Raw genomic sequence first — 453,498 nt, 5'->3', positions numbered from 1 at the left:
CCGTACTGCTGGACCGGGCCGGCGCCGAGCCGCTCGAAGGCCGGGTCGGGGCGGTCGCGCTCGGACCCGGGACGCTGACCGCCGTCGCCGTCGAAGGCGGCGGGTACCTGCTCGACGGACTCGCCCCGCCCGTCCTCGGCGCCGGCGAGGCCGACCTGGTGCTGCTCGCCGCCGAGGCCGCGCACGGCACCCGCTGGTTCGCCGTGGACGCCGCCGCGCTGGACATCCGGACGCACGAGAGCGCCGACCCCACCCGCCCCACCGCCGAGGTGCGGGCGCGCGGGGTCGCCACCGCCCCCGACCGGCTGCTGGACCTGGACGCGGCCCTGGTCCGCGACCTGGCCTGCACGCTCTTCGCCGCCGACGCCTGCGGCACCGCCGCCTGGGCCCTGCACACGGCCGCCGAGTACGCGAAGGTGCGCGAGCAGTTCGGCCGGCCCATCGGGCAGTTCCAGGGCGTCAAGCACCTGTGCGCCGACATGCTCGTCCGGCTGGAACAGGCCCGGGCGCTGGCCTGGGACGCCGCACAGGCCATGGACGAGCCCGCCGACGTGCGCTCGCTGGTGGCAGCCCTCGCCGCCGGGACCGCCCTGGACGCCGCCTACACCTGCGCCAAGGACTGCATCCAGCTCCTCGGCGGGATCGGCTTCACCTGGGAGCACGACGCCCACATCTACCTGCGGCGGGCACTGGTCGCCCGCCAGCTGCTCGGACCCGGCGACGGGCATCGGGTCCGGGCCGTGCGGTGCGCGGCGGGCGGTGCGCGGCGCGAGCTGCGCCTGGAGCTCCCGGCGGAGGCCGAGACGTACCGCGCGAAGGCCCGGACCGCCATCGCGGACGCCCGCGGGCTCGACCCGGCCACCGCCCGCCGGATCCTGGCCCCCACCGGCTACGCCGCCCCCTACCTGCCGCCCCCGTACGGGCTCGGCGCGGGCCCCGTCGAACAGCTCGTCGTCCAGCAGGAGCTGGCCGCGGCCGGCGTGAAGGTCGCCGACCTCGGGATCGCCACCTGGGTGGTGCCCTCGCTGCTCGCCTACGGGACACAGGCCCAGCGGGAGAGCTACCTCCTGCCGACCCTGCGCGGCGACGTCACCTGGTGCCAGCTCTTCTCGGAGCCGGGCGCGGGCTCCGACCTTGCCTCGCTGCGGACCCGGGCGGAGCGGCGGGAAGACGGCTCCTGGCGGGTCAACGGCCAGAAGGTGTGGACGAGTTCCGCGCACAGCGCCGACTTCGGGATCCTGCTGGCCCGGACCGACCCGGCCGCACCCAAGCACAAGGGGCTCGGCTACTTCGTCGTCGACATGAAGAACACCCCCGGCATCGACATCCGACCGCTGAAGGAGATCACCGGCGAGGCCCTCTTCAACGAGGTGTACTTCGACGACGTGGACCTCCCGGCGGACGCGCTGGTCGGCGCGGCCGACGGCGGCTGGAAGGTGGCCCGCAACACCCTCGGCAACGAACGCGTCCACATGGCCGACCAGATGACCTTCGACACCGGTCTGGAGGCGCTCCTCGCGCGCGCCGCCGACCTCGACGGCACCTACCGGGCGCGGATCGGCGCCCTCGCCGCCGAGGCGCACGCGCTGGCCTGCATCGGGCTGCGCACCACGCTTCAGCAGGTGTCGGGGCTGGAGCCGGGCGCGGGTGCCTCCGTACGCAAGCTCGTCCAGACCCCGCACCAGCAGCGGACCGCCGAGCTCGCGCTCGAACTGCTGGGACCGGCGGGCGCGGTGCGGGAGGGGGTGGGGGAGCGGGCGGTGCACGGGATGCTCATGTCCCGCTGCCTGACCATCGCCGGGGGCACCACACAGGTCCAGCTCAACGTCGTCGCCGAGCGGATTCTCGGCCTCCCGAGGGACTGAAGGGACACCAGGGGCATGAAGTCGTACATCGTGGGCGTCGGCATGACGAAGTTCGAGAAGCCGGAGTCGCGGGACTGGCAGTACTGGGACATGGCGAAGGAGGCCGGGACGGCGGCGCTCGCGGACGCGGGCGTGGACTACGCACTGGTCGAGCAGGTCCCGGTGGGCTACTGCTTCCAGGCCTCCACCGCCGGCCAGCGGGCGGCGTACGAGCTGGGGCTGTCCGGGGTGCCGGTCTACAACGTCAACAACAACTGCGCGACGGGTTCGACGGCGCTGATGATGGCGCGGCAGTTCGTGCAGGGCGGGATCAGCGACTGCGTGCTGGCGCTCGGCTTCGAGAAGATGAAGCGCGGCGCGCTGGGCGGGGGAGCCGACGGAGGCGACTTCAAGACCTCACCGGTGGCCCGGCACTACGGGATCATGGCCGCCGGCCACGGCTTCGAGATGTCCCCGCCCACCGCGCAGATCTTCGGCAACGCGGCGCGGGAGCACATGGAGCGGTACGGGACCACGCCCGCGCAACTCGCGGCCGTCGGCGCGAAGAACCACCGGCACTCGGCGAACAACCCGAACGCGCAGTTCCAGGACGTGTACTCGGTCGAGGAGATCCTGGCGGCGAAGGAGATCCACGCGCCGCTGACGAAGCTCCAGTGCTCGCCGACCTCGGACGGCGCGGCCGCGGCCCTGGTGGTGTCCGAGCGGTTCGTGGTGCGGCACGGGCTGCACGACAAGGCGGTGGAGATCGTCGGCCAGGCGATGACGACGGACACCGAGGCCTCCTTCGCCTCCGGCTCCTGCATCGACGTCGTCGGCAAGCCGATGACGGCGGCCGCGGCCCGGCAGGCGTACGAGGCCTCGGGGCTCGGCATCGAGGACGTGGACGTGGTGGAGCTGCACGACTGCTTCTCGATCAACGAGCTGCTGACGTACGAGGCGCTGGGCATGTGCGAGGACGGCGCGGCCGGGAAGTTGGTGGAGTCGGGCGCCACCACCTACGGCGGGCGGTGGGTGGTGAACCCGTCCGGCGGGCTGATCTCCAAGGGCCATCCGCTGGGGGCGACCGGACTGGCGCAGGCGGCGGAGCTGGTCTGGCAGTTGCGGGGCGAGGCCGGGCCGCGCCAGGTCGCGGGGGCGCGGGTGGGACTGGCGCACAACATCGGGCTGGGCGGCGCGGCGGTGGTCACCCTCCTGCGGCGGTGAGGGGAACGCGCTGTTCGGCCACGGGGGCGGAGCGTTAGGCTCCGCTCCCGTGAGCGAGATACACGCAGCATCCTTCACCGCCACCGGCAGCGTGACCAGGGACGAGTACGACGAGGCCGCCAGGGCGGCGGGGTTGTTCCGGCGGGGCCGGGTGGTGGCCGCCCTCGGTACGGTCCTGCTCGCTTCGGCGGGCGTGACGCTGTCCTCGGACGGCCTGACCCTGGACCCCGTCCCCCTCGGGGTCGCGGTGGTGTACGGCCTCTTCGGGCTGTTCGTGCTGCCGCGGTGGGCGGTGGCCCGGGGCTTCCGCAGCGGCAGGGCCGCCGAGGAGAAGCGGGTCGTGGTGGACGGCTCGGGCATCGAGGTGTTCCGGGGCGAGGAGTCGCAGCGGATCGTGTGGGACGAGATGCGCTACTACCACGAGACGCCCCGGCTGCACGTGTTCGTGGGCCGTTCCCGCCGCCGGACGTGTCTCGTGGTGCTGCCCAAGCGGTTGTTCACCGCCCCGGGCGAGAGCGACCTCCTCGCCGCCTTCGGGCAGGAGCGGGCCGGCGACGGCTCGTAGCGCCGACGGTTCGCGGTGCCGACGGTGCGTGGCGCCGACGTGCGTGGCGCCCGGTCGGGATCAGCGGGGCGCCGCCTTCAGTTCGCAGCGGCCGTCCGTGCACTCCCGTCGCAGGCGGCCCCGGGAGAGCGTCTGGGCCAGTCCGATCGCCCAGCACATCGGGCAGCCGCGCAGCGCCAGCAGGCCGACCGGGGCGAGGGCCAGCGTGAGCGGGCCGTAGACCGGCAGGAGGGCGACGGAGCCGATCAGGGCGCCGAGCCCGATCGCGCCGCGGGCCAGGTGCCGGGGCAGGGAGGAGCTCGCGAAGTCGCGGCCGTCAGCGGTCTGCATCGTCGCCTCCAGGCGTCGGGTGAAGGGTGTGCCGAAGGGTCGCGCGGGCCCGGTGCAGCCGGGACTTCATCGCGGCGGGTGTGAGCCCGAGCGCGTCCGCGGCCATCCGGCCGCTGTAGCCCTGGATGTCCCGCATGATCAGCACCCGCCGCTGGTCGGCGGGGAGGGCGGCGATCGCCCGCGCCACCCGGGCGGCCTCCAGGCGTTCCAGTACCTCCTCCTCGGCCGAGACGACCGCCTCGTCGGTGTCCGGCAGCGGAGCGCGCTCGCGGGGCATCAGCTTGGCCCGGCGCAGGCACTCGTTGCGGACGATGCGGAACATCCACGAGGCCAGGGCGCCGGACGCGCGCAGCATGCCGATCTTCCGGTAGAGGATGATCAGCGCCTCCTGGGCCGCGTCCTCGGCGTCCTCGGGTGAGGCGCACAGCGAGAACGCGAACCTCCGCACGTTCGGGTGCGATCCGCAGACCAGCGCGGTGACCGCGTCGAGGTCCCCGCCCTGCGCGGCGACGATCAGCGGCTCGGCGGGCCAGGTCGACTCAGCCACGGGAGCGGCTCCGTCGGCGCGCCACGAGGACGGTGCACGTGCAGAGCAGGAGCAGGACGACGGCGCCCACGGCGACAAGAGTGATCACGACAACCTCCGGGTCAGGTGCCGATCCGGGCGTCGGCACATGCATAAGAGGCGTGGGCGTCGCGAAAGGATTCACCCGAAGCCGACCCGGTTCATCCCAGGGCCGGGTCCACCACCGTCTCACCCGTCGAGGCGCGCCGGACGCAGTCTGCCAGGTCCCCGATCGGGCCGTCCCGCAGCACCAGTCCCACCGCGCCGGCGGCGAGGGCGGCCTCCGCGAGGCCGGGGTGCGCCGAGCCCGTCAGGACCAGCACCCGGCACTCCGGATCGTCGGCCAGCAGGGCGGTCACGGCCGCGAGCTCCTCCACCAGGGCCACCGCGGGCCGGGCCATGGGGTCCCGGACGACCTCGATGTCCGGCTGGAGGCCGAGCTGGAGCGCCAAGGCCGGGTTCGGCGGCTCCAGCAGGACGCGCAGGGCACGGACCTCACGGTGGTCAACAGGCATTTCTTCCACGCGGGCAGGGTATTGCCCCGCCTCCCGGCGGGCGCGCAACACGCTCCGTACGCAGTAGATCTGACGTGAAGTCAAGAGTCTTCCCAAGTGTGGGGGTGTGCGTTATACATTCCCTCACCGGTCGGGCCTAGAACGCGTTCTAGAACCGGCCCCCGCATGCGACCTCGGTGCGGCCGACGGTGCGGACGGTCGCACCGAGGTCTTCCAACGGCTGTTCGGCGGCCGTTCGGCGGCTGTCCGACAGCTGCCGACAGCTCCGCACGGCTCTTCCACGGCCCCGGTTCTCCAACGACAGGGAGCAGCACCCCCATGCCGATCGATGCCGCCAAGGCCCTCGCCGCCGACCCCCGCCTGGGGGAGATCGGCTGGGACCACAAGGACATCCAGCTCTACCACCTCGGCCTCGGCGCGGGCCGGCCGGCCACCGACCCGGACGAGCTGCGCTACACCCTCGAATCCAAGCTCCACGTCCTCCCCAGCTTCGCGACCGTCGCCGGCGCCGGGATGGCCATGATGGGCGGCCTCGCCGCCCCCGGGATCGAGATCAACCTCGCCGACGTGCTGCACGGCGGCCAGTCCATCGAGCTGCACCGGCCCGTCCCCGTCAAGGGCAGCGCCACCTCCACGGCCAAGGTCGCGGCGCTCTACGACAAGGGCAAGGCCGCCGTCGTGGTCCTGCGCACCGAGGTCGCCGACGCGGACGGGCCCCTGTGGACGAGCGACGCGCAGATCTTCGTACGGGGCGAGGGCGGGTTCGGTGGCGAGCGCGGCCCCTCCGTCCGGGAGGAACTGCCCGAGCGCGCCCCGGACCGCGTCGAGGAGCGGCACATCCGCGAGGACCAGGCGCTCCTCTACCGCCTCTCCGGCGACTGGAACCCGCTGCACGCCGACCCCGAGTTCGCCAAGACCGCCGGCTTCGACCAGCCGATCCTGCACGGCCTGTGCTCGTACGGGATGACCCTCAAGGCCGTCGTGGACACGGCCCTGGGCGGGGACGTGTCCCGGGTCCGCGCCTACCGCACGCGCTTCGCCGGGATCGTCTTCCCGGGCGAGACGCTGCGCATCCGGATGTGGCAGGAGCCCGGCCGCGTCCTGGTGTCGGTGACCGCCGTCGAACGGGACGACGCGCCGGTCCTCGCCGACACCGTCGTCGAGCACGCGTAACGACGAGCACGCGTCACCACGAGCACGCGTCACCACGAGCACGCGTAACCACGAGTACGAGACCCAAGGAGCCGCACCGTGCGCGCAGCACTGCAGAGCGAGATCGGCCAGGACAAGCTCGAGGTCGTCGACGACATGGAGGCCGTGGGCCTCGGCCCGGGCAAGGTGAAGATCCGGATCAAGGCCACCGGCCTGTGCCACTCGGACCTCTCCGCCATGAGCGGCGTCCTGCCGCAGCCCGCCCCCTTCATCCCGGGCCACGAGGGCTCCGGGGTGATCTCCGACGTGGGTGACGGGGTCACCACCCTCAAGCAGGGCGACCGGGTCCTCGTCTGCTGGCTGCCGCCGTGCGGCCACTGTCCGTCCTGCAAGCGCGGCCAGGGCCACCTGTGCCTGGCGAGCCTGGTCAACGCGGGCACCCCCAACTTCCGCCGCGCGGGCGGTGACATCTTCGGCTTCGCCGCGACCGGCACCTTCGCCGAGGAACTCGTGGTCGATGCCGCGTGCGCCGTCCCGATCCCCGACGACGTGCCCTTCGACATCGCCGCGCTCATCGGCTGCGGTGTCACCACCGGCCTCGGCGCGGCCATCAACACCGCCGAGGTGGAGGCCGGATCCTCGGTCGCCGTCATCGGCTGCGGCGGCGTCGGCATCTCCGTCATCCAGGGCGCCAAGGTCCAGGGCGCGGCCCAGATCATCGCCGTCGACCCGGTGGAGTCCCGACGCGAGGCGGCCCTGCGGTTCGGGGCCACCGAGGCCGTGGGCCCGGAGGCCTTCGACGACGCCAAGAACCGGATCACCGGCGGCGAGGGCTTCGACTACGTCTTCGAGGTCGTCGGCAAGTCCGCCACCGCGCAGACCGCCTACAAGATGACCCGCCGCGGCGGCAGCGTGGTGATCGTCGGCGCCGGCGCGATGGACGACAACTACCAGATCGACATGTTCTCGCTCTTCTTCGACGAGAAGAAGATCCTGCCGTCGATGTACGGCGGCGGGGACGTGCTCCGCTCCTACGAGCGCACCATCGCCCTGTGGCGGGCCGGCCGGGTGGACCTGGCGAGCCTGATCACGCACCGGGTGCAGCTGGCCGAGATCAACGACGCGCTCGACCAGATGCGTACGGGCGTGGCCCTGCGCACCTGCATCGAACTCTGACCTGCTCGAAGACCTGCGAGAGGAACGCTACGGATGTCACTCCCACTTGAGGGGCTCTCCGCCATCGTGACGGGCGCGGGCCGCGGGCTCGGCCGGGCCGAGGCGATCGAGCTCGCCCGGCTCGGCGCGAGCGTGGTCGTCAACGACTTCGGCCGGCCGGGCCGGGACGGCTCCGGGGAGCCCTCGGCCGCCCCGGCGCAGGAGGTCGCCGCGGAGATCCGCGCCGCGGGCGGCCGGGCGGTGGCGCACCTGGGCGACGTGGCCGACTTCGAGCAGGCGCGGGAGCTGGTCGAGCTGGCGGTCTCCAGCTTCGGGAAGCTGGACGTCCTCGTCAACAACGCGGGCATCCTGCGTGACCGGATGGTCTTCTCGATGTCGGAGGAGGAGTGGGACTCGGTGATCCGGGTCCACCTCAAGGGCCACTTCAACACCACCCACTTCGCCTCCGTGCACTGGCGCGAGCGCTCGAAGGCGGCCGGCGGCCCGGTCTACGGCCGGATCGTCAACACCTCCTCCGAGGCCTTCCTCGGCGGCTCGGCCGGTCAGCCGAACTACGCGGCGGCCAAGGGCGGCATCGTGGGCCTGACCACGTCCACCGCCCTGGCGCTCGCCAAGTACGGGGTGACGGCCAACGCCATCTGTCCGCGCGCCCGTACCCGGATGACCGAGGACGTCTTCGCCGGCTTCCAGGTCCCGGAGGAGGGCAAGTTGGACGCCCTCGCCCCCGAGCACGTCGCACCGCTCGTCGGCTACCTGGCCTCGCCCGCCTCGGCCAAGGCCAACGGGCAGCTGTTCGTCGTGCACGGCGGCATCGTGGTCGTCATGGAGCGCCCGAGGGTGGCCGCCAAGTTCGACACGGCCAAGGAGTCCTTCTCCTACGAGGAGCTCGACGAGCTCCTGACCCCGCACTACGACTCCCGCCCGGCGAACGAGACCTTCGCCGCGACGGAGGTCCTGGGCCTCAAGCACGCCTGACTCCGCGGGCGCGACAGCCCCCGCCGTCCGCCCTCCGCCCTCCGCCCTCCGCCCTAGCGTCCGGCCAGCGGTGCCTGCTGGAGCGGGACCGGGCGGGGGGCGGTCGGCGTGGCCGGCTCCGGCGCCACCGGAGTCACCGGCGGGGGAGGCGAGAGGGGCAGGTTCAGGCCGACCATCCCGCAGGGCACCTCGGGGGTCGCGTACGGGAGGTGCAGGCGGCCCTGCGCGCTCCACAGGCCGCTCCCGCCGAGCCAGCCCGTGGGGGCGGTGAGCCGGAAGACGCGCCGGTCGGCGGGGCGCCACAGCCCGATGTCGCCCTCGGGCAGCCGCAGCGCCACCCCGCAGGTCTCCGGCATCAGGGACTGGCCGGGCTGGACCGCGAACGGCCGGGCGTCACCGAGCCGGGCCAGGCACTCCGGGAAGCGGACGGGCAGGGAGCTGCCGAGTACGCCCCAGCCGAGGCGGGCGGTGCCCGGGGCGTCGGAGCGGATCAGCAGCAGCCCGCTGTCCGGGTCGGCCAGCAGCAGCCGGTCGTCGCTGTCCTCGGTGATCTGCAGCAGCGGGGACACCCCGCCGCTCCCCAGGTCCACGGCGACGGCCTTGGTGATGCCCTCCAGCTCGCGGTCCAGGGCCAGCAGTCGGCCCGCCCGGTCCAGCCAGACGCCGCCCGAGCACCGTCCCGGGATCCGGGCGACGGGCCGGGGCCCCGACGGGCCCCCGGTCACCTGCCAGACCGTGGTCACGGTGTCCTCCGCGGCCAGGGCGAAGGCGCCGGCTGCGGCCGGGCACGGCGGGAGCAGGCGCACCCGTACGCCCTCCTGCGCCTCCACGCCGCCCAGCTGGAGCTCCCCGGTGCTCGGCCCGGCCTCGGCTCCCGTCGGGTAGAGCAGCGCGAAGGCGTGCCGCTCCGCCACCCGCCGGTGGATCAGCACCCGTCCGTCGGCCAGCGGCAGCACCTCGCTGTCCGCCTCCTCGGGCTGGGCGAGCGGCAGCGGTACCGCGTACGCCTCGGGCCCGGCGAGGGTCCAGCGCTCCGCGTAGAGGGCGTCGCCCTCCCCGGCCAGCCGGGCGGCGTACGACCCGTCCGCGGCGATGGTGAACGCGGTCGTGGTCGTCATTTCGATGGCACAGACAGTCATCCGTGGTCACCTCCGGGGGGGAAGCTAGTTTTCGGGCATCACGGCGAACAACACCACCAACACCGCTTCACACATACGGGTGTCCGTGCGGCGATTCGCGCGTGGCGGACGAGGCGTTTGTGCTGTTCGGCATCGGGGCGGGGGCCCGCAACCGGTCCGGGGCCGGTCCCGGGGCAGGCCCGGCACGGAGCGGACGGCGGAAATCATCCGGTATGTCCTAGCCAGCAGGTCGGGGCCCCGTCCGGCAGGGCTGTCCTGACCGGGACGGTCGCCCCGGACGGTAGCCTTGGCCCGTGCCCCGTCTCTCTGAAGTCATCGCCGCGCTGGACGCTCTCTGGCCCCCCTCGCGGGCCGAGCAGTGGGATGCCGTCGGAACCGTCTGCGGCGACCCGGACGCCGAGGTCACCCGGGTGCTGTTCGCCGTGGACCCCGTTCAGGAGATCGCCGACGAGGCGGTCAAGCTGGGTGCCGATCTGATCATCACCCACCACCCCCTCTACCTCCGGGGCACCACCACCGTCGAGGCCGGCACCTTCAAGGGCCGCGTCGTGCACACGCTGATCAAGAACGACATCGCGCTGCACGTCGCGCACACCAACGCCGACACCGCCGACCCGGGAGTCTCCGACGCCCTCGCCGGCGCCCTCGACCTGCGCATCACCGGCCCGCTGGTGCCCGATCCGACCGATCCGGAAGGCCGTCGCGGCCTCGGCCGGATCTGCGAACTGGACCACCCCGAGACCCTGCGCGAGTTCGCGGCCCGCGCCGCGGCCTGGCTGCCGCCGACCGCCCAGGGCATCCGCGTGGCCGGCGACCCGGACATGCCGGTCCGCCGCATCGCCGTCAGCGGCGGCTCCGGCGACAGCCTCTTCGAGCAGGTCCGCGCCGCCGGTGTGGACGTCTTCCTGACCGCGGACCTGCGCCACCACCCGGTGTCCGAGGCCCGTGAGACGAGCCGCCCGCTCGCCCTCGTCGACGCCGCGCACTGGGCCACCGAGTGGCCCTGGTGCGAGCAGGCCGCCGCGCAGCTCGACGCGATCTCCGAGCGCCACGGCTGGGGTCTGCGGACCCACGTCTCGCGCGCGGTCACCGACCCTTGGACGGCCCACGCGCCGTCCGTCACACCCCCTTCTATCTCTGGAGCCCCCAACTGAACGCCGAGCCCGCCGACCAGATCCGACTTCTCGACGTCCAGGCGCTGGACGTCCGGCTGTCTCAGCTCGCCCACAAGCGCAAGTCGCTGCCCGAGCACGCCGAGCTCGACTCGCTCACCAAGGACCTGGCGCAGCAGCGCGACCTGCTCGTCGCCGCCCAGACCCAGGCGAGCGACACCGCGCGCGAGCAGACCAAGGCGGAGCAGGACGTGGACCAGGTGCGCCAGCGCGCCGTCCGCGACCAGCAGCGGCTCGACTCGGGCGTGGGCATCTCGGCCCGGGACCTGGCGAACCTGCAGAGCGAGGTCGTCTCCCTCGCCAAGCGTCAGGGTGACCTGGAGGACGTGGTCCTGGAGGTCATGGAGCGTCTGGAGGGTGCGCAGGAGCGCGTCGCCGGGCTGACCGAGCGCGTCTCGGCCCTGGAGGCCAAGGCCGCGGACGCCACCGCCCGCCGTGACGCGGCGACCTCCGAGATCGACACCGAGGTCGCGAAGGTCACCAAGGACCGCGAGGTCATCGTCGCGTCCATGCCGGCCGACCTGATGGCGCTGTACGAGAAGATCCGCGTCAAGCAGGGCGGGGTCGGTGCCGCGCGCCTCTACCAGCGTCGCTGCGAGGGCTGCCGGCTGGAGCTCGACATGGCCGAGGTCAACGAGATCAAGGCCGCGGCCCGCGACCAGGTCGTCCGTCACGAGAACTGCGGCCGCATCCTGGTCCGTACGGCCGACTCGGGCATCTGATGCAGACGTCCGTCCGGTTCGTGGTGGAGGCGGACGGTGGGTCCCGGGGCAACCCGGGGCCGGCCGGCTACGGCGCGGTGGTGCTCGACCCGGCGACGGGCGAGACGCTGGCCGAGCGCGCGGAGTACATCGGTGTCGCGACGAACAACGTGGCCGAGTACAAGGGCCTGATCGCGGGGCTCGCCGCGGCCCGTGAGCTCGCCTCCGACGCCCAGGTCCTGGTTCGGATGGACTCCAAGCTGGTCGTCGAGCAGATGTCGGGCCGCTGGAAGATCAGGCACCCGGACATGAAGCCGCTCGCCGCCGAGGCCGCGCGGATCCTGCCGCGCGCGCAGGTCACGTACGAGTGGATCCCGCGCGAGCAGAACAAGCACGCGGACCGGCTCGCGAACGAGGCGATGGACGCGGGCAAGCGCGGCAAGCAGTGGGAGCCGTCGGCGTCCACGGCCGCCCTCGACCACGGCGCGGCGCGCGCCCTGGCCACCCCGCCGGCGCCGGTGGGCCCGCCGGGGGACGCGGCGAAGGGGGCCGCGGCGGTGCGAGCGGCACTGGTCACCGCCGCCGCGGGCACGGCCACGCCCACGCCCATGCCCACGTCCGCCCAGGAGCTCGCCGACGCGCTGTTCGCCGACGACGAGGCCCTGACCGAGGCCATCGAGCCCTGCCTCGACGCCGATGCCCCGGCGGTCGCCGCCGGCAGCCACGGCTGGGGCCCGGATATGGGGGCACCGGCCACCTTCGTGCTGCTGCGGCACGGGGAGACCGCCCTCACCCCGCAGAAGCGCTTCTCCGGCAGCGGCGGCAGTGACCCCGAACTCTCCCCGGCGGGCCTGCGGCAGGCCGCCGCGGTCGCCGAGGCGCTGGCCGCCCGCGGCACCGTCCAGACGGTCATCAGCTCCCCGCTGCGCCGTTGCCGGGAGACCGCGAAGGCGGTCGCGGACCGCCTCGGCCTGACCGTGACGGTCGAAGAGGGCCTGCGCGAGGTGGACTTCGGGGCGTGGGAGGGCCTGACCTTCGCCGAGGTGCAGCAGCGCTTCCCGGACGACCTGCAGGCGTGGCTGGACTCCCCGAAGGCGGCCCCGACGGGCGGCGGCGAGAGCTTCATGTCCGCCACCCGCCGGATCTCGGCGACCCGCGACCGTCTGCTGTCCGCGCACGCGGGCCGCACGGTCCTGCTGGTCACCCATGTGACCCCGGTCAAGATCCTGGTCCGCCTGGCCCTGGGCGCCCCGCCGGAGGCTCTGTTCCGCATGGAACTCTCGGCGGCGTCGCTGTCGGCGGTGGCCTACTACGCGGACGGCAACGCCTCGGTCCGCCTCCTGAACGACACCTCCCACCTGCGGTAGGGCCTGCGGGGGGCCGGGCGGGATCCAGGCCCGGCGGGGCCGTTCCCTCGGGCCGGGCGGGATCCGGTGCGGGTCGTTCCTTCGGGCGGGGCGGGAACTCGACCACGGTGCGGACCGGTCCGCGGGGCGGGGCGGGAACTCGACCACGGTGCGGGCGGGTCCGCGGGGCCGGGCAGGGGTGTCTCCTCGGCTCGCGCGACGCGGGCACGTCTCGGCTGTGGGTCGGTGGTTGCGCGCTCGTCCTGCGGGGACACCCCTGCCCGTCCCCGCTCCCCATGCGTCGGGGCGGCTTCGGGGCACTGTCGAACGCATCGCCGTGGGGCGGGGACACGGGGGAGTGTCCCCGCAGGACGAGCGCGCACCACCGGGTACAGCCGAGACATGCCGTACCGCGCGAGCCGAGGAGACACTCCGCCGGGGCACCGACCCACACCGAAGCGATCCCTGCCGGGAGCCACCGGGTACGCGCAGCCGAACCCAGCCCCGCCGGCGATTGAGGCGCGGGGCCCGGGGCCCGGGGCAGCACCCCGCCACCACCGCCCCAGCGGGAGCCCGAGGGCTGATGCCGAGAACCGCCTCCCCGAACGGGAGTGGAAGCGGCAGACGAGCCGGCCTGTACGCCGGGTTCTGTCGCCCGGTGACCTCGCGGTCGCCGGGGAGACGGCCATCCATCTAGGACCGGTGTTGCCACCGGCCTCGTGCGGTCTACCCGCGAACTCGGGCGAGCAGCCCTCGATCGTTCGCGCAGACCCGTCCGGGGACGGATCCTCTTGACCTTGCTCCGGGTGGGGTTTACCTAGCCGCCTGAGTCACCTCAGGCGCTGGTGGTCTCTTACACCACCGTTTCACCCTTACCGAGGGCCGAAGCCCCTGGCGGTCTGTTTTCTGTGGCACTGTCCCGCGGGTCACCCCGGGTGGCCGTTAGCCACCACCCTGCCCTGTGGAGCCCGGACGTTCCTCGGCGGGATCCTGAGACCCCGACGCGGCCGCCCGGCCGACTCGTCTGCCGTGGCGACCATGTTACCCGGGGCGACGGGCGAGCCCGACCTCGACGCCGACGACCCGCGCCGGCGGCCCGCGACCTCCCAGGCCGTTCCGCGACGGCCTAGGCGGGCGAGAAGAGGATCTTCGACGTGCCCGGGTCGGCCTCGGTCAGCCGGACCCGGATCCGGTCGCCCAGGGGTAGGTCGAGCGTGCTGGACCGGATGCGGCCGACCACCGCCGGGTCCTCCAGGTGGACCGTGCCCACCAGCGGCTCCCGGTCCTCGACCTCGATGACCGTGGCCTCGAAGGTCTCCCCGACGCGGTCCTTGAGCACGGCGGCCTCGACCAGGTCCACCGACTCCCGCTCGACCGTGTTCGCTCGCCGGCTGCCCTGCGCCATCTCCTCCGGGAGCGCGGGGAGGGCCGCGAGCACCCACGGCGGCGGTTCCGTCCCGGCCACCGCCGCCAGGCACAACTCCCCGGCGTAGCGGTCGACGAGCCGGCGCAGCGGCGCGGTGCAGTGCGTGTACGGGGCCGCCACCGCGGAATGGATCGCCGGGTCGGGGCTCTCGCCGCCGGTGAAGACCGTGTAGCCCGCGCCGCGCAGCAGGGCCGTGCACTCCTGGAGGAAGGCGGCGTGGGCGGGGCGGTGCGGGTCGAGGGAGCGCACGAGTTCGGCGTACGGCACATGGTGCGGCCAGTCGATCCGCAGGGCCTTCGCGGTCCGCCGGAGCCTGCCGACCGCGCCGTCGGGGGCGCTGGGCAACGTACGCAGGATGCCCGTGCCGGTGGCCAGCATCAGATCGGCCGCGGCCATGCCGGTCATCAGGGAGATCTGCGCGTTCCAGCCGTCGGCGGGCAGCGGGGCGCGGTAGGCCAGGGAGTACGTGCCGTCGCGCTCGACGACCTCCTGCTCGGGCACGTTGAGGGAGATGCCGCCGCGGGCCTGTTCCAGGGCCTCGCGGAGCTGGCCGACGTCCTTCAGGAGGGCGAGGGGTTCCTCCGCCGTACCGGTGTCGATGGCCTTCTGGACGCCGTCGTAGTCGAGCCTGGCCCGGCTGCGGATCAGCGCGCGGCGGACGTCGACGGTCTCGACGCGGCCGTCGGGGTCCAGGTCGAAGCGCCACACCAGGGCCGGGCGGATCCGGTCGGGCAGCAGGCTGGCCGCGCCCTCCGAGAGGACGGTCGGGTGCAGCGGGACCCTCCCGTCGGGGAAGTACATGGTGCTCACGCGGCGGTGGGCCTCGGCGTCGAGCGCGCCGCCGGGGGTGACGAAGGCGGCGACGTCGGCGATGGCGTAGTGGACCCGGTAACCGCCGCCGGAGCGCTTCGCCAGGTGCATGGCCTGGTCGAGGTCGACGGAGGCCGGCGGGTCGATCGTGAAGAAGGGGATGTCCGTACTGTCCAGCTCCGGGAGGCGGGGGTGCGTCGCCGCGTGCTCGGCCTCGGCGAGGGCCGCGGCCGGGAACGCCTCGGGCACCTCCAGCTTCGTCCGCAGTTCGCGCAGCGCGGCCCGCAGAGCAGCCCCGTCTGCGCCGGCCATGTGGATCTGACGGCGTGGCATGCGTCGAGCCTAGAGCGGGCGGCCTCGGACGGCGCGGCGAGCGGGGGCGGCGGACGTCTACCCTGGCTCGGGGGCCGCACCCCCTGCGACGTCGTACCGAAGGAGAACCACCGTGCTCGTGCTGCTGCCGCCGTCCGAAGGAAAGGCCGCCGGCGGCTCCGGCGCACCCCTGAGGCCGGAGGCGCTGTCCCTGCCCGGTCTCGCTCCGGCCCGTGCGGCGGTGCTGGAGGAGCTGGTCGAGCTGTGCGCGGCGGACGAGCTGAAGGCGCGCGAGGTGCTGGGCCTGAGCGAGGGCCTGCGCGGCGAGGTCGCCAAGAACGTGGAGCTGCGGACGGCGGGGGCCCGTCCGGCGGGCGAGATCTACACGGGTGTGCTCTACGACGCGCTCGGTCTGGCCGATCTGCCCGCGGCGGCGCGGGCATCGGCCGAGGACGCGCTGCTCGTCTTCTCGGGGCTGTGGGGCGCGGTGCGGATCACCGACGCGATCCCCTCGTACCGCTGCTCGATGGGCGTGAAGCTGCCCGGGCTGGGCGCGCTGGGCGCGTACTGGCGGGTGCCGATGGCGGAGGTCATGCCGGAGGCGGCCGGGGACGGGCTGGTGCTGGACCTGCGGTCGGCGGCGTACGGGGCGGCGTGGAAGCCGAAGGGCGAGGTGGCGGGGCGGACCGCGACCGTCCGGGTGCTGCACTCGCAGATCGTGGACGGGGTGGAGAAGCGGTCGGTGGTGAGCCACTTCAACAAGGCGACGAAGGGTCGGCTGGTACGGGACCTGCTGACGGCGGGGGCCGCGCCGACCTCGCCCGCCGAGCTGGTCACGGCCCTGCGGGACCTGGGGTACACGGTCGAGGCCGAGGCCCCCGCGAAGCCGGCGAAGGCCTGGTCCCTCGATGTGGTCGTGACGCAGATCCACCACTGACGCGCCGCCCCGATTTCAGCCCCGCCCGCGTTCGAGGCGCGGGCTCCGGGGCGGCCGCCCGGGGAGAGACGGGCTAGTGGCCCAGGGGCCAGGCGACCGCGGCCGGGGTCAGGTTCGCGGTACCCGCGTAAGCGGCGCAGGCGTCCGTCAGGGTTTCCAGGAGGGTGAGCGGGTCCGGGAGGGTGTGCTCCATGCCGCGGATCCAGGTCACCGCCTGGTCACCGGGCAGAGCTGCCGGCGGGACCAGGACGTAGCTGCCGCGGCAGTGCCAGCGCAGGCCCGGGTGCTCGTCCATCGTCTCGGGGTGGCAGTCCAGTTCGCACGGCCACCACTCGTCCTCGTCCTCGGGGGTGCCGCGGGTGGCGGTGAAGAAGAGCATCCGGGCCTGTTCGCCGGTGCCGCTCGATTCGGCGACGGGGCCGACCTCGATCCCGGCGTCGAGCAGTCGGGCGAGGGCTGCGGTGCCGGCCTCCAGCGGGACGTCGAGCACGTCGTGGACCATGCCGGTCGCGGTGATGAAGTTGGCCTGGGGCTGGTTGCGTACCCAGCGTTCGACCTGTGCGCGGTCGGTGGTCGACTGGGTCTGCCAGGCGAAGGAGACGGGGTGCCGTGCGGGCGTCGGACAGCCGATCCGGTCGCACGAACAGCGGTAACCGGCGGGATGGGCGGCGGGGGCGAGCGGCAGGCCCGCGGCGGCGACGGCCAGGAGGAGCGCCTCGCGCTCCGCTCCGGGATCCTCGGCGGTGGGTTTCTGCCGCCGGCGCAGCCACTGGGAAATCCTGCTCTGCTCGCCGCGTTTGACGCGGCCGGACTCAGACCCCATCTATCCCCTCACCTCACCGTATCCCCGGCGGACCGACCCATCGTCCCACCATCCTGAGCCCCGGGTGACCGCTCTTGACGACCGGGGGGTTGGAGATACGCGACCAGAAATCCCCACATAACCATAGAATCCGGCCAAATGTTCTCGGCCGATCTTCGGTTCCCTGCCCGCTATCGGGCGGTGACGTTGGCCACCCCGCCCAGCACCCGGTCCACGAGCGCGTCGGTGTAAGCGTGCGTCAGGGGCGCGGTGCGCAGCAGCCAGCGGTAGGTCAGCGGTCCCACGAGCATCTCCACCATCAGCCGCAGATCCGTGTCCGGCGCGAGGTGGCCGGCCTCGCGGGCCGCGTGCAGCCGGGCCTCGTAGAGGGCGAGCTGGGGCTCCAGCAGTTGCTCGGTGAAGCGGGCGCCGAGCTCGGGGTCGGTGGCCCCGGCCGCCGTCAGGGCGCGGGTGGGGGCGTCGTACTTCTCGTCGTTGAACTGGTCGACCGTCGCCCGCAGGACGAGTTTCAGGTCCGCCGCGAGATCCCCGGTGTCGGGGAAGCCGGTCCACTCGGCCTCCGTCTCCGCGTCCCCGGCGAGAGCGAGCGAGGCGTCGAGGAGGACGGCGGCCTTCGAGGGCCACCAGCGGTAGATGGTCTGCTTGCCGACGCCCGCGCGGGCGGCGATGGCCTCGATGGTCAGCTTGTTGTAGCCGACCTCCCCGACGAGGGCGAGCGCGGCGTCGAGGATGGCGTGCCGGGAGCGGTCGCTGCGGCGGGTGGCGTCAGGGGTCTTGGGCATGACCTGAAATTACCAAAGCGAGACGTCTCGTCTTTCCCCAGGTTTGCGTAAACCACCCGATCAGTTCACTGTGCTGTCCAGGTGAAGGAGAGACGATTCTCTCCAGCACTCGTCCCGAGTCGTGAAAGTCGTGAGGAGCCTTCTTTGCGCAGAGACGCCACACCCCGGCGCTACCTGATGTGCCCACCCGCACACTTCAAGGTCACGTACTCCATCAATCCGTGGATGGATCCCACGAAACCGGTGGACCTGCCCCTCGCACTGGCCCAGTGGGAAGACCTGAGGGATCGTTACCGCTCCCTCGGCCACATCGTCGAGACCCTCGAACCCGACCCGGCGCTGCCCGACATGGTCTTCGCGGCGAACGGGGCCCTCGTCGTGGACGGCCGGGTCCTCGGGGCCCGGTTCGCCTACCCGGAACGCACCGCCGAGGCCGCGCGGCACCTCGCATGGTTCCGTGCCGCCGGTTACCCGGAGATCCACGAGCCCTCCCACGTGAACGAGGGTGAGGGGGACTTCGCGGTCACCGAGCACTACATCCTGGCCGGTCGGGGCTTCCGCTCCAGTCCGCTCTCGCACGACGAGGCCCAGGAGTTCTTCGGCCGCCCGGTCATCGGCCTCGACCTGGTGGATCCGCGCTACTACCACCTGGACACGGCGCTCAGCGTCCTCGACGGCGACGAGATCATGTACTACCCGGAGGCCTTCTCACCCGGCAGCCAGGGAGTGCTCAGGCGGCTCTTCCCGGACGCCCTGATCGCCGACGGCCGGGACGCGGCCGCCCTCGGTCTGAACGCGGTCTCCGACGGCCTGCACGTCCTGCTCCCGCAGGCGGCGACCGGCCTGCTGGAGCCGCTGCGGGACCGGGGCTTCGAGCCGGTCCCGATGGATCTGGGCGAGCTGCTCAAGGGCGGCGGCAGCGTGAAGTGCTGCACCCAGGAGCTGCGCCCGTAGGACCGGCCACGGCTACGGTGCCGGGGGCCAGGCCTGGCCCCAGTCGGCGTCCCGGGCGGCCTTGTAGAGGTCGCCCTGACGCTTGGTCACGTTGACCCGGGTCAGGCCGTCCCCCTCGGGGCCGCACAGTTCCAGCAGGACGAGCCCCTTCCGGATCTGCGGCCTCCGCGTGATCCGGGAGGCGGCCGGCTCCGTCGGGAAGCGGGTGGCGGCGACGTAGCTGAACTTCTCGTCCTCGTAGGGCAGCGAGCCGCCCTTGACCTGGCGGTGCAGGGAGGACCGGCTCACCCGCGCCGAGAAGTGGCACCAGTCCTGGCCGACCTCGATCGGACAGGTCCCGTCGTGCGGGCACGGGGCGGCGATCCGCAGCCCGGCCTCGATCAGCTGGTCGCGGGCCTCGCGGATGCGCAGGTAGCCCTCCGGCGTGCCCGGCTCGATCAGCACCACGGCCTGGCCGGCCCGCGCCGCCTCGGCGACGACGGCCGTGCGCGCCGGTGCGGTCAGTTCACCCAGTACGTAGGAGACCGTCACCAGGTCCACCTCGGGCAGGGTCAGCCCGGAGCCGATGACCGCCCGGCGCCAGGCCGCGGCGCGGAGCACCTCCGAGGAGGACGCCGCCGCCAGTTCCCGGCCGAGGGCCAGGGCCGGCTCCGCCCAGTCCAGCACCGTGGTCTCCCGCGGGCCGTCCCAGGTGGCGTCCACCGCCCAGGTCGCGGCACCCGTGCCGCCGCCCACGTCCACGTGCGAGCCCGGCGCCCAGTCGGGCGCGGCCTCGGCCAGCCCGTCGAGGGCGCCCCGGACGGCCTCGAAGGTGGCGGGCATCCGGTACGCCGCGTACGCCGCCACGTCGGAACGGTCGCGCAGTACGGGCGCGTCGGTCGGGGTCTGCCCCCGGTAGCTGGCGATGAGCCGCTCGACGGCGGCGGTGGCCTGCTTCGGCGGGAGCCCGTCGAGCAGTCCGCCGAGCGTGCGGCGGAGGGTTTCGGCGGAGGTGGGGGCGGAGGCGTTCACCGGCGAAGTTTATGCCGCCGGGCCACGTGGCCCCGCCCCGGGACGGGAGCGGCGCCGGCGTGGGCGGACCGCGGCGCCGCGAGGTGCGCCGGGTCATCGGCTGCCCGCGATCCATCGTCGGACGGCCGCGTTGGTGGTCTCGTCGAGTGCGGCGACGGCCTCGACGGCGTGCCGGTCCGCGGTGAGCGGTGGGATGCCGGCGGTGGTCAGCGCGGCGAGCAGGTCGAGGCGCCTGCGCTGTGCCGCGCCGATCCGGCCGGCGGACCCCTGCCGCGGGTCCGGGGTCACCGCGTCGCCTTCGAAGGAAGCCTCCTCCTCGTCGGCCAGTCCCCACACCCCGGGGAAGCGGTAGGGGTCGAGCGCCTCCTGTGGTGTCAGCGCGGGTGGGGAAGCGCGCCACGGTTTCATGCGGGGACCTCCTGGAGGCTGCCTGGGGGTGGGGGCGTCGCGGGCGCGCGGTGGTGAGCGCTCATGTCCGCTGCTCGTGCAGGACGTGGGCGCCCGCCGCGATGACCTCGGCGAGCTGATGGGCGACGGAGACGCTGCATCCGCCGAGCCGGACGAACCCGCGCGAGCCCACGGGCCCGTCGTTGGTCAGGGAGGGCAGGACCAGCCCCGCGAGCGCGAGGGCTGCCTCAAGACTCGTGACGGCTTCCAGGCCCGCTTGGTAGGCGGCGTCCTGAAGTCGCTTGTAGCGCAGTCGCTCGGCGTGGGAGGGCTCGTACACCATCGTTGCTGTCCTCGCGGTCGGTCGGTCGTGGGTGTGGTGGCGTGTGGTGCTGCGGAGTCCGGGCAGCCGTCGGCTCGAGATGGCGGACCGCCCGTGACTTATCGGAATCGGTTGTCGTTCCTCAGGTGAAAACGATCACTGAGGCTCCGGGAAGGACCACGTACTCCATGCGGTCAGCGGCGCTCGCGCTTTCCTCCCCGGCGCCGTACGCACCCCCGGCCGGGGGCTGTCCGGACGGGATCGTCATGCCCCGTAGTGGAGTTCGGGGGTCGTGGAGGGCCTGGAGCTGCGGTGCCGTGGCGTGGATTGGCGGGGCGGTCGGGTGAGCGTGATCTGGCGGACGAGCTGTTGGAAGCAGGCGAGCGCGGCGATGGCGGGCAGGGTCGCGGCGGCCTGGGCGGCGATCGTCCTCGGCGCCTGCGACACGCACAGCAGCGTGGCCAAGGTGGAGAACAACAGGACGACGGACCACGAGTGGGCGGCTCGGCGCTGGTGCAGCGCCGCCCTCAGGATGGACAGGGAGGCGACCGTCCAGGGGCCGTAGATCAGCAGCGGCCACCAGCCGACCACGTCGTGGGCGGTACGGGGCATCGCGCTGTGCCGAAGGGCGTCACAGATCGCGAGGCCGCTGAGGGTACTCACGACGGCGGCGATGAGCGCGACCAACAGGGCCGTGCACAGGCTGCCCGTCCGGAGCAGGGCCACGGTCGGCGCCCTCGCCGGGACGGTCCGGCGGTGGCCCCGGGACGCCGGCGCCTGCGGCAGCCCGAAGGTGTCCGGCGGGCCGGCCACCGGAACATCGGTGCCCATCGGGCCGTTCGCCTCGTCGAAGACGGCCTTTCCGAAGGTCTCCGTCCGGCCGGCGGCCATGCTCCCCTGAAGGAGAAAGGCGAGCTCCTCCGCCGGATCCCATCCGCTGTTCGTGGCCGTCAGCAGGTCCGGATCCGGCCCGGGCCGGAACGCGTGGGCCTCCGGTGACGGGGGGAAGCCGCTCCGGTCGGGATGGTCGCGATGATCGGGATGGTCGGGACGACCGAGCGGTCCGTACGGTTCATACACGGGAGTCCTGCTTCGCCGGCTCGTCGGCGTACATCCCGGACGCGGCCACGTCGCGCGATCGCAGATCGAACTCGCGATGGATCGCGCCGATCTCCTTCAGGAAATCCTCGACGACCGAGGCCGAGTAATTCAGTTCGATTTCCCGACCTTCTTGATGCAGGGTCGCGTTCCCGCCCTGAGCGCGGTCCGGTGAAGCCGGCGTGAATGTCCACGTGCCCATGCGGGCGCCCCCGGGGGGAACGGCGAGATCTTTGTCTGTTGTATGACGATGAAAGATTGCGCCGAGGTTTGCTCTTGTCATAGTCCACCCAACGCTTCCGGCGTCGGGCAGGGTATGCGCCATGCGGGTGATGATGGCGTGGCGGGTGGGTGTCGACCCGCATCATGCAAATCGGAAAAGACTGCAATCCGGCTGCGTGCTGCACATGGTGCATTGAGAGGGCGGGGCCATAACCCTGCATATGCCGATGCGTTGTGTCGTTGTGTTGCCGAGGGTTCGACCGCGAGCCCCGCTGCATGGATCCGTCACTGGAAAGGGACCGCTGTGGCAGACGTGTTGATGAGGCTTGTGCTGATCTGTGCAGTGCTGGGTGCGTTCTGGGGCGCACTGACATCGTCCGGGGTGGGCCGAATGCGGCACAGGGACGTTCTCGAACTGAGGCGTCAGCAGCACTTCAGGTCTGTCCTGACCCGGAACGCGCAGCTCGGCCGGCTCACCCGGCAGCAAGCGCCGGCGGCTGCCGAACCGGCGCGAGAACCCGGCGGCGGTGCGGCGGCGTGTGCCGCCTGTGGAGCCCTGTCCGGTTGGGAGGGCGGCGTCACCGGCTGAGCTTCGGCGCCGCCCATCGCCTACGCGGGCCGGGTGTGGATCCGGTTGGTGTCACGGATGAACCGGCGACTCTGCTCGGGTCCGAGCGCCTGCGCCTGCAGGTGGTCGTACATGAGGTGGTAGGGCCGGCGGTCCGCGGCCTTCTCCAGGTAGAGGTCGCTGGTGAAGCGCTCCAGATACACGACTCCCGCGTCACTGTCGGGGAACGAGAGGATGGAGAACTGCCCCGAGACGCCGGGGTGGGCTCCCGCGGTGTGCGAGAGGACCTGCACGGTGATGTGCGGTTGGGCGCTGAGCCGGTCCAGATGATCGAGCTGTTCGCGCATGATGTCGGGGGTGCCGACGGCGCGGTGTAATGCCGATTCGTCCAGGACGACCCATAAGCGCAGGGAGCGGGCGGGGTGGTGGGCGCGATGCTGGCGCCGTAGCCGTACCTGGAGCAGGGTGGCGGCCTGCTCGGCCGTGATGTGCGGGTTCGTCTCGGCGATGACCGCGGCGGCGTAGGCGGGGGTCTGCAGCAGACCGGGGATCACCAGGGGCTCGTACGAGTGGATGGCGACGGCCTCCGTCTCCATCCCGACGAACACGCTGTAGGGGACGTCGCCGTACGCGACCCACCAGCCCTGCTGGCGGGACTGCTTCGCCATCCGCATCATCGAGGCGACGAGCGACTGGTCGCTGACCTCGTAGAGCTCGCACAGATCGCGCACGTCGCGGGGGTTGATGGCGCGACGCCCCGTCTCCAGCAGGCTGATCTTGGACTGGGACACCAGGAGCCGACCCGCCACCTGCTGGGACGTCATGCCCGCGGCACGGCGTAGCTGGCGAAGTTCCGCCCCCAGGCGGCGCCTTCTGACGGTGGGGCTTCCGATCGCCGCCATGGGCGGTCTACCTCCAACTACGGGGCTTCATGCAGAAGTGCGCACCCAGGGACAAGTATCGCCAAAAGCATTCTGCATACCCGAACCGACGAGGCGTGCACCCGCACGGCGAAAACCACCTGTTCGGCCCAAGGGCAACCCCCTCGACGGGCCACCCGGCGCCGGTCGGCCGCACCCCTCGCCACGACCCTGACCAGCGGGAACGGTCACGGTTTCAGACCGCTGACGTTCCCGCCGGACGGGTTGCTCCATTCGGGTGACCGAGGGCGGTCAGAGAGCGGCGGGTTCCAGCGGTTCGCGGCTGCGCCACGGGCGGCACAGACCGAAGAAGGCGCTCAGGGCGAGCAGGGCGCACACCAGCTGGACCAGGGCCATCGGGACCGCGGTGTCCTCGCCCGCGATACCCACCAGGGGGGAGGCGATCGCACCCACCAGGAACGAGGTGGTGCCGAGCAGCGCGGAGGCCGAGCCGGCCGCGTGCGGGGTCCGCATCAGGGCCTGCGCGTTGGTGTTCGGCAGGACCACGCCCATCGCCGACATCAGCACGAACAGCGCGGCGGCGATCGGGGTCAGCCCGACCTCCCCGAAGACGCCGGTCGACATCAGCAGCAGGGCCACCGCGGCGACGGTGACGATCGTGAGCCCGAAGGTCAGCGCCTTGTCCAGGCTGACCCGGCCCACCAGCAGCTTGCCGTTGATCTGGCCGACGAGGATCAGGCCGACGGAGTTGAGCCCGAAGAGCAGGGAGAAGGCCTGGGGCGAGGCCCCGTAGATCTCCTGGATGACGAACGGCGAGGCGGAGATGTAGGAGAAGAGCGCGGCGAAGGCGAAGCCGCCGGTCAGGGTGTAGCCGGCGAAGACGCGGTCGCCGAGCAGCCCGCGCATGGTCCGCAGGGCCGAGCCGACGCCGCCGGTGTGCCGTCGTTCGGGCGGCAGGGTCTCGCCGAGGGCGCGCCAGACCAGCAGGGTCAACGCCGCGCCGACGACGGTGAGGACGACGAAGACCCCGCGCCAGTCGGCGAAGCGCAGCACCTGGCCGCCGATGAGCGGGGCGATGATCGGGGCGGCCCCGGATATGAGCATCAGGGTGGAGAAGAAGCGGGCCATCTCGTCGCCGTCGTACAGGTCGCGCACGACGGCGCGTGCGATGACGATCGCGGCGGCGCCGGCGAGGCCCTGGAGCAGCCGGAAGGCGATGAGCAGTTCGGCGGTCGGGGCGAGCGCGCAGATCGCGGTGGCCAGGACGTAGACGACCATGCCGATGAGCAGGGGCCGGCGGCGGCCCCACTTGTCGCTCATCGGGCCGATGACCAGCTGGCCCATGGCCATGCCGGCGAGACAGGCGGTGAGGGTGAGCTGGATGGTCGCGGCCGGGCTGTTCAGGGCGTCGGTGACCTGCGGCAGGGCCGGCAGGTACATGTCCATGGACAGCGGGGGGAGGGCGGTGAGCCCGCCGAGGATGAAGGTGACCAGCAGGCTCGTGCGGCGGGCGGCCTTCAGGGGTGTCGAGGCGGTGGGGACAGGGGGTGACGCGGGCGACGAGTCGTGCGAGGCGGCCGTCGCGGGGCCTCTCTCCGACATGCGGAACTCCAGTCTTCTCATCTGATCTACGCACCCCTGACCGACCCATGTTCTCAGCAATCGGAACGTCCGGGGAACGGGGCGTCGTGTGACGTAGCCTGCGGCCCCATGGACGAACGTACGAAGAAGATCGCCGTGGTGACGGGCGCCGGCTCCGGGATCGGCCGCTCCGTGGCGCTGACCCTGGCCGCTGCGGGCTGGGCCGTGGCCGTGGCCGGCCGTCGCACCGAGCCGCTGGAGGAGACCGCCGCGGCCGCCGGGGAGGACGCCGACGTGCTGTGCGTACGGGCGGACGTCAGCGACCCGGACGACGTGACGGCGCTCTTCGCGTCGGTCCGGGCCCGGTACGGACGCCTCGATCTGCTCTTCAACAACGCAGGCACCTTCGGGCCGGGCGGGGTCCCGCTGGAGGACCTCACCTACGAGGCCTGGCGCTCGGTCGTCGACGTCAACCTCACCGGCGCCTTCCTGTGCGCGCAGGCCGTCTTCCGGCAGATGAAACGACAGGATCCGCAGGGCGGCCGCATCATCAACAACGGCTCCATCTCGGCGCACGTGCCGCGCCCCCACTCCATCGCCTACACGGCGACCAAGCACGCGATGACCGGCCTGACCAAGTCCCTGTCGCTGGACGGGCGGCCGTACCGGATCGCCTGCGGCCAGATCGACATCGGCAACGCGGCGACCGATATGACCGAGCGGATGCAGACCGGCATCCTCCAGGCCAACGGGCAGTTGGCCGTCGAGCCGGTGATGGACGCCGCCGACGTGGCCCGCACCGTCCTGCACATGGCGGAGCTCCCGCTGGAGGCGAACGTGCAGTTCGCGACGGTGATGGCGACCTCGATGCCGTACATCGGCCGCGGCTGAGCGGTGCCGGACGGAGGGTTGCGCAGCCCGGGACGCACGGCCGGATACGCCGTACGGATCCGCGGCGGAGGCGCGGCCGAGGCGCGGCGGATCCGCCGCGGGAATCACATTGCCAGGCCGCGGGGGCGCGGTTGATCATGGCCGGATGACCGATACCGAGGTACTGCGCTACACCGCCTTCTCCCACGACCCGGACGGTGGCAACCCGGCCGGCGTCGTGCTCGACGCCGCCGGACTGGACGAGCGCGCCATGCTGGAGATCGCGGCCGAGCTGGGCTACAGCGAGTCGGCCTTCCTGACCGCCCCGCCCGAGGGGCTCGGCGGCGCGGAGGGCCGATCCTTCACCGTGCGCTACTTCAGCCCGAAGGTGGAGGTCCCCTTCTGCGGGCACGCGACCGTGGCCACGGCCGTGGCGCTGGGGGAGCGGCTCGGGCCGGGGGAGTTCCTCCTCGCCACCCGGGCGGGGACCGTACCGGTGTCCGTCACCTCCGAGGGCGGGCGGCTGCGGGCCACGCTCACCAGCGTCGAGCCGCACACCGAGGAGATCGGCGCCGCCGACCTCGCGGAAGCACTGGCCGCCCTGGACTGGCCCGAGGCCGACCTGGACCCGGCGTTCCCGCCCGCGATCGCCTACGCCGGGGCGCGGCACCTGGTGATCGGCGCCCGCACCCGGGCCCGGCTCGCGGACCTGGCCTACGACTTCGCCCGCCTGGAGGCCCTGATGCGGCGCCTGGACCTCGTCACGGTCCAGCTGGTGCACCGGACCGGCCCGGCGGAGTTCCACGTACGCAACCCCTTCCCGGTCGGCGGCGTGGTCGAGGACCCCGCCACGGGAGCCGCCGCGGCCGCCTTCGGCGCGTACGCCCGCGAGCGCGGCCTGGTCCCGGAGGACGCCGTGCTCACCCTCCACCAGGGAACGGACATGGGCCGCCCGGGGGTCCTCACGGTGGAACTGCGCGCGGGTGACCCCCGGGTCAGGGTGGGCGGCGAGGGCGTCCGCATCCCGTGAGAGGGCATGCCCGCACTACAGCCGCCCGGCGTTCCCGGCGTGGGGGTCCGGGGGCAGCGCCCCCGGCAGCGTCGCCGCAGCCGATTCAGGAGGTCCGCTCATGAGGGTGGTCGCTTTCGCCGAGGCCGACGTGCCCGAGGCGTCGGCTCGGCAGGTCGCCGCGCTGGAGGCGATGGTGTGGCCCGGCTCCACGCCGGGCCACGACCCGGCGCTGCGGCCGCGGACCATGCTGCTCGTGGACGGCTCCGGGACGGTGGCCGCCGCGCTGTCGCTGCTCCACAAGCCGATCCCGCTCGCGGGCCGTACGTACCGGGCCGCCGGGCTGAGCTCCGTGGTCGCGCTGCCGGAGCTGCGCGGCCGCGGCCTCGGCGGCCGGCTGGTGGCGGCCGCCCGCGCCGAACTGGCGGCGGACCCGGCCGTGGACCTGGCGCTCTTCAGCTGCGACCGGCCCCTGGCGGCCTTCTACGAGGCCGCCGGCTTCGAAGTGCTGCCCGGGACCGTCCTGGTGGGCGGCACCCCCGAGGATCCCCTGGCCACCGACGAGGAGGGCTTCGACAAGGTGGTGCAGGCGGCCTTCTTCACCGACGACCCGGGCCGGGTCCGCGCCGCCTTCACGGGCGTCCGCGTCCCGCTCCACCCCGGAAACACCGACAGGCTGTGGTGACGGGCCCGAGGGCCCCTCACCACAGCCTGTCGGCGGCGGTCCGAAGGAGACGTCCGCTCAGTTGGCGGGCGTCGAGTCCGAGTCCGAGGGCCGCAGCTTCGGCGCACTGGCGGCGCGGCTCCGGTCCACGAGGAACAGGGTCAGCACCGGGACCAGGTACAGCAGCCACACGGTGAGCTGGAGGACCGTGGGGTCGGGCTGGAAGTTGAAGACGCCCTTGAGCAGGGTCCCGTACCAGCTGTCCGGCGGGATCGTCTCGCTGATGTCGAAGGCCTTGTCGCCCAGGCCGCCGAGGAAGCGGGCCTCCTGGAGGTCGTGGACCCCGTACGCCAGCACGCCCGCGGCCACGATCACCAGCATGGCGCCGGTCCACCGGAAGAACTTCGCCAGATTGATCTTCAGCGTGCCCCGGTAGAAGAGGTAGCCCAGCAGGATCGCCGTGGCGATGCCCAGCAGCACGCCGATCAGCGGCGCCGAGGAACCCTCACCGCTGGCCCGTACCGACGCCCACACGAACAGCGCCGTCTCCAGGCCTTCCCGGCCGACGGCCAGGAAGGCGGTGGCGACCAGCGCCCCCGTGCCCATGGCCAGCGCCGTGTCGAGCTTGCCGTGCAGTTCGGCCTTCAGATGCCGCGCGGTGCGCTTCATCCAGAAGACCATCCACGTCACCAGACCCACCGAGATGATCGACAGGCTGCCGCCGAGCAGCTCCTGCGCCTCGAAGGTCAGCTCCTGGGTGCCGAATTCGAGCATCGCGCCGAAGGCGAGCGACAGCCCGCAGGCGATCGCGATGCCCAGCCACACCGGACGCAGGGCGTCCTTGCGGTCGGTCTTCACCAGGTAGGCGACGAGGATGCAGACGACCAGGCTGGCCTCCAGCCCCTCGCGCAGGCCGATCAGATAGTTGCCGAACACGGCGGTTGTTCCTCTCCGGCGGGGACTACGCGAACAGCGTCCGGCCCCACCAGTCGTCCTTGTCGCGGACGCCCGGCGGGACGGCGAAGACGGCCGAACCCACGTGCTGGATGTATTCGTTGAGCGCGTCGTTCTTCGACAGGTTGCGCTGGACCGGGACGAAGCCCTTGCGTATGTCGCGCTGGTAGGCGAGGAAGAACAGACCCGCGTCCAGGCGGCCCAGGCCGTCCGTGCCGTCGGTGAAGGAGTAGCCGCGGCGCAGGATCGTCGCACCGTCGTTGGTGTCCGGGTGCGCGAGGCGCACGTGCGCCTCCGGCTTCATCGCCTTCAGGAACGGCTCGTCGCGCTCCTTGGACTTGCCGACGGGGGCACCCTCGCCCTTGTCGCGGCCGAAGATGTCCTCCTGCTCCTGCAGCGAGGTCCGGTCCCAGGTCTCGATGTGCATCCGGATCCGGCGCGCCACCAGGTACGAACCACCGGTCAGCCAGTCGCTGCCGTCGCCCGCGGCGACCCACACGTGCTTGTCCAGGGCGGCCTTGTCGGTGCCGGAGATGTTCCGGGTGCCGTCCTTGAAGCCCATCATGTTGCGCGGGGTCTGCTCGTCCGGGGTGGTCGACGAGGTCTTGCCGAAGCCGAGCTGCGACCAGCGCATGGCGGTGCGGCCGAAGCCGATGCGGGCCAGCTGGCGGATCGCGTGCACCGCGACCTGCGGGTCGTCGGCGCAGGCCTGGACGCAGAGGTCGCCGCCGGAGCGGGCCGGGTCCAGGTTGTCGCCGGGGAACAGCTCCAGGTCCACCAGCGCCTCGGGGCGCCGACCCTCCAGCCCGAACCGGTCCTTGGCGAACAGGCCCGGCCCGAAGCCGATGGTCAGGGTGAGCCGGGAGGCCTTCAGGCCCAGCGCCTCGCCGGTGTCGTCCGGCGGGGCCTCCGGGAGGCCGCCGAAGCCGCCCTCACCGACCGGCAGACCGGCCGTCATCAGGCGGGCCGCCACCGTCCACTCCTTGAGGAGCTTGATCAGTTCCGCGCGGTCCTTCGTCTTCACGTCGAAGGCCGCGAAGTGCAGGCGGTCCTGCACGGCGGTCGCGATACCGGCCTGGTGCTCGCCGTGGAACGGCACGGCCGCCCCGGCGGCCGCCGCCGACACCATGTCCGGGCCGCCGCCGAAGGCCGCCACCGCACCGCCGGCCGCGGCGGCGCCGAGCGCGAACCCGGCCCCGCCCCAGCCCAGCACCGCACGCCGCGAGGGTGCCGCGCCGGAGGTCGCCGCCGCACCGTCGTCGCCTTGCTGAGACTGCTGCGGCTGCTGAGCAGCCGAGTCCGACTCGGTCATCGTCCTCTCCCGCCTGCTTCCGTCTCCGCCGGTTACTTGGTGACCGCTGCGGCGAGCTTGGAGAGCGGCTCGGCGAGCGCGTTCACGCCGTCCGAGAGCTCCTTGCGCTCCGGCTCGCCGACCTTGTCGTACGAGGTGAACTCGTAGGTGGTCTTGTCGGCGCGGTACTTGTCCAGAAGGGTGTTCAGGGCCGCGAACTGGGTGTCGAGCTGCTTGACCAGCTCCGGGTCGTTCTTCGAGGCGATCGGCTTGAGCAGCTCGAACGCCTTCTCCGCGCCCTCGACGTTGGCCTTGAAGTCGACCAGGTCGGTGCGCGAGTAGCGCTCCTCCTCACCGGTGACCTTGCCGGTGGCGACCTCGTCCAGGAGCTCCTTGGCGCCGTTGGCCATCGAGGTCGGGGTGATCTCCGCCTGGCCGACCTTCTTCTGCCAGTCGGTGAGGTCGGTGATCAGGAGGTCGGCGAGCTCCTTCTCCCGGTCGCCGATCTTGTTGTCGGCCCACAGGGCCTTCTCCAGGCGGTGCCAGCCGGTCCAGTCCTTCTCCAGGTCCTGACCGGCCTCCAGGCCGTCCTCGCGGACGTCGACCTTGGGGTCGATGTCACCGAAGGACTCGGCGACCGGCTCGGTGCGCTCCCAGCCGATGCGCGAGCCCGCGTAGAGCTTCTTCGCGCCCTCGACGTCGCCGGCCTTGACGGCGGCAGCGAAGGCCGTCGCCTTGGGGAGGGTCTCCTCGGCCTGCTGGACCACGTACGCGCGGTAGGCGGCGACCGCGGCGTCCATCTCGGGGGAGCGCTTCTCCTCGCCGCCCTTGCCGCCGGTGGCCTTGACCTTCTGGGAGATGCCGTCGCCCTTCATACCGGGCTTGCAGACGATCTCGTAGTCGCCGGCCTTGATCTCGGCGGTGATGGAGGCCTTGGTGCCGGGGCCGATGTTCTCGCGCTCGGTCACGATGCGGGCGTCCGGGAAGAGGACGTAGACCTCGGTGACCTTGGAGCCCTTGTTCTCGACGTCGATCTGCACCTTGCCGGACGGGAACTCCGTCTTCGACACCTCGCAGGCGCTGTCGGACGCCGCCACCTTGATCGCCTTGTCGCCACCCGCGTCGCTCTTCTCGGCGCAGCCGGTGACGGCGGTCAGTGCGGCCGCCACGGAGGCCGCGGCGATGACAGTGAGGCGAGCGGGGCGCATATGGGGGCTCCTGGCGTCGGACGTGAGGGGCCGCCCCGAGGAGGGAGAGGCCGTTGAGGCGGACCTAACTTAACCGAGGCTTACCTCACCCATACCCTGTCGTACCGTGATTCAGCTCACGGCTTTCGGCCACGGACACGGCCCTGTCACGGGCCCTCCACGGCAGCCCCATGGCACGGTCAAGCGGAGGTCAAGCCCGGACGGGGACGACCAGCGGCGCCCCGGTGCGCGGGTGCGGGAGCACCTCGACCGGCTGCCGGTAGACCCGGCTCAGCAGCTCGCCCTCGAACACCTCGGACGGCGGACCGTCCGCGGCGATCCGTCCGTCGTGCAGGACGGCGGCCCGGTCCGCGTAGGCGGCGGCGAGCCCCAGGTCGTGCAGGACGACGACGACCGCGTCCCCGGCCGCGGCGCGCTCCCGGCAGATGCGCAGCACGAGCTCCTGGTGGCGCAGGTCGAGGGCGGCGGTCGGTTCGTCGAGCAGCAGCAGCGGGGCCCGCTGGGCCAGTACGCGGGCCAGCGCGACCCGGGCGCGCTCGCCGCCGGAGAGTGCGGAGAAGGGGCGCGCGGCGAAGTCCGTGACCTCGGTGGCGGCCATGGCCGAGGCCACCGCCTCCTCGTCGGCCTCGGCGAGGGGGGTGCCGGCCCAGGGCGCGCGGCCCATCCGTACGACGTCCTCCACCGGAAAGGGGAAGGACAGTGCGGCCGACTGGGGGAGTACGGAGCGGCGCAGCGCGAGATCCGGGGCGCTCCAGTCGCCCACCGGGCGGCCGTCGATCCGGATCACCCCGGAGGCGGCGGGCAGATCGGCGGCGAGCGCGCCCAGCAGCGTGGACTTGCCCGCGCCGTTGGGGCCGACCAGGGCCAGCACCTCGCCGGCCCGGGCGGTCAGGTCGATCCCGGCCAGGACCTCGCGCTGCCCGAGCCGTAGACGCAGGTCCTCGGCCTCGGCGACGGCGTCGCCGGGGGCGGGGCGGGCGGGGACGGTCCGGCGGGTGCGGGTGAGCAGGGCGGTCAGCTTGCGGGTTGTGTTGTTGGTCGTGCTGCCGGTTGTGTTGTTGGTTGTGTTGTTGGTTGTGCTGTCGGTTGTCCTGCTGGTCACGCCCAGCCTCCTTGCTTGCGGCGGGTGCGGCGCAGCAGCCAGAAGAAGAAGGGGCTGCCGAGCAGGGCGGTCAGTACACCGAGCGGCAGCTCGGCGGGCTGGGCGAGGGTCCGGGCCGCCAGGTCGCCCGCGACCAGGACGACGGCGCCGGCGAGGGCGCTGCCGGGGACCAGGAAGCGGTGGCCGGGGCCGTTGGCCATGCGCAGCAGGTGCGGGACGAGCAGGCCGATGAAGGTGATGACCCCGGCCACGGCGACGGCGGCGGCGGTGAGCAGCGCGACGACCAGGATGAGGGAGAGGCGCAGCCGTTCGACGTCGATGCCGAGGTGGCGGGCGGGGCGCTCGCCGAGGGAGAGGAGGTCGAGCCGGCGGGCGTAGAAGGGGGCGGCGAGCAGGCCGGCGACGGCGCAGGGCAGGACGGCGAGGACCTTCGGCCAGGTGGCCTGGGCGAGGGAGCCGAGCTGCCAGAAGGTGATCTGGTTGACCTGGCCGCTGTCCGCGAAGAAGACGAACAGGCCGATGAGGGCGCCGGCGAAGGCGTTGACGGCGATGCCGGTGAGGATGAGGGTGACGACCTCCGTCCGTCCGCCGTTGCGGGAGAGGAGGTAGACCGAGCTGACGGTGATCAGGCCCGCGACGAACGCGCAGACGGTGATGGTCCAGTTGCCGAAGAAGCTGAGGCCGAGGCCGATGGCGGCGACCGCGCCGACGGCGGCGCCGGCCGAGATGCCGATGACGCCGGGCTCGGCGAGGGGGTTGCCGAAGACGCCCTGCATGAGCGCGCCCGCGCAGCCGAGGCTCGCGCCGACGAGCAGGGCGAGCACGACGCGGGGGAGGCGGACGTTCCACAGCACGCTCTCGCCGACCCGGTCGAGGGGGGCGCCGCCGAGGCCGAGGTGGTGCCGGCCGGAGGCGAGGACGTCGGTGAGGGGGATGTCGTAGGCGCCGACTCCTGCGGAGAGCAGGGCGAGGAGGGCGAGGACGGCGACCAGGGCGGTGGTGAGGAGGGCGGGGCGGCGGGACCGCTTGGCCTTGCCGTTGCCGTTGCCGGTGGCCTCGTGCGGGTGCGGGTGCGGGTGCGGGTGCGGCTCGGGCTGGGGCGGGGCGGCTCGGGCGGGGTCGGGGGCGGTTCCGCCGGGGCCGGGCGCGCGCCGGGGCGTCTCCTCGGGCGCCGAACGTGACGAGGGGTCGGAACGTCGGGCGGCAGTGTGTTCGGCGCCCTGCGGGGAGCGCCCCGACACACACCCGTCCCCGGCGGAACCGCCCCCGACCTCTTCGGAGCCCGCCCCGGGTTCTTCCGAGCCGGTCCTGGGGTCCAGGTCTTCGGTCTTCGGGTCGTGCAGGGTCATGTCAGGCGCCCTTGTTGTAGAGCTGGGTGACCAGGGAGGAGAGGACCTGGTCGGTGCGGGGGCCGTAGTTGAGGAGGACGCCGTCGTCGATCGTGACCACGCGGCGGTCCATGCCGGCCGGGGTCTGGGCGACGCCCGGGATCTTGACCAGGCCGTCGATGCCGCCGACCGATTCGAGGCCCTTGGACATGACGAGGATCGCGTCGGGGGCGGCGGCCGCCAGGGCCTCGCTGGTGATCGGGGTGAAGTCCTTGCCGAGTCCGGAGTCCTTGCCGGTGTCGACCGCGCCCGCCGCCTCCAGCAGGGACGCGGCGCCGGAGTCCGAACCGCCGAGCAGGTAGACGGAGGCGGTGCCGCGCAGGTAGAGGAAGGCCACCCGGGGCTTCTTGGTGGAGGCGGCCGGGATGTCCTTGCGGACGGCGGCGATCCGGTCGGCGGTGCGCTGGTTCAGCTGCGTGCCGGCCTCCTTGACGCCGAGTGCGGCGGCCACGGCGTCGATCCGCTTCGGGACGTCGTCCAGCGCCTTGGCGGGGGCGATGACCAGGACCGGTACGCCGGCGTCGCGAATCTGCTGGATCGCTTCGCCGGGGCCGCTCGTGGTCTCCGCGATGACGAGGGTCGGGCGCAGCGACAGGACGCTCTCGGCGGAGACGTCGTGGCCACGTGTCACCACCGGCAGCTGGGCGGCCTGTTCGAAGGTGGCCGTGATGTCCCGGGCGACGACCTGCTTGCCGAGGCCCAGTGTGTGGACGATCTCGTTGAGGCTGCCGCTGAGGGGGACGACCCGGTCCGCGGACGTGATCGTGACCTGGGCGCCGTCGACCGAGGGCACGGTGACCGGCAGGGCGGGCTGTGGCGTCGGGAGCGGTTCCAGCCGGTCCGGGACCGCGGCTGCGCCGGCGGCGGATGAGCTCGGGGTGGTGGCCGTACCTCCGCAGGCCGTCAGCGCGAGTGCCAGTGCTGCTACGGCAACTGCGAGACGGGGGAAGCGGGTTGACGCGGCGGGCGTAGGCACGAAGGCACCGTCCTGATCGTCCGACTGAGGTTCTGGAGACCGGGGGGTGTTCATCCGGCCGTGGTTAGCTTAGGTTAGCCTAACCTTGCTCGCTAGACCTGAGGAGGGGGCATTCATGCCCACGAGACCCGTCCGTACGTTCGCCGTCGCCCTGTTGGCGGCCCTGCTGGGCGCACTGCTCCCGGCGACCGCCGCCCGGGCCGGCACCGTACAGGGGGGTCGTCTCGACTGGGGCATCAAATCGTCTTTCCAGAGTTATGTCACGGGTCCGGTGGCAAAAGGCGGGTTCAAGCTGAAGAGTGGCGCGGCCACCGCCGGTGGCAGCCTCTTCCGCTTCCATTCCGCGGCCGGTTCCTACGACCCCGACTCCGGCGCCTTCGAGGCCTCCTACTCGGGCGGGGTGACCTTCCAGGGTCACCAGAAGCCCGACGGGGTCTACGAGCTGGACATGACGATCAGTCGCCCGACCGTCAAGATTTCGGGTGGCAAGGGGACTCTGTACGTCGACGTGTCCAGCAAGGCCAAGGACAGCGGCGCGGTCACCGATCGGTCGCAGGTCGCCTTCGCCTCGCTCGGCGTCGGCGGCATCAACATGAAGGGCGGCAACAGCCCGCTGTCCCTCACGAACCTCCCGGCCACCCTCACCGCGGAAGGCGCCAAGGCCTTCGCCGGCTACTACGGTGCCGGCACCCAGCTCGATCCCGTCTCGCTCTCCGCCGACGTCAAGACCGCCCCGGCCGACCGGCCCACGCCGTCGGCCACGGCCGCGCAGCCGGGCGCCACCGCGGAAACCCCGCAGGCGCCCGGAGCCTTCGCCGACGCCGCCGTCGACTGGGGGGTGCGGCGTACCTTCCGCGAGTACGTCACCGGCTCGGTCGGTCAGGGCAGATGGACCCTCGCGGAGGGCGCCCAGGACGGTGGCGCACTGTTCCGCTTCCCGCAGGGCAAGGGCTCGTTCGACGGCACGAAGGGCGCTCTCGACGCGGCCTTCGCCGGTACGGTCCAGTTCACCGGCGCCCACCTGGACCTCACGCTCGGCCGGATGAGCGTGAAGGTGGAGAACGGCAAGGGCGTCCTGTCCGCGGACGTCACCACCGGCGGCGCGACGAAGAACGCCGTCCCGCTCGTGGAGTTCGACGCCAAGGGGCTGAAGACCGAGGGCAAGCTGGCCACCCTGACCGAAGCCCCGGCCACCCTCACCGAGGGCGGCTCCCAGGCCTTCAACTCCATGTACAAGGCCGGCACCGAGATGGACCCCGTCTCGCTCGCCGTCGCCCTGGACTCCACCGCCCAGCTGCCCGCCCTGCCCGACCTGGGCTCGACGGCCTCGCCCGCCCCCGCGTCCGCGTCGCCGTCCGCCGAGCCCGCCGCGCAGGCTGCGGAGTCCTCGAAGTCCTCGAACACCGGGCTCTTCGTCGCCCTTGCCGTGGCCGTCCTGGTCCTGGCCGGCGGCGGCACCTTCCTGGTGGTGCGGCGGCGTCGTACGCCGACCGACGTGCCCCAGTAGGTAACCCCCTCCGTGATTCCCCCTTCTCTGTTCCTTCAGGAGTACCCAGCCATGTCGTCCATTCGACGCCCGATCTCCCTCGCGGCCGCCGTCCTGACCGCCGCGGCGCTCGGCGCCACCGCCTTCGCCCTGCCCGCCACCGCCGCGGGCGGCCCGCCCACCGAACCGATGAAGATCACCGGCGGCACCCTCGACTGGGGTGTGCTCGCGAGCTACCGCGCCTACGTGACCGGCATGGCCAAGGGCACCATCACCGTCGCGGACGGGGCCGAGCAGAACGCGGACGGCACCCTGCGCTTCACCGGGCCGACCGGCGCGTACGAGCCGGCCAACGGGCACGTGGTGAAGGCGGCCTTCAAGGGCAGCGTCACCTTCTCCTCGCCCGCCCCGCCGACCGGCCACGGCTTCGAGGTCAAGCTCTCGGACATCCGTATCGACACCGGTACGAAGAAGCTCACCGCGGACGTCACCAAGGGCGGCGCGACCACCCAGGACGTGCCCATGGCCACCGTGGCCTTCACCGGCCAGTCGATGACCGGCCTGGCGACCACGCTCACCCAGGAGGCCGCGGACGCGCTCGGTTCGGCGAGCTACAAGGACAAGCCGGGCGACCCGCTGAACGCCAAGCTGGAGTTCGAGAAGCCGGCGCCGCCCGAGCCGACCCCGTCGAACACCACCAAGAACCCGACGCCGCCGGCCGACGACACGCAGCAGGTGCTCAGCGGCAAGCTGACGTGGGGCGTGAAGGAGTCCTTCCGTAAGTACGTGCTGAGCGCGGGCTCGATCACCCCGGCCGGTGGTGCCGCCAAGAACGGCGACACCTTCGACTTCGCCTTCGGCAAGGGCGACCTGGACGTCAAGAAGCAGAAGCTGAACGCCTCCTTCCAGGGCAACCTGCGCTTCCAGTACGCGGCCCACGGCATCGACATGACCTTCGGCAACCCCCGGGTCGAGGCCACCGGCAAGACCGGCACCCTCTACGTGGACGTCAAGAACGGCTCCGGCAGCAAGCCGGGCCTGCGCTTCGCCACGCTCGACCTGTCGAAGACCGACTACAAGACCAAGAGCGGCCTCCTGGCGCTGAACGCGGTGCCGGCGGCCTTCACCGCCGAGGGCGCGGCCGCCTTCGCCAACGACACCACGGGCTCCATGTACAAGGCGGGCGACGCGATGGACCCGCTCACCTTCGCCGTGGCGGTGGACAAGGACGTCGTCCTCCCGCCGACCACGGGCGGTACGACCGGCGGGTCGACCGGCGGTTCGACGGGCGGTTCTACGGGTGGGTCGACCGGCGGCTCCAACGGTGGCACCACCGGCGGTACGACCGGCAGCACCATCGGCGGTACGGGCGGTACGGGCGGTACGGGCGGCACCGTCGGCGGTGGCAGCTCCACGGTCGGCGGCAACCTCGCGAACACCGGCGCCGAGATCCCGGCCGGGGCTCTGCTCACCACGTCCGGCGTGGTGATCGCGGCCGGCGCGGGCGCGGTGTACCTCGCGCGCAGGCGGCGTACGTCCCAGGTCTGAGCCGTGTTTGAATTCCCGCGTGAACGATCTCGACGTGTTGAGGGTCTTCTGCGCGGGTGACGGCCGCTTCGGCAACCTGCTCGGTGTCGTACGCGACGGCCGGACCTGCCCCGACGATGCGTCGCGGCAGGCCCTGGCCGCCGAACTCGGCTACAGCGAGACGGTGTTCGTCGACGACCCCGAGCGCGGGGTCGTCGACATCCGCACCCCCGGCACGCGCATGTCCTTCGCGGGACACCCGCTGGTCGGGGTCGCGTGGTTGCTGGACATCGAGGAGCTCCAGCCGCCCGCCGGATCCGTATGGGCCCGGGACGACGGGGAGTTCACCTGGATCACGGCCCGGCCCGAGTGGGTCCAGGGCAAGCGCACCGAGCAGTACGGGTCCGTGGCCGAGGTCGAGGCGCTGCCCGCCCCGCCGCCCGGTGAGGGCTGGTTGTACGCCTGGGCCTGGGAGGACGAGGCCGCGGGCCGCGTGCGCGCCCGGGGCTTTCCGCGCCGCCCCGACGGGGTCGTCGCCGAGGACGAGGCCACCGGCTCGGCGGCGATCCTGCTGACGGCCCAGCTGAACCGCGCCCTGAACATCACCCAGGGCGCCGGCTCCCAGATCCTCACCGCCCCCGGCCCGGACGGCACCGTGGAGATCGGCGGCCGCGTCCGTTTCGCTCCGGTGGACCGGCCCTAGGTATCCCGCACGGGGGAATGAGCACACGGGCGCCGCTCCGGGGCCGGGCCGGGCCGTCGCGGCGCAAGGGCGACATGGCGAAGACTCCCGTGACCGGCCGCCCCGACCCGCCCCGACCCGCCCCGGACCGACGCGCAGCGCAGGCGGCGCCTCGCGCATTTTTTACCGACAAGGCGTCGGGAACTCATTGACTTAGGCAAGCCTAAGTAGGAGGATCGGGCGTGGCGGCATTGCCGTCATGTCTGTTTCCTCTTCCTGGAGGTCCGCCTTGGACGCCTTCTCTACGGTCATCCGCGTCGCCTCGCACGAGCAGCACACCGAGGCCGAGACGTCGACCTTCATGAGCGATCTGCTGGGTGGACGGCTCGGAGTGGACGCGTACACGCGCTACACCGAGCAGCTGTGGTTCGTGTACCGGGCCCTGGAGGACGCGGCCGAATCCCTCAAGGACGACCCGGTGGCCGGCCCGTTCATCCGGCCCGAGCTCATGCGCGTCGCCGAGATCGAGCGCGACCTCGCGCACCTGGTGGGCCCCCACTGGCAGGAGAGCGTGGCGGCGCTGCCCGCGACGCGTGCGTACGCCGACCGGGTGGCCCACTGCGCCGCCGAGTGGCCGGGCGGGTACGTCGCCCACCACTACACGCGCTACCTGGGCGACCTCTCCGGCGGCCAGATCATCCGCGACAAGGCCGAGCGCACCTGGGGCTTCGAGCGCAAGGGCGACGGCGTCCGGTTCTACGTCTTCTCCGACATCTCCAACCCGGCCGCCTTCAAGCGGACCTACCGCGAGCTGCTGGACGCCATCGCCGCGGACGACCTGGAGAAGCAGCGCATCATCGACGAGTGCAAGCGTGCCTTCGACTTCAACGGCGCAGTCTTCCGCGAGCTGGGCGAGCAGTTCCCGCTCAGCGCGTAGCCCCTCCGGGGAGGTCCGCGGATGCGATCGGAAACAGGGCCGGGCCCGGTGCACAGGTGCACCGGGCCCGGTCGCGTACCGGAGGAGGGGGGACGGGCTACGGGAGGGTCAGGATCTCCGCGCCCGAGTCCGTCACCACCAGCGTGTGCTCGAACTGCGCCGTGCGCTTGCGGTCCTTGGTGACGACCGTCCAGCCGTCCTCCCACATGTCGTACTCGTGGGTGCCCAACGTCAGCATCGGCTCGATGGTGAAGGTCATGCCGGGCTCGATGACGGTGGTGGCGTGCGGGCTGTCGTAGTGCGGGACGATCAGGCCGGAGTGGAAGGACGAGTTGATCCCGTGGCCGGTGAAGTCCCGGACCACGCCGTAGCCGAAGCGCTTCGCGTACGACTCGATGACCCGGCCGATGATGTTGATCTGGCGGCCCGGCTTGACGGCCTTGATGGCCCGGTTCAGCGCCTCCCGGGTGCGCTCCACCAGCAGCCGCGACTCCTCGTCCACCTCCCCGCACAGGTAGGTCGCGTTGTTGTCGCCGTGCACGCCGCCGATGTACGCGGTCACGTCGAGGTTCACGATGTCGCCGTCGCGCAGGACGGTGGAATCGGGGATGCCGTGGCAGATGACCTCGTTCACGGAGGAACACAGCGACTTGGGGAAGCCCCGGTATCCGAGCGTGGAGGGGTAGGCCCCGTGGTCGCACATGTACGCGTGGGCGACCCGGTCGAGCTCGTCGGTGGTCACCCCCGGCGCGATCAGCTTCGCGGCCTCTTCCATCGCCTGGGCGGCGATCCGGCCGGCGATGCGCATGGCCTCGATGGTCTCGGCCGTCTGCACCTCCGGTCCGGTGTACGGAGTGGGCGCGGGCTTGCCCACGTACTCGGGCCGGCGGATGTTTCCGGGAACGGAACGGACGGGAGAGAGCTCGCCTGGTACGAGCAGCGACTGGCCAGACATGCGAGCGAGTGTATCCAGCGAGGATGGGGCAGCATGGCGGGATAGAGCGGTACGAGAGGAGCCCGACGACGATGGCCCTGTTCAAGAAGCGTCAGGTGGGCAAACCCGGCGAGTGGTACTACTGCCTGGTCCACAAGAAGGTCGAAGAAGGCCCCGAGTGCCCGGCCAAGGACCGGTTCGGGCCGTACGCGAGCCCCGAGGAGGCGAACCACGCCATGGAGACGGCGCAGGAACGCAACCTCGAATGGCAGAACGACCCCAAGTGGAACGACAAGACCCGTGAGGACGAAGAGGGCACCGCCGGCACGGGCGGGTCGTAGGCCGTCGGTCCTACCAGCGGCTGGGCGGCGGGGCGGTCAGGTGGTCGGCCAGCCGCGCCAGCCGGTCCCTGAAGCGGCGCGGTCCGCGCTGCGCCGGAGTGCCGTTCTCCCCGGCCGCCGCGCTGACCAGGTGCTGCACGGTGTCCAGATCCATCTCGCCGTCGGGTTCCGGTACCGACAGGGCGTCGTGCGCGAGCGTGCCGAGGTCCGGGTCCCCGCCGTCCAGGGACAGTACGGTCGCCCCCGCGCGCCGCGCGTCGTGGACGCGCTCCAGCAGACCCTCGCCCGGCGCCCCGGGCGCCACCACCAGCAGCGTGTGCCCGCGCCGGGCCGCCGCCAGCCGGCCCAGCCCCACCGACAGGTGCGGCGGCTCCCCGGGCCGCACGTGGTGGCGTACGAGCGTGGGCGCCAGCTCCGGCAGACCCGACCAGGCGGACTCGTCCACCAGGTGCGCCGCCAGATGCCAGGGCTCGTAGCCCTCGGTCCCCACCAACAGCAGCCCGCCACCGGCCGGTACGACGGACCGGCGCAGCGACCCGGCGAAGCGGCGCGCGGCGCCCGGCCACTGCGTACCGGCGAGCACCTCGCGCAGCAGCGCGACCCTCACGGCGTCCATATCGGCATCCTGCACCATGCGGGGGACACGGGGAGCGGTTCCCTCCCCTTCCACACCTTCGACTGTGGGCTACCCGGCAGTACCCTCGCCCCCATGACTTCCTCAGACAACACGCAGAAGCCGCCGGTCAAGGACCCGTGGGAGCTGCCGGACGTGTCCGGCCTCGTCGTCGGCGTCCTCGGCGGCACCGGCGACCAGGGCCGGGGCCTGGCCTACCGGCTCGCCAGGGCCGGCCAGAAGGTGATCATCGGCTCCCGCGCCGCCGACCGCGCGCGGACCGCGGCCGAGGAACTGGGCCTGGGCGTGGAGGGCGCGGACAACGCCGAGTGCGCGCGCCGCAGCGACATCGTCATCATCGCGGTGCCGTGGGAGGGCCACGCCAAGACCCTCGAAGCACTGCGCGAGGACCTCGCGGGCAAGCTCGTGGTGGACTGCGTCAACCCGCTCGGCTTCGACAAGCAGGGCGCCTACGCCCTCCAGGTCGAAGAGGGCAGCGCCGCCCAGCAGGCCGCCGCCCTGCTCCCGGACTCCCGGGTCACCGCCGCCTTCCACCACCTCTCGGCCGTCCTGCTCCAGGACGAGTCGATCGACGAGATCGACACCGACGTGATGGTCCTCGGCGAGGTCCGCGCCGACACGGACATCGTCCAGGCGCTGGCCGCCCGTATCCCCGGCATGCGCGGCGTCTTCGCGGGCCGCCTGCGCAACGCCCACCAGGTCGAGTCCCTGGTGGCCAACCTGATCTCCACCAACCGCCGCTACAAGGCCCACGCGGGCCTGCGCGTCACGGACGTCTGATCCGGCCGGTCCGGTCCCGCCCCTCCCGGGCCGGGACCGGACCGCCGGGCAGGCGGAGATCAGCCCCGGCGGCCACCACGCGCCTCGACGGCGCCCAGGTGGGCCACCACACCGTGGTAGAAGCGGTCGACCGCCGCGTCGACCCCACGGATGAAGCCGGACTCCGTGTTGCCCCGGGTGCTACCCATCCCCTTGATCAGCGACAACCGGAACCCGGTCGGCGCGGCCCCGTCCTTGGGCAGCAGATCGCCGGGCTCCGGGCGCAGCCTTTCCAGGGTGCCGCGCGGCCCGTTCCCGCCCTCCAGCAGGCTCTGGACGTGCAGGTCGGCAGGGGCCTCGGCCAGTGCCCTCAGCAGGCGCTTCACCATGGCCAGCGGATACGAGCCCTCCGGGGCGGGGACGTCCACGGAGGTCCGGACCTTGCCGGTCCGCAGGTCGGCGGTGACGGCGATGACGGAACTCGTCCCGTCGATGCGCAGTTCGGCCGACAGCCGCCCGTCGGCGCGCAGCGCCGAGGCCGCCGCGACCCGGCGGGCCCGCGGATCGCTGTCGCGCCGGGTCCGCTGCACCGGCAGGGCCTTCTGCCCCAACTCGCCACCCAGGCGCAGGCAGACCTGACGGATCAGCCGCTCCCAGCTCTCGACGACGTCCACGGCGCGCCCGTCGTCGGGGCTGATGGTCTCGTCCTCGATGCCCTTGCGTACGGGCACCCAGGCGGGGCCCATGTTCTGGAATCCGTGGCAGCCCGAGTTCTCGTGCTGGAGGTATTCCAGGAGCTCCTGGAGGAGCCAGGCGTGGGCGGCGTTGCCGACCCCCTCGTGGCGGATCAGCATCTGGGCCTGGTGGGCCACCTCCGCCCACGACAGGTGCCAGAGGCTGACCTTGTGCTTGCGCCGCCCGTCGATCTTGACGTCGACCACGGGCGAGCCGTCCAGGGCCACGTCGTTGGAGAGCGTGATCACCGCCTCGTAGCCACGGCGTGCGGCGATGTCCATGTACTGCTGGACCTGTTCATCCTTGAGCGGGTTGCCGTGCGTCTTCGTCTCCACGAGGGCCGTCCACAGCTTGCCCGCGCGTTCCACCCGGATCACCCCGTCCGGCCGCCTCGGGGTGTCGCCGTGGGGAAGGGGGACCTCGGTGAAGGTCTGCATACGACCGGCGGGTGCCCCGAACCCGGCGGTGAGGCGGCGGCCCAGCTCGGGCACCTCCGCCATGACGGACAGCAGGACGGAGGTCGCCCGTACCTCGCGCTCCTTGTCGCTCTTGAGTGACGGCACGGGGAAGAGCCGCGCGGTGCGCCAGGAATCGTTCTCGGCGAGGGACTTCTTGGCCACCTTGGGTAGGGTGACCTTCTTCTTCGTCGTGCGGGGTGCGCGACCGCGGGTCTGGGCGGGAACGGTGGCGCTCGGCGTGGCCGTGACGGTAGCCGCCGTCGTGGCCTCGGGCGCGGGCGCGGAGTCGCTCGCACCGCCCTCCTCCGTCGGCGGCGCGGGGACGGCGGCGCTCGCGGCTTCCGGGGCAGCGGTCGGCTCCGTCCCGGTCGTCGGCTCGGCGTCCTCCAGCACCTCGATGCCGAAGTCCGTGGCCAGCCCGGCGAGCCCCGTCTCGTACCCCTGTCCCACGGCCCGGAACTTCCACTCCTCGCCGCGCCGGTACAGCTCACCGAAGATGAAGGCCGTCTCCACGCCCGCGTCCTCGATGGAGTACCCGACGAGCGGCTCCCCGGACCGGTCCGCGACCGTCATCCGCAGATCGTCGAGATCCCCGAAACGCGCCCCGCCGTACTGGCTGGCCGCCACCACGATCCGTGCCACGTCTTCGGGAACGGCGGTGAGATCCACGCTGATGCGGTCCTCGTCGCCGTTCGAGGTCGGCGTCTTGCCCAGGAGTTGGACGCTTCCGTCAGCGGCGGCGGGGTGGTTGTAGAAGTAGAAGTCGTTCTCGCTGCGGATCTTGCCGTTCTCGTCCAGGAGCAGGACGGAGACATCGGCATCGCCCGCTCCGGTGGCACTGGTCCAGCCCAGGCTCACGACGACGGCCCCGGCATCCTCGCTGAGGGCGGTCAGGCTGACGTTCGCGCCCTTGGAGATCTCCTGCATGCGTGCTCCCCCCACTCGCCCGGCGTCGTCCGTCGCGGTCCGAGCGGGCCGGGCTGTTCGCTCTGTGACGCGCGCCATACGACGCGTATCCGCCGAACCGTAACGGCACGGGGTACGGAAGGTCGGGTAAAGGCGAAAACGAAACCGATGCGATCGCCGGTGCCCTTACGGCAGCACTGCGGGGCATGGGGGACACTGGACGGGTTCGGCCCCGTTCAGTGTTTTCGAGGAGCTCCCCCCATGCCCCGCCTTGCCGTCTTCGCCCTTGTCGTCTGCGCCTGTGCGGTGGTCGCGGCCGTCGTCGCCTTCGTCGAGGGCAGCTTCCTCGGGATCGTCTGGGTGCTGCTGGCCGGCCTCACGTCCAACATGGCCTGGTACTACCTGCGCAAGGCGAAGGCCGAGAAGGCCGCCGCCCAGCACAACGCCGCGTAGTCCCTCTCCGCTCGGCCCCGCCGGACGGCGGGCCGGGTCGTCAGTCCTGGGGGACGGCGCAGAAGCCGTTGCTTTCCCGCCAGAAGGTGTAGAGGTCGCGGCCGCAGTACGTCTCCAGGTCCGACACGCCGAGCGCGGACATCAGGCCGTCCACCGCGCCGAAGAAGAACGCGTTGACCCCCGGGATCCACAGCAGCGCGAACACGGCCAGCAGGCCGAACGGTGCCAGCGGCTCCACCTCGCGGCGCACCCGGTACGACAGCCAGGGCTCGATCACCCCGTAGCCGTCCAGGCCCGGTACCGGCAGGGAGTTCAGGATCGCCGCCGTGACCTGCAGCATGGCGAGGAAGGCGAGCGCGTAGCGGAAGGCCAACGGCACCCCGTCGAGGGCGCCCAGCCAGAACGGGGCCGTGCACACCACGGCGAAGGCCACGTTGGTCAGCGGGCCCGCCGCCGAGATGAGGCTGTGCTTCCAGCGGCCCCGGATACTGCCCCGCTCGATGAACACCGCGCCGCCGGGCAGGCCGATGCCGCCCAGGATCACGAAGATCACCGGCAGCACGATGCTGAGCAGCGTGTGCGTGTACTTCAGCGGGTTCAGCGTCAGGTAGCCCTTCGCGCCCACCGTGAGGTCGCCGCCGTGCAGCGCGGTGCGGGCGTGCGCGTACTCGTGCAGGCACAGGGAGACGATCCACGCCGACGTCACGAAGAGGAACACGGCCAGCCCCGGGCTGGTGGCGTACCCCGTCCACACCGCCCAGCCGGTGACGGCCATGACGGCGACGATGCCGAGGAACACGGAACTGATCTGCCGCTCGCCGCGGCTGCCCTGATGACCCATGCGGGCAACCTATCCCGGGGGGCCGGCGGAAAACGGTGCGGGTCCGGAGCCGGGTGCGGGGACAATGGGCCGGTGCGTTACGCAATTCTCGGAACGGCCCAGGCCATCCACGACGACGGGACCCCCGTGGCCGTCGGCGGAGCACGCCTACGGGCGCTGCTGACCGCGCTCGCGCTGCGGCCGGGGCGGGTGGTGCCCGCCCGGCTGCTCGTCGCCGAGGTGTGGGACGGTGACCCGCCCGCCGACGCGGTGGCCGCCCTGCAGGCGCTGGTCGCCCGGCTGCGGCGGGCGCTCGGTCACGCGGCCGTGCGTTCCGCGGAGGGCGGCTACCAGCTGGCCGCCGAGCGCGAGGACATCGACCTGTACCGATTCGAGCGGCTGGCCCGGGCCGGGGACACCGCGCCGGACCCGGCCGAGGCGGCGGCCCTGTACGAGGAGGCCCTCGCCCTGTGGCGCGGTCCGGCCCTCGCCGATCTGCCGGACCCGGCCGCGGAGGCCGCGCGCTGGGAGGCGGTACGGATGGACGCGCGCCGGGGCCGGCTCGCGGCGGCCCTGGCGTTGGGCGAGGCGGAGCGTTCCCTGCCGGAGCTGACCGCGCTGTGCGCGCGGCATCCGCTGGACGAGCCGCTGCACACCCTGCGCATCCGGGCCCTGCGCGACGCCGGCCGCCCGGCGGAGGCGCTGGCCGCCTACGACGGCGTCCGCCGCGAGCTGGCCGACCGGCTGGGCGCGGACCCGGGGCCGGAGCTGCGGGCCCTGCACGCCGAACTGCTGACCTCGGACGCACCGCCGCCGGCCGTCACCGTCGACGTCCCGCCCGCCCCCGCCGTCTCGCCCGCCCCCGCCGCCCCGCCCACCCCGCCCGCCCCGCCCACCCCCGTCGCACCCACGTCCGCGGGCAATCTGCGGGCGCGCCTGACCACCTTCGTCGGCCGCGAGGACGACATCCGCGTCATCGGGGACGATCTCGCGCGGGCCCGCCTCGTCACGCTCCTCGGGCCCGGCGGCGCCGGCAAGACACGGCTGTCCCAGGAGGCCGCCGAGGCCCAGGACGAGAGCGCCTGGCCCGACGGGGTGTGGCTCGTCGAGCTCGCGCCCATCGACGGGCACGGCGACCCGGAGGACGTCGCCGAAGCCACCCTCGCCGCGCTCGGGGCCCGGGAGACCAAACTGCGCGGCGCCGCCGCCGAGGAGTTGCGGGCCCTCACCGAAGGCACCGGCGACGACCCTCTCGACCGGCTCGCCGAGCACTGCGCACGCCGGCAGCTCCTGCTGCTGCTCGACAACTGCGAGCACGTCATCGGCGCGGCCGCCGCCCTCGCCGAACGCCTCCTCACGCACTGCCCCGGTGTACGGATCCTGGCCACCAGTCGCGAACCCCTCGGCGTCCCGGGGGAGTCCCTGCGCCCGGTGGAACCGCTGCCCGACCCCATCGCGATGCGACTGCTCGGCGACCGCGGGGCCGCCGCCCGCGCCGGGTTCACCGTCGAGGAGGACCCGGCCGCGGCCGCCGAGATCTGCCGCCGGCTCGACGGCATGCCGCTCGCCATCGAGCTGGCCGCCGCCCGGCTGCGGTTGCTCACCCCGCGCCAGATCGCCGACCGCCTCGACGACCGCTTCCGGCTCCTGACCGGTGGCGCCCGGACGGTTCTGCCCCGCCAACAGACCCTGCGCGCCGTCGTCGACTGGTCCTGGGAACTCCTCGACGAGGCCGAACGCACCGTCCTGCGCCGCCTGTCCGTGTTCGCCGGCGGCTGCGACCTGACCGCCGCCGAGGCCGTCTGCGCCGACCCCGCACGCGACGGCGCGTACGACCCCGCCGACGTCCTCGGCTCCCTCGTCGACAAGTCCCTCGTCGTGGCCACCCCCGGATCCGACGGCGGTATGCGCTACCGCCTCCTGGAGACGGTCGGCGAGTACGCCGCCGAACGCCTCGCCGAGACCGCCGGCGACCGCGAGGCCACCGAGCACCGCCACCTCGTCCACTACCGCGAACTCGCCCGCACCACCGAGCCCCTGCTGCGCGGCCACGGTCAGCGGGCGGCCGCCGATCGGCTCGCCACGGAGTACGAGAACCTGCGCACCGCCCTGCGCCGGGCCATCGCCGTCCGCGACACCGACGAGGTCCTGTGCCTGATCCACTCGCTCGGCTGGTACTGGCACATGCACGACCTGCGTTCCGAGTCCCGGCACTGGGCGGAGGCCGCCGCCGCGCTGGGCCCCAACCCCTTCGAGCCGCCCTTCGTCCCCGCCGAGCCCGTCCACGAACGCCTCGTGGACACGCCGCCGCCCTACTCCGAGGAGACGCGCGCCGAGGGCCGGCGCGCCCTCCACCTGGTCCTGCTCGCCTCCCGCGACCAGACCAACGAGACCTGGAACACCCCCTCGGTCCGCGCCATGATCGACGGGGTCCTCGCCACCTATCGGCCCGGACTCCCGCAGACCTGCCGGACCCCCGCCTCCCTGTGGATCTACGCCGTCATGATCGCCGGGGACCCCGGGCTGCTCCGGACCGTCATCAACGCGACCGTGAAGACCGCCCGCGAGCTCGGCTACCGCTGGGAGCTGGCCTCCGCCCTCCAACTGCGCGCCAACATCCTCGCCAACCGGGCCGACTGGGCCGGCGACGCCTCCCGCGACGCCGACGAGAGCCTCGCGCTCTTCCGCGAGCTCGGCGACGCCTGGGGCTGCGCCGAGGCGCTGTCCGCCCGCGCCGAAGCCCGGGAGAAGCGCGGTGAATACGCGTCGGCCACCCGTGACTACCGCGAGGCGATCGCCTACGCCGAACGCCTCGGCGCCCTGGCCCCGATGACCGTGATGCGGGTGCGCATGGCGGGAAACCTGGCCGAGGCCGGTCGGAGCGAGGAGGCCGAGCGCATCCTCACCGAGATCACGGCCACGGCGCTGCGGTACGGCAACGAGGCCATGCCCGCCGCCCGGATGTTCCTCGCGGGCATCCTCGGCCGCACGGGACGGATTCCCGAGGCGCGCGGCCAGCTGCAGCTCCTGCGGGACGAGTGCGCCTTCCGCGCCTTCGCCATCTTCGACGGCTTCCTGCTCGGCACGACGGCCTGGCTGGACAATCAGGAGGGGCTGTACGAGGAGGCCCTCGACCGACTGCGCCAGGCCATGGAAACCGCCTCGGACCCGATGGCGCAGATGGTGGCCCCGCAGATGCCCGCGGTCTACCTGCTGACGGCGGCGCTGGCGTCGGTCTCGCTCGGGGGCGCGCGCCGGGAGTACGACGCGGCTCGTCTGCTGGGCGCCTACCGGGCGCTGCTGCCGCCCGCGCACTTCCCGGTGACGACGGAACGCGACGACTACGCCCGTGCGCGGGAGCTGGCCCGGGCCGTGCTGGGCGACGCCGCCTACGAGAAGGCGTACGCCGAAGGCGGCGGCCTCTCCCTGGAGGAGGCCACCGCCCTCATCTGATCCGGCCCGCGGCCGGTGTCCGTCCGGGACGCGATCCGAACGGATCGGCCCGCGGGTCAGGTCTTCTGGCGGAACTTCCGCACCGCGAGCGGCATGGTGATCGCCGTGATGGCCAGCGACCAGATCAACGTCATCCACACCGAGTCGCCGACGGGAGCGCCGTTGATCAGGGCGCGGGCGGCGTCCGCCAGGTTCGACAGCGGGTTGTAGTCCGTGAAGGACTGCAGCCAGCCCGGCATCGTGGTCGGCGGGGCGAAGATCGAGCTGCCGAACTGCAGCGGCATCAGGACCATCATCGCCATGCCCTGGACGGCCTGCGGGGTCTTCATGGTGAGACCGAGCAGGACGAAGATCCACATCAGCGAGGCGCCGAAGACGGCCGAGAGGCCGATGGCGAGGAACAGACCCACCACCGGGCCCTTGATCGACAGGCCGAGCAGGAAGCCCACCGCGAGCAGGATCGCGATGGCGGCCATCATCCGGCCGAGTTCGACGAGGATCTTGGCGATGAGCACCGAGGACCGGGCGATGGGCATCGACCGGAACCGGTCCATGACGCCCTTCTTGAAGTCGTCGTTGACCCCGGTGCCGACGCCCATGGAGATGTTCATGCCCATCATGGCCATGAGGCCCGGGACCACGTAGTTGACGTAGTCCGCCTGGTTCCCCTTGCCGGAGATCGCGCCGCCGAAGACGAACACGAACAGCAGGGTGAAGATGATCGGCATGAGCACGACGTCGAACATCGACTCGGGATCCTGCTTGATCTGCAGGGCGTTGCGGCGCACCAGGGCGCCGATGTGCCGCAGGTTGCCCCGCAGGCCGATCCGGCCCTCGCCGTGCTCGGCGGCCACCGGGGTCGGACCGGGCGCGGTGGGCGCGGGCTTCGTCGTGGTTACGGTGCTCATGCCGCGACCTCCTCGGTCGTCTCGGTGGGAACGGAGTCCTCGACGACCGCGGGCTTCTGGCCGGTGATGGCCAGGAACACCTCGTCGAGGCTGGGCAGGTAGGTGCCGAGGTCGGCGATCGCGTACCCGCGGGCGGCCAGCAGGCCGACGACGGCCGTCAGCTGCTCGTCGCTCAGGATCGGGACCAGCAGGACGCCCTCGTCCGGTACGGCCTGGCTGCCGGCCACACCGTCCAGGCCGGCCTCCGCCAGCGAGCGGGCCATGCCCGGCAAGTCCGAGGGGTCCACGGGGCGGATCTTCAGGGTGCGGCCGCCGACCCGCGCCTTCAGCTCGTCGACCTTGCCGTTGGCGATGACCTTGCCGCGGTCGATGACCGTCAGCTCACTCGCCAGCTGCTCGGCCTCCTCCATGTACTGGGTGGTGAGCAGCACGGTGGCGCCCTCGGCGACCAGGCGCTGGACCTCGTCCCACACCTCGTTGCGGGTGCGGGGGTCGAGACCCGTGGTCGGCTCGTCCAGGTAGAGCACGGCCGGGTTGCCGATCAGGGAGGCGGCGAGGTCGAGCCGGCGGCGCATACCGCCGGAGTAGTTCATGACGGCCTTCCTGGCCGCCTCGGTCAGGGAGAACCGCTCCAACATCTCGTCCGCGCGGCGGCGGGCGTCCTTGCGGGAGAGGTCGAGCAGCCGCCCGATCATGTAGAGGTTCTCCCAGCCGGAGAGCTTCTCGTCGACCGAGGCGTACTGGCCGGTGAGGCCGATGGTGCGGCGCAGCTGCCGGGGCTGGCGGACCACGTCGTAGCCCGCGACGGTCGCGGTGCCGGCGTCCGGGACGATCAGGGTGGAGAGGCAGCGGACCAGCGTCGTCTTGCCGGCGCCGTTGGGGCCGAGGACCCCGAGGACCGTGCCCTCCCGGACATCCAGGTCGACACCGTCGAGGGCCTTGGTCTCGCCGTAGTGCTTGACCAGCCCCCGTACCTCCACGGCGTTGGGCTTGTTGTCGTTTCGCGTCATGCCCCCTATGGGAGCAGGCGCCACTGACAAAGCACCGACAGCCGACCGACAAAGGTACGACAGAGGTACGACAGAGGTACGACAGCCCGCCGACACGCGGTCGGCGGGCTGTCGTAGCGGTCGCGCGCGATCAGTGGAAGGCGTGCTCCGCCTGCGGGAACGTTCCGCCGACCACGTCCTCGGCGAAGGCCCGCGCCGCGCCGGTCATGGTCTCGCGCAGCTGCGCGTACTGCTTGACGAACTTCGGCATCTTCCCGCCGGTCAGGCCCATCATGTCGGTCCACACCAGCACCTGCGCGTCGCACTCGGCGCCCGCGCCGATGCCGACCGTCGGGATGTGCAGGGACCGGGTGACCTCGGCCGCCAGCTCGGCCGGGACGAGCTCCAGCACCACCGCGAACGCGCCCGCGTCCTGCGCCGCCTTCGCGTCGCGCAGCAGCTGGTGCGCGGCCTCGTCGCCGCGGCCCTGCACCCGGTAGCCCATGGCGTTCACGGACTGCGGGGTCAGGCCCAGGTGGGACATCACGGGGATGCCGGACTGCACGATCAGCTCGGTCTGGGCCAGCGAGCGCTCGCCGCCCTCCAGCTTCACCGCGCCGACCCCGGCCTCCTTGACGAGACGGGTGGCGCTGCGCAGGGCCTGCACGGCGCCTTCCTGGTACGAGCCGAACGGCATGTCGCCGATGACCAGCGCACGGCTCGTGCCGCGTACGACGGCCGCCGAGAGCATGGTCATCTGGTCCATCGTCACCGGGACGGTGGAGTCGTAGCCGAGGTGGCAATTGCCCATGGAGTCACCGACGAGGACGACCGGGATACCGGCCTCGTCGAAGACGGACGCGGTCATCGCGTCGTAGGCGGTGAGCATGGGCCACTTCTCGCCGCGTTCCTTGGCGAGGGTCAGGTCGCGGACGGTGATCCGCCGGGTGCGCGTGCCTCCGTACAGGGTGGGTGCGTCCGACGGAGATGCTGCTGCGGGCTCGCGGGCAGGCGAAACGGCATGCGTCATTGCAACTGCTCCTTGTGTCATCTCGAGGCGCCCTTACGACGTCCCCGGACTCACCCCCCATGGTGACATCCACGCGGGCAAAGGCGGAAGTGGTCCGTGCTGCGAGCCTGACCACGCGATCCACGAGATCCAATGTGCGCGTTTCGTGACAAGCGGAACCCCCTGCGTACGGCCGTTCGTCCTTCCGGACACACGACCGTGACCGACGGTCGTGACGTACGGCACGGAAGGCTCCGGTTCATCGCCTAGGGTCAAGGGGCGGGGACGGAGCGCGAGCACGGCAGTGAGGGCAGTGGGATGGCACAGGCGTACATGACGGAGTCGGGGAACGGTGGCTCGGAGCCCGAGCCCTCCGGAACCCACCTCCGGCGCCGGCTGACCGCACTGCGCAAGGACCCGGGGATCTGGCGGCGCGGCTGGGTCCTCGCCGGGATCGCCGCGCTGCTCTCGCTCATCATGATCGTCCACGCGGACCTGCCCAACCAGGTGGGCAACCTGGGAAGCCTCACCGAGACCTTCCTGCCCTGGCTGGGCCTGGCCGTCCCGCTCCTGGTCGTCGGGGCCTTCTACCGCAGGTCCGCGACCGCGTTCCTCGCGATACTGCTGACGGCCGCCGTCTGGGCGAACCTCTTCGGCGGCCTGGTCACCGACAAGTCCGGCTCCGGCGGCAACCTGGTGGTGGCCACCCACAACGTCGACGCCGACAACCCCGACCCGCACGGCACCGCCGGGTCGGTGGCCCGCTCCGGGGCCGACGTGCTGGCCCTGACCGAGCTCAAGGGCAGCGCCGTCCCCGTCTACGAGAAGGCCCTCGCGGCCACGTACAAGTACCACTCCGTCGAGGGCACCGTCGGCCTGTGGAGCAAGTACCCGCTCACCGCGAGCGCGCCCGTCGACATCCGGATGGGCTGGACCCGAGCCATGCGCGCCACCGTCACCACCCCCCAGGGGCCGGTCGCCGCCTTCGTCGCCCACCTTCCCTCCGTCCGGGTCAAGCTGAACGCCGGCTTCACCGCCAACCAGCGCGACGACAGCGCCGACGCGCTGGGTGCCGCGCTCGCCGCCGAACCGCTGAAGCAGGTCATCCTGCTCGGCGACCTCAACGGAACCATGAACGACCGCGCCCTGTCCGAGGTCACCTCGCAGATGCGCTCGACCCAGGGCGCGGCGGGCGACGGCTTCGGTTTCAGCTGGCCGGCGCAGTTCCCGATGGCCCGGATCGACCAGATCATGGTCCGCGGGATGAAGCCGGAAGCCTCCTGGACCCTGCCCCGCACCGGCAGCGACCACCTTCCCGTCGCCGCCCGGGTGACCGTGAAGCCCTGACGGACGCGGCGGCGCGAAGGCCCCGGTCGCTCTCCTCGGAGAGCGGCCGGGGCCTTCGCCGTCCCTGCCTACGCCTGCTCGCGCCAGCCGTTCGTGATCGGCAGCCGGCGGTCCTTGCCGAAGCCCTTCGCGGAGATCTTCGTGCCCGGCGGGTACTGGCGGCGCTTGTACTCCGCCGTGTCCACCATCCGCAGGGTCCTGGCCACCAGCTCCGGGTCGAAGCCGGCCGCCACGATCTCGTCCAGGCCCTGGTCGCGGTCCACGTACATGGCCAGGACCGCGTCCAGCACCGGGTAGTCCGGCAGCGAGTCCGTGTCCACCTGGCCCGGGCGCAGCTCGGCGCTCGGCGGCTTCACGATCGAGTTCTCCGGGATCGGCGGGGTCTCGCCGCGCTCGGCGGCGGCCCGGTTGCGGTACTCCGCGAGCCGGAAGACGACCGACTTGTAGACGTCCTTGATCGGGCCGTACGCGCCCACCGAGTCGCCGTACAGGGTGGAGTAGCCGACGGCCAGCTCCGACTTGTTGCCGGGGGCCAGCACGATGTGGCCCTCCTGGTTGGACAGGGCCATCAGCATCGTGCCGCGCAGCCGGGACTGGAGGTTCTCCTCGGCCAGGCCGGTCAGGCCCAGCGAGCCCATGTAGGCGTCGAACATCGGCTCGATGGAGACGGTCCGGAAGTTCAGTCCGGTGCGCGCGGCCAGGTCGGCCGCGTCGCTCCGGGAGTGGTCCGAGGAGTACTTCGAGGGCATCGAGACGCCGTACACGTTCTGCGCGCCGATCGCGTCGCAGGCGAGGGCGGCGACGAGCGCGGAGTCGATGCCGCCGGAGAGCCCGATCAGGACGGAGCGGAACCCGTTCTTCCTGACGTAGGCGCGCAGTCCCACGACCAGCGCGTCGTAGATCTCCTCGTCGTCGTCGAGCCGGTCGGCGTACCCGCCGGTGACCACCGGCTCGTACGCCTCCACGGGCTCCTCGGAGAGGATCACGCGCTCGATGCGCAGTCCGTCGTCCACCACGCCCTCGGGCGCGTCGGCGCGGGCGGCCGGCAGGTCGAGGTCGACCAGGACACAGCCTTCGGAGAACTGCGGGGCGCGGGCGATGACCTGCCCGTCGGCGTCGACGACGATCGAGTCGCCGTCGAAGACCAGCTCGTCCTGGCCGCCGATCATCGCCAGGTAGGCGAGGGTGCAGCCGGCCTCCTGGGCCCGCTTCTGGACCAGTTCGAGGCGGGAGTCGTCCTTGTCGCGCTCGTACGGGGACGCGTTCACGGAGATCAGCAGCCCGGCCCCGGCGGAGCGGGTGGCCGGGACCCGGCCGCCCTCCTGCCACAGGTCCTCGCAGATGGCCAGCGCCACGTCGACCCCGCCCACCCGGATCACCGGCTGCGTGTCGCCCGGCACGAAGTACCGGAACTCGTCGAACACGCCGTAGTTGGGGAGGTGGTGCTTGGCGAAGCGCAGGACGACCTGCCCGCGGTGCAGCACGGCGGCCGCGTTCTCCGGGGATCCGGCCGGGCGGCCCAGGCGGGGTACGGCCCGCTCGGTGCGGTCCAGGTAGCCGACGACGACCGGCAGCTCGCCGAGGCCCTCGGCCGCCAGCCGCCGGGCGAGCTCGCGCAGCGCGGTACGGGAGGCCTCCACGAAGGAGCCGCGCAGGGCGAGGTCCTCGACGGGGTACCCGGTCAGCATCATCTCCGGGAAGGCCACCAGGTGGGCGCCCTGCTCGGCGGAGTGCCGGGTCCAGTGGACGACCGAGTCGGCGTTGGCGGCGATGTCGCCGACGTGCGAGTCGATCTGATTCAGAGCGAGTCGAAGTTGAGGCACGGATCCAGTGTAATCGTCTTTCTGACGCGATGTCCTTGGCCCGGCCTGTTTCCCGCCTGGTTTCAGTGTGGTGGCGTTGCGTCAGTCGATGGCGCCCGCGTACTTCACCTTGTCGAGCAGGATCCCGGGGGAGATCTCCGCGGTGATGTTCTCGGTGCCCTTGGGGAGCTCGAACGCGTCGACCCCGCTCGCGGTCTCACCCGGCATCAGGGCGCCCGTGATCGTCTTGGGCATGCCGAAGCCGTAGACCGGATCGGCGAGCACGCCCCGTTCGTCACGGACATCGGGGTGGACGTACCTCACCTCGAACGGGGCGGTCGAGTGGTTGGTGACGGTGACGGTGATCTGGACCGCGTTCTTGACGTTCTTGCGGTCGTACGCGTTCTTCGGCTCGTACTTCGTCGGGGCCGAGAGGCTCACCGTGACGCCGTTCGGGTAGGTGAAGCTCTCGCCGAACGGCAGCGCGCTGGTCAGGCCGGGAACCTGGGTGGGCGCCGCGGGCCTGGTCGGGGAGGGTGCGGAGGGTGCACTGCCGGGGTGGCGCTCGTTCTGCCTCAGGTCCGCCTCGACCTGCCGGTCGAGGCGACTGTCGGCCGAGTCGACGACCAGGAAGGTGAGGAAGAGGCCGCCGACCGAGGCGAACAGACCGAGCACGGAGAGAACGGTGCCGACGACGGCCACCGACTTGTTCGGGGCGCCCTTGTTGGCGCGAACGACGCCCCCGATCCCGAGGCCCAGGCCGACGGCGGCGATCAGGGTGCCGGCCCAGAAGAGGAACGGGACGACACCGAGGAGGATGCCGAAGCCGCCGGTGATGAGGGAGGCGACGGCCAGGCCGTTGCCGGTCGGGGCGACGTGCGGGTATCCGGGCCGGCCGGGGTACGGGGCTCCGGGGTGGCCGGGGGTGGGCCCGCCCCACGGGGTGCCGGGTGCGGCGGGTGCGCTGAAGCCCGCGGGCGCAGGCGCGGGCGCGGGGTCGGGGGTGGGCGCCGCGGGTGTGAGCGGGGCGAACCCCGACGGGGTCGGAGCCGGCTGCGGGGCGGCGGCCTCGGGGGCCCGGGGTGCGGCCGGGGTCTTCTCCGGCGAGAGCGGCTGCGCGGGTGCCGGTACCGAGTCCGTCTCGGGTATGTCCGGTGTCTCCGGTGTCTCCGGTATCGGGGTGCCCGCCGGTTCGGTCGGCGGACCGACGGGAGTGCTGGGCGGGTTCGGCGGGGTGCTCATACCGGCGGGGTCGTCCTCTTGTCGCGGCAGTCCTGATCTCCGCAAGAGTGCCATGCGCGTACCCCGGGCCCACCCCGAATCCCGCCCGCCCGGCCCCGGGTCAGGGCCGGGCGGGCGGGCGTGCCTTGGAGCTGCTGCCCTACAGCTGGTAGCCGAGCACCGTCATCATCCCGGACTCCGAGTGGTAGACGTTGTGACAGTGCGTCATCCACAACCCGGGGTTGTCCGCGTCGAAGTCCACCGTCAGCCTGCGCCCCGGCAGGAGGATCGCGGTGTCCTTGCGCGCCCCGCCCTCCTGATCGGCCAGTGCGAAGGTGTGCCCGTGCAGGTGGACCGGGTGCCACATGGGCGTGTTGTTGGCGAACACGAGCCGGACCCGTTCGCCCGCCTTCACCGGGTGCCGCTGGTCGGGGGTGTACGGCTTGCCGTCGAAGGCCCAGTTGTAGGCGTTCATGTTGCCGGTGAGCCGGATCTGCACCGTACGGTCCGGGTCGCGCGGGGCGAGCGCGACGGGTTCGGCGGCCTTGAGCGCGTCCGCCATCAGCGGCGGCCCGTCCAGTTCGGCCGGCCGGGTCGCGGCCGTGGGCGCCGTCCCCGACCCGGTGCGCAGCACCGCGAGCGCCGAGCCCTCCTTGCCTTCGGCCAGCGCGGTGAGGGGGAACACCCCGTCCTTGGCGGTGACCAGGACGTCGTACCGCTCGCCCATGCCCAGCAGCAGCGAGCCCGTCGTCGTCTGCTCCACCGGGTAGCCGTCGGTGTGGGTGACCGTCAGTTCGTGGTCGCCGAGGGCGATACGGAAGGCGGTGTCCCCGCCGGCGTTGATGATGCGCAGTCGGATCCGGTCGCCGGGCTTCGCGGTGAGGACCGATGGGTCGTCCGCCACCCGCCCGTTGATCAGGTAGTGCGCGTAGACCACGTCGCCCGCGTCCCCACCGAGGTAGTCGCTGTGGCCGCCCATGGCGACGTTCGAGCGCTTCTTGCCGCCGCCGGGGGAGGCGGAGGGGGAGCCGGAGCCGGAACCGGAGGCGTTCGGGCCGTGGGCCGCGTGGGCTCCGCCGTTGCCGTTCATGCCCTTGCGGAGCTCGGCGAGGACGGCGTCGGGGGTGGCGCCGTCCACCCCGTCGATCCAGTCGTCCAGGACCACCACCCACTCCTTGTCGTAGGAGAGGGGCTCCTTGGGGTCCTCGACGACGAGCGCGCCGTACAGGCCGCGGTCCTGCTGGACGCCGGTGTGCGGGTGGAACCAGTACGTGCCCGGGGTCGGGACGGCGAACCTGTAAGGGAAGGACCCGCCCGGGGCGATGTCCCGCTGGGTCAGTCCCGGGACCCCGTCCATGTCGTTGCGCAGCGCGAGGCCGTGCCAGTGCATGGAGGTGGCCTCGGGGAGGTTGTTGGCCAGGGTGAGGGCGAGCGTGCCGCCCGCGGTGGCCCGGATCTCCTGGCCCGGCAGCTTGTCCCCGTACGCCCAGGACCGGACGGTGATGCCGGCGCCCAGGTCGAGCGGGGTGGCGGTGGCGGTCACCTTGACCTCGGTGAGGGGGCCGGTGGCCTTGCGGGCGGCCTCGGCGGCCCGCACCTCGGGCCCGGCCGGGTCGACGTACCCCTCGGGCACGCCGGTGGCGGCGCCGCCGTGGTTCATCGAGCCGTGGCCGGCGGCCCCGGAGCCACCCGATCCGCCGGAGGCCCCGGAGGACCCGGCCGATCCGGAGCAGGCGGTGAGCAGCCCGGTGCCGACGACGGCCGCGGCCGCTCCGAGCACGGTGCGACGGGTGGGAAGAGGAAGGGCGCGCGGCGGAAGAGCGCGCGGCGGAAGAGCGCGCAGCGGAAGGGAGCGCATGGGAAGAGAGCGCATGGGAGCACCTCAGGGGTGTGGTGTCACGGGTACATGGGCACGGAGGGGCGCCGCCCCGGGCATGCGCGGGCATGCGGGGGCGGCGGCACCGGCCTATACCCGCAGGACCGCCAGCCTGGTGAGGAGCTCGCGGGGCGTGGGCGGGTCCGGGCCTCCGCCGGACCGGCCCGGTATGCGGGCCGCGCCCCCGAGCGGCGCGGCGCGTCGGGATCCGGTCCGGCCGGTGCCGATGAGCAGCACGACGAGCCCCGCGAGCACGGCGAGACAGACCGACGAGGGGTCCATCTCGGTCGCGGGCATCTCGTACCCCCACACGGGGACCGCGGGGGAGGGCACGCCCGTGGCCACCGCCGCGGTGTGGCGAGTGCCACCGTGCACGGCCGGAGCCGGCTGCTCCGCCGAGGCAACGGAGTGGGCCGGGGACACGTCTTGCACGGCGTGGGACTCAGTCGGATGGCCCAAGGTGTGCATGGTGACGATGCCCAGCAGCAGCGCGGCGAGCAGCAGCAACCGGGATCCCGGGGCGGCTCGCTGAGCACTGCGCGTCATGACGGGAACCCTACCGGGGGTGGGTATCCGATCGCAGGACCGACCCCCGCGTCTGCTTAGGATTAGTCACACTATGTCCACACATGGGCTTTCGCCGCGGACCGCTTGGCCGGTCGCCACCCTGATCGGTCTCGCCGCGGCGGCCTACACCGCGTGGGTGCTGGAAGTCGTCCTCTCCACGGGCCTCAACCCCATCGAGACGTACGTCAGCGAGCTCGCCGCCCAGGACCAGCCGCTCGGCGGCCTCTTCCGGGCCACCGACTTCACCGCCGGGCTGCTCGCCTTCTCCGGTGGTCTCCTGGCCCTGGTCCGGTTGCTGAAGTACGCGGAGTCCCGCCGCTCCTGGGCGGTCATCGGCTGGGCCGGGGTGACCCTCTTCGGCGCGGCCACCGCCGCCGACGCCTGGTTGCCGCTGAGCTGCACCCCCACCGTGGACCCCGAATGCGCCGCCCGGGAGACCGCCGGACTGGTCCCCGCCACCCACCAGGCCCACGCCGTCAGCAGCAGCCTCGCCATGACCGGGGCCCTCGTAGGCCTGGTGGCCCTCACGGTCGCCGCCCGCCGCTACGGCTGGTTCGCCCCGCTCGCCCGCTACGGTCCCGCCCTCGTCGCCCTCGAACTGCTCGCCACCGTCTGGACGCTGTCCGCGATAGCCCTGTTCACCGCGGGGCGCGGTACCTGGGCCCTCGGCGCCGGTCAGCGGCTCCAGGTGCTCCTCGTCGCCCTCTGGTTGGGCCTGCTCGCCTATTCCGTCCACAAGGAAGGCCGTACGTGAGTGTCACCGGTCGGTTCGTCCGCGTCGGCTCCGCCGATGGCGGTGGGGCGGACGGGGTTCCGCTGCACGTCGTCGTCGAAGGCCGCGGACCCGTCTGCGTCCTCAGCGCAGGCCTCGCCATGGCCTGGTTCGACTGGGACCCGGTCGTCGCGCCGCTCGTCGCCGCGGGCCGCACCGTCGTCCGCTTCGACCGCCCCGGACACGGTCTCAGCGGCCCGGCCACCGAGCCGCCCACCACCGCCGGGGAGGCCCACCGGATCGCCGGGCTGCTCGACGCGCTGGACCTCGGCGTCCGCGCCGCCGGCCCCGTCACCGTCGTCGGGCACTCCATCGCCGGGTTCCATGCCGAGGCCTTCGCCCGCCTGTACCCCGAGCGCACCGCCGCGCTGGTCCTGGTCGACGGCAGCGTCGAGGAGTCCCCGCGTACGGTCCTGCCCGCCGCAGTGCGTACCGCCGCCGCCCGCGCCCTCGGCCGGGCCGTGACCGCCGTCGGACTACCGGCCGCGCTGGGCCCGGCGGCCCGGCGCGCCACCGTACGGGCCTCCCGCACCGGCGGCTCCGACCCGGCCCCACGGGACCTCGTACGCCGCTGCTACCGCACCGGCCGGGTCTGCCGGGGCACCCTGCTGGAGAACTCCCGCTACCTGGACATGGCCGCCGAGCTGTCGGCCCTGCGCGGGACCCACCCGCTCACCGCCCCCACCACCGTCCTCGCCGGCCACGACGGCTCGGCCGGCCGCTCGGCCCTGCGTTGGCTGTCCCGGCAGGCGGACCTCGCCGACCTGCTCGGCGCCCGCTTCGAGGTCGCCGAACCCGCCGGACACCTGGTCATGCTGGACCGCCCGGGCCAGGTGGCGCGGACGGTCCTGGCGACGGCCGGGCAGGAGGTCGTCCGTCCCGATCAGAGCCGGGCGTAGACCTTCTCCACGAAGGTGGCCATCTGGGGGTCGGTGAGGTGCACGGCGAGGTCGGCCTCACTGATCATGCCCACCAGCCTCTTGTCACGGATCACCGGCAGCCGGCGGATCTGGTGGCTCTGCATCTCGTCCAGCACGTCACCGACGTCCGCGCTCGCGTCGATCCAGCGCGGGGTGCCCTGGGCCAGGTCACCACAGGTGACCTTGGCCGGGTCGTGGCCCTTGGCCACACAGTTCACGACGATGTCGCGGTCGGTGATGATGCCGCACAGCCGCTCCTCGGCGTCACTGATGGGCAGGGCGCCCACATTGAGCCGGGCCATCAGCTGGGCGGCCCGGTCGAGGGTCTCGGTGGCGGAAATCCACTGGGCCCCGGGGTGCATGATGTCTGCGGCGGTGGTCATCGCTGAACCTCCTGAGCACGCCGTCCGACACCGGGCGCGGTCACGTCCGGTGCGGCGTCCCCACCGGCGGAGCACACGCGCGTACGGGTGAGAGGGCGCCTCTCACCACGGTACGGGCGTGTCCCGTCACCCGCGCGGCGCGGCTCCGCGCTGCCGCAGCATGTCCTCCATCAAGGTGAGCTCCGAGCGCTGCGCGTCGACCATGCCCTGCGCCAGCGCCCGCTCGACCGGGGTCTCGCACTGCTGCGCACAGCCCTCGGCCATCGCGACGCCGCCCTTGTGGTGGTCGGTCATCAGCTGGAGGAAGAGGACCTCCGCGTCCCGGCCGGAGACGGCACCCAACCGGTCCAGTTCCTCCTTGGTGGCCATGCCGGGCATCAGCGCGCCGGACCCTGCGCCACCGGTGCTCGCGCCCGCGTCGGTGCCGTGTCCCGCGTGGCCGCCGTGGCCGCCCGAGGCCCCCATCCAGGACATCGGCGGCTCGTCGGCCACCACCTTCGGCAGCCCCCACAGGTCCAGCCAGCCGAGCAGCATGCCCCGCTGGTTGGCCTGGGTGTTGGCGATGTCGTAGGCGAGGGTGCGTACCGCCTCGTCCTGGGTGCGGTCGCGGACGATGAAGGACATCTCCACCGCCTGCTGGTGGTGCACCGCCATGTCCCGGGCGAAGCCCGCGTCCGCGGACCGGAGCCCCGGGGTGCGGGGCGCCGCCGTACCGGCCGACGGACCGGAGTCGGCGGCGCCGCCGCCGTTCGCCGCGGCCACCGTGGCGGCCGCCGCGAACAGCAGGGCCAGCAGGACGGCCGTGCCCGCGACCCAGTACGTACGGGGGACGGGGCGGTCGGCGCCGGTCGGGCGGCTCACTTGCCGGCCAGCCCGCTCGTGCAGGCCGCGCCCGGCTCCGGGGTCTGCTCGCCCTGCACGTACTTCGTGAAGAACGTCGACACCCGCGGGTCGTCCGCGCTGTCCACCGTCAGCTGCTTGCCCCACGCGCTGAGCATGATCGAGCCGGTCTGCTCCTTGATCGGGCTCATCAGCGTGTACGGGGTCTTGCCGACGGTCGCGGCGAGCTTGTCCACGTCGGCCTTGGCGGCCTTCTCGTTGTACGTCACCCAGACCGCGCCGTGCTCCAGCGAGTGCACGGCGTTCACCTCCGGCACCGGGTTCTTGTAGACGTCACCGTTGCAGTTCATCCAGCGGGGGTGGTGGTCACCGCCGACCGGCGGGTTCATCTCGTACTTCACGGGGGTCTCGACGTGATTGCGGCCGAGCTTCTTCACGTCCCAGAGCTGCTCGCCCTCGACCGGCTGCTTGCGGATCTCCTCGGCCTCCTTGCGGGTCTTCGCCGCGGCCGCCTCCTTGCGCTGCTCTGCCTGCTTCTGGTCGATCAGCACCCAGGCGCCGAAGCCGACGAGGCCGACCACGACGGCCGACGCGGCCGTGATCGCGATGGCCTTGTTGCGCCGCTCCCGGATCTGCTCGGTGCGGCGCATCTCGGCTATGCGCGCCTGGCGTGAATTCGGGTCGGTGTGCTGGTTGGTCCTGCCGGACTTGCTGGCCATGTGCCCTGGTTCCTTCTGCTGAGGGGGGTGGATGAACGCGAAACCGAAACGAACCGGACCGCTCAGGTCCGCAGCACCTGGAGGGCATACAGGTCAGGGGCGCGCGGCGGAGCCCCGTACAGCGGGATCCGCGACGCCCCGGAGACGATCGCGGCGGGCGTGGGCGCACCCATGGGGCCGGTCACGGCGGGTGGCGGCACCGGCAGCACACCCGGAGTGACGCGCCGCAGCGGCGAGCAGCCGGGCAGGTCGTACGGAGACACGCAGACGGCGTGCGCCGGCGCCCCCGCCCGTACCTCCGCGCCCGGCGACGCGACGTGCGACTCGCCCGAGCGCGCGCACAGCAGCACCGCGCCGGCCAGCACCCCGAAGACGATCAGCAGGACGTCACGCCGAAGCCCGGGACGTCCGTGACGCCCCGGCCGCGTGTGCTGCCGACCCCCCATGGGCGCAGATGGTAATGCTCATGACGGCTCCCAGGTCAGTGCGGGGGTGCCGCGACCTTTACCGGGTGCGTAATGTGGCGGAAACCACGACTGGCGATACTGGGCGCGCCCGACTGTGCCCCCACTGTCGAGGCGGTGGTGCACAGGCCGTCTGAACTGCGAGGATGAAGGCATGGACAAGCAGCAGGAATTCGTCCTCCGGACGCTTGAGGAGCGCGACATCCGCTTCGTGCGCCTGTGGTTCACCGACGTACTGGGCTTCCTCAAGTCCGTCGCGGTCGCGCCGGCGGAGCTGGAGCAGGCCTTCGACGAGGGCATCGGGTTCGACGGCTCCGCGATCGAGGGCTTCGCCCGGGTCTACGAGTCCGACATGATCGCCAAGCCGGACCCGAGCACATTCCAGATACTGCCGTGGCGCGCGGAGGCCCCCGGGACCGCCCGGATGTTCTGCGACATCCTGATGCCGGACGGCTCGCCGTCCTTCGCGGACCCGCGCTACGTCCTCAAGCGCATCCTGGCCAAGACCTCCGACCTGGGCTTCACCTTCTACACCCACCCGGAGATCGAGTTCTTCCTGCTGAAGGACAAGCCGCTGGACGGCACCCGCCCGGTCCCGGCCGACAACTCCGGCTACTTCGACCACACCCCGCAGAACGTGGGCATGGACTTCCGCCGCCAGGCGATCACCATGCTCGAATCGATGGGCATCTCGGTGGAGTTCAGCCACCACGAGGGCGCCCCGGGCCAGCAGGAGATCGACCTCCGCTACGCCGACGCGCTCTCCACCGCGGACAACGTCATGACGTTCCGTCTGGTGATGAAGCAGGTGGCGCTGGAGCAGGGCGTCCAGGCCACCTTCATGCCGAAGCCGTTCTCGGAGTACCCCGGCTCGGGCATGCACACCCACCTCTCCCTCTTCGAGGGCGACCGCAACGCCTTCTACGAGTCGGGCGCCGAGTACCAGCTCTCCAAGGTCGGCCGCTCCTTCATCGCGGGCCTGCTGCGCCACGCGGCGGAGACGGCGGCGGTCACCAACCAGTGGGTCAACTCCTACAAGCGCATCTGGGGCGGCTCCTCCCGCAGCGCGGGCGCGGGCGGCGAGGCCCCCTCGTACATCTGCTGGGGCCACAACAACCGCTCGGCCCTGATCCGCGTCCCGATGTACAAGCCGGGCAAGACGGGCTCCTCGCGCGTCGAGGTCCGCTCGATCGACTCGGGCGCCAACCCGTACCTCACGTACGCCGTCCTCCTGGCGGCCGGCCTCAAGGGCATCGAGGAGGGCTACGAACTCCCGGCGGGCGCCGACGACGACGTCTGGGCCCTCTCCGACGCCGAACGCCGCGCGATGGGCATCGAACCCCTCCCGCAGAACCTCGGCGAGGCCATCTCCCTGATGGAACGCAGCGAACTGGTCGCCGAAACCCTGGGCGAGCACGTCTTCGACTTCTTCCTGCGCAACAAGAAGCAGGAGTGGGAGGAGTACCGCTCGGAGGTAACGGCCTTCGAACTCCGCAAGAACCTCCCGGTCCTGTAAGGGCAGGTCAGAGCCCCTGCGGGCCACGCACAACACTCCGGGCCGGTGGTCGACGACCACCGGCCCGAAGCTGTCTCATTCCCCCTGGGCCGTGGAACCCGAGGCCTCGTACATCCCGTCCACGGCCTTCCGGGTTCGCCCCTCGCTGCTCGGCATCAGGTGCGTGTAGACCCGGAGCGTGAAGCCGGGGTCGCCGTGCCCCAGGTACGTGCTCAGCGCCTTCACGTTCTCGCCGGCGTCCAGCAGCACCGAGGCGTAGCTGGCGCGCACACGGGCACTGCGGGCGGGACTTCCCCAGGGGGAGTACTAGGTCAGGGAGGGCCCATTCTCGAAGAGATCGCCGTTGAGCTGCGCACTGCCCTCGCGGCCGGCCGTGACGTAGTCATGGATCACGGGTTCTGGACCGTCGACGAGCGCCAGGAGTGGCGTCGTATCGGCGAACAGCCGCCTAGGCTTCACGGCCACCCGCAACACTCGCAGATTGCTTCGTCCGTGAGATTCACGGCGTCCGGGTGCGGACGTTCTGCCTCTCGCAAGAGCTCAATTACGTCACTCGTCTGCTAGGTGGCCCCGACACCTGCCCGTCATACCGGACTTTCGGCCCCCGCTCACCGGGTGAGTGCGCGACTCGCTTCTCCACTGCCTCAGCTCCGGAACCCGACCGGTCCTGAAACACCGCTAGCTCATCGGGGTGCTGTGCTTGTAGTAGATCAACATCAACGGCGGCGCTACTAGCGTCCCCAAACCGATTGCGGACATGAAGACCTTCCCCGTCGTGTTCAAGTCTTCATAATTCGTGGATCCCTGTCGGTATATGAGCCATCCGGCAAGCACTATTAGACTGCCTAGCAGAACACAAAGGGCTCTGTCCGAGATGTCACGGTTGAATCCCGAATCAAATATCCAGACGATCCCTCCCAGTGTCAGGATCGCCGGAAGGAGCCCGAGGAGGCAGGCGCAGGTAAAAGCAGCGACCTGCATCAGGAATCCCACAACGCCCCCGGCAGAGTTTACGAACCCAGCAATCGTTCCTGCTGTAGCGATCACCCAAAGCACGTTGTCGATACCGGACTTCAGTGCGGTGAACGTGGAGTGATTCTGCCGGTCCGGTGGCTGGGCGGGAGGGCTGCTTTGATCAGCCATATGATCACCCACTCATCCCCCAACTCCTGTTGTACACCGTTGCGGACCAATCCGCATCCCGACGTTGAAGGAGGTTCCTCATGGTCGTGGCTACCTCGAACCTCTCGTCCGTGGGATACCGCCCATCCGTTCCCGCCGCCAGTGCAAGCCAGGAAAACGTCGCGCGGACAATGGATATGCATATGCCCACCTGCGGAACTGGTTACGCGGACGCGGCATCACGCACCGAATAGCCCGCAAGGCCATCGAATCCTCGCAGTGACTGGGCCGCTACCGCTGGACCATCGAACGGCCTAGCTTGCCGGCTGCCGCCGCCGCCTCCGCGCTACGAACGCAAAGCAGAACTCTTTGTAGAGGCGCCTGCCTGACGGCGCTGTTGGCGACCCGGATGGCCAGGGGAGTCTCCGTGCTGACCTGTCGAGCCACGTCAGCAGTGCGGCCATCTCACTCGTGGTCAGGACAACCCAGCCGCGCATGTCGTTGTAGTGAAGCCGGGGTCGCCGGTGCGTCGACACGCGTTGCGGACCCCGTGGGACCTGTGCGGGCCGGAGGGGGTCGGCGCCGCTTCGGGCGTCGCTCCTGCCCTCGGCCCGCTCCGCCCGCGCTGCGCCGACGCGCGCCCACGCGGTCTAGGTTCGGCCTGTGAATCACAGCCTTCCCCATGCCGGGGCGCCCCACGAGCGTGACTTGCCGCCCTACCAGGTAGTCCTGGCGGAGACCGATTGGCGTTCGCTCCAGACGGCTTTCGGGAGCGGTGAGGACCTTCCCGGGGTCCTGGCAAGGCTGTTGGAGCCCGATGCCAAGGTTCAGGTCTCCGCTTTGTCGGAGCTGGGTGAACTGGTCGGCCACCAGAACACCCTCTACGAGGCCACCGCCCCCGTCGCCATGTATGTCGCGGGCATCCTCACCCACCCGGCGGCTATGACCCTCCGGCCCTATCGCGACGTCCCCATCCGCGCGACGCTGTTGAACTGGTTGGCTTACACGGCCTACGACGCCTCCGACGAGATCGTGGGCCGCACGGAGCAGTACTTCCCTGGCTTCCTCACCCCCGGCAGCATCGTGGCGGCCTTCAGGGACCTGCGGCCGATGCTTTATCGGGCCGCCGTGCCCTTCCTCCGAGACAGCCACGAGGACGTGCGTGAAGCCGCCGTTGTCGCCGCGCTCGTCCTCGCCGAGCACCCCGTGCTCGCCGAGCACCGCGATGACCTCGCCGTGCACGCGCGCGCCCTCCTGGACGCCGGCGGCGACGACCCGAACCGGCGTGTTGCCCGGAAGGCACTCGAAGCATGGGGCCACGACGTCCCCGATTCTGAGCCTGTCCAGGAGGGGCTCTGGGACCGGGGGCCGCACAGCGACGGCCGAGGCGATCTCGAAGCCCCCTTCTGACCGATACGCACACGGCTCACCGGCGGACCACCCTCGGCCGCCCTCCCGAAAGTATTCGGTTCTCGTGCCTTCGGGGGTGGGGGAGCATGGGCCGGGTGGAGATTCTTTCGTCCGTCAGTGACTTTCGTGTCATGTTCGTCCCGCCGCATCCTGATGCCGTCATGAGCCCGTGGGGCGAGCTGCGGGTGTTGATCGACGGGCGGGACGTGCTGGCGGAGATCCATCCCGATGGGGTGTCGAGCTGTACGCGGGGAGAGTGGTTCGGGCCGGCCGAGGAGTGGCCGTTGACCGCCTCGGACGAGCCGCGCAGGGTCGAGCTGAGCAACAACGACTGCGTCACCGACTGTTGTGGGGGCATCTTCGTCACCATCCGACGCCGGGCTGATCGGGTGGAGTGGACGGGCTGGGAGAACACCGAGGACGTCCGGGTCCCCGTTCCCGGCGACTTCCACTTCGACGCCGCCCGGTACGACGCCGAGCTGGCGCGGGCCGTGGCGGACGACAGCTGGGAGGAGCCCGTGGACGGCGTCGCCCGGCTGCTGACCCTGGCGCTCGCCGAGTCCGACTGCTTCGAGCGGTGGGGGTGGCGCGTGTACCTCGTCCTGCCGCAGCGCGGGCGTCGGCCCGCACGGGTGGAGGTGCACTTCACCCCTCGGGGGGCGGCACCGGTGCCCGGGAGCGTCTATGTGCAGGACGTTCCGGTGGCGCGCTATGTGCCCGCCGCGGAACAGGTTCGGCGGATCGTGGCAGCGGTCGCGGCCGACGACCCTCAAAAGACGGCCAGGCTTCTGGGTTGAGTCTCCCGTGGGGGGAGACGGCAGGCTGGGGGTCATGGACGGCAAGGTGTTGTATTCGATCGGGGAGTTGGCCCGGCGGACCGGTCTGACCGTGAAGACCGTCCGGTTCTACTCCGACAAGGGCATCGTCCCGCCCACCGAGCGGAGCCCCGCGGGCTACCGGCTCTACGGGCCCGACGCGCTCGCCCGCCTCGACCTGGCCCGCACCCTGCGCGATCTCGGGCTCGACCTGGAGACCGTACGCAAGGTGCTGGACCGGGAGGCCTCCGTACCGGAGGTCGCGGCAGCGCACGCCGACGCCCTGGACGTCCAGATACGGACCCTCCGCCTGCGCCGGGCCGTGCTTCGCGCGGTCGCCGGACGCCGCGGCCCCACCACCATGGAAATGGACCTCATGCATCGACTCGCCACGCTCTCCCGGCACGAACAGCGCCTTCTGGTATCCGACTTCGTGGATACGGTTTTCGAAATGGGCGGAGAGAAGGTGGAGTTCGCGGATCTGCTGCGGTCCGTCGTGCCCGAGTTGCCCGACGATCCGACGCCCGAGCAGGTCGAGGCCTGGGTGGAACTCGCCGGGCTCTGCCAGGACGAGGACTTCCGCGCCGTGATCCGCCGTACCGCCGAGGTCCAGGCGGTCGAGCCCGACCAGCAGGACGTCGGCGCTCTGCAGGAGGCGCTCGACCGGGCGATGCGGGAGCGGATCGACGAGGCCGTGTCCGTCGGGCTCGTACCGGCTCCGGCCGGGGGTGCCTCGCTCGCCGGCTCGCTCGGCAGCCTCTACGCCCACGCGTTCGAGCGTGCCGACGAAGGCGGTGTGCGGCGCTGGCTCCTCGCCCGCCTGCAGGCGACCGCCGACCCGCTCGCCGAGCGGTACTGGCTGCTGCTCGCCGCCGTCAACGGGTGGCCCGCCGCGCCGGCGCTCGCCCCCGTACACCCCTGGTTCACCACCGTCCTCGCCCCGGGTGCGATGCGATGAGGACGCGCGTGTTGAGGTTCGGCCTGTACGCGGACGAGCCGGGGCTGGCCTGGGTCCGGGGGCTCGTCGCGGACGCCGTGGGCTCGCGAAGCGCCCGGATCATGGAGATGAGCGTCCTGCGGACCCTTCCCGGGAGCGGGATGCCGGCCGCCGAGATGTACGAGCACCTCGTGGATCAGTGGGACATCGAGCATCCCGGCGAGGGGAGAGGCGGGCGGGAGCCGGTCGAGCTGCGGGTCGACCTGGACTGCTCCTTGCGGACCTGGCGGGCCGTTCGTGCCGCGGTGATCGAGGGGCTTTGCCCGGAGGGGGCGGGGCGGCATGTCTGTCGCGTCCCCTGGGCCACTCGCTGACTCCGATCGGGCCCGCCGTCAGTGGACCGCCCGGTGCCAGGCGGGGCGGTTGGGGGTGATGGGGGTCGACGTCGTGTGGAGTTCGGCGTCCAGGCCCAGGACCGCCGTCGTGATGGTGCCGGACGGTTCCAGTACGGCCGACGGGGCGCCCGCGAAGAGCATGCGGGATTCCTCCCACGCCGGGGGGCCGCCGAGGCCCGTGGTGCTGACGGTGCCGCTGTCCGCGCGCCCCACCATGAGGCGGCCCGCGGCGCCGACCGCGCCGTAACCGGCCCGGCCGCCCGCCTCCGTGACGCTGGACACCTGGGGCCGGACCGAGGGGCCGGCCGTGACCAGGGCGGTGCGGACGACCCCCGAGTCGGGGCGGCGGAAGAAGAGGCGTACGCCCGCACCTTCCGGTGCCGCCGTGAGGGGGACCGTGGTGGCGGGCAGGCCCGTCGGCGCGGGGCCGAGCAAGGGGGTGTCCGGGGTGCGCTGGGTCCAGGCCAGGACGGAGGTGGTGGTGGTCGCGTACACGTGCCGCCGCCCCGCCGCGTCGAGCGCCGTCACCGGGTCGCTCTGCAGGTCCTCGCCGCCGAGCCGCTCCCACGGGGAGAATCCGCCGTCCGGCTGCTGGGTGGTCGCGCGCAGGGTGCGGCGCGAGTCGCGGAGGTAGACGGTCAGGCCGCCCCGCGCGTCCACGGCCACCGCCGGGGCGCTGATCGCCGAGGTGCCCTCGTCGTCGGTGCGTTCCGGGGTGCCGAGCGACTGCCACGGGCCGAACGGGCCGTCGGGCGCGGACTGGACGGCGTACACGACCTCGCGCCGGTACTCCGCGGGCGTGGAGCCGAGGGTGGTGCGGGTGGCGAGGACGGCGACGCGGCCGCCGGGGAGGCGGGCGGCGGTGGCGCCCGGGTCGATGCCCGTGCCCGGGAGGAACATCGGGCCCGCCCACTCGCCGCCGGCGTTGCGCGTCCAGTACGCGGTCCGACCGTCCAGCGTGGCGAAGGCCCACAGCCGGCCGGGTGTGCCCTCCGTCAGCCAGGAGGTGGTCTCGGCGCGGGTGTAGCGCAGCGACTGGGCCCAGTTGCGGCCGGTCGGATTGCCCGCGACCTTCCGGTCGCCGCAGCCCGACGGGCTGCCGCAGTAGTCCTGGCGGTCCTGCCAGGCGTAGGTCCTCAGGAAGCCGGTCTTGGTCTCGGCGGTCTGCGGGTCCAGCGCGTGCGGGAGAGTGCTGTTGTGGTAGCCGAGGTAGCTCTGGACCGTGAAGTGCGGGCGCCTGCTGACCTGGTCGGCGTAGGCGGCGGTGGCGGCCTGCACGAAGCGGGCGCCGTACATGTGGTCCTGGTGGTCGGTGAACCGGCCGGTCCCGTTCTCGCCGTAGCGGTTCGGCGTCGGGTCCTGCATACGTATCGTCGTCGGCCGGTAGCGGTCCAGGACCCCGGATATCGTCCGGACCAGCTGGTCCTTGGTGTACGTGAACGGCTGCTTGACCGGGGTGCCGGAGGTGAGCTGGGCCTCCAGAGCCGCCGTCCGGCCGTTCCACAGGCCGCGCAGGCTCTCGGGGGTGTCCTCACCGGTGGTGCGGGCCTCTCGCAGCATCAGCCACACCAGGTTGACCTGCGGCTTCGCTATGAGGACGTCGAGTTCGGCGTGCCCGCCCCCTTCGGTGGGTATGACCGTACGCTTCCAAGCGCTGGTGCGGTCCCCGGTGGCCATCTGGGCGTACGCGGAGCGGATGCCGTTCTGCCGGGCCTCCGCGTAGTGGGCGCGGTCGGCGGGCTGTTCGGGGTCGGTGGCGGCGCCGCCGTGGGCCTCGTTGCGGCCGTCGGACTCACCGGAGGTGAGGTAGGTGGTGGTGACCTGGGTGCCGGAGAGCAGTGACCGGCTGAGGTCCGGGTTCATGAAGAACAGGTCGTCGTCGGGGTGGGCGACGATCTGGAGGACCGAACCGGAGGTGACGCTCGCGGGCCGGACCGCGGCCGGGTTCTTCTCCTGGGTGGCTTCGGCCGTGGTCTGTTGGCCGGCCACGGAGAGCACACCGGTGGCGCCGGCTGTCAGCACGGTGAGCAGGGCCGCGAAGCGGCGACGGGTCACAGGCATCGGGTCACGCCTCGGGTTCGGTCTCGCTCTGACGATGGAAAGCACGCGTGAATGCGTCGAACAGTCAGAGAGAGGGGAAATCTGCGGACTTGGTTCACCGAATCCGCAGATGGCAGGGGCTATTCCGGTACGGGATACGGACGGCGCCCGTCCGCCTACCGGACCGCGGGAGCCTGAGGCGATGCGGGGGCCTGAGGCGATGCGGGGGGCGACGCGGGGTGCGCGGGGGATGCAGGGTGCGTGGGGGATGCGGGGGATGCGGGGTGCGCGGGGGATGCGGGTGACGAGGGCGGGACGGGCGGGACGGGCGACGGGAGCGACGGGGGCGCGTTGCGCGGGCCCACCGGCTGCCACGGCGCCAGGTGCGCGTTCGGCACGTCGGCCGAGGAGGTCACGTACAGCCGTGCGTCGAGCCCCACCACCGCCAGGCTGACCAGGGCCTTGCCGGTCGTCGTGGAGGACGGCGCGCCGACGAACAGCAGCGGGGAGCGTTCCCACGGCCGCCCCGACCCGGCCTCCGAGCCCAGTTGCCCGCCCGCCGTGCGGCCCGCCAGCAGGTGCCCGCTCGCCGTCACCGAGCCGAAGCCCTGGAGGCCGCCGAGGTCGGTCATCTGGCTCACCTTCAGCCCGCCCTCACCCGTGATCAGGGCGGTACGGACATTGCCCGAGCCGGGCTTGCGGAACCACAGCCGTACGCCGCCCTCGCGGCCGTCCGCGGTCAGCGGGAGCGTGGTGTCCGGCAGCCCGGTGGCCGTGACCTGCCCCAGCGGGGCACCCGGCTGCGGCTGCACCCAGCCCACCACCGACTTGGAGGTCGCGGAGAACACCATGCGCCGCCCGGCGCCGTCGGTCGCGGTGGCCGGGGAGCCGTGCAGGTCGGTGCCGCCGTACTTCTCCCACGGCCCCCAGCTGCCGTCCGCCCGCTGCACCCGGCCGCGCAGGCTGTACGCGCCGTCGCGGACGTACGCCGCCAACTGCCCGGTGCCGTCGACCGATACGGCCGGGGCGCTGATGTCGGAGGTCCAGGTCTCGTCCGCGGTCTCGGGGGTGCCGAGCGACTGCCACTCCGTGAACTCCTCGGCCCCCGGCTGCTTCTGCACGACGTAGACGACCTCGCGCTTGTAGTCGGTGGGCTTCGAACCGAAGGAGGTACGGGTACCGAAGACGGCTGTCCGGCCGTCCGCCAGGGTCACGGTGCTCACGCCCGGGTCCATGCCGGTGCCGGGGAGCAGGTTCGGGCCCTTCCAGCGGCCGGTGGGACCGGGCCGGTGCCAGACGGCCACCTGGCCGTCGAGCGTCTTGAAGGCCCACAGCCCCTGCGCGGTGTCGGAGGTCAGCCAGTCGGTGCTGGTGCCGCGGGCGTAGTTGATGGAGTCCGACCAGCGGTTGCCGCCCGGCTGGTCGGAGATCTTGAGGTCGCCGCAGCCGGCGGGGCTGTTGCAGTGGTTCTGCCGGTCGAGCCAGGCATAGGTGCCCAGGATGTCCAGCTTCTCCTTGGCCTCGTCCGGGTCCAGGGCGCTGGGGAGCGAGCCGTTGATGTAGCCGACGTAGTTCTGCACCGCGAAGTGCGGGCGGTCCGTGACGTCCTTGGCGTACGCGGCGGTGGCGAGCTGTACGAACCGGGCGCCGTAGAAGTGGTCCTGGTGATCGGTGTACCGCTTGGTGTCGGGATACCGGCCGGGGGTCGGGTCCTGGGAGCGGACGGTGGTCGGCCGGTACTGCTCCAGGATGCCGACGAGGGTCTGGACGACCTGGTCCTTGGAGTACGAGAACTTCTGCGGGACCGGGGTGCCGGACGCGAGCATGGAGTCCAGGCGGGCGACCTTGCCGTCCCACAGGCCGTGCAGGCTGTCCGGGGCGTTGTCGTAGACGGTGCCGGCCTCGCGGAGCTGCAACCAGACGAGGTTGACCTGGGGCTTGGCGACGAGGACGTCGACCTCGGCGTGGCCGCCGCCCTTGGTGGGGACGACGGTGCGGGTCCAGGGGCTGCCTCGGTCGCCGGTGGCCATCTTGGCGTAGGCGGCGCGTATGCCGTTCTGGCGGGCCTCGGCGTAGGCGGGCTTGTCGGCCTTGGTGGTGGCCGCCTTGGCGGCGCCGGCGTTGATGCCGTCGGCTTCGCCGGAGGTCAGGTAGACGGAGGTGACGGGGCTGCCGGCGGATATGGAGTACCGCAGGTCGGGGTTCATGAAGTACAGGTCGTCGTCGGGGTGCGCGACGACCTGGAGCACCCGGCCGGGGTCGGGCGGCTCGGGAGCGGGGGTGGGGGTGCCGGCCGCCTTGTCGGGGGCGGTGGAGGAGCCGAGGCGGTCGAGGAGTTCGTTGCCCCGCAGGACGAGCAGGCTGCCGACGGCGGTGACCACGCAGAAGGCGACGACCTTGACGAGGCGGGCCCGACGCCGCCGACGCCGCGGCCGAGCACCGTCCGAGGCCGCGCCCCGGGCCGCCGCCGGGGCGGTGCCCCGGGTGCCGTCCCCGGCCGTGCCCCGGGCCGTGCCCCGGGACCCTTTCTCGGCCGTGCCCCGGGAGCTGTCTCCGGCCGTGCCTCGGGTGCCGTTCCCGGCCGTGTCCCGGGAGCTGTCCCCGGCCGTGCCTCGGGATCCGTCTCCGGCCGTGTCTCGGGCAGCGCCCTCGGCCGCCTCCACGGCGGCGTCCCGGGAGCCGACCCCGGCGGTGCCTCGGGAGCTGTCTCCGGCCGCGTCCCGGGAGCTGTCGCCGGCCGTGCCTCGGGCGCCGTTCCCGGCCGTGCCCCGGGTGTCGGTCTTGCCGCGGGCTCGGCGGCGCGCCTGACGGCGGCCGCCGGACGTGCCGGCTTCGGCGGTTTCGGCTTCCGGCGCCTCGGGCGATTCGTGTGCTTCGGCATGCTCCGCCCGGGCAACGGCATCGGCCGCCGCAACGCTCTCGGCCTGCCGGCCCTCGGCCAACTCTGCCTGCGGCTCGGCCTGGTGGGCCCGCTGGGGCGGGTGTGCGTACGCCCCCTGCTGGGGCGGGGGGGCGTAGCCGTGCTGCTCCTGCGGGTAGCCCTGGTAAGGCGGTTGCGCCGGGTACGGCTGCCGGCCCTGCCCCGTCGGGTACGGCTGCTGCGGCGTCTGTTCCGTCGGGTACGGCTGCCGGTCTTGCTGCGCCGCGTACGGCTGCTGGCCCTGCTGCGCCGGATGCGGCTGCCCGCCTGGTCCCGTCGGGTACGGCTGCGGCGGTGCCTGTTCCGCCGGGTACGGCTGCCCGTCCTGCCCCGCCGGGTACGGCTGCCCGCCCTGCCCCGCCTGGTACGACTGCGGCGGCGCCTGTTCCCTCGGGTACGGCTGCTGGCCGTGCTCCGCCGGGTACGGCTGCCCGTCCTGCCGCGCCGGGTACGGCTGCCCACCCTGCCCCGTCGGGTACGGCTGCCCACCCTGCCCCGCCTGGTACGGCTGCCGGTCCTGCCCCGCCGGGTATGGCCACCCGGATCCGGTCGGCACGCCCTGTGGGCCCCAGGCCCCGGGGCCCTGCCAGGAGTCGGACACGTGGCTCCTCCCGGCAGAACGGCGGCCAGGTATACCCCCATGCCGCGCTAAGTAATCCGATGATCAGACGAATCTTGGCATCGTATGCACCTCGGGTCGAACATTTGCTCCTGACACGCCTAAATCTCCACCGCGGCCAGGGCGGCACTCCGCCGACAGGTCCCAGGGCCTAGGCTCAGGAGAGACTGGCAGGCAGTGGCAGCGACAACCGCGGGAGGCGGCGGGATGACGGTCCCGGGACGCAGGAGCAGCACCTTCATCCGGCTGCTCCGCAGCGGTTTCACCGACCCCTCCGCCGCCGCCCGGCTGCTCGACGCCGACGCGCTCGCGGCCGTACGCACCGATCCCGTGCTGCTCGACGCCCTCGGCGCGACCGCCGACCCCGACCTCGCCCTCCTCGGGCTGGTCCGGCTCGCCGAGGCCCAGCCGGACGGCGAGCTCCCCGGGCTCCTCGACACCCTCGTCAGCGCCAAGCCGCTGCGCGATCGGCTGCTCGGCGTGCTGGGCGCCTCCGAGGCCCTCGGCGACCACCTCGCCCGCCACCCCCGTGACTGGCTCGGCCTCATCACCTACGAGGCCGCCGACCTGCACCCCGGACTCCCCGAGTTCGAGCGCGGCCTCGCCGACGCGCACGACCCCGTCGGTCTGCGCGTCGCCTACCGCCGCTGCCTGATCTCCATCGCCGCCCGCGACGTCTGCGGCACCATCGACGTCGCGCAGACCGCCGCCGAGCTCGCCGACCTGGCCACCGCCACCCTGCGCGCCGCCCTGCGGATCGCCTCCGCCGCCGCTCCCGAGGACGCCGCGCTGTGCCGCCTCGCCGTCATCGCGATGGGCAAGTGCGGTGGCAACGAGCTGAACTACGTCTCCGACGTCGACGTCATCTTCGTAGGCGACGCGGCCCCCGGAGCCGACGAGGCCAAGGCCCTCCAGGCCGCCACCCGCCTCGCCTCCCACCTCATGCGGATCTGCTCGGAGACCACCGTCGAGGGCACCATCTGGCCCGTCGACGCCAACCTCCGGCCCGAGGGCCGCAACGGCCCCCTCGTCCGCACCCTCGCCTCCCACCTGGCCTACTACCAGCGGTGGGCCAAGACCTGGGAGTTCCAGGCGCTCCTCAAGGCCCGCGCCGTGGCCGGTGACGAGGCCTTGGGCGCCGAGTACATCGCCGCCATAAGCCCGCTGGTCTGGCAGGCCGCCGAACGCGAGAACTTCGTCCCCGACGTGCAGAAGATGCGCCGCCGCGTCGTCGACAACATCCCCGCCGCCCAGGTGGACCGCGAGTTGAAGCTCGGCCCCGGCGGCCTGCGCGACGTCGAGTTCGCCGTCCAGCTGCTCCAGCTCGTGCACGGCCGCAGCGACGCCACCCTGCACTCCGGCACCACCCTCGACGCCCTGCACGCCCTCGCCGCCGGCGGCTACGTCGGCCGCGCCGACGCCGCCCAACTGCACGACGCGTACCGCTTCCTGCGCGCCATGGAGCACCGCATCCAGCTCTACCGGCTGCGCCGCACGCACCTCGTCCCCGAGGACGAGAACGACCTGCGACGCCTGGGCCGCTCCATGGGCCTGCGCACCGAACCGGTCGCCGAGCTCAACAAGGCCTGGCGCCGGCACGCCTCCGTCGTCCGCCGCCTGCACGAGAAGCTCTTCTACCGGCCGCTGCTCGACGCCGTCGCCCAGCTCACCCCGGGCGAGACCCGGCTCTCCCCGCGCGCCGCCGGCCAGCGCCTCGAAGCCCTCGGCTACGCCGACCCGGCCTCGGCCCTGCGCCACCTGGAGGCCCTCGCCTCCGGCGTCACCCGCAAGGCCGCCATCCAGCGCACCCTGCTGCCGGTCATGCTCGGCTGGTTCGCCGACTCCGCCGACCCGGACGCCGGCCTGCTGAACTTCCGCAAGGTCTCCGACGCCCTCGGCAAGACCCCCTGGTACCTGCGCCTGCTGCGCGACGAGGGCGCCGCCGCCGAGAACCTCGCCCGCGTCCTGTCCGCCGGGCGCCTCGCCCCCGACCTGCTGATGCGCGCCCCCGAGGCCGTGGCCCTGCTCGGCGACCCCGAAGGCCTGCAACCCCGTAGCCACGAGGCCCTGGAGCAGGAGGTCCTGGCCGCCGTCGGCCGCGCCGAGACCCCCGAGGCCGCCGTCGCCGCCGCCCGCGGTGTGCGCCGCCGCGAGCTCTTCCGCACCACCGCGGCCGACATCATCGGCTCCTACGGTACGGAGGACAACCCGGCCGAGGAGGACCACGGAGCCCTCGTCGACCGGGTCGGCGGGGCCGTCTCCGACCTCACCGCCGCCACCGTCGCCGGGGCCCTGCGCGCCGCCGTCCACAGCCACTACGGCGACACCCTGCCCACCCGCTTCGCCGTCATCGGCGTCGGCCGCTTCGGCGGCCACGAACTCGGCTACGGCTCCGACGCCGACGTCCTGTTCGTCCACGAGCCCCGCGAGGGCGTCGACGAGCAGGAGGCCGCGAAGGCCGCCCAGACCGTCATCGCCGAGATGCGCAGGCTGCTCCAGCTGCCCACCACCGACCCGCCGCTGCTCATCGACGCCGACCTGCGCCCCGAAGGCCGCTCCGGCCCGCTGGTGCGCACGCTCGCCTCCTACGCCGCCTACTACCGGCGCTGGTCCCTGACCTGGGAGAGCCAGGCCCTGCTGCGCGCCGAACCGGTCGCGGGCGACGCCGACATCGGCGCCCGGTTCATCGAGCTGATCGATCCGCTGCGCTACCCGATGGAGGGGCTCGGCGAGGACGCCGTACGAGAGATCCGCCGGCTCAAGGCCCGTATGGAGTCGGAACGGCTGCCCCGTGGCGCCGACCCGACCCTGCACACCAAGCTCGGTCGCGGCGGCCTCAGCGACGTCGAGTGGACCGTCCAGCTGATCCAGATGCGGCACGCCTGGGCCGAACCGGGCCTGCGCACCACCCGCACCCGCGAGGCCCTGGCGGCCGCCCACGCGGCCGGGCTGATCCCGACCGAGGAGGCGCAGATCCTGGACGAGGCCTGGGTACTGGCGACCCGGGTCCGCAACGCCGTGATGCTGGTGCGCGGACGGGCCGGGGACACCTTCCCGGCCGAGGCCCGAGAACTGGGCGCGGTGGCCCGCTACCTCGGCTACGCCGAAGGCACGGCCGGCGAGATGCTGGACGACTACCGCCGCATCACCCGCCGTGCCCGGGCGGTGGTGGACGAACTGTTCTACGGGGCGTAGTCGCGGGCGGGGGCCCCGGGAGTCGCGGGCGGGCCCCGGGAGTCGCGGGCGGGGGCCCGGGAGGCACGTGTCGAGCCGAGCCGCCCAACCGCCCTGCCCTGCCTAGCAATTGCCTTCGCTATTTGCATAGGATCGGCCTCCGATCATGGGGGAGGCACGGAAATGACAGACGCGTCAGGTCCGACAGCGGATCAGCAGGTCGACATGCGCTTGAACAGCGGGCCGCCGTCGGGCCCGTACGCCCCGGGCACCACCGCACCGTCGGTGGTGCCGTACGCCCCGGGGGTCACCCCGGCGCCGGCCGGGCCGTTCGCTCGGGGCGGGGCCCCGGACTTCGCCTCGTCGCCCGCCGAGAAGAACGCGGCGGCGAGCACGATACAGACCTATCTGGAGCCCGAGACCAAGAAGCACGCCGGGGACGCGGACGAGGCCACCGAGGCCGCCCGGAAGGGCTTCGAGGGCTGGCAGACCGCCGCCGCCCTGAAGAAGGTGGCGGACACGTGGGACCAGCAGATCACGACCCTGATGGGCCGCCTCGCCGGGGAGAAGACGGCCCTGCGCCGCGCCTCGGGCGCCTTCACGAGCAACGACACCGGCCTGGGCAACCAGTTGGCGTCGCTTTCGCAACTGAACCGGATGTAAGGGGCTTCGGTGCTGACCTACTACGAAGTCCTGACCACGAACCTGGGCCTGCTCACGACGGCCGCCGCCAAGTGGGAGGCGATGGCGGGCGAGCTGCAGAAGGTGGAGACCCGCTACGGCGACACCGTCCAGAAGATCACCATGGGCGACGACTGGTCCGGTCTCAGCGTCCAGGCCGCGCGGGTGAAGTTCACGGCGACCCGCTACGAGTACTCCGCCGCGCAGAGCCAGGCCAAGGCGATCGCGAGCCTGTTACGGGGAGCCCACGAGCTGCTCACCGACCTCAGGAAGAAGCTGGAGAGCGCCCGCGACGACGCGATCGCCGCCGGTATGACCGTCTCGGAGCAGGGGCGTGTCGCCTTCGACTACTCGAAGCTGACGGCGTCCGAGCGCAGTGCCTACCACCACGACCCCGACGGCCAGGAGGCCGTCCGTACCGCGGTCGGCAAGTGGCAGAAACACATCGACGACCGGGTCAAGGCCGCCTCCGACGCCGACCAGCACGTCCACGACGCCCTCACCACGGCCGTGGTCGACAGCAACAAGGACGCCCTCGGCCAGGGCAGCGGCGCGGACGAAACCCTCACCGGGTTCAACAACTACGCGGAGGGCGACCTCAAGAAGTTCGAGAAGCCCGACGACCCCGAGGCCGCGACGAAGACCGACAGCCTCGGTGTGAGCAGCACCGGCCCCGGCCAGTACGGCAAGGAGGCCTCGGTCAAGGCGTACGCCGACCTCTTCCACGAGACCGCGAAGGGCGAGGGCCACCTGGCAGGGATGAAGCTGTCCGGGATCGCGGACATCTACGGGGGCGGCCGGGCCACCGCGAACTGGGGCATCAGCGACAAGGGCTTCGTCGCGAAGGCCGAGGGTTCGGCGGGGGTGCGGGCCCTGGCCGAGGGCCGGGCCGGGGGCGAATACCAGAGCGTCTACGGGCGGGCGGAGGGATTCGCCGGTGCCGAGGCCGGATTGAGCGCCAAGGCCACCAGGGAAGAAGTGACGGTCGGCGCGAAGGCGTTCGCCGGGGCCAAGGGCAGCCTGACCGGCGGTGTGGAGTCCGGCGGCATCGGCGTCGGCCTGACCGCCGAAGGGTGGGCCGGTCCCGGGGCCGAGGCCTGGTGGGGCTACAAGAAGGACGAGGAGACCGGGGTGTGGAAGCTCGGCGGCAAGGCGGGAGCCTCTCCCCTCCTCGGCGGCTCCATAGGCCTGGAGATCACCGTCGACCCGGACAAGGTGGCGAAGACCGCCGGCGACGTGGCCGACGCGGTCGGTGATACGGCGCACGCGGTCGGCGACGCCGCGGGCGACTTCAAGGACTGGTTGCTCGACTGATGTCCGTTTCCATGGAAGGAGGGCACCGGATGCCCACGACACTGCCGGTGCCGATCGAGTTCCGGCTGCCGCAGGGCTGGCTCCCGGCCCGCCCGGAGGAGTTCGCGCAGCCGGAGGTGGCCTTCGCCGCCGTCCATCCGCGCCCGGACGCCGGGTTCACCGCCAACATCACCATCGACGGCGGGTTCCCGAAGGACGGGGTGACCCTGGCCGAGATCGCCGACGCGTCGGTGGAGCAACTACGCGCCTTCGCCGAGTCGGTGGAGCTGGTCCACCGCCGGGAGGTCGGCTCCGAGGACGCGCCCGCCTTGACCCAGCGGCTGAGTTTCGCGGTCGTGGCGGACGGCGTCCGCCGCGAGCTCGCCCAGTCCCAGGTGTACCTGTCCCTCGTGGACACCGAGGACCCGCACAAGCGGGCGATGATCCGCCTGGCCCTGACCGCCACGGAGACCCAGCACGACGAAGTCCTCGCCGACTTCCAGGACTTCGTGCGCACGGTGCGCCCGACGGACACCGGGGCGGAGAGCTGACGGTGGGGGGTTTCTGGGACCGGCGTACGGGCACGAAGTACCCTCCGCGGCGGGGCACGCCGGGGGCCGTGGAGGAGTTGCGGGGGGCGTTGCTCGGGCTCGGGGGGCCGGGTCAGGTGTTCGTCGTGCGGGAGGGGGCGGCGGGGGAGCGGGCCGACCTGGTGGCGGAGTGCCGCGTCAGCGAGATGCGGTTGACCCTGAAGATCAGCATGCGGCTGGTCCCCGCCAAGCACGAGGTGCGGGTGCTCGAAGAGCGGTGGGAACCCTCCCTGGAGCACTCCGGCGAGCAGTACGGCCGGGGCCCGGGGAAGGCGGTCTACAAGCAGTGGGAGGTCCGGAAGGACGCTGACGGCCGCCGCCGCAAGGTGGAGACGTTCCGCTTCGAGACGGGGCTGGTGAAGAACCCCCTGCAGAACACCGTCCTGAGGGCCGGCTGGACCTGGCGCGGCGTGCTGTTCAGGCTGTGACGGCAGCGGACGCGACGAACGCGACGAACGCGACGGACCTCGGACCCCTCGGGGCCGCGGTCCGTTCGCGTCGAGGTGGCGTCGGCGTCAGCGCGCCGTGCCGAAGTCCTGCGTCCAGTAGTTGCCGGGCTGCGCCAGGCCGATACCGATCTCCTTGAAGGAGCAGTTCAGGATGTTCTCCCGGTGGCCCTGGCTGTTCATCCAGCCCTCCATGACCTTCTCGGGCGTGCTGTAGCCGTAGGCGACGTTCTCGCCGTACGTGCTCCAGGTGTACCCGACGCGGGTGATCCGCGCGCCCGGGTCCGAGCCGTCGGAGCCGGTGTGGGACATGTTGCTGTGGGAGGCCATGTCGGCGCTGTGGTCCTGCGCGGCCTTCGTGAGCTTCGCGTTCAGGGAGACGGCCGAGCACCCGGCGGCGGCGCGCTCCTGGTTGACGAGCGCGAGGACCTGCGCGACGGATCCACTGGCCGGCGGGGCGGCGGTCGTCGACGGCTGGGGTGCCTGCGGCTTCTTCGTCGCGACCGGCGGCTTCACGGGCGGCTTGGGCTGCGCGGGCGGGGTGGTCTCCACGACCGGCGGCTGCGTGGGCGCCGCGGGGCTGCTGGGGGAGGCCTCGGAGGGGCTGCTGCTCGGCGTCTCGCTCGGGAGCGGCGCGTCCACGGGTGCCAGGGTGGTCGGCGTGGCCGACGGCGTCTGCTGCCACTGCCAGGGCCGCTGCTGCTGGTGGCTCGCGGTCCGCGTCCGCCCGTTGCCGTCGTCCTGACCGTCGAAGCAGGCCATGGCGGCGGTGGGAACACCCACGATGGCGAGCGCGCCGACACCGATGACTATTTTCTTGTAGGACGTCTTCTTCCGATGCTTCTGCATGCCTGACCTCATTCAGTGATCGCGAAGCTTTCGGCGCCGGAATCGCAGGGCACCGAAGAGGCCGCCATTCTTAGAAGCGTCTGAATGGCCTGGCAAGTTTCCGCTGATCACGAGCTCGCGGCGGTCGGCACGCGGCTTGAAACAGGGCAGTGATCGTGCATCATCACGATTTGGTCACTCCCGCAACCGTCTGATGAGTGATCAGAAACGGCTGTGACCTGGCCGGTCGAGGGCGGGCCTCCCGGTGCGGCATATTCCGTTTCCGGCGGAGAGGGGAATGTCGATTCCAAAAGGGACAAATATCGAAATGTCGGCGGGTTAACGCTCCGTCAAGAAAGCCCGGCCCCGACAGGCGCACCGTGACGCATGTCACTGTTTCCCGCGCGAGTGCGCCCGTTTCCCTCGGCGCCTGCCGTGAGCAGGTACGGAGGGAAACGGGCGCTGCGATCGCGCGACGCGATCGATCTACCGTGGTTCCAGGGCCGCCGACCGGCAGGCGCCGTTCGCGGCGCCACCCGGCACCCCGGCCGCGGTCAGGCCGCTCACACAACCCTGGAGATCACCGCTCACGCCCTGCCGGCAGGACGCCGCGACGGCGTCGGTGGCCTCGACGCCCGTCTGCGCGGCCATGTTCGTGCAGGCGGGGATGTCCGCGTGCGCGGCAGGGGCGGTCAGGGCCGCGCCCGCGAGCGCGAGGAACAGGCCGGTGAGGACACCGGCGATACGGGTCGACGCGCGCGTGGGGTACATGACACACACCTGCTCTCGGAAGCGACGCGCGGGAAAGGGGGAGGGCCTGGTCAGGGGGCCTAGTTGGGGGCCACCCGGCAGGCGCTCACCGCGGTCCCGTTGGTGACACCTGAACCGGTCAGGCCGGACACGCACTGCTCGTGGTTGCCGGTCAGGCCGACGTAGCAGGCCTGGCGGACGGAGTCCGGGGCCTCGCCGCCCTGCAGTTCACGCTCGACCTGGTTGATGCAGGCCGTCACGTCCGCGTGGGCGGCGGGAGCCGCGAAGGCGGCGCCGCCGAGGGCGAGCGCCAGGCCGGTGAGGACTCCGGCGATACGGGTCGAGATGTGCATGGGGCGTACCTGCTCTCCGAATTCGTGCCGGATCGGCGGTCGGCGTGCGCCTGCCTGGGCGGCCGCCGCGAGCCTGGGCCGGGGGAGCGGCCCGCGGCACCCGACTCTCGGGGCGACCGCCCTGGGGCGGCCACGGGGTGCCGCGCGGCCTGCGGAGGGAACGTGCACTGCCCACAGGGTCAGGCTCCTGTGAGGGGCACGCGCCTGCTTCCACCGTACGACCGGCGGCACCTCCCCACGACCGGGGAGTTCAGTCCGCCTTCGCCCCGGTGCGGGCCACGCCCGCCAGGTCGAGCAGCCGGTGCATCGTCTCGGGCGACAGGGCCGGGTTCGCCGCCGCGTACCAGGCGGAGCCGGGGACGGTGAGCCTGCGTACGAGCTCCTCGGTGGGCAGCCGCGGGTCCTTCACCGCCGAGCCGCCGACGTGCGGGTCGTCGATCAGCTTCATCACGAGCTCCGGGCCCGCGTCGGGATCGGCGAGGGCCGCTCCGCGCAGCCGCTCGTTGGGGTGATCGGCGTAGCGGGCGAGACCGGGCTTCGCGAAGTTCGGGTGGTGGCGCAGGGAGCTCCACGTCAGGCCGTGCCAGTAGGCGTACATCTCCACGACGAGCTCGTGCGGGGCCTGGTCGCAGCACTGGCAGAGCGTGAGCTTGACGAAGAAGTCCTCGTCCCGGGCCAGCAGGTCCACCACATCGGCGGGGAGGTCCCGCTGCATGGCGATGCTCCGACGCAGCAGGACGTGCCCGGAGGCGGCGGCCCTGCGCGCGACGGCCGGCTCGTGGCCGCGCTCCTCGATCCAGGGGGGCAGCATGTGGTAGCCGTGCGGCACCACGTAGGCGATGGCCGCTCGCTGCTCCTCGGTGAGGTCCTCGCGCATCGACAGCGCGAGGACGACCACGTCGTCGGGGTCCTCGGCGAGCCGCAGCGCCAGCGCGGTCGGGACGTCCGGATCCAGGGCCGCGTCCCGGCGTACGAAGCGGTCGGCGCTGCCCACCCGCTCCTCGGGGGCGAGCGGCGGTTCCGGCTCGGGGAGCTTCTCCGCCCCGTCGGACAGGATCGCGGCGACTGCTTCCCGTACCCGGGGCTCGGGATCGGCGAGCAGGGACTCCCGCACGGCGGCCGAGAGGTGTGCCCAGAGTTCCGGGGTGAGCGCTCTGCCGCGCACCCCGGCGTCCTCGTCCTCGGCGAGGCGTGCGCGCACGTGCAGGGGGAGGCCCCAGAGCGTGCTCATCGCCCGCACGCGCGCCTCGCTGTCACCGGCGAGGATCTCTGGCACCCCGTCGGGCACGCGCCGACCGTACTCACCGGCCATGACGGCGTACTGGAATCTGATCCGAGGCGACGGGTCCCGGGCGAGCCCGGCGAACGCGTCCACGTCGAGCCTGCCGTGCTCGATCAACGCGAGCCGGTGCTTGATCAGGGGGGAGGCGACCACGGCGGCCGTCATCTCCCGGTCCAGCGGGCGCCAGCTGAGCCAGTAGTTGAGATCGTCCTGGTCGTCGGCGGCCAGCAGCCGCTCGAACACCGGCATCGTCAGCGCGGAGTTCCATTTCAGCCCGCCGATCCAGGCCTCGGCGATTTTGTCGGTCACTCGGTCACGCGGAATCAGGTCCCCACCCAGGTCGGTCATCCGAACATTGTCCCTCGGAGGTGTGAAGGGAAGGGCTTCAGGCCGCCGGCGCCGCTGCCGCGCAGGAGGTGCACCGCCCCGGGACGGGGGAGCGGAAGGCGCGGTCGCAGTCCTCGCACGAGCGGAGGGGATGGACCTCCCGGTCGGGCCCCACGGGGTACGCCTCCCAGGCGTCCGGGATCCGGGGCGGGAGCTGTTCCCGCAGGCGGTGGGCGAGCAGGGCCGCCGGGGAGTGGATCGTGGCCGACGGCAGCGCACGCGTCAGGGCGGCGATGACGGCGGCCTGAGGCAGACCGCGGTCCAACCAGCGGGCCGCGGCGGGCGCCAGCCGCACCGTGTCGCGCTCGGACAGCACCAACCGGGGATCGCGCAGCCGCAGCCGGGCCAGCAACTGCCGTGCCTGGAGCTCGGCTTCCGGCAGCTCTGCCTCCGGGACGTCCTCCGGGGCCTCTTCAGGTGCTGGATCGAGGGCAGGCTCGGGTGCTGGATCGGGGGCGGGCTCCGGGTCGGCGTCCAGGTCGGGCTGGGGGGTCGAGGCGGGCCCGCGCCGCTCGCGGTGCGTCTCCGTCGACCTCGCCGGCGGGTTGTTGTACGAGACCGTGCAGGTCACGACATGCCCGGACGGAAGTCGCTCCTTGAGGCGCGCCAGGTAGCCGTGCGTCTCCAGCTCGCGCAGCGCGGTGGCGATCCGGACCTCGCCTTCCGGGAAACGCTCGGCCAGGGCCTTGATGGTGACCTTGCTGCCCGTCGGGAGGGACTGGATGTGCGTGGCCAGACCGATCGCCGTCATGCTCAGCTCGCGGTGCTGGGCGAGGTGGTTGCCGATCTTGACGTAGCCGCGGCGGTGGTCGTGGTTGATGTGTCGGATGCCCGACAAGGCGCGCGAGGGCGCGCTAAACTGCTGGTCAGCCATGGGGGAAGAGTCTGCTTCCGCTGTGGTCAGGCCCTCGCCCGGGATGCCAGTCCCGTACGAGGGCCGTACGCGTTTTATGGGGTTGTCGAGCATCAGAGTGCCCGGCGAATTGTCATATGCGCCAGCTGGGTTGGGGTGATTCACCCGACCGGGTGAGAGGGGAGGGGGAGGTATGGAGAGGTTATTCCCCCCGGTTATCTGTCATTAGGCGTCGCGTGCGACCGGACATCGCCCCACCGGGTCGTGGAAACCTCGATCCGGTGAAATCGGACTCGCCAAATCCATTTCCGCCCATACGGTTTTCAGTGGCACGGGCCCGTGGTCCGTCCCCCAGCGCGTGGCGAGTGCGGACACCAGAACCAGCCCCCGCCCCGACTCCGCCCCGGGTGCCGGTACGTCGGCCGCCGCCGGCGGTCCGAACTCCCGTCGGGTGTCCGACACTTCGATACGGAGCGTAGGCCCGGGCGTGATGCGCAACGCCAGCCGGAAGTCACGCCCGCACACCTTCCCGTGCGTCACGGCATTCGCGGCGAGCTCGGCGACGACCTGCGCCGCGTCATCGAACGGAAGCTTCTGTTCCGCAAGTTGGGCCACCGTGAGCGCGCGGGCGGCGCGTGCGCCGCGCGGGGTGGAAGGGAGCGTGGCGACGAGGCAGATTTCCTGATTCACGTGACTCAGCGTGGCCATCCGTGCGTAACCTGAACAGAGTTGAGGGCGCTGTGTACGACGGCTGTCCAAAGTCGTCCCGCCGTGTCCTCCCGGTCCAGCGGAGGTGGAAGTGAGCACGGACGGCACGGACGAGTCGAGCTGGGAACTCGACCCTGAGGACGAATCCGGGGCGGTCATCGCGACGGTGGGACGCCAGCTGAAAATGTGGCGGGAGGCCGCCGGACTCGACCGGGCGAAGTTCGGTGAACGGATGGGTTACGGAGCGAACCTGATCTACAAGATCGAGCGCGGCGCCCGCATTCCGCGTCCGGAGTTCTTGGACAAGGCGGACGAGGTTCTTGGGGCGGGTGGGAAAATTGCCGTGATGAAGGCGGACATCGAAAGGGCGCGGTACCCGAAGAAGGTCCGGGATCTGGCCAAGCTGGAATCCGAGGCGGTTGAGATCGGGTCGTACGACAACGTCGTGGTGCCGGGCCTGCTGCAGACCGAGGAGTACGCTCGCGCCCTCTTCGGTCTCAGGCGCCCCGGATTCTCGGAGGACGAGATCGAGCGCTTGGCCACGGCGAGGCTGGCACGCCAGAAAATCCTCCGACAGCATCCGGCCCCGCTGTTGACCGTCGTGCAGGAGGAGGCTGTCCTCCGACGGCCCATCGGGGGCAAGATGGTGCTGCGCCGCCAACTGGAGCACCTGCTGGAGATCGGCCGGTTGCGCAATGTTGAGATCCAGGTCATGCCCATCGGGGTTGAGGAACACTCAGGTCTCGCCGCATCGTTCAAAGTCATGCGCCTCAACGACGGAACGACTGTCGGACACAACGAAGGCCAGTTGGCGCACCGCTTGATCACCGAGCCCAAAGAGGTCCAGATCTTGGACATGCGCTATGGCATGATCCGAGCGCAGGCCCTTACGCCTCGCGCATCGCTCACGTTCATCGAGAAGGTACTGGGGGAGACATGAGCATCAAGCCGTCGGCCGAGGCCCTCTCTGCACTGACGTGGGTCAAGAGCAGTTACAGCACCGCCGACGGGCCAGACTGCATCGAGGTCGCCTGGACCAAGAGCAGCTACAGCACGAACGACGGACCCGACTGCGTCGAGGTCGCCCACACCCCCGGCACCGTCCTCGTCCGGGACTCCAAGCGTCCCGACGACGCCCGGCTCGCGCTCACCCCGCGCGCCTGGACCGGATTCGTGGACTTCGCCGCCGCGTGAGACGGCTCGACGACGCCGTCCAGGCCGTGCTCCGCCACCGGTGGCCCGAGCCATGGTGCTGGGAGGTCGTCGTCAAAGCCGTCTGCGACGACATGCACTCCACCTGGGACGCCGATCACGCGGTGATACAGGCCGGTCCTGCCGTTTCCGCGTATGCCGACCCGCTCGCCGCCTCGCTCAGGAGCCGGCTCGGCCGCTTCGCCCGTGCCTCCGACCACGAGGTCGAGACGCTCGCGCTCGCCCTCGCCGGGACGGGTGACCTGCGGGCTCTGCCCGCCCTGCATCGCCTGGCGGAGCACGGCGGACTCCCGTACGACCGCGCGAAGTCCCGCATCATGGCCGCGTTGCCCTCGGCCGAGTTGGCCGAGGTCATGCTGACCAAGCTGCGGCGCGCTGCGGACGACTACCACCGCAACACCACCACCCTCGACCTCCTCGCGCTCTGCGGTGCGGCCGCCGCACCCGCCGTGGACGAGGTGGCCCGCCGCCTGGACACCCCGTACGCCTACGACGCGATGCGCGTCCTCGGCGGCATCGGGCCCGCCGCGGCCGGAACGGCCGACCGGCTGGCCGCGTTCGCGACCGGCCGCGACCCGCGCGCCGGCCGTCCGCACCCCCGCCGCGCCGCCTGGGCGCACTGGCGGGTCACCGGCGATCCGACCCTCGCGCTCGATGTGTGCGGAGCGGCCGTGCGGTCGGGGACGGCGAGCCACGGCCTGCCCTTCCTCGCCGATCTCGGCCCGGCGGCCGCCGCCCACGCGGACGCCGTGCGCGGCCTGATGGAGTCGCCCGGCGCGTGGACCCGGGTCGCCGCCGCGCACGCGTACCGGCGGATCACCGGAGACCCGGAGCCCGCCGTACCGGTCCTGCCGGCCGAGGTGGACCCGGCCTGGACGGGACATCCGGCCCTCCCGGTGCGGGAAGCCGTCCGCCGGCTCGGGGAGATCGGCGCCCCGGCCGCCACCGCCGTGCCCCTGCTGGTCGGGATCCTGGCCCAGGAGGAACGCCTGACCTACCCGTACGAGCGGGTACGGATCCTGGCGGACACGGCCTACGTCCGCACCCTCACCGAGGCCCTGGAACGGATCGCTCGGTTCAAGCGCCCGGTCTGACATTCGGAAGTACCCGGCAACGCGGCGGGGATACGGTGACGGGATGTTCACCATCCATCGCGCAGGCCCGCACGACGGGGACGCTCTCGGCGAGATCCACGCCGCGGCCTGGGAGGCCGCGTACGCCCCCTTCTTCGATCCCGAGTTCGCCGCGGACGGTGTCCGGAGCAGGCGAACGCGATGGCACGACAGGGTCGGGCAGGACGACACCCCGATCCTGCTCGCCGAACACGACGGCCGCCCGCTCGCGCTGACCGCTTTCCGGGCCTCCGCGACCCGGCCGGGGCTGGCCGAGATCCTCTCCTTCTACACCCACCCCGACGCCTGGGGCAGCGGCATCGCGGCCGCGCTCATGACCGAGACCCTGAACCACCTGCGCGACGACGGGTTCGCCCGCACCCACCTGTGGACCCTGCGCGACACCCCGCGCTCCCGCCGCTTCTACACCAAGTGCGGCTTCACCGAGAGCGGCGGCGTACGCCCCTTCGACTTCGGCGACGGGAAGCCCCTCACCCAGGTCGAATACGAGCGCGGCTGCTGACATTCCACCGGACTCCACCGGACTCCACCGGACCCCACCGGACTCCGCCGGACTGCACCGATCCGCCGGAATCCGGCAGAATCCGACTGCCGTTCGCCTGGCGTACCCGCTGCCGTCACACCGGGCTCCCTCTCCGGTAGGCCGGGCACGCTGTTCTTGGGAGCGCTCAACCACCCTCGACACAGCAGAGGTTTCTCGCCATGGCAGAACTCAACCGACGCCGCTTCCTCCAGCTCACCGGCGGCGCCGCCGCCCTGAGCCTGCTCAACGAGAGCATCGCGCGTGCCGCCGCGATTCCCGCGCAGGGGACGACCGGCACCATCGCCGATGTCGAGCACATCGTGGTGCTGATGCAGGAGAACCGTTCCTTCGACCACTACTACGGTGCGCTGCGCGGAGTCCGCGGCTTCGGCGACCCGCGCCCCGCCACCCTGCCCAGCGGCAAGTCCGTCTGGCACCAGGCCGACAACGCGGGCAAGGAGACCCTGCCGTTCCGCCCGCCGTCCGACGACCTGGGCATGGAATTCCTCCAGGGCCTCAACCACGACTGGGCCGGTGGCCAGAGCGCCTTCAACAAGGGCAAGTACGACAACTGGGTGCCCGCCAAGACGCCGGCCACCATGGCGTACCTGACGCGCGACGACATTCCGTTCCACTACGCCCTCGCCGACACGTTCACCATCTGCGATGCCTACCACTGCTCCTTCATCGGCTCGACCGACCCCAACCGCTACTACCTCTGGTCGGGCCACACCGGCAACGACGGCAAGAACGGCGGACCGGTCCTCAACAACGCCGAGGCCGGTTACGACTGGACCACCTACCCCGAGCGCCTGGAGCAGGCCGGCGTCTCCTGGAAGGTCTACCAGGACATCGGCAACGGTCTCGACGCCGCCGGATCCTGGGGCTGGATCGATGACGCCTACCGCGGCAACTACGGCGACAACTCGCTCCTCTACTTCAACAAGTACCGCAACGCCCAGCCCGGCAGCCCGCTCTTCGACAAGGCCCGCACCGGCACCGACGCCAGGTCCGGCGAGGGCTACTTCGACCGGCTGCGCGCGGACGTCGCCGCCGGCACCCTGCCCCAGGTCTCCTGGATCGCCGCCCCCGAAGCCTTCAGCGAGCACTCCAACTGGCCCTCGAACTACGGCGCGTGGTACATCGCGCAGGTGCTGGACGCGCTGACGTCCAACCCCGACGTGTGGGCCCGTACCGCCCTGTTCATCACGTACGACGAGAACGACGGCTTCTTCGACCACGTCGTCCCGCCGTACGCCCCCGCCGACGCGAACCAGGGCTTGTCGACCACGCCGACCGCCCTCGACGTCTTCCCCGGCAAGGCGGGCTACGTCGCAGGACCGTACGGGCTGGGCCCGCGCGTCCCGATGCTCGTCGTCTCGCCGTGGAGCACCGGCGGCTACTCCTGCTCCGAGACCTTCGACCACACCTCGGTGATCCGCTTCATGGAGAAGCGCTTCGGTGTGCAGGAGCCCAACATCTCGCCCTGGCGCCGTGCCGTCTGCGGTGACCTGACCTCGGCCTTCGACTTCGCCCGCCAGGACACCGCCACGGTGTCGCTGCCCGACACCGGTGCATGGCAGCCGCAGGACCGCGAGCGACACCCCGACTTCCGGGCCACCCCGCCCGCCGTGGGGAGCATGCCGCGCCAGGAGAAGGGCCTGTGCCGCACCCGTCCGCTGAAGTACGCCCCGTACGTGGACGGCGCGGCGCTCACCGGCGAGGGCAAGTTCAAGCTGACCTTCAGCGGCGGCCCGGACCTGGGCGCGCAGTTCTACATCACCGCGGGCAACCGGACCGACGCCCCTTGGACGTACACGACCGAGGCCGGCAAGTCGATCTCGGACACCTGGAACACCCGCTACTCGGCCGGCGTCACCGACCTGACCGTCCACGGCCCCAACGGCTTCCTGCGCGGCTTCCGCAACCCCGGCACCACCCCCGGCCCCGAGGTCACCGCCCGCCACAACGCCACCACGGGCAACCTGGACCTCACCTTCACCAATGCCGGGGCGTCAACGGCGACGCTCACCGTCACCAACGCCTACGGTGGCGGCCCCAAGCGCCTCACCGTCGCCAAGGGTGCCACCGTCACGTACACCGTCTCCCTGAAGAACACGAAGCGCTGGTACGACGTGACGGTCACCGCGTCCGAGTTCGCGGACTTCGGCCGGCGCTTCGCCGGCAAGGTCGAAACCGGTGCGGCCGGCTTGTCGGACCCGGCGATCCTGACCAACCAGTCCTCCTGATATCCGCCGGCACGGGACGGGCGGCGCTGGTTGGATACCGGGATGAGTGACGACCTTCCCGACGGATACGAGATCTCCACCGACGCCGCCCGACTCGACGTCGGGCTCGTCCACCGCTGGCTGTCCGAAGACGCCTACTGGGCGCTCGGGCGCAGCCGGCAGAAGCAGGAGGACGCCATCGCGGGGTCCGTGAACTTCGGCGTCTACGACCAGGCCTCCGGCGCCCAGCTCGCGTACGCCCGCGTCGTCACCGACCGGGCCACCTTCGCCTGGCTCTGCGATGTCTACGTCGATCCGGGGGCCCGCGGCAAGGGGCTCGGCGGGGCCCTCGTGGACGCGGTGTGCGCGCACCTGGAGCCGTACGGCCTGCGCCGGGTGCTGCTCGCGACCGCCGATGCGCACGGCGTCTACGCCCGATACGGCTTCGAGCCCCTGGCCACGCCGGAGAAGTGGATGGCCTTCGGGGAGCAGTAGGGCCTCAGGCGCGGGAGCGGACCCGGACCCGGTTCAGCAGTTCCGAGGCCGGGTGCGGGCCCGCGTGCTCGGGGTGGCGGGGCAGGCGGTGGGCGAAGGAGCCGTACCAGGACCGCGAGACCGTGTAGCCGAAGGCCAGGCAGATCATGCCGCCCACGGCGTCGAGCCAGAAGTGGTTGGCGGTCGCCACGATGACGACGAGCGTCGCCGTCGGGTAGAGCAGGCCCAGGATCCGGGCCCAGGGGGCCGAGGCGACCGCGAAGATCGTCAGGCCGCACCAGAGCGACCACCCTATGTGCATGGACGGCATCGCGGCGTACTGGTTCGACATCTGCTTGAGGTTGCCCGAGGCCATGGAGCCCCAGGTGTGGTGGACCAGCACGGTGTCGATGAAGTGCTGCCCGTTCATCAGCCGGGGCGGCGCGAGCGGATAGCAGTAGTAGCCGACCAGGGCGACGCCGGTGGTGGCGAAGAGGACCATGCGCGTGGCGGCGTACCGCCCCGGATGGAAACGGTAGATCCAGACCAGCACGCCGATCGTCACGACGAAGTGGAGCGTGGCGTAGTAGTAGTTCATGCCGACGATCAGCCACGTCACGGAGTTGATCGTGTGGTTGACCGACTGCTCGACGGCGATGCCGAGGGTCCGCTCGACGCTCCAGATCCAGTCGGCGTTGGCGAGGGCCGCCGTCTTCTGCTCGGGCACCGCGTTACGGATCAGCGAGTACGTCCAGTAGCTGATCGCGATGAGCAGGACCTCGAACCAGATCCGAGGCCGGCGAGGGGCCCGCAACCGGGAGAGCAGGGTGCGCTCGGACACCGGACGGGTCTCGGTCTCGACCACGGTGGGTGATGAGACGTCCGTCCGGGTTTCCAGTGTCTTCACGCTCGATTCACCCATGGGGAGAGAGTCTGCCAGATGCGTTCCCGCCTCCGATCATCCCTCGGGACGGTCTTCTGCGCCTCCGGTCCACCTTGGGTACGACACGGGACCCTCGGTCGGGGCGCCAGGGCGCCCCGGCGCGGTCACGGCTGCCCCACAAGGCGGTCATTCACCCACTTTTCCCGCGCTGATCTGCTGCCCGCGGGTGGCATCGACCACCACGGGGACGCCGTCGGGGAGCTGTCCTTCGAGGTCGTCGAGCAGGTCCTCGATCGGCGGGAGGCCGGCGGGGCTGCGTACGTGGATGTAGAAGGTCCGGGACTGGGCGTCGACGCCGGTGACCGCCGCGCCGGGAGTCTTCGAGAGCCAGCTCTCGGCCGCGGTCCAGGTCCGCGCGGTCCACGCGTTCAGCAGGACCGTGGTGACGGTGTTGGCGCCCAGCGGGAGCACGACCGCGGTGAACAGCAGCCCGAGCATGACGTAGGCCCGGCGGGGCGCCCCGGCCCGCTCGGGGTGCCCGACGGCCCGGGTGTATCCGAGTACGGCGAAGACCACCATCCCCGCGAAGACCATGGCGAGGAGGTTGGACACGAAGAGCACCAGCGCGCCCAGCGCGAGCCACCACGAGGTCTGGCCGGCGCACACGCCCGTCACCACGAGCGGCGGTACGAGGGAGATCGCGATCGCCACCCCCGGCATGACCGCGGCGACGTCCTTGCGTGACAGCGCGACGGCGCCGGCGAAGCCCGTGGCCAGGGCGGCGATCAGGTCGAGGAGGCCGGGGGACGTCCGGCCGGAGATCTGACTGTCCGACAGCAGGTCGTACGAGGGGGGCACCACCAGGGAGGCCGCCGCGCCGATCAGGAGCACCAGCAGGCCGCCGAGCGCCACGAAGGCGAGGGCCGTGGAACGGCGGCGCTGTACGGCGCCGAGGGCGATTCCCATGATCGGCGTGGAGAGCGGGGCGATGATCATCGCGCCGATGACGGTGGCGGTGGAGTCCGTCAGGATCCCGCACGCGGCGATCACCGAGGACAGCGTGAGCATGGTCCAGAAGGCCGACTGCTTCGCCCGGCTGTCCCCCGACGACAGATCGAGATCCTCCTGGAGGTCCTCCAGGGAGCGTCGCTTGTGGTCGGGCAGGATCCTGTCGCGAATGCGGCCGGGCATGGGCATCTGCCCAGTATCGGGACCGGCATCGCTCCGCCGCCGCAGGGACACGTGCCACTGCCGGGGGCCGACCACCGGTGCCGGTGCCGATACGTACCGCCCTGGGCCGGCCGCCGATGCCGGCGCAGCCGAAGCCGCCGGCAGGGTACTAGTCCCGGCGGCGCTGGCCCGGGCCCGAGGCGGTGGAGCCGCGCACCACCAGTTCGGGCAGGAAGACGAACTCGCTGTGCGGGGCCGGCGTACCGCCGATCTCCTCCAGCAGGGTGCGGACCGCGGCCTGCCCCATCGCCTGCACGGGCTGGCGGATGGTGGTGAGCGGCGGGTCGGTGAACGCTATGAGCGGGGAGTCGTCGAAGCCGACCACCGACACGTCCTGCGGCACCCGCAGCCCCTGCTGTCGGGCCGCCCGGATCGCGCCGAGCGCCATCATGTCGCTCGCGCACACCACCGCCGTGCAGCCCCGCGAGATCAGCGCGGACGCGGCGGCCTGGCCACCCTCCAGCGAGTAGAGGGAGTGCTGGATGAGCTCCTCGATCTCCGCCTCGTCGAGTCCGAGCCGCTCCTTCATCCCGAGCCGGAAGCCCTCGATCTTGCGCAGGACCGGCACGAAACGCTTCGGTCCGACCGCGAGCCCGATGCGGGTGTGGCCGAGCGCGGTGAGGTGGGTGACGGCGAGCTGCATCGCGGCCCGGTCGTCGGGGGAGACGAAGGGGGCCTGGACCTTCTCGGAGAACCCGTTGATGAGGACGTACGGGACGCCCTGCCCACGGAGTTGGTCGTAGCGGCCCATGTCGGCCGTGGTATCGGCGTGCAGGCCGGAGACGAAGATGATCCCGGAGACCCCGCGGTCGACCAACATCTCGGTCAACTCGTCCTCGGTGGACCCGCCGGGTGTCTGCGTGGCCAGCACCGGCGTGTACCCCTGCCGGGTCAGGGCCTGACCGATGACCTGGGCGAGCGCCGGGAAGATCGGGTTGTCCAGTTCAGGAGTTATCAGACCGACGAGCCCCGCACTGCGCTGGCGCAGCTTCACGGGCCGCTCGTAGCCGAGTACGTCGAGGGCGGCCAGTACGGATTCGCGGGTGCCTGCGGCCACGCCGGGCTTGCCGTTGAGCACGCGGCTGACTGTGGCTTCGCTGACCCCCGCCTGGGCTGCGATGTCGGCTAGCCGTGCGGTCACGGGATTGGACTGTACCGGTCGGACGTTCACCATGACCACCACGTGCACGAATCCGGGGGAAGCCGGACGGTTCGGCCGTCCGTCTCCACCGGGGCGCTGGAGAGTACGGGCCGACCGGGCGCGGGAAGCTCGACCGGTTCGGAGCGACTGTTGAGGGTGCAGGCGAACCCGGGTCGGGTGAAGAGGAGCACCCCCTCGGGGGCGGACTGCCAGCGCATCCCGCAGGGGTACGCCTCCTCGGAGGCGGCCTCGGCCGCAGGTCCGGGGTCCGCGCCCGCCTCCGGTGCGCCCAGGCCCGGCATCGCCCGGCGCAGTTCGAGGGCGGCGCGGTAGAGCTCCAGGGTGGAGTGCGGATCGCCGGTCTGCGCGGCGACGCTGAGGCCGCCCCAGCCGGCGGGTTGCGGGAGCCAGCTGCCGGCCGGCCCGAAGCCGTACGGGGGCTCCGTGCCGGACCAGGGCAGCGGTACCCGACACCCGTCGCGCAGCCCGTCCTGTCCGGCGGTGCGCAGGAAGGCGGGGTCCTGGCGGACCTCGTCCGGGAGGTCGACCACCTCCGGGAGGCCGAGCTCCTCGCCCTGGTAGACGTACGCCGACCCGGGCAGGGCCAGCATCAGCAGGGCGGAGGCCCGGGCCCGGGCCAGGCCGCGGGCCCCACCGCCGTAGCGCGTCACATGGCGTACGACGTCGTGGTTGGACAGCACCCAGGTGGTGGGGGCGCCGACGGCGGTGGTGGCGGCCAGGGACTCGTCGATGACGGTGCGCATCGCGGCGGGGTCCCACGGGCAGTTCAGGAACCGGAAGTTGAAGGCCTGGTGCAGCTCGTCGGGGCGCACGTACAGGGCGAGCCGCTCCGAGGTGGGCGCCCAGGCCTCGGCGACCCCGATGCGCTCGCCCGCGTAGGAGTCGAGGAGGCGGCGCCAGGAGCGGTGGATCTCGTGGACGCCGTCCTGGTCGAAGAAGGGGAGCGGCTCGGTGCCGATGAGGGTGGCCTGGGCGCCGCGGCCGATGTCCGGCAGGCCGGGGGCCTTGACCATGCCGTGGGCGACGTCGATCCGGAAGCCGTCGATGCCGAGGTCGAGCCAGAAACGCAGGACGGAGGCGAATTCGGCGGCGACCTCGGGGTGGTCCCAGTCGAGGTCCGGCTGCTCGGGGGCGAAGAGGTGCAGGTACCAGTCGCCGTCGGCGACGCGGGTCCAGGCCGGGCCGCCGAAGATCGACTCCCAGTCGTTGGGCGGCAGCTCTCCGCGCGCACCGCGCCCGGGGCGGAAGTGGTAGCGCTCGCGGGCCCCCGGCTCCCCGGCGAGGGCGGCCCGGAACCAGGGGTGCTGCTCGGAGGTGTGGTTCGGCACCACGTCCACGATGACCCGCAGCCCCAGCGCGTGCGCGGCCCGGACCAGCTCGTCGGCGTCGGAGAGGTCCCCGAAGAGGGGGTCGACGGCCCGGTAGTCGGCGACGTCGTAGCCGCCGTCCGCCTGGGGGGAGACGTAGAAGGGGGTGAGCCACACGGCGTCGACCCCGAGGCGGGCGAGGTGGGGGAGGCGGGAGCGGGCCCCGCGGAGGTCGCCGATGCCGTCGCCGTCGCCGTCGGCGAAGGAGCGCACGTAGACCTGATAGATGACGGCATCGCGCCACCAGCCACCGCTCGCGGTCGCGTTGCTGGAAGATCTTGCAAGCTGGACGGCCGTCGAGTCATGGGTCATATCGGGGTCAACGCGGGTACATGCCCCCTGGTTGCGGGCCCGGGCAGTCGAAGGTGACTCGAACTAACAGCAAGCTGCGGCAACCGTCCGGACACACGGATGTAACGATCGCCTCCGCTTGCAGAAAGTTTGCGCAAGGTCTTTCGGTCCTCTTTCAGTCTTGTTACGTTCCTGGCAACTCGGGACCGCGAGGGCGCGGCCGGGATCATCGAAGGAGTTCATATGCGGCGTGGCATAGCGGCCACCGCGCTGGTCGCGACCCTGGCGCTCGCGGCGACGGCTTGCGGTGGGGACGACAAGGACGCGGCCGACGGCACCAAGGCGGGCGGCGAGCTTTCCGGCACGGTCACGTGGTGGGACACCTCGAACGACGCCGAGAAGGCCAGCTTCCAGAAGATCGCCGAAGCGTTCACGGCGAAGCACCCCAAGGTGACCGTCAAGTACGTCAACGTCCCGTACGGCGACGCGCAGAACAAGGTCAAGAACGCCTTCAGCAGCGGCTCCGACGCGCCTGACGTCATCCGTGCCGACGTCGGCTGGGTCGCGGACTTCGCCTCCCTGGGCTACCTCGACGAGGTCCCGGCCGAGACGGCGAAGAAGGTCGACGCCGAGTTCCTCCCGCAGGCCGCGGCCAGTGGCAAGTTCGACGGCAAGACCTACGCCGTTCCGCAGGTCATCGACAGCCTCGGCCTCTTCTACAACAAGAAGATGCTCGCCGACGCCGGCGTCCAGCCCCCCAAGACGCTGGAAGAGGTGAAGACCGCCGCCGCCGCCATCAAGGCCAAGACCGGCAAGGCCGGCCTCTACCTGCGCGGCGACGACTCCTACTGGTTCCTCCCCCTCATCTACGGCGAGGGCGGCGACCTGGTCGACGCGAAGAACAAGACGGTCACCGTCGACAACGCGGCCGGCGTCAAGGCCTTCAAGACCGCCCGCGACCTGGTCACCTCGGGCGCGGCGATCACCAATGCCACCGACGGCTGGGTCAACATGCAGACCGCCTTCAAGTCGGGCGAAGCCGCGATGATGATCAACGGTCCGTGGGCCGTCGCCGACACCTACGCCGGTGACCAGTTCAAGGACAAGGCCAACCTCGGCGTCGCCGCCGTCCCGGCCGGCTCCGCCAAGGCCGGTGCCCCGCAGGGCGGCCACGACCTCGCGGTCTACGCCGGTTCCAAGAACACCGCCGCCGCGCACGCCTTCGTCGAGTACATGACCTCGCAGGAGGTCCAGGTGCAGTCGGCCAAGGACCTCAGCCTGCTGCCGACCCGGACCGCCGCCTACGAGCAGCCGGACGTCAAGGGCAACGAGATGGTCCAGTTCTTCAAGCCGGCCGTGGACACGGCCGTCGAGCGCGCCTGGATCCCGGAGAACGGCTCCCTCTTCGAGCCGCTGAAGGTCGAATACACCAAGGCGATCACCGGGGCGTCGAGCCCGGAGGACGCGGCCAAGGCGGCCGGCGTCGAGTTCCGCAAGATCCTCAAGGGCTGGAAGTAACGAAACCATGGCTGCTCACACCAGCCAGTCGGTGGCGAAGGCCGCGGGCGACGACGTCGAGAACGACGTCGCCGCCCGCGGCCGGAGCCGCAGGACTGACAGCGACAGCGGTAACCGCGGTGAGAACCGCGGTGGGAAAGGCGCGTCCGGTCTCCGGCGCGCCGTCGGCACGCATTGGTACGCCTGGGCCATGGTCGCCCCGGTGGTGCTCGTCCTCGGCGTGATCATCGGCTGGCCGCTGGTCCGGGGCGTCTACCTGTCGCTGACCGACGCCACCGAGCGCAACGTCTCGCGCACCATCGGCGCCCGGCACATCGAGGCCACGTACCAGTTCGTCGGACTCGACAACTACGTGGACGTGCTCAGCGACCCGGTGTTCCTGCAGCGGCTGGTGTGGACGGTGGTGTGGACCGTCGCCTGCGTGTCCATCACCTTCACGCTCGGTCTGATCCTGGCCAACATGCTCAACCGGGAGTTCCGGGGCCGCGCCGCCTACCGGATGGCGCTCATCCTGCCCTGGGCCGTCCCCGGCTTCGTCTCCGTCTTCGCCTGGCGGTTCCTCTTCAACCGCGACAACGGCATCCTCAACAAGATCCTCGACGGTGGCGGCATCGCCGCGATCCCGTGGCTCGACGACCCGACCTGGGCCAAGTTCTCGGTCGTCGCCGTCAACGTCTGGCTCGGCGTCCCCTTCATGATGGTCGCCCTGCTCGGCGGCCTGCAGTCGATCCCCGGCGAGCTCTACGAGGCCGCCGAGATGGACGGCGCCTCCCCCTGGCAGCGCTTCCGGCACATCACCCTGCCCGGACTGCGCGCGGTGAGCATGACGGTGATCCTGCTCTCCACCATCTGGACCTTCAACATGTTCCCGGTGATCTTCCTGCTCACCCGGGGCGGACCCGGCGACTCCACCGAGATCCTGGTGACCCAGGCCTTCCGCGAGGCGTTCGTCTCGAGCCCGCGCGACTTCGCCGGCTCGGCCACGTGGGGCGTCCTGATCCTCGCCCTGCTCATGATCTTCGCGCTGGTCTACCGGCGCTCGCTGCGCAAGCAGGGAGAGGTGTGGTGACCATGTCCACTGCGAACACCGCTCGCCCCCGGGGCAGCCGTTCCCCACTCGCCTCCGCCGGCCTGCACGGCACCCTCGTCGTCGCGTCCGTGATCGCCGTCTTCCCGGTGCTGTGGATCGTGCTGACCTCGCTCAAGCCGGCCAAGCACGCGGTCACCACCGACTTCGTCAAGGAACCGACGCTCAGCAACTACACGTACCTGCTGGAGCAGAGCCACTTCCTCAGCTGGTTCGCCAACTCCGTCCTGGTCGCCGGCGTCACCACCGTCCTCGGTGTCTTCATCGCCGCCACCACCGGATACGCGGTCAGCCGCTTCAAGTTCCCCGGCATGAAGCCGCTCATGTGGACCCTGCTCATCACGCAGATGTTCCCCATGGCGATCCTCATCGTGCCGCTCTACAACCTGATGGGCGACCTCGGCCTGCTCAACCAGCCGCTCGGTCTGATCATCACGTACCTCACCATCGCCGTGCCGTTCTGCGCCTGGATGATGAAGGGCTTCTTCGACACCATCCCGGTGGAGATCGACGAATCCGGCCGCGTCGACGGGCTCAACCCCTTCGGCACCTTCTGGCGCCTCATCCTGCCGCTCGCCAAGCCCGGCCTCGCCGTCACCGGCTTCTACGCCTTCATCACCGCCTGGGGCGAGGTCGCGTACGCCTCCGCCTTCATGGTCGGCGAGGAGAACCTCACCCTGGCCGGCGGACTGCAGACCTTCGTCACGCAGTACACCTCCAACTGGGGAGCCATGAGCGCCGCTTCGGTCCTCATCGCGATCCCCGCCGCGATCTTCTTCGTCTTCGCCCAGCGTCACCTCGTCGCCGGGATGACGGCAGGCGCAACCAAGGGCTGACCACCCGAGCCTGCCCCCTCTCACCCCCGGCCCGATCTCTTCAAGGACACCATGACCCAGCACCTCGCCGACGCGCTCCCCACCTCCACCGGCACCCAGCCCGGCTGGTGGAGAGAAGCGGTGATCTACCAGGTCTATCCGCGCAGCTTCGCCGACTCCAACGGGGACGGCATGGGGGACCTCGAAGGCATCCGCAGCCGCCTGCCCTACCTGAAGGAGCTGGGCGTCGACGCCGTCTGGCTCAGCCCCTTCTACGCCTCCCCGCAGGCCGACGCCGGCTACGACGTCGCCGACTACCGGGCCATCGACCCCATGTTCGGCACCCTGCACGACGCCGACGCAGTGATCCGCGAAGCCCACGAACTGGGCCTGCGCATCATCGTGGACCTCGTCCCGAACCACTGCTCCGACCAGCACGAATGGTTCAAGCAGGCGCTGCGCGAAGGACCCGGCACCCCGCTGCGCGAGCGCTTCCACTTCCGCCCGGGACAGGGGGAATCCGGGGAGCTGCCGCCCAACGACTGGGAGTCGATCTTCGGCGGCCCGGCCTGGACCCGCGTCGCCGACGGCGAGTGGTACCTGCACCTCTTCGCCCCCGAGCAGCCCGACTTCAACTGGGAGCACCCCGCCGTACAGGACGAGTTCCGCTCCATCCTGCGCTTCTGGCTCGACCTCGGCGCCGACGGCTTCCGCATCGACGTCGCGCACGGCCTGGTCAAGGCCCCCGGCCTGCCCGACCTCGGCCGCGACGAGCAGCTCAAGCTGCTCGGCAACCAGGTCCTGCCCTTCTTCGACCAGGACGGCGTCCACGAGATCTACCGCTCCTGGCGCCTGGTCCTCGACGAGTACGCGGGCGACCGCATCGGCGTCGCCGAGGCCTGGACCCCCAGCGCCGACCGCACCGCCATGTACCTGCGCCCCGACGAGCTGCACCAGGCCTTCAACTTCCACTACCTGAACACCGGCTGGGACGCCGAGGCCCTGCGCGCCACCATCGACGAGTCCCTCGACTCGATGCGGCCCGTCGGCGCCCCCACCACCTGGGTGCTGTCCAACCACGACGTGGTCCGCCACCGCACCCGCTTCGGCACCCTGGACAAGGCCCGCGCCGCCGCCCTGCTGATGCTGGCCCTGCCCGGGTCGGCGTACGTCTACCAGGGCGAGGAGCTCGGCCTCCCGGAGGTCGTGGACCTCCCGGACGAGGTGCGCCAGGACCCCTCCTTCTTCAAGGCGAACGGCCAGGACGGGCTCCGCGACGGCTGCCGCGTACCGATCCCGTGGAGCGGCGACCAGGCCCCGTACGGCTTCGGGACCGGCGGCAGCTGGCTCCCGCAGCCCGCCGAATGGGCCGGGCTCAGCGTGGAGGCGCAGACCGGCGACTCCCGGTCCACGCTGGAGCTGTACCGCTCCGCGCTGCGCGTGCGGCGCGCCCACCCGGCGCTGGGCGCGGGCGACGGCGTCGAGTGGCTGCCCACCCCGGCCGGCGTACTGGCCTTCCGGCGCGGAGACTTCGTCTGCACCGTGAACACCACGGACGAGCCGGTACGGCTGCCCGCGCCGGGCACGGTGCTGCTGGCGAGCGGTGACCTCGCCGATCCCGATGTCCTCCCCGCGGACACCACGGTGTGGTGGCAGGGGTGACTTCCCCGCTGAGGCTGACGGACATCGCCGCGCAGGCCGCGGTCAGCGAGGCGACCGTCAGTCGCGTGCTCAACGGAAAACCGGGCGTCGCGGCCGGCACCCGGCACAAGGTGCTGGCCGCGCTCGACCTGCTGGGCTACGAGCGGCCCGTACGGCTGAAGCGGCGCAGCAACGGGCTGGTCGGGCTGCTGATCCCGGAGCTCACCAACCCGATCTTCCCGGCGTTCGCGCAGGTCATAGAGCAGGCGCTGGCCGGGCACGGCTACACGCCGGTGCTGTGCACGCAGACCCCGGGCGGGGCCACCGAGGACGAACTGGTGGAACAGCTGGAGGAGCGCGGGGTCACCGGGATCGTCTTCCTGTCGGGCCTGCACGCCGACGCCCACGCGGACCCCGCGCGCTACCAGCGACTGGCGGCGCGCGGGGTGCCGTTCGTGCTGATCAACGGCTTCAACGAGCAGGTGAACGCCCCGTTCATCTCCCCGGACGACCGGGCGGCGGCGGACATCGCCGTACGACACCTGCAGGACCTCGGGCACCGCAGGATCGGGCTCGCGATCGGGCCGACGCGGTACGTGCCGTCGGCCCGCAAGGAGCAGGGGTTCCTCGCGGCGCTGCCGGAGGCGGAGGCGGACGGCCTGATCCAGCGCACGCTCTTCACGGTGGAGGGCGGACACGCGGCGGGTATGGCCCTGTTGGACCGCGGCTGCACGGGCATCGTGTGCGGCAGCGACCCGATGGCGCTCGGCGTCATCCGGGCGGCGCGCGAGCGGGGCCTGCGGGTGCCGCAGGACGTGTCGGTGGTCGGCTTCGACGACTCCCCGCTGATCGCGTTCACGGACCCGCCGCTGACGACGGTCCGCCAGCCGGTACGCGCGATGGCGACGGCGGCGGTGGGCGCGCTCCTGGAGGCGGTGTCGGGCACCCCGGTCCAGCGCACGGAGTACGTCTTCCAACCGGAACTGGTGGTGCGGGGCTCGACGGCGCAGGTGCCATAAGACCTCCCCCGGCGGCGCGGCGCGGCGCGGTGCGGCGCCGCCGGGGGTAGGGGTGGGGCGGGGGCTCCGGGGTGCGGGATCCACTGGACCGGCATCAGGGAGGGTATGGGGGTTTCCCGTCAGTCCCATCGTCCCTCCGTGTCGGGCCGGTCCCTCAAGGGCGCTCCTTCGTCGCGTCGCTACGCGATGTCGCTGCGCTCCACCCTTGACCGACCGTCCCGCCCCGGAGAAACGAAAGACTGCCGAGAAGCCCCCAAAAGAACGAGCCGGTCCAAGGTCTCAGGGGCGGGGCGATCACAGAAGCCCGGACCGGGTCGGGTGTGAGGGACGATCCCGAGACGGCTCCGTCCGGACCCGGCCCCAGGTCGGGGGAGCGCGTCAGATCGATACGTGTTTCTCGTCTCTCGGCGTCCGACGACCGTCCTGGGCTGGACATAAGCCGCCCACGGTCCGTAGTCGCTTCCCAGGCGAGGCGGCTGAAGGTCGCCCGGGGCCGGGCACAAGCCGCCCACGAGACCGGGACCGACTCTCGTCCTGCGCCCGACGACCGTCCGTGGCCGGGCGCAAGCCGCCCACGAGACCGGGACCGACTCTCGACCTGCGCCCCACAACCGTCCGTGGCCGGGCGCAAGCCGGCCACGACCCATGGGGGCTTCCCTGGTGGGGCGGCTGGAGGCTGTTGGTGGCGGAAGTGGGTGGAAGCGCGGCTGTTCCGTGGTGGATGCGGGTCAGCGTGTGCGGGCGGGCCCGGAAGGGCGAAACTTTGCACCTATTGCCCGGCTTTGGGGCTGGGTTGGTGGTGTCGTGTTCGTCCTGACCCGGCTCCACCACGGATTGTCCGAGCCGTCGACCGTCCGCCCCTCTCGTCAGCTCTCATCAACCCCTGACGACCGGCTGTCGCAGTCACGGAGAAGCACCTAGCGATCCGAGGCGGCCTGCGCCCGCCCCCGACGGCCGTCGGGCGCGTGACGGGGGAAGGGCAATCGGGCGGTGGGCGGCCTATGCCCAGCCCAGGACGGGCGTCGGCCGCGTGACGGGGGGAGGGCAAGCGAGCGGTGGGCGGCTTATGCCCAGCCCGGGACGGGCGTCGGCCGCGTGACGGGGAAAGGGAAGCGAGTGGTGGGCGGCTTATGTCCAGCCCGGGACGGTCGCCGGACGCCGAGAGACGGGGAGTGTGTAGCGATCGGGTGCGCCCCGACGCCCCCGGCACGCCCGTCCCATGGGCCCCGTCTCCGGATCGCCCCACCGGGACCGGGGTCGGGCATCTCCGATGTCCCCGCCCCTGAGACCTTCGACCGGCTCGTTCTTTTGGGGGCTTCTCGGCAGTCTTTCGTTTCTCCGGGGCGGGACGGTCGGTCAAGGGTGGAGCGCAGCGACATCGCGTAGCGACGCGACGAAGGAGCGCCCTTGAGGGACCGGCCCGACCCGGAGGGACGATGGGACTGACGGGAAACCCCCATACCCCTCCCTGATGCCGCCCGACAGGCTCCCGCGCCCCGGAGCCACCCCCGCGCCTCCCGACCCCGGGCGCCCGGCACCCCACCCCCGGCACCCCACACCCCACACCCCACCCCCCGCCCGGGGTCCCGGCGCGGCCGGTCGCCGCGGTTCGTGACGTGCGGGCGAGGGGCGGATTGCCCCGCCGAGGGGGTGAACTCGCCCGGCTGGGTGGGGAGTACGCGAAGCAGCTGTCCAGCAGGACACGCCTCGGAAACAATTCTGCAATCTCTTGCGCAAAGTCTTGCAGCGCTCTTACCTGGCCCCTACGGTCGCTCCAATCCCCACACCGTCCGCCAGGAGGCCCCCCGCATGCCTGCCAGAGCTGTCAGAGCTGCAACTCTTTTCGTCGCCCCCGCACTCGCCGCCGCCACCCTCACCGCCGTCGGGCCGCCGGCCGCCGCCGTGCCGCCCGGTGAGAAGGACGTCACCGCCGTCCTCTTCGAGTGGCGCTTCGACTCCGTCGCCAAGGCCTGTACCGATTCGCTCGGGCCCGCCGGGTACGGGTACGTGCAGGTGTCGCCGCCGCAGGAGCACGTGCAGGGCGGGCAGTGGTGGACCTCGTACCAGCCCGTTAGTTACAAGATCGCCGGACGGCTCGGCGACCGGACCGCCTTCAAGGCCATGATCGACACCTGTCATGCCGCCGGGGTGAAGGTCGTCGTGGACTCCGTCATCAACCACATGGCCGGTCCGGCGGACGCCGGTGCCACCTTCACCGGCACCGGGGGATCTTCGTACACGAAGTACAGCTACCCGGGGCTCTATTCGGGCGCCGACATGGACGACTGCCGGGCCTCGATCTCGAACTACCAGGACCGGGGCAACGTCCAGAACTGCGAGCTCGTGCAGCTCGCCGACCTGGACACCGGCGAGGACTACGTGCGCGGGCGCATCGCCGGGTACCTGAACGACCTGCTCTCGCTCGGCGTGGACGGCCTGCGGATCGACGCCGCCAAGCACATGCCCGCCGCCGACCTCGCCAACATCAAGTCCCGGCTCACCAAGCCCGGCGTGTACTGGAAGCAGGAGGCGATATACGGGGCCGGGGAAGCCGTCTCGCCGAGCGAATACCTGGGGAACGGGGACGTGCAGGAATTCCGGTACGCCCGGGATCTCAAGCGGATCTTCCAGAGCGAGAACCTGGCCTACCTCAAGAACTTCGGCGAAGCCTGGGGGTACATGCCCAGCGGGCAGGCCGGGGTCTTCGTCGACAACCACGACACCGAGCGCAACGGCGACACCCTCACCTACAAGGACGGATCCGCCTACACGCTGGCCAGTGTGTTCGCGCTGGCCTGGCCCTACGGGTCCCCGGACGTGCACTCCGGCTACGAGTGGAGCGACAAGGACGCCGGACCGCCCAACGGGGGCACGGTGAACGCCTGTTACTCCGACGGCTGGACGTGCCAGCACGCCTGGCGGGAGATCTCCTCCATGGTCGGCTTCCGCAACGCGGCCCGCGGCCAAGGCGTCACGAACTGGTGGGACGACGGCGGCGACCGGATCGCCTTCGGGCGCGGCACCAAGGCGTACGTGGCGATCAACCACGAGGGTTCCGCCCTGACCCGGACCTTCCAGACCTCGCTGCCGGGCGGCGACTACTGCGACGTGCAGAGCGGGCGGACCGTCACCGTCGGCTCCGGCGGGCAGTTCACCGCCACGCTCGCCGCCGGGACGGCACTGGCCCTGCACGTCGGGGCCCGTACCTGCTCCGGTACCCCGGCGGGCCCGGCGGGAGCCTCCTTCGGCGTCGAGGCGACCACCGTGCCCGGACAGAACATCTACGTCACCGGTGACCGCGGCGAGCTCGGCGGCTGGAACACCGGCGGCGCGCTGAAGCTCGACCCGGCCGCGTACCCCGTCTGGAAGCTCGACGTGACGCTCCCGGCCGGGACCGCGTTCTCGTACAAGTACCTCCGCAAGGACGCCGCCGGAAACGTCACCTGGGAGAGCGGAGCCAACCGCACCGCCACCGTCCCCGCGAGCGGCAAGGTCACCCTGACCGACACCTGGCGCAGCTGACGCCGCCACCGCCGCTCCACCGACCAGGGCCGTCCGGCACCATCCTCCCTGCCACGCCGGGCGGCCCTCATCCATGCGACCCGTACACAAGGAGACCTGCCTTGATACGCCCTGCCGCAGGAGTGCTCGCCGCCGCCCTGGCCGTGACCTTCCTGCCCGCCCTGTCCGCCGCGGCCGCACCGGCCGGGCCACCCGCCCCACCCTCGGACGCGAAACTGGCCGCCGAACCGGCCCGGCACGACCTGACCCGGGAGCAGTTCTACTTCGTGCTCCCGGACCGGTTCGCGAACGGCGACCCGCGCAACGACCGGGGCGGCCTGACCGGTTCGCGCCTGGAGACCGGCCTGGACCCCACGGACAAGGGCTTCTACCAGGGCGGTGACCTCAAGGGGCTCACCGACCGCCTCGACTACATCAAGGGGCTCGGCACCACGGCCATCTGGCTGGCGCCGATCTTCAAGAACCAGCCGGTGCAGGGCAAGGGGGCGGACGCCTCGGCCGGCTACCACGGCTACTGGATCACCGACTTCACCCAGGTCGACCCGCACTTCGGGACGAACGCCGACCTGGAGCGGCTGATCGACAAGGCGCACGGGAAGGGGATGAAGGTCTTCTTCGACGTCATCACCAACCACACCGCCGATGTCGTGGACTACCGGGAGGCGTCGTACTCGTACCTCTCGAAGGGGGCGTTCCCCTATCTCACCAAGGACGGCGTGCCGTTCGACGACGCAGACTATGCCGACGGGAAGGCGAAGTTCCCGAAGGTGGACGGGGAGTCCTTCCCGCGGACCCCCTTCGTGCCGGACGCGAAGAAGAACCTCAAGGTGCCGGCCTGGCTCAACGACCCGACGATGTACCACGACCGGGGTGACTCGACCTTCGCGGGAGAGTCCTCCGACCACGGCGACTTCGTCGGTCTCGACGACCTGTGGACCGAGCGTCCCGAGGTCGTCGACGGGATGGAGAAGATCTACGAGAAGTGGGTGCGGGACTTCCGCATCGACGGCTTCCGGATCGACACGGTCAAGCACGTCAACACCGAGTTCTGGACGCAGTGGGCGACCGCCCTCGACGCCTACGCCGCGAAGCGCGGCCGTGACGACTTCTTCATGTTCGGTGAGGTCTACTCCGCCGACACCGCCGTCACCTCCCCGTACGTGACGCGCGGGAAGCTCGACGCCACCCTCGACTTCCCGCTCCAGGACGCGATCCGCGCCTACGCCTCCCAGGGCGCGCCCGCCGGCCGGCTGGCCTCCGTCCTCGGCGACGACTACCGGTACACCTCCGGCAAGGCCAACGCCTATGAGCAGGTGACCTTTCTCGGCAACCACGACATGGGCCGCTTCGCCACCTTCCTGAAGCAGGACCGGCCGGGGGCCGGGGAGCAGGAGCTGCTGGAGCGCTACCGGCTGGCCAACGAGCTGATGTTCCTCTCCCGGGGCAACCCGGTGATCTACTCCGGTGACGAGCAGGGCTTCACCGGCGCGGGCGGCGACAAGGACGCCCGGCAGCCGCTGTTCGCCACGCAGGTCGCCGACTACCTGGACGACGACCAGCTCGGAACGGCGCGCACGCACGCGAGCGACGCCTACGATCCGGGACACCCGCTCTACCAGCAGATCAGTGCTCTCTCGAAGCTGACGAAGGCGCACCCGGCCCTGCGGGACGGCGTCCAGAGCGAACGTTTCTCCGACGGCTCCGTCTACGCCTTCGCCCGCACCGACACCAAGACCCGCACCGAGTACCTGGTCGCCGCCAACAACGCCGCCGACTCCCGCACCGTCGAGATCGACGCCCCGGCCGGCGCCCAGTACCGCACCCTGTACGGCGGCACCGCGCTGATCCGCGCCTCGGCCGCCGGCAAGCTCACCGTCCCGGTCCCGGCCCTCGGCTCCGTCGTCCTCCAGGCCGTGACCCCCGCCGCCAAGCCGGCCGTCAAGCCCACCCTGACCCTCAAGGCCCCGGCCCCCGGCGCCACCGGCACCGTCGAGCTCTCCGCCGACGTCAGCGGGGGTGGCCTGAACCGGGTCGTCTTCGCCGCCCAGACCGGCACCGCCACGTGGCAGGTCCTCGGCACCGCCGACCACGCCCCCTACAAGGTCACCCAGCACCTCGACGCCACGACCCCGGCCGGCACCGCCCTGCGCTACAAGGCCGTCGTCGTCGACTCCGCCGGCCGCACCGCGAGCGCCCTCGCCACCTCCGCCGCCGGCCAGGCCCCGCCCGCCGAGATCCCCACCGCCACCCAGCGGGACCACGCGGTCGTCCACTACACCCGCCCCGACGGCGACTACACGAACTGGCGGCTGTACGCCTGGGGCGACATCGCGGAGGGCGAGGCCACTCCCTGGCCCGCCGGCCATGACTTCACCGGCCGCGACGCCTACGGCGCCTTCGCGTACGTCAAGCTCAAGCCCGGCGCCTCCTCCGTCGGCTACCTCGTCATCGACAAGGACGGCAACAAGGACGTCGCCGCCGACCGCACCATCGACGTGACGAAGACCGGCGAGATCTGGCTGGAGCAGGGCAAGGAGCCCGCCCGCACCGACCGCCCCGCCTACCCGCCGCAGGACCAGAACAAGGCCGTCCTGCACCACCAGCGCCCCGACGGCGCCTACGACGGCTGGGGCCTGCACGTCTGGACCGGAGCCGCGAACCCCACCGACTGGTCCAAGCCGATCCTCCCCACCCGCACCGACTCCTACGGCGCGGTCTACGAGGTCCCGCTCGCGGCCGGCGCCACCAGCCTCAGCTACATCCTCCACAAGGGCGACGAGAAGGACCTCCCCACCGACCAGTCCCTGGACCTGAAGGCCACCGGCCACGAGGTGTGGATGCTGGGCGGCCAGGAGAAGTACCTCCTGCCGCAGCCCGCCGGATCCGCCGCCGCCCTGGACCTCACCAAATCCCAGGCCGTCTGGATCGACCGTGACACCCTCGCCTGGAACGCCCCCGCCACCGCCGCCTCCGTGCAGCTCCTCGCCTCCCGCGAAGGCGCCGTCAAGGCCGAGAACGGCACCCTGACCGGCCGTGCCCAGTGGCTGCGGCTGGGAGCCAGGACCGAGCTGACCGCCGCCCAGAAGCAGAAGTTCCCGCACCTCGCCTCGTACGGGGCGTACACCGTCGACCCGCGCGACCGCGACCGGGTCCGCGAGGCCCTGCGCGGCCAGCTCGTCGCGAGCGCCCGCGCGGCGAACGGCGCCGTCCTCGCCGCCACCGGCGTGCAGCTCGCCGGCGTCCTCGACGACCTGTACACGACCACCGCCGCCCTCGGCCCCGTCTTCAAGGACGGCCGCCCCACCCTCTCCGTCTGGGCCCCCACCGCCCAGCGGGTCTCCCTCGAACTGGGCGGCCGCACCGTCGCCATGCGCCGCGACGACGCCACCGGCGTCTGGTCGGTGCGCGGCGAACGCTCCTGGACCGGCAAGCCCTACCGCTTCGACGTCACCGTCTGGGCCCCCAGCACCCGCCAGGTGGTCCGCAACCTCGTCACCGACCCCTACTCCACCGCCCTCACCGCGGACTCCGTCCACAGCCTCGTCGTCGACCTGGCGGACCCGGGGCTCGCCCCGCCCGGCTGGAAGACCCTGCGCAAGCCCGCGGCCGTCCCCTTCACCTCCGCGCAGATCCAGGAGCTGCACGTCCGCGACTTCTCCGTCGCGGACCGCATTACCACCCACCCCGGCCAGTACCTGGCCTTCACCGACACCGCCTCGGCGGGCATGAAGCACCTGCGCGACCTGGCCGCCGCCGGCACCTCGTACGTCCACCTGCTGCCGGCCTTGGACATCGGCACCATCCCGGAGAAGGCCGCCGACCGCACCGAGCCCGCCTGCGACCTCACGGTGTACGCGCCGGACTCGCAGGAACAGCAGGCCTGCGTCGCCGCCGCGGCCGCGAAGGACGCGTACAACTGGGGCTACGACCCGCTGCACTACACCGTCCCCGAGGGCAGCTACGCCAGCGACCCGAACGGCACGGCCCGTACCGTCGAGTTCCGCAGGATGGTCCAGTCCCTCAACGGGTCCGGGCTGCGCACCGTGATGGACGTCGTCTACAACCACACCGTCGCCGCCGGCCAGGCCGACAAGTCGGTCCTGGACCGCATCGTCCCCGGCTACTACCAGCGCCTGCTGGCCGACGGCAGCGTCGCCACCTCCACCTGCTGCGCCAACACCGCCCCCGAGAACGCCATGATGGGGCGCCTGGTCGTCGACTCGATCGTCACCTGGGCGAAGGAGTACAAGGTCGACGGCTTCCGCTTCGACCTGATGGGCCACCACCCGAAGGCCAACATCCTGGCCGTCCGCGCGGCCCTCGACGCCCTGACCGTCGCCAAGGACGGGGTCGACGGCAAGAAGATCGTGCTCTACGGGGAGGGCTGGAACTTCGGCGAGATCGCCGACGACGCCCGCTTCGTCCAGGCCACGCAGAAGAACATGGCCGGCACCGGCATCGCCACCTTCTCCGACCGGGCCCGTGACGCCGTCCGCGGCGGCGGCCCCTTCGACGAGGACCCGCGCGTCCAGGGCTTCGCGTCCGGCCTGTTCACCGCCCCGAACGCCTCACCCGCGAACGGCACCCCCGAGGAGCAGAAGGCCCGCCTCCTGCACGCCCAGGACCTGATCAAGGTCGGGCTCTCCGGCAACCTCGCCTCGTACGCCTTCACCGACACCACCGGCCGCCGCATCAAGGGCGCCGAGCTGGACTACAACGGCGCCCCGGCCGGCTACGCGGCCGCCCCCGGCGACGCCCTCGCCTACGCCGACGCCCACGACAACGAATCCCTCGCCGACGCCCTGACCTACAAGCTGGCGCCCGGCACCGCCCCCCGCGACCAGGCCCGCATGCAGGTCCTGGCCATGGCCACGGCCACCCTCTCGCAGGGCCCGGCCCTCTCCCAGGCGGGCACCGACCTGCTGCGCTCCAAGTCCCTGGACCGCAACTCCTACGACAGCGGCGACTGGTTCAACGCCATCCACTGGGACTGCCGCGACGGCAACGGTTTCGGCCGCGGCCTGCCCCCGGCCGCCGACAACGCCTCGAAGTGGCTCTACGCGAAGCCGCTGCTCACAGGACCGGCGCCCGGCTGCACCGAGATCGACGCCACCTCGGCCGCCTACCGTGACCTGCTGAAGATCCGCACCACCGAACCGGACTTCGCCCTCACCACGACCGAGGCCGTCCAGTCCCGACTGTCCTTCCCCCTCTCGGGCAAGGACGAGACCCCCGGCGTGATCACGATGACCCTGGGCGACCTGGTGGTCGTGTTCAACGCGGCCCCCACCGCACAGGCACAGCGCGTCCCGGCCCTCGCGGGCACCGCCTACCGGCTCCACCCGGTCCAGGCCGCGGGCTCCGACGCCACCGCCAAGCAATCCACGTACGACGCGAAGACAGGAGAGTTCACCGTCCCCGCCCGCACCGTCTCGGTCTTCACACGGCGCTGAGTCGGTCCAGCCGCTTCTCCAGCAGGATCACCCCGTAGGTCCTGCCGTCCTTCCCCTCCTTGTTGGGGAGCTCCCCGACCACCCGGTAGCCCGCACCCCGGTAGTACGTGAGCAGCCGGGGGTTGGTGGAGACGCAGTCCAGCCGCGCCCGTTCCCGACCGGTCCGGGCGATCCGGCGCTCGGCATGTTCGAGCAGCCGCCGCCCGGCCCCCGCGGGGGCCACCTCGCGCGCCACCATCAGCCGGTGCACGTAGCCCGCCACGGGCGGCTGGACTCCCCAGGCCTCCTCGTCGGACCACCACAACTCGTAGGCCCCGCACACGCGCCCGTCGGCGTCGCCGGCGAGCCACACCTCGCCCTCGCGCATCTTCGACCGGAAGTGCGCGGCGTCCTTGTCGCCGGGCTTCCACTGATCGATCCCGTGCTTGCGCATCCACCGGGCAGCCTGGTCGTACAGCTGCACCAGAGTGCCGGCGTCCTTCTCCTGGGCCGGCCGGAACAGGATCTCGTCGTCAATGATCACGCGGGCATTATCGATGATCATGGGCGCCCGCCACACCCCGGATTCACCGCGGATCCGGTACCTCGGCCGGCACCAGGGCGGCGAGCCGCCCGACCAGTTCCCCGAAAGGCCCGTCGGAGGGTTCGTCGGCCAGGATCCGCATGAGGATCCCCGCCATCTCCGCGTCGTACGCGGCGCTCACGGCGGCCAGCGCGGCGAAGTCGTGCACCAGCTGCAACTCCAGCTCGCTCCGCGGGATCCGGCGCCCGTCCAGCCAGATCAGCGCGGTGGACTCGGCGAGCGACACCCAGGACCGCACCACGAGCTCCATGCGCGCCGGCGTCCGCTCCGGCCTCATGCCCAGGTGCGTGAGGATCTGCTCGTACGCCGCCTGCCGGACCTCGTCGATCATCGCGTTCGTGCGGCTGCTGCCGACGGCCGGACCGCCGCGCATCAGCGCCGAGAAGCCCGGCCCGTGGTCGTCGACGAAATCGAAGAAACGCCCCATCACCCGCAGCAGACGCCCCCCGAGCGGCCCCTCCCGGGGCTCCACGAACCGCAGCGCCAGCTCGTCCGCAGCCCGCCGCAACGCGGCCTCGTACAGGCTCAGCTTGCCCGGAAAGTAGTGGTAGACGAGCGGCCGGGATATCCCGGCGGCCGCCGCGATCTCGTCGATCGACACATCGTCGGGCGAGCGGTTGCTGAACAGCTCCAGGGCAACCCCGATCAGCTGCTGCCGCCGCTCCTCGACACCCATCCTGCGTCGCACCCCGGTTGTCATGCGGACACCCTACTGGGGAGCGTTCACAGGTCCAGGACCAGCCGGTCCCCCTTCGCGCGCGACACGCACAGCAGCATCGAATCGTCCCGCTCCTGGTCCGTGAGCAGCTCGTCGCGGTGGTCCACGCCGCCCTCCAGCACCCGGTGTTGGCAGGTCCCGCAGAACCCCTGCTCGCAGGAGTACGGGGTGTCCGGCAGCTCCCGGCGCACCGCGGCCAGCGTGCTCTCGTCCGCCGCCACCTCGACGACCCGGCCCGAGCGGCGCAGTTCGACCGTGAACGCCCGCGCCGGACCGGGCGCGGCCGACGGCGCGAAGCGCTCCAGGTGCACGGCCGCCGGGTCCTGGGCGGCCTCGATCACGGCCAGCATCAGGGGCTCCGGCCCACAGCAGTAGACCAGGGTGCCGGGCGCCGCGGCGGCGAGCGGGGACAGGTCCGGCAGGCCCACCTCGTCCTCGGGGAGGACCGTGACCCGGTCGCCGTAGGCCGCGAGGTCGTCCAGGAAGGGCATCGAGTCGAGGGAGCGGCCCCCGTAAAGGAGGGTCCAGTCGGCGCCCGTCGCCGTGGCGGCCCGCAGCATAGGGAGGATCGGCGTGATGCCGATGCCGCCCGCGACGAAGACGTACGAGGGCGCGGGGACCAGCTCGAAGCGGTTGCGCGGCGGGCGCAGCTCCAGCTCGGCGCCCTCGACCAGTTGCGCGTGCGCCTCGCGGGAGCCGCCCCGGCCGTCCTCGATCAGCCGGATCGCGATCGTGTACCGGCCGGCGTCGGCCGGGTCGCCGCACAGCGAGTACTGGCGGACCAGGCCGGAGGGCAGGGTGACGTCCACGTGCGCGCCCGGGGTCCACGCCGGGAGGTCCGGCGACTCCAGGGTCAGTCGCAGCACGCCGTGCGCGGGCTCCGTACGGGAGACGATCAGCGCACGCAGCGCCCGGCGCGGGGAGTGGCCCGAGACCGGAGCCTCCAGGGCCGGCAGCGGCCAGAGCGGGGACCTGTCGATCCGGCGCCGCAGGGCGCGCCGGGTCACCCAGGCGGCGCCCGCGACGGCGGTGACGGCGAGGGCGCGCCTCATGCCCGCACCTCGCCGTTCGCGCCGGGGGAGGCGGCGAGGTAGGCCACCGCCTGGGCCGTCGAGCCCTCCTGCGAGGGGTGGTAGGTGCGGGAGAGGTACTTCGGGATGGACTTCAGCATCGCTCCCGTCGACGGGAGCACCCCCTGCTGACCGGCCACGAAGAACTTCCCGAAGGAGGCCTTGCCGGCCACCAGGTGCGGGTCGTTCTCCATGAAGAAGCGCACCCCGCGCTGCCACAGGAACACCAGCGCCGAGAAGGCGGTCGCCCAGGTGCGGGCCCGGCGCCGGTAGTTGCCGTCGACGTGCATGAAGAGGTCGAAGGCCACCGAGCGGTGCTCGACCTCCTCCGCCCCGTGCCAGCGCAGCAGGTCCAGCATCGTGGGGTCGGCACCCCGCCGGTCCAGCGCGTCGGCGTTGAGCACCCAGTCGCCCAGGAACGCCGTGTAGTGCTCGATCGCCGCGATCATCGCGACCCGTTCCATCAGCCACCAGTGGCGGGCCCGGCCCGGCGGCAGGGTCCGGTCGCCGAGGAGCTTCTCGAACAGCCAGTCCACCTGCGCGGTGTAGGGGGTCGGATCCAACCCCAGCCGCTTCAGGTGGGGGAGCACGTCGTCGTGCGCGGTGGCGTGCATGGCCTCCTGGCCGATGAAGCCGACGACGTCCGCCCGCAGTCGCTCGTCCTCGATGTACGGGAGCACCTGCTTGTAGACGTGCACGAACCAGCGCTCTCCCGCGGGGAGCAGCAGGTGCAGCACATTGATCATGTGTCCGGCGAACGGGTCGCCGGGCAGCCAGTGGAGCGGGGTGTCCTCCCAGCCGAAGGACACGTTCCGGGGCCTCAGGTCCACGTGTTCCGACGCCACGGGGGCGGGCGCGAGCGGCGTATTAGACATGGCGTCAATGTACTGATGGGTAGGTGGCAGGAGAAGCCCCCTGCGCGGACTTCTCCGACATGCCACTGCCCGGGCGCTCACGCACCCGGGCAGTGTTCGTACCGATGTCCCGCCGACTACCGCTTGATGTGGCCGGTCGAGAGCGCCCACTCGCGGTTGAGGGTGCCCAGCGGGATCTTGCGCTCGAAGAGGGGAGTGCCGAACAGCGACAGCTGGAGCTGGAGGTTGCCGCTCAGGTCGAAGCCGCCGTACAGCGCCCAGGCGCCGTCCAGGGAGGTCTTGCCGTCGCTGGACGCGGCCGCCGTGATGTCGCCCTCACCGCGCACGTACGGGGCGAAGTCCGCGGTGACGCCGACGGCCCCGTAGAGGCCGACGGAGGCCTCGGCGCCGATCGCGCCCTTGACCTTCCCGGCGGCGGTGACGCTCGCCCGGACCGGCGTGCTCTTCACGTTGGAGGCGCTGACCGGGGTCCAGCCCTTGCCCGTGGCGTAGCTGCCGCCGACCTTGAAGTCGCCCTTGACGTCCTGCTGGACGTCGAGGGTGACGCGGCCGTCGGCCTCCACCTGGATGTAGCAGGTCAGGTCGAGGTTGACGACGACCGGCACCGGGCCGACCTGGATGACGGGCGAGCTGTGCAGCTTGGCGAACGGGATCCGCTTGGGCGTTCCGGTGCTCGCGGCGGCGCGGCCCTGGAGCTTCCACTGCGAGGACCAGTCACCGCTCATGCCGAGGAAGGCACCGCGCGGACCGGGGGCGCCGCCGGCGCTGCCGTCGTACGCGAACTCGACCTGCGGGGCGAGCTGGACGAAGCCGGACACCGAGGCGCCGGCCGACGCGGGGGCGTCCGGGGCGGTGTCGACGGAGGCGTTGACGTCGAGCCGCAGGTTGCCGAGCGGCAGCTTCGCGCCCTCGGGGCCGAAGGTCAGGCCCGGACCCTTGGCCCAGGAGAAGGTGACGCCCTTCGTCAGGGGCTCGACGGTGACCGCGGCCGGGTCCACGGGGACCTTGCCGTCGGCCTTGTCGTCGCCCAGGACGGCGGCCAGCGTGGTGGCCGCGGTCTTGACCTCGGTGCCCTTGTCGGTCTTGCCGACGACCTCGGTGACCTTGGCGAGCAGCCCCGCGGGGGCGCCGGGGGCCGGCGCGCTGGCGATGACATCGCCGACCGCGACCGGCTTGTCGGCCTCGGGGGACTTCCCCGCCTCGGGGGACTTCCCGGCCTCCGGGGACTTCCCGGTCTCGGACGGCTTGCCGGGCGCGGGCGAACGGCCGGGCGTCTGCGCGCCCTTGGCGATGACGGCCCGGCCGGTGGCCCGGTCGTAGGAGGCGACCTTCAGCGCGGACTTCTCGGTCCTGCCCTTCCCGTCGGCCCGGGCCACGGCCGCCGGCGTGGACGTCCCCTGCGGGGCCGCGGCCACGTCGAGCTGCTCCGAGGTGCCGTCGGACGAGGGGGTGACGGCGGCGGGGGCGGCCGGTTCGGCGGCGCCGGTGTGAGAGGTCGAGCCGCAGCCGGTGGCGGTCAGGGCGAGGGCGGTCAAGCCGGGTATGAGGAGGCGTCGGGCAAGCGTGCGCACGTGTGGGTGAACCTTCGCGTGGGGGAGGGGTGTTGAGGTTACCGCGTGGTAACCGGAATCAGATCATGCCATGTGTCGACTGCGACCGTCATGTCCGGATCCCGCCAACTACCCAACAGTTCCTGACTGTTGAAGCTTCACCCACCCGCAAGGGTGTCAGGGCCTACCGCAGTACGCCCGCCTTCGTTCCGTCCGTCAGCTTGCCCGACAGGTCCACCTGCGCGCCCGCCTGCGCCTTCACAGCCAAGCGGTTGCCGTTCGCCGACCCGCTCACCCCACCGCCCGACACCGACAGCGACGCGAACTGCGCGCTGCCCGCCGCCAGTACGTACCACTGGCCCGCCCGTGACTTCCACAGCACACCCGCCAGCACCCGCGGCTCGCGCGGCCCGCAGGCCGCCGACCCCTCCGACCGGGCCGCCTGCGCCGCCGTCGGGGCGCCCGGGGCCAGGAACTGCGCCTGCACCCGGTCCGCGGCCCCCTGCCAGGTCTCGGCCCGCGTACAGAGCCAGGCCGCCGTTCCGTCGCCCTCCGGCAGCGGCTGCTTCGCGTACGTCCACGCGTTGACCGTGCGCACCCCGTGCGAGCGGACCGCCGGCAGCAGGCAGGCGATCCTCGACCAGTCCCCGAGCTCGGCGGCCTCCGTCACATTGCGCTCGGCGCCCGGCGCGCCCGACGTCAGCCGGGCCGGGGTCAGTTCACCGAGGTCGGTGATCAGCCGGGTGGCGCCGTCGCCCGTCAGGGCCAGCGCGTTCCAGCTCGTGCAGTCGCCCGCCGGAGCCGGGCCCGCCACCGGCGGGGTCACCCCGTCCGGGGTCGGCTTCAGCGCCACCACCGGGGTGGTGGGCTTGAGCAGGTCCCGCAGGGCCACGCCGGTGACCCAGGGCGCGGTGAGATAGCGCACGTTGCCGTCCACCCGGCTGAGCACCAGCGCGGTGGCGGTGTCCGCCGAGGCGCCGTCGGTCCGGGCGAAGTCGAGGGCGGCGCCCGCGGTCCCGGTCCGCGGTTCGGCGTAGCGGATCACGCGCAGCCCGTCGTACATCAGCACCACGACGGCCTGGTCCACGGCACCCGCGAACAGCAGCTGCGCCGGTCCCATCGGCGGCCCGGCGGGCGTGCCCGGAGTGGCCGAGGTGACCACCGTCGGGCCGGGCCGGGCCCATACGGCCAGCGCCCGGCGCAGCAGCTCCGTGTCGCCGGCGCGGTCGCCGCGGGCGGGCCAGGTGGAGAAGCCCGTACGGGAGGACGTGCGCCACAGGGTGGGCGCCGCCCGGACCAGCTTCCCGGGATCCAGTGCCTGCTCGGCCGCGGCGTTGCGCGAGTACAGCGGGGCGGCGGCCCCGTCCGAGCCCCAGCCCCCGCCCGGCAGCGCGAGCAGCGCCCCGCACACGGCGAGGGCGGCCCCGGCGGCCAGCGCGGCCCGCCCCAGCCGGCGCCGCCGCAGCAGATCGGTGGGCCGGGCCTGGAGCACGCACGGGTCGAACTCGGGGGAGGCGAACAAGGCGTCGTTCGCCGGATCCCCGGACTCCCGGGCGGCGGCGGCCGGATCCGGAACCCCCGCCTCGTCGAGCACCCGGAGCACCTCCGGCTCGCTCAGCCGCTCCAGCGCCCGCAGCACACAGGCGGCCCGACCCGGCCCGTCGAGGGTGGCCAGCCACTGGTCGAGGGCCAGCTCCTCGGCCCCACCGGAGCGGGGGAACAGCCGCAGCCCCCACACCTGGGGGAGCAGCGGCGGGAGCTGCGCCCGCCTCGGCAGCGCCCGGAAGGTCAGCGGAATCCCCGCCTCCAGCGCGGCGCGCAGCACGCGCAGCCGGACGTACGCGTACCCGGAGTCGTCCGGCCCGCCCCGCTGCCCCGGAACCCCACCCTGCACGGCGGCCGCGGCAGCGGCCGAATCCCGCCGCCCGCGCGGCAGCGCCCGCTGGACCAGCGAGTGCGCGGTGAGCACCCGCCGGTTGCGGCCGAGGGCGGGCGGCAGCACCAGATAGGCCAGTCGCACCAGCCGGGGGTAGTGCTCGACGATGGCGGCCTCGGCCTGCTCGACGTCCGGCGGCACGGGAGACACGGGAGGCATGGGGCGGGTGGCGGTATCCGGCGCAGTCACGTTCAGCAGAACGAGCGAATCGTCGGATGGTCACCGGTTCGGGCCCCCGGCCGGGCGCCGCACCCGCACCCCGGTGCGGGGTCAGGCCACCAGGCGGGCGCGCAGCGCCTCGACCGTCTCGTCGGCGACGCCCAGCCCCTCACGCACGTACTTCTCCATCGAGCCGTACCGCGTCTCGACCTCGTCCAGCGCCGCCCGCAGGTAGGAGGGGAAGACGCCGATCAGCGCGAGCGCGATGTCCGGGTCGCCACCGGCCGCCGTGAAGCCCTCGATCAGCGGGGCGAAAGCCTGCTTGACCGCAGGATTGACGGACAGGTATTCGGCCATCAGTGTCTCGTCGTCCGCGCCCAGCAGCGCCAGGATGATCGTCGCGCCCCAGCCGGTCCGGTCCTTGCCGGCCGTGCAGTGGAACAGCAGCGGGCCCGAGTCGGCGTCGGCGGCCTCGGTGAGCAGCATCCGGTACGCGGCCTGCGCGGAGCCGGAGTTCACGAAGGACCGGTAGGTGTCGGCGAACAGGGCCTGCGCCCGGCCGCCGCCCAGGTGCTTCTCGGCGACGGCCGGGTCGGACAGCAGGTCCTTGAGCTGCGCGGCGGGCACCTTGGCGGAGTTCAGCTTGTCGGCGAGGACGTCACCGACCAGGACCCGGGCCCCGGCGGGTATCCGGTCGGGGTGGTCGGCGCGCTCGGCGTCGGTGCGGAAGTCGATGACGGTACGCAGGCCCAGCGCGGCCACCACCGGGTCGGCGTCGAGGTCGAGCCGGTCGAGCTGGCCGGAGCGCAGCACCAGGCCGGGCCGGACGGTGCGGCCGCCGGAGAGCGGGGTGCCGCCGAGGTCGCGGAGGTTGGCGACGGTGGTGGACGGGGTGGCGGTCATCGTGGCAGCTCCTGCTGGGTGCGGTTCATGTAATTTTCCGATGTTTCGCCCCGGAAAGGCAATCGAAGGCCAGTGAGACCCCGATGCCCACCCCGAGCGCGGCCAGGTGCCCGGCGTCCGTGAAGGTCCGCCCGCGCCGCACCACCGGCGCCGCCGCGAGCGCCACCAGCCCCACCCGCGCGGCGGTACGGATCGCCCCGCGCGGCAGGGCGGAGGTCAGCGCGCCGAGCACGGCGTTGAACCCGTAGCTCGTCCCCACGTCCACCGCGCGCCGGGTCTGCGGATCGGCCCTCCCGCGCAGGGCGCCGTACACCAGGAGGGTCGCGGCGGCGTGCCCGAAGAGGAACACCGCGGCCGCCCACCAGGCTCCGTACGCGTATTCGGCATAGCCGAGGACCGCGACCAACAGCAGCGCGTAGGGCAGCGGCATGGGCTCCTCGACGACGAGAGCGCTGCTCAGCAGCGTCTCCCAGCGTCCGGCGGCGAGGTTGTCGACGTTCGTCGAGCAGCCCCGGAGCAGGCGCTCCCGCTCGGCCGCCCCGGTGCGCTCCAAGGCGTAGGCCCCGAGCTGCACCCCGCCGGCGTACACCGCTCCCCACGGAATCGGATTCATCTGCTCATGATCGGATAAGCCTCTGGCGGCGACCGAGGCACCCCGTGCGAACATGTCCCGGCCATGTTCGAATCATTCGCGCCGATGCGCGCCACCCGAGCCGCGATCTTCGCGGCGATGTGTGTCGCCCTGGGCGCGACAGGCCACTCGGCCATGTCCGGAGCGGACGTCCCCCTCTTCGGCCTTCTGGGTGCTTTCGGTGTGACCTACGGGTTCGCATGGCTCGCCGCCGGGCGGCGGCGGGGCCCCGTGGGCATCACCGCCGCGGTGCTCTCGGTGCAGGGCGTGCTGCACCTGGTCTTCTCGAGGAGCGCGGCCGCCGAGCCGTTCGCCGCTCCCGCCCCGATGCACGGCCACCAGCACATGGCGGCGGCCGACGCGGGCGCGACGGCCGCCGAAACCGCGGGCATGGCAGACATCGCCGGCTTGGCCGACATGGCAGACATGGCCCACATGGCGGGCACCACGGGGATGGCGGGCGCCACCGGCACGGCCGGCATGGCCGGTCACGGCGGCGCCGCGATGATCGCCGCCCATGTGCTCGCCGCGCTGCTCTGCGCCGCCTGGCTCGCACGCGGCGAGGCCGCCGTCTTCCGGCTGGCCCGGGTCCTGGCCACCGCCGCGCTCCACGCGGCCCGGCCGCTCACCCGCGCGCTCGCCCTGGTCCGGGCGCGGGTGGCCGCCCCACCGGCCCCGCCCGTCCTCCTCGCCCCGTACGAACGGCCGCGCCGCCTGCGTGGAGCCGTACACGCCCATGCCGTGGTGCGCCGCGGGCCGCCCGGACGCGCTCCGCTCCCACGTTTCACGGCCCCCGGCCGGCCCGCCCACGCCTGACCCGGCGAAGCGGCGAGCCCTGGGGCCCGGTCCCCATGTCTTCGCCAACCCCTAGGATCGCCATGTCTCTTGACGAGGCTCAAGACGTCCGTACCCCGGACGCCGAACCGGCCGTGCCGGCCAAGAACCGCGGCAGCGGCTGGGCCGCCCTGCGCCCGCTGCTCCTGCGCATGCACTTCTACGCGGGCCTGCTCGTCGCCCCGCTGATCTTCCTCGCCGCCGCCACCGGGCTGCTCTACGCCGCCTCCTGGCAGGCCGAGAACATCATCTACTCCGACGAGCTGACCGTCGCCCGCGTCGGCGACAGCACCCTGCCGCTGAGCGCCCAGATCGACGCGGCCAAGGGCGCCGCCCCCGCGGGCGAGGTCGTGTCCGTGTGGCCCGCCCCCGACACCGAGGCCACCACCCGGGTGATCATGGAGAGCCCGGGCCTCCCCGAGGGGGAGACCCTCACCGTCTTCGTCGACCCGTACACGGCCGAGGTGCGCGGGCAGCTCGCCACCGTCGGCGACGCGCTGCCGCTGCGGGCCTGGCTCAGCGAGTTCCACTCCAGCCTCCAGCTCGGCGAGTTCGGCCGGAACTACAGCGAACTCGCCGCGAGCTGGATGTGGGTGGTCGCACTCGGCGGACTCGCCCTGTGGCTGGGCCGCCGTCGTAAGCGCAGGTCGCAGCTGGTCCTCCCGGACCGCAAGGCCACCGGCCGGCGCCGCACCCTCTCCTGGCACGGAGCCGTGGGGCTGTGGGCCGTCGCCGGACTCGTCGTCCTCTCCGCCACCGGCCTGACCTGGTCGAAGTACGCCGGCGAGAACATCGGGGAGCTCCAGGACAGCCTCGGCGGGGCCACCCCGGCCGTGTCCGCCCAGCTCGGCGCCGGTGCGGGCGCCGGCTCCGACGAGCACGCCGGGCACACCATGCCCGACGGCACGCAGATGGCCCCGCCGCCCGCACCCACCACCGATGTCGGCATCGACAAGGCCGTGGACGCGGCCCGGGCCGCCGGCGTCACCGAGGCGCTCCGCGTGACCCTGCCCGCCGAGGGCAAGGGGTACGTCATCAAGGAGCAGGACAAGCTGGTGCCGGTGCACCTGGACTCGGTCGCCGTCGATCCGGCGGACGCCCGCGTGATGGACGAACTGCGCTTCGCCGACTACCCGGTCCTCGCCCAGATGACCCGCTTCGGCATCGACCTGCACATGGGCACGACCTTCGGGCTCGTCAACCAGATCGCGCTCGCCGCGCTCGCCGTCGCCGTGATGTTCCTCGTCTTCTGGGGCTACCGCATGTGGTGGCTCCGCCGGCCGACGAAGGACCGCAAGCTGTCCGTCGGCCGTGCGCAGCCGCGCGGCGCCTGGCGCAAGCTCCCGGTGACGGTGCTGCTGCCGGTCGCCGCATGCACCGCGCTCATCGGCTGGTTCGTGCCGCTGCTCGGGATCAGCCTGGTCGTCTTCCTCGCGGTCGACGTCCTGCTGGGCTTCGTCGCGGGCCGCCGGGCCGAGGCCGCGTAGGAGCCGCGTAGCGCCCTGTCGGGCACCGGTCACGAACGAGGTGGGCCCGTACTCCCCGGGGGAGTACGGGCCCACCGTCGTCAGGCCGAAACCGGCGGCTCAGGGGGCGTACTTGTAGCCGACCCGGCGCACCGTCTGGATCGCGGCGCGGTGGGAGGCGCCCAGCTTGCGGCGCAGCCGGGCGATGTGGACGTCAACGGTCCGGCCGTCGCCGACGTGCCCGTAGCCCCAGACGGTGGTGACCAACTGGTCCCGGCTGTGCACCCGGTGCGGGTGCTGCACCAGGTGGGCCAGCAGCTCGAACTCCAGGTACGTCAGGTCGAGCACCCGACCGTCGACCTCGGCGGTGCGCTGCGCCGAGTCGATCCGGACCAGGCCGTCGGCCGGTCCGGCCGGGGCGTGGGCGGCCGGGGTCGACGGGACGGCGGCGGCCACCGCCTGGGGGGCGAAGGCGATCGGGGGCTGCTGGTCGGCCGGTACGAGCACCAGGTAACCGACCATCGGCGGCCGGCCCGGCAGCGTCGGCAGGGTGTGCTGGGGTGCGGGCAGCCAGGTGGCACCCGGCGGCAGGAAGTCCACCACTCGAGCCACTTCGTCCCGGTCCACGGAACGGAGTCGGTGGCGCGGACTGGGCGGATAGGTCAGGGGAGAGGTCGCAGCGGTGGCGTCGACGGTGGCGGCGGAGGAGAGGGAGCGGGTGTTCGCCATGAGTGGTCAGCTCTTTCACGCGGAGTGGTCGGCAGGAGACGTGCGTACGTCGTCGATGTCGATACCGCGCAGACCGAAGGCCTCGGGGGAGGTCGGACGGTGGATCCCGGAGGCTTTAGAGGGCCGGCGCGTTCTTCGCGCGGCAACACTCCCGGTCGTAGTCGTGGTCCTGACGGGAGGGCCAGAACGGCTCGAGGTCGCTGCGACCGTTCGAGGTGTGCGAGTGGCTGGCCATGGGCTCATTGAAGCAGAAGTGCCCGCCCCAGAGTAGGAAGCGTCTCACCCATTGGATCGGAATCTCATATTCCTCCATCAAGTCTTCGCACGGACATCACAAACGCGACAAAACGTCATGCGCGCAAGACGCATGACGCCCGCCGGGCCACAGGGGCTCGGCGGGCGTCGGTGACCCGTCCCGTACGAGGGATCAGGGATCAGGGAGCAGGGATCAGGCGATGCTGGACAGCCAGCGCTGCGCGGTGGTGGCGTTGCAGTCGTAGATCTGGAGCTGGTTGCCGTTGTCGATGCGCCCGCCCGGAACGTCCAGGCACCGGCCGCTGGTGGGGTTGTAGAACCCGCTGGTGGCGGTCGGCAGCCACTGCTGGTTCCACGCGCCGGGCGCGCAGGTGAACAGGATGGCCTTGGTGCCGTTGACCATGCCGCCGCCCTGGATGTCGACGCACTTACCGGCGATCCGGAGTTCGCCGGCCGCGGTCACGTCGAACTTCTGGGCCACGCCGCCGTTGGCGTCGTTGCAGTCCCAGAGGTGGATGCGGTTGCCGTCCTGGTTGCCGCCGTTGTCGTTGTCGGCGCACTTGGCGCTGTTGAGCGCGGAAACCAGCTTGGTGCCGGCCGCGGTGGGGACCTTGGAGTACGGGTAGAACGCGAGGTTGCTGACCCGGCCGTCGAAGTAGCTGTTCGGAGCACCCTGGTAGCGGTAGTTGCCCACGGTCAGTGCGCCGGTGGCGTTCCAGGCGTTGGCCTTGGCGTGGTAGCCGGTGCCTGCGAGGGTGCCGTTGACGTAGAGGCCGATGAAGCCGGTCGTGGCGTCATAGGTGGCGGTCAGCTGGGTCCAGGTGCCGAGCTGCACCTTGGCCGCTTCGTTCATGGTGTTGGTCTGGTCGTAACTCCAGTTGTCGTCGTCCTTCTGGGACATTGCGAAGCGCCAGGTGCCGCCGTCGTTCTTGTCCGGCCACAGGATGAACCCGCTCGACCGGCTGCCTGCCTGGCTGAGGGCCACTCCGCCGAGCGCGTCGGCCTTGGTCCACGTCGACACGGTGAAGCTGCGCGTGGTGTCGATGGCCGGTCCCGCTCCGAGGGCCGTGCCGGCGGTGCCGTTGAGGTCCAGAACCTTGCCGGGTGTGCCGGCGACGGTGTCGTCGGCCCAGGTGGCGCCGGTCGCGCTGAGGGTGAGCGGGCTGCCGCCGCGCACATCGGCGGCGGTGGTGCCGGTGGTCTCGTCGAGCTTCCAGTGGGCGGTGGAGATGCGGGCGTCGCCCATGACGTTGCGGGTGGTGAAGGTGGTGACCTTGCTGCCGGTGGTGACGCCGTTCCAGGTCAGCAGGCTCTGGTTGGCGGTCAGGGCCCACAGGTCCGGGACGCCGTCGCCGCTCGTGTCGCCGGAGGAGCCGACGACCGGGTAGCCGGCGGCGGTGACGCCGGTGCCGATCTGGGTGCGCTTGGTGTGGTCGCCGAGAGCGCCGGGGTTGCCGCGTTCGTTGGCGTACTGGTAGATCGCACCGGTGGTGGTGTCCCGGGCCCACAGGTCCGGCAGGCCGTCACCGGTGGCGTCGCCCGGGGCGATCAGGGTGAGGTTGTCCCACCCGGAGTTGCTCAGCACGAGGACGATCGGGTCGGCCAGCGTGCCGGTGGCCCCGGTGCCCTGGAAGAGCAGCAGGCGGCTGCCGGTGCCGTCGGTCTCGATGGTCAGCAGGTCGTTGAACGGGGTGACGCCGTCCTCGGGCCGGGCGTCGCCGACCGCCAGGATCTGCTTGACCCGGCTCCAGTTGGTGGCGTACTCGCTGCCGCAGGCCTCGCCGGTCGTCACGACGGTGCAGGTGAACAACGGCGGGCGCTTGACCGTCAGCGCCTTGGCGGCGTTGTAGTACAGGCCTCCGTTGGCCGCGAGGCCGCCCTGGGTGAGGGAGTTGCGGTACAGCTTGAGCTGCCCGTCCCGCCAGGCCCACAGGTCGTCGATGCGGATGCCGTTGCCACCGCGGTGGCTGGTCAGGGTGCCGTCGCCCCAGCCCTTGCCGCCCGGGCTGTTGGCCATGTTGGAGGCGATGACCCCGCCGGCGGTCGGGTCCACGGCGGTCGGATAGACCACCAGGTCGCCGGTGGCGGTGGGGGCGATGAAGTCGACGCGCTCGTCGCCGGTGATGTCGCCGAGCGTGGTCTTGGCGTTCGGGTTGTCCGGGACGTAGAAGGTGTACGTCTGCACCTGGGAGCGGTTGCCCGCCTTGTCGACCGCCTGCACGCGCAGGACGTTCGTGCCCCAGGTGGTCGGCGTCAGGTTGATCGAGGCGCTGCCGTCCGCGGCGGCGCTGACCGTGTTGGCACCGCCGACCGGGATGGCCGAGTTGAACGCCCACTCGTAGGAGAGCACACCGCTGTGGGCGTCGGTCGACTTCAGCGTGAAGCCGCCCTGCTGCCCGATCGACTTGGTGGAGCCGGGCAGCGTGCCCGAGGGCGGGTACTCGTTCGAGGTGACGACCGGGACGGACGGCGGCTGGGTGTCGATGCTGAACTTGCAGTCCGACGTGGCCCAGGCGGAGGACATGTCGCCGTCGCCGCCCTGGACCTTCCAGTAGTAGGTGTGGCCGTCGGAGAGGTTGCCCGGCCACGCCCACTGCCAGTGGGTGCCGTTCGCCAGGCCGATCCAGCCGCTGTCGTAGACGAGGGCGTCACCGTTGGCGTCGTGGACGTAGAAGCGCGCGTCGTTGGGCTGGTTCTCCGGGTCGCCGATCCAGGCGCCGATGCCCATGCCCGGGTAGCCGGTCGCGCCGATCCAGCCGCAGTGGCCGGGGCCGGACGGGTTCTGGGCGACCGGGGTGGTCACCAGGCCCCACGGGGTGTACGGGGCCCGGTTGTACTCGATGTAGAAGAACGGCAGCTTGCTCTTGTCGCGCGTGAAGCGCTTGAAGGAGTTGTTGCCGCTGGTCTTCGACTCGTTGGAGGCGAAGAGGGCGTAGGTGACGTTGCCGCGCCAGGCGTTGCCCGCCAGGTGGTCGCGCACGTCCCACTCACCACGGGTGGTGGAGCCGGAGCAGCCCGGGCCGCCGGCGCTGTTCATCGAGGTCGTCCGCAGGACCTCCCAGTCGCGGGGCTGGGTGCGCCAAGTGATGTTCGACAGCAGCGGCTCGGTGGAGTGCAGGTCCACGTTGTAGCTGTTGGAGCAGGTGGCGTCCGCCGCGTAGGACTGAGTGGCGTTGAAGGAGGCCTTCTTGATGCTCTTGTCACCGAGGTCGCCGGTGTCGAGCTGGACGTAGTAGCGCTCGATGCCGGTGCGGGACTGCCAGCGCTGGTAGCCGACGCCCGGGTCGTACTGGTCGCCGTAGTCGTCGTAGTTGACGGTGTCGGGGTACGCCTCCTGGACCCACGCCCAGTGCTGGGTACCGCGGCTGGTCGGCGCCCAGGCGGGGTCGATGTAGACCGGGTACGCCGTGGACGCGTCGTTCAGGAACGACGGGTCCGGGGTCAGGGTCACGGAGCCCTGGCCGAGTTCGGTCCGCAGCTCGGAGACCTTGGCGTGCGCGCCGGGACCGCCGCTGTCGGAGGCCGGCTTGGCCTTGGCGGCCGCGTCTGCCTGCTGCGGTGCGGCGGCGCGGGCCAGCCGGGAGAACTTGGGGGTGCCGGCCGCGGGCGGGGCCGGGACGGCCGCCTCGGCGCCGGAGTCCCACATGGTGGGGACCGGGGCGTGGAAGACCGTACGGCCGGAGGCGTCGGCGGCCTTGAGGTTGCCGCTGCCGTCGGCGCTGACGTTCACGCCCTCGCCCTTGAGCCCCATGGTGAGCTTCGCGAGCTTGGGGTGCCGGGCCGCCTCGGCCGACTTCACCACCAGGATCTGCGAGATGCCGCCGGATGCGTCGGCGGTGACCTTCAGGTCGGTGCCCGGAGCGACCTCCGGGTACGTGGCGCCGGCGCCGTCGAGCACCGGCTTCGGCAGCGACTCCGGCCAGGTCAGCTCGAGCTTCTTGCCGTCCTGGTCGAGCGTGGCCAGCGGCGCGTTGCCGCCGCCGGACAGCGTCAGACCGCTCGTGGTGGCCTTGGGGCGCAGCTGGCCGTCGGACGACGCGGAGAGCGTGGCGTCCAGGTCGGCCCAGGTGCCGCCCTTCCTGGTACGGACCGGGGCCACGCTGCGGGTGAGCCCGAGGGTCCCGTCCGGATTGGCGACGACGGTGTCGGTCTCGGTCGTCGCGGCCGCGACGGGCACCGGCTTGCCGGTGCGCTTGGCCTCGGCGAGCGCGGCGTCCTCGGCCTTCTCCTTCTCGGTGAGCGGCCGCTGAGGCGGCGTCGTCGGCGTCGTCGGCGTCTGCGGCGTCGACCGAGCGGTTTTCGGCGTGCCCGAAGTGCTCGGCGCCGGCTTGGCCTTGCTGTCCTGCGTGGCCTTGCTGCCCGACGCGTTCGGGCTCGGTGCGGCGTACGCGGGCAGCGCGCCGACCATGCCTACGGACAAGGCAAGGCTGACGAGACCCGCGAGCGCGGCCGGACGGCCCCTGCCCCGCGTTCTCTCTGTGCCCCCCATGTGGACCCCCAATTGGTGCTGTGGCTCGGATGACTTGTGGCGCTACACGATCGAAAGTGAGAGCGATCACTCTGCGCCACGGCGGATCATACGGTGACCTAAAGCTGACCTAAAATGCGCCCACAAAGATCGTAAAGATCTTCATGTCGACAATTCATTGGGGGGCGTGCCGTGTTGGCACCGTCTGAATTGCGCGCGTGGGGGAGACGTACCGTCCTCGCGCGCCGCACCACCGTGGGCATAGGCGTCGCGCTCGCACTGATCCTGGGCTCCGGCCCGGCTCAGGCAGCCGACTGGAAGCCCAAGGACACCCGGCGCTGGGCGCCGGAGAAGCTGAAGAAGACCGACTCGGTCACCGGAAAGAACGCCGCCAAGTCGGCTGCCGCCGCGGCCGCCTCCAAGGAGCGCGGCGACGGCGCCGGCACCTTCAAGCCCCGTGACGTGGCCTGGCCCGCCGCCGGTCAGGCCAAGGTGGACCTGAACGCGGCACCGCCCGCGCCGCCGCTGGGCGCCCGCTTCCTGGCCGGTGCCCGGTCGGCCGCTCCCGCCGCACCGGTGGCCGAGCCCAGCCGCGCCGGCTCGGCCCCCGTGTGGGTCGAGGCCGCCGACCGCGCGCGCTCCGGCAACGCAGGCCCGCGCACCGGCAAGGCCTCGGTCACCCTGGCCGACAAGAAGGCCGCCGAGAAGGCCGGAGTCCAGGGCCTGCTGCTCGCGGTCAAGTCCGCCGAGGGCACCGAGAAGGGCGCCCCGGTCAAGGTCTCGGTCGACGTCTCGCACATCGCCGGCGCCTTCGGCGGCGACTGGCTCTCCCGGGCCCGGCTCGTCGAGCTGCCCGAGTGCGCGCTCATCACGCCCGACCGCCCCGAGTGCCAGAAGCAGACCCCGGTGGCCACCGTCAAGGACGGGGACCGGCCGGGCCTGTTGAGCGCCGAGGTCTCCCTCAAGGCCGACGGCCCGGCCGCGGACGCCACCCGCCTCAACGCCGCCGCGAGCGGAGCGACCGTACTGGCCGCCTCCGCCGCCCCCGGCGGCAGCGCCGGCACCTACGGCGCCACCAGCCTCGCCCCCTCCGGTTCCTGGAGCCAGGGCGGCAGCACCGGCGGCTTCTCGTGGACGTACCCGATCGACGTCCCGGACGGCCTGGGCGGCACCAAGCCCAGCGTCAGCCTCTCGTACAGCTCGCAGTCGGTCGACGGCCGTACCGCGGCGACGAACAACCAGGCGTCGTGGATCGGCGAGGGCTGGGACTACACCCCCGGCTTCGTCGAGCGCACCTTCAAGCCCTGCTCCAAGGACGGCCAGAAGGACTCCGGCGAGCAGTGCCTGGCGGGCCACAACGCCACCATCTCGCTGGACGGCAAGTCCTCCACCCTGGTCCGCGACGACACCTCCGGCACCTGGCGGCTGGAGAACGACGACGCCTCCAAGGTCGAGAAGCTCACCGGCGCCACCAACGGCGACAACAACGGCGAGTACTGGAAGGTCACCACGGCCGACGGCACCCAGTACTACTTCGGCGTCGGCCGCAAGCCCGGCAGCTCCACCGCCCCGGCCACCAACTCGGCCTGGACCACCCCCGTGTACGGCAACAACGCCGGCGAGGAGTGCAACAAGTCGACCTTCGACGCCTCCTGGTGCATGCAGGCCTACCGCTGGAACCTCGACTTCGTCGTGGACCCGCGCGGCGGCATGATCACCCACTGGTACGACGTCGCGACCAACTACTACAAGCGCGGTGTCTCCGAGGCCACCCCCACGGGCACGCTGACCAAGTACACCCGCGGCGGCAACCTGGCCAAGACCACGTACGGTTCGAAGCTGACGGACGCGGACACGGTCAAGCCGACCGCCCAGGTCCTCTTCACCACCGCCGAGCGCTGCCTGCCCGACGCGGGCTTCGACTGCGCGCCGGCCAAGCTGACCAAGGCGAACGCCGCGAAGTGGCCGGACGTCCCGTTCGACCAGAACTGCGCCTCCACGGGCACCTGTGAGAACTACTCGGCGACGTTCTGGACCACCAAGCGCCTGACGAAGATCACCACCCAGGTGCTCAACGGCGCCGGCAGCGGCTACGACGACGTCGACTCGTACGCGTTCACCCACGAGTTCCCGAATCCGCAGGACCAGACCGCGCCCGCCCTGTGGCTGGCGTCGATCCAGCGCTCGGGCCACGACGGCGCGACGAAGCTCACCACCCCGGCGATCACCTTCACCGGCCGGCTGATGAACAACCGCGTCGACTCCAGCGGTGACAACAAGCCCGCCATGAACCGGCGCCGCATCGTCTCCGTCACCGCCGAGACCGGCCAGGTCACGGACGTCGGCTACGCCGACCCCGACTGCACCCCCGGCACGGGTCTGCCGACCTCCCAGGACGGCAACACCACCCGCTGCTACCCGGTGTACTGGAACCCGGACCCGAAGAGCCCGAACGACCCGACGCTGGACTGGTTCCACAAGTACGTGGTCAACCGGGTCACCGAGATCGACCCGTTCGGCGGCTCCCGTCCGCAGGAGACCCGCTACGAGTACGTCGGCGGCGCCGCCTGGCACCGCGACGACGAGGAGACCACCGAGGACAAGCAGCGGACCTGGAACCAGTTCCGCGGCTACGAGCAGGTCATCACCCGCGCGGGCACCGCCCCGGACGTGGTCTCGAAGTCGGCCTCCTTCTACCTGCGCGGCATGGACGGCGACACCAAGGCCGACGGCAGCAAGCGCACCGCCACCTTCACGGGCATCGCCGGCAACACCATCAAGGACAGCAACCCGCTGGCCGGCAGCGTCCGTGAGTCCCAGACCTTCGCCTCCGACGGCGGCGAACTGGTCGCGGTCTCGCAGTCCGAGCCCTGGCTCTCGCCGGTCACGGCGACCCACAGCCGCGGCACGAAGCTGCCTGCGCTGACCGCGCAGATGCTGCGCGGCGGCTCCGCCAAGGACAAGGCGCTGCGCGCCGACAAGACCTGGCAGAGCACGTCGAAGACGGCGACGTTCGACACCACGTACGGCATGCCGGTGTCGGTCCTGGACCGCGCCGACGGCCTGCCGGACGTGTGCACCACCACGTCCTACGCCCGCAACACGGGCGCCTGGATGATCGACCGCGTCTCGGAGACCGTCCAGGTCCAGGGCGACTGCGCCACGGCGGCCACGGAGTCCAACACCCTGGGCCGCAGCCGCACCCTCTACGACGCCCAGCCCCACGGCACCCTGACGGGCGCGGGCCAGGTCACGAGCACGGAGGAACTGGACCGCTTCGAGGGCGGCCAGCCGAAGTTCTCGCTGAACTCGACCGTGACGTACGACGCCTACGGCCGTGTGACGACCGCGACGGACGCGGCGGGCGCGAAGACGACGACGGAGTACACCCCGTCGACGCTGTTCGCCCCGACGAGCATCAAGGTCACCAACGCCAAGAACTGGTCGACAACGTCCACGTACCACCCGCTGCGGGAAGTCCCGGTCAAGGTGGAGGACCACAACGGCCGCACCAGCGAGCAGGCGATCGACGCCCTGGGCCGCATCACGGCGATGTGGAAGCCGGGGCGTGCGCGCAGCGACGCGGCGAACCAGGTCATCGAGTACGACCTGGCCAACACCGGCACCAGCTCGGTCACGACCAAGACGCTGCGCTCGGACGAGTCCTACGCCGCGAGCATCGAGATCCTCGATGCCTTCGGCAAGACCGTCCAGGTCCAGGGAGTCACCGCCAACGGCGGCACCGGCAGGGTCATCACCGACACGTTCTACGACAGCTTCGGCCGGCCCTCCAAGGCAAACGCGCCGTACTTCAACAACACCTCCACAGAGCCGGTCAAGACCCGCTTCGTCGCCAACGACAACACGGTCCCGAACCAGAGCACGATCCTCTATGACGGCCTCGGCAGATCCGTGGCGGAGATCTTCTCCTCGAAGGCCGTCGAGCAGTGGCGCGGCACCACCGCCTACCCGGGCGCGGACCGCACTGACTCGACGCCGCCCCAGGGCGCCATCGCCACCAGCACCCACACCGACGCGCGCGGCCGCACGGTGGAGAAGCGGCAGTACAAGGCGGGCAGCCCCACGGGTGAGTTCGACGCGACCCGCTACGCATACGACACCGAGGGCCAGCTGACCCAGGTCACCGACCCGGCCGGCAACGTCTGGAAGAACGGCTACGACCTGCACGGGCGCCAGACCCGGTCCGAAGACCCGGACAAGGGCGCGACGACCACCACCTACGACGCCGCCGACCGTCCGGTCTCCGAGACCGACGCCCGTGGCATCACCACCTTCACCAGCTACGACATCCTGGGCCGTCCGACCTCCCGCAACCTCGGAGCGGTCGACGGCACGAAGATCGCCACGTTCGAGTACGACACGGTGGTGCCCGGCCTTCCGGCCGCCTCCACCAGCTGGGTCGACGGCAAGCCGTGGCGTCAGGAGGTCACGGCCTACGACGACGACTACCGGGCCGTCGGCAGCAAGCTGACCGTTCCGGCGGGCGAGGGCGCGCTCAGTACCTCGTACACCTCGTCGGCGTACTACGACTCCATCACCGGCGAGGCGGACTTCACCGACCAGCCGGCGGCGGGCGGCCTGCCCAAGGAGAGGCTGTACGTCGGCCGCAACGTGAACGGCCTGCCAGTTTCGGTGGGTACGAACACCACCACCTACGTCAACTTCACCGACTACGACGAGCTCGGCCAGGTACAGCGGACCACGCTGGGCGCCATGCCCAAGCAGGTCGCCCTCACCCTGGTGGCCGACCCGGCCACCGGCCGCCTGCTGCAGACCAAGCTCGACAAGGAGGACGCGTCCGGGTCGGTCGACATCACCGACTACACCTACACCCCGGCCGGTGACGTCACCTCCGTCTCCAGCCAGCAGGGCGGCGTGCGCGACACGCAGTGCTTCACGTACGACCACCTGCGCCGGATGACCCGTGCGTGGACCGATACCGGGACCACCACGACCCGGCCCGGGCCGTCCGTCCCCGGCGTCGGCGGCTGCACCAGCACCGCTCCGCAGGCGGGCAAGGTCGGAGGTCCGGCACCGTACCACCAGGCGTTCACCTACGACGTCACCGGAAACCGGACCTCGGTTACCGACCACGACCCGGCCGGCGACGCCGCCAAGTCGACGACGACCACCAACACCTTCCCGGCCCCGGGCCAACCGCGCCCGCACGCCCCGACCTCGACGAAGAAGCAGACCGGCAGCGGCCCGGTCGTCACCACCAACTCCACGTACGACGAGACCGGGAACACGCTGACGCGGCCGGACCTCGCGGGCAACACCCAGACGTACACATGGACCCCGGAGGGCAACCTCGCCTCGGCGAAGACGAGCGCCGGAACCTCCACGTACATCTACGACGCAGAGGGCAACCGCCTGGCACGCAAGGACCCGGGCAAGACCACTCTGTACCTGGGTTCCACCGAGCTCACCCTCAACACCACGACCAACACGGTCACCGGTACCCGCTACTACGGCACCCCGGGCGGCGCGACCGTCGTCCGCTCTTCCAACGGAACCTTGTCCTACATCGGGGCCGACCACCACGGCACCGGCACCACGGCGATCGACGCCACGACCCTCCAGGTCCAGCGTCAGGCCACCAAACCGTTCGGTGAGGACCGCGGCACGGAGCCGACGTCGTGGCCGGGCGAGCGCGGCTTCGTCGGCGGCACCGAGGACAAGGCCACCGGCCTGACCCACCTCGGGGCACGCGAGTACGACACCCGCACAGGCACGTTCCTCTCGGTCGACCCGGTCATGGACCCGACCGATCCGCAGCAGCTCCAGGGCTACCTGTACGCCAACAACAGCCCGATGACCTTCTCGGACCCGGACGGTCTGTTCTGGGGCGCGCTCAAGAAGGCCGCCAAGAAGGTCGGCGGCGCGATCAACAAGTACGGCCACACCGCGCTCGACGTGGCCGGCATGATCCCGGTCATCGGTGAGGCCGCCGACCTGGTCAACGGCGTCTGGTACGCCGCCCAGGGCGACTGGAAGAACGCGGCGATGTCCTTCGCCTCGATGATCCCGGTCGCGGGCGCCGCCATCGCCGGTACCCGCCTGGGCGCCAAGGCCGTCAAGTACGCCACCAAGTACACGAGCAGGGTCAGCAAGGCCTCTCCCGTGCGCAAGGTGAGCGGCTGGACCTCGCGGTCCGGCCCGCGCGCGGGCGCCGGCAAGGCGGGCGGCGGCAGGGCCGGCTGGTCCTCATCCGGCAGCTCCAAGAAACTCTGGTCGGGCAAGAGCTCCGGCGGCGCCAAGGCGGTCAATTCGGGCAGCCGGCGGACGGCGGCCAAGGCGTCGTGCGACAACAGTTTCGTGCCCGGCACCGAGGTACTGCTCGCAGACGGCACCCGCAAGCCCATCGAGGAGCTGAAGGGCGGCGACAAGGTCCTGTCGGCCGATCCGTCCACCGGGCGGGTCGAGGGTAAGGAAGTCACCTCCACCATCACCGGCGAGGGCGACAAGAAGCTGGTCGAGATCACGGTCGCCATGGCGGACGGCAAGACGGAGTCTGTCACCGCAACGGACACCCACCCGTTCTGGGTGCCCGAGCGGCACGAGTGGGTCGACGCGACCGACCTCCAGCCCGGTCAGTGGCTGGAGACGTCGGCCGGCACCAAGGTCCAGATCACCGCGGTCGGCCGCCACACCCAGCAACAGCGCGTCCACAACCTCACGGTGGACGACTTCCACACGTACTACGTGCTGGCGGGTGCCACCGGTGTACTCGCGCACAACTGCCCGACCTTCAAGGGCGACTACCCGATGTCCGACAAGCTGATCAATTCCAACGTCGGGTTCAAGTACCAGATCCATGTCACCGGCACGAAGTCGGAGCAATGGTGGGAGCACAACGGTTCGCTGATCAAGGTGGACGGCGGCCCGGATGCGAACGGGTGGATCACCGAGGCGAAGTGGACCGGCCGGGAAGACATCCCGAACGGATTCGACAAGAGCCTCTACAATCCCAGCCACAAGCGCACGCGATTCAGTGAAGAAACCACCGTCGATCAGGCGCGCAGGCTCTTGGATCTGAATGCCGCATTGGGTGGCCGTGGTGTACGCTACGCCGTGTCCAACGAGTCTGGCGCCGCATTCTACCGAGCCGTTCTACGTGAATGGTTCCCGGCGGAAATGGAAAGCGGCGTGCTCCGGGTCTTCCACGTCTCGGGAATAGGGATGTAACAGTGATCGACATCGACCTGGAACCGCTGGTGGAGCTCGTGCGCCTGGCCACGCGCTTCGAACACCCGTGGAACGAGGAGCGCATTACGTCCGAACTGCTGCGTTCGGGCTGGAAGGCCGTAGGCTCGGTCTCCCTCCCTTATCCGCAGCGCCTGGGGCGGAACGGCCTGCTCCTCGGCGCCGAGTGTGACGAGGATCCGGCATACATCGGAGTCACGCTGAAGGAATGGCAGCCCGACTTCAATTCGCCCGACTATCTTCGGGCCATCAGGGAGGGCTATGAGGACGAGATCAGGGATTCGCAGGAACTGGCCGGACGGTTCTCCGCCCTGCTGGGCGAGAGTCTTTCTGTAGATCCGGAAGAGCTGATCCTCGACTCGGATGAATTCTTCTTCGTGCACACGGAATGCTGGAAGGTCGACAACGTGCACGTGGTCCTCGGACTTGAGCACTTGTCCTCGGACGACACCGCCATCACGGTCTCGCTGTACGTGATCAGCGGAACCGACGCACAGTAGAAGACCCGGCAAGCGGAGCTGCCCCCCGACGGACCGTCCGTCGGGGGGCAGCTCCGCTTCGGTGCCGTGTGACTGCATCCGGGGAAGGGGGCGACGGAGCGTGGGCGGGGTGCCGTGGCCGGTAGACGACCTCCACACGCACTTCGTGGGGCGGGCGCGATGGGCGCCGTCGGTTTTCATGGGTGGTCCGAGGACGTCGTCCCGCTGACCTTCCCGGAGGCCTGGCGGCTGCGCGCCGAGGGGGACGGCCTGGGCGGGTGACACCGGCCGGGCCTCGTCGTGCAGTCGGCCCAGCGGTCGCCGGCAGCGCGACGGCCCGCCCTCCGGGTGGGGAGGGCGGGCCGCCGCACTGTGTCGTATGACCGGGGGCCGGGTCGGTCAGACCAGACCGTCCTTCTCCAGGCCCGTGCAGCAGGTGTCCGTGATGAGGCGGGTCACGACGTACGGGTCCACGTTCGCGTTCGGGCGGCGGTCCTCGATGTAGCCCTTGCCGTCCTTCTCCACCTGCCACGGGATGCGGACCGAGGCGCCGCGGTCCGAGACGCCGTAGCTGAACTCGTTCCACGGGGCGGTCTCGTGCAGACCCGTCAGGCGCTCGTCGATGCCGGCGCCGTAGTTCTTGACGTGGTCCAGCGGCTTGCTGCCCTCGCCCAGCGCCTCGCACGCGGAGATGATCGCGCGGTAGTCCTCGCGCATCGCCTTCGTGGAGAAGTTGGTGTGCGCGCCCGCGCCGTTCCAGTCGCCCTTCACCGGCTTCGGGTTCAGCGTCGCGGAGACGTTGAAGTCCTCGGCGGTGCGGTAGAGCAGCCAGCGCGCGATCCACAGCTGGTCGGAGACCTCCAGCGGGCCCACGGGGCCGACCTGGAACTCCCACTGGCCGGGCATGACCTCGGCGTTGATGCCGGAGATGCTCAGGCCCGCCGCGAGGCAGTGGTCCAGGTGCTTCTCGACGATGTCGCGGCCGAAGATCTCGTCCGAGCCGACACCGCAGTAGTAGCCGCCCTGCGCGGCCGGGAAGCCGCCCACCGGGAAGCCGAGCGGACGGTCGCCGTCGAAGAAGGTGTACTCCTGCTCGATGCCGAAGATCGGCTCCTGGCCGGCGAACTTCTCGGCGATCGGACGCAGCAGCGCGCGGGTGTTCGACTCGTGCGGGGTCATGTCGATGTTCAGGACCTCGCACAGGACGAGGACGTTGTCGCCGCCGCGGATCGGGTCCGGGCAGGAGAACACCGGGTTGAGCACGCGGTCGGAGGCGTGGCCCTCGGCCTGGTTGGTGCTCGATCCGTCGAAGCCCCAGATCGGCAGCGCGCCGCCGTCCCCGATGATCTTCGTCTTGGAGCGAAGCTTCGCCGTCGGCTCGGTGCCGTCGATCCAGATGTACTCAGCCTTGTAGCTCACGGGCCCCATCCTCAGACTCTGCGGGTGCTGCTGGTCGCTGCTTCATCGCTGCGGTGATGACCGCAGCGTGCCCGCCCGCGATTTCTCTTCCGTTGCCCGTGTGTGAACCCCGTGTTACCGAGGTTTGCACCGCAGGTCGGGCGGGTTGTGCGGGTTGGTGACGGCGCGCCCGTCCGGGTGGGGCAGACTGACCGCGTGAGCATTTCGTCTGATTTGAACTCCACCGAAGGCCCCGTCGAGAGCGCCGCCGAACGCGTCGCCGACGGTGCCACCGACCAGGACCCGGCAGGCCGCCGCCCCCGGGTCGGACTGCTGGGCACCGGCCCTTGGGCGCACCGCACCCACGCCCCCGCCCTCGCCGCGCACGCCGGCTCCGACTTCGCCGGGGTGTGGGGCCGGCGGCCCGAAGCCGCGGCCGAGCTGGCGCACGAGTACGGCGTGAAGGTGTACGAAGACCCCGACGCGTTGTTCGCCGAGTGTGACGCCGTGGCCTTCGCCCTGCCGCCCGATGTGCAGGCCGCCATGGCCGTCCGCGCCGCCGCCGCGGGATGCCACCTGCTCCTCGACAAGCCCGTCGCCACCACCGTCGAGGACGCCCGGGCCGTCGCCGAGGCGGCCGCGCGCCACCAGGTCGCCTCCGTCGTCTTCCTCACCCTGCGCTTCGCCGAGCCCACCGCGAGCTGGGTCGACGAACAGGCCGCACGGTCCGGCTGGTTCACGGCCGCGGCCCACTGGCTCGGCGCCGTCTTCCCGCCCGACGGATCGCCCAGCGCCTACGCCGACTCGCCCTGGCGCAAGGCCAAGGGCGGCCTGTGGGACGTCGGCCCGCACGCCCTCTCCGTCCTGATCCCGGTCCTCGGCGAGGTCACCGCGATCAGCGCCACCCGAGGCCCTTCCGACGTGGTCCAACTGGCGCTGCGCCACAGCTCCGGCGCGGCCAGCACCGCCGTGCTCAGCCTGGGTGCGCCGCCCGCGGCCGCCGGGGTGGGGCTGGAGTTGCGCGGCACCGAAGGAGTGCACGAGCTGCCCGGCTGGAGCGACGTACCGGGCGCCTACGGGCGCGCCCTGGACGCGCTGCTCACCGCGGCCCGGACGGGCGTACCGGATCCGCGCGGGGCGGAGTTCGGAGCCCGGCTGACGGAGATCCTGGCCGAGGCGGAGGCGCAGCTCCCTACTTGATCACCGCGTTCGCCACGATGATGGCCAGGCCGATGGTGGCGTCCGCCATGCCGATCGCCAGCGAGGAGCCGAACCGGTGGCCCACGCGGAGCGCGACGAGCGCGCCCCAGGCGAACAGTAGGGCCGTGTTCAGCCCCAGCCCGACGGCGGTCACCGCGTAGGCGTCCCAGCCGAACAGCCCGGCGGCGACCAGCAGCAGGACGGTGGGCAGGGCGGCCACGACCAGCGGCCACTCGTTCCACAGGCCCCGACCCAGCATCCGCCACCGGTGCCCGGCGGAGTCCCGCAGGTGGGAGGCCATGTGGTGGGAGTAGCCGTGCGCGAGCCCGGCGGTCGCGGCCGTCACGAGCACCCAGCTGGCGTCGTAGTACGGGGTGAACTCCTCCCCCTTCTGGTGCAGCGCGGCCAACAGCGCACTGGCCAGAACGGTCCCGTACGCCCCACCGAACATCCAGTCGGCCCCCCGCCGCCCGACCCGGTCCGGGCCCTCGGCGGGGAGGCCGTGCGGCTGCTGCTCCTCGTTCACGTCGGGTCCTTTGATGCGATACGTCCTCTTTGGTACTCCGGTCACCCTAGGGGGTGGAAGGTGGGAGCGGGGTGAAGAGGCGTGCGGCATCGGGAGGCGGAGGCCTTCGAAGGACACCCACAAGAACGGGTGGGCACTTCTGGTGAAGATCGACATCGTGCGGTCGGAGCGTGCTCCCCGAGGATGTGGGCAGAGCCCTTCCCGAGCGAGACCCGGGCCGGCGGCCGTCGTTCACGATCCCCCACCCGAAGGACCCACGAGTGAGCCTCCGCGAGATCAAGCCCGGCAACCGCGGCTACCTGTACGTCAACAGCCACCCGGTCGGCTGCGAGGCGGTGGTCGACCACATGTGGGGCCAGGCGCCGGAGCCTGTCGGCGACCGGCCCGGTCCCGTCGCCCTCGTCATCGGTTCCAGCGCCGGCTACGGGCTGGCCGCGACGCTGGTCGGCCTGCGTGCGCACCGGATGCGCGGTCTCGGCATCGCCTTCGAAGCCGCCGAGACGGAGCGGCGTACCGCCGGCGCGGGCTGGTACCGCACCGCGCGGACCGCCGAACTCGCCGCCGAGGCCGGCGCCGACTTCACCTTCCTCAACGGCGACGCCTTCTCCGACGGCCTCAAGGACGAGGCCGTGAGCCGGCTCGCCGACCGTTTCGGCAAGGTCGACCTGCTCATCCACAGCATCGCGGCCCCGCGTCGCACGGACCCGCTGACCGGCGAGGTCCACCACTCCGTCATCAAGCCGCTCGGCACCGACCACCGCGCGAAGACCCTCGTGTTCGAGGACGGCGTCCCGCAGGTCGGCGCGTTGCACCTGCAGGCCGCGGACGAGGCCGAGCGCGAGGCCACCGTGCAGGTCATGGGCGGCGCCGACTGGCAGAGGTGGATCGACGTGCTGGACTCCAAGGGCCTGCTCGCCGAGGGGTTCCGCACCGTCGCGCTCTCCTACGTCGGCTCCGACATCACCGCCCCCATCTACCGGGCCGGCACCATCGGCGCCGCCAAGCAGCACCTCGAGGACACCGCCCGCGCCATCGACACCCGACTGGCCGGCACGGGCCACGCCCACACCGTCGTCGCGGGCGCGGCCGTCACCCAGGCCTCCACCGCGATTCCGAGCATCGCGCTCTACACCAGCATCCTCCACCGGGTCACCGGTGACGGCTGGCAGAGCACCGTCGATCAGGCGGCGGCCCTGTGGCAGCGGCTCGTCGGTGCCGCCGATCTCGGCCTCGACGACCAGGGCCGCATCCGGTTGGACGACTGGGAGATGGACCCCCGGGTCCAGGCCGCCGTCCGCGCCACGTGGGACGCGGTCGACTCCGACACGATCGCGGCCGAGGCGGACACCGGCTGGTTCCGTGACCAGGTCGGCCGGCTCTACGGCTGGGACGTCCCCGGCGTCGACTACGGGGTCGCGGCCGAGACCTCCGTCGAGTGGCCCGCCGGCCCCGCCCCCGCCCCCGTGGCCGTCGGCTGACCGAGCGGTCCTACCGGCCCACCACCCCCGCCAGGGCTTCGAGTGCCCGGGTGAAAGCCGAGTCCGGGGGCGCCGCGTAGCCGACCACCAGGCCCTCGCGGGGTGGGGTCGGGTCGGCCGGGTGCCGGTACGTCGAGAGGCCGTCCAGTGCCAGGCCCGCCGCGTGGGCCGCGGCCAGGGCGGGGGACTCCCGGCCCGGAGCCAGTGCCAGTACGGCGTGCAGCCCGGCCGAGATGCCCGTCACCCGGACCTCCGGGGCGTGTGCCGCGAGTACGGAGACCAGCTGGTCGCGGCGGTTCCGGTAGCGCAGGCGCATCCGGCGTACGTGGCGGTCGTACGCCCCGCAGTCGATGAAGTCGGCCAGGGCCAGCTGGTCCAACGTGCTCGCCCAGGACTCCCGCAGGCCCTTCGCGGCCAGCACCTGGTCGCGCAGCCGGTCCGGGAGGACCAGCCAGCCCAGCCGCAGCGCCGGGGAGAGGCTCTTGCTCAGCGAGCCCGCGTACACCACGTGTTCGGGGGCCAGTCCCTGCAACGCGCCGACCGGCTTGCGGTCGTAGCGGAACTCCCCGTCGTAGTCGTCCTCCACGATCACGGCACCGGTGCCGCGGGCCCATTCCACGGCGGCGGCCCGCCGGGCGGGCAGCAGGCGGCCGCCGGTCGGGAACTGGTGCGCCGGTGTGAGCAGCAACGTGGGCACCCGGGCGGGGAGTTCCTTCGTCCGGGCGCCGTCCTCGTCGACCGGGACGGGGTACGGGTGGACCCCGGCGGTCTCGAGGATGCCGTGGTGGAAGGGCAGCCCGTACGCCTCGACGGCCCAGTCGGGGGGTCGGACGGACGCCAGGAGCCGTAACCCGTTGGCGAAGCCGGAGCAGATCACGATGTTCTCGGGACCGCAGCGCACGCCCCGCGCCCGGGAGAGGTAGCCGGCCAGGGCCCGCCGCAGTTCGGGGCGGCCTTGCGGATCGCCCGGTCCGAAGGCCTCGGTGGGCGCCTCGGACAGGGCACGGCGGGCGCTGGCCGCCCAGGCGTCCCGGGGGAAGGAGGCGGGGTCCGGCTTGCCCTGGAGCAGGTCGTGGCGGGGTCGGTCGGGTACGGGTCCGGCCGTGGCGGAGGGCGCGTCGGTGGTGGCGACCCCCTCGGCGACGCGGGTGCCGGAACCCTGCCGGGCGGTGAACCAGCCCTCGGCGACCAGCTCGGCGTACGCGTCGGCGACGGCGTTGCGGGCCAGTCCGAGGTCGGCGGCCAGCGTCCGGTACGGCGGCAGCAGGGTCCCGCCGGCCAGGCGGCCGCTGCGTACGGCGCTCCGCAGGGCCTGGGCGAGGGCGGTTCGCCGGGCGCCCTCGGCGGGGAGTTCCAGGTGCAGGTCGGCGCCACCGGGTCCCAGGTCGGGGGTGGTCACGGGCGCGGCTCCCGGGCGAAGACGGCGTGGGTGGCCGTCAGGAAGCGGCGTACGGTGTCCCGTTCGGCGGGGTCGAAGCCGTCGAGTACCTGGAGCACGCCGTCGATCAGGGGTCCGAAGAACTCCCGGCCCAGGCGGATCGCGGCCGGCTCCACGCGCAGCAGGATCCGGCGCCGGTCGCGGTCGTCGCGGACGCGTGCCACCTGCCCCAGCCGTTCGAGGCGGTCGATCACGGCGGTGGTGCCGGCGGAGTTGAGGCCGAGGCGGGCGCCGAGCAGGCCCGCGGTGGCCGGTTCGTCCGCGCGGGCCGCGTCGAGCAGGCAGATCAGGGCCCGTACGTCGGTGGGGTGCATGGCGTTGCGGGCGGCGAACTCGGCCTGACGCAGACCGAACTCGACGGTCACCGCGCGGAGCAGGTGCACCAGCCGAAGGTTGTCGGGCTCCTCGCGCACGGGCTCCTCGCGCACGGGTTCCTCGTCCGTCGGGTCCCCGCTCGCGGGTTCCCGGTGGTCCGGGTTCCGGTTCTTGTTCACATCGCCCCCTGGCAAAATCTCTCGCTGAGCGAGATTATCGCCTGGCAAGAGATCGCAGGCGATGGTCGGAGGAGACATTGGATCAGGCATCGGAGCGGGACATGCGCCGGACGTCTTCCTTCCGCGCCGCCTACGACACGACACTCGGCCGATGGCCCGGCCCCGTCGAGCCCGTCGACCTGCCCACCCCGTACGGGGTCACCCGCGTCAACCGCTGCGGCCCGCCCGGCGCGCCGCCGCTGGTGCTGCTGCCCGGCGGCGGGGCCACCTCCACCGTGTGGGGGGCCTGCGTCGCGGCCGGGGCGGCCCGCGCCCACCAGGTGCACGCCGTGGACCTGGTGGGTGACCCCGGGCTCAGCGTGCCGGCGGCCGACCGGGCGATCCGCTCCGTCGGGGACCTGGTCGGCTGGCTCGACGCGGTCCTCGACGCGGTCCTCGACGGCCCGGGCCCGCGCGGGCCGGTGACCCTCGCCGGGCACTCGTACGGGGCCTGGATCGCCGCCCACTACGCCGCCCTGCGCCCGACCCGGCTCGACCGCCTGGCGCTGCTCGACCCGACCCAGGTCTTCGCGGGGCTGCGCCCGCGCTACGTACTGCGCGCCCTACCCATGCTGGTGCGGCCCACCCCCGAGCGGATCCGCTCCTTCCTCGCCTGGGAGACCCGCGGGGCCGCACTCGATCCGACCTGGCTGCGGCTGCAGGAGGAGAGCGCCGGGTTTCCCACGGTCCGGCCGGTCACCGGGCCGCGCCCGGACCTGGCCGGGCTCGCGCACCCCTCGGGCGCGGGCCCGCGGGTCGACGTCCTCTTCGGCCGGCTCGCCCGCTGCCACGACTCCGACCGCGCGGCCTGGGTGGCGCGCGAGGTGCTGCCGAGCGCGCGTGTCGACGTACTGCCCGGGGTGGCGCACCACGCGCTGCCGCTGACGGCGGCCGACGAGATCGTCGGCCGGCTCGCCCTCTGAGTGCGGCACCGGATCCCGCGCGGCATCGCGACGTCAGCGAGAACGAGCGGTACTTTTCCTGACATGTCCGCCGATCCAGCCGTTGCGGCCACTTCTGTCGCGACGCCGCCCGTGCCCACGCCGCACCGAGCGCACCACCCGCACCAGCCGCACCAGCCGCGTCTGCTGTACGACGCCTGTCCGCTCTGCGTCGCCCCCGAGATCTCCGTGCTGCGCAACGGCGACTGCTCAGGGCATCCGCTCTACAAGCCGGTGATCGCCCCGACCATGGTCTGGATGCGCTGCGCCGCCTGCGGACACGTCTTCACCGACGGCTGCTTCTCGGACGAGGTCTGCGCGGAGATCTTCTCCTCGACCAACCCGAACCAGCAGCCGGGCGCGGGGTTCGAGCAGAACCGCTACCTCTCGGCGCGCATCGTGGAGCGGGTCGCCCGCTACGTGGCCGACGGCTGCTGGCTCGACGTCGGCTTCGGCAACGGATCGCTGCTGTTCACCGCGGAGGAGTGGGGCTTCGAGCCCCAGGGCATCGACCTGCGGCCCTCGACAGCCGAAGGGTTGCGCCGACTCGGCATCGAGGCGCACTGCGCCGACCTCAGGCAGCTCGACGCGCCCGGCCGGTACTCCGTGATCAGCATGGCCGACGTACTGGAGCACATGCCGTACCCCGGTGAGGGCCTGGTCGCCGCCCACCGGTTGCTGCGTGAGGACGGCGTCCTCTTCGCGTCGATGCCCCACTACGACTCCGCGGTCTGGCGGCTGCTGGACGCGGGCGGCGCCAACCCCTACTGGGGGGAGCTGGAGCACTTCCACAACTTCAGCCGCCCCCGCCTCTACGCGCTGCTGGCCGAGCACGGCTTCGAACCCGTTCACTATGCGGTCAGCGAGCGCTACCGGGCGTGCATGGAAGTGATCGCGCGCCGCGTCTGACCGGGTGGGCGTGGCGAGATGCTCCTATCCCTTGCGGGACAGGGCCTCGCGGACCGCTTCCTCGGACCGGCCGACCACGGCCGTGCCGTCCTCGGCGGTGATGATCGGGCGCTGGATGAGCTTCGGGTGGGCCGCGAGGTGGGCGATCCAGAGCCCGCGTGCCGCGTCGGTCTCCTCGCGCGGCAGCTCCTTGACCCCGGTCTCCGCGGCGAGCGGATCCGAGGTGCGCGTGATGTCCCACGGCTCCAGCCCGAGACGGCCGAGCACCTCGCGGATCTCGTCCTCGGAGGGCACGTCCTCCAGGTAACGGCGCACCGTGTAGTCGGCGCCCTCGGCGTCCAGCAGGGTCAGGGCGCTGCGGCACTTGGAACAGGCGGGATTGATCCAGATCTCCATGGCGCCAACCCTACCCAGGCCCGTTCCGGCCAGGGCTTCTGTCAGTGGTCGCAGGTAAAATCGAGGGAGAACGACAGGAAGCCAACTACCGTTTGGGAGGCTGTAGATGGCCACTGCCACCACCATTCAGCACGTCAAGAAGAAGCCGCTGCCGGCGGGGCTGCCCCGCGAGTGGTACGAGAGCCACAACCGCCGGCTGAAGGCGATGCGGTTGGCGATATCCCTGCTCGACTCGGGGACGTACGACGCTCGGCGCGCCACCAACCGGAAGATCCGGACGATGGCGGTCCGGACGGGGATCCACCGGCCGTCGAATGTCACCTGCAAGATGGTGCGCGCGTTCATCATGGAGTCGTAGGCGTCAGGCGTCAGGCGTCCGACGCCAGACGTGAAGGGCCCCGACCGGCCGGGCGCCGGCCGGTCGGGGTCGGACCTCGCGCTCCCGTGGGGCGTGGGCTCCGCCCGGGCGCGGTGCACGGCCTACGTCGCCGGTTCCCGGCCGTCCAGGGAGAGCAGCAGCAGGGCCACGTCGTCGTTCGGGCCGCCGTTCGTGAAGGCCAACAGGTCCTGCCACACCGCCTCCACCAGGCCCCCCGGCTCCCGCGCCAGTACGGGCACGCGGTCGGCCAGCGGGTAGAAGTGCCCCGTCGCGTCGCGGGCCTCCGTCACGCCGTCGGTGTGCAGCAGCAGCTGGTCCCCGGGCCGCACCGCCAGCTCCGTCACCTTCGGTGGGCTCGGGCCGGCGAGCCCCAGGCCCAGGGGTGGCCCCGGATCCACGGCCACCTCCTCCACCACCGGTCCGCGGACCCGCAGGGCCGACGGATGCCCGCACGACACGATCCGGACGACGTCCAGCCCGGGCGGGAACTCCAGCAGCACGGCCGTGGCGAACAGCTCCGGATGCTCGACCGAGGCGGCCGCCGCGTCCGCCACCAACCGGCGGTCCAGCCGGGCCGCGACCGCCGCGAGCCCGACGTCGTCGATCACGGCCTCGCGGAAGGCGCCGAGCAGCGCCCCGACCGTGGCGACCGCCGCCAGCCCGTGCCCCTGTACGTCGCCGACCAGGGCGCGTACGCCGTGCGGCCCGGCCCGTACGTCGTACAGATCGCCGCCGACCAGCGTGCCGCGCTGAGCCGCCCGGTACAGGCCCGAGCAGCGCACCGGGCCCACCCGGTCCGGTACCGGCGGGAGGACCGCGAGCTGGGCGGCCTCCGCCACCGTCCGGACGCTGACCAGCTGTGCGTCCCGGCGCTGGCGGACCCAGGCGATCACCACGCTGAGCACACCGACGGCGGCCACCGTGGCCAGGTCCGTACTGCGGGCGTGGCCGACGCCGAGGGACGGCAGCCCCAGGAGCAGCAGGACGATGGCGGCGAAGGCCGCGGTCCCGGCCGCCCCGTACGCGAAGGCGGCCACCGGAGGCAGGCCCGCCAGGAAGAACCCGAGCTCGGCGCCCGGGGTCAGCGCCTGGGCGAGGACCAGCGCCACCAAGGCCGCCGCGGGTGCGATCCGGGCCCAGCGGGGCGGCGGTTCCCCGCGCAGCCCGCCCGGCTCCTCGCGTCGGCGTCTCACCCCTCCACCCTGGTACGGGGGCGGGGCCCGCGCACCCCGGACCGGTCCGCCGGGTGGCCACGCCGGCCCCGGACCGCGACAGTGGGGGGCGTGACGGCAGGCGAAGGCGCGGGCGAGCGGCCCGGCAAGGCGCACATCGAGGCGCACGGCACGGGCGACGGGTCGCAGAGCGCGGAGATCAGCACACGGCTCAACTGGCTGCGCGCGGGTGTGCTCGGCGCCAACGACGGGATCATCTCCACCGCGGGCCTGGTGGTCGGTATGGCCGGGGCCACCACCTCGCGCTCGGCGATCCTGGCGGCGGGCGTCGCCGGGCTGCTGGCGGGCTCGCTGTCGATGGCGGCGGGGGAGTACGTCTCCGTCAGCTCGCAGCGGGACTCCGAACGGGCCGCGCTCGACCTGGAGCGCTGGGAACTGGCCGAGGAGCCGGAGGCGGAGCTCGACGAACTCACCGACCTGCTCGCCGCGCGGGGGCTCAGCCGGGACGTGGCCCGGGAGGCCGCCGAGCAGCTGACGGAGCGGGACGCGTTGCGGGCCCACGCCCGGGTGGAGCTGGGGATCAATCCCGACGAGTTGGCCAACCCGTGGCACGCGGCCTTCGCCAGCCTCATCGCCTTCACGGTGGGGGCGCTGCTGCCGCTGCTGGCGATCATCCTGCCGGGGCCGTCGGCGCGGGTGCCGGTGACGGTGGTGGCGGTGCTGGCGGCGCTGACGTTGTGCGGGGTGATCAGCGCGCGGCTGGGCGGTGCGCCGGTGCCGAGGGCGGTGCTGCGCAACGTCGCCGGGGGCGCGCTGGCCATGGCCGTCACCTACGCGGTGGGCACCTGGCTGGGCACGACGACCTGAACCGGGCTCCGCCCGGCCCCGGGGCTCCGCCCCGGACCCCGCGCCTCAAACGCCGGCGGGGCTTGATTTCGGCGCCGCAGGCCTTTGGACGCGGCAGCGCGGGAAACCAGCCCCGCCGGCGTTCGAGGCGCGGGCGCGGAGCGCCGTGTGGTGACGCCCGCCAGGGCCGGGGCGGCCGGGCCCTGTCCGACCGTGGCGCGGCGCCACACCCGAATCCGCCGAGCCCGCGCAGCGACCCGGCAGGATGGGGGCATGCGCATTGCTGTCACCGGGGCGACCGGGCTCATCGGAAGTGCACTCGTGCGGTCCCTGCGGGCGGACGGGCACGAGGTGGTGCGGTTCGTGCGGCGGGAGCCCGTCGGGGCGGACGAGGCGCGGTGGGATCCGGCGCGCGGGTTCGTGGACCCCGCCGGGTTGGCCCGCTGCGGGGCCGTCGTACACCTGGCCGGGGCCGGGGTCGGGGACCACCGGTGGACGGCCGCGTACAAGAGGGAGATCCGCGACAGCCGGGTCCTCGGCACCGCCACGCTCGCGCACGCCCTCGCCGCCCTCGACGAGCCGCCCGCCGTCCTGGTCAGCGGTTCGGCCGTCGGCTACTACGGGGACACCGGCGACCGGGTCGTCGACGAGGACACCCCCGCCGGGCAGGGGTTCCTGCCCTCGGTCTGCGTGGAGTGGGAGGCCGCCGCGGCCCCCGCCCAGGAGGCCGGGATCCGGACCGCGTTCGCCCGTACCGGGCTGGTCGTCGCCCGCGAGGGCGGTGCCTGGGGGCGGATGTTCCCCCTCTTCCGCGCCGGCGTCGGCGGCCGGCTCGGCAACGGCCGCCAGTACTGGTCGTACATCTCCCTGCGCGACGAGGTCGCGGCCCTGCGGCACATCATCGACACCCCGGGCCTGTCCGGCCCGGTCAACCTGACCGCCCCGGAGCCGCTGACCAACCGCCAGGTCACCGAGGCCATGGCCCGGGTGCTGCGCCGGCCCGCGGTACTGCCCGTACCGGCCGTGGCCCTGCGCGTGGTGCTGGGGGAGTTCGCCGAGGACGTGCTCGGCAGTCAGCGGGCCCGGCCCGCGCGGCTGCTGGGGTCCGGCTTCGTCTTCCACGACCCCGGCATCGAGCAGGCGATCCGCGCCGCGCTCTGAGATCCGCGTGCGACCACCGTGCGACCGTTTGTGACCCGAATGCGACCGCTGTGCGACCGGAGTTGACCGCAATACCCCGCCGAACTCGGGTTCCCCTTTAACCGGTTGGGGGAAGGAGGATCCCCACACAGCCGCGCCGACCTCGGGGAGGGGCACGTGCTCAGCAGCGCACACCATGCCGCACACCATGCGGACGTCGTCATCGTAGGAGCCGGAGTCTCAGGACTCGCGGCAGCGCAGCACCTGATCGCAGCCGGAGTCACGGTCACCGTCCTGGAAGCCGCGGACGACCCCGGCGGGCGGATGGCCACCGAGTCCGCCGACGGGTTCCGGCTCGACCGGATCGGTCAACTGCTCAACACCGCGTACACGGAGCTCGAACGCACCCCGGGCCTGCGGGCCCTGACCCTGCGCCCCTTCACACCGGGCGTCCTCGTCCACACCGACGGGAAACAACTACGGGTCGGGGTCCTCACCCCGGCCCGGGCCCTGGCCAGCCGCTCCCTCGACCAGGCCCGGATCAGCGCCGCCCTCGGGCGGTTCGCCACCCTGCCCGAGGAGAAGCTCCTGGCCCGTCCCGAACGCACCGCGCACGCCGCCCTGCGCTCCCGCGGGCTGCCGACCCGCACCCTGAACGGGGCGCTCCGCCCCCTGCTCGCCACCCTGCTGCGCGACCCGGAGCTCACCACCTCCAGCCGGGTCGCCGACCTCGCCCTGCGCACCTTCGCCCGGGGCCGGCTCGCCGTACCCGAGGGCGGCGCGGCGGCCCTGCCCGACCTGCTCGCCGCCGCCCTGCCGCCCGGCACCGTACGCACCGGGGTCCGGGTCCGGTCGGTGGCCACCAACCTGGTCACCACCGAGGAGCACGGCGACTTCCGCTGCCGTTCCGTCCTCCTGGCCACCGGGGCCCGCGCCGCCGCCGAGCTCCTGCCCGGCCTGCGCGTGCCCGCCTTCCACGAGGTCACCGTCCTGCACCACGCCACCACCGCACCCCTGCCCCGGGACGGCACGCTGCTCCTGGACGGGGATCCCCAGTGGCCCGTCTCCCACACGGCCGTCATGAGTGCGGTCGACCCGACCCGGGCCCCGGCCGGCCGGAGCCTGGTCACCACCACCGTGCTCGGCCCGCCACCCCCCGCGCGCACGGTCGCGGCACGGCTGGCCCGGCTCTACGACACCCCCACCCGCGAGTGGGAACTGCTGGCCGTCCACCACACCCCGGAGGCGGTCCCCGCGATGCCCCCGCCGCACGACCTGCGGCGTCCCGTACGCGTACTGGCCGGGCTGTACGTGTGCGGCGACCACCGCGACACCAACACCGTCCAAGGAGCCCTGCACTCGGCCCGCCGTGCCGCCGGCGCCGTCCTGCGCGACTTCGGCATCCCGCTCCCGGTCGCCCCGGAGCCCGCACTCCCGGTGGCGGCCTGAGAACACCTGACGACGCCGGCGGGGCCCTGCTCCCGCCTCGCCGGCGTTCCGGGCGTGCGATCCGGGCCCCGGCCCCCGCGGCCGGCCCGCAGGGTCACGACAAGGCCGCCACCCGGTCCCGGTAGGTCCGCACCGCCGAGGCGTCCCGGTACGGCTCCAGCCGCCGCTCGAAGTCCCGTACGTACTCCACCGCCCGCACCGACCGCATCTCCATCGCCTGCTGCGCCGCCTCCGCGCCCAGCGCGCACGCCTGGTCCAGCTCGCCCAGCCCCAGCCGGGCCGTGGCCAGCACCACCCGGCAGAACAGCCGGGACCGGGCGTACCCCGGCGCCCTCAACTGCAGTGACCGCTCCGCGTGCTGGGCCGAGGCCCGGTACTGCTGGAGGTCCCGGTGGCAGTGCCCGAACTCGTCCGCCAGTTGCGCCTCGTCGAAGAATCGCGCCCAGGGCGGTACGTCGTCCCCCGGCCGGGCCGCACCCAGCGCGCGCTCGGCCCGCACCAGGGAGGCGGTCGAGGCCCGCACCTCGCCGAGGACCGCGTGTCCGCGCGCCTCCGCCGAGTGGAGCAGCGCCTGCACCACGGGCGGCGGGCCGGAGCCGACGCCCTGCTGGGCCACCCGGGCCAGCTGCACGGCCTCGCGGCCGTGGCCGAGGTAGACCGCCTGCCGGCTCATGGTGACCAGCACGTACGAGCCGTACGGGCGGTCCCCGGCCGCCTGCGCCAGCCGTAGCGCCTGCACGAAGTAGCGCTGGGCCAGCCCGTGCGCGGCGATGTCGTACGAGGTCCAGCCCGCGAGCCGGGTCAGATCGGCGGCGGCCGAGAACAGCCGCCGCCCGGTGGTCTCCCCGTAGGTCCCGCGGAGCATCGGCTCGGCCTCGTGCTCCAGGTAGCGCACCAGGGCCTGCCGGGCGTGCCCGCCGCCGTAGGCCTGGTCCAGGGTCCGGAACAGCTCGCTCACCGATCTCAGCGCCGCGATGTCCCCGCTCGTCACGCGCTGTCCGGGGCCGCGGTCGATCTGCCGCTGCCGGGGCACCGAGGTCCGCCCCTGCAGCGGGACCCGGGCCGTGGCGGGCTCCGCGCCCCGGCCGACCCGCTCGTCGGCCCGCCCGATCAGCCAGTCCCGGCTGGGCACGACCAGCCCGGCCGGGGTGAAGGCGATCTTCCGGAGCTCGGCGTGCGAGCCGGAGTCCTTGCGCCACAGCCCGCTCGCGATGTCCACGGCCTCCTCCGGGGTGGCCGCGAACTCCAGCCCGGCGTACACGGGCGCGCAGGCGTCCAGCCCCAGGTCCTGGGCGGAGAGGCGGCGACCGAGGCGGCGGGTGAAGACCTCGGCGATCAACGCCGGGGTGGTGCCGCGGGGCTGCTGACCGCGCAGCCACCGGGTCACGGAGGTCTTGTCGTACCGCAGATCGAGACCGTGCTCCAGGCCTAGCTGGTCGACGCGGCGGGCGAGACCGGCATTGGAGAACCCGGCTTCCGCGATCAGCGCCGCGAGCTGCCGGTTGGGGACGCGCTGGGCAGGTCGTTCCGTCATCGGCTCCACGGTTTCCTGACGTGACGGACCGGAGTCCCGGCCCTGTGAACGGCGTGAATGTAGCGGCGAACTTCGCCGATGCCGCCCTCTCTGCCCCACATTCATCCGATCGTGTGCAGAATGCGTAGGGGCCTTTACGGACCGGACCCCTCCGCCCGCGTACGCTGCGGGCCATGACCCCTCGGCCCCACAGGGCGCACCTCCCCGAGGAGCAAACCGAATCCACCGCCCCGCTGCCCCCGCCCGAACTGACCGAGGCGGAGTGCCGGCGCTGCGGCACCTACATCGCGGGGCTGGACGGCCGGTACGCGTGCGGGGTGTGCGGCTGGGTCAACGACCACTCCGAGGGCCACCGGCGGCTGCCGCGCGCGGACGAGGACCCGGACCGGCCGCCCAAGGGGCGGCGCCGGCCGAAGCAGCTCCCGGGGCCCCCGCCGGAGCCCGATCCCGAGCCCGAACCCGAGCCCGATCCCGAGGCGGTGCCGGGGTCCTGAAGGGGCTCGCGCGGGTCGCCGTACTCTTGGCCCAGTGAGGTACGTGCACACAGCAGGTTCAACGAGGAGGCGCTGCGGTGGCTGAGCTCGGTTTTGTCCATCTGGGCTTCGGACCCGAATCCGTCGAGTACACCCAGGCCTGGGAAGAACAGCGCAGGGTGCACGCGGCCCGCTTCGCGGACGAGATAGACGACACCTGCCTGTTGCTGGAGCACCTGCCGGTCTACACGGCGGGCCGGCGCACCGACCCCAGCGAGCGCCCGCTCGACGGCACCCCCGTCGTCGACGTGGACCGCGGCGGCAAGATCACCTGGCACGGCCCGGGTCAGCTGGTCGGCTACCCGATCATGAAGCTGCCCCGTCCGGTGGACGTGGTCGCCCACGTCCGCCGCCTCGAAGAGGCCCTGATCCGCACGGCCGCCGAGTTCGGCCTGGAGACCACCCGCGTCGAGGGCCGCTCCGGGGTGTGGGTCCTGGGCGATCCCGTCGAGGAGCGTCCGAAGATCGGCGGGCTGTCGCTGGAGTTCGACCCCCGGCTGCACGACGAGGAGTTCGACGCGCGGCTCAACGGCCCCGAGTACGCCCCGTCCAACGCCGGCCAGCGCCGCGAGGACCGCAAGCTCGCGGCCATCGGCATCCGGGTCGCCAAGGGCGTCACGATGCACGGCTTCGCGATCAACGTGAACCCGGACAGCACCTGGTTCGACCGGATCATCCCGTGCGGGATCCGGGACGCCGGTGTGACCTCGCTCTCGTACGAACTGGGCCGGGAGATCACCATCGCCGAGGTCCTTCCGGTGGCCGAACGCCACCTGAAGGACGTACTGGAGCATGCTGAACTCCGGCCCCGCGAGACGGAGCCGGCACTGGGCTCCTAGCCCCCGGGAATGGGACCGGCCACCCGCAGGTTGGCCGACGTAAGAGCGTATGAAATTACGGGCGTACCCTGGTGGGCGCCCGAACAATCGAAGTCACAGGGAGCCGGTCGTGTCCGCAGTCGCACCCGACGGACGCAAGATGCTGCGCCTGGAGGTCCGTAACGCCCAGACCCCCATCGAGCGCAAGCCCGAGTGGATCAAGACCCGGGCGAAGATGGGTCCCGAGTACACCAAGATGCAGGCCCTGGTGAAGGGCGAAGGACTGCACACGGTGTGCCAGGAAGCCGGTTGTCCGAACATCTACGAATGCTGGGAGGACCGCGAGGCCACCTTCCTCATCGGTGGTGACCAGTGCACCCGGCGTTGTGACTTCTGCCAGATCGACACGGGCAAGCCCGAGGCGCTGGACCGTGACGAGCCGCGGCGTGTCGGCGAGTCCGTGGTCACGATGGACCTGAACTACGCCACCATCACGGGCGTCGCGCGCGACGACCTGGCCGACGGCGGCGCCTGGCTGTACGCGGAGACCGTGCGCCAGATCCACCAGCAGACGGCGGGCCGCGAGAGCGGCCACACCAAGGTCGAGCTGCTGGCCCCCGACTTCAACGCGGTCCCGGAGCTGCTGGAGGAGGTCTTCGCCTCCCGCCCCGAGGTCTTCGCGCACAACGTCGAGACCGTGCCCCGCATCTTCAAGCGGATCCGCCCCGGCTTCCGCTACGAGCGCTCGCTCGACGTGATCCGGCAGGCCCGCGCCTACGGCCTGATCACCAAGTCGAACCTGATCCTCGGCATGGGCGAGGAGCGCGAGGAGGTCTCGCAGGCTCTGAAGGAGCTGCACGAGGCCGGCTGCGAGCTCATCACCATCACCCAGTACCTGCGGCCCTCGCCGCGGCACCACCCCGTCGAGCGCTGGGTGAAGCCGGCCGAGTTCGTCGAGCTGGCGAAGGAGGCCGAGGAGATCGGCTTCTCCGGTGTGATGTCCGGCCCGCTGGTCCGGTCCTCGTACCGCGCGGGTCGTCTCTACCAGCAGGCGATGGAGAAGCGCAGCCGAGTCTGAGTTCGGCCGAGCGTGTGAAGTCGCGCACAAAGCGTTACTAGTGGGTAACACCGCATCGACGCGGCCCCTAGGCTCTTTCCTGAGGAAGAGTCCGGTGGGCCGCGTCAGTGTTTGCAACGTGTACATCACATTTGACCGACCGGTCATGCCCTGGTAACACCAGTCAGTGACGCTTGGTCCACGCACCGCACACAACGCTCGCATCACGCCGACGCGAGCATCGTGAAAGGGATCGACACCATGCAGGCCGCGCCCGTACGCGCCATTGCCATCCCGACCTTCTCCGACGCCTTCCGGGGCATTGAGTCCCTGCTGATGAGCGGGGCCCGCCGCAACGCCTGGACGGCGGTCCTGGAGGACCGCAAGAGGGCCAAGGACCGGGTCGAAACCGAACATGTACTTGAGGCCGCGGCTACCCGAACCCCGCAGGCCACGTAAACTTCGCTGTATGGCGAGGAAGTCAAACGCAGAGACTGCTGCGAACCCCGGGCGACTGAAGCAGATCGCCCTGACGTACAAGATGACGCGCAAGGCGGACCCGAAGGTCGGTCTGATCGTCGCAGGCGTGGGCATCGTCACCTTCGGTGTCTTCCTCGCGATCGGATTCCTGGTCGGGCACGAGCTCTACCTGGGCATCCTGGGATTCCTGGTGGCGTTCCTGGCGATGGCGATCGTCTTCGGACGACGGGCCGAGCGAGCTGCCTTCGGACAGATGGAAGGCCAGCCGGGAGCGGCCGCGGCCGTGCTGGACAACGTGGGACGGGGCTGGACGACCACCCCCGCCGTCGCGATGACCCGGCAGCAGGACATCGTCCACCGTGCCGTCGGCAAGGCCGGCGTCGTGCTGATCGCCGAGGGCAACCCGAACCGCGTGAAGCCGTTGCTCGCGAACGAGAAGAAGAAGCTGGCCCGGATCATGCCGGACGTGCCGGTGCACGACTTCATCGTGGGTACGGGCGAGGGCGAGGTGCCGCTCAAGAAGGTGCGCACCACCCTGCTCAAGCTGCCGCGCGTGCTGGCCGGCCCGCAGATCACCGAGATCAACGACAAGCTTCGCGCCATGGGTGACCTCATGAGCAACATGCCGCTGCCGAAGGGCCCCATGCCGAAGGGCATGAAGATGCCGCGCGGCGGAAAGATGCGCTGACCCGGTCAGCTGATTTTCGTATACGACACAGGGGTGCCCCCCGAGCCCGAGGCCCGGGGGGCACCCCTGTGTCCGTTCGCGGAAGGCGGGTCCTAGATGCGGACCTGGACGGCGCGGGCCAGTCGGTCGTGCAGGCCACGGCCGTCGCGGTCCCAGATCAGCGCCGGGATGACCAGGGCCAGCAGCAGCGTGCGCAGGATCACCCGGACGATGCCGAGACGGCCGCCGGATTCCGAGATCACCCGGACGCCCAGGATCCGCTTGCCGGGGGTGAAGCCCACGGTGCCCACCGTCAGGATGGTGAGGGCCACGAAGAGCGCGAGGGTCCAGTTGCCCGCCGCGGCCAGGTCGCCGCCGGTGATCAGCCCGTACGCAATCACCTGGCAGCCGATCCAGTCGATCGCGACGGCGCCGAGCCGACGCCCGAAACGCGCCACCGAGCCGGGACCCTGCTGGGGCAGGCCGAGCCGCTGACCCGGATAGCCGAAGTCGACGCCCATCTCCTCGGCGGCCGCGCGGGGGCCGGAGAGCCAGGATCCGATTGCCTGTCTGTTGTCCACCCGAACACGGTACCCGTGGCGCCGCACGGCCCTCCGGCCGGACCCTGGTTAACTTGTGCGAAACAAATGGGTCATGCTTGGGAAATCCCGTCTGCTTATGGTCGGGTCAGCGTGCGGCACCGCACTGACGCACCACGAGCTATAAAGCCCGTCCCTGCCCCGGGGTCGGGAGTAGGAGGAGTTGGATGTTCAAGAACGCCGACGAAGTGAAGCAGTACATCGAGGAGAACGACGTCAAGTTCGTCGACGTCCGCTTCTGCGACCTGCCTGGTGTGATGCAGCACTTCACCATCCCGGCGCGAGCGTTCGACCCGGCGGAGGAGCTCGCCTTCGACGGATCCTCGATCCGCGGCTTCCAGGCGATCCACGAGTCCGACATGGCGCTGCGTGCCGACATCACCACCGCGCGTCTGGACCCGTTCCGCAAGGACAAGACGCTCAACATCAACTTCTTCATCCACGACCCGATCACGGGTGAGGCCTACAGTCGCGACCCGCGCAACATCGCGAAGAAGGCCGAGGCGTACCTCGCCTCCACCGGCATCGCCGACACCGCGTACTTCGGCCCCGAGGCCGAGTTCTACGTGTTCGACAGCGTGCGCTTCGCGACCTCCGCGAACGAGGGCTTCTACCACATCGACTCCGAGGCCGGCGCCTGGAACACGGGCTCCGAGGAGAACAACCGTGGTTACAAGGTCCGCTACAAGGGTGGTTACTTCCCCGTAGCCCCGGTCGACCACTTCGCGGACCTGCGCGCCGAGATCTCCCTCGAGCTGGACGCCCAGGGCCTCCAGGTCGAGCGTCAGCACCACGAGGTCGGCACCGGTGGCCAGGCCGAGATCAACTACAAGTTCAACACGCTGCTGGCCGCGGCCGACGACCTGATGCTCTTCAAGTACATCGTGAAGAACGTCGCCTGGCGCAACGGCAAGACCGCGACCTTCATGCCGAAGCCGATCTTCGGTGACAACGGCTCGGGCATGCACGTGCACCAGTCGCTGTGGGCGAACGGCGACCCGCTGTTCTACGACGAGGCCGGCTACGCGGGCCTCTCGGACACCGCCCGCTACTACATCGGCGGCATCCTCAAGCACGCCCCGTCGCTGCTGGCGTTCACCAACCCGACGGTGAACTCCTACCACCGCCTGGTGCCGGGCTTCGAGGCGCCGGTCAACATGGTGTACTCGCAGCGCAACCGCTCCGCCGCCATGCGCATCCCGATCACGGGCTCGAACCCGAAGGCCAAGCGCGTCGAGTTCCGCGCTCCGGACCCGTCGTCCAACCCGTACCTCGCCTTCGCGGCGCTGCTGCTCGCGGGCCTCGACGGTGTCAAGAACAAGATCGAGCCGATGGAGCCGATCGACAAGGACCTCTACGAGCTCTCGCCCGACGAGCACGCGAGCGTTCCGCAGGTCCCGACCAGCCTCGAGGACGTCCTCAAGGCGCTGGAGGCGGACCACGAGTACCTCCTGGCCGGCGGTGTCTTCACCCCCGACCTGATCGAGACCTGGATCGACTACAAGCGCACGCACGAGATCGCCCCGATCGCGCAGCGGCCGCACCCGCACGAGTTCGAGCTCTACTTCGACCTCTAAAATGCCTGATGGGAGGCCCCTCGCCACTCTCTTCGGAGAGCGGCGGGGGGCCTTTCCGCTTTGACAGGGCCGCATGGGCGAGTGAGGGTGGAAATGACCTAAAAGCCTGATAAGCGAGAGATGTGCGGAGGTGCATGAGAATGCGCCGTAAGATCGTTGCGGCAGCCATGGCGGGCGCCGCGGGAATCGCGATAGGTCTGCTGCCCGTCGCCAGCGCCTCGGCCTCGGTCGTCGCGGGAAATGGTGGCGGCGGCGGTAACGGCGGCTACGACTGCTGGCGGTACCCCTCGAACCGCTCCGACGCGAGGTGGAACGTCTGCTGCGACCGCGACTGGCGCAACCGTCCGAGCTGGTGCTGGGACCAGGGCGGCGTCGGCGGCTACAACGACAACTGGCGCGACAACAGCAGCTGGCGCGACAACAGCTGGCGCGACAACAGCCGGCACGACTCGAACTGGTCGAACTGGAACTGGAACGACTCCGGCCGCGGTGGCAACGGTGACTGGGGCAACCACGACGACTGGGGCAACGGTCGTGGTGGTGACGGCGGCGGCAACTGGGGCGGTGGCGGCGGTAACGGCGGCGACGGCGGCGGCAACTGGGGTGGCGGTGGCGGAGGGGGCGGCGGTGGCGGCGGTGGCGGCGGCTGGGGTGGTCGCTGAGCCCCGCGCAGAGCCCCACCCGGGCGCGTAGGGCCGAGAGCCCGACCCAGGTGAACGGATTGCGATGCCCCCGTTCCTCCCTAGCGGAGGAGCAGGGGCATCGCCCCTGTGAGGTCCCGCAGGCAGCGCACCGCGAGTTCCGCCGGGGAGCCCGGCCCCGAGACCGGCGCCTCCGTCGTCGACCACAGCTCCAGCGCGACACGGATCGCGTCCGTGGCCGCCGCCGCGAGCAGCCGTACCTCCAGCGGGTCGGCCGCCGGGCCCACCAGCCGGGAGATCACCGGTACCAGGTGCTCCTCCGAGTCCTGGTTCACGCGGTACCAGACCCCGCGCAGGGCCGGGTCGTCCGCGGCCGCGCGCAGCAGGCCGCGGGTCACCTCCAGGCCCTCCTCGACCGCCTGCTCTCCACTCAGTGATCGGGTGACCGCGCGCTCCAGCGCCTCGCCCAGCGGCGTGCCGGGGTCCTCCTCGGCGAGCAGCGCGCGCCACGCGTCACCGCCGCCCGCCAGCAGGGGGGCCACCGCCTCCTGCTTGTTGCGGAAGTAGCGGTAGAAGGTGCGCAGGGCCACCCCCGCCCGATGCGCGATGTCCTCGGCGGTGGTGCCGTCGGGGCCGTGTTCGGCGAACAGTTCGCAGGCCGCGCGGGCGATGTCGAGCTGGGTGGCGGCCTTGCGGCGCTCGGTCAGCGACTGGGCTCCGGGGCCGGCCTGGGGAGAGTACGGACGAGGGGATCTCACGGGTGAAGCGTACTCCTCGCCAACCTCGGCGATTGCATTCTTTGTCGTCATGGCAAAACGTGCCATTGCTTGGGTAGGCTCGCGCCATGAACCGTTACGAAGGACGACGCGTCCTCATCACCGGCGGTGGCTCCGGCATCGGCCAGGCCACCGTCCACCGCATCCTCGCCGAGGGCGGCCGGGTCCACACCGTGGACGTCGTCGAGGCCGGGCTGAAGGCCACTGCCGACCGGGCCGCGGCCGACGGTCACGCGGACCGGCTCACCACCGCGCTCCTCGACATATCCGACGAGAACGCCGTCAAGGAGGGCGTGGCCGCCGCGGTCGCCGCCCTCGGCGGGAGCGGCATCGACCTGCTGGTCAACGCGGCCGGCATCCTGCGCTCCGAGCACACCCACCTGACCACGCTCGACCTGTGGAACCGGGTCATCGGGGTCAACCTCACCGGCACCTTCCTGATGATCCGCGAGTCCCTCCCGGCGCTGCTCGCGGGCGAACGGCCCGCCGTCGTGAACTTCAGCTCCACCTCGGCGTCCTTCGCCCACCCCTACATGTCCGCCTACGCGGCCAGCAAGGGCGGCATCCAGTCCATGACCCACGCGCTGGCCGCCGAGTACAGCAAGCAGGGCCTGCGCTTCGTCAGCGTCGCGCCCGGCTCCATCGAGAGCGGGATGACCACCGGCACCGGCCCCGGCCTGCCCGAGGACACCGACTGGTCCCTCTTCACCAAGCTGGCCCCGGCCCTCGGCCAGGGCTTCGCCGGCCCGCAGACCGTCGCCGGGGTCGTCGCCATGCTCGGCTCCGAGGACGGTGCGTTCATCACCGGTACGGAGATCCGCATCGACGGCGGCACGCACTACTGATCAGGCGCGGAACCGGTCCCACAGCCGGGGGAAGCGCTCCGCGAGCACGGCTTCGTTCTCGAAGTCCAGCGGGGCGCCCTCCGGCTCGGCCGGCTGCAGCGGGACGCCCAGATCCGGCGCCACCGCCCCGGTCAACTGCTCGTACGCCTCGTCGGCCGCGTACCCCAGCTCCTCGCCGTCCCCGTCGATCTCCTCGTCGAAGTCGCCCAAGAGCTCGGCCAGCTGGTCGGGATCGTGCACCCCGCCCTCGAACACCTCCCGCCCCTGGCCGATCAGCCAGCAGCGGAAGTAGTCGAAGGCGTCGTCGCTCGCCCCGTCGAGCAGCACCCAGGCCGCGCCCCACAGGTCCCAGGTGTACGCCCGGTTGTACCGGGACTCGAAGTGCCGGGCGAAGTCGAGGACGGAGTCCGGGTCGAGCAGTGCGAGCCGCTCCACGAGCAGCTCGGCGTGTTCCTCGGGGTCGCCGTCGGCGGCCTCGCGGGTACGGTCGACGATCTCCCAGAACTCCGTCTCGTCCATCACCGCTCCAGCATCACGGGTCCGCCCTCCAGGCGCCACCGCGCTTACGGCGAAAGGCCGGTGTCCGACCCCCTCGGCGGGGTGGACACCGGCCTTTCGCCGTGCTGTACGCGGGCGCGACGCGGGCGTGGGACCTTACAGGCCGTAGCGCTCGCGGGCCTCCTTGACGGCGGACGCCGGTACCTCGCCGCGGCGGGCGAGCTGGGCCAGCGAGGCCACCACGATCGACTGTGCGTCGACACCGAAGTGGCGGCGGGCGCCCTCACGGGTGTCGGACAGACCGAAGCCGTCCGTGCCGAGCGAGGTGTAGTCCTGCTCCACCCACTGGCTGATCTGGTCCGGGACCTGACGCATCCAGTCGGAGACGGCGAGCACCGGGCCGGTGACACCCTCCAGCGCGCGGGTGACGAACGGGGTGCGGACCTCGCCGCGCAGCAGCGCCTCGTCGCACTCCAGCGCGTCGCGCCGCAGCTCGCCCCAGGAGGTGGCGGACCAGACGTCGGCGGCCACGTTCCAGTCGGCGGCCAGCAGCTTCTGGGCCTCCAGGATCCAGTGGATCGCCGTACCCGAGGCCATCAGCTGGATCTTCGGGGCGTCGGCGGCCGGGCCCGCCTCCGCCAGGTCCGCCGCCGTGTTGAAGCGGTACAGGCCCTTGAGGATGCCTTCCTCGACGCCCTCGGGCATCGCGGGCTGCACCTTCGGCTCGTTGTAGACCGTGAGGTAGTAGAAGACGTCCTCGGGCTGCTCGCCGTACATCCGGCGCAGACCGTCCTTGACGATCACCGCGATCTCGTACGCGAAGGCCGGGTCGTAGTTGAGCGACGCCGGGTTCGTGGACGCGATCAGGTGCGAGTGGCCGTCCGCGTGCTGCAGGCCCTCACCGGTCAGGGTCGTACGACCGGCGGTGGCGCCGACGATGAAGCCCTTGCCGAGCTGGTCGGCGAGCTGCCACATCTGGTCGGCGGTGCGCTGCCAGCCGAACATCGAGTAGAAGATGTAGAAGGGGATCATCGGCTCGCCGTGCGTCGCGTACGACGTGCAGGCGGCGATGAAGTCGGCCATGGCGCCGGCCTCGGTGATCCCCTCGTTGAGGATCTGGCCGTCCTTGGCTTCCTTGTAGTACATCAGCTGGTCGCGGTCGACCGGCTCGTACGTCTGACCCAGCGGCGAGTAGATGCCGGCCGACGGGAAGAGGGACTCCATACCGAAGGTACGGGCCTCGTCGGGGACGATCGGCACCCAGCGCTTGCCGGTCTCCTTGTCCCGCATCAGGTCCTTGACGAGCCGGACGAAGGCCATGGTGGTGGCCATCTCCTGCTTGCCGGAGCCCTTGAGCAGCGGGGCGAAGGAGCGCTCTGCCGGGGCGGGCAGGGCCACGTGCCGGACCTTGCGGGCCGGGGCGGGGCCGCCGAGCGCGGAGCGGCGCTCGTTCAGGTACTGCACCTCGGGGCTGTTCGCGCCCGGGTGACCGTACGGGACCTTGCCGTCGGCGAAGGCGCTGTCCGGGATCGGGAGGCCAAGGAGGTCACGCATGTCCTTGAACTCGTCGATCGTCAGCTTCTTCATCTGGTGGTTCGCGTTCTTCGACTCGAACCCGGCACCCAGCGTGTAGCCCTTGACGGTCTGCGCGAGGATGACCGTCGGCGCGCCCTTGTGCTCCAGGGCGGCCTTGTACGCGGCGTAGACCTTGCGGGGCTCGTGGCCGCCGCGGGAGCTGTGGAAGCACTCGGCGATCTTCGCGTCGGTGAGCAGGCCGCCGAGGGCGACGAGCTCGGCGTTGGCGCCGAAGAAGTGCTGGCGGATGTAGGCCACGTCGCGGGTCGCGTACGTCTGGAACTGCGCGTCCGGTACCTCGCGCAGGCGGCGTACGAGGGCGCCCGTGGTGTCGAGCTGGAACAGCTCGTCCCAGGCGGAGCCCCACAGCGACTTGATGACGTTCCAGCCGGCGCCGCGGAACTGGGCCTCCAGCTCCTGGACCACGCGGAAGTTGGCGCGGACCGGACCGTCGAGGCGCTGCAGGTTGCAGTTGATGACGAAGGTCAGGTTGTCGAGCTGCTCGCGGGAGGCGAGGGCCAGGGCGGCGGTCGACTCGGGCTCGTCCATCTCGCCGTCGCCCAGGAAGGCCCAGACGTGCGAGTTCGCGGTGTCCTTGATGCTGCGGTTCTGCAGGTAGCGGTTGAACCGCGCCTGGTAGATCGCGGACAGCGGGCCGAGGCCCATGGACACCGTCGGGAACTCCCACAGCCACGGCAGGCGCCGGGGGTGCGGGTAGGACGGCAGGCCGTTGCCGCCGGACTCCTGGCGGAAGTTGTCGAGCTGCTGCTCGGAGATCCGGCCGTCGAGGAAGGCGCGGGCGTAGATGCCGGGGGAGGCGTGGCCCTGGATGTAGAGCTGGTCGCCCGATCCGTCGGCCTCCTTCCCGCGGAAGAAGTGCTGGAAGCCGGTCTCGTAGAGCCACGCGGCGGAGGCGAAGGTGGCGATGTGGCCACCGACGCCGTACTTGGAGCCGCGGGTCACCATGGCGGCCGCGTTCCAGCGGTTCCATGCGGTGATCTTGGCTTCCATCTCCTCGTCACCGGGGAACTCGGGCTCCGCGGCGGTCGGGATGGTGTTGACGTAGTCCGTCTCCAGCAGCTTCGGCAGGGCGAGGCCGGCGGCCTCGGCGTGCTGGAGCGTGCGGCGGAGCAGGTATTCGGCGCGGCGCGTACCGGCGGCCTGTGCGACGGCGTCGAGGGAGGCCGCCCATTCGGCGGTCTCCTCGGTGTCGCGATCCGGGAGCTGGTCGAGCTCGCTCGGAAGCTTTCCTACGGGGTCGGACATTGCTGTGCGCCGCCTTCCGGACAAAGGAGAGGTGGTGAAAAAATCCCTGACGGGCAGGACAGGGTCGGTGGACCTGGTTGAGGTCCGCGACGACTGTAAATCGCTGATCGATGATCGATCAAATGAAAGTGACAAAGAAACGTCGATCCGGCGAAAGTCGGCACCGCGTGCCAGCGGAAAAGGCACGCGGTGCCGGTCAAACGCGGACAAACAGGCCCGCCCTCGGTCGATCAAGCGCGCGGTGCGCACCCCAGGACATGCCGCTTCACGAGCACGCCGATGTCCGGATCCTGGCTGCGGAACGCCTCGACGAGCGCCTCGTGCTCCTCGGCGTACGACTTCTGCACGGTCCCCAGCCAACGGATGGACAGCGCGGTGAAGACCTCGATGCCCAGGCTCTCCCAGGTGTGCAGCAGCACGCTGTTCCCGGCCGCCCGCACCATCTCCCGGTGGAACCCGACGGTGTGCCGCACCTGCGCGGTCCCGTCCTCGGTCCGGTCGGCCTCCCACAGCGCCGCCACGTGCGGCTCCAGCGCCGAACAGTCGCTCGCGAGCCGCGGCGCGGCCAGCTCGGCCGCGATCTGCTCCAGACCGGCCCGGACCGGGTAGATCTCCTCCAGGTCGGCCGCGGAGAGGTTCCGTACGCGCACGCCCTTGTTCGGCGCCGACTCGATCAGCCGCAGCGTCTCCAGCTCGCGCAGGGCCTCCCGTACGGGGGTCTGGCTGACCTCCAGCTCCACGGCGATCCGGCGCTCGACGATCCGCTCGCCGGGCTTCCAGCGGCCGCTGACGATCCCCTCCACGATGTGCTCGCGGATCTGCTCGCGCAGCGAGTGCACGACGGGTGGGGTGATCATCGGGGCTTCATCTCCTGTGGGGCGCGCAGGCGGGTGATGCGTAGACAATACGGCCGAGTAGCCCCCACCGGATGCGTTCCCGGTCGGGGACGCCGGGTGAGGCTGGTTACAACAGGCTCCGGACCAGGGCTCCCAGAGGCGCACGACGACGGCGCCCCCGCCCGGAGGGTGTTCCGGGCGAGGGCGCCGTGTGCGACAGCCGGGGCTGTGCGGTGAGCCTTACAGGCCGAGCTCGACCTCGAACTCGCCGGCCTCGAGGATCGCCTTGACGGCCGAGAGGTACCGGGCCGCGTCCGCGCCGTCCACCAGGCGGTGGTCGTAGGACAGGGTCAGGTACGTCATGTCGCGGATGCCGATGTTCGTGCCCTCGGCGGTCTCGATGACCACCGGGCGCTTCACCGTGGCACCGATGCCCAGGATGGCGACCTGGTTCGGCGGCACGATGACCGTGTCGAACAGCGCACCGCGCGAGCCGGTGTTGCTGATGGTGAAGGTCGCGCCCGACAGCTCGTCCGGCGTGATCTTGTTGCCGCGGACCTTGGAGGCCAGGTCGGCGGTCGCCTTGGAGATGCCCGCCAGGTTGAGGTCACCGGCACCCTTGATGACCGGGGTCATCAGGCCCTTCTCGGAGTCCACGGCGATGCCGATGTTCTCCGAGTCGAAGTAGGTGATGGTGCCCTCGTCCTCGTTGATCCGGGCGTTGACGACCGCGTGGGCCTTCAGCGCCTGGGCAGCGGCCTTGACGAAGAACGGCATCGGCGAGAGCTTGACGCCCTCACGGGCCAGGAACGCGCCCTTGGCCTTCTCGCGCAGCTTCATGATCTTGGTGATGTCCACCTCGACCACGGAGCTGAGCTGAGCCTGCGAGTGCAGGGCCTTCATCATGTTGTCGCCGATGACCTTGCGCATGCGGGTCATCTTGACCGTCTGACCGCGCAGCTCGGACACCGCGGCGGCCGGAGCCTTCGCGGCCGGAGCGGCTGCGGCCGGCGCCGGGGCGGCGGCAGCGGCCTTGGCGGCCTCGGCGGCGGCCAGGACGTCCTGCTTGCGGATACGGCCACCGACACCGGTGCCCGAGACCGTGGACAGGTTGACGCCGGACTCCGAGGCGAGCTTGCGCACCAGCGGGGTCACGTACGCGGCCTCGTCACCGGCGGACGCCGGAGCGGCCGGAGCCGGGGCGGCGGGGGCGACCGGAGCCGGAGCGGCCACCGGGGCGGCGGCCTGGACCGGAGCCGGGGCGGCGACCGGAGCGGCCGGGGCGGCCGGAGCCGGAGCGGCAGCGGGAGCCGGAGCGGCCGCGGGGGCCGGGGCGGCAGCGGGAGCCGGAGCGGCCGCGGGGGCCGGGGCGGCAGCCGGAGCCGGAGCGGCCGGAGCGGCACCGGCGGCGCCGATGACGGCCAGGACGGCGCCGACCTCGGCGGTCTCGTCCTCGTTGATCCGGATCTCCAGCAGGGTGCCGGAGACCGGCGCGGGGATCTCGGTGTCGACCTTGTCCGTGGAGACCTCGAGCAGCGGCTCGTCGGCCTCGACGGACTCGCCGACCTGCTTCAGCCAGCGGGTGACGGTGCCCTCGGTGACGGACTCGCCCAGGGCGGGGAGCACGACATCGGTGCCGGACGCAGCCGGAGCGGCGGCGGCCGGAGCGGCAGCCTCGGCGGCGGGAGCCGGGGCCGCGGGGGCCTCGGCGACCGGAGCCGGAGCGGCCGCGGGGGCCTCGGCGGCAGCGGCCGGCTCGGCGGCCGGAGCAGCGGCCTCGGCCGGAGCGCCGGAGCCGTCGTCGATGACGGCCAGCTCGGCGCCGACCTCGACGGTCTCGTCCTCGGCGACCTTGATGGAGGCCAGGATGCCCGACACAGGGGAGGGGATCTCGGTGTCGACCTTGTCGGTCGAGACCTCGAGCAGCGGCTCGTCGGCCTCGACGCGCTCGCCCTCGGCCTTCAGCCAGCGGGTGACAGTGCCCTCGGTGACGCTCTCACCGAGCGCCGGAAGGGTTACGGAAACCGACATGGTTTCAGTTGCTCCTAACGAAAGTGCGGAAGTGGTCGTCGCGCCCGTGACGAATTAGTCGTGGGAGTGAAGCGGCTTGCCGGCCAGGGCCAGGTGGGCCTCGCCCATCGCTTCGTTCTGGGTCGGGTGCGCGTGGATGAGCTGCGCGACCTCGGCCGGCAGAGCTTCCCAGTTGTAGATCAGCTGGGCCTCGCCGACCTGCTCGCCCATCCGGTCACCGACCATGTGGACGCCGACCACGGCACCATCCTTGACCTGGACGAGCTTGATCTCGCCCGCGGTCTTGAGGATCTTGCTCTTGCCGTTGCCCGCCAGGTTGTACTTCAGGGCCACGACCTTGTCCGCGCCGTAGATCTCCTTGGCCTTGGCCTCGGTGATGCCGACGGAAGCGACCTCGGGGTGGCAGTAGGTGACCCGCGGGACACCGTCGTAGTCGATCGGGACGGCCTTGAGGCCGGCCAGACGCTCCGCCACCAGGATGCCCTCGGCGAAGCCGACGTGCGCGAGCTGGAGGGTGGGGACGAGGTCACCGACGGCCGAGATGGTCGGCACGTTGGTCTGCATGTACTCGTCGACCAGGACGTAGCCGCGGTCCATCGCGACGCCCTGCTCCTCGTAGCCCAGACCCTGGGAGACGGGGCCACGGCCCACGGCGACCAGCAGCACCTCGGCCTCGAAGGACTTGCCGTCGACCAGCGTCACGCGGACGCCGTTCTCGGTGTACTCGGCCTTGTCGAAGAAGGTGCCCAGGTTGAACTTGATGCCGCGCTTGCGGAACGCGCGCTCCAGCAGCTTCGAGCTGTTCTCGTCCTCGACCGGCACGAGGTGCTTGAGGCCCTCGATGACGGTGATGTCGGAACCGAAGGACTTCCACGCCGAGGCGAACTCGACGCCGATGACGCCGCCGCCCAGGACGATCGCCGACTCGGGGACGCGGTCCAGGACCAGCGCGTGGTCCGAGGAGATGATGCGGTTGCCGTCGATGTTCAGGCCCGGCAGCGACTTCGGCACGGAGCCGGTCGCCAGCAGGATGTGGCGGCCCTGGATGCGCCGGCCGTTCACGTCGACGGAAGTCGGGGAGGAGAGGCGACCCTCTCCCTCGATGTAGGTCACCTTGCGGGAGGCGACCAGGCCCTGCAGACCCTTGTACAGGCCCGAGATGACCTCGTCCTTGTACTTGTGGACACCCGCGATGTCGATTCCCTCGAAGGAGGTCTTGACACCGAACTGGGCGGCTTCACGAGCCTGGTCCGCGATCTCGCCCGCGTGCAGCAGAGCCTTCGTGGGGATGCAGCCGTTGTGCAGGCAGGTGCCGCCGAGCTTGTTCTTCTCGATCAGGGCAACGTCCAGACCCAGCTGGGATGCGCGCAGCGCCGCGGCGTAACCGCCACTGCCACCGCCGAGGATCACTAGGTCGAAAACGGTGCTGGCGTCGTTCGCCACGTCACGTCCTCCATGCATGTGCGCCGGGCACCGGTCCTCAGTGACCGGGCGGCGGCTGGTATACGGCCGCTTGTTTCTTCGGCCCTGTGGTGGGGGCCCTGTCCTGCCGAGAACCCATCTTCGCATTTGTCGGGGGAACGCGGGACGCCGGGCCCACGATGTGATCGGGCGATCAGCCCGGACCGAGGGTTACCTGTGCGTAGGTACCTACCGAGATACCTACCGATTCCTTCAGGTTTCGTCGTGAGACGGACGCGGACGGCACGCGGAGCGCACACGGACGGACGCACCCCGGGCCCTGACCCGGCCCGGGGTGCGTCACATCACATCGAACGAGATCGTCAGCCGAGGTCGCCCGTGGCCGTGCGCTCGGCCAGCCGCACCAGGGTGCGGACGGCGGAGCCGGTGCCGCCCTTGGGGGTGTAACCGTGCGGCGCGCCCTCGTGGAAGGCCGGGCCGGCGATGTCGAGGTGGGCCCAGGTGATGCCCTCGCCGACGAACTCCTGCAGGAACAGACCGGCCACCAGGCCGCCGCCCATGCGGACACCCATGTTCGCGATGTCGGCGGTGGGGGAGTCCATGGTCTTGCGCAGCTCGGCGGGGAGCGGCATCGGCCAGGAGGACTCGCCGACCTCCTCGGCGATCTCGTGGATCGACGTACGGAAGGCGTCGTCGTTCGACATGATCCCGAAGGTGCGGTCGCCGAGGGCGAGCACCATGGCGCCGGTCAGGGTGGCGACGTCGACGATCGCGTCCGGGTTGTCCTCGGAGGCCTTGGTCAGCGCGTCACCGAGGACGAGCCGGCCCTCGGCGTCCGTGTTGAGGACCTCGACGGTCTTGCCGCTGTACATGCGCAGCACGTCACCGGGCTTGGTGGCGGAGCCGGACGGCATGTTCTCGGCGAGCGCGAGCCAGCCGGTGACGTTGACCTTCAGGCCCAGCTTCGCGGCCGCGACCACGGAGGCGAAGACGGCGGCGGCGCCGGCCATGTCGCACTTCATCGTCTCGTTGTGGCCGGCCGGCTTCAGGGAGATGCCGCCCGAGTCGTAGGTGATGCCCTTGCCGACGAAGGCCAGGGTCTTCTCCGCCTTCGGGTGCGTGTACGTGAGCTTCACCAGGCGCGGCAGGTTCTCGGAGCCCTTGCCGACGCCCATGATGCCGCCGTAGCCGCCCTTGAGGAGGGCCTTCTCGTCCAGCACCTGGACCTTGATGCCGTTCTCCTTCGCGGCCGCGGAGGCGACCGCGGCGAAGGCCTCGGGGGTCAGGTCGTTCGGCGGGGTGTTCACCAGGTCGCGGGCGACGTTGACCTCGGCCGCCACGACCGCGGCGCGCTCGATCGCGGCCTTGTGCTCCTTGTCGCGGGGCTTGGCGCCCAGCAGGGCCACCTCGGCCAGCGGGGCCTTCGGGGCCGCGCCCTTGGCCTCCTTGCGGACCTTGTTCTCGCCGCCCTGGTAGGCGGTGAACGCGTACGCGCCCAGCAGGGCGCCCTCGGCGACGGCGGTGACGGCCGAGGCGTCCTCCAGCGGGAGGGCGAACGCGGCCTTCTTGGTGCCGTGCAGCGCGCGGGCGGCGGCGCCGGCGGCGCGGCGCAGCACCTCCTCGTCGAACGACTCGTCCTTCTCGGGGACGGAGCCGAGCCCCACCGCCAGCACGACCGGGACCTTGAGGCCCGCCGGGGCCGGCAGCTTGGTGATCTCGCCTTCGGCGCCCGAGGCGCCCAGAGCGTCGAGGACGCCGGCGAGCTTACCGTCGTACGCCTTGTCCACGGCCTCGGCGCCCGCGGCGACGATCGGTCCCTTGGGGCCCTTCGCCACGCCGACCACGAGGGCGTCGGCGCGGAGCGTCGCCGCGCCGGCAGTGCTGAGAGTCAGAGCAGTCACGGTGGTGAAGTCTCGCTTCCGTTTGTGTGTGTGGGCCGAGTGGGTGGACGGCCGTCCGTAGCGATCGTATTCGGGCCCGACAGCCGCCAGAAATGAGCCTACGCGTACGCGCTCGTCCGTACGTCACTCGAAGGTTTGGCAAGTTGTTCGATCAAGAGGCCATCAGGTTCACCCATCTGTGGACTCTGCTCCAGGTTTGCCTCGTAGACCTGACGAGGTCCGAAAGACTCGGTCCACTCTCGCAAGGGGACGCGGGGTTCCTTTGCATGATTTCCACAGAGCCTCCCAGGTCCGGCTGTCCGCCGAGGGCCGAGTCGAGGGATGCCTGCGGGGGGAAAGGCCGAAAATGGTCAACAAGAATCGGATGAACAGGGTCGCCGCGATGATGGCGGCAGCAGCCCTGGTATCCGTGGCAGTACCCGCCGCGACCGCCCAGGCGGCCGCGACACCACGCATCGACCTGAAGGTGCTGGTCGTCGACGACGGCGGCAGCTCGGTCGAGGCGATCACCGCGGAACTCCGCGACACGGGGGTGCCCTACACCCGCGTCCAGCTGGGCAGCAGCGGCCGCCCGGTCATCAACGCGGGCTTCCTCAGCGACACCGTGGACGGCCGTCCGCGCGCCAAGTACCAGGGTGTCGTCCTGCCGAACGAGAACCCGTTCGGCGAGGGTTCGGCCGAGATGGCCGCCCTCACCGCCTACGAGACGACGTACGGCATCCGCCAGGTCGACGCCTACACCTGGGCCCACCCGGGCGTCGGGCTGGAATACACCGACAACGGCGGCTACAGCGGACAGCTCGACGGCACCCAGGCCGCCGTCACCACCGCCGGCAAGGCAGGCCCCTTCGCCTACCTCGGCGGCCAGGTCACCTTCGAGGACAACTCGGCCCTGGTCCCCGAGAGCTACGGCTTCATGGGCAAGCCGCGCCCCGGCTACACCAGCTACGTCGACGCGCCCGTCGGCACCGGCCGCGCCTCGCTCGTCGGCGAGTACGCGCACGACGGCCGCAGCGAACTGGTCGTCACCTTCGGCTACAACCAGTACCAGCAGCAGTTCCGACTGCTCGCCCGCGGCATCGTCGACTGGCTGACCCAGGGGGTGCACCTCGGCCAGAGCCGCAACTACTTCGCGGTCCACGTCGACGACGTCTTCGCCCCCGACGCCCGCTGGAGCAAGGACCTGAACTGCACGCCGGGCGACTACGCCTGCGCGGGCGGCGAGGGCAAGGAGAGCACCATCCGGATGAGCGCCGCCGACGCCGTGTACGCGGCGCAGTGGCAGACGTCGAAGAGCTTCAAGCTCGACATGCTCTTCAACGGCGGTGCCGGGGAGGAGTGGAAGGCCGAGAACGGCGGTGTCGACGCGCTGACCGCCCAGCTCGTCGCCGACCGCGCCAAGTACCGCTGGATGAACCACACCTACACCCACCCGTTCCTCGGCTGCGTCCAGAACACCACCGTCGCACCGTGGACCTGTACGAAGAACTCCGCCGGCGCGATCCAGTACATGAGCCGCGCCGAGATCTCCGCCCAGATCCGCGACAACAACAACTGGGCGGCCTCCAAGGGCATCACCACGGACAAGACCGAACTGGTCACCGGTGAGCACTCCGGCCTCAAGACCGCACCGCAGCAGCCCGTGGACAACCCCAACCTCGCCGGCGCCCTCGCCGACAACGGGGTCAAGTGGGCGGGCAGCGACAACTCCCGCGAACCCGCGCAGCGCGCGGTCGGCGCGGCCCTCACGGTCCCCCGGCACCCGATGAACGTGTACTACAACACGGGCACCAACTCCGAGATGGCCGACGAGTACAACTGGATCTACACCAGCCGCGCCCAGGGCGGAAGCGGCGTCTGTGAGGACAATCCGGCGACCTCCACCTGCCTGCCGGCCCCGCTGGACGTCAACACCGGCTACCTCGACACCATCGTCCCGGCCGAGGCCCGCACCGCCCTGCGCCACGTCCTGGCCAACGACCCCCGCCCGCACTACGTCCACCAGTCCAACCTCGCCGAGGACCGCACCCTCTACCCGGTGCTCAACCAGGTCCTCGACACCTACCGCGCCCTCTACGCCCCCAGCGCGCCGATCGTGAACCAGAGCATGAAGGACACCGGCGTCGAGTTCCAGCGCCGCGCCGCCTGGGACAAGGCCCTCGCGGACGGCAAGGTCACCGCCTACCGCATCGGCAAGGACGTCACCATCAAGGCGCCCTCCGGGGTCGTCGCCCCGGTGACCGCCCCCACCGGCACCAAGAAGCAGCTGCTGCTCGGCACCGCCGACTTCGGCACCGCGTACGCCGGTACCCGCTCCACCTGGACCGGTCCCGAGCTGCTCCAGAGCGCCGTCACGCTCAAGCTGCCCAGCTGACCGTCCCGCACATCACCACGCGTACCAGTACCACCTAGCGCCGGCGCTCCGCGAACCCACGGGCGCCGGCCCCTTTTCCGTCCTGGGGGGACACACCGTATGAGTCATGGGCGTCACGTCACCATGCTCACCGAAGGCACCTACCCGCACGTCCACGGGGGCGTCAGCACCTGGTGCGACCAACTCGTGCGAGGTATGCCGGAAGTCGACTTCAACGTCATAGCCCTGACCGGCTCCGGACGAGAGCCGGTCACCTGGGAACTGCCCCGCAACGTCTACCGGCACACCGCCTTCCCGCTGTGGGGGCCGCTCCCGCCCCGCAGCCGCCGGTCGGTCCTGCGCGGCAGGGCCCACCGCCGCTTCACCCAGGTCTACGAGAGCTTCCTGCTCTCCCTGCTCGACCCCGAGCCCGATCCCGCCCGGCACAGCTTCTCCGAGGCCCTGCGCGAACTGGCCGTCCTGGCCCGGGCCGGAAAGCTCGCACCGGCCCTGCGGTCCGAATCCGTCCTGCGGCTGCTGATGGCCGTATGGACCCGGCCCGGACTCGTCACCGCCGACGCAGCGCCCACCATCCACGACGCGCTCACCGCCACCGACCTGCTGGAACACGCACTGCGCCCGCTCAGTGTCCGGATCCCGCCCGACAGCGTCGCGCACGCCGTCAGCAGCGGCCTCGCCACCCTCCCGGCCCTCGCCGCCAAGTACCTCGACGGCGTCCCCTTCCTGCTCACCGAGCACGGCATCTACCTGCGCGAGCGCTACCTCGGCTACCGCAGCGCCGCCCAACGCTGGCCCGTCAAGGCCCTGATGCTCGGCTTCTACCGCGAGCTCAACACCGAGGGCTACCGGCAGGCCGACCTGATCACCCCGTGCAACCAGTACAACCGCCGCTGGGAGGAACGCGGAGGCGCCGAATCCGAGCGCATCCGCACCGTCTACAACGGCGTCGACCCGCACGCCTTCCCCGAGGCCGGACCCGAACCCGACGTGCCCACCCTCAGCTGGTGCGGCCGCATCGACCCGATCAAGGACCTCGAAACCCTCATCCGGGCCTACGCCTTCATGCGCGAGGAACTGCCCGCCCTGCGGCTGCGCCTCTTCGGCCCCGTGCCGGCCGGCTGCGAGGAGTACAAGCTCCGCCTGGAGAAGCTCGCCGCCGAACTCGGCGTGACCGACGGGATCACCTACGAGGGCCGCATCGACCAGGTGGCCACGGCCTACGCGGCCGGCAGCGTCGTCATGCTGTCCTCCATCAGCGAGGGCTTCCCCTTCAGCATCATCGAAGCCATGTCCTGCGGCCGCACCACCGTCTCCACCGACGTCGGCGGAGTCCGCGAGGCCGTCGGCGACACCGGCCTCGTCGTCCCGCCCCGCGAACCCGAGACCATGGCCCGCGCCACCCTCGCCCTGCTCCGCGACGACCGACGCCGCGCCGAGCTCGGCCGCCTGTCCCGCAAGCGGGTCGTGGAGAAGTTCACCCTCCACCAGTCCGTGGACGGCTTCCGGCACATCTACCGCGAACTCGCCGGCCAGCCCGTCCTGCCCGTCCACGCGGGCGACGAATGGACCCAGCGGCTCGCCGACCCCTGGTACCGCGAACTCGCCGCCGACGGGAGCCTTTGGTGAGCGGATCCCTCTGGCTCAAGCCGCCCGGCTCCGGTCCCGGCGCCGGCGCCGACACGCTCCCGGCCGTCCCCCGGCCGCGCCGCGGCGCCGACGTCACCGCGGCCGATGCCGCCGCCGACCCGATGGACGAACTCGCCGAACGCCTCGACGTGTTCATCGCCTCGGCCGTCCACCCCGACGAGATCGCCGCCATCCTCGAATCCGACGGCATGACGGACGAGTACATCCGGCTCACCTACGGCCGGCACGACTCCTTCGCCCTCGCCGAGGAGCTCTACGCCCGGGTGCCCCGCTCCTTCCCGGAGCCGGGCGCCGCCCCCGACCCCTGGAAGGTCTCCCTCACCGCCTGCCTGCTACGCGGGGTGATCTTCGCCCTGCCCGGCCTGGCCTACCTGCTCGGCGCACCCCTGCTCGAAGGCCCGCAGGACCGCCTCGGCCTGCCCGCCGGGACCCTGACCCTGCTCGCCGGCGCGCTCATCGGCTGGGTCTGGGACCAGACCCTGTCCCACCGGGCCTACTCCTGGCTCGGCCTCGGCGACCGGCGTGCCGCCGGGCGGACCCTGCTCGTCGGCGCCCCCGTCGGCGCCCTGCTGGGCACCGCCGCCGCACTGTCGGTGCCCGGCGGACCCCCGTTCTCCTACGCCTTCGCCGCCGGACAGGCCTTCTACGTCGGGGCCGCCACCGTCCTGCTGGTCCTCGGCCGGGAACGGGTCCTGCTCGCCGCCCTCGCCCCGATGGCCGTCGGAGCACTGCTCGCGCTCTTCGTCGACCTGCCCGTACCGGTCCGGGTGACCCTGCTCGTGACCTCCCTGCTGGCCGCCTGCACCCTGGCCCTACGGGAACTCCCGCTGGCCGACGGGCTCCGGTCCGCCGCCCGCCGGATCCGCAACCACGCGGCCCGTCGCCCCGGACAGGGCCCCGTGCGCTGGCAGATGCTGCGCGGCGCCGAGGAGGACTTCGCACCCCGCGGACCCCGGATCGGGGACTCGGTCCCCTACGGGGTCTTCGGCCTCGGCACCGGCCTGCTCGTGCTGTACGCCGCCCTCGGCGAGGTCCTCGCCGGAGGCCCCGCCGAAGCGGTCGCCGCCCCCTCGGCCGTGGCCCTCACCCTCAGCATGGGACCGGCCGAATGGCTGCTCCACCGGTTCCGCAGCGGGAGCCTCTCCGGGCTCCAGGGGGCCCGCTCGCCGCGGGCCTTCCGGCGCCGGATGCTCACCACCTTGACCCGGTGCCTCGCCGTCTACCTGACCGTCCTGCTGGCCCTGGGGCTGGCGGGCACCCTGCTCTGGCCCGACGCCCCCGTCCTCACCGGGGTCCGGATCGCGACCCTGCTGCTGCTCGGGGCCGTCATGTGGACCGGGCTGCTCCTGCAGTCCTTCGGAGCCGTCCGGCCCGCGGCCGTCGTCTGCTCCTCGGCCGCCGTCGCCCAGAGCCTGGCCCTGCTGACCGGGCTGGGCCAACCCCGAGCGGTCCAACTGGTGGTGGCCGGCGCGGCCGCCACCGTACTGGCCGGCCTGGTCTGCCTGCTCCTCGGCCGCGCGACCGCCCACCGATGACGCACCACCCGTACGAGAAGAAGGACCCCATGCTGCTGGTGCCCCTCTACGAGCATCCCGCCGACCGGCCGGAAGCCTGGGAGCGGCTGATCCGCTCCGCCGGCCGGCTGCACTCGGTGGTCCTCAACCCCGACAGCGGACCGGGCGCCGCCCGCGACGAACGCTTCGCCGCCGTCGCCGAGCGGCTGCGCGAGGTCGGCGTACCCGTCCTCGGATACGCCGACACCGACTACGGGCGGCGCCCGCACGCCCAGGTGGTGCAGGACCTGCTGCGCCACCGCGACTGGTACGCCACCGACGGGGCCTTCCTCGACCAAGCCTCCGCCGACCCGGAACTGCTCCCGCACTACGGGCGGCTCGCGGTCGCCGCCCGGGCCGCCGGCGCCCAGACCCTCGTCCTCAACCACGGGGTCCACCCGCACCCCGGCTACGCCGAACTCGCCGACCTGCTCGTCACCTTCGAGGGCCCCTGGGACGCCTACCGGGACGCGGCCGCCGTACCGCCCTGGACCGCCGACCACCCCGCCGGGCGGTTCTGCCACCTCGTGTACGGGGTCCCGCCGGGCGCACTCGCCGCCCGGCTCGCCGAGGAACTCGCCGCCGAACGCGGAGCCGGGGTGCACTGCGCCGTCCCCGGCAGTGGCGCGCACCCCTGGGGGACCCTGCCGTACGCCCTGGAGGCGGCCGGATGAGGAAGCTCGCCCTCGCGCTGGCCGTGCCCCTGCTGCTGCTCGCCGCCTGTACCAGCCCCCCGCCCGAACCGGAACGGGACGAGCTGTCGCCCGACCCGGCGCCGGGGCAGCGGTGGCAGCCGAAACCGGGGGTCGGCTGGCAGTGGCAGCTCACCGGGAAGCTCGACACCTCGGTGAAGGCGGCCGTCTACGACGTCGACGGGTTCAACACCACGAAGGAGCAGGTCGCCACCCTGAAGAAGGACGGCCGCAAGACCATCTGCTACCTCTCGACCGGCGCCTGGGAGGACTTCCGACCGGACGCCGACGCCTTCCCGAAGGCACTGCTCGGCGAGGGCAACGGCTGGGAGGGCGAGCGCTGGCTGGACATCCGGGCCCTGACGCAACTGGAACCGCTGATGGGCAAGCGGTTCGACATGTGCAAGGAGAAGGGCTTCGACGCGGTGGAGCCCGACAACATGGACGCCTACACCAACCGTTCCGGCTTCCCGCTGACCGCGGACGACCAGCTGAAGTACAACCGCCTGATCGCCCGGCTGGTGCACGACCGGGGCATGTCGGTGGGGCTGAAGAACGACCTGGACCAGATCCCGGAGCTGGTCGGGGACTTCGACTTCGCGGTGAACGAGCAGTGCGTGGAGTACGAGGAGTGCGACCGGTACGAGCCGTTCGTCGACGCGGGCAAGGCGGTCTTCCACGTGGAGTACGAGGGCCGCCTGACCCGCTGGTGCCCGGTCGCTCGCGCGGCGAAGCTGAGCTCCATGCAGAAACGGTACGACTTGGACGCGTGGCGCAAACTCTGCCCGTAGCCTCGCCGGCATGTTCCCTCAGAGCAGGGCCACTCCCCGCCTCGCCGGCATGTTCCGTCAGGCCGGGGCCACCTTCAGCCTCGCCGGCGTTTGAGGCGCGGGTCCGGGCGGAGCCCGGTGCCCGGCGGAGCCGGGTTCCCTGGGGCGCCGCCCCAGACCCCGCGCCTCAAACGCCGGCGAGGCTGAATGAGCCCGGCCGAGGCTGAAATGGTCCGGCCGGGGCCGGAAAGGGCCGCTACCCCAGGGGGAGGATGGCGTGGACGCGGTAGCCGCCGCCGAAGCGGGGGCCCGCGAAGCAGGTGCCGCCCAGGGCGCCGGTGCGCTCCCGCATGCCGAGCAGCCCGTGGCCCCCGCCCGGATCGGTCGGTTCCGGCGCCGGGTCCGCCGACTCGCCGCCGTCGTCCAGGACCGTCACCTCCACCGACGGCCCCACCCGCACCACGCTGACCTCCGCCTTCGCCCCCGGCCCCGCGTGCTTGCGTACGTTCGTCAGCGCCTCCTGGATCACCCGGTACGCCGCCAGGTCCACCGCCGCCGGCAGTGCCCCCGCCTGCGGCGTCCCGTCCAGCTGGACGATGACCTCCACCGGCAGTCCGGCGTGCCGGAAGGTGTCCACCAGCTCGTCCAGGACGCCGAGCCCCGGCGCGGGCTCCGTCGGCGCCTCCGGGTCGCCCGACTGCCGCAGCAGCCCGACCGTGGCCCGCAGTTCGTTCAGCGCCGACCGGCTGGCGTCCCGTACGTGCGCGAGCGCCTCCTTGGCCTGGTCCGGGCGCTTGTCCATGACGTGCGCGGCCACTCCCGCCTGCACGTTGACCAGGGCGATGTGATGGGCGACCACGTCGTGCAGGTCCCGGGCGATCCGCAGCCGCTCCTCGGCGACCCGCCGCCTGGCCTCCTCCTCCCGGGTCCGCTCGGCGCGCTCGGCCCGTTCCCGGATGGCGTCGACGAAGGCCCGCCGGCTGCGCACGGCGTCGCCGGCGGCCGCGGCCATCCCGGTCCAGGCGAAGATCCCGATGTTCTCCTGCGCGTACCAGGGCAGCGGCCCGGCCAGCATGGCCACGCCCGTCAGCCCGGCCATGGTGAGCAGCCCGATCCGCCAGGTCGTCGGCCGGTCGGTGCGCGAGGCCACCGTGTACAGGGCGATCACCGTGCACATCGCGACGGGCGCCCGCGGTTCCCCGGTGGTCAGCTCCAGCAGGGACAGCCCGCAGGTCACGGCGAGCACGGCCCTCGGCTGCCGGCGCCGGAACACCAGGGCGGTCGCGCCGAGCAGCATCAGCAGCAGCGAGAACGGCTCGGGGGTGCGCGTCCCGAAGGTGGGCCCATGCGGCCCGTGCGGATCGGCGAAGGAGCCGAGGACCATGGAGACGAAGGCCCCGAACGCCAGCACGGCATCGGTGGCGAGCGGATGGGCCCGCATCCACTGCCGGGTGGGGGCGAACGGCCCGAGGTCTGTCGTCACCCGGCTACGGTACGGCCTGATCCACCGGGGCCCCCTACGGCGGAGGGGGGTGCCCCAGTGAAGCGCGCGCCCGCACCGTCCCCCAGCGGGCCCGCACCACGCACACCGCCATGACGGCGGTGATGGCCGCCAGGTGCTCCTTGCCCGCAAGGTTGTCCTTGACCAGCACCTCGCCGATCATCGCCAGGATCACCAAGGCTCCGGTCAGGTACGCCCGGTAGCGCCAGCAGAGGTAGATGGCCAGCCCCACCACCGCCGCCGAGGGCCCGGTGTCGTTGACGATCCGGTCGGACACCGGCAGGCCGAGAGGATGCTCCGGCCCGAGCGCGAGCCCGATCCGGGCGTACATGGTTCCGGCGAGCGTGGCGACGTAGCCGATCAGCAGGGTGCGCCACCAGCCGATGCAGATCTCGGCGATGCCGAAGACGAGCAGGATCTGCGCGAGCGCCCCCCACACCGGCAGGTCCAGGGCGGGGACGAACAGGGACAGCGGGGTGCGCAGGAGGGCCGGCCCGAGCGGGTCGACGGCTTTGACCGATCCGAGGTTCTGGACCGGCTGGAACCCCCAGGAGGTGTTCTGGACGATCTGGAAGACCGAGGTCAGGCAGACCGCGCCGATGGTCATCGGGATGGCCCGCCACGTGTCGCGGACCAGCGCGTCCCGGACGGTCCAGAACATGGGTCCCCACTCACGGCGGGCGAACTGCCGCAGTGGGGACGTGTTCCACGCTGTCAACGGCGGGTCTCCAGGTGTCTGCGGTGCAGCCACTTCGGAAGGCCGGGGGCCTCCAGGAAGCCTTCGGCCCGGCCGGCCGCGACACCGATCCGCAGCAGGTCCGAACTCTTCTCGAAGAGCATGAACCGCGGTTCCCAGATCGGCCGGTATTTGGCGTTGGCCCGGTAGAGGGACTCGATCTGCCACCAGCGGGAGAAGAAGCTGAGCAGCGAGCGCCACATGCGCAGCACCGGACCGGCGCCGAGCCGGGAGCCGCGCTCGAAGACGGACCGGAACATCGCGAAGTTGAGGGAGACCTGGGTGACCCCGATCTCCTTGGAGCGTTCGAGGAGTTCGATGACCATGAACTCCATCAGGCCGTTCTCGGAGTTCCGGTCGCGGCGCATCAGGTCCAGCGACAGTCCCTTGGGTCCCCACGGTACGAAGGACAGCACGGCCCGCAGTTCGCCGTTGCCGTCGGTGCACTCCAGCATCACGCACTGGCCGTCCGCGGGGTCACCCAGCCGGCCCAGAGCCATGGAGAAGCCGCGCTCGGTGGCGCCGTCGCGCCAGTCGTCGGCGCGGCGCACCAGCTCGGCCATCTCGTCGGCGGGGATGTCGTCGTGGCGGCGGATGCGGACGGTGTACCCGGCCCGCTTGACGCGGTTGAAGGCCTGTCGGACGGTCCGCATGGCGCGGCCCTCCAGGGTGAACTCGGCGGTCTCGACGATCGCCTCGTCACCGAGTTCGAGGGCGTCCAGGCCGTGCCGGGCGTAGATCTGCCCGGCCTCCTCGCTCGCCCCCATCACGGCCGGTACCCAACCGTGCTCGCGGGCCTCGGCCAGCCACGGATCGATGGCGCCCGGCCAGGCCTCGGGGTCGCCGATCGGGTCGCCGGAGGCCAGCGAGACCCCGCCGACGACGCGGTAGGTGACGGCGGCCTTGCCGGTGGGGGACCAGATGACGGACTTCTCGCGGCGCAACGCGAAGTAGCCGAGGGAGTCGCGGTCGCCCTGCCGGGCCAGCAGCGCCCGCAGCCGCTCCTCGTCCTCCTCGCTGATCGGGTCGACGGCGCGGCGCGAGCGGAAGGCGGCGAACAGCACGGCGATCAGCACCAGCATCGACATGACGTTGATGACGACGTCCACCCAGCCGGGCGTGGTGATCGCCTCGGAGGCCCGCTCACCGGGCGTCAGGGTGATCAGCCGCATCACGCCGTACCACCAGCGCTCCGGGAAGGAGGCCTCGGCGCTGAGCGGGGAGGTGTTGTTGGCGCCGACGAGCAGGGCCGCGATCAGCGAGGTGAACAGCAGGCCGACGGCGGCGACCGCGCTGGCGAGCGTCGGGTTGGAACGGTCGCCCTTGGCGTAGAACTCGCGGCGGCCCAGCAGCAGGGCCCCGGTGAAGACGACGGTCACGACCAGGGAGACCCAGTTCTGGGCGTGCTCACGGATTTCCTCGTGCGTGCGGAGCGCGTTGGCGAGCAGCAGGGCCAGGAGGCCGCTGATGGCGAGGTTGAGGATCCAGGAGGCCCGCTTGCGGCGGCCGAGGGTGACGGCGAGGAGCAGGGTGGACAGCCCGGAGGCGAACCCGGCGCTGAGCATGTACGGGGTGTAGAAGTCCTCGACGCTGTGGCGTCTGAGGTCCTGTCCCAGCGAAACCCACACCGCGCTGAGGAAGTTCAAGAAGGTGACGACGCGCAGGTACCACACCGCGAACGCGGCGCCGTGCCGTGAAGGGGCGCTCCCGCGGCCGGTCTCCCGGCCGCTGCCCGTGGCCCTGCCGGCGGGGTCGCCGCCGGTCTCTTTCCTGCCGGCTGACGGACCGGTCGCCGGTGCGGCGGTGCGGTCGGTCTCTGCGCTGGTCAAACGGACCTCTCCCATAAAAAGCGATCATATGGGGCGCAGCTGTCCGTGATGGTGCGGTCGGGGGCCACGGCCTGGTCAGGACCGCGGCCCCCGGCGGCTCATTCCGTCGGCCCCTCCACCGCCCGCTCCGGGAGTTCCGCCGCGAGTGCGGCGGCCGCCTGGACGAGGGGGAGAGCCAGCAGTGCCCCGGTGCCTTCACCTACTGTGACGCCGTGGTCGAGCACGGGGTTGAGCGCCATTCGGTCAAGTGCCTTCGCCTGGCCCGGCTCGCCGCTGGCCTGTCCGGCCAGCCACCAGTCAGGAGCCCGGAACGCGGCCCGCTGGGCCACCAGCCCGCACGCGGCCGAAACGACACCGTCAAGGATGACCGGAGTACGGCGCACCGCGCACTGGAGGAGGAATCCGGTGATGGCGGCCACGTCCGCACCGCCGACCGCGGCCAGCAGCGCCACCTGGTCGCCCAGGACCGGGCGGGCCCGGCGCAGCGCGTCGCGGATCGCCGCGCACTTGCGCATCCAGGCCAGGTCGTCGATGGGCAGGCCGCCGCGGCCCGTGACCACCGAGGCGTCGGTTCCGCACAGTGCGGCGACGAGGGTCGCGGCGACCGTGGTGCCGCCCACGCTCAGGTCGCCGAGAACGACCAGGTCCGTTCCGGAGTCGGCCTCCTCGTCGGCGATCCGCATCCCGAGCCGCACCGCGGCCTCGGCCTCCTCGACCGTCAGCGCGTCCTCCACGTCGATCCGGCCGCTGCCACGCCGGACCCGGTGCCCGACCACGTCCGCGGGGAGCAGCTCCGGATCGCAGTCCAGCCCGGCGTCGACGATCCGTATGGTGGCGCCGAGTCGGCCGGCCAGGACCGCGACGGGGCTGGCGCCTTCGAGGACGGACCGCACCAGTTCGTGGCCGGAAGACGCGGGTCGGGCGGAGACGCCCGCGGTGGCGATCCCGTGGTCGGCGGCGAACAGCACCACACGCGGCCGCTCGATCGGCTTGACCGGAACTCGACCCTGCGCGGCGGCGAGCCACTCGGCGAGTTCGTCGAGCCGGCCCAGCGCGCCCGGCGGGACGGCGAGGCGCTCACGGCGTTCCTCGGCGTCACGCCGGACGCCCCCGTCGGGGCGCTCGATCAGATCGGAGAAGTCGTCGAGATTCAGCGTGCTCATCTGCCAGAGAGTACAGCCGGTGAGGCCCTCCCTCAGGCCTTGGGCGACCTGTTCCGGCCCGGTCGCGGAAGGACGGAACACCCGTCGGCGGACCGGCCGTCGGACCCGTCCTCCCACCCGCCGTCGGACCCCTCCTCGTCGCGCCGCGCCGCGCCGTCCGCGGCTATTCCTTGAGCACGGTCACCAGACCCGCGACGACGAGGAGTACGTGCTCGCACTCGCCCGCGACGGCCGCGTTCAGCCGGCCCAGCTCGTCCCGGAAGCGACGGCCCGAGGAGGTCGCCGGGACGACGCCCGAGCCGACCTCGTTGCTGACCAGCACCACCGGACGACGGGTCGCGCGCACGGCCGCCACCAACTCGGCGGTCCGCTCGGCGAGCTGCTGCCGCCCGCCCTTGGCCCACACCTCGTCGTCCCAGGCCCCGGCCCGGTCCATCGCGTCCGTCAGCCACAACGCCAGGCAGTCGATCAGCAGCGGCGGCCCGTCGGCGGCCAGCAACGGCGCCAACTCGCACGTCTCCACCGTCCGCCAGCTCGCCGGCCGGCGCTCCCGGTGCAGGCCGACCCGCTGGGACCATTCCGCGTCCCCGTCCCGGGTGCCGCCGGTGGCCACGTAGACCACCTCGGGGAAGGATTCCAGCCGCCGCTCCGCCTCCACGGACTTGCCGGAGCGGGCCCCGCCCAGCACCAGCGTCCGGCGCGGCAGGTCGGGCACCACGGCGTACTCCCCGACGATCACCGTCGTCCCGTCCGGCACCGCCCGGGCCCCGGCCGCCGCGCACCGGCGCTCCAGCTCCCGGCCCGGCGGGGTGTCGTGGTCCAGGTGGACGGCGATCACGTCCGTGCCCGGGCCGACCGCGCCGCTCGCCCGCAGTCGCGCCAGTGCCTCGGGTCGGCCCGGCACGTCCATGAGAACCATGTCGTACGGGCGCTTCCCGGCCTGGTCGGCGACCCCGGCCGGGGCCCCGCCCGGCGGCAGGTACAGCAGCCGGACGCCGTCCGGGCCGGTCACCTCGTACCCGGTGCCCGGCGCGTCCATCGGCACCGCCCGCACCCGGTGTCCGGAGATCACCGCCAGCTCCCGCCCGTCCGGCACCCGCCCGGCGGCCGGCAGCCCGGGCGGCAGCTCGACCGCGGGCCCGTCGTGCGGGTGGGTCAGCAGCACCTGCCGCACCCCGGCCAGCGAATGCCCGGCCCGGGCGCCCGCCAGTACCGCCCCGGGGGTCAGATCCAGCAACAGCGCCCCGTCGACGAGAACGGCCGTGGCGGCGCGGGAGCGCGTGCCGACGGAGACGGCGCAGGCTGCGCAGGGGCAGCCGGGTCGGGGCAGGCCCTCGGGTGTTCCGGTGCCGAGCAGAGTGAGTTCCACAGGATGATCCTCCCGCGTCGCCGAGACTGCTGCGCGCCCGGTTACTCTGCGGGCACACTCAGGTCAGGAAGCGTGCGAGCAACGGAGGCGGACATGGCGTGGACGTGGCGGTTCGAGACGGCCGACGGCACCGAGACGAGCCCGTCGGTGGTACCCGAGGAGTTCACCACGCAGGGGGACGCGGAGTCCTGGGTCGGTGAGTACTGGAAGGACCTGCTGGAAGGCGGCGTCGAGCAGGTGAAGCTGTCCGACGACGGCGGTACCGAGCTCTACACGATGAGCCTGCGGGCCGCACTGGACGCGTAGCCCTGCCGGAGGCTCGGCGGTTCCAGGGCCACCACCTGGTGCGGGGAGGGGCGGGTCGGGGGGAGAACCCCGGCCCGCCCCTTCCTCTCACATGTCCCGAAAGGGCCCGCGGCAGGGGACCCGCACAACGGGGGTCAGCCCCGCACGCCGCACAGGTGCAGCAGTGCGGCCACACCCCGGTAGGGGTCGATCCGCCCGGCGCGGTCCTCGGCGGCCAGCAGCCGCTCCAGCTCCTCGTCGGGCGGCAGGATCTCGCCCGCCTCGGTGCCGTCGGTGAAGACGCGGACCCCGTACCAGGACTGCAGCGGCGCACCGATCCCCGACAGGGTCGCGGTCAGTCCGGCCAGCCGGTCCGCGCGGACGTCCAGGCCCAGCCGGTTCGTGTAGTCGGTGGAGTCGAACGCGGCCAGCGCGCCCTTCCAGTCGCCGTCCAGGCCCGGCCGCATGGCGAGCGCGTCGCCGTTGCGCACCAGCAGGGACAGCAGTCCGCCCGGGGCCAGCATCCGGGCCAGCCCGGCGAGCATCGCGTCCGGTTCGGGCACGTACATCAGCACCCCGTGGCACAGCACCACGTCGAAGCTGCCCGGCAGGAAGTGCGCGCCGGTCTCGCGGCCGTCACCCTCCAGCAGGGTGACCCGGGCGCGGATCCCCTCGGGCTCCGCGGCCAGCGCCTCACGGGCGACGGCCAGCATGCCCGCGTCCTGCTCCAGACCCGTCACCTTGTGCCCGGCGCGGGCCAGCCGCAGTGCCTGCGTGCCCTGGCCCATGCCGACGTCGAGCACGCGCAGCCGCTGCCCGACCGGGAAACGCTGCGCGATCTGCTCGTCGACCTGCCGGCCGACGAGCTCCTGGCGGACCGCGTTACGCAGTCCGCCCAGTCCTTCCAGCCAGAGCCGGGCGCCTTCCGCGAAGCCTTCCCCCGAGGCGCCGGGCGTGGCTCGGCTCAGGGCCGTTCCCCACGCTTGACCTGGGGCTTCGGGAGGCGGAGCCGGCGCATCTGGAGGGTGCGCATGAGGCCGTAGGCGATGGCGCCGCGGCGGGGCTCGTCCGGGAAGCGCGTGGCCAGGGCCTTGCGGAGGCGGAAGACCAGACCGATCGAGTCGAGGAGGATCAGAATGATCACACCGAGCCACAGCACCAGCGCGATGCTCTGGATCGACGACTGCCGCACCATGCTCAGCACCAGGATGATCACTGCCAGGGGCAGGAACATCTCGGCCACCGAGTAGCGGGCGTCCACGTAGTCGCGGACGAACCGGCGCACGGGACCCTTGTCACGGGTGGGCAGGTAACGCTCGTCGCCGTTGGCCAGCGCCTCGCGCTGCTTGGCCATCTCGGTGCGACGGCGCTCACGGGCTCGCTTGGCATCCTCCTTGCGATTGCCGGTCGAGGCCACCACGGCCTTGCGCTGCGACTGGGCCACAGCACGCTTCGGCGTAGGGCGGCCCTTCGGGGCCTGCGGGTCACGGGGCTGCGAGAGGTCGGCGCTCACCTTGTCGGTGGCGGCGGCCTTCTCTTCCTTGGAGGAGCGGCTACCAAACACAAAACCCAAGCCTACGTGGTTGCGGGCATGGGCCCCACCCCGCTGGGGAACGATCCGGCAACGGCGGGCGTCCTTCCCCTTGCACGGTCCGTGCGGTGGGCCCGTTCTCCTGGGATCACCTACTCCTTACGCCTGACAGGGCGGGGGCGTAGTCGTCCTGGAGGAGGAGCACATCCGTACTCGAACAGTGCGGTAATGGAGACAGGGCCCGTACTGTGGGTTCTGTCGGTGACCTGGAGCACAGTCCGTCTAGAAGGGGGCGCGCGAAGCCCATGAGCGGTGTCATGAAGCGTATGGGGATGATCTTCCGCGCGAAGGCGAACAAGGCCCTTGACCGGGCCGAGGACCCGCGCGAAACCCTCGACTACTCGTACCAGAAGCAGCTGGAGCTGCTGCAGAAGGTGCGCCGCGGGGTCGCCGACGTGGCGACCTCCCGCAAGCGCCTGGAGCTGCAGCTGAACCAGCTCCAGGGACAGTCCGCCAAGCTGGAGGACCAGGGCCGCAAGGCCCTCGCCCTGGGCCGCGAGGACCTGGCCCGTGAGGCCCTGTCCCGGCGCGCCTCCCTCCAGCAGCAGGTCAGCGACCTGGAGGTGCAGCACCAGACCCTCCAGGGCGAGGAGGAGAAGCTGACGCTGGCCGCCCAGCGACTGCAGGCCAAGGTGGACGCCTTCCGGACGAAGAAGGAGACCATCAAGGCCACCTACACGGCGGCGCAGGCGCAGACCCGCATCGCGGAGTCCTTCTCCGGCATCTCCGAGGAGATGAGCGACGTCGGCCTCGCGATCCAGCGGGCCGAGGACAAGACCGCGCAGCTGCAGGCCCGTGCCGGCGCGATCGACGAGCTGCTGGCCTCCGGCGCGCTCGACGACCAGAGCGGCCTCGGCTCCAAGGACGACATCCAGGCCGAGCTCGACCGTCTCTCGGGCGGTACGGACGTGGAGCTGGAGCTCCAGCGCATGAAGGCCGAGCTGGCGGGCGGCCCGGCCGCCCAGCAGCAGGCCATCGAGGGCGGCGCCCAGGGCAACGGGCAGCAGCCGCAGACGCCGCACCGGTTCGACAAGCAGTAGGACGGGGCCCGTCATGATTGTCCGCATCATGGGGGAAGGCCAGCTGGAAGTGGCCGACATCCACTTCCCCGAGCTCAACAAGCTGGACGACGAACTGCTCGCGGAGATGGAGGGCGGTGACGAGGAGGGCTTCCGGCGGACGCTGGGCGCACTGCTCGACGCCGTACGGCGGCTCGGCACACCGCTCGCGGACGACGCGCTGGAACCGTCCGAGCTGATCCTCCCCGCGGCGGACGCCGCCTTGGACGAGGTCAGGGCGATGCTCAGCGACGACGGCCTGATCCCGGGCTGAGCCCCGGACCGGGCACACACCGACAGCACGGCGGCGGGCCCGCACCCTTCGAGGGGGCGGGCCCGCCGTCGTCGTCAGTGCCGGGGCGGTTTCTCCGGGGACACGGGGTGCTCCGGGTCCGGGGTCCCCCCGATGAAGTTCTCGAACGCGCGACGCGGCCGCGCCCAGCGCCGGTCGTGGTGGAAGGCCCGTAGCTCGGTCTTGGCCCGGGCGCGCGGCCGGTTCCCGTAGAACCGCTTCGCGTACGGGGACCCGGGCCGGGCCAGCCGGATCGCGCCGACCAGCGCCACCAAGGGGACGACCAGGCCGAAGAGCGCGGTGCGCGCCTTGCCCTTCCACAGGGCGATCAGGGCCAGGAAGAAGTTGGTGGCCCCGTTCATGACGACCAGGCCGCGGCTCTGGCGCTCCTCGCTGGACAGGTCGTTCACCCCGAAGGGCACGAAACCGCCGATGACCAGGGCCACGACGGCGGCCGTGATCACCACCAGCTCCACGCTCTTGCGGCCCTGCTCGCTCCAGTAGACGTCGTCGAGGTGCAGGATCAGCGCGAACTCGTCCAGGACCAGGCCCGCGCCCAGGCCGAAGATCACAGCCGAGGCGTAGGCGCCGAAGCCGTACCGGCCGCTGCCGACCGCGCCGAAACCGCCGATGATCACGAGGATCACGCCCGGCACCACGTGGTGGATGTGCAGACCGCCCGGCGTGACGTTCTTGAAGGGCCCCCGGCCGGCCCGGATCATCCGGGTGATCATGCGGGTGACCAGGAACGACAGTACGAAGGAGAGCAGCGCGAGCAGGAGCGGCAGCTTCCCCGGTTCGACGATGTTCCGATACCACCAGTGACCCATCCCACTGACTCCCTATTTGGCATGTAATGGGTAATTTACCGTCCGCGACGAGCGGGTACCGTTCCCGCCGATGACAGATTCGTTCGACGGCCCGCCCCAGACGCCGCCCCCGGAACGCGCCTCGTTCCCCGACGGCGTCCGTTTCGCGTTCGGCACCCTCACCGTGCTGCCCGCCCGCATCACCCGCTGGGACCGCCCCGCCGCCCGCACCGGAATGGCCTGCGCCCCGCTCGCCGGACTGGTCGTGGGCGTGCTCGCGGCCCTGCCCGGAGTGCTCCTGCTGCTGCTCGGCGGCGGCCCGCTGCTCGCGGCGACCCTCACCGTCGCCGGACCGGCCGCGCTGACCCGGGCCCTGCACCTGGACGGCCTCGCCGACACGGCCGACGGCCTCGGCAGCGCCAAACCGGCCGACGAGGCCCTGCGGATCATGAAGCAGTCCGACATCGGTCCCTTCGGCGTCGTGACCCTGGTGATCGTGCTGCTCGTGCAGGTGGCCGCGCTGTCCGAGATCTACGCCGAGAGCTGGATCCGAGGCGCCCTCGCCGCCGTGGTCGCCGCCGTGGCGGCCCGCCTCGCCATGACCCTGGCCTGCCGCGAAGGCGTACCGGCGGCACGTCCCGGGGGGCTCGGCGCCGCCGTCGCCGGGGCCGTCCCCCGGCGCACCGCCGCCCTGATCACCGCGCTCACCGTCGCCGCCGCCGCGGCCGCCGCGCTGCCCATGGGCCTGCCCGCCGCCGGCCGGAGCGCGGCCGCGGTCCTCGCCGCCCTGCTCGCCGCAGAACTGCTGCTGCGCCGCTGCGTACGCCGCTTCGACGGGGTCACCGGCGACGTCTTCGGCGCCCTGGCCGAGGTCGCGGCGACCTGCGCCCTGATCGTCCTCGCCCTCGGCTGAGCCGGCGGCCGGCCCTCCCACGTACCCTCACCCCGTGGACCACACTGCGACGGACCCGCCCTCCGCCGCGCCCGTCAGGGTGCTGCTCGCCGACGACCAGGCGCTGCTGCGCAGCGCCTTCAAGGTGCTCGTCGACTCCGAACCCGACATGGAGGTCGTCGGGGAGGCCTCCGACGGGGCCGAGGCCTTCGAACTCGCCCGCCGGACGCGCCCCGACGTCGTCCTCATGGACATCCGGATGCCCGGCACCGACGGGCTCGCCGCCACCCGCATGATCAGCGCCGACCCGGAACTCGCCGACGTGCACGTGGTGATGCTGACGACGTTCGAGGTCGACGAGTACGTGGTCTCGGCCCTGCGGGCCGGAGCCTCCGGCTTCCTCGGCAAGGGCGCCGAGCCGGACGAACTGCTCAACGCCATCCGCGTCGCCGCGGCCGGCGAGGCGCTGCTCTCCCCGGCCGCGACCAAAGGGCTCATCGCCACCTTCCTCGCCCAGGGCGGCGGCGCCGGCCCCACCACCGCCGATGCCGGGTCGCACGCGCAGCGGCTCGCCGCACTGACCGTCCGGGAGCGCGAGGTCCTCGTACACGTGGCGGCGGGGCTGTCGAACGACGGGATCGCCGAACGGCTGGAGGTCAGCCCGCTGACCGTCAAGACCCACGTGAACCGGGCGATGGCCAAGCTCGGCGCCCGCGACCGGGCCCAATTGGTGGTTATTGCGTACGAATCAGGACTGGTCCGCCCACGCGCGGAGTAGTTCGGCCGGTACGACGTACTCCAGACGCGGTATGCCGCACATAAGGACGGCACCTGCGAGCGACGAAACACGGCACCGCGGTGCGACAGGGTGGGCGTGCCCTCGCGTTCGTCACTGCAGAGAGATCTCATACCCATGTCGTGGCTGTCCCGCTTCAGCCTGGCCCAAAGGGCCTTGGTCGGCCTCGTGTCGATCGTCGCGCTCCTCTTCGGCGCCATAGCCGTCCCGCAGCTCAAGCAGCAGCTGCTGCCCTCCATCGAACTGCCGATGGTGTCCGTGCTCGCGCCGTACCAGGGCGCCTCGCCCGACGTGGTCGAGAAGCAGGTCGTCGAACCGATCGAGGCCATGCTCAAGGGTGTCGACGGCCTCACCGGCATCACCTCCACCGCGAGCGAGGGCAACGCCCTCATCATGGCCACCTTCGACTACGGCGACAGCGGCACCAAGCAGCTCGTCGCCGACGTCCAGCAGGCCGTGAACCGGGCCCGCGTCCGGCTGCCCGCCGATGTGGACCCGCAGGTCGTGGCCGGTTCCACCGATGACATCCCGACCGTCATCCTGGCCGTCACCTCCGACAAGGACCAGCAGGCGCTCGCCGACCAGCTGGAACGTTCCGTCGTCCCCGTCCTCTCGGACATCGAGGGCGTCGGCCAGGTCACCGTCGACGGCGTCCAGGACCTCCAGGTCACCGTCACCCCCGACAACGCCAAGCTCGCGGCCGCCGGCCTCGACGGCGCCAAGCTCGCCGAGGGCCTCCAGGCGGGCGGCGCGGCCGTCCCCGCCGGCTCCTTCGACGAGGCGGGCAAGAACCGCACCGTGCGCGTCGGCAACGGCTACACCTCCCTCGCCCAGCTCGAAGAGCTGCGCCTGACCCCCGGTCCGGGCAAGCCGGCCGTCCGCCTCGCCGACGTCGCCACCGTGAAGCAGGAGCCGGCCAAGGCCGTCTCCATCACCCGTACCAACGGCAAGCCCAGCCTCGCCCTCGTCCTCACCATGGACAAGGACGGCAGCGCCGTCGCCATCTCCGACGCGGTCAAGGACAAGCTGCCCGAGCTGCGCACCACGCTCGGCGCCGGCGCCGACCTCACCGTCGTCGGCGACCAGGGCCCGGCCGTCGCCAAGTCCATCTCCAGCCTCACCACCGAGGGCCTGCTCGGCCTGCTCTTCGCGGTGATCGTGATCCTGGTCTTCCTGGCCTCGCTGCGCTCGACGCTGGTCACGGCGGTCTCCATCCCGCTGTCCGTGGTCCTCGCGCTCATCGTGCTGTGGACCCAGGACCTGTCGCTCAACATGCTGACCCTGGGCGCGCTCACCATCGCCATCGGCCGCGTCGTCGACGACTCGATCGTGGTCCTGGAGAACATCAAGCGCCACCTCGGCTACGGCGAGGAGCGCGAGTCCGCGATCATCACCGCGGTCAAGGAGGTCGCCGGCGCGGTCACCTCCTCCACCCTCACCACCGTCGCCGTCTTCCTGCCGATCGGCCTCACCGGCGGCATGATCGGCGAGCTCTTCGGCTCCTTCTCGCTCACCGTCACCGCGGCCCTGCTGGCCTCGCTGCTCGTCTCGCTGACGGTCGTACCGGTGCTCTCGTACTGGTTCCTGAGCGCACCCAAGGGCGTCGAGCCCGGCAGCGCCGAGAGCGCGGCCAAGGCCCGCCGCGAGGCCGAGGAGAAGGAGGCGCGCAGCCGCCTCCAGCTCTTCTACGTCCGCGTCCTGGGCTTCGCCACCCGGCGCCGGGTCACCAGTGTGGCCATCGCGGTGGTCGTCCTGATCGGCACCTTCGGGATGACCCCGCTGCTGAAGACCAACTTCTTCGACCAGGGCGAGCAGGAAGTCCTGACGGTCAAGCAGGAGCTCGCCCCCGGCACCTCGCTGGCGGCCTCCGACGAGGCGAGCCGCAAGATCGAGCAGGTGCTGTCCTCGGTCGACGGCGTCAAGAGCTACCAGGTCACCGTCGGCTCCTCCGGCTTCCTCGCGGCCTTCGGTGGCGGTACGGGCTCCAACCAGGCCTCGTACCAGGTCAGCCTGAAGGACTCCGGCAAGGCCGACGCCGTCAAGAAGGGCATCGAGAGCAAGCTGGCCGCTCTCGACGGCATCGGCGAGACCCGCATCGTGGCGGGCGACGGCTTCGGCAGCCAGAACCTCAGCGTGGTCGTCAAGGCCGGTGACGGCAAGACCCTCGCCGAGGCGGCCGAGCAGGTCCGCGCAGAGGTCGCCAAGCTCAAGGACGTCGCCGACGTGCAGAGCGACCTGTCCCAGTCGGTGCCCCGCATCTCGGTGACCGCCACTCCCAAGGCGGCCGAGGCCGGCCTGAACCAGGCCGCGCTCGGCGCGATCGTCGCGCAGGCCGTCCGGGGCAACCCGGCGGGCAAGGCGGTACTCGACGACACCGAGCGGGACATCGTCATCAGGTCCGCGCAGCCGGCCACCACCCTGGCCGAACTGCAGGCGCTCCCGGTCGGCCCGGTCAAGCTCGGTGACATCGCCGAGGTCAAGGAGGTCCCCGGCCCGGTCGCGATGACCCGGATCGACGGCGCCCGCGCCGCCACCGTCACCGCCCGGCCGCTCGGCGACAACACCGGCGCGGTCAGCACCGAGCTGCAGACCAAGCTCAAGGCGCTGGACCTGCCCGAGGGTGCCACCGCCTCCATCGGCGGCGTCTCCGAGGACCAGGACGAGGCCTTCGGCTCGCTGGGCCTGGCCATGCTCGCGGCCATCGCGATCGTGTTCATGCTGCTCGTGGCGACGTTCCGGTCGCTGATCCAGCCGCTGATCCTGCTGGTCTCCATCCCGTTCGCGGCGACCGGCGCACTCGGCCTGCTCATCGTCACCGGCACCCCGATGGGCGTCCCGGCGATGATCGGCATGCTGATGCTCATCGGCATCGTGGTGACCAACGCGATCGTCCTGATCGACCTGGTCAACCAGTACCGCGCCCAGGGCCTGGGCGTCGTCGAAGCGGTCATCGAGGGCGGCCGGCACCGGCTGCGCCCGATCCTGATGACGGCTCTGGCGACGATCTTCGCGCTGCTCCCGATGGCGCTGGGCGTCACCGGCGAGGGCGGCTTCATCTCGCAGCCGCTCGCGGTCGTGGTGATCGGCGGCCTGGTCAGCTCGACCCTGCTGACGCTGCTGCTGGTGCCGACCCTCTACACGATGGTCGAGCTCCGCAAGGAGCGCCGCCGCGCCAAGCGGTCGGCGAAGCGCGAGGCCCGACTGTCGGCGGTCCCGGCTCCCGCCGCCGCGCAGGACGAGGTCCCGACCAAGGCCTGACACCCGTCGCACGACAGCCGAAGGGCCGCTCCTCGACACGAGGGGCGGCCCTTCGGGCGTGTGCGGCCAGGGGCGACTACGGCAGCGCCAGCATCCGCTCCAGCGCGAGCTTCGCGAAGCTCTCCGTCTCCTTGTCGACCTGGATCTGGTTGACGAGGTTGCCCTCGGCCAGCGACTCCAGGGTCCACACCAGGTGCGGGAGGTCGATCCGGTTCATCGTCGAACAGAAGCAGACCGTCTTGTCGAGGAAGACGACTTCCTTGTCCTCGGCGGCGAATCGGTTCGCCAGGCGGCGGACCAGGTTCAGCTCGGTGCCGATGGCCCACTTGGAGCCGGCCGGGGCCGCCTCCAGCGCCTTGATGATGTACTCCGTCGAGCCCACGTAGTCCGCGGCCGCCACGACCTCGTGCTTGCACTCGGGGTGGACCAGGACGTTCACGCCGGGGATCCGGGCGCGGACGTCGTTGACCGAGTCGACCGAGAACCGGCCGTGGACCGAGCAGTGCCCGCGCCACAGGATCATCTTGGCGTTGCGCAGCTGCTCGACCGTCAGGCCGCCGTTCGGCTTGTGCGGGTTGTAGAGCACGCAGTCGTCCAGGGACATGCCCATGTCGCGGACGGCGGTGTTGCGGCCCAGGTGCTGGTCCGGGAGGAAGAGGATCTTCTCGCCCTGCTCGAACGCCCACTCCAGGGCCTTCTTCGCGTTGGACGAGGTGCAGATCGTGCCGCCGTGCTTGCCGGTGAAGGCCTTGATGTCGGCGGAGGAGTTCATGTACGAGACGGGCACCGTGGCGTCGGCGATGCCGGCCTCGGTCAGCACGTCCCAGCACTCCGCGACCTGCTCGGCGGTGGCCATGTCGGCCATCGAGCAGCCGGCGGCCAGGTCCGGCAGGACCACCTTCTGGTCGTCCGAGGTCAGGATGTCCGCGGACTCGGCCATGAAGTGCACGCCGCAGAAGACGATGTACTCGGCCTCCGGCTTGGCGGCCGCGTCCTTGGCCAGCTTGAAGGAGTCGCCGGTGACGTCCGCGAACTCGATGACCTCGTCACGCTGGTAGTGGTGGCCGAGGATGAAGACCTTGTCCCCGAGCTTCTCCTTGGCCGCGCGGGCACGCTCCACGAGGTTCGGGTCGGAGGGCGAGGGCAGGTCGCCGGGGCACTCCACCCCGCGCTCGCTCTTGGGGTCGGCCTCACGGCCGAGCAGCAGCAGGGCAAGGGGCGTCGGCTGGACGTCCAAGGGCTGGGCGGTGGTCACGACACGCACCCTTTCTGTTCTGCGACAAGGATTTCTGGATCATCGCTTCGACTTCTCGTCTATTTGACGTTATCTATCATAACCGCTTCACGTCAGTTTGACGATGCCGATAGTGTCAATGTGACGCATCAGCCCACGATTTGCCGGGCCCACCCCCTCGCGCGGTGTGCGAGCATGGAATATCTGAAACAAGCGTCGGGTCCCGGAATGAATCCGCGGTCCCGCTCGTTGCCACCGACGGCAAGAGTCCGACGTTTCCTCGCCTCCGGCGGGGAGCCGCCCACTTCGGGAGTGAATGCAGATGTCCGTACAGGACGACAAGACCACTGTGAGCGACGGCATCCTCCTGTCCGACGCCGCCGCCGAGAAGGTCAGGACCCTGCTGGAGCAGGAAGGCCGCGATGACCTGGCGCTCCGCGTCGCCGTCCAGCCCGGTGGTTGCTCCGGCCTGCGCTACCAGCTCTTCTTCGACGAGCGCTCCCTCGACGGGGACGTCGTGAAGGACTTCGACGGTGTGAAGGTCGTCACGGACCGGATGAGCTCCCCGTACCTCCACGGTGCCTCGATCGACTTCGTCGACACCATCGAGAAGCAGGGCTTCACGATCGACAACCCCAACGCCACGGGCTCCTGCGCCTGCGGCGACTCGTTCAGCTAAGCCTGGACGCACGCGTGACGAGGGCCCGCCCCCGGTCGAATCCGACCGGGGGCGGGCCCTCGTGTCATACCCGGTCCCGGACGTACCCGGGACCTCCCACGGCTCCTGCGCCGCTCGCGGTCACTGCCGGGGGAGCGGCTTGCCCGTGGTCGCGTCGAGCACCTTCCGGTCACCCAGCGGCTGCTGCAGCGTCACCGCCTGGGACATCTCCTCCGCCAGCATGATGCAGGCCTGCCCCGGCTTCTTCGGCGTGTCCGTGATCTTCACCAGGACCGACTCCGCCTGCTCCCGCGCCTCCACGGCGTAGGTGCTGCACACGCTGCCCCAGAAGTTCACGGTCAGCTTCCGGTCGGCCTCCTTGTACGAGAATCCGGGCACCGTACGACCGTCCTTCGGGCCGGGAGTGCCCTCCTCGGCCGCCGCCGCGGGCTGGGCCACCGTGTGGCCCGGCGCACCGCCCTGACCCGCCACCTCGAACAGCCACGCCGGCACCAGGCCCGGCGCCCCGCTCACCGTGCCGGGAACCAGCCCGAGCACGGCACCCTTCACCGTCTCCGTCCGCGGGGGCTTCATCGGCCGCGGCTCCGGGTTGCACGGCACCGTGTCCGTACCCGCCGCCGGGACGTCCGCCGTCAGCGGGACCGCGCTCGCGCAGCCGCTCGGCTCGGGGTTGCCGCCGCCGCCCGACTTCGCGTTCAGCCGGGCCAGCGCCTCCACGGCCCCGACCACCGGCTGCTCGGCCGCCCGTACGGGGGCCTTCAGCTGCCCGTCGGCCCCCACCACCGAGCCGTCGGAGCCCACGCTGACCTTCGTGGACCAGCCCTGCGTGGGCAGCCCGCCGACCACCGGGTCGGCGGCCACCACCCGTACCGAACCCTGGTTCGTCCGGGCGTCCTGCCTGGCCCCCTCCACCCCCGCGGCGGCCAGAACGGGGGCCGCGGCGGCCTTGGCAGCCTCCTCCGACACCGGCTTGCCCGTCCCGGACCCACCGCCCGCGCTCCCGCCCCCGACGTCCCGGGGGAGGGTGGCCGGGCCGCAGGTGTCCTTGCCGCGCACACAGTCGTCCCCGGCGCCGGTACCGCTGCCGTCGCCCGGCCCCTGGAAACGGGCGAAGTTCCACGTCCCCGGCGCCGTACGGGTCACCGTGAGCCGGGGCCCGGAGCCGTCTGCGGCCTCCCCGGCCACCCAGACGTCCCCGCTCAGCCGCGGCTCGCCCGGCAGACCCAGGGCCGCCGCCAGGCGCGCCACCTCCGCCGAGGTGACCTCACCCGACAGCGCGTAGGTCGGCGCGTTCGCCGGGGCCTCCGGAAGCTTCACGTCGGCCCGGTAGACCACGCCCTCGCCGGACGGGTCGGGCTCCCCGGGCGCGATGCCCGGCCCCGAGGGATCTCCCGCGTCACGGGGCGCGGACGCCGCACTGTCGGCCTTGCGGTGGCCCGACCCACCGTCGCCGTAGGCGGTCGACGCCCAGTACGCGGTGCCGCCGCCCGCGAGCAGGACGGCGGCCGCGATCGAACCGACGGCCCAGGCGGGCCGCCGCCGTGTGCCGCGTGATGTGTCGTCGGGTTGTTCGGTGGTCACCGCATCGCTCCTTCACCGGTCCGTCGTACCTGATGCGGGTGTGACGGAGCGGGGGCGCAACCGGTTCCCTCCTACTGATCCCCGTACACGGACGTGGAGGCGATCAGCCGCGCCGAAGCCGGTGGGACGCTGATCCCGTGGATCTGCGAAGGGGCCACGCGGACCGGCCGCGGACCCGCCGGGACCGGCCAGTGCGGGGCCATCCGGGCGCAGTCACCGAGCAGACGGGCGAAACCGGGCTGCCGCGGGGCCTGCGCGCCGCGCTTGGCGGAGCCGTACTCGCCATAGCCGAAACCGTCGGTATAGGTCATGCAGGCACCGTAGGCATCCGAGCTCTGGCGAAGAAAGACCTACTACGGGGTAGTTTCCGGGGTACTGCCGGGGGCCGCTCACCGGGTAGTTTTGACTGTCCCTCGCCGTCCTCAGCAGGAGCGTCCACGCCGTGCGCATCGCAGTCACCGGCTCCATCGCCACCGACCACCTCATGACCTTCCCCGGCCGTTTCGCCGACCAGCTGGTCGCGGACCAGCTGCACACGGTCTCCCTCTCCTTCCTCGTCGACAACCTCGACGTCCGACGGGGAGGGGTCGGCCCGAACATCTGCTTCGGTATGGGGCAGCTCGGCAGCCGCCCGATCCTCGTCGGAGCCGCCGGCTCCGACTTCGACGAGTACCGCGCCTGGCTCGACCGGCACGGCGTCGACACCGAGTCCGTCCGGATCTCCGAGGTCCTGCACACCGCGCGCTTCGTGTGCACCACGGACTCCGACCACAACCAGATCGGCTCCTTCTACACAGGCGCGATGAGCGAGGCCCGGCTGATCGAGCTGAAGGCCGTCGCCGACCGGGTGGGCGGGCTCGACCTCGTCCTCATCGGCGCCGACGACCCCGAGGCGATGCTGCGCCACACGGAGGAGTGCCGCACGCGCGGGATCCCCTTCGCCGCGGACTTCTCGCAGCAGATCGCCCGCATGGACGGCGACAACATCCGCACCCTGATGGAGGGCGCGACCTTCCTCTTCTCGAACGAGTACGAGAAGGGCCTCATCGAGTCGAAGTCCGGCTGGACCGACGAGGAGATCCTGGCCAAGGTCGGCACCCGCGTGACCACGCTCGGCTCCAACGGCGTCAAGATCGAGCGCGCCGGCGAGGCCCCGATCGTGGTCGGCTGCCCGGAGGAGACCGCGAAGGTCGACCCGACGGGTGTCGGCGACGCGTTCCGCGCCGGGTTCCTGACGGGTCTGGGCTGGGGCGTCGGCATGGAGCGGGCGGCGCAGCTGGGCTGCATGCTGGCGACGCTGGTCATCGAGACCCTGGGCACCCAGGAGTACGCGCTGGCCCGTGGCCACTTCATGGAGCGCTTCACGAAGGCCTACGGCGAGGAAGCCGCGGCGGAGGTCCGCGCCCACCTCGCCTGACGGCGCCGCCCGGGCCCGGCCCCCCAGGCCGGGCCCGCCCCTCTCCAACCCTGCCGGGTCATCTCAGCCTTGCCGAGCGCTTCGCAACCCTGGCAATGCAGCCCCGGCCGGGCCCTTTCCAGCCCTGGCGGCCACTTCGAGCCTAGGCCGGGCCACTTCCAGCCTCGCCGGCGTTTGAGGCGCGGGTCCGGGCGGAGCCCGGTGCCCGGCGGAGCCGGGTTTCCTGGGGCGCCGCCCCAGACCCCGCGCCTCAAACGCCGGCGAGGCTGGATTTGCCGAGGCCGGCGTGGGCTCCGCGCCTCGCACGCCAGACCGGCCGGGCCGGGCTCGTCAGAGAGCGCGGCGGACCGTGTAGGCCGTGCCGATCTCGCGGGGGGCTTCGCCCAGGTACTCGTGGCCCCGCATCGCGCACCACGCCGGGATGTCCAGCCGGGCCACCTCGTCGTCGGAGACGACCGTGACCGTGCCGCCCACCTGGACCGTCACGACGGCCCGGGCCAGTTCGATCACCGGCTGGGGGCACCGCAGCCCGAGCGCGTCGAGCTCCAGGGAGTCCGCCACCGGCGCCACCGCCACCGCCGCCGGCTCCGACACGCCGAGCCGTTCCCGTACGTCCGCCACCGCCCGCGGCAACACCTCCAGGAACGCGTTGACCTCCTCCGCCGGGGTCCCCGGCGGCAGGGACACCCGTACGTTCCCCTCCGACAGCACGCCCATCGCCCGCAGCACGTGACTGGGGGTCAGCGTGGAGCTCGTGCAGGAGGAGCCCGAGGAGACCGAGAAGCCGGCCCGGTCCAGCTCGTGCAGCAGCGTCTCCCCGTCGACGTACAGACAGGAGAAGGTGACCAGGTGCGGCAGCCGCCGGTCCGGATCGCCCACCACCTCCACGTCCGGGACCAGCCGCACCACCCGCCGCCGGATCCGGTCCACCAGGACCCGCAGTCGGGCCGCCTCCGCGTCCGCCTCGGCCCGTACGGCCCGCAGGGACGCCGCCGCGGCCACGATCGCGGGCAGGTTGGTGAAACCGGGGGAGCGCCCCGACTCCCGCTCGTCCGCGGGGCCTTGGGGGGAGAAGCGCACGCCCTTGCGGACCGCCAGCAGGCCGACCCCGGGCGGACCGCCCCATTTGTGCGCACTCGCCGCCAGAACGGACCACGCGCCCTCCACCGGACCCCAGCCGAGCGACTGGGCCGCGTCCACCAGCAGCGGCACCCCGGCAGCCGCGCAGACCTCGGCCACCTCCGCCACCGGCTGGACCGTGCCCACCTCGTGGTTGGCCGACTGGAGGCAGGCGAGGGCGGTCTCCGGGGCGAGCGCGTCCGCGTAGCCGGCGGGTGTCACCGCGCCCCACCGGTCCACCGGGACCTCGGTCACCGTCCCGCCGCGCGCCCCGTGCACCTCGGCCGCGTGCAATACCGAACTGTGTTCGACCGCCGATACGACCAGATGACTTCCGACGCGCCTGCGCCCCGCGAGGACCCCCGCCACCCCCGTGTGAACCGCGTGCGTCCCCGAAGGAGTGAACACGAGCTCGTCGGCCCGGCATCCCGCCGCCTCCGCGGCGGCCTCCCGCGCCGCGTCCAGCAACAGCCGGGCGCGCCTGCCCTCCCGGTACAACCGGGCCGGATCGGCCCAGCCCTCGTCCAGGGAGGCCTGCAACGCCTGGCGGGCCACGGGGTGCAGGGGAGCGGCGGACGCGGTGTCGAAGTAGGGCATCCGGTCACGCTAACCCCGGGCCCGCAGCGTTCGAGGTCAGGGGGCGTCAGATGTGCTCCGGAGCCCGCCATTCAGGGCCATTCGCACCGTCCCCCGGACGGCGGATCCATCCCTTCGGGGGCAGTAGCGGCGCGTTGGGCACCCTCCCCGCGCGACCCCAAATAGCGTCCAGTAGGGTTTGGTCCGCATAAACATCCAAACCCCTGCCTGCGTCAGGGCCGGCGACCGACCCGAACACGGCCGCGGCCGGCCGCGCGGGCCGAGACTCTCGGGAAGGCGCTACGTGAGTCCCTACGGCTCCGACCGCTCGCCGCGGCGCCCGATGCGGCGGAAGCTGCTGCAGGCGCTGACTGCGGGCGTGGTCCTGGCGACCGCCACTGGTTGCTCGTATACATGGAAAGACTTCCCCCGCCTCGGAATGCCGACTCCGGTAACCGAGGAGGCGCCGCGCATCCTCTCCCTGTGGCAGGGATCCTGGGCGGCCGCGCTGGTCACGGGCATCCTCGTGTGGGGCCTGATCATCTGGAGCGTCATCTTCCACCGGCGCAGCCGGACGAAGATCGAGGTGCCCGCGCAGACCCGGTACAACATGCCCATCGAGGCGCTGTACACCGTGGTCCCGCTGATCATCGTCTCGGTGCTCTTCTACTTCACCGCTCGTGACGAGTCGAAGCTCCTGGCCCTCACCCCGAAGCCGCCGCACACGATCAACGTGATCGGCTTCCAGTGGAGCTGGGGCTTCAACTACGTCGAGAACGTCGACGGCGACGCGGCCACCCCGAAGGCGGGCGCGGTCCCCAAGGAGCTCGCCTCCATCCCGGACCGCTTCACCAAGGACTTCCCGGCGGGCGCCGAGGGCGTCTACCAGAAGGGCGTCCCGGGCGACCGGAACCCCCAGACGGGCAACCCGGGTCCGACCCTGGTCCTCCCCAAGGGTGAGAAGGTCCGTTTCATCCTGTCGTCGAACGACGTGATCCACTCCTTCTGGGTGGTCCCGTTCCTGTTCAAGCAGGACGTCATTCCGGGCCACACCAACGTCTTCGAGGTCACCCCGTCCGAATACGGCACCTTCATGGGCAAGTGCGCCGAACTCTGCGGCGTCGACCACTCCCGGATGCTCTTCAACGTCAAGGTCGTCTCCCCTGAGGACTACCGGGCGTACCTGAAGGATCTGGCGGAGAAGGGTCAGACCGGCTTCCTCCCGGCCGGTATCCAGCAGAGCGACCCGGCCCGGAATGCGGAAGTGAACAAACTGTGAGCATCCTCAACGAATCCCAGGGTGCCGCCGCCGACTCGTATGAGAACGAGCTGCCGGTACGGCGCAAGCAGCCGGGCAATGTGGTCGTGAAGTGGATGACCACGACCGACCACAAGACCATCGGCACGATGTACCTGGTCACGTCGTTCGTGTTCTTCATCATCGGCGGTCTGCTGGCGCTCTTCATGCGCGCCGAGCTGGCTCGTCCGGGCACGCAGATCATGTCGAACGAGCAGTTCAACCAGGCGTTCACCATGCATGGCACGATCATGCTGCTGATGTTCGCCACCCCGCTCTTCGCGGGCTTCGCCAACTGGATCATGCCGCTGCAGATCGGCGCGCCCGACGTGGCGTTCCCGCGGCTGAACATGTTCGCGTACTGGCTGTACCTCTTCGGCTCGACCATCGCGGTGGCCGGCTTCGTCACGCCGAGCGGCGCCGCCGACTTCGGCTGGTTCGCCTACTCCCCGCTGTCGGACGCGGTCCGCTCGCCGGGCATCGGCGCCGACATGTGGATCATGGGTCTGGCCTTCTCCGGCTTCGGCACGATCCTCGGTTCGGTCAACTTCATCACCACGATCATCTGCATGCGCGCTCCGGGCATGACGATGTTCCGCATGCCGATCTTCACCTGGAACGTGCTGCTGACCGGTGTCCTGGTCCTGCTCGCCTTCCCGGTGCTGGCCGCCGCGCTCTTCGCACTGGAGGCCGACCGTAAGTTCGGTTCGCATGTGTTCGATGCCGCGAACGGCGGCGCCTTGCTATGGCAACACCTCTTCTGGTTCTTCGGGCATCCAGAGGTGTACATCATCGCGCTGCCATTCTTCGGAATCGTCTCCGAGATCATCCCGGTCTTCAGCCGCAAGCCGATGTTCGGCTACATCGGCCTGATCGCCGCGACGATCGCGATCGCCGGCCTCTCCGTGACCGTGTGGGCCCACCACATGTACGTCACCGGCGGTGTGCTGCTGCCGTTCTTCTCCTTCATGACCTTCCTGATCGCGGTACCGACCGGTGTGAAGTTCTTCAACTGGATCGGCACCATGTGGAAGGGCTCGTTGTCCTTCGAGACCCCGATGCTCTGGACGATCGGCTTCCTGGTCACCTTCACCTTCGGTGGTCTGACCGGCGTCATCCTGGCCTCGCCCCCGATGGACTTCCACGTCTCCGACTCGTACTTCGTCGTCGCGCACTTCCACTACGTCGTCTTCGGCACCGTGGTGTTCGCGATGTTCGCCGGCTTCCACTTCTGGTGGCCGAAGTTCACGGGCAAGATGCTGGACGAGCGCCTCGGCAAGATGACGTTCTGGACGCTGTTCATCGGCTTCCACGGCACCTTCCTGGTGCAGCACTGGCTCGGTGCCGAGGGCATGCCGCGTCGTTACGCGGACTACCTCGCCGCCGACGGCTTCACCGCGCTGAACACGATCTCGACGATCAGCTCGTTCGTGCTCGGCCTGTCGATGCTGCCGTTCATGTACAACGTCTGGAAGACGGCCAAGTACGGCAAGAAGGTCGAGGTCGACGACCCGTGGGGCTACGGCCGTTCGCTCGAGTGGGCGACGTCCTGCCCGCCGCCGCGGCACAACTTCCTCACCCTGCCGCGGATCCGTTCCGAGTCGCCGGCGTTCGACCTGCACCACCCTGAGATCGCGGCCCTCGACCACCTCGAGGACCACAGCGTCGCCGCCAAGGCCGTCACCGGTGGCAAGGAGGCCGACAAGTGAAGATCCAGGGCAAGATGTTCCTCTGGCTCTCCTTCTTCATCCTGATCATGGCCGTCGTGTACGGCGTGTGGTCGAAGGAGCCCGTCGGTACCACCGCGCTCTTCCTGGCCTTCGGCCTGAGCGTCATGATCGGCTACTACCTGGCCTTCACGGCCAAGCGTGTCGACGAGATGGCCCAGGACAACCTGGAGGCCGACGTCGCCGACGAGGCGGGCGAGCTGGGGTTCTTCTCCCCGCACAGCTGGCAGCCGCTCTCGCTGGGTATCGGCGGTGCGCTCGCCTTCCTGGGCGTCGTCTTCGGCTGGTGGCTCATGTACTTCTCGGCCCCGATCATCATGATCGGCCTGTGGGGCTGGGTGTACGAGTACTACCGCGGTGAGAACCAGAACCAGTAGCAGCACCGTCGCGGCCGCGCCGTGACGCACTTGGGGCCCGGGCCCCTCCTTCGGGAGGAGCCCGGGCCCCTCGTTTGCAGTCACCCCGCGCGCCGTATTTGTCATATCTTCATAGCGTTGGATCCATGAAGCACTCACCGCGTCTTTGGACGGTACTCAGCTGCTCCCTGCTGGTCGCGTCCCTCGGGGCCGGCGCCACCGCATGCGGGTCCGGCGACAAGAACCCGCTGTCAGCCCGCCCGTTCGACGCGGGCGATCAGGTCGCCTTCAACCAGAACGCCGGCAAGCGCCCCGTGAACCCCGACCGGCCCCTGGAGATCACCGCCAAGAGCGGCGGCGGCCGGATCACCGATGTGCTGGCCGTGGACACCCACGGCCGCCGCCTGGCGGGCGAACTGAGCGCCAAGGGGGACCGCTGGCACAGCACGACCCCGATGGCCTCAGGCGTCCGCTACACGGTCACCGTGAGCACCGAGGACGAGCGGGGCGCCCCCGGGCAGCGCACGCTCACCTTCGACACCACCCCGTCCAAGGGGATCCTGAAGGTCGAATTCGGCCCGGACGAGGGCAAGTACGGCGTCGGACAGCCCATCACCGCCGAACTCAGCGAACCGGTCCAGGACAAGGCCGCCCGCGCCATCGTGGAACGGGGCCTCGTCGTCGACGCCCCGCCCGGGGTCGAGGGCGCCTGGCACTGGGTGGATGACAAGAACCTCCACTACCGGCCCAAGGACTACTGGCCCGCCCACTCCGCCGTCTCCGTACGGAGCAACCTGGAGGGCGTCAGGATCACCGACGAACTCCACGGAGCCGTCGCCAAGCCGCTGAAGCTGGAGATCGGGGACCGGGTCGAGGTCACCACCGACGCCTCCTCGCACTACCTCACGTTCAAGCGCAACGGAGAAGTGATCAACACCATTCCGGTGACCACCGGAAAGCCCGGCTTCTCCACCCGCAACGGCATCAAGGTGGTGCTGGGCAAGCAGTACTTCGTACAGATGCGCGGCGACACCGTCGGCATCGGCGGCAGCGAGTACTACAACCTGCCCGTCTACTACGCCACCCGCGTCACCTGGAGTGGTGAATACGTCCACGCCGCGCCGTGGTCCGTCGGTTCCCAGGGCTACGAGAACGTCAGCCACGGCTGCACGGGCATGAGCACCGGCAACGCCGCCTGGTTCTACGAGAACATCACCGAGGGCGACATCGTCAAGGTGATCAACAGCATCGGCGACGACATGGACGTCTTCGGCAACGGCTTCGGCGACTGGAACATGGACTGGAAGGACTGGCGCCAGGGCAGCGCCGTGCTCAAGGGCACCCAGGAAGGCCGCAGCCCGGTCGACCAGGCCCGCCTGCGCCCCACCGTCTAGGTGGTTCGCGGCCCGGTGCTCCCCCCGGACGGCGTCCGGGGGGAGGATCCCGGCCTCATTCACCCGTAAGGCCCCCTGTGGGGCGCCTGAGGCCCCGCAGGACGTGTCAGGCGTCCAAGGACAGACGGGTCCTCAGAAGGCCCGCCAGGGTGTCCGCGAACTGCACCGGATCCACCGGAAGGGTCACGGCGGCGTCCGCGCGGCTCCACGTGGCCAGCCAGGCGTCCTGCGGGCGCCCCATCAGCAGCAGCACCGGCGGACACCGGAAGATCTCGTCCTTGATCTGCCGGCACACACCCATGCCCCCGGCCGGAACCGCCTCGCCGTCCAGCACGCACACGTCGACACCACCCCGGTCCAGCTCCGTCAGGACCGCCGGCAACGTCGCACACTCCAGGAACTCCACCGGCGGCAGGTCCGCGGCGGGCCTGCGTCCTGCCGCCAACCGCACCTGCTCCCGGGTGCCCGCGTCGTCGCTGTAGACCAGAACCCGCGCAGTCGCCCGCATTTCGTTCCTCCACGTGGCCGTGAATCACGTTGATGTTGCGCGGGATGCTACTCCTCCCGGTGCGTCGTCAACATCGGTTCGAACATGTCGTGGGTGACCCCGCACAGGGCTCATCTGATGGGCCGTTCGGGCCTTGCACACGCCCCTGACACTCCGAACGGCACCCCCCGGGGTGAGGGCGGGATAAGCGACCGACATAATGTCGGTCGTGGCGACAGCAACGACAGTAGATACCGGGCACGCGCACCCGACGGTCAACCGGCCGAACCTCGTCAGCGTCGGAACCATCATCTGGTTGAGTTCCGAGCTGATGTTCTTCGCGGCCCTCTTCGCGATGTACTTCACCCTGCGATCCGTGATGGGTCCCGAGTTCTGGACGACTCAGGCCGAAGCCCTGAATCTTCCCTTCTCGGCGACGAACACGACGATCCTGGTGCTTTCCTCGCTCACCTGCCAGCTCGGCGTATTCGCCGCCGAGCGCGGTGACGTGAAGAAGCTCAGGACGTGGTTCATCATCACGTTCGTCATGGGTGCGATCTTCATTGGCGGCCAGGTGTTCGAGTACACCGAGCTGGTCAAGCATGAGGGCCTGTCCCTCTCGTCCAATCCGTACGGCTCGGTGTTCTACCTGACCACCGGCTTCCACGGGTTGCACGTGACGGGCGGTCTCATCGCCTTCCTGCTGGTCCTCGGTCGGACGTACGCGGCCAAGAGGTTCACCCACGAACAGGCCACGTCGGCCATCGTCGTGTCCTACTACTGGCACTTCGTCGACGTCGTCTGGATCGGCCTCTTCGCGACGATCTACCTGATCAAGTAGCGAACACGTCACCGGGCAAGACCCGGCACTCCATCCAGACACACCGACGCAGAAGATCCTGACACCGGGGTAATCCGTGAAAAAGCTCTCCGCACGACGACGCCATCCGCTGGCGGCGGTCGTCGTTCTACTCCTCGCGCTGGCGGCCACTGGGGGGCTGTACGCCGCCTTCGCCCCCGCGGGCAAGGCGCAGGCCGATGAAACCGCCCAGTCCCTCGCCATCGAGGAGGGCAAGAAGCTCTACGCCGTGGGTTGCGCAAGCTGCCACGGAACCGGCGGTCAGGGTTCCTCTGACGGCCCGAGCCTGGTCGGCGTCGGCTCCGCGGCCGTCGACTTCCAGGTGAGCACGGGCCGCATGCCCGCCCAGCAGCCCGGCGCCCAGGTGCCGAAGAAGCCCGTCATCTACGACCAGGCGCAGATCGACCAGCTGGCCGCGTACGTCGCGTCGCTCGGCGCCGGTCCGATCACGCCGACCGAGAAGCAGTACGACCCGGCGGGCGCCGACATCGCCAACGGTGGTGAGCTCTTCCGCAACAACTGCGCGCAGTGCCACAACTTCACCGGCGAAGGCGGCGCGCTGACGAACGGCAAGTACGCCCCCAACCTTGAGGGCGTCTCGCCGAAGCACATCTACGAGGCCATGCTGACCGGCCCGCAGAACATGCCCTCCTTCCCCGACAGCACCATGCCGGAGAAGCAGAAGAAGGACATCATCGCGTACCTCGAGAACGTCAACGGCGAGAAGTCGACCAGCCCCGGTGGCCTGAAGCTCGGCGGCCTCGGCCCCGTCTCCGAGGGTCTGTTCGGCTGGATCTTCGCCCTGGGTGCGCTGATCGCTGTCGCCGTCTGGGTCGCGGCCCACACCGCTAAGGCCAAGAAGTCATGAGTAACCAAGAGATTCCCGAAGAGAAGCACCTGCCGAGCGAGCAGGGAGACGCCCACCACGGTGGCGTCGCGGTCGCGGACGACCCGTTCGCCGACCCGGGCCTGCCGGTCCACAAGCCCCGCATCCAGGACATCGACGAGCGGGCGGCGAGGCGCTCCGAGCGCACCGTCGCGATGCTCTTCACGCTGTCGATGCTGGCGACGATCGGCTTCATCGCGTCCTACGTAATCTTCCCGGTCGACAAGATCGTCTACATCTTCCCCATCGGGAAGGTCAGCGCGCTCAACTTCTCCCTGGGTCTGACCCTGGGCGTGGCCCTCTTCTGCATCGGCGCCGGCGCGGTCCACTGGGCCCGCACCCTGATGTCCGACGTGGAGGTCGCCGCCGAGCGCCACGAGATCGCCGCTCCGCCGGAGGTCAAGGCGCAGGTCCTGAGCGACTTCGCCGACGGCGCCAACGAGTCCGGCATCGGCCGCCGGCCGCTGATCCGCAACACGCTGCTCGGCGCGATGGCCATGGTGCCGCTCGCCGGCGTCATGCTGCTGCGCGACCTGGGCCCGCTGCCCGAGGAGAAGCTGCGCAAGACCGTCTGGGCCAAGGGCAAGCTGCTCATCAACGACAACACCAACGAGCCGCTGCGTCCCGAGGACGTGCTCGTCGGGTCGCTCACCTTCGCCCGGCCGGAAGGCCTGGAGGAGGAGCAGCACGACTTCCAGGTCCAGATCGCCAAGGCCGCCCTGATGATCGTCCGTATCCAGCCGGACGACATCAAGGACAAGCAGGAACTGGAGTGGTCCCACGACGGGATCGTGGCCTACTCCAAGATCTGCACCCACGTCGGCTGCCCGATCAGCCTGTACGAGCAGCAGACGCACCACGTGCTCTGCCCGTGCCACCAGTCCACCTTCGACCTCTCCGACGGCGCCCGTGTCATCTTCGGCCCGGCCGGTCACGCGCTTCCGCAGCTGCGGATCGGCGTGAATGACGAAGGCTTCCTCGAAGCGCTCGGCGACTTCGAAGAGCCCGTCGGTCCTGCATTCTGGGAGCGCGGATGAGCACCAGCGACAACAACGAGCGCAAGGCGCCGGCCGGCGAGCGCGTAGCGGACTGGGCGGACGGCCGCCTGGGCATCTACGGCCTCGCCAAGGCCAACATGCGCAAGATCTTCCCGGACCACTGGTCCTTCATGCTCGGTGAGATCTGCCTCTACAGCTTCATCATCATCATCCTCACGGGTGTGTACCTGACGCTGTTCTTCCACCCGAGCATGAACGAGGTCGTGTACCACGGCTCGTACGTGCCCATGCAGGGCGTCATGATGTCCGAGGCCTTCGCCTCGACGCTCGACATCAGCTTCGACGTCCGCGGTGGCCTGCTGATCCGTCAGATCCACCACTGGGCAGCGCTGATCTTCGTCGCGGCCATGGTCGTGCACATGATGCGCGTGTTCTTCACCGGCGCGTTCCGCAAGCCGCGTGAGGTCAACTGGATCTTCGGCTTCCTGCTGCTGGTCCTCGGCATGTTCACCGGCTTCACCGGTTACTCGCTGCCGGACGACCTGCTCTCGGGTACCGGTGTCCGCTTCATGCAGGGCGCCATCCTGTCCGTCCCGGTCGTCGGCACGTACCTGTCGATGTTCCTGTTCGGCGGGGAGTTCCCGGGCGGCGACTTCGTCGCGCGGTTCTACTCGGTGCACATCCTGCTGCTGCCCGGCATCATGATGGGCCTGCTCGTGGCCCACCTGATCCTGGTCTTCTACCACAAGCACACCCAGTTCGCGGGTCCCGGCAAGACGAACAACAACGTCGTCGGCATGCCGCTGCTGCCGGTCTACATGGCCAAGGCCGGAGGCTTCTTCTTCCTGGTCTTCGGTGTCATCGCGGCCATCGCGGCCATCGCGACGATCAACCCGATCTGGGCGCTGGGCCCGTACCGCCCGGACCACGTGTCCACCGGTGCGCAGCCCGACTGGTACATGGGTATGCCCGAAGGCCTGATCCGAGCCATGCCCGGCTGGGAGATCAACATGTGGGGCCACACGCTCGTCCTGGGCGTGTTCATCCCGCTGCTGCTCTTCCCGCTGGTCCTCGGCGCGATCGCCGTCTGGCCGTTCATCGAGTCCTGGGTCACCGGCGACAAGCGCGAGCACCACATCCTGGACCGCCCGCGCAACGTCCCGACCCGCACGGCCTTCGGTGTCGCCTGGATCGCGGAGTACATCGTGCTCCTCATCGGCGGCGGCAACGACATGTTCGCCCAGTACTTCCACCTGTCGATCAACTCGATCACGTGGTTCGTCCGGATCGGCTTCTTCGTCGTCCCGGTGCTGGCGTTCATCGTCACCAAGCGGATCTGCCTCGGCCTGCAGCGTCGTGACCACGACAAGGTGCTGCACGGTCGCGAGACCGGCATCATCAAGCGCCTGCCGCACGGTGAGTTCGTCGAGGTCCACGAGCCGCTCCCGGCGGGCCAGCTGCACAAGCTCACCGCGCACGAGCAGTACAAGCCGATCGAGATCGGCCCGACGGTCGACGAGAACGGTGTCGAGCGCAAGGTCAAGGCCACCGAGAAGCTCCGCGCGAAGCTCAGCCAGGGCATCTACGGTGAGAACAACCAGATTCCGAAGCCCACGGTGGAGGAATACAAGGAGATCCAGTCCGGCCACGGCCACCACTGATCTCGGTATGAACGCATGAGGGATTGATTTCGGTCAGTCCTGGTGTCGCCACGGCGAGAGCCCCGTCCAGTGTCTGGACGGGGCTCTTTGCCGTAACCGGGGCTGGATAGGCTGACCCTGACCGATCAAGACGTGGCGCCAGAACATGAGGGAACATGAGGACGGCCCACCGACAGCAGGAGCGGACCATGAACGTTGCGACCCCGGCAGGCGGCGACAGCGTGGCGGCCCGTGGCTGGCCGGGCGTTCTCGACGCCCTGCTGACCGGCCAGGACCTGCGCGCGGAGGACACCGCCTGGGCCATGGACCGCATCATGCGCGGGGAGGCCACCGACGCCCAGATCGCCGGCTTCACGGTCGCGCTGCGGGCCAAGGGGGAGACGGTCGAGGAGATCAACGGGCTCGTACGGGCGATGTACGCGCACGCCAACCTCATCGAGGTGCCGGGCAGCACGGTGGACATCGTCGGCACCGGCGGCGACGGGGCCAAAACGGTGAACATCTCCACCATGTCCGCGATCGTGGTGGCCGGGACCGGCTCCAAGGTCGTCAAGCACGGAAACCGTGCCGCGTCCTCCGCGAGCGGCTCCTCGGACGTCCTGGAGAAGCTCGGCGTCAACCTCGACCTCAGCACGGCGCGCGTCGTGGAGGTCGCCGAAGAGGCCGGCATCACCTTCTGCTTCGCGGTGAAGTTCCACCCGGCCCTGCGCCACGTCGCGGCCGCCCGCAGGGAACTGGGCATCCGCACCTTCTTCAACGCGCTGGGACCGCTGACCAACCCGGCCCGGGTGCGCGCCCAGGCGACCGGCGTGGCCGACCCCCGGATGGCCCCGATCATCGCGGGCTCGCTCGCCGCACGCGGCTCCTCCGCGCTGGTCTTCCGCGGCGACGACGGCCTGGACGAACTGACCACGACGTCGACCTCGCGCGTCTGGTGGGTCCGCGACGGCGAGGTCACCGAGCAGCGCTTCGACCCCACCGACGTGGGCATCCGCCTGGTCGACGTGTCCGCGCTGGCCGGCGGGGACCCCTCGTACAACGCGGACGTGGCCCGCCGCCTGCTGGCCGGCGAGACCGGCCCGGTCCGCGACGCCGTGCTGCTGAACTCGGCGGCCGCCCTGGTGGCCCTGGACCCCGGCACGGGCAGCCTGGAGGAGCAGCTCGCCGCCGGTATGGCCCGGGCGGCGGAGTCCATCGATTCGGGCGCGGCCCGGGCGGCCCTGGAGCGCTGGGTGACCGCCAGCAACGCGTAGCGGCACGAGAACGGCGCGAAAGAGATGACCCCGGTCCGCATGGCGGACCGGGGTCTTGCGTTCGAGCGATCTTGTGGCAGGATGCTGACCAGGTCACGAGTGACAGCGTTTAGGCCCCGGCTTGCTGTCCGGCAACCCTCCTTCCGTGGCGGGGTGCCCCGGGTGATGACCAGGTCGTAGGCAGCAAGGCCTACGGCAAGCGCGGATCCCTCGACACCAGGGGTCCTGGTCTTCTCGAGGAGCTTTTTCCGTGAGCAAGCGAATGCGATAGGGCGACTCCGCCCCCACTTCACCCTCGGATCAGGGCCGCTTCCGTGCGCCCCCGCCCAGCGCGGTCCGAGGATCCTCCCGTACCCCGGACGGCCGCAGCGTCGTACCCGCGTACGGGCACACCGAAGCCATTCAGCCCTGCCTGCCGGGAGATACCGCCATGTCCGCATCCCTGAACGCCGTCGCCACCGCCACCGCCGTCGACCCCGCCTGCGCCGAGCCGCTCGCGGTCCTCGGCCGGGACGTCACCGTCCCCCTCGTCACCGGCGGCGAGGTCACCTACGCGGCCCTCGACTACGCGGCCAGCGCCCCCGCCCTGCAGCGCGTCTGGGACGACGTGGCCGCGTACGCCCCGTACTACGGCAGCGTGCATCGCGGCGCCGGGTACCTCTCGCAGCTCTCCACCGACCTCTTCGAGCAGAGCCGGGTCACCGTGGCCGAGTTCCTCGATTGCCGCCCCACCGACCAGGTCGTCTTCACCCGCTCCACGACCGATTCGCTGAACCTGCTCGCCGCCGTACTCCCCGCCGACTGCCAGGTGTTCGTCTTCGAGACCGAGCACCACGCCTCCCTGCTGCCGTGGGTCGACGCGCAGGTCACCTACCTCGACGCGCCGCGCACCCCCGGCGAAGCCGTCGCCATCCTGGAGCGCGCCCTCGCCGCCCGTGACCCCTACGGTCCCGCCCTGGTCTGCGTCACCGGCGCCTCCAACGTCACCGGCGAGCTGTGGCCCGTCAGGGAACTCGCCGCGGCCGCGCACGCCCACGGCGCGCGGATCGTCCTGGACGCCGCCCAACTGGCCCCGCACCACCCCGTCTCCGTGCAGGAACTGGACGTCGACTGGGTCGCCTTCTCCGGACACAAGCTCTACGCGCCCTTCGGCTCGGGCGTGCTCGCCGGCCGCGCGGACTGGCTGCAGGAAGCACAGCCGTACCTCGCCGGCGGCGGGGCCTCCCGCAAGGTGGCCCGGCGCGAGGACGGCGGCGTGGACGTGGAGTGGCACACCACCGCCGCCCGGCACGAGGCCGGCTCCCCGAACGTCATCGGCGTCTACTCCATCGCCTCGGCCTGCAAGGCCCTGACCGAGGCCGGCTTCGAGAACCTCGTCGCCCGCGAGCAGCAGCTCATCGCGAAGGTCCGGTCGGGCCTGGCGGAGGTCCCGGCGGTCCGGATCCTCTCCCTCTTCGGGGACGACGCCCCGCGGGTCGGCGTCATCTCCTTCGTGGTGGACGGCTGGAACAGCTCCCACTTCGCCGCCGCGCTGTCCGCCGAGTACGGGATCGGCGTGCGCGACGGCCTGTTCTGCGCCCACCCGCTGGTCCGCACCCTGCTGGGCAGCGAGCCGCAGGCCCAGGGCGAATGCGGAGCCCCCGAGGCGGCGCCGGGGGAGCGCTCGCTGAACGCGATCCGCGTGAGCTTCGGCGCGGGCACCCCCGACGAGCACGTCGACCGCTTCGTCGGAGCCGTGCGGGAACTGGTCACCTCGGGAGCCAAGTGGCAGTACCGCACGGAGGAAGGCCGCTGCGTCCCGGCGGTGTGACCTGCGGTCGGCTCGGCGGTGTGTGGTGCAGGGTGCCCCTGCTGGGCGGCCGCCTCAAGCGCCGGCGGGGCTGGTGGTGTGGGGCGGGGCCCCGCAGGAGGGTCTCCTCGGCTCGGCGGTGTCCCTGCGGGGTGCTCGGCGGTGTGCGGTACTGCTCGGGCTGTGCCCGGGCGGCCGCCTCAAACGCCGGCGGGGCTGGTGGTGTGGGCCGGGGCCCCGCAGGAGGATCTCCTCGGCTCGGCGCGTGCTGCCTCGTCACGGCAAGACGGCCACGGTCGCGCCTCGTCCTGCGGGGACCCTCCTCCGTGTCCCCGCCCCACGGCAGGGCTACGACAGCGACGGCCCGAGGGGCGGGGGGACGGGGTGGGGTGTCCCCGCAGGACGAGCGCACAACCCCGCCCCACAGCCGAGACAAACCAGTAAGGCGCGAGCCGAGGAGACACCCCACCCCGTCCCCCCGCCCCGACCCCCACTGACATACCGACCCGCCATCCCAGCCCCGCCGGCGATTGAGGCGCAGGGCCCGGCGCAGCCCGACCCGCACCGCACAGGCACCGGCCCGCCAAATCCAGCCCCGCCGGCGATCGAGGCGCGGGGGCCGGGGCAGCCCGAGCCGCACCGCACAGGCACCGGCTCGCCGGCGATCGAGGCGGAGCCGTGGGATACGGCCCGCACCGCAGGGACGCCGGGCGATATGTGACGCTTGGGCCGTGCGCATCCTCGTGGTCGAAGACGAAGAAGGCCTCGCCGAATCCCTGCGGCGCGGCCTCTCCGCCGACGGCCACCACGTCGAGGTCGCCCACGACGGCCACCGCGGCCTCGACCTCGCCCTGGCCGGCGGCCCGTACGACGTCGTCCTGCTCGACCTGATGCTCCCGGGTCCCAGCGGCCACGCGATCTGCACCCGCATGCGCGCCCACGGCGACACCACCCCGGTCCTCATGCTCACCGCCCGCGACGGCGAGCAGGACGAGGCGGAGGGTCTGGACTCCGGCGCCGACGACTACCTCACCAAGCCGTTCTCCTTCATGGTCCTGGCCGCCCGGATCCGGGCGCTGGCCCGTCGCGCCGGCACCCCCGACCGCGGCACCCTGCAGGCCGGCGACCTCGTCCTGGACCCGCAGGGCCGCCGCTGCCGTCGCGGCGACCGGGACATCGAGCTCACAGCCCGCGAACTGGGCGTGCTCGCCTGCCTGATGGAACAGCCCGGCCGGGCGGTCGCCAAGCAGGACATCCTGGACGAGGTCTGGGACACCCCCCACGGCATCGACCCGAACATCGTCGAGGTGTACGTCTCCTCGCTGCGCAAGAAGATCGACGCCCCCTTCGGCCGCCGCTCGATCCGCACCGTCCACGGCACCGGCTACCGGATGGCCCCCGACGGTGGTTAGCGGTATCCGGGCGCGCACCGCCGCGGCCGCCGCGCTGGCGATGGCCGCCGTCCTCGCCGGCGGCGGGCTGTGGCTGCACGCACTGCTGCGGGCCAACCTCCTCGACAACACCACCGGTCGCGCCGAACTCGCCGCCCGCAAGGTCGCCGCGCAGCTCGACAACCGGACTCTGCCGCCCGGCGGACGGCTGCCCGTGCCCGAGAGCGGGGTGGACCTGGTCCTCGTACAGGACGCGGCCGGACGGACGGTCGCCAGTACCGGCGACCCGAAGCTCACCCCCGACCTGGCCGGCGCCCCGCGCCCCGGCCCCGGAGCGGACTCCCGGTCGGCCGTGCTCCCGCCCGCGCGCCCCGGCGGGGAACGGCGCGCGGTGGTCGTCGTCGAGGCGCCGGGCGCGCACACCGTGTACGCGATGACCGTGCTCGGCGACGTGGACGACGCGACCGGGGCCGTGGCGATCGGACTGCTGGCGGGCGCGCCTCCCTTGATCGGCTTCGCCGCGGCCCTGGCCTGGTGGGTCACCGGCCGCGCGCTGCGTCCGGTGAGCGCGATCCGTTGCGAACTGGCCGCGGTCACCGCGAGCGAGCTGGACCGGCGGGTTCCGGACCCGGGTGGGGCGGACGAGATCGCCCGGCTGGCCCGGACCGTGAACGACACCCTCGACCGGTTGGAGCGTTCCGACGCCCGGCAGCGGCAGTTCACCGCGGATGCCTCGCACGAGTTGCGCAACCCGCTGGCCGCCGTCCGGTCCCGGTTGGAGGTGGCTCTGGCGATGGACCGCCCCGACCGGGAATCGGTCGCGGCCGCGCTGGCCGACACCGAGCGGCTGCAGGCGATCGCGGCGGACCTGCTGCTGCTGGCCCGCCTCGACGGCGGACCGGCGTCGGCTCCCCGGAGCGAGCCGGTGGACCTGGCCCTGCTGGCCGCGGAGGACGCCTCGCGCCGGGGTGGCCCGCGCATCGCGCTACGGCTGGACGCGCGGGCGCCCGTACCGGCCTCCGGGGACCCGGCGCGGCTGGAGCGGGCGTTGGCCAACCTGGTGGACAACGCCCTGCGGTACGCCCGCGCGGAGGTCGTCGTACGGGCGGCGGAACACGACGGTTGGGCGGTGCTGGAGGTCACGGACGACGGCCCGGGCATCCCGGAGGCGGACCGGGACCGGGTCTTCGAGCGGTTCGTACGGCTGGACGCGGACCGCAGCCGAGCCGGCGGCGGTACCGGGCTGGGCCTGGCCATCGCCCGGGAGATCGCGCGGGCGCACGGGGGCGACGTACACGCGCTGCCGGCGCCCGCCGGGGGCGCGCGGCTGGTGCTGCGCATCCCGTAGCGCCTGGCCGGGGCCCGGCCGGTGCGCGGGCCGTGCACTCAGGAATCCTTCAGCGCTCCTCCCCCAGCATCGACTGGCATGAGCGCGCACCGGAGGAAGCCGACGACCCGATCCCGCCGCCACCCGTCCCACCGCCGGCGACCGGGCCGCACGTTGCTGGTCACCGGCTGCGCGCTGGTGGCCCTGGCCGGGGGCGGCGGCTGGTACCTGTACCGCGACCTCGCCGCCGGCATCGGCAGCTCCAAGGCCCTCGAAGGCGCGGAGAAGTCGAAGTTCGGCGACAGCAACATCCTGCTCATGGGTCTGGACAGCCGCCGGGACCAGAACGGCGAGAAGCTGCCGGCCGAGGTCCTCGACAAGCTGCACGCCGGCAGCTCGGACATCGGCGGCTACAACGCGAACACCCTGATCCTGCTGCACGTGCCCGGGGACGGCGGCCGGGCGACGGCCTTCTCGGTGCCGCGCGACGACTTCGTCGACATACCCGGCCACGGGAAGGACAAGATCAAGAAGGCGTACGGGCTGGCGAAGGAGAAGAAGCAGGAGCAGCTCGCCGCGCGGGGGGTCGAGGACGGCCGGGAACTGGAGCAGGAGGGCCGGGAAGCGGGGCGCGCGGCGCAGATCGAGACGGTGCGGAACTTCCTGGGGGTCCCGATCGATCACTTCGCCGAGCTGAATCTGGCCGGTTTCTACCACCTGGCGGACGCGTTGGGCGGCGTACCCGTGTGCCTGAACAAGGCGGTGAAGGACACGTACTCGGGCGCCGATTTCCCGGCGGGCCCGCAGACGCTCGACGGCCGGCAGTCACTCGCCTTCGTACGGCAGCGGCACGGCCTGGACCGGGGCGACCTGGACCGGACCAAGCGGCAGCAGGCCTTTCTCGCGGGCGCGACGAAGAAGCTGAACTCGGCCGGGACCTTCACCGATCCGGCGAAGCTGATCAAGCTGATCGACGTCGCGAAACAGGACGTGGTGACGGACGAGGGATGGGATCTGACGGCGTTCGTGAAGCAGGCGAAGAACCTGTCCGGCGGAAGGGTGCGCTTCACGACCCTTCCTGTCGAGCGCTTCGGAAGGAACTATGGGGAGGACATCAACGTCGTAGATGATATGAAGATAAAGCGCCTCATTGCCGAGCAGATCGGACCCATGGCTTCCGCCGCCCCCGGCACACAGGGCGCCACATCCTCACCCGAGGCGGCACCCCCGCCGTCACCCTCGCCATCCGCCCCCCAGGACGGTGGCGGCATCCCGTGCGTGGACTGAAGCCACTGACGTCGGCGGTCGCCCGGCGGCGCACCGAGGCGCTGCTCCTGGTCTTCGTCATCGCCATCGCCGTCCTCGGCCACGCCTGTGCGGGCCTCGCCATGAACGGCGAGCTGCCACCCAAATTCATCGACTTCGCCATCAGCATGACCCTGCTGTCGCTGGTGGGGCACCTGGGCATACGCCGCTTCGCGGCCTACGCGGACCCGCTGATCTTCCCGCTCGCCATGCTGCTGACCGGCCTCGGGCTGGTGCTGCTGCACCGTCTCGACCAGAGCTACATCGAGCGCTGGAACTCGGACGCGAACGCCCCCGGCCAGCTGATGTGGACGGTGGTCGGGGTCGCCGCCTGCCTGCTGGTGCTGGCGCTGCTGCGCGACCACCGGCTGCTGCAGCGGTTCATCTACATCACCATGGCCGTCGCGTTGGTGCTGCTGATCGCTCCCGCCTTCTTCGGCGCGGACACCTACGGCGCGAAGCGCTGGATCAAACTCTTCGGCTTCTCGCTCCAGCCGGGCGAGTTCGTGAAGATCATGATCGCGATCTTCTTCGCCGGGTACCTGGTCGTCCACCGCGACTCGCTGGCCCTGACGGGCCGCAGGTTCCTGGGCATGCGGCTGCCCCCGATGCGTCAGCTCGGCCCGATCGTCACGGTGTGGATCGTCTCGATGCTGGTGCTGGTCTTCGAGCGCGACCTCGGCACCTCGCTGATCTTCTTCGGGGTGTTCGTGGTGATGCTGTACGTCGCCACCGAACGCACCAGCTGGATCGTCTGCGGCCTGCTCATGGCCTCGGTGGGCGCCTTCGTGGTCGGCTCGACGGAGCCGCACGTCAAGGCGCGCGTGGCCGCGTGGCTCAACCCGCTGTCGTACTACTGGAAGAACCGGCCGGAGGGAGTCACCTCGGACCAGTCGGCGCAGGCCCTGTTCAGCTTCGGCACGGGCGGCATCTCCGGCACGGGCCTGGGCGTGGGCCACCCCGAGCTGATCGCGTTCGCCGGGCGCAGCGACTTCATCCTGACGACGGTGGGCGAGGAGCTGGGCCTGGCCGGGGTGATGGCCGTACTGATCCTCTACGCGCTCCTCGTGCAGCGGGGGCTGCGGATGGCCCTCGCGGCCCGCGACCCGTTCGGGAAGCTGCTCGCGGTGGGCCTGGCGGCGGCGCTGGCCCTGCAGGTCTTCGTGGTGGCGGGCGGCGTCACCGGCCTCATCCCCCTGACGGGCAAGGCCTTGCCCTTCCTGGCCAAGGGCGGCTCGTCCCTCCTGGCCAACTGGATGATGATCGCGCTGCTCCTACGCATCAGCGACAGCGCGGAACGCCAACGCGAGGCGGACACCCACGGCCCGGCGGAAACGACGATCACGCCGCTGCCGACGCCGACACCGGACGGAGACAGCTCCGGCGTACGAGAGCCACTGGGGCGGTAGCCGCGGCCGCCGGCGGGCTTCCCGTCAGCCCCATCGTTCCTCCGGGGTGGGGGGACAAGAGACAGGGACGGGGCGGTCGGAGAGGGCCCGACCCGGTCGGGCAGGGGGGACGATCCCGAGACGAGACCCATCCCGACCCAGCCCCGGGTCGGGCGAGGCGCACCCCATCGCTACCCGCTCCGCACGTCCCAGCGTCCGACGCCCGTCAGAACTCTGGCGACGCGACCCCTCTCAGGCAGGCTCCACATTGGCAACCGAGGTAGCGAACTCCCGGCCGGAGGCGGCACGGATGTAGGCAAGCTCCATCCAGCGCTCCACGCCTGCGCTTGAGACGTTCTCATTGACCACGGCCATCAACTCACCCTCGACCCCCGAGGCGATGTCCCTGACACGCCGGCGCAGGAGTCGGTGCGGCAGGTACTCGTACCGATCACTCATCCGCCACCTCGCGCAAGGTGACGAGGAAGCGCTCCCACCCGACCAGCGCCCGCTCCAAGAGATCCGAACTGGGCTCACCGACGCCCGCCGCCCTGACCAACGGGGCGTCATCAGCATCGATGCCGGACACATACGGCATACCGATCACCCTCACTTGCGAGACCACCACCGAGCAGCCTCTCTAGAGATGCATTCAGTACAACCGATTCGGGCGCGACCCGCCAACAGATCTCTAGAGATGTAACCGGAAGAGGTCGTGGCCCAGGTTCGTGCGGTGGCACATCTCTGCCCCTAGGGTGTCTAGAGAGGAGAGGAAGTGAGCGGTTTACATGACCAGCCAGGGCGGCACCCGTCAGCCGAAGTACCAGCGGATCGCTGATGCGCTGAGGACGGCTATCCAAACGGGCGAATACGGCCCGGGTGATCGGCTGCCCGGTGAGAACGACCTCATGTCCACTTACGAGGTCGCCCGGATGACCGCGCGCCAAGCCCTCGGCGTTCTGCAGAACGAGGGTCTCGCAGAGGCACGGAAGGGTGCGGGTGTCTTCGTGCGGGCGTTCAAGCCCTTGCGTCGACGCGGCATCGAGCGGCTTGCGCGCGAGCAGTGGGGCGCGGGCCGGTCGATCTGGTCCGACGAGTCCGAGGAGCGGGAGCTGGTCGTCGATCAGATCGACGTGCGCGAGGAGGAGGCGGACGGCCGCGTATGCGACGCGCTCGACGTTCCCGCAGGGACTCGGGTGTGGGCACGCAGTCGCCGCTTCGTGCTGGACGGGAAACCGGTCCTGTCGGCGACGTCGTACCTGCCGTCCGACATCGTCGCGGACTCGGCCGTCACACAGGTCGACACCGGTCCCGGTGGGACGTACGCGCGGCTGGCCGAGCTGGGCTTCGCGCCCGTGCATTTCCGGGAGGAGATCCGGTCCCGGATGCCCTCGGCCGACGAGGCGGAAAGGCTCTCGCTCGCCATGGGTACGCCTGTCATCCACATCATCCGCACCGCGTTCGCCCAAGGTGGGCGGGTCGTGGAGGTCAACGAGATGACGCTGGACTCCGCCTCCTACGTGCTGGAGTACGACTTCGACGCCTAGAAGGGCGGACCGTCGCTGTAGCCGATCGGCTGCAGTGGCGGGGCCTGGGGGCGGGGTGTCCGGAGCAGGGACACCGCTTCCTCGATGCGGCCCAGTTCCACCAGGAGCGGGCCGAGGACCCCGGCGTGCTCCAGGCGGTCCGTGTCCAGGAGGGCCACGGCATCCTCCGGGCGTCCCGCCTCGGCCAAGAGGCGGGCCAGGCTTTCCGGCGCGTACGGGCCTCCGCCCTCGGGGTGGGACTCGGCGTCCGCGATCGCCTCGTCGAGCCGGCCGCAGGCGGCCATGAGCGGCGCCCGCAGCCGGTGGATCTCCCACTCCTCCCGGCCCCGCCGGGCCTTGAGCGCGTCGAGGTGGGCGAGGCCCTCCTCGGCGCGGCCCTCGGCGGCGAACAGCTCGCAGAGGGGGTCGACGATCCAGTCCTCGGCGCTGTCCAGCGCACGCATGACCTCGATGGCCTCGGCTCCCCGCCCGTGCCGGGCCAGGAGCTCCGACAGCAGGATCGACGTGTGGCAGCGGTCTTCGTCCCCGTGCATGCGGTACGCGTCGACCGCGCCCGCCACGTCGCCGCGCTCCTCCAGCACCTCCGCCAGCCGCCGGGCGGCTTCCCACGGGCTCCCGCCGGCCACGTACGCGCGCAGCTCGTCGAGCCGGTCGTGCCGGACCAGTAGGTCGGCGAGCGCGTCACGGTTGTTGACGACGACGCGGTCGTACGAGTGCAGCACCGCGATCGCCTCGTCCGTACGGCCCTGCTTCTCCCGTACGGACGCCAGCAGGTTCGCCGCGTCGAACGGTTCCGTGGACCGTGTGCCGCACTCCTGGTCCCCGCAGCGCACGCACACGTTCCCCGGGGCCAGGCGGGCCTCCAGCAGCTCCGCGACCTCGTCGCCGCGCCCCAGACCGACGCCCACGTCGACGAGCGCCTCGGCGATGAGCCAGTCGGTGACATGCGGCACGAGCAGCTCGTACGCCTCCTCGCCCCGCCCGTGGCGGGCCAGCAGAAGGGCCAGGTCCCGCTGGGCGAACCGCTCCCCGTCCCGCGCGAACGGGCGGACGAGGGCGATGGCATCCTCGCCCCGGCCCCCCGCGTCCAGCAGCCGCGCGGCCTCTTCGGCAGCCGGCCACCAGCCGGTACCGACGTACGGGTGCAGTACCTCGAGGGCCTCGTCCAAGTCGCCGCGCTCGACGAGCAGCCGCGCCCATGCGCGGGCGCAGAACCAGTCGCCGTCCTCCGCCAGGGCCAGCCCGCGCACCACGTCGATGTGCCCGAGGGCGAGGAGCCGGTCGACGAGGTCGGGTGGCACGCACTCGTCGTGCCAGGTGGTCCTGCGGTGGAGTACGGCGGCGTCCATGGCCGCACCGTAGCGGGCCCCCGTTCGCGCGACCGGACGAGGTCCCTTCCGGTGACATCCGGGCGGCGCGCGAGCCACGTGCCTGCCGGGCCGGGTAAGCCGTCCTCGCGACGACGAACCCGAGCAGCGTTGAGGAGATCGACCATGTACGCAGCAGTCCGGCGGTACGAAGGCGTGACCGACCCGGCCGAGGCCGGGCGCATCGTCGACGAGGGGTTCGTGGCGCTCATGCGCGAGGTCCCCGGATTCGTGGCGTACTACTGGGTCGACGCCGGAGGCGGGGTGATGGTGTCCACCAGCGTCTTCCGGGACCGTGCGGGCGCCGACGAGTCGATCGAGCGGGCTGCGCACTTCGTACGCGACAACCTGGCCCGGTACCTGCCCAACCCGCCGCAGGTGACAGCCGGCGAGGTCGTCGCCTCCGCCTGACCTCCCACCACGCGCCCTGAACAGGTGAGCCCAGGACGGTCGTCGGATGCTGGGACTTCCCCCGACCCCGGCCCGTGGCTGTCCTGGCCTCGTCCGGGGGATCGCCCCCACCGGGGCCGGTCCGAGACCGACGGGAAGCCCCGTACCCGTCACGTCCCTGATGCCGCTCCGGTGGATCCCGACACCCGAGCCCCGCCCTACAGGTAGTCCTCCAGGCGCCCGATGCGGTAGCCCTGTTCCTGGATGCGCTGGAGCATGCGGGTCGTCATCTGGATCTCCGTCGCGCCCTTGAGTTCGGACGGGCCGCGGAAGTGGGCCAGGATGATGTCGCCCGGCTTGAGGGTGGAGCCCGCGGCGTACTGGAAGTTGTTGATCTGCATCGAGACCCGCCACAGCACCAGGGACGAGACTCCGCACTCCGAGGCCGCCCGGAGGGTGTCGTCGTTGTAGTTGCCGAAGGGCGGGCGGAACAGCGGCGGGCGCTTGCCGAAGCGCTTCTCCAGGCGTTCCTGCTGGCCGCATATCTCCTTCTTCTGCCCCTCGAAGGAGAGGGTCCGCAGATTCGGGTGCGTCAGCGTGTGGTTGTTTATCGTGCTCGCCGAACCGTTGTCGCGGATCTTCTCGAAGTATCCGTAGTCCGCCGAGGCGATGTTGTCCGTGAGGAACATGCTGATCGGCAGCTTGAGGTCGGCCACCATCTTCAGGAACTCGGGGTCCTTCTCCGCGCCGTCGTCGAAGGTCAGGAAGACGACCTTGTCGTCGGCCGGGACGGGTATTCGGTCCACCACCGGGACCTTGCCCGGCCCGGCCTTGGGGATCTGCGGTTTCTGGGCCGGCGGGGGCGCGTACTGGAGGGGGGCCGTCAGGCCCCACTTCTTGTACGCCTCGTCCGAGGCGCCCCCCGGGGCCGGAGTCGGCGACGCCGTCGACGGCGTGGCGCCACCGGCCTCCGGTGTCGGCTGCGCCGTCTTGGCAGCCAGTCGTTCGGTGGGGTCCGCGCTGTCCCCGCACCCCGTCAGGGACAGCGCGAGCGCGCCGGCCGCCAGCGTTCCGGCTACCAACCGGCGCGCGTGCTTCACAGATAGTCCTCCAGGCGGGCCACGGCGTATCCCTTGTCCGTGACGGTCTTCATGACATGACGGATCATGTCAGGCATCGTGCCCTTCCAGTCCTCCTTGCCCCGGAAGTGCGTGAGGATGATGTCACCGGGGTGCAGATCGCGGTCCCATTCCCGGTAGTCCATCCGGTTGGTGAACGCCTCCGCGTTCCACAGCGGGACCGCCTTGATGCCGCAGGACTTCGCCGCGCGCAGCGTGTCCTGGTTGTAGTTGCCGTACGGCGGCCGGAAGAGGGTCGGCCGCTTGCCGAACTGCTTCTGGATGGTGTCCTGCTGGCCGCAGATCTCCTCGCGCTGCTGCTCGTAGGACAGACCGGGCATGTAGCGGTGGTTGAGCGTGTGGTTGTTCAGGGTGACGCCCGCGTCCTGCATCTTCTTGAAGTACGGGTAGTTGTCCCGTACGACGTAGTCGCTGAGGAAGGCCGTGTACGGGATCTTCAGCTCCTGCATCATCTTCAGGAACTCGGGGTCCTTCTCCGAGCCGTCGTCGATCGTCAGGAAGACGACCTTGTCCTCGGTCGGGACGGTGGTGAAGACGTTCGGGTACTCCTCCTGGTCCTCCACCTCGAAGCCGTCGCGCGTGTGGATCTCCGGCTTCTCCTTCGGTGCCGGCGGGGCGGCGAGCGGGGTCTTGCGCAGTCCCCACTTCTTGGCCGCGACGACGCGCGCCTGCTGGGCCGCCTTGGCCTTCTCGGCGGCGCTGAGCGCACCCGCGGCGCCCGCCTCGGCGGCCTTGGCCGCCTTCTCCTTCGCGGCCTTGTCCGGTCCGGCGTCCCCGGAGCCGCACGCCGTACCGAGGGCGGCGACGAGCAGGGCCGCCACGGCCACCCCGAACCGGCCGCGCGGACCTGCCGCGTACCGGTGACCCTGTTGCGACTTATTTCCCTTTTGTCGTACTAGCTGCATAGCAGCGCATCCTGGCACCCGACACACGGCCTCCCCGGAAGACACCGCGAACGCGGTCACACCTTCCTTCGACTGGCCCACACGAGGTCGGGCCCGGCCGGGTCCGACCCGTCGCCGACAATGGACCCGTGACCCCCGAAGACTTCGCCGCCCTCCTCACCCCCGAGGGCCGCGCCCTCCTCGACTCGCTCCGCGCGTACGACCCCTCCCAGGAGCTGGCCGTCGCCACCCGGCTGCGCCGCGAGCACCCCGCCGCGCTCGTCTCCGCCGCGCTCGGGCAGGCCCGACTGCGGCAGCGCGCGGTGGCGAAGTTCGGGGCCGAGGACGCCTTCCGGATGTACTTCACGCCCGGCGGCGGGGAGATGGCCACCCGCGCGTCCGTGGCCTCGTACCGGGCCGAGCGGCTCGCCGCCCTCGGCGTACGCAGCCTCGCGGACCTGTGCTGCGGCATCGGCGGGGACGCCCTCGCGCTGGCCCGGCTCGGCATCCGGGTGCTCGCGGTGGACCACGACCCGCTCACCGTCGCCGTCGCGCGGGCCAACGCCGAGGCGCTGGGGCTGGCGGACCTGATCGAGGTCCGGGAGGCGGATGTGACGGAGGTGGACACCGCCGGCTACGACGCGGTCTTCATCGACCCGGCGCGGCGCGGGGGGCGCGGGCGGATCTTCGACCCGGAGTCGTACTCACCGCCGCTGTCGTGGGCGGTGGAGACGGCCCGGGCGGCGAAGTACGCCGCCGTCAAGATCGCGCCCGGGATCCCGCACGAGGCCGTGCCCGCGGAGGCCGAGGCCGAGTGGATCTCCGACCAGGGGGACGTCAAGGAGGCCGTGCTCTGGTTCGGGACCGCGCCGGGGACCGTGCGCGCCACCCTGCTCCCCGGGCCGCGCGCGCTGCACACCGCCGATCCGCTGCCCGATCCGGCGGCCGGACCGGTGGGCCGCTGGCTCTACGAGCCCGACGGCGCCGTCATCCGCGCCCATCTGGTCGCCGAGGTCGCCGAGCAGCTGGACGGCCGGCTGATCGACCCGACCATCGCCTACATCACCGCCGACGAGCTGCGCGCGACGCCGTACGCGACGGCATACGAGATCACCGATGTGCTGCCCTTCGGCCTGAAGAAGCTGAAGGCGCTGCTGCGCGAGCGCGGTGTCGGGATCCTGACCGTGAAGAAGCGCGGCTCGGCGATCGAGCCCGAGGAACTGCGCAAGAAGGTCAAGCCGCAGGGCCCGAACTCCGCGACCGTCTTCCTGACCCGGGTGGCGGGGGCCCCGTCGATGCTGATCGGCGCGCCGACCGTACCGCCTGCCGTGCCGCCTGCCGTGCCGCCTGCGGCGACGCTCGACCGGTGAGGTGCGGGTCCGGCGCTACGAGCCGAACCCGCGGGCCGCGCGTCACGCGCCGGGGCAGCAGGCCGAGCGCTACGAACCCTGACCGCAGGCCGAGCGCTACGAACCCTGGCCGCGGGCCGGGCGTTGCGGGCCTCGGCCGTGGGGGCCGCGCTACGAGCCGGGGCCGCGCGCCTGGCGCTCCGCTTCGGACCCGCGACGTGCTGTGCGGGCCGGAACTGAACCCCACCGACACCGCGTAGCGGGGGTCAGCGCCCGTCGACCTCCACCGACTCGAAGCGCCAGCGGTGCACCGCTCGGGTGATCAGGTCTGCGGCGGGTTCCGGCAGCTCGGGGAGGTCGGCCGCGACGCCCTCGGCGGCCTCCCACCAGGTGATCACGAGGACCCGGTCCTGCGGGGCCCGGAACACCTCGCGGCGCACCGGCTCCCGGGCGAGGACCTGGGCACGGGCCCACTCCAACAGCTCGTTGCCCCGGCCGTCGGCGGCCCGGGCCTCCCACATCAGCGCGACGGTGCTCACGAGTACAGGTTGTCCTTGCTCAGTTCGTGCACGTGGTCGTGATCGTGACTGTGGCTGTGCCCATGCCCGTGGCCGTGGTCCTCGTGCGCGGTACCCGGCACGTGCGGGTCGGTCACCGGCAGCGAGGAGTCCGCCGACAGGTCCCAGTCCGAGGCGGGCCGGTTCCGCTTGACCATCTCCGCGCCCAGGGCCGCGACCATCGCGCCGTTGTCCGTGCACAGCTTCGGCCGCGGCACCCGCAGGATGATCCCCGCGGCGTCGCACCGCTCCTGCGCCAGCGAGCGCAGCCGGGAGTTGGCCGCCACGCCGCCGCCGATCATCAGGTGGTCGACGCCCTCGTCCTTGCACGCCCGGATCGCCTTGCGGGTCAGGACGTCCACCACGGCCTCCTGGAAGGACGCCGCCACATCGCGCACCGGAACCTCCTCGCCCGCCTTCCGCTTCGCCTCGATCCAGCGGGCGACGGCCGTCTTGAGCCCGGAGAAGGAGAAGTCGTAGGCGGCGTCGCGCGGGCCCGTCAGCCCGCGCGGGAAGTTGATCGCCTTGGGGTCGCCCTCGCGTGCGAGCCGGTCGATGACCGGGCCGCCGGGGAAGCCCAGCTGGAGCACGCGCGCGATCTTGTCGAAGGCCTCGCCCGCCGCGTCGTCGATGGTCGCGCCGAGCGGCCGTACGTCGGAGGTGATGTCCGGGGCCAGCAGCAGCGAGGAGTGCCCGCCGGAGACCAGCAGGGCCATCGTCGGCTCCGGCAGCGGCCCGTGCTCCAGCTGGTCCACGCAGATGTGCGAGGCCAGGTGGTTCACGCCGTACAGCGGCTTGCCGAGCGCGTACGCGTACGCCTTGGCCGCCGAGACGCCCACCAGCAGCGCGCCGGCGAGGCCCGGGCCGGCCGTGACCGCGATGCCGTCGAGGTCGCGGGCGCTGACGCCGGCTTCCTTCAGGGCGCGCTGGATGGTCGGGACCATCGCCTCCAGGTGGGCCCGCGAGGCCACCTCGGGCACGACGCCGCCGAAGCGGGCGTGCTCGTCGACGCTCGACGCGATCGCGTCCGCGAGCAGGGTGGTGCCGCGGACGACGCCGACGCCGGTCTCGTCGCAGGAGGTCTCGATGCCGAGGACGAGCGGTTCGTCAGCCATTGCTCTCACTGCTCTCAGTTCGTGCTTGTGCGGGGTCGGTCAGTCGCATGACGAGCGCGTCGACGTTGCCGGGCTGGTAGTAGCCGCGCCGGAAGCCGATGGGCTCGAAGCCGAAGCGCTCGTAGAGCTTCTGGGCGCGGGTGTTGTCCACCCGCACCTCCAGCAGCACCTCGGCGCACTCGAACGCGGTGGCGGCGCGCAGCAGGTCGGTCAGGAGCCGGGCGCCGAGCCCGGTCCCCCACTGGTCGCGGGCGGCCGCGATGGTCTGTACGTCGGCCAGGTCACCGGCGGCGGCCAGTCCGGCGTAGCCCACGAGCCGGCCCGCCGCGTCCTCGGCGACGATGTAGCGGCGCGTGGCCCGGGGGCCGCGGGCGTGGGCGAGCTCGGACCAGAACATCCCTGCGGACCAGGCGTCCTCGGGGAACAGCTCGTGCTCCAGTTCCAGCACGGGCCCGATGTCCCACCAGCGCATCTCGCGCAGGGTGTGGGGGGTCGCCGGGATCACTGCGGGGTGACCACCTTGTAGTTCTTCGGCACCTGGGCGTCGGGCCGGCGCAGGTAGAGCGGGGTCGGAGGCAGGCCCTCACCATTTTCGAACGCCAGGCCCGCCGCCAGTCGTTCCGCGGCCAGCGAGGCCATGGCCGCGGCCGACTGGTGCTCGGGGTGCCGGGCGTCCGTGAAGACCTCGGGGTAGAGGAGCGCGCCTTGGCCCACGGCGGGCAGGCCCGCGACCTGCTCGGCGATGTCGGCCGGGCGGTCCACGGCGGGCTCGCCGACGCGCGTGCGCGGGTCCTCGTACCGGGCCCAGTAGACCTCCTTGCGCCGCGCGTCGGTGGCGACGGTGAAGGGGCCCTCGATGCCGGCGGCCCCGGCGGCGTACGCGAGGCCGTCGAGCGTGCACAGGCCGTACACGGGCACGCCCAGCACGGCGGCGAAGGTGGAGGCGGTGACGAGGCCGACGCGCAGCCCGGTGTAGGGGCCGGGGCCGACACCGACGACGACGCCGGTGACGGCTTCGAGCGTGAGCCCGGCCTCGGCGAGGACCTTGTCCACGGAGGGCAGCAGGAGCTCCCCGTGGCGGCGGGCGTCGACCTGGTTCGACTCGGCGACGACGGACTCACCGTCGTGCAGGGCGACGGTGACGGCGGGCGTGGCGGTATCTACGGCGAGCAAGAGCACGCGAACAGCCTACGACTCCGGGGGCCGCACCCCTTGCGGCCGGTCTGGGAGCAGGGCGGCTGCTACCTTTCGACGGGGTACCTGACGTGGTATCGGTCGGCGCGGAAAGGTGGAGCAAGGTGGCACGCAGCAGCTCGGGAATCGTGGCCGGGCTCACCGCCGCGGCAGTGGCCGTCGTCGGCTTCCTCGGCTACCAGGCTTCCGCCACGGCGCCCGCGCACCCGCCGAAGGTCGCCGCGCAGGAGCCGGCCCCCGCCGCGAGCCCGGCCGCCAAGCAGGACCCGTCGAAGCCGGTGGCCGTGCCGGAGGGTTCCGGCACCGGGGTGCGCGTCGTGTACTCGGTGGGCCAGAAGCGGGTGTGGCTGGTGGGCGACCCCGCGCAGCCGACGAAGTCGTTCACGGTGATGCCGAGCACGGTGCACCCGAAGCCGGGCAGCTACGCCGTCGGTTCGCGCTCGGGTTCGGTCACCGGCTCGGACGGCGTGCCGATCGAGCACGTCGTGCGGTTCGCGAGCACGGAGGGCGTGGCGGTCGGTTTCAGCGCCCGTACGGACGGCGCGCTGCCGGAGCCCGACCCGAACAAGAAGACCGGTGGCATCCGCATGACGCGTGCCGACGGCGACGCGATGTGGGCGTTCGCGACGATCGCCTCGAAGGTCGTCGTCGTTCCCTGACGGACGGCCGGCGGATCACCGGCGGGCTGCCCGCGCATTCACCCGAACGGGTGCGGCGACAGAACGTCCGGTGCGCCCGCGGGGCACTCCCGAGCCGTCCCCGGGCCGCCCCCGCCCCACCCCCAGGAGGCCCCCACGCCCCAGGACACCCCAGGACGCCACTGGGCGGATCTCTAGGCCGCTTCGGATTCCGGAGCGGCCTCTTCGTGCGCGGTGTCGCCCATCGGGCCGCCCGGGCCCGTGGCGTACTCCCGCGCGGGTGGCGTCGAAACGGCGGTGGCGGCCACGCCGGCGGCGAGGAGCGTCCACATGGAGACGGTGGACGGGCGGGGCTCGCGATGTGCTCCTGCTGGTGCCGACATGGCTGCCTCCTGGACCCGGGACACCGTACTTAGGCATACCTAAGAAACTCTCGGTACCATGTCACCACGAGGGCAGCCGACAGCGCAATATCTTGCCGACGGGTTGTCGGTACGTTTACTCCGAGAGGGCTCCGGCCAGGGCGTCCAGTCCGGCCCCGGCGCTCCAGCGATCCCCGATCCCGCGCACCAGGACCTCCCGTACGTCGTCCAGGACCTCCTCGTGGCCGACCGCCCGCGCGATCACCACGTGCAGCCGGTCGTCGGAGAGCTCCTCCACCTTGCCGTCGCCCCACTCCACGACGACCACGGACTCGGGCAGCGAGACGTCGAGGTCCAGGTCCTCCATCTCGTCCAACCCGCCGCCCAGGCGGTACGCGTCCACGTGCACCAGCGCCGGGCCGCCGGTCAGTGACGGGTGCACCCGGGCGATCACGAAGGTCGGCGAGGTCACGGCCCCGCGCACGCCCAGGCCCTCGCCGAGGCCCCGGGTGAGCGTGGTCTTGCCCGCGCCCAGCTCGCCGGTCAGCAGGACGAGGTCGCCGGGGCGCAGCAGGGCGGCGATCCTGCGGCCCAACTCCTGCATCGCGTCCGGGGAGTCGATGGTGATCCGGGTCTCCGAGCCGGCCGCGGCCTCAGGTGCCGGCGCCTGGCTGCGCTGTGCTTCCAGCGGTACTTCTTCCATGCCCGCCAACGTTAGTCGCTGCGGGGACGGCCACCGCCCCGGTGCGTGCCAGCAGCTCGGTGAGCAGCCGCGTCACGGTCTCCGGGCGTTCCAGCATCATCAGGTGCCCGGTGGACTCCAGGACCACGAGTTCGGCGGCCGGCAGCGCCTCCTTGATGGCGACGCTGTGCGCGGCCGGGGTGATCATGTCCTTGTCCCCGGCCACGACCGTGACCGGCAGGTCCGCGAACAGCGCCAGCGCGGAGGTCTTGTCGTGGGTCTGGAAGGCCGGGTAGAACTCGGCGACCACATCGATGGGCGTGGCCTCGATCAGCCGCTCCGCGAACCGCGCGACGCCCGGGTCCACGTCCCGGGAGCCGAACGAGTACATCTTGATCATTCCGGCGAAGAGGTCCGCGGTGGCCCGCCGGCCCTTCTCCACCAGCTCCACCTGCGAGCCGAGCGCCTTGAGCACGCCCGGCAGGAGTCGGCGCACCGCCCCCATGCCGACGGCCGGAAGCCCGTACGTCACCTCGCCGAGGAGGCCGCTGGAGGTGCCGACCAGCGCGACGCCGACGACGCGGTCGCGGACGAGCTCGGGGTACTGCTCGGCGAATGCCATGATGGTCATTCCGCCCATCGAGTGACCCACCAGGATCAGCGGCCCCTCGGGGGCGGTCGCGTCGATGACGGTCTTGAGGTCCCGGCCGAGCTGGTCGATGGTCACCGGCTCGCCGTCCGCCTGCGCCAGTCCCCGGGCACTGCGGCCGTGGCTGCGCTGGTCCCAGTAGACCGCGCGGACCACGCCGCGCAGGGCGGCGCGCTGGAAGTGCCAGGAGTCCTGGCCGAGGCAGTAGCCGTGACAGAAGACGACGGTGGCCGGGGGTTCGGCCTTGCGCCGCAGCCGCCGTCGCTTGCCGTCCTCGGGGAGCTCGTCGACCTCGTAGTAGAGCTCGGTGGCGTCCTCGGCCCGGCAGATTCCCTCGGCACCGCGCAGGGACCCGTAGTCCCCGGCCGCGTCGAGTGCGAGGCGTGCCTTCATCCGCATGCCACGCCCGACGGTGATCCGTTCGACCGCCACACCGGCCGCCGCGCCCGCGGCTATCACGCCGATGGCGGCGCCGGCCCAGCCGGCCTTGCGCCAGTTCTCGCTCACGCCGCCGCCCTCACTCCGCTCAGCCGCCCAGGTACACCCGGGGCACTCGTGCACCGATACGGGTGACGATCTCATACGCGATCGTGTGCGCCGCTCGTGCCCAGTCCTCGGCGGTCGGTTCACCGCGCTCCGCGTCCCCGAAGATGACGGCCTCGTCACCGGCGCGGGCGTGGTCTTCCCCCAAGTCGACCACGAACTGGTCCATCGCGATGCGTCCGGCGACCTGGCGGACCTTGCCGCCGATGAGCACCGGGCCGAGGCCGGAGGCCTGCCGTGGGATGCCGTCGGCGTAGCCGGCCGGGACCAGCGCGAGGTTCGTCTCGGTGTCGGTGACGTAGTGGTGGCCGTAGCTCACCCCGTGCCCGGCGGGGACCGTCTTGACCAGCGCGAGGGAGGCCTTGAGGGTCATCGCGGGCCGCAGTCCCAGCTGGGCCGGGGTGCCGAGCTCGGGGGCGGGCGAGACCCCGTAGACGGCCAGCCCGCAGCGCACCAGGTCGAAGTGCGACTCGGGCAGGGTGAGGGTGGCCGGCGAGTTGGCGATGTGCCGGACCTCGGGCTCGACGCCCTCCTTCTCGGCGTAGGCGAGCATCTCGCGGAAGGCGTCCAGCTGGAGCCGGATCGAGGGGTGCCCGGGCTCGTCGGCGCAGGCGAGGTGCGACCAGAGGCCGGTGACCTGGACGGTCCCCTCGGCCTGGGCGGCGACGGCCGCCGTGACCAGCGCCTCCCAGTCGGCGGGCTGGCAGCCGTTGCGGCCGAGGCCGGTGTCGGCCTTGAGCTGGACGCGTGCGGTGCGGCCTGCCGCGCGAGCGGCCTCGCGTACCTCGTCGAGGGCCCACATGCCGCTGACGGAGACGTCGACATCGGCCTCGACGGCCTCCCGCCAGGGCCCGCCCGGGGTCCAGAGCCAGCACATCAGGCGCCCCTGGATCCCGGCGGCGCGGAGCGCGAGGGCCTCCTCGGGGGTGGCGGTACCGATCCAGGTGGCTCCGGCCTCCTGGGCGGCCTTGGCGCACTCCAAGGCCCCGTGCCCGTAGGCATTCGCCTTGACCACGGCCATCAGCTCGGCCCGGGGCGCCCGCTCGCGCAGTGCGCGCACGTTCTCCCGTACGGCGTCAAGATCGATCTCGGCGTACACGCGCGTCGCTGTCTCGTTCATCGCCCACAGTCTCTCAGAACCCCCGCCGGGCCTTGCGGGGGCTGGCCCGAGTGAACCCACCTCCCTCTGCCACGCATGGTGGAGCCCTGGCCCGTCCGGGGCTCTGCCCGGACCCGCGCCTCAAGCGCCGGCGTTCACGTCGCGGGGTTCGGGCCGAACCCCGGTCTTCGCGGCGCGGCGTCGACCGAGGCGCCGGCTGACCCCGGCACCGGCGGCGTCAGGGCCGGCGGGTGTCCTGCCAGGCCATGGGGAGGGCTTCGGCGACCTGGTGGGCCAGCAGGGGGCCGCCGACGCGGCGCGCCGCCAGGCCGTGCAGGTACGCGCCGACCGCGCCCGCGTCCGCCCCGGACAGCCCGCCCGCCAGGAGCGATCCGGTCAGCCCGGACAGCACGTCGCCGCTGCCCGCGGTGGCCAGCCACGGGGTGCCCGTGGGGTTCACCCGAACGGCGCTCTCGCCTGTGGAGGCGACCAGCGTGGTCGAGCCCTTCAACAGCACCGCCGCCCCGTACCGCTGCGCCAGCACCCGTACGGCGTCCAGCCGGCCCGCCTCGACCGAGGTCCGTTCCACTCCCAGCAGCGCCGCCGCCTCTCCCGCGTGCGGGGTCAGCAGGGTGGGGGCCGTCCGGGCCCGCAGCGCCGTCGCGTCGAGCCCGCGCAGCCCGTCCGCGTCGACCAGCACCGCCGTGTCCCCCGCCAGCAGCCGTGCGACCTCGCCGGCGCGCCCCTCGCCCAGGCCAGGGCCGACCACCCACGCCTGCACCCGGCCCGGCCCGATCAGTGTCTCGGGGTAGCGGGCGAGCACCGCGTCCTGGACGGCCGCCGGCCCCACGTACCGCACCGCGCCCGCGCCGCCGCGCAGCGCTCCCGCCACGGCGAGCACCGCCGCGCCCGGGTACTGCGCGGACCCGGCGACGATCCCGACGACACCCCGTCGGTACTTGTCGCTCGTCGCCGTCGGCTCCGGCAGCAGCGCCGCCACATCCGCGTGCTGCAGCGCCTCCACCTGAGGTGACGGCAGTTCCAGCCCGATGTCCACGAGGTGCACCGCGCCCGCCCGGGAGGCTCCGGGGTCGATCAGCAGGCCGGGCTTGTACGCCCCGAAGGTCACCGTCACCTCGGCGGTCACGGCCGGACCCGCCACCTCCCCGGTGTCCGCGTCCACCCCGCTGGGCAGGTCCACCGCGACCACCGGGACCCCGGGCGGGATCCGCTCCACCAGGGCTGCGGCCGCCGGGCGCAGCCCGCCCTTGCCGCCGATCCCGAGCAGCCCGTCCAGGACGAGGTCCGCCCGCTGCGGTACCGCCCGCCCGACCCGTCCCCCGGCGGCCCGCAGCGCGGCCCAGCCGCCCGGGTGCATCCGCTCGGGGTCCATCAGTACGGCTGTCACCCCGGCACCGCGCCGGGCCAGCCGGGCGCCCGCGTACAGCGCGTCACCGCCGTTGTCCCCGGGGCCGACGAGCAGCACGACCCGGGCCCCGTACACCCCGCCGCGGGCCCGCCGCAGCAGCTGGGCGCAGGCCGCGGCGAGACCCGCCGCGGCCCGCTGCATCAGGGCGCCCTCGGGCAGCCGGGCCATCAGCTCCCGCTCGGCGGCCCGTACGGTCTCCACGCTGTAAGCAGTTCGCACGGCCTGCGCCTACCCTTCTGCGATCACCACGGCGGAGGCGACACCGGCGTCGTGGCTGAGCGAGATGTGCCAGGACTTGACGCCCAGCGCCAGCGCCCGCGCCTCGACGGTCCCGGACACCCGCAACCGCGGCTGCCCGCTGTCCTCGACGTACACCTCGGCGTCGGTCCACAGCATGCCGCCGGGCGCGCCCAGCGCCTTGGCCAGTGCCTCCTTGGCGGCGAACCGTGCGGCGAGCGAGGCGGTCCCGCGCCGCTCGCCGCTCGGCAGCGTCAACTCGGCGTCGACGAACAGTCTCCCGGCCAGGTTCGGGGTGCGTTCCAGTGCCGCGCCGAACCGCTCGATCTCCGCTACGTCGATCCCGACGCCGATAATCACAACGACAACTCCAGCCGACTACTACTCCACGGTCACCGACTTGGCGAGGTTACGTGGCTGATCCACCTCGTTGCCGCGCGCCGTCGCCAGCTCGCACGCGAACACCTGCAGCGGGACCGTCGCCACCAGCGGCTGGAGCAGCGTCGGTGTGGCCGGGATCCGGATCAGGTGGTCGGCGTACGGGACGACCGCCTCGTCGCCCTCCTCCGCGATGACGATGGTCCGCGCCCCGCGCGCCCGGATCTCCTGGATGTTCGACACGATCTTGTCGTGGAGCACCGACCGGCCGCGAGGCGAGGGCACGACCACCACCACCGGCAGGTCCTTCTCGATCAGCGCGATCGGCCCGTGCTTGAGCTCGCCCGCCGCGAAGCCCTCGGCGTGCATGTACGCCAGCTCCTTGAGCTTGAGCGCGCCCTCCAGCGCCACCGGGTACCCGACGTGCCGTCCCAGGAACAGCACGGTGTTCTTGTCGGCGAGGGAGCGCGCGAGTTCCCGTACCGGCTCCATGGTCTCCAGGACCGTGTCCACGGCCGCGGCGATGTCCGACAGCTCACGGATGACGGCCTCGATCTCGTCGCCCCACTTCGTGCCGCGGACCTGTCCGAGGTAGAGCGCGACCAGGTAGCAGGCCACCAGCTGCGTCAGGAAGGCCTTGGTCGAGGCGACGGCCACCTCGGGGCCGGCGTGCGTGTAGAGCACGGCGTCCGACTCGCGCGGGATCGTCGACCCGTTCGTGTTGCAGATGGCCAGTACCTTGGCGCCTTGCTCGCGCGCGTGGCGCAGGGCCATCAGGGTGTCCATGGTCTCGCCGGACTGCGAGATCGCGACCACCAGCGTCCGCGGGCCCAGGATCGGGTCGCGGTAGCGGAACTCGCTGGCCAGCTCCGTCTCGCAGGGGATGCGGGTCCAGTGCTCGATGGCCAGCTTCGCGATCATGCCCGCGTGGTACGCCGTACCGCACGCCACGATCACGACCTTGTCGACCTCCCTGAGCACCGAGACGGGGATGCGCACCTCGTCGAGGGTCAGCGAGCCGCTCGCGTCGATCCGGCCCAGGAGGGTGTCGGCGACGGCCTTCGGCTGCTCGGCGATCTCCTTGAGCATGAAGTAGTCGTAGCCGCCCTTCTCGGCCGCGGAGGCGTCCCAGTCCACGTGGTACGCCCGCACGGCGGCGGGCGAACCGTCGAAGTCGGTCACCGTGACGCCCTCGCGGCGGAGCTCGACGACCTGGTCCTGCCCCAGCTCGATCGCGGACCGCGTGTGGGCGATGAAGGCGGCCACGTCCGAGGCGAGGAAGTTCTCGCCCTCGCCGACGCCGACCACCAGCGGCGAGTTCCGGCGGGCGCCGACCACCACGTCCGGCTCGTCGGCGTGCACGGCGACGAGGGTGAACGCGCCTTCCAGGCGACGGCAGACCTGCCGCATGGCTTCCGCGAGATCGCCGGTGGCCGAGAACTGCTCCGCCAGCAGGTGCGCCACGACCTCGGTGTCCGTCTCGGACTCCAGGCGGTGTCCGCGCTCGGCCAGCTCGGCCCGTAGCGCGGCGAAGTTCTCGATGATGCCGTTGTGCACGACGGCGACGCGCCCCGAGTTGTCGAGGTGCGGGTGGGCGTTGGCGTCGGTGGGCCCGCCGTGGGTCGCCCACCGGGTGTGCCCGAGCCCTGTGGATCCGGACGGCAGCGGGTGCCCGACCAGCTCCTTCTCCAGGTTGACCAGTTTCCCGGCCTTCTTCACGGCCGCCAGACCGCCGTCCGCGAGCACGGCGACCCCGGCCGAGTCGTAGCCGCGGTACTCCAGCCGCTTGAGTCCGGCGATGACCACATCGAGCGCCGACTGCGCTCCCACGTAACCCACAATTCCGCACATAGGCCGCAGCGTACGCCGTAGTTGGCCGTCTGCCCCGTAGCCGAACAAGACGAAAAACCCGCCCCGGCGCGTGCGCCGGGGCGGGTTTCGACGTGTCTTCGGGCGGTCGTCAGCCGAGCTTCTTGACCTGCGCCTCGACGACGTCCTTCGGGAGCACCGGCTTGCCGCTCATGCTCTGCACCGAGAACGTGGCGAGGGTGTTGCCCTTGCGCACCATGACGACCTGGCCGGCCATCGGGGTCTCGGCGTCGCCGAAGTCCGCCAGGAAGGAGACGGACTCGTCGCCGGCCGTGACGGCGTCACCCGGGACGACCTTGTTGACCTTGAGGGCCTCGCCGTCCTGCGTCATCGTGTACCCGCCCGCACAGGCGGTGCCCGCCTTCTTGAAGGAGGCGAAGGCCTCCTCGGCGCCCTTGGCGTCGTAGGAGGTCAGGGTCACGGAGGTGCCGCTGGCGCCGGCGAGCATCTCCAGGCCGGCCTTCAGCTTGTCCGCCTCGGAGGCGTTGGGGTCGACGGGCTTGCCGGAGGTGCCACCGACCTGGGTGCGGGCCACACCGGTGGAGGTGCCCTGGGGCTCCATCGAGGCGGCCTGGCCGAGCGGCTTGCACTCGGCCTTGTCGGTGGTGGCCGTGAGCTTCTTGAGGGCGTCCGCGGAGGGCGCCTTGACGACGCTGTCCTTGGGGGCCTCGGCCTGGGTCAGCAGGAGGGGCGCCAGCTCGGCGTCCGTCTTGCCCTTGGCCGCGGCGGCGGGCGCCGAGGAGGCCCCGGACGGCTTCGCGTCGGCCTTGGTGTCGTCCTTCTTGTCGGCGCCGCAGGCGGTGACGAGCAGGGTCAGGGACACCGCGGAGGCGGTCAGGACGGTACGGCGGACAAGAGCGTTGCGCACGAGAAAACTCCCCCATGGAGACGACTGGAACAGGGCAGCCCGAACCGCGCCCCCGACGTGGGGGCGTGGGCATGACTGCGGTGATCAACAATGTACGGGTCGATCGATCACCGTGTGGCCCGGGGCGACGTTCGTCGCCGATCGTGATCCGGCCGAGACCCCAAGAATTTCCGATCGCAACCAGGCCGCGTACAACCTCGCGCCCACCGGCCGGGCCCGCTCCGGTAGCCGTCGCTCCCGCCGGCACGTGACCGACCACACCACCCACAACCGCCCCGGAGCCCCGACAATGGCGGTGTGATCACTTCGCCGCCACGAAGCAACACGCCGGACAACGCAACGGAGCGGACCGGCCGGGACGGGCCCCCCGCACGCCCCGGACACCGCCGGGGTCACGAGGCCTCGCCCTACGTCGACCTCACCCGCGCCGAGTGGAGCGCCCTGCGGGAGCGGACCCCGCTGCCGCTGACCGCCGACGAGGTGGAGCGGCTGCGCGGGCTCGGCGACGTCATCGACCTCGACGAGGTCCGCGACGTCTACCTGCCGCTGTCCCGGCTCCTCAACCTCTACGTCGGTGCCACCAGCAACCTCCGCGGCACCCTCAACACCTTCCTCGGTGACGCGGGCAACGGGCACGGCGCCCAGCAGGGCACCCCCTTCGTCATAGGGGTCGCCGGTTCGGTCGCCGTGGGCAAGTCCACCGTGGCCCGTCTGCTGCAGGCCCTGCTGGCCCGCTGGCCCGAGCACCCGCGCGTGGAGCTCGTCACCACCGACGGCTTCCTGTACCCGATGAAGGAGCTCCAGCGGCGTGGGCTGACCTCCCGCAAGGGGTTCCCGGAGTCCTACGACCGCCGCGCGCTCACCCGTTTCGTCGCCGACATCAAGGCCGGCAAGGACGAGGTCCGGGCCCCGGTCTACTCGCACCTGATCTACGACATCGTCCCCGGCGAGGAGCTCGTCGTCCGCCGCCCGGACATCCTCATCGTCGAGGGCCTCAACGTGCTCCAGCCGGCCCTCCCGGGCACGGACGGCCGTACCCGCGTCGCCCTCGCCGACTACTTCGACTTCAGCGTGTACGTGGACGCCCGCCCCGAGGACATCGAGCGCTGGTACCTGAACCGGTTCCGGAAGCTGCGGGCGACCGCGTTCCAGAACCCCTTCTCCTACTTCCGCAAGTACACCCAGGTCTCCGAGGAGGAGGCCATGGAGTACGCGCAGACGATGTGGCGGACCATCAACCGCCCCAACCTGCTGGAGAACGTGGCGCCCACCCGCGGCCGGGCCACGCTCGTCGTCCGTAAGGGACCCGACCACAAGGTGCAGAAGCTGAGCCTCCGCAAGCTCTAGCCCGCACTCGCTAGGGTGCGGGCATGCTGCATCTGCGGATGATCACCCCGCACCACCTCACCGAGCAGGTGGTGGGGCTGATCGACCGGACGGTCGGCACCACCCATCTGGTCGTGCTGACCGGCGCCGCGCGCGACCCCGAGGGCGATGTCGTCCTGTGCGACGTCGCCCGCGAGGCGGCCGACGAACTCCTCCAGGCGATGCGCCGGCTCGGCATCGACCAGAGCGGTTCGATCGCCGTGGAGAACATCGACCTGTCGATCTCCAGACGCGCCGAGGAGGCCGAGGAGGAGGCACCGGGCGAGGCCGCCGACGCGGTGGTCTGGGAGCAGCTCGCCGAGTCGACGCACGAGGAGTCCACGCTCACCATCACCTACGCCGTCTTCATGATCGTGGCGACGATGATCGCGGCGTGCGGTGTGGTCCTGGACAACGCGATCCTGATCGTCGGCGCCATGGCGGTCGGCCCGGAGTTCGGCCCCCTCGCCGGCATCTGCACCGGCCTGGTGCAGCGCCGCCGCAGGCTGGCCGGCCGCTCGCTCCTCGCGCTGTTCGTCGGCTTCACGGCGGCGATCGTGGCGACGACGGTCTTCAGTCTGGGGATGACCGCGCTCGGCCTTTTCCACGAGGGAATGCTGGAGAACCCGAGGCCGAACACCAGCTTCATCTGGCAGCCCGACCCGTTCTCCTTCGTCGTGGCGCTGCTCGCCGGTGTCGCCGGCATGCTGTCGCTGACCTCGGCGAAGGCCGGTGCGCTGGTGGGCGTGGCGATCTCCGTCACCACCGTCCCGGCGGGCGCGAACGCCGCGGTGGCCCTCAGCTACGGCGACTTCTCACAGATGTGGGGCTCGGCGGTGCAGCTGGCGCTGAACCTGGGCGGCATCATCCTCGCCGGAACGCTCACCCTCATCTGCTGGAAACTGCTGTGGCGCACCCAGGAGAGCCGGATGATCCGGAAACCGGGTGCGCCACGCAGGCCTGGCGGCGGTGTCTAGGCGAGGTCTAGCCGAGCGCGGACTTCACGACGTCCGCGAGGCGGCCGGCGACCGAGCGGGCCTGCTCGATGTCGGCGGCCTCGACCATGACCCGTACGAGCGGCTCCGTACCGGAGGAACGCAGCAGCACCCGCCCGGTGGTGCCCAGCTCGCGCTCGGCGTCGGCGACCGCCGCCGCCAGCTCGGCGGAGGTCGTCACGCGGGACTTGTCCACGTCGGGAACGTTGATGAGCACCTGCGGAAGCCGCTGCATGACGCCCGCCAGCTCGGCGAGGGACTTGCCGGTGGCCGCGACGCGCGCCGCGAGCAGCAGGCCGGTCAGCGTGCCGTCGCCGGTCGTCGCGTGGTCGAGGATGATCACGTGCCCGGACTGCTCGCCGCCGAGCGCGTAGCCGTTCTCCTTCATCGACTCCAGCACGTAGCGGTCGCCGACCCCGGTCTGCACGACCTGGATGCCTTCGGCCTCCATGGCCAGCTTGAAGCCCAGGTTGGACATCACGGTGCCGACCACGGTGTTCTCGCGCAGCTGGCCGGCCTCGCGCATGGCGAGGGCCAGGACGGCGAGGATCTGGTCGCCGTCGATCTCCTCGCCGGAGCCGTCCACGGCCAGGCAGCGGTCGGCGTCGCCGTCGTGGGCGATGCCGAAGTCGGCGCCGTGCTCGACCACGGCGGCCTTGAGCAGGCCGAGGTGGGTGGAGCCGCAGCCGTCGTTGATGTTGAGGCCGTCGGGCTCGGCGCCGATCGTGACGATCTCCGCGCCGGCCCGGGTGAAGGCCTCGGGCGAGACGTACGCGGCCGCGCCGTGGGCCTCGTCCAGGACGACCTTCAGGCCTTCGAGGCGGTTCGGGAGGACACCGATCAGGTGGGCGACGTACCGGTCGAAGCCCTCGGTGTAGTCGGAGACGCGGCCGACGCCGGAGCCGGTGGGTCGGTCCCAGGGCGCACCGGTGCGGTGCTGCTCGTAGGTCGACTCGATGCGGTCCTCCAGCTCGTCGGCGAGCTTGTGGCCGCCGCGCGCGAAGAACTTGATGCCGTTGTCGGGCATGGCGTTGTGGCTGGCGGAGAGCATCACGCCGAGGTCGGCGCCCAGCGCACCGGTGAGATACGCCACCGCCGGGGTGGGCAGCACACCGACGCGCAGGACGTCCACGCCCGCGCTCGCGAGGCCCGCCACGACCGCGGCCTCCAGGAATTCGCCGGAGGCGCGGGGATCCCGACCGACCACGGCGGTCGCCCGGTGACCCTCGAAGGTGCCCGCCTCGGCGAGTACGTGGGCAGCCGCCACGGAGAGGCCGAGCGCGAGCTCCGCCGTCAGATCCGCGTTGGCAACGCCGCGTACACCGTCCGTCCCGAAGAGTCGTCCCACTGTTGTCCTCCCGAGTTTCCGCTTCGCGAATGACCGCTTGTGACAGATATTTGCCGCTTGTGGCGGTAAACGAACCGCCCCGACAGCACAGAGAGTGCTGCCGGGGCGGTTTCGTTGCAGAACAGCAGGCGCAGATTAACGCTTGCTGTACTGCGGAGCCTTACGGGCCTTCTTGAGACCGGCCTTCTTGCGCTCGACCGCACGGTCGTCGCGGGAGAGGAAGCCGGCCTTCTTCAGCGCCGGGCGGTTGTTGTCCACGTCCGCCTCGTTCAGCGCACGGGCCACGCCGAGGCGCAGGGCGCCGGCCTGGCCGGACACGCCGCCACCCGCGATGCGGGCGATGACGTCGTAGCGACCGTCGAGCTCGAGGAGCTTGAAGGGCTCGTTGACTTCCTGCTGGTGCACCTTGTTGGGGAAGTAGTCCTCAAGGGTGCGACCGTTGATCTTCCACTTGCCGGTGCCCGGAACGATCCGGACGCGGGCGATGGCGTTCTTGCGACGGCCCAGGCCGGCGGCCGGCTGGGGGTCGCCGAAGCGGCCGGCAAGGGACTCGGAGGTGTAGTCGCCCTCGACGACGACGTCCGACTCGGTGGTGTACTCCTCGACGTTGCCCTCGAACTCTTCGACGGGGGTCGTCTCGGCGGTGGTCTCGGCCACGATGCTCCTCAGAATTTTCTACGTCTTAGGGGGTGGCCGGAACTACTGCGCGACCTGGGTGATCTCGAACGGCACCGGCTGCTGAGCAGCGTGGGGGTGCACATCGCCCGAGTAGACCTTCAGCTTCGAAAGCATCTGACGGCCCAGGGTGTTCTTGGGGAGCATGCCCTTGATGGCCTTCTCGACGGCCTTCTCCGGGTTGTTCGCCAGGAGGTCGTCGTAGCGCACGGAGCGGAGACCGCCCGGGTAGCCGGAGTGGCGGTACGCCATCTTCTGCGACGCCTTGTTGCCGGACAGGTGAACCTTGTCGGCGTTGACGATGATGACGAAGTCGCCCATGTCCATGTGGGGGGCGTAAGTCGGCTTGTGCTTGCCGCGCAGGAGGGCTGCGGCCTGGGTCGCCAGACGGCCGAGGACAACGTCCTGGGCGTCGATGACGAGCCACTGGCGCGAGATGTCGCCGGGCTTGGGGCTGAACGTACGCACGCGTATGCCTTCGCTTCTTCGGTGGTGGTATCCCAAGGGCGCAAGCCCCAACGGGAAGGTCCTGACAGGGTCACCACGGACGATCACGACAGCCCTCATTCGCAGCGGGGACGCACCCGCGCGAACTGCTGGTCATCGGTCCGGTGGACCGGCGCAAGGCCCTTTCACGTGAGAATGAGAAAGCCAATACGCATAACAAACCAGCAGGATACCCAAGCAGACCCGTACGGGTCAAAACGCGGTCCGCGATGCCGATTCTGCTGGCGTCGCGGCGCACTCCGGTTCGGTCCTGGGTGGGGACCCCGCAGTTGTTACGGGCTCCAGAGTAACCCGCCCGGAGCGCAACGCACGACACGCCAGCACGATCGTGAGCCCGCACAGGGTGGCGCAGTCCTTGAACGCCCGCCGCTTGGCCTCCAGCTCGGACGGCCACGGAATGCCCGCCACCTGAGGCGCGAGGGCCGCCCAGAACCAGGGCGAACGCGCCGCCGAGCCCGGCCGCACCACCGAGGCCATCAGCAGCGGCAGGACCACCAGCAGGTAGTGGTCGAAGGACGGCCGCGACACCAGGAATGCGGCGAGCATCACCATGCAGGCCGTCTCCGCCAGGCGCAGCTCACCCCCGTCGGTGTCCTCGCGCCGCCACCGCGTCCAGGCCGCCCACAGCCCCGCGCAGGCCCCCGCGAAAGCCACCAGCACCGCCGCCGGCGCGGGCACGCCCAGCCGTGGCAGCACGGCGATCGGCGAGGCGTCCCATGGCAGCGCGTACGAGTCCTGCCCCTGGAACAGGAAGGGCAGGGTCTTGGTGAAGAACAGCGACGGACTCGGCATCACCAGCGCGCCCGCCAGCGAGAACCCCAGCGGCACCAGCACGGCCGCGGCCAGAGCGCGCCACCGCCGGGCGACCAGGAAGAGCAGCCCGAGGGGCACCAGCATCGGCTTGCACGCGATCGCCAGCCCCACCAGCAACCCGGCCGACCCCCACCGGCTCCGGTGGGCGAGCAGCAGCGCCACGGGCAGGGCCGCCGCCGAGATGGCGGTCCAGTTCCCGATCAGCACGAGGTTGATGTACGGCTTGTAGACGAGGGCGAACACCGCGAAACCGCCGACGGCGAAGCGCGAGCGCAGCGGCACCGCGAACATCCGCAGCGCCGCCAGCCAGCCGACGCCCAGCAGCCCCGACATCCCGAGCGGCAGCACCCACCGCAACACCTCACGCGGCAGCAGAGCTTCCGGGACCGCCATGAGCACGGCGCTGGGCAGATAGAGGAAGCGCTTGTCCTCGTACGGGGACCCGCCCGCCAGCAGCGTCTCCGCGGCCTTGACCACGAACGCGTTGTCGGAGCCCCAGTTCGCCCGCAGGCTGGTGGAGACGGCGATCCCGAGGAGCACCGCGAGGGAGACGACCTGCCAGGACCGGGCGGCCGGCTGCAGCAGCCGGTCGATCAGCCTGCTCCCGGTCCCCCCACCGCCGGTGTCCCCGGTGTCCCCGTCCCCGGCCCCCCGGTTCCTGACGCCCTGGTTCTCCCACTTCATCAGCCAGATGCTAGGCCGCAGCCCCACGACGCCTGCCCCTCACTCGACCGAGGGGGACGGTCGGTCTCCCCTAGCGCTTGCGTTCGACTCTACGTTCGTCCCAGACGGGTTCCTGAGTCTCCCGCACAACACCGTCCGAACCGAAGACCAGGTAACGGTCAAATGTGCGCGCGAACCACCGGTCGTGCGTGACGCACAGCACAGTGCCGTCGTACGCCTCCAGCCCGTCCTGCAGTGCCTCCGCCGACTCCAGGTCCAGGTTGTCCGTCGGCTCGTCCAGCAGCAGCGCCGTGGTGCCCGCCAGCTCCAGCAGCAGGATCTGGAAACGCGCCTGCTGGCCACCCGAGAGCTTCTCGAACGGCTGGTCGCCCTGGCGCTCCAGCTCGTACCGGCGCAGGGCGCCCATCGCCTGCCCGAGCGGCTTGGCCGCCTCCGTCCACAGGATGTCGACGAGGGTCCGCCCGAACAGCTCCGGGTGGGCGTGGGTCTGCGCGAAATGGCCGGGAACCACCCGCGCGCCCAGCTTCCAGGCACCCGTGTGCTTGACGTCCTCGCCCGCCATCAGGCGCAGGAAGTGCGACTTGCCCGAGCCGTTCGAGCCGAGGACCGCGACCCGCTCCCCGTAGAAGACCTCCAGCGAGAACGGCTTCATCAGGCCGGTCAGCTCCAGGTTCTCCACGGTCAGGGCGCGCACGCCCGTGCGTCCACCCTTGAGCCGCATCTTGATGTCCTGCTCCCGCGGCGGCTCCGGCGGCGGGCCGGCCTCCTCGAACTTCTGGAAGCGGGTCTGCATCGCCCGGTAGCGCGAGGCCATGTCGGGGCTGCTCGCGGCCTGGTTGCGCAGCCGCAGCACCAGCGCCCGCAGCCGGGCGTGCTCCTCGTCCCAACGCCGCTTGAGCTCCTCGAAGCGGGCGAAGCGCTCCTTACGGGCGTCGTGGTAGGTCGCGAAGCCCGCGCCGTGCACCCAGACGTCGGAGCCCGTCGGGCTCGCCTCCAGGCTGATGATCTTCTCGGCGGCCTGCGTCAGCAGCTCCCGGTCGTGGGAGACGAAGAGCACCGTCTTACGGGTGGCCTTCAGCTGCTCCTCCAGCCAGCGCTTGCCGGGGACGTCCAGATAGTTGTCCGGCTCGTCGAGCAGCAGCACCTCGTCGGGCCCGCGCAGCAGCGCCTCCAGCACGAGCCGCTTCTGCTCACCGCCCGACAGCGTGCGCACCTCGCGGAACTGCGCGCTGTCGTAGGGGATCGCCAGCGCGGCCATGGTGCAGACGTCCCACAGCGTCTCCGCCTCGTACCCCTGGACGTCCGCCCAGTCGCTCAGCGCCTGCGCGTAGGCCATCTGGGCGGCCTCGTCGTCCACCGTCAGGATCAGCTGCTCGGCGCGGTCCACGGCCTTCGCCGCCTCCCGGATGCGCGGCTGGGCCACCGAGACCAGCAGGTCCCGTACGGTCGTCTCGTCCCGCACCGAGCCCACGAACTGCGACATCACGCCGAGGCCGCCGGAGACGGTGATGCCACCACCGTGCGGCTGGAGCTCGCCGGAGATCATCTTCAGCAGGGTGGTCTTACCGGCCCCGTTCGCCCCGACGAGCGCGACGACCGACCCCTCCCCCACACGGAAGGAGACGTCAGGGAGCAGTACCCGCCCGTCGGGAAGGTAGTACTCCAGGTGGCTGGCTTCGAGATGTCCCATGCCGCGCATTGTCCCGGTCCGGCGCCGATCCGCCCAAACGGATTAGCCGGACCCCCGTGGGGACGGTCAGCAGCAGCCGGCGCCCGGCAGGGTCCGCATGTTGCGCGCCTCCTTGCTGCGGGCGGCCAGCAGCTCGTCGGCCGGGTAGCCGACCTCCTCCAGGGTCAGGCCGTGCGGCTTGACCACGTGCACCGAGGAGTCCCGTACGGCTGCCGCCAGCACCTTGCCGGGCCAGTCGGTGGGCCGGTGCCCGTCGCCGACGTGCAGCAGCGCGCCCACCAGCGAGCGGACCATGTTGTGGCAGAAGGCGTCGGCGCGGACCGTCGCGGTGACGATCCCGTCCTCGGCGCGCTCCCAGCTGAGCTGCTGGAGGGTACGGATGGTCGTGGCGCCCTCGCGCTTCTTGCAGTACGCGGCGAAGTCGTGCTCGCCGAGCAGCGGGGCGGCGGCCTCGTTCATGGCGTCCACGTCGAGCGGCCACTGGTGCCACAGCACGTGCCCGCGGCGCAGCGGGTCCACGCCGCCCTGGTGGTCGCCGACGCGGTAGGCGTAGCGGCGCCAGATGGCGGAGAACCGCGCGTTGAAGCCCTCGGGGGCCTCGGCGACCTTCCACACCCGCACGTCGTGCGGCAGCCGGCCCGCGAGGCGGCGCAGCAGCTTGTCGTGATGCTCGGCCCACACCTCCTCGGCGAGGTCGAACTGCGCGACCTGCCCGCGGGCGTGCACCCCGGCGTCCGTCCGCCCCGCGACGGTCAGCTCGACGGGCTCCTTCAGCCGCATCACGGTCTGCAGGGCCGACTCCAGCTCGCCCTGGACGGTCCGCAGCACGCGCTGCTTCGCCCAGCCGGAGAAGTCCTTGCCGTCGTAGCTCAGGTCCAGCCGCACCCGGACGTGCCCGGGCTCCACCTCGTCACTCACGTGACCGATCCTCTCAGAAGCACCCATATGCAGAACGGGCCCGCCCCGGAAGGGGGCGGGCCCGTTCAGAGCCGTTCAAGCAAGCGTGATCCCGGAGGATCAGGCCTCCTTGGTCTCCTCGGCGGGGGTCTCGACAGCCTCCGCCTCCTTGACCGCGCGCTTGGTGGCGGCCTCGGCCTCACCGGTGGCCTGCTGGGCGACCGTAAGGGCCTCGACCAGCTCGATCACGGCCATCGGGGCGTTGTCGCCACGACGGTTGCCGATCTTGGTGATGCGCGTGTAACCACCGGGGCGGTTCTCGTAGCGCGGGGCGATCTCGGTGAACAGCGTGTGCACGATGCTCTTGTCCGTGATCGTCTGCAGCACCAGGCGACGGTTGTGGATGTCGCCCTTCTTGGCCTTGGTGACCAGACGCTCGGCGTAGGGACGCAGGCGACGGGCCTTGGCCTCGGTGGTGGTGATGCGGCCGTGCTCGAAGAGCGCCTTCGCGAGGTTCGCGAGGAGGTGCTTCTCGTGCGCGGCGCTGCCGCCCAGACGGGCACCCTTTGCGGGACGCGGCATGGTGTTACTCCTTCATATCTGCACCGGCCGTGTCAGGTACCGGTGTCAGTTCCCCCGAGGCGGATGCCGCGGGAAAGTGTGCGGTTCAAGCCCGGCCGGCGACCTGGGCGAAAGCCTCGGCCGCCGGCGGCGGGATGAATCAGTACTGCTCGGTCTCGACGAAACCGGCGTCCGCGTCGTCGTCGGCGCCGAAGGCGTCGGCGGCGGCGGTCGGGTCGAATCCGGGCGGGCTGTCCTTGAGGGCCAGGCCCATGCCGGCCAGCTTCGCCTTGACCTCGTCGATCGACTTCGCACCGAAGTTGCGGATGTCGAGCAGGTCGGCCTCGGAGCGGGCGACGAGCTCACCCACGGAGTGGATGCCCTCGCGCTTGAGGCAGTTGTACGAGCGGACCGTGAGCTCGAGCTCCTCGATCGGCAGCGCCAGGTCGGCGGCCAGGGCGGCGTCCGTGGGGGACGGGCCCATGTCGATGCCCTCGGCGTCGATGTTGAGCTCGCGCGCCAGACCGAACAGCTCGACCAGGGTCTTACCGGCGGACGCCATGGCGTCACGCGGGCGCATGGCCTGCTTGGTCTCGACGTCGACGATCAGCTTGTCGAAGTCGGTGCGCTGCTCGACTCGGGTCGCCTCGACCTTGTAGGTGACCTTGAGGACCGGGCTGTAGATGGAGTCGATCGGGATGCGACCGATCTCCTGGCCCAGCTGCTTGTTCTGGACGGCGGAGACGTAGCCGCGACCGCGCTCGACGGTCAGCTCCATCTCCAGCTTGCCCTTGCCGTTGAGCGTGGCGAGGACCAGGTCCGGGTTGTGCACCTCGACACCGGCCGGGGGCGCGATGTCAGCAGCGGTGACCAGGCCGGGACCCTGCTTGCGCAGGTACATCACGACCGGCTCGTCGTGCTCCGAGGAGACGACCAGCTGCTTGATGTTGAGGATGATGTCGGTGACGTCTTCCTTGACGCCCGGCACGGTGGTGAACTCGTGCAGGACGCCGTCCACGCGGATGCTGGTGACAGCGGCACCCGGGATGGAGGACAGGAGGGTACGACGCAGGGAGTTGCCGAGGGTGTAACCGAAGCCCGGCTCCAGCGGCTCGATCACGAACCGCGAGCGGTACTCGTCGACGACCTCTTCGGTCAGCGAAGGACGCTGAGCGATAAGCATGTCTGTGTTCCTTCATTCGTGGACGCCCACTATTTGACGCCCGACGGGATGCCGTACCAGGGGTACGGCTACTGCAAGGGTACGGGCGGTACGTCCCCCGAAGGGGTCGTACCGCCCGGACACTCAAGAACGCAACTGTGCGTCCGCTGCGTCAGACGCGGCGGCGCTTCGGCGGGCGGCAGCCGTTGTGCGGGGTGGGGGTGACGTCCTGGATCGAGCCGACCTCGAGGCCGGTGGCCTGGAGGGAGCGGATCGCGGTCTCGCGGCCGGAGCCCGGACCCTTGACGAAGACGTCAACCTTGCGCATGCCGTGCTCCTGCGCGCGGCGGGCGGCCGACTCGGCAGCCATCTGCGCGGCGAAGGGGGTGGACTTGCGCGAGCCCTTGAAGCCGACGTGGCCGGCGGAGGCCCAGGAGATCACGTTGCCCGAGGGGTCCGTGATCGAGACGATGGTGTTGTTGAACGTGCTCTTGATGTGGGCGTGCCCGTGAGCGACGTTCTTCTTTTCCTTGCGGCGCACCTTCTTGGCAGCGCCCTGACGACCCTTGGGGGGCATCTAAATCTCCTACGGGAGGTGGTCGGTCCTACAGCGCAAGACCGCTGAACAGGACTACTTCTTGCCCGGCTTCTTCTTACCGGCGATCGCGCGACGCGGGCCCTTGCGGGTACGCGCGTTGGTGCTGGTGCGCTGACCGTGCACCGGGAGGCCGCGACGGTGGCGGATACCCTGGTAGCACTGGATCTCGATCTTGCGGCGGATGTCGCCCTGGATCTCGCGGCGGAGGTCACCCTCGGTACGGAGGTTGGCGTCCACGTACTCGCGGATCTTGACGAGGTCCTCTTCGGCCAGGTCACGAACGCGGGTGTTCGGGTTCACGCCGGTGGAGGCGAGGATCTCCTTGGACCGGGTGCGCCCGATACCGAAGACGTAGGTGAGTGCGATCTCCACGCGCTTTTCGCGCGGGATGTCAACACCGGAAACGCGTGCCATTCAATGGCTCCTGTGTGTTCGGGGGTCTTCAGCAGAACCGACCCCGACCGCCGACCACCCGAAAGTGGGTGATGGTACGCCCGGGTCCCCGGCCCCCGCCGGAGGTACCGCCGGCCCCGTACAGGGCTGGGCGGGTTCTGCGTATGTACGTTTTCTTACGTCGCGCGAAGAACTGCGGAAGGCAGGTCGGTCGGCGTGCGTCAGCCCTGGCGCTGCTTGTGGCGCAGGTTGTCGCAGATGACCATGACCCGACCGTGACGGCGGATCACCTTGCACTTGTCGCAGATCTTCTTGACGCTCGGCTTGACCTTCATGTTGGTGAGGTTCTCCGGGTCAGTGCCACCACCCGCACCGGGACGGATGCCCAGGCAGGAGTGAGAGCAAGATCTACTTGTATCGGTAGACGATCCGGCCACGCGTCAGGTCGTACGGAGACAGCTCCACAACGACCCGGTCATCCGGGAGGATGCGGATGTAGTGCATACGCATCTTGCCGCTGATGTGCGCGAGGACCTTGTGACCGTTCTGGAGTTCCACCTTGAACATCGCGTTCGGGAGGGACTCGATCACGGTGCCCTCGATTTCGATGGCACCTTGCTTCTTGGCCACGCTTCGCCTTTCGAATCGGCTACCTTGATCGACTCCGTGCGCCATGCAGGCATGGAAGTGCACGAGAGCCGACGAGTCAGTCTACGTCAGGGCACCCAGAAAGACGAATCCGGAAAGTTTGCCCCAGAGTCTAGATCATTAACCGAGAGGGTCCGGAGCCGTGGTGACTCCGTACTCCGCCAGCTTCGCCTTGCCGCAGTCCGGGCTGGTCAGGACGATGGGCCCGGCCTCCGTCAGCGCGATGGAGTGCTCCCAGTGCGAGGACCAGGTGCCGTCCGTCGTGATGACCGTCCAGTCGTCCGAAAGGACCTCCGTCTGGGCGGTGCCCAGGGAGACCATCGGCTCGATCGCCAGGCACAGACCCGGCACGAGCTTGATCCCCTTGCCCCGCTTGCGCGAGACGTAGTTCAGCAGGTGGGGGTCCATGTGCATCTCGGACCCGATGCCGTGGCCGCCGTAGTCCTCGATGATCCCGAACTTGCCGAGGCTGTGCTCACCGGTGGTGGGGCGGGGCTGGCGCTTGATGTACGTCTCGATCGCCTTGGAGATGTCCACGAGGCGGTTGCCGAGCTTCATGGCGGCGATGCCGGCCCACATGGACTCCTCGGTCACCCGGGACAGCTCCACGAGCTCGGGCGCGTGCCCGGTGCCGACGAAGGCGGTGTACGCCGCGTCGCCGTGCCAGCCGTCCACGATCGCGCCGGCGTCGATCGAGATGATGTCGCCGTCCTTGAGGACCGTCTTGTCGTCCGGGATGCCGTGGACGACGACCTCGTTCACCGAGGTGCAGATCGTGGCGGGGAAGCCGCCGTAGCCGAGGAAGTTCGACTTGGCACCGGCGTCGGCGATGACCTTGCGGGCCACCATGTCCAGATCCCGCGTCGTGGCGCCCGGCACGGCCGCCTCACGGGTCGCGGCGTGGATCGCCGCGACGACCAGCCCTGCCTCGCGCATCTTCGCGATCTGCTCGGGGGTCTTGATCTGGACCATGGGAAATGCCTTCCACCTTCGGATCTGCGTTGTTCAGGTCTTCTCAACAGTACGGCCGCGATGCCCTGGGGACACCGCGGCCGTACCTGCACACAAAGGGTTACTACTTCTTGAGGGCGTCCATCGCGCGCTTGGTGACGTCCGCGACCTCACCGAGGGCCGGGATGGTCACCAGCAGGCCCTGGGCCTTGTAGTAGTCGATGATCGGCTCGGTCTGCGTGTGGTAGACCTCGAGCCGGTTGCGCACCGTGGCCTCGGAGTCGTCGCCGCGCTGGTACAGCTCGCCGCCGCAGGTGTCGCAGACACCCTCGGCCTTCGGCGGGGCGTACGTCACGTGGAAGACGTGCGAGGAGTCGTTGCGGCAGATCCGTCGACCGGCGATCCGCTTGACGACCTCGTCCTCCTCGACCTCCAGGTCGAGGACGGCGTCGAGCTTCATGCCCTCGGCCTGGAGCATCACGTCGAGCGCCTCGGCCTGCGAGACGTTGCGCGGGAAGCCGTCGAGCAGGAAGCCGTTCACGGCGTCCGGCTGTTCCATACGGTCCTTGGCCATGCCGATGGTCACCTCGTCGGGCACCAGGTCGCCGGCGTCCATGTACGCCTTCGCCTGCTTGCCCAGGTCGGTGCCCTGGCTGATGTTGGCCCGGAACAGGTCGCCCGTGGAGATGTGCGGAATCGACAGGTTCTTGGCAAGGAACGCGGCCTGCGTTCCCTTGCCCGCACCGGGCGGTCCAACGAGGACGATTCGCATCAGCGGAGGAACCCTTCGTAATTACGCTGCTGGAGCTGGCTCTCGATCTGCTTCACGGTTTCCAGACCCACACCCACGATGATCAGGATGCTCGTCCCGCCGAACGGGAAGTTCTGGTTCGCTCCGAAGCCGGCCAACGCCATCGTCGGCACAAGAGCGATGAGACCCAGGTACAGCGACCCCGGCCAGGTGATCCGGTTGAGTACGTAGCTGAGGTACTCGGCGGTGGGCCGACCGGCGCGGATGCCCGGGATGAACCCACCATACTTCTTCATGTTGTCTGCAACTTCCTCGGGGTTGAACGAGATCGCCACGTAGAAGAACGCGAAGAAGACGATCAGGAGGAAGTAGGCGGCGATGTAGTACGGGTGGTCACCCTTGACGAAGTGCTTGCTGATCCACGTGGCCCACCCGGCCTTGGATTGGCTGAACTGGACGACCAGTGCCGGGATGTAGAGCAGCGACGAGGCGAAGATGACGGGGATGATGCCCGCCTGGTTCACCTTGAGCGGGATGTAGGTCGAGGTACCGCCGTAGGCACGGCGGCCGATCATGCGCTTCGCGTACTGGACCGGGATCCGGCGTTGCGCCTGCTCGACGAAGACCACCAAGCACACCATCGCGAGGCCGACCAGGATGACGACGCCGAACTCGACCCAGCCGTCCGCGATCTTGCCCTGGAGCTTGATCTGCCAGAGGGCGCCGATGAAGCCGGCGGCGATCGAGATGAACATGAGGATCGACATGCCGTTGCCGATGCCGCGGTCGGTGATGAGCTCACCGAGCCACATGACGACACAGGTGCCGGCGGTCATGGTGATCACCATGACGATGGTGGTGAAGATCGACCGGTCCGGGACGATGTCGCGGCCGACCGGGCAGCTCCCGAAGAGGGCACCGGTGCGGGCGGTGGCGACGAGGCCGGTGCCCTGCAGGATCGCAAGGGCGACCGTCAAATAGCGCGTGTACTGAGTGATCTTCGACGTGCCGGCCTGGCCCTCTTTCTTGAGGGCCTCCAGCTTCGGGATGACCACGGTCAGCAGCTGCAGAATGATGCTCGCCGTGATGTAGGGCATGATGCCGAGCGCGAAGATCGTGATCTGCAGCAGCGCACCGCCGCTGAACATGTTGACCAGGCCGAACAGCCCACTGCTGTTGCCTGCCTGCTCGACACAGATCTGAACGTTCTTGTAGCTCACGCCGGGTACCGGTACATGGGACCCGAGCCGGAACAGCACGATGATGCCGAGCGTGAAGAGCAGCTTCTTGCGCAGGTCGGGCGTCTTGAACGCCCGGGCGAACGCGGTGAGCACGGTGCCTCCTGCGACCCCCGCGCTACTGCGTCAGAGGTGACGGTCTGAGGGATCGACGAATAAGACAAAGCAAAGGTGCACGCCACCTTACCGGCGAGTGTGCCTTCCGTGGAACGACCGACCGGGGATGCCCCATATGTGAGGCATCCCCGGTCGGGTTTCGTGCTATTCAGCCACTGAAATCGTCTTAGACGAGCTCGGTGACGGTGCCGCCGGCAGCGGCAATCTTCTCCTTGGCGGAGGCGGAGACGGCGTCAACCGAAACCTGCAGCGCCACGGAGATCTCGCCCTGGCCCAGGACCTTGACGAGGCTGTTCTTGCGAACCGCGCCCTTGGCGACCAGGTCGGCCACCGTGACTTCTCCACCCTCGGGGTAGAGAGCGCCGAGCTTGTCCAGGTTGACAACCTGGAACTCGGTGCGGAACGGGTTCTTGAAGCCCTTGAGCTTCGGCAGGCGCATGTGGAGGGGCATCTGCCCACCCTCGAAGCGCTGCGGGATCTGGTAACGGGCCTTCTGGCCCTTCGTACCACGACCGGCCGTCTTACCCTTCGACGCCTCACCACGACCGACACGGGTCTTCGCGGTCTTGGCGCCGGGGGCGGGACGGAGGTTGTGGGCCTTCAGCGGGCTGTTCTCAGCCATGATTAGTCAACCTCCTCAACCGTCACGAGGTGGCGGACGGTGTGCACCATTCCGCGGAACTCGGGGCGGTCCTCCTTGACGACGACGTCGTTCAGGCGCTTGAGCCCGAGCGAACGCAGCGTGTCGCGGTGGTTCTGCTTGCTACCGATGTACGACTTCGTCTGCGTGATCTTGAGGCGAGCCATTACGCACCCGCCCCAGCACGTGCACGAAGCAGAGCCGCGGGGGCGACGTCCTCGAGGGGCAGACCACGGCGAGCCGCGATCTCCTCGGGACGCTGCAGGCCCTTGAGGGCCGCCACGGTCGCGTGCACGATGTTGATCGCGTTCGAAGAGCCGAGCGACTTCGACAGGATGTCGTGAACGCCGGCGCACTCCAGAACGGCGCGCACCGGACCACCGGCGATAACACCGGTACCCGGGGAAGCCGGCTTCAGGAGCACGACGCCCGCGGCACGCTCGCCCGTGATCGGGTGAGGGATCGTGCCCTGGATGCGCGGAACCTTGAAGAAGCTCTTCTTGGCTTCCTCGACACCCTTGGCGATGGCCGCGGGAACTTCCTTGGCCTTGCCGTAACCGACACCTACAGTGCCGTCACCGTCGCCCACCACGACCAGCGCGGTGAAGCTGAAGCGGCGACCACCCTTGACAACCTTGGCGACGCGGTTGATCGCGACAACGCGCTCAACGTAAGCGGTCTTCTCGGCGGCAGGGCCACCGTCGCGACCCTTCCGGTCCCGCCGCTCGCCGCCACCGGCACCGCTTCCGCGGCGCTGGGGTCCAGCCATTGGATTACCTCTCTCTGTTACGTCCGTGAGTCCCGGAACCGGGGCTTAGAACTTCAGCCCGGCTTCGCGGGCGGCGTCAGCCAGAGCGGCAATGCGCCCGGCGTATCGGTTGCCACCGCGGTCGAACACGACGGTCTCGACTCCCGCAGCCTTCGCACGCTCGGCGACGAGCGCGCCGACGGCCTGGGCCTGGGCGCTCTTGTCGCCTTCGCCACCGCGGATCGAGGTGTCCAGGGTCGACGCGGACGCCAGGGTGTGGCCCTGGAGGTCGTCGATGACCTGAGCAACGATGTTGCGGTTCGAACGCGTCACGACGAGGCGCGGACGCTCCGCCGTACCCGACACGTTCTTGCGAATGCGGATGTGGCGGCGGGCCTTGGCGGCGCGCTTGTACGCGTCGCCCTTGGCGATCTTCACACCGTATGCCATGGCTACTTACCAGCCTTTCCGACCTTGCGGCGGATGACTTCGCCGGCGTACTTGACACCCTTGGCCTTGTACGGGTCGGGCTTCCGCAGCTTGCGGATGTTGGCGGCGACCTCGCCGACCTTCTGCTTGTCGATGCCCTCGACCGAGAACTTGGTCGGCGACTCGACCTTGAAGGAGATGCCCTCGGGCGCCTCCACCAGGATCGGGTGGCTGTAACCCAGCTGGAACTCCAGGTTGGAGCCCTTCGCCAGGACACGGTAACCGACACCGCTGATCTCGAGAGCCTTGACGTATCCCGTGGTCACACCGGTGATCATGTTCGCCACCAGCGTGCGGGACAGGCCGTGCAGGGCCTTGTTCTGACGCTCGTCGTTCGGGCGGGTGACGTTCAGAACGCCGTCCTCACCCTTGACGATTGCGATGGGCGCCTTGACGGTGTGCGCGAGGGAACCCTTGGGGCCCTTCACGGCGACCGTCTGGCCATCGATGGTGACGTCCACACCGGCGGGAACCTGGATGGGGAGCTTGCCGATTCGCGACATTGCTTTTCCTCCGTTCCCGACTACCAGACGTAGGCGAGGACTTCCCCACCTACGCCCTTCTTGCCTGCCTGCTGACCGGTCAGTAGACCGTGGGACGTGGAGATGATCGCCACGCCCAGGCCACCGAGGACCTTCGGCAGGTTGGTGGACTTCGCGTACACGCGCAGACCGGGCTTCGAGATCCGCTTGATGCCCGCAATGGAGCGCTCGCGGTTCGGCCCGAACTTCAGCTCGAGGACGAGGTTCTTGCCGACCTCGGCGTCCTCGACCTTCCAGCCGGTGATGAAACCCTCCTGCTTGAGGATCTCTGCGATGTGCGACTTGATCTTGCTGTGCGGCATCACGACAGAGTCGTGGTACGCCGAGTTAGCGTTACGCAGACGCGTGAGCATGTCTGCGATCGGGTCAGTCATGGTCATGAAGTGGCCTTCGGCCTCTCTCGCCGGGGTTTCCTGTATGCACCATCCCTCTCCCCACTCAGTGGCGGGACGGGTGCGGTGCGGGGACCTACGGCGTAGTAAGTCGTTATGGGCGGCGGACGCCCAACCACACAAGCCTAAGGCATGCGCGGCCGGGCACCCACCGTCCAGATGCTTACCGAGAGTGCCTGGTACCGCCCAAGTCCTTGCGGACGAGGGTGATTTACCAGGAGCTCTTGGTCACGCCCGGCAGCTCGCCACGGTGAGCCATCTCACGAAGGCACACGCGGCACAGGCCGAACTTGCGGTACACGGAGTGGGGGCGACCGCAGCGCTGGCAGCGGGTGTACGCACGCACACCGAACTTGGGCTTACGGGCAGCCTTCGCGATGAGAGCCTTCTTCGCCATCTCGCTTACGCCTCCTTGAAGGGGAAGCCGAGGTGACGAAGGAGCGCGCGGCCCTCAGCGTCGTTGGTCGCCGTGGTGACCACGGTGATGTCCATACCCCGGGTACGGTCGATCTTGTCCTGGTCGATCTCGTGGAACATGACCTGCTCCGTGAGACCGAAGGTGTAGTTACCACGGCCGTCGAACTGCTTCGGCGACAGACCACGGAAGTCACGGATACGCGGCAGCGCGAGCGACAGCGTACGGTCCAGGAACTCCCACATGCGGTCACCACGGAGGGTGACGTGGCAGCCGATCGGCTGACCCTCGCGCAGCTTGAACTGCGCGATGGACTTGCGGGCCTTCGTGACGGCCGGCTTCTGACCGGTGATCGTCGTCAGGTCCTTGATGGCGCCGTCGATCAGCTTGGAGTCGCGGGCGGCGTCGCCCACACCCATGTTGACCACGATCTTCACGAGGCCGGGGATCTGCATGACGTTCTCGTAGGAGAACTCCTCACGCAGCTTGCCCGCGATGTCCTCGCGGTACTTCGTCTTGAGACGCGGAGTGGTAGCCATCAGATGTCCTCACCCGTCCGCTTGGCAACGCGGATCTTGTTGCCCTCGTCGTCGAAGCGGTAGCCGACGCGGGTGACGACCTTCTTGCCGTCCTTCTCCACAACCAGCTGAACGTTGCTGACGTGGACCGGGGCCTCGGTGATCACAATGCCACCGGCCTGGTTCTGCGCAGCCTTGGTGTGCTTCTTGACCCGGTTGACACCCTCGACGAGGACACGGTTGTCGGCGGGGAAGGCAACGATGACCTTGCCCTGCTTGCCCTTGTCCTTACCGGTGATGACCTGGACCAGGTCGCCCTTCTTGATCTTCATGCTTACAGCACCTCCGGCGCGAGCGAGATGATCTTCATGAACTTCTTCTCGCGCAGCTCACGGCCCACCGGGCCGAAGATACGGGTGCCGCGAGGGTCGCCGTCGTTCTTCAGAATGACGGCGGCGTTCTCGTCAAAGCGGATGTACGAGCCGTCCTGGCGGCGACGCTCCTTGACGGTGCGAACGATGACCGCCTTGACGACGTCACCCTTCTTCACGTTGCCACCGGGGATCGCGTCCTTGACGGTGGCGACGATGACGTCACCGATGCCCGCGTAGCGGCGACCGGAACCACCGAGAACACGGATGCAAAGGATTTCCTTGGCACCAGTGTTGTCGGCGATACGCAGTCGCGACTCCTGCTGGATCACGTGTATCTCCTGTTTGTCTGCCGGTTCCCGGCGGGGGCTTCACTCCGGAGAGCGTCGCCCCCACCGAGCCTGGCGGAACGAACCTGAGGGGCCCCTGAGCCTTTTGCCCAGGGCCTCAGATAATTACTTGGCCTTCTCGAGGATCTCGACGATGCGCCAGCGCTTGCTCGCCGACAGCGGACGCGTCTCCATGATGAGGACGCGGTCGCCGACGCCGGCAGCGTTCTGCTCGTCGTGAGCCTTGAGCTTGTTCGTACGGCGGATGACCTTGCCGTACAGGGCGTGCTTCACGCGGTCCTCGACGGCGACGACGACGGTCTTGTCCATCTTGTCGCTGACGACCAGACCCTCACGGGTCTTGCGGAAACCGCGCTCGGTCTTCTCAGTCACGTTGTTCTCGCTCATCAGGCGCTCTCCACCGTCTCGATACCGAGCTCACGCTCGTGCATCAGGGTGTAGATGCGAGCGATGTCCTTACGGACGGACTTGAGCCGGCCGTTGTTCTCCAGCTGACCCGTGGCCGCCTGGAAGCGGAGCTTGAAGAGCTCCTCCTTGGCCTCGCGCAGCTTGCCAACGAGCTCCTCGTTGCCGAGCTCACGCAGCTCGGACGCCTTGGTTCCCGTCGCCATCACGACTCACCTGCCTCGCGCCGAACAATCCGGCACTTCATCGGAAGCTTGTGAGCAGCGCGGGTGAGCGCCTCACGAGCAATCTTCTCGTTCGGGTAGGACAGCTCGAACATGACCCGACCCGGGTGCACGTTGGCGATCCACCACTCAGGAGAACCCTTACCGGAACCCATGCGGGTCTCAGCAGGCTTCTTCGTCAGCGGGCGGTCCGGGTAGATGTTGATCCAGACCTTGCCGCCACGCTTGATGTGGCGGGTCATCGCAATACGAGCCGCCTCGATCTGGCGGTTCGTCACGTAAGCCGGGGTCAGCGCCTGGATGCCGTACTCGCCGAACGTGACCTCAGTACCGCCCTTGGCCATACCGCTGCGCTTCGGGTGGTGCTGCTTGCGGTGCTTGACCCTACGAGGGATCAGCATGTCGGTCAGGCCTCCGTTCCGGTGCTCTCGGCCGGAGCGGCGGCGGGAGCGTCGGCCTTGGGGGCCTCGGCACCAGCAGCCTGCTGCGGCTTGCGGCCACCACGGCCGCCGCGCTCGCCACCACGGCCACCACGGCCGGCGGGACGGTCGCCAGCGCCCTGCGCGCCACGGGCCGGGCGGTTACCCGCACGGGCCGCAGCGTTCTCGGCGCGAACCTCGGCGATGTTCTTGACGTCGCCCTTGTAGATCCAGACCTTCACACCGATACGGCCGAAGGTGGTCTTGGCCTCGAAGAAGCCGTAGTCCACGTTCGCGCGCAGCGTGTGCAGCGGCACACGACCCTCGCGGTAGAACTCGGAGCGGGACATCTCGGCGCCGCCGAGACGACCGCCACACTGGATCTTGATGCCCTTGGCGCCGGCCTTCATCGTGCCCTGCATGCTCTTACGCATGGCGCGACGGAAGGAGACGCGGGAGGAGAGCTGCTCGGCAACGGCCTGGGCGACCAGCTGGGCATCGAGCTCGGGGTTCTTGACCTCGAGGATGTTCAGCTGGACCTGCTTGCCCGTGAGCTTCTCGAGGTCACCGCGGATGCGGTCGGCCTCGGCGCCACGGCGGCCGATGACGATGCCGGGACGTGCGGTGTGGATGTCCACACGCACGCGGTCACGGGTGCGCTCGATCTCAACCTTCGAGATGCCGGCGCGCTCCATGCCGGACGTCATCATCCTGCGGATGGCGACGTCTTCCTTGACGTAGTCCTTGTACAGCTTGTCGGCGTACCAACGCGACTTGAAGTCGGTGGTGATGCCGAGCCGGAACCCGTGCGGGTTTACCTTCTGGCCCATTACCGGGAACCTTCCTTGCTGCTGACGACCACGGTGATGTGGCTGGTCCGCTTGCGGATCCGGTAGGCACGGCCCTGGGCACGCGGACGGAACCGCTTCAGGGTCGGGCCCTCGTCCACGTACGCCTCGCTGATGACCAGCGTGGAGGCGTCCGGGTGGTTGTAGTTGTGTGCGGCGTTGGCAATGGCGCTGTCCAGCACCTTGCCAACCGGCACGCTCGCGGCCTGCGGGGCGAAACGCAGGACCGCCTGAGCCTCCGTGGCATCCATGCCACGGATAAGGTCCACCACTCGGCGGGCCTTCATGGGCGTGACGCGGATGTACCGCGCCTGGGCCCTGGCTTCCATGGTTGTCCCTTCGGTGTAAGTCATAGTCGTAACCACCCCGCCTTTAGCGGCGCTTCGACTTCCGGTCGTCCTTGACGTGGCCGCGGAAGGTGCGAGTCGGCGAGAACTCGCCGAGCTTGTGGCCGACCATCGACTCGGTGACGAACACCGGGACGTGGGTCTTGCCGTTGTGCACCGCGATGGTGTGACCCAGCATGCTGGGGATGATCATCGAGCGACGGGACCAGGTCTTGATGACGTTCTTGGTGCCGGCTTCGTTCTGGACGTCCACCTTCTTTACGAGGTGGTCGTCGACGAAGGGCCCCTTCTTGAGACTGCGCGGCATCTAAACCCGCTCCTAGCGCTTCTTGTTCGTCTTGCGGCGGCGGACGATGTACTTGCTCGAAGCCTTCTTCGGCGAGCGAGTACGACCCTCCTTCTGACCCCACGGGGAGACCGGGTGGCGACCACCACTGGTCTTGCCCTCACCACCACCGTGCGGGTGGTCAACCGGGTTCATCGCGACACCGCGGACGGACGGGCGAACGCCCTTCCAGCGCATACGGCCGGCCTTGCCCCAGTTGATGTTCGACTGCTCGGCGTTGCCGACCTCGCCGACCGTGGCGCGGCAGCGGGCGTCGACGAGACGGATCTCGCCCGACGGCATACGAAGGTGGGCCATCGTGCCCTCCTTCGCCAGCAGCTGCACGGAGGCACCGGCCGAACGCGCGAACTTGGCGCCGCCACCGGGACGGAGCTCGATCGCGTGGATCGTGGTACCGACCGGGATGTTACGGAGCGCGAGGTTGTTACCGGGCTTGATGTCGGCCGTGGGGCCGTTCTCAATCCGGTCGCCCTGCTTCAGAGCCTTCGGCGCGATGATGTAGCGCTTCTCGCCGTCCGCGTAGTGCAGGAGCGCGATGCGCGCGGTGCGGTTGGGGTCGTACTCGATGTGCGCGACCTTGGCCGGCACGCCGTCCTTGTCGTGACGACGGAAGTCGATCACGCGGTAGGCGCGCTTGTGTCCACCACCCTGGTGGCGAACGGTGATCCGACCGGTGTTGTTACGGCCGCCCTTGCTGTGCAGGGGGCGAACCAGCGACTTCTCCGGCGTGGACCGCGTGATCTCGACAAAGTCGGCGACGCTGGAGCCACGACGGCCCGGGGTCGTCGGCTTGTACTTGCGGATACCCATTTCTCAGTCCTCGTCCGATTCCGGACGACTAGACCTCCGTTAGGAGGCCTGGCCGCCGAAGATGTCGATTCGGTCGCCCTCAGCGAGGGTCACGATGGCGCGCTTGGTGTCAGCGCGCTTGCCGAAACCGGTCTTGGTGCGCTTGCGCTTACCCTGACGGTTGATCGTGTTGACCCCGGTGACCTTGACCCCGAAGACCGCTTCCACGGCCTGCTTGATCTGGGTCTTGTTGGAGCCGGGCGCGACGATGAACGTGTACTTGTTCTCGTCCAGCAGCGCGTAGCTCTTCTCCGAGACAACCGGCTTGATCAGCAGGTCGCGCGGGTCGGTGAAGGTCTTGCTGGTAACGGTCGCCTCAGACATCAGGCGTCGCTCCCTTCGGTCTCATCGGCCTTGGGGCCAGACACGAAGGACTCGAAAGCGGCCTGGGTGAAGACCACGTCGTCAGAGACGATCACGTCGTACGTGTTCAGCTGGCCCGGCTCCAGGATGTGAACCTGGGGCAGGTTGCGGGCGGACAGCCACGCGGCCTCGTCGGCGCGCTCGACGACCAGGAGCAGGTTCTTGCGCTCCGAGATCTTGCCGAACAGCGTCTTGGCGGCCTTCGTGGAGGCGGCACCCTCGACCACGCCGGTGACGACGTGGATGCGGGAGTGACGCGCACGGTCCGAGAGGGCACCGCGGAGAGCGGCGGCCTTCATCTTCTTCGGGGTCCGCTGGGAGTAGTCACGCGGCTGCGGGCCGTGGACGACGCCACCGCCGACGAACTGCGGCGCACGGGTCGAACCCTGGCGCGCACGGCCGGTGCCCTTCTGGCGGTACGGCTTGCGGCCACCACCACGGACTTCGCCGCGACGCTTGGTCTTGTGCGTGCCCTGACGGGCAGCAGCCAGCTGAGCGACAACGACCTGGTGGATCAGCGGAACGCTGGTCTTCGCGTCGAAGATCTCCGAGGGGAGCTCGACGGTACCGGCCTTGTCGCCTGCCGGCGAAAGGATGTCAATGGTGCTCATTACCTCAAGCCCCCTTGGCCGCGGTACGGACCAGGACGAGGCCGCCGTTCGGACCGGGGACCGCACCCTTGATGAGGAGCAGACCCTTCTCCGCGTCAACCGCGTGGATGGTCAGGTTCTGGGTGGTGACGCGCTCGTTACCCATACGACCGGCCATGCGCATGCCCTTGAAGACACGCCCAGGGGTGGCGCAGCCACCGATCGAACCGGGGGAGCGGTGCTTGCGCTGCACACCGTGACCGGCGCCGAGGCCCCGGAAGTTGTGCCGCTTCATGACACCGGCGAAGCCCTTGCCCTTGCTGTTGCCCGTGACGTCAACCTTGACGCCGGACTCGAACACCTCAGCAGTGATCTCCTGGCCGAGCGTGTACTCGCTGGCGTCGGAGGTGCGGAGCTCCACCAGGTGGCGGCGGGGGGTCACGTCGGCCTTGGCGAAGTGGCCCTTGAGGGGCTTGTTCACCTTGCGCGGGTCGATCTCGCCGAAGGCGATCTGGACCGACTCGTAGCCGTCGATGTCGTTCGTACGGACCTGGGTAACGACGCAGGGTCCGGCCTTGACCACGGTCACCGGGACGACACGGTTGTTCTCGTCCCAGACCTGGGTCATGCCGAGCTTCTCGCCCAGGACGCCCTTGATCTGCTTTGCCATCTTCTCGACGCCTCTCAGAGCTTGATCTCGATGTCAACGCCGGCCGGAAGGTCCAGGCGCATCAGCGAGTCAACGGTCTTGGGGGTCGGGTCGAGGATGTCGATCAGGCGCTTGTGCGTGCGCATCTCGAAGTGCTCGCGCGAGTCCTTGTACTTGTGCGGCGACTTGATGACGCAGTACACGTTCTTCTCAGTGGGCAGCGGCACCGGGCCCGCGACCGACGCACCAGTGCGCGTCACCGTCTCGACGATCTTCTTCGCCGAGGAATCGATGACCTCGTGGTCGTAGGCCTTGAGCCGGATGCGGATCTTCTGTCCCGCCATGGCTACTCCGTAGTCCTGTCTGTATGTGGAAACGCTCTGGCTCCCGGTCGGCTGCGGGACGGATCCCGCGGCCTCTCCTCCGACCCACGCGGTCGGGCGTGTCGCACTCCCTCTACAGAAAATTCCCATACGGAAATTCCCTCGTCCAAGGGGGTACGGTCCCTGTGACCGCGATTCGGGGGAGAAACACCCACCGAGTGCCTGGTGGGCACCGTGCTGACACTTCCCAGAAGATTCCCGTACGTCCGTCCCCATTGCTGCCCCGAGAGGCAGATTAAGGACGACGAGTACTGTGGGACTCGCTTCCGGTCCTCCCGGCGGGAGGCGCGCAGCATCGGCACTCAGCCGAGCAACTTGAGTAGTCTGCCATACGAGGCACGTACCTGGCCAATCGGGCCGAAGAGAATACCCCGCCACGCTGAGTGGTCAAACCGCACCACGCGCAGGCGCGGCAAGGCCTCCACCGCGAAGTGACCATGAGGTCACGGGGTCGGACCTCGGTGAGCCGCCCGTCGGGCGCCGGGGTGGCCGTACGGCGCGGAACGGCGCCGCGCAGGGTCAGCGGCATCGCGGCGGCGTTGGCTGTCGAACCGACCGCGCTCACCTCGTGGCGGACGGTCTCAGCAGATCGGCGAAGGCGGGGCGAGTGATCGCCTCGGCGAGCTGCGCCCGCCAGTCGGCCAGTGGTTCGAGCCCCGCGGCTTCCCAGTTGTCGTGAGCGAGGACGCTGAAGGCCGGGCGCACGGCGGGGCGTACGAACGCGTCGGAGCCGGTCGGCCGGATCCGCTCGGGGTCGAGCCCGCTCAGCCGGTAGGCCTCGCGCGCCAGTCCCATCCAGGTGGTTCGGCCGCTCGCGGTGCCGTGGTAGATCCCGCCCATGGCCCAGCCCTTGAGGGCGGCCCGACCGAGCTCGACCAGGTGGCGGGCGAGCGCGTAGGACCACGTGGGCTGGCCGTGCTGGTCGTCGACCACGTCGAGGGTGTCGCGCTGCGCGGCCAGCTTCAGCATGGTGGCGACGAAGTTCGGCCCGTGCTCGCCGTACAGCCAGGCGGTCCGTACGACGTAACCGTCCTGCGGCAGCAGCTCGGTGACGGCCTGCTCGCCGACCAGCTTGGAACGCCCGTAGGCGTTGACCGGGCCGGTCTCGGCGTCCTCGCGGTACGGCTCCGTGGCGTCGCCCGGGAGCACGTAGTCGGTGGAGACGTGGATCAGGCGCACGTGGGCGGCGGCACAGGCCTCGGCGAGGACGCGCACGGCGGCGCCGTTGACGGCGGTCGCGGCCTCCTCGGCGGTCTCGGCGCCGTCCACGTCCGTCCAGGCGGCGCAGTTCACGACCACGGTGACGCCCTCGACCGCGGCCCGGACGGCTGCCGGGTCGGTGATGTCGAGGTCGGCGCGGCGCAGGCCCACGGCCTCGATCCTGGCGCGCTCGAGGACGGTCAGGACGTCCTGGCCGAGCATCCCGCCGGCGCCGGTGACGAGCCACCGTCCGGCCCACGAGTCGGTGCTCACTTCTGCAGGGCCGCCTTCACCTTGAGCGGCTCCCACCAGGCGCGGTTCTCGCGGTACCAGTCGATGGTGGCCTTGATGCCGTCCTCGAAGGTGACCTGCGGGGCGTAGCCCAGTTCGGCGCCGATCTTGCTGATGTCGATGGAGTAGCGCAGGTCGTGGCCCTTGCGGTCCTCGACGTGCTCGACCATGTCCCAGCCGAGGCCCGCGGCCTCCAGCAGGACACCGGTGAGCTCCTTGTTGGTGAGCTCGGTGCCGCCGCCGATGTTGTAGACCTCGCCGGCCCGGCCCCTCCGCATGGCCAGGTCGATGCCGCGGCAGTGGTCGGAGACGTGCAGCCAGTCGCGGACGTTGCCGCCGTCGCCGTAGAGCGGGACCTTCTTGCCGTCCATCAGGTTCGAGACGAACAGCGGGATGACCTTCTCGGGGAACTGGTAGTGCCCGTAGTTGTTGGAGCAGCGGGTGACCACCACGTCCATGCCGTGGGTGCGCGCGTAGGCCAGCGCCAGCAGGTCGGACGACGCCTTCGAGGCGGAGTAAGGGGAGTTCGGCACCAGCGGCCACTCCTCCGTCCAGGAGCCCTCGGTGATCGAGCCGTAGACCTCGTCGGTGGAGATGTGGACGAAGCGGCCGACACCGTGCTTGCGGGCGGAGTCGAGCAGCACCTGGGTGCCGACCACGTTGGTCATCACGAACGGGCCCGCGCCGGCGATCGAGCGGTCCACGTGCGACTCGGCCGCGAAGTGCACGACGACGTCGTGACCGGGCATGACCTGGTCGACGGCGTCCGCGTCGCAGATGTCGCCCTTGACGAAGGTGTATCCGGGGTGGTCGGCGACCGGGGCGAGGTTGGCCTCGACGCCCGAGTACGTCAGCTTGTCGAAAACAGTGATCTGCGCCGTGGGATCTGCAGCGAGCTGCTGGCGGACTAATTCTGAACCGATGAAGCCGGCGCCGCCGGTCACAAGAATTCGCATAATACGAAGAGCCTAGCGGTCCGCGCATAGGGTTCACCTCATGCGTGGAATCCTCTTAGCCGGTGGCACCGGATCGCGACTCTGGCCGCTGACCCGGGCGGTCTCGAAGCAGCTGCTGCCCGTCTTCGACAAGCCGATGATCTATTACCCCCTCTCCACCCTGGTGATGGCGGGGATCAGTGAAATCCTGATCATCACCACCCCGGGTGACCGTGAACAGTTCGAGCGACTGCTCGGCGACGGTTCGCAGTTCGGCCTGCGGCTGGAATACGCCGTCCAGGAACGCCCGGAGGGCATCGCCCAGGCGTTCGTCCTCGGCGCCGACTTCATCGGTGACGAGTCCGTCGCCCTGATCCTCGGCGACAACATCTTCCACGGCAGTGGCCTCGGCACCCGCCTCGCCCAGCACAAGGACGCCAAGGGCGGCCGGGTGTTCGCGTACCCGGTGGCGGACCCCACCACCTACGGCGTGGTCGAGTTCGACGAGCACGGCCAGGCCATCTCCATCGAGGAGAAGCCGGAGAAGCCCAAGTCCCGCTACGCGGTGCCGGGTCTGTACTTCTACGACAACCAGGTCGTCGAGATCGCCAAGGGCCTGAAGCCCAGCGACCGCGGCGAGCTGGAGATCACCGCCGTCAACGACGCGTACCTCCAGGCCGGCGAGCTCAACGTCACCATCCTCGACCGCGGTACCGCATGGCTGGACACCGGCACCTTCGTCTCGATGGTGCAGGCCTCGGAGTTCGTCCGCGTGATCGAGGAGCGCCAGGGCTTCAAGATAGGTTGCGTCGAGGAGGCGGCCTGGCGGGCCGGCCTGATCGACTCCGCGCAGCTGCGCACGCTCGCCGAGCCGCTGGCCAAGAGCGGCTACGGCGACTACCTGCTGATGCTGCTCGCCGAGGAGGACGCCCGGTGAAGTTCCGCGAACTCTCCATGGCCGGCGCCTTCGAGGTCACCCCGCAGCTGCACGGCGACCCGCGCGGCCTGTTCACCGAGTGGTACCGCTTCGACCGGCTCGCCGAGGTCGTCGGCCACCCGCTGAACCTGGCGCAGGCCAACCTCTCGGTCTCCTCCGCGGGCGTGGTCCGCGGCATCCACTTCGCCCACGTACCGCGCGGCCAGGCCAAGTACGTGACCTGCGTGCGCGGCGCCGTGCTCGACGTCATCGTCGACCTGCGGGTCGACTCCCCCACCTTCGGTCGGTGGGAGGGTGTCCGCCTCGACGACGTGGACCGCCGCGCGGTCTACATCCCCGAGGGTCTCGGCCACGGCTTCTGCGCGCTGAGCGACGAGGCGACGCTGTCGTACCTCTGCTCGGAGACGTACAACCCGACCGGCGAACACTCGGTGCACCCGCTCGACCCCGACCTGGGCATCGAGTGGCCGGCCGACGTCCCGCTGCTGTCGGCCCGCGACGAGGCCGCGCCCTCGCTGGCCGAGGCCCTCGCGAGCGGTCTGCTGCCCGACCACGCCGCCTGCGTCGAGTTCACCGAGTCGCTGCGCGTGAACTGACCCACCCACACCGCCGTACGCGTAGGAGCGGCGCGACCGGACATGCCGAAGGGCCCCGCCCCACCGCCGAAGCGGTGGGCCGGGGCCCTTCAGTGCAACTTGGTGCCCGGCGAACGGGCTACCAGGTCAGAGCACGAAATTACTTCGTGATCTTGGTGACCTGGCCGGCGCCCACGGTACGACCACCCTCACGGATGGCGAACTTCAGGCCCTCCTCCATGGCGACCGGCTGGATCAGCGCGACCGTCATCTCGGTGTTGTCGCCCGGCATGACCATCTCCGTGCCGGCCGGCAGGGTGACGACACCCGTGACGTCCGTGGTACGGAAGTAGAACTGCGGGCGGTAGTTGTTGAAGAACGGGGTGTGACGGCCACCCTCGTCCTTCGACAGGATGTAGGCCTGGGCCTCGAACTCGGTGTGCGGGGTGACCGAACCGGGCTTGATGATGACCTGGCCGCGCTCGACGTCCTCGCGCTTGATGCCACGGAGGAGCAGACCGACGTTCTCGCCCGCCTGGCCCTCGTCGAGGAGCTTGCGGAACATCTCGATACCGGTGACCGTGGTGGTGGTCTTGGTCTCCTTGATACCGATGATGTCGACGGTCTCGTTGACCTTCAGGACACCACGCTCGATACGGCCGGTGACGACGGTACCGCGACCGGTGATCGTGAAGACGTCCTCGACGGGCATGAGGAACGGCTTCTCGGTGTCACGCGGCGGGGTCGGGATGGCCTCGTCGACGGCGGACATGAGGCCGAGGAGCTTCTCGCCCCACTCCTTGTCGCCCTCGAGCGCCTTCAGCGCGGAGACGCGGACGACCGGCAGGTCGTCGCCCGGGAACTCGTACTCGGAGAGGAGCTCACGGACCTCGAGCTCGACGAGCTCCAGGATCTCCTCGTCGTCCACCATGTCGGCCTTGTTCAGGGCGACGACGATGTAGGGGACGCCGACCTGGCGGGCCAGGAGCACGTGCTCCTTGGTCTGCGGCATCGGGCCGTCGGTGGCGGCGACCACGAGGATCGCGCCGTCCATCTGCGCGGCACCGGTGATCATGTTCTTGATGTAGTCGGCGTGACCCGGGCAGTCGACGTGGGCGTAGTGACGCGCCTCGGTCTGGTACTCGACGTGCGCGATCGAGATGGTGATACCGCGCTGGCGCTCCTCAGGAGCCTTGTCGATCTGGTCGAAGGCCGAGGCCTCGTTCAGGTCCGGGTACGCGTCGTGCAGCACCTTGGTAATGGCGGCCGTGAGGGTCGTCTTACCGTGGTCAATGTGACCGATGGTGCCGATGTTGACGTGCGGCTTAGTCCGCTCGAACTTCGCCTTCGCCACGGGGTCCTCCTGGAGAGTGGTTCTGTACGCCTTACAGATCGGCGCCAGGTGATCTTTGCTGGAAAGCCGGTCCCTCCGGGGCAACGGAAGTTACTCCTGTTGCCCCAGAGGCTCCGGTGACAAGCCTAAAGCGTGTACTCGGAAGAGTTACTCGCCCTTGGCCTTCGCGATGATCTCCTCGGCGACGTTCCGGGGAACCTCGGCGTAGGAGTCGAACTGCATCGAGTAGCTGGCGCGACCCGAGGTCTTGCTGCGGAGGTCTCCGACGTAGCCGAACATCTCCGAAAGGGGCACGAGGCCCTTCACGACGCGAGCACCGTGACGCTCCTCCATGGCCTGGATCTGGCCACGGCGGGAGTTGATGTCACCGATGACGTCACCCATGTAGTCCTCGGGCGTGGTGACCTCTACGGCCATCATCGGCTCGAGGAGCACGGGAGAAGCCTTGCGCGCGGCCTCCTTGAAGGCCTGCGAACCGGCGATCTTGAAGGCGAGCTCCGAGGAGTCGACCTCGTGGTAGCCACCGTCGAGAAGCGTGACGCGAACGCCCGTCATCTCGTAGCCGGCCAGGATGCCGAACTGCATGGCTTCCTGCGCACCGGCGTCGACCGAAGGGATGTACTCCTTCGGGACGCGTCCACCGGTGACCTTGTTCACGAACTCGTACGCCGGACCGTCGGTCTCGGTGATGGGCTCGATCGCGATCTGCACCTTGGCGAACTGACCGGTACCACCGGTCTGCTTCTTGTGCGTGTAGTCGTGACGCTCGACGGCCTTGCGGATCGTCTCGCGGTACGCGACCTGCGGCTTGCCGACGTTGGCCTCGACCTTGAACTCGCGCTTCATACGGTCGACCAGCACCTCGAGGTGCAGCTCGCCCATACCGCCGAGGATGGTCTGGCCCGTCTCCTCGTCCGAGTGAACGTGGAAGGAGGGGTCCTCCTCCGCGAGACGCTGGATGGCGACACCCAGCTTCTCCTGGTCACCCTTGGACTTGGGCTCGATGGCGACCTGGATGACCGGAGCCGGGAAGTCCATGGACTCCAGGATCACGGGTGCCTTGTCGTCACACAGCGTCTCACCGGTGGTGGTCTGCTTCAGGCCCATGACGGCGACGATGTCACCGGCGCCCACCGCGGCGATCTCTTCACGCTTGTTGGCGTGCATGCGGTAGATCTTGCCGATGCGCTCCTTCTTGCCCTTGACGGAGTTCAGCACCGCAGTGCCGGCCTCCAGGCGGCCCGAGTAAACCCGGACGAAGGTGAGCTTACCGAGGTGCGGGTCGCTCATGATCTTGAACGCGAGCGCGGCGAGGGGCTCCTCGTCGGACGGCTTGCGCTTCACGACCACCTCGGCGTCGCGGACGTCGTGGCCCTCGATGGCCTCGATGTCCAGCGGCGACGGCAGGTAGCGGACGACGGCGTCGAGCAGGGGCTGAACGCCCTTGTTCTTGAACGCCGTGCCACAGAACACCGCGGTGATCGTGGGCTCGCCCTTGCCCTTGCCGGAGTTCAGGATGATCCGACGGACGGCGGCGTGCAGCTGCTCGACGGAGGGCTCGTTGCCCTCGAGGAACAGCTCCATGATCTCGTCGTCGTTCTCGGCGACGGTCTCGACCAGCTTGCCGCGCCACTCTTCAGCAGCCTCGGTGTGCGTGGCCGGGATGTCGACGATGTCGTACATCTCGCCCTTGGTCGCCTCGGCGGACCAGACGAACGCCTTCATGGTGACCAGGTCGACAACGCCCTGGAAGTCCATCTCGGCGCCGATGGGGAGCTGCATGACGATCGGGATCGCGCCGAGGCGGTCCTTGATCATGTCGACACAGCGGTGGAACTCGGCGCCGGTGCGGTCGAGCTTGTTGACGAAGCAGATACGCGGCACGCCGTAGCGGTCCGCCTGACGCCAAACGGTCTCGGACTGCGGCTCGACGCCGGCCACACCGTCGAAGACGGTGACGGCGCCGTCGAGGACGCGGAGCGAACGCTCCACCTCGACGGTGAAGTCGACGTGGCCCGGGGTGTCGATGATGTTGATGGTGTGGTCAACGTCTTCGAGGGGCCAGTGGCAGGTCGTCGCGGCAGACGTGATGGTGATACCACGCTCCTGCTCCTGCTCCATCCAGTCCATCGTGGCGGCGCCGTCGTGGACCTCACCGATCTTGTACGACACACCGGTGTAGAACAGGATGCGCTCGGTGGTGGTCGTCTTGCCCGCGTCGATGTGGGCCATGATCCCGATGTTGCGGACCTTGGCCAGGTCAAGCGAAGTGGTAGCCATAAGGCTTCGGTCTTCTCTCGGTCTCGATGTGGGGTGGGACTACCAGCGGTAGTGCGCGAAGGCCTTGTTGGACTCGGCCATCTTGTGCGTGTCCTCGCGCTTCTTGACGGCAGCGCCAAGACCGTTGGAGGCGTCGAGCAGCTCGTTCATGAGGCGCTCGGTCATGGTCTTCTCACGACGGGCGCGGGAGTAACCCACGAGCCAGCGCAGCGCCAGGGTCGACTGGCGACCCGGCTTGACCTCGACGGGGACCTGGTAGGTCGCGCCACCGACACGGCGGGACTTGACCTCGAGGGACGGCTTGACGTTCTCCAGCGCGCGCTTCAGCGTGATGACCGGGTCGTTGCCGGTCTTCTCGCGGAGGCCTTCCATGGCGCCGTAGACGATGCGCTCGGCGGTGGAGCGCTTGCCGTCCAGGAGGATCTTGTTGATGAGCGACGTCACCAGAGGAGATGCGTAGACCGGGTCGATGATGACCGGGCGCTTCGGGGCGGGGCCCTTACGAGGCATTCTTACTTCTCCTTCTTGGCGCCGTAGCGGCTGCGGGCCTGCTTGCGGTTCTTGACAGCCTGGGTGTCAAGCGCACCGCGGATGATCTTGTAACGAACACCCGGCAGGTCCTTCACACGGCCACCACGCACGAGCACGATCGAGTGCTCCTGCAGGTTGTGTCCCTCACCCGGAATGTAAGCGGTGACCTCGATGCCAGAGGTCAGACGCACACGCGCGACCTTACGCAGCGCCGAGTTCGGCTTCTTCGGGGTGGTCGTGAACACACGCGTGCAGACGCCACGACGCTGGGGCGAAGCCTCAAGCGCGGGGGTCTTTGTCTTCTCGACCTTGTCCTGCCGGCCCTTCCGGACCAGCTGCTGGATCGTAGGCACTACTTCTCCGGTTTCTGTGTGCCGTAGTGAAACTAACCTGGAACTCCCCCGACCCACGCGGTCGGGTGTGTCGAACACTGCACGCTCTCACCGAGGTAAGGCAGGCGCAGATTGCGGTGTGGTCTTCTCGGCTCTCCGCGGGGTCTTGAGCACACGCGGGAGCCCAGGGCACACCCCAGGCACAAGGTCAGAGCGTACCTACCTCACAGAGGTAGGTCAAAACAAATGCCCAGCACGAAAACCCGCCGCGCGCAAGTGGGGAGCGGTCCGATCGGCCCCGCGCCCGCCCCCGCGCCCTAAACTGACAGCTTGACCGGGCTCCGGGCGCCGGAGTCGATCAGTAGGGAGCAGCACATTGGGGACCGTGGCACCCGAGCCGACCACAGTCGACGCTCGCCTCCCCGCTCCCCGCAGACCCGCCCCGCACAGAACGGCCATCCGCCGGATCTCCCGTTCCCGCGGCCCCCTGCTGGCCTTCCTGATCGCCTCGGGCGCCTTCTGCGTGGCCTGGGTGGCCCGCGGCACCTTCCCCTTCGGGAACACCGGCCGGGCCCTGAACGACCAGGCCAACCAGTACGTGCCCTTCCACCGGGCGCTGTGGGACCTCGTCCACGGGCAGGCGGCCGGCGACCTGCTCTTCACCTGGCGCGGCGGCTTCGGACAACAGTTCCTCGCCGACTACCACACCTACCTCGGCAACCCCTTCTCGTGGCTGGCCGTCCTGGTCCCCCGCGCCCACGTCGACCTCGCCGTCTTCGCGATCACCCCCCTCACGCTGGGCGCCGCCGCAGCCGTGATGACGGTGTACCTCGGCAAGCTGCACCCCGGCCCGTGGTGGCAGCGGGGCGTGCTCGGAGCGACGTACGGCCTGTGCGGCTGGGCGCTCAGCGACGCCTCGTACATCCCCATGTGGCTCTGGGGCCTGGTCGCGTTCCCGATGCTCGGCATCGCCGTCGAGTGGTGCCTGGAGGAGCGCCGCTGGCCGGGCGTGGCCCTGCTGGTCGCGCTCGCCTGGTTCGGCAACTTCTATACCGCGATGATGGCCACGATGGCCGCCTGCGTCCTGCTGGCCGTCCGCATGCTCACCCGTGACATGACCGGCCGGCAGCGGCTGCGCGCGCTGTGGCGGGCCGCGACTGCCACCGGCACCGGGATCCTGCTGACCCTGCCGCTGCTCCTGCCGTCGTTCCTGGCCAGCGGGGCCGCGCAGCCCACCCGGGCCGCCGCCTTCGACCCCGTACGGATCGAGCTCTTCCTCGCCGGCATGCTCCCGGCCACGCACCTGTGGGGCGGCCGCCCCCGGCTCTACGTCGCCTCGCTCGGGCTGATCCTGGCCGGCTCGTTCGTCCTGAACACCGCCGTCGCGAAGCGGACCCGGCTGGTGTGGGCGGCCGCGACCCTGCTCGTGCTCGCCTCCTTCCAGTTCCCGCCCACGCAGTTCCTGTGGCACGGGCTGGCGGTGCCGAACGGCAACCCGTACCGGGAGGCCTTCGTCTTCAGCGGGATGGTCGTGGTCGTGGCCTGGCTGGCGCTGGCCAACCGGCCGCGCCCGCTGCACCTGGCCCTGGTCGCCGCCCTCCTGGTGGCGGCCACCTACGTCCTGCGGCGCGCCGACGACTTCGGCGGCTGGACCTGGCCGGCCGTGCTCGGCGGCGGCGCGGTCTCCCTGCTGGCCCTGGTCCTGCTCCGACTCGGCGAGAAGCGCCGGTTCCTGATCCCGGTGGCCGCCGCCCTGATGATCGGCGTCGTGTTCGCCGAGTCCACGGTGGCCGCGGCGAGCGCGGACGCCCGCCGGTCCCGCGAGCGCTGGGCCAAGCCCGTCACCACGTCGAGCCGGTCGATCGGCAACCACTTCGCGGCCGTACAGGACGTGTCCGACTGGCCCGCCCACCGCACCGACTCGGGCGCCCCGCAGAGTGCCTACAACGACGCCCTGGCGCTGCGGGCGGAGGGGCCGCAGTACTACAGCAGCTACCTCCCGGAGGCCACGTACCAGGCCCTGGAGCCCTTGGGCTACGGCTTCAAGAACGACGGCCGGACCTTCTTCGGCGCCGACGACCCGGTACTCGACGCGATCTTCTCGATCGGCGCGCGGGTCCGCCCGGGGAGCGCCCCGGGCACCTGGACGGGCTCGGAGTTCCCCGCGCCCCCGCTGGTCACCGTCCGCACCGCGCCGTACACCTCCCCCAACCCGGCGGACAGCGTCTACGCCCGCCAGGAGAACGTCCTGGGCGCCACCGTCCACCAGGTCCCGCCCGTCACCCGCGGCGGCACCGCCACCGAGCGGACGTACACCGCCCGCTGCACCCCCGGCTCGCAGGCCTACTGGTACTCCCCCGCCCTCTACGGCACCGTCCGCGCCGGCGACGGCCCCCGGCGGCTCCTGGAGGACCGGATGACCGGCGTGACCGAGCTGGGCACCGTCCCCGCCTCGGGGCGGGTCGACGTCACCGTGGAGACCCGTACGAAGGACGCGGACGCGGGCGCGTACCCGCTCGGCTGCCTGGACCGCGCGGCGCTCGACGGGGCCGTCCGGCACCTCACCACCACCGGCGCCACCACGGTCCGCCCGGGCGGCCACACCATCCGCGCCACCCTGCCCACGCCCGCCGGCGGCACGGCCGTGATCGCCACGACCGCCGTCCCCGGCTGGCAGTGCTCGGCCCCCCTGAAGCCCTTCCACGGCCTGCTGGCCGTGGACCTCCCGCGCGGCACCACCTCGTTCTCCTGCACCTTCACCCCGAAGGGCCTCGCCCCGGGCCTCGCCGGCGCCGCCCTGGCCCTGATGGCCCTCGCCGCGGTCCAGGTCACCACCCTCCGCCGCCGGCGCCTGCGGCTGCACGAGGAGTAATCCCTGCGTTCCGGAGCGCCCGTAAGCCGTTGTTCAGTACATTGATCGCCTTGATCACCGGGGCGGGGGCGACGGCAGATGACCAAGGATGCGGACCTGCCGGGCGGGGGCGGGCTCGACGACCGGGTCCCGTTCCTGGCCCGGCTCGAAGACGCCGACGGCGCGGCGATACGGGCGCTCGGTCGTGAGGTGCTCTACCCACCCCGCCGCACCCTGCTCCACCAGGACGAACCAACCGCCCACGTCCTGCTCGTGCTCCAGGGCTGGACCAAGGTCACCGTGGCCCACCCCAACGGCTACCAGGCCCTGCTCGCGCTGCGCGGGCCGGGCGACATCATCGGCGAGTCCGCGGCCCTCACCTGCCACCCCCGCTCCGCGACCGTGACAGCCCTCGAAGACGTCCGCGCGGTCGTCATCGAGCAGGAGCGCTTCCGCGTCTTCCTCGGCAGCTCGCCCGAGGTCTCCCTCCAACTGCTCGCCCTCGCCTCGGACCGCATACGTGCTGCGGACCGGCGCAATCTCCAGTTCGCCTCGGTACCGGTACGCGAGCGGCTCGCGGTGCTCCTCCTGGACCTGGCACACATCCACGGCCGGCGCACGGAGGAAGGGGTGGAGGTCGCGGTCCCGCTCACCAAACAGGAGCTGGCGGGGGCCGTAAGCGCCTCCCGTGAGATGGTCCAGCGCGAGCTGAAAGCCCTACGGGACCGGGGCGTCATCAACACGGGCCGGCGCAAGGTCGTGATCGTACGTCCGGACGTACTGCGCCGCATCGCACGCAGCGGGCCTGCGACAGCCTGACGCAGGGCCCTGTTGGGTTCAGTGCACTCGGTCACACTGGGGTGCGTCATCCTGCCTCACAACATCACGGCCGGCTGCCCGACGCTGCTGGCATGACACAGCCGCAGCCCCTCTTCCGCCATCTGCTCCTGATCGACACCGAGCGGTACAGCGACCGCGACGACGTGCAACAGGCATACCTCCGCCGCATGCTCTTCGGCATCGTCGACCGGGTCCTGCTCTCGGCTGGTGCTGACCAGAGCCTGCGTCGGCGGGCCGACCGAGGCGATGCGGTCATGGAACTCATCGACCCCTCCGTCCCACCGACCGACCTGCTGCGCGCCCTGCTGCGGGATGCCCCGGCGGAACTGCGTGCCGTGAACCGGCTCGCCGCCGGTTCCGCGCAGCTCCGCCTTCGCGCAGTCCTGGCCACCGGCTACGTCCATATCGACGAGTTCGACGGCTGGGTGGGGACGGACCTGAACAACGCCTGCCGTCTCCTGGACGGCGACCCGCTGCGCGCTGCGCTGCGCGAGGCCGGTGACGACTTCGCACTGTGCGTCTCGGAGTCGGTGCACGTCGGCATCGTCGCCCACGGTCACCTCGGCATCCCGAAGGACGCGTTCTACCGGATCACCGTCCCCAGCAAGAACGGTCCACTGTCCGCCTGGCTCCACGGCCCTCTTCCGACAGCCGCAGCCGCGCCCCCGTCGCCGGAGTCCGTCCCGCCGTCGGCCCCCCGGCCTGCCACCCCTGAGCCCCCGTCCCCCGCCGGCCTCGACTTCCGGGGCACCAACAACGGTGTCGTCGCGAACCGCGTCGAGGGTGCCATCACCTTCGGCGACCGGAGCGAGCGCCCGTGAGCGCGCAGGCACCACAGAGTGCTCCGGAGGCGGAAGCCGACCCACGGGCCGCGGAGGAGAGCACTACCGAAGTCGATCAGCCCGCTCAAGAGCCTTGGGCCGCCCGCCGGGACCTGGACGCCCACGTGCCGGAATCGATGGACCTGCGCTTCCGCGGAACCAACCACGGCGTCACGGCCCAGCAGGTCATCGGCGACATCATCACGGGCGGCAAAACCGAGCACCACTACAACTTCGCCGGCTACAGCGGCTTCGGTGGCGGCCAGGTCTCCGGTGAAATCCCGGAACAAGCCCTGGAACGGCTCGCCGGCGACTTCGTAGAGGAAGGCACGCCCTTCGCCGAGCTACTGGACAGGCTGCGGGAAGAACGCGTGATCGTCCTGACGGGTGATCCCTTCACCGGTCGCCGCACGGCGGCCCTCATGCTGCTGCACCGTCTCGGTGCGACACCGGTCCGCGCCCTTGACCGTGAGGTGACCCCGGGAGAGCTGAGCCAGCGGCTGACCTCGGGTGACGGAGCCGTGGGTCATGTGCTGTGCGATCTGGACATCTCACGCGAGCAGCCGCTACGAGAGGCCCACCTGCTGGCGTTGCGCGACCGGATGCGGGAGCTGAAGGCATACCTCGTGATCACCGTGGGCCACAGCCCGTATGTCGAGGACACAGTGGAACTCGCCGCCTGGCTCCCGCCCGAACCAGCGGCGGTCCTCGCCTCCTTGCTACCCAAGAGGACGGATGAGGCAAGGGCGCGGAGACTGCTGGCCCTGCCGGCCGTCGCCGAGTTCCTCTCGCACGAACGGCAGATCCGCGAGGTCGTGCACTACGTCGCTGTCCTCGCGGAGGCCGACGAGGCACGGATCAAGCAGTACTCGCTGGTCGCTCTGGAACAACAGGTCCAGGAGTGGTTCGAGGAAGCCGAGACTCCGGTGCAGTTACGGGAGAAGGCCTTCCTGATCGCCCTGGCCGCGTTCGACAAGGGCCCGTACGCGCTGACCGCGGAGTTGAGCGATGTCCTGTACGCCGCCCTGCGCAGCACGGGGGACGAGAAGTACCAGAAACCGATACCGGTCTTCGGCACCCACATCGGCAAACGGCTGCAGAACGCACGGGCAAAGCGTTACGACGATCGAGAAATGACCGAATGGGGACCGGTCACCCAGGTCAAGGCCGCCTTCCATGACGAGCGCGTCGCCCCGGTCGTGCTGCGCGAGGTCTGGACCGGCCACCCGGCTGCCCGCCCCGCGCTGATCAAATGGCTCGATGGCCTCTCCGTGGACGGTCGCCCCTTCGTACGGACCCGGGCGGCGGCCACCGTCGCAGTCCTGGCCTACACCGACCTGCCGTCCACCATGGCGCTCATCGTCGAACGTTGGGCGGGAGCGAAGGAATCCCGGCGCCAGCTCACCGCCGTCAGCGCCCTCGCGCTGGCCCACCGGATCGGCGCCCCGAACATCCCACGGATCGTCGACACGTGGAGCACCGCCACGCAGGATCCGAAGCGTTGCTGGGTGGCAGTCCGTGCCTTGGGTCTGATCGGGCCCGAGCGCCCGACGGAGGCCCTCTCCGCCCTACTGGTCCAAGCCCGGCACCAGCACGACAAACAGCTCAAGCAGCCCCACACAGGGGTCGGCGACCGGCAGGTCGCTGCGGAACTACCCCAGTCCGTCGCTCTGCTGCTGTCCTCGGCGGCCGATCCTGCCCTGAGCGCCCTGCTGACGGCCGTCGACGGCCACCCCTCCTCGCGTGTGCTCGCCCTGGACGGGTTCCTCACCGCCTGCGAACGGCCGGATCCGGCAGCATGCCCACCGTTGCTCTGCCAGGCCGCCCACTCCCCCCTCGCCGCAGAACGGATCGCCCGGCTGCTCGGGGTCGCGCTCAACGACCGTACGGCCAACGAGCGTGCCGAGAACGTACTGCGGAGCTGGATCCGAGCCGCGGATTCCGACCCCGCAACAGAAGGGGCGCTTTCGGCCCTGCTCCCCGCAACCATCGCCGACCCCCGCGACGCGGCCCGTCTCAGCCACCTGCTCGACACCGTGCAAGGGGTGGACGGTCGGCCGCGGCCCGCGGTCGCGGAACGGATGCGTACCGCGCTCGCCCGCCCCCACGCACACGCCTGAGGAGGAACGACATGAGTAGCCCGCTGCATCGCTCCAACGACTGGGACCAAGGAGCCGACCGGCACACCCGGCTGAAGGATCCGGTCGTCACCGTGCGCCGGCTGGGCCGTCTCGGCCTGCCCGGTACCTCGCCGACCCGTATCGATCACACCCTCGTCTACACAACACGGCAAGGATCCTTCGAGGTGTTCCTACCGCCGCACCGACCCCGCCGCATCCTGCGGCGCTATACCGCGGTCTACGAGGTGGACATGGGCGTCCACGCCGTACGGACCCGGGTCCAGCTGCCCAGCATCGACGACGCCCACGAATTCGAGGTGAGTGTCGAACTCGACTGGCAGGTCACCGACCCTGCCCGCTTCGTGCGCAGTGGGCACCGCGACGTGCCACGACTCCTGCTGGGCGAGCTCGAACAGGCCGCACGACCGGTCACCCGCCGTTTCCCGATCTCCGACAGTGCGAACGCCGAAGCAGAGGTTCTGGCCGTGGTAGGTGAAGGCAAACCGCTGGGCGAGGAGGCCGGTCTGCGAACCCTGTGGACCGTCCGGCTGCGCCGTGATGAGGAGGGCATCGCCCACGCCCAGCGCCTGCGGGCCATTGAGCAGGCGAGCACCGAGGAGGTACTGACCCAGCAGGGTGGCGCCCGCGCCGACCTGGAGAAGGCCACCCGCGCCCAGGCACAACAGCGGCACCGGCTGGAGCTGCAGGGATACGAAGCCCAGCGGATCGACTTCTACCGCGAGTACCTGACACGCGGCGGAATCGACGCCTGGGCCATGCATCTGACCCAGCATCCGCAGGACTCCGTGAAGGCCATGAACAGTCTCCGCGAAGAGCAGCACGAGCGTCTGCAGGCGCAGATGGTCCTCATCAAGGAAATGCTGACCAAGGCGGGCACCGAACCCTTCGAGCTGGAAGGACCCCGGCGCCTCGCGATCGAGGCCTTCAGCGCCGTCTTCGGCCAAGGCGTGCCACTCGAACAAGGCCCCAGGAAGTCGGTGGCCAAAGACACCGAATCATCCACGGAACCCGATCCCCCGTTCCTTCTGCCGCAACCGGCGGCGGGGGAAGCCTCGGACTGGCAGCCAGTCGCTCCTCCGGACCCGCACGCCGCTCCGGAGGAGCCCCGGTGAACCCCGCGGACGCGGCAGCGGACCGGCTCCTCGCCGACCTGCGCGTCGAGGTCGCCCGAGCGGACAGCAAGGCGGCCCTGCTCGTCGGAGCCCTCGGGATGACCGTCGGTGTGATCAGTGCCCAGCTGTCCGGTCCACACCGGTCCCCCGGTTCTCTGTCGGGCGTCGGTACCGCGCTCTGGTGGGCGGGAGCGGCTGCCCTCGCGCTGGCCCTGCTGGCCCTGCTGCTCGCGGTACTGCCCCGGTCCCTGCGCTCGGACTGGCGTGCGGGCGGTCCGCTGGCCTTCTTCGGCGACATTCGTGCCGCCGACCGGCAGGGCCGACTCGTCGAAGCCCTCGCCGACACAGGTCATGACCCGGCCGGCGCGGTACGTGCCGCGCTGGCCGCGAACAGCCGGATCGCGGTCCGCAAGCACCAGTGGATCCGGGTCGGTCTGCTGGCCTACGGCTCCGGAGCACTGCTGCTGCCCGCCGCGCTGCTTCTCGGCTGACCCTCATCCTGCCCGTGGAGGACTCGCATGCCCGACACCCCCGCTCCGCCGGACGACCTCGAATACCGCACCCCCCCTGGAACCCGGGTCACGTACCGGGCTCGGCAACGACGGACCGACCACACCGTGTGGCTCGGGCTCGCCCTGCACCTGCCCGCGTTCCTGTTCAGCCTCTCGCTGGTAGTGACGGTTGCCCTGGCACTCGATGCCTGGCTGGGCGTCCCGGTCTGGGTGCCCACCACACTGTGGGCGGCCTCCGGGAGCCTCGCCTTCCACCGGCCGGCCGAAATACTGCTGGCCCGCTATGTACTGCGCCTGCACCGCCCGCTCCCCTCCGAGCTCAGCGTGCTGGCCCCCGTGTGGCGCGAGGTCACAGCCCGGGCCGGAGTGGACGGCAGCCGTTACGAGCTGTGGATCGAGGACAGCGGCGACCTGAACGCTCTCGCCGCTGCCGGACACATCGTCGCTGTGACCAGGCGGGCACTGCAGGATCTGCCCACCTCCCAGCTGGCCGCCGTACTCGCCCACGAGCTGGGACACCACACGAGCGGACACTCCTGGTCGGGGCTGCTGGGGTGGTGGTACACGGTCCCCGGGCGCCTCGTATGGCGGACGCTGGTCCGTACGAAGCCCAGGCTGATCCGTATGGCGCGCGGGACGTCGATGACCGCCTGGGCGCTGTTCGTGGTCCTCGTCGGCCATCTGACACTCATCACGGTGAAGGCGACCTACGGCCTTCCCCTTCTGCTGCTGGCCCTGCCCTATCTGACGGCGGCGGTCGGCAGGCGGGCCGAGCTGCGGGCAGACGCGCACGCGGCCCGGCTCGGCTTCGGGCAGCCGCTCTCCCTGACACTGCACGAGCTACTCGTAAAGGAGTCCGCCGCGGCCGACTCGACCCGGCGGACCGGACTCGCGGCGCGGCTGCTCTCCTGCCACCCCGACCACCGCACCCGGCTCCACCACCTTCAGCGCTACCTGTGAAGCGGCTCGGGCACGAACGCCGCAGGGCGGCCGCCCTCTCGGGTGACCGCCCTGTGGTTACTGCTCGTGTCCGACTCAGCCGTTGTACGGGCCGTAGTCGTAGTCCTCCAGCGGGACAGCCTGGCCGGAGCCGGAGCCGAAGGGCGAGTAGTCGATGTCGTCGTAACCGACGGCCGAGTACATCGCTGCCTTGGCCTCTTCGGTGGGCTCCACCCGGATGTTGCGGTAGCGGGCGAGGCCCGTACCGGCCGGGATGAGCTTACCGATGATGACGTTCTCCTTGAGGCCGATGAGGCTGTCGGACTTGGCGTTGATCGCCGCATCCGTCAGGACTCGGGTCGTCTCCTGGAAGGAGGCGGCCGACAGCCAGGATTCCGTCGCCAGCGAGGCCTTGGTGATACCCATCAGCTGCGGACGGCCGGAGGCGGGGTGACCGCCCTCGGTGACCACACGACGGTTCTCGGTCTCGAACTTCGACCGCTCGACCAGCTCGCCCGGCAGGAGCTCCGCGTCGCCGGACTCGATGATCGTCACGCGGCGCAGCATCTGCCGGATGATGATCTCGATGTGCTTGTCGTGGATCGACACGCCCTGCGAGTTGTAGACCTTCTGGACTTCGCCGACCAGGTGGACCTGGACGGCACGCTGGCCGAGGATGCGCAGCACGTCGTGCGGGTTGGTGGCACCCATGGTGAGCTTCTGGCCCACCTCGACGTGGTCGCCCTCGTGCACGATGACCTTGGCGCGCTTCGAGATCGGGAACGCCGTCTCGTCGCTGCCGTCGTCGGGCGTGATGACGATCTTCTTCGTCTTCTCGGTCTCCTCGATCCGCACGCGACCGGCGGCCTCGGAGATCGGGGCGACACCCTTCGGGGTACGGGCCTCGAAGAGCTCGACGACACGCGGCAGACCCTGCGTGATGTCGTCACCGGCCACACCACCGGTGTGGAAGGTACGCATCGTCAGCTGGGTACCGGGCTCACCGATGGACTGGGCGGCGATGATGCCGACCGCCTCACCGATGTCGACCAGCTTGCCGGTGGCGAGCGAGCGTCCGTAGCAGAAGGCACAGGTGCCGACCGCGGACTCACAGGTCAGGACCGAGCGGGTCTTGACCTCCTCGACGCCGTTGGCGACCAGGGCGTCGATGAGCACGTCACCGAGGTCGACGTTGGCCGGCGCGATGACCTTGCCGTCGATGACGACGTCCTCGGCCAGCATGCGGGCGTAGATCGAGGTCTCGACGTCGTCGGCCTTGCGCAGCACGCCGTCCTCGCCGCGAACGGCGATCTTCAGCTTCAGACCGCGCTCGGTGCCACAGTCCTCCTCGCGGATGATCACGTCCTGCGAGACGTCCACCAGACGACGGGTCAGGTAACCCGAGTCGGCGGTACGCAGGGCGGTGTCCGCCAGACCCTTACGGGCACCGTGCGTGGAGATGAAGTACTCCAGAACGGTGAGGCCCTCACGGAAGGACGCCTTGATCGGACGCGGGATGGTCTCGTTCTTCGCGTTCGACACCAGACCACGCATACCGGCGATCTGTCGCATCTGCATCATGTTTCCTCGGGCACCCGAGTCAACCATCATGAAGATGGGGTTCGTCTTGGGGAAGTTCGCGTTCATCGCCTCGGCAACCTCGTTGGTCGCCTTGGTCCAGATCGCGATGAGCTCCTGCGTGCGCTCGTCCTTGGTGATCAGACCGCGCTCGTACTGCTTCTGGACCTTCTCGTCCATCGCCTCGTAGCCCGCGACGATGGCCTTCTTGGCCTCGGGCACGACGACGTCGGAGATGGCCACGGTGACGCCCGAACGGGTCGCCCAGTGGAAGCCGGCCGCCTTCAGGTTGTCGAGCGTCGCCGCCACGATGACCTTGGGGTAGCGCTCCGCCAGGTCGTTGACGATCTCGGAGAGCTGCTTCTTGCCCACCGAGTAGTCGACGAACGGGTAGTCCTCGGGCAGCAGCTCGTTGAAGAGCGCGCGACCCAAGGTCGTCTTCAGACGGAAGCTGTCGCCCGGCTGGAACTCCTGCTCGCCCTCTTCGGCGACCGGCGCCACCCAGCCACGCGGCGGGATGGTGCCCACCGGGAAGCGGATGTCGACGGACGACTGCAGCGCGAGCTCGCCGTTGTCGAACGCCATGGTCGCCTCGGCCGTGGAGCCGAACGCGCGGCCCTCGCCCTTGGTGTCACGGAGCTCACCGTCGGTGGTCAGGAAGAACAGACCGAGGACCATGTCCTGGGTCGGCATCGTGACCGGACGGCCGTCGGCCGGCTTGAGGATGTTGTTCGAGGACAGCATCAGGATGCGGGCCTCGGCCTGCGCCTCCGCGGAGAGCGGCAGGTGCACGGCCATCTGGTCACCGTCGAAGTCCGCGTTGAACGCGGTGCAGACGAGCGGGTGGATCTGGATGGCCTTGCCTTCGACCAGCTGGGGCTCGAAGGCCTGGATGCCGAGGCGGTGCAGCGTGGGCGCACGGTTCAGCAGAACCGGGTGCTCGGCGATGACCTCTTCGAGGACGTCGTAGACGACCGTGCGGCCGCGCTCGACCATCCGCTTGGCGCTCTTGATGTTCTGCGCGTGGTTCAGGTCGACCAGGCGCTTCATCACGAACGGCTTGAAGAGCTCCAGCGCCATGGCCTTGGGCAGACCGCACTGGTGCAGCTTCAGCTGCGGACCGACGACGATCACGGAACGCGCGGAGTAGTCCACACGCTTACCGAGAAGGTTCTGACGGAATCGACCCTGCTTGCCCTTCAGCATGTCGCTGAGGGACTTCAGGGGACGGTTACCGGGACCGGTCACCGGACGACCACGACGACCGTTGTCGAAGAGGGCGTCCACGGCCTCCTGAAGCATGCGCTTCTCGTTGTTCACGATGATCTCGGGGGCACCGAGGTCGAGGAGACGCTTCAGACGGTTGTTGCGGTTGATCACGCGGCGGTACAGGTCGTTCAGGTCGGAGGTCGCGAAGCGGCCACCGTCCAGCTGCACCATCGGACGAAGGTCCGGCGGGATCACCGGCACGCAGTCCAGAACCATGCCCTTGGGCTTGTTGCTGGTCTGCAGGAACGCGGAGACGACCTTGAGGCGCTTGAGCGCACGGGTCTTCTTCTGGCCCTTGCCGGTACGGATGATCTCGCGGAGGCGCTCGGCCTCCTCCTCGAGGTCGAAGGACTCCAGGCGCTTCTGCAGCGCGGCGGCGCCCATGCAACCGTCGAAGTACGTGCCGAAGCGGTCACGCAGCTCGCGGTAGAGGAGCTCGTCGCCCTCCAGGTCCTGGACCTTGAGGTTCTTGAAGCGGGCCCACACCTCGTCGAGGCGGTCGATCTCGCGCTGGGCGCGGTCACGGAGCTGCTTCATCTCGCGCTCGGCACCTTCGCGCACCTTGCGGCGTACGTCGGCCTTCGCGCCCTCGGCCTCGAGCTCGCCCAGGTCGGTCTCGAGCTTCTTGGCACGGCCTTCGAGGTCCGCGTCACGGCGGTTCTCGATCTGCTGGCGCTCGACGGAGACGTGCGCCTCCAGCGACGGGAGGTCGCGGGTGCGACGCTCGTCGTCGACGAACGTGATCATGTACGCGGCGAAGTAGATGACCTTCTCGAGGTCCTTCGGCGCGAGGTCCAGCAGGTATCCGAGGCGCGACGGGACGCCCTTGAAGTACCAGATGTGGGTGACGGGAGCGGCAAGCTCGATGTGGCCCATCCGCTCACGGCGCACCTTGGCGCGCGTGACCTCGACGCCACAACGCTCACAGATGATGCCCTTGAAGCGGACACGCTTGTACTTACCGCAGTAGCACTCCCAGTCCCGGGTAGGACCGAAGATCTTCTCGCAGAAGAGTCCGTCCTTCTCGGGCTTGAGGGTGCGGTAGTTGATGGTCTCCGGCTTCTTGACCTCGCCGTGCGACCAGGTTCGGATGTCGTCCGCGGTGGCAAGGCCGATCCGCAGCTCGTCGAAGAAGTTGACGTCGAGCACTGTGCGTCAATCCCTCTTTCGGGGTCGAGTCTCAATCATGGTCTGAACGGTCCCGGGGATGACGGGGGGCTCTTGAGCGAGCCCCCCGTCAGGCCCGTCAGACCTCTTCGACGCTGCTCGGCTCGCGCCGGGACAGGTCGATACCGAGCTCCTCCGCCGCGCGGAAGACGTCCTCGTCGGTGTCGCGCATCTCGATGGACATGCCGTCCGAGGACAGCACCTCCACGTTGAGGCAGAGCGACTGCATTTCCTTGATGAGCACCTTGAAGGACTCGGGAATGCCCGGCTCGGGGATGTTCTCGCCCTTGACGATGGCCTCGTAGACCTTCACGCGGCCGGTGACGTCGTCGGACTTGATGGTCAGCAGCTCCTGGAGGGCGTAAGCGGCGCCATAAGCCTCGAGCGCCCACACCTCCATCTCACCGAAGCGCTGGCCACCGAACTGCGCCTTACCACCCAGCGGCTGCTGCGTGATCATCGAGTACGGACCGGTCGACCGAGCGTGGAGCTTGTCGTCGACCAGGTGGTGGAGCTTGAGGATGTACATGTACCCGATCGAGATCGGGTCCGGGAACGGCTCGCCGGAGCGGCCGTCGAACAGGCGCGCCTTACCGGACGGGAGGACCAGGCGGTCACCGTCGCGGTTCGGGATGGTGTGCTCGAAGAGGCCGGCGAGCTCATCCTCGCGGGCACCGTCGAACACGGGGGTGGCGACGTTGGTACCGGGCTCGACACGGTCGGCCCCGATGACCTTCAGACGCTCGGCCCACTCCTCGCCGAGCCCGGAGACGTCCCAGCCGCGGCTGGCGAGCCAGCCGAGGTGGATCTCCAGGACCTGTCCCGGGTTCATTCGGGACGGGACACCCAGCGGGTTCAGGATGATGTCGACCGGCGTGCCGTCCTCAAGGAAGGGCATGTCCTCGATCGGAAGGATCTTGGAGATGACACCCTTGTTGCCGTGGCGGCCGGCGAGCTTGTCACCGTCGGTGATCTTGCGCTTCTGGGCGACGTAGACGCGAACCAGCTGGTTCACGCCCGGCGGAAGCTCGTCGCCCTCCTCGCGGTCGAAGACGCGGACACCGATGACCTTGCCGATCTCACCGTGAGGGACCTTGAGCGAGGTGTCACGCACCTCGCGGGCCTTCTCACCGAAGATCGCGCGGAGCAGGCGCTCCTCCGGGGTCAGCTCGGTCTCACCCTTGGGCGTGACCTTGCCGACCAGGATGTCGCCGGCGACGACGTCCGCACCGATGCGGATGATGCCGCGCTCGTCGAGGTCGGCGAGGACCTCCTCGGAGACGTTCGGGATGTCCCGGGTGATCTCCTCGGGGCCCAGCTTCGTGTCACGGGCGTCGACCTCGTGCTCCTCGATGTGGATCGAGGAGAGGACGTCGTCCTGCACGAGGCGCTGCGACAGGATGATCGCGTCCTCGTAGTTGTGACCTTCCCAGGGCATGAACGCGACGAGCAGGTTCTTGCCGAGGGCCATTTCGCCCTCTTCGGTCGCGGGACCGTCGGCGAGGACCTGGGACTCGATGATCCGGTCACCCTCGTTGACGATGACCTTCTGGTTGACCGAGGTGCCCTGGTTCGAGCGGGAGAACTTGGCGACGCGGTACGTGGTGTACGTGCCGTCGTCGTTGGCGACGGTGATGTAGTCGGCCGAGACCTCCTGGACGACACCGTCCTTCTCCGCACGGATCGAGTCACCGGCGTCGACCGCACAGCGGTACTCCATGCCGGTGCCGACGAGCGGGGCCTCCGCCTTGATGAGCGGAACGGCCTGGCGCATCATGTTCGCGCCCATGAGGGCACGGTTGGCGTCGTCGTGCTCCAGGAAGGGGATCATCGCGGTCGCGACGGACACCATCTGGCGCGGGGAGACGTCCATGTAGTCGACGTCGTCGCCGGCGATGTAGTCGATCTCGCCGCCACGACGACGCACCAGCACGCGGTTCTCGGTGAAGCGCATGTCCTCGGACAGGCCGGCGTTGGCCTGGGCGATGACGAAGCGGTCTTCCTCGTCGGCCGTGAGGTAGTCGACCTCATCGGTGACGACACCGTCGATGACCTTGCGGTACGGGGTCTCGACGAAACCGAACGCGTTGACGCGACCGTAGGACGCGAGCGAGCCGATCAGACCGATGTTCGGGCCTTCAGGGGTCTCGATCGGGCACATGCGGCCGTAGTGCGACGGGTGAACGTCACGGACCTCGAAGCCGGCCCGCTCACGGGACAGACCGCCGGGGCCCAGCGCCGACAGGCGGCGCTTGTGGGTCAGGCCCGAGAGCGGGTTGTTCTGGTCCATGAACTGCGACAGCTGGCTGGTGCCGAAGAACTCCTTGATGGAGGCGACGACCGGCCGGATGTTGATCAGGGTCTGCGGCGTGATGGCCTCGACGTCCTGGGTCGTCATGCGCTCGCGGACGACGCGCTCCATACGAGCCAGACCCGTGCGGACCTGGTTCTGGATGAGCTCGCCGACGTTGCGCAGACGACGGTTGCCGAAGTGGTCGATGTCGTCGGTCTCGACGACGATCGAACGGCCGGACTCACCCGTGGTCTCGGTCTCGCCGGCGTGCAGCTTGACCAGGTACTTGATGGTCGCGATGACGTCGTCGGTGGTGAGCACGCCGGCGTCGAGCGGCTCGTCGGCGCCGAGCTTCTTGTTCACCTTGTAGCGGCCGACCTTGGCGAGGTCGTAGCGCTTCGGGTTGAAGTAGAGGTTCTCGAGCAGCGTCTGAGCGGCCTCACGGGTCGGCGGCTCGCCCGGACGCAGCTTGCGGTAGATGTCGAGCAGCGCGTCGTCCTGGCCCTGGGTGTGGTCCTTCTCCAGGGTGGCGCGCATGGACTCGTACTCGCCGAACTCCTCGAGGATCTGCTCGGTGGTCCAGCCGAGAGCCTTCAGGAGGACGGTGACGGACTGCTTGCGCTTACGGTCGATGCGAACGCCGACCATGTCGCGCTTGTCGATCTCCATCTCCAGCCAGGCACCCCGGGACGGGATGATCTTGGCGGAGAAGATGTCCTTGTCGGACGTCTTGTCGATGGAGGAGTCGAAGTAGACACCGGGGGAGCGGACAAGCTGCGACACGACGACACGCTCGGTGCCGTTGATGACGAAGGTGCCCTTGTTGGTCATGAGCGGGAAATCGCCCATGAAGACCGTCTGAGACTTGATCTCTCCGGTCTCGTTGTTCGTGAACTCGGCAGTGACGAACAGCGGAGCCGCGTACGTGAAGTCGCGCTCCTTGCACTCGTCGACAGAGTTCTTCGCCGGCTCGAAACGGTGGTCGCGGAAGGTCAGCGACATCGACCCGGAGAAGTCCTCGATCGGCGAGATCTCCTCGAAGATCTCTTCCAGACCGGACTTGGTGGGGACGTCCTGTCCACTCTCAAGCGCCGACTCGACGCGAGACTTCCAGGCGGCATTGCCGAGAAGCCAGTCAAAGCTCTCGGTCTGCAGCGCCAGGAGGTTCGGAACCTCGAGGGGCTCCTTGATCTTTGCAAAGGAGATGCGCAGCGGGGCGGTGCTGGCACCGTTGTTCGTATTGGTCGAGGCGTTGCGCGAGGCGGCCAAGAGGGGGTCCTTCCGAGGGCTCGGACTCACTACGCGCGTACCGGTCCCAGCAGACACAGAAGACAAGCCCCCCAAATCCAACCGAAAAGGCCAGGTCAGGGTGGATCAATCAAGTGTGCTCAAGCGTGGGCATGTCCCTGGCGACGGGCAGGGGACAGCTAACAGGCAGCGCAAAGGGTCAGTGTAGCCACTCGGCTCACTGATGTCCAGACCAGGTTTCCGGAAACCGGCAACAGGCCTTCCCCATGTCGTTCAACCAACACTGTGTCCAACGCTGCGGCGCCCGTACTCGTACACAGAGCGCGTATCAGTACTGCCCTCTTCGTAGTCGATCCATGCCTCAGATCTCGGATCGAGGTGGTCGACCTCTCGACGGGTCTGAGAATGCTGCGCCGCGTCCCGTTCGTCAAGGCCCCCTGCTCCGAGCGGATCATCTTCGGACCCTGCGTCGGAGCAACGATGATCACCCTACTCCCCAACGAGAGCAGGGCAAATCAGGCACTGCGGGTACGCCAAAGGGCGACCACCCTTACGGGTGATCGCCCTTGGTCGAGGCCCCAGAGGGGCCTCAGAGGTGTTACTTGACCTCGACCGAGGCGCCGGCGCCCTTGAGGGCCTCGGCGGCCTTCTCAGCGGCCTCCTTGGCGACCTTCTCGAGGACGGGCTTCGGCGCACCGTCGACGAGGTCCTTGGCCTCCTTCAGACCCAGGGAGGTCAGCTCGCGCACGACCTTGATGACCTGGATCTTCTTGTCACCGGCGGCGGTGAGGACGACGTCGAACTCGTCCTGCTCCTCGACGGCGTCGGCAACGGCACCCGGGCCGGCCGGACCGGCAACGGCGACGGCCGCGGCGGCGGTGACGTCGAACTTCTCCTCGAAGGCCTTCACGAACTCGGAGAGCTCGATGAGGGTCATCTCCTCGAACTGGGCGAGGAGGTCGTCCTGAGAGAGCTTCGCCATGATGGGCGATCCTTCCACTAAATCGGCAGGTGCCGGATGTATATAGAGGCGGGCGTAACGGCCCGCTACGACCCACGCACTAGGCGGCGTGGATCAGTGCGCGAGCCGAATTACTCGGCACCGCCCTGCTCGGCGAGCTTGACGCGAAGCGCTTCCGCGGTGCGGACGAACTTCGACGGCAGCGCCTGGAAGAGCGAGGCAGCCTGAGACTGCTTGCCCTTGAACGCGCCGGCCAGCTTGCTGAGCAGAACCTCGCGGGACTCGAGGTCCGCAAGCTTCTTGATCTCATCGGCGGTGAGCGCCTTACCATCAAGGACACCCGCCTTGATGATGAGGTTCGGGTTGTCCTTGGCGAAGTCACGCAGGCTCTTCGCCGACTCCACCGGGTCACCGGTGATGAAGGCGACCGCGGTCGGACCAGCGAAGTGCTCGTCCAGCGCGGTGATCCCGGCCTGGTTGGCCGCAATCTTGGTCAGCGTGTTCTTCACCACGGCGTACTGGGCGTTCTCACCAAGGGAGCGACGCAGCGTCTTGAGCTGCGCGACGGTGAGACCCCGGTACTCGGTCAGCACGGCGGCGTTCGAGCTCTGGAACGCGTCCTTGAGCTCGGCTACCGATGCAGCCTTGTTGGGCGTCGGCATGGTGCGTTCGCCTCCTTCCGGGTGATGAGGACCGCTCAGAAGGGGCTGAACAAAAAACGCCCCGGCGCAGGCGCCAGGGCGTGGCTCGACCGGAACGAATTCCGGGAACCTTCCACAGTCACCTACGCGGGTCGTCCGCATTCAACGGATCCTTCGGCCACCGAACCCTTGCGGGCACGGCAACGACCAGCGGTCTTTGGCTTCTGGGGAAGACTACGTGAAGGGATGCAGCCGAGGCAAATCGCCTCAGGAGTCGAGGTCCAGCCCGCCCAGTCCGGCGTCCCGGAGCTTCTTGTCGGCCTCCTGCAGCGTGCGGTCCGCCTCCTTCAGCTTGCGGTCGGTCTCCTTGTTCATGTCTTCGAAGGAGACGACCTGCTCGGCCGGCGGGGCCTGGACCGGGGCGGCCTTTCCGAAGTCGGAGAACTTCGCGGTGGTCCTCGTCGTGCCCCGGGCGTCCGTGCTGACGGTGTCCGCGCGTACCGGGTAGCCGTCCTTGCCGATCCACAGGTCCACCTCGAAGGTGGTGATGTGCTTCACGGCCTCGTGGAGGTACGTGCGGTTCGCCTCTTCCATGACCTTGGTGGACTCGTCCGCCTTGAGCAGGTCCGCAGCGGCGAAGCTGCCCTTGTAGTGCTCGGCGTCGATGCCGTCGGCCGTCTTCTCCGTGCCGACGTGGGTGAGCTTCTCCTGGCCCAGCAGCATCGCGAGGTACTCGGCCGGGTCGTCGTTGAGCCGGACCCCGGGCTTGCCGTCCTTGGCCAGGTCCATGCTCATCCAGGACTTGCCGCCCCGGGGCTCGGCCATGCCGGTGTAGGTCATGTCGGCGATCATGATCGAGCGGGTGTCGGGCCTCTCGCTCTTGAGGATCACGTCGTGGCTGGACGGGTACCAGCCCTTCGTCCCGGACTGCCCGATGGTCTTGCCGTCGGCCCCGACGATGGACAGCTCCGCCTTGGCGAACCCCGCGGCCACCGTCTTCAGGTAGGACGCCTTGACGGCCTCCACGGAGGAATGCGCCTTCGCCGGGGCCCCCTGGCCCCCGTCCGCCTTGGTGGTGCCCGCGTCGGCCTTGTCGCCGCCGCAGGCCGTGAGACCGCCCACGAGCAGCGCGGTGCCCGCCACCGCGACAGCGGCCCGGGTCAGGACAGTCTGGTTCATCTGGTTCTCCCCCATGAGTGGTTCTTCGTTCCGGTCGTGCGTACGGCTCTCGGCTCGCGGGGCGGTCAGGCCCCCGCGCCGAGTTCGCTCAGCCTCTTGAACATCGCGAAGAGATCGAAGGTCTCGCTCTCCGGCGGCGTCCGGACCGTGGCCGCGGTGCCGTAGTCCGCGTAGTGGGCGTCCGTCTTCAAGGTCCCCTGCGGTGTCCCGATGCCGACCGACATGCGCACCGGGTAGCCGTCCTTGTCGACCCAGACGTCCAGGTCGTAGCCCTTGATGCCGGCCTTCTTCGTGGCCTCGACCAGCCGCGCCCGCTCGGCGTCGGAGAGCGGTGCGGCGGATCTGTCCGCCGCCGACATCTCCTCCAGCGTCAGGGTGCCCTGGTAGCGCTCGGCCTCCACCCCGTCGACCTTCTCGGCTCCGAGGTGCTTCACGTTCGGCGAGCCGAGCAGCAGGGCGAGCTGCTCGGCCGGGTCCTGGTTGCGGTCCATGCCGCTCATACCGCCCATACCGCTCATACCGCTGAGCTTCTTGAGCGCCTCGGCGTCGCCGGAGGCCTGCGCCACCGCGTCGAGGTCCAGCTTCACCCAGCGCTTGCCCCCCAGGCCTGCCGTCATCGGGGAGTCCTTCGGCGCCTCCATGAACATGACGTCGTTCGACATGATCATGCGCATGGAGTCGGCGCCCGACCCCACGGGGAGCGCGCCCTTCACGGTGACGTCCATGACCTGCGGGTCCCAGCCCTGGACGCCGCTCATCTCCACGGTCCCGCCCGCGCCCGGCGAGCCGGGCATCGACATGGTCAGGCGGACCTTGGCCGACCTGGCCGCGGAGGTCTTCCTGTACGCGGCCGCGAGCGCCTCGGTGGTGGCGCCGTCCACGACGGGCCGGTCCGGCCGCGCGCTCGCCCCGCCTTCGCAGGCCGTGGCGCCGCCGGCGAGCAGTACGGCGGCCAGCGCCGCGCCGATCGTCTTCCTCCGGTACGCGGCCACGCGCTTCCCCCACCCCTTGGTCAATCGCTTGTTCGAGCCGACCCTACGTTCCCCCTCTGCCGGATCGCGCCCCGATTAAGCCCTGCTCGGGGGATGTGTGGCCCGGAACACGGAAGCGGGCCCCCCGCCACCCTGTGAAGGGGGCGAGGGGCCCGCTGGGCCACTCGGTGAGCCGTCAGGCTCAGACAGCAGCCGGGTCTTCCTCGACGAGGAGGTTCCGGGTGCGGTTCGAGTCCAGCTGGATGCCGGGGCCCATCGTGGTGCTGAGGGCGGCCTTCTTGACGTAGCGGCCCTTCGCGGCGGACGGCTTCAGACGCAGGATCTCGTCCAGGGCCGCGCCGTAGTTCTCGACCAGCTGCTCATCGGAGAAGGAGACCTTGCCGATGATGAAGTGCAGGTTCGAGTGCTTGTCGACGCGGAACTCGATCTTGCCACCCTTGATCTCGGTGACAGCCTTCGCGACGTCCATCGTGACGGTGCCGGTCTTCGGGTTCGGCATCAGGCCACGGGGACCGAGCACGCGGCCGAGGCGGCCGACCTTGCCCATGAGGTCCGGGGTGGCCACAACGGCGTCGAACTCGTTCAGGCGGTTGCCCTTGGCGATCTCGTTGATCAGCTCGTCGTCGCCGACGATGTCGGCGCCGGCGGCTTCCGCGGCCGCGGCACGGTCACCGGTCGCGAAGACCAGGACCCGGGCGGTCTTGCCGGTGCCGTGCGGGAGGTTCACGGTGCCGCGGACCATCTGGTCGGCCTTGCGCGGGTCGACACCCAGGCGGAAGGCGACCTCGACGGTGGCGTCGAACTTGGTCGTGGAGGTCTCCTTGGCGAGACGGACGGCCTCGAGCGGGGCGTAGAGCTTGTCCCGGTCGACCTTGGCGTCCGCAGCGCGGAGAGTCTTGCTGCGCTTCACTTCTGCTCCTGTATTTCGGCTTCAGGCATGGAGTCGTGGTGCGGACCAGCGCTTGGTCCTACCACTGATGGTGCTGGGGTGGCTGGATCAGCCTTCGACGGTGACGCCCATCGAACGCGCGGTGCCGGCAATGATCTTGACGGCGGCGTCGATGTCGTTGGCGTTCAGGTCGGGCATCTTCAGCTCGGCGATCTCCTTGACCTGGGCAGCCGTGAGCTTGGCGACCTTGGTCTTGTGGGGCTCGCCGGAGCCCTTCTCGATGCCCGCGTGCTTCAGGATGAGGCGCGCGGCCGGCGGAGTCTTGGTGATGAAGGTGAAGGAACGGTCGTCGTAGACCGTGATCTCCACCGGCACGACCATGCCACGCTGCGACTCGGTCGCGGCGTTGTAGGCCTTGCAGAACTCCATGATGTTGACGCCGTGCTGACCGAGCGCGGGGCCGACCGGCGGAGCCGGGTTGGCCGCACCGGCCTTGATCTGGAGCTTGATAAGCCCCGTGACCTTCTTCTTCTTGGGAGGCATTGCTCTCTCCGGGTCCTAGTGAGAGTTTTCAGCCGCCCATCCGGTCATCCGGATGGAGGCATACCGCACCACGATAACGGGTATCGGTGCGGGGCTAAAAACCGAGCAGGTCAGACCGCCCTTCACGGGGCGATCTGACCTGTCCGGAAGCTGTCGCTCAGAAGATCAGTTCTTCTGGATCTGGTCGAAGCTGAGCTCGACCGGGGTCTCGCGGCCGAAGATCTCGACGAGGCCCTTGACCTTCTTCGAGTCGGGGTTGATCTCGTTGATGGTCGCCTGCAGCGTCGCGAACGGGCCGTCGGTGACGGTGACCGAGTCGCCGACCTCGAAGTCCAGGACCTCGATGGTGCGCTTGACGGCGGGCGCGGGCAGACCGGCCTCTTCCGCGGCGGCCTTGGCGGCCTTCTCCTGCGCCTCCGGGGCGAGCATCTTGACGATCTCGTCCAGGGTCAGCGGGTACGGGTCGTACGCGTTGCCGACGAAGCCGGTGACGCCAGGTGTGTTGCGGACGACGCCCCAGGACTCGTTCGTCAGATCCATGCGGACGAGAACGTAGCCGGGCAGCTTGTTCTGCCGGACGTTCTTGCGCTCGCCGTTCTTGATCTGGACGATCTCTTCCTCGGGCACCTCGGCCTGGTAGATGAACTCCTCGACGTTCAGCGAGACGGCGCGCTGCTCCAGGTTGGCCTTCACGCGCTTCTCGTAGCCGGCGTAGGTGTGGATCACGTACCACTCGCCGGGGAGCAGACGCAGCTCCTCGCGCAGGGCCTGGATGGGGTCGACGGGCTCGGCGGGCTCGGCCGGAGCGGCCTCCTCGGCCTCTTCCTCGTCGGCCTCGACGTCGTCAGCAGCCTCTTCGACCTCGGCGTCGACCTCGGCGTCAGCCGCGTCCTCGTCCTCGTCGGACTCGACGTGCAGCGCGGCTTCCTCGGCCGCGGCACCCGCCTCGGCGTCGGCGAGCTCGGCCTCGTCGGGGTCCACAGCGTCTGCCGCCTCGACGATGTCGAGCTCGTCCTCGACGGACTCGACGGAGTCGTGGCTCGCGTTCAGGTTCGGGTCAGACACGGTGGCTGCTTCTTCCTGGATACAAAAGGTGGTGGAACATGCGAAAACGGGCGACACCATCAAGGCGCCGCCCTCCGCGGGGATCAGCCGAAGACGAACTTGATGGCTTTTTCGAACCCAAAGTCAATCACGGTCACCAGACCGATCATGATGACCACGAAGACAATCACCACGGTGGTGTACGTCGTGAGCTGGTTGCGAGTGGGCCAGACAACCTTGCGGAGTTCCGCGACGATCTGGCGGTAGAAAAGCGCGAGTCGACCCAGAGGGCCCTTCTTGCCGCGCTTGCCGCCCTTGCGGGCCTTCTTCTCGCGCGTCTCGTCCTCGGCGTCAGGCATGTCGATGGAGCCCAGGGCGTCCGTCACGTCTCTCACCTGAATCCGGGTCGTGGCCGTACCGCGCCCGGTTGCGCCGCACGGCGTTGCATCTAAGTACGTACCTGCGCACACACGTCCGAGACGGAGTGTGGAGCAGGGCCGGAGGGACTCGAACCCCCAACCGCTGGTTTTGGAGACCAGTGCTCTACCAATTGAGCTACGACCCTTTGCGTCCCCCAACCTACCGCATCCGAGCGAGTGCACGGAGTGCTCGCGCTCTGCAGCGGCTGGTGAGGTCCAACGACAGGTGAGTGTACGTGAACCGGGACGTGACGTCGAACAGCACCCGATCTGACATGCGTCGGTCCGTTGACTGAAACGGTGTGCGGCGCTTCTTTGCCGTCTGGGACGATTGCTCGCATGACCTCTGCAACGCCTTCCTCCGAGCGCCGGGTGTCCGCCCGTATCGGCGCCATTTCCGAGTCCGCCACCCTCGCCGTGGACGCCAAGGCCAAGGCCCTCAAGGCCGCCGGGCGCCCGGTGATCGGCTTCGGCGCGGGCGAGCCCGACTTCCCGACCCCGGACTACATCGTCGAGGCGGCGGTCGAGGCCTGCCGCAACCCCAAGTACCACCGCTACACGCCGGCAGGCGGTCTGCCCGAGCTCAAGGCCGCGATCGCCGCCAAGACGCTGCGCGACTCCGGCTACGAGATCGAGGCCGCGCAGGTCCTCGTGACCAACGGTGGCAAGCAGGCGATCTACGAGGCCTTCGCGGCCATCCTGGACCCGGGTGACGAGGTCATCGTCCCGGCTCCGTACTGGACCACCTACCCGGAGTCCATCCGTCTCGCCGGCGGCGTCCCGGTCGAGGTCGTCGCCGACGAGACCACCGGCTACCGCGTCTCCGTCGAGCAGCTGGAGGCCGCGCGCACCGAGCGCACCAAGGTCCTCCTGTTCGTCTCCCCCTCCAACCCGACCGGCTCGGTCTACAGCGAGGCCGACGCGAAGGCGATCGGCGAGTGGGCCGCCGAGCACGGCCTGTGGGTGCTGACGGACGAGATCTACGAGCACCTGGTCTACGGCGAGGCGAAGTTCACCTCCCTGCCGGTCCTGGTCCCGGCCCTGCGCGACAAGTGCATCATCGTCAACGGCGTCGCCAAGACGTACGCCATGACGGGCTGGCGCGTGGGCTGGGTCATCGCCCCGCAGGACGTCATCAAGGCGGCGACCAACCTGCAGTCGCACGCCACCTCGAACGTCTCCAACGTGGCCCAGGTCGCCGCGCTGGCCGCCGTCTCGGGCAACCTCGACGCGGTCGCGGAGATGCGCAAGGCCTTCGACCGCCGTCGCCAGACGATGGTGAAGATGCTCAACGAGATCGACGGCGTCTTCTGCCCGACCCCCGAGGGCGCGTTCTACGCCTACCCGTCGGTCAAGGAGCTCCTCGGCAAGGAGATCCGTGGCAAGCGCCCGCAGAGCTCCGTCGAGCTCGCCGCCCTGATCCTGGACGAGGTCGAGGTCGCGGTCGTCCCGGGCGAGGCCTTCGGCACCCCCGGCTACCTGCGCCTGTCATACGCCCTGGGCGACGAGGACCTGGTGGAGGGCGTGTCCCGCATCCAGAAGCTCTTGGCCGAGGCCAAGGCCTAGGCCTGACGCGGCCGGCGGCACGACCTGAGCGGCGTCTCCCCGTACGGGGAGACGCCGCTTTTTCCAGCCCCGCAGGCTCTCCCAGCCCCGCCGGTTCTCCCAGCCTGCCTCTCTCAGCCCCGCCGCCTCTCTCAGCCCCGCCGGCGTTTGAGGCGATCCTTCAGCCCCGCCGGCGATTGAGGCGCGGGTCCGGGCGGCGCCCGGAAGGCCCCGCGCAGCGGATCCGCCCCCGCTCACGCGTTCGCGCAAGCCCCCGATCGGTAAAACCCCCTCCCGCCGAGCGCAGCGGTACGGCAGGATCACCAGATGGAGCACGCACGCGATCTCACGCTTCTGCCCAAGGCCCACCTCCACCTGCACTTCACCGGGTCGATGCGGCCGTCGACCCTGCTGGAGCTCGCCGACAAGTACGGCGTCCGGCTCCCGGACGCCCTCACCGCCGGCGAACCCCCCAAGCTCCGCGCCACCGACGAGCGGGGCTGGTTCCGCTTCCAGCGGCTCTACGACGCCGCCCGCTCCTGCCTGCGCGAGCCCGACGACATCCGGCGGCTGGTCCGCGAGGCCGCCGAGGAGGACGTACGGGACGGCAGCGGCTGGCTGGAGATCCAGGTGGATCCCACCTCCTACGCCCCCCTGCTCGGCGGAATGATCCCGGCCGTCGAGATCATCCTGGACGCCGTGGACGCGGCCTCCCGCGAGACCGGCCTCGGCATGCGGGTCCTCATCGCCGCCAACCGCATGAAGCACCCCCTCGACGCCCGGACCCTCGCCCGCCTCGCCGTCCGTTACGCCGACCGCGGCATCGTCGGCTTCGGCCTCTCCAACGACGAGCGCCGCGGCATGGCCCGCGACTTCGACCGGGCCTTCGCGATCGCCCGCGAGGGCGGCCTCCTCGCCGCCCCGCACGGCGGCGAGCTCACCGGCCCGTCCTCCGTACGCGACTGCCTCGACGACCTGCACGCCTCCCGCATCGGCCACGGAGTGCGGGCCGCCGAGGACCCCCGGCTGCTCAAGCGGCTCGCCGACCGGCAGATCACCTGCGAGGTCTGCCCCGCCTCCAACGTCGCCCTCGGGGTCTACGAGCGGCCCGAGGACGTCCCGCTGCGCACGCTCTTCGAGGCCGGGGTGCCCATGGCGCTGGGCGCGGACGACCCGCTGCTCTTCGGGTCCCGGCTCGCGGCCCAGTACGAGATCGCCCGCCGCCACCACGCCTTCACGGACGCGGAGCTCGCCGAGCTGGCCCGTCAGTCGGTACGCGGCAGCGCGGCGCCCGACGAGGTACAGGCCAAGCTGCTGGCGGGGATCGACCACTGGCTCACCGGGTGAGCCGCAGGTCCCCCTCGTAGCAGTCGGCGCGTACCCGCCCGCCGTCCAGGAAGCCGATCTCCAGGTGGGTGCGGCCCTGCTCGGGCAGGGCGAACTCGGCGACCGAGGCGACGGTCTCGCCGACGTGTCGTAGGAAGGGGTGGTCGCCGAGGTCCTCACCGACCTCGATGCGGCCCCACTCCCCCATGTCGTACGCGGCGTGCGGGGTGGCGGACTCGACGATGAGGCACTGGTCGGATCCGGTGGTGATCCTGATGGTGTCGCCGATGCTGTCGATCAGCCAGACGTCGAGGGGCGCCTCGGAACGTTCGCCGTCACTGATGTGCCAGGACGCCACGACTCGGCTGAGCGTGCGCCCCACGAGACGGGTGGGGTCCGTACCGGCCCCGTGCAGGGGACAGAGCATGGGCGGCCGGGGCTCCTCAGATGCTGACGCCGACCGTCACCGGTTCGTTGACCAAGGTGACGCCGAAGGCCGCGTGGACGCCCGCGACGACCTCGCGGGCCAGGGTGAGGAGATCCTCGGTGGTGGCCTCGCCGCGGTTGGTGAGGGCGAGGGTGTGCTTGGTGGAGATGCGCGCCGGGCCGGTGCCGTAGCCCTTGGTGAAACCGGCCTTGTCGATCAGCCAGGCCGCGCTGGTCTTCGTACGGCCGTCGCCGGCGGGGTACGCGGGCGGGGCGGTGTCGGGGCCGAGGCGGTCCTGGGCGCGGGCGAGGAAGGCGGCGTAGGCCTCGTCGGTCAGGATCGGGTTGTGGAAGAAGGAACCGGCCGACCAGGTGTCGTGGTCGGTGGGGTCGAGGACCATGCCCTTGCCGGCGCGCAGCCGCAGCACCGTCTCGCGGGCGGTGGTGGCCGGGACCCGGTCGCCGGCCTCGACGCCGAGGGCGCGGGCGGTCTCGGGGTACTTGATCGGCGCGGACAGGCCGCCCGCGTCCTCCAGGGCGAAGCGCACGCGTAGGACGACGTAGCGGTCGGGCTGGTCCTTGAAGGTGCTGTTGCGGTACCGGAAGGCGCATTCGGCGGCGCTCAGAGTGACCGTTTCGCCGGTGGTGCGGTCGTAGGCGACGACCTCGGTGATGGTGTCGCAGACCTCCTGGCCGTACGCACCGACGTTCTGGATCGGGGTGGCGCCGGCCGAGCCGGGGATCCCGGCGAGGCACTCGATCCCGGCGAGGCCGGCATCGACGGTACGGGCGACGGCGTCGCTCCAGTTCTCGCCCGCGGCGAGCTCCAGGGTGGTGCCGTCGAGGGTGAAGCCGGTGGTCGCGATGCGCAGGGCGGTGCCGTCGAAGCCCCGGTCGCCGATGACCAGGTTGCTGCCGCCCCCGATGACCAGGAGCGGGGTGCCGCTCTCGTCCGCGGCGCGCACGGTGGCGACGACCTCGGCGTCGGTGGTCGCGGTGACCAGGCGGGCGGCGGGACCACCGAGACGGAAGGTGGTCAGCGGGGCGAGGGGGGCATCGTGGAGTTCCTGCACGTGGACAAGAGTACGGTCCGTGCCCCTCGCATCCCTGCGGGGCCACGGACCGTCCTCACTCGTCCCCCCTGCCGGGCGGGTCAGCGGCTCGTGTTCTGTTCGGCGAGGCGCCGTTCGGCTTCGGCCCAGGTGAGGGGGAGCTCGCGGGCCGGCACGGTCCAGTAGGTGAAGGCCGATTCCTTCATGTACGCGCTGGCTGCGCGGGAGCTGGTGCGGTGGGGCTCGCTGCGGGCGAAGCGGTAGAGCGCGTCCCGGTCCTCCCACGCGGAGAGGGTGAGGAAGGTCCGGCTGAAGACGCGGGCGCGCAGCGCGACGCCGTGGGCACCGGGGGCCTTGCGTATCTGGAGGATGATGCCGGGCGCCTTGAGGAAGAACCTGACGGCGCCGGTGAGCGTGGCGGTCTCGAAGCGGGAGGCCATGACGTAGACCTCGGCGTCGGGGGCGGCCTGGGTGGGCGTGGACCAGGGGATGTCGGGCACGGCGGGCACTCCTTGGCTGCGAGGCGGGGTGTACGGGGTGGTGGACGAGCTGGTGGACGGGCCGGCGTACGGACCGGTCCGTCGGCGGGTCAGCCCGCGGCCGGGACCTTCTCGGGGACCGTGACACTCCGGTCGGCGGGGGCCCGGTCGGCCTTGGCCTTACGGGGCACCAGCAGGGCCAGTCCGGCGGCGAGGGCGACCGCGCCGGCGCCGATCCACAGGGCGGGGACGGTGCCGTCGGTGAAGGCCTGCGGGGATTCGTAGCCGCCCTGGGCGGAGAAGACCGAGGCCAGGACCGCGACGCCGAGGGCTCCGCCGACCTCGCGCAGGGCGTTGTTGGTGCCGGAGGCCTTGCCCTGGTCGGCCGGGGCGACGGTGGACATCAGGACGTTGGCGGCGGGGGCGAAGTAGAGGGCCATACCGATCCCGCTGAGGATCAGCGGCGGGAGCTGGGCCGCGTAGGAGACGTCCGCGCTCAGGATCGCGGCGAACCAGCCGAGGCCGAGGGCCTGGAAGGCCAGCCCGGCGGCGACGACGGGGCGGCCGCCGATGCGGTCGGAGAGGATCCCGGCCAGCGGGGCGACGATCATCGGCATTCCGGTCCAGGGGAGCATGCGCAGGCCGGCCTCGGTGGGCGAGTAGCCGGCGACGCCCTGGAGGAACTGGCTGAGCAGGAAGATCGAGCCGAACATGCCGAGGAACATCAGCAGGCTGGCGAGGTTGATCCCGAGGAAGCCGCGGTCACGGAAGAGCCGCATGGGGAGCATGGGGTTGGCGTTGTTGAAGCCGTGGTGGATGAAGCCGCCGACGAGGGCGGCGCCGACGATCAGGCCGGTCAGGACGGTGGCGCTGGTCCAGCCCTCGGAGTTGGCGTTGACCAGGGCGTAGACGATGCCGAAGAGGCCACCGCTGATGAGCAGGGTGCCGGGGATGTCGAGGCGCGCGTCGGGGGCGGTGGACTCGGCGAGACGGAGCCGGGCGAGCGGGATCAGGGCGAGGCCTATCGGCACGTTGAGCCAGAAGATCCACTGCCAGGAGATGTGCTCGGTGAGGCTGCCGCCGATGAGGGGGCCGCTGGCGACGGCGAGGCCGGTGACGGCGCCGTAGATCCCGAGGGCCATGCCGCGGCGGGCGGCCGGCACGGCGGCGGTCAGCAGGGTGAGGGTGAGCGGCATCATGATCGCCGCGCCGACGCCCTGGACGGCGCGGGCGGCGATGAGGGCGTCGATGCCGGACGAGAGGGCGGCCGCGGCGGAGGCGCCGGTGAAGATCGCGAGGCCCACGATGAACAGCCGGCGTCGACCGAAGCGGTCCCCGAGGGCGGCACCGAACATGAGGAGGACGGCGAAGGTGAGCGTGTACGCGTTCACCGTCCATTCCAGGTCCTCCAGCTTGCCGCCGAGGTCCGCCCGGATGGCGGGAAGGGCGGTGGTGACGACCAGGTTGTCGAGCGCGGCCATGAAGCTGGCCACGCCGGTGAGTACCAGGGCCCAGACGGCGGGGCCGCGGAGCTTGGTGTCGGTGTCGGGTGTGTTCACGATTTCCCCCTGCGGCTTTTGTTAGTTATTGCTGACTAACTTCACTGATCATGCGAAACCGCGCCGGACGGCCGGCACGGAGTTCACTCACTTCTCCAGGCGACCCTTGACCCCGGCGTCGGGGTAGAAACCCTGCCAGACCCGATGTTCGGGCGGGAACCCCATGGCGGCAAGGGTGTTGATGAGCATCCCGTACGCCATGAAGGTCGTCGTCTCCCCCGCGTCCGCGCCGAGCGGCACGTGCACGGTGTCCCAGAGCTCCATCCAGCCCTTGCGGACCAGCTCGCCGAGCTCGTGATCCCCGGCCGCCTCGGCGGCGGCCACGGTGACGTACATCTGGAGCTGCATCTGGAGCTTGTCGGGATCCTCGATGATCAGCTGCGTGTACGCGTTGGCCATGGCCTGCTGCGCCTCTTCCCCGCGCAGGCCTTCGACCGCGGCGGCGAAGACCTCACGTGTGTCCCTCAGGCAACGCTCGGAGGCGGCCAGGAAGATCGCCTGCTTGTTGGGGAAGAGCCGGAAGAGGTACGGCTGCGAAACACCCACCCGCCTGGCGATCGCCTCGGTGGACGTCCCGTAGTAGCCACCCCGGGCGAACTCGTGCATCGCCGCCCGAATGACACTCTCACGCCGCTCGTCTGCGCTCATCCTGACCATAAGACAAAGTTAGTGCTCAATCACTAACTAAGTCAAGGGGGGCGCCGGGGCCGGGCCCGGGGTCGGGCCGGGGCGGGGGCCGTAGGAGCTGGACGGCGACGCCGGAACGCGCGGAGACCGCCGGGCGGGGGCTTCGGGGGGGGGGGGGGCGCGGGGCCGCGGGGCCGTGAAGCGGGGCGGTGGCTACGGGGTGCGGGATCTGCTCGGGCGGCATCAGTGATGGGTATGGGGGTTTCCCGTCAGTCTCATCGTCTCTCCGTGTCGGGCCGGTCCCTCAAGGGCGCTCCCTTCGGTCGCGTCGCTTCGCGATGTCGCTGCGCTCCACCCTTGACCGACCGTCCCGCCCCGGACATACGAAGACTGTCGGGAAGCCCCCAAAAGAACGAGCCGGGAGGACAAGAGACAGGGACGGGGTGGTCGGAGACGCCCCGTCCCTGTCGGGCGTGGGCGACGATCCCGTCTCGGGATCGTCCGGACCCGGGCCCCGGTCGGGTGAGGCGCGCCAACTCGCTATGCGCTCCGCACGTCTCGGCGTCCGACGACCGTCTGTGGCTGGACATGAGCCGCCCACGACGCCGGCGCTCCTCGCTCACGGCGTCCGACAACCGTCCATGGCCGGGCACAGGCCACCCACGACCTCGATCCGACGCTGGACACGCGCCCGACGACCGGCCGGCACCGAACACAAGCCGCCGACCACCCCGCACTTCTCCAAGACGGCGTCCGACGACCGTCTGTGGCCGGGCGCAGGCCGCCCCGGACCGTCGGATGCTCCCCATCGATGAGGCGTCCGGCCCTCGTCCGGGGCGAAAAGGCGTGGGACTGCGGCTATTTCGTGGTGGATGCGGGTCAGCCCGGGTGGGCGGTCCGGAAGGCTGGCGATTGGCCCCAATTACCCCTGTTTGGGCGCGGGTTTGTGGTGTCGTGCAGGCGCTGACCCGGTCCCACGACCGAATGGACGAGCCATCGGCCGCCCGCCCCTCTCGGCGGAACCGGCCGTCGGTCGCCGTGCGGCTGAAGCGCGTAGCGATCTGAGGCGGCTCATGGCCGGCCACGGACGACCGTCGGACGCCGCCAGGGAGAAGCGCGTGCGAGGTGGGCGGCCTATGCCCAACCACAGACAGCCGCCGGACGCCGCCAGAGAGACGTACGTACGAGGTGGGCGGCTTATGTCCAGCCACGGACGGTCGTCGGACGCTGAGACATGAGCAGCGCGCAGCGAATGGGGGCGCTTCCCCCGACCCGGCCAGCGGCTGTCATGGCCTCGTCTCGGGATCGCCCCACCGGGACCGGGCCTGGGCTTCTGTGATGTCCCCGCCCCTCAGACCTTCGACCGGCTCGTTCTTTTGGGGGCTTCCCGACAGTCTTCGTATGTCCGGGGCGGGACGGTCGGTCAAGGGTGGCCGCAGGCCATCGCGAAGCGACGCGACGACGAAGGAGGAGCGCCCTTGAGGGGCCGGCCCGACACGGAGAGACGATGAGACTGACGGGAAACCCCCATACCCATCACTGATGCCGCCCGAGCAGATCCCGCACCCCGAAGCCACCGCCCACCTTCACGGCCCCGGTCAGCCGTCCCCCGCGGCCGCCCAGCCGCCCGGGCGCCCGCCTGCCACCTGCCCGCCCAGCCGCCCCATCCCCCCCACGCAACGGGAAGGGGCGGGAGGCGCCGAACCGGGCCTCCCGCCCCTTCCCGTTGCGTGCCGTCGGCTCAGGCCAGTTCGACCACCGCGCGGGACATGCCCAGGACCTTCTGGCCCGCGCTCATGGCCGTCAGGTCGACGCGGACGCGGTTGTCGTCCAGCTTCGCGGCGACCTTCGCGGTGACCTCGATCAGCCCGCCCTGGTCGTCGTTGGGAACCACGACCGGCCTGGTGAAGCGCACGCCGTACTCGACCACCGCGCCCGGGTCGCCGACCCAGTCGGTGACCACGCGGATCGCCTCGGCCATGGTGAACATGCCGTGCGCGATCACGTCCGGCAGTCCCACCTTCTTGGCGAACTTCTCGTTCCAGTGGATCGGGTTGAAGTCGCCCGAGGCGCCCGCGTACTGGACGAGCGTGGCGCGCGTCACGGGGAAGGACGCCGCCGGCAGCTCGGTGCCGACCTCGACGTCGGCGTACTGGATCTGTGCTGCCATGTCAGGCCTCCTCGGGGGCGCGGGAGACGAGCTTCGTCCAGGCCGTCACCACGTGCTCGCCGGTCTCGTCATGGACCTCGCCGCGGATGTCGATGACGTCATTGCCCGCGAGCGACTTCACGGACTCGATGGTGGAGGTCACCGACAGGCGGTCACCGGCGCGCACCGGGCGGGTGTACGCGAACTTCTGGTCACCGTGCACGACGCGGCTGTAGTCCAGTCCCAACTGCGGGTCCTCGACGACCTGGCCGGCGGCCTTGAAGGTGATCGCGAACACAAAAGTCGGGGGCGCGATCACATCGGGGTAGCCGTACGACTTCGCGGCTTCGGGATCGCTGTAGACGGGATTGGTGTCACCCACCGCAGCCGCGAATTCGCGGATCTTCTCCCGGCCGACCTCGTACGGATCGGTGGGCGGGTAGCTCCGCCCCACGAAGGACTGGTCGAGAGCCATGACTCACTACCTCCTGTTGAAGGGACACGAATGACGCAAGAACAAAGACAGGAACGGGCACGGAAACGACATAAGGCCGCCCCCAATGAAGGGGACGACCTCATGACTGTGCCTGTTATTCGAGACTTCGCTGGGGTCAGCGGGTCTCGCGGTGCGCGGTGTGCGAGTTGCAGCGCGGGCAGTGCTTCTTCATCTCAAGACGGTCCGGGTTGTTACGCCGGTTCTTCTTGGTGATGTAGTTCCGCTCCTTGCACTCCACGCAGGCCAGCGTGATCTTCGGGCGGACGTCGGTGGCAGCCACGTGAGTGCTCCTTGACGGAAATTGGGACGGATGAACGCATACAAGAGTAGCCGACCGGGAGACCGACCCCGCAATCGGCTACTGTGTGTAGCGGCGACCGGACTTGAACCGGTGACACAGCGATTATGAGCCGCTTGCTCTACCGACTGAGCTACGCCGCTTTGATGTGATCAGCTCCCCACCCGAGGGCGGGGAACCTCTCTCACCAGAGCCCCAATGCGGAATCGAACCGCAGACCTTCTCCTTACCATGGAGACGCTCTACCGACTGAGCTATTGGGGCGAGCGATGAAGACATTACACGGTTGCCTGCCGATCGCCCAAATCCTTTGCGGGGACAGGGCTCCGAGGGGGTTCGCGACCCGCTGTCGATCAACCCATGGATCACTTCCGACCCACTTCTCGGGCAGATTGTGGTCGGGCTCACACTGCGGTCGTGACAGATCGCAGCCTCGGAGCCCGTCGGGGCGCACGTACGGGCGCTCCGGCGCGTGGCACCACACCGGTACGACTATTGCGCTCTTCCGCGAAGCGGGCTGCCCCGCGCCCTAGGCTCGGAGCACGCTGCGTGATCTTGGGCCGCGGGCCACGGCTCCAGGAACCGCCCGAGCCACCGCAGGAGCGCGATGTCCGACAGCCAGCCGCAGCAGCCGTTCCGATCGCGCCGCAGCGGAAACGGAGACGGCGACGCGGCCGCAGCCGAGGCCACCACCCTGCTGCTCACCGGGGCCCGCCTCACCGACGGCCGCACCGTCGACGTCCGCCTCGGCGGCGGCCGGATCCAGGCCGTAGGCACCACGGGCAGCCTCCCCGCCCCCGCGCTGTCCCGGGTGGACCTGACCGGCTACCTGCTGCTCCCCGCCCCCGCCGAGCCGCACGCCCACGGGGACACCGCGCTGACGGCCGATGCCGACGGGCCCGTCTCCTACACCCCGGACGAGGTCCAGCGCCGGGCCACCGAAGCCGCCCTGCTCCAGCTCGGCCACGGCGCCACCGCCGTCCGCTCCCACGTCCGCATCGGCGACGTGCACGGTCTCGGCCCCATGGAAGCCGTGCTCCAGGCCCGTCGCTCCCTGCGCGGGCTCGCCGACCTCACCGCCGTGGCCGTCCCCCGACTGTTGACCGGGGTGGCCGGCGCGGACGGGCTGGCCATGCTGCGGGACGCGGTCAAGATGGGCGCGTCCGTGATCGGCGGCTGCCCGGACCTGGACCCGGACCCGACGGGCTTCCTCGAGGCCGTCCTCGAACTCGCCGGCGAGCACGGCTGCCCCGTGGACCTGCACACGGACGGTGACGATCCGGGCCGCCTCGCCCGGCTCGCGGCGATGGCCGGCGGGCTGCGCCCGGGAGTGACCATCGGCCCCTGCGGCGGCCTGGCCCGGCTCCCGCTGGACGCGGCCGCCCGCGCCGCCGACCAACTGGCCGCGGCCGGCGTGCGGGTCACCTGCCTGCCCCAGGGCGACTGCGCGGCCCTGGAACGCCGCGGCCTGCGCACCGCGCCGGTGCGGCTGCTGCGGGCCGCCGGTGTGCGCGTAGCGGCCGGCAGCGGGGCGCTGCGCGACGCCGGGAACCCCGTCGGCCGCGGGGACCCGCTGGAGGCCGCGTATCTGCTGGCCTCCCAGGGAGGGCTCCGGGCGGGTGAGGCCTACGAGTCCGTCAGCGGCTGCGCCCGCGAGGCCATGGGCCTGCCCGAGGTCCGGGTGGAGGCCGGTTTCCCGGCGGAGCTGCTCGCCGTTCGCGGCGACCGGATCGCGGGCGTGTTGTCCCTCGCCTACAGCCGGATCGTGATCCACCGCGGGCGCGTCGTAGCCCGTACGAGTGCCGTACGGGAGTACTGCGACTCCGCCGTCGCGGTGGCCCTGGACCTGCCCCGGCAGGGCCGTACGGAGTCGGGGCCCTGAAGTTCGCCGTCCGCTCGCGGGCGTCGGCGCCCCGCTCGTCGTACGGTCGGGTCATGCGCATCGTCATCGCGGGTGGACACGGTCAGATCGCGCTGCGGCTGGAGCGCCTGCTCGCCGCGCGTGGGTACGAGGTCGCGGGCATCGTCCGCGATCCGGCGCAGGGCGACGCCCTGAGGCAGGCGGGCGCCGAGCCGGTGCTCTGCGATCTGGAATCGGCCTCGGTGGAGCATGTGGCGGGAATTCTTCAGGGTGCGGACGTGGCGGTGTTCGCGGCCGGTGCGGGCCCCGGCAGCGGGATCGGGCGGAAGGACACCGTGGACCGGGGCGCGGCGGTGCTGTTCGCCGACGCCGCCGAACGCGCCCGCGTGCGGCGTTTCCTGATGGTCTCTTCGATGGGAGCGGACGCGCATCACGGGGGCGATGAGGTCTTCGACGCGTACCTGCGGGCCAAGGGCGAGGCCGATGACCACGTACGGACCCGGCTGGGCCTGGAGTGGACGGTCCTGCGACCCGGTTCGCTGATCGACGACGCCGGGACGGGCCTGGTCCGTCTGGAGGTGCGGACGGGCCGAGGGGCCGTCCCGCGCGACGACGTGGCGGCGGTGCTGGCCGAACTGGTCGAGACCCCGGCGACGGCGGGCCTGACCCTGGAACTGGTCTCCGGTTCCACGCCGGTACAGGTGGCCGTGAAGGACGTGGCGGGCAACTGAGGCCGCGGCCCGGGCAGTCCGGCGGCCCGGTGGTTCAGAACCCGGCGCTGATCTTGTCGTCGGACCGGCCGACGGAGTCCTGCTGGTACCGGTCCTCGTACGCCTGCCGGATCCGCTCGATGCGCGTGCTGCGCTCGTCGGCCTCCTTCTCCGGGTAGAGGAGGACCACCTCGTACGAGGTCTCGCGGACGGTCTTGCCGTCCTGGCCGCGCCACTGGCCGTACCCGTCGTGGAGGGTCAGCCCCTCGGGGAAGGCGGGGGTGATCTCCAGGTCCAGGAACCGCATGAACTCGCGTTCCTCGACCGGGTCGCGGCCGTCGGCCCGCTGGGTGCCGAAGTAGAGGCGGGTCTCCTGGTAGGGCTGCCCGACGTCCGTGTGGAGAGCCGCTCCCACCAGAGCCGGAATCCCTGCGCCGAGCAGGGCCATGAGCACCCCGCCACCGACCTTCCCGCGCGTGTCAGATGTCCATTTCACCCCCGGTGAACGAACAGGAGCCGCCGACGTTGCGGCCGTGATCGGCGCGTCGGCGCACGAGGGCGGGCGGGTGCGCGCGCGAGCGGGCGACGGCGGGAAGCCCGCCCGTCCGGGTCACGGGCGGGACGGGCTTCCGGTCGGTGTGTGCTGCGCGGGTGTGGCTACCAGTAGATGACTACGTAGCCGTCTCCGCCGTCCTTGCCACGGGAGCCGGAGTTGCCGATGGCCCGGTTGGTGCCGCCGCCGCGGCCGCCGTCGCCGCCGAAGGCCGCACCCGCCGGGAGCTCGACGATGCCGTCGGCGGTGCCACCGCCGGTGCCGTCGGCGTTGCCCGGGGAGCCCTGGTGGTTGACGCCGCCCGAGGAGCAGGAGCCGCTGCCGCCCAGGCCGGGCGTGCCGGGTTCGCCGGGACCGCGGTCCGCGGCGCCGCCGCCACCGCCGCCGGTGCCGCCGGTGGCGGTGATGAGGACGGTGTTGCTCGACGCCACGGTCAGCGACGTGGTGGAGCCCGCGGTGCCGGCGGTGCCGTTGGCACCCGGTGCGCCGCCGAGGCCGTTGGCACCCCCGGTACCGACGTCCACCCCGTAGTCCGTCAGCGGGGTGACCGGGATGACGCACCAGGTGAAGCCGCCGCCACCGCCGCCACCTCCGTGGCCACCGGTGTTGTTCCGGGCGGCGGAGGCAGCGTCCGCGTCCGCGGCCGCCTCGCCTCCGTTGTTCGGGTTGTTGGGGTTGTTGGGGTTGCCACCGCCGCCACCGCCGCCGTTGTTGCGCGCGGACCCGCCGCCACCGCCGCCGCCACCGCCGGCGCCCCACGCCTGGACGAACACCGACGTGACGCCCGGCGGCGGGGTGAAGGTGTTGTCCGAGGTGAACTGCCTCAGGCCGTGGACGACCGGGGGCGTGTGCTTCTTGTCCTTGGCCTGTTCCGAGTGCCCGTGCTTCTTGCCTTCGGCGGGCTTCGCGTTGTGGTGGCCCGTCGGCTTCGGCCCGTCCGCCGATGCGGCCGGGGCCAACGCGATCAGCTGGCCGGTGAGGGCTGCCGCTGCGGCGATGGAGGCGAGCAGAACCCGGGAACGCCCCCGGGGCCGTTGAATCGTCGCCGTCTGATGGTTCAGGTTCATGGCTTCCTTACCCGCCGGCGCCACGTGCTGCCGCGGGATGCGATGGGAGGGGTGCGTGCGTCACGCGCCGCCCATCCGACCCGGGCGCGGCCTCCTCGTAGCGCCGGCAGGGCCGGGGCTGTGGCCCAGTCAGGTGAGTGGTTCATCTGCCCGGAGCAATGTCGAGTGGCCGGGAACGAAAGAACCCCCGCTCACTGTGATTCCACAGATGAACGGGGGTTCCACTCGCGTGGCGGCGCCAGGGTTCGAACCTGGGTAGGCTGAGCCGGCAGATTTACAGTCTGCTCCCTTTGGCCACTCGGGCACACCGCCAAGATTTGCTGCCATTTTTTCCGCCTCGCGGCGGCGCTCCCTGGCAACGACGTAAACGATACCCGATGACCGGGGGTGCTTCACCACCGGATTGATCAGCGCCACGGGTGGGCGCGGTGGCTAGGCTTTGCCGAGCGGTCCGGGCATGTCCGGCCGCGCCCTTCGGGGTGATCACAACCGACTTCAAGGAGCCACAGCACATGGCCGACTCCAGTTTCGACATCGTCTCGAAGGTCGAGCGGCAGGAGGTCGACAACGCCCTCAACCAGGCCGCCAAGGAGCTCTCGCAGCGCTACGACTTCAAGGGCACCGGCGCCACGATCGCCTGGTCCGGCGAGAAGATCCTGATGGAGGCGAACTCCGAGGAGCGCGTGAAGGCCGTCCTCGACGTCTTCGAGACCAAGCTGGTCAAGCGCGGGATCTCGCTGAAGGCGCTGGACGCCGGGGAGCCGCAGCTGTCCGGCAAGGAGTACAAGATCTTCGCCACGATCGAGGAGGGCATCTCCCAGGAGAACGCCAAGAAGGTCGCGAAGATCATCCGTGACGAGGGTCCCAAGGGCGTCAAGGCCCAGGTCCAGGGCGAGGAGCTGCGTGTCAGCTCCAAGAGCCGTGACGACCTCCAGGAGGTCCAGGCGCTGCTCAAGGGCAAGGACCTGGACTTCGCGATCCAGTTCGTGAACTACCGCTGATCAGGGTCTCTGACCTGCTAAAACGCTTCTAGGCGAGCTTGGCAGGGCACAACGGGGGCACATCGCCGAGGACCGCCTCGACAGCTGCCCGCGTTGTGTCCTCGTCGTCCGGCCACAGGTGCGTGTACGTGTCGAGCGTGATCGACGGCTTGGCATGGCCGAGGCGCTTCTGCACCGTCTTGACGTTCTCGCGGTGCTTGATCAGCAGCGAGGCGTAAAAGTGGCGCAGGTCGTGCATGGTCGTCCCGGCCGGCACGCGGAGCAGCTTGGGCTGCTTCCCGTCCGGGCGGCCCTTCCTCACCCATGCGGCGTGTGCTCGCTCGTGGGTTGCGGCGAGCCGCCTGTTCGCGTTGGTGATCATGCGCGCCCATATGTGCGCCCATCCGTCGCGGCGGATGGGCGCACGGTGCTCGTTAAGGAAGAGCAACCGGGCCTTTCTCGTGCGCGGCCTACGCGGGTCCGTACGGTCCTCGATCTCCGTCTCGACCGCCGGATAGCGCTCAAGGTGAGCGGCGAGCGCGTCCACGGCCGCCTTGGCGAGCGGCACCGTCCGGTAGCTCTCATGCGTCTTGGGCTCGCCGAGGTACGGCTCACCCGTCTCGGGGGTGATCGCTTGCTGTCGCACATGGACCTCGCGGCGCAGGAAGTCGACGTGCTCCAATTCCAGCCCGAACGCCTCGCCTTGGCGCAGCCCGGACGCCGCGGCGAGCAGCATGAGCGAGCGGTACCAGGACGGCGCCGCGTCTATGAGCGCGTGGACGACGTCAGCTGGCAGCGGCACGACCTCGGTCCGCCGCTTCGGGGGCAGCCGCACCCGCTCGCAGGGGTTCCTCGCGAGGATGCCGTCGGCGACCGCGGCGTGCAGGACGCTGACCAGGTAGGCATACGTCACCCGGAGCGTGGACGGGGCGAGGGCCTGCGATCGGTCCTTGAGCCACGCCTGCACCTCAGATGGGCGAATGCCGGCGACGGGCCGATCGCCGAACGTCGGATAGATGTGATTCCGCAGCGCCCGCTCGACCCGTGATGCGGTGGTGGGGCGGTGTGCTGCTGAGGTGCGCCACCGCTCGGCGACCGCCCGGAAGCTCTCCTTGCCGGCGGCGGGGTCCACGTAGAGCCCCCGAGCGAGGTCGGCCTCGACGGTGGCCGCACGGGTGTCCGCCATGCTCCGCTTGTCGAAGTTCTCCTTGCGCTGCTTCCCGCTCCCGTCACGCCAACGGACCTGCCACCGCTTGCCCTTGCCGTGCTCGCCGCTGGGGGCGAGCTTGCGGGTCTTACTGGTGTGATCTGTGCACTGCTTGTCGTCCTTGCCCGGCCGGGACTTGTGCCACCGGTCGTAGACCTCAGCCATTCGCTTCCCTTCGCTTCTGTCTCTCGTCGGGCGTAAGGGCGATTTCTGAGGAGTCGAAATTCTCCGCTTCCTCGCGCTCCGCTCGCTCCCGCTCGGCCTCGTACACCTGCACGACCGGCTCCAGCTCGGCCACGAGCGCCCGCGTGATGTGGCCACGCGCGGACTGGAGAGCCCTCTTGCCTTCCGGCAGTTCGCCCCGCTCCCGCAGTCGCGCCTCACGCTCCGCGGCGAGCCCACGCCCCCAGGTGTCACGCGCGGCGTACGCGACGTAGTGCGCAGTCGTGCCAAGCCGCTTAGCTGCCTTGGCCTCGGCCTCGTCGGGCATCTCCTGCGTGTGCTGCGCCGCAGCGTGTGCCGGCCAAGAGTTTCGGCGCCAGAGCTCAGCCGCAGCCTTCGCAACGCGGACAGCCGTCTCCGTGGGGTCCTGATCACTTGAACCCTTGAGGTACCAACCACCAGGGGCGAACAGCGCACGGTAAGGCGGGTGGTAGTCCCCGCCGAGCACCCTCCGCACCTCCCGCCCGTACACACCGAGTTCGGAAGTGAGCCAGACCGTCTCGTCCGGCAGCAACTCGTTCAGCGGGACGCTGTAGATCGCGGGGAGCATGATCAATTCGACGGCGGAGAGTGAGCGCTGCCCCTGCTCAATCTGCCCCACCGTCGGACGGTGCCACGACAGGCCGTAGTGCCGTGCGCTCTTGGCGACGTCTTCCGCAGTCCGCCCGTTCCTCTCTCGCACCTGCCGCATCCGCGCCCCAAGGGCTTGCCCGAAGGTAGGCGCCTGCTCCAGCGCCAGCGCCCACCGCTCTTCATCCGTCGGCGCATCCGCCGAGTGCACCCCTACGGGCTCTCGTTCCTTGCCATCGTTCGACTTCATGGAGCGTAACAATACCTTTCGCTGGACAGCAGCGCGAGAGGTCGCTAACTTTCGAGAGAACGAATTCCGTCCGCTCCATCTCGAAGGAGAGTGGCCCGTGTCCAAAACACACCCGACCGAGGACCGGCAGCCTGCCAGGCGCAGGCTGGCCACCGCCCGCGAGCTCGCCGACTTCTGCGGCGTGCCGCTCGCCACGGTCTACCAGTGGAGCCACCGAGGCGGCGGCCCCCGCATGATCAAGGTCGGTCGCCACCTGCGCGCCCGCTGGGAGGACGTCGAGAAGTGGCTCGACGCGCAGACCGTCGACGCTGCTTGATGCGCGCCCGGAACGCCCCCCACACGTACGAGGGCCGCCAGCGCTGGAACGCCGACGGCCCGAACGCCCTGCCCCACTTCGCCAGTGATCGCCAGCAGCACCGGGTATCTCACCACCCGGGCCGCTTGGAAGGACGTCCCGCCGTGCAGACTACGCACCCCCGCCACTCCACTGCCCCGCCGACGATGAGCTACCGCCTGCCCGTTTCGCACGGGTGGGCGGTGCTTCCTGACGCCACCAGGGAGTTGGGCGGACTGACCCCGACGCCCAACGGGTTCCGTGCGCGCCTCTTCATCGGAGGTGCGCGCGACATCGACGAGTACACCGCTCGGACGCTCGCCGCCGTACTGGCTCGCAGCGCGGGGTATCAGGTGCACGGCACCGACCCGGACGGGCTCGCTGCTGTCGTGGCCACCCTCGCCGCACTCCTGGGGCGGTGACGGTTTGACGACCCCGACCCCCGACCCGCTCCGCGTCGCCCTGTGGCTGGCCGCTCAGGGCTACGCGGTGCACCCGCTTGCCCCGGGTGCCAAGCTGCCCGTGCGCGGCTGCAACCGCTGTGCAGCCGGGACCAAGGAGCGTCCCAATCCTCACCACGTCCCGCACGATGGGCACGGCTGCGAGTGCATCGCCGCCGGCCGCCCCTGTCACGGCGTACTCGCCGCGACCACCAACGCCGAGCGCATCGCCGCATGGTGGGCCCGGATGCCGTCCGCTGGCGTCGGCGTAGCCGCGGGTCCATCCGGCCTGGTGATCCTCGATGTGGACTGCCACGGCGGACAGCCTCCCAAGGAGCAGTCCGAGCTGCTCCCGGGCGTCGACCTGCCCAAGGACGCCGCCCCCGGCAGCATCGCCGACGGCCGCGACACCCTCGCTCTACTCGTCGAGGCGCGACGTGCGACGCTGCCCGGCTGCGGTCCGCAGACACTGACCGTGCTCACCCCTTCCGGCGGACTGCACTACTGGTTCCGCGCCCCGGCCGGTACGACATGGCGCCCGCTCGCCGGCGCACTGGGCTGGCAGCTCGACGTGCGCGCCGGCGCCTCGTACGCCGTGGCCCCGGGCACGGTCACCCGCGCCGGTACGTACACCGCGCTCGGTGACTGCCGCACGGTTGCCGAGCTGCCCGTCTGGCTGGCACGCGACCTCGACCGCACCGGGCACCGCGTACGCCCCGAGCGGTTCCGTACCGTGCTGCCTTGGCGCTCCCGCCTCATGGGCAGCGGGTACGCCGCGGCTGCCGTCGAGGCCGAGCTGCGGGCTGTCGCCGAGGCGCAGCCCGGCACTCGGAACGCCACGCTCAACCGCGCCGCCTTCAACCTCGGCACCCTCTGCGCGGTAGGCCGACTCGACCGCGGGCAGCTCGTCGACGTACTGCTCGGCGCGGCCCGGCACGGTGGCCTTTCCGACCGCGAGGCCGAGGCCGCGATTCGCTCCGGCCTCACCGCAGGCGAGCGGAACCCGCGCACGCATACCGGGGCCGCCGCATGAGCCCTTCCGTCTTTGACCCGATCGCCGCCGCCCGCTCCGTCGTCCCCTTTCCTCGGGGGGAGCAGGGCGGGAAGCAGCCGCGCAGCGCGAAGCAGGAGAAGCAGCCCCCACAGGCCGAGGTACTGCGGGTCCTCGGGCAGAACCGCTTTCGGTACCTGCACCACAACGGCGCCCCGTACGCCGTCCCGTACGACGGTCCGGCCGTCGCCGTGCCGTTGCGCGCAGCAGCGCACACCGGAACTGGCAGCCTGCGGCAGCACCTCACCCGTATCTACGTCACCGAGTACGACCGCACCCCCTCGCAGACCGCACTCGCGGATGCCGTCGCCACGCTCGACGCCCTCGCCATGCGGGTGCCCGAGACCGAGCTGCACCTGCGCGTCGCTGCGGACCCCAAGGACACAGCGGTGTCCTGGCTCGACCTCGGCCGCCCCGACGGGGAGTCGGTCCGTATCGCCCCAGACGGGTGGACCTTGACGTGCCCGGACCCCGAGGCAGGTCCGGTCTGGCGCCGCACCAAACTGGTTCGGCCACTGCCCCGACCCGACCGCCCGGCCGGCGGCTGGCGCGAGGGCATCGGCGAACTTTCCACCCTGCTGCCCTTCACCCCCGAGACGCTGCCGCTCGCGATCGGCTGGCTGCTGGCCGCACTGCGCCCCGGAATGCCCCGCCCCATCGCGTACCTGACCGGCGAGCAGGGCACCGGCAAGAGCACCTCGGGCCAGATGCTCACCGGGATCATCGAGGGCGCCCGCGCGCCCCTGCGGCAGGCGCCCGAGAACCTGCGCGACCTCGGCCCGACCACCGCGGCCGGATGGGTACTCGCCCTCGACAACCTTTCGGGACTGCCCGGCTGGCTGTCCGACGCCCTGTGCCGCATCGTCACCGGCGACGCGCAGGTGACCCGCGCCCTCTACACCGACGACGACGTGAACGTGCTGACCTACCAGCGCCCCGTACTGCTGACCGGCATCGACCTCGGGGCGCTCCGCAACGACCTTGCCGAACGCATGATGCCGCTCGAACTCCAGCCGATCCGCCGAGACCAACGGCGTACGGCCGGCGCACTGTGGGCCTCGTACGAGCAGGCACACCCCCGCATCCTCGGCGCCCTGCTCGACCTCGCCGCCGAGGTATGGGCCGACCTCCCCTATGCTGCCGCCGACCTCACCGAACGGGCTCGGCTCGCCGATTTCGCCGAGCTGCTACACGCACTCGACAGGGTCACAGGCTGGCGCAGCCTCGATGCGTTCAATGGGGCGCAGGATGCCTTGAACGATGCCGTCCTCGACGGTCATCCGGTTGCCGGCGCGCTGCGCGACTGGACAGCCTCTCTTGCCTTCCCGCCCGGCGGATGGCAGGGGACCATGGGCGAGCTGCACCGGCAGCTCAGCAGCGATGGCCGAGGCTTTGCCGATGGCTGGCCGAAGACCCCTGCCGTGCTGAGCGCCCGTATCCGACAGGTAGCCCCGGCACTCCGCGCCCGCGGCATCTCCGTGGCGCGCACGTCGGGCAGCAACAAGAACGGAAAGGTCTACGCCGTCACCCGCGATCCCGTCTCATGACCCGGCCCCCGACACGCGCCCTGGAACGGCAACCGCCGCCCGGGGCGCTTCCACGTGCGGGGGACGCACGGGGGACGACGGGTACGCCTCCTCGGTCGCGCGTCGTCCCCCTCCCACCGGAGCAGGAACGGCGCCGCGGACCAATCGGGGGACGAGGGGACGATTCCAACCCCTCTCCCCTCTGTCTCACCCAGAGAAGGAAGAGGGAAGGAGAGGGGAGAGCGCGGAGATCGTCCCCTGCGTCCCCTGCGTCCCCTGCGTCCCCCTGGAATCGTGGGACCTTGTCCGCACCGCGACCGGTCGCGCCTTGTGCGCGGGCGCGCGCGAATACCGCAGGGCACTGACAACAGCCCTCGAACGTCGGCGCGCACCCGGTTCCCCCCCTCGCTCGCGCGTGCAGGGGGCGCGCTTGGTGGAAGGCTCCCGCGACCGGTCGCTGCGCCATACGCGCGCGGGAGCAGCTCAGTGAAGGTCGAGCAGCATCACGTCGTGCAGGTCTGCGCCCGCCCATGGGCGCGCGTCGCCGATCTTGCGGTATCCCCATGCTCGGTACGCGGACACGGCCGCCTTACTGTCCGGGTGGACGTTGAGTAGGACCCGCTCGGCCTCGGTGCCGTCGAGGACGGCATCGTGCAGGCGGCGGGCGATGCCCTGCCTGCGCCATGCGGCACGCACGGCGAGTTCCATCAGGCCGAACGTTCGCCGGCCGTCCTCGCGCCGCATCTCGGCGGGCACGGGCACGGTCAGTTGGTCCCACCAGCCCGTCTGCGGCCCGAGGGGGTAGCCGTACGCCATGCCGACGGCCTCCCCGTCCGAGTTACTCGCTAGGGCGCCGCGGAAGGTGGCCTTGCGGGTCTGGGACCGGAAGCGGCGGAATGCCGCTGCGACGTCGGTCTCGGTCTCGTCGTAGGGCGGCTCGGCGAACGCCTCGGCGTAGACCAGGCGGAACGCCTCCTCGGCCCTGGCTGCGGTCGGCCCGTCGAGCTGCTCGACGCTGGCCTGTGTTGGCTGACTCATCCGGCGGCCCTCTCACACGGTGTCGCGGATACGTGCCACGCTTTCGCGGGCGGTTGGGCTATCGACTACCCCGGCCGCCCGCTGGAAATCGTGCACCTTGCCCAGCAGCCGGGGCGAGGCGATGCCTCCCCAGGTATCCAGCACGCCGCCCACCTCGGCGCACGCCTCGTCGACTTCCCCCGCGGCGAGGAGTACACCGGCGAGCTTGACGCGGTACGAGGCGCTGTTCCGGGCGAGCCCACCGCCAATGCCTCGCACGGCCGCCCGGAGGAACGGCACGGCGCGCTTGGGCTGATCTGCTCGTACGTACATGTCCGCCGTGGCGTAGTCGACCTCGAACGGACCCACGAAATTTGCCCAGTTGGGCACGTCCGTGTCGGCGTCCGCGCGCCCCTGGTAACTGACGGCACGGGATAGGGCGCGGCGTGCGCCCGACAGGTCCCCCGCGTGCGTGGCGACATTGGCATCGCGGAGCGCGATCACGAGGTGCACCGTCGCACCCGCCCCTGCTTGGGTCGCGAGGCGGTAGGCGTTCTCGACGGCACTCGCAGCCTCCCAGGACCGGCCGGCCTTGACTGCGAGGAGTACAAGCGTCTCCAGCACGGAGATCTGTAGCAGCGGGTTGTCGACGAGCTGCGCCGCGGCGAGGGCTTCCATGCAGGCGGCACGTCCCTCCGCGATGCGTCCGCCGTCGTAGCCGTACCAAGCCCGGTGCCCGTGCAGCTCGGCGAGCATCGTCTGTAGCTCACGGCCCACGCCTGAGGTGTACGAGGCGCTACTCAGGGCTCGCGTGATCTCCGCCTCGATGCGCTCGGCCTGCGTGCTCGCCGGCACGCTGCCGGCGGTGTGGTCTGTCTTGTAGAGCCCGTCGAGGCGCTCTCTCAGCCGCCCGAGATCGGCCGTGCCGATACGTGGGCCCAGCGCGGCAGGCAGTAGAGCAGCGGCAGCGAGGGCGCCCGCGTCTGCGACGAACGTTCTCCTCTTCACCTCTCCAGCGTCGCTGATCGGTGCCGCAACCGTCACGCGATGACCGGGGACGTCGAACCCCATTTCGGCGAGGGGCATGCCGAACATGGCTTCAAGTACGGCTTGCTGGCCCGGGTGCGGCAGGGGCGGGCGCGTCTCGCTCTCCCACCGCCGCAGTTGGCGGACGCTCACCGCGGCGGCGACGCCGAGGCGGGCGGACTCCTGCCGGAACGCCTTGACGAACGTCTCCTGCGTGTGGCCAGCAGCGCGCCGTAACCGTGCCAGCCCGCCCGACTCCTGTTCCGTCATGCGCTTCCCCCTCGCAGCTACGGGTCGTGTACCCACCGTAGCGATCTGGCCCGGGGGTCGGGCGCGGAAACGTCCGCCCAAACGTCCGGTGCCCCCTCGCCCATGACGCCCTCTCAGGCGGTGCACTGGTGACACACCGAACCACAACGCCCCTGAGCAGCGGGAGTGCGCATGCCCATGACCATTCGTGTGTACGACGTCAACGGCCAGACGGGAGAGGTCGTCCACGAGCGTGCCGAGGTGGTCGTCGGGCCCGGGGTCCGGGACAGCCCGCCCATGAACTCGCTCGCCTTCCCGCCCTGCCAGTGCACCCGCTGCCGGCCGAAGGGCGAAGCCTGATGAGCGAGCCCCTCACCATCAGCTACACGGGACCGAGCCCGCTCGGCGAGGACGGATACCGGACCGGGCTGGAGTGGAACACCAATAGCCGAGCCCGCGCCCGAGCCGCCGAGGTCATCGCCGAGCACCGCGCCGAACGAACCGAGGTCGTGCTCGACGCGCACCTGCGCTTCGAGTGGGCCGCGCACGCGGTGCGCGCCCCCGGACTGCTCGCCGCCGTGCAGGAGACGATCGGCGAGGCGGTCGCCGTCGAGAACACCTTTCTGATGATCAAGTGGCCCGGCCGTGAGTTCCGCGTGCCCTGGCACCAGGACGGCACCAACCGGCGGATGCAGCTCGATCCCGCCCGCTCGGTCGCGGCCTGGCTCGCCATCACCGACGCGACCACCGCCAACGGCTGCGTGCAGGTCATCCCCGGCTCGCACGCCAGCGGCTACCTCGGCAACGACCGCGAGACGAGCAGCGCCCGCCGAGGCAGAGCACTCGGAGTGCAGGGCATGCCCAACGGACCGCACGACCACGGCGTATGGCTGCCGCTCGACGCCGGGCAGGCGTGCCTGATGGACGTCCGGCTCCTGCACCGATCGGACAGCAACACGACCGCCGGCGCCCGGATCGGCCTGAACATTCGCTACGTCGCTCCCGGTGCCATCCGGTCGAGCGGCGCCCACAGCCCCAGCCTGTACCCGTTGACCGGGTCGAGCTGGTGATCACGCACCATCCACAGCGCACCATCGACATCAGAGGAGAACCACCGTGACCATCCTCGAAACCAGCGCTCCGCCGATCACCCGCGTCCGGGTGCTCACCGGCGAGGACGTCGACCCCGCCCGGCGCGGCAGCAAGAGCGTCGTGGCGTTCAGCGACTGCCGGTACTACTGCCCCGACGCCGCGACCGTCGAGCGGTGCATCGAGCACCTGCGCGCCAGCGACGAGCGGCTGCGCTCCCGCCCGGACGAGCAGATGCTCTGGGACTGGGAGTGCACGTACTTCGAGGCCGACCCGGACAACGAGAACGGCGGCGGGACGGTCCTGCTGGGCGTCGCCTGGTACGACCGCGCGTTCTTCGACGACCGCCGGGGCGCCTGGTTCGGCGCCATGCACACCCGCATTTACCAGGAGATCGGCGTCCCGTTCGAGAACGTGACCGTCGAGCACTGGCTCGCGCTCGACGCGGCCGAGTGGAAGACCGAGGGCGCGGCTCTCTAGAGACGAGCACCGTACAGCCGCGTTGCCGCACAGATTCGTAGCCTCGGCCCCCGTCGCAGTACAGCCGGCGGGGGCCGAGAGCCGTCGTGCGTTCTAGTAGTCACCTCGCGCGCTGCGCAGTTGCTTGGCCGCGTACGTCAATTGTTCGATCAGATGCGCTGACCCTGCGAGTTCTTCGGCAGCGTCACGCAGTGTGTTCGCCGAGTCCTCCAGCCCCCGCAGCTTGTCGGCAGCCGACCGAAGGGTGCCAGCGCTGTCCTCAAGGCCGCGCAAGTCCTGGGCAGCCGATTGCAGCATCCACGCAGCGTCGGGATCCACACCGAATCCATGCACGCGGGGGTCCGCCAACTCCTCGACCAGTACCCGCAGAGTCGCGGCAGCTTCGGGTGCGATGCGTGCAAGCTCAGCAAGCGCCTCGTGTGTCTCGTCGAAGAACGACTCAAACGACTCGGTCACCAGTTCGCTGAGGCGTGCCTCGGTGAGCCCCCGGAGCCCCTGCAACGCTGCCAGACCCCCGGACTCTCGCTCCCGCTTCCACTGGCCGAGCATCGCGACGCTGTACTGGTCGCTGTCACGGCCATCAACACGCACGTGGTGGGCCTTGCACAGCAGCAGCAGGTTCCCGAAGTCGTTCTTCTCTTCGAGAGTCATCTGCGGGTCAAAGCGCTTGCCTCCGGAACTGACAGCGCGGATGTGAGCGATTTCCAAGTTCAGGATGTGCTCGCCGTCTACCAGCTTCGTCACTGGCTCGTCGCAGCCTGGCCAGTAACAGGTGCCACGGCACAAAGACATCAGTGCCGCGTGGGTACCCGGCGTGTACTTCCGAGCTTCGCCCATATTGCTCCCCCTCAGTCGTCAGCGATCGCGCAGCCTAGGCGCTGGCTGACGGACGTCGCATCGCAGCAGTCGGGGCAAGAGGGCCTAACTCGCCACGACGGCGGAACGTCGGGAATGCATGCCGCGGCCTAGTCGATGGCGACGACATCCCCGCGCTGACCCGACGGCTCAGCCGGGGCCGGCTCGCGCAACCGTCGACGGGCAACAAGCAGGGTGATGAGAGCTGAGATTACGACCGTCCCACCGCCCACGCCGAACGCAAGCCGTGGGGAGACATCAACGAGAAGTGGCAGAACCAGCATTCCGGCCGTGCCGCCGGCCCGGATGATCGTCTGATCGACGGACATCAGGCGCAGCCGCTCCGCCGGGGCGAACGCGCCGAGGTGCGCGCGCAGGGTGACGCTCGTAGCCGGGGTGACGATGCCCGTCAGCAGGGCGAGCAGGAGCAGCGCGGGCAGGTCGAGCACCAGACCCATGCAGGCGGTCGCCGTGCCCTGTAGAGCCCACGCACCGCAGTAGACGGTCAGCCATCCGCCCGAGCGTCGATTGCTCGCGAGGGGGTTACCCATCAGCGCCCCGACGCCCACGGCCGCCGTGACGAGTCCGTACACCGCGGCGCCCGCCCCGTATCGGGTGGCTAGCAGGGCGGGCATACCGATGGCAGTCACGGCCGAGCAGAACAGGGCTACCCCGTGCAGGCCGATCGCCAGTCCGACCCGCGGGTGCTCACGCAGCACCGGCCCCGCCGGGACGGACGACCGTGCCCTGCCCCGAGGGCGCTCGGCAGCTCCACCTGCCGAGGTCGCGTAGCGGCGAGCCAGCCAGCGCAGCGCCACGGCCGACACGGCGAACGTCGCGCCGTTCAAGGCAAAGAGCTGCACCTCGGAGACGAAGAGCAGCAGCAGGCCGATACTGGCCGGACCGGCGATACGGGCGATGCGGCCCGTGAGGTCGAGGAGACCCGTGATCTGCTGCACCCGCTCGGGCTCGACGAGATCGGGCACCAGGGCGCCGAGGTTGGGATCGAAGAGCGCCCCGAGCGCGCCGAGGAGCAGCACACCAGCGAGCAGCAGAGCGATGCCCCGCGCGTCGGGCGACCACATGAACGGCAGCGCGACCGCGACCGCTGCCCGCGCCCCGTCGACCCATGCGAGTGCCCGGTACGAGGAGAAGCGGGAGACTAGCCGCCGGCCCACGGTGCCGAGGGCGATGTACGGCAGTGACTCAGCCACGGCGACCAAGCCCATGAGTGACGCTGAGCCCGTCGCGGCGTAGACGACCCACATGACCGCGAGGGCATAGAGGCGATCCCCGAGGACGGACAAACTCTGCGCCAGCCACAGGACCAGCACGGGCCGCTGCCGCAGCAGCCGCACGTACCCCAATGTGCCCTCCCGGGCATGCCGCACCAGACCGGGATCGTGCTGTCCCTGCCGTATCGCGACCACCCTAGAACCCCGTGTTGCACAAGGAGTCGTGTTCTCAGAAGCTCACCTGAATGTGCCCTACGGCCTCGCAAGATCCCAAGTCAGATTTTTCCAGCGCCCCGTCAGGTGATGGGCAGCCGCCTGGGTTCCGATCTCTGGCACGTTGTCGTACGGTGGAGCCAAGCGCTGACCCGTAGCCCATGCTTCGGCTAGGCACTTTCCGCCCCCCAGGACTCCTGGGGGGCCTTAATGCGTGCGGACAACGATGCCCGGAGCAGGGCCGCCACCACGCATATTCGTCTCGCGACGCATGGCGGACCCCAACTCATGCCACATCTCAGCCGGGCAAACGGCGGCAATGTTCTTCGACGGCGCCACATGCGCCCTAAAGCCTGCATAGGCAACCAGGTCAGCGAACTGAATAAAGTAGGAATGATCAGAATTCCGCGGCACCGGATCGTCGATCAGCATCCGCGCGGGAACGTTCAGGGAACCCGTCCCATAGAGACTCCCAGCCGTCAGACGACGACGCGCACGCCGGACAAGCCTCCTGATCTGGTCATTCTCACCCTCATCATGGATCACCATGACCGGGGTGCGCGCCGCCGTGCTGGCTCGCTCAAGCCGCTGCAAGAGCGTCGTCCAGGCCAATTCGAAGCATTGACCATCAGACAGGTCGTGCTGCCGCTTGTCGATGACGATGGCGAATGCCTTGACCTGCATGTCCTGCAATACGCGAAGGTGCGCTCTGTAGACGATGTGGCGTGCAGCGGGAGCTAGCCCGAGCTTGCGGATAGATCCACTATTGCGCAGCAGAAAGTTAGCCTTGATCTCCGAGCGCATCAAGATCCCGAAACGCTCTTTTATTCGCCGCCGAAATGCCACCGCCTCGTCAAAGGCGGTAGACCAATCCGAATCATTCACCAGGACACAACCGAGTGTGTACGTAACCGTGCCACCACCAGCAACCGCGCCAGTGTTGCCCGATTCGTCGATGTAGGCCAGGAGCACTCGATCATCATGCAATATGCCCGTCGCACATAGCCAGAGGTCGACGACACCTGGTGACTCCGGACTCTCCGGCGAGAGCAGCCGCTCGCAGCGCCAGAGGGAGTCGGGGCACACTCAGGGCACAAGGAGCGGGAAGGCACCGAAAAACTTCGGCAACTACTGAATGTAGTTTCAGCAGGTCAAGCCCCATACGGACGCGAAACCACAGGTCAGAGACCCGATCGGGCAGTTCGTGAACTACCGCTGACCCTGTTTCGCGATCTGCCCCACGCCGGCCCGGCGGTCTTCACCGACCGCCGGGCCGCGGCGGTTGCGAAGGGGGTGTGTGCGGGGCGTGTGCGGCGCACGCGCCACCGCGGCCTCCTGTGGTCACTTGGGACGCGATGAGTGCGCCCACCACGCTGGGTGGCATCACATCACCGCGTGGCAGGGGGATCTCGCATGCCTGGGGCCGGCACGTTTCGCGATGACTTCGGGGCGTCCGTGGTCGTGGCGCTGGTCGCTCTACCCCTGTGCGTCGGGGTGGCGGTCGCCTCCGGGGTACCGGCCGAGCTGGGGATCGTCACCGGGGTGGTCGGCGGGTTGGTCACCGGATGGTTCCGCGGGAGCGCCCTCCAGGTGAGCGGGCCCGCGGCCGGTCTGACCGTCCTCGTCTACGAGGCGGTGCAGGCGCACGGTCTTCCCGCACTCGGCGTGCTGGTGCTGGCCGCCGGGGTGGTGCAGCTGGGGATGGGGATGCTGCGGCTCGGGCGGTGGTTCCGGGCGATCTCCGTCGCCGTCGTGCACGGGATGCTGGCCGGGATCGGGCTGGTACTGATCTGCGGGCAGCTGTACGCCCTGGGCGGGGTGGAGGCTCCGGGGCAGACCCTGGCGAAACTGCGCGGGGTGCACGAGCTCGGGTCGCAGGCCGACTTGGCCGCCGTGCTGCTCGGGGTCGGGACGATCGCCGCCATGGTCGCCTGGCGTCGGATGCCCGCCCGGCTGCGGATCGTGCCCGGGGCGCTCGTCGGGGTGGCCGCGGCCACCGCCGCGGCCGTGCTGCTGCGGCTGCCCGTCGAGAAGGTGCGGGTGACGGGCGTACTGGCAGCCGTGTCCCCGCCCGGCTGGGGCGACTTCGGGGTGCTGGCCTCGGTCGGCGCGGCCGGCACCGTGGTCGCGCTGGCGCTGATCGCCTCCGCGGAGACGCTGTTCAGCGCCGCGGCGGTGGACCGCATGCACGACGGGCCGAAGACGGAGTACGACAAGGAACTCATCGCCCAGGGCGTGGGCAACAGCGTGTGCGGGCTGCTCGGCGCGCTGCCGATGACCGCAGTCATCGTGCGCAGCGCCGCCAATGTGGAGGCCGGGGCGCGGACCCGCGCGGCCAGGGTGCTGCACGGCGGCTGGCTGCTGCTCTTCGCCGTGGCGTTCCCGCAGCTCTTGGAGATCGTGCCGCTGGCCGCGCTGGCCGGGGTGCTGTTGCACGCGGGGTGGAAGCTGCTGCCGGCCAAGGCGGTGGCCGCGTTGTGGCGGACGCACCGGGGCGAGGCGGTGGTGTTGGTGGTCACGGCCTCGGCGATCGTGGTCACCAATCTCTTCGAGGGGGTGTTGATCGGGCTCGGGCTCGCCGTCGCGAAGGCGGCCTGGGAGACCTCGCACGTACACATCGAGGAGGTGTGGGAGGACGAGCAGCTCTGCGTGCAGGTCCTGGGCAACGCCAGTTTCCTGCGGCTGCCCAAGCTGCTCGACGCCTTGGACGCGCTGCCGCACGGGCAACCGGTGCGACTGGATCTGAGCGGGCTGCGTCATCTGGACCATGCCTGTCTGACCGCCCTGGAGGGCTGGGAGCGCACGCGGGCGCCGCTGCCCGGCCGGGAGGGTGTCATCTAGCGGGGTTACCCTCCGCCGGTGGAAAACGAGTTGAAGCGCACCTTGGGGGTGTCCGACGCCGTCGTCGTCGGACTCGGCGCGATGGTGGGCGCCGGTATCTTCGCCGCCCTGGCGCCCGCGGCGGGGGCGGCGGGCGGCGGCCTGCTCGCCGCTCTGGGCGTGGCGGGTGTCGTGGCCTACTGCAACGCGCACTCCTCGGCGCGGCTGGCCGCCCGGTATCCGGCCTCCGGTGGCACGTACGTCTACGGGCGTGAGCGGCTCGGGCCCTTCTGGGGGTATCTGGCCGGCTGGGGGTTCGTGATCGGCAAGACCGCGTCCTGCGCGGCGATGGCCCTCACGGTGGGGGCGTATCTGTGGCCCGGGCAGCAGCATGCCGTGGCCGTCGCGGCGGTGGTGGCGCTGACCGCCGCGAGCTACGGGGGCGTGCAGAAGTCGGCCCGTATCACCCGGCTGATCGTGGCGGTGGTACTGGCGGTGCTGGCCGGGGTGGTCGTGGTGTGCCTGTCCTCCGGGGCGGCCGACCCGGAGGGACTCAGCGGATCCGCCCCGGGGATCTTCGGGTTGTTGCAGGGCGCGGGTCTGTTGTTCTTCGCCTTCGCGGGCTATGCCCGGATCACCACCCTGGGCGAGGAGGTGCGTGACCCGGAACGGACGATCCCGCGGGCGGTGCCGATCGCGCTGGGGATCGCGCTGCTGGTGTACGCCGCGGTGGCGGTGGCGGCGTTGTCGGTGCTGGGTGCGCAGGGGCTGGCGCAGTCGTCGGCCCCGCTCGTCGACGCGGTGCGGGCGGCCGGGCGGCCCGGACTGGCCCCGGTGGTCCGGGTGGGCGCGGCCCTGGCCGCGTTGGGTTCGTTGTTGGCGCTCGTGCTCGGGGTCTCGCGGACGGTCCTGGCGATGGCCCGTGACGGCCATCTGCCGCGCGCGCTGGCGGCCGTCCATCCCCGGCATCAGGTGCCGCACCATGCGGAGCTCGCGGTGGGTGCGGTCGTGGCGGTGCTGGCGGCCACCGCCGATCTGCGGGGCGCGATCGGTTTCTCCTCCTTCGGAGTGCTCGCCTACTACGCGATCGCGAACGCCTCCGCGTGGACTCTCGATTCAGCTGTCAAGGGTCGGGCCGTGGCAGTGGTCGGGCTGTCCGGCTGTGTGGTGCTGGCGTGTGCGCTGCCTCTCGCGTCGGCGGTCGCGGGGGCGGCGGTGCTGGCGGTGGGCGTGGTGGTCCACGGGGTGCGGGGGCGGTTCAGATCCGGGATCTGAAATCGGCCCAGGGCGCCAACTCCAGGTCGTACTCCTCCCCCAGTTCGGACTCCTCGCAGAACCACGCGGTGCCGTCGAGCCAGCCGTGCAGCCAGCCGGCCAGGCTCGGGGCGTCGATGGACCAGGCGAGGTCCGGCTCCCCCGGATTCGGGTCGAACAGCAGGACCTGGCCGGTGTCGGACCAGCAGTCGACGCAGGCGTCCATCGCGCAGCCGAAGTCGGCCACGGGCAGGACTCCCTCGGGCCAGCGCCACCCTGAGGACCGTCGTTCCTCGTACGCGAGCACGGCCTGACGCAGCAACAGCAGTCCCTGCCCGGGGCCGAACCCGCCGTCGCCGACGCGGGTGTAGAGCGAGGCGAGCAGGGGCGGCAGGGCGAAGCCGAGTATGGCTTCGGCGCGGGTGATCTCCCCGGTGCCCAGCGGTCTCGGCAGGGCCCTTCCCCGTCGTTCGTACCCGCGTGCGGAGTTGCGCACGCGGTCCGTGACTTGCTCCAGCAACTGCTCGGTCTCGTTCATGCGTTCATGGTGACGCACCCCACCGACAACCCGCTCGGCCTGTGGACAACTCAGGCGAGGACCACGGCCAGACCCTTTTCCCGCAGGTGGGCGAGGATTTCGGAGAAGCTCCGGGGGCGGGCCGTCAGCGGCATCGTCCCGAGACTGCGGCGGGCGACGGCGTGGTCGTGCCAGACCAGCGTGAAGGGGCTGGTGACCCCGAACCGGCCGCGCAGGGCGTCGTCGACGCCGCTCGGGTTGCGCCCGAAGTACCCGCCGGGGCCGTTCATCGCCTCGCCGAGGGCGCACAGGAACCCCGCCTCGTCGGTGACGTCGCGTCCGTCGAGGTGGTAGGTGGCACCGGCGGCCCGGTCGGCGGCCTCCCGGTCGTGGTGCTCCAGGGCGATCCCCAGCCAGTGGTCGCGGCCGACTGTGTCGAAGCGGGCCCACCCGTTGGGTTCCGCGGGTCGTCCCGCGTGCCAGAGGGGCCAGATGTCCGCGGCGACGGGCGGGACCGGGTCCATGTGCACGGTCATGTCGTAGCGGCCCGGCCCGCGCGGGGAGGGTTCCGAGCCGACGATGTCCGGGTGTCCCAGCAGGGCGAGGCGGGCTCCGTCGGCGTCCAGGGCCTGGAGCACCCGGTAGGAGAGACGCTGTTTGCGGCCGCCCTCCAGCAGGGCGCGCAGCGGCCCGTACGGGGTGCAGCCGAGCAGCCGTACGGTGTGGGGCGGCGGATCCTCGGGCGGGACGACCTCGGCGAGGTCACGGCAGCGGCCCAGTACCTCGGACTCGGCGCCGGTCAGCAGGAAGCCTGCGGACAGTGGGCGCCGCTGCGGGTAGCGCGCCTGGTTTTCGGCGCGGACGGCCTCGACGGTCACGTCAAGCAGTGTCAGGTCGCGGGCGCAGGGGCGGCTGCCCAGGATCCGTACGTCCTGCAGGTACCAGCCCTCGCGGTGTGCTTCGCCGTGCCGGTCCAGTTCCTGCAGGGCGAGGAGGTTCCTGCCGTCCTCGAACGGGTCCTCCAGGGCGCAGCCGAGGAGTTCGTACCGTCTGCGTACGGGCGCCGGCGGGTCGGCGAAGAGGTTCTCCGCCGCCTCGCACAGCGCCCACAGTTGCTCGTCTTCGTGGTCGTCGTCCTCGCCCAGCAGGGCGAACTGGGCCGACCGGGTCACCGAGAGGCGAAGGGCGCGTCCGTGCGGACGATCTCGCGGCCGAGCGGGAGCAGGGAGAGCGGGACCATCTTGAAGTTGGCGATGCCGAAGGGGATGCCGATGATCGTGACGCAGAGCGCGATGCCGGTGACGATGTGGCCCAGGGCGAGCCACCAGCCGGCGAGGACGAGCCAGAGCACATTGCCGATGCAGGACGGGGCGCCCGCGTCGTGGCGCTCGACCGTGGTGTAGCCGAAGGGCCACAGGGCGTAGACGGCGATGCGGAAGGCGGCGATGCCGAACGGGATACCGATGATGGTGATGCAGAGCAGCACGCCCGCGAGGACGTATCCCAGGAACAGCCAGATGCCGCTGAGGATGAGCCAAATGATGTTGAGGATTGTCTTCATCGGCGGCGGCCTGCCATCTGTTCGAGCCGGGCGATGCGCTCGGCCATCGGAGGGTGTGTGGAGAACATCTTAGAAAGGCCCTGGCCTGGGCGGAACGGGTTGGCGATCATCATGTGGCTCGCCGCCTCCAGCCGGGGTTCCGGGGGCAGTGGGAGTTGTTTGGTGCCCGCGTCGAGCTTGCGTAGGGCGCCGGCGAGGGCGAGCGGGTCGCCGGTGAGCTGGGCTCCGGAGGCGTCGGCCTCGTACTCGCGCGAGCGGCTGATGGCCAGCTGGATCACGGAGGCGGCCAGCGGGCCCAGGATCATGATCAGCAGCATGCCGAGGAGACCGGGGCCCTCGTCGTCGTTCGACCGACCGATCGGGATCAGCCAGGCGAAGTTCACCAGGAACATGATCACCGAGGCGAGGGCGCCGGCGACAGAGGAGATCAGGATGTCGCGGTTGTAGACGTGGCTGAGCTCGTGGCCGATGACCCCGCGCAGCTCGCGCTCGTCGAGGATCCGCAGGATGCCCTCGGTGCAGCAGACCGCGGCGTTGCGCGGGTTGCGGCCGGTGGCGAAGGCGTTGGGGGCCTCGGTGGGTGAGATGTACAGGCGTGGCATGGGCTGGCGCGCGGACGTCGAGAGCTCGCGCACCATGCGGTAGAGCTGGGGTGCCTCGAACTCGCTCACGGGGCGGGCGCGCATGGCGCGCAGAGCCAGCTTGTCGCTGTTCCAGTACGCGTAGGCGTTCGTCCCGAGGGCGACGAGGACGGCGATGATCAGGCCGCCCCGTCCGAAGAAGCTTCCGATGAGGATGATGAGTGCGGACAGCCCGCCGAGGAGTACGGCGGTCTTCAGCCCGTTGTGCCGGCGGTGCACGGTACGCCCTCCAAGTGGTGCGGCAGGGGAGCCCGTCATGGATGTGAGGGTCTACGGTCCAGTGGACCCTCCCTTCCTGGTCAACGCGAGGTGAGGGCGTCTGGTTCCCAGGGCATGGCGGGGCGTCCGTGCGTCGCGGCCCCTTCCTGTGGGAGGTCGGGGCCGCGGCCGGGGTTGCTCCGTACGGGTTACACGCGCCGGCTCACTGCGCGAAGAGGCTGCCCGAGGTGACGCGCAGGATGAGCTCCGGGTAGCCCGAGACGACGACCGCCGTGATCGCGGTGACGACGACGGCCGCTGCCACCGGCCAGGGGGCGCGCGTACGGGTCTGCGCGCCCTCGGGGGTGCGGAAGAGCAGGGCGGTCCAGCGCAGGTAGTAGTACAGGGCGATGACGACGTTGATCGCCATGACCACGGCCAGCCAGCCCAGGCCCGCGTCCACCGCCGAACGGAAGACGGTGACCTTGGCGAAGAGGCCGATGATGCCCGGCGGCAGGCCCGCCAGGCAGAGCAGGAAGAAGCCCAGCGAGAGGGCGGCGAGCGGGCGCTCGGCGTACAGCCCGCGGTAGTCGCTGATCCGGTGGAGCGGCTTGGTGCGGGCGACGAGGGCGGCCACGGCGAAGGCGCCGAGGTTCACGGCGGCGTACATGAGGGCGTAGGCGACGGTGGAGCCGATCTGGTCGCGCCCGGAGTACGCGGCCGCGGCGATCGGGACCAGCAGGTAGCCGGCCTGGCCGACCGAGGACCAGGCGAGCAGCCGTACGGCGCTGTTCGGACGGTCCGGGGACTGGCGCAGGGCGGCGGTGTTGCCCAGGGTCATGGTGAGTGCGGCGAGGACGGCCAGGGCGGGGCCCCAGATGTCGGAGTACGCCGGGAAGGCGATCACCGTGACGAGGATGAGGCCGGTGAAGCCGACGGCCTTGCCGATCACCGAGAGGTAGCCGGCGATGGGCAGCGGGGCGCCGACGTAGGTGTCGGGGACCCAGAAGTGGAAGGGGACGGCCGCGGTCTTGAAGGCGAAGCCGACGAGGGTGAGCGCGACACCGGCCATGGCGAGGGTGTCGAGCTGTCCGGGGACGTCTTCGAGGCGGTCGGCGACCTGGGTCAGGTGCAGGGAACCGGTGGCGGCGTAGACGAAGCTGACGCCCATCAGAGACACGGCGGTGGCGGTGACGGAGGACAGGAAGAACTTGAGGGCGGCCTCGGAGGAGAGCCGGTCGCCGCGGCGCATGCCGACGAGGGCGAAGGCGGGCAGCGAGGCGACTTCGAGCGCGACGATCAGGGTGGCGAGGTCGCGGGAGGCGGGCAGCAGGGCCGCGCCGGCGGCCGAGGAGAGCAGCAGGAACCAGTATTCGCCGGCCGGCATCCGGGTGTCACGCACGGCGGTGACCGACACCAGGGCGGTGATCAGGGCGCCGGCCAGCACCAGGAACTGGATGACGAGCGTGAAGTGGTCGGCGACGTAGCTGCAGGCCTCCGGGTCGCCGGTGAGGCAGAAGGTGGACCGGTCACCGGCGCGCAGGGGCACGAGGGTGGCGGTCGCGGCGGCCAGGCCGGCGACCGAGATCCAGCCGAGGAGGGGCTTGTGGCGCTCGACGAGGAACAGGTCGGCTACGAGGACGACCAGGCCGACGGCGGCGGTGATCACCACGGGTGCGACGGCGAGCCAGTCGACGGACTGGACCAGGCTCGGGGCCTCGGCGGAGAGGACCGTCAGGGTCGTCGTGGCCGTCATGCGTTGCCTCCTGCGAGGAGCTTCTGGACGGCCGGATCGGTGAGGCCGAGGAGGACCGCGGGCCACAGGCCGGCGAGGACGGTGAGGGCGACGAGCGGGGTCCAGGCGGCGAACTCGTAGTGCTGGATGTCCGCGACGGCGAGCTCGGGACCGGCTTTCGGGTCTCCCATGCAGACGCGCCGTACGACGATCAGGAGGTAGGCGGCGGTGAGCAGGGTGCCGAACGCCCCGACGGCCATGTACGTGAGGAACGCGGGGCGGGAGAGGCCCTCGGCGGGGTCGAAGGCGCCGAACAGGGCCAGCATCTCGCCCCAGAAGCCGGCCAGGCCCGGCAGGCCGAGGGAGGCGACGGCGGCGAAGGCGAGGAAGGCGCCCATGCGGGGGGCGCGGCCGTAGAGGGCGGCGCCGGTGGCCCCGGCGAGGGTGTCGAGGTCGGCGGTGCCGTAGCGGTCCTTGAGGGCGCCGACCAGGAAGAAGAGGAGGCCGGTGATCAGGCCGTGGGCGATGTTGGCGAAGAGCGCGCCGTTGACGCCGGTGGGGGTCATGCTCGCGATGCCGAGGAGGACGAAGCCCATGTGGCCGACGGAGGAGTAGGCGATGAGGCGCTTGAGGTCGCCCTTGTTCCCCTTGCGGGCCAGCGCGAGGCAGGCGAGCGATCCGTAGACGATGCCGACGGCGGCGAAGGCGCCCAGGTAGGGGGCGAAGGTGGCCATGCCGTCGGGGGTGATGGGCAGCAGGATGCGGACGAACCCGTACGTGCCCATCTTGAGCAGGACGCCGGCCAGCAGGACGGATCCGACGGTGGGCGCGGCGGTGTGGGCGTCCGGCAGCCAGCTGTGCAGGGGCCACATCGGGGTCTTCACGGCGAGGCCGATCCCGATGGCGAGAACGGCCAGGATCTGGGTGGTGTGGGACAGTTCGCGGCCGTTGTCAGAGGCCAGTGTCACCATGTCGAAAGTGCCGCTGTTCAGTCCGATCAGGAGCAGACCGAGCAGCATGACGACGGAGCCGAGGAGGGTGTAGAGGATGAACTTCCAGGCGGCGGCCTGCCGCTGAGCACCACCCCAGCGGGCGATGAGGAAGTACATCGGGATGAGGACCATCTCGAAGGCGAGGAAGAAGAGCAGCAGGTCGAGGACGGCGAAGGTCGCGAGGGTGCCGGACTCCAGGACGAGGAGCAGCGCGACGAAGGCCTTCGGGGAGGGGCCCGCGGGGAGCTTGAAGTAGCTGTAGAGCGCGCAGAGGAAGAACAGCAGCGCGGTCATCAGGAGGAGGGGGAGCGAGATGCCGTCGACGCCGAGGTGGATCCGGACGTTCAGCGCCTGGATCCAACTGATGTCCGTCGTCGCCTGGATGCGGGACGGGGCGTCGTGGTCGAAGCCCAGGGTGAGGGCGACGGCCGCGGCGAGGATCACGCCGGTCACGGTCACGCCGTGGCGCAGCACGGCCTGTTCGGGACTCTTGCCCTTGAGGCCGGGCGGGGCCGGCAGGAGCGCCGCGGCGGCGCCGAGGAGCGGTGCGACCACGATGAACGCCAGAAGGAACTGCATCACGGACGGGCTGATATCAATCACGGCTGACTCACGGCTCACGATCCGGCGTTGACGTTGGCGAGGACGGCGGTGGCGATCGCCAGGACCACGGCACCGGCGAGCAGGGCGCTCAGGTAGCTCTGCACGTTGCCGGTCTGGGCACGGCGCACGAGGCTGCCGAGCAGCTGGGTGCCGGTGCCCGCGCCGCGGACGTACGTGTCCACGACCTCGCGGTCGAGGAAGCGGACGAGGCTCGCGGCGGCCCGGACGGGCCGGACGAACAGCCGGTCGTAGACGGCGTCGAGGTGGAAGCCGGCGGCCGCGTGGCGGTGCAGCGGGCCGAGGAACGCCTTGCCGGGGTCGGCGGCGGGGCCGGCCGGGACGGCGGGGTGATCGTGGGTCACCTCGGCCACCTCGGGGGCTTCCGCGGCGGATGCGGCGGCGACGACCGCGGCGGGCGTCCCGGCGGGGGCTGCGGCTCGGGTGCCTGCGGCGGCCGCGAGGGCGGCCTTCGCCGAGGCGCGCTGCCAGAGGGCGTAGGTGAGCATCGCGCCGATGGCGGCGGCGCCCGTGCCGAGGACCGAGGTGACCAGGGTCGGGGTGAGTTCCCCGTTGTCGAACCAGCCGGAGATGGACTCGGCCGCGAGGCCGAAGCCGATCGACGGGATCGCCAGCAGCCACAGCACGCCGGTCATGGCGAAGGGTTCCTTGCCGTGGTCGGGGGCGGCGGCGCCCCGGCCGCGGAAGGCCATCAGCCACAGCCGGGTGGCGTAGGCGGCGGTGAGCAGGGCGGTCAGCAGACCGGAGACGAGCACCAGCCAGCCGGCGGCGCTGGGGGCGAAGTCCGAGTGGCCGGTGGCGGTGTGCTCGGCGGCGACGAGGACGGCTTCCTTGGAGAAGAAGCCGGCGAAGGGCGGGACCGCGGCGAGCGCGAGGAGCGCGATCGTCATCGTCCAGAAGGCGTCGGGGATGCGCTTGGCGAGGCCGTCCATCCGGGACATGACGCCCAGGGAGTTCGTACCGGCGGCGTGGATGATCACGCCGGCGCCGAGGAAGAGGAGCGCCTTGAAGGCGCCGTGGGACAGGAGGTGGAAGACGGCGGCGCCGCGGTCGCCGACGGCCAGGGCGCCGACCATGTAGCCGAGCTGGCCGATCGTGGAGTAGGCGAGTACCCGCTTGATGTCGTCCTGGGCGATGGCGGCCAGGCCGGAGCCGACCATCGTGACGGCCGCCATCACGGCCATGACCACCAGCGCGGCCTGGGATGCCGCGAAGACGGGCAGGAGGCGGGCGATGAAGTAGACACCGGCGGCGACCATCGTCGCGGCGTGGATCAGCGCCGAGACCGGGGTGGGGCCCGCCATGGCGTCGGGGAGCCAGGTGTGCAGGGGGAACTGCGCGGACTTGCCCGCGACTCCGGCGAGCAGGAGCAGTGCGATCAGCGTCGGGTGGTCGAGTCCGCCCGCGGCGACGGTCTCCAGGATCTTCGGGATCTCGAAGGAACCGGCGTCTGCGGCGAGCGCGAACAGGCCGATCAGGAAGGGGACGTCGCCGAGCTTGGTGACGAGGAAGGCCTTCAGGGAGGCGGAGCGGGCCGCTTCGGTCTCCCAGTAGTGGCCGACCAGGAAGTACGAGCAGATGCCCATGATCTCCCAGCCGACCAGCAGCACCATCAGGTCGCCGGAGTAGACGACGAGCAGCATGGCGGAGGTGAACAGTGAGACGAGAGCGGCATAGGACGGGTAGCGCGGGTCCTCCCGCAGGTACGCCGTCGAGTAGAGCTGTACGCAGGTGGCGACGACCCCGACCAGGACGGCGACCAGCACGGCGAAGCCGTCCAGGTAGAGCGAGAGCTCGATCGGTACCGAGCCGGTCGGGGTCAGCTCGGTCGAGGCGCTGATCGTCTCGCCGCCGCCTTGGCGGACGGCGACGAGTACGGCCAGTACGGCTGCGGCGAGCGTCGGCAGGATCGCGAGCGGCCGGACGAACCCGGGGGCTTTGCGGCCGAGCAGCAGTCCCGCCACCGCGCCGAGGAAGGGGAGCAGCGGGACGAGGACGGCGAGGGTCGTGGTGCTCACGCGGTGACCTCGCTCTGGTTGTTCGGGGCGGGCTCGTGGCCCTCGGCGGTGTCGCGCAGCCGGTCGACGTCGGAGGTGCCCCGGTTGCGGTACACCATCAGCACGATCGCGAGGCCGATGCCGATCTCGGCGGCGGCGATCGCGATGGTGAAGAGAGTGAGGGCCTGGCCGGCGTGCAGGGCGTCGCGCAGCCAGACGTCGAAGGCCACCAGGTTGAGGTTGACGGCGTTGAGCATCAGCTCGACGGACATCAGGACCAGGATGGCGTTGCGGCGGGCCAGTACGCCGTACAGGCCCGTGCAGAAGAGGAGCGCCGCGAGTACGGCGGGGTAGGCGAGGTGCATCAGCGCCGGCCCTTCTTCTCGCCGGGGCCGGCCGGGGTGGCTGCGTCGGCGGGGTCGGCGGGGTCGTTCCTGCGGGACAGCACGATGGCCCCGATCAGGGCTGCGAGGAGGAGGACGGAGAGCGCCTCGAACGGCAGCACCCAGTGCTGGAAGAGGATCTCGCCGGAGACCTTGGTGGAGCCCTGGACCGGTCCGTCGAGGTCGATCCAGGTGGTGCGGAAGGCGTCGACGACCACCCAGACCAGTGACACGGCCGCGACGCCGGCGACACCGAGCGCGAGCGGGCGGTTGCCGGAGTCCGCGTCCGGGGAACGGCCGATGGGGGCCTTGGTGAGCATCAGCCCGAAGAGGAGGAGGACGATCACGGAACCGAGGTAGATGAGGACCTGGACCCAGGCGATGAACTCGGCGGTCAGCAGCAGGTACTCGACGGCGATGCCGCCGAGCGCGACGACCAGCCACAGGGCGGCGTGCACCAGCTGCTTGGTGGTGACCGTGACGAGGGCCGCGCCGAGGGTGGCGAGTCCGACGAGGACGAAGGCGATCTCGACGCCGGTCGGGGAGAGGAAGCCGGGCCCGGTGGTGGCGGTGGCGGCTGCGGCCAGGGTGACGGCGGGGCTCACGCGTCTCCCTCCGGGGTCGGGTCGGTCGGGTCGGTCGGCTCTTGGGTCTCGGCCGCCCGGGCGGCGGCTTCGGCGGCTTCGGCGGCTGCCGCAGCGGCGGCCGCGGCCGCTGCTTCGGCCTTCTCCACCGCCTTGCGGGCGGCGGCGATCTCCTTGGGCTCCTCGGCGGCCGGGTCCAGCGCGGGCGGCGCCGGGACGGTCCACATCCACTCGCGGAGCTTGTCGCGCTCGTGGGTCAGCTCATGGATGTCGGTCTCCGCGTACTCGAACTCCGGCGACCAGAAGAGGGCGTCGAAGGGGCACACCTCGATGCAGATACCGCAGTACATGCAGAGGGAGAAGTCGATGGCGAAGCGGTCGAGGACGTTGCGGCTGCGCTCGCGGCCACCGGGGGTGGACGCTGGGACCGTCTCCTTGTGGGAGTCGATGTAGATGCACCAGTCGGGGCACTCACGGGCGCAGAGCATGCAGACGGTGCAGTTCTCCTCGAACAGACCGATGACCCCGCGGGAGCGGGGCGGCAGTTCGGGCTGGACGTCGGGGTACTGGGCCGTGTGCGAGCGCTTCGTCATCGTGCGCAGCGTCACGGCCAGACCCTTGGCCAGGCCGGATCCGGGGATGGGCATTACTGGATCGCCACCTTCACGATGCCGGTGAGCGCGATCTGGGCGAGCGCGAGCGGGATGAGTGTGGTCCAGGCCAGCTTCTGGAGCTGGTCCTCGCGCAGTCGCGGGTAGCTCACGCGGAGCCAGATCACGGCGAAGGCGAGGACCGCGATCTTGAGCAGGGTCCAGACCCAGCCGAGGTCGTCGCCGAAGGGTCCGTGCCAGCCGCCCAGGAAGAGGACGGTGGTGAGGGCGCAGAGGACGACGATGCCGGCGTATTCGGCGAGGAGGAACAGTGCGAAGCGCAGGCCCGTGTACTCGGTGTACGCGCCGAAGATGATCTCGGAGTCGGCGACGGGCATGTCGAAGGGGGGCCGCTGCAGTTCGGCGAGGCCGGCGACGAAGAAGACGAGCGCGCCGACGATCTGCCAGGGCAGCCACCACCACTCGAAGGCCTCGACGATGCCGGGGAGGGAGACCGTGCCGGCGGCCATGGCGACGGAGGCGGCGGCGAGCAGCATCGGCAGCTCGTAGGCGAGCAGCTGGGCCGCGGTGCGCAGGCCGCCGAGCAAGGAGAACTTGTTCGCGGAGGCCCAGCCGGCCATCAGGGAGCCGAGGACTCCGACGCCCATGACGGCGAGCGCGAAGAACAGGCCCGCGTCGACGACCTGTCCGACGGCGCCCTCGCCCGGGCCGATCGGGATGACCAGCAGGACGAGGAGGTAGGGCAGCAGGGCGACGGCGGGGGCGAGCTGGAAGATCCGTCGATCGGCGCCCGCCGGAACGATGTCTTCCTTCTGCGCGAACTTCACGCCGTCGGCGACGAGCTGGGCCCAGCCGTGGAAGCCGCCCGCGTACATGGGGCCGAGGCGGCCCTGCATGTGTGCCATCACCTTGTGCTCGGTCTGCCCGACGACGAGCGGGAGCACGAGGAAGACGGCGAAGACGACGATCAGCCGCAGGGCGACGTCGAGGACGTCGTTCACGCCGTGCCTCCGGTGTCAGTGGTGGGGTCGGTCTCGTTGTCGGCCTTGGTCCCGGTCTCCGGCTCGGCGTCCGGCTCGGTGCCCGGCTCGGCCGGGCGTCGCTCGGGTTCCGGTGCGGCCTCGGTCTCCGGTGCGGGACCGGCTTCCGGTACGGCCTTCGGAGCCGGTTCGGGGGCCGGTTCGTCGAAGGCGGGCTTCGGTGCGTGCCAGGGGGCGTCGGAGCTCCGGGGGGCGGTGCGGCGCGGCGGGCGCGCCGCCTCCCCCGTGTCCGCAGCGGCGCCTGCGTCCCGGTCGGCCGGGCCGCCGTCCGAAGCCGGGGCCTGGCTCGCGGAGCCGTCCGCCACCGAGCGGGTGCGGCGCGGCGGGCGGGGAGCGGCGTCCGGGGTCGGAGTCGTCGCGTCCGGGGTAGGCGTCTGCGTGGCCTGGCTGGCGGAGCCGTCCGCCACCGAGCGGGTACGGCGCGGCGGGCGGGGCGGAGCCTCCGCGTCCGCCCCGGTGGCCGCGTCGGCCGGGGGCTGGGTGGCCGAGCCCTCCGCCACCGAGCGGGTACGACGGACGGGGGCGCCCTCGCGCGGGGTGCGCGCGGCGGCGCCCGCCGCGCCGGCCGCACGCGCGGTACGGGCCGGTCGGGCCGGGGCCGGCGGGAGCTGGCCCTTCATCGGACCCCAGTCGTTGGGGTCCGGTACGCCCGGCGGGAGCATCTGGCGGCGCTTGGGCGCGTCCGGGTCGTGGGCCTCGCCCGGCTCCTTGGCACCGGGCCAGGCCTTGGCGACGCGCGCTGCCAGGACGAAGTCCTTGCGCAGCGGGTGTCCCTCGAAGTTCTCGGGGAGGAGGAGCGGGACGAGGTGGGGGTGATCGGTGAAGGTCACCCCGAACATCTCGAAGGTCTCGCGCTCGTGCCATTCCGCCCCGGCGTAGACGGCGACCGCGGACGGCAGGGAGGCGGCGCTGTGCGGGACCGTCGTGCGCAGCAGCAGCCGGCGCACCCGGTGGTTCTCCAGCGACACGACGTGCGCGCAGATCCGGAAGCCGGTGCCGGGCTCGTCCACCGCGCTCAGCCAGTCGAAGTACGTGCAGCCCAGCTTGTCCCGGGCGATTTCGAGGGCGGAGATCCAACTGCCGACGGGCACGTCCACCGTGAGGACGTCGTACGAGAATTCGGCGACGGCCTCGGCTCCGAACACCGTCGGCGCCGCGTCGGGGAGGGAGTCGTAGAGGTTCACGCGCCCGCCCCCCGCACGGGTGCCGGCGGAGGCGTGACCAGGTCGCTGGTCAGCTGGGCCACGGACGGCCCGGCGGCGTAGCGCTCGGCCAGCGACTCGCGGGCGATCTTCTCCTGGAGCTTGAGGATGCCCTGGAGGAGCGCTTCGGGACGCGGCGGGCAGCCGGGCACGTAGACGTCGACCGGGATGATCTGGTCGACGCCCTTGGTCACGGAGTACGAGTCCCAGTACGGGCCGCCGCAGTTGGAGCAGGCGCCGAAGGAGATGACGTACTTCGGCTCCGGCATCTGCTCGAAGAGCCGCTTCACCGCCGGGGCCATCTTGTCCGTGACGGTGCCCGAGACGATCATCAGGTCTGCCTGGCGGGGGCCCGGCGCGAAGGGGATCACACCGAGCCGGATGAAGTCGTGCCGGGCCATGGACGCGGCGATGAACTCGATGGCGCAGCAGGCCAGGCCGAAGTTGAAGACCCACAGGCTGTACCGGCGGCCCCAGTTCAGGACCACCTTCATCGGTTCCGGGGCCAGGCGGGAGAGGACTCCGAGGCGCTTGGGCTCCGGGAGCAGCACGCTCTCGGCAGCACCCTCGGTCGGCGTCACAGCCGGTGTCACGTCCATTCGAGGACGCCCTTCTTGTACGCATAGAGCAGGCCGACGGCCAGGAAGCCCAGGAAGATGAACATCTCCACGAGCGTCGTGGCGCCGTAACCGGCGGCGGCGAACACCGTCGCCCACGGGAACAGGAAGATCGAGTCGACGGCGAAGATGACGTAGAGGAACGCGTAGACGTAGTAGCGGACCTGGGTGTGCGCCCAGCCCTCGCCGACCGGGTCCACACCGCATTCGTAGGTCAGCAGCTTCTCGGGCGTCGGGACGACGGGCCGCAGCAGGCGGCCCGCGCCGAAGGCGACGGCCACGAAAAGCACACCGAGGGCGGCCAGTAGACCGACGACCGAATAACTCCGGAAGTAGTCCGCCGCGAGCACGGTTACGGTCGATACCGTTGGTTCAGGCACGTCCGTTCCTCGCTCCTCGGTCACTGTCGACGATCTGGTACGGACGGGAGTCTAGGGCCTGCCTCACATGGGGTGGGGTTATCCCCCGTTCACAGCACCCCGGCCGCCCCATGGCATCAGCGGGTCGCACTTGACAGGGTGTGGCGCATGACCATGAGCCATGCCGTACCCGACAACGATCGACCTCCCCCCGTACGCGCCGTTTTCAGCGCCGTGACGTGGAAGGAGATCGCCTATCTCGTGACCAATCTGCCGGTGGCGATCGTCGGTTTCGTTTACGCGGTTGTCATGGTTTCCACGACCGGCGGTCTTTCCGTGACCGCGGTGGGAATTCCCTTGCTCGCGTGCGGTCTGTATCTGTCTCGGCAGTTGGGACGGCTGGACCGGGCACGCGCCCGCGGGCTGCTGGGCGTACGGGTGGACGAGCCGACCCCGATCCCCGGGCCGAAGCGGTCCGGCGGATTCTTCCCCTGGCTGTGGACGAGCATCAAGGACCCGGTCGGCTGGCGGACGGTGCTGTACCAGCTGATCCGGTTGCCGTGGGGAGTACTCACCTTCACGGTAGCGCTGACCGGCCTGTTCGTGCTGTGGCCGGTGCTGCCGTATCTGGTGCGGCTGATGGCGAACGTGGACCGGGCGATGGTACGGGGGCTGCTCTCGCCCTCCGACGACCTGGAGCGGCGGATCGCGGAGCTGGAGTCCGACCGGGGGGTCGTGGTCGACACGGCGGCGGCCGACCTGCGGCGCATCGAGCGGGACCTGCACGACGGGGCGCAGGCCCGGCTGGTGGCACTGGCGATGGGGCTGGGCCTGGCGAAGGAGAAGCTGCTGGAGGACCCGGAGGGCGCGGCGGAGATGGTCGACGAGGCGCACGGAGAGGTGAAGCTGGCGCTGCAGGAGCTGCGGGACCTCGCACGGGGGATCCATCCCGCGGTGCTGACGGACCGGGGGCTGGACGCGGCGCTGTCGTCGGTGGCGGCGCGGTGTGTGGTGCCGGTGAAGGTGGCGGTGGATCTGCAGGGGGACCCGGCGGGGGCGGCGTCGCGGTCGGGGCCGGGGGCGGGCGCGCGGCCGGCGGAGGCGATCGAGGGGATCGCGTACTTCGTGGTGTCCGAGCTGCTGCAGAACGTGAGCAAGCACGCGGGGCCGGAGGCGCGGGGCGCGACGGTCGAGGTGTGGCGGGCGGGGGCACGGCTGATGATCCGGGTGTCGGACGACGGGCGGGGCGGAGCGAGTCCCTCCGGGGGGAGTGGGCTGGCGGGGCTCGCGGAGCGGTTGGGGGCGGTGGACGGGGTGCTGGTGGTGGACTCGCCGGAGGGGGTCGGGACCGTGGTCACGGCCGAGCTGCCGTGGCGGGACCGGGGGTAGGCCCCACGGGCCCCGTGTCGTCGCGTCGTCACTGGTGAGCGGGACTCCTGTCCGGGTGGGCGGGGGTCCCGTTCGTGCGTGCGCCTTGCCGGCGGGGTGGGTGGGGTCCCGTTCGTGCGTCGGGCGCGCCGCCGTTTCCCAGGGCTCCGCCGTGCGCCTCGCCGGCGGGGCTGCCAGGTCCCGTTCGTGCGTCCGGCGCGCCACCGTCTCCCAGGGCTCCGCCCCGGACCCCGCGCCTCAAACGCCGGCGAGGCTGGATTTGGCCGCGCCGCCTTGAACACCGGCCGGGGCGGGATTGGCCGCGCCGCCTCGAAGACCGGCCGGGGCGGGATTGGCCGCGCCGCCTCGAAGACCGGCCGGGGTGGGATTGGTCGCGCCGCCTCGAAGGTGGGCAGGGGGGTGGGGTTAACCCCCCGGTGGAGATGCCGACCCGCCGGATGGTTGTGGGGGGACCGGGGGCGGCAGGGTGAGGGGGTATCGGAGGACCGGAAGGGCGGGTCGGGATCATGGACAACGGCAGAGGCGCGGGCGGCGGGATCGGCGCGGTGCTGCGGGCTCCGGTCGAGGGGCGGACCTGGCGGGAGCTCGGGTACCTGCTGATCGGGTTGCCACTGAGCACGCTGTACTTCTCGCTCGCCATCGCCGGCGTGAGCCTCGGCGCCGGACTGCTCGTCACCTTCCTCGGGGTTCCGGTCCTGGCCGGCGTGCTCGCCATGTGTCGGGGCTTCGGGCACCTGGAGCGGGCCCGGGTGCGTGCGCTGCTCGGGACGGACATCGCCGCCCCCGCGCCGATCCGGGCGAAGAAGGCCGGACCGCTCGCCGCGATGGGTGCGCTGCTCAAGAGCGGGAGTGCCTGGCGGCACGCGCTGTACTCGGTCGTCCACTTCCCGTGGGCGGTGTTCTCGTTCTCCCTGTCCGTGGTGCTCTGGGCGTGCGGGTGGGCGTACCTGCTGTACCCGCTGTGGTTCTGGGTCTTCCCGGCCTTCACCGACCAGCCCGGTCTGCAGCTCTTCCAGAACGACGACTACGCCTTCTACCTCGACTCGCCCGGCGCGATCGCCCTCACCAGCCTGATCGGGCTGGCCCTCACCCTCACCACCCCGTGGGTGATCCGGGCCCTGACCACCGTGGACCGCGTGATGGTCGGCGGGTTGCTCGGGGCGTCGAGCCTGGCCACCCGCGTCAGCGAGCTGGAGTCCGACCGCGGGGTGGTCGTGGACACCGCCGCCGCCGACCTGCGGCGCATCGAGCGGGATCTGCACGACGGGGCGCAGGCCCGGCTGGTGGCGCTGGCGATGGATCTGGGGCTGGCGAAGGAGAAGCTGACCGAGGACCCCAAGGCCGCCGCCCGGATGGTCGACGAGGCGCACGGTGAGGTGAAGATCGCCCTCCAGGAGCTGCGTGACCTGGCCCGGGGGATCCACCCGGCCGTGCTGACCGACCGGGGGCTGGACGCGGCGCTGTCCTCGGTGGCCTCGCGGTGCGCGGTGCCGGTACGGGTGGCCGTGGACCTGCCGGCCCGGCCCGCGGCGGCGATCGAGGGGATCGCGTACTTCACGGTCTCGGAGCTGCTGCAGAACGTCAGCAAGCACGCGCTGGCCCGGTCGGCCTCGGTGGACGTGTGGAAGTCCGGGGAGCGGCTGCTGATCCAGGTCGCCGACGACGGCCGAGGTGGGGCCGGGCCCCGCGAGGGGACGGGGCTGGCGGGGCTGACCGAGCGGCTGGACGCCGTGGACGGGGTGCTGGTCGTCGACTCCCCCGACGGGGGCGGGACGACGGTCACGGCCGAGCTGCCCTGGCGCCCCTGAGGGGTGGGAATACCGCCCACGGGAATTCCGTCCGCGGGAATTCCGTACACGGGAGGGCCGGGCCGGGAGGCTCGGCCCTCCCGTAACTCCCGGCGCCGGTGGCGCCCGTTTGCGGTAGGCGACCTTCCGGTACGCGAAAACTCCCCCCGTACGGCGACGTGTTGTCGCGGCTCTGCCTTCACCGGGACCCAAGACTGGGATGCTTGGCTGAGTCAGGTGGTGCGGGAACGAGTGGACGCGGGAGCTGCTGAATCGTGGAAGACAGGGTGCGGGTGGTCATCGCCGAGGATTCAGTGCTGCTGCGTGAGGGCCTGACCCGGTTGCTGACCGACCGGGGGCATGACGTCGTGGCGGGCGTCGGGGACGCGGAAGCCCTGATCAAGACGGTGGCGGACCTGGCGGCGGAGAACGCGCTGCCGGATGTGGTGGTGGCGGACGTACGAATGCCGCCGACCCACACCGACGAGGGGGTACGGGCGGCGGTGCGGCTGCGCCGCGACCACCCCGGGATAGGTGTGCTCGTGCTGTCCCAGTACGTGGAGGAGCAGTACGCCACGGAACTGCTGGCCGGTTCGAGCACCGGGGTGGGGTATCTGCTCAAGGACCGGGTGGCCGAGGTGCGGGAGTTCCTGGACGCGGTGGTGCGGGTGGCCCGGGGCGGTACGGCCCTGGACCCCGAGGTCGTCGCCCAGCTCCTCGGTCGCAGCCGGAAGCAGGACGTGCTGGCGGGGCTGACCCCGCGCGAGCGCGAGGTGCTCGGGCTGATGGCCGAGGGCCGGACGAATTCCGCCGTGGCGAAGCAGTTGGTCGTGAGCGACGGAGCGGTGGAAAAGCACGTCAGCAACATCTTCATGAAGTTGGGCCTTTCGCCGAGTGATGGGGATCACCGGCGGGTTCTGGCCGTTCTCACCTATCTGAAATCTTGATCGACTGACACTCTGTCAGATATGGCATACCGGCAGGGCCGTCTCGAGGGGCGGCCCTACGGTCCAGAATGTGACCGCTCCTGGGGGCCTTGATCCCTACCGTCGTAGGGTGGGTCCCGGGGGGTCACGCCTCGAAGGAGGTCCAGTTCAGTGACCAGCCAGGTCAGCAGCCCAGCCGAGCAGGCCGACGGGGCCGGGGGTGCGGTTGTCGGTGGACAGCGCGCCCCGGAGAGTCCGGGCGGCAAGGAAGTGCGCCGCCTCGATCGTGTGATCATCCGATTCGCGGGTGACTCCGGTGACGGTATGCAGCTCACCGGTGACCGCTTCACCTCGGAAACGGCGTCCTTCGGGAACGACCTGTCGACGCTGCCGAACTTCCCCGCCGAGATCCGCGCCCCTGCCGGAACCCTGCCGGGCGTCTCCTCCTTCCAGCTGCACTTCGCCGACCACGACATCCTCACCCCGGGCGACGCCCCGAACGTGCTGGTGGCGATGAACCCGGCGGCCCTGAAGGCGAACATCGCGGACCTGCCGCGCGGCGCGGAGATCATCATCAATACGGATGAGTTCACCAAGCGCCCCATGGCCAAGGTCGGCTACGCGACCTCGCCGCTGGAGGACGGCTCCCTCGACGCCTACAACCTGCATCCGGTGCCGCTGACCACCCTGACGGTCGAGGCCCTGAAGGACTTCGGCCTCTCCCGCAAGGAGGCCGAGCGCAGCAAGAACATGTTCGCGCTGGGCCTGCTGTCGTGGATGTACCACCGGCCCACCGAGGGCACCGAGAACTTCCTGCGTCAGAAGTTCGCGAAGAAGCCCGAGATCGCCGAGGCGAACGTCGTCGCCTTCCGGGCCGGCTGGAACTTCGGGGAGACCACGGAGGACTTCGCGGTCTCCTACGAGGTCGCCCCCGCCACCCGCGCCTTCCCGACCGGCACCTACCGCAACATCTCCGGGAACCTGGCGCTCGCCTACGGTCTGGTCGCCGCGAGCCAGCAGGCCGATCTGCCCCTCTACCTGGGCTCCTACCCGATCACCCCGGCCTCGGACATCCTGCACGAGTTGTCGAAGCACAAGAACTTCGGCGTGCGGACCTTCCAGGCGGAGGACGAGATCGCCGGCATCGGCGCGGCGCTCGGCGCGGCCTTCGGCGGCGCGCTCGGGGTGACCACCACCTCAGGACCGGGTGTGGCACTCAAGTCGGAGGCGATCGGCCTCGCGGTGTCGCTGGAGCTGCCCCTGCTGATCGTGGACATCCAGCGCGGCGGCCCCTCCACGGGACTGCCGACCAAGACGGAGCAGGCGGACCTGCTCCAGGCCATGTACGGACGCAACGGCGAGGCCCCCGTCCCGATCGTGGCGCCGCGGACCCCCGCGGACTGCTTCGACGCCGCCCTGGACGCGGCCCGTATCGCGCTCACCTACCGGACCCCGGTCTTCCTGCTCTCCGACGGCTACCTCGCCAACGGGTCCGAGCCCTGGCGGATCCCGGAGGTCGCCGACCTGCCCGACCTGAAGGTCAAGTTCGCCACCGGCGCGAACCACACCCTCGCGGACGGCACCGAGGTGTTCTGGCCGTACAAGCGGGACCCGGAAACCCTCGCCCGCCCCTGGGCCATCCCCGGCACCCCCGGCCTCGAACACCGCATCGGCGGCATCGAGAAGCAGGACGGCACCGGCAACATCTCCTACGACCCGGCCAACCACGACCTCATGGTCCGCACCCGCCAGGCCAAGGTCGACGGCATCCAGGTCCCCGACGTCGACGTCGACGACCCGGACGGCGCCACCACCCTGGTCCTGGGCTGGGGATCCACCTACGGCCCCATCACCGCGGCCGTCCGCCGGCTGCGCAGCGCCGGACTCCCCGTCGCCCAGGCCCATCTGCGCCACATCAACCCCTTCCCCAGGAATCTCGGCGAGGTCCTGGAGCGTTACGAAAAGGTAGTGGTGCCGGAGATGAACCTCGGGCAGCTCGCCACCCTGATCCGGGCGAAATACCTGGTCGACGCGCAGTCGTACAACCAGGTCAACGGAATGCCGTTCAAGGCGGAGCAGCTCGCCACGGTTCTCAAGGAGGCCATCGATGACTGAGGTGACGGAGGCCGCGGCCGACGGGGCGCGGACCCTGCTCTCGCTGGTACCCAAGGCCGAGAGCAAGCAGTCGATGAAGGACTTCAAGTCGGACCAGGAGGTCCGCTGGTGCCCCGGTTGCGGTGACTACGCCGTGCTGGCCGCGGTTCAGGGCTTCATGCCCGAACTGGGCCTCGCGAAGGAGAACATCGTCTTCGTCTCGGGCATCGGCTGCTCCTCCCGCTTCCCGTACTACATGAACACGTACGGGATGCACTCCATCCACGGCCGCGCCCCGGCCATCGCCACGGGTCTGGCCACCTCCCGCCGCGACCTGTCCGTCTGGGTGGTCACGGGCGACGGCGACGCGCTCTCCATCGGCGGCAACCACCTGATCCACGCCCTGCGCCGCAACGTCAACCTGAAGATCCTCCTGTTCAACAACCGGATCTACGGGCTGACGAAGGGCCAGTACTCCCCCACGTCCGAGGTCGGCAAGATCACCAAGTCGACGCCGATGGGCTCGCTCGACGCGCCCTTCAATCCGGTGTCGCTGGCGATCGGAGCCGAGGCCTCCTTCGTCGCCCGGACCGTCGACTCCGACCGCAAGCACCTCACCGAGGTACTGCGCCAGGCGGCCGACCACCAGGGCACGGCGCTCGTGGAGATCTACCAGAACTGCAACATCTTCAACGACGGCGCGTTCGAGGTGCTCAAGGACAAGGACCAGGCCCAGGAGGCAGTGATCCGGCTGGAGGACGGGCAGCCGATCCGCTTCGGCACGGACAACGCGAAGGGTGTCGTCCGCGATCCGGCCACCGGGGACCTGGAGGTCGTCGACGTCACCGCCGCCAACGAGGCGCGGATCCTGGTGCACGACGCGCGGAACGCCGGCGCCACCACCGCCTTTGCGCTCTCCCGCCTCGCCGACCCCGACACGCTGCACCACACCCCGATCGGGGTGTTCCGCAGCGTGGAGCGGCCCGTCTACGACACCCTCATGGCCGACCAGCTCGACGCGGCCATCGACCGCAACGGCAAGGGCGACCTCGGGGCGCTGCTGGCCGGCAACGACACGTGGACCGTCGTGGGCTGACCCGCCCGCGCGACACGGCCGCCGCAAGCCCGGACCCCCTGGGGGTCCGGGCTTCGGCATGCGCGGCCCGACGCTCCAGCGCTTCCCTCCATATAGCGCTTTCCAGAAGTTAGCGCTTACCGTAGGCTGGCGCTGTCACCCAACGAGGAGAGCAGTCATGAGCATCGTCGTCACCGCCGCCACCGGAGCCCTCGGCCGTCTCGTCGTCGAGGATCTGCTGGAACGGGTCCCCGCCGACCAGGTCGCCGTCGTCGTCCGCGACGAGGCGAAGGCCGCCGACCTGGCCGCACGCGGGATCGAGGTGCGCGTCGCCGACTACGACGACCGGGCGGCCCTCGCCCGCGCCTTCGAGCCCGGCGACCGCGTGCTGCTGATCTCCGGCAACGAGATCGGGCGGCGCGTCGCCCAGCACACCGCCGTGATCGACGCCGCGAAGGCGGCGGGCGTCGCGCAGCTGGCCTACACCGGCATCCTCGGCGGCCCCGAGGCCGACTTCGAGCTGGCCGCCGAGCACACCACCACCGAGCAGGCCGTCCTCGACTCCGGACTCCCGTACACCTTCCTGCGCAACGGCTGGTACCACGAGAACTACACCCGTGAGCTGCCGACGGTCCTCGGGCACGGAGCGGTCGTGGGCAGCGCGGGCGAGGGCCGGGTCGCCTCGGCGGCACGCGCCGACTACGCGGCCGCCGCGGCCGTGGTGCTCACCGGCGAGGGGCACCTGAATCGGATCTACGAGCTCTCCGGCGACGCCGCGTGGAGCCTCGGGGAGTACGCGGCCGAGGTGTCGGCTCTCAGCGGCAAGGAGATCGCGTACGCCGAGGTCGCGCCGGACGAGCACCTGCGGATCCTGACGGGCGCCGGGGTGCCCGAGGGCTTTGCGGCGATCATCGTCGACGTGGACGCGGCCATCGAGCGCGGCCGGCTGGCGGGCACCAGCGGGGACCTGGCCCGGCTGATCGGGCGGCCGACGACCCCGGTCACCGAGGCGATCGGCGCCGCGCTGGCCTGACCTGGGCGGCTCCCGGCGGCTCCCGAGCGGCCCCCGCATCCGCGCGGCCTCGCGGGTCCCGAACGGTGTCATGAGTATCTCGCGATTACGGGCATGACATCTGGGCCGTACGGCGATACCTTCGTGAAGTTGGCCGGAAGTCGCACAGGAGGCCCCGTGAAGGCACAGAACGAGCAGCGCACGGGTTTGCTCTACGGATTCGGCGCTTACGGGATGTGGGGGCTGGTGCCCCTTTTCTGGCCACTTCTCAAGCCTTCCGGGGCGGTCGAGATCCTCGCCCACCGCATGGTGTGGTCCCTGGCCGTGGTCGGTCTGGCGCTCCTCGCGCTGCGCCGCTGGGGCTGGATACGGGAGCTGCTCCGTCAGCCCCGCAAGCTCGCCCTGACCGCCCTGGCCGCCTCGGTGATCAGCGTGAACTGGGGCCTGTACATCTGGTCCGTCAACAACGAGCACGTCGTCGAGGCCAGCCTCGGCTACTTCATCAATCCCCTGGTCAGCATCGCCATCGGCGTGCTGGTGCTCGGTGAGCGGCTGCGCCGCGCCCAGTGGGTCGCGGTCGGTCTCAGCGTCGCCGCCGTGCTGGTGCTCGCCATCGGCTACGGGCGGCCGCCGTGGATCTCGCTGATCCTCGCCTTCTCCTTCGCCACCTACGGGCTGATCAAGAAGAAGCTCAACATGGGCGGCCTGGAATCGCTGGCCGCCGAGACGGCCGTGCTGTTCCTGCCCGCCCTCGGATACGTCCTGTGGCTGGGCGCCCAGGGCCAGTCCACCTTCGCCTCGCACGGTGTCGCCCACGCGCTCCTGCTGGCCGCGACCGGCCTGGTCACGGCGATCCCGCTGGTGTTCTTCGGGATGGCCGCGATCCGGGTCCCGCTGTCCACCCTGGGGCTGCTCCAGTACATGGCCCCGGTCTTCCAGTTCGGGCTCGGCGTCCTGTACTTCCACGAGGCGATGCCGCCCGAGCGCTGGGCGGGCTTCTCGCTGGTGTGGGGCGCGCTCGTGATCCTCACCTGGGACGCGCTGCGCACCGCGCGGCGGTCGCGGATCAGGCCGGCGGCGGCGCCGGCCGTCCTGGCGTCACCGGCCCGCGAGCCCGCGTAACGGCGCCCGAGCCCCGCGCGGCACGGCGTCCCACGGGACTCGCGCCGGCAAACCCTTCACCCCCTCGATCCCCTGTACGGGCCACCCGTACCGGGGATCGTCCGTTTTCCGAACTGCCCTGACCGAATTGTGGTCTTGACGGACAGTCATACTCTCGCTGAACATCAGGCTCGCACTGACGCACTAACGCTCACCTGCTCTATCCCCACCCGTTCCGTCATATCCCCGCGGAATCCCGGAGCCCCCACATGAGCCTGTCCGTCTCTCGGCGCCTTGCTGCCGTGACCGCGTTCGCGGTCGCCGGCCTGTTCGCCTCCGCCGTCCCCGCCGCACTCGCCGCCCCCACGGCGGTCGCCGCGGCCCCGACTCCGCCCGACATACCGCTGGCCAACGTCAAGGCCCACCTGTCGCAGCTCTCCACCATCGCCGCCAACGACGGTGGCAACCGCGCCCACGGCAGGGCCGGCTACAAGGCCTCGATCGACTACGTGAAGGGCAAGCTCGACGCGGCCGGCTTCACGACCACCCTGCAGACCTTCACCTCCAGCGGCGCCACCGGCTACAACCTGATCGCCGACTGGCCGGGCGGCGACCCGAACTCCGTCCTGATGGCCGGTTCGCACCTGGACTCGGTGACCGCGGGTGCGGGCATCAACGACAACGGCTCCGGCAGCGCGGCCGTCCTGGAGACCGCCCTCGCCGTCTCCCGGGCCGGTCTGCAGCCCACCAAGCACCTGCGTTTCGGCTGGTGGGGCGCGGAGGAGCTGGGCCTGATCGGCTCGAAGTACTACGTCAACAACCTGCCGGCGGCCGAGAAGGCGAAGCTCTCCGGCTACCTGAACTTCGACATGATCGGCTCGCCGAACCCGGGCTACTTCGTCTACGACGACGACCCGACCATCGAGCAGACCTTCAAGAACTACTACGCCGGCCTCGGCGTCCCGACCGAGATCGAGACCGAGGGCGACGGCCGCTCCGACCACGCCCCCTTCAAGAACGCGGGCATCCCGGTCGGCGGCCTGTTCTCCGGCGCCGACTACACCAAGACGGCGGCGCAGGCGCAGAAGTGGGGCGGCACCTCCGGTCAGGCCTTCGACCGGTGCTACCACTCCTCCTGCGACAGCCTGACGAACATCAACGACACCGCCCTGGACCGCAACTCGGACGCCGTCGCCTACGCGATCTGGACGCTCGGGGCGGGCACCGCGGTCCCGCCGGGCCGGTCCTTCGAGAACACGGCGGACGTGAACATCCCGGACTCCCCCGCGGCGGCGGTGTCCTCGCCGATCACGGTCACCGGTGTGACGGGCAACGCGCCGGCCACCACCAAGGTCGACGTGAACATCGTCCACACCTACCGCGGTGACCTGGTGGTCGACCTGGTCGCCCCCGACGGCACCGTCTACAACCTGCACAACCGCAGTGGCGGCAGCGCCGACAACCTGGTCCAGACGTACACCGTCAACGCCTCCTCCGAGGTCGCCAACGGCGTCTGGAACCTCCGGGTGAAGGACTCGGCGGCGCAGGACGTCGGCTACATCAACAGCTGGAAGATCACCTTCTAGTCCTCCGGGACCTTCCAGCCCGACGGCCCACGGCTCCGGCACGGTCTCATCGGATCGTGCCGGAGCTCAGGCGTCCTCGGCGCGCGCCTGCGAGGACGCCTGGAGCGGCCCCTCGATGCGGGCGCGCAGCTCCTCGGCCACGGCCGCGATGTCCGCGCGGCCCAGTTTGGCCGCCTCCACCAGGTCGCCGAGCTCCTCGGGCGAGGGCAACTGCTTGGCCCCGGCCACCCGCAGGTACGAGCGGGTGGCGGCGGCCGCGTAGAACTCGTTCATCGGGGATTCCAGCGCCGGGCACACGGCGAGGGTGTGCAAAAACGCGGCGGCCCGCCACGCGGTGTCCGGGGCGGGCTGTTCGGGCACGAGGACGAGGTCGTTCTGGTGCCGGGCGACCGCGGCGGCCACCCCGGAGGGATCCCACACGGCGGGATCGGACGGGAGGTGGTGGGCCAGAGCCGTCCAGGCCCACTCCATGGTGATCTTCAATTGCCGAACCGTTGCTGGAAGTAGCTCCAGTGATCGGCGAACTCCTCTATGCCGGAGAGGAAGTTCTTCCGGTCCTCGTCGAGTTCGCGCTCCGTGACCTCGGTGATCAGCGCGGTGACCGTCGTCCCCAGTGCCGCCGCACGTGCCTTCAGGCGTTCGTGGAACTCTTCGTCCAGGCGGATGGTGACGTGTCTCGACATGTCCAACACCGTACAGCGGGTGTGCTGTACGGGCAGCCGGAATGCCGCAAGGGTGGGCAGGGACACAGTCCCCGGCCCACCCTCGCGGCGGTTCGTCCGGTCGGCGACTACTTGTTGGCGTCGGCCGCCTTCACCAGCGCGTCCTTGGTGACCGCGCCGACGTAGACCTTGCCGTCGTCCGTGATCAGCGCGTTGACCAGGCGGGTCGACAGCACACGGCCCTCACCGAACTTCCCCTTGACCTTGTCCCCGAGGGAGTCGAGGAACTGTTTGGCCTCCTTCGGGGCGTTCTTGTCGTTCTCCAGGTCCTTCAGGCTCCGCTCGGAACCGGAGTCGATCCGGGCGATGGTCGACCAGCCCTCACCGAGGACCTTCACGTCGCCCTTGCCGTTCGCGCCGCCGGTCAGGCCGCCGAGGCCCGGGAACGACTCCAGCGCCTTCCAGTGCTCGTCCGCGCCGCCCTTGCCCGGCCCGTCCTCGCCCTCGGTCACCTTGGCGCCCTTGGGCAGGGTGAAGGCGAAGGTGTCCGCGGCCGGCTTGGCGAAGTCCACCTTGGTGAAGCCGGCGTCCACGATCGGCTTGCCGCCCTGGGCGGACAGCAGCTGCACGCGCAGCGGCACGCCGTTCTTGGCGTCCACCGCGATCTGGACCGAGCCGACCGTGGAGCCGCTCTGCTTCGGCTTCAGCACCAGCTGGTAGGCGTCGCGCCCGGCCACCTGCGCGGTGTCGCCGACGCTGACGTCCGTGGTGGGGCCGGCGGCCTTCAGGATCTCCTCGGCCAGCTTCTGCGGCGAGGCGGCCAGCCGGTCGGCGGTCTTGTGCTCCTTGCCGCCGTCCTTGCCCTTGCCGGCTTCGGCGTTCTTCTCGTGGAAGGCCTCGTTCGACTTGGAGTCGTAGCCCCACACGTCGTCGCCGTTGTGGATGAGGCTGTACTCGTCCTTGCCGTCGAGGAAGGTCAGCCGCTGGCGGTCCGGGCCGTCGGCCGCGACGCGCAGGGTGTGGCTGCCGTTCGCCAGCTGGGCGACCTTGTCCTCCGGGGCGGCGGAGCCGCCCGCGATGCCCCCGCCGCCGAGCAGCCCGCTCGCGATCGTCGGCAGCCCCAGGTCGGTGGTGATCCGGGCGGTGCCGGACAGCTGCTGCACGTCCGAGGCCGCGACCTTCTCGATGAGCTGCTGCGCCGTCACCTTCGGCAGGTCGGGCCCGCCGGCGTTGGCGAAGGCCGGGACCATCGCAACGGTCGCCGCGGCCACGCCCGCCACCGCTACCGGTACGGCGTACCGGGCGGCCTTGCGAGAAGTCTTGGTGTTCGGTGCCATGTCAGTGCCCTGCCCTCTGTGTCGACTGCGGTGACCACCGTGTCGCCGCGCTCACCCGATCTGGTGGGGTTTGATGACTCCATCTGACCAAATCGGCGGCCCCGGGGCGTCAGTCCCCGGACGCAACTCGGCGTACGCCCGTGGGATGACATGGAAAGGGCCCCCCTCCCCCGACCCGTAGGGGTCGCCGGGGCGGAAGGGCCCGTTCCGAAATCGTGGCCGCTACCCGGCGCGGTGCACCACCGCGTCGCAGAGCTCTTCGAGGGCCGACTTGGCGAAGCACTCCGGCAGCGGGGCCAGCATGGCCCGCGCGTCCTCGGCGTACCGGATGGTGTCGCGGCGGGCCTGTTCCAGGGCCGGGTGGGCCCGCAGTCGGGTGAGCACCTCGGCGTGGCGGGCGTCGTCCGTCAGGTCGCCGTCCAGCAGTTCCACGAGCTCCAGGTCCGCCGGGTCGCCGCCCTGGGCCGCCATCTCGCGCAGCCGCAGCACGGGCAGGGTCGGGATGCCCTCGCGCAGGTCGGTGCCCGGGGTCTTGCCGGACTCGTGCGCGTCGGAGGCGATGTCGAGGACGTCGTCGGCGAGCTGGAAGGCGGTGCCGAGCCGCTCGCCGTACTGGGTGAGGATGTCGACGACCGACTCGTCGGCGCCGGACATCAGCGCGCCGAAGCGGCCGGAGACCGCGATCAGCGAGCCGGTCTTGCCTGCGATGACGTCGAGGTAGTGGGCGACGGGGTCGCGGCCGTCGCGCGGGCCCGCCGTCTCCAGGATCTGGCCGGTCACCAGCCGCTCGAAGGCCTCGGCCTGGATACGTACGGCCTCCGGCCCGAGGTCGGCCAGGATGTGCGAGGCGCGGGCGAAGAGGAAGTCACCCGTGAGGACGGCCACCGAGTTGCCCCAGCGGGCGTTGGCGCTCTCCACCCCGCGGCGGACGTCCGCCTCGTCCATGACGTCGTCGTGGTAGAGCGTCGCGAGGTGCGTGAGCTCGACCACCACCGCGGACGGCACGATGCCGGGCGCGTAGGGGTCACCGAAACGGGACGCGAGCATCACCAGCAGCGGCCGGAACCGCTTGCCTCCGGCCCGGACCAGGTGCTGTGCGGCCTCGGTGATGAAGGGGACTTCGCTCTTGGTGGCTTCCAGCAGACCCGCCTCGACGGCGGCCAGTCCGGCCTGGACATCGGTCTCAAGAGCCTGGTCCCGCACGCTCAGTCCGAACGGCCCGACGACGGTCACGAGGGGTACTCCTGTCTGCTGACGATCACGCTGACGATCACATGGATTGTCGATGTGTCGCTGCCATCACTCAAGCCAGCGTATCGGGTCTGTTTTCGATCACCGAGAGCGCCTTCCCGGCCACCATCCGCGCGCCGCCTGATACACACCGGTATGTTCGGTAAGACCCGAAACAACCGGAGAACGCGTTTTGCCCAGAACTGCGACCGATATGGACGAACCGGCGGATCCGGAGGCCGACCGGCCGCCGCCCCAGGACGACCATGCCTTCCTCGGCCACCCCCGGGGCCTCGCCACGCTCTCCGGACTGGAGGTCTGGGAGCGTTTCTCGTTCCTGGGCATGCAGGCCATCCTCGTCCTCTACTTCGCGGACACGGTGGCCGACGGCGGCCTGGGGATGGACCCGGGCACCGCCGCCTCCGTCTCGGCGGCCTACGGGACCATGGTCTACCTCGTCTCCGTCGCCGGCGGATGGCTCGCCGACCGCATCCTCGGTTCGTACCGGGCCGTGCTCTGGGGCGGCATCCTGATCGCCTGCGGCCACTACGCCATGGCCGTGCCGACGGCCACCATGACCTGGGTGGGCCTCGGCCTGATCAGCGCGGGCACCGGACTGCTCAAGCCGAACGTGGCCACCATGGTCGGCAAGCTCTACCGGACGGACGACGACCGGCGCGACGCGGGTTTCGCCCTCTACTACATGGCCATCAACATCGGCGCCTTCGCCGGACCGCTGGTCACCGGCTGGCTCGGCGAGCACGAGGGCTGGCACTGGGGCTTCTCCGCCGCCGCCGCCGTCGGGATGACGGCGGGCCTGATCCAGTACGTCCTGGGCCGCCGCCATCTGGCCGGACGCAAGCACTCCGCCGAGTACGCCCTCGCCCCCGACGCGCTGCGCCGCGCCGTGTGGTGGATCGTCGGCGGCGCGCTCGCCTTCGCCGCGCTCGCCACCGCCCTGGCCCTCGTCGGGTGGCTGACCATGGGCCGTTTCGTCGACCTGCTCACCCTCGTCTCGGTGATCGCCCCGATCGCCTACTTCGTGGTGATGTTCCGCAGCCCACGGGTGACGCGCGAGGAACGCGGACGGCTGCGCCCGTACGTGGTCCTCTTCCTGGCCTCGGTCGCCTTCAACTTCATCCTCTTCCAGGCCTACTCGACGATGATGCTGCTGGCCTCCACCAACGCCGAGAGCACGATCCTCGGCTTCGACTTCCCGTCGAGCTGGTACGCCTCCGCGCTCGGCGCGTTCGAGGTGGCGCTGGCCCCGGTCGTCGCCGCGCTGTGGGCCCGGATGGGCCACCGCCAGCCGCACGCCTCCAACAAGATCGCCATCGGAGTGATCCTGGGCGGCCTGTCCTTCCTGCTGATGGTGATCCCGACCTCGGGGCACGACGGGGACGCGTACAAGATGGCCGCCTGGTGGATCGTCGGCTCGTACCTGCTGCTCGGCCTCGGCGACGTCCTGCTGGAGACCTCGGGCATGTCGGCCACCAGCAAGCTCGCCCCGCGGGCCTTCGGCAGCCAGACGATGGCGCTCTGGTTCCTCTCCCTCGCGCTGGCCAACGGCATCCAGGCGCAGGTGGTCAAGCTCTACGGCCAGGTGTCCAACCCCGTGTACTTCGGCCTCAACGGCGCCGTCGCGGTGGCGGCCGGCGTGGTCGTGATGGCGATGGCGCCGTGGCTGCGGCGCACGATGCACCCCGTCCACTGATGCGGCCGGGGGTGCGGGTCCGAGGGATACGTCCGAGGCGATTGGCGGCTGAGACCAGATGATCATCCGTACCGACTTCCCGTACGGGACCACCCACGAGGATGTCCGGATCCCGCTGCCCGACGGCGTCGAGCTGTACGCGCGGATCTGGCGTCCGGTGACGGACGAGCCGGTGCCGGCCCTGCTGGAGTACCTCCCCTACCGGCTCACCGACTGGACCGCCCCGCGCGACGCGCAGCGCCACCCCTGGTACGCGGGCCACGGCTACGCCTCCGTACGGGTGGACGTGCGCGGGCACGGCTGCAGCGGCGGCCGGCCGGGCGACGAGTACGACGCCCGCGAGCTGGCGGACGGGGTCGCGGTGGTGGAGTGGCTGGCGGCGCAGCCGTGGTGCACGGGGTCCGTGGGGATGTTCGGCATCTCGTGGGGCGGATTCAATTCCCTGCAGATCGCGGCGCTGGCCCCCGAGCCGCTGAAGGCGATCGTCACCGTCTGCTCGACGGACGACCGGTACGACAACGACGTGCACTACATGGGCGGCTCGGTGCTCGCCGTGGACATGCACGCGTGGGCGGCGACCATGCTGGCCTTCGCCTCCCGGCCGCCGGACCCGGAGTTCGTCGGCGACGACTGGCGCGCGCGGTGGCTGGACCGGCTGGAGGCGGTGGAACCCCTCGTCCACACCTGGCTCTCCCACCAGACGCGCGATGCCTACTGGCGCCACGGGAGCGTCTGCGAGGACTACGCGGCGATCCGCGCGGCCGTACTCGCGGTCGGCGGCTGGCACGACCCGTACCGGGACACCGTGCTGCGGCTGGCCGAACACCTGCCGGCCGCCCGCGTACGGGGCCTGATCGGGCCCTGGTCGCACCAGTACCCGGACCGCGGCCTGCCGCCGGGACCGGCGATCGGCTTCCTCCAGGAGACGCTGCGCTGGTGGGACCACTGGCTGAAGGGGGCGGACAACGGGGTGATGGACGAGCCGCTGCTGCGCACCTGGATCAGCGACTCGCACCCGCCGGCGACGGTGTACGACGAGCTCCCGGGCCGCTGGGTGGGCGAGAAGTCCTGGCCCTCCGCGTCCGTCATCCCCGTCCCGTACGTGTTCCAGGGCGCGCCCGTGGACGTCGCCTCCCCGCAGCACACCGGGCTGGACGCGGGCCGGTTCTTCCCCTTCGGCAACGAGGCCGACCTGCCGCCGGACCAGCGGGAGGAGGACGCGAAGTCGGCCTGCTTCGAGTTCCCGGTGGGGCGCGAGGAGCCGGTGGAGATCCTGGGGCGGCCGTCGGTGACCCTGCGGCTGCGGCTCGACGTGCCGTACGGGCAGGTGGTCGCCCGGCTCTGCGACGTCGCCCCGGACGGTTCCTCGACGCTGGTCACGCGGGGCGCGCTGAACCTCTCCGCGCGCCGGGGCCGGGACCGGGCGCTGCCCTGGCCGGTGGGCTCGTACGAGGACGTCACCTTCGAGCTGAACGGCATCGGCCACGCCTTCGCGCCGGGGCACCGGATCCGCCTCGCCGTGTCCTCCGCGTACTGGCCGTGGATCTGGCCGCGGGCCGGTTCCGAGGCCGGCTGGACCCTGGATCCGGCGGGCAGCGCGCTGACCCTGCCGGTGCGGGCCGGCTCGGCGGCGGACGGCGGGATCGTCTTCGAGGCCCCGGAGCAGGCGGAGCCGCTGGGGGTGGTCTTCCCGGCGACGCTGGACGAACCGCGCCCGGAGCGGCTGGTCGTACGGGACGTGGCGCGCGGGACGTGGCGGCTGGAGGTGGACCCCCGGTACGGGGGCACGCGGGTGTTCCCGGACGGGCTGGAGTACTCCGAGGACGCGGAGGAGGTGTACGAGATCCAGGACGCGGACGCGCTGTCGGCACGCACGTCCTCGCGCTGGCGGATCCGGCTGCACCGGCCGGAACTGGGCTGGGACGCGCGGGTGGAGACGCGGTCGGAGATCGTCTGCGACGAGGGCGGCTTCCTGACGTCGAACGAGGTGGTGTGCCGGGAGGGGGACGAGGTGGTCTTCCACCGGACGTGGGAGCGGAGGCTGCCGCGGGCGGCGGGCTGAGCGGATCCGCCCTGGCGGGCGGCCCCGGGGCTCCGCCCCGGACCCCGCGCCTCAAACGCCGGCGGGGCTGAAGACCCAGCCTCGCCGGCGTTTGAGGCGCGGGGGTGGGCAGGGCCCGGGAAACGGCTCTAGCCGAACAACCGCTCCAGGACCACCGCGATGCCGTCCGCCTCGTTCGAGAGGGTGATCTCGTCGGCCACCGCCACCAGCTCGTCGTGGGAGTTGGCCATCGCCACCCCGTGGGCGGCCCACGCGAACATCGGGATGTCGTTCGGCATGTCCCCGAAGGCGATCGTCGCGGACGGGGAGGCGCCGAGGATGTCCGCCGCCCGCGCGAGCCCGCTGGCCTTGTCGATGCCCGGCGGTTGGAGTTCCACCGTGTGCTCGCCCGCCATCGTGACGTTCACCAGGTGGCCGACGACCGACCGCGCCACCCGGGTCAGTTCGTCGTCGTCCAGTTCCGGGTGCTGGAGCAGCACTTTGTTGATCGGCGCCGACCACAGGTCGCAGCGCCGGGGGACGCGGACCGTCGGCAGGTGGGGGTGCCACATCCGGTAGCCCGGCCCTATCAGCATCTCCGCGTCCACGCCCTCCTGGTTGACGGCCGCGTAGACCTCGCCGATCTCCGCCTCGATCTTGCCGAGGGCCACCTCGGCCAGCTCCCGGTCCATGGAGACGGAGTGCAGCAGGCGCCCGCGCGCCGCGTCGTACACCTGCGCGCCCTGCCCGCACACCGCGAGCCCGGTGTAGCCGAGCCGGTCCAGGACGTGTCGGACCTGGGGGACAGGGCGTCCGGTGACGATGATGTGCTGGGCACCGGCCGCGCGCGCCGTCGCGAGCGCCTCGTACGAGCGGGCGGAGACGGTGTCCCCGGCTTGCAGCAGAGTCCCGTCCAGATCTGTGGCGATCAAGGCGTAGGGAAGGGCCGGAGGCGGGGCGGAAGTCACGGCGCCTAGGATACGGACCCCTTTGGACAAGTCCTACAAATTGAGCCCGAATCCGGCCTCCCGCACGCCCCATCCGTCACTTTGCGCGCTCCAGTGTCGAGCGGGACAGGGGAAGGGCAGGGAAGTGCACAACCCCGACGGTAAGGCCCTCGATCGACAGCACGCACCAAAAGATCAGATATGACCGGAACTGTGGATACCTGACCATGGCCGTCGTCCTGGGGTGTGTTTCATATCCGACCGGGTACTCGCGCTTTCCTGCGGGATCCTGAGTAGCGTGTCCCGCACCGTGTCTACCGGGACACCCCCGGACCGCGTCGAAAGCGAGGCAGTACCCCATGCCCCAGCAGAGCCCCCTCGATGTCCCCGAGGGCGACCCGTTCGGGCCGCACAACCTCCCCTACGGCGTCTTCTCGACCGCCGCGGAAGGCCGCCGCCGGATCGGTGTGCGCATCGGCGGACACGCGCTCGACGCGGGGGCGGCCGCGGCCGCGCTCGGCTCCCCGTACGCCGGGCTGCTCGGGCAGGCCTCCCTCAACCCGCTGCTGGCCGCCGGCCGCACCGCCTGGCGCGATGTCCGCCGCGCGCTGACCGCCTGGGTGACCGACCCCGGCCACCGCCCCACCGTCGAGCCGCACCTGCTGCCGCTCGACGAGGTCACCCTGCACCTGCCGTACGAGGTCGCCGACTACGTCGACTTCTACGCGAGCGAGCACCACGCCACCAACGTCGGCAAGATGTTCCGCCCGAACGGCGACGCGCTGACCCCCAACTGGAAGCACCTCCCGATCGGCTACCACGGCCGCTCCGGCACCCTCGTGGTCTCCGGCACCGATGTGGTGCGCCCCTCCGGTCAGCGCAAGGCGCCCGGCGACCCGGCACCCGTCTTCGGTCCCTCGGTGAAGCTCGACATCGAGGCCGAGGTCGGCTTCGTCGTCGGCGCCCCCTCCGAGCTGGGCACGCCGGTGCCGCTGGGCGCGTTCGAGGACCACGTCTTCGGGCTGTTCCTGCTCAACGACTGGTCGGCGCGGGACATCCAGGCCTGGGAGTACGTGCCGCTCGGCCCGTTCCTCGGCAAGTCCTTCGCCACCTCCGTCTCCGCCTGGGTCACCCCGCTGGAGGCCCTGGACGCCGCCCGGGTCGCACCGCCCGCCCGCGACTTCCCGCTCCTGCCCTACCTGGACGACGCCGCCCTCGACCGCCCCGGCGGCTTCGACCTGCGCATCACCGTCTCGATCAACGGGCAGGAGGTGGCGCAGCCGCCCTTCGCCACCATGTACTGGACGGCCGCCCAGCAGCTCGCCCACATGACCGTCAACGGCGCCTCCCTGCGCACCGGTGACGTCTTCGGCTCCGGCACCGTCAGCGGTCCCGAGGTCGGCCAGCGCGGCTCGCTGCTGGAGCTCACCTGGAACGGCCGCGACGCCATCGAGCTCACCGACGGCAAGCGCACCTTCCTGGAGGACGGGGACACCGTCACCCTGACCGCCTGGGCCCCCGGCCCGGACGGCACGCGGGTCGGCCTCGGCGAGGTCGTCGGCCGCATCGTGGGATCGCGCTAGTCCACCCCTCGGTCGGCGGGGTGGCGGATCTTTCCACCACCCCGCCGAAACCGCAGGTCACAGCCCTGCGTAAGCGCCGCCGAGTGGCGCAACACTGCGGCAACACCACCGGCGCCGGGCCGCCGGTACGTTCCCTGCCATGCCAGCCGAACGAACCGCCACGCACACCGTCCCGGTCGCCGCCGCGCGCCGCCGGCGACTGCGCGCGGACCAGGCGCGGCAGCTCGCCGACCTGCTGCGCCACCAGGTCCTGGCGGGCGGCCACCCCGGCGGGATCCTCCCCCTGGAAGGCGAACTCGCCGCCTCCTACGGCGCCGGCCGCAACACCGTCCGCCAGGCCCTCGACCTGCTGCGCGGCGAGCGGCTCGTGGAGCGCCGCCCGGGCCTGGGCACCGTCGTGGTCTGCGAGAAGTACCCGCACGGCCTGGACCGCCTGCAAGGCCTGGCCGAGACCCTGAACGAGCACGGCCGGGTGACCAACGAGGTCCGCACGGTCGGCCCCGTCCGCGCCCCCGCCCCGGTCGCCGGGCGACTCGGCCTGCCCGAGCACGCGGACGTGCTCTACATCGAACGGCTTCGGCACCTGAACGGGCTGCCGCTCTCCCTCGACCTCACCTACATCCCGATGGACATCGGCGCCGGACTGCTGGGCTGCGACCTGGAGAACACCGACGTCTTCCGGCTCCTTGAGCAGCTGACCGGGCAGCCGCTCGGCCACGCCGAGATCACCCTCGAGGCCGTCAACGCCGACGCGCACTCCGCCGCCGTCCTCCAGGCCCCGCGCGGGGCGGCCGTCCTGATGCTGGAGCGCCTCACCCACCTGGGCGACGGCCGCCCCGTGGACCTGGAGTTCATTCGCTTCCGCGGCGACCGGATCACCATGAGCGGCCTGCTGCGTCGCCGCCTCTGACCGCCTCCCGCCGACCTCTGGCCTCCGACCTTCCGACCTTCCGACCTTCTGCGTACCCACCTTCCTGGAGACAGCCATGCCTGTGGTCCCCCAGCGCGGCGACGTGCCCGTGACCATCGACGAGTCCCTGTGCATCGACGGCTGCACGCTCTGCGTCGACATGTGTCCGCTCGACTCGCTCGCGATCCGCGAGGACGACGGCAAGGCCTACATGCACGTCGACGAGTGCTGGTACTGCGGCCCGTGCGCCGCCCGCTGTCCCACCGGCGCGGTCACCGTCAACATGCCCTACCTGCTCCGGTGAAAGGCACCTCCCCCATGCGCACGACGCGTCCGAAGGCGCTGGCGCCCGCCGCGCTCGCCCTGCTCCTCGCCGCCGTGGCCACGGCCTGCTCGGGCTCGGCGGGGGCCGCCGACTCCAGGACGGTCACGGTGACCGTCGGCTACCAGTCCAAGACCATCAACACCGTCACCGCCGGCACCCTGCTGCGCTCCCTCGGCTACTTCGAGGAGGAGCTCGCCGCGCGCGGCCGGAAGGACGGCGTCACCTACAAGGTGGACTGGCAGGACTACGCCACCGGCGCCCCCATCACCGCGCAGATGACCGCCGGCAAGATCGACATCGGCTCGATGGGCGACTTCCCGCTCCTCATCAACGCGGTGCGCGGCAAGGAGCTGAAGCAGCCCACCCGCCTGGTCTCCGTGACCGGCTACAACCTGCGCGGCGGGCTCAACACCATGGTCACCGCACCGGATTCGAAGCTGGAGTCGCTGGCCGACCTGCGCGGCAAAAAGGTCTCGACGAGCGTCGGATCGGCGGCCGACGGAACCCTGGTACGGGCCCTGCGGCGCGCCGGGATCGATCCGTCCAGCGGGATCGAGAAGCTCAACCAGCAACCCAGCGTGGGCGCTTCGGCCCTCCAGGCGGGCAGTGTCGACGCACTCTCGCAGTTCGTGGCCTGGCCGGGGCAGCTGGCGTACGAGGGCCGCGCCAAGGCCCTTTACGACGGCGCCGAGTTGAACGTGCCGACCTTCCACGGGGTCACCGTGCGGGAGAAGTTCGCCACGGAGCGGGCCGGCGTCCTGGACGACTTCCTGCGGGCCCAGCGCCGGGCCACCGACCACCTGCGTACGGAGCCGGTCGCGGCCGCCGAGTCGGTGGCGAAGGAGACCGGACTGCCGGCGGAGGTGGTGTACCTCTACAACGGGGCGAACGGCATCGCGACCTTCGACCCGGCCCTGCGCCCGGAGCTGATCGAGGCGCTGAAGCAGGACGTTCCGGTGCTGAAGGACGCCAAGCTGGTCGGTGACGTGGACGTGGACGCCTTCGTGGACCCGGCGCCGCTGGCGCGGGTGACGGCGGCCGGAACGGGGACGGAGCCCTACCCCCGGGCGGTGGCCGCCCGCCCCGAGCTGTGGCTGAAGGGGCAGGCCCGCACGACGTCCTTCGATTCGCCGCGCGAGCTGCTGAAGGCGGCTCGCGGCGCGGACGTCCGGGCGGCGTACGTGCCGGACGCGGTGACCGGCACGCTCTGGTTCGCGGACAAGGCGGTGTGGGTCGCCGAGGGGCCGGAGCTGCGGGCCTTCGTCACGCCCGCAGGCGCGCAGGCGTACGTGGCCGCGCACCAGGGATCAGGGGCGCGGATCGTGAGCTTCGCCGAGGCCGGAGCCCTGGCGTCATGACGGGCGGCCGCTGGTTGCTGCGGGCGGCCTCGCTCGGCGCGGCCCTGCTCGTATGGCAGGGGTTGACCTCGCTGGACGTGAACCTGTGGCTGCGCTTCGAGCAGTTCCCGACGGTCGGCGAGGTGGCCGAGGCGTTCGCCGAGCGGGCCGGGACCGGACCCTTCTGGCAGGACCTGGCCTCCAGCTTGCGCCGGATCGTGACGGGCTTCGCGCTCGCCGCGGTCCTGGGCGTGGCGGTGGGTACGGCGATCGCCCGGTCCCGGATCGCGGCCGACGTGCTGGGCCCGCTGCTGGAGGTGCTGCGTCCGGTCCCGGCGATCGCGCTGGTCCCGGTGGCGATCCTGCTGTTCCCCTCCAACGAGCAGGGGATCGTGTTCATCACCTGCACGGCCGCCTTCTTCCCGGTGCTGGTCTCGACGCGGCACGCGGTGGGGGCGCTGACCCCGGTGTGGGAGGAGGCGGTCCTGACCATGGGCGGCGGGCGGGCCCGGATCCTCTTCTCGGTGGTGCTGCCGGGGGCCCTGCCGGGCATCTTCGGGGGCCTGTCGGTCGGGATCGGGGTGGCCTGGATCTGTGTGATCTCGGCCGAGATGATCTCCGGCGAGTACGGGGTCGGCTACCGGACCTGGCAGGACTACACGGTGATCGACTACCCCGGCGTCCTCGTCGGCATGGTCACCATCGGCGCGTTGGGCTGGCTGACCTCCACCGCGGTGGAGCGGGCGGGCCGGCGCCTGACGCGATGGCTCCCGGCACGCGAGACCTCCGGCTCGGCGGCGTCCGCCGCCACCCGCACCCGTACGGGGCGGGCCCCCGGCCGATCACCCCGGGCCCCGCTGCCGGCCACGGCCACAGCCACGGCCCGTGGCGGCGCGAACGGCCCGCATCGCGGAGCGGGGACCTTCCCCGAGCAGACCCGAGAGGTGACCTCATGAGCCTGACCCAGGCGGATGCCCGGACCGGTCCCGGCGCCGCGACGCACCCCGCGCCGCACGGGGCACGGCTCGCGCTGCGCGGCGTACGGCTGGGGCACAGCGGGAACGCGGTGCTCGACGGGGTCGACCTGACGGTCGAACCCGGGGAGGTGCTCGCCGTCGTGGGCCCGTCCGGCTGCGGCAAGTCCACGCTCCTGCGCACCCTCGCGGGGCTGCTGCCGCCGCTCGACGGCGTGGTGGAACAGGACGGCGCCCCGGTCCGCGGCCCGGACGCCGACCGGGCCCTGGTCTTCCAGGACGACGCCCTGCTCCCCTGGCGCACCGTGCGGGCCAATGTCGAACTCCCGCTCGCCGTCGCGCGCTCGTGGGGCCCGCCCGAGGAGCAGGGCGCGGGACGGCCGTCCGACGGCTCCGGACCGGACGGGCAGGACGCGGTGCCCGGCCGGGGCCGCCGCTCCGCCGTGTTCGGCCTGTCCCGTGCCGCCCGGCGGGCCCGCCGGCGGATCGCCGATCAGTGGCTGGAGCGGGTCGGCCTGGAGGAGCACGCGCACAAGTTCCCGCACCAGCTCTCGGGCGGGCAACGCCAGCGCGTGCAGCTGGCCCGCGCCCTCGCCGCGCGCCCGCGCGCCGTCCTGATGGACGAACCCTTCGGGGCACTCGACGCCCAGACCCGCGCCGAGATGCAGGACCTCCTCGTGGACGTCCTCAAGGGCACCGGCGCGAGCGTCGTCTTCGTCACCCACGACGTGGACGAGGCGCTGTTCCTCGGCGACCGCGTCGCACTGCTCGCCGCCGCGCGGGTGGTCCCCGTACCGCGACCGCGCGACCGCGTGGCCTCGAACGCCGGGCTCCGGCAGCAGATCATCAACTCACTCTGAAGGGCCGCACCATGGACATCCCGGCGATGGACATCCCCGCCATCGGCGACGCCGAGGAACTCTCCTGCGACGTCCTGGTCATCGGCGGCGGCACCGCCGGCACGATGGCGGCGCTGACCGCCGCGGAACGGGGAGCGCGGGTCCTGCTCCTGGAGAAGGCGCACGTGCGCCACTCCGGGGCGCTCGCCATGGGCATGGACGGGGTCAACAACGCCGTCGTCCCGGGTCGCGCGGAGCCCGACGACTACGTCGCCGAGATCACCCGCGCCAACGACGGCATCGTCGACCAGTCCACGGTCCGCCAGACCGCCACCCGCGGGTTCGCGATGGTGCAGCGCCTGGAGTCGTACGGGGTGAAGTTCGAGAAGGACGAGCACGGCGAGTACGCGGTGCGTCAGGTCCACCGTTCGGGCTCCTACGTCCTGCCCATGCCCGAGGGCAAGGACGTCAAGAAGGTCCTCTACCGGCAGCTGCGGCGCCGCGAGATGCGCGAGCGGATCCGGATCGAGAACCGGGTGATGCCGGTGCGGGTCCTCACCTCGCCCGAGGACGGCCGGGCGATCGGCGCGGCCGCCTTCAACACCCGCACCGGGGCCTTCGTGACCGTGCGCGCCGGGGCGGTGATCCTGGCGACCGGCCCGTGCGGACGGCTCGGACTGCCGGCCTCCGGATACCTGTACGGCACGTACGAGAACCCGACCAACGCGGGCGACGGCTACGCGATGGCCTACCACGCGGGCGCCGCGCTGACCGGGATCGAGTGCTTCCAGATCAACCCGTTGATCAAGGACTACAACGGGCCGGCGTGCGCGTACGTCGCGAACCCCTTCGGCGGCTACCAGGTCAACCGGCACGGCGACCGCTTCGTCGACTCCGACTACTGGTCGGGACAGATGATGGCGGAGTTCGCGGCCGAACTCGCCTCGGACCGGGGCCCGGTGTACCTCAAGCTCAGCCACCTCCCGGAGGAGTCGGTGGCCTCCCTGGAGGCCGTCCTGCACACCACCGAACGGCCGACGCGCGGCACCTTCCACGCGGGCCGCGGTCACGACTACCGCACGCACGACATCGAGATGCACATCTCGGAGATCGGGCTGTGCGGCGGCCACTCGGCGTCCGGGGTCCGGGTGGACGACCACGCCCGCACCACGGTGCCGCGGCTGTACGCGGCCGGGGACCTGGCCTCCGTACCGCACAACTACATGATCGGCGCGTTCGTCTTCGGCGATCTGGCGGGCGGGGACGCGGCCCGGTACACGGCCTACGAGGGCGCGCTGCCGGCCGATCAGCTGGCGGCGGCCCACGAGCTGATCTACCGGCCGCTGCGCCACCCGGAGGGGCCGCCGCAGCCGCAGGTGGAGTACAAGCTGCGGCGGTTCGTGAACGACTACGTGGCCCCGCCCAAGACGGGCGCGAAGCTCTCGCTCGCCGTGGCCGCCTTCGACCGGATGACCGGCGAGATCGCGGAGATGGGCGCGCGGACCGCGCACGAGCTGATGCGGTGCGCGGAGGTGTCCTTCATCCGGGACTGCGCGGAGATGGCGGCCCGCTCCTCGCTGGCCCGTACCGAGTCCCGCTGGGGGCTCTACCACGAGCGGCTCGACCACCCGGAGCGCGACGACACGGGCTGGCTGCACCATCTGGACCTGCGCAAGTCGGCTTCGGGGGCGATGGAGTTCACCGCCCGGCCGGTGGAGCCGTACCTGGTGCCCGTCGACGGGTTCGCCCCGGCCGGCGGCCCCTCACGGCACCTCGGCGAGGTCGACCTGGTCCCGGTGGCCACGGCGGGAGCACGCGAGGCGGCCCCGGCGGCCCGTGCGCAGGCCGCGCCGGATCCGCAGGCCGCGTCGGTGTCGCAGGCCGCGCCGGTCCCACAGGGTCGGCAGGCCGCGCCGGTGCCCGGCGGCGTCCCGGGCGCCTCGCCCCGGATCCTCGAACTGCTCTCGCTGGCCGAGGCGTCGCCCGACCTGGCCGCGCTCACGCCGTATCTGACCGACCCCGATCCGGCGGTGCGGGCCGCGGCCGTGGCCGCGCTCGGCGAGACCGTACCGGCCGACGCCGGCCCCGCGCTGGCCGAACGGCTCGCGGACGCGGATCCCGCCGTACGGGCGGCCGCCGCGGCCGCGCTGCGCGAGCTCGTGGAGGTCCTGCCGGGCGGGCCGGAGCTGGGGGCGGGCCTGCGCGCCGCCCTTGCCGTGCCCGACGCGGCGGTGCGCTCGGCCGCGCTCGAAGTACTGCGGGCGCTACGGCTCGGCGACGTGGAGCTGTACGCCGCCGCGCTGGCCGACGCCGACCCGGAGGTCCGCATCCACGCGGTGCGGGCGCTGGTCTCGGTGGACGCCGCCGGGGAGCTGGCCGCGGCCGCCGCCGACCCGGCCCGCGAGGTCCGGGTGGCGGTGGCCAAGGGCCTGGCCTCGGTGCACACCCCGGCGCCTGCCCCGTTGGACCCGCTGCTGGCCGACGCCGATCCGCTGGTGCGGGGGGCGGCGTTGGCGGCCCTGGCCCGGACCGGCTGCCCGGACGGGTACGCCCGTACCGCGGTGGCGGCTCTGGCCGACGCCGCCTGGCAGGTCCGGGCGGGCGCGGCGACCGGGCTGTCGGCGGCCGGCGCGGAGGCGGCCGTACCGGCCCTGGCCAAGACCCTGGCCGATGCCAACGCCGATGTCCGCAAGGCCGCGGTGCTCGCGCTGCTGGCCCACCGGGACACCGCACAGGCCCGGGCGGCCCTCGCCACGGCGGTCTCGGACCCGGACGCGGACGTCCGCGCGTACGCCGCCCGCGGCTGAGCCCCGGCCCCGGCCCCGGCCCCCGTTCGGAGGCGCGCCACGTGCGGCCGGCGGGCGGGGCCGGGATGGTGGACGGACGAATGGGAAGCGGGAACCCGTACCCCGTACCCCCACTGCGAGGAGCCGCCGCCATGCTTGTCCGTCGTCTGCACACCGTCCTGGCCTGCGCGGCCGCCGTATCGCTCGGTCTGGTCGCCGTGGCCCCGGCCCAGGCGGTCGAGGGGCCCGCGCCCGACCCGCGCGACGCGAAGGCCATGCGGGACATGGCGACGGCGATGGCGGCGACCGCCAAGTACGCGGACGAGCGGCAGGCCATCAAGGACGGGTACGTCCCGAAGGGCCAGGAGTGCATGACCAACCCGTTCGGGGTGGGCGCGATGAACTACCACTACGTCAAGCAGGCCAACTGGGGTTCGAAGGACCCCGCGAGGCCCACCGCGCTCCTCTACAGCCGGGACAAGGACAAGAACGGCCGCCGCAGGCTGGAGACGGTGGAGTGGATGTCCACCGACCGGGACCAGGACCTGAAGACCTCCGACGACCGGCCGAGCATGTTCGGGCTGCCCTTCGACGGGCCGATGCCGGGCCACTGGGCGGGCATGCCCAAGCACTACGACCTGCACATGTGGGCGTACAAGAAGAACCCGGCGGGCCGCTTCCACAACTGGAACACGGCCCTGACCTGCCCGATCAAGCCCCCCACCCCGGGCAACCCGGCCGCGGCCCACGGGCACGGTCACTAGGCCGTCACCCGCCATGCGGTCAAGTGCTGTACGCATATGACTCACCCATAAGGACGGCCTCTCCGGGAATTTCGGGCGATACGCTGGTCGGACTCGCGAGACTCCGTGGCATGGGAGCACTACCGATGAGCGTCGATCCCGAGACCCCTGAGCAGGAGCCCGCCCCGCGCTGGCCCGTCCCGCCCGCGGGCGGGTGGACGGCCGACGATCTTGACCGGCTTCCCAACCTGCCTCCGCACACGGAGCTGATCGACGGGAGCCTGATCTTCGTGAGTCCGCAGACCCGTTTCCACATGCGAGCCCTGCGATTCTTCGAATGGCAACTCGAATCACTGGTTCCGGACGGACTCGAAGTGATGAGAGAGTTCACCATCGACATCGACCGACTGAACCGGCCCGAGCCGGACGTCCTCGTCGTCGACGAGGAACTGGCCCGGGGTCCCGGGCAACAGGCGCGGATCCCGGTCGCGTCCGTCCGGCTGGCCATCGAGGTCGTCTCTCCTGATTCGATCGGCCGGGACCGCGAGACCAAGCCGGCGAAATACGCCCGCGCGGGAATCCCCCACTACTGGCGGGTCGAGAACAAGAACGACCGGGCAGTGGTCTACGTCTTCGAACTCGAACCGGCCACGCGCGCCTACGTCGCCACGGGCATCTTCCACGACCGGCTGACGGTCACGGTCCCCTTCCCCGTCGATCTGGACCTCACCACCATCACACCGAAAGGGCTACCGGAGTAGCCCCACGCACGGCGAAGGGCCCGGCTCCCCCGTGGGAGCCGGGCCCTTCGCCGTGTGGCGGACCGGTCAGCGGACGAAGGTGCTCGCCTGCCCCGCCAGGTCCAGGAAGTACTGCGGGGCGAGGCCCAGGACCAGGGTGACCGCGACGCCCACCGCGATGGTGGTCATCGTCAGCGGCGAGGGAACCGCCACCGTCGGGCCGTCGGCCTTCGGCTCGCTGAAGAACATCAGGACGATCACCCGGATGTAGAAGAACGCGGCGATCGCGGACGACAGGACACCGATCACGACCAGGACCCCGGCGCCGCTCTCCGCCGCCGCCTTGAACACCGCGAACTTGCCGGTGAAGCCGGAGGTGAGCGGGATACCCGCGAAGGCGAGCAGGAACACCGCGAAGACGGCCGCCGTCAGCGGTGAACGCCGGCCGAGACCTGCCCACTTGGACAGGTGCGTGGCCTCGCCGCCGGCGTCCCGCACCAGCGTGACCACCGCGAAGGCGCCGATCGTCACGAAGGAGTAGGCGGCCAGGTAGAAGAGGACGGACTGGACTCCCTGCGCCGAGGTCGCGATCACACCGGCCAGGATGAAGCCGGCGTGCGCGATCGAGGAGTAGGCCAGCAGCCGCTTGACGTCCGTCTGGGTCACGGCGATCACCGCACCCGCCAGCATGGTGACGATGGCGACCGCCCACATCACCGGCCGCCAGTCCCAGCGCAGCCCCGGCAGGACCACGTACAGGAGGCGCAGGAGGGCGCCGAAGGCGGCCACCTTGGTCGCCGCCGCCATGAAACCGGTGATCGGGGTCGGGGCGCCCTGGTAGACGTCCGGGGTCCACATGTGGAAGGGGACCGCGCCGACCTTGAAGAGCAGTCCCATCAGGATCAACGCGCCGCCGATCAGCAGCAGCGCGTCGTTGCCCATGGTGGAGGCCAGCGCCGGATCGATCTTCGCGACCGTGCCGTCGACCACGTCGGCGATCACGGCGTACGAGACCGAGCCCGCGTACCCGTAGAGCAGGGCGATGCCGAAGAGGAGGAAGGCGGAGGAGAAGGCACCCAGGAGGAAGTACTTCACCGCGGCCTCCTGCGACATCAGCCGCTGGCGGCGGGCGAGGGCGCAGAGCAGGTACAGCGGGAGGGAGAACACCTCGAGGGCGATGAACAGCGTCAGCAGGTCGTTCGCCGCCGGGAAGATCAGCATGCCGGCGATCGCGAACAGGGCCAGCGGGAAGACCTCGGTGGTGGTGAAGCCCGCCTTGACGGCGGCCTTCTCACTGTCGCTGCCCGGTACGGACGCCGCCTGGGCGGCGAAGGAGTCCACCCGGTTGCCGTGCGCCGCCGGGTCCAGCCGCCGTTCGGCGAAGGTGAAGACCGCGACGATCGAGGCCAGCAGGATGGTGCCCTGCAGGAAGAGCGCCGGGCCGTCCACGGCGATGGCGCCCATCGCGGCGATGTGCGCCTTGCCCGAGCCGTACCCGCCGGCCGCGAGGCCGACGACCGCGGCGAAGGCCGAGGCCAGGGCGGCGACGGCGAGGAAGACCTGGACGTAGTAGCGGGCCTTGCGGGGCACGAAGGCCTCGACGAGGATCCCGAGCACCGCCGCGCCCACCACGATCAGCGTGGGTGCGAGCTGTGCGTACTCGATGGTCGGTGCCGGGATCCGATCGGCCGGTACCTCGGCCGCCAGTGTCCACAGGCTGTGGGCGGAAGTCAGCGTGCTCACTTCGCCACCTCCCCGTTCTTGGCTTCGACGTCGACCTCGGGCTGCGGGTCCGTCTGCTTCACGTCCGACATGGTGTGCTCCACCGCCGGGTTGACGATGTCGGTGAGCACCTTGGGGTAGACGCCCAGCCCGATCAGCAGGGCGATCAGCGGGGCGACCACCAGTACCTCCCGCAGGCGCAGGTCCGGCATGGTGCGGACCTCCTCCTTCACGGGGCCGGTCATGGTGCGCTGGTAGAGCACCAGCGTGTAGAGGGCGGCCAGCACGATGCCGGTGGTGGCGATGATGCCGACGACCGGGTACCGGGCGAACGTGCCGACCAGGACCAGGAATTCGCTGACGAAGGGCGCGAGGCCCGGCAGCGAGAGGGTGGCGAGGCCGCCGATCAGGAAGGTGCCGGCGAGGACCGGGGCCACCTTCTGGACGCCGCCGTAGTCGGCGATGAGTCGCGAGCCGCGCCGCGAGATCAGGAAGCCGGCCACCAGCATCAACGCCGCCGTCGACAGGCCGTGGTTGACCATGTAGAGGGTGGCGCCGGACTGGCCCTGGGAGGTCATCGCGAAGATGCCCAGGATGATGAAGCCGAAGTGCGAGATCGAGGCGTAGGCGACCAGCCGCTTGATGTCCCGCTGGCCGACCGCGACCAGCGCGCCGTAGACGATGCTGATCAGGGCCAGGACGAGGATCACCGGCGTGGCCCACTTGCTGGCGTCGGGGAAGAGCCCGAGGCAGAAGCGGAGCATCGCGAAGGTGCCGACCTTGTCGACGACCGCGGTGATCAGTACGGCGACCGGGGCGGTGGACTCACCCATCGCGTTCGGCAGCCAGGTGTGCAGCGGCCAGAGCGGCGCCTTCACCGCGAAGGCGAAGAAGAAGCCCAGGAAGAGCAGCCGCTCGGTGTTGGTGGACATGTCGAGCGTGCCCGCGGCCCGGGCGGCGGTGATCTCCTGGAGGGAGAAGTTCCCGGCGACCACGTAGAGGCCGATGACGGCCGCGAGCATGATCAGGCCGCCGACCAGGTTGTAGAGGAGGAACTTGACCGCCGCGTACGAACGCTGCGTGGCCGCATTCTCCTCGGAGCCGCCGTGGGCCCGGTCCCCGAAGCCGCCGATGAGGAAGTACATCGGGATGAGCATGGCTTCGAAGAAGATGTAGAAGAGGAAGACGTCGGTGGCCTCGAAGGAGATGATCACCATCGCCTCGACCAGCAGGATCAGGGCGAAGAAGCCCTGGGTCGGCCGCCACCGGGAGCTCTTGGTCTCGAGGGGGTCGGCGTCGTGCCAGCCGGCCGCGATCACGAAGGGGATCAGGAGCGCGGTGAGCCCGATGAGCACCACCCCGATCCCGTCCACGCCCAGCTCGTAGCGGACGCCGAAGTCGGCGATCCAGGGCCGGGATTCGGTGAGCTGGTAGCGGTCACCGGTCGGGTCGAACCGGATCGCGACGAGCACGGCCAGGGCCAGTGTCGCCAGCGAGAAGAGCAGCGCGAGCCACTTGGCGGCGGTCCTGCGGGCGGCCGGGACGGCCGCCGTCAGGATCGCGCCGACCGCGGGGACCGCGGCCGTCACCGTCAGAAGCGGGAAACTCATTTCACACCGCCCTCATCAGCAGGGTCGCGGCGATCAGTACCACCGTGCCCCCGAACATCGAGACCGCGTAGCTGCGGGCGTAGCCGTTCTGCAGCTTGCGCAGGCGGCCCGAGAGTCCGCCGACCGAGGCGGCCGTCCCGTTGACCACCCCGTCGACCACGCTGTGGTCGAGGTACACGAGCGAGCGGGTCAGGTGCTCCCCGCCGCGCACCAGCACGACGTGGTTGAAGTCGTCCTGGTAGAGGTCCTTGCGGGCCGCCCGGGTGAGGAGCGAGCCGCGCGGGGCGACGACCGGGACGGGCCCCCGGCCGTACATGGCCCAGGCGATGCCGACTCCGACGAGGAGCATCACCATGGTGGCGGCGGTCACGGTCATGGCGCTGACCGGCGAGTCGCCGTGGGAGTAACCGGTGACGGGCTCCAGCCACTTCAGGAAGCGCTCGCCGATCTCGAAGAAGGCGCCGGCGAAGACCGAGCCGAAGGCCAGGATGACCATCGGGACGGTCATGGACTTCGGGGACTCGTGCGGGTGCGGCGGGTGACCTTCCGCATCGGGCTGCCAACGCTTCTCGCCGAAGAAGGTGAGGAGCATGACGCGGGTCATGTAGAAGGCGGTGATGCCGGCGCCCAGCAGGGTCACACCGCCCAGGATCCAGCCCTCGGTGCCGCCCTTCGCGAAGGCCGCTTCGATGATCATGTCCTTGGAGAAGAAGCCCGACAGGCCCGGGAAGCCGATGATGGCCAGGTACCCGAGGCCGAAGGTCACGAAGGTGACCGGCATGTACTTCCGCAGGCCCCCGTACTTGCGCATGTCGACCTCGTCGTTCATCCCGTGCATCACGGAACCGGCGCCGAGGAAGAGGCCCGCCTTGAAGAAGCCGTGCGTCACCAGGTGCATGATCGCGAAGACGTAGCCGATCGGGCCGAGGCCGGCGGCGAGGATCATGTAGCCGATCTGCGACATCGTCGAGCCCGCCAGGGCCTTCTTGATGTCGTCCTTCGCGCAACCGACGATCGCACCGAAGAGCAGCGTGACCGCGCCCACGACGGTGACCACCAACTGGGCGTCCGGCGCCCCGTTGAAGATGGCGGCCGAGCGGACGATCAGGTACACGCCCGCCGTCACCATGGTGGCCGCGTGGATCAGGGCCGAGACCGGGGTCGGGCCCTCCATCGCGTCCCCGAGCCAGGACTGCAGCGGGACCTGGGCCGACTTGCCGCAGGCGGCGAGCAGCAGCATCAGGCCGATGGCGGTGAGCTTGCCCTCCGAGGCCTCGCCCGCCGCGCCGAACACCGGCCCGAAGGTGAAGGTCCCGAAGGTGGTGAACATCAGCATGATCGCGATCGACAGGCCGATGTCGCCGACGCGGTTGACCAGGAAGGCCTTCTTCGCGGCGGTGGCCGCGCTGGGCTTGTGCTGCCAGAAGCCGATCAGGAGGTACGAGGCGAGGCCCACGCCCTCCCAGCCGAAGTACAGCAGCAGGTAGTTGTCGGCGATGACCAGGAGCAGCATCGCCGCGACGAACAGGTTGAGGTAGCCGAAGAAGCGGCGGCGGCGCTCGTCGTGCTCCATGTACCCGATCGAGTACACGTGGATGAGCGTGCCCACCCCGGAGATCAGCAGGACGAAGGTCATCGACAGCTGGTCCAGCTGGAAGGCCATGTCCGCCTGGAAGCCCTCGACGGGGATCCAGGTGTACAGCTTCTGGGTCAGGGTCCGGTCCTCGGCCGTGCGCCCCAGCATGTCGGCGAACAGGGCGACGCCGATCCCGAAGGAGACGGCCGCGAGCAGGGTGCCGATCCAGTGACCGACCTTGTCGAGGCGTCGGCCGCCGCAGAGCAGCACCACCGCTCCGAGCAGGGGCGCTGCCACCAGCAGCGCAATCAGGTTCTCCACAGCGACCCCTTACAGCTTCATCAGGCTGGCGTCGTCGACCGAGGCCGAGTGGCGGGTACGGAACAGCGACACGATGATCGCCAGGCCGACCACGACCTCCGCGGCGGCGACGACCATCGTGAAGAACGCGATGATCTGGCCGTCGAGGTTGCCGTGCATCCGGGAGAACGCGACGAAGGCGAGGTTGCAGGCGTTGAGCATCAGCTCGACGCACATGAACAGCACGATCGCGTTCTTGCGGATCAGGACCCCGGTGGCACCGATGGTGAACAGCAGGGCCGCCAGGTACAGGTAGTTGACCGGATTCACTTCGAGGCCTCCTCACGGCCGAGGCGCTCCGCGGAGGCCTGCTCCAGTGCCTTGAGGTCGTCGAGCGCCTGGCCGGAGACGTCCCGGATCTGACCCCGGGCACGCAGCGTGCGGTTGACGGTGAGCTCGGACGGGGTGCCGTCCGGCAGCAGACCGGGGACGTCCACCGCGTTGTGCCGGGCGTAGACGCCGGGCGCGGGCAGCGGCGGGAGCTGGACGCCCTCGCGGACCCGCTTCTCGGCGAGCTCGCGCTGGGTGGCGGCCCGTTCGGTGCGCTCGCGGTGGGTGAGCACCATCGCGCCGACGGCCGCGGTGATCAGCAGCGCGCCGGTGATCTCGAAGGCGAAGACGTACTTGGTGAAGATCAGCTGCGCCAGGCCCTCGATGTGCCCGCCGGAGTTGACCCGGCCGAGCCCGTTGAAGTGGGTGAGCCCGGCGTTGGCGATGCCGCCGATCAGCAGGATGCCGAAGCCCAGCGCGCACAGGGCGGCCATCCAGCGCTGTCCCTTGATGGTCTCCTTCAGAGAGTCGGCGGCGGTGACGCCGACGAGCATGACCACGAAGAGGAAGAGCATCATGATGGCGCCGGTGTAGACGATGACCTGGACGACGCCCAGGAAGTACGCCCCGTTGGCGAGGTAGAAGACAGCCAGGATGATCATCGTCCCGGCGAGGCTGAGGGCGCTGTGCACCGCCTTCTTCATCAGGATCGTGGCCAGTGCGCCGATGACGGCGATCGTGCCCAGGATCCAGAACTGGATCGCCTCGCCCGTGGAGGTCATGGTCGCGGAGGCGGCGAGGGCGCTCATGCCGGCGCTCATACGTCGACCTCCTCGGACTGCCCGTTCTCCGGGGCGACCTCACCCTTGGAGACGGCGACCTGCCGGACGGTGCCCGGGGCGGCCCCGGTCACCAGTCCGCGGTAGTAGTCGGTGTCGTCCGTGCCGGGGAAGATCGAGTGCGGGGCCTCGACCATGCCCTCGGTCAGACCGGAGAGCAGCTGCTCCTTGGTGTAGATGAGCGATTCGCGGCTGGAGTCGGCCAGTTCGAACTCGTTCGTCATGGTCAGCGCCCTCGTCGGGCACGCCTCGACGCACAGCCCGCACAGGATGCAGCGGGCGTAGTTGATCTGGTAGACGCGGCCGTACCGCTCACCCGGGGAGTAGCGCTCCTCCTCGGTGTTGTCCGCGCCCTCCACATAGATGGCGTCGGCGGGACAGGCCCAGGCACACAGCTCGCACCCGATGCACTTCTCCAGACCGTCGGGGTGCCGGTTGAGCTGATGCCGTCCGTGGAAGCGCGGTGCGGTCGTCTTCTGCTGTTCCGGGTACTGCTCGGTGAGGCGCTTCTTGAACATGGCCTTGAAGGTCACGCCGAAGCCCGCCACCGGGTTCTGCCACTTCTCGTCGGACATCTCTCAAGCCTCCTCTCGGTCACTGTCAGTATTCGTCCCACCACTGACAATCAGCTCCCGCTCGGTGCGGGACCGCCTGCGGGGTACGGGTGCCAGGTGCTGGCCGGGCTTGGGCGGTACGGGGAATCCGCCCGCCAGCGGGTCGAAGGGCTCGTCGTCGTGCGCCGCCTCGACGGCCGCCGTCTTCTCCCGCTTGTCGCGGAAGAGGTCCGCGACGAAGGAGAGGAGCAGGATCGCCACGACGCCGCCGCCGACGTAGAGGACGATCTCGCTGAAGTCGTACGCCTCGTTGCGCAGCGCCCGGACGGTGGCCACCAGCATCAGCCAGACCAGCGAGACGGGGATGAGGACCTTCCAGCCGAGCTTCATCAGCTGGTCGTAGCGCACGCGGGGCAGCGTGCCGCGCAGCCAGATGAAGAAGAACAGCAGCAGCTGCACCTTGATGACGAACCAGAGCATCGGCCACCAGCCGTGGTTCGCACCCTCCCAGAAGGAGCTGATCGGGTACGGGGCCCGCCAGCCGCCCAGGAAGAGGGTGACCGAGACCGCCGAGACGGTGACCATGTTGACGTACTCGGCCAGCATGAACAGCGCGAACTTGATGGAGGAGTACTCGGTGTTGAAGCCGCCGACCAGGTCGCCCTCGGACTCGGGCATGTCGAAGGGGGCGCGGTTCGTCTCGCCGACCATCGTGACGACGTAGATGATGAAGGACACCGGCAGCAGGATGATGAACCAGCGGTCCGCCTGCGCCTCCACGATCGCTGAGGTCGACATCGACCCGGAGTAGAGGAAGACCGAGGCGAAGGCCGCGCCCATCGCGATCTCGTAGGAGATCATCTGCGCGCAGGAGCGCAGGCCGCCGAGGAGCGGGTAGGTCGAGCCGGAGGACCAGCCCGCCAGCACGATGCCGTAGATGCCGACCGAGGCCACCGCGAGGATGTAGAGCATCGCGATGGGCAGGTCGGTCAGCTGCATCGTGGTGCGCTGGCCGAAGATGGAGACCTCGTCGCCCGGCGGCCCGAAGGGGATCACCGCGATGGCCATGAAGGCCGGGATCGCCGCGATGATCGGGGCCAGGACGTAGATGACCTTGTCGGCCCGCTTGACGATCAGGTCTTCCTTGAGCATCAGCTTCACGCCGTCGGCGAGCGACTGGAGCATGCCCCAGGGGCCGTGCCGGTTCGGGCCGATGCGCAGCTGCATCCAGGCGACGACCTTGCGCTCCCACACGATGGAGAAGAGCACCGTCACCATCAGGAAGGCGAAGCAGAACACCGCCTTGACGACGACGAGCCACCAGACGTCCTTGCCGAACAGGGACAGGTCCTCGGCAGCGAGTTGAACGGTGTTCACGCGCCCACCTCCGCAGTGGTGTCGCCTGCGCCGGCCGGGGTCGCCGGGCCGATGCGTACGAGGGTGCCCGGGCGGGCGCCGGCGTCGGCGAGGACGCCGGAGCCGGTGGAGTTCAGCGGGAGCCAGACCACGCGGTCGGGCATCTCGGTGATCCGGAGCGGCAGTTCCACGGAGCCGGCCGGGCCGGTGACCGCGAGGACGTCGCCGTCCTTGACGCCGGTCTCGGCGGCCGTGGCGGCCGACAGTCGGGCGCTCGCCTCGTGCCGGGTGCCGGCCAGGGCGTCGTCGCCCTCCTGCAGCCGGCCGAGGTCCAGCAGCAGCCGGTGGCCCGCGAGGACCGCCTCGCCGATGCCGGGGCGGGGCTGGGGCACGGTGTCCGCGCGCTGCGCGGCGGCCCGCTCCCCGGCCCACGGGCCGAGCCGGTCGATCTCCCGGCGTACGGCGTGCACGTCGGGCAGGGCGATCGGCCGGTCGGCGGCGTCGGCCAGCATGTGCAGCACGCGGGCGTCGGCCGGGGCGAGCCGGCGGGTCATCTGGTCGGGCTTGAGCGCGGCCTCGAACGGCCTGACCCGGCCTTCCCAGTTGATGAACGCGCCCGCCTTCTCGGCCACCGCGGCGACCGGGAGGACCACGTCCGCGTGCTCGGTGACCTCGCCGGGCCGCAGTTCCAGCGAGACCACGAAGGCCTCCTGGAGGGCGGTCCGCGCGCGGGCCGGGTCCGGCAGGTCGGTGACCTCGACGCCCGCGATCAGCAGGGCCGAGAGCTCCCCGGTCGCCGCGGCCTCGACGATCTGGCCGGTGTCGCGGCCGTAGCGGTGCGGGAGTTCGTCCAGGCCCCAGGCGGTGGCGACCTCGTCGCGGGCCCGCGGGTCGGTGGCGGGGCGGCCGCCCGGCAGCAGGGACGGCAGCGCGCCCGCCTCGACGGCGGCCCGCTCACCGGCCCGGCGCGGGATCCACACCAAGGTGGCCCCGGTGACGCCGGCGGCGCGGACGGCCGCGGTCAGCGCGCCCGGTACCCCGGCGAGGCGCTCCCCGACGAGGATGACCGCGCCGGGCAGGCGCAGCGCCTCGGCGGCTTCGGCACCCCCGGTCTCCAGGCCGGTACGGGACGCCAGCGCGTCGAGCCACTCGGGCTCGGTGCCGGGGGCGGCGGCGAGCAGGCGGCCGCCGGCCTTGTCCAGGCCGCGGGTGGCGAAGGGGGCGACGGAGAAGGTCCGCTGCTTGTGCTTGCGGTGGGCCTTGCGCAGCCGCAGGAAGACGCCCGGGGCCTCCTCCTCGGCCTCGATGCCGACGAGCAGCACCGCCGGGGCCGCCTCCAGGGCGGTGTACGAGAGCCACCGACCGCCGAGGTCGATCCCGTACCCGGCGACCTCCGAGGCCAGGAACTCGGCCTCCTCGGCGCTGTGCACGCGGGCCCGGAAGTCGATGTCGTTGGTGTCGAGCACCACCCGGGCGAACTTGGCGTAGGCGTAGGCGTCCTCGACGGGGAGCCGGCCTCCGGTCAGTACCCCGGCCCGGCCGCGCGCGGCGGCCAGTCCGTTCGCCGCGGCCTCCAGGGCCTCGGGCCAGCTCGCCGGGGCGAGCACCCCGTCGGAGCCGCGCACCAGCGGGGTGGTCAGCCGGTCCGGGCGCTGCGCGTAGCGGAACCCGAAGCGGCCCTTGTCGCAGAGCCACTCCTCGTTGACCTCGGGGTCCTCGGCGGCGAGCCGGCGCAGCACCTTGCCGCGGCGGTGGTCGGTGCGGGTCGCGCAGCCGCCCGCGCAGTGCTCGCACACGCTCGGGGAGGAGACGAGGTCGAAGGGGCGGGAGCGGAACCGGTAGGCGGCCGAGGTGAGGGCGCCGACCGGGCAGATCTGGATGGTGTTGCCGGAGAAGTACGACTCGAAGGGGTCGCCCTCGCCGGTGCCGACCTGCTGGAGCGCGCCGCGTTCCAGGAGCTCGATCATCGGGTCGCCGGCGATCTCGTTGGAGAAGCGGGTGCAGCGCGCGCACAGCACGCACCGCTCGCGGTCCAGCAGCACCTGGGTGGAGATCGGGACCGGCTTCTCGTAGGTGCGCTTCTTGCCCTCGAACCGCGATTCGGCGTTGCCGTGCGACATGGCCTGGTTCTGCAGCGGGCACTCGCCGCCCTTGTCGCAGACCGGGCAGTCCAGCGGGTGGTTGATGAGCAGCAGCTCCATCACCCCGCGCTGGGACTTGTCGGCGACCTCGGAGGTCAGCTGCGTCTTGACGACCATGCCGTCGGTGCAGGTGATCGTGCAGGAGGCCATCGGCTTGCGCTGGCCCTCGACCTCGACGATGCACTGGCGGCAGGCGCCGGCCGGGGAGAGGAGGGGGTGGTCGCAGAACCGGGGGATCTCGATGCCGAGCTGTTCGGCGGCACGGATGACGAGGGTGCCCTTGGGCACGGACAGTTCGACCCCGTCGATGGTCAGCGAGACGGTGTTCTCGGGTGGAACCGCCGCTCCGCCCCCGGAGGCCGCTGGAGTGGTGACGGTCATGCGTTCACCTCCGTGTCGGCCCAGAGGGTCGACTTCCTGGGGTCGAAGGGGCAGCCCTTGCCCGTGATGTGCTGCTCGTACTCCTCGCGGAAGTACTTGAGCGAGGAGAAGATCGGGCTGGCCGCGCCGTCGCCGAGCGCGCAGAAGGACTTGCCGTTGATGTTGTCGGCGATGTCGTTCAGCTTGTCGAGGTCGGACATGACGCCCAGGCCGGCCTCGATGTCGCGGAGCAGCTGGACCAGCCAATAGGTGCCCTCGCGGCACGGGGTGCACTTGCCGCAGGACTCGTGGGCGTAGAACTCGGTCCACCGGGTCACGGCCCGCACCACGCAGGTCGTCTCGTCGAAGCACTGCAGGGCCTTGGTGCCGAGCATCGAGCCGGCGGCGCCCACGCCCTCGTAGTCGAGCGGGACGTCGAGGTGCTCGTCCGTGAACATCGGGGTGGAGGAGCCGCCCGGGGTCCAGAACTTCAGCCGGTGCCCGGGGCGCATGCCGCCGCTCATGTCGAGGAGCTGGCGCAGGGTGATGCCGAGCGGGGCCTCGTACTGGCCGGGGCCGACGACGTGCCCGGAGAGCGAGTACAGCGTGAAGCCGGGGGACTTCTCGGTCCCCATCGACTTGAACCAGTCCTTGCCCTTGTTGAGGATCGCGGGAACCGAGGCGATCGACTCCACGTTGTTGACGACAGTGGGGCACGCGTAGAGCCCCTCGACCGCCGGGAAGGGGGGACGCAGCCGGGGCTGGCCGCGCCGGCCTTCGAGGGAGTCGAGCAGCGCCGTCTCCTCGCCGCAGATGTACGCGCCCGCGCCCGCGTGCACCGTGATGTCGAGGTTGCGTCCGGTGCCGTCGATGTCCTTGCCGAGGTAGCCGGCCGCGTACGCCTCACGCACGGCCTCGTGCAGGCGCCGCAGGACGGGCACCGTCTCCCCGCGCAGGTAGATGAAGGCGTGCTCCGAGCGGATCGCGTAGCAGGCGATGATCATTCCCTCGATGAGGGAGTGCGGGTTGGCGAAGAGGAGGGGGATGTCCTTGCAGGTTCCCGGCTCCGACTCGTCAGCGTTCACCACGAGGTAGTGCGGCTTGCCGTCGCCCTGCGGGATGAACTGCCACTTCATCCCGGTGGGGAAGCCCGCGCCGCCGCGGCCGCGCAGACCCGAGTCCTTCACGTAGGCGATGAGGTCGTCCGGGGTCATCGCGAGGGCCTTGCGCAGGCCCTCGTACCCGTCGTGCCGCCGGTAGGTCTCCAGCGTCCACGACCGTGGCTCGTCCCAGAAGGAGGACAGCACGGGGGCGAGGAGCTTCTCCGGGCTGGTCCCTCCCCCGGTCTGCGGGTGGGAGGTGCCCCCATTGCCGCCGTTGCTCAGTTCGGAAGACACCGACATCACTCCCCTCCCTCGGTGGTGGCCTCGCCGCGCGGGTGGACGATCGGGGTGTGCGCGGACTCGCCGCGCGCGATGCGCAGCCCGATCAGGGAGGCGGGACCGGCGCCGCCGGAAGCCTCGACCGCGCCCTCGCGCTCGTCCGGGAACCCGGCCAGGATCCGGGCGGTCTCCTTGTACGTGCACAGCGGCGCGCCCCGGGTCGGCGAGACCTCGCGGCCGGCCAGCAGGTCGTCGACCATGGCCTTGGCGGACTGGGGGGTCTGGTTGTCGAAGAACTCCCAGTTGACCATCACCACGGGGGCGAAGTCGCAGGCCGCGTTGCACTCGATGTGTTCGAGGGTGACCTTGCCGTCGGGGGTGGTCTCGTTGTTGCCGACGCCGAGGTGCTCCTTGAGCTCCTCGAAGATGGCGTCGCCGCCCATCACCGCGCACAGGGTGTTCGTGCAGACGCCGACCTGGTAGTCGCCGGAGGGCTTGCGCCGGTACATCGTGTAGAAGGTCGCCACGGCCGTGACCTCGGCGGTGGTCAGGCCCAGTACCTCGGCGCAGAACCGGATGCCGGTGCGCGAGACGTGGCCCTCGACGGACTGGGTCAGGTGCAGCAGCGGCAGCAGCGCGGAGCGGCTGTCGGGGTAGCGCGCGATGACTTCCTTGGCGTCGGCTTCGAGGCGCTCGCGTACCTCCGCCGGAAAGTCGGGGGCCGGCAGCTGGGGCATGCCCAGCGAGACCCCTTGGTTCGAAGGACTGGCGGTCATCGGTCGACGCCTCCCATCACGGGGTCGATGGAGGCGACGGCGACGATGACGTCGGCGACCTGGCCGCCCTCGCACATCGCGGCCATGGCCTGCAGGTTGGTGAAGGACGGGTCGCGGAAGTGGACCCGGTAGGGGCGGGTGCCGCCGTCGGACACGACGTGCACGCCGAGCTCGCCCTTGGGGGACTCGACGGCCGCGTACGCCTGGCCGGCCGGTACCCGGAAGCCCTCGGTCACCAGCTTGAAGTGGTGGATGAGGGCCTCCATGGAGGTGCCCATGATGTTCCGGATGTGGTCGAGCGAGTTGCCGAGACCGTCCGGGCCCATCGCGAGCTGCGCCGGCCAGGCGATCTTCTTGTCGGCGACCATCACCGGTCCCGGCTCCAGGCGCTCCAGGCACTGCTCGACGATCCGCAGCGACTGGCGCATCTCCTCCAGGCGGATCAGGAACCGCCCGTAGGAGTCGCAGCTCTCGGCGGTCGGCACGTCGAACTCGTAGTTCTCGTAGCCGCAGTACGGGTCCGACTTGCGCAGGTCGTGCGGCAGGCCGGCGGAGCGCAGGATCGGGCCGGTGGCGCCGAGTGCCATGCAGCCGGTGAGGTCGAGGTGGCCGACGTCCTGCATGCGGGCCTTGAAGATGGGGTTGCCGGTGGCGAGCTTGTCGTACTCCGGCAGGTTCTTCTTCATGGTCTTGACGAACTCGCGGAGCTGGTCGACGGCGCCCGGGGGCAGGTCCTGCGCGAGGCCGCCGGGGCGGACGAACGCGTGGTTCATACGCAGTCCGGTGATCAGCTCGAAGATGTCGAGGATCAGCTCGCGGTCACGGAAGCCGTAGATCATGATCGTGGTGGCGCCCAGCTCCATGCCGCCGGTGGCGATGCACACCAGGTGCGAGGAGAGCCGGTTGAGTTCCATCAGCAGGACGCGGATGACGGTGGCGCGGTCCGGGATCTGGTCGGTGATGCCGAGGAGCTTCTCGACGCCGAGGCAGTACGCCGTCTCGTTGAAGAACGGCGTCAGGTAGTCCATGCGCGTCACGAAGGTCGTGCCCTGCGTCCAGTTCCGGAATTCGAGGTTCTTCTCGATGCCGGTGTGCAGGTAGCCGATGCCGCAGCGGGCCTCGGTGACCGTCTCGCCGTCGATCTCCAGGATCAGGCGCAGCACTCCGTGGGTGGACGGGTGCTGCGGACCCATGTTGACGACGATCCGCTCGTCGTCGGCCTTGGCCGCGGACTGGACGATCTCGTCCCAGTCGCCGCCGGTGACGGTGTAGACGGTGCCCTCGGTCGTCTCGCGCGCGGAGGCGTGATCGGCGGAGGCGTTGTTTTCCGCATCGTTCGAGGTGGGGGACATCAGCTGTACGACCTCCGCTGGTCGGGAGCCGGGATCTGGGCGCCCTTGTACTCGACGGGGATGCCGCCGAGCGGGTAGTCCTTGCGCTGCGGGAAGCCCTGCCAGTCGTCCGGCATCATGATCCGGGTGAGGGCCGGGTGCCCGTCGAAGATCAGGCCGAAGAAGTCGTACGTCTCGCGCTCGTGCCAGTCGTTGGTCGGGTAGACGGCGACGAGCGAGGGGACGTGCGGGTCGCTGTCCGGGACGGACACCTCCAGCCGCAGGATCCGCCCGTGCGTGAGCGAGCGCAGGTGGTAGACGGCGTGCAGCTCGCGGCCCTTGTCCCCGGGGAAGTGCACGCCGGAGACGCCGGTGCAGAGCTCGAAGCGCAGAGCCGGGTCGTCGCGCAGGGTCCGCGCGACCCGGACGAGGTGCTCGCGGGCGATGTGGAAGGTGAGCTCGCCCCGGTCGACCACCGTCTTCTCGATGGCGTTGGCCGGGACCAGGTCCTGCTCCTCCAGGGCGCCTTCGAGCTCGTCGGCCACCTCGTCGAAGTAGGAGCCGTAGGGGCGGCTCGTCGCGCCGGGCAGGGCCACGGTCCGCACCAGGCCGCCGTAGCCGCTGGTGTCCCCGCCGCCCGCGGCACCGAACATGCCCTTGCGGACGCCGATGACCTCGGGGCCCTGGTCGCGCGGCGCAGGGACGTTGCTGCCGTTGCTGCCGTTCTCCGGCTCTTGGGTCTCGCTCACCGGAGCAGCCCCTTCATCTCGATGGTGGGGAGGGCCTTGAGGGCCGCCTCCTCCGCCTCACGGGCCGCTTCTTCCCGGTTCACGCCGAGCTTTCCGCCCTGGATCTTCTGGTGGAGCTTGAGGATCGCGTCCATCAGCATCTCGGGGCGTGGCGGGCAGCCGGGCAGATAGATGTCCACCGGGACGATGTGGTCGACGCCCTGGACGATCGCGTAGTTGTTGAACATTCCGCCCGAAGATGCACAAACCCCCATGGAGATGACCCATTTGGGAGCGGGCATCTGGTCGTACACCTGCCGCAGCACCGGCGCCATCTTCTGGCTGACCCGCCCGGCCACGATCATCAGATCGGCCTGGCGCGGGGAGCCCCGGAAGACCTCCATGCCGAAGCGGGCCAGGTCGTACCGGCCCGCTCCGGTGGTCATCATCTCGATGGCGCAGCAGGCCAGACCGAAGGTGGCCGGGAAGACGGACGACTTACGCACCCATCCCGCGGCCTGTTCGACGGTGGTCAGCAGAAAGCCGCTCGGCAGCTTCTCTTCCAGTCCCATGGAAAATTCAGCCCCTCAGTCCCATTCCAGGCCGCCGCGGCGCCACACGTAGGCGTAGGCGACGAAGACGGTGAGCACGAAGAGCAGCATCTCGACGAGCCCGAAGATCCCCAGGGAGTCGAAGGTGACGGCCCAGGGGTAGAGGAAGACAACCTCGATGTCGAAGACGATGAAGAGCATCGCCGTCAGGTAGTACTTGATGGGGAAGCGGCCACCGCCGGCCGGCATCGGCGTCGGCTCGATGCCGCACTCGTAGGCTTCAAGCTTCGCCCGGTTGTACCGTTTTGGACCGATCAGCGTGGCCATGACCACGGAGAAGATCGCAAACCCTGCGCCGAGGGCGCCGAGCACGAGGATGGGCGCGTACGCATTCACGCTCCTCGCTCCTTCCAGTCGTCCTTGACCGTTGGACCGCCGCCGGCGCCACGCGAACCGCCTCGCGAAGATCACGCTTCCGATCAAGCGCTTGCATGTGAGGCAGTTCACAAGCCGGACTGGTGCGCATCTTATGCCTGCTCGTCTGTGATCTGCGACACGGGTTGCAACACCGAGTTTGTGATCTCCACCACCTGACGAACGATCATGAAGTCCGATGAGTGGTGATCTTCATACGCGAAGCATCCACATGATCACCAAAGGTGACATCCAGGCCCGTTACCGCAGGTAGAAGGGCGCTTGCCCTATCAAACGTTTCCCTGTGCAGGCAAATTGGCAACGAGGGTGCCCGGGTGATAAAGGGATCGGCGTCGCCCGGTCGGGGGACACCGTGGGTACGGATGTGGACACGGGGCGAACACGAGGGGGCGGGAGTGAATGAGGGGGTCCGAGAGGGGGCAGGTGCCGGCCGGACGGAAGCCTCCGGCGAGCACGCACGGGACGACGCGAGTGCGTGCATCCGTTCACGAACCTCTCGGCACGTTCACAGGAAGGTCACGGGAGGGGCACAGCGTCCGCATGGCGTGACGTTGCTGTGACCTGCGCCACTCTGAATCCAGCCTTCCGAAAGGGGGCTTGGCCATCTGTGCGGAGTGATGGTAGGTCAGGGATCAATTAGGACTTAATTCCGAAACCCCATGATCACAGCCTTGTGAGGGCCTGTCCGTTTCGCCCGTTACGGCGTCAATAAGAAGTCGAGCGCGCCCGGTTCGCGCCTTTCTCGCGCAACTGTGGCGCAACCCACGTTTCTTGAAGGGAACCCTGGCGCCCTGATAGCGGTTGTCCTCATGTCCCACACCGCTCACATACCCAGCCACCGGAAGCCCCGCCGTAGCGCCTCGAAGCTCGCGGTCCGCGCCGGAGTTGCCGGTGGCGTCCTCAGCACCCTGGCCATGGCCGGCACGGCGAGCGCGTCCCCGTCCGCCGAGCCCGTGGCCGAGACGACGCTCGAAATGCCGGTCCTCAACCTGGACCTGGGCGCCGACGTCTCCACCGCCGTCACCGTGGCCGCCGAGAACACCCGCCTCGCGGCCGTCGAGGGCGAACTGACCGCCCAGGAGGAGAGCGCCCGTACCGGCGCCGCCGCCGAGGCGAAGAAGGCCAAGGAAGAGGCCCAGAAGCAGGCCGACGCCGAGAAGGCCGAGAAGACCGCGAAGGAAGAGGCCGCCCGCAAGGCCGAGGCCGAGCGCTCCAGCCGCAGCTCCTCCGAGCGCACGACGCTGAAGAGCGCCGCCGCGCCGCAGGGTTCCGGCACCGTCTCCGCCCCGGCCACCGGCTCCGCCGCGGCCATCGTCAACTTCGCCCGCGCGCAGGTCGGCAAGGCGTACGTGATGGGCGGCACCGGCCCGTCCTCGTTCGACTGCTCCGGTCTCGTCCAGGCCGCCTACCGTCAGGCCGGCATCAGCCTGCCGCGCATGTCCCAGGCGCAGTCCTCGGCCGGCACCTCCGTGTCGCTGAGCGCCCTGCAGCCGGGCGACATCCTGTACTGGGGCTCCAGGGGCAGCGCGTACCACGTCGCCATCTACGTCGGCGGCGGCAAGTTCGTCGGCGCGCAGAACCCCAGCACCGGCATCGTCGAGCGCAACCTCAGCTACGACAAGCCGACGGGCGCCGTCCGCGTCCTCTGAGCACGGCTCAGTTCACGGCCTCAGGGCCGGTACTCCCCCGCTCGGGGGTGGAGTACCGGCCCTGGGGGCGTTCTTCGTGTCTCCCGGGCCGCCAGGGAGCGGCCGAGGGCCGCGCTCAGCCCGACGAGGCCGCCAGCTCGAATCGGGCCTCCCGCTGCTTCCTGTAGAGCGCGAGCGTCTCGGCGTGCTCCTCGACGAGCCGTTCCTGGTAGGCCTTCTCGACCGCGCCCCAGATCCCGACGAGGTTCACCTCGCGCTTGCACGCGACATCGGCCTTGGCCGCCGTGACGGCCTTCGGACCGCCCTTGTCGTCCTCCAGGCCGAGCTTCTCCACGACGTCGTACGGCGAAGCGATCTGGGCGTATCCCGACTTGTCCATGCATGACGACCACTTCTTGACGACATCGACGACCCGGGAGTCCTGCCGGGAGCGGTCGTGCGCCTCCGAGGCCAGCCCGAACGTGAACAGCAGGTCCACGCTGTCCTTGGTCGGGGCGTACAGCTTGCGGTACGCCTCCCGCCCGCACCCGCCGGCCGGCACCTTCTGCCCGGCCGCCGTCAGACCGCTGTCCACCTGTGCGGCCTCCTCCTCGGTGTTCGCGTCGGGAGCCGTTCCGCCCTCGGCCCCGGGCCGCTCGCCGTTCATCACGACGTACGCGCTGTCGCTCAGCCGAGGCGCCGTGGGCTTCGGCGCGCTCCCCTCGCCCGCGGACGTGTCGTACCCGTGGGCCGCCGCGTACACCGGATCGGCCAGGCCGAAGAGGTACGCGTGCCGGTCCTCGGTCCCGGCGCCCGGGGCCTCGGCCGACCTCACGCCCTCGTAGGTGAACCCGTACCGGGCCATGCACCGGGCGACCAGGGCCTGCTGGACCTGGCCCATCCGGATCCGTTCGGCCTCGGTGTCCGTGTAGGCGTCCATCGGGAGGGCCAGCGTGGCCGTAGCCGGGTTCACCTCGACGGGACCGAGCTCGGGTTCACCGCCCTCGGGAGCGCCGGTCCCCGCGCAGCCGGCCAGGAGGACGGTCGCCAGCAGGGCGGCGGCCGCGGCGGCGGGCCGGCTGCGCCGGGAGGTGTTCATCGTGTGGAACTCCTTCTGCCGGATCCGGATTACGGGTGGAGGGTGTACTTGGCGGAGCTGATCTTGTTCTTGAAGCCGGCCGAGGCGTTGCCCGCGTAGTTCGACGGGATCTCTCCCACGCTGCCGCCCAGGTCCTTGTCGGTGCCGACCTTCCAGGCGTAGACGTCCCGGTTCCGGTAGGACTCGGTGGTGTCGTTGATCCAGTTCCCACTGGCCGAGCAGGAGCCCTGGTACTTGTCGTCGCTGAAGTTCACATCGCTGGTCGCCAGGTCGAAGACACAACCCGACTGGTTCTGCCAGTAGAAAAGCCCGAATTCCTGGTTCTCCAGATTTCCGTCGCGCCCCCAGGCGGCGGCCGGACCCGTGGCTCCCAGCAGAATGGCACCGGCCGAAACGACGGCGATGCAACCGGCCGACAGCTTGCGCATTGCGTTGTCCATCACGCTTACCTCACTCTTCGGGTGGAAACCGGGGTGTTCGGGGCGGACCGGAGGTGGCGCATTTCCGCCCGGCGGGGATTCAACAGCGAACCGCCGTGCCTGTTCAAGGCTTTTCTCAGCTGATGGACAGTCATTTCTGTTGTCCGATAGGTAACTTGCCGCAACCGGCCATGGGTATCTACTATCTGGCGCGCGCTCCCCCACCCGTCAAACGGATGCGCATAATCCACTCCTACCGCCGTAAGGGAAGCCCGCCGTGCGCGCAAGGCATTTGACCTCTCTCCTCCTTCTCGGCATTTCACTGACGGGATGTGCCGGCGGCAACAAAGAGCCCGTGGCAAGCGACAGTCCGCCGCCCACCGCGGAGGAAATCGCCTACTACGACTGCCTGAAGAAGCAGGGCGTGGCGATCGTTTATACGGACTACGGCGCTCCGCGCGAGGACAAGTCGAAGCCCTGGAACGACGAGGCCCACAAGACCTGCGCGCCGATGCTGCCTCCGCCGCCGAAGCCCCAGCCGGCCACGCCCGCCCAGCTCGCCGCCGCGCGGAAGGAGTCCGCCTGCCTGCGGGCCGAAGGCATCTCCTGGTACCCGGACCCCGACCCGGTCACCGCCCAGATCGACGACCGCAAGGGCACCCCCGAACAGTGGAGCTCGCTCAAGCGCGACCACCTCGACGCGTTGAAGAAGTGCCGGCCGGACGGATGAGCGGAGCCGAGCAGGTCGTGGAGCACGCCGAGGCCCCGGCCGCCCCCGAGGAGGACCGCGGCCCCCTCGCGCGCGGGCGGCGCGCGGTGCTCGCGGTCGTCGGCGGGGCGGCGCTGATGGCGGTCGGCGGACTGGTGGCGACCAGGTTGGTGAAGTCGCCCGCGCAAGTGGCCGCGGAGACCGGGCCGCCCGCACAGGGGGTCCTGACCGCGGACGTCGAGCGGCGGGTGCTCGCGCGGACCGTGGTCATGCGCGGGACGGTGGTCGCCGACCAGAGCGTCGCCGTGTCCCCGCAGGGGGTGCGCTCCGGCGAGGGGGCGGGCACGACCATGGTGACCAAACTGCCGCTGCAGGCCGGGGATCCGGTCACGGCGGGCCGGCTGGTCGCCGAGGTGTCCGGGCGGCCGGTCTTCGTCCTGCACGGGGCGCAGCCCATGTACCGCGACCTGAGGCCCGGGGCCACCGGCGACGACGTCGCGCAGCTGCAACAGGCGCTGCGCGAGCTCGGACACGGCAGCGGCGGCGACGCGAAGGGCGTCTTCGGGGCCGGTACGAAGGCCGCGCTCGCCGCCCGTTACCGGGCCATCGGCTACGAGCCGCTGCCCGCGGTCGCCGACGGGGGCGCGGCCCTGAAGGCGGCGCGGGAGGCCGTGCGGTCCGCGACATGGGCCGTGGAGGACGCGAGCAGCCCCACCGGCGCCGGGGGCGCGCCCACGGAGACCGGAGCCGGCAAGGGCGGAGCCGGCCCGGGCCCCGGCGCGGCGGCGAGCCCCGGTTCCGGGGCCGGTTCCGGGGCCGGTTCCGCGTCCGGTTCCGGGGCCGCGGCCCCGGCCGGTCGGGGGCTCGCGCGGGCGCGGCAGGCCCTTGTGGAGGCCCGGGCGGCGCTCGCGGCCGCCGAGGCCGCCGACGGGCCCATGCTGCCCACCGCCGAGGCCGTGTTCCTGAGCTCGTTCCCGGCCCGCGTCAGCTCCGTCGGCGCCCGCGCGGGTTCTCCCGTGTCCGGGCCGGTGCTCACGCTCTCCGGTGGGGAACTCGTCGTCGAGGCCTACCTCAAGGACGACAAGAGGCAGCTGCTGCGTGCCGGGATGGCCGTGGTGATCTCCTCCGAGCTCTCCGGCACCGATGTCCGCGGCACGGTGGCGGCCGTCGCCACCGAGCGCTCCGCCGCCCGGCCCGCCGGTCCCGGACCCCAGGAAGCCCCCGGCCAGGACCCCGGCCGGAACCCCAAGGGCGGCGGGAACGGCGGCGCGGGCGGCGGCGCCGACCTCGGTTACCGGATGGTGGTCCGCGCCGACCGGCCGCTGCCCGTCGGCTTCGCCGGGCAGGACGTCCGGCTGACCGTCGAGTCCGCCGCCACCGACGGCGAGGCGCTCGTCGTCCCGGTCACCGCGGTCTCGGCGGGCGCGGACGGGCGGACGGTCGTCACCGCCGTGTCCGCCGAAGGCACCCAGCGGCGCGTCGAGGTGCGGACCGGCACCAGCGGCGACGGGTTCGTGGCCGTCACCCCCACCCGGGCGGGCGCCCTCGGTGCCGGGACCAAGGTGGTGATCGGGGTCGCGCCCCGGGAGACCCGGGGGAAGACCGGGTGAGACTCCTGCCCGGACGCTCCCTGCGGCCCCCGTGCCCCACCGGCGACGACGAAAGCCCCGTGATCGAGCTCCGCGGGGTCGGTCTCACCTACCCCGGGCCGCCACCCGTCGAGGCCCTGCACCCCTGCGACCTGACCGTCCGACGCGGCGAGTTCCTCACCGTCGTCGGCCCCTCCGGCTCCGGGAAGTCCACCTTCCTCAACGTCGCCGGCCTGCTCGACGCACCCACCGCCGGCCGGTACCTCCTCGACGGGATCGACACCGCCGCCCTCCGCGACCGCGAGCGCACCGCCCTGCGCGGCCGCCGGATCGGCTTCGTCTTCCAGTCCTTCCACCTCCTCCCCCACCGGTCCGCCCTGGAGAACGTCGCCCTCGCCATGCTCTACACCGGAATCCCGCACGGCCGGCGCCTCGTACGGGCCCGCGAGGCCCTCGACCGGGTCGGGCTCGGGCACCGGGCCGGCGCCGTGCCCGGCCGGTTGTCGGGCGGCGAGCGCCAGCGGGTGGCGATCGCCCGCGCCCTGGTCGGACGCCCCTCGCTGCTGCTGTGCGACGAGCCGACCGGCAACCTCGACTCCGTGAACGCCGCGTCCGTCCTCGGACTGCTCGACGAACTGCACGGAGCCGGGATGACCGTCCTCGTCATCACGCACGACCCCGAGGTGGCCCGGCGCGGCAGCCGGACCCTCACCATCCGCGACGGGCGGCTGGATCCGTGAGCGCCGTCGCACCCACCCGGCTGTCCGTACGCGACGCGCTGGCCGAGGCCCTCGCCGGGATGCTCCGCCGCCCCGGCCGGGCCGTGCTCACCGCCCTCGGCACGGTCCTCGGCGTCGGCAGCTTCGTGGCCGTGCTCGGCCTCACCGCCACCATCTCCGCCCGGATCGACGGCAGGTTCGACGCGCTGACCGCCACCGAGGTCGCCGTCGAGGACGTCGCCGACCGGCAGAACGAGTTCGCCGGGAGCGGTTTCCCGGCCGACGCCGAGCGGCGGTTGCGCGCCGTCGCGGGCATCGAGCACGCCGGGGTGCTGTGGACGGTGCGGCTCGACCCGCGCACCACCGTCGGGCCCCTGCCGCCGGTGGCCGGCGACCCGGCCACCGGCGCGACGGTCGTCGCGGCCTCGCCCGGCGCCGTCGCCGCCCTCGTACCGACGCTCCAGCAGGGCCGGCTCTACGACGACTTCGCCGAGCGCGGCCAGGAGCGCGTCGTCGTCATCGGCAGCGGGCTCGCCGCCCGCCTCGGCATCACCACCCTGGCCACGCGGCCCGCCCTCTACATCGGCCAGGAGCCCTTCACCGTGGCGGGCATCGTCGCGGACCTCGGGCGCCGGCCCGAACACCTGATGTCGGTCCTCGTCCCGCGCGCCACCGCCGAGCAGCTCTGGGGGCCGCCCCCGCCCGGCGGCGCGACGATGCTGATCTCCACCGAACTCGGCGCCGCCCGTCAGGTCGCCGACCTCGCCCCGCTCGCACTGCGCCCCGACCATCCCGAGTACCTCAAGGCCGTCCCGCCGCCCGATCCGCGGATGTTGCGCTCCGGTGTCACCGCCGACCTGAGCGCGCTCTTCCTGCTGCTCGCCGGGATCTGCCTGGTCATCGGCGCGGTCGGGATCGCCAACACCACCCTGGTCGCCGTACTGGAGCGGACGGGCGAGATCGGGCTGCGCCGGGCGCTCGGCGCCCGGGGGCGGCACGTGTGGGCCCAGTTCCTCACCGAGTCCGCGGCGCTGGGGGCCCTCGGCGGCCTGGTCGGGACCTCGTTGGGCGAGCTGACCGTGGTCGCCGTCGCCGTCGTCCGGGACTGGACCCCGGTGATCCATCCGGCCACGGTCGCCGCGGCCCCGCTCGCCGGCCTGGTCACCGGACTGCTGGCCGGGCTCTATCCCGCCTGGCGGGCGGCCCGTGTCGAACCGGCCGAGGCCCTGCGAAGATAGCGGGAGCGCGCGCCTGACCGTCAGGGCCGACCCGACCCGCCCCTGGAGGTGGTGGCCCCGTGAACCCGAAGCCGTACGAATCCCACGGCGCCGGTGACCCCACCGCGGTTCCGGCGGCACTCGGGCTCGCCCTGCTCGCGGTGGGTGGCTGGCTGCTGACCACCGCCCGCCCCTGGCACAAGCCCGGCCATCCCCTCACGCTGGGTCTCGGCTGGACCGCCTCCGGGGCCCTGCTGGTGTGCGGACTGGTCCTGCTGGCCAGGTGCGTCCGTACCGTCCACGGTCGGCCGGAGCCGGCCCGGGACGCGGACGCGGGCGTGGCCCCGGACGCGGACGTGCCCGCACCCACCGAGGCGGGCACGGGCACGGACGGCTGAGGAGTCGGCTCAGGCCTTCGGAGCCACCTTCGAGAGGCCGTTGATGATGCGGTCCATCGCGTCGCCACCCGTCGGGTCGGTCAGGTTGGCCAGCATCTTCAGGGTGAACCGCATCAGCACCGGGTGGGTCAGACCGCGCTGGGCGGCGATCTTCATGACCTTCGGGTTGCCGATCAGCTTCACGAAGGCGCGGCCCAGGGTGTAGTAGCCGCCGTAGGTCTCCTTGAGCACCTTCGGGTAGTTGTGCAGCGCCAGCTCGCGCTGGGCCGGGGTGGCCCGGGCCTGGGCCTGCACGATGACGTCGGCCGCGATCTGGCCCGACTCCATGGCGTACGCGATGCCCTCGCCGTTGAACGGGTTGACGAGCCCGCCCGCGTCGCCGACCAGCAGCAGGCCCTTGGTGTAGTGCGGCTGCCGGTTGAAGGCCATCGGCAGGGCCGCGCCACGGATCGGCTGCGTCATGTTCTCGGGGGTGTAGCCCCAGTCCTGCGGCATGGACGCGCACCAGGCCTTGAGGACCTCGCGCCAGTCCAGCTCCTTGAAGGCGGAGGAGGAGTTGAGGATGCCGAGGCCGACGTTGGAGGTGCCGTCGCCCATGCCGAAGATCCAGCCGTAGCCGGGCAGCAGCCGGTCCTGCGCGCCGCGCCGGTCCCACAGCTCCAGCCAGGACTCCAGGTAGTCGTCGTCGTGTCGCGGCGAGGTGAAGTACGTCCGCACGGCCACGCCCATCGGGCGGTCCTCGCGCCGGTGCAGGCCCATCGCGAGGGACAGCCGGGAGGAGTTGCCGTCGGCCGCGACGACCAGCGGGGCGTGGAAGGTGACCGGGGTCTTCTCCTCGCCCAGCTTCGCGTGCACACCGGTGATGTGACCGGTGCGCGCGTCGCGCACCGGCTCGCCGACGGTGCAGCGCTCGTACAGCCGGGCGCCGGCCTTCTGCGCCTGGCGGGCCAGGGTCTCGTCGAAGTCGTCGCGCTTGCGGACGAGTCCGTAGTCCGGGTAGGAGGCGAGTTCCGGCCAGTCCAGCTGGAGCCGCTGCCCGCCGCCGATGATCCGCAGACCCTTGTTCCGCAGCCAGCCGGCCTCTTCGGAGATGTCGATGCCCATCGCCACGAGCTGCTTGGTGGCGCGCGGGGTCAGGCCGTCGCCGCATACCTTCTCGCGCGGGAAGGCCGTCTTCTCCAGCAGCAGGACGTCCAATCCGGCCTTGGCGAGGTAGTAGGCGGTGGTCGAGCCGGCGGGCCCGGCCCCGACGACGATCACGTCCGCGGAGTGTTCGGAGAGGAGCTCGGTCACTGCGGGGTCTCCCGAAGGCTCGATAAAGGGTGCCCAACGGCACCGGACATGTGCAGTCTATGCAGCGAGAGAGATCACGATCCGAAGGGTGCCTCCGATGACCACCTCGCCGACCCGGCCGCTTCCCTCCGTACAACTCCGCGTGCCCACGGACGAGGACGCGCACGCCTGGCACGCGGCCTTCGCCGACCCCGACGTCATGGAGTTTCTGGGGGGTCCCGCGGAGCTGTCCGCCTACGAGGAGCTGTCCGCGCGCCAGCGCATGCACGACGCCCAGCTCGGCTACTGCCTGTGGACCCTGATGGACGCGCAGGGCGCGGTGATCGGCTTCACCGGTGCCCAGCCGTGGCCCCGGGAGAAGGGGTGGGGCCCGGTGGGCGAGATCGAGATCGGCTGGCGCCTGGACCGCTCCGCCTGGGGTCAGGGCTACGCGTACGCCGCCGCGCTGGCCACGCTGGAGCGGGTCCGCGCGGCCGGCGTCCCGCACGTGGTGGCGATGATCGACGCCCGGAACGCGCGTTCGGTGGCGGTGGCCGAACGTCTGGGCATGACCTTGGCCGAGGAGTTCACCACCCCGGGCGGCAATCCGGGCCGCCGCTACGTACTGGCCTTCTAGGACCGGCCATCCGGCGGATCCGGGATCCGGCGGATCCCGGATCCGCCGGATCCGCCGGGCACCTCTAGAACACCGAGAGTCCGGTCAGCGTGGTGAACCGGTCCAGGGCGGCCACGCCCGCCACCGAATTGCCGCGGGCGTCCAGGCCCGGGCTCCACACCGCGAGGGCGCACCGGCCCGGGACGACGGCGACGATGCCACCGCCCACCCCGCTCTTGCCGGGCAGCCCGACGCGGTAGGCGAACTCGCCCGCCGCGTCGTACGTCCCGCAGGTCAGCATCACCGCGTTGATCTGCTTGGCCTCGCTGCGCGTCAGCAGCCGCGTGCCGTCCGCGCGGAGCCCGTGCCGGGCCAGGAAGCGACCGGCGCGGGCCAGGTCGGCGCAGCTCATCTCGATGGAGCACTGCCAGAAGTAGTGCTCCAGCAGCGCGGGCACCGGGTTGTCGATGTTCCCGTACGAGGCCATGAAGTGGGCGACGGCCGCGTTGCGGTCGCCGTGCTCCTGCTCGGAGGCCGCGACCTCGGCGTCGAAGCCTATGTCCGGGTTCTGGCTCTCCTGCCGCAGGAACTCCAGCAGCTCGCTGCTCGCGTCGCCCGTCAGCGTCTGGAGCCGGTCGGTGACCACGAGGGCGCCCGCGTTGATGAATGGATTGCGCGGAATGCCGTTTTCGTACTCCAGCTGCACGAGCGAGTTGAACGGGTTGCCGGAGGGCTCCCGCCCGACCCGCTCCCACAGGCTGTCGCCGCCCTCGGCCAACGCCAGGGCGAGCGCGAAGACCTTGGTGATGGACTGGGCGGAGAAGGGCACCCGCCAGTCGCCCACCCCGTGGACGTTGCCGTCGAGGTCGGCGATGGCCATGCCGAACTGCCGCCGGTCCACGCCTGCCAGGGCCGGGATGTACTCGGCCGGGGTGCCGCTGCCGATCAGCGGGGCGATGTCGGCCGCGATCCGCTCCAGCAGGGACTCGTAGTCCGTGCGTACGACGTCAGCCACCGCGGTCAGTCCTTGATGCCCCGGTGCAGCGCGACGATGCCGCCGCTGAGGTTGCGCCAGGCGACCTTGGACCAGCCGGCCTTCTGCAGCAGGGCGGCCAGCGCCGGCTGGTCGGGCCATTCGCGGATGGACTCGGCGAGGTACACGTACGGGTCGGGGTCGGAGACCACCGTGCGGGCCACCGGCGGCAGCGCTCGCATCAGGTACTCCATGTAGACGGTGCGCAAAGGCGCCCAGGTCGGCTGCGAGAACTCGCAGATGACGACCTGCCCGCCGGGCTTCGTCACCCGGTACAGCTCACGCAGGGCGGCGTCGGTGTCCTGGACGTTGCGCAGCCCGAAGGAGATCGTGACGGTGTCGAAGACGTCGTCCCGGAACGGCAGCTTCGTCGCGTCACCGGCGGTCAGCGGCAGCCAGGAGTGCCGCTTCTTGCCCTCCATGAGCATGCCCAGGGAGAAGTCGCAGGGGACGACGTACGCGCCGGTGGCGGCGAAGGGCAGCGAGGAGGTGGCGGTTCCGGCGGCCAGGTCGAGGACCACGTGCCCGGGACGCGCGCCGACCGCCTTGGCGACCTCCTTGCGCCACAGCCGGGCCTGGCCCAGCGAGATGACGTCGTTGGTGAGGTCGTATTTGGCCGCGATGCCGTCGAACATGGAGGCGACTTCGTGCGGCTGCTTGTCCAGGGAAGCCCTTGTCACTGGCGTTCGCCCCTCGGTGTGCGATGCGGATCGGCGGGTACACACCCATCCTCTCAGGCCGCGCGCCCCGTGAGCCGCGCGGGCTCCGACACCCCCGCCCTCCTTTCCCACCGGACGGGTGTCGGAAACTGTTCCGAAGGACAGTTACGCGACGCCCCGGCGGAGACGTTGACTGACATGGTGCGGCCCGGTGAGGGTCACCCACCGGATCGGTGACCGAATCGTGGCCGGTCCGGCAGGGGCCGCCACGAACAGGAAGCTTCACGATGCCGGTAGGCCATTCCAACGGTCGCTCCCGTCGCAGCAGCCCGCGCGCCCAGCGCCGGGCCGAGCGGCGCAAGCGGCTGCGGCGCACGATCCTCCTCGGCTCGGCGGCGGTGGTCGTGCTCTCGGCGACCGCGTACACGCTGCTGCCCGAGGACGACGACGCGAAAGCCACCGCGGGTCGGGCAGCCGCCCAGCCGGACCCGACGGCCGGGGAAACCGCGGACGGTTCCGCGAACCCGGTCCCGCAGGGCGGCCAGCAGTCCCCCTCCGCGCAGCCTTCCAGCTCACCCGCGGCGTCCCCTGCGAGCTCGCCCACGCCGTCGCCCGCTGCCTCGAAACCCGCCGAGCAGGGGGCCTTCAAGACCTCCGCCGCCGCCGGGAACGCGCAGGGCAAGGGGCCCGCGCGCCGCTGGCGGATCGAGGTCGAGGAGGGCAGCGGGGTCGACCCGGAGTCGGCCGCCCGCTCGGTCGAGGCGATCCTCGGCGATCCGCGCGGCTGGACCAAGGACCCGAAGTACGGCTTCCAGCTCGTCGCGGCGGGCCAGCCGGTGGACTTCACCATCAAGATCGCGACGCCGAAGACCACCGATCTGCTGTGCGACGTGGTCACGCCCGAGCTGATCGGCGAGACCAACTGCAGCACGACGGGGCACACCGTCGTGGTCAACCTCAAGCGCTGGCAGGAGGGTTCGCCGCAGTTCGCCGGCACGCCCGAGGAGTACCGGGCGCTGATCATCAACCACGAGGTCGGGCACGAGCTCGGCCGCGGCCACGAGTCGTGCCCGGGCCCCGGCAAGCCCGCTCCGGCGATGATGCAGCAGATCAAGGGGCTCCTCGGCTGCAAGTCCAACGCCTGGCCCTACGACACGAATGGAACCTACCTGTCCGGTCCGTCCGTCCTATAGGGGGAGAGCCGGCCACAGGACGGGGCCGGCCGGGGGGCTAGGAGAAAACGTGCGCGTCGTCAGCTTCAGCGTCCCGGCGTGGTTCCCCTCGTACGAGGAGCCGGGCGGGGAGGCGCAGGCACCGTGCGAGGACGCGCCGGACGGCTCCGTGCCGGGTGCCTCCGTGTCGGGTGCCTCCGTGCCGAACGGGGACGGCCCCGCCGATCCGCCCGCCGAGGCCCAGCTGACCGAGCAGGAGTCGGCCGTGTTCCTGTGCCTGGCCACCGGCGCGTCCAACCGGGAACTCGCCGTCGAGCTGCAACTCTCCGTCAGCACGGTCAAGTTCCACGTGGTGAACATACGGGCCAAGCTGGGCGGCATCAGCCGCCTGCAGGCCTGCCTGCTGGCCGCCCTCGCCCGGGAGGACACCCGACGCGCCACCGATGCCGCGGATGCCTCCGACGTCGCCGATGTCGCCGGGCACCGCGACCGGATCGGGCTCAGCGACGGCGGTGGAGCAGCCGTCCCCCGATGACCGTGGCCACGCAGGTGGTCGCACCCCGCTCCAGCAACTCGGCCTCGTCCGCCACCGCGAAGGCCGCGAACCGCGCCGGAACCCCCGCTTCCAGTATTCCGTGGAAGGCCTCCGCCGCAGCGCCCCGCCCCGCGAGGGGATCCAGGTCGGGCACCCCCTCGTAGGCGGCCGGCGGCAGGATCGTGAGCCCGGACCGGGACACCGCCGTGCGCACCGCCGGGATCGTGAAGCGGCCGCAGACCGCCACCACCCCGCGAGCCAGCAGCCGCTGCGTCCCGCGCCGGGCACTGTGGCCCCACCGCGGCTCGGTCATCTTCAGCGCGTCCAGCGCGGCCGCGCCCCGGATCGGATCGGCACCGAGTTCGGTGACCTCGTACGGGTCGTCCGGGTAGTACGTGCGCTCCAGCAGCTCGTCCGCCCCGCGCACCACCAGCCCCGGGGTGATCACCCCGGGCCAGCGACGGGCCCGGGCGTGCGGGTGGGCCGCGGCGACCTCCTCGTACGGCCCGACGCGGGCTATCCGGTCGCCGTCGACGAGGACCGCGCCGCCGGGCAGCGGCGCGGACCCGGGCCCGGTGACCAGGAGTTCGGCGGTGTGCAGCGTCAGCATCGGTCGGCCGGCGTCGTCAGTTCGTGGAGATGAGCTTCAGCTCGGGATGCGCCGTGCCGCCCTCGATGGCCGTGGAGGAGATGTGCGAGACCACCCGCTCGTCGACCGGGTCGTTCGCCGGGTCGTCGTGCACGAGCAGGTGCTCGTACGTGGTCGCGCGCTGCGCCGGCGTGCGGCCCGCCTTGCGGATCAGGTCGATGATCTCCTGGCGGTTGGAGCGGTGCTTGGCACCGGCCGAGGAGACGACGTTCTCCTCCAGCATGATCGATCCGAGGTCGTCGGCGCCGTAGTGCAGCGAGAGCTGGCCCGCCTCCTTCCCGACGGTCAGCCAGGAGCCCTGGATGTGGGCGATGTTGTCGAGGAACAGGCGCGCGATCGCGATCATGCGCAGGTACTCGAAGATCGTCGCCTGGGTACGGCCCTTGAGCCGGTTGTTCTCGGGCTGGTAGGTGTACGGGATGAAGGCCCGGAAGCCGCCCGTACGGTCCTGGGTGTCGCGGATCATCGCGATGTGCTCGATGCGCTCGGCGTTGGTCTCGCCGGTGCCCATCAGCATGGTGGAGGTGGACTCCACGCCCAGCTTGTGGGCGATCTCCATGATCTCCAGCCAGCGCTCGCCGGACTCCTTGAGCGGGGCGATCGCCGTACGCGGCCGCTCCGGCAGCAGTTCGGCGCCGGCGCCCGCGAAGGAGTCGAGGCCGGCGGCGTGGATGCGCTGGATGGCCTCCTCCGCCGAGACGCCCGAGATACGGGCCATGTGCTCGACCTCGGACGCGCCGAGGGAGTGGATGACCAGCTGCGGGAAGTCCTTCTTGATGGCGGAGAAGTGGTGCTCGTAGTACTCGACGCCGTAGTCCGGGTGGTGCCCGCCCTGGAACATGATCTGGGTGCCGCCGAGCTCGACGGTCTCCGCGCAGCGGCGCAGGATGTCGTCGAGGTCGCGGGACCAGCCCTTCTTCGCGTCCTTGGGGGCCGCGTAGAAGGCGCAGAACTTGCACGCCGTGACGCACACGTTGGTGTAGTTGATGTTGCGCTCGATGATGTACGTCGCGATGTGCTCGGTACCGGCGTAGCGGCGGCGGCGCGCGGCGTCGGCCGCCTGGCCCAGCGCGTGCAGCGGCGCGTGGCGGTAGAGGTCGAGCGCCTCTTCCTTGGTGATCCGGCCCCCCGCGGCGGCGCGGTCGAGGACAGACTGGAGAACGGCCTGGTCGGTCACCGGTGAGTCACCTTTCGGCGGTGTGTCTGTGTCAAGGTCCGGACCGATCCAGCCTACGCCAGGGCCTGACGCGCGGGTGAGGCCGGTCCGCCCGGTCGCCTCCGCGCGTCAGGCCCCGGGGCTCGGCGGGCGCTCTCAGGGGCTGCGGGTCAGGTCGCCCTCGGGGTTCCCGGCCGGGTTGTCGCCCGACCTGTAGTGGAGCGTCCCGTCGGCGTTGAGGGTGAAGCGTTCGTCGGCGGAGCCGTTGGAACACACCCCGGGGGCCGGGTTGGGGCCGCCCGCGGTGTCCAGGACCAGCGAACGGTCGGTGGCCGAGGAGAGCTTCCAGTCGCCGCTGCAGTCGGTGCCCAGGATGTCCAGGACGGACTTGTCCCGGCCTACGACCTCACCGACCCGGCCCGCCTTGATGGTGATCTCGAACGCCGAGGAGAGGCCGAGCCTGGCGGTGGTGACCGTGCCCTTCCAGGTGCCGACGAGCTCCTTGGGAACGTCCTCACGGGTCCCCTTGGGCGCGGCCGGGCTTCCGCTCGCACTCCCGCTCCCGCTCGGGGTCGCGGCCGGGCCCGGCGGGGTGGCCGCCGGAGCCGGGGAGGACGCCGACGGGCGTTCTCCGGCGTCGGCCAGGTCCTGGCCCTTGCCGCCCTGGCCCGGCAGGACGTCCATCCAGTACAGCCCGCCGGACAGCACCGCCAGCGCGGCCGCCGCGGCCAGGACCACGGTGCAGCTGAACCGGCGCCCGGCCGCCCTGACGGTCACCTGCCGGCCCGCGTCCTGCGCCGCGGTCCGCTGCCCCGGCAGCCCCGCGCCGCCGGTTCCCGGGCCGGGGTTCCCGTAGGGACCGGATCCACCGGGCGAGCCACCGGTCGACGAGCCGGCGCCCGACCCCGGCGCCCCGTACGCGGGGTCGGGCGGCCCGAAGCCGCCCGCCCCGGCGGGGCCTGCGTACGAGGCGGCCGTGAACGGCACCGGCCCGGACGGGCCGTCCGCGTACGGCGAGTGCGCCGGGAGCGGCGGCGCGAAGCCCCGGCCGGCCGACCCCTCGGGCCCGCCCCCGGAGGTGTCCACGTCCAGGTCCAGCAGCGCCACCGCGGCCCGGCTGGCCTCCTCGACCAGCGACCCGGGCAGCCAGCCGGGAGCGCCCAACGCCCCGCCGAGGGCGGCCGCGACCGCCTCGGGGGCCGGCCGCTGCGCGGCCACCTTGGCCAGACAGGCCTCGATCAGCTCGCGCAGCTCCCCGGCCGGGAGCGCGCCGAGCTCCGGCGGCTCGTGGACCACCTTGTAGAGGAGGGTCGCCGAGTTGTCCCCGCTGAAGGGCGGCCGCCCGGTCGCCGCGAAGGCCATGACCGCGCCGAGCGAGAACACGTCGGCCGCCGCGGTGATCCCCTTGCCGAGGATCTGCTCCGGCGACATGTAGCCGGGCGAGCCGATGGAGACCCCGGTGGAGGTGAGGGAGGCGGTGCCGTCCGTGGCCCGCGCGATCCCGAAGTCGATCAGTCGGGGCCCGTCCAGGGTGAGCATCACGTTCGACGGCTTCACGTCCCGGTGCACGAGGCCCAGGCCGTGCACGGCCACCAGGGCACGGGCCAGCCCCGCGCCGATGGCCCGTACCGAGGCCTCGGGGAGCGGGCCGTGCGAGGCCAGCGCGCGGTCCAGGGAGGGCCCGGCCACGTACCCGGTGGCCACCCACGGCACCGGAGCCTCGGGGTCCGCGTCCAGCACCGGCGCGGTCCACTCCCCGCCCACCCGACGGGCCGCCTCCACCTCGCGGCGGAACCGGGCCCGGAACTCCTCGTCGGAGGCGAAATGCGGGTGCACGATCTTGACGGCGACGGTACGGCCGCCGGCGCTGCGCCCCAGGTAGACCCGGCCCATGCCACCCGCGCCGAGCCGGCCGAGCAGCCGGTAGGCACCGATGGTGCGCGGCTCACCGGCTTCGAGCGGCTGCATCGCGTCCCCCAATTCCCCGTGATCCCGGGCGCCTTGTGCCGCCCGGCCGAGCAGCAGCCTAGGGGGTGTCCCGCCGGGGCGGGCGAAGGAGCACGGTCACCCTTTTGCATTTCCACCCCGGGTCGAGAAATGCAAAAAGGGCGGGAATTCCCGGTAAACCGCACATTCGACCGTGCGCCCTTTGGACTACCTCCGGGTAAACCCGCTCAGCACTCCTGGACCACCGTGCTCAGCAGCTCCACCGTCACATCCGCGGGATACCCGGTGGTCGATCCCGTACGGCGGGCGAATTCACGTACGCCGGCCAGCTGGTCGGGACCGAAGCGGAAGTCGAGCGTCGTGAAGTACCGCTCCAGGAGCTGTGCGTCGAAGGCCTCCCAGCGGGCCGCCTGTTCGGCCACCTTGGTGACCTCCTCCAGGGACACGTCCCGGGAGGAGAGGAAGGCCTCGTGGACCTCCCGTACGACGCCGGGCTCGCGGGCGAGGTAGTCCTTGCGGGCGGCCCAGACGGCGAAGACGAACGGCAGCCCGGTCCACTCCTTCCACATGTGACCCAGGTCGTGCACGGTCAGCCCGAGCCGGGGCGCGTCGTGCAGGGAGGCCCGCAGCGCGGCGTCCCCGATCAGTACGGCCGCGTCCGCCTCCTGCATCATCACGCTCAGGTCGGGCGGGCAGGTGTAGTAGTCGGGTCGTACCCCGTACTGCTCGGAAAGCAGCAGCTGGGCGAGGCGTACGGACGTACGAGAGGTGGAGCCCAGTGCGACGCGGGCGCCGTCGAGCTGCTCCAGGGGGACCTGCGAGACGATCACGCAGGACATCACCGGACCGTCGCAACCGACGGCGATGTCGGGGAAGGCGACGAGCTGGTCGGCGTTGCGGAGGAACTCCACGAGGGTGATCGGGGCGATGTCCAGGTCTCCCTGGACGAGGCGCTCACTGAGTTTCTCGGGGGAGTCCTTGGTCAGCTCCAGGTCCAGCAGAGTGCCGGTTCTGGCCAGCCCCCAGTAGAGAGGCAGGCAGTTCAGGAACTGAATGTGGCCGACGCGGGGCCGGCTGCGATAGACGTCCACATCGCGAGACTAGCCCCCGGGTCTGCGTCAGCCTTGCGGCGGGTCTCAAACGTCCGGGTGACGTGATCTTTCCCTCTGGTCTCGGCCGCAGGGTGCGTGCTAGGCTCGACGCAAGTTGCAGTTTGGTTTCCCTTGCAGTACGAGGCCTGCGGAGAATGTGACCCGCAGGCTTTTGTAGTTTTCAGACTTCTTAGCAGGTTCTGGAGCAGGGCGACCCTTTGGCCCATAGGAGGGCTCATGGCTACCGGAACCGTGAAGTGGTTCAACGCTGAAAAGGGCTTCGGCTTCATCGCCCAGGACGGCGGCGGCCCGGATGTCTTCGTCCACTACTCCGCGATCAACGCCTCTGGCTTCCGCTCCCTCGAGGAGAACCAGATGGTGAACTTCGACGTCACGCAGGGTCCGAAGGGCCCGCAGGCGGAGAACGTCACCCCGGCCTAGTCGCCTGGGCCAACTCGTCGCGGGTTGGAAAAGCAGTACCCAAGGAGCCCTGTCCCCTCTGCGCGAGCAGATCAGGCAGGGCTCCTGCCTTTTGCCTCCCGGCAGGGGCTGCGGGTACGCCAGTGGCCCCCGGCACCGTGGAGACGGTGCCGGGGGCCACTGGCGTACTGCCTCAGGGGCGGGCCGGGTCCTTCGCGGGAACCGGGTCCGTGGTCGGGGCGGTCGGGGTGGTCGGAGTGGTCGGGGTGGTGGCCGGAGCGGTGACCTTGAGCTCCAGTACGAAGGTCACCTTCTCCTTGGTGGTCAGGCGCACGAAGTAGGAGCCCGGGGCCACGTCCGTGGTGAACAGCTCCGGCAGAACGATCTTGCCGTCGGCGGCGCTCTTGGCCGGCACCCGACCGAAGACCGGCTTCCCGGCCTCGTCCTTGAAGAACGGGGCCTTCGCGGTCTCCGGGTCCACCGGGGCCCACGTGCCGTCCGCGCCCTTCACGACCAGCTCGGCGACCGTCTCGGTACCCGCGACGGGCTTACCGGCGGCGGTGGCGAAGACCTCCACACCGGTGAAGCTCTTGCCGGCGACCGTCTCCGGCGCCTTCGCGCCGTCCGCACGGGCCAGCTTGTCGGCGACCGTCACGGTGACCTTGCCGTCGAAGTTCACGGTGAGCCCGCCCTGCGGGTCGTAGGCCGAGGCCCGCAGCGTGAAGGTACCGGCCTTGGGGCCCGCCTTGAGCCCGGGGGCGGCGGCGATGCCGTCCGCACCCGCCTTGACCACCAGGGAGTCCGCGGTACCGAAGAGGGTGCCGCCGGTGGTGTCCTTCTCGACCGCGAAGACCACCTCCTGGCCGACGGCGGGCTTGCCGTCGCTCAGGAGCACCTTGACCCGGGGGACCTCCGCGAAGGCTGCACCGGCCTCGGCCGTGAGTCCGGGACCGTCGAGGACCGTCAGCCCCGCCAGGTGCGGAGTGGCCGGCTTCGGCTGCTCCGGGGTCGGCGTGGGGGTCGGCGTCGGCGCCGGGGTGGGGGTCGGCTTGGGGGTGGGGGTCGGCGTCGGAGTCACCGGATTCGACGGAGTCAGCGGCACGTGCGGGGTGGGCAGGGTGCCGGGCGGCTGCGTCGGGTAGTTGCCGACGGGCGGGTTCTCCACCGCGCCGACGCCGTTCTGGTACTGGCGCATGTAGCCGAGCACGGTGTTCACGTACTCGCGGGAGTTGTTGTAGCTGAGGATCGCCTGGTCGAGCTTGGCCTCGTTCGACAGGTCGCGGTCGCCCGCGCACAGGTAGAGACCCGCGCCCAGCGCCGCGTCGTAGATGTTGTTCGGGTCCCGCTTGGCGTCGCCGTTGCCGTCGGCGCCCCACTTGGCCCAGGTGGACGGGATGAACTGCATCGGGCCGACGGCCCGGTCGTACACCGCGTCCGCGTCCCACTCGCCCTTGTCCGTGTCCCGGATCTCGGCGAAGCCGTTGCCGTCGAGGCGGGGGCCGCGGATGGGCTTCTCGGTGTAACCGTCCGCCTTGAGCCCGTAGCCCGAGGCGTGGACGGACTCCACCCGGCCGATGCCCGCGAGCAGCTGCCACGGCAGCTTGCAGTTGGGGAGCGCGGCGGCCACCGACACCTCGGCACGGTGGTAGGCGTCGAGGGCGGTCGCGGGTATCCCGCCGGCCCCCTCCGGAGCCCCCACCCCGGTGGGCGGTGGGTCGGCGACGATGTCGGGCAGTTCCAGGCGGGCGTCACCGCGGTCGGCGGCCTGCGGACTGTCCGGAGTGGGCTCGGACTCTCCCGCGTCGGCGGTCGACGGGCTGCTCACGACCGCGGCGGTGGTCAGGCTGGCCGCGAGCGCGGCCGTGCACAGGACCTTGCGCGAGGTGTTGACGAGGTGACGGTGAAGCGGCTTCACAGTGCGGCGATCCCCCCAAGGAGCCGTCAAATGTATACGGCTGGTCTTGCCGTGAATATCCACTGTCTATCAGGTATTCGTCCCCGACTCGCCGTCCCCCCGGGAGATGTGACGCACCATTCGTCTCGACTTCACCCAGGTCTCACGACCGAATGGACAGACGTCCGACACTCTCGCCCGAATCGCCCCGGTGACACCCCATTCCTACCACCTCCCGCCCGGCCGGGTACGGTGCCTCGGAGGCCACCGGGCTTGTGAAGCAGGTCACTTCACGAAGTCCGACCGATGAGATTCTCCGCGATCCACAGTCATGGTCGGTGGTGGGCGTGCCACGGCCGCGAGTGCGGTCGGGGCGAACCCCGACCGGATCTGCCACCGACCGAACCCGAGACCCCGAGGAACCCAGATGCGCACCCTGATCAGCACCGCCTTCATCTCCCTCGACGGCGTCGTGGAGGCCCCCGGCGGCGAAGCCGGATACCGGAACGCCGGGTGGACGTTCAAGGACATCGACTTCCTCCCCGAGGCCTACGACATCAAGGGCCGGGAGCAGAAGGAGGCCACCGCGATGCTGCTGGGCCGGACGAGCTACGAGGCGTTCAGCGCGGTGTGGCCCGACATGGCGGACTTCGCCGACTACAAGGTGATGCCGAAGTACGTCGTCTCCACCACCCTCACCGAGGACGATCTGGTGTCGAACTGGGGCGAGACGACGATCCTGCGCTCGATCGACGACGTCGCCGCGCTGAAGGCCACCGAGGGCGGCCCGATCATCGTCCACGGCAGCGCCGCCCTGAACCAGGACCTCTCGGACGCCGGCCTGATCGACCGCTACCACCTGCTGGTCTTCCCGCTCCTGCTCGGCGCGGGCAAGCGGCTCTTCAGCACCACGGACAAGGACGCCCAGAAGCTGGAGCTCGTCGAGCACCAGGTCTACGCCAACGGGCTGCAGAAGCAGGTCTTCGACGTCGTCCGCTGACCGGCGGGCCCGGTTGCCGCCGGGGCGGGTCCGACCGGTTCACTCTCCGGCCACACAGGCCCGGGTCCCGGACGGCAGCCGCCCGTAGAGGAGGAATTCGTTGATGTACTCCCGTACGCAGGGCGAGCTCGCGAAGCCGGTGTGCCCCTCGCCCTTGTGGTCCACGATCACCGCCGAGCCCAGCCGTTCGGCCGTCTCCTCCGTCCACTCGTACGGTGTCGCCGGGTCGCCGCGGGTACCGACCAGCAGCATCGGCGGCGCCCCGGGGTGGTCGATCTTCCGGATGTAGTCGGTGCCGGCGGGCCATCCGTAGCACGCGAGCAAGGTCGCCAGCTGTCGCGGCCCGAACACCTTGGAGACCTTGAGGAACTCCTCCTCCAGTTCGCCGAACTCCTTCTCCAGCGCGGCCGGGGTGACCTTGTCGATCGATCGGTCCGGGTCGTCGGCGCAGGACACGGCGGCCAGGGCGGCGACGCCGTTGTCGGCCGGCACCGGTCCGAATCCGTCGCCCTGCGCCGCGTCCGGTGACGTCGACGGGGCGGTCGGGTCCGGCGAGGTGGTCGGGTCCGTCGGGTCCGTCGGGTCCGGCGGGTCCGGCGACTGCGTCAGGCCGAGCAGAAGCAGCAGCCCGGCCGGGTCCTTCTCGGTCTCCGCCAGGGCCAACGCCTTGGCGAGCACGGGCCAGGCGCTCGGTGAGTACAGGGCCTGGCCGATCGCGAAAGCGGTGAGGAAGCCGGTCAGCTGCGTGCCGTCGCGGCCGACCAGCGGCTCCCGGTCGAGCCGCTCCACCAGGGCGGCCACCTTCTCCTTGGCGGTCCGGGTGTTCGTCCCGTACACGCAGCCGGTCCGATGGGCGCACCAGGTCAGGAAGTTGTCCAGGGCCCGCTGCTGGGCGCGGGCCAGGACGAGGGCCTGCTCGGTCATCGGTTCGGTGAGGGTGTCGATGCCGTCGAGGACCATGCGGCCGGTGGTCCGGGGGAACTCGGCGGCGTACACGGCCCCGAGCCGGCTCCCGTAGGAGAAGCCGAGGTAGTTGAGCTTCTCGTCCCCGAGGACCTGGCGGATCACGTCCATGTCGCGGGCGACGTCGACGGTTCCCATGTGCGCGAGGACCGGGCCGGAGGCGCGTCGGCACTGGGCGGCCGCGTCCCGCACGGCGGCGAGGAGCGTGGCGGTGTCGGCGTCCGGGGCGATCTCGGTCTCCCGGGAGCCGGCGCAGGAGACGGGGTCGCTGTGGCCGACGCCGCGGGGGTCGAAGCCGATGAGGTCGTAGCGCTCGCCGAGATCGGCGAACGACTTGGGGTCGGCGGCGAGGCCGGCCACGCCCGAGGCGCCGGGTCCGCCGAAGTTGATCAGGAGCGAGCCGATGCGCCGGTCCGGGTCGGTGGCCGGGATCCGACCCAGGGCCACCTTGACCGTGCCCTTGTCCGGGGCCGCGTAGTCGAGCGGGACCTCCACGACGGCGCACCGCATCTCGGCGGGGACCGGTTCGTCGGGGCAGCGGCCCCAGCGGACGCGCCGGCTGTGGAACCGCGCCAAGGGGTCGTCGTCGGCGCCGGTCGCGGACGGGGTGGGCACGGACGGGCCGGTCGCGGACGGGGTGGGCGCGGACGTCGGGCTCGAACCGGTGCCGGGGCTCGCGGTGGGCGGGGGCGGCGGGGCGGCGGCCCCCGGCGAGGTCAGGAGCAGCGCGCCGACCGCTGCGCCGGTGGCCATGGCCGTACGGACTCGGGAACGGTGCACTGCGCCCTCCTCGGGCGGCCCCCCGGACCCATCTGCCCACCATAAGCCGGGTCCTCGGGGCCCGCCCGCCCAGTGCGCGCCACCCCGCCCGGCCCCGGGCCCGGGGCGGCTCAGCCCTCCCGCGGCCCCCGGTACAGCTCCTGGATCCGGTCCGCGTAGTCTCGGGCGATCGCGCCCCGCCGGAGCTTCAACGACGGGGTCAGGTGACCGCGCGCCTCGGTGAAATCGGCGGCCAGGACGGTGAAGCGGCGGATCGACTCGGCCCGTGAGACCAGCCGGTTCGCCTCGTCCACGGCCCGCTGGAGGTCCGCCCGCAGTTCCTCGTCCCGTACGAGCTCGCGCATCGGCATGTTCTGCTTCTTGTGCATCTGGCGCCAGTGCTGCAGCCCGTCGGGTTCGAGGGTGATCAGCGCGGTGATGTAGGGCCGGTTGTCGCCGACGACCATGCACTGGCCGACCAGCGGATGGGCCCGCAGCCAGTCCTCCAGCGGAGCCGGGGCCACGTTCTTGCCGCCGGAGGTGATGATCATTTCTTTCTTGCGGCCGGTGATGGTCAGGTACCCGTCGGCATCGAGCTCGCCGATGTCACCGGTGGCCAGCCAACTCCCGTACGGGGCCGCCTGCGCGGCGTTCCAGTAGCCGGCGAAGACGTGGCCGCCGCCCAGCAGCACCTCCCCGTCGTCGGCGATCCGTACGCCGGTGCCCGGCAGCGGCCAGCCGACGGTGCCGAGGCGGGGCCGCTGCGGTGGGGTCACCGTGCTGGCGCCGGTGGTCTCGGTCAGCCCGTAGCCCTCGAAGACCTCGATGCCGGCGCCGGTGTAGAAGGCGGCGAGCCGGCGGCCCAGCGGTGATCCGCCGCTCAGGACGTAGCGGACGCGGCCGCCGAGCGCGGCCCGGATGCGCCGGTAGACGAGCGGGTCGTAGACGGACCGGGCGAGGCGCAGCACGAGCCCGGGGGTCTTGTCCTCGGCGATCTCGGCGAAGCGCTGCGCGATGCGGGCGGCCCGGTCGAAGGAGGCGGCCCGGCCCATCTTCTCGGCGGTGGCGCGGGCGGTGTTGTAGACCTTCTCCAGTACGTAGGGGATGGCCAGGAGGAAGGTGGGCCGGAAGCCGGCGAGGTCGGCGAGGAGGTCCTCGGTACGGATGCTGGGCGCGTGTCCGAGCTTGACGCGGGCCCGCATGCAGCCGACGGCCACCATCCGTCCGAAGACGTGGCTGAGCGGCAGGAACAGCAGGGTGGAGGCGGGGTCCTTATTGGCGGATCTGAACACGGGGTGCAGCAGCTCCACCGCGTTGTCCACCTGGGCGAAGAAGTTCGCGTGGGTGATCACGCATCCCTTGGGCTGCCCGGTGGTGCCGGAGGTGTAGATGAGGGTGGCGACGGAGTCCGGTGTGCGGGCGGCCCGCCGGTGGTGCACCACCGCGTCGGGGATGCGTTCCCCGGCCTTGACCAGCCGGGACAGCGCTCCGGTGTCGAATTCCCACAGGTGGGTCAGCCAGGGCAGGTTGCCGCGTTCGCCGCTGATGAGCCGGGCCTGTGCGGTGTCCTCGACGGCGCAGGCCACGGCCCCGGAGTCCTGGATGATCCAGCGTGCCTGGAGGGCGGAGGAGGTGGGGTAGATCGGTACGGTGACCAGGCCGGCGGCCCAGCCGGCGAAGTCGAGCAGGGTCCACTCGTAGGTGGTGCGGGCCATGATGGCGAGCCGGTCGCCCTCCCGGAGCCCTTCGGCGATCAGGCCCTTGGCCACGGCGAGCACCTCGGCCGCGAACTGCGCGGCCGACACGTCGTGCCAGACGCCGTCCCGGTCCTTGCGGGCGAGCACCGCTTCCCCCGGAGCCTCCCGGGCGTTGTGGAAGGGGATGTCCCCGAGGGATCCCCGGTCCGGGGGGCCCACCAGCGCGGGCACCCGGACCTCGCGGACCACTCCGTCGATCACGGTCTTGACGGGTTCGACCGCTTCTACGGCCCCGACCGGCCTCAGTTCGGCTCCCACGGCGCACTCTCCTTGGCTCGGTGCGAGGGTTACCGCGGGTAATTTACGTAGGGGTAACCCCCTCCGACCAGCCCTTGGAGCCGTTCTTCACGGACGCTCCACGCCACCGCCACCGCCCCACACCCCGGACGCGGCAGCCGTCCGCACGTAGTCCCCGAAGTCGCGGGGCTCCCGGCCGAGCACCCGCTGGACACCGTCGGCGAGGGTGGCGAAGCGGTTCTCGGCGATCCACCCGTAGAGCATGTTCAGCAGGCCCACGAACTCCTCCGGCACCCCGTGACCCCCGGCGTAGGTGGCGAACTCCTCGGGCGGGAGCGGGCGGTAGGTGACCGTCCGGCCGGTGGCCCGGGTGATCTCGTCGACCACGGAGTCCAGGCTCAGCAGCCGCGGGCCGGTCAGTTCGTAGGCCTGCCCGCCGTGCCCCTCCTCGGTGAGGGCGGCCACGGCGACGGCGGCGATGTCCTCGGCGTCGATGAACGGCTCGACGCCGTCACCGGTCGACGTCACGACCTCGCCGGCTTGGACCTGCGCCCGCATGAACGGGTCCTCGCCGAAGTTCTGGAAGAACCAGGACGGCTTGAGGATGGTCCACCGCGCGCCGGACTCGCGGACCGCGCGCTCGCAGGGGAGCTTCTCCTCCCCCTCCGGCACCACCCAGTCGCGGGCGGACAGCAGTACCAGCCGCTCCACACCGCGGGCCACGGCCAGCTCGGAGAAGGAGCGCATCGACTCGGCGGCGTCGGGGAGCTGCGAGTCGACCAGGTAGGCGGCGCCGACCCCCTCCAGTACCTGCTCCCAGGTGTTCTCGTCGTTCCAGTCGAAGGGGACCGGCGCCTTGCGGGAGGCGCCCCGGACCTCGTGTCCGCGCCGGCGCAGCTGCGCGGCCACACGGCTCCCGGTCTTACCGGTGCTGCCCAGGACCAGGATGGGCTTGGTCGTCGTGTCGTTCGCGGCGTCGTTCTTCTTCGTCGTCGTCATGTGACCAGTCAATCCGGCGCCGTTCGGACGGGACATGGTCGTCCCGCTCAGATACATGTCCCGGCGTCCAGGCTCCGGTCGCACGGGCCGGCCAGGGGGCGGGATCACCGGGCGGGCGGCCCGCGGGCTTGTCGGCGGCGGAATGTAGCGTAGGGGCGGCGTAAAGACCACGTGCAGGCATGCGTCGGTGCGTTGCGACTGCCGGGCCGTTTGTTGCGTCTCACCCTCTGAGCAAGGAGCTCCACACGCATGTCCATACCACCGCAGCCTCCGTCCTCCCCCGGCCCGTACGGACAGCCCGGCCCGTACGGACAACCGGGACAGCCCGGCCCGCCGCCCTACGGCGGCGCACCGCAGGGCTGGTACCCCCCGCAGCAGCAGCAGAAGAAGACCAACACGCTGGCCATCGTCGGCTTCGTCATGGCGCTCGTCTGCAGCATCCCGCCGGTCCCCATCGTCCTCGGCATCATCGCGCTCTCCCAGATCAAGTCCCGCGGTGAGAAGGGCAAGGGCCTCGCCATCTCGGCGATCGTCATCCACAGCCTGGTCATCGCGTTCTACGGGACCTTCATCGCGCTCGGCCTCAGCGGCGCGCTGGACGACGACACGACGAAGAAGCGCGACACCGGCGGCCAGGTCACCGGCCCGACCTCCAGCGGCCTGACCGAGATCCGCAAGGGCGACTGCTTCAACACGAACGACGACCTGGCCCAGTACGACGACGAGAACGGCACCCAGGCCGCCCGCTCGGTGCGCATCGTGCCCTGCGACCAGCCGCACAAGGGCGAGGCGTACGCGGTCTTCGACCTGGACGCCGGCACGTACCCGGGCACGGAGAAGGTCACCGCGGCCGCCGAGGAGAAGTGCAGCGGCCCCGAGCTCGCCACGTACGTGGGCGAGAACGCGAAGTCCTCCTCGAAGCTGGAGGTCTACTACTACTACCCGCAGGCCGCCAGCTGGCTCCTCGGGGACCGCGAGGTCACCTGCTTCGTGGGCGACCCCGCCAACCCCACGACGGGCTCGGTCCGCTCCGGCTCCTGACCCCGGGCCGCAGGAACGGCAACGCGTCACCGCAGGCCCCGCCCCGATCAGGGCGGGGTCCGCGGCTTTTTACGGACTGCCGGGCCGATCGGTACGGAAGCCCGGATCGGCACGTCGGCCGTGGACCCGGCCCGGCTCTCGGCAGGCGCGATCCGATCGGCCTCTCACAGACCTCATGATCCAATGCCCTGATGGCATGGGATGAATGGGACGACGCGAAGGCCGATGTGAACGCCCAACGGCAGGTCACGATGCGCCTCAACCAACTACCGGGCGGGCCCGGGAGCACCGGCGGACAGGCCGACCTCGTCGTGCACCAGGACGACCTCGGCGGTGTCGGCCATGAAGCCTTCGTCCTGCACGGCCAGTTGCAGAAGGAGGCAGATGTGGCCGGCGCCGGCGCCGACGCGGAGGGAGTCGGCTCCACGATGCAGGCGGCGGCAGCCTTGAAGAAGGACAACCTGGCTCTCGGAAGTGAGCTGGAGACAGCAGTGTCCGTATGGACCTCACAGGTCAAAGGCGTCCTGCAGGCGTGCGCGCACATATCCAACCACCTGGACTACTCGAAGAAGGCGCACGCCGAAAACGACGCCGCCATCGCCGCGTCGCTGCAGAACCGGGACGGCTCGGCCGTGCCCGCTTCGCGTCTCGCCGAGTACTTCAAGTAGGGGAACCACATGAACTACAACGAGCTCATGGAAGTCGACCTGGGTGCACTGGGGAATGCGGTCGCCGACTGGAAGCGCGTGGCCGAGGCGATGCAGCGGCTGGGCGGCGAGGCCCGCGACGGCTTGCAGGCCAAGGCCGAGAAAGCCCGCTGGGAAGGCGTCAACGCGGGAGTGACCCGGGACTTCGTGGGCAAGACGGTGAAGGAGTTCGAGGACCTCCATACGGAGGCGAAGAGTATTTTCAGCGTCCTCGATGACGCGCACACCGAGCTGAAGGACATCCAGCAGCAGGCCAGAAGCGTCACCGCCGAAGCCAAGGAGGCAGGCTTCACCGTCACCGGGGGCAAGGACGGCACCGTCGTGATCGGGGATGCCCTCGTCTGTGAGGTGGACGGTCCCGGGTAGCGAAAACGCGAGATGATGCAGTGGTTCGCCGACGCACTGACCGGGTTCGTGATCCATGCCTCCGAGGTCGACGCAGCTGCGGTACGGGCGCTGCGCGCGAGCCACGGCGGTGATCCGTCCAACGCAGGCCATGCGTCATACACCTCGCTCGATCCGGAAATGCTCCCCCGTGCCGTAAAACTGGCCGGCCTCGGGGAAGACGCGAACGGCAAGCAGCGCAAGGAGCTGCAGCGCCTGTGGCAATCCCTCAGCCCTGAGGCGCGGGCGCAGCTGTGGACGCAGCACAAGGACGATCTGTTGGCGGCCGGCCTGCTGAATCCGACGGTGAAGCAGGTGTCCCCTGACGACGGTGCGGGAGGGTACGACATCGCATCACCCGGCTTCGGGGACTACTGGAAGGAGATCCAAGCCAACGGGATCTCGAACAGCGGCGACTTCATGGGCAAGACGGATGCGGCCCGGCACATGGACCACTACCTGAAGGGATCCGGCAGGACCATCGACCTCGATGTGGACCGGATGTTGAGCGACAAGGACGACACGGTCCTACGTGACGTCTCGGCGAGCACACGTGCTCGTCAGGAGGAGGAGTGGCGCCGCCAAGCCCTGGAGGCCTTCGAGAAGTCGGGGGGCAAGCCGGTGGCCATCCCCGTGGAGACATGGGGGCAGGGGTACGAGCACGACAAGGGCCCGGACGGCACGGCCAACTGGTACCTGGCCATCGGCAGCGCCATGACGAACACCACAGGTGTCGTGACAGCAGTACCGGGCGCCGACGGCAAGCCACAGGTCGACATCGACTATCAGGTCAATGTGTGGGACCGGTACAACTGGGACCCCGGGAAGGCTACGCCGATCGGCCCCACCTCGGTGACCGACGCCGACATGGCCCGTATGCACAACACGGGACAGGCCAGGGAATTCGACATGCGGGGGAGCAGTTCGGTGCAGCGACACGACATGAGTTCGGGGAGCGCCTGGCCCGACCCGAAGGAGCCGGGGCGGGACGGGACCCGTACCGACATCGGCCGGAACAGTGACGCCCGATGAACGGGGAGGCGCGTCGGAGGTGGCGTCCGGCGTTGGTCGGTGCGGTCGCGGTCACCGGGCTGGTGGCCGGGTGCTCGGTGAGCACAGGGGGCGGCGCGCCGGTCGCGGGCCGCTCGTCCGGGCAAGTGGCGCACTGGGTGGAGGGAGCCACGGTGGAGTCGGTCGCCACGGCGTTGCGGGTGCCGTTGCCCAAGACGGCGGCCGAGGCGAAGGCGGCCCGCCTGGACGGGTTTCAGGACGACAGCCTGATCATGGCCTTCGTCCTCCCGACCGGCGAGGTGGACGGGTTCGTCGCAGGGTTGAAGCCCGAGCAGCCGCTCCGCCTGCGGGAACAGCCGCTCGCCGCAAGCACGAACAAATCGGCGCCGTTCTCACAGTTGGGGCTGGCGGATCCCGACCTGCTCGCGGGCGTTCGCGAGAGTCAGGTATGTGCGCCGTGCGCGGGTGACCTCAACTGGCTGCAGGTCGCGGTGGCGCGGGTCGACGAACGCACCAGCCGGGTCTATCTCCGCGGTGTCGACTGAGCGCCCACCCGTTCAGGCCGCCGCGTTCTGTTCCGGTGGGCAGGTTCGGCAGCGGCCCGGGTGCGGGGCGCGGAAGGCTCGGTCGCAGCCGGGGCAGTTCTGCAAGGGGTCCGGCCGTGCGGCGTCCCGGGTCGCCGGGGGTGGCGGGGCCGGTGGCAGGTGCGGGGGGAGCAGTGCGGTGAGGCGGTACGCGAGTACGGACGCGGGTCGCCGTATCTGTGCCGGGAGGTCCGCGGACAGGGCCCGCGCGATCGCCTCGGGGGTGACGCCGCGCTCCAACCAGGCCGACACGTCCGGCGCGAGCCGTCGTACGTCGCGCTCGGAGAGCAGGAGCCTCGGGTCGTACCGCCGCAGCCCGGCGAGCAGTTCGACCGCACCGGGCCGCACCGGCCGGGCAGGGGCGGTGGCGACGGCCTCCGGATCGGCCTCCTGCTCGGGCGTCGGCTCGGGCGTCGGGTCGGGTGCGGGTTCCCGGACCGGCGGCGGTGAAGGAGGCGGCGGGGGCGGTGCTGCCGAGGTGGTGCCCGGCTTGTTGTGCGAGTACGTCCGGGTCACCACCCGTCCGCTCCCCAGCCGCTCGCGCCGCCGCTCCAGGTAGCCGTGCCTCTCCAACTCCCGCAGGGCGGCGGCGATCCGGATTTCTCCCTCGGGGAAACGCGCGGTCAGCGCCTTGACGCCGACCGGGGCGCCCTCGGGAAGCGACTGGATGTACGCCGCGACCCCGATCGCCGTCGCCGACAGCTCCTGGTGCTGGAGGAGGTGGTTGCCGACCACGGTGTAGTGACTCACGTGCCGGGTGTTGACGTGGATGACACCGGATCGGGGGGTCCCGGCGGGAACTCCGGACGATGTGTGCCAGGGGGCGCTAAGCTTCTGAAGAGCCATGGGGAAGCAGCCACTTCCTAAGATGGTCAGGCCCTCGCCGGGATTCGCAGTCCCGTCGGGGGCCGTCTCATTTCTACGGTTGTCGGGGCGAGCATATGCCGCTGAACCAGTAGGAAATCCAGCTGAGTTGGCACGATTCACCCGACCGAGCGACGCGCGCCCGTCCGCCGACGGGTTGGGTGGGGTCGGTTGGTTCTTTCTCCCGGTTCTTTGGTTCCTTACGCGTCCGAGCACGCCGGATCGCGGCCCCCCGAGACCCGGCCCGGGGGCCGTTTCCCCCATCCCACCCCGGGCCGCGTCGCGGCTCTCCGGGACCCGGCCCGAGCAGGTCGGAACCGGACGGGTGGCTACCGCGTCTCGGGTCCATATCGGGACTGCGAAGTTCCGCCGGCGGAAATCCCCGTATTAGCATGGACATGACCAGCTGATTCTGGCCATGTCCAGTTATCAACTATCCAGGGGATACATGTCGTTCGACGCGGAATGGGCCCAGCACAAGGCCGCCGTCCTCGCACAGCAGTCGCCCGCCCTGCGGCTCGACCACGCGCCCGCCGACGGCGGCGCGCCGGGGAGCCCCGTAGGCACTCTGGTGGCCGGTGCCCCCTCCATCAACGGCAACGCCAACCTGCTGATCGAGATGGCCGCCCTCCTCCACGAGGGCCGGCCCGACGGCGACGCGAGCACGATGGCCCGCGCACCGCGCGCCCACGCCGACGTGTCGGCGCAGGTCCTGCGCTTCGCCCGGTTCGCCGACGACCAGTTCAAGGACACGATCGGCCTGCTCGCCGCGCTGGCCACCCGCCTGAAGACGACCGGAACCAGCTTCGCCCAGGTCGACGACGACACCGCCCGGTCCTTCCTCGCGGGCCTCCTCGAATCGGGGCAGTACGTGAAACCGGAGGCCAAGTGAGCGGGATCGGTCACCGCAAGGACGTCGAGTTCCTGGAGGAGTGCAACCCGGCGCTGGTGGAGCGCAATGCCGCCGAGTTCAAGCGCCTACGCGAGCTGCTGGTGCAGGTCGAGGAGCCCGCCCGGCGCGCCGAGACCGCTACGCAGTGGCAGAGCGACGGGAGCCACACCTACACCTCGCGGCTGTCCGAGGCACGGCAGCTCGTGCAGCACATCGCCGAGGGCTACGACAAGGCGGCCAGCGCCCTGCACGCGTACGCGGCGGCCCTGACGACCGCCAAGTCCCACTACGCGAACGGCAAGGGCTCCGAGCGCAAGCTCGCCTCCCTGATCGCCACGAAGGGCACCGCGATCACGCGCACCGCTCAGGAGGCGGAGCCGATGTGCCAGTGGGAGGACATGCGGGCGACGACCGGCTTCCTCGACGGTCTCGCCGAGCTGACGATGGACGTGGACGACATCCGCGAGGAGGCGGACCGCCTCCACGACGACGCGGGCGGCAACTTCCAGCTGGCGAAGACGGTCGAGCAGGAGGCGCGCGGCGTGTGCGTCCACGCGCTGAAGCAGGCGTACGAGCTGCTGCCCGAGTTCCGGCTGAAGGGCGGCGGGGGCGGGGGCGGGGTCGACCTCTACGCGGCCATGGCCGACATCCGCCGCGAGGCGGCCGAGGCCCGTACCGATCCGCTGACCCATCTGCCGGGCAGCGGCCCGAAGAAGGACATGACCGGCCCGGTGGGGCCGGACACCCCGGTCTCCCCGCAGCTCCGCGACATCCGGATGCGGGTGGCCGGGCTGCCGGAGGCCGCCGACAACTACTGGGTCCCCCTGGTCACGGACGGCATGCACGCGGACTGGATCTCCCAGAACAAGGAGGTCCTGCGGGCGGCGGCCAAGAACGCGGGGCTGCCGGAGGAGCTGGTCGCGGGCGTGGCCTGGCAGGAGATCGGCGGCTACCAGCCCGGACTGCTGGACGACGTGACCGGCACGATCCGCGAACAGGCCGCGGCCCCCTGGGGCCTGAGCCCGGTCACCCCCGAGAACCTTCCGTGGCGACTGGGCGGCAAGCTGGACGAGACCTCGTACGGGCCGATCGCCATCCAGCTCCGGCGCGGCGCCGAGGTGCTCGGCTACGATCCGGCGAACCTCACCGACCACCAGCGGACCCTGGTGGAAGAGGCGCTCCAGGACCCCAAGCAGAATGCGTTCATAGCGGCCGGCTTCCTGGCCCAGATCAAGGCGGAGAGCGGTCTCGCCGACGTCCCGGCCGATCAGATGACGCAGGCCCAGATGCGGGAGATCGCCGCCCGCTACAACGGCGGTCCCTACTGGGACCTCCCCAAGGCCCAGGGCTACGGTGACCGCTTCGTCGGGAACCTCGGCCAAGCGAAGGACGCAATGCGATGACGTACCCCCGCGAGAGCATCGACCTGCCCGAGGACCGGGGTTGCCTGCGGTGGGTGCTGGGTGTGCCGCTCGGGATCATCCACCTGCTGAACGCCGCCGCCGTGTTCGGGGCCCTGTTCGCCGGACCCCAGGGCGAGTGGGACGACCAGGGCTACGAGAACGTCGGCGCGCTGTGCCTGGTCTCCGTGTCGCTGAGCGCGCTGGGCCTGCTGATCACCGCCGTACCGAGCGTGCGCCGGGCCATGGGCCCGTGGTGGTTCGCCCCGCCGCTGCTCCTCGGGCTGGTCGCGTTCCTCCGGGGCGCGACGCTCGGATGAGGCGGACGAGGCTCCCCCGCGAGAACATCGACCTGCCCGAGGACCGGGGCTGCCTGCAGTGGGTCCTCGGAATACCGCTCGCCCTCTCCTACGTCCCGGCGCTGTTCACCTGCTACACCGCGCTGTCGATGCGGCCGGACCCCGACGACGCCGTGCTGCGCGGGGACGTCCGCTTCCTGGCCGGCTGCTGCGTGGTGCTGTGCCTCGTAGGACTGCTGATCACCATCACCCCGCTGTTCCGGCGGACGATGGGCCGGTGGTGGTTCGCCCTGCCGTTCCTGCTGGCGACGGTCGCCTACGTCCGCGCGCAGACGGTCTGACGCGGGAGACCGAAGACGCGCGAACGCCGAAGACGCGCGAACGCCGCGGCCCCCGCCCGGTCGGGGCGGGGGCCGCGGCGAACGCCGTGCGATGCGGTGTGCTGCGGTCAGGCCGCGACCACGACCTGCTCGGCGGCCGGGGCGGGCTCGTCCAGCGGGGAGGCCGAGGCGGAGGCGTAGGCCTCCTTGTCCAGGATCCCCTCGCGGGCCGAGACGATGACCGGGACCAGGGCCTGGCCGGCCACGTTGGTGGCGGTGCGCATCATGTCCAGGATCGGGTCGATCGCCAGCAGCAGACCGACGCCCGCGAGCGGCAGGCCCAGCGTGGACAGGGTCAGCGTCAGCATGACGGTGGCGCCCGTCAGACCAGCCGTGGCGGCCGAGCCGATGACCGAGACGAAGACGATGAGCAGGTACTCCTTGATGCCGAGCTGCACGTCGAAAATCTGCGCGATGAAGATGGCGGCGAGGGCCGGGTAGATCGCGGCGCAGCCGTCCATCTTGGTGGTGGCGCCGAACGGGACGGCGAAGGAGGCGTACTCCTTCGGGACGCCGAGGCGCTCGGTGACCTTCTGGGTGACCGGCATGGTGCCGACCGAGGAGCGGGAGACGAAGGCCAGCTGGATGGCGGGCCAGGCGCCCTTGAAGAACTGCAGCGGGCTGACCTTGGCGACCGTCGCGAGCAGCAGCGGGTAGACGCCGAACATCACGAGGGCGCAACCGATGTAGACGTCGGCGGTGAAGGTCGCGTACTTGCCGATCAGGTCCCAGCCGTACGTGGCGATCGCGGTGCCGATGAGGCCGATCGTGCCGATCGGGGCGAGGCGGATGACCCACCACAGGGCCTTCTGGAGCAGCTCCAGGGCGGACTCGGCGAGGTCGAGGACCGGCTTGGCCTTGGCGCCCAGCTGGAGGGCGGCGATGCCGGCGACGACGGCCAGGAAGACGATCTGAAGGACCTTCAGCTCGGTGAACGGCGTGACGATGTCCGTCGGCACGATCCCGGTGAGGAAGTCGATCCAGGAGCCGGTCTTCTTCGGGTCCTTGCCGTCGGCCGCGGTGAGGCCGGTGCCGGAACCGGGGTCGGTCAGCAGGCCGATTCCGATGCCGATGCCGACGGCGATCAGCGAGGTGATCATGAACCAGAGGAGGGTGCGGGAGGCAAGACGCGCAGCGTTGTTCACCTTCCGCAGGTTGGTGATCGACACCAGGATCGCGAAGAAGACGAGCGGGGCGATGGCCAGCTTCAGCAGCTGGACGAAGATGTCGCCGGTCTTCTCCAGCGTGGTGCCGAGCCAGCTGATGTCCTGGCTGCGGGCTATCCAGCCGAAGAGGACACCGAGGGCGAGACCGGCGACGATCTGGGCCCAGAAGGGGAACTTGAACGAGGCCTTGGCGGGGGCCTGGGGGGTCGCGGACACGGACACTCTCCGGAGGTGGCGCACGAATACAGGGGGGAAGTACTGCGTGGTGAAACGGTGCGGCAGCAGCCAGAAGGGCCGGCCGGGACGGCTGCTGTATCGATTCAGCTCAACAGCAACAGGCCGCGGACGCGCGGCGGCAGAGGTCGACGTGCAGGCGCGTCACGAGCGGAACGCTCGTGATCATGGGGTGCGCAGCTGTGGTCAACATGTTCAACACGCTAACACTTCCCCTTTGAGAATCTCAAAGGGGCGCTTTGAGACAACGGCGCACCAGGCCCTCTTGCGCAGGCCCGGAAAACACGAACGCCCCAGCGTTACGGGCGGTATACCCGATGCTGGGGCGGTTCGATGTGTGATGAAGCCAACTGTGCCGTTACGAGGTCACGCGCGCCGCGTCGTCCGCCTGGTCCTCCTGGCTGCGGTTCGCGGCCAGCTTTTCCTTCGCACCCGCGACGCGCCCGGAGATCTGCGTGGACATCTCGTCGCGCTGCTTGCGCAGCAGGACGAAGGAGAGCGGGGCGGAGATCACGATGGCGAGCAGGACGACCCAGGCGACGTTGGCCTCCCCGAGCCCTGCGGGCACCCAGCCGAGCCGGACGAGGCCCGCGACGGCCACGAGGCATCCGACGAAGATGCCCAGGCGCATCGCGGTGTAGCGGATCGTTGCGCTCGGCTTGAGGGACACGGTGACCCCTTCTCTCTCGTCGTGGTCCACGGCTGGTGCCCGTCCAGTGAAGCACGCCGAGGACCCGCCGCCGCCCTCCGGGGTGCCGCGCCGGGCGCGGGCGCACGTCAGTGCAGCGGCAGCAGCATCGTGATGTCGTCGCGGTCGTCACCGGGGGCGACCCGCAGGGCGCCGGGGACGCGACCGACCTCCTTGTAGCCGCAGGCGGCGTAGAAGTGCTCCAGACCGAGCCCGCCGCGGCAGCCGAGGCGGATGGCGTCGATGCCGTCCAGCGTGCGGGCGGCATCGGCGACGGCGTCCATCAACGCGCGGCCGGCGCCCCGGCCCTGGAGGTCGGGGTGGACCATGACCGTGTAGACCCAGATCCAGTGCCGCTGCAGCCGGTGCGCGTTGAAGGCGAGGAACGCGGCCGCCCCGATCCGACCGTCCCGGTCGCGCCCCACGACCAGACGGTGCCGGCCCTCGATCATCGCGACGAGGTGCTTGACCAGCTCGGGCCGGATGTCGTCGCGGGTGACGGGCGGCACGAAGCCGATGGCTCCGCCGGCGTTGGAGGCATCCGTCCACAGGTCGACGAGGCTTTCGCGCAGGGCGGGATCAACGATCGGATCGAAGGTAAAAGTAAGGGGCACCATGGAAGAGTAGCCATTACTCGTGCGGGGGGCAACGACATCGCGGAGCTCCCGAACGCCACGAGCCCCGGTCCGTGGAGGGACCGGGGCTCGTGGCGGTTCGAACCGGATCGGCGCGTCAGAGGCGCATCGCCTGCGGGGTCTCGCGCAGGTTCGCGTCCGGACCGGGGTACTCGCGGATGATCTCGTAGCGCGTGTTGCGCTCGACCGGGCGGAAGCCCGCTTCCCGGATCAGCTCCAGCAGATCGTCACGACCCAGCTTGTTCGGGGTGCCGTAGTTGTCCGCGTCGTGCGTGATCTTGTACTCGACGACCGAGCCGTCCATGTCGTCCGCGCCGTGCTGCAGCGCGAGCTGGGCGGTCTGCACACCGTGCATCACCCAGAAGACCTTGACGTGCGGCACGTTGTCGAAGAGCAGTCGCGAGACGGCGAAGGTCTTCAGCGCCTCGGCGCCGGTGGCCATCGTCGTACGCGCCTGGAGCTTGTTGCGTACCTTGCCGTCCTGCATGTCCACGAAGTCGTGCTGGTAGCGCAGCGGGATGAAGACCTGGAAACCGCCGGTCTCGTCCTGGAGCTCGCGCAGCCGCAGCACGTGGTCCACGCGGTGGCGCGGCTCCTCGATGTGCCCGTACAGCATGGTCGAGGGGGTCTTGAGACCCTTCTCGTGCGCGAGGCGGTGGATGCGCGACCAGTCCTCCCAGTGGGTGCGGTGGTCGACGATGTGCTGGCGGACCTCCCAGTCGAAGATCTCCGCGCCGCCGCCGGTGAGCGATTCCAGGCCGGCCTCGATCAGCTCGTCGAGGATGTCGGAGGCCGACATCCCCGAGATCGTCTCGAAGTGGTGGATCTCGGTCGCCGTGAACGCCTTCAGCGAGACGTTCGGCAGCGCCTTCTTCAGCTCGGAGAGCGAGCGCGGGTAGTAGCGCCACGGCAGGTTCGGGTGCAGACCGTTGACGATGTGCAGCTCGGTGAGGTTGTCGTTCTCCATGGCCTTGGCCAGGCGCACGGCCTCCTCGATGCGCATCGTGTACGCGTCCTTCTCGCCCGGCTTGCGCTGGAACGAGCAGTACGCGCACGAGGCGGTGCACACGTTCGTCATGTTGAGGTGCCGGTTGACGTTGAAGTGGACGACGTCACCGTTCTTGCGCGTGCGCACCTCGTGGGCGAGGCCACCGAGCCAGGCCAGGTCGTCCGACTCGTAGAGGGCGATACCGTCCTCACGGGTCAGCCGCTCGCCGGAGCGGACCTTCTCCTCCAGCTCACGCTTGAGCCCAGCGTCCATGTACCGGTCGCCTCCTCTAGATGCCTCTGTCTGCCTGTCCTGCAAACCCTGCCCAACCGTACTCTCAGGCTTCCTCGGGCAGCTCCCCGACCCGGTTCTCCCACTTGGTGGAGAGCACGATGGTGGTGCGGGTGCGCGAGACGCCCTTGGTACCGGAGAGCCTACGGATGATCTTTTCCAGGCCGTCCACGTCGTTGGCGCGCACCTTCAGCATGAAGGAGTCGTCACCCGCGATGAACCAGCAGTCCTCGATCTCGTTGAGGTCGCGCAGGCGCCGGGCCACGTCCTCGTGGTCCGCGGCGTCGGACATGGAGAGTCCGATCAGCGCCGTGACGCCGAGGCCGAGCGAGCGCGAGTCCACCGTCGCGCGGTAGCCGGTGATGACCCCGGCCGTCTCCAGTCGGTTGATGCGGTCGGTGACGCTGGGGCCGGAGAGGCCCACGAGACGGCCCAGCTCCGCGTACGAGGCACGACCGTTTTCCCGGAGTGCCTGGATGAGCTGCCTGTCCACCGTGTCCATTACGTGGAGCCTTCCATTATTCGGCGATCCTGCAAGTCTAGGTATAGAATCTAAGGCACACAGGGTCAACACCCTGTGAAATCTTTCAACTGATCAATGACGATCTTCAGGAGTGGTTCACCGTGTTCACGATCGAGATGGCCTACGCACACATGCGGGAGCTCCAGGAGCTGGCCAACCGATCCCGTGCCCACCAGCCCGCCGCGGCCCACCGCGTCGACAAGATCCGCAAGCCCCTCGGCCGTAAGAAGAAGGCCTAGTCACCGGCGCTTGCCTCCCGGGGAGTACGGGAGCCTCCCAGCTCCCCCTCCCACCGGCGGTACAGCTGGTGCGGCACCCCTGCCGCGTCCAGCACCCGCCCCGCGACGAAGTCCACCAGATCCTGGATGTGCGTCGCACCCGTATAGAACGCCGGAGAGGCGGGCAGCACGATCGCGCCCGCCTCGTCCAGCGCCACCAGATGCCGCAGCGTCTGTCCGTTCAGCGGGGTCTCCCGCACCGCGACCACCAGCCGGCGCCGCTCCTTGAGCGTCACGCTCGCCACGCGCTGGAGCAGGTCCTTCGACAGCCCGAGCGCCACCCCCGCCACGCAGGCCGTGGACGCCGGGACGACGAGCATCCCCTTGACCGGGTACGAGCCCGAACTCGGGCCCGCCGCAAGGTCTCCCGCGCCCCAGTACCGGACGTCGTCCAACTCCGGGCGCGCGAAGGTCTCGGGCTTCCCGTCGGCCCCACGCCCCAGCCACTGCGCGAGGTCCTCGCGCCAGTGCGCGTCGCGGAAGGCGATCCCCGTCTCGTCCAGCAGGGTGAGGCGCGAGGCGCGGCTCACCACCAGGTCGACACTCTCCCCCGCGGCCAGCAGCCCGCGGAGCACCGCCGCCGCGTACGGCGTCCCGGATGCCCCGGAAACCCCGACCACCCACGGGGTGCGCTTGCGCTCAGTCATACCTCCGAGACTATCCGGCCACCGCCGATGGGCACTCAGTAAGGTGGCGGCACGTTCCCGGGACGGGACGCGGCGAGGGGGAGAAGATGAGCACGACGGTGGACGCGGACTGGACGCAGCTCGACCGCGCCAAGGCGGCCGGGAAGCTGATGGTCGGCTGGGTGGCCCTGTTGTGGCTGATCGAGCTGGTGGACCTGGTCACGGGCCACGCCCTGGACGGGTACGGGATCATCGCCCGCGAGCCGGACGGGCTCACCGGGATACCCCTCGCGCCCTTCCTCCATTTCGGCTTCGACCATCTGGCGTCGAACACCGTCCCGCTGCTGGTCCTCGGCTTCGTCGCCGCCCTCAGCGGCATCCGCCGCTTCCTCGCCGTGTGCGTCGCGGTCACCGTGGTGGACGGGCTCGGCGTCTGGCTGGTCTCCCCCTCGTACAGCGTCACGGCGGGCGCCTCCGGCCTGATCTTCGGCCTCTTCGGCTACCTGCTGGTCCGCGGCTTCGTGGAACGGCGGCCGCTGGGCGTGGTGGTGGCGGTGGTGATCGCCGCCGTCTGGGGCGGCACGATCTTCTTCGGCATCCTGCCGACGGACTCGGGCGTCAGCTGGCAGGGCCACCTCTTCGGCCTCCTGGCGGGCGCGGCGGCGGCCTTCGCCTTCCCGCGCCGCCACCCGCCCGCCCTCGACTGACGGCGTACGGGATGCACTCGACGGCAGGCCGCACGGCGGCTAGAAGGTCAGCCCCCGCACGGCCAGATCGGCCAGCGCGCACACGAAGAGGGCGATGCCGATGAAGCCGTTGACCGTGAAGAAGGCGCGGTTCAGGCGGGACAGGTCGTGCGGCTTCACGATCGTGTGCTCGTAGAGGAAGGCCGCGACGACGATCGCGAGGCCGATCCAGAACAGCACGCCCGCGTCCGTGGCCAGCGCGTACCAGGCCAGCAGGACCGTGGTCACGACGTGCGCGCCGCGCGCGCCCCACAGGGCCGCCGGGACCCCGAAGCGGGCCGGGACCGACTTGACGCCTTCCGCGCGGTCGGCGGCCACGTCCTGGCAGCCGAAGATCAGGTCGAAGCCACCGATCCACACGCCCACCGCGAGGCCCAGGATCACCGCGTCCCCGGACCACTCGCCGGTGACCGCGAGCCAGGCCCCGACCGGGCCCATGGCCTGGGCCAGGCCCAGGATGGCGTGCGGGAAGTTCGTGAACCGCTTGCCGTACGGATAGACCACCATCGGGATCACGGCGACCGGCGCGAGCGCCAGGCACAGCGGGTTCAGCAGCGCCGCCGAGCCGAGGAAGACCAGGAGCGCGATGCCGGCGCCGGTCCAGGCCGCGCGGACCGAGACGGCGCCGGTGACCAGCTCGCGGCCGGCCGTGCGCGGGTTACGGGCGTCGATCTCGCGGTCGATGATGCGGTTGGCGGCCATCGCGAAGGTCCGCAGCCCCACCATGCAGATGGTGACGAGCAGCAGGACGCCCCAGTGGATGCGGCGGTCGAGCTGGAACATGGCGGTGAAGGCCGCGATGTAGGCGAAGGGCAGCGCGAAGACCGAGTGCTCGATCAGCACAAGTCTCAGAAAGGCCTTGACCTTGTTGGTGGCCTCCGGCGCGGGACCGTGTCCGACCACTCCATCGGCGGTGGTCATCATGCGAGTTCCCTCCGGAACTGTTCGAGTTCGGCCCTCGGCCCGTCGAGCGGAACCGGCCCTGTCTCCGTGTCGAGCCGCGGGCTCGCGGTCACGCCAGACTCCGGCGGAACGCGTCGAGGTCGGCCAGCAGGGTCGCCAGGGGCACGGTGGGCGTCTCCAAGGAGACCGTGGGCGCTCCCTCGGGCTCCGGCGGGGTGGCGTGCACCGTGAACACGTAGCCCTCGCCCCCGCGGGCGTCGTGGTCCGGACGGGCGTCCAGCCGGAGCACCGCACCCGCCTCCACGGTGAACGGCTCGCCGGTGCCGAGCCCGGCCCGCAGCTGCTCCGCGAAGTCATGGACCTCGGCGTCGCGCACGCCGGGCATCTCGAAGCCGCCGTCGGCTTCGTAGCTGTCGTCCAGCACCAGGGCCCACATGTCGCCGGGGCCCGCGAACTCCTCGGCCGAGACGCCCGCCTGTGCGGCGGCCTCCTGGACGAACGGATCCGCCGGGTCGAGCTTCGGGCGCACGAGGAGCATGAACGTCGTGTCCTCGCCGATGAACAGCGCCGGTCCACCGAATTCGGAGCTCACAGTCCGTACTCCTTCCAGCGGCGGTCCACGAGGGCGGCGGTGGCCGGGTCGGACTCGACCATGTCGGGCCAGCCGCCGTCGCGGGTGTAGCCCTCCTCGGGCAGTTTCTTGGTGGCGTCGATACCCGCCTTGCCGCCCCAGAACTGCTGGTACGAGGCGTGGTCCAGGTGGTCCACCGGGCCTTCCACGACGGTGAGGTCGCGGGAGTAGTCGGTGTTGCCCAGCGCCCGCCAGGAGACCTCGTGCAGGTCGTGGACGTCGCAGTCCTTGTCGACCACGATGATCAGCTTGGTCAACGACATCATGTGCGCGCCCCAGATGGCGTGCATGACCTTCTGGGCGTGCTTCGGGTACTTCTTGTCGATCGAGACGATCGCGCAGTTGTGGAAGCCGCCCGATTCCGGGAGGTGGTAGTCCACGATGTCCGGCACGATGATCTTGAGCAGGGGCAGGAAGAACCGCTCCGTCGCGCGGCCGAGCGGGCCGTCCTCGGTCGGCGGTCGGCCGACGACGATCGACTGGATGAGCGGACGCTTGCGCATCGTCACGCAGTCGATCTTCAGGGCCGGGAAGGGCTCCTGCGGGGTGTAGAAGCCGGTGTGGTCGCCGAAGGGGCCCTCCGGGAGCATCTCGCCGGGCTCCAGCCAGCCCTCGATCACGACCTCCGCGTTGGCCGGGACCTGGAGCGGGACGGTCTTGCAGTCGACCATCTCGATCCGCTTGCCCGAGACGAAGCCGGCGAAGAGGTACTCGTCGATGTCCCCCGGCAGCGGCGCGGTGGACGCATACGTCACCGCGGGCGGGCAGCCGAAGGCGATCGCGACCGGCAGCCGTTCGCCCTTCGCCGCGGCGACGGCGTAGTGGTTGCGGCTGTCCTTGTGGATCTGCCAGTGCATGCCGATGGTGCGCCTGTCGTGGCGCTGCAGCCGGTAGAGGCCGAGATTGCGCACGCCGGTCTCGGGGTGCTTGGTGTGGGTCAGCCCGAGGTTGAAGAAGTCGCCGCCGTCCTTGGGCCAGGTGAAGAGGGCCGGGAGCTGGTCGAGGTCCACGTCGTCGCCGGTGAGGACGACCTCCTGGACGGGCGCGGAGTCGCCCTTCACCTTCTTCGGCGGCACGTGCACCATCGAGCCGAGCTTGCCGAAGGCCTCCCGGACCCCGATGAAGCCCTGCGGCAGTTCCGGCTTGAGCAGGCCGCCGATCTTCTCGCTGATCTCGCCGTACGACTTGAGGCCGAGGGCCTTCAGGAGGCGGCGGTCGGTGCCGAAGACGTTCATGGCCAGGGGCATCGACGAGCCCCTGACGTTCTCGAAGAGGAGCGCCGGGCCCCCCGCCTTGTTCACTCTGTCGACGATCTCCCCGACCTCCAGATACGGGTCGACTTCGGCCTTGATGCGCTTGAGGTCGCCCTCCCGCTCCAGGGCCCGGAGCAGCGAGCGGAGATCGTCGTAAGCCATAGGGGTCAGTATCCGTCACCAACTACCCTGGAGGCGTCACCGGGGCCCTGACGCGGGGCCCCCCGTCACTGACTGGGAGTCGGTCCCACACCGTGCTGCGCTATCTGCCGTTCCTGCTGATCCTCGCGCTGACCATCTACACCTTCATCGACTGCCTGAACACGCCGGAGGCGGAGGTCAAGCACCTCCCCAAGGTGGTCTGGGTGATCATCATCCTGCTCTTCTCCATCGTGGGGCCGGTCGCGTGGGTGTTCGCGGGCAAGGACCGGGCGGCGTCGGGCGGTGGCCGGGCGCGCCGGACGCAGTGGGTGGCGCCCGACGACAACCCGGAGTTCCTGAAGTCGCTGCGCGAGGAGCAGGAGAAGAAGGACCAGGACGACAGGGACAAGGACAAGGACTAGGACCCGGCCCGGCCCGGCCCGGCCCGGCGAACCCCTACCGAGCCCACGGCAGCACGCGGGTGCCTTCCTCCCCCGGGACCGTGACCACACCGTCCGCGCGCATCACGACGTAGGCCTCGAAGGTCTCGGCACAGTGGATGCGGCGCAGCACATCCGCGGGCAGGACCAGGGTCCGCCCGGCGGTGACCTGCTCGGTGCGGCCGTCGCAGGTGACCTCCAGCGTGCCGGCGGCGAGGGTCCACACCTGCTCTCGGCTGACGGAGTGTTCGGGGCCGGTGCTACCGGCCGACATGGCCACGTGCCAGCTGCTGAGCTCGGAGCTGCCTCGGCTGGGGGCGGCGAAGCCGGTCATGGTGGCGTTGGGGGTGGCGGTGACGTTCTCGGGGGCAGGGCTGATCACGTACAAGGCAGGACCTCGTCTTCCGATGACATGCGAGTAAAGCTCCTTTACTTCGAGTGAGTAAAGCAGCTTGACCTGGCCGTGTCACCATATTTGCGTGAAGAGAGACGAGAACGAGGGCGTCGAGCTGCTGTTCCTGCTCGGACTGGGCTTCCAGGCGCTGCTGGGGGAGTTCACCCGGCGCGTCGCCGAAGCCGGATACCCGGACCTACGGCCGGTGCACGGCATGGCCTTCCAGGCCCTCCAGGCCGCCGGCGCCACCGCCACGGAGCTCGCCGAGCGGCTCGGGGTGACCAAGCAGGCCGCCGGGCAGATCGTCGACGACCTGGAGAAGCGCGGCTACGTCCGCCGCGAGCCGCACCCCGAGGGCGGCCGCCGCAAGCTGGTGGTGCTCACGGCGGCGGCCCGGGACCACCTCGCCGTCGCGGGCCGGATCCTGCACGAGCTGGAGGCCGAACTGGGTCGCGGCACGGACCTCACGGCCCTGCGCGCGGGGCTCGGGGAGGTCGTGCGCACCTTCCACGGCGAGGGGCCGCCGCCACCGCTGCGCCCGGTGTGGTGAGCAAGAGTATTGAACATGTCCAACAGCGCTGGCCGCCCGTGCTCGGTGACCGTGTACTCGGCGACCCGCTCCACGTCCCAGGCGGTGACCCGCTCGGTCGCCACGGCCGCGGTGTTCAGCCACCGCAGCGTGATCGCCCCGCCGAGCCGGCGCTCCAGGACGTCCGCCGCGTCCGGCCGGCCGCGCTGCTCGCCGGTGGCACGGCTCACGAGAGACATGCCACCGGCGTCCCGCTCCCGCCGGTCAGACGCCCGCGTACGAGTGCTTGCCGCTGAGCAGGATGTTCACGCCGTAGTAGTTCCAGATCCAGCAGGCGAAGGCGAAGAGCGCGAGGTACGCGGCCTTGCGGCCCTTCCAGCCGGCGGTGGCGCGGGCGTGCAGGTAGCAGGCGTAGGCCACCCAGGTGACGAAGGACCAGACCTCCTTGGGGTCCCAGCCCCAGTAGCGGCCCCAGGCGTCGCCGGCCCAGATCGCGCCCGCGATGATCGTGAAGGTCCACAGCGGGAAGACGGCCGCGTTGATGCGGTACGAGAACTTGTCGAGGGAGGCCGCCGAGGGCAGCCGCTCCAGGATCGAGCTGCGGAACCTCCCCGGGGTGCGGCCCGCCTCCAGCCGGCTCTCGTAGGAGTCGCGGAAGAGGTAGAGGACCGCGCCCGCGGCGCCGATGTAGAAGACGGCGCCGCAGAAGATGGCGGTGGAGACGTGGATCCACAGCCAGTACGAGTGCAGGGCGGGGACCAGCTGGTCGCTGTCGGTGTAGAGCCAGGTGACGGCGATGCCGAGGTCCAGCAGGACCGTGGTGACCAGGATCAGGCCGAGCCAGCGGATGTTCTTCTTCAGGGCGAGCAGCACCAGGTACGCGCCGACGGCCACCGTGGAGAAGGTGATCGAGAACTCGTACATGTTGCCCCAGGGGGCCCGCTGCACCGACAGGGCGCGGGCCACCACCCCGGCCGCCTCGATGAGGAAGGCGAGCGCGGTCAGCGAGACCGCGATCCGCCCGTACAGGTCGCCCTGCACGGTGCCGCCGGCGGCGCCGGGGCCGTCCGGGACGTCGCGGGCGCCGGTCGCGGAGCGGGTGGTGACCTTGGGCTGGTCCAGGACGGCGGTGGCCCCGCCCTTGCCGCGGACCTGCACGGCGGGTGCGGTCGCGGCCGCTCCGGCCGCCGCGGCCTCCTTGGCGCCGGTCAGCGCGGCGGCCGTCCGGCCCACCTTGCTGCGACTACCGAAGGTCCACTCGGCGATGTGCGCGAAGAAGGCGAGCATGTAGACCGCCATCGACGAATAGATCAGGTAGTTGCTGATCTCGGCCAGGTTCTCGTTGGCTGCGGCTGCGAGCGGCGTCATCCGCGCTCTCCTTCAGGGGTTTCTTCAACAGGATCAGGCGCACTGGGCGCCTGCTGGTGCAGCTGGGCGGCGAGTTCCGCCAGCTCCTGCGGGAGCTTGGTGGACTCGCTGCGGCCCAGGCCCGCCATCTCGACGACGGTCACGCCGTCCTCGCCGGTCACCGCGCGGACCCAGATCCGGCGGCGCTGGATGAACAGCGATCCGGCCAGGCCCGCGATGGCGGCGATCGCGCCCGCGAGGGCGAGGCCGCTGCCCGGCTGGTGGGTGACGGAGAAGGTGGCCCACCGCTCGATGCCCTCGAACTTCACGGTGCCCGCCCCGTTGGGCAGGGTCATCGTGTCGCCGAGTGCCAGTTTCTGCTTGAACGGCTGGCCCGACTCGTCCTTGAAGGGCTCCATCTTGGTGGTGGTGAGCCGGTAGACGTTCTGCGGCAGGCCCGAGTCCACGCCGAGGCTGCCGTGCCAGGCGTTGAGCGCGAGCTGCGGGTTCAGGAGGGCGGGGAACTGCGAGAACATCGTGCCCATGCCCTCGCCGGCGAAGCTGGGCACGAAGACGGCGTTGAAGCCGAGCTGCTCCTTCTTGCCGTCCTTGTCCTTGTAGCCGTCGGTGACCTTGACGGCTCCGGTGGAGGTGAGGTTGGCGTCCTGCGGGAGCACCGGCACGGCGTCCTTGAAGATCACCTTGCCGGTGGGGTCGGTCACCGAGACGATCGGCGCGTAGCCGTGGCCGAGCAGGTAGACCTTGGAGCCGTCCACCACCAGGGGCTTGTTGACCTGGATCTCACGCTTCTGCGGCGTGCCGTGCGCGCCGTCCGAGAAGGTGACGTACGCCTTGAAGTCGCGCGGGGTGCCCCGCTGCGGGCCGGTCATCTCGTACGTCGCGTCGAACCGGTCCAGCGTGAAGCTGAAGGGCGGCAGGTCGTCCGGGTCGAAGAGGGTGCCGGACTTGAAGTCGTCGTACTGGGTGAGCGTGTTCGAGAAGCCGGTGCCGCGCAGGACCAGCTTGCCGCCCTCGGACTTGAAGTACTGGCCCCAGGCGAAGGCGACGAGCATCACGATCAGCGCGACGTGGAAGATCAGGTTCCCGGCCTCGCGGAGGTAGCCCTTCTCCGCCGCCACGTGGCCCTTGCCGGGCTCGGTGCGGAAGCGGCTGCCGCGGAGCACCGTGCGCGCGTACCCGAGGACCTCGTCCGGAGTCTTCTCGGTGCGCCAGGTGGTGTGGGCGGGCAGCCTGTCGAGGCGTCGGGGGGCGGCCGGCGGGCGGCCGCGGAGCTGGCCGACGAACTGCCAGGAGCGCGGCACGATGCAGCCGATGAGCGAGATGAACAGCAGCAGGTAGATCGCGGAGAACCACACCGAGCTGTAGACGTCGAAGAGCTGGAGCTTGTCGGCGACGCCGACCCAGGAGGAGTGCTCCCGCTTCCAGTCGGCGACCTTCAGGGCGTCGACGTTGCTCTGCGGGACGAGGGAGCCGGGGATGGCGCCCAGGGACAGCAGGAAGAGGAGGATCAGCGCCACGCGCATGGAGGTGAGCTGCCGCCAGAACCAACGGGCCCAGCCGATCACACCGATGCCGACGGCCGGCCCGGTGGGGCTGTCGTCCAGCGGGGCGGTGGAGAGCTGGGCACCGGCGGCGGCGTCGGCGGAGTCCGCCGCGTCGGGCGCGGGCGAAGCCGGGTCGGGCGTCTCGGTGGTCGCTTTGTCTGTCGTACTCATGTGCCTCTAGTCCTCAGATCCCCACCGTGAAGCTTTGGGTCCAGCTCTGCATGTCGCTGACGATGCCGGCCCACATTCCTGTGACGAGCAGCAGGCCGGTCAGGATCAGCATGCCTCCGCCGATGCGCATCACCCACGCATAGTGCTTCTTCACCCAGCCGAACGCACCGAGCGCCTTGCGGAAGGCGATCGCGGCGAGGATGAACGGCACGCCGAGTCCGAGGCAGTAGGCCACGGTCAGCAGGGCGCCCCGGCCGGCGCTGGCCTGGTCGAGGGAGAGCGTGGTGACGGCCGCGAGGGTCGGGCCCATGCAGGGGGTCCAACCGACGCCGAACAGGACGCCGAGCAGCGGCGCGCCGACCAGCCCGGCCGTCGGCTTCTTGTGGAAGCGGAACTCCCGCATCGTCAGACCCGGAATCGCGCCCATGAAGAAGAGTCCGAGAACGATCACCAGGCCGCCCAGGACCCGGGAGATGATCTCGTTGTTCTCCCGGAGGGTCTCGCCGAAGTAGCCGAAGAGCGCACCGGTGGAGACGAAGACCGCCGTGAAGCCGGCGACGAACAGGAGCGCACCGGCCAGCATCCGCCCGCGCCGGGCCTCGGCGAGGTCGGCGCCGCTGACGCCGGTCACGTAGGAGAGGTAGCCGGGAACCAGGGGCAGTACGCAGGGCGAGAAGAACGAGACGAGGCCCGCGAGGAGGGAGATCGGCAGCGCGAGCAGCAGTGCGCCGTTCAGCACCGTCTCGTTCACACCGGTGGCCTCTGCGGCCAGGACGTACTCGACCACGAGGTCACTGCTCCGCGACGACGGGGTCGATCATCGAGCGCAGCGTCTCCTCGCCGAGGGGGGCCAGGGTGCGCGCGGCGATCCGGCCCTCCCGGTCCAGGACGAGCGTGGAGGGGATGGCGTTCGGGTTGAGGCTGCCCTTGGGGAAGCGGAGCAGCAGCTTGCCGGCGGGGTCGTAGAGGCTCGGGTAGGTGATCCCGAAGTTCTCCTCGAAGGAGACCGCGTTCTGCTGGTTGGTGTCGCGGGTGTTGATGCCCACGAAGACGACGTCCTTGCCGGCGTCGGTCAGCTCCTTGGAGACCTTCGCGAAGGCGGGGGCCTCGGCCCGGCACGGCGGGCACCAGGAGCCCCACACGTTGAGGACGACGACCTTGCCCTTGAGGGTGCTGGTGTCGAGGGTCTTCCCGTCCACGGTCTCGCCGTCGAGCTTGGGTGCCTCGGTCCGCTCGCCCTTCGCGGAGGTGGAGATGCCCGTCGCGCCCGTGACGTAGTTCCCGCCGCTGCCGGTCGGCTTGCCGCTGTCCGAACCGCCGCACGCCGTGAGGGTGAGGGCGCCGGTGAGGGCCACGGCGGTCAGCAGGAGGGCGCGGCCACTGGTCGAGCGGCGTCGGGGGGCGCGGCTAAGGCTCATGTGAAAAGTTTCGCATGAGCGCTTCGACGATCTACCGCGCCCCCCGCCGCTCTGTCAATGCCCTGGTCAGGGGATGGACCGGGCGCGTCAGGCGGCGGTCAGGTACGCGCTCCAGCCGCCGGCCGGCGATCGGCCCGGGGCCAGACCCTGGAGCCTGGCGAGCACCTTGGGGTCCTGGACCTCCAGCCAGTCGGTGAACTGCCGGAAGGATACGAGCCGTACATCCCTTTTGTCCGCCATGCCCTTGAGTGCTTCCTCGACGGCGTCCATGTAGATGCCGCCGTTCCACTGCTCGAAGTGGTTGCCGATGAACAGGGGTGCGCGGTTCGTCTCGTAGGCCCGCCGGAAGCCGCCCAGGTAGGTGGCCGTGGCCTGGGCGCGCCAGGCGGGGTAGTTGGCGGGGACGCCCTGGGTCGTGTTCTTCGACTGGTTGGCGAGGATGTTGTAGTCCATCGAGAGGACCTCGAAGGAGTGCCCGGGGAACGGCAGGGACTGCAACGGCAGGTCCCAGATCCCGGACCGGCGCACCGGCCAGACCTGGAGGCCGCCGGGCGAGCTGGAGTCGTAGCGCCAGCCGAGCCGCTGGGCCGTCGGCAGGAGGCTGTCCCGGCCGAGCAGGCAGGGGGTGCGGGCGCCCTTCAGTTCCTTGGCGTAGTCGAAGGGCAGGGGTTCGAGATCGGTGAATCCGGTGTTCGTGCGCCAGTTGGTGACGAACGACACGGCCTGCTCGATCTCGGTCCCCCAGTCCTCGGGGGTCCACCGGTCGACCGAGCCGGAACCGGCGCAGAAGTGGCCGTTGAAATGGGTCCCTATCTCGTGCCCGTCCAGCCAGGCCTGGCGGACGTGCGTGAGGGTGGAGCGGACGTTCTCGTCCTTGAGGTAGCCGATGTCCGAGGCCCCGACGGGGTTGTTCGGCGGCCGGTAGAGGTGCCGCTTCGACTCGGGCAGCAGGTAGATGCCGGAGAGGAAGAAGGTCATGGCCGCGCCGTGGTCCTTGGCGAGCTTGAGGAAGCGCGGGAAGAGACCGTTGCCGATCTCCCCCGCGCCGTCCCAGCTGAAGACGACGAACTGCGGCGGGGTCTCGCCCGGCTGGAGCGGCACGGGCGTGTCCGGCTGGTTCGGCTGCGGACCGGTGTCGGCGGTGGAGCCGTCACCGATGGGCCTGGCCGCCGGCTTCTCGCCGGGCTTCGGGTTCTTGACGGATCCGGGAGAGCCGGGACCGGACGTGTCCGATGAGCCGCAGCCCGCGATTCCCATCGCGGCGGCCGCACCGAGCCCCAGTCCCAGCAGCCCCCTCCGACTGACTCCCCTGATGTCGCGCATGTCACCGTCCCCACTGTCGACCACCCATACCGAACCGAAGTCCATATAAACGGACAATCAGTTCGGACATGCGAGCTGACACGGTGATTCCCGCGCGACTTGTCTTTAGTTGGGCAGAACCGTAACGGCCTGTAACAGTCGGCCGATCAAGACCCCGGCCGGCCCGACCGGACCGACCGGGCCAGGATCAGGCGCCGGATCAGGCGCCGAACGCCTTGGACGCACCCTTCACCGGCTTGGCCCCGGCCAGCAGATGAGCCGGCACCAGGTCCCGGGCCGGCTCGCTGTACCCCACCGACACCAGCTTGTCGCCCTGGAAGGTGAACGAGGTCATCGAGGCGAGCGTGCACTGCCGGCGCCGCGGGTCGTGCCACAGCCGACGCTTCTCCGCGAAGCTGCGCACGATCCAGATCGGCAGCTGGTGGCTGACCGCCACCGCCTCCCGGCCACGGGCCGCGTCGCGCGCCGCCTCCAGCGCGCTCATCATCCGGACCACCTGCTCCACGTACGGCTCGCCCCACGACGGCTTGAACGGGTTCGTCAGGTGCTTCCAGTTGCCGGGCTTGCGCAGCGCGCCGTCACCGACCCCGAAGGTCTTGCCCTCGAAGACGTTCTCCGCCTCCAGCAGGCGCGCGTCGGTCGCCAGGTCCAGGCCGTGGACCTTGGCGATCGGCTCCGCCGTCTCCTGTGCGCGCTCCAGCGGGGAGGACACCACGTAGGCGATGTCCCGACCCTTTAGGTGGTCCGCGACGCGGTCCGCCATCTGCCGGCCCAGCTCGGAGAGGTGATAGCCGTCACGGCGCCCGTAGAGCACCCCGTCGGGGTTGTGCACCTCGCCGTGGCGCACCAGGTGCACGACGGTCAGGTCGGGGGTGGCGGGCGTGGCGCTGCTGCTCATGCGGTGGCCTCCGCGGCGGCTCGGGCGGCGGCCGGCAGCGCCGCCGCGATGCGCTCGATCGCCTTCTCGTCGTGGGCGGTGGAGACGAACCAGGACTCGAAGGCGGACGGCGGCAGGTAGACACCCTGCGCCAACATCGAGTGGAAGAACCCGTTGAAACGGAAGCTCTCCTGCTTCTTGGCGTCGTCGTAGTTGCGCACCTCGTCCTCGGTGAAGAAGACGGAGAACATGTTGGACGCGGTCTGCAGCCGGTGCGCCACGCCCTCCTTGGTGAGCGCGCCGGTGACCAGGGACTGGATCTCCTTCGAGACCGCGTCGACCTTCTCGTACGCGGCCGCGTCCAGCAGGCGCAGCTGCGCGAGACCGGCGGCGGTCGCGATGGGGTTACCGGAGAGCGTGCCGGCCTGGTAGACGGGACCGGCGGGGGCCAGGTGGCCCATGACGTCGGCGCGGCCGCCGAACGCCGCGGCCGGGAAGCCGCCGCCCATGACCTTGCCGAAGGTCATCAGGTCGGGCTTGACCCCGTCGACGCCGTACCAGCCGGCGCGGGAGGTCCGGAAGCCGGTCATGACCTCGTCGGAGATGTAGAGCGCGCCGTTCTCCCGGCACAGGTCCGCGAGCCCCTGGTTGAAGCCGGCGGCCGGGGTCACCACACCCATGTTGCCGGGCGCGGCCTCGGTGATCACGCAGGCGATCTCGCCGGGGTGCGCGGCGAAGGCCGCCCGGACCGCTTCGAGGTCGTTGTAGGGGAGGACGATCGTGTCGCCGGCCTGCGCGCCCGTCACACCGGGGGTGTCCGGAAGCGCGAAAGTCGCCAAACCGGAACCGGCGGCGGCCAGCAGGGCGTCCACGTGACCGTGGTAGCAGCCGGCGAACTTCACGACCTTGGCGCGACCGGTGAAGCCGCGGGCCAGCCGGATCGCCGACATGGTCGCCTCGGTGCCGGAGGAGACCAGGCGGACCTGCTCCACGGGTTCGATGCGCGCGACGATCTCCTCGGCGAGCGCCACCTCTCCCTCACCGGGCGTACCGAAGGAGGTACCGCGGGCGACGGCCGCCTGGACGGCCTCGATCACCTCGGGGTGCGAATGGCCGAGGATCATCGGCCCCCACGAGCACACGAGGTCGACGTACTCACGACCGTCGGCATCGGTGAGGTACGGACCGGTCCCGGACACCATGAACCGGGGCGTACCGCCCACGGCGCGGAAGGCGCGCACGGGAGAGTTCACGCCGCCGGGGGTCACGAGGGAGGCGCGCTCGAAGAGCGTCTGCGAAACTGGGGCTTCATACGGGTACGGGTAGCTCACACCAGCCATGGTCTCAGAGGCCGCGACAGACTTGCGGACGGGCGTTTCACCGCGTCGCCGCGGGGGAGGTCACTGCCATGATGATCAGGCTGCGTGGCGGGGGCCGCGGGGCCGGGGCGAGCAAGACCAGTCGGGTGGAGATATGCAACGCGGTGGTGGACCGGGCGAGGGAACGGACGGCCTCGATCCGCAGCGCGCCCGCGAGGCCCGCCGCCGGGGCAAGCACCGCCGCGGAACGGAGGCGGCCGACGCCGTCCCCGTGCCCACGTCCTCGTCCGACGACCTGCCCAAAGGCCGCGGTATGGGAGTGACGTACAAGTACTTCGGCGCCCCCGACGGCGCCACGGCGGCCCGGGTCCCGGTCACGATGCGGCCCGAGGAGCTCGGCGGCGACGAGCTCGGCATGGGTGGCCTCTTCACCAAGATCAAGCCGGAGACGGTGGCCGCGATGGTCCTGACCGGCATCGAAGGCATACCCCTGCACAAGGTGCCCCCGCTGGAGCTGGTGGTCCTGCACCCCGACTACGCGGTGGTCAAGCTCCCCATGACCGTGGTCGACCCGCTGCGCGGGATCGGCGAGGAATCGGTGGGCGCGGCGGCCTTCATCTGGTCCACGGTCCCGGACCGCGGCGGCCCCAGCGACGCCTTCAACGTCTACCAGCTGCTCCACGAGTGGCAGGATTTCAGCCACCGCCTCCACGAGGCCGGGCACCAGCCGTACTGCCTCGTCTGGCCCTGACCGCAGCCGGCGGCGCCACGACACCCGCCGCCGGGGCCGGACGTCCCGGATTCAGGGGTGTCTTCCCCCGGGTGTGCCCGTAGGGGCATCTGCGACCCGTAGCGGCATCCCGCACGGTGGATCACAGGGAGCTCGGCCCCACGCCGCCGGCCGACATCGCCGCGTTCCGGGTCGGCGCGGGGTCCGCTTCGCCGGCCGTCATGGAGGCGCTCGCGGCGGCGATGGAGAAGAGAGGGACCCGGAGCGCAGGGAGCAGATCATCCCCTCCGAGAGCCGGGCGGCGGCGGACCCGCGCAGCACCATGACCTACGGGGCCGGGCCGGTAGAACGGGCCGTCGTGGAGATCCAGCGCCTCGAACGAGCGGGTGAAGGTTCCTACGCAGTGATCGGCCCTGAAGGCAGAGGGCAATTCAAGCCATCTTCGACGCTTCGTCAACAGGCTCTGTAAATACCGGCGGTTACCCCGTCCAGGCACTGTCGAAACGAAAGCGTGGGGTGGTGCGGGGAACGTCCGATCGATCCTCAGGAGTACCGATTTCCGGACGCCAGGGCAAAGGTCCTCTTTGCCCTGGCGTCCGACCTGACCGACTATGGCCGTGCTGTACGGGTCACCGGAGGTCGCTGAGCACGCCGCTCACGTTGAGCACCTCGTGACACTCCTGTGCCTGACGGCCGGTGGCCGGCGTGCCGGGCTTCGCACAGGTCACCTGCACGGTCACAGTCTGGCTCTCGGTGATGCTGATGGGGGTGACCCAGTGGTAGTCCTGGTTGCGGAACGTCTCCAGGGCGATCGTCGTGATCTTGCGGTCGCCGAAGTCGAAGGTCACCACCCCCTCGTCGCCCTGGAAGTTCGCGACAACGATGTCCGTGATCCCGAAGGCTTTGCCGGCGGGCACCGTGTAGGTACCGGTCTTCGTCTGCCCACCGGCGGTCTGCAGGTCGATGGTGGCCGAGCTCTGCTGACCTCCGGCCCCGGTGCCGCCGCCTCCGGTACCACCGCCGGTGGCACTTCCCGGGCCGGCGCCCCCCGTACCCGGCTGGGTGGCCTTGCCGCCGCCCGGCTGTTTGCCGTCGCCGGTCACCGGGGTCTGCCCGTTCAGGTCCGCGGTGGGCGCGGGCTTCTTGACGGCCTCGTCGGCGGCTTCCTTGGCCGTACTGCGTACGGCCGGCCGCACCAGCAGGAACCAGGCGAGGAGCAGCGCGAGCAGCGCGGCCAGTACCGCGAGCAGCCACGTCGGGAAGATCGGGATCTGGACGAACTCCACCTCCAGCGGAGCCCGTACGGGGTCCGACTCCGGCCGCTCCCCGAGGTCCTTGCCGTCCTTGCCGTCCTTGCCGCCCGTCGCGTCCGCGCCGCCGTCGCCTGCCGCGGTGCGGACCTCGGCGACGGTGACGGTGAAGGGCCAGGTCACCGGGGACCCGAACCACACCGGCCGACCGGTGCGGACCCGCAGCCCCACCTCCGCCGACTCTCCCGGCTCCAGCTTCAACTCCGCCGGGGTGAAGGCGAACTTGAGCTCCTCCCCCGGCTGGGCGGGCGTGAAGCCCAGCTGTACGGGGCAGTTGCCCTCGTTGCGCACGGCCAGTCGATAGCGTCCGCGCAGCCAGCCGCGGCGCCGTCTGGGAGCGCTCTCCGCACGCAACTCGCGGAACTCCCCGATGTGCACGGTGGTCTCGGGGACCCGTACCGCCTCGGGCTGTTCGGTGGGCAGCACGCGTACGGCGAGCGGGACGTCACCCGCGCGTACCTGTGGTGAACGGGGCGGTGCCAGACGGATCGTCACCGTTTCCGACGTGCCCGGATAGAGCGAGAGCCGCGCCGGTTCCAGCGTGGTCCAGGCAGCGCAGTCGCCGACGACCTCCAGGCGGTACGCCTCGACGATGTCACTGTCGTTGCGGACGGTCAGGGTGGTGGATGCGGTGTCGCCCGGCGTCACGGACACCGGCGGGATGTCGGGGCCGGTCGCGCCAGGGCTTGAAGAGGCTGCTGGGGATATCACACGGCGACGCTATGCCGACGCCCCGGCCACCTCCACGGACACGAGGGCAACGCCCCGGGCAACCCGAATGCCCCTGTGGCCGCTCATCAGTTACGGGTACCCAACCTCTTGTTGATCAACCCTCTCCATCCGTAACCCCACATACGCATCATGGAACAGGTACAACACCAATGGCCCAGCCTGATTACAACGGACCCGACTCCTCATCCGGCGCCGGCGAACGGGTCACCGTGGCCGTGTACGCACCGGACCCGATCCTGCACGTCGGGGTCGTCCACCAGTTGCGCCAGCGCCCCGAGATCGCACTCGTCGACGCCGCCGACGGCGCGCAGGTCTCGCTCGTCGCCGTGGACAGCGTCGACGACGAGACGGCCGCCCTGCTCTACCGGCTGCGGCACGACTCCACCACCCGCACCGGGCTCGTGGTCGGCACCTTCGAATCCGGGGACGCCCTGCAGCGCGCCATCGAATGCGGGGTCACCGCGGTGCTGCGCCGCAGCGAGGCCGATCAGGACCGACTCCTGCGCCTGGTCCTGGCGATAGCCAACGGCGAGGGCGTGCTGCCCGGCGACCTGCTCGCGAAGCTCCTCGACCACGTGGGCAGCCTGCAGCGTTCGACGTTGGACCCGCACGCCGTGTCCCTGTCGACGCTCACCTCGCGCGAGGCGGACATGTTGCGTCTGGTGTCGGAGGGCCTGGACACCGCGGAGATCGCCCGCAAGACCTCGTACTCCGAACGCACCGTCAAGAACGTGCTGCACGAGATCATCACCCGGCTCCACCTGCGCAACCGCACCCACGCGGTCGGCTACGCCCTGCGCAACGGGCTGATCTGACCGTCACCGGCCCGGGCGACCCGCACCCCGCTGCCCGAAAGCGCACCGGGTGCTTCCCCCGGGTGCGGCCCCACGGCCCTGCCGGGCGCACGGACCGGGCCGCACAGTGGCGGGGTCGTACGTGAACACGCTGTACCGGACTGTGAGGTGGACCGTGATGGGCACGGGTGGCTCCGGCAGTCGTCGACGCCGCTGGGGGAGGACCGGCGCACCACTGCTGCTGCTGGTCCCCCTGCTCGCGGTGACGGCGGCCGCCGACCCGGGCGACGCCGAGGCGCGCCCCTTGGCGGCCGACGCCGGTGACGGCCGGGTCGTCTACGCCGGCACGCACCACCGCAGTCTGGGCAAGGTGGCGTCCGGCTCGTCGACCACCCCGCTGTTCGGTGAGGGGCCGGTCCATCTGGACACCCAGCCCGCCGCTCTCGGGGACCAGTTGGTCTTCGCGAGCCGCCGCGACGAGCGGACCCCGCAGGTCTACCTGCGCGCGGCGGACGGCTCGGTGCGCCGCTTGACGAACGGGCTGGACGTGGCGAACCCCCGGCTGACACCGGACGGCCGGGCCGTCGTCTTCGACTCCGCCGGGTCCGCCGGGTCCGGCGCCGCCCCCCAGCGCGACCTGTGGCTGGTGCGCACCGACGGCACCGGCCTCACCCGGCTGACCGACTCCCCCGCGAACGAGGAGCACCCCACGGTCTCGCCCGAGGGCGGACGCCTGGCGTACTCCTCCGACAGCGACCGGGCCGCCGGGCGGCAGGTCTACGTACGTCCTCTGCGGGGCGGCGCCGCGACCCGTGTCACCGACCCCCGCAACGGCACGGCCACCGAGCCGGTGTGGAACCCGGTGGACGACAAGGCGAACCGGGACGTGATCGCCTACACCGCCACGGGCACGGCCGGCCCTCGCCTGAGGTGGACCGACGGGCGGGGCGACGGACCGCTGCTGGCGGGCGACCGGGCGAACTGGCGCACCCACGGGGCAGCGTGGCTGCCCGACGGGAACGGCGTCCTCTTCCTCAGCCCCGATCGCACCTGTAACTGCGAAGGCGACTGGGACCACGTCTTCCAGGTGCCCGCGCACTCCGCGGACACGCCGAAGGTGATCCTCAGCGAGAACCGTGAGGTCGGCCCGCCCACCTGGCTCGGTCCGCTGACAGGCGGTGACGTCGTGGTCGAGCGGATCTCGGCGCTCAAGCCGAACGTGGTGACGCTGCAGGACGCCCGGATGGACGGCTCCGACCCCCGCGACCTCAACCTGCCGATCCTGAAGGAGGATCCGGCGGCCGACACCAACACCGACCCGGCCAAGGACCCGCTGTTCCAGCCGGGCCCCGGCTTCGACCCGTGGACCGAGCGGCAGAACTACACGCCCGACGGGCGCCGTATCGTACTGACCCGTTTCGAGGACGGTCCGGACGGCCGGATCCAACGGATCTGGCTCGCGGACGCCGACGGTACCCACGAGGCGGCCATGCCGCTCGCGGGCCGCGGCCCCAAGGACCGGGACACCGACCCGACGTTCTCCCCCGACGGCCGCCTCCTGGCCTTCACCCGTACCTCGCCCGGTGGCGTCGGCGGTGACACGGGCCTGCCCCGCATCCTGATCGCGGACGCCGCCACGGGCGCGATCCGCGGCGAGATCACCCCGCCCGCCGGCCAGGAGCGCCGCGGCGACGCCCAGCCCACCTGGTCCTCCGACGGCACGACCCTGGCCTTCACCCGCAACCTCGTGATCAACGGCAACGGTGGCAACAAGCACATCTGGACCGTGCCCGTGGACCACCTGGACCGGCAGCGCGACCTGAGCGCCACCCTGTGTCCCGGCGCCTGCGACGTCATCGACGACAGCCCCGCGTTCTCCCCGGACGGCGCCACCATCGCCTTCAACCGCAAGAACGGCGGCGGCCGCGTCGACGAGCGCAGCGGCATCCTGCTCGCCTCCGCGGCCGGCGGCGGCGCCTGCCGGGTCCTGCTGCCCGACGCCGCCCGCGACGTACCGGGCGCCTGCGGCCGGGAACTGCCCGAACCCACGGCGAAGGGACCGTTCCAGCCCCGCGACGCCGCATGGACCGCCGACGGCAAGAGCCTGGTGCTCAGCGCCCGCGGCTCACGCGCCCCCAACAGCCCGGAGAAGCTGAAGCTGGTGGACGTGGCCTCCGGCGACCACAACCTGCTCGTCACGGGCCTGCCGGGCCGTCAGAAGGAGCCCGGGGTCCAGCAGTCGGTGGACCTCGCGGTGCGGGCACCCGAGAAGGCCGCGCCGCTCACCGTCGGCGGTTCCGCCACCGTCCGGGTGGACGTCCTCAACCAGGGTCCGGCGGCCTCCCCCGGTACCCGACTGACCGTCGCGCCCCCGCTCGGCGTGGACGTCACCACGCTCACCGCGCCCGGCGCCACGTGTGACGCGGCGGCGCTGACCTGCGCCCTGGGCGTGCTGCCCCCGGGCACCACCGTCCCGGTGACCGTCACCCTCACCGGCCTCACCCCCGGGGACCAGCCGGTGGACTGGTCGGTCACCGGCACCGTGCTCGACCCCCGCCCCAGCGACAACTCCGGCCGGACCGTGGTGCCGGTGCGCGAAGCCCCCGTACCCCCGAAGCCCACCCCGCCCACCCCCACGCCCACCCCTCCGACGCCGACGCCGGTCCCGCCGACGACCCCGCCCGTGACGCCCACGCCGCGGCCGGAGCCGCCGGCGCCCCCGGCCGGCCCCGGACTGAGCATCACGGCCCAGCCGAACCCCGGCTACGTCGGCGGCCGCGTCGTCGTCACCTACACCGTCCGCAACGGCCGCAACGCCCTGGCCACCGGCCTGCGGCTGCGCATCGGCCTCCCGCAGGGCGTGCCGAACGCCGGGATGCCCCCAGGCTGCACCGCGAACGGGGAATGCACCCTGCCGGACCTGGCGCCCGGCGCCCGGACCGTCCTGCGGGTCGTCCTCAACCCGGACAAGGCACTCACCACCCAGGTGACCGGCGACCTGACCACGACCGGCACGGACGCCGACCCCCGCGACAACACCGCCCGGCAGCAACTGCGCATCCTCCAGCCGCGCATCGTCGCCGTACCGCCGATCGGCAGGCCCGGCTTCGTCACCTCGGTACGCGGCGAGGACTTCCCGCCCGGCGTGCCGGTGCGGTTCACATGGAAGCCGGGCATCACGGCAGCGGCCGCGCCGACCTTCCCCCGGCGCGACGGCACCTTCATCGGCCAGCTGCTGATCGTGGCCAAGGACCGGACGGGCCCGCGGACCATCACGGCGAGCGGCCCCGGCTTCTCGCCCGTCGAGACCGACTTCCTCGTGGTCAACGGCTCGGTGCAGCCGCCCGACGAGGTGACCCGCCGGTGATCCACGAGGTCGACGAGGGGCTGCGCCGGCTGCTGGCGGAGTCCGGCCTGGAGTCGTCGGGCATCGAGGTGGTCTTCGACGCCCCGACCAGTGACTGGGCGGCCCGCCGCAGCGCGCCCACGGTCTGCGTGTTCCTGTACGACATCCGCGAGGACCACACCCGGCGCGGCAGCGGCGCGGGCGAGGTGTACGACGCGGACGGCTTCGTCGTCGCGCGCCGCACCCCGCCGCGCTGGTTCGAGCTGACGTACCTGGTCAGCGCGTGGGCCGGCCGCCCGCAGGACGAGCACCGACTCCTCTCCCAGGTGCTCTCCTGCCTGGTGAACACCGACACGCTGCCTCCGCGCATGCTCACCGGCACGCTCGCCGAACTGGGCCTGCTCGTGGACGTGGACGCGGGCGGCACCGGTATGGACGCACCGGCCGCCTCGGACGTGTGGTCGGCGCTCGGCGGCGAGCTGAAGCCCTCCCTCGGGCTGCGCGTGAAGGCACCACTGGCCGGCATCAGCACGATCACCGCCCCGCCCGTCACCGAGGGACTCGTCGTGAACTCCGTACCGCAGGCCGCACCGGACACGGCCGACGGCCCGCGCCGGCTGCGCTACACGGAACTGGTCGAACCGGGCCCGGAGGGCTTCGGCGGATCCCGGGAACGGCCGGGCGCACCCGCACGCCGCCGACGGGGGGAACGACAGCCATGACCGACACCGCCACGCCGCCGGCCGCACCCGCGGCCCCGGCCCCGGCCCCGGCCCCGGCCCCGGCCCCGGCCCCGGCCCCGGCCGACACCCTCCCGTACCTGTGGACACGGCTGCGGCTCGTCGAGGAGCGGGTGCGACTGGCCGTGGAGCTCCGGCGGTCCGTCGACCCCGACCCGGACGACCCCTACCGGGGCCAGTACCTCACCCCCGAGGCGATCGCCCGCATCCTGGACGCCCCGCCCGGCGGCTCCGACCTGCCCGCGCTCACCCCGGCCGCACCGCCGCCCGGCTCGCCGCTCGACGTCCTCGCCACACGCTTCGCGCTGGAACCCCTCGACCTGGACCTGCTCCTGGTGACCATCGCGCCGGACCTGGACGCCCGCTTCGAGCGGCTGTACGGCTACCTCAACGACGACCTGACGCGCCGCCGGCCCACCGTCGGCCTCGCCCTCGAACTGTGCGGCCGCACCGGGTCGGCAGCCGCACGGATGCGGCTCTCCCCCACCGCACCGCTCCTCGCGGGCGGCCTGCTGGAGGTCACCGAACCGGAACGGCCGCCCCTGTCACGGGTCCTGGTCGTCCCGGACCGGGTCACCGCCCACCTGCTGGGCGACACCTCTCCCGACCCGCGACTGGCCGAGGTCCTCGGCCGGCCCCACGACGACCCGGCCGTCGACCCGGACGAGCTGCGGCGGGCCGTCGCCGCGGCCGGCAGCGGCACCCGCCACGTCCACCTGCGGTCACGCGGCGGCGACCCGGAGGGCCTGGCCACCGCCGCGCTGCACGCGTACGGGCCCCGACCCCTGGCCTTGGACCCTGCCGCACTCGCCCTGCCCGCCCGCTCCGTGCCCGAACTCGCCCGCACCACCGCCCGCGAGGCACGCCTGACCGGCGCCGGGGTCCTGCTGGGACCGCTGGAGGAGCTGCCCGACAAGCCCGACGAACGGGCCCGCGTCCTGCGGACCCTGTGCACCACGCTGTACGGAATCCCCCTGTTCACCTACGGCACGAGCGGTTGGGAACCCGCCTGGGCGGCCGACACCCCCGTCACCGTGGAGGTGGCCGCGGCCACCCCCGAGCGGCACGCCACCCGCTGGCGGCACGCGCTGGAAGGAGCCGCCGTCGAACCCGGCGCGGACGCGGACGCCCCCGCGCTCGCCCGGTCCGTGTCCGCGCACCGCCTCGACGCCGGACAGCTGCGCCGCGCCGCCGACACGGCGATGCGCACCGCCGCGCTCGACGGCCGCCCCCTGGCCGCCGACGACCTGCGTACCGCCGTACGGGCCCAGAACGGCGCGGGCCTCGCCCGCCTCGCCCGCCGGGTGGAGCCGGCCGTGGGCTGGGACGACCTCGTGCTGCCCGCCCCCACCCACCGCCGGCTGCGTGAACTCGCCGTGCGCGCCCGCCACCGCGACCAGGTGCTCGGGCAGTGGGGCATGCGACCCGGCGGCGGGCGCGGGCGCGGGGTGATCGCCCTGTTCGCCGGGTCCTCCGGCACCGGGAAGACCATGTCCGCCGAGGTGGTGGCGGCCGATCTGGGCATGGACCTGTACGTGGTGGACCTGTCCACGGTCGTCGACAAGTACGTCGGCGAGACCGAGAAGAACCTGGAGCGGATCTTCACCGAGGCGTCGGCCGTCAACGCGGTACTGCTGTTCGACGAGGCCGACGCGATCTTCGGCAAGCGCTCCGAGGTGAAGGACGCCCACGACAAGCACGCCAACATGGAGTCGGCCTACCTGCTCCAGCGGATGGAGTCCTTCGACGGCATCGCCGTCCTCACCACCAACCTGCGGGCCAATCTCGACGAGGCGTTCACCCGCCGGCTCGACGTGGTCGCGGACTTCCCGGTGCCCGACGCCACCCAGCGCCTGGCCCTGTGGGAGCGGTGCCTGGGCGTGCGCCTGCCCCGGGCCGCCGACCTCGACCTCGGTTTCTGCGCGGACCGGTTCGAACTGGCCGGAGGCTCGATCCGATCCTGCGCGGTGACGGCCGCCTACTTCGCGGCCGCCTCGGGTGAACCGCTGACCATGGCCCAGGTGGTGACGGCAGTCGTCCAGGAGTACCGCAAGCTCGGCCGCCTCGTCCTGGAGAGCGAGTTCGGGCCGTACCTGGGCCAGGTCACCGAGGTGTGAGACGGCGCCGCGACCCACGGGCGCGGCGCGGTGCCTGGCCGGTCCGGCACAAACGACCGGGAGGGCAGCGCACTTGCCCCCGCCCAGGTCCGAACGCCCTTGTCCCTGGCCACGGCCCCCGGAAAGGCTGTGGTCAGACCTATTTGCGCAGCTGTGACCAGAAGGAGCGAGCATGCCGACGTACCTCACCCCGGGCGTGTACGTGGAGGAGGTGCAGTCCGGTGCTCGCCCGATCGAAGGGGTCGGCACCGCGGTCGCCGCGTTCGTGGGGTTCGCCCAGAGCGGCCCGTTCCACGAGCCGACGCTGGTCACCAGCTGGGACCAGTACTCCCAGCACTTCGGCGGCTTCACCGAGGGCACCTACCTGCCCCACGCCGTCTACGGGTACTTCGCCAACGGCGGTGGCGCCGCCTACGTCGTGCGCGTCGGCGGACCGGCCCCGGACGCCTCCGCACCGGCCGCCGCCCCCGGCACGGCCCCCCGGCCCCGCGCCGCGGAGCCCGTCGAGCTGGGCGGCTTCCTGATCGCGGCCCGGCCGGGCGTCACCGGAGTCTCCGTGGAGATCGCCGACGCGGACGGCGAGAACCCGCCCGAGGACCGGTTCAAAATCCTGGTCCGTCAGGGCGAGCAGGTGGCCGAGACCTACGAGGTGTCCGCCCGCAAGAACGTCAAGGGCTACCTCGTCACCCAGGCCCGCGCCTCGAAACTCATCGAGGTCACCGAGCAGCGCGGCGCGACCCAGACCCGGCCCGCCGGGCAGACCGTCGCCGTGCCCGACGCCTCGGCCACGACGCCCGCCGCGACCGCCGGTGGCGGCGTGGCCCGGCTCGACCCGGCCGAGTACGTCGGCGACTCCGCCGCCCGCACCGGATTCGCCGGCCTGGAGACCATCGACGAGATCACCATGGTCGCGGTGCCGGACCTGATGAGCGCCTACCAGCGCGGCGACATCGACTCCGAGGGCGTACGCACCGTACAGCTCGCGGTGATCTCGCACTGCGAGCAGATGGGCGACCGGGTGGCCGTCCTGGACACCCCGCCCGGGCTCTCCGCGCAGCAGGTCCGCACCTGGCGCAACGACGAGGCGGGCTACGACTCCCGGTACGCCACCCTCTACTACCCGTGGGTGCGGGTCTTCGACCCGGCCGCCGGCCGCAACACCACCGTCCCGCCGAGCGGGCACGTCGCCGGTGTGTGGGCGCGCAGCGACGCCGAGCGCGGTGTGCACAAGGCCCCCGCCAACGAGGTGATCCGCGGCGCGGTGGACCTGGAACTGCGCCTGAGCAAGGGCGAGCAGGACCTGCTCAACCCGATCGGCGTGAACTGCGTACGGGCCTTCCCCGGCCGGGGCATCCGCATCTGGGGCGCCCGCACCCTCTCCTCCGACCCGGCCTGGCGCTACCTGAACGTGCGCCGCCTCTTCAACTACCTGGAGGAATCCATCCTCCTGGGCACCCAGTGGGTCGTCTTCGAGCCGAACGACGACCGGCTCTGGTCGAGCATCCGGCGCAACGTCACCGCGTTCCTCACCGAGGAATGGCGCCGCGGCGCACTGTTCGGCCGCACGGCGGCGGAGGCGTTCTACGTCAAGTGCGACCGGGACAACAACCCGCAGGAATCGATCGACCAGGGCCGCGTGGTCTGCGAGATCGGTGTGTCGCCCGTCAAGCCCGCCGAGTTCGTCGTGTTCCGGCTGGCCCAGTTCTCCGACAGCACCAGCCTCGTCGACGAGTGACCCTCCGGGGCAGCAGCACCAAGGAAAGGTGAAGGACAGTCATGGCAGAGGGCGATGCTCTTTCCACCCATATCTTCGGCGTACAGCTCGGCGGCTACCTGGTCGAATCGATCCAGGAGATCAGCGGTCTGACCGTCGAGGAAGAGGTCGTCGAGGTCCGCCAGGTCAGCGCGGAGGGCAAGCAGATCATCCGCAAGCAGCCCGGCGCGCGCCAGGCGGGCGAGGTCACGATCACCCGGGGACTCGACAAGAGCAGCGAGTTCACCAAGTGGATCAAGGAGACCCTGAACAACGGCGCCGTCGACACCGCTCGACAGAACCTCACCATCGAGATCAAGGACTCCACGGGCGCGACCGTCCGCCGCATCCAGCTGATGCAGGGCTGGGCCTCCAAGTGGGAGGGCCCCTCCCTCAAGGCCGGCGAATCCGCCGCGGCCACCGAGTCCGTGACCATCGTGTTCGAGGAGATCATCGTCGAATGAGGCGCCGTACGGTGACGGCGGGCAACCTGGAGGAGATCCTCCAGGCCACGGCGCCCGCCCAGGCTCCGGAGCAGGCGGCGGCACCCCCGGCCGCCGCCGCTCCGGCCCCTCGCGAGGACCACGGGCTGCGGACGGAGTTCGAGTTCGAGCTGCCGCGCGGGTACGTCGACGAAGCGGGCACGGTGCACCGGCACGGCTCGATGCGCCTGGCCACCGCCCGCGACGAACTGCGCCCCCAGATCGACCTCCGGGTGAAGGAGAACCCGGCGTACCTGAGCGTGGTGCTGCTCAGCCAGGTGATCACCCGGCTCGGCACCGTCACCGACGTGCACGCCGGGATCGTGGAACGGATGTACGCGACCGACGTCGCGTTCCTCCAGGACTTCTACCGGCGCGTGAACAGCGAGGGACACACCCGCGCGGCGGTCACCTGCCCGCACTGCGAGGGCGGTTTCGAGGTCGACCTCTCCGGTGGGCGCCTGGGGGAATCGTGACGTACGCCCTCCCCCGGCTCAGGGAGGAGATCGCGTACATCGCCTACCACTTCCACTGGCGGCGCGAGGAGATCCTCGACCTGACCCACGGCGAGCGTCAGGAGTGGGTCACCGAGATAGCTCGTATCAACACCCGTGTGAACGAAGGCGGTTGAGCAGATGGCATGGCGTGACAGGCTGCGTCGGCGCGCCGCCGTGCCGGAGACCGCAGCCTCGGCGCCGATCGGTGCCCCGGCCTCGCCCCCGTCCGGTGCGCCGGGCGGGGCACCGGCCGCGTCCGTGCCCGGCGACTGGGACGGTGGCTGGCGCATGACGGGGCCGCCCGCGCTGACCGTGTCCCGCGCGGCCATGGGCGTCAGCGACGGGCTCGCCTTCCGCTCCGGCCTGGCCGCCTGGCGCGACCCGTCGTTCGACACCGGGCTCGCGCACGCGCTGCTGCCGTCCGCCCCGACCGGACTCGTACGCGGGGTCACCCGCCCCGCCGGCCCGCGCAGCGCCGCCGGCGGCGGACCGCTGCTGCTGCGCGCACTGCCCGTCGAGCCCGGCGCGGAGCCGCAGCAGCCGTCGGCCGCGCGGCACGCCACCCCGCCCACCCCGTCGCGGCCGAGCACGACGACGTCCGGGCCGGGCGACACCACCCCGGGCCCGGTCATCTCCCGCGCCCCCGCCCGGAGCGCCGCGGGCACCGCGCCGTCGGGCAGGCCGGCTGCCGTGGCACCGTCGCGCGGCGGCGACCCCGTACGGGCCGGGGCCCGGGCCAAGGGCTCCGGCGGATCCGGATCCGGGTCCGGTGCAGGGGGCCGCGCTTCCACCCACTCCGCAGCCGTCCTCGGGGCGTCCGCGCCCGTGCCCGCCGTGCAGCGGGCCGCGGTGGCCTCCGCCGAGCCCGGCCCCGCGGCGGCGCCCGCGCGGTTGCCGGTGGTCCGCCGCGTCGCGGTGGTCCCCGGAACATCCGCCGAAGCCGTGTCCCGCCCGCCCGTACCGGCGACTTCGGGCGCCCGGCCCGGTCGTGCGGGCGAGGTGGCCCCCGCCGTGGTCCGGCCGCGCCCCGTCGGACGGCCGCTCACCACCGCCCGGGTCGTCCCTGCCACGCCCCGGCGCCGCGTTGCCGCCGTACGGCCCTCGGCCGGGCCGGACACGCCCGTGCAGCGTGCGCAGACCCGCGCGCCGCTCGGCACCCCGCACACCGGGCCGACACCGACCGCCACACCGTCGAGCCCCACCGAGCCGGCCCCCACCCCTGCCATGCCCACCGTCCAGCGCCAAGCGGCACCGGCACCGGCACCGGCACCGGCACAGCAGGCCCCCACCCCTGCCCTGCCGACCGTCCGACGCCGGGCGGAACCGGCACCGGAGGCGTCCACGCAGCAGGTGCCGACCCGCGCACCGCTCGGGGCGCCCCCCGCCACCCCCTCGAACCCCACCACCGCCGCCGCCCCGACCCCGGCCCTGCCCACCGTCCAGCGCCGGACGGAACCCACGGCCACCGGCCCGACGCCGGAGACGCCCACGCAGCGGGTACCGACCCGCGCACCCCTCGGCGTCCCGCTCACCGAACTCCCGCCCACCGCAACACCGTCGAGCCCCACCGCAGCGACCTCGCCCCCGGCCATGCCCACGGTGCAACGCAGGACGGAACCCGCAGCCACCGGCCCGACACCCGAGGCGCCCACCGTGCAACGCAGGACGGAACCGGCAGCCACCGCCCCGGCACCGACCCAGCCCACTGTCCAGCGCCGGACGGAACCCACGGCCACCGGCGCGGCGCCGGAGACGCCCACCCAGCGGATACACACCCGCGCACCCCTCGGCGCACCTCTCACCGAACTCCCGCCCACCGCAACACCGTCGAGCCCCACCGAGCCGGCCCCCACCCCGGCCATGCCCACCGTCCAGCGCCGGACGGACCCCGCGGCCACCACCCCCGCGCCGACCCAGCCCACCCTCCAGCGCCGGGCAGAACCCGCGGCCACCGGCCCGACACCCGAGGCGCCCACCCAGCGGATGCACACCCGCGCACCCCTCGGCGCACCCCTCACCGAACTCCCGCCCACCGCAACACCGTCGAGCCCCACCGAGCCGGCCCCCACCCCTGCCATGCCCACCGTCCAGCTCCGAACAGACCCCGCAGCCACCGGCCCGACGGCCGAGGCTCCCACGCAGCGGGTACGGACCCGCGCGGCGCTCGGGGCGCCCCTCACCGAACTCCCGCCCACAGCTGGGCGTGCGAAACCCACCAGCCCCGCCCCGACACCGGCCATGCCCACCGTGCAGCGTCTGGCGGAACCCGCGGCGAGCGGCCCGGGCGAGCGGTCCGGGCCGCGCCTGCGCAGTGGCCTCGGGGCGCCGCTGCCCTCGATGCCGCCGAGTGCCGCCGTGCCCGCATCCGCATCCGCATCCCCCGCGCCGCGGGTCCACGCGCCACTGCTGGGCGCGGGCGGCGCGCAGCACCGTACCGGCGCTGCGCCTGTCCAGCGGGCCACCGCCACCGCTACTGCCGGCCCCGCCCCGCAACGCTCCGGCCCGGTCCCGCTCGTGGCCGCCCGCGCCGCCCGCGCCGTCGGCGAGACGCCCGCACCCCCCGCAGCCGCGTCCCGGTCCCTCCAGCTCCTGGCGGCACGGCCCCTGACGCTCGGGACCCGTGACGTGGCGGGCATGGGCGGCGCCCCGGCCGCCGCCCCCCTCCCGGCGGCCCGCCCCGTGGTCCCGGCGCGCTGGTCCGCTCCGTCCACCGCACCGCAGCAGATCCAGCGAGCCACGGCCGTGACGCGCACCCAGGCCCCCGTGCCCTCGCGCCCCGTGCGCCCCGTGCGCCCGGCACCCTCGGCCCGCGTCACGGCCGTCCCGCTGCCCGTGACCGGCCCGTACACACCACCGCTCGTGGTCCAGCCGGCCCCCGCCGCTCCGGCGGCGGGGTCCGTGCCCGTCGTACGGCCCAGGGCGAGGCCGACGGAACCCGCCGTCGCCCCGGGCGCGCCGGCCCCCGCCCCCGCGCCGCCGCCGAGCGGCCCGCCTCCGGTGCAGCGTGAGAAGGGCGGCGCCCGGACCGGCCCCGCCCCGACCGGCCCCGACCGGACCACGGCCGGCCGGCCGGCCGGTGCGCGCGAGGTGCCGCCGCAAGGCGGCGACCTCGACATGGACGACCTGGCTCGGCGCCTGCTCGAACCGGTCTCCCGCCTGCTGCGCACCGAGTTGCGGCGCGGCCGGGAACGCGCGGGTCGGCCCTTCGACGGCCGCCGCTGAGAAACGCGTACGAACGAGAAACGGACGACGGACCGATGACGGACAACATCTTCGCCACCAGCGTGTTCTTCCGGCTGGCCATCGGCGGAAACGACCTGGGCGCCTTCCACACCTGCTCCGGCATGGGCGCCGAGGTCGAGATGGAGAGCTACGCCGAGGGCGGCAACAACGGCTTCACCTGGCAGCTTCCGGGCCGCGTGACCTGGTCGAACATCACCCTCACCCGGCCCGTCACCGCGGACACGGCCAAGATCGGCCGCTGGCTGGACGAGACGCTGCGGCGGGTCGAGCCCAAGGACGGGGAGATCGTGGCGCTACGACCCGATCTGAGCCGGATCATCAGCTGGCAGGTGTTCGGGATCGTCCCGGTCCGGTGGCAGGGGCCGTCCTTCGACCCCGCCAACTCGGCGGCCGCGGTGGAGACGTTGGAGATCGCCCACCAGGGGCTGCTGCCCTCCTGACCGCCCGACGCCCGGCCCGCGTCCGCCTCCGCCCACGCATCCGGATCCGGATCCACCGCCCCCTACGCCACCGCACCCCACCCCCGCTCCCGCTCCCGAAGGGAACCACGCCATGGCCTCATCGGCACGAGCCAGCCGCGCCCGGGCCCAGCTCACCCTCAAGGAGCCCCCGGCCTCCATCGGCGCCAAGCCGGGTGGGGTGCTCGCGAAGCTCGACCTCCAGTTCAACCCGTCGACCCTGCAGTTGGGCAAGACCACCGAGTGGCGGCGCTCCCCGTCCCGGATGGCCGGGCAGTCGGCGCTGCCCGAATTCGTCGGCAGCGGTCCACGGACGCTGAGCCTGGAGGTGTTCCTGGACGCGACCGCCACCCACGACAACTCGGTGGAGCAGGCCGTGGAGAAGCTGATGAAGGCGTGCGTGCCGACCCCGGCCAGCCTCGGCCGCAAGAAGCCGGCGAGCCCCTGGGTGCGGTTCGAGTGGGGCAGCGCGCGGACGACGTCCTTCGACGGGGTCCTGTCGAACCTGTCGGTGTCGTACACGCTCTTCGACGTGGACGGGAAGCCGCTACGGGCGACCTGCTCGCTGTCCATCGAGGAGGCCAGCGTCGACCCGCCCGGCCAGAACCCGACCTCCGGCTCCCGCACCGCCCGCAGCACGCACACCGTCGTGGCGGGCGACAGCCTGGCCATGCTCGCCTGGCGCGAGTACGGCGACGCGACGGCCTGGCGGGGCATCGCGGAGGCCAACGGCATCGACGACCCGATGGCGCTCGTGCCCGGCAGCGAGATCGTGGTTCCCGGTACGCGGGACCAGCACGGCGAGGAGGAGCAGCGGTGAGCGGGTCCGAGCCCGGGGGCCGGTCGTTCGCGGCCGACCCGATCGTGGAAGCCCCGGGCGAACTGCCGCAGATCTGGGCGGCGCAACTGGTCAGCTGCGTGGTGGACGAGAACGTGGGCCTGCCGGACACGGCCGTGCTCACCTACCGCGACCCCGACCACGAGTTCCTGCGCGCCACCGGCATCACCATCGGCAGCCCGCTGAGGGTGTCGGTGGCCACCGTGAAGGGGCAGGCACGGGAGCGGCTGTTCAACGGTGAGGTCACGGCCCTGGAGATCGACCGGGACCGCACCGGATCGTTCACCGTCGTCCGCGCCTACTCCAAGGCGCACCGCCTCCAGCGCGGCCGCAAGGTCGTGGCGTACCGGAACATGACGGCCGCCGCCATCGTCCGCAAGGTGGCCGCCGGAGCGGGCCTCGCCGTCGGGAAGGTGGAGGCGGCGCCGGTGACGTACAAGCAGCTGTCCCAGGCGAACGTCTCCGACTGGGACTTCCTGCAGTACCTCGCGGGCGAGAGCGGCGCGCAGGTGCGCGTCGACGACAAGGGACTGCTCCAGTTCACCCGTCCCGTGAAGGCGTCCGGGGCACCCTCCCCGTCGACGTCGGCCGTACGCGATCCGATGGTCCTGGAGTACGGGAGGAACCTGCTGGCCCTGCGCGCCGCGCTGTCGGCCGCCGACGGCTCCTCGACCGTGCAGGTCCGCGGCTGGGACGTGACCACCAAGCGGCCCTTGGTCGCCGAGCAGCCGTCGGTGGTGAGCGACACGGTGGTACCGGGCCTCGGCCCCCAGGTCGCCGCGCGCTTCGGCAGGTCGACGACGGCCGTCACCGACACTCCGTACCGTACGCAGGCCGAGACCACGGCGGTCGCGAAGGCGGCGGCGGACCGGACCAGCTCCGCTTTCGGCGAGTTGGAGGCGGTGGCCGAGGGCAACCCGTTGCTGCGGGCGGGCAAGGCCGTCGCGCTCGGCAACGTGGGGCAGGCCTTCTCCGGCCGGTACACGGCGACGGCGGTGCAGCACGTCCTGGAGCCGCACGGCGGCTACCGCACCACCGTGTGGGTCAGCTCCAGCCCGGACCGTTCCCTGGCCGGCCTGGTGACCGGCGCCAACGCGCCGGGACGCGGCCCGCGCATCCCGGGACTCGCGATCGGCGTGGTGACGGACGTACGCGAGCCGAACGGCTCCCAACGCGGTGCGGTCCGCCTGAAGTTCCCCTGGTTGGACGACACCTACGTCAGCGACTGGGTGCGCACCGTCCAGTGGGGCGGCAAGGGCGGCGGCGGTGTGGTGAGCCCCGAGGTCAACGACGAGGTGCTCGTCGGGTTCGAGCAGGGACTGCTCGACAGCCCGTACGTCATCGGCGGGCTCTACAACGGCGTGGACCAGCCCTCCCCGCACGACGTGCCACTGATCGACAAGACCAGCGGAAAGGTCAACCGCCGCTCGGTGGTGTCGCGTTCGGGCCACCGTGTGGAACTGCTGGACGCGCCGGCGCCGGGACCCTCCGGGCTGCGGCTGGTGACCGGCGACGAGCGGCTGGAAGTACGCATGGACGACCGCCGCGACCGCATCGCACTCACCGTGTACGCCGGGCGGGGCCGCCCGCTGACCTCGGTCCTGCTGGACAAGAACGGCATCACGCTGGACGCCCGGCAGGGCACCGTGAAGGTGTCCGGCCGCCAGGTCGACATCGACGGCACCGCCGGGGTGAGCATCGCCGGCCGCACGGTGAAGGTGTCCGGAACGGCGGACGTCACCGTCAACGGCGGCCTGCTCGCCACCCTCAAGGCCCGGCTCATCCGCATCAACTGAGCCCCGACCGACCCGCTTGGACCACGACCACCTCCCCGAGGAGCACCGATGCCAGCCGCAGCCCGCACGGGCGACCCCACCGACCACGGTGGCCGGATCGCCACGCCGCCGCCCGGCGCCGCCGCGGCGGTCGCGACGGTGCTGATCGGCGGCCGGCCCGCCGCCGTCGTGGGAAGCCTGCACGTCTGCCCGGTCCCGCCGCACGCGGCGACGGGACCGGCCAACGTGCTCATGCCCAACCCGGCCGCCCTCGCCTCGGGCGCGGTGCTCATCGGCGGACTGCCCGCCGCACGGGCACGCGACCGAACCGCGTGCGGAGCGACGGTCCTGACCGGCGCGATGAACGTCCTGATCGGCGGTGTGTGATGAGCGGACGGTTCATCGGGCGCGGCTGGGCGTTCCCCCTGCGGGTCGGACCGACCGGCGGAATCGCCATGGTCGAGCGGGAACGGGAACTGGAGGAAGCCATCCGGCTGGTCCTGGGCACCGCCCCGGGAGAACGGCCCATGCGGCCCGACTTCGGCTGCGGCATCCACGAGTACGTCTTCGCCCCCGGCGACGGCGACACCGCCGGGCGGGTCGCCCAGCAGGTCCGCGAGGCCCTGGAGCGCTGGGAGCCCCGGATCACGGTGGACGAGGTCGTCGTGGCCTTCGACTCCGTGGAGGCGGGCACCCTCTACATCGACGTGCACTACACGGTGCGCACCACCAACGACCGGCGCAACCTGGTCTTCCCCTTCTACACGATCCCCTCCGAGGAGGGGGCCGAGGAAATGGTCGCGGACTGATGGCCCTGCCCTCCCCCAACCTGGACGACCGACGGTTCCAGCAACTCGTCGACGAGGCGAAGCGGTACGTGCAGCAGCGCGCGCCGGAGTGGACCGACCACAACGTCTCCGACCCGGGCGTCACCCTGATCGAGACGTTCGCCTACCTCGTGGACCAGCTGCTGTACCGGCTGAACCGGGTCCCGGAGAAGAACTACCTGGCGTTCCTCGACCTGTTGGACATCCAGCTGTACCCGCCGTCGGCCGCCGGCGCCGATGTCGACTTCTGGCTGTCGGCCCCTCAGCCGGACACGGTGACGCTGCCCGCGGGCACCGAGGTCACGACCGCCTCGGGCGAGACGGAGGAAGCCGTGGTGTTCGCGACCACCGGCGATCTGCGCATCGTGCCGAGCGAGTTGACGCGCCTGGTCACCGCGCCCCGTACCGGTGACATGACCGACCGGACCGGCGCGCTCGCCGAAGGCCGCGACATACCGTGCTTCCAGGCGACGCCCGAGCCCGGCGACGCGCTGCTGTTCGGCCTGCCGACGGCGGTACCGCGCTGCGTGGTCGCGGTCCGTCTCGACAGCCGCGTCGAGGGCGTCGGCGTCGATCCGCGCCAACCCCCGCTGGTGTGGGAGGCGTGGGACGGCGGCCGGTGGCAGCTGTGCGAGACGGACTCCGACAGCACCGGCGGCCTCAACCGGCCCGGCGAGATCATCGTGTACGTACCGGCCGGGCACACCGCGTCGCTGCTCAGCGGCACCCGCGCCGGCTGGCTGCGCTGCCGGGTCACCGCCCCGGAGCCCGGCCAGCCGTTCTACTCGGAGTCCCCGACCGTGCGCGAGGCCGCCGTCTTCACCGTCGGCGGCACCATGGCCGTGGAGCACGCCGAGCGGGTGGGCGACGTACCGCTCGGACAGTCCGAGGGAGTGGCCGGCCAGGCCTTCCGGCTCGACCGCCCGCCCGTACTGCTCGACGGGGAACCCCCGGTCGTGGAGGTGTCCTCCCCCGAGGGATGGCAGCGCTGGGAGGTGGTGGAGCACTTCGGCCGCTCCGGTCCCGACGACCGGCACGTCCGCGTGAACGCCACCACCGGCGAGTTCACGTTCCCGCCGGTGCTCCGCGAGGCCGACGGCACCCTGCGGCCCTGCGGCGCGGTGCCGCCCAAGGGCTCCCGGATCCGCGTCGCCCGCTACCGCACCGGCGGCGGCCCGGCGGGCAACGTCTCGCGCGGCGCGATCTCCGTCCTGCGCAGCTCCGTCCCCTACGTCGCCCGGGTCATCAACCGGGAGGCGGCACGCGGCGGCGTCGCCGGGGAGACGATCGAGAACGCCAAGCTGCGCGCGCCGCAGACGCTGCGCATGCAGGAACGCGCGGTGACCGCCGAGGACTACGAGATCATCGCCCGCCGGGCGGCTCCCTCGGTGCGCCGGGTCCGCTGCCTGCCCGCCACGGACGGTACCGGCGGCGCCGGCGCGGTACGGGTCCTGGTGGTGCCGGACGCGGTGGCCGACGAGCACGACGACCGGCTCCGATTCGAGCAGCTGATCCCCTCCGACCAGGTGCTCGCCTCGATCACCGGCACCCTCGACGAACGCCGTCTGATCGGCACGCGCCTCGTCGTGGAACCACCCGTCTACCAGGGCGTCACCGTCGTCGCCCGGCTGTCGGCGCCCGCCGCGGACGCCGACCGGGTGCGCGAGGCGGCACTCGCCGCGCTGTTCCGCCACCTCAACCCCCTGCGCGGCGGGCCCGACGGCACCGGCTGGCCCTTCGGGCGGCCCGTCCAGTACGGCGAGGTGTTCGGCGTACTGCAACGCGCCGTCGGGGACGTCCTGGTGGAGGAGATCCGTCTGTTCGCCGCCGACCCGATCACCGGACGGCGCGGCGCCCCCGTCGACCGGATCGACATAGGAGCGGGCGCGCTGGTCTTCTCCTACCAGCACCAGGTGGTCGTGACGGAACCGGAGAAGGCGGTGCACGGATGAACCGGGCCGCCGTCCCCGGTCTGCCCAGCCGGCACCCGATCGGTGGACAACTGCCCGCCCTGTACGCCGAGGACGACTTCGCGCAGCGGTTCACGGCGGGGCTGGACACCGTCCTCGCCCCGGTGTTCACCACCCTCGACAACCTGCCCTCCTACTTCGACCCCCGGCTGGCCCCGGCCGACTTCCTGTCCTGGCTGGCCTCCTGGGTGGGCGGCGTCGACGACCCCCGGTGGCCCGTCGCGCTGCGGCGCGAGGCGGTGGCGCGGGCGGTGGAACTGCACCGCCTGCGCGGCACCCGGCGCGGCCTGACCGAGGCCCTGCGCCTGGTACTGG

Annotated in this window: 422 protein-coding genes, 4 tRNA genes, 1 other RNA gene, 2 pseudogenes and 1 riboswitch (2 of these 430 only partly in view); of the genes and pseudogenes, 186 read left to right on the top strand and 243 right to left on the bottom strand. The window is 71.1% G+C overall.

Features of this window, described 5'->3' with window-relative positions:
* The 3 genes in view from BCL76_RS07390 to BCL76_RS07380 are tightly spaced (at most 49 nt apart) and all read left to right on the top strand, a layout consistent with a single transcriptional unit that may run on beyond the window.
* A protein-coding gene (locus BCL76_RS07390; RefSeq protein ID WP_109778702.1) for an acyl-CoA dehydrogenase crosses the window boundary here: on the top strand, window positions 1-1,865 show its 3' portion. 268 nt of this gene lie to the left of the window's left edge; 1,865 of the gene's 2,133 nt are visible here — the last part of the coding sequence; its start codon lies beyond the left edge, outside the window; its stop codon occupies window positions 1,863-1,865.
* A 15-nt stretch (window positions 1,866-1,880) separates the two neighbouring features.
* A complete protein-coding gene (locus BCL76_RS07385) occupies window positions 1,881-3,068 on the top strand; it encodes a lipid-transfer protein (RefSeq protein WP_109778701.1) in 1,188 nt (395 codons plus the stop codon).
* Between the two features lie 49 nt (window positions 3,069-3,117).
* Window positions 3,118-3,633, top strand: coding sequence for a YcxB family protein (locus BCL76_RS07380; RefSeq protein WP_109778700.1), 516 nt, complete (start codon window positions 3,118-3,120; stop codon window positions 3,631-3,633).
* A 60-nt stretch (window positions 3,634-3,693) separates the two neighbouring features.
* Here BCL76_RS07380 and BCL76_RS07375 read toward each other — a convergent pair whose 3' ends face one another.
* From BCL76_RS07375 to BCL76_RS07365, 3 genes are all read right to left on the bottom strand, one after another.
* Complete coding sequence (locus BCL76_RS07375; RefSeq protein WP_109778699.1) at window positions 3,694-3,963, bottom strand: hypothetical protein; 270 nt, start codon at window positions 3,961-3,963, stop codon at window positions 3,694-3,696.
* Window positions 3,950-4,510: an RNA polymerase sigma factor gene (locus BCL76_RS07370; protein WP_109778698.1), complete on the bottom strand. Its 561-nt coding sequence runs from the start codon at window positions 4,508-4,510 to the stop codon at window positions 3,950-3,952. Before BCL76_RS07370 ends, BCL76_RS07375 begins: the two co-directional genes overlap by 14 nt.
* Window positions 4,511-4,689: 179 nt before the next feature.
* Complete coding sequence (locus BCL76_RS07365; RefSeq protein ID WP_078909768.1) at window positions 4,690-5,043, bottom strand: response regulator transcription factor; 354 nt, start codon at window positions 5,041-5,043, stop codon at window positions 4,690-4,692.
* A gap of 318 nt (window positions 5,044-5,361) precedes the next feature.
* Here BCL76_RS07365 and BCL76_RS07360 point away from each other — a divergent pair, with 318 nt between their 5' ends.
* The 3 genes from BCL76_RS07360 to BCL76_RS07350 all read left to right on the top strand — a co-directional run bounded on the left by BCL76_RS07360 (window position 5,362) and on the right by BCL76_RS07350 (window position 8,346).
* A complete protein-coding gene (locus tag BCL76_RS07360; protein WP_109778697.1) occupies window positions 5,362-6,216 on the top strand; it encodes a MaoC/PaaZ C-terminal domain-containing protein in 855 nt (284 codons plus the stop codon).
* A 78-nt stretch (window positions 6,217-6,294) separates the two neighbouring features.
* A complete protein-coding gene (locus BCL76_RS07355; protein ID WP_109778696.1) occupies window positions 6,295-7,371 on the top strand; it encodes a Zn-dependent alcohol dehydrogenase in 1,077 nt (358 codons plus the stop codon).
* A gap of 33 nt (window positions 7,372-7,404) precedes the next feature.
* Window positions 7,405-8,346, top strand: a complete 942-nt coding sequence (locus BCL76_RS07350; RefSeq protein ID WP_109778695.1) for a 3-oxoacyl-ACP reductase — start codon at window positions 7,405-7,407, stop codon at window positions 8,344-8,346.
* A gap of 53 nt (window positions 8,347-8,399) precedes the next feature.
* Here BCL76_RS07350 and BCL76_RS07345 read toward each other — a convergent pair whose 3' ends face one another.
* Complete coding sequence (locus tag BCL76_RS07345) at window positions 8,400-9,464, bottom strand: hypothetical protein (RefSeq protein ID WP_258309407.1); 1,065 nt, start codon at window positions 9,462-9,464, stop codon at window positions 8,400-8,402.
* A 314-nt stretch (window positions 9,465-9,778) separates the two neighbouring features.
* On the opposite strand from BCL76_RS07345, the gene BCL76_RS07340 reads away from it, so the two are divergent.
* From BCL76_RS07340 to BCL76_RS07330, 3 genes are read left to right on the top strand one after another with little or no spacing between them, the layout of a single operon-like run.
* Window positions 9,779-10,639, top strand: a complete 861-nt coding sequence (locus BCL76_RS07340; protein WP_030770587.1) for a Nif3-like dinuclear metal center hexameric protein — start codon at window positions 9,779-9,781, stop codon at window positions 10,637-10,639.
* A complete protein-coding gene (locus tag BCL76_RS07335; protein WP_181382473.1) occupies window positions 10,636-11,379 on the top strand; it encodes a zinc ribbon domain-containing protein in 744 nt (247 codons plus the stop codon). The genes BCL76_RS07340 and BCL76_RS07335 overlap by 4 nt, the downstream gene beginning before the upstream one ends.
* A complete protein-coding gene (locus BCL76_RS07330) occupies window positions 11,379-12,725 on the top strand; it encodes a bifunctional RNase H/acid phosphatase (protein WP_109778693.1) in 1,347 nt (448 codons plus the stop codon). The genes BCL76_RS07335 and BCL76_RS07330 overlap by 1 nt, the downstream gene beginning before the upstream one ends.
* Window positions 12,726-13,325: 600 nt before the next feature.
* On the opposite strand, the gene rnpB is transcribed toward BCL76_RS07330, so the two are convergent.
* Together rnpB and BCL76_RS07320 are read right to left on the bottom strand one after the other, a co-directional pair.
* An RNA gene (gene rnpB / locus BCL76_RS07325) (RNase P RNA component class A) lies at window positions 13,326-13,727 on the bottom strand.
* 103 nt (window positions 13,728-13,830) lie between these two features.
* Window positions 13,831-15,273, bottom strand: coding sequence for an RNB domain-containing ribonuclease (locus BCL76_RS07320; protein WP_109778692.1), 1,443 nt, complete (start codon window positions 15,271-15,273; stop codon window positions 13,831-13,833).
* Between the two features lie 112 nt (window positions 15,274-15,385).
* On the opposite strand from BCL76_RS07320, the gene yaaA reads away from it, so the two are divergent.
* Window positions 15,386-16,189: a peroxide stress protein YaaA gene (yaaA, locus tag BCL76_RS07315; RefSeq protein WP_109778691.1), complete on the top strand. Its 804-nt coding sequence runs from the start codon at window positions 15,386-15,388 to the stop codon at window positions 16,187-16,189.
* Between the two features lie 73 nt (window positions 16,190-16,262).
* Here yaaA and BCL76_RS07310 read toward each other — a convergent pair whose 3' ends face one another.
* Together BCL76_RS07310 and BCL76_RS07305 are read right to left on the bottom strand one after the other, a co-directional pair.
* Complete coding sequence (locus BCL76_RS07310; RefSeq protein ID WP_109778690.1) at window positions 16,263-17,012, bottom strand: bifunctional DNA primase/polymerase; 750 nt, start codon at window positions 17,010-17,012, stop codon at window positions 16,263-16,265.
* 170 nt (window positions 17,013-17,182) lie between these two features.
* A complete protein-coding gene (locus BCL76_RS07305) occupies window positions 17,183-17,794 on the bottom strand; it encodes a TetR/AcrR family transcriptional regulator (protein WP_109778689.1) in 612 nt (203 codons plus the stop codon).
* An 81-nt stretch (window positions 17,795-17,875) separates the two neighbouring features.
* Between BCL76_RS07305 and ddaH the strand changes: the two genes are divergently transcribed.
* On the top strand, window positions 17,876-18,748 hold the full coding sequence (ddaH, locus tag BCL76_RS07300; protein WP_352041270.1) for a dimethylargininase: 873 nt from the start codon (window positions 17,876-17,878) through the stop codon (window positions 18,746-18,748).
* Window positions 18,749-18,760: 12 nt separating this feature from the next.
* On the opposite strand, the gene BCL76_RS07295 is transcribed toward ddaH, so the two are convergent.
* From BCL76_RS07295 to BCL76_RS07265, 7 genes are all read right to left on the bottom strand, one after another.
* Complete coding sequence (locus tag BCL76_RS07295; RefSeq protein ID WP_109778687.1) at window positions 18,761-19,759, bottom strand: small ribosomal subunit Rsm22 family protein; 999 nt, start codon at window positions 19,757-19,759, stop codon at window positions 18,761-18,763.
* Window positions 19,760-19,852: 93 nt separating this feature from the next.
* A complete protein-coding gene (locus tag BCL76_RS07290; protein ID WP_109778686.1) occupies window positions 19,853-20,167 on the bottom strand; it encodes a hypothetical protein in 315 nt (104 codons plus the stop codon).
* Between the two features lie 61 nt (window positions 20,168-20,228).
* Window positions 20,229-20,489: a hypothetical protein gene (locus tag BCL76_RS07285; protein ID WP_109778685.1), complete on the bottom strand. Its 261-nt coding sequence runs from the start codon at window positions 20,487-20,489 to the stop codon at window positions 20,229-20,231.
* A 243-nt stretch (window positions 20,490-20,732) separates the two neighbouring features.
* Window positions 20,733-21,548: a hypothetical protein gene (locus BCL76_RS07280; protein ID WP_258309405.1), complete on the bottom strand. Its 816-nt coding sequence runs from the start codon at window positions 21,546-21,548 to the stop codon at window positions 20,733-20,735.
* On the bottom strand, window positions 21,541-21,891 hold the full coding sequence (locus tag BCL76_RS38475; RefSeq protein WP_146228336.1) for a hypothetical protein: 351 nt from the start codon (window positions 21,889-21,891) through the stop codon (window positions 21,541-21,543). Before BCL76_RS38475 ends, BCL76_RS07280 begins: the two co-directional genes overlap by 8 nt.
* A gap of 506 nt (window positions 21,892-22,397) precedes the next feature.
* The gene (locus tag BCL76_RS07270; RefSeq protein ID WP_109778683.1) at window positions 22,398-23,258 is read right to left on the bottom strand and encodes a helix-turn-helix domain-containing protein; all 861 of its coding nucleotides are present in this window, start codon (window positions 23,256-23,258) and stop codon (window positions 22,398-22,400) included.
* A 270-nt stretch (window positions 23,259-23,528) separates the two neighbouring features.
* Window positions 23,529-24,839: a Bcr/CflA family multidrug efflux MFS transporter gene (locus BCL76_RS07265; protein WP_181382461.1), complete on the bottom strand. Its 1,311-nt coding sequence runs from the start codon at window positions 24,837-24,839 to the stop codon at window positions 23,529-23,531.
* Window positions 24,840-24,947: 108 nt separating this feature from the next.
* On the opposite strand from BCL76_RS07265, the gene BCL76_RS07260 reads away from it, so the two are divergent.
* From BCL76_RS07260 to BCL76_RS07250, 3 genes are all read left to right on the top strand, one after another.
* Complete coding sequence (locus BCL76_RS07260; protein ID WP_109778681.1) at window positions 24,948-25,709, top strand: SDR family oxidoreductase; 762 nt, start codon at window positions 24,948-24,950, stop codon at window positions 25,707-25,709.
* 145 nt (window positions 25,710-25,854) lie between these two features.
* Window positions 25,855-26,718, top strand: coding sequence for a PhzF family phenazine biosynthesis protein (locus tag BCL76_RS07255; RefSeq protein ID WP_109778680.1), 864 nt, complete (start codon window positions 25,855-25,857; stop codon window positions 26,716-26,718).
* A 100-nt stretch (window positions 26,719-26,818) separates the two neighbouring features.
* A complete protein-coding gene (locus BCL76_RS07250; protein ID WP_109778679.1) occupies window positions 26,819-27,382 on the top strand; it encodes a GNAT family N-acetyltransferase in 564 nt (187 codons plus the stop codon).
* 57 nt (window positions 27,383-27,439) lie between these two features.
* On the opposite strand, the gene efeU is transcribed toward BCL76_RS07250, so the two are convergent.
* The 6 genes from efeU to BCL76_RS07220 form a co-directional block, all read right to left on the bottom strand.
* Window positions 27,440-28,297 carry an iron uptake transporter permease EfeU gene (gene efeU / locus BCL76_RS07245; protein ID WP_109778678.1) on the bottom strand — a complete coding sequence of 286 codons (858 nt, stop codon included), beginning with the start codon at window positions 28,295-28,297 and terminating at the stop codon, window positions 27,440-27,442.
* A 25-nt stretch (window positions 28,298-28,322) separates the two neighbouring features.
* A complete protein-coding gene (efeB, locus tag BCL76_RS07240; RefSeq protein ID WP_109778677.1) occupies window positions 28,323-29,627 on the bottom strand; it encodes an iron uptake transporter deferrochelatase/peroxidase subunit in 1,305 nt (434 codons plus the stop codon).
* 32 nt (window positions 29,628-29,659) lie between these two features.
* A complete protein-coding gene (gene efeO / locus BCL76_RS07235) occupies window positions 29,660-30,814 on the bottom strand; it encodes an iron uptake system protein EfeO (protein ID WP_109778676.1) in 1,155 nt (384 codons plus the stop codon).
* 190 nt (window positions 30,815-31,004) lie between these two features.
* Window positions 31,005-31,823: a heme ABC transporter ATP-binding protein gene (locus tag BCL76_RS07230; RefSeq protein WP_375137895.1), complete on the bottom strand. Its 819-nt coding sequence runs from the start codon at window positions 31,821-31,823 to the stop codon at window positions 31,005-31,007.
* Between the two features lie 89 nt (window positions 31,824-31,912).
* Entirely contained in the window at window positions 31,913-33,265 is a 1,353-nt protein-coding gene (locus BCL76_RS07225) for a FecCD family ABC transporter permease (protein WP_258309403.1), read from the bottom strand.
* A 1-nt stretch (window position 33,266) separates the two neighbouring features.
* Entirely contained in the window at window positions 33,267-34,280 is a 1,014-nt protein-coding gene (locus tag BCL76_RS07220; RefSeq protein ID WP_258309401.1) for a heme/hemin ABC transporter substrate-binding protein, read from the bottom strand.
* 115 nt (window positions 34,281-34,395) lie between these two features.
* On the opposite strand from BCL76_RS07220, the gene BCL76_RS07215 reads away from it, so the two are divergent.
* From BCL76_RS07215 to BCL76_RS07200, 4 genes are all read left to right on the top strand, one after another.
* Window positions 34,396-35,787 carry an HtaA domain-containing protein gene (locus tag BCL76_RS07215; protein WP_109778674.1) on the top strand — a complete coding sequence of 464 codons (1,392 nt, stop codon included), beginning with the start codon at window positions 34,396-34,398 and terminating at the stop codon, window positions 35,785-35,787.
* A gap of 51 nt (window positions 35,788-35,838) precedes the next feature.
* Window positions 35,839-37,314 carry an HtaA domain-containing protein gene (locus BCL76_RS07210; protein ID WP_109778673.1) on the top strand — a complete coding sequence of 492 codons (1,476 nt, stop codon included), beginning with the start codon at window positions 35,839-35,841 and terminating at the stop codon, window positions 37,312-37,314.
* A 19-nt stretch (window positions 37,315-37,333) separates the two neighbouring features.
* Entirely contained in the window at window positions 37,334-37,996 is a 663-nt protein-coding gene (locus BCL76_RS07205; RefSeq protein ID WP_181382460.1) for a PhzF family phenazine biosynthesis protein, read from the top strand.
* Window positions 37,997-38,264: 268 nt separating this feature from the next.
* On the top strand, window positions 38,265-38,912 hold the full coding sequence (locus BCL76_RS07200; RefSeq protein ID WP_258309400.1) for a biliverdin-producing heme oxygenase: 648 nt from the start codon (window positions 38,265-38,267) through the stop codon (window positions 38,910-38,912).
* A 97-nt stretch (window positions 38,913-39,009) separates the two neighbouring features.
* On the opposite strand, the gene map (BCL76_RS07195) is transcribed toward BCL76_RS07200, so the two are convergent.
* A complete protein-coding gene (gene map, locus BCL76_RS07195; protein ID WP_109778670.1) occupies window positions 39,010-39,867 on the bottom strand; it encodes a type I methionyl aminopeptidase in 858 nt (285 codons plus the stop codon).
* A 71-nt stretch (window positions 39,868-39,938) separates the two neighbouring features.
* Between map (BCL76_RS07195) and BCL76_RS07190 the strand changes: the two genes are divergently transcribed.
* The gene (locus tag BCL76_RS07190) at window positions 39,939-40,187 is read left to right on the top strand and encodes a hypothetical protein (RefSeq protein ID WP_109778669.1); all 249 of its coding nucleotides are present in this window, start codon (window positions 39,939-39,941) and stop codon (window positions 40,185-40,187) included.
* A gap of 10 nt (window positions 40,188-40,197) precedes the next feature.
* On the opposite strand, the gene BCL76_RS07185 is transcribed toward BCL76_RS07190, so the two are convergent.
* Window positions 40,198-40,803, bottom strand: coding sequence for a hypothetical protein (locus BCL76_RS07185; protein WP_109778668.1), 606 nt, complete (start codon window positions 40,801-40,803; stop codon window positions 40,198-40,200).
* A 93-nt stretch (window positions 40,804-40,896) separates the two neighbouring features.
* On the opposite strand from BCL76_RS07185, the gene npdG reads away from it, so the two are divergent.
* Window positions 40,897-41,601, top strand: coding sequence for an NADPH-dependent F420 reductase (gene npdG, locus BCL76_RS07180; protein WP_030733074.1), 705 nt, complete (start codon window positions 40,897-40,899; stop codon window positions 41,599-41,601).
* A 59-nt stretch (window positions 41,602-41,660) separates the two neighbouring features.
* Here npdG and BCL76_RS07175 read toward each other — a convergent pair whose 3' ends face one another.
* Window positions 41,661-43,700, bottom strand: a complete 2,040-nt coding sequence (locus BCL76_RS07175) for a TerD family protein (protein ID WP_181382459.1) — start codon at window positions 43,698-43,700, stop codon at window positions 41,661-41,663.
* Window positions 43,701-43,940: 240 nt separating this feature from the next.
* Here BCL76_RS07175 and BCL76_RS07170 point away from each other — a divergent pair, with 240 nt between their 5' ends.
* A complete protein-coding gene (locus BCL76_RS07170) occupies window positions 43,941-44,132 on the top strand; it encodes a hypothetical protein (RefSeq protein WP_109778667.1) in 192 nt (63 codons plus the stop codon).
* Window positions 44,133-44,172: 40 nt separating this feature from the next.
* On the opposite strand, the gene BCL76_RS07165 is transcribed toward BCL76_RS07170, so the two are convergent.
* Window positions 44,173-44,973, bottom strand: coding sequence for a site-2 protease family protein (locus BCL76_RS07165; protein ID WP_109778666.1), 801 nt, complete (start codon window positions 44,971-44,973; stop codon window positions 44,173-44,175).
* Between the two features lie 72 nt (window positions 44,974-45,045).
* Between BCL76_RS07165 and BCL76_RS07160 the strand changes: the two genes are divergently transcribed.
* Window positions 45,046-48,405 (top strand): AfsR/SARP family transcriptional regulator, encoded by a 3,360-nt coding sequence (locus BCL76_RS07160; RefSeq protein WP_109778665.1) that lies wholly within the window; start codon window positions 45,046-45,048, stop codon window positions 48,403-48,405.
* 56 nt (window positions 48,406-48,461) lie between these two features.
* Here BCL76_RS07160 and BCL76_RS07155 read toward each other — a convergent pair whose 3' ends face one another.
* The 3 genes from BCL76_RS07155 to panB form a co-directional block, all read right to left on the bottom strand.
* Window positions 48,462-49,313: an ABC transporter permease gene (locus BCL76_RS07155; protein WP_109778664.1), complete on the bottom strand. Its 852-nt coding sequence runs from the start codon at window positions 49,311-49,313 to the stop codon at window positions 48,462-48,464.
* Window positions 49,310-50,323, bottom strand: a complete 1,014-nt coding sequence (locus BCL76_RS07150) for an ATP-binding cassette domain-containing protein (RefSeq protein WP_109778663.1) — start codon at window positions 50,321-50,323, stop codon at window positions 49,310-49,312. The genes BCL76_RS07155 and BCL76_RS07150 overlap by 4 nt, the downstream gene beginning before the upstream one ends.
* A gap of 130 nt (window positions 50,324-50,453) precedes the next feature.
* The gene (gene panB, locus BCL76_RS07145) at window positions 50,454-51,332 is read right to left on the bottom strand and encodes a 3-methyl-2-oxobutanoate hydroxymethyltransferase (protein ID WP_109778662.1); all 879 of its coding nucleotides are present in this window, start codon (window positions 51,330-51,332) and stop codon (window positions 50,454-50,456) included.
* Window positions 51,333-51,629: 297 nt separating this feature from the next.
* Between panB and BCL76_RS07140 the strand changes: the two genes are divergently transcribed.
* Window positions 51,630-52,658: an endonuclease/exonuclease/phosphatase family protein gene (locus BCL76_RS07140; RefSeq protein WP_109778661.1), complete on the top strand. Its 1,029-nt coding sequence runs from the start codon at window positions 51,630-51,632 to the stop codon at window positions 52,656-52,658.
* 68 nt (window positions 52,659-52,726) lie between these two features.
* Here the strand turns inward: BCL76_RS07140 and BCL76_RS07135 are convergent, their stop codons facing one another.
* The 4 genes from BCL76_RS07135 to BCL76_RS07120 form a co-directional block, all read right to left on the bottom strand.
* Entirely contained in the window at window positions 52,727-54,481 is a 1,755-nt protein-coding gene (locus BCL76_RS07135; protein WP_109778660.1) for an NAD+ synthase, read from the bottom strand.
* Between the two features lie 81 nt (window positions 54,482-54,562).
* Window positions 54,563-55,702 carry a DUF4352 domain-containing protein gene (locus BCL76_RS07130; RefSeq protein ID WP_109778659.1) on the bottom strand — a complete coding sequence of 380 codons (1,140 nt, stop codon included), beginning with the start codon at window positions 55,700-55,702 and terminating at the stop codon, window positions 54,563-54,565.
* Between the two features lie 139 nt (window positions 55,703-55,841).
* Window positions 55,842-57,554, bottom strand: a complete 1,713-nt coding sequence (locus BCL76_RS07125; protein ID WP_375137890.1) for a multicopper oxidase family protein — start codon at window positions 57,552-57,554, stop codon at window positions 55,842-55,844.
* Window positions 57,555-57,647: 93 nt separating this feature from the next.
* Window positions 57,648-58,103 carry a hypothetical protein gene (locus BCL76_RS07120; protein WP_146228334.1) on the bottom strand — a complete coding sequence of 152 codons (456 nt, stop codon included), beginning with the start codon at window positions 58,101-58,103 and terminating at the stop codon, window positions 57,648-57,650.
* A 73-nt stretch (window positions 58,104-58,176) separates the two neighbouring features.
* Between BCL76_RS07120 and BCL76_RS39610 the strand changes: the two genes are divergently transcribed.
* Window positions 58,177-58,878, top strand: coding sequence for a DUF998 domain-containing protein (locus tag BCL76_RS39610; RefSeq protein ID WP_258309399.1), 702 nt, complete (start codon window positions 58,177-58,179; stop codon window positions 58,876-58,878).
* Window positions 58,875-59,795, top strand: coding sequence for an alpha/beta fold hydrolase (locus BCL76_RS07110; RefSeq protein WP_258309398.1), 921 nt, complete (start codon window positions 58,875-58,877; stop codon window positions 59,793-59,795). Before BCL76_RS39610 ends, BCL76_RS07110 begins: the two co-directional genes overlap by 4 nt.
* Here the strand turns inward: BCL76_RS07110 and BCL76_RS07105 are convergent.
* The 4 genes from BCL76_RS07105 to BCL76_RS07090 form a co-directional block, all read right to left on the bottom strand.
* On the bottom strand, window positions 59,780-60,199 hold the full coding sequence (locus BCL76_RS07105; RefSeq protein WP_109778654.1) for a CBS domain-containing protein: 420 nt from the start codon (window positions 60,197-60,199) through the stop codon (window positions 59,780-59,782). The two genes, BCL76_RS07110 and BCL76_RS07105, sit on opposite strands and share 16 nt — an antisense overlap.
* Window positions 60,200-60,325: 126 nt before the next feature.
* Complete coding sequence (locus BCL76_RS07100; RefSeq protein WP_109778653.1) at window positions 60,326-61,060, bottom strand: DUF305 domain-containing protein; 735 nt, start codon at window positions 61,058-61,060, stop codon at window positions 60,326-60,328.
* The gene (locus tag BCL76_RS07095) at window positions 61,057-61,758 is read right to left on the bottom strand and encodes a DUF3105 domain-containing protein (protein ID WP_109778652.1); all 702 of its coding nucleotides are present in this window, start codon (window positions 61,756-61,758) and stop codon (window positions 61,057-61,059) included. Before BCL76_RS07095 ends, BCL76_RS07100 begins: the two co-directional genes overlap by 4 nt.
* Window positions 61,759-61,820: 62 nt before the next feature.
* Window positions 61,821-62,204, bottom strand: a complete 384-nt coding sequence (locus tag BCL76_RS07090; RefSeq protein ID WP_109778651.1) for a hypothetical protein — start codon at window positions 62,202-62,204, stop codon at window positions 61,821-61,823.
* 172 nt (window positions 62,205-62,376) lie between these two features.
* Between BCL76_RS07090 and BCL76_RS07085 the strand changes: the two genes are divergently transcribed.
* Complete coding sequence (locus BCL76_RS07085) at window positions 62,377-63,738, top strand: glutamine synthetase family protein (protein ID WP_109778650.1); 1,362 nt, start codon at window positions 62,377-62,379, stop codon at window positions 63,736-63,738.
* A 75-nt stretch (window positions 63,739-63,813) separates the two neighbouring features.
* Here the strand turns inward: BCL76_RS07085 and BCL76_RS07080 are convergent, their stop codons facing one another.
* Both BCL76_RS07080 and BCL76_RS07075 read right to left on the bottom strand, forming a co-directional pair.
* The gene (locus BCL76_RS07080; RefSeq protein ID WP_375137889.1) at window positions 63,814-64,008 is read right to left on the bottom strand and encodes a hypothetical protein; all 195 of its coding nucleotides are present in this window, start codon (window positions 64,006-64,008) and stop codon (window positions 63,814-63,816) included.
* A 408-nt stretch (window positions 64,009-64,416) separates the two neighbouring features.
* Complete coding sequence (locus BCL76_RS07075; RefSeq protein ID WP_146228332.1) at window positions 64,417-64,881, bottom strand: hypothetical protein; 465 nt, start codon at window positions 64,879-64,881, stop codon at window positions 64,417-64,419.
* 205 nt (window positions 64,882-65,086) lie between these two features.
* Here BCL76_RS07075 and BCL76_RS40475 point away from each other — a divergent pair.
* The 5 genes and pseudogenes from BCL76_RS40475 to BCL76_RS07055 all read left to right on the top strand — a co-directional run.
* Window positions 65,087-65,249, top strand: a pseudogene (locus BCL76_RS40475) (IS5/IS1182 family transposase); the annotation flags it as partial.
* 274 nt (window positions 65,250-65,523) lie between these two features.
* Window positions 65,524-66,270 carry a hypothetical protein gene (locus BCL76_RS07070; RefSeq protein ID WP_109778648.1) on the top strand — a complete coding sequence of 249 codons (747 nt, stop codon included), beginning with the start codon at window positions 65,524-65,526 and terminating at the stop codon, window positions 66,268-66,270.
* Window positions 66,271-66,401: 131 nt separating this feature from the next.
* Complete coding sequence (locus BCL76_RS07065) at window positions 66,402-67,067, top strand: hypothetical protein (RefSeq protein WP_109778891.1); 666 nt, start codon at window positions 66,402-66,404, stop codon at window positions 67,065-67,067.
* Window positions 67,068-67,101: 34 nt separating this feature from the next.
* On the top strand, window positions 67,102-68,043 hold the full coding sequence (locus BCL76_RS07060) for a MerR family transcriptional regulator (RefSeq protein ID WP_109778647.1): 942 nt from the start codon (window positions 67,102-67,104) through the stop codon (window positions 68,041-68,043).
* Window positions 68,040-68,396: a hypothetical protein gene (locus BCL76_RS07055; RefSeq protein WP_109778646.1), complete on the top strand. Its 357-nt coding sequence runs from the start codon at window positions 68,040-68,042 to the stop codon at window positions 68,394-68,396. Before BCL76_RS07060 ends, BCL76_RS07055 begins: the two co-directional genes overlap by 4 nt.
* 18 nt (window positions 68,397-68,414) lie before the next feature.
* On the opposite strand, the gene BCL76_RS07050 is transcribed toward BCL76_RS07055, so the two are convergent.
* Window positions 68,415-70,478 carry a PIG-L family deacetylase gene (locus tag BCL76_RS07050; protein ID WP_109778645.1) on the bottom strand — a complete coding sequence of 688 codons (2,064 nt, stop codon included), beginning with the start codon at window positions 70,476-70,478 and terminating at the stop codon, window positions 68,415-68,417.
* Between the two features lie 155 nt (window positions 70,479-70,633).
* Window positions 70,634-72,838: a PIG-L family deacetylase gene (locus BCL76_RS07045; RefSeq protein WP_146228331.1), complete on the bottom strand. Its 2,205-nt coding sequence runs from the start codon at window positions 72,836-72,838 to the stop codon at window positions 70,634-70,636.
* A gap of 498 nt (window positions 72,839-73,336) precedes the next feature.
* On the opposite strand from BCL76_RS07045, the gene BCL76_RS07040 reads away from it, so the two are divergent.
* From BCL76_RS07040 to BCL76_RS07015, 6 genes are all read left to right on the top strand, one after another.
* The gene (locus tag BCL76_RS07040; RefSeq protein WP_109778643.1) at window positions 73,337-74,029 is read left to right on the top strand and encodes a hypothetical protein; all 693 of its coding nucleotides are present in this window, start codon (window positions 73,337-73,339) and stop codon (window positions 74,027-74,029) included.
* Between the two features lie 174 nt (window positions 74,030-74,203).
* A complete protein-coding gene (locus BCL76_RS07035; RefSeq protein ID WP_109778642.1) occupies window positions 74,204-77,191 on the top strand; it encodes a bifunctional [glutamine synthetase] adenylyltransferase/[glutamine synthetase]-adenylyl-L-tyrosine phosphorylase in 2,988 nt (995 codons plus the stop codon).
* A gap of 204 nt (window positions 77,192-77,395) precedes the next feature.
* Window positions 77,396-77,833, top strand: coding sequence for a hypothetical protein (locus BCL76_RS07030; protein ID WP_258309395.1), 438 nt, complete (start codon window positions 77,396-77,398; stop codon window positions 77,831-77,833).
* A 9-nt stretch (window positions 77,834-77,842) separates the two neighbouring features.
* Window positions 77,843-79,165: a hypothetical protein gene (locus tag BCL76_RS07025; protein ID WP_109778641.1), complete on the top strand. Its 1,323-nt coding sequence runs from the start codon at window positions 77,843-77,845 to the stop codon at window positions 79,163-79,165.
* Between the two features lie 29 nt (window positions 79,166-79,194).
* Entirely contained in the window at window positions 79,195-79,695 is a 501-nt protein-coding gene (locus tag BCL76_RS07020) for a hypothetical protein (protein ID WP_109778640.1), read from the top strand.
* A gap of 68 nt (window positions 79,696-79,763) precedes the next feature.
* Window positions 79,764-80,162 carry a hypothetical protein gene (locus tag BCL76_RS07015; protein WP_146228330.1) on the top strand — a complete coding sequence of 133 codons (399 nt, stop codon included), beginning with the start codon at window positions 79,764-79,766 and terminating at the stop codon, window positions 80,160-80,162.
* Window positions 80,163-80,249: 87 nt separating this feature from the next.
* On the opposite strand, the gene BCL76_RS07010 is transcribed toward BCL76_RS07015, so the two are convergent.
* The 6 genes from BCL76_RS07010 to BCL76_RS06985 form a co-directional block, all read right to left on the bottom strand.
* The gene (locus BCL76_RS07010) at window positions 80,250-81,029 is read right to left on the bottom strand and encodes a CAP domain-containing protein (protein ID WP_109778638.1); all 780 of its coding nucleotides are present in this window, start codon (window positions 81,027-81,029) and stop codon (window positions 80,250-80,252) included.
* A 465-nt stretch (window positions 81,030-81,494) separates the two neighbouring features.
* Window positions 81,495-81,779 (bottom strand): hypothetical protein, encoded by a 285-nt coding sequence (locus tag BCL76_RS07005; protein WP_109778637.1) that lies wholly within the window; start codon window positions 81,777-81,779, stop codon window positions 81,495-81,497.
* 59 nt (window positions 81,780-81,838) lie between these two features.
* Window positions 81,839-82,111 carry a hypothetical protein gene (locus BCL76_RS07000; protein ID WP_109778636.1) on the bottom strand — a complete coding sequence of 91 codons (273 nt, stop codon included), beginning with the start codon at window positions 82,109-82,111 and terminating at the stop codon, window positions 81,839-81,841.
* A gap of 250 nt (window positions 82,112-82,361) precedes the next feature.
* Window positions 82,362-83,741 (bottom strand): hypothetical protein, encoded by a 1,380-nt coding sequence (locus BCL76_RS06995; protein WP_109778635.1) that lies wholly within the window; start codon window positions 83,739-83,741, stop codon window positions 82,362-82,364.
* A 37-nt stretch (window positions 83,742-83,778) separates the two neighbouring features.
* Window positions 83,779-84,654 carry a DNA-binding protein gene (locus BCL76_RS06990; protein ID WP_109778634.1) on the bottom strand — a complete coding sequence of 292 codons (876 nt, stop codon included), beginning with the start codon at window positions 84,652-84,654 and terminating at the stop codon, window positions 83,779-83,781.
* 204 nt (window positions 84,655-84,858) lie between these two features.
* Complete coding sequence (locus BCL76_RS06985; protein ID WP_309136807.1) at window positions 84,859-85,323, bottom strand: ATP-binding protein; 465 nt, start codon at window positions 85,321-85,323, stop codon at window positions 84,859-84,861.
* Window positions 85,324-85,432: 109 nt separating this feature from the next.
* On the opposite strand from BCL76_RS06985, the gene BCL76_RS06980 reads away from it, so the two are divergent.
* From BCL76_RS06980 to BCL76_RS06955, 6 genes are all read left to right on the top strand, one after another.
* Window positions 85,433-86,281, top strand: a complete 849-nt coding sequence (locus tag BCL76_RS06980; RefSeq protein ID WP_258309393.1) for a helix-turn-helix domain-containing protein — start codon at window positions 85,433-85,435, stop codon at window positions 86,279-86,281.
* On the top strand, window positions 86,278-86,535 hold the full coding sequence (locus BCL76_RS06975; protein WP_109778632.1) for a DUF397 domain-containing protein: 258 nt from the start codon (window positions 86,278-86,280) through the stop codon (window positions 86,533-86,535). Before BCL76_RS06980 ends, BCL76_RS06975 begins: the two co-directional genes overlap by 4 nt.
* Window positions 86,532-87,647 (top strand): hypothetical protein, encoded by a 1,116-nt coding sequence (locus BCL76_RS06970; RefSeq protein WP_109778631.1) that lies wholly within the window; start codon window positions 86,532-86,534, stop codon window positions 87,645-87,647. The genes BCL76_RS06975 and BCL76_RS06970 overlap by 4 nt, the downstream gene beginning before the upstream one ends.
* Window positions 87,648-87,690: 43 nt before the next feature.
* Window positions 87,691-88,188 carry a GNAT family N-acetyltransferase gene (locus BCL76_RS06965; protein ID WP_109778630.1) on the top strand — a complete coding sequence of 166 codons (498 nt, stop codon included), beginning with the start codon at window positions 87,691-87,693 and terminating at the stop codon, window positions 88,186-88,188.
* Window positions 88,189-88,388: 200 nt separating this feature from the next.
* On the top strand, window positions 88,389-90,458 hold the full coding sequence (locus tag BCL76_RS06960; RefSeq protein ID WP_109778629.1) for a phosphocholine-specific phospholipase C: 2,070 nt from the start codon (window positions 88,389-88,391) through the stop codon (window positions 90,456-90,458).
* 42 nt (window positions 90,459-90,500) lie between these two features.
* Window positions 90,501-90,932: a GNAT family N-acetyltransferase gene (locus tag BCL76_RS06955; protein WP_109778628.1), complete on the top strand. Its 432-nt coding sequence runs from the start codon at window positions 90,501-90,503 to the stop codon at window positions 90,930-90,932.
* A 4-nt stretch (window positions 90,933-90,936) separates the two neighbouring features.
* Here the strand turns inward: BCL76_RS06955 and BCL76_RS06950 are convergent, their stop codons facing one another.
* The 4 genes from BCL76_RS06950 to BCL76_RS06935 form a co-directional block, all read right to left on the bottom strand.
* Window positions 90,937-91,833, bottom strand: coding sequence for a phosphatase PAP2 family protein (locus BCL76_RS06950; RefSeq protein WP_109778627.1), 897 nt, complete (start codon window positions 91,831-91,833; stop codon window positions 90,937-90,939).
* Between the two features lie 147 nt (window positions 91,834-91,980).
* Entirely contained in the window at window positions 91,981-92,991 is a 1,011-nt protein-coding gene (locus BCL76_RS06945) for a DUF389 domain-containing protein (protein WP_258309391.1), read from the bottom strand.
* Between the two features lie 142 nt (window positions 92,992-93,133).
* On the bottom strand, window positions 93,134-94,165 hold the full coding sequence (locus tag BCL76_RS06940; RefSeq protein WP_109778888.1) for a LacI family DNA-binding transcriptional regulator: 1,032 nt from the start codon (window positions 94,163-94,165) through the stop codon (window positions 93,134-93,136).
* 26 nt (window positions 94,166-94,191) lie between these two features.
* Window positions 94,192-95,865, bottom strand: coding sequence for a glycoside hydrolase family 13 protein (locus BCL76_RS06935; RefSeq protein WP_109778625.1), 1,674 nt, complete (start codon window positions 95,863-95,865; stop codon window positions 94,192-94,194).
* A 222-nt stretch (window positions 95,866-96,087) separates the two neighbouring features.
* Between BCL76_RS06935 and BCL76_RS06930 the strand changes: the two genes are divergently transcribed.
* The 7 genes from BCL76_RS06930 to pulA all read left to right on the top strand — a co-directional run bounded on the left by BCL76_RS06930 (window position 96,088) and on the right by pulA (window position 110,899).
* Window positions 96,088-97,362, top strand: a complete 1,275-nt coding sequence (locus tag BCL76_RS06930; protein ID WP_109778624.1) for an extracellular solute-binding protein — start codon at window positions 96,088-96,090, stop codon at window positions 97,360-97,362.
* Between the two features lie 7 nt (window positions 97,363-97,369).
* Window positions 97,370-98,431 (top strand): carbohydrate ABC transporter permease, encoded by a 1,062-nt coding sequence (locus BCL76_RS06925; RefSeq protein ID WP_109778623.1) that lies wholly within the window; start codon window positions 97,370-97,372, stop codon window positions 98,429-98,431.
* A 2-nt stretch (window positions 98,432-98,433) separates the two neighbouring features.
* Window positions 98,434-99,285, top strand: coding sequence for a sugar ABC transporter permease (locus BCL76_RS06920; RefSeq protein ID WP_109778622.1), 852 nt, complete (start codon window positions 98,434-98,436; stop codon window positions 99,283-99,285).
* A 51-nt stretch (window positions 99,286-99,336) separates the two neighbouring features.
* Window positions 99,337-100,926 (top strand): glycoside hydrolase family 13 protein, encoded by a 1,590-nt coding sequence (locus tag BCL76_RS06915; protein ID WP_109778621.1) that lies wholly within the window; start codon window positions 99,337-99,339, stop codon window positions 100,924-100,926.
* Window positions 100,914-101,924: a LacI family DNA-binding transcriptional regulator gene (locus BCL76_RS06910; protein ID WP_258309390.1), complete on the top strand. Its 1,011-nt coding sequence runs from the start codon at window positions 100,914-100,916 to the stop codon at window positions 101,922-101,924. The genes BCL76_RS06915 and BCL76_RS06910 overlap by 13 nt, the downstream gene beginning before the upstream one ends.
* A gap of 1,809 nt (window positions 101,925-103,733) precedes the next feature.
* A complete protein-coding gene (locus BCL76_RS06900; RefSeq protein ID WP_109778619.1) occupies window positions 103,734-105,446 on the top strand; it encodes a carbohydrate-binding module family 20 domain-containing protein in 1,713 nt (570 codons plus the stop codon).
* 101 nt (window positions 105,447-105,547) lie between these two features.
* The gene (gene pulA, locus BCL76_RS06895; RefSeq protein WP_258309389.1) at window positions 105,548-110,899 is read left to right on the top strand and encodes a pullulanase-type alpha-1,6-glucosidase; all 5,352 of its coding nucleotides are present in this window, start codon (window positions 105,548-105,550) and stop codon (window positions 110,897-110,899) included.
* On the opposite strand, the gene BCL76_RS06890 is transcribed toward pulA, so the two are convergent.
* From BCL76_RS06890 to BCL76_RS06855, 8 genes are all read right to left on the bottom strand, one after another.
* Window positions 110,886-111,422 carry a GNAT family N-acetyltransferase gene (locus BCL76_RS06890; RefSeq protein WP_109778887.1) on the bottom strand — a complete coding sequence of 179 codons (537 nt, stop codon included), beginning with the start codon at window positions 111,420-111,422 and terminating at the stop codon, window positions 110,886-110,888. The two genes, pulA and BCL76_RS06890, sit on opposite strands and share 14 nt — an antisense overlap.
* A 43-nt stretch (window positions 111,423-111,465) precedes the next feature.
* Window positions 111,466-112,182: a TetR/AcrR family transcriptional regulator gene (locus tag BCL76_RS06885; RefSeq protein ID WP_109778617.1), complete on the bottom strand. Its 717-nt coding sequence runs from the start codon at window positions 112,180-112,182 to the stop codon at window positions 111,466-111,468.
* 23 nt (window positions 112,183-112,205) lie between these two features.
* Entirely contained in the window at window positions 112,206-113,252 is a 1,047-nt protein-coding gene (locus BCL76_RS06880; protein WP_109778616.1) for a PDR/VanB family oxidoreductase, read from the bottom strand.
* Window positions 113,249-114,145, bottom strand: a complete 897-nt coding sequence (locus tag BCL76_RS06875; RefSeq protein WP_109778615.1) for a metal-dependent hydrolase — start codon at window positions 114,143-114,145, stop codon at window positions 113,249-113,251. The genes BCL76_RS06880 and BCL76_RS06875 overlap by 4 nt, the downstream gene beginning before the upstream one ends.
* Before the next feature lie 116 nt (window positions 114,146-114,261).
* The gene (locus BCL76_RS06870) at window positions 114,262-115,716 is read right to left on the bottom strand and encodes a hypothetical protein (RefSeq protein ID WP_109778614.1); all 1,455 of its coding nucleotides are present in this window, start codon (window positions 115,714-115,716) and stop codon (window positions 114,262-114,264) included.
* 163 nt (window positions 115,717-115,879) lie between these two features.
* Window positions 115,880-117,790, bottom strand: a complete 1,911-nt coding sequence (locus BCL76_RS06865) for a hypothetical protein (protein ID WP_109778613.1) — start codon at window positions 117,788-117,790, stop codon at window positions 115,880-115,882.
* A gap of 111 nt (window positions 117,791-117,901) precedes the next feature.
* Entirely contained in the window at window positions 117,902-118,693 is a 792-nt protein-coding gene (locus BCL76_RS06860; protein ID WP_109778612.1) for a tyrosine-protein phosphatase, read from the bottom strand.
* 25 nt (window positions 118,694-118,718) lie between these two features.
* A complete protein-coding gene (locus tag BCL76_RS06855; RefSeq protein WP_258309388.1) occupies window positions 118,719-119,306 on the bottom strand; it encodes a rhomboid-like protein in 588 nt (195 codons plus the stop codon).
* An 84-nt stretch (window positions 119,307-119,390) separates the two neighbouring features.
* Here BCL76_RS06855 and BCL76_RS06850 point away from each other — a divergent pair, with 84 nt between their 5' ends.
* Both BCL76_RS06850 and BCL76_RS06845 read left to right on the top strand, forming a co-directional pair.
* Window positions 119,391-120,140: a hypothetical protein gene (locus BCL76_RS06850; protein WP_146228329.1), complete on the top strand. Its 750-nt coding sequence runs from the start codon at window positions 119,391-119,393 to the stop codon at window positions 120,138-120,140.
* Between the two features lie 62 nt (window positions 120,141-120,202).
* A complete protein-coding gene (locus BCL76_RS06845; RefSeq protein ID WP_109778610.1) occupies window positions 120,203-121,645 on the top strand; it encodes a PepSY-associated TM helix domain-containing protein in 1,443 nt (480 codons plus the stop codon).
* Between the two features lie 99 nt (window positions 121,646-121,744).
* Here BCL76_RS06845 and BCL76_RS06840 read toward each other — a convergent pair whose 3' ends face one another.
* A complete protein-coding gene (locus tag BCL76_RS06840; protein ID WP_109778609.1) occupies window positions 121,745-122,353 on the bottom strand; it encodes a winged helix-turn-helix domain-containing protein in 609 nt (202 codons plus the stop codon).
* A 448-nt stretch (window positions 122,354-122,801) separates the two neighbouring features.
* Window positions 122,802-127,028 (bottom strand): ricin-type beta-trefoil lectin domain protein, encoded by a 4,227-nt coding sequence (locus BCL76_RS06835; RefSeq protein WP_146228328.1) that lies wholly within the window; start codon window positions 127,026-127,028, stop codon window positions 122,802-122,804.
* Between the two features lie 240 nt (window positions 127,029-127,268).
* Between BCL76_RS06835 and BCL76_RS06830 the strand changes: the two genes are divergently transcribed.
* Window positions 127,269-134,285 carry a polymorphic toxin-type HINT domain-containing protein gene (locus BCL76_RS06830; protein WP_146228327.1) on the top strand — a complete coding sequence of 2,339 codons (7,017 nt, stop codon included), beginning with the start codon at window positions 127,269-127,271 and terminating at the stop codon, window positions 134,283-134,285.
* A 2-nt stretch (window positions 134,286-134,287) separates the two neighbouring features.
* Window positions 134,288-134,803, top strand: a complete 516-nt coding sequence (locus BCL76_RS06825; RefSeq protein WP_109778606.1) for a hypothetical protein — start codon at window positions 134,288-134,290, stop codon at window positions 134,801-134,803.
* Window positions 134,804-135,181: 378 nt separating this feature from the next.
* Here the strand turns inward: BCL76_RS06825 and glnII are convergent, their stop codons facing one another.
* Entirely contained in the window at window positions 135,182-136,201 is a 1,020-nt protein-coding gene (glnII, locus tag BCL76_RS06820; RefSeq protein ID WP_109778605.1) for a glutamine synthetase, read from the bottom strand.
* A gap of 309 nt (window positions 136,202-136,510) precedes the next feature.
* Here glnII and BCL76_RS06815 point away from each other — a divergent pair, with 309 nt between their 5' ends.
* Window positions 136,511-137,380 (top strand): Gfo/Idh/MocA family protein, encoded by an 870-nt coding sequence (locus tag BCL76_RS06815; protein ID WP_258309458.1) that lies wholly within the window; start codon window positions 136,511-136,513, stop codon window positions 137,378-137,380.
* Here BCL76_RS06815 and BCL76_RS06810 read toward each other — a convergent pair.
* Window positions 137,373-137,906 (bottom strand): hypothetical protein, encoded by a 534-nt coding sequence (locus BCL76_RS06810; protein WP_258309387.1) that lies wholly within the window; start codon window positions 137,904-137,906, stop codon window positions 137,373-137,375. The two genes, BCL76_RS06815 and BCL76_RS06810, sit on opposite strands and share 8 nt — an antisense overlap.
* A gap of 260 nt (window positions 137,907-138,166) precedes the next feature.
* Here BCL76_RS06810 and BCL76_RS06805 point away from each other — a divergent pair, with 260 nt between their 5' ends.
* Entirely contained in the window at window positions 138,167-139,384 is a 1,218-nt protein-coding gene (locus BCL76_RS06805) for an enoyl-[acyl-carrier-protein] reductase FabV (protein ID WP_109778603.1), read from the top strand.
* Between the two features lie 10 nt (window positions 139,385-139,394).
* Here BCL76_RS06805 and pdxR read toward each other — a convergent pair whose 3' ends face one another.
* Window positions 139,395-140,783 carry a MocR-like pyridoxine biosynthesis transcription factor PdxR gene (pdxR, locus tag BCL76_RS06800; RefSeq protein WP_109778602.1) on the bottom strand — a complete coding sequence of 463 codons (1,389 nt, stop codon included), beginning with the start codon at window positions 140,781-140,783 and terminating at the stop codon, window positions 139,395-139,397.
* Window positions 140,780-141,235, bottom strand: a complete 456-nt coding sequence (locus BCL76_RS06795) for a MarR family transcriptional regulator (RefSeq protein WP_375137894.1) — start codon at window positions 141,233-141,235, stop codon at window positions 140,780-140,782. Before BCL76_RS06795 ends, pdxR begins: the two co-directional genes overlap by 4 nt.
* 182 nt (window positions 141,236-141,417) lie before the next feature.
* Between BCL76_RS06795 and BCL76_RS06790 the strand changes: the two genes are divergently transcribed.
* Complete coding sequence (locus tag BCL76_RS06790; RefSeq protein ID WP_109778600.1) at window positions 141,418-142,278, top strand: alpha/beta fold hydrolase; 861 nt, start codon at window positions 141,418-141,420, stop codon at window positions 142,276-142,278.
* Window positions 142,279-142,341: 63 nt separating this feature from the next.
* Complete coding sequence (locus BCL76_RS06785) at window positions 142,342-143,205, top strand: class I SAM-dependent methyltransferase (RefSeq protein ID WP_109778599.1); 864 nt, start codon at window positions 142,342-142,344, stop codon at window positions 143,203-143,205.
* A 24-nt stretch (window positions 143,206-143,229) separates the two neighbouring features.
* On the opposite strand, the gene BCL76_RS06780 is transcribed toward BCL76_RS06785, so the two are convergent.
* Window positions 143,230-143,601: an ArsC/Spx/MgsR family protein gene (locus BCL76_RS06780; RefSeq protein ID WP_109778598.1), complete on the bottom strand. Its 372-nt coding sequence runs from the start codon at window positions 143,599-143,601 to the stop codon at window positions 143,230-143,232.
* A 106-nt stretch (window positions 143,602-143,707) separates the two neighbouring features.
* Between BCL76_RS06780 and BCL76_RS06775 the strand changes: the two genes are divergently transcribed.
* Window positions 143,708-143,959 (top strand): hypothetical protein, encoded by a 252-nt coding sequence (locus BCL76_RS06775; protein WP_030389046.1) that lies wholly within the window; start codon window positions 143,708-143,710, stop codon window positions 143,957-143,959.
* Window positions 143,960-144,081: 122 nt separating this feature from the next.
* On the opposite strand, the gene BCL76_RS06770 is transcribed toward BCL76_RS06775, so the two are convergent.
* Entirely contained in the window at window positions 144,082-145,173 is a 1,092-nt protein-coding gene (locus BCL76_RS06770; protein ID WP_109778597.1) for a PP2C family protein-serine/threonine phosphatase, read from the bottom strand.
* A gap of 81 nt (window positions 145,174-145,254) precedes the next feature.
* Here BCL76_RS06770 and BCL76_RS06765 point away from each other — a divergent pair, with 81 nt between their 5' ends.
* The 3 genes from BCL76_RS06765 to BCL76_RS06755 all read left to right on the top strand — a co-directional run bounded on the left by BCL76_RS06765 (window position 145,255) and on the right by BCL76_RS06755 (window position 148,587).
* Window positions 145,255-146,019 (top strand): VIT1/CCC1 transporter family protein, encoded by a 765-nt coding sequence (locus tag BCL76_RS06765; RefSeq protein WP_375137888.1) that lies wholly within the window; start codon window positions 145,255-145,257, stop codon window positions 146,017-146,019.
* 252 nt (window positions 146,020-146,271) lie between these two features.
* On the top strand, window positions 146,272-147,159 hold the full coding sequence (locus BCL76_RS06760) for a TIGR01777 family oxidoreductase (protein WP_109778596.1): 888 nt from the start codon (window positions 146,272-146,274) through the stop codon (window positions 147,157-147,159).
* Window positions 147,160-147,315: 156 nt separating this feature from the next.
* Window positions 147,316-148,587 carry an NAD(P)/FAD-dependent oxidoreductase gene (locus tag BCL76_RS06755; protein WP_109778595.1) on the top strand — a complete coding sequence of 424 codons (1,272 nt, stop codon included), beginning with the start codon at window positions 147,316-147,318 and terminating at the stop codon, window positions 148,585-148,587.
* 94 nt (window positions 148,588-148,681) lie between these two features.
* Here BCL76_RS06755 and BCL76_RS06750 read toward each other — a convergent pair whose 3' ends face one another.
* The gene (locus tag BCL76_RS06750) at window positions 148,682-150,121 is read right to left on the bottom strand and encodes a hypothetical protein (RefSeq protein WP_030772177.1); all 1,440 of its coding nucleotides are present in this window, start codon (window positions 150,119-150,121) and stop codon (window positions 148,682-148,684) included.
* 173 nt (window positions 150,122-150,294) lie between these two features.
* On the opposite strand from BCL76_RS06750, the gene BCL76_RS06745 reads away from it, so the two are divergent.
* The 5 genes from BCL76_RS06745 (at window position 150,295) to BCL76_RS06725 (ending at window position 153,697) form a co-directional block, all read left to right on the top strand.
* Window positions 150,295-150,615 carry a hypothetical protein gene (locus BCL76_RS06745; RefSeq protein WP_258309384.1) on the top strand — a complete coding sequence of 107 codons (321 nt, stop codon included), beginning with the start codon at window positions 150,295-150,297 and terminating at the stop codon, window positions 150,613-150,615.
* A gap of 77 nt (window positions 150,616-150,692) precedes the next feature.
* On the top strand, window positions 150,693-151,493 hold the full coding sequence (gene lipB / locus BCL76_RS06740) for a lipoyl(octanoyl) transferase LipB (RefSeq protein WP_109778594.1): 801 nt from the start codon (window positions 150,693-150,695) through the stop codon (window positions 151,491-151,493).
* Between the two features lie 109 nt (window positions 151,494-151,602).
* Window positions 151,603-152,550, top strand: coding sequence for a lipoyl synthase (gene lipA, locus BCL76_RS06735; protein WP_109778593.1), 948 nt, complete (start codon window positions 151,603-151,605; stop codon window positions 152,548-152,550).
* A 240-nt stretch (window positions 152,551-152,790) separates the two neighbouring features.
* A complete protein-coding gene (locus BCL76_RS06730) occupies window positions 152,791-152,988 on the top strand; it encodes an SCO2195 family GlnR-regulated protein (protein WP_030389055.1) in 198 nt (65 codons plus the stop codon).
* A gap of 10 nt (window positions 152,989-152,998) precedes the next feature.
* Window positions 152,999-153,697, top strand: coding sequence for a DUF4191 domain-containing protein (locus BCL76_RS06725; protein ID WP_030731021.1), 699 nt, complete (start codon window positions 152,999-153,001; stop codon window positions 153,695-153,697).
* Between the two features lie 92 nt (window positions 153,698-153,789).
* Here BCL76_RS06725 and BCL76_RS06720 read toward each other — a convergent pair whose 3' ends face one another.
* Window positions 153,790-154,257 carry an RDD family protein gene (locus tag BCL76_RS06720; protein ID WP_109778592.1) on the bottom strand — a complete coding sequence of 156 codons (468 nt, stop codon included), beginning with the start codon at window positions 154,255-154,257 and terminating at the stop codon, window positions 153,790-153,792.
* A gap of 185 nt (window positions 154,258-154,442) precedes the next feature.
* Between BCL76_RS06720 and glnA the strand changes: the two genes are divergently transcribed.
* Together glnA and BCL76_RS38470 are read left to right on the top strand one after the other, a co-directional pair.
* The gene (gene glnA, locus BCL76_RS06715; RefSeq protein WP_109778591.1) at window positions 154,443-155,852 is read left to right on the top strand and encodes a type I glutamate--ammonia ligase; all 1,410 of its coding nucleotides are present in this window, start codon (window positions 154,443-154,445) and stop codon (window positions 155,850-155,852) included.
* 140 nt (window positions 155,853-155,992) lie between these two features.
* Window positions 155,993-156,514 (top strand): hypothetical protein, encoded by a 522-nt coding sequence (locus tag BCL76_RS38470; RefSeq protein WP_146228326.1) that lies wholly within the window; start codon window positions 155,993-155,995, stop codon window positions 156,512-156,514.
* Window positions 156,515-156,594: 80 nt separating this feature from the next.
* On the opposite strand, the gene BCL76_RS06705 is transcribed toward BCL76_RS38470, so the two are convergent.
* Window positions 156,595-157,251 carry a TetR/AcrR family transcriptional regulator gene (locus tag BCL76_RS06705; protein ID WP_109778589.1) on the bottom strand — a complete coding sequence of 219 codons (657 nt, stop codon included), beginning with the start codon at window positions 157,249-157,251 and terminating at the stop codon, window positions 156,595-156,597.
* Window positions 157,252-157,337: 86 nt separating this feature from the next.
* Between BCL76_RS06705 and BCL76_RS06700 the strand changes: the two genes are divergently transcribed.
* Window positions 157,338-158,114, top strand: a complete 777-nt coding sequence (locus BCL76_RS06700; protein ID WP_109778588.1) for an SDR family NAD(P)-dependent oxidoreductase — start codon at window positions 157,338-157,340, stop codon at window positions 158,112-158,114.
* On the opposite strand, the gene BCL76_RS06695 is transcribed toward BCL76_RS06700, so the two are convergent.
* The 6 genes from BCL76_RS06695 to BCL76_RS06670 form a co-directional block, all read right to left on the bottom strand.
* Window positions 158,115-158,633, bottom strand: coding sequence for a DUF4240 domain-containing protein (locus BCL76_RS06695; protein WP_109778587.1), 519 nt, complete (start codon window positions 158,631-158,633; stop codon window positions 158,115-158,117).
* Window positions 158,634-158,768: 135 nt separating this feature from the next.
* Window positions 158,769-161,453, bottom strand: a complete 2,685-nt coding sequence (aceE, locus tag BCL76_RS06690) for a pyruvate dehydrogenase (acetyl-transferring), homodimeric type (protein WP_109778586.1) — start codon at window positions 161,451-161,453, stop codon at window positions 158,769-158,771.
* Window positions 161,454-161,683: 230 nt separating this feature from the next.
* Window positions 161,684-162,307, bottom strand: a complete 624-nt coding sequence (locus tag BCL76_RS06685) for a GntR family transcriptional regulator (RefSeq protein WP_030772204.1) — start codon at window positions 162,305-162,307, stop codon at window positions 161,684-161,686.
* A gap of 222 nt (window positions 162,308-162,529) precedes the next feature.
* A complete protein-coding gene (gene sucB, locus BCL76_RS06680) occupies window positions 162,530-164,320 on the bottom strand; it encodes a 2-oxoglutarate dehydrogenase, E2 component, dihydrolipoamide succinyltransferase (RefSeq protein ID WP_109778585.1) in 1,791 nt (596 codons plus the stop codon).
* Window positions 164,321-164,374: 54 nt separating this feature from the next.
* Window positions 164,375-165,763, bottom strand: a complete 1,389-nt coding sequence (gene lpdA, locus BCL76_RS06675; RefSeq protein ID WP_109778584.1) for a dihydrolipoyl dehydrogenase — start codon at window positions 165,761-165,763, stop codon at window positions 164,375-164,377.
* Window positions 165,764-166,104: 341 nt separating this feature from the next.
* Window positions 166,105-167,643 carry a leucyl aminopeptidase gene (locus tag BCL76_RS06670; protein WP_109778583.1) on the bottom strand — a complete coding sequence of 513 codons (1,539 nt, stop codon included), beginning with the start codon at window positions 167,641-167,643 and terminating at the stop codon, window positions 166,105-166,107.
* Between the two features lie 346 nt (window positions 167,644-167,989).
* On the opposite strand from BCL76_RS06670, the gene BCL76_RS06665 reads away from it, so the two are divergent.
* The 5 genes from BCL76_RS06665 (at window position 167,990) to BCL76_RS06645 (ending at window position 174,700) form a co-directional block, all read left to right on the top strand.
* Window positions 167,990-170,017, top strand: a complete 2,028-nt coding sequence (locus BCL76_RS06665; protein ID WP_109778582.1) for a hypothetical protein — start codon at window positions 167,990-167,992, stop codon at window positions 170,015-170,017.
* Between the two features lie 99 nt (window positions 170,018-170,116).
* Window positions 170,117-171,643: a GT4 family glycosyltransferase PelF gene (pelF, locus tag BCL76_RS06660; protein WP_109778581.1), complete on the top strand. Its 1,527-nt coding sequence runs from the start codon at window positions 170,117-170,119 to the stop codon at window positions 171,641-171,643.
* The gene (locus BCL76_RS06655) at window positions 171,640-173,199 is read left to right on the top strand and encodes a hypothetical protein (protein ID WP_109778580.1); all 1,560 of its coding nucleotides are present in this window, start codon (window positions 171,640-171,642) and stop codon (window positions 173,197-173,199) included. Before pelF ends, BCL76_RS06655 begins: the two co-directional genes overlap by 4 nt.
* Window positions 173,196-173,891, top strand: coding sequence for a spherulation-specific family 4 protein (locus BCL76_RS06650; RefSeq protein ID WP_258309382.1), 696 nt, complete (start codon window positions 173,196-173,198; stop codon window positions 173,889-173,891). The genes BCL76_RS06655 and BCL76_RS06650 overlap by 4 nt, the downstream gene beginning before the upstream one ends.
* Entirely contained in the window at window positions 173,888-174,700 is an 813-nt protein-coding gene (locus BCL76_RS06645) for an endo alpha-1,4 polygalactosaminidase (RefSeq protein WP_109778579.1), read from the top strand. The genes BCL76_RS06650 and BCL76_RS06645 overlap by 4 nt, the downstream gene beginning before the upstream one ends.
* Before the next feature lie 235 nt (window positions 174,701-174,935).
* On the opposite strand, the gene BCL76_RS06640 is transcribed toward BCL76_RS06645, so the two are convergent.
* The 5 genes from BCL76_RS06640 to BCL76_RS06620 form a co-directional block, all read right to left on the bottom strand.
* Window positions 174,936-176,120 carry a sensor histidine kinase gene (locus BCL76_RS06640; RefSeq protein ID WP_109778881.1) on the bottom strand — a complete coding sequence of 395 codons (1,185 nt, stop codon included), beginning with the start codon at window positions 176,118-176,120 and terminating at the stop codon, window positions 174,936-174,938.
* Between the two features lie 76 nt (window positions 176,121-176,196).
* Complete coding sequence (locus tag BCL76_RS38835) at window positions 176,197-176,841, bottom strand: hypothetical protein (protein WP_181382456.1); 645 nt, start codon at window positions 176,839-176,841, stop codon at window positions 176,197-176,199.
* 53 nt (window positions 176,842-176,894) lie between these two features.
* Window positions 176,895-178,760 carry a phosphatidylglycerol lysyltransferase domain-containing protein gene (locus tag BCL76_RS06630; RefSeq protein WP_109778578.1) on the bottom strand — a complete coding sequence of 622 codons (1,866 nt, stop codon included), beginning with the start codon at window positions 178,758-178,760 and terminating at the stop codon, window positions 176,895-176,897.
* A gap of 83 nt (window positions 178,761-178,843) precedes the next feature.
* Window positions 178,844-179,908, bottom strand: coding sequence for a nicotinate-nucleotide--dimethylbenzimidazole phosphoribosyltransferase (gene cobT / locus BCL76_RS06625; protein WP_109778577.1), 1,065 nt, complete (start codon window positions 179,906-179,908; stop codon window positions 178,844-178,846).
* Window positions 179,909-180,071: 163 nt separating this feature from the next.
* Window positions 180,072-181,277: a bifunctional adenosylcobinamide kinase/adenosylcobinamide-phosphate guanylyltransferase gene (locus tag BCL76_RS06620; protein ID WP_109778576.1), complete on the bottom strand. Its 1,206-nt coding sequence runs from the start codon at window positions 181,275-181,277 to the stop codon at window positions 180,072-180,074.
* A 93-nt stretch (window positions 181,278-181,370) separates the two neighbouring features.
* Between BCL76_RS06620 and BCL76_RS06615 the strand changes: the two genes are divergently transcribed.
* Window positions 181,371-181,583 carry a hypothetical protein gene (locus BCL76_RS06615; protein ID WP_109778575.1) on the top strand — a complete coding sequence of 71 codons (213 nt, stop codon included), beginning with the start codon at window positions 181,371-181,373 and terminating at the stop codon, window positions 181,581-181,583.
* Window positions 181,584-181,717: 134 nt separating this feature from the next.
* Here BCL76_RS06615 and BCL76_RS06610 read toward each other — a convergent pair whose 3' ends face one another.
* Together BCL76_RS06610 and BCL76_RS06605 are read right to left on the bottom strand one after the other, a co-directional pair.
* Window positions 181,718-182,461 carry a class I SAM-dependent methyltransferase gene (locus tag BCL76_RS06610; protein WP_375137893.1) on the bottom strand — a complete coding sequence of 248 codons (744 nt, stop codon included), beginning with the start codon at window positions 182,459-182,461 and terminating at the stop codon, window positions 181,718-181,720.
* 65 nt (window positions 182,462-182,526) lie between these two features.
* Window positions 182,527-183,135 carry a DUF3043 domain-containing protein gene (locus BCL76_RS06605; RefSeq protein ID WP_109778574.1) on the bottom strand — a complete coding sequence of 203 codons (609 nt, stop codon included), beginning with the start codon at window positions 183,133-183,135 and terminating at the stop codon, window positions 182,527-182,529.
* Window positions 183,136-183,398: 263 nt separating this feature from the next.
* Between BCL76_RS06605 and BCL76_RS06600 the strand changes: the two genes are divergently transcribed.
* A complete protein-coding gene (locus BCL76_RS06600) occupies window positions 183,399-184,193 on the top strand; it encodes a PspA/IM30 family protein (protein WP_109778573.1) in 795 nt (264 codons plus the stop codon).
* A 13-nt stretch (window positions 184,194-184,206) separates the two neighbouring features.
* Window positions 184,207-184,485, top strand: a complete 279-nt coding sequence (gene pspAA, locus BCL76_RS06595) for a PspA-associated protein PspAA (RefSeq protein WP_109778572.1) — start codon at window positions 184,207-184,209, stop codon at window positions 184,483-184,485.
* A gap of 74 nt (window positions 184,486-184,559) precedes the next feature.
* Here pspAA and BCL76_RS06590 read toward each other — a convergent pair whose 3' ends face one another.
* Window positions 184,560-185,333, bottom strand: a complete 774-nt coding sequence (locus BCL76_RS06590) for a hypothetical protein (RefSeq protein ID WP_109778571.1) — start codon at window positions 185,331-185,333, stop codon at window positions 184,560-184,562.
* Window positions 185,334-185,403: 70 nt separating this feature from the next.
* Here BCL76_RS06590 and cobS point away from each other — a divergent pair, with 70 nt between their 5' ends.
* The 3 genes from cobS (at window position 185,404) to BCL76_RS06575 (ending at window position 190,258) form a co-directional block, all read left to right on the top strand.
* A complete protein-coding gene (gene cobS, locus BCL76_RS06585; protein ID WP_109778570.1) occupies window positions 185,404-186,225 on the top strand; it encodes an adenosylcobinamide-GDP ribazoletransferase in 822 nt (273 codons plus the stop codon).
* A gap of 34 nt (window positions 186,226-186,259) precedes the next feature.
* Window positions 186,260-186,982 carry a response regulator gene (locus tag BCL76_RS06580; protein ID WP_109778569.1) on the top strand — a complete coding sequence of 241 codons (723 nt, stop codon included), beginning with the start codon at window positions 186,260-186,262 and terminating at the stop codon, window positions 186,980-186,982.
* 135 nt (window positions 186,983-187,117) lie between these two features.
* Window positions 187,118-190,258: an efflux RND transporter permease subunit gene (locus tag BCL76_RS06575; RefSeq protein WP_109778568.1), complete on the top strand. Its 3,141-nt coding sequence runs from the start codon at window positions 187,118-187,120 to the stop codon at window positions 190,256-190,258.
* 76 nt (window positions 190,259-190,334) lie between these two features.
* Here the strand turns inward: BCL76_RS06575 and nadA are convergent, their stop codons facing one another.
* The gene (gene nadA, locus BCL76_RS06570; RefSeq protein ID WP_109778567.1) at window positions 190,335-191,522 is read right to left on the bottom strand and encodes a quinolinate synthase NadA; all 1,188 of its coding nucleotides are present in this window, start codon (window positions 191,520-191,522) and stop codon (window positions 190,335-190,337) included.
* A gap of 292 nt (window positions 191,523-191,814) precedes the next feature.
* Between nadA and erpA the strand changes: the two genes are divergently transcribed.
* Window positions 191,815-192,171, top strand: coding sequence for an iron-sulfur cluster insertion protein ErpA (gene erpA / locus BCL76_RS06565; protein ID WP_030010511.1), 357 nt, complete (start codon window positions 191,815-191,817; stop codon window positions 192,169-192,171).
* Window positions 192,172-192,291: 120 nt separating this feature from the next.
* On the opposite strand, the gene BCL76_RS06560 is transcribed toward erpA, so the two are convergent.
* Together BCL76_RS06560 and BCL76_RS06555 are read right to left on the bottom strand one after the other, a co-directional pair.
* Complete coding sequence (locus BCL76_RS06560) at window positions 192,292-193,752, bottom strand: hypothetical protein (RefSeq protein WP_109778566.1); 1,461 nt, start codon at window positions 193,750-193,752, stop codon at window positions 192,292-192,294.
* A gap of 71 nt (window positions 193,753-193,823) precedes the next feature.
* A complete protein-coding gene (locus BCL76_RS06555; RefSeq protein ID WP_109778565.1) occupies window positions 193,824-194,063 on the bottom strand; it encodes a hypothetical protein in 240 nt (79 codons plus the stop codon).
* A 131-nt stretch (window positions 194,064-194,194) separates the two neighbouring features.
* Between BCL76_RS06555 and BCL76_RS06550 the strand changes: the two genes are divergently transcribed.
* On the top strand, window positions 194,195-195,169 hold the full coding sequence (locus tag BCL76_RS06550) for a carbohydrate kinase family protein (RefSeq protein ID WP_109778564.1): 975 nt from the start codon (window positions 194,195-194,197) through the stop codon (window positions 195,167-195,169).
* A 330-nt stretch (window positions 195,170-195,499) separates the two neighbouring features.
* On the opposite strand, the gene BCL76_RS06545 is transcribed toward BCL76_RS06550, so the two are convergent.
* The gene (locus BCL76_RS06545; protein WP_109778563.1) at window positions 195,500-196,885 is read right to left on the bottom strand and encodes a cysteine desulfurase/sulfurtransferase TusA family protein; all 1,386 of its coding nucleotides are present in this window, start codon (window positions 196,883-196,885) and stop codon (window positions 195,500-195,502) included.
* Window positions 196,886-197,168: 283 nt separating this feature from the next.
* Between BCL76_RS06545 and ctaC the strand changes: the two genes are divergently transcribed.
* The 4 genes from ctaC (at window position 197,169) to BCL76_RS06525 (ending at window position 201,638) form a co-directional block, all read left to right on the top strand.
* The gene (gene ctaC / locus BCL76_RS06540; protein ID WP_030772282.1) at window positions 197,169-198,143 is read left to right on the top strand and encodes an aa3-type cytochrome oxidase subunit II; all 975 of its coding nucleotides are present in this window, start codon (window positions 197,169-197,171) and stop codon (window positions 198,141-198,143) included.
* Window positions 198,140-199,870, top strand: coding sequence for an aa3-type cytochrome oxidase subunit I (gene ctaD / locus BCL76_RS06535; protein WP_109778562.1), 1,731 nt, complete (start codon window positions 198,140-198,142; stop codon window positions 199,868-199,870). Before ctaC ends, ctaD begins: the two co-directional genes overlap by 4 nt.
* On the top strand, window positions 199,867-200,265 hold the full coding sequence (locus tag BCL76_RS06530) for a cytochrome c oxidase subunit 4 (protein ID WP_033221882.1): 399 nt from the start codon (window positions 199,867-199,869) through the stop codon (window positions 200,263-200,265). The genes ctaD and BCL76_RS06530 overlap by 4 nt, the downstream gene beginning before the upstream one ends.
* A gap of 125 nt (window positions 200,266-200,390) precedes the next feature.
* Window positions 200,391-201,638 carry a L,D-transpeptidase gene (locus BCL76_RS06525; RefSeq protein WP_109778561.1) on the top strand — a complete coding sequence of 416 codons (1,248 nt, stop codon included), beginning with the start codon at window positions 200,391-200,393 and terminating at the stop codon, window positions 201,636-201,638.
* Window positions 201,639-201,744: 106 nt separating this feature from the next.
* Here the strand turns inward: BCL76_RS06525 and BCL76_RS06520 are convergent, their stop codons facing one another.
* On the bottom strand, window positions 201,745-202,146 hold the full coding sequence (locus BCL76_RS06520; protein ID WP_109778560.1) for a hypothetical protein: 402 nt from the start codon (window positions 202,144-202,146) through the stop codon (window positions 201,745-201,747).
* A 199-nt stretch (window positions 202,147-202,345) separates the two neighbouring features.
* Here BCL76_RS06520 and ctaE point away from each other — a divergent pair, with 199 nt between their 5' ends.
* The 10 genes from ctaE to BCL76_RS06470 all read left to right on the top strand — a co-directional run bounded on the left by ctaE (window position 202,346) and on the right by BCL76_RS06470 (window position 215,003).
* Entirely contained in the window at window positions 202,346-202,966 is a 621-nt protein-coding gene (gene ctaE / locus BCL76_RS06515) for an aa3-type cytochrome oxidase subunit III (RefSeq protein ID WP_030772292.1), read from the top strand.
* Window positions 202,967-203,042: 76 nt separating this feature from the next.
* The gene (gene qcrC / locus BCL76_RS06510) at window positions 203,043-203,852 is read left to right on the top strand and encodes a cytochrome bc1 complex diheme cytochrome c subunit (RefSeq protein ID WP_109778559.1); all 810 of its coding nucleotides are present in this window, start codon (window positions 203,043-203,045) and stop codon (window positions 203,850-203,852) included.
* On the top strand, window positions 203,849-204,907 hold the full coding sequence (gene qcrA, locus BCL76_RS06505; protein WP_109778558.1) for a cytochrome bc1 complex Rieske iron-sulfur subunit: 1,059 nt from the start codon (window positions 203,849-203,851) through the stop codon (window positions 204,905-204,907). The genes qcrC and qcrA overlap by 4 nt, the downstream gene beginning before the upstream one ends.
* On the top strand, window positions 204,904-206,529 hold the full coding sequence (gene qcrB / locus BCL76_RS06500) for a cytochrome bc1 complex cytochrome b subunit (protein ID WP_109778557.1): 1,626 nt from the start codon (window positions 204,904-204,906) through the stop codon (window positions 206,527-206,529). Before qcrA ends, qcrB begins: the two co-directional genes overlap by 4 nt.
* Before the next feature lie 188 nt (window positions 206,530-206,717).
* Entirely contained in the window at window positions 206,718-207,782 is a 1,065-nt protein-coding gene (trpD, locus tag BCL76_RS06495; RefSeq protein ID WP_109778556.1) for an anthranilate phosphoribosyltransferase, read from the top strand.
* 91 nt (window positions 207,783-207,873) lie between these two features.
* Window positions 207,874-207,990: riboswitch (SAM riboswitch) on the top strand.
* A 222-nt stretch (window positions 207,991-208,212) separates the two neighbouring features.
* Complete coding sequence (locus tag BCL76_RS06490; protein WP_109778555.1) at window positions 208,213-209,592, top strand: aminotransferase class V-fold PLP-dependent enzyme; 1,380 nt, start codon at window positions 208,213-208,215, stop codon at window positions 209,590-209,592.
* A 710-nt stretch (window positions 209,593-210,302) separates the two neighbouring features.
* Window positions 210,303-210,983: a response regulator transcription factor gene (locus BCL76_RS06485; RefSeq protein ID WP_109778554.1), complete on the top strand. Its 681-nt coding sequence runs from the start codon at window positions 210,303-210,305 to the stop codon at window positions 210,981-210,983.
* Complete coding sequence (locus BCL76_RS06480; RefSeq protein WP_109778553.1) at window positions 210,976-212,310, top strand: sensor histidine kinase; 1,335 nt, start codon at window positions 210,976-210,978, stop codon at window positions 212,308-212,310. The genes BCL76_RS06485 and BCL76_RS06480 overlap by 8 nt, the downstream gene beginning before the upstream one ends.
* Before the next feature lie 78 nt (window positions 212,311-212,388).
* Window positions 212,389-213,576, top strand: coding sequence for an LCP family protein (locus BCL76_RS06475; RefSeq protein ID WP_109778552.1), 1,188 nt, complete (start codon window positions 212,389-212,391; stop codon window positions 213,574-213,576).
* Window positions 213,564-215,003 carry an FtsW/RodA/SpoVE family cell cycle protein gene (locus BCL76_RS06470; protein ID WP_109778551.1) on the top strand — a complete coding sequence of 480 codons (1,440 nt, stop codon included), beginning with the start codon at window positions 213,564-213,566 and terminating at the stop codon, window positions 215,001-215,003. The genes BCL76_RS06475 and BCL76_RS06470 overlap by 13 nt, the downstream gene beginning before the upstream one ends.
* A gap of 231 nt (window positions 215,004-215,234) precedes the next feature.
* On the opposite strand, the gene BCL76_RS06465 is transcribed toward BCL76_RS06470, so the two are convergent.
* Both BCL76_RS06465 and BCL76_RS38830 read right to left on the bottom strand, forming a co-directional pair.
* Complete coding sequence (locus BCL76_RS06465) at window positions 215,235-215,441, bottom strand: hypothetical protein (protein WP_109778550.1); 207 nt, start codon at window positions 215,439-215,441, stop codon at window positions 215,235-215,237.
* Entirely contained in the window at window positions 215,434-215,580 is a 147-nt protein-coding gene (locus BCL76_RS38830; RefSeq protein WP_181382455.1) for a hypothetical protein, read from the bottom strand. The genes BCL76_RS06465 and BCL76_RS38830 overlap by 8 nt, the downstream gene beginning before the upstream one ends.
* Window positions 215,581-215,770: 190 nt before the next feature.
* Here BCL76_RS38830 and BCL76_RS06460 point away from each other — a divergent pair, with 190 nt between their 5' ends.
* Window positions 215,771-216,529 carry a GntR family transcriptional regulator gene (locus BCL76_RS06460; RefSeq protein WP_109778549.1) on the top strand — a complete coding sequence of 253 codons (759 nt, stop codon included), beginning with the start codon at window positions 215,771-215,773 and terminating at the stop codon, window positions 216,527-216,529.
* Here the strand turns inward: BCL76_RS06460 and BCL76_RS06455 are convergent.
* On the bottom strand, window positions 216,526-217,878 hold the full coding sequence (locus BCL76_RS06455) for a tetratricopeptide repeat protein (protein WP_109778548.1): 1,353 nt from the start codon (window positions 217,876-217,878) through the stop codon (window positions 216,526-216,528). The genes BCL76_RS06460 and BCL76_RS06455 overlap by 4 nt on opposite strands.
* 144 nt (window positions 217,879-218,022) lie before the next feature.
* Between BCL76_RS06455 and BCL76_RS06450 the strand changes: the two genes are divergently transcribed.
* On the top strand, window positions 218,023-218,307 hold the full coding sequence (locus tag BCL76_RS06450; protein WP_109778547.1) for a hypothetical protein: 285 nt from the start codon (window positions 218,023-218,025) through the stop codon (window positions 218,305-218,307).
* A 197-nt stretch (window positions 218,308-218,504) separates the two neighbouring features.
* Here BCL76_RS06450 and BCL76_RS06445 read toward each other — a convergent pair whose 3' ends face one another.
* Together BCL76_RS06445 and BCL76_RS06440 are read right to left on the bottom strand one after the other, a co-directional pair.
* Window positions 218,505-219,386 (bottom strand): polysaccharide deacetylase family protein, encoded by an 882-nt coding sequence (locus BCL76_RS06445; RefSeq protein ID WP_258309375.1) that lies wholly within the window; start codon window positions 219,384-219,386, stop codon window positions 218,505-218,507.
* A complete protein-coding gene (locus tag BCL76_RS06440; protein ID WP_030767366.1) occupies window positions 219,383-220,252 on the bottom strand; it encodes a polysaccharide deacetylase family protein in 870 nt (289 codons plus the stop codon). Before BCL76_RS06440 ends, BCL76_RS06445 begins: the two co-directional genes overlap by 4 nt.
* A gap of 206 nt (window positions 220,253-220,458) precedes the next feature.
* Here BCL76_RS06440 and BCL76_RS06435 point away from each other — a divergent pair, with 206 nt between their 5' ends.
* A complete protein-coding gene (locus BCL76_RS06435; RefSeq protein ID WP_109778546.1) occupies window positions 220,459-221,679 on the top strand; it encodes a class I SAM-dependent methyltransferase in 1,221 nt (406 codons plus the stop codon).
* A gap of 245 nt (window positions 221,680-221,924) precedes the next feature.
* Here the strand turns inward: BCL76_RS06435 and BCL76_RS06430 are convergent, their stop codons facing one another.
* Genes BCL76_RS06430 through tsaB form a run of 4 tightly spaced genes read right to left on the bottom strand, consistent with a single transcriptional unit; the run spans window position 221,925 to window position 224,509 of the window.
* Window positions 221,925-222,197: a hypothetical protein gene (locus BCL76_RS06430; RefSeq protein WP_258309374.1), complete on the bottom strand. Its 273-nt coding sequence runs from the start codon at window positions 222,195-222,197 to the stop codon at window positions 221,925-221,927.
* Window positions 222,194-223,330 carry a tRNA (adenosine(37)-N6)-threonylcarbamoyltransferase complex transferase subunit TsaD gene (gene tsaD / locus BCL76_RS06425; protein ID WP_109778545.1) on the bottom strand — a complete coding sequence of 379 codons (1,137 nt, stop codon included), beginning with the start codon at window positions 223,328-223,330 and terminating at the stop codon, window positions 222,194-222,196. Before tsaD ends, BCL76_RS06430 begins: the two co-directional genes overlap by 4 nt.
* Complete coding sequence (gene rimI, locus BCL76_RS06420) at window positions 223,323-223,802, bottom strand: ribosomal protein S18-alanine N-acetyltransferase (protein WP_109778878.1); 480 nt, start codon at window positions 223,800-223,802, stop codon at window positions 223,323-223,325. Before rimI ends, tsaD begins: the two co-directional genes overlap by 8 nt.
* A gap of 29 nt (window positions 223,803-223,831) precedes the next feature.
* The gene (tsaB, locus tag BCL76_RS06415; protein WP_109778544.1) at window positions 223,832-224,509 is read right to left on the bottom strand and encodes a tRNA (adenosine(37)-N6)-threonylcarbamoyltransferase complex dimerization subunit type 1 TsaB; all 678 of its coding nucleotides are present in this window, start codon (window positions 224,507-224,509) and stop codon (window positions 223,832-223,834) included.
* A 119-nt stretch (window positions 224,510-224,628) separates the two neighbouring features.
* Here tsaB and BCL76_RS06410 point away from each other — a divergent pair, with 119 nt between their 5' ends.
* Complete coding sequence (locus tag BCL76_RS06410) at window positions 224,629-225,183, top strand: hypothetical protein (RefSeq protein WP_181382454.1); 555 nt, start codon at window positions 224,629-224,631, stop codon at window positions 225,181-225,183.
* A gap of 173 nt (window positions 225,184-225,356) precedes the next feature.
* Here BCL76_RS06410 and BCL76_RS38465 read toward each other — a convergent pair whose 3' ends face one another.
* From BCL76_RS38465 to BCL76_RS06375, 8 genes are all read right to left on the bottom strand, one after another.
* Entirely contained in the window at window positions 225,357-225,545 is a 189-nt protein-coding gene (locus tag BCL76_RS38465) for a hypothetical protein (RefSeq protein WP_146228325.1), read from the bottom strand.
* Between the two features lie 115 nt (window positions 225,546-225,660).
* A complete protein-coding gene (gene tsaE / locus BCL76_RS06405) occupies window positions 225,661-226,227 on the bottom strand; it encodes a tRNA (adenosine(37)-N6)-threonylcarbamoyltransferase complex ATPase subunit type 1 TsaE (RefSeq protein ID WP_109778543.1) in 567 nt (188 codons plus the stop codon).
* On the bottom strand, window positions 226,178-227,437 hold the full coding sequence (locus BCL76_RS06400; protein WP_109778542.1) for an alpha/beta fold hydrolase: 1,260 nt from the start codon (window positions 227,435-227,437) through the stop codon (window positions 226,178-226,180). The genes tsaE and BCL76_RS06400 overlap by 50 nt, the downstream gene beginning before the upstream one ends.
* The gene (gene alr, locus BCL76_RS06395) at window positions 227,382-228,518 is read right to left on the bottom strand and encodes an alanine racemase (RefSeq protein WP_109778541.1); all 1,137 of its coding nucleotides are present in this window, start codon (window positions 228,516-228,518) and stop codon (window positions 227,382-227,384) included. Before alr ends, BCL76_RS06400 begins: the two co-directional genes overlap by 56 nt.
* 217 nt (window positions 228,519-228,735) lie before the next feature.
* Entirely contained in the window at window positions 228,736-230,145 is a 1,410-nt protein-coding gene (locus BCL76_RS06390; RefSeq protein ID WP_109778540.1) for an NAD(P)H-hydrate dehydratase, read from the bottom strand.
* A gap of 9 nt (window positions 230,146-230,154) precedes the next feature.
* A complete protein-coding gene (locus BCL76_RS06385) occupies window positions 230,155-230,523 on the bottom strand; it encodes a holo-ACP synthase (protein ID WP_109778539.1) in 369 nt (122 codons plus the stop codon).
* 21 nt (window positions 230,524-230,544) lie between these two features.
* Complete coding sequence (glmS, locus tag BCL76_RS06380) at window positions 230,545-232,392, bottom strand: glutamine--fructose-6-phosphate transaminase (isomerizing) (protein ID WP_109778538.1); 1,848 nt, start codon at window positions 232,390-232,392, stop codon at window positions 230,545-230,547.
* Between the two features lie 109 nt (window positions 232,393-232,501).
* Complete coding sequence (locus BCL76_RS06375) at window positions 232,502-233,278, bottom strand: hypothetical protein (RefSeq protein ID WP_109778537.1); 777 nt, start codon at window positions 233,276-233,278, stop codon at window positions 232,502-232,504.
* A 297-nt stretch (window positions 233,279-233,575) separates the two neighbouring features.
* Here BCL76_RS06375 and coaA point away from each other — a divergent pair, with 297 nt between their 5' ends.
* On the top strand, window positions 233,576-234,625 hold the full coding sequence (gene coaA, locus BCL76_RS06370; protein ID WP_109778536.1) for a type I pantothenate kinase: 1,050 nt from the start codon (window positions 233,576-233,578) through the stop codon (window positions 234,623-234,625).
* Between the two features lie 23 nt (window positions 234,626-234,648).
* Window positions 234,649-235,620: a DUF389 domain-containing protein gene (locus BCL76_RS06365; protein WP_109778535.1), complete on the top strand. Its 972-nt coding sequence runs from the start codon at window positions 234,649-234,651 to the stop codon at window positions 235,618-235,620.
* 7 nt (window positions 235,621-235,627) lie between these two features.
* Here BCL76_RS06365 and glmM read toward each other — a convergent pair whose 3' ends face one another.
* The 38 genes from glmM to rfbB all read right to left on the bottom strand — a co-directional run bounded on the left by glmM (window position 235,628) and on the right by rfbB (window position 261,006).
* Window positions 235,628-236,986 (bottom strand): phosphoglucosamine mutase, encoded by a 1,359-nt coding sequence (glmM, locus tag BCL76_RS06360; protein ID WP_109778534.1) that lies wholly within the window; start codon window positions 236,984-236,986, stop codon window positions 235,628-235,630.
* A 135-nt stretch (window positions 236,987-237,121) separates the two neighbouring features.
* Window positions 237,122-237,643, bottom strand: coding sequence for a 30S ribosomal protein S9 (rpsI, locus tag BCL76_RS06355; RefSeq protein WP_109778533.1), 522 nt, complete (start codon window positions 237,641-237,643; stop codon window positions 237,122-237,124).
* 42 nt (window positions 237,644-237,685) lie between these two features.
* Window positions 237,686-238,129 (bottom strand): 50S ribosomal protein L13, encoded by a 444-nt coding sequence (gene rplM, locus BCL76_RS06350; RefSeq protein WP_030725911.1) that lies wholly within the window; start codon window positions 238,127-238,129, stop codon window positions 237,686-237,688.
* 231 nt (window positions 238,130-238,360) lie between these two features.
* Window positions 238,361-239,665, bottom strand: a complete 1,305-nt coding sequence (locus BCL76_RS06345) for a glycosyltransferase family 87 protein (protein ID WP_109778876.1) — start codon at window positions 239,663-239,665, stop codon at window positions 238,361-238,363.
* A 70-nt stretch (window positions 239,666-239,735) separates the two neighbouring features.
* Window positions 239,736-241,364 carry an ATP-binding cassette domain-containing protein gene (locus tag BCL76_RS06340; protein ID WP_109778532.1) on the bottom strand — a complete coding sequence of 543 codons (1,629 nt, stop codon included), beginning with the start codon at window positions 241,362-241,364 and terminating at the stop codon, window positions 239,736-239,738.
* A 57-nt stretch (window positions 241,365-241,421) separates the two neighbouring features.
* Window positions 241,422-242,273, bottom strand: coding sequence for a tRNA pseudouridine(38-40) synthase TruA (gene truA, locus BCL76_RS06335; protein ID WP_109778531.1), 852 nt, complete (start codon window positions 242,271-242,273; stop codon window positions 241,422-241,424).
* Between the two features lie 99 nt (window positions 242,274-242,372).
* On the bottom strand, window positions 242,373-242,834 hold the full coding sequence (gene rplQ, locus BCL76_RS06330) for a 50S ribosomal protein L17 (protein WP_030154710.1): 462 nt from the start codon (window positions 242,832-242,834) through the stop codon (window positions 242,373-242,375).
* A gap of 139 nt (window positions 242,835-242,973) precedes the next feature.
* Window positions 242,974-243,996 carry a DNA-directed RNA polymerase subunit alpha gene (locus BCL76_RS06325; RefSeq protein WP_008739666.1) on the bottom strand — a complete coding sequence of 341 codons (1,023 nt, stop codon included), beginning with the start codon at window positions 243,994-243,996 and terminating at the stop codon, window positions 242,974-242,976.
* Window positions 243,997-244,147: 151 nt separating this feature from the next.
* The gene (gene rpsK / locus BCL76_RS06320; RefSeq protein WP_003956432.1) at window positions 244,148-244,552 is read right to left on the bottom strand and encodes a 30S ribosomal protein S11; all 405 of its coding nucleotides are present in this window, start codon (window positions 244,550-244,552) and stop codon (window positions 244,148-244,150) included.
* A gap of 54 nt (window positions 244,553-244,606) precedes the next feature.
* Window positions 244,607-244,987, bottom strand: coding sequence for a 30S ribosomal protein S13 (rpsM, locus tag BCL76_RS06315; RefSeq protein WP_007265919.1), 381 nt, complete (start codon window positions 244,985-244,987; stop codon window positions 244,607-244,609).
* A 200-nt stretch (window positions 244,988-245,187) separates the two neighbouring features.
* Window positions 245,188-245,301 (bottom strand): 50S ribosomal protein L36, encoded by a 114-nt coding sequence (gene rpmJ / locus BCL76_RS06310; RefSeq protein ID WP_003956441.1) that lies wholly within the window; start codon window positions 245,299-245,301, stop codon window positions 245,188-245,190.
* A gap of 73 nt (window positions 245,302-245,374) precedes the next feature.
* On the bottom strand, window positions 245,375-245,596 hold the full coding sequence (gene infA, locus BCL76_RS06305) for a translation initiation factor IF-1 (RefSeq protein WP_003956442.1): 222 nt from the start codon (window positions 245,594-245,596) through the stop codon (window positions 245,375-245,377).
* A gap of 138 nt (window positions 245,597-245,734) precedes the next feature.
* Window positions 245,735-246,586, bottom strand: coding sequence for a type I methionyl aminopeptidase (gene map, locus BCL76_RS06300; protein ID WP_109778530.1), 852 nt, complete (start codon window positions 246,584-246,586; stop codon window positions 245,735-245,737).
* Between the two features lie 103 nt (window positions 246,587-246,689).
* On the bottom strand, window positions 246,690-247,337 hold the full coding sequence (locus BCL76_RS06295) for an adenylate kinase (protein ID WP_030767309.1): 648 nt from the start codon (window positions 247,335-247,337) through the stop codon (window positions 246,690-246,692).
* A complete protein-coding gene (secY, locus tag BCL76_RS06290) occupies window positions 247,337-248,650 on the bottom strand; it encodes a preprotein translocase subunit SecY (RefSeq protein WP_109778529.1) in 1,314 nt (437 codons plus the stop codon). The genes BCL76_RS06295 and secY overlap by 1 nt, the downstream gene beginning before the upstream one ends.
* Before the next feature lie 187 nt (window positions 248,651-248,837).
* On the bottom strand, window positions 248,838-249,293 hold the full coding sequence (gene rplO / locus BCL76_RS06285) for a 50S ribosomal protein L15 (RefSeq protein WP_030008473.1): 456 nt from the start codon (window positions 249,291-249,293) through the stop codon (window positions 248,838-248,840).
* A gap of 2 nt (window positions 249,294-249,295) precedes the next feature.
* On the bottom strand, window positions 249,296-249,478 hold the full coding sequence (gene rpmD / locus BCL76_RS06280; RefSeq protein WP_005313525.1) for a 50S ribosomal protein L30: 183 nt from the start codon (window positions 249,476-249,478) through the stop codon (window positions 249,296-249,298).
* Window positions 249,478-250,080: a 30S ribosomal protein S5 gene (gene rpsE / locus BCL76_RS06275; protein WP_073912880.1), complete on the bottom strand. Its 603-nt coding sequence runs from the start codon at window positions 250,078-250,080 to the stop codon at window positions 249,478-249,480. Before rpsE ends, rpmD begins: the two co-directional genes overlap by 1 nt.
* Window positions 250,081-250,125: 45 nt before the next feature.
* The gene (gene rplR / locus BCL76_RS06270; RefSeq protein WP_008739696.1) at window positions 250,126-250,509 is read right to left on the bottom strand and encodes a 50S ribosomal protein L18; all 384 of its coding nucleotides are present in this window, start codon (window positions 250,507-250,509) and stop codon (window positions 250,126-250,128) included.
* Between the two features lie 2 nt (window positions 250,510-250,511).
* Window positions 250,512-251,051, bottom strand: coding sequence for a 50S ribosomal protein L6 (rplF, locus tag BCL76_RS06265; RefSeq protein WP_109778528.1), 540 nt, complete (start codon window positions 251,049-251,051; stop codon window positions 250,512-250,514).
* Window positions 251,052-251,071: 20 nt separating this feature from the next.
* A complete protein-coding gene (rpsH, locus tag BCL76_RS06260) occupies window positions 251,072-251,470 on the bottom strand; it encodes a 30S ribosomal protein S8 (RefSeq protein WP_008739698.1) in 399 nt (132 codons plus the stop codon).
* Window positions 251,471-251,693: 223 nt separating this feature from the next.
* On the bottom strand, window positions 251,694-251,879 hold the full coding sequence (locus tag BCL76_RS06250; protein ID WP_003956452.1) for a type Z 30S ribosomal protein S14: 186 nt from the start codon (window positions 251,877-251,879) through the stop codon (window positions 251,694-251,696).
* A gap of 5 nt (window positions 251,880-251,884) precedes the next feature.
* Complete coding sequence (gene rplE / locus BCL76_RS06245) at window positions 251,885-252,436, bottom strand: 50S ribosomal protein L5 (protein WP_030008469.1); 552 nt, start codon at window positions 252,434-252,436, stop codon at window positions 251,885-251,887.
* Entirely contained in the window at window positions 252,436-252,747 is a 312-nt protein-coding gene (gene rplX / locus BCL76_RS06240) for a 50S ribosomal protein L24 (RefSeq protein ID WP_030008468.1), read from the bottom strand. The genes rplE and rplX overlap by 1 nt, the downstream gene beginning before the upstream one ends.
* Window positions 252,748-252,749: 2 nt before the next feature.
* On the bottom strand, window positions 252,750-253,118 hold the full coding sequence (rplN, locus tag BCL76_RS06235) for a 50S ribosomal protein L14 (RefSeq protein WP_008739701.1): 369 nt from the start codon (window positions 253,116-253,118) through the stop codon (window positions 252,750-252,752).
* Between the two features lie 123 nt (window positions 253,119-253,241).
* Window positions 253,242-253,523: a 30S ribosomal protein S17 gene (gene rpsQ, locus BCL76_RS06230; protein WP_030008467.1), complete on the bottom strand. Its 282-nt coding sequence runs from the start codon at window positions 253,521-253,523 to the stop codon at window positions 253,242-253,244.
* A complete protein-coding gene (gene rpmC, locus BCL76_RS06225) occupies window positions 253,523-253,747 on the bottom strand; it encodes a 50S ribosomal protein L29 (RefSeq protein ID WP_008739703.1) in 225 nt (74 codons plus the stop codon). Before rpmC ends, rpsQ begins: the two co-directional genes overlap by 1 nt.
* Window positions 253,747-254,166, bottom strand: coding sequence for a 50S ribosomal protein L16 (rplP, locus tag BCL76_RS06220; protein ID WP_008739704.1), 420 nt, complete (start codon window positions 254,164-254,166; stop codon window positions 253,747-253,749). Before rplP ends, rpmC begins: the two co-directional genes overlap by 1 nt.
* A gap of 5 nt (window positions 254,167-254,171) precedes the next feature.
* Entirely contained in the window at window positions 254,172-255,014 is an 843-nt protein-coding gene (gene rpsC / locus BCL76_RS06215; RefSeq protein WP_008739710.1) for a 30S ribosomal protein S3, read from the bottom strand.
* A complete protein-coding gene (gene rplV, locus BCL76_RS06210) occupies window positions 255,014-255,361 on the bottom strand; it encodes a 50S ribosomal protein L22 (RefSeq protein ID WP_007265904.1) in 348 nt (115 codons plus the stop codon). Before rplV ends, rpsC begins: the two co-directional genes overlap by 1 nt.
* A gap of 43 nt (window positions 255,362-255,404) precedes the next feature.
* A complete protein-coding gene (gene rpsS / locus BCL76_RS06205) occupies window positions 255,405-255,686 on the bottom strand; it encodes a 30S ribosomal protein S19 (RefSeq protein ID WP_008739713.1) in 282 nt (93 codons plus the stop codon).
* 12 nt (window positions 255,687-255,698) lie between these two features.
* Complete coding sequence (gene rplB / locus BCL76_RS06200; protein WP_008739715.1) at window positions 255,699-256,535, bottom strand: 50S ribosomal protein L2; 837 nt, start codon at window positions 256,533-256,535, stop codon at window positions 255,699-255,701.
* Between the two features lie 39 nt (window positions 256,536-256,574).
* Window positions 256,575-256,898 carry a 50S ribosomal protein L23 gene (gene rplW / locus BCL76_RS06195; protein ID WP_030154694.1) on the bottom strand — a complete coding sequence of 108 codons (324 nt, stop codon included), beginning with the start codon at window positions 256,896-256,898 and terminating at the stop codon, window positions 256,575-256,577.
* On the bottom strand, window positions 256,898-257,548 hold the full coding sequence (rplD, locus tag BCL76_RS06190; RefSeq protein WP_030767300.1) for a 50S ribosomal protein L4: 651 nt from the start codon (window positions 257,546-257,548) through the stop codon (window positions 256,898-256,900). The genes rplW and rplD overlap by 1 nt, the downstream gene beginning before the upstream one ends.
* 4 nt (window positions 257,549-257,552) lie before the next feature.
* Window positions 257,553-258,197: a 50S ribosomal protein L3 gene (rplC, locus tag BCL76_RS06185; RefSeq protein ID WP_007265899.1), complete on the bottom strand. Its 645-nt coding sequence runs from the start codon at window positions 258,195-258,197 to the stop codon at window positions 257,553-257,555.
* A gap of 14 nt (window positions 258,198-258,211) precedes the next feature.
* Entirely contained in the window at window positions 258,212-258,520 is a 309-nt protein-coding gene (gene rpsJ / locus BCL76_RS06180; protein WP_003948644.1) for a 30S ribosomal protein S10, read from the bottom strand.
* Window positions 258,521-259,120: 600 nt separating this feature from the next.
* Window positions 259,121-260,032, bottom strand: coding sequence for a dTDP-4-dehydrorhamnose reductase (gene rfbD / locus BCL76_RS06175; protein WP_258309363.1), 912 nt, complete (start codon window positions 260,030-260,032; stop codon window positions 259,121-259,123).
* Window positions 260,029-261,006 (bottom strand): dTDP-glucose 4,6-dehydratase, encoded by a 978-nt coding sequence (gene rfbB / locus BCL76_RS06170; RefSeq protein ID WP_109778527.1) that lies wholly within the window; start codon window positions 261,004-261,006, stop codon window positions 260,029-260,031. The genes rfbD and rfbB overlap by 4 nt, the downstream gene beginning before the upstream one ends.
* 40 nt (window positions 261,007-261,046) lie before the next feature.
* Between rfbB and rfbA the strand changes: the two genes are divergently transcribed.
* Together rfbA and rfbC are read left to right on the top strand one after the other, a co-directional pair.
* On the top strand, window positions 261,047-261,922 hold the full coding sequence (gene rfbA, locus BCL76_RS06165) for a glucose-1-phosphate thymidylyltransferase RfbA (protein ID WP_109778526.1): 876 nt from the start codon (window positions 261,047-261,049) through the stop codon (window positions 261,920-261,922).
* A gap of 17 nt (window positions 261,923-261,939) precedes the next feature.
* The gene (gene rfbC / locus BCL76_RS06160) at window positions 261,940-262,518 is read left to right on the top strand and encodes a dTDP-4-dehydrorhamnose 3,5-epimerase (protein WP_375137892.1); all 579 of its coding nucleotides are present in this window, start codon (window positions 261,940-261,942) and stop codon (window positions 262,516-262,518) included.
* Window positions 262,519-262,657: 139 nt separating this feature from the next.
* On the opposite strand, the gene tuf is transcribed toward rfbC, so the two are convergent.
* The 4 genes from tuf to rpsL form a co-directional block, all read right to left on the bottom strand.
* On the bottom strand, window positions 262,658-263,851 hold the full coding sequence (gene tuf, locus BCL76_RS06155; protein WP_030008455.1) for an elongation factor Tu: 1,194 nt from the start codon (window positions 263,849-263,851) through the stop codon (window positions 262,658-262,660).
* A gap of 147 nt (window positions 263,852-263,998) precedes the next feature.
* Entirely contained in the window at window positions 263,999-266,131 is a 2,133-nt protein-coding gene (fusA, locus tag BCL76_RS06150; RefSeq protein ID WP_109778524.1) for an elongation factor G, read from the bottom strand.
* A gap of 39 nt (window positions 266,132-266,170) precedes the next feature.
* Window positions 266,171-266,641, bottom strand: coding sequence for a 30S ribosomal protein S7 (gene rpsG / locus BCL76_RS06145; RefSeq protein WP_109778523.1), 471 nt, complete (start codon window positions 266,639-266,641; stop codon window positions 266,171-266,173).
* A 2-nt stretch (window positions 266,642-266,643) separates the two neighbouring features.
* Window positions 266,644-267,015, bottom strand: coding sequence for a 30S ribosomal protein S12 (gene rpsL, locus BCL76_RS06140; protein WP_007265893.1), 372 nt, complete (start codon window positions 267,013-267,015; stop codon window positions 266,644-266,646).
* Window positions 267,016-267,379: 364 nt separating this feature from the next.
* On the opposite strand from rpsL, the gene BCL76_RS06135 reads away from it, so the two are divergent.
* The 7 genes from BCL76_RS06135 to BCL76_RS06105 all read left to right on the top strand — a co-directional run bounded on the left by BCL76_RS06135 (window position 267,380) and on the right by BCL76_RS06105 (window position 276,231).
* On the top strand, window positions 267,380-269,866 hold the full coding sequence (locus BCL76_RS06135) for a YfhO family protein (RefSeq protein WP_309136804.1): 2,487 nt from the start codon (window positions 267,380-267,382) through the stop codon (window positions 269,864-269,866).
* A 78-nt stretch (window positions 269,867-269,944) separates the two neighbouring features.
* The gene (locus BCL76_RS06130) at window positions 269,945-270,664 is read left to right on the top strand and encodes a Crp/Fnr family transcriptional regulator (protein ID WP_109778521.1); all 720 of its coding nucleotides are present in this window, start codon (window positions 269,945-269,947) and stop codon (window positions 270,662-270,664) included.
* 92 nt (window positions 270,665-270,756) lie between these two features.
* The gene (locus BCL76_RS06125) at window positions 270,757-271,506 is read left to right on the top strand and encodes a hypothetical protein (protein ID WP_109778520.1); all 750 of its coding nucleotides are present in this window, start codon (window positions 270,757-270,759) and stop codon (window positions 271,504-271,506) included.
* A gap of 125 nt (window positions 271,507-271,631) precedes the next feature.
* Window positions 271,632-273,626 carry a hypothetical protein gene (locus BCL76_RS06120; protein WP_146228324.1) on the top strand — a complete coding sequence of 665 codons (1,995 nt, stop codon included), beginning with the start codon at window positions 271,632-271,634 and terminating at the stop codon, window positions 273,624-273,626.
* An 11-nt stretch (window positions 273,627-273,637) separates the two neighbouring features.
* Window positions 273,638-274,759, top strand: a complete 1,122-nt coding sequence (locus BCL76_RS06115; protein ID WP_109778518.1) for a hypothetical protein — start codon at window positions 273,638-273,640, stop codon at window positions 274,757-274,759.
* The gene (locus BCL76_RS06110) at window positions 274,756-275,250 is read left to right on the top strand and encodes a Pycsar system effector family protein (RefSeq protein ID WP_109778517.1); all 495 of its coding nucleotides are present in this window, start codon (window positions 274,756-274,758) and stop codon (window positions 275,248-275,250) included. Before BCL76_RS06115 ends, BCL76_RS06110 begins: the two co-directional genes overlap by 4 nt.
* 27 nt (window positions 275,251-275,277) lie before the next feature.
* Window positions 275,278-276,231, top strand: a complete 954-nt coding sequence (locus BCL76_RS06105) for a M48 family metalloprotease (RefSeq protein WP_109778516.1) — start codon at window positions 275,278-275,280, stop codon at window positions 276,229-276,231.
* A 75-nt stretch (window positions 276,232-276,306) separates the two neighbouring features.
* On the opposite strand, the gene BCL76_RS06100 is transcribed toward BCL76_RS06105, so the two are convergent.
* The 11 genes from BCL76_RS06100 to BCL76_RS06045 form a co-directional block, all read right to left on the bottom strand.
* Window positions 276,307-280,206 (bottom strand): DNA-directed RNA polymerase subunit beta', encoded by a 3,900-nt coding sequence (locus tag BCL76_RS06100; RefSeq protein WP_030725970.1) that lies wholly within the window; start codon window positions 280,204-280,206, stop codon window positions 276,307-276,309.
* Between the two features lie 97 nt (window positions 280,207-280,303).
* The gene (gene rpoB, locus BCL76_RS06095) at window positions 280,304-283,786 is read right to left on the bottom strand and encodes a DNA-directed RNA polymerase subunit beta (protein WP_030008451.1); all 3,483 of its coding nucleotides are present in this window, start codon (window positions 283,784-283,786) and stop codon (window positions 280,304-280,306) included.
* A 577-nt stretch (window positions 283,787-284,363) separates the two neighbouring features.
* The gene (gene rplL / locus BCL76_RS06085; RefSeq protein WP_030767270.1) at window positions 284,364-284,747 is read right to left on the bottom strand and encodes a 50S ribosomal protein L7/L12; all 384 of its coding nucleotides are present in this window, start codon (window positions 284,745-284,747) and stop codon (window positions 284,364-284,366) included.
* Window positions 284,748-284,857: 110 nt separating this feature from the next.
* The gene (gene rplJ / locus BCL76_RS06080) at window positions 284,858-285,388 is read right to left on the bottom strand and encodes a 50S ribosomal protein L10 (protein ID WP_030008449.1); all 531 of its coding nucleotides are present in this window, start codon (window positions 285,386-285,388) and stop codon (window positions 284,858-284,860) included.
* Between the two features lie 246 nt (window positions 285,389-285,634).
* A complete protein-coding gene (locus BCL76_RS06075) occupies window positions 285,635-286,546 on the bottom strand; it encodes a hypothetical protein (protein WP_146228323.1) in 912 nt (303 codons plus the stop codon).
* 65 nt (window positions 286,547-286,611) lie between these two features.
* Window positions 286,612-287,538 carry a hypothetical protein gene (locus BCL76_RS06070; protein ID WP_109778514.1) on the bottom strand — a complete coding sequence of 309 codons (927 nt, stop codon included), beginning with the start codon at window positions 287,536-287,538 and terminating at the stop codon, window positions 286,612-286,614.
* A 181-nt stretch (window positions 287,539-287,719) separates the two neighbouring features.
* Entirely contained in the window at window positions 287,720-288,448 is a 729-nt protein-coding gene (gene rplA / locus BCL76_RS06065; protein ID WP_109778513.1) for a 50S ribosomal protein L1, read from the bottom strand.
* Between the two features lie 87 nt (window positions 288,449-288,535).
* Window positions 288,536-288,970, bottom strand: a complete 435-nt coding sequence (gene rplK / locus BCL76_RS06060) for a 50S ribosomal protein L11 (RefSeq protein WP_030008445.1) — start codon at window positions 288,968-288,970, stop codon at window positions 288,536-288,538.
* 165 nt (window positions 288,971-289,135) lie between these two features.
* Window positions 289,136-290,035 (bottom strand): transcription termination/antitermination protein NusG, encoded by a 900-nt coding sequence (gene nusG, locus BCL76_RS06055; protein WP_109778512.1) that lies wholly within the window; start codon window positions 290,033-290,035, stop codon window positions 289,136-289,138.
* Between the two features lie 83 nt (window positions 290,036-290,118).
* On the bottom strand, window positions 290,119-290,400 hold the full coding sequence (gene secE / locus BCL76_RS06050) for a preprotein translocase subunit SecE (RefSeq protein ID WP_030388883.1): 282 nt from the start codon (window positions 290,398-290,400) through the stop codon (window positions 290,119-290,121).
* A 106-nt stretch (window positions 290,401-290,506) separates the two neighbouring features.
* Window positions 290,507-290,579 (bottom strand) — tRNA-Trp (locus tag BCL76_RS06045).
* A 193-nt stretch (window positions 290,580-290,772) separates the two neighbouring features.
* Between BCL76_RS06045 and BCL76_RS06040 the strand changes: the two genes are divergently transcribed.
* On the top strand, window positions 290,773-291,999 hold the full coding sequence (locus BCL76_RS06040; RefSeq protein WP_109778511.1) for a pyridoxal phosphate-dependent aminotransferase: 1,227 nt from the start codon (window positions 290,773-290,775) through the stop codon (window positions 291,997-291,999).
* Window positions 292,000-292,305: 306 nt separating this feature from the next.
* Window positions 292,306-293,325, top strand: coding sequence for an adenosine deaminase (locus tag BCL76_RS06035; RefSeq protein WP_109778510.1), 1,020 nt, complete (start codon window positions 292,306-292,308; stop codon window positions 293,323-293,325).
* Here the strand turns inward: BCL76_RS06035 and BCL76_RS06030 are convergent.
* The 10 genes from BCL76_RS06030 to BCL76_RS05985 form a co-directional block, all read right to left on the bottom strand.
* Complete coding sequence (locus BCL76_RS06030; RefSeq protein WP_109778509.1) at window positions 293,315-293,731, bottom strand: hypothetical protein; 417 nt, start codon at window positions 293,729-293,731, stop codon at window positions 293,315-293,317. The genes BCL76_RS06035 and BCL76_RS06030 overlap by 11 nt on opposite strands.
* A gap of 16 nt (window positions 293,732-293,747) precedes the next feature.
* Window positions 293,748-294,887: a UDP-N-acetylmuramate dehydrogenase gene (locus tag BCL76_RS06025; RefSeq protein ID WP_258309455.1), complete on the bottom strand. Its 1,140-nt coding sequence runs from the start codon at window positions 294,885-294,887 to the stop codon at window positions 293,748-293,750.
* Window positions 294,884-295,282 (bottom strand): DUF3291 domain-containing protein, encoded by a 399-nt coding sequence (locus BCL76_RS06020; RefSeq protein ID WP_109778507.1) that lies wholly within the window; start codon window positions 295,280-295,282, stop codon window positions 294,884-294,886. Before BCL76_RS06020 ends, BCL76_RS06025 begins: the two co-directional genes overlap by 4 nt.
* A gap of 89 nt (window positions 295,283-295,371) precedes the next feature.
* Window positions 295,372-296,820 carry a DHA2 family efflux MFS transporter permease subunit gene (locus BCL76_RS06015; RefSeq protein WP_109778506.1) on the bottom strand — a complete coding sequence of 483 codons (1,449 nt, stop codon included), beginning with the start codon at window positions 296,818-296,820 and terminating at the stop codon, window positions 295,372-295,374.
* Between the two features lie 87 nt (window positions 296,821-296,907).
* Window positions 296,908-297,477, bottom strand: a complete 570-nt coding sequence (locus BCL76_RS06010) for a TetR/AcrR family transcriptional regulator (protein WP_109778505.1) — start codon at window positions 297,475-297,477, stop codon at window positions 296,908-296,910.
* Window positions 297,478-299,188: 1,711 nt separating this feature from the next.
* The gene (locus tag BCL76_RS06005; protein ID WP_109778504.1) at window positions 299,189-299,617 is read right to left on the bottom strand and encodes a MaoC family dehydratase; all 429 of its coding nucleotides are present in this window, start codon (window positions 299,615-299,617) and stop codon (window positions 299,189-299,191) included.
* A gap of 1 nt (window position 299,618) precedes the next feature.
* Window positions 299,619-300,071 (bottom strand): MaoC family dehydratase N-terminal domain-containing protein, encoded by a 453-nt coding sequence (locus tag BCL76_RS06000; protein ID WP_109778503.1) that lies wholly within the window; start codon window positions 300,069-300,071, stop codon window positions 299,619-299,621.
* A 136-nt stretch (window positions 300,072-300,207) separates the two neighbouring features.
* The gene (gene rpmG, locus BCL76_RS05995) at window positions 300,208-300,372 is read right to left on the bottom strand and encodes a 50S ribosomal protein L33 (RefSeq protein WP_003956487.1); all 165 of its coding nucleotides are present in this window, start codon (window positions 300,370-300,372) and stop codon (window positions 300,208-300,210) included.
* A gap of 88 nt (window positions 300,373-300,460) precedes the next feature.
* Window positions 300,461-300,533, bottom strand: a tRNA-Met gene (locus BCL76_RS05990).
* Window positions 300,534-300,581: 48 nt separating this feature from the next.
* Window positions 300,582-300,654: transfer RNA gene (locus BCL76_RS05985), tRNA-Thr, on the bottom strand.
* Window positions 300,655-300,997: 343 nt separating this feature from the next.
* On the opposite strand from BCL76_RS05985, the gene BCL76_RS05980 reads away from it, so the two are divergent.
* Both BCL76_RS05980 and BCL76_RS05975 read left to right on the top strand, forming a co-directional pair.
* Window positions 300,998-302,272, top strand: a complete 1,275-nt coding sequence (locus BCL76_RS05980) for an amidohydrolase family protein (RefSeq protein ID WP_109778502.1) — start codon at window positions 300,998-301,000, stop codon at window positions 302,270-302,272.
* 53 nt (window positions 302,273-302,325) lie between these two features.
* Window positions 302,326-302,982, top strand: a complete 657-nt coding sequence (locus BCL76_RS05975; RefSeq protein ID WP_109778501.1) for an SDR family oxidoreductase — start codon at window positions 302,326-302,328, stop codon at window positions 302,980-302,982.
* Between the two features lie 34 nt (window positions 302,983-303,016).
* Here the strand turns inward: BCL76_RS05975 and BCL76_RS05970 are convergent, their stop codons facing one another.
* The 3 genes from BCL76_RS05970 to BCL76_RS05955 form a co-directional block, all read right to left on the bottom strand.
* Window positions 303,017-303,457 carry a DUF3574 domain-containing protein gene (locus BCL76_RS05970; RefSeq protein WP_258309358.1) on the bottom strand — a complete coding sequence of 147 codons (441 nt, stop codon included), beginning with the start codon at window positions 303,455-303,457 and terminating at the stop codon, window positions 303,017-303,019.
* Between the two features lie 161 nt (window positions 303,458-303,618).
* The gene (locus BCL76_RS38825) at window positions 303,619-304,581 is read right to left on the bottom strand and encodes a hypothetical protein (RefSeq protein WP_181382453.1); all 963 of its coding nucleotides are present in this window, start codon (window positions 304,579-304,581) and stop codon (window positions 303,619-303,621) included.
* A gap of 230 nt (window positions 304,582-304,811) precedes the next feature.
* Window positions 304,812-304,893 (bottom strand) — tRNA-Tyr (locus tag BCL76_RS05955).
* A gap of 200 nt (window positions 304,894-305,093) precedes the next feature.
* Between BCL76_RS05955 and BCL76_RS05950 the strand changes: the two genes are divergently transcribed.
* Window positions 305,094-305,582, top strand: coding sequence for a YajQ family cyclic di-GMP-binding protein (locus BCL76_RS05950; RefSeq protein WP_030009008.1), 489 nt, complete (start codon window positions 305,094-305,096; stop codon window positions 305,580-305,582).
* A gap of 28 nt (window positions 305,583-305,610) precedes the next feature.
* Here BCL76_RS05950 and BCL76_RS05945 read toward each other — a convergent pair whose 3' ends face one another.
* Complete coding sequence (locus BCL76_RS05945) at window positions 305,611-306,933, bottom strand: tyrosine-type recombinase/integrase (protein WP_109778499.1); 1,323 nt, start codon at window positions 306,931-306,933, stop codon at window positions 305,611-305,613.
* Window positions 306,926-307,810 (bottom strand): helix-turn-helix domain-containing protein, encoded by an 885-nt coding sequence (locus tag BCL76_RS05940; protein WP_109778498.1) that lies wholly within the window; start codon window positions 307,808-307,810, stop codon window positions 306,926-306,928. Before BCL76_RS05940 ends, BCL76_RS05945 begins: the two co-directional genes overlap by 8 nt.
* Before the next feature lie 97 nt (window positions 307,811-307,907).
* Here BCL76_RS05940 and BCL76_RS05935 point away from each other — a divergent pair, with 97 nt between their 5' ends.
* The 4 genes from BCL76_RS05935 (at window position 307,908) to BCL76_RS05925 (ending at window position 311,182) form a co-directional block, all read left to right on the top strand.
* Entirely contained in the window at window positions 307,908-308,126 is a 219-nt protein-coding gene (locus BCL76_RS05935; protein ID WP_258309357.1) for a helix-turn-helix transcriptional regulator, read from the top strand.
* A 143-nt stretch (window positions 308,127-308,269) separates the two neighbouring features.
* Window positions 308,270-308,566: a hypothetical protein gene (locus tag BCL76_RS38820; RefSeq protein ID WP_181382478.1), complete on the top strand. Its 297-nt coding sequence runs from the start codon at window positions 308,270-308,272 to the stop codon at window positions 308,564-308,566.
* Between the two features lie 4 nt (window positions 308,567-308,570).
* Window positions 308,571-309,617, top strand: a complete 1,047-nt coding sequence (locus BCL76_RS05930) for a bifunctional DNA primase/polymerase (protein WP_258309356.1) — start codon at window positions 308,571-308,573, stop codon at window positions 309,615-309,617.
* Window positions 309,614-311,182: a hypothetical protein gene (locus BCL76_RS05925; protein ID WP_109778496.1), complete on the top strand. Its 1,569-nt coding sequence runs from the start codon at window positions 309,614-309,616 to the stop codon at window positions 311,180-311,182. Before BCL76_RS05930 ends, BCL76_RS05925 begins: the two co-directional genes overlap by 4 nt.
* 462 nt (window positions 311,183-311,644) lie before the next feature.
* Here BCL76_RS05925 and BCL76_RS05920 read toward each other — a convergent pair whose 3' ends face one another.
* Window positions 311,645-312,199: a GNAT family N-acetyltransferase gene (locus BCL76_RS05920; RefSeq protein WP_109778495.1), complete on the bottom strand. Its 555-nt coding sequence runs from the start codon at window positions 312,197-312,199 to the stop codon at window positions 311,645-311,647.
* Window positions 312,200-312,211: 12 nt separating this feature from the next.
* The gene (locus BCL76_RS05915) at window positions 312,212-313,474 is read right to left on the bottom strand and encodes a hypothetical protein (RefSeq protein ID WP_109778494.1); all 1,263 of its coding nucleotides are present in this window, start codon (window positions 313,472-313,474) and stop codon (window positions 312,212-312,214) included.
* 177 nt (window positions 313,475-313,651) lie between these two features.
* On the opposite strand from BCL76_RS05915, the gene BCL76_RS38815 reads away from it, so the two are divergent.
* The 3 genes from BCL76_RS38815 to BCL76_RS05905 are packed head-to-tail and all read left to right on the top strand — an operon-like array spanning window position 313,652 to window position 315,022.
* Window positions 313,652-313,813, top strand: coding sequence for a hypothetical protein (locus BCL76_RS38815; protein ID WP_181382452.1), 162 nt, complete (start codon window positions 313,652-313,654; stop codon window positions 313,811-313,813).
* The gene (locus BCL76_RS05910) at window positions 313,813-314,523 is read left to right on the top strand and encodes a phytanoyl-CoA dioxygenase family protein (protein ID WP_109778493.1); all 711 of its coding nucleotides are present in this window, start codon (window positions 313,813-313,815) and stop codon (window positions 314,521-314,523) included. Before BCL76_RS38815 ends, BCL76_RS05910 begins: the two co-directional genes overlap by 1 nt.
* 46 nt (window positions 314,524-314,569) lie before the next feature.
* Window positions 314,570-315,022, top strand: a complete 453-nt coding sequence (locus BCL76_RS05905) for a hypothetical protein (protein ID WP_258309355.1) — start codon at window positions 314,570-314,572, stop codon at window positions 315,020-315,022.
* A gap of 93 nt (window positions 315,023-315,115) precedes the next feature.
* Here BCL76_RS05905 and BCL76_RS05900 read toward each other — a convergent pair whose 3' ends face one another.
* From BCL76_RS05900 to BCL76_RS05890, 3 genes are all read right to left on the bottom strand, one after another.
* The gene (locus BCL76_RS05900) at window positions 315,116-315,766 is read right to left on the bottom strand and encodes an HNH endonuclease signature motif containing protein (RefSeq protein ID WP_109778492.1); all 651 of its coding nucleotides are present in this window, start codon (window positions 315,764-315,766) and stop codon (window positions 315,116-315,118) included.
* Window positions 315,767-315,987: 221 nt separating this feature from the next.
* A complete protein-coding gene (locus tag BCL76_RS05895) occupies window positions 315,988-317,235 on the bottom strand; it encodes an MFS transporter (protein WP_181382451.1) in 1,248 nt (415 codons plus the stop codon).
* Between the two features lie 297 nt (window positions 317,236-317,532).
* Window positions 317,533-318,297 carry a DUF3800 domain-containing protein gene (locus tag BCL76_RS05890; protein ID WP_109778490.1) on the bottom strand — a complete coding sequence of 255 codons (765 nt, stop codon included), beginning with the start codon at window positions 318,295-318,297 and terminating at the stop codon, window positions 317,533-317,535.
* Window positions 318,298-318,738: 441 nt separating this feature from the next.
* Between BCL76_RS05890 and BCL76_RS05885 the strand changes: the two genes are divergently transcribed.
* Entirely contained in the window at window positions 318,739-320,166 is a 1,428-nt protein-coding gene (locus tag BCL76_RS05885) for a SulP family inorganic anion transporter (protein ID WP_109778489.1), read from the top strand.
* 18 nt (window positions 320,167-320,184) lie between these two features.
* On the top strand, window positions 320,185-321,420 hold the full coding sequence (locus BCL76_RS05880; protein ID WP_109778488.1) for an APC family permease: 1,236 nt from the start codon (window positions 320,185-320,187) through the stop codon (window positions 321,418-321,420).
* Here the strand turns inward: BCL76_RS05880 and BCL76_RS05875 are convergent.
* From BCL76_RS05875 to BCL76_RS05810, 14 genes are all read right to left on the bottom strand, one after another.
* A complete protein-coding gene (locus BCL76_RS05875; protein WP_109778487.1) occupies window positions 321,404-321,937 on the bottom strand; it encodes an SMI1/KNR4 family protein in 534 nt (177 codons plus the stop codon). The genes BCL76_RS05880 and BCL76_RS05875 overlap by 17 nt on opposite strands.
* 50 nt (window positions 321,938-321,987) lie before the next feature.
* Window positions 321,988-323,088: a barstar family protein gene (locus BCL76_RS05870; RefSeq protein ID WP_109778486.1), complete on the bottom strand. Its 1,101-nt coding sequence runs from the start codon at window positions 323,086-323,088 to the stop codon at window positions 321,988-321,990.
* Entirely contained in the window at window positions 323,085-323,477 is a 393-nt protein-coding gene (locus tag BCL76_RS05865) for a YccF domain-containing protein (RefSeq protein WP_109778485.1), read from the bottom strand. Before BCL76_RS05865 ends, BCL76_RS05870 begins: the two co-directional genes overlap by 4 nt.
* Window positions 323,474-324,337: a zinc metalloprotease HtpX gene (htpX, locus tag BCL76_RS05860; RefSeq protein ID WP_109778484.1), complete on the bottom strand. Its 864-nt coding sequence runs from the start codon at window positions 324,335-324,337 to the stop codon at window positions 323,474-323,476. Before htpX ends, BCL76_RS05865 begins: the two co-directional genes overlap by 4 nt.
* A gap of 202 nt (window positions 324,338-324,539) precedes the next feature.
* Window positions 324,540-326,072 carry an NADH-quinone oxidoreductase subunit N gene (locus BCL76_RS05855; protein ID WP_109778483.1) on the bottom strand — a complete coding sequence of 511 codons (1,533 nt, stop codon included), beginning with the start codon at window positions 326,070-326,072 and terminating at the stop codon, window positions 324,540-324,542.
* On the bottom strand, window positions 326,069-327,622 hold the full coding sequence (locus BCL76_RS05850) for a complex I subunit 4 family protein (RefSeq protein ID WP_109778482.1): 1,554 nt from the start codon (window positions 327,620-327,622) through the stop codon (window positions 326,069-326,071). Before BCL76_RS05850 ends, BCL76_RS05855 begins: the two co-directional genes overlap by 4 nt.
* 38 nt (window positions 327,623-327,660) lie before the next feature.
* Window positions 327,661-329,682: an NADH-quinone oxidoreductase subunit 5 family protein gene (locus BCL76_RS05845; RefSeq protein WP_109778481.1), complete on the bottom strand. Its 2,022-nt coding sequence runs from the start codon at window positions 329,680-329,682 to the stop codon at window positions 327,661-327,663.
* Window positions 329,679-330,026: an NADH-quinone oxidoreductase subunit NuoK gene (gene nuoK, locus BCL76_RS05840; protein ID WP_030012576.1), complete on the bottom strand. Its 348-nt coding sequence runs from the start codon at window positions 330,024-330,026 to the stop codon at window positions 329,679-329,681. Before nuoK (BCL76_RS05840) ends, BCL76_RS05845 begins: the two co-directional genes overlap by 4 nt.
* Complete coding sequence (locus tag BCL76_RS05835) at window positions 330,026-330,649, bottom strand: NADH-quinone oxidoreductase subunit J family protein (protein ID WP_109778480.1); 624 nt, start codon at window positions 330,647-330,649, stop codon at window positions 330,026-330,028. Before BCL76_RS05835 ends, nuoK (BCL76_RS05840) begins: the two co-directional genes overlap by 1 nt.
* Window positions 330,646-331,275, bottom strand: coding sequence for a NuoI/complex I 23 kDa subunit family protein (locus BCL76_RS05830; RefSeq protein WP_109778479.1), 630 nt, complete (start codon window positions 331,273-331,275; stop codon window positions 330,646-330,648). Before BCL76_RS05830 ends, BCL76_RS05835 begins: the two co-directional genes overlap by 4 nt.
* Window positions 331,275-332,240: a complex I subunit 1/NuoH family protein gene (locus tag BCL76_RS05825; protein ID WP_109778478.1), complete on the bottom strand. Its 966-nt coding sequence runs from the start codon at window positions 332,238-332,240 to the stop codon at window positions 331,275-331,277. Before BCL76_RS05825 ends, BCL76_RS05830 begins: the two co-directional genes overlap by 1 nt.
* On the bottom strand, window positions 332,237-333,463 hold the full coding sequence (locus tag BCL76_RS05820; protein WP_109778477.1) for an NADH-quinone oxidoreductase subunit C: 1,227 nt from the start codon (window positions 333,461-333,463) through the stop codon (window positions 332,237-332,239). The genes BCL76_RS05825 and BCL76_RS05820 overlap by 4 nt, the downstream gene beginning before the upstream one ends.
* The gene (locus BCL76_RS05815; RefSeq protein ID WP_109778476.1) at window positions 333,460-334,080 is read right to left on the bottom strand and encodes an NADH-quinone oxidoreductase subunit B; all 621 of its coding nucleotides are present in this window, start codon (window positions 334,078-334,080) and stop codon (window positions 333,460-333,462) included. The genes BCL76_RS05820 and BCL76_RS05815 overlap by 4 nt, the downstream gene beginning before the upstream one ends.
* On the bottom strand, window positions 334,071-334,478 hold the full coding sequence (locus BCL76_RS05810; RefSeq protein ID WP_030012240.1) for an NADH-quinone oxidoreductase subunit A: 408 nt from the start codon (window positions 334,476-334,478) through the stop codon (window positions 334,071-334,073). Before BCL76_RS05810 ends, BCL76_RS05815 begins: the two co-directional genes overlap by 10 nt.
* 147 nt (window positions 334,479-334,625) lie before the next feature.
* Here BCL76_RS05810 and BCL76_RS05805 point away from each other — a divergent pair, with 147 nt between their 5' ends.
* The 8 genes from BCL76_RS05805 to BCL76_RS05770 all read left to right on the top strand — a co-directional run bounded on the left by BCL76_RS05805 (window position 334,626) and on the right by BCL76_RS05770 (window position 345,427).
* Window positions 334,626-335,846: a sensor histidine kinase gene (locus BCL76_RS05805; protein WP_109778475.1), complete on the top strand. Its 1,221-nt coding sequence runs from the start codon at window positions 334,626-334,628 to the stop codon at window positions 335,844-335,846.
* A 506-nt stretch (window positions 335,847-336,352) separates the two neighbouring features.
* Window positions 336,353-337,654 carry a sensor histidine kinase gene (locus tag BCL76_RS05800; protein WP_109778474.1) on the top strand — a complete coding sequence of 434 codons (1,302 nt, stop codon included), beginning with the start codon at window positions 336,353-336,355 and terminating at the stop codon, window positions 337,652-337,654.
* 266 nt (window positions 337,655-337,920) lie between these two features.
* Window positions 337,921-338,580 (top strand): response regulator transcription factor, encoded by a 660-nt coding sequence (locus BCL76_RS05795; protein ID WP_030758119.1) that lies wholly within the window; start codon window positions 337,921-337,923, stop codon window positions 338,578-338,580.
* 150 nt (window positions 338,581-338,730) lie between these two features.
* On the top strand, window positions 338,731-340,674 hold the full coding sequence (locus BCL76_RS05790; RefSeq protein WP_109778473.1) for a 2-oxoacid:acceptor oxidoreductase subunit alpha: 1,944 nt from the start codon (window positions 338,731-338,733) through the stop codon (window positions 340,672-340,674).
* Window positions 340,667-341,749: a 2-oxoacid:ferredoxin oxidoreductase subunit beta gene (locus BCL76_RS05785; RefSeq protein ID WP_181382450.1), complete on the top strand. Its 1,083-nt coding sequence runs from the start codon at window positions 340,667-340,669 to the stop codon at window positions 341,747-341,749. The genes BCL76_RS05790 and BCL76_RS05785 overlap by 8 nt, the downstream gene beginning before the upstream one ends.
* A gap of 157 nt (window positions 341,750-341,906) precedes the next feature.
* Complete coding sequence (locus BCL76_RS05780; protein ID WP_109778471.1) at window positions 341,907-342,761, top strand: SDR family oxidoreductase; 855 nt, start codon at window positions 341,907-341,909, stop codon at window positions 342,759-342,761.
* A gap of 156 nt (window positions 342,762-342,917) precedes the next feature.
* Window positions 342,918-343,862, top strand: a complete 945-nt coding sequence (rarD, locus tag BCL76_RS05775; RefSeq protein WP_109778470.1) for an EamA family transporter RarD — start codon at window positions 342,918-342,920, stop codon at window positions 343,860-343,862.
* 248 nt (window positions 343,863-344,110) lie between these two features.
* The gene (locus BCL76_RS05770) at window positions 344,111-345,427 is read left to right on the top strand and encodes a M28 family metallopeptidase (RefSeq protein ID WP_109778469.1); all 1,317 of its coding nucleotides are present in this window, start codon (window positions 344,111-344,113) and stop codon (window positions 345,425-345,427) included.
* A gap of 66 nt (window positions 345,428-345,493) precedes the next feature.
* On the opposite strand, the gene BCL76_RS05765 is transcribed toward BCL76_RS05770, so the two are convergent.
* The 4 genes from BCL76_RS05765 to BCL76_RS05750 all read right to left on the bottom strand — a co-directional run bounded on the left by BCL76_RS05765 (window position 345,494) and on the right by BCL76_RS05750 (window position 348,659).
* Complete coding sequence (locus BCL76_RS05765) at window positions 345,494-345,910, bottom strand: hypothetical protein (protein ID WP_030758111.1); 417 nt, start codon at window positions 345,908-345,910, stop codon at window positions 345,494-345,496.
* The gene (locus tag BCL76_RS05760; protein ID WP_234314053.1) at window positions 345,907-346,110 is read right to left on the bottom strand and encodes a ribbon-helix-helix domain-containing protein; all 204 of its coding nucleotides are present in this window, start codon (window positions 346,108-346,110) and stop codon (window positions 345,907-345,909) included. Before BCL76_RS05760 ends, BCL76_RS05765 begins: the two co-directional genes overlap by 4 nt.
* Window positions 346,111-346,217: 107 nt before the next feature.
* Window positions 346,218-347,426, bottom strand: coding sequence for a LolA family protein (locus tag BCL76_RS05755; RefSeq protein WP_109778468.1), 1,209 nt, complete (start codon window positions 347,424-347,426; stop codon window positions 346,218-346,220).
* A 222-nt stretch (window positions 347,427-347,648) separates the two neighbouring features.
* Window positions 347,649-348,659, bottom strand: coding sequence for a polyprenyl synthetase family protein (locus tag BCL76_RS05750; RefSeq protein WP_030758106.1), 1,011 nt, complete (start codon window positions 348,657-348,659; stop codon window positions 347,649-347,651).
* Between the two features lie 211 nt (window positions 348,660-348,870).
* Between BCL76_RS05750 and BCL76_RS05745 the strand changes: the two genes are divergently transcribed.
* Both BCL76_RS05745 and BCL76_RS05740 read left to right on the top strand, forming a co-directional pair.
* The gene (locus BCL76_RS05745; protein ID WP_109778467.1) at window positions 348,871-350,370 is read left to right on the top strand and encodes a peptide MFS transporter; all 1,500 of its coding nucleotides are present in this window, start codon (window positions 348,871-348,873) and stop codon (window positions 350,368-350,370) included.
* A 58-nt stretch (window positions 350,371-350,428) separates the two neighbouring features.
* Window positions 350,429-352,432: a CocE/NonD family hydrolase gene (locus BCL76_RS05740; protein ID WP_109778466.1), complete on the top strand. Its 2,004-nt coding sequence runs from the start codon at window positions 350,429-350,431 to the stop codon at window positions 352,430-352,432.
* Between the two features lie 128 nt (window positions 352,433-352,560).
* Here the strand turns inward: BCL76_RS05740 and BCL76_RS05735 are convergent, their stop codons facing one another.
* The gene (locus BCL76_RS05735; RefSeq protein ID WP_109778465.1) at window positions 352,561-353,379 is read right to left on the bottom strand and encodes an HAD family hydrolase; all 819 of its coding nucleotides are present in this window, start codon (window positions 353,377-353,379) and stop codon (window positions 352,561-352,563) included.
* Window positions 353,380-353,717: 338 nt separating this feature from the next.
* On the opposite strand from BCL76_RS05735, the gene fahA reads away from it, so the two are divergent.
* The 9 genes from fahA to BCL76_RS05690 all read left to right on the top strand — a co-directional run bounded on the left by fahA (window position 353,718) and on the right by BCL76_RS05690 (window position 363,616).
* The gene (fahA, locus tag BCL76_RS05730; protein ID WP_109778464.1) at window positions 353,718-354,941 is read left to right on the top strand and encodes a fumarylacetoacetase; all 1,224 of its coding nucleotides are present in this window, start codon (window positions 353,718-353,720) and stop codon (window positions 354,939-354,941) included.
* A gap of 139 nt (window positions 354,942-355,080) precedes the next feature.
* Entirely contained in the window at window positions 355,081-355,851 is a 771-nt protein-coding gene (locus tag BCL76_RS05725; RefSeq protein ID WP_109778463.1) for a GntR family transcriptional regulator, read from the top strand.
* A gap of 76 nt (window positions 355,852-355,927) precedes the next feature.
* Window positions 355,928-356,155 (top strand): 4Fe-4S dicluster domain-containing protein, encoded by a 228-nt coding sequence (locus BCL76_RS05720; RefSeq protein ID WP_109778462.1) that lies wholly within the window; start codon window positions 355,928-355,930, stop codon window positions 356,153-356,155.
* A 14-nt stretch (window positions 356,156-356,169) separates the two neighbouring features.
* Complete coding sequence (locus BCL76_RS05715) at window positions 356,170-357,534, top strand: ABC transporter substrate-binding protein (RefSeq protein WP_109778461.1); 1,365 nt, start codon at window positions 356,170-356,172, stop codon at window positions 357,532-357,534.
* Complete coding sequence (locus BCL76_RS05710) at window positions 357,531-358,469, top strand: ABC transporter permease (protein WP_109778460.1); 939 nt, start codon at window positions 357,531-357,533, stop codon at window positions 358,467-358,469. The genes BCL76_RS05715 and BCL76_RS05710 overlap by 4 nt, the downstream gene beginning before the upstream one ends.
* Window positions 358,466-359,347 carry an ABC transporter ATP-binding protein gene (locus BCL76_RS05705; RefSeq protein WP_181382449.1) on the top strand — a complete coding sequence of 294 codons (882 nt, stop codon included), beginning with the start codon at window positions 358,466-358,468 and terminating at the stop codon, window positions 359,345-359,347. Before BCL76_RS05710 ends, BCL76_RS05705 begins: the two co-directional genes overlap by 4 nt.
* 26 nt (window positions 359,348-359,373) lie before the next feature.
* A complete protein-coding gene (locus BCL76_RS05700; protein ID WP_109778872.1) occupies window positions 359,374-362,133 on the top strand; it encodes a fumarate reductase/succinate dehydrogenase flavoprotein subunit in 2,760 nt (919 codons plus the stop codon).
* 131 nt (window positions 362,134-362,264) lie between these two features.
* Window positions 362,265-362,876, top strand: a complete 612-nt coding sequence (locus BCL76_RS05695; protein WP_109778458.1) for a hypothetical protein — start codon at window positions 362,265-362,267, stop codon at window positions 362,874-362,876.
* Between the two features lie 125 nt (window positions 362,877-363,001).
* A complete protein-coding gene (locus BCL76_RS05690; RefSeq protein ID WP_109778457.1) occupies window positions 363,002-363,616 on the top strand; it encodes a Uma2 family endonuclease in 615 nt (204 codons plus the stop codon).
* A 66-nt stretch (window positions 363,617-363,682) separates the two neighbouring features.
* On the opposite strand, the gene nuoN is transcribed toward BCL76_RS05690, so the two are convergent.
* The 14 genes and pseudogenes from nuoN to BCL76_RS05620 all read right to left on the bottom strand — a co-directional run bounded on the left by nuoN (window position 363,683) and on the right by BCL76_RS05620 (window position 379,547).
* Window positions 363,683-365,338: an NADH-quinone oxidoreductase subunit NuoN gene (gene nuoN, locus BCL76_RS05685; protein ID WP_109778456.1), complete on the bottom strand. Its 1,656-nt coding sequence runs from the start codon at window positions 365,336-365,338 to the stop codon at window positions 363,683-363,685.
* Window positions 365,335-366,927 carry an NADH-quinone oxidoreductase subunit M gene (locus tag BCL76_RS05680; protein WP_109778455.1) on the bottom strand — a complete coding sequence of 531 codons (1,593 nt, stop codon included), beginning with the start codon at window positions 366,925-366,927 and terminating at the stop codon, window positions 365,335-365,337. Before BCL76_RS05680 ends, nuoN begins: the two co-directional genes overlap by 4 nt.
* Before the next feature lies 1 nt (window position 366,928).
* Window positions 366,929-368,824, bottom strand: a complete 1,896-nt coding sequence (gene nuoL / locus BCL76_RS05675; RefSeq protein WP_109778454.1) for an NADH-quinone oxidoreductase subunit L — start codon at window positions 368,822-368,824, stop codon at window positions 366,929-366,931.
* 9 nt (window positions 368,825-368,833) lie between these two features.
* Window positions 368,834-369,133, bottom strand: coding sequence for an NADH-quinone oxidoreductase subunit NuoK (gene nuoK, locus BCL76_RS05670; protein WP_030653455.1), 300 nt, complete (start codon window positions 369,131-369,133; stop codon window positions 368,834-368,836).
* Complete coding sequence (locus tag BCL76_RS05665) at window positions 369,130-369,942, bottom strand: NADH-quinone oxidoreductase subunit J (RefSeq protein ID WP_109778871.1); 813 nt, start codon at window positions 369,940-369,942, stop codon at window positions 369,130-369,132. The genes nuoK (BCL76_RS05670) and BCL76_RS05665 overlap by 4 nt, the downstream gene beginning before the upstream one ends.
* Before the next feature lie 8 nt (window positions 369,943-369,950).
* Window positions 369,951-370,547 carry an NADH-quinone oxidoreductase subunit NuoI gene (gene nuoI, locus BCL76_RS05660; protein WP_109778453.1) on the bottom strand — a complete coding sequence of 199 codons (597 nt, stop codon included), beginning with the start codon at window positions 370,545-370,547 and terminating at the stop codon, window positions 369,951-369,953.
* A 3-nt stretch (window positions 370,548-370,550) separates the two neighbouring features.
* Window positions 370,551-371,903 (bottom strand): NADH-quinone oxidoreductase subunit NuoH, encoded by a 1,353-nt coding sequence (gene nuoH / locus BCL76_RS05655; RefSeq protein WP_109778452.1) that lies wholly within the window; start codon window positions 371,901-371,903, stop codon window positions 370,551-370,553.
* A complete protein-coding gene (locus BCL76_RS05650; RefSeq protein ID WP_109778451.1) occupies window positions 371,900-374,404 on the bottom strand; it encodes an NADH-quinone oxidoreductase subunit G in 2,505 nt (834 codons plus the stop codon). Before BCL76_RS05650 ends, nuoH begins: the two co-directional genes overlap by 4 nt.
* Entirely contained in the window at window positions 374,401-375,786 is a 1,386-nt protein-coding gene (nuoF, locus tag BCL76_RS05645) for an NADH-quinone oxidoreductase subunit NuoF (RefSeq protein WP_109778450.1), read from the bottom strand. The genes BCL76_RS05650 and nuoF overlap by 4 nt, the downstream gene beginning before the upstream one ends.
* Window positions 375,786-376,541, bottom strand: coding sequence for an NADH-quinone oxidoreductase subunit NuoE (nuoE, locus tag BCL76_RS05640; protein WP_109778449.1), 756 nt, complete (start codon window positions 376,539-376,541; stop codon window positions 375,786-375,788). The genes nuoF and nuoE overlap by 1 nt, the downstream gene beginning before the upstream one ends.
* On the bottom strand, window positions 376,538-377,893 hold the full coding sequence (locus tag BCL76_RS05635) for an NADH-quinone oxidoreductase subunit D (RefSeq protein WP_109778448.1): 1,356 nt from the start codon (window positions 377,891-377,893) through the stop codon (window positions 376,538-376,540). The genes nuoE and BCL76_RS05635 overlap by 4 nt, the downstream gene beginning before the upstream one ends.
* Window positions 377,893-378,675, bottom strand: a pseudogene (locus tag BCL76_RS05630) (NADH-quinone oxidoreductase subunit C); the annotation flags it as partial. The gene BCL76_RS05635 and the pseudogene BCL76_RS05630, both read right to left, overlap by 1 nt.
* Window positions 378,618-379,172 (bottom strand): NuoB/complex I 20 kDa subunit family protein, encoded by a 555-nt coding sequence (locus tag BCL76_RS05625; RefSeq protein WP_030162005.1) that lies wholly within the window; start codon window positions 379,170-379,172, stop codon window positions 378,618-378,620. The pseudogene BCL76_RS05630 and the gene BCL76_RS05625, both read right to left, overlap by 58 nt.
* Window positions 379,173-379,187: 15 nt before the next feature.
* Window positions 379,188-379,547: an NADH-quinone oxidoreductase subunit A gene (locus BCL76_RS05620; RefSeq protein ID WP_030010013.1), complete on the bottom strand. Its 360-nt coding sequence runs from the start codon at window positions 379,545-379,547 to the stop codon at window positions 379,188-379,190.
* Window positions 379,548-380,395: 848 nt separating this feature from the next.
* On the opposite strand from BCL76_RS05620, the gene BCL76_RS05615 reads away from it, so the two are divergent.
* A complete protein-coding gene (locus BCL76_RS05615; RefSeq protein WP_109778446.1) occupies window positions 380,396-381,235 on the top strand; it encodes a C40 family peptidase in 840 nt (279 codons plus the stop codon).
* 115 nt (window positions 381,236-381,350) lie between these two features.
* Here the strand turns inward: BCL76_RS05615 and BCL76_RS05610 are convergent, their stop codons facing one another.
* Window positions 381,351-382,313: a hypothetical protein gene (locus tag BCL76_RS05610; protein ID WP_109778445.1), complete on the bottom strand. Its 963-nt coding sequence runs from the start codon at window positions 382,311-382,313 to the stop codon at window positions 381,351-381,353.
* 29 nt (window positions 382,314-382,342) lie between these two features.
* On the bottom strand, window positions 382,343-382,753 hold the full coding sequence (locus BCL76_RS05605; protein ID WP_146228321.1) for a hypothetical protein: 411 nt from the start codon (window positions 382,751-382,753) through the stop codon (window positions 382,343-382,345).
* 334 nt (window positions 382,754-383,087) lie between these two features.
* Here BCL76_RS05605 and BCL76_RS05600 point away from each other — a divergent pair, with 334 nt between their 5' ends.
* The 5 genes from BCL76_RS05600 to BCL76_RS05580 are packed head-to-tail and all read left to right on the top strand — an operon-like array spanning window position 383,088 to window position 387,364.
* Window positions 383,088-383,462 carry a hypothetical protein gene (locus BCL76_RS05600; RefSeq protein ID WP_030758046.1) on the top strand — a complete coding sequence of 125 codons (375 nt, stop codon included), beginning with the start codon at window positions 383,088-383,090 and terminating at the stop codon, window positions 383,460-383,462.
* Complete coding sequence (locus tag BCL76_RS39380) at window positions 383,459-385,051, top strand: peptidoglycan-binding domain-containing protein (RefSeq protein ID WP_146228320.1); 1,593 nt, start codon at window positions 383,459-383,461, stop codon at window positions 385,049-385,051. The genes BCL76_RS05600 and BCL76_RS39380 overlap by 4 nt, the downstream gene beginning before the upstream one ends.
* 5 nt (window positions 385,052-385,056) lie before the next feature.
* Window positions 385,057-385,770 carry an ABC transporter ATP-binding protein gene (locus BCL76_RS39375; protein WP_258309453.1) on the top strand — a complete coding sequence of 238 codons (714 nt, stop codon included), beginning with the start codon at window positions 385,057-385,059 and terminating at the stop codon, window positions 385,768-385,770.
* Window positions 385,767-386,987, top strand: a complete 1,221-nt coding sequence (locus BCL76_RS05585) for an ABC transporter permease (protein WP_258309350.1) — start codon at window positions 385,767-385,769, stop codon at window positions 386,985-386,987. The genes BCL76_RS39375 and BCL76_RS05585 overlap by 4 nt, the downstream gene beginning before the upstream one ends.
* A gap of 59 nt (window positions 386,988-387,046) precedes the next feature.
* Entirely contained in the window at window positions 387,047-387,364 is a 318-nt protein-coding gene (locus BCL76_RS05580; RefSeq protein WP_109778442.1) for a hypothetical protein, read from the top strand.
* A gap of 9 nt (window positions 387,365-387,373) precedes the next feature.
* Here BCL76_RS05580 and BCL76_RS05575 read toward each other — a convergent pair whose 3' ends face one another.
* Window positions 387,374-388,657 carry a geranylgeranyl reductase family protein gene (locus BCL76_RS05575; RefSeq protein ID WP_030758036.1) on the bottom strand — a complete coding sequence of 428 codons (1,284 nt, stop codon included), beginning with the start codon at window positions 388,655-388,657 and terminating at the stop codon, window positions 387,374-387,376.
* Window positions 388,658-388,754: 97 nt separating this feature from the next.
* Between BCL76_RS05575 and BCL76_RS05570 the strand changes: the two genes are divergently transcribed.
* Window positions 388,755-389,273, top strand: coding sequence for a GNAT family N-acetyltransferase (locus BCL76_RS05570; protein ID WP_109778441.1), 519 nt, complete (start codon window positions 388,755-388,757; stop codon window positions 389,271-389,273).
* A gap of 64 nt (window positions 389,274-389,337) precedes the next feature.
* Here the strand turns inward: BCL76_RS05570 and BCL76_RS05565 are convergent, their stop codons facing one another.
* Both BCL76_RS05565 and BCL76_RS05560 read right to left on the bottom strand, forming a co-directional pair.
* The gene (locus BCL76_RS05565; protein WP_109778440.1) at window positions 389,338-390,267 is read right to left on the bottom strand and encodes a glutaminase; all 930 of its coding nucleotides are present in this window, start codon (window positions 390,265-390,267) and stop codon (window positions 389,338-389,340) included.
* Between the two features lie 5 nt (window positions 390,268-390,272).
* Window positions 390,273-390,965 (bottom strand): demethylmenaquinone methyltransferase, encoded by a 693-nt coding sequence (locus BCL76_RS05560; protein WP_109778439.1) that lies wholly within the window; start codon window positions 390,963-390,965, stop codon window positions 390,273-390,275.
* A gap of 266 nt (window positions 390,966-391,231) precedes the next feature.
* Between BCL76_RS05560 and BCL76_RS05555 the strand changes: the two genes are divergently transcribed.
* Window positions 391,232-392,137, top strand: coding sequence for a DUF3152 domain-containing protein (locus BCL76_RS05555; protein ID WP_109778438.1), 906 nt, complete (start codon window positions 391,232-391,234; stop codon window positions 392,135-392,137).
* A 49-nt stretch (window positions 392,138-392,186) separates the two neighbouring features.
* The gene (locus BCL76_RS05550) at window positions 392,187-392,651 is read left to right on the top strand and encodes a response regulator transcription factor (protein ID WP_109778437.1); all 465 of its coding nucleotides are present in this window, start codon (window positions 392,187-392,189) and stop codon (window positions 392,649-392,651) included.
* Here BCL76_RS05550 and BCL76_RS05545 read toward each other — a convergent pair.
* The 4 genes from BCL76_RS05545 to BCL76_RS05530 form a co-directional block, all read right to left on the bottom strand.
* Window positions 392,617-393,261, bottom strand: a complete 645-nt coding sequence (locus BCL76_RS05545; protein ID WP_109778436.1) for an imidazolonepropionase-like domain-containing protein — start codon at window positions 393,259-393,261, stop codon at window positions 392,617-392,619. The two genes, BCL76_RS05550 and BCL76_RS05545, sit on opposite strands and share 35 nt — an antisense overlap.
* Before the next feature lie 16 nt (window positions 393,262-393,277).
* Window positions 393,278-394,477 carry a cyclic dehypoxanthinyl futalosine synthase gene (gene mqnC / locus BCL76_RS05540; protein ID WP_109778435.1) on the bottom strand — a complete coding sequence of 400 codons (1,200 nt, stop codon included), beginning with the start codon at window positions 394,475-394,477 and terminating at the stop codon, window positions 393,278-393,280.
* A gap of 135 nt (window positions 394,478-394,612) precedes the next feature.
* Complete coding sequence (locus BCL76_RS05535; protein ID WP_109778434.1) at window positions 394,613-396,424, bottom strand: serine/threonine-protein kinase; 1,812 nt, start codon at window positions 396,422-396,424, stop codon at window positions 394,613-394,615.
* Window positions 396,425-396,630: 206 nt separating this feature from the next.
* Window positions 396,631-397,494, bottom strand: a complete 864-nt coding sequence (locus BCL76_RS05530; protein ID WP_109778433.1) for a menaquinone biosynthetic enzyme MqnA/MqnD family protein — start codon at window positions 397,492-397,494, stop codon at window positions 396,631-396,633.
* A gap of 237 nt (window positions 397,495-397,731) precedes the next feature.
* On the opposite strand from BCL76_RS05530, the gene BCL76_RS05525 reads away from it, so the two are divergent.
* The gene (locus tag BCL76_RS05525) at window positions 397,732-397,935 is read left to right on the top strand and encodes a cold-shock protein (protein ID WP_030162033.1); all 204 of its coding nucleotides are present in this window, start codon (window positions 397,732-397,734) and stop codon (window positions 397,933-397,935) included.
* A gap of 172 nt (window positions 397,936-398,107) precedes the next feature.
* On the opposite strand, the gene BCL76_RS05520 is transcribed toward BCL76_RS05525, so the two are convergent.
* Window positions 398,108-399,829 carry a lytic transglycosylase domain-containing protein gene (locus BCL76_RS05520; RefSeq protein ID WP_109778432.1) on the bottom strand — a complete coding sequence of 574 codons (1,722 nt, stop codon included), beginning with the start codon at window positions 399,827-399,829 and terminating at the stop codon, window positions 398,108-398,110.
* A 406-nt stretch (window positions 399,830-400,235) separates the two neighbouring features.
* On the opposite strand from BCL76_RS05520, the gene BCL76_RS05515 reads away from it, so the two are divergent.
* Complete coding sequence (locus BCL76_RS05515; RefSeq protein ID WP_109778431.1) at window positions 400,236-400,808, top strand: dihydrofolate reductase family protein; 573 nt, start codon at window positions 400,236-400,238, stop codon at window positions 400,806-400,808.
* 39 nt (window positions 400,809-400,847) lie between these two features.
* Here BCL76_RS05515 and BCL76_RS05510 read toward each other — a convergent pair whose 3' ends face one another.
* The 3 genes from BCL76_RS05510 to BCL76_RS05500 all read right to left on the bottom strand — a co-directional run bounded on the left by BCL76_RS05510 (window position 400,848) and on the right by BCL76_RS05500 (window position 405,523).
* Window positions 400,848-402,551, bottom strand: a complete 1,704-nt coding sequence (locus BCL76_RS05510; RefSeq protein ID WP_258309345.1) for an alpha/beta hydrolase — start codon at window positions 402,549-402,551, stop codon at window positions 400,848-400,850.
* Between the two features lie 110 nt (window positions 402,552-402,661).
* A complete protein-coding gene (locus BCL76_RS05505; RefSeq protein WP_109778429.1) occupies window positions 402,662-404,545 on the bottom strand; it encodes an AMP-dependent synthetase/ligase in 1,884 nt (627 codons plus the stop codon).
* An 87-nt stretch (window positions 404,546-404,632) separates the two neighbouring features.
* On the bottom strand, window positions 404,633-405,523 hold the full coding sequence (locus BCL76_RS05500; protein ID WP_109778428.1) for an NmrA family NAD(P)-binding protein: 891 nt from the start codon (window positions 405,521-405,523) through the stop codon (window positions 404,633-404,635).
* A 249-nt stretch (window positions 405,524-405,772) separates the two neighbouring features.
* Here BCL76_RS05500 and BCL76_RS05495 point away from each other — a divergent pair, with 249 nt between their 5' ends.
* The 5 genes from BCL76_RS05495 to BCL76_RS05480 all read left to right on the top strand — a co-directional run bounded on the left by BCL76_RS05495 (window position 405,773) and on the right by BCL76_RS05480 (window position 409,211).
* Window positions 405,773-406,564 carry a DUF4190 domain-containing protein gene (locus BCL76_RS05495; protein WP_109778427.1) on the top strand — a complete coding sequence of 264 codons (792 nt, stop codon included), beginning with the start codon at window positions 405,773-405,775 and terminating at the stop codon, window positions 406,562-406,564.
* A gap of 191 nt (window positions 406,565-406,755) precedes the next feature.
* A complete protein-coding gene (locus tag BCL76_RS05490; protein WP_109778426.1) occupies window positions 406,756-407,232 on the top strand; it encodes a hypothetical protein in 477 nt (158 codons plus the stop codon).
* Between the two features lie 9 nt (window positions 407,233-407,241).
* Window positions 407,242-407,637 carry a hypothetical protein gene (locus tag BCL76_RS39605; protein ID WP_258309344.1) on the top strand — a complete coding sequence of 132 codons (396 nt, stop codon included), beginning with the start codon at window positions 407,242-407,244 and terminating at the stop codon, window positions 407,635-407,637.
* 12 nt (window positions 407,638-407,649) lie between these two features.
* A complete protein-coding gene (locus tag BCL76_RS05485) occupies window positions 407,650-408,687 on the top strand; it encodes a hypothetical protein (RefSeq protein WP_258309342.1) in 1,038 nt (345 codons plus the stop codon).
* Between the two features lie 152 nt (window positions 408,688-408,839).
* Window positions 408,840-409,211 carry a hypothetical protein gene (locus tag BCL76_RS05480; protein ID WP_146228319.1) on the top strand — a complete coding sequence of 124 codons (372 nt, stop codon included), beginning with the start codon at window positions 408,840-408,842 and terminating at the stop codon, window positions 409,209-409,211.
* A gap of 12 nt (window positions 409,212-409,223) precedes the next feature.
* Here the strand turns inward: BCL76_RS05480 and BCL76_RS05475 are convergent, their stop codons facing one another.
* Window positions 409,224-410,096: a DNA-binding protein gene (locus tag BCL76_RS05475; RefSeq protein ID WP_109778424.1), complete on the bottom strand. Its 873-nt coding sequence runs from the start codon at window positions 410,094-410,096 to the stop codon at window positions 409,224-409,226.
* 466 nt (window positions 410,097-410,562) lie between these two features.
* Between BCL76_RS05475 and BCL76_RS05470 the strand changes: the two genes are divergently transcribed.
* From BCL76_RS05470 to BCL76_RS05455, 4 genes are read left to right on the top strand one after another with little or no spacing between them, the layout of a single operon-like run.
* Window positions 410,563-411,006, top strand: coding sequence for a hypothetical protein (locus BCL76_RS05470; RefSeq protein WP_258309341.1), 444 nt, complete (start codon window positions 410,563-410,565; stop codon window positions 411,004-411,006).
* Window positions 411,003-412,409, top strand: a complete 1,407-nt coding sequence (locus BCL76_RS05465; protein ID WP_109778423.1) for a hypothetical protein — start codon at window positions 411,003-411,005, stop codon at window positions 412,407-412,409. Before BCL76_RS05470 ends, BCL76_RS05465 begins: the two co-directional genes overlap by 4 nt.
* Complete coding sequence (locus BCL76_RS05460) at window positions 412,406-412,726, top strand: hypothetical protein (RefSeq protein WP_109778422.1); 321 nt, start codon at window positions 412,406-412,408, stop codon at window positions 412,724-412,726. Before BCL76_RS05465 ends, BCL76_RS05460 begins: the two co-directional genes overlap by 4 nt.
* The gene (locus BCL76_RS05455) at window positions 412,723-413,046 is read left to right on the top strand and encodes a hypothetical protein (protein ID WP_109778421.1); all 324 of its coding nucleotides are present in this window, start codon (window positions 412,723-412,725) and stop codon (window positions 413,044-413,046) included. The genes BCL76_RS05460 and BCL76_RS05455 overlap by 4 nt, the downstream gene beginning before the upstream one ends.
* Before the next feature lie 107 nt (window positions 413,047-413,153).
* Here BCL76_RS05455 and BCL76_RS05450 read toward each other — a convergent pair whose 3' ends face one another.
* The 5 genes from BCL76_RS05450 to BCL76_RS05430 all read right to left on the bottom strand — a co-directional run bounded on the left by BCL76_RS05450 (window position 413,154) and on the right by BCL76_RS05430 (window position 417,589).
* Window positions 413,154-414,473: a dicarboxylate/amino acid:cation symporter gene (locus BCL76_RS05450; protein ID WP_109778420.1), complete on the bottom strand. Its 1,320-nt coding sequence runs from the start codon at window positions 414,471-414,473 to the stop codon at window positions 413,154-413,156.
* A gap of 370 nt (window positions 414,474-414,843) precedes the next feature.
* A complete protein-coding gene (locus tag BCL76_RS05445) occupies window positions 414,844-415,116 on the bottom strand; it encodes a DUF4229 domain-containing protein (protein WP_109778867.1) in 273 nt (90 codons plus the stop codon).
* A gap of 146 nt (window positions 415,117-415,262) precedes the next feature.
* Entirely contained in the window at window positions 415,263-415,787 is a 525-nt protein-coding gene (locus BCL76_RS05440) for a GNAT family N-acetyltransferase (protein WP_109778866.1), read from the bottom strand.
* A gap of 118 nt (window positions 415,788-415,905) precedes the next feature.
* On the bottom strand, window positions 415,906-417,069 hold the full coding sequence (gene mqnE / locus BCL76_RS05435) for an aminofutalosine synthase MqnE (protein ID WP_109778419.1): 1,164 nt from the start codon (window positions 417,067-417,069) through the stop codon (window positions 415,906-415,908).
* Window positions 417,070-417,133: 64 nt separating this feature from the next.
* Window positions 417,134-417,589 (bottom strand): Lrp/AsnC family transcriptional regulator, encoded by a 456-nt coding sequence (locus BCL76_RS05430; RefSeq protein WP_030710106.1) that lies wholly within the window; start codon window positions 417,587-417,589, stop codon window positions 417,134-417,136.
* Window positions 417,590-417,711: 122 nt separating this feature from the next.
* Here BCL76_RS05430 and BCL76_RS38805 point away from each other — a divergent pair, with 122 nt between their 5' ends.
* Window positions 417,712-417,849, top strand: a complete 138-nt coding sequence (locus BCL76_RS38805) for a hypothetical protein (RefSeq protein ID WP_181382477.1) — start codon at window positions 417,712-417,714, stop codon at window positions 417,847-417,849.
* Here BCL76_RS38805 and BCL76_RS05425 read toward each other — a convergent pair.
* Window positions 417,846-418,535, bottom strand: a complete 690-nt coding sequence (locus tag BCL76_RS05425; protein ID WP_109778418.1) for a UbiX family flavin prenyltransferase — start codon at window positions 418,533-418,535, stop codon at window positions 417,846-417,848. The two genes, BCL76_RS38805 and BCL76_RS05425, sit on opposite strands and share 4 nt — an antisense overlap.
* Window positions 418,536-418,621: 86 nt before the next feature.
* Here BCL76_RS05425 and BCL76_RS05420 point away from each other — a divergent pair, with 86 nt between their 5' ends.
* The gene (locus BCL76_RS05420) at window positions 418,622-419,221 is read left to right on the top strand and encodes a rhomboid family intramembrane serine protease (RefSeq protein WP_109778417.1); all 600 of its coding nucleotides are present in this window, start codon (window positions 418,622-418,624) and stop codon (window positions 419,219-419,221) included.
* A gap of 39 nt (window positions 419,222-419,260) precedes the next feature.
* Here the strand turns inward: BCL76_RS05420 and mqnP are convergent, their stop codons facing one another.
* The 3 genes from mqnP to BCL76_RS05405 all read right to left on the bottom strand — a co-directional run bounded on the left by mqnP (window position 419,261) and on the right by BCL76_RS05405 (window position 422,209).
* Window positions 419,261-420,184: a menaquinone biosynthesis prenyltransferase MqnP gene (mqnP, locus tag BCL76_RS05415; protein ID WP_109778416.1), complete on the bottom strand. Its 924-nt coding sequence runs from the start codon at window positions 420,182-420,184 to the stop codon at window positions 419,261-419,263.
* A gap of 88 nt (window positions 420,185-420,272) precedes the next feature.
* Window positions 420,273-420,755 (bottom strand): hypothetical protein, encoded by a 483-nt coding sequence (locus BCL76_RS05410; RefSeq protein WP_258309338.1) that lies wholly within the window; start codon window positions 420,753-420,755, stop codon window positions 420,273-420,275.
* A complete protein-coding gene (locus BCL76_RS05405) occupies window positions 420,752-422,209 on the bottom strand; it encodes a menaquinone biosynthesis decarboxylase (protein WP_109778415.1) in 1,458 nt (485 codons plus the stop codon). The genes BCL76_RS05410 and BCL76_RS05405 overlap by 4 nt, the downstream gene beginning before the upstream one ends.
* A gap of 92 nt (window positions 422,210-422,301) precedes the next feature.
* On the opposite strand from BCL76_RS05405, the gene BCL76_RS05400 reads away from it, so the two are divergent.
* Complete coding sequence (locus BCL76_RS05400) at window positions 422,302-422,610, top strand: PLD nuclease N-terminal domain-containing protein (protein WP_109778414.1); 309 nt, start codon at window positions 422,302-422,304, stop codon at window positions 422,608-422,610.
* A 34-nt stretch (window positions 422,611-422,644) separates the two neighbouring features.
* Here BCL76_RS05400 and BCL76_RS05395 read toward each other — a convergent pair whose 3' ends face one another.
* A complete protein-coding gene (locus tag BCL76_RS05395; protein ID WP_258309337.1) occupies window positions 422,645-423,010 on the bottom strand; it encodes a cupin domain-containing protein in 366 nt (121 codons plus the stop codon).
* Window positions 423,011-423,107: 97 nt separating this feature from the next.
* Between BCL76_RS05395 and BCL76_RS05390 the strand changes: the two genes are divergently transcribed.
* Window positions 423,108-423,572 (top strand): MarR family winged helix-turn-helix transcriptional regulator, encoded by a 465-nt coding sequence (locus BCL76_RS05390; RefSeq protein WP_109778412.1) that lies wholly within the window; start codon window positions 423,108-423,110, stop codon window positions 423,570-423,572.
* Window positions 423,573-423,815: 243 nt separating this feature from the next.
* On the opposite strand, the gene ccsB is transcribed toward BCL76_RS05390, so the two are convergent.
* The 7 genes from ccsB to hemL all read right to left on the bottom strand — a co-directional run bounded on the left by ccsB (window position 423,816) and on the right by hemL (window position 431,592).
* Entirely contained in the window at window positions 423,816-424,919 is a 1,104-nt protein-coding gene (ccsB, locus tag BCL76_RS05380) for a c-type cytochrome biogenesis protein CcsB (RefSeq protein WP_109778411.1), read from the bottom strand.
* Window positions 424,916-426,634 carry a cytochrome c biogenesis protein ResB gene (gene resB / locus BCL76_RS05375; RefSeq protein ID WP_109778410.1) on the bottom strand — a complete coding sequence of 573 codons (1,719 nt, stop codon included), beginning with the start codon at window positions 426,632-426,634 and terminating at the stop codon, window positions 424,916-424,918. The genes ccsB and resB overlap by 4 nt, the downstream gene beginning before the upstream one ends.
* Window positions 426,635-426,647: 13 nt before the next feature.
* Window positions 426,648-427,421 (bottom strand): cytochrome c biogenesis CcdA family protein, encoded by a 774-nt coding sequence (locus tag BCL76_RS05370; protein ID WP_109778409.1) that lies wholly within the window; start codon window positions 427,419-427,421, stop codon window positions 426,648-426,650.
* Between the two features lie 4 nt (window positions 427,422-427,425).
* On the bottom strand, window positions 427,426-428,052 hold the full coding sequence (locus tag BCL76_RS05365) for a TlpA family protein disulfide reductase (protein ID WP_109778408.1): 627 nt from the start codon (window positions 428,050-428,052) through the stop codon (window positions 427,426-427,428).
* A gap of 87 nt (window positions 428,053-428,139) precedes the next feature.
* Entirely contained in the window at window positions 428,140-429,366 is a 1,227-nt protein-coding gene (locus BCL76_RS05360) for a hypothetical protein (RefSeq protein ID WP_109778864.1), read from the bottom strand.
* Window positions 429,367-429,574: 208 nt separating this feature from the next.
* On the bottom strand, window positions 429,575-430,273 hold the full coding sequence (locus tag BCL76_RS05355; RefSeq protein WP_030757955.1) for a histidine phosphatase family protein: 699 nt from the start codon (window positions 430,271-430,273) through the stop codon (window positions 429,575-429,577).
* Window positions 430,270-431,592, bottom strand: a complete 1,323-nt coding sequence (gene hemL / locus BCL76_RS05350; RefSeq protein ID WP_109778407.1) for a glutamate-1-semialdehyde 2,1-aminomutase — start codon at window positions 431,590-431,592, stop codon at window positions 430,270-430,272. Before hemL ends, BCL76_RS05355 begins: the two co-directional genes overlap by 4 nt.
* Before the next feature lie 133 nt (window positions 431,593-431,725).
* Between hemL and BCL76_RS05345 the strand changes: the two genes are divergently transcribed.
* Window positions 431,726-432,322 (top strand): hypothetical protein, encoded by a 597-nt coding sequence (locus BCL76_RS05345; protein WP_181382448.1) that lies wholly within the window; start codon window positions 431,726-431,728, stop codon window positions 432,320-432,322.
* 608 nt (window positions 432,323-432,930) lie between these two features.
* Here BCL76_RS05345 and BCL76_RS05335 read toward each other — a convergent pair.
* Window positions 432,931-434,265: a COG1470 family protein gene (locus tag BCL76_RS05335; protein ID WP_181382447.1), complete on the bottom strand. Its 1,335-nt coding sequence runs from the start codon at window positions 434,263-434,265 to the stop codon at window positions 432,931-432,933.
* A gap of 227 nt (window positions 434,266-434,492) precedes the next feature.
* Here BCL76_RS05335 and BCL76_RS05330 point away from each other — a divergent pair, with 227 nt between their 5' ends.
* From BCL76_RS05330 to BCL76_RS05260, 16 genes are all read left to right on the top strand, one after another.
* Window positions 434,493-435,158, top strand: coding sequence for a helix-turn-helix transcriptional regulator (locus tag BCL76_RS05330; RefSeq protein WP_109778404.1), 666 nt, complete (start codon window positions 434,493-434,495; stop codon window positions 435,156-435,158).
* A 157-nt stretch (window positions 435,159-435,315) separates the two neighbouring features.
* The gene (locus BCL76_RS05325) at window positions 435,316-438,504 is read left to right on the top strand and encodes a DUF11 domain-containing protein (protein ID WP_109778403.1); all 3,189 of its coding nucleotides are present in this window, start codon (window positions 435,316-435,318) and stop codon (window positions 438,502-438,504) included.
* Complete coding sequence (locus tag BCL76_RS05320) at window positions 438,501-439,205, top strand: DUF4255 domain-containing protein (RefSeq protein WP_109778402.1); 705 nt, start codon at window positions 438,501-438,503, stop codon at window positions 439,203-439,205. Before BCL76_RS05325 ends, BCL76_RS05320 begins: the two co-directional genes overlap by 4 nt.
* A complete protein-coding gene (locus tag BCL76_RS05315; RefSeq protein ID WP_109778401.1) occupies window positions 439,202-441,340 on the top strand; it encodes an ATP-binding protein in 2,139 nt (712 codons plus the stop codon). Before BCL76_RS05320 ends, BCL76_RS05315 begins: the two co-directional genes overlap by 4 nt.
* A gap of 172 nt (window positions 441,341-441,512) precedes the next feature.
* Window positions 441,513-443,075 carry a phage tail sheath family protein gene (locus BCL76_RS05310; protein WP_109778400.1) on the top strand — a complete coding sequence of 521 codons (1,563 nt, stop codon included), beginning with the start codon at window positions 441,513-441,515 and terminating at the stop codon, window positions 443,073-443,075.
* Between the two features lie 41 nt (window positions 443,076-443,116).
* Window positions 443,117-443,557, top strand: a complete 441-nt coding sequence (locus tag BCL76_RS05305; protein ID WP_030388073.1) for a phage tail protein — start codon at window positions 443,117-443,119, stop codon at window positions 443,555-443,557.
* Window positions 443,554-444,051, top strand: coding sequence for a zinc-ribbon domain-containing protein (locus BCL76_RS05300; RefSeq protein WP_030757938.1), 498 nt, complete (start codon window positions 443,554-443,556; stop codon window positions 444,049-444,051). The genes BCL76_RS05305 and BCL76_RS05300 overlap by 4 nt, the downstream gene beginning before the upstream one ends.
* Window positions 444,048-444,206 carry a DUF6760 family protein gene (locus BCL76_RS38800; RefSeq protein ID WP_181382446.1) on the top strand — a complete coding sequence of 53 codons (159 nt, stop codon included), beginning with the start codon at window positions 444,048-444,050 and terminating at the stop codon, window positions 444,204-444,206. The genes BCL76_RS05300 and BCL76_RS38800 overlap by 4 nt, the downstream gene beginning before the upstream one ends.
* Window positions 444,207-444,210: 4 nt before the next feature.
* Entirely contained in the window at window positions 444,211-447,294 is a 3,084-nt protein-coding gene (locus BCL76_RS05295; protein WP_109778399.1) for a hypothetical protein, read from the top strand.
* A gap of 35 nt (window positions 447,295-447,329) precedes the next feature.
* A complete protein-coding gene (locus BCL76_RS05290) occupies window positions 447,330-447,755 on the top strand; it encodes a phage tail protein (protein WP_030710062.1) in 426 nt (141 codons plus the stop codon).
* Window positions 447,756-447,867: 112 nt separating this feature from the next.
* On the top strand, window positions 447,868-448,593 hold the full coding sequence (locus BCL76_RS05285) for a CIS tube protein (protein WP_109778398.1): 726 nt from the start codon (window positions 447,868-447,870) through the stop codon (window positions 448,591-448,593).
* On the top strand, window positions 448,590-450,407 hold the full coding sequence (locus tag BCL76_RS05280) for a VgrG-related protein (RefSeq protein WP_109778397.1): 1,818 nt from the start codon (window positions 448,590-448,592) through the stop codon (window positions 450,405-450,407). The genes BCL76_RS05285 and BCL76_RS05280 overlap by 4 nt, the downstream gene beginning before the upstream one ends.
* A gap of 48 nt (window positions 450,408-450,455) precedes the next feature.
* The gene (locus BCL76_RS05275; protein ID WP_109778396.1) at window positions 450,456-450,773 is read left to right on the top strand and encodes a PAAR domain-containing protein; all 318 of its coding nucleotides are present in this window, start codon (window positions 450,456-450,458) and stop codon (window positions 450,771-450,773) included.
* A complete protein-coding gene (locus BCL76_RS05270; RefSeq protein ID WP_109778395.1) occupies window positions 450,773-451,195 on the top strand; it encodes a GPW/gp25 family protein in 423 nt (140 codons plus the stop codon). The genes BCL76_RS05275 and BCL76_RS05270 overlap by 1 nt, the downstream gene beginning before the upstream one ends.
* Window positions 451,195-453,165: a putative baseplate assembly protein gene (locus BCL76_RS05265; RefSeq protein ID WP_109778394.1), complete on the top strand. Its 1,971-nt coding sequence runs from the start codon at window positions 451,195-451,197 to the stop codon at window positions 453,163-453,165. Before BCL76_RS05270 ends, BCL76_RS05265 begins: the two co-directional genes overlap by 1 nt.
* On the top strand, window positions 453,162-453,498 hold the 5' portion of the coding sequence (locus tag BCL76_RS05260; protein WP_109778393.1) for a phage tail protein. The gene runs 227 nt beyond the window's last position; 337 of the gene's 564 nt are visible here — the first part of the coding sequence; its start codon is at window positions 453,162-453,164; its stop codon lies beyond the right edge, outside the window. The genes BCL76_RS05265 and BCL76_RS05260 overlap by 4 nt, the downstream gene beginning before the upstream one ends.

The sequence above is a fragment of the Streptomyces sp. CG 926 genome (assembly GCF_003148825.1).
Taxonomy (GTDB): Bacteria; Actinomycetota; Actinomycetes; order Streptomycetales; family Streptomycetaceae; genus Streptomyces.
Note: the sequence above shows the minus strand (reverse complement) of the source record. Positions and strands in the feature narration are given on the sequence as shown.

Excerpts from the sequence above, each read along its gene's own strand:
- BCL76_RS07385 (WP_109778701.1), top strand. The coding sequence starts at position 1,881 with ATGAAGTCGTACATCGTGGGCGTCGGCATGACGAAGTTCGAGAAGCCG.
- BCL76_RS07375 (WP_109778699.1), bottom strand. The coding sequence starts at position 3,963 with ATGCAGACCGCTGACGGCCGCGACTTCGCGAGCTCCTCCCTGCCCCGG.
- BCL76_RS07365 (WP_078909768.1), bottom strand. The coding sequence starts at position 5,043 with ATGCCTGTTGACCACCGTGAGGTCCGTGCCCTGCGCGTCCTGCTGGAG.
- BCL76_RS07360 (WP_109778697.1), top strand. The coding sequence starts at position 5,362 with ATGCCGATCGATGCCGCCAAGGCCCTCGCCGCCGACCCCCGCCTGGGG.
- BCL76_RS07350 (WP_109778695.1), top strand. The coding sequence starts at position 7,405 with ATGTCACTCCCACTTGAGGGGCTCTCCGCCATCGTGACGGGCGCGGGC.
- BCL76_RS07345 (WP_258309407.1), bottom strand. The coding sequence starts at position 9,464 with ATGACGACCACGACCGCGTTCACCATCGCCGCGGACGGGTCGTACGCC.
- BCL76_RS07330 (WP_109778693.1), top strand. The coding sequence starts at position 11,379 with ATGCAGACGTCCGTCCGGTTCGTGGTGGAGGCGGACGGTGGGTCCCGG.
- BCL76_RS07320 (WP_109778692.1), bottom strand. The coding sequence starts at position 15,273 with ATGCCACGCCGTCAGATCCACATGGCCGGCGCAGACGGGGCTGCTCTG.
- BCL76_RS07310 (WP_109778690.1), bottom strand. The coding sequence starts at position 17,012 with ATGGGGTCTGAGTCCGGCCGCGTCAAACGCGGCGAGCAGAGCAGGATT.
- BCL76_RS07305 (WP_109778689.1), bottom strand. The coding sequence starts at position 17,794 with ATGCCCAAGACCCCTGACGCCACCCGCCGCAGCGACCGCTCCCGGCAC.
- BCL76_RS07290 (WP_109778686.1), bottom strand. The coding sequence starts at position 20,167 with ATGAAACCGTGGCGCGCTTCCCCACCCGCGCTGACACCACAGGAGGCG.
- BCL76_RS07285 (WP_109778685.1), bottom strand. The coding sequence starts at position 20,489 with ATGGTGTACGAGCCCTCCCACGCCGAGCGACTGCGCTACAAGCGACTT.
- BCL76_RS38475 (WP_146228336.1), bottom strand. The coding sequence starts at position 21,891 with ATGGCGCATACCCTGCCCGACGCCGGAAGCGTTGGGTGGACTATGACA.
- BCL76_RS07270 (WP_109778683.1), bottom strand. The coding sequence starts at position 23,258 with ATGGCGGCGATCGGAAGCCCCACCGTCAGAAGGCGCCGCCTGGGGGCG.
- BCL76_RS07265 (WP_181382461.1), bottom strand. The coding sequence starts at position 24,839 with ATGTCGGAGAGAGGCCCCGCGACGGCCGCCTCGCACGACTCGTCGCCC.
- BCL76_RS07260 (WP_109778681.1), top strand. The coding sequence starts at position 24,948 with ATGGACGAACGTACGAAGAAGATCGCCGTGGTGACGGGCGCCGGCTCC.
- BCL76_RS07255 (WP_109778680.1), top strand. The coding sequence starts at position 25,855 with ATGACCGATACCGAGGTACTGCGCTACACCGCCTTCTCCCACGACCCG.
- BCL76_RS07250 (WP_109778679.1), top strand. The coding sequence starts at position 26,819 with ATGAGGGTGGTCGCTTTCGCCGAGGCCGACGTGCCCGAGGCGTCGGCT.
- efeB (WP_109778677.1), bottom strand. The coding sequence starts at position 29,627 with ATGACCGAGTCGGACTCGGCTGCTCAGCAGCCGCAGCAGTCTCAGCAA.
- efeO (WP_109778676.1), bottom strand. The coding sequence starts at position 30,814 with ATGCGCCCCGCTCGCCTCACTGTCATCGCCGCGGCCTCCGTGGCGGCC.
- BCL76_RS07225 (WP_258309403.1), bottom strand. The coding sequence starts at position 33,265 with ATGACCCTGCACGACCCGAAGACCGAAGACCTGGACCCCAGGACCGGC.
- BCL76_RS07215 (WP_109778674.1), top strand. The coding sequence starts at position 34,396 with ATGCCCACGAGACCCGTCCGTACGTTCGCCGTCGCCCTGTTGGCGGCC.
- BCL76_RS07210 (WP_109778673.1), top strand. The coding sequence starts at position 35,839 with ATGTCGTCCATTCGACGCCCGATCTCCCTCGCGGCCGCCGTCCTGACC.
- map (WP_109778670.1), bottom strand. The coding sequence starts at position 39,867 with ATGTCTGGCCAGTCGCTGCTCGTACCAGGCGAGCTCTCTCCCGTCCGT.
- BCL76_RS07190 (WP_109778669.1), top strand. The coding sequence starts at position 39,939 with ATGGCCCTGTTCAAGAAGCGTCAGGTGGGCAAACCCGGCGAGTGGTAC.
- BCL76_RS07185 (WP_109778668.1), bottom strand. The coding sequence starts at position 40,803 with ATGGACGCCGTGAGGGTCGCGCTGCTGCGCGAGGTGCTCGCCGGTACG.
- npdG (WP_030733074.1), top strand. The coding sequence starts at position 40,897 with ATGACTTCCTCAGACAACACGCAGAAGCCGCCGGTCAAGGACCCGTGG.
- BCL76_RS07175 (WP_181382459.1), bottom strand. The coding sequence starts at position 43,700 with ATGCAGGAGATCTCCAAGGGCGCGAACGTCAGCCTGACCGCCCTCAGC.
- BCL76_RS07170 (WP_109778667.1), top strand. The coding sequence starts at position 43,941 with ATGCCCCGCCTTGCCGTCTTCGCCCTTGTCGTCTGCGCCTGTGCGGTG.
- BCL76_RS07165 (WP_109778666.1), bottom strand. The coding sequence starts at position 44,973 with ATGGGTCATCAGGGCAGCCGCGGCGAGCGGCAGATCAGTTCCGTGTTC.
- BCL76_RS07155 (WP_109778664.1), bottom strand. The coding sequence starts at position 49,313 with ATGAGCACCGTAACCACGACGAAGCCCGCGCCCACCGCGCCCGGTCCG.
- BCL76_RS07150 (WP_109778663.1), bottom strand. The coding sequence starts at position 50,323 with ATGACGCGAAACGACAACAAGCCCAACGCCGTGGAGGTACGGGGGCTG.
- panB (WP_109778662.1), bottom strand. The coding sequence starts at position 51,332 with ATGACGCATGCCGTTTCGCCTGCCCGCGAGCCCGCAGCAGCATCTCCG.
- BCL76_RS07140 (WP_109778661.1), top strand. The coding sequence starts at position 51,630 with ATGGCACAGGCGTACATGACGGAGTCGGGGAACGGTGGCTCGGAGCCC.
- BCL76_RS07130 (WP_109778659.1), bottom strand. The coding sequence starts at position 55,702 with ATGAGCACCCCGCCGAACCCGCCCAGCACTCCCGTCGGTCCGCCGACC.
- BCL76_RS07125 (WP_375137890.1), bottom strand. The coding sequence starts at position 57,554 with ATGCGCTCTCTTCCCATGCGCTCCCTTCCGCTGCGCGCTCTTCCGCCG.
- BCL76_RS07120 (WP_146228334.1), bottom strand. The coding sequence starts at position 58,103 with ATGACGCGCAGTGCTCAGCGAGCCGCCCCGGGATCCCGGTTGCTGCTG.
- BCL76_RS39610 (WP_258309399.1), top strand. The coding sequence starts at position 58,177 with ATGTCCACACATGGGCTTTCGCCGCGGACCGCTTGGCCGGTCGCCACC.
- BCL76_RS07105 (WP_109778654.1), bottom strand. The coding sequence starts at position 60,199 with ATGACCACCGCCGCAGACATCATGCACCCCGGGGCCCAGTGGATTTCC.
- BCL76_RS07095 (WP_109778652.1), bottom strand. The coding sequence starts at position 61,758 with ATGGCCAGCAAGTCCGGCAGGACCAACCAGCACACCGACCCGAATTCA.
- BCL76_RS07090 (WP_109778651.1), bottom strand. The coding sequence starts at position 62,204 with ATGGGGGGTCGGCAGCACACGCGGCCGGGGCGTCACGGACGTCCCGGG.
- BCL76_RS07085 (WP_109778650.1), top strand. The coding sequence starts at position 62,377 with ATGGACAAGCAGCAGGAATTCGTCCTCCGGACGCTTGAGGAGCGCGAC.
- BCL76_RS07075 (WP_146228332.1), bottom strand. The coding sequence starts at position 64,881 with ATGGCTGATCAAAGCAGCCCTCCCGCCCAGCCACCGGACCGGCAGAAT.
- BCL76_RS07065 (WP_109778891.1), top strand. The coding sequence starts at position 66,402 with ATGTTCGTCCCGCCGCATCCTGATGCCGTCATGAGCCCGTGGGGCGAG.
- BCL76_RS07060 (WP_109778647.1), top strand. The coding sequence starts at position 67,102 with ATGGACGGCAAGGTGTTGTATTCGATCGGGGAGTTGGCCCGGCGGACC.
- BCL76_RS07055 (WP_109778646.1), top strand. The coding sequence starts at position 68,040 with ATGAGGACGCGCGTGTTGAGGTTCGGCCTGTACGCGGACGAGCCGGGG.
- BCL76_RS07050 (WP_109778645.1), bottom strand. The coding sequence starts at position 70,478 with ATGCCTGTGACCCGTCGCCGCTTCGCGGCCCTGCTCACCGTGCTGACA.
- BCL76_RS07040 (WP_109778643.1), top strand. The coding sequence starts at position 73,337 with ATGCTCCGCCCGGGCAACGGCATCGGCCGCCGCAACGCTCTCGGCCTG.
- BCL76_RS07035 (WP_109778642.1), top strand. The coding sequence starts at position 74,204 with ATGACGGTCCCGGGACGCAGGAGCAGCACCTTCATCCGGCTGCTCCGC.
- BCL76_RS07030 (WP_258309395.1), top strand. The coding sequence starts at position 77,396 with ATGCGCTTGAACAGCGGGCCGCCGTCGGGCCCGTACGCCCCGGGCACC.
- BCL76_RS07020 (WP_109778640.1), top strand. The coding sequence starts at position 79,195 with ATGCCCACGACACTGCCGGTGCCGATCGAGTTCCGGCTGCCGCAGGGC.
- BCL76_RS07010 (WP_109778638.1), bottom strand. The coding sequence starts at position 81,029 with ATGCAGAAGCATCGGAAGAAGACGTCCTACAAGAAAATAGTCATCGGT.
- BCL76_RS07005 (WP_109778637.1), bottom strand. The coding sequence starts at position 81,779 with ATGTACCCCACGCGCGCGTCGACCCGTATCGCCGGTGTCCTCACCGGC.
- BCL76_RS07000 (WP_109778636.1), bottom strand. The coding sequence starts at position 82,111 with ATGCACATCTCGACCCGTATCGCCGGAGTCCTCACCGGCCTGGCGCTC.
- BCL76_RS06995 (WP_109778635.1), bottom strand. The coding sequence starts at position 83,741 with ATGACCGACCTGGGTGGGGACCTGATTCCGCGTGACCGAGTGACCGAC.
- BCL76_RS06990 (WP_109778634.1), bottom strand. The coding sequence starts at position 84,654 with ATGGCTGACCAGCAGTTTAGCGCGCCCTCGCGCGCCTTGTCGGGCATC.
- BCL76_RS06975 (WP_109778632.1), top strand. The coding sequence starts at position 86,278 with ATGAGCATCAAGCCGTCGGCCGAGGCCCTCTCTGCACTGACGTGGGTC.
- BCL76_RS06965 (WP_109778630.1), top strand. The coding sequence starts at position 87,691 with ATGTTCACCATCCATCGCGCAGGCCCGCACGACGGGGACGCTCTCGGC.
- BCL76_RS06960 (WP_109778629.1), top strand. The coding sequence starts at position 88,389 with ATGGCAGAACTCAACCGACGCCGCTTCCTCCAGCTCACCGGCGGCGCC.
- BCL76_RS06955 (WP_109778628.1), top strand. The coding sequence starts at position 90,501 with ATGAGTGACGACCTTCCCGACGGATACGAGATCTCCACCGACGCCGCC.
- BCL76_RS06950 (WP_109778627.1), bottom strand. The coding sequence starts at position 91,833 with ATGGGTGAATCGAGCGTGAAGACACTGGAAACCCGGACGGACGTCTCA.
- BCL76_RS06945 (WP_258309391.1), bottom strand. The coding sequence starts at position 92,991 with ATGCCCATGCCCGGCCGCATTCGCGACAGGATCCTGCCCGACCACAAG.
- BCL76_RS06935 (WP_109778625.1), bottom strand. The coding sequence starts at position 95,865 with ATGACCCATGACTCGACGGCCGTCCAGCTTGCAAGATCTTCCAGCAAC.
- BCL76_RS06930 (WP_109778624.1), top strand. The coding sequence starts at position 96,088 with ATGCGGCGTGGCATAGCGGCCACCGCGCTGGTCGCGACCCTGGCGCTC.
- BCL76_RS06925 (WP_109778623.1), top strand. The coding sequence starts at position 97,370 with ATGGCTGCTCACACCAGCCAGTCGGTGGCGAAGGCCGCGGGCGACGAC.
- BCL76_RS06920 (WP_109778622.1), top strand. The coding sequence starts at position 98,434 with ATGTCCACTGCGAACACCGCTCGCCCCCGGGGCAGCCGTTCCCCACTC.
- BCL76_RS06915 (WP_109778621.1), top strand. The coding sequence starts at position 99,337 with ATGACCCAGCACCTCGCCGACGCGCTCCCCACCTCCACCGGCACCCAG.
- BCL76_RS06900 (WP_109778619.1), top strand. The coding sequence starts at position 103,734 with ATGCCTGCCAGAGCTGTCAGAGCTGCAACTCTTTTCGTCGCCCCCGCA.
- BCL76_RS06885 (WP_109778617.1), bottom strand. The coding sequence starts at position 112,182 with ATGACAACCGGGGTGCGACGCAGGATGGGTGTCGAGGAGCGGCGGCAG.
- BCL76_RS06880 (WP_109778616.1), bottom strand. The coding sequence starts at position 113,252 with ATGAGGCGCGCCCTCGCCGTCACCGCCGTCGCGGGCGCCGCCTGGGTG.
- BCL76_RS06875 (WP_109778615.1), bottom strand. The coding sequence starts at position 114,145 with ATGTCTAATACGCCGCTCGCGCCCGCCCCCGTGGCGTCGGAACACGTG.
- BCL76_RS06865 (WP_109778613.1), bottom strand. The coding sequence starts at position 117,790 with ATGCCTCCCGTGTCTCCCGTGCCGCCGGACGTCGAGCAGGCCGAGGCC.
- BCL76_RS06860 (WP_109778612.1), bottom strand. The coding sequence starts at position 118,693 with ATGACCGCCACCCCGTCCACCACCGTCGCCAACCTCCGCGACCTCGGC.
- BCL76_RS06855 (WP_258309388.1), bottom strand. The coding sequence starts at position 119,306 with ATGAATCCGATTCCGTGGGGAGCGGTGTACGCCGGCGGGGTGCAGCTC.
- BCL76_RS06850 (WP_146228329.1), top strand. The coding sequence starts at position 119,391 with ATGCGCGCCACCCGAGCCGCGATCTTCGCGGCGATGTGTGTCGCCCTG.
- BCL76_RS06845 (WP_109778610.1), top strand. The coding sequence starts at position 120,203 with ATGTCTCTTGACGAGGCTCAAGACGTCCGTACCCCGGACGCCGAACCG.
- BCL76_RS06840 (WP_109778609.1), bottom strand. The coding sequence starts at position 122,353 with ATGGCGAACACCCGCTCCCTCTCCTCCGCCGCCACCGTCGACGCCACC.
- BCL76_RS06790 (WP_109778600.1), top strand. The coding sequence starts at position 141,418 with ATGCGCCGGACGTCTTCCTTCCGCGCCGCCTACGACACGACACTCGGC.
- BCL76_RS06785 (WP_109778599.1), top strand. The coding sequence starts at position 142,342 with ATGTCCGCCGATCCAGCCGTTGCGGCCACTTCTGTCGCGACGCCGCCC.
- BCL76_RS06780 (WP_109778598.1), bottom strand. The coding sequence starts at position 143,601 with ATGGAGATCTGGATCAATCCCGCCTGTTCCAAGTGCCGCAGCGCCCTG.
- BCL76_RS06775 (WP_030389046.1), top strand. The coding sequence starts at position 143,708 with ATGGCCACTGCCACCACCATTCAGCACGTCAAGAAGAAGCCGCTGCCG.
- BCL76_RS06760 (WP_109778596.1), top strand. The coding sequence starts at position 146,272 with ATGCGCATTGCTGTCACCGGGGCGACCGGGCTCATCGGAAGTGCACTC.
- BCL76_RS06750 (WP_030772177.1), bottom strand. The coding sequence starts at position 150,121 with ATGACGGAACGACCTGCCCAGCGCGTCCCCAACCGGCAGCTCGCGGCG.
- BCL76_RS06745 (WP_258309384.1), top strand. The coding sequence starts at position 150,295 with ATGACCCCTCGGCCCCACAGGGCGCACCTCCCCGAGGAGCAAACCGAA.
- BCL76_RS06730 (WP_030389055.1), top strand. The coding sequence starts at position 152,791 with ATGCAGGCCGCGCCCGTACGCGCCATTGCCATCCCGACCTTCTCCGAC.
- BCL76_RS06725 (WP_030731021.1), top strand. The coding sequence starts at position 152,999 with ATGGCGAGGAAGTCAAACGCAGAGACTGCTGCGAACCCCGGGCGACTG.
- glnA (WP_109778591.1), top strand. The coding sequence starts at position 154,443 with ATGTTCAAGAACGCCGACGAAGTGAAGCAGTACATCGAGGAGAACGAC.
- BCL76_RS38470 (WP_146228326.1), top strand. The coding sequence starts at position 155,993 with ATGCGCCGTAAGATCGTTGCGGCAGCCATGGCGGGCGCCGCGGGAATC.
- BCL76_RS06700 (WP_109778588.1), top strand. The coding sequence starts at position 157,338 with ATGAACCGTTACGAAGGACGACGCGTCCTCATCACCGGCGGTGGCTCC.
- BCL76_RS06695 (WP_109778587.1), bottom strand. The coding sequence starts at position 158,633 with ATGGACGAGACGGAGTTCTGGGAGATCGTCGACCGTACCCGCGAGGCC.
- aceE (WP_109778586.1), bottom strand. The coding sequence starts at position 161,453 with ATGTCCGACCCCGTAGGAAAGCTTCCGAGCGAGCTCGACCAGCTCCCG.
- sucB (WP_109778585.1), bottom strand. The coding sequence starts at position 164,320 with ATGTCGGTTTCCGTAACCCTTCCGGCGCTCGGTGAGAGCGTCACCGAG.
- BCL76_RS06665 (WP_109778582.1), top strand. The coding sequence starts at position 167,990 with ATGGTCAACAAGAATCGGATGAACAGGGTCGCCGCGATGATGGCGGCA.
- pelF (WP_109778581.1), top strand. The coding sequence starts at position 170,117 with ATGAGTCATGGGCGTCACGTCACCATGCTCACCGAAGGCACCTACCCG.
- BCL76_RS06650 (WP_258309382.1), top strand. The coding sequence starts at position 173,196 with ATGACGCACCACCCGTACGAGAAGAAGGACCCCATGCTGCTGGTGCCC.
- BCL76_RS06645 (WP_109778579.1), top strand. The coding sequence starts at position 173,888 with ATGAGGAAGCTCGCCCTCGCGCTGGCCGTGCCCCTGCTGCTGCTCGCC.
- BCL76_RS06640 (WP_109778881.1), bottom strand. The coding sequence starts at position 176,120 with ATGCGGGCCCATCCGCTCGCCACCGATGCCGTGCTGGCGTTCGGGGCC.
- BCL76_RS38835 (WP_181382456.1), bottom strand. The coding sequence starts at position 176,841 with ATGTTCTGGACCGTCCGGGACGCGCTGGTCCGCGACACGTGGCGGGCC.
- BCL76_RS06630 (WP_109778578.1), bottom strand. The coding sequence starts at position 178,760 with ATGGGAGAGGTCCGTTTGACCAGCGCAGAGACCGACCGCACCGCCGCA.
- cobT (WP_109778577.1), bottom strand. The coding sequence starts at position 179,908 with ATGAGCACGCTGAATCTCGACGACTTCTCCGATCTGATCGAGCGCCCC.
- BCL76_RS06615 (WP_109778575.1), top strand. The coding sequence starts at position 181,371 with ATGGCGTGGACGTGGCGGTTCGAGACGGCCGACGGCACCGAGACGAGC.
- BCL76_RS06600 (WP_109778573.1), top strand. The coding sequence starts at position 183,399 with ATGAGCGGTGTCATGAAGCGTATGGGGATGATCTTCCGCGCGAAGGCG.
- pspAA (WP_109778572.1), top strand. The coding sequence starts at position 184,207 with ATGATTGTCCGCATCATGGGGGAAGGCCAGCTGGAAGTGGCCGACATC.
- BCL76_RS06590 (WP_109778571.1), bottom strand. The coding sequence starts at position 185,333 with ATGGGTCACTGGTGGTATCGGAACATCGTCGAACCGGGGAAGCTGCCG.
- cobS (WP_109778570.1), top strand. The coding sequence starts at position 185,404 with ATGACAGATTCGTTCGACGGCCCGCCCCAGACGCCGCCCCCGGAACGC.
- BCL76_RS06575 (WP_109778568.1), top strand. The coding sequence starts at position 187,118 with ATGTCGTGGCTGTCCCGCTTCAGCCTGGCCCAAAGGGCCTTGGTCGGC.
- erpA (WP_030010511.1), top strand. The coding sequence starts at position 191,815 with ATGTCCGTACAGGACGACAAGACCACTGTGAGCGACGGCATCCTCCTG.
- BCL76_RS06555 (WP_109778565.1), bottom strand. The coding sequence starts at position 194,063 with ATGACCTATACCGACGGTTTCGGCTATGGCGAGTACGGCTCCGCCAAG.
- BCL76_RS06545 (WP_109778563.1), bottom strand. The coding sequence starts at position 196,885 with ATGCCCTACTTCGACACCGCGTCCGCCGCTCCCCTGCACCCCGTGGCC.
- BCL76_RS06525 (WP_109778561.1), top strand. The coding sequence starts at position 200,391 with ATGAAGCACTCACCGCGTCTTTGGACGGTACTCAGCTGCTCCCTGCTG.
- BCL76_RS06520 (WP_109778560.1), bottom strand. The coding sequence starts at position 202,146 with ATGCGGGCGACTGCGCGGGTTCTGGTCTACAGCGACGACGCGGGCACC.
- ctaE (WP_030772292.1), top strand. The coding sequence starts at position 202,346 with ATGTCGGTCGTGGCGACAGCAACGACAGTAGATACCGGGCACGCGCAC.
- qcrA (WP_109778558.1), top strand. The coding sequence starts at position 203,849 with ATGAGTAACCAAGAGATTCCCGAAGAGAAGCACCTGCCGAGCGAGCAG.
- qcrB (WP_109778557.1), top strand. The coding sequence starts at position 204,904 with ATGAGCACCAGCGACAACAACGAGCGCAAGGCGCCGGCCGGCGAGCGC.
- trpD (WP_109778556.1), top strand. The coding sequence starts at position 206,718 with ATGAACGTTGCGACCCCGGCAGGCGGCGACAGCGTGGCGGCCCGTGGC.
- BCL76_RS06490 (WP_109778555.1), top strand. The coding sequence starts at position 208,213 with ATGTCCGCATCCCTGAACGCCGTCGCCACCGCCACCGCCGTCGACCCC.
- BCL76_RS06475 (WP_109778552.1), top strand. The coding sequence starts at position 212,389 with ATGAGCGCGCACCGGAGGAAGCCGACGACCCGATCCCGCCGCCACCCG.
- BCL76_RS06465 (WP_109778550.1), bottom strand. The coding sequence starts at position 215,441 with ATGAGTGATCGGTACGAGTACCTGCCGCACCGACTCCTGCGCCGGCGT.
- BCL76_RS38830 (WP_181382455.1), bottom strand. The coding sequence starts at position 215,580 with ATGCCGTATGTGTCCGGCATCGATGCTGATGACGCCCCGTTGGTCAGG.
- BCL76_RS06460 (WP_109778549.1), top strand. The coding sequence starts at position 215,771 with ATGACCAGCCAGGGCGGCACCCGTCAGCCGAAGTACCAGCGGATCGCT.
- BCL76_RS06455 (WP_109778548.1), bottom strand. The coding sequence starts at position 217,878 with ATGGACGCCGCCGTACTCCACCGCAGGACCACCTGGCACGACGAGTGC.
- BCL76_RS06450 (WP_109778547.1), top strand. The coding sequence starts at position 218,023 with ATGTACGCAGCAGTCCGGCGGTACGAAGGCGTGACCGACCCGGCCGAG.
- tsaD (WP_109778545.1), bottom strand. The coding sequence starts at position 223,330 with ATGGCTGACGAACCGCTCGTCCTCGGCATCGAGACCTCCTGCGACGAG.
- rimI (WP_109778878.1), bottom strand. The coding sequence starts at position 223,802 with ATGCGCTGGTGGGACATCGGGCCCGTGCTGGAACTGGAGCACGAGCTG.
- BCL76_RS38465 (WP_146228325.1), bottom strand. The coding sequence starts at position 225,545 with ATGTCGGCACCAGCAGGAGCACATCGCGAGCCCCGCCCGTCCACCGTC.
- tsaE (WP_109778543.1), bottom strand. The coding sequence starts at position 226,227 with ATGGAAGAAGTACCGCTGGAAGCACAGCGCAGCCAGGCGCCGGCACCT.
- BCL76_RS06400 (WP_109778542.1), bottom strand. The coding sequence starts at position 227,437 with ATGAGATCGTCACCCGTATCGGTGCACGAGTGCCCCGGGTGTACCTGG.
- alr (WP_109778541.1), bottom strand. The coding sequence starts at position 228,518 with ATGAACGAGACAGCGACGCGCGTGTACGCCGAGATCGATCTTGACGCC.
- glmS (WP_109778538.1), bottom strand. The coding sequence starts at position 232,392 with ATGTGCGGAATTGTGGGTTACGTGGGAGCGCAGTCGGCGCTCGATGTG.
- BCL76_RS06365 (WP_109778535.1), top strand. The coding sequence starts at position 234,649 with ATGCTGCATCTGCGGATGATCACCCCGCACCACCTCACCGAGCAGGTG.
- BCL76_RS06345 (WP_109778876.1), bottom strand. The coding sequence starts at position 239,665 with ATGAAGTGGGAGAACCAGGGCGTCAGGAACCGGGGGGCCGGGGACGGG.
- BCL76_RS06340 (WP_109778532.1), bottom strand. The coding sequence starts at position 241,364 with ATGCGCGGCATGGGACATCTCGAAGCCAGCCACCTGGAGTACTACCTT.
- rplQ (WP_030154710.1), bottom strand. The coding sequence starts at position 242,834 with ATGCCGCGTCCCGCAAAGGGTGCCCGTCTGGGCGGCAGCGCCGCGCAC.
- BCL76_RS06325 (WP_008739666.1), bottom strand. The coding sequence starts at position 243,996 with ATGCTTATCGCTCAGCGTCCTTCGCTGACCGAAGAGGTCGTCGACGAG.
- rpsK (WP_003956432.1), bottom strand. The coding sequence starts at position 244,552 with ATGCCCCCCAAGGGTCGTCAGGGCGCTGCCAAGAAGGTGCGCCGCAAG.
- rpsM (WP_007265919.1), bottom strand. The coding sequence starts at position 244,987 with ATGGCACGCGTTTCCGGTGTTGACATCCCGCGCGAAAAGCGCGTGGAG.
- rpmJ (WP_003956441.1), bottom strand. The coding sequence starts at position 245,301 with ATGAAGGTCAAGCCGAGCGTCAAGAAGATCTGCGACAAGTGCAAGGTG.
- map (WP_109778530.1), bottom strand. The coding sequence starts at position 246,586 with ATGGTCCAGATCAAGACCCCCGAGCAGATCGCGAAGATGCGCGAGGCA.
- BCL76_RS06295 (WP_030767309.1), bottom strand. The coding sequence starts at position 247,337 with ATGCGAATCGTCCTCGTTGGACCGCCCGGTGCGGGCAAGGGAACGCAG.
- rplO (WP_030008473.1), bottom strand. The coding sequence starts at position 249,293 with ATGGCTGAGAACAGCCCGCTGAAGGCCCACAACCTCCGTCCCGCCCCC.
- rpmD (WP_005313525.1), bottom strand. The coding sequence starts at position 249,478 with ATGGCTCGCCTCAAGATCACGCAGACGAAGTCGTACATCGGTAGCAAG.
- rpsE (WP_073912880.1), bottom strand. The coding sequence starts at position 250,080 with ATGGCTGGACCCCAGCGCCGCGGAAGCGGTGCCGGTGGCGGCGAGCGG.
- rplR (WP_008739696.1), bottom strand. The coding sequence starts at position 250,509 with ATGGCATACGGTGTGAAGATCGCCAAGGGCGACGCGTACAAGCGCGCC.
- rplF (WP_109778528.1), bottom strand. The coding sequence starts at position 251,051 with ATGTCGCGAATCGGCAAGCTCCCCATCCAGGTTCCCGCCGGTGTGGAC.
- rpsH (WP_008739698.1), bottom strand. The coding sequence starts at position 251,470 with ATGACCATGACTGACCCGATCGCAGACATGCTCACGCGTCTGCGTAAC.
- BCL76_RS06250 (WP_003956452.1), bottom strand. The coding sequence starts at position 251,879 with ATGGCGAAGAAGGCTCTCATCGCGAAGGCTGCCCGTAAGCCCAAGTTC.
- rplE (WP_030008469.1), bottom strand. The coding sequence starts at position 252,436 with ATGGCTACCACTCCGCGTCTCAAGACGAAGTACCGCGAGGACATCGCG.
- rplX (WP_030008468.1), bottom strand. The coding sequence starts at position 252,747 with ATGAAGATCAAGAAGGGCGACCTGGTCCAGGTCATCACCGGTAAGGAC.
- rpsQ (WP_030008467.1), bottom strand. The coding sequence starts at position 253,523 with ATGAGCGAGAACAACGTGACTGAGAAGACCGAGCGCGGTTTCCGCAAG.
- rpmC (WP_008739703.1), bottom strand. The coding sequence starts at position 253,747 with ATGGCGACGGGAACCAAGGCGTCCGAGCTGCGTGAGCTCGGCAACGAG.
- rplP (WP_008739704.1), bottom strand. The coding sequence starts at position 254,166 with ATGCTGATCCCTCGTAGGGTCAAGCACCGCAAGCAGCACCACCCGAAG.
- rpsC (WP_008739710.1), bottom strand. The coding sequence starts at position 255,014 with ATGGGCCAGAAGGTAAACCCGCACGGGTTCCGGCTCGGCATCACCACC.
- rplV (WP_007265904.1), bottom strand. The coding sequence starts at position 255,361 with ATGGAAGCCAGGGCCCAGGCGCGGTACATCCGCGTCACGCCCATGAAG.
- rpsS (WP_008739713.1), bottom strand. The coding sequence starts at position 255,686 with ATGCCGCGCAGTCTCAAGAAGGGGCCCTTCGTCGACGACCACCTCGTA.
- rplB (WP_008739715.1), bottom strand. The coding sequence starts at position 256,535 with ATGGGTATCCGCAAGTACAAGCCGACGACCCCGGGCCGTCGTGGCTCC.
- rplW (WP_030154694.1), bottom strand. The coding sequence starts at position 256,898 with ATGTCTGAGGCGACCGTTACCAGCAAGACCTTCACCGACCCGCGCGAC.
- rplD (WP_030767300.1), bottom strand. The coding sequence starts at position 257,548 with ATGAGCACCATTGACATCCTTTCGCCGGCAGGCGACAAGGCCGGTACC.
- rplC (WP_007265899.1), bottom strand. The coding sequence starts at position 258,197 with ATGGCAAAGCAGATCAAGGGCGTCCTGGGCGAGAAGCTCGGCATGACC.
- rpsJ (WP_003948644.1), bottom strand. The coding sequence starts at position 258,520 with ATGGCGGGACAGAAGATCCGCATCCGGCTCAAGGCCTACGACCACGAG.
- rfbB (WP_109778527.1), bottom strand. The coding sequence starts at position 261,006 with ATGCGAATTCTTGTGACCGGCGGCGCCGGCTTCATCGGTTCAGAATTA.
- rfbA (WP_109778526.1), top strand. The coding sequence starts at position 261,047 with ATGCGTGGAATCCTCTTAGCCGGTGGCACCGGATCGCGACTCTGGCCG.
- rfbC (WP_375137892.1), top strand. The coding sequence starts at position 261,940 with ATGGCCGGCGCCTTCGAGGTCACCCCGCAGCTGCACGGCGACCCGCGC.
- fusA (WP_109778524.1), bottom strand. The coding sequence starts at position 266,131 with ATGGCTACCACTTCGCTTGACCTGGCCAAGGTCCGCAACATCGGGATC.
- rpsG (WP_109778523.1), bottom strand. The coding sequence starts at position 266,641 with ATGCCTCGTAAGGGCCCCGCCCCGAAGCGCCCGGTCATCATCGACCCG.
- BCL76_RS06130 (WP_109778521.1), top strand. The coding sequence starts at position 269,945 with ATGACCAAGGATGCGGACCTGCCGGGCGGGGGCGGGCTCGACGACCGG.
- BCL76_RS06125 (WP_109778520.1), top strand. The coding sequence starts at position 270,757 with ATGACACAGCCGCAGCCCCTCTTCCGCCATCTGCTCCTGATCGACACC.
- BCL76_RS06115 (WP_109778518.1), top strand. The coding sequence starts at position 273,638 with ATGAGTAGCCCGCTGCATCGCTCCAACGACTGGGACCAAGGAGCCGAC.
- BCL76_RS06105 (WP_109778516.1), top strand. The coding sequence starts at position 275,278 with ATGCCCGACACCCCCGCTCCGCCGGACGACCTCGAATACCGCACCCCC.
- rplL (WP_030767270.1), bottom strand. The coding sequence starts at position 284,747 with ATGGCGAAGCTCTCTCAGGACGACCTCCTCGCCCAGTTCGAGGAGATG.
- rplJ (WP_030008449.1), bottom strand. The coding sequence starts at position 285,388 with ATGCCGACGCCCAACAAGGCTGCATCGGTAGCCGAGCTCAAGGACGCG.
- BCL76_RS06075 (WP_146228323.1), bottom strand. The coding sequence starts at position 286,546 with ATGAACCAGACTGTCCTGACCCGGGCCGCTGTCGCGGTGGCGGGCACC.
- rplK (WP_030008445.1), bottom strand. The coding sequence starts at position 288,970 with ATGCCTCCCAAGAAGAAGAAGGTCACGGGGCTTATCAAGCTCCAGATC.
- BCL76_RS06040 (WP_109778511.1), top strand. The coding sequence starts at position 290,773 with ATGACCTCTGCAACGCCTTCCTCCGAGCGCCGGGTGTCCGCCCGTATC.
- BCL76_RS06035 (WP_109778510.1), top strand. The coding sequence starts at position 292,306 with ATGGAGCACGCACGCGATCTCACGCTTCTGCCCAAGGCCCACCTCCAC.
- BCL76_RS06030 (WP_109778509.1), bottom strand. The coding sequence starts at position 293,731 with ATGCTCTGTCCCCTGCACGGGGCCGGTACGGACCCCACCCGTCTCGTG.
- BCL76_RS06010 (WP_109778505.1), bottom strand. The coding sequence starts at position 297,477 with ATGGTCAGGATGAGCGCAGACGAGCGGCGTGAGAGTGTCATTCGGGCG.
- BCL76_RS06005 (WP_109778504.1), bottom strand. The coding sequence starts at position 299,617 with ATGGCAGCACAGATCCAGTACGCCGACGTCGAGGTCGGCACCGAGCTG.
- BCL76_RS06000 (WP_109778503.1), bottom strand. The coding sequence starts at position 300,071 with ATGGCTCTCGACCAGTCCTTCGTGGGGCGGAGCTACCCGCCCACCGAT.
- BCL76_RS05980 (WP_109778502.1), top strand. The coding sequence starts at position 300,998 with ATGTCCGACAGCCAGCCGCAGCAGCCGTTCCGATCGCGCCGCAGCGGA.
- BCL76_RS05975 (WP_109778501.1), top strand. The coding sequence starts at position 302,326 with ATGCGCATCGTCATCGCGGGTGGACACGGTCAGATCGCGCTGCGGCTG.
- BCL76_RS38825 (WP_181382453.1), bottom strand. The coding sequence starts at position 304,581 with ATGAACCTGAACCATCAGACGGCGACGATTCAACGGCCCCGGGGGCGT.
- BCL76_RS05950 (WP_030009008.1), top strand. The coding sequence starts at position 305,094 with ATGGCCGACTCCAGTTTCGACATCGTCTCGAAGGTCGAGCGGCAGGAG.
- BCL76_RS05945 (WP_109778499.1), bottom strand. The coding sequence starts at position 306,933 with ATGGCTGAGGTCTACGACCGGTGGCACAAGTCCCGGCCGGGCAAGGAC.
- BCL76_RS05940 (WP_109778498.1), bottom strand. The coding sequence starts at position 307,810 with ATGAAGTCGAACGATGGCAAGGAACGAGAGCCCGTAGGGGTGCACTCG.
- BCL76_RS05925 (WP_109778496.1), top strand. The coding sequence starts at position 309,614 with ATGAGCCCTTCCGTCTTTGACCCGATCGCCGCCGCCCGCTCCGTCGTC.
- BCL76_RS05920 (WP_109778495.1), bottom strand. The coding sequence starts at position 312,199 with ATGAGTCAGCCAACACAGGCCAGCGTCGAGCAGCTCGACGGGCCGACC.
- BCL76_RS05915 (WP_109778494.1), bottom strand. The coding sequence starts at position 313,474 with ATGACGGAACAGGAGTCGGGCGGGCTGGCACGGTTACGGCGCGCTGCT.
- BCL76_RS38815 (WP_181382452.1), top strand. The coding sequence starts at position 313,652 with ATGACCATTCGTGTGTACGACGTCAACGGCCAGACGGGAGAGGTCGTC.
- BCL76_RS05910 (WP_109778493.1), top strand. The coding sequence starts at position 313,813 with ATGAGCGAGCCCCTCACCATCAGCTACACGGGACCGAGCCCGCTCGGC.
- BCL76_RS05885 (WP_109778489.1), top strand. The coding sequence starts at position 318,739 with ATGCCTGGGGCCGGCACGTTTCGCGATGACTTCGGGGCGTCCGTGGTC.
- BCL76_RS05875 (WP_109778487.1), bottom strand. The coding sequence starts at position 321,937 with ATGAACGAGACCGAGCAGTTGCTGGAGCAAGTCACGGACCGCGTGCGC.
- BCL76_RS05865 (WP_109778485.1), bottom strand. The coding sequence starts at position 323,477 with ATGAAGACAATCCTCAACATCATTTGGCTCATCCTCAGCGGCATCTGG.
- BCL76_RS05855 (WP_109778483.1), bottom strand. The coding sequence starts at position 326,072 with ATGACGGCCACGACGACCCTGACGGTCCTCTCCGCCGAGGCCCCGAGC.
- BCL76_RS05850 (WP_109778482.1), bottom strand. The coding sequence starts at position 327,622 with ATGCAGTTCCTTCTGGCGTTCATCGTGGTCGCACCGCTCCTCGGCGCC.
- nuoK (WP_030012576.1), bottom strand. The coding sequence starts at position 330,026 with ATGCACCTCGCCTACCCCGCCGTACTCGCGGCGCTCCTCTTCTGCACG.
- BCL76_RS05830 (WP_109778479.1), bottom strand. The coding sequence starts at position 331,275 with ATGCCCATCCCCGGATCCGGCCTGGCCAAGGGTCTGGCCGTGACGCTG.
- BCL76_RS05815 (WP_109778476.1), bottom strand. The coding sequence starts at position 334,080 with ATGGACGTGACACCGGCTGTGACGCCGACCGAGGGTGCTGCCGAGAGC.
- BCL76_RS05805 (WP_109778475.1), top strand. The coding sequence starts at position 334,626 with ATGACCATGAGCCATGCCGTACCCGACAACGATCGACCTCCCCCCGTA.
- BCL76_RS05800 (WP_109778474.1), top strand. The coding sequence starts at position 336,353 with ATGGACAACGGCAGAGGCGCGGGCGGCGGGATCGGCGCGGTGCTGCGG.
- BCL76_RS05785 (WP_181382450.1), top strand. The coding sequence starts at position 340,667 with ATGACTGAGGTGACGGAGGCCGCGGCCGACGGGGCGCGGACCCTGCTC.
- BCL76_RS05780 (WP_109778471.1), top strand. The coding sequence starts at position 341,907 with ATGAGCATCGTCGTCACCGCCGCCACCGGAGCCCTCGGCCGTCTCGTC.
- BCL76_RS05770 (WP_109778469.1), top strand. The coding sequence starts at position 344,111 with ATGAGCCTGTCCGTCTCTCGGCGCCTTGCTGCCGTGACCGCGTTCGCG.
- BCL76_RS05760 (WP_234314053.1), bottom strand. The coding sequence starts at position 346,110 with ATGTCGAGACACGTCACCATCCGCCTGGACGAAGAGTTCCACGAACGC.
- BCL76_RS05755 (WP_109778468.1), bottom strand. The coding sequence starts at position 347,426 with ATGGCACCGAACACCAAGACTTCTCGCAAGGCCGCCCGGTACGCCGTA.
- BCL76_RS05745 (WP_109778467.1), top strand. The coding sequence starts at position 348,871 with ATGGACGAACCGGCGGATCCGGAGGCCGACCGGCCGCCGCCCCAGGAC.
- BCL76_RS05740 (WP_109778466.1), top strand. The coding sequence starts at position 350,429 with ATGATCATCCGTACCGACTTCCCGTACGGGACCACCCACGAGGATGTC.
- fahA (WP_109778464.1), top strand. The coding sequence starts at position 353,718 with ATGCCCCAGCAGAGCCCCCTCGATGTCCCCGAGGGCGACCCGTTCGGG.
- BCL76_RS05725 (WP_109778463.1), top strand. The coding sequence starts at position 355,081 with ATGCCAGCCGAACGAACCGCCACGCACACCGTCCCGGTCGCCGCCGCG.
- BCL76_RS05720 (WP_109778462.1), top strand. The coding sequence starts at position 355,928 with ATGCCTGTGGTCCCCCAGCGCGGCGACGTGCCCGTGACCATCGACGAG.
- BCL76_RS05715 (WP_109778461.1), top strand. The coding sequence starts at position 356,170 with ATGCGCACGACGCGTCCGAAGGCGCTGGCGCCCGCCGCGCTCGCCCTG.
- BCL76_RS05710 (WP_109778460.1), top strand. The coding sequence starts at position 357,531 with ATGACGGGCGGCCGCTGGTTGCTGCGGGCGGCCTCGCTCGGCGCGGCC.
- BCL76_RS05705 (WP_181382449.1), top strand. The coding sequence starts at position 358,466 with ATGAGCCTGACCCAGGCGGATGCCCGGACCGGTCCCGGCGCCGCGACG.
- BCL76_RS05700 (WP_109778872.1), top strand. The coding sequence starts at position 359,374 with ATGGACATCCCCGCCATCGGCGACGCCGAGGAACTCTCCTGCGACGTC.
- BCL76_RS05695 (WP_109778458.1), top strand. The coding sequence starts at position 362,265 with ATGCTTGTCCGTCGTCTGCACACCGTCCTGGCCTGCGCGGCCGCCGTA.
- BCL76_RS05690 (WP_109778457.1), top strand. The coding sequence starts at position 363,002 with ATGAGCGTCGATCCCGAGACCCCTGAGCAGGAGCCCGCCCCGCGCTGG.
- BCL76_RS05680 (WP_109778455.1), bottom strand. The coding sequence starts at position 366,927 with ATGAGTTTCCCGCTTCTGACGGTGACGGCCGCGGTCCCCGCGGTCGGC.
- BCL76_RS05665 (WP_109778871.1), bottom strand. The coding sequence starts at position 369,942 with ATGAGCGCCCTCGCCGCCTCCGCGACCATGACCTCCACGGGCGAGGCG.
- nuoI (WP_109778453.1), bottom strand. The coding sequence starts at position 370,547 with ATGTCCGACGAGAAGTGGCAGAACCCGGTGGCGGGCTTCGGCGTGACC.
- BCL76_RS05650 (WP_109778451.1), bottom strand. The coding sequence starts at position 374,404 with ATGACCGTCACCACTCCAGCGGCCTCCGGGGGCGGAGCGGCGGTTCCA.
- nuoF (WP_109778450.1), bottom strand. The coding sequence starts at position 375,786 with ATGTCGGTGTCTTCCGAACTGAGCAACGGCGGCAATGGGGGCACCTCC.
- nuoE (WP_109778449.1), bottom strand. The coding sequence starts at position 376,541 with ATGACCGCCAGTCCTTCGAACCAAGGGGTCTCGCTGGGCATGCCCCAG.
- BCL76_RS05635 (WP_109778448.1), bottom strand. The coding sequence starts at position 377,893 with ATGTCCCCCACCTCGAACGATGCGGAAAACAACGCCTCCGCCGATCAC.
- BCL76_RS05625 (WP_030162005.1), bottom strand. The coding sequence starts at position 379,172 with ATGGGACTGGAAGAGAAGCTGCCGAGCGGCTTTCTGCTGACCACCGTC.
- BCL76_RS05615 (WP_109778446.1), top strand. The coding sequence starts at position 380,396 with ATGTCCCACACCGCTCACATACCCAGCCACCGGAAGCCCCGCCGTAGC.
- BCL76_RS05610 (WP_109778445.1), bottom strand. The coding sequence starts at position 382,313 with ATGAACACCTCCCGGCGCAGCCGGCCCGCCGCCGCGGCCGCCGCCCTG.
- BCL76_RS05605 (WP_146228321.1), bottom strand. The coding sequence starts at position 382,753 with ATGGACAACGCAATGCGCAAGCTGTCGGCCGGTTGCATCGCCGTCGTT.
- BCL76_RS39380 (WP_146228320.1), top strand. The coding sequence starts at position 383,459 with ATGAGCGGAGCCGAGCAGGTCGTGGAGCACGCCGAGGCCCCGGCCGCC.
- BCL76_RS05570 (WP_109778441.1), top strand. The coding sequence starts at position 388,755 with ATGACCACCTCGCCGACCCGGCCGCTTCCCTCCGTACAACTCCGCGTG.
- BCL76_RS05555 (WP_109778438.1), top strand. The coding sequence starts at position 391,232 with ATGCCGGTAGGCCATTCCAACGGTCGCTCCCGTCGCAGCAGCCCGCGC.
- BCL76_RS05545 (WP_109778436.1), bottom strand. The coding sequence starts at position 393,261 with ATGCTGACGCTGCACACCGCCGAACTCCTGGTCACCGGGCCCGGGTCC.
- BCL76_RS05535 (WP_109778434.1), bottom strand. The coding sequence starts at position 396,424 with ATGCAGCCGCTCGAAGCCGGTGAGCCGCGCACCATCGGTGCCTACCGG.
- BCL76_RS05525 (WP_030162033.1), top strand. The coding sequence starts at position 397,732 with ATGGCTACCGGAACCGTGAAGTGGTTCAACGCTGAAAAGGGCTTCGGC.
- BCL76_RS05515 (WP_109778431.1), top strand. The coding sequence starts at position 400,236 with ATGCGCACCCTGATCAGCACCGCCTTCATCTCCCTCGACGGCGTCGTG.
- BCL76_RS05500 (WP_109778428.1), bottom strand. The coding sequence starts at position 405,523 with ATGACGACGACGAAGAAGAACGACGCCGCGAACGACACGACGACCAAG.
- BCL76_RS05495 (WP_109778427.1), top strand. The coding sequence starts at position 405,773 with ATGTCCATACCACCGCAGCCTCCGTCCTCCCCCGGCCCGTACGGACAG.
- BCL76_RS05490 (WP_109778426.1), top strand. The coding sequence starts at position 406,756 with ATGGCATGGGATGAATGGGACGACGCGAAGGCCGATGTGAACGCCCAA.
- BCL76_RS39605 (WP_258309344.1), top strand. The coding sequence starts at position 407,242 with ATGAACTACAACGAGCTCATGGAAGTCGACCTGGGTGCACTGGGGAAT.
- BCL76_RS05485 (WP_258309342.1), top strand. The coding sequence starts at position 407,650 with ATGATGCAGTGGTTCGCCGACGCACTGACCGGGTTCGTGATCCATGCC.
- BCL76_RS05475 (WP_109778424.1), bottom strand. The coding sequence starts at position 410,096 with ATGGCTCTTCAGAAGCTTAGCGCCCCCTGGCACACATCGTCCGGAGTT.
- BCL76_RS05470 (WP_258309341.1), top strand. The coding sequence starts at position 410,563 with ATGTCGTTCGACGCGGAATGGGCCCAGCACAAGGCCGCCGTCCTCGCA.
- BCL76_RS05460 (WP_109778422.1), top strand. The coding sequence starts at position 412,406 with ATGACGTACCCCCGCGAGAGCATCGACCTGCCCGAGGACCGGGGTTGC.
- BCL76_RS05455 (WP_109778421.1), top strand. The coding sequence starts at position 412,723 with ATGAGGCGGACGAGGCTCCCCCGCGAGAACATCGACCTGCCCGAGGAC.
- BCL76_RS05445 (WP_109778867.1), bottom strand. The coding sequence starts at position 415,116 with ATGCGCCTGGGCATCTTCGTCGGATGCCTCGTGGCCGTCGCGGGCCTC.
- mqnE (WP_109778419.1), bottom strand. The coding sequence starts at position 417,069 with ATGGACGCTGGGCTCAAGCGTGAGCTGGAGGAGAAGGTCCGCTCCGGC.
- BCL76_RS05430 (WP_030710106.1), bottom strand. The coding sequence starts at position 417,589 with ATGGACACGGTGGACAGGCAGCTCATCCAGGCACTCCGGGAAAACGGT.
- BCL76_RS05425 (WP_109778418.1), bottom strand. The coding sequence starts at position 418,535 with ATGACTGAGCGCAAGCGCACCCCGTGGGTGGTCGGGGTTTCCGGGGCA.
- BCL76_RS05420 (WP_109778417.1), top strand. The coding sequence starts at position 418,622 with ATGAGCACGACGGTGGACGCGGACTGGACGCAGCTCGACCGCGCCAAG.
- mqnP (WP_109778416.1), bottom strand. The coding sequence starts at position 420,184 with ATGATGACCACCGCCGATGGAGTGGTCGGACACGGTCCCGCGCCGGAG.
- BCL76_RS05405 (WP_109778415.1), bottom strand. The coding sequence starts at position 422,209 with ATGGCTTACGACGATCTCCGCTCGCTGCTCCGGGCCCTGGAGCGGGAG.
- ccsB (WP_109778411.1), bottom strand. The coding sequence starts at position 424,919 with ATGACGCCGCTCGCAGCCGCAGCCAACGAGAACCTGGCCGAGATCAGC.
- resB (WP_109778410.1), bottom strand. The coding sequence starts at position 426,634 with ATGAGTACGACAGACAAAGCGACCACCGAGACGCCCGACCCGGCTTCG.
- BCL76_RS05365 (WP_109778408.1), bottom strand. The coding sequence starts at position 428,052 with ATGAGCCTTAGCCGCGCCCCCCGACGCCGCTCGACCAGTGGCCGCGCC.
- BCL76_RS05355 (WP_030757955.1), bottom strand. The coding sequence starts at position 430,273 with ATGAGCAGCAGCGCCACGCCCGCCACCCCCGACCTGACCGTCGTGCAC.
- hemL (WP_109778407.1), bottom strand. The coding sequence starts at position 431,592 with ATGGCTGGTGTGAGCTACCCGTACCCGTATGAAGCCCCAGTTTCGCAG.
- BCL76_RS05345 (WP_181382448.1), top strand. The coding sequence starts at position 431,726 with ATGCAACGCGGTGGTGGACCGGGCGAGGGAACGGACGGCCTCGATCCG.
- BCL76_RS05330 (WP_109778404.1), top strand. The coding sequence starts at position 434,493 with ATGGCCCAGCCTGATTACAACGGACCCGACTCCTCATCCGGCGCCGGC.
- BCL76_RS05325 (WP_109778403.1), top strand. The coding sequence starts at position 435,316 with ATGGGCACGGGTGGCTCCGGCAGTCGTCGACGCCGCTGGGGGAGGACC.
- BCL76_RS05315 (WP_109778401.1), top strand. The coding sequence starts at position 439,202 with ATGACCGACACCGCCACGCCGCCGGCCGCACCCGCGGCCCCGGCCCCG.
- BCL76_RS05310 (WP_109778400.1), top strand. The coding sequence starts at position 441,513 with ATGCCGACGTACCTCACCCCGGGCGTGTACGTGGAGGAGGTGCAGTCC.
- BCL76_RS05305 (WP_030388073.1), top strand. The coding sequence starts at position 443,117 with ATGGCAGAGGGCGATGCTCTTTCCACCCATATCTTCGGCGTACAGCTC.
- BCL76_RS05300 (WP_030757938.1), top strand. The coding sequence starts at position 443,554 with ATGAGGCGCCGTACGGTGACGGCGGGCAACCTGGAGGAGATCCTCCAG.
- BCL76_RS05295 (WP_109778399.1), top strand. The coding sequence starts at position 444,211 with ATGGCATGGCGTGACAGGCTGCGTCGGCGCGCCGCCGTGCCGGAGACC.
- BCL76_RS05290 (WP_030710062.1), top strand. The coding sequence starts at position 447,330 with ATGACGGACAACATCTTCGCCACCAGCGTGTTCTTCCGGCTGGCCATC.
- BCL76_RS05285 (WP_109778398.1), top strand. The coding sequence starts at position 447,868 with ATGGCCTCATCGGCACGAGCCAGCCGCGCCCGGGCCCAGCTCACCCTC.
- BCL76_RS05275 (WP_109778396.1), top strand. The coding sequence starts at position 450,456 with ATGCCAGCCGCAGCCCGCACGGGCGACCCCACCGACCACGGTGGCCGG.
- BCL76_RS05270 (WP_109778395.1), top strand. The coding sequence starts at position 450,773 with ATGAGCGGACGGTTCATCGGGCGCGGCTGGGCGTTCCCCCTGCGGGTC.
- BCL76_RS05265 (WP_109778394.1), top strand. The coding sequence starts at position 451,195 with ATGGCCCTGCCCTCCCCCAACCTGGACGACCGACGGTTCCAGCAACTC.